The organism is Streptomyces sp. NPDC002701 (assembly GCF_042889045.1).
Taxonomy (GTDB): Bacteria; Actinomycetota; Actinomycetes; order Streptomycetales; family Streptomycetaceae; genus Streptomyces.
In genome coordinates this window covers 208,946-581,924 of the sequence record NZ_JBIAQL010000004.1, presented here as the reverse complement: position 1 = coordinate 581,924, position 372,979 = coordinate 208,946, and the positions used below count along the sequence as shown (strand labels likewise).

294 protein-coding genes and 10 pseudogenes are annotated in these 372,979 nt (G+C 70.5%); 179 read left to right on the top strand and 125 right to left on the bottom strand.

Translation table 11 applies throughout. The annotated features are described in order from the left end of the window. Positions 1-518 precede the first annotated feature (518 nt). Entirely contained in the window at positions 519-17,288 is a 16,770-nt protein-coding gene (locus ACFYXC_RS15040; RefSeq protein WP_389551278.1) for a type I polyketide synthase, read from the bottom strand. 520 nt (positions 17,289-17,808) lie between these two features. On the opposite strand from ACFYXC_RS15040, the gene ACFYXC_RS15035 reads away from it, so the two are divergent. Further along, positions 17,809-20,052 (top strand): MMPL family transporter, encoded by a 2,244-nt coding sequence (locus ACFYXC_RS15035; protein ID WP_389551275.1) that lies wholly within the window; start codon positions 17,809-17,811, stop codon positions 20,050-20,052. A 168-nt stretch (positions 20,053-20,220) separates the two neighbouring features. Here ACFYXC_RS15035 and ACFYXC_RS15030 read toward each other — a convergent pair whose 3' ends face one another. Next, a complete protein-coding gene (locus ACFYXC_RS15030; protein WP_389551272.1) occupies positions 20,221-23,085 on the bottom strand; it encodes an ATP-binding protein in 2,865 nt (954 codons plus the stop codon). Between the two features lie 814 nt (positions 23,086-23,899). Then, complete coding sequence (locus ACFYXC_RS15025) at positions 23,900-25,237, bottom strand: methylmalonyl-CoA mutase family protein (protein ID WP_389551269.1); 1,338 nt, start codon at positions 25,235-25,237, stop codon at positions 23,900-23,902. A 323-nt stretch (positions 25,238-25,560) separates the two neighbouring features. On the opposite strand from ACFYXC_RS15025, the gene ACFYXC_RS15020 reads away from it, so the two are divergent. Beyond that, a complete protein-coding gene (locus ACFYXC_RS15020; RefSeq protein WP_388907000.1) occupies positions 25,561-25,944 on the top strand; it encodes an AQJ64_40280 family protein in 384 nt (127 codons plus the stop codon). A 61-nt stretch (positions 25,945-26,005) separates the two neighbouring features. Here ACFYXC_RS15020 and ACFYXC_RS15015 read toward each other — a convergent pair whose 3' ends face one another. Both ACFYXC_RS15015 and ACFYXC_RS15010 read right to left on the bottom strand, forming a co-directional pair. Then, entirely contained in the window at positions 26,006-26,947 is a 942-nt protein-coding gene (locus tag ACFYXC_RS15015; protein WP_389551267.1) for a TauD/TfdA dioxygenase family protein, read from the bottom strand. Positions 26,948-27,393: 446 nt separating this feature from the next. Beyond that, positions 27,394-28,065, bottom strand: coding sequence for a type III effector protein (locus tag ACFYXC_RS15010; RefSeq protein ID WP_388907005.1), 672 nt, complete (start codon positions 28,063-28,065; stop codon positions 27,394-27,396). 127 nt (positions 28,066-28,192) lie between these two features. On the opposite strand from ACFYXC_RS15010, the gene ACFYXC_RS15005 reads away from it, so the two are divergent. The 3 genes from ACFYXC_RS15005 to ACFYXC_RS14995 all read left to right on the top strand — a co-directional run bounded on the left by ACFYXC_RS15005 (position 28,193) and on the right by ACFYXC_RS14995 (position 30,321). Next, positions 28,193-28,627, top strand: coding sequence for an Hsp20/alpha crystallin family protein (locus ACFYXC_RS15005; protein WP_389551264.1), 435 nt, complete (start codon positions 28,193-28,195; stop codon positions 28,625-28,627). Between the two features lie 244 nt (positions 28,628-28,871). Then, a complete protein-coding gene (locus ACFYXC_RS15000; RefSeq protein ID WP_388907010.1) occupies positions 28,872-29,306 on the top strand; it encodes a DUF2267 domain-containing protein in 435 nt (144 codons plus the stop codon). A gap of 142 nt (positions 29,307-29,448) precedes the next feature. Continuing rightward, on the top strand, positions 29,449-30,321 hold the full coding sequence (locus ACFYXC_RS14995) for a SigB/SigF/SigG family RNA polymerase sigma factor (protein WP_388907013.1): 873 nt from the start codon (positions 29,449-29,451) through the stop codon (positions 30,319-30,321). Between the two features lie 94 nt (positions 30,322-30,415). Here the strand turns inward: ACFYXC_RS14995 and ACFYXC_RS14990 are convergent, their stop codons facing one another. From ACFYXC_RS14990 to ACFYXC_RS14960, 7 genes are all read right to left on the bottom strand, one after another. Next, positions 30,416-31,108 carry a hypothetical protein gene (locus ACFYXC_RS14990; RefSeq protein ID WP_389551260.1) on the bottom strand — a complete coding sequence of 231 codons (693 nt, stop codon included), beginning with the start codon at positions 31,106-31,108 and terminating at the stop codon, positions 30,416-30,418. Positions 31,109-31,318: 210 nt separating this feature from the next. Next, a complete protein-coding gene (locus ACFYXC_RS14985) occupies positions 31,319-33,214 on the bottom strand; it encodes a DUF2264 domain-containing protein (RefSeq protein ID WP_389551257.1) in 1,896 nt (631 codons plus the stop codon). Then, positions 33,211-34,242, bottom strand: a complete 1,032-nt coding sequence (locus tag ACFYXC_RS14980) for a hydroxyacid dehydrogenase (protein WP_388907020.1) — start codon at positions 34,240-34,242, stop codon at positions 33,211-33,213. The genes ACFYXC_RS14985 and ACFYXC_RS14980 overlap by 4 nt, the downstream gene beginning before the upstream one ends. Then, entirely contained in the window at positions 34,239-35,102 is an 864-nt protein-coding gene (locus ACFYXC_RS14975; protein ID WP_388907023.1) for a carbohydrate ABC transporter permease, read from the bottom strand. The genes ACFYXC_RS14980 and ACFYXC_RS14975 overlap by 4 nt, the downstream gene beginning before the upstream one ends. Further along, positions 35,099-36,085 (bottom strand): carbohydrate ABC transporter permease, encoded by a 987-nt coding sequence (locus ACFYXC_RS14970; protein WP_389551254.1) that lies wholly within the window; start codon positions 36,083-36,085, stop codon positions 35,099-35,101. The genes ACFYXC_RS14975 and ACFYXC_RS14970 overlap by 4 nt, the downstream gene beginning before the upstream one ends. Positions 36,086-36,111: 26 nt before the next feature. After that, the gene (locus ACFYXC_RS14965) at positions 36,112-37,443 is read right to left on the bottom strand and encodes an ABC transporter substrate-binding protein (protein ID WP_389551251.1); all 1,332 of its coding nucleotides are present in this window, start codon (positions 37,441-37,443) and stop codon (positions 36,112-36,114) included. Between the two features lie 130 nt (positions 37,444-37,573). Then, entirely contained in the window at positions 37,574-38,755 is a 1,182-nt protein-coding gene (locus ACFYXC_RS14960) for a substrate-binding domain-containing protein (protein WP_389551248.1), read from the bottom strand. 315 nt (positions 38,756-39,070) lie between these two features. Here ACFYXC_RS14960 and ACFYXC_RS14955 point away from each other — a divergent pair, with 315 nt between their 5' ends. Next, entirely contained in the window at positions 39,071-40,153 is a 1,083-nt protein-coding gene (locus tag ACFYXC_RS14955) for a glycoside hydrolase family 43 protein (protein WP_389551245.1), read from the top strand. 117 nt (positions 40,154-40,270) lie between these two features. On the opposite strand, the gene ACFYXC_RS14950 is transcribed toward ACFYXC_RS14955, so the two are convergent. Continuing rightward, entirely contained in the window at positions 40,271-41,200 is a 930-nt protein-coding gene (locus ACFYXC_RS14950) for a LysR family transcriptional regulator (protein WP_389551243.1), read from the bottom strand. Positions 41,201-41,314: 114 nt separating this feature from the next. Between ACFYXC_RS14950 and ACFYXC_RS14945 the strand changes: the two genes are divergently transcribed. The 3 genes from ACFYXC_RS14945 (at position 41,315) to ACFYXC_RS14935 (ending at position 45,827) form a co-directional block, all read left to right on the top strand. Then, positions 41,315-42,148 carry an inositol monophosphatase family protein gene (locus ACFYXC_RS14945; protein ID WP_389551240.1) on the top strand — a complete coding sequence of 278 codons (834 nt, stop codon included), beginning with the start codon at positions 41,315-41,317 and terminating at the stop codon, positions 42,146-42,148. Positions 42,149-42,257: 109 nt separating this feature from the next. Continuing rightward, positions 42,258-42,881 (top strand): NAD(P)-dependent oxidoreductase, encoded by a 624-nt coding sequence (locus ACFYXC_RS14940; protein ID WP_389551238.1) that lies wholly within the window; start codon positions 42,258-42,260, stop codon positions 42,879-42,881. A 690-nt stretch (positions 42,882-43,571) separates the two neighbouring features. Continuing rightward, positions 43,572-45,827: an MMPL family transporter gene (locus ACFYXC_RS14935; RefSeq protein ID WP_389551235.1), complete on the top strand. Its 2,256-nt coding sequence runs from the start codon at positions 43,572-43,574 to the stop codon at positions 45,825-45,827. A gap of 66 nt (positions 45,828-45,893) precedes the next feature. On the opposite strand, the gene ACFYXC_RS14930 is transcribed toward ACFYXC_RS14935, so the two are convergent. Then, positions 45,894-46,259 carry an STAS domain-containing protein gene (locus ACFYXC_RS14930; protein WP_389551232.1) on the bottom strand — a complete coding sequence of 122 codons (366 nt, stop codon included), beginning with the start codon at positions 46,257-46,259 and terminating at the stop codon, positions 45,894-45,896. A gap of 149 nt (positions 46,260-46,408) precedes the next feature. On the opposite strand from ACFYXC_RS14930, the gene ACFYXC_RS14925 reads away from it, so the two are divergent. Both ACFYXC_RS14925 and ACFYXC_RS14920 read left to right on the top strand, forming a co-directional pair. Continuing rightward, positions 46,409-46,909 (top strand): ATP-binding protein, encoded by a 501-nt coding sequence (locus ACFYXC_RS14925; RefSeq protein ID WP_389551673.1) that lies wholly within the window; start codon positions 46,409-46,411, stop codon positions 46,907-46,909. Between the two features lie 520 nt (positions 46,910-47,429). Further along, on the top strand, positions 47,430-47,675 hold the full coding sequence (locus ACFYXC_RS14920) for a DUF5133 domain-containing protein (protein WP_388907045.1): 246 nt from the start codon (positions 47,430-47,432) through the stop codon (positions 47,673-47,675). Between the two features lie 8 nt (positions 47,676-47,683). Here ACFYXC_RS14920 and ACFYXC_RS14915 read toward each other — a convergent pair whose 3' ends face one another. Together ACFYXC_RS14915 and ACFYXC_RS14910 are read right to left on the bottom strand one after the other, a co-directional pair. Beyond that, the gene (locus tag ACFYXC_RS14915) at positions 47,684-48,796 is read right to left on the bottom strand and encodes a sensor histidine kinase (RefSeq protein ID WP_389551229.1); all 1,113 of its coding nucleotides are present in this window, start codon (positions 48,794-48,796) and stop codon (positions 47,684-47,686) included. Continuing rightward, positions 48,793-49,458 carry a response regulator gene (locus tag ACFYXC_RS14910; protein ID WP_389551226.1) on the bottom strand — a complete coding sequence of 222 codons (666 nt, stop codon included), beginning with the start codon at positions 49,456-49,458 and terminating at the stop codon, positions 48,793-48,795. The genes ACFYXC_RS14915 and ACFYXC_RS14910 overlap by 4 nt, the downstream gene beginning before the upstream one ends. A 175-nt stretch (positions 49,459-49,633) precedes the next feature. Here ACFYXC_RS14910 and ACFYXC_RS14905 point away from each other — a divergent pair, with 175 nt between their 5' ends. After that, on the top strand, positions 49,634-50,884 hold the full coding sequence (locus ACFYXC_RS14905) for a DUF418 domain-containing protein (protein ID WP_389551223.1): 1,251 nt from the start codon (positions 49,634-49,636) through the stop codon (positions 50,882-50,884). A gap of 112 nt (positions 50,885-50,996) precedes the next feature. Here ACFYXC_RS14905 and ACFYXC_RS14900 read toward each other — a convergent pair whose 3' ends face one another. Beyond that, the gene (locus ACFYXC_RS14900; RefSeq protein ID WP_389551220.1) at positions 50,997-51,440 is read right to left on the bottom strand and encodes a hypothetical protein; all 444 of its coding nucleotides are present in this window, start codon (positions 51,438-51,440) and stop codon (positions 50,997-50,999) included. A gap of 95 nt (positions 51,441-51,535) precedes the next feature. Further along, on the bottom strand, positions 51,536-52,489 hold the full coding sequence (locus ACFYXC_RS14895; protein WP_389551217.1) for a hypothetical protein: 954 nt from the start codon (positions 52,487-52,489) through the stop codon (positions 51,536-51,538). A 213-nt stretch (positions 52,490-52,702) separates the two neighbouring features. On the opposite strand from ACFYXC_RS14895, the gene ACFYXC_RS14890 reads away from it, so the two are divergent. Then, positions 52,703-53,701, top strand: coding sequence for an ArsR/SmtB family transcription factor (locus ACFYXC_RS14890; protein ID WP_389551214.1), 999 nt, complete (start codon positions 52,703-52,705; stop codon positions 53,699-53,701). 154 nt (positions 53,702-53,855) lie between these two features. Here the strand turns inward: ACFYXC_RS14890 and ACFYXC_RS14885 are convergent, their stop codons facing one another. The 3 genes from ACFYXC_RS14885 to ACFYXC_RS14875 all read right to left on the bottom strand — a co-directional run bounded on the left by ACFYXC_RS14885 (position 53,856) and on the right by ACFYXC_RS14875 (position 58,065). Continuing rightward, positions 53,856-54,596, bottom strand: coding sequence for a vWA domain-containing protein (locus ACFYXC_RS14885; protein WP_389551211.1), 741 nt, complete (start codon positions 54,594-54,596; stop codon positions 53,856-53,858). Continuing rightward, entirely contained in the window at positions 54,593-56,635 is a 2,043-nt protein-coding gene (locus tag ACFYXC_RS14880) for an SMI1/KNR4 family protein (protein WP_389551208.1), read from the bottom strand. Before ACFYXC_RS14880 ends, ACFYXC_RS14885 begins: the two co-directional genes overlap by 4 nt. A gap of 119 nt (positions 56,636-56,754) precedes the next feature. After that, positions 56,755-58,065 (bottom strand): ricin-type beta-trefoil lectin domain protein, encoded by a 1,311-nt coding sequence (locus ACFYXC_RS14875; protein ID WP_389551205.1) that lies wholly within the window; start codon positions 58,063-58,065, stop codon positions 56,755-56,757. Between the two features lie 626 nt (positions 58,066-58,691). Between ACFYXC_RS14875 and ACFYXC_RS14870 the strand changes: the two genes are divergently transcribed. After that, positions 58,692-58,928, top strand: a complete 237-nt coding sequence (locus tag ACFYXC_RS14870; RefSeq protein ID WP_389551202.1) for a hypothetical protein — start codon at positions 58,692-58,694, stop codon at positions 58,926-58,928. Between the two features lie 121 nt (positions 58,929-59,049). Here the strand turns inward: ACFYXC_RS14870 and ACFYXC_RS14865 are convergent, their stop codons facing one another. Together ACFYXC_RS14865 and ACFYXC_RS14860 are read right to left on the bottom strand one after the other, a co-directional pair. Then, positions 59,050-59,559, bottom strand: a complete 510-nt coding sequence (locus ACFYXC_RS14865) for a DUF6461 domain-containing protein (RefSeq protein ID WP_389551670.1) — start codon at positions 59,557-59,559, stop codon at positions 59,050-59,052. 47 nt (positions 59,560-59,606) lie between these two features. Then, on the bottom strand, positions 59,607-60,386 hold the full coding sequence (locus ACFYXC_RS14860; protein ID WP_389551199.1) for a DUF1963 domain-containing protein: 780 nt from the start codon (positions 60,384-60,386) through the stop codon (positions 59,607-59,609). A gap of 183 nt (positions 60,387-60,569) precedes the next feature. Between ACFYXC_RS14860 and ACFYXC_RS14855 the strand changes: the two genes are divergently transcribed. The 6 genes from ACFYXC_RS14855 (at position 60,570) to ACFYXC_RS14830 (ending at position 65,160) form a co-directional block, all read left to right on the top strand. Beyond that, positions 60,570-60,968, top strand: a complete 399-nt coding sequence (locus ACFYXC_RS14855; protein WP_388907072.1) for an STAS domain-containing protein — start codon at positions 60,570-60,572, stop codon at positions 60,966-60,968. A gap of 115 nt (positions 60,969-61,083) precedes the next feature. Beyond that, positions 61,084-61,863, top strand: coding sequence for a class I SAM-dependent methyltransferase (locus tag ACFYXC_RS14850; RefSeq protein ID WP_389551196.1), 780 nt, complete (start codon positions 61,084-61,086; stop codon positions 61,861-61,863). Between the two features lie 106 nt (positions 61,864-61,969). Next, positions 61,970-62,521 (top strand): hypothetical protein, encoded by a 552-nt coding sequence (locus ACFYXC_RS14845; RefSeq protein WP_389551193.1) that lies wholly within the window; start codon positions 61,970-61,972, stop codon positions 62,519-62,521. Between the two features lie 43 nt (positions 62,522-62,564). Next, complete coding sequence (locus ACFYXC_RS14840) at positions 62,565-63,521, top strand: GlxA family transcriptional regulator (RefSeq protein WP_389551190.1); 957 nt, start codon at positions 62,565-62,567, stop codon at positions 63,519-63,521. 127 nt (positions 63,522-63,648) lie between these two features. Next, a complete protein-coding gene (gap, locus tag ACFYXC_RS14835; protein ID WP_389551186.1) occupies positions 63,649-64,647 on the top strand; it encodes a type I glyceraldehyde-3-phosphate dehydrogenase in 999 nt (332 codons plus the stop codon). Positions 64,648-64,956: 309 nt separating this feature from the next. Next, positions 64,957-65,160, top strand: coding sequence for a cold-shock protein (locus tag ACFYXC_RS14830; RefSeq protein WP_107014587.1), 204 nt, complete (start codon positions 64,957-64,959; stop codon positions 65,158-65,160). Between the two features lie 129 nt (positions 65,161-65,289). Here the strand turns inward: ACFYXC_RS14830 and ACFYXC_RS14825 are convergent, their stop codons facing one another. Both ACFYXC_RS14825 and ACFYXC_RS14820 read right to left on the bottom strand, forming a co-directional pair. Further along, positions 65,290-67,914, bottom strand: coding sequence for an ABC transporter substrate-binding protein (locus tag ACFYXC_RS14825; RefSeq protein ID WP_389551183.1), 2,625 nt, complete (start codon positions 67,912-67,914; stop codon positions 65,290-65,292). A 177-nt stretch (positions 67,915-68,091) separates the two neighbouring features. Then, positions 68,092-71,907, bottom strand: coding sequence for an XRE family transcriptional regulator (locus ACFYXC_RS14820; protein WP_389551180.1), 3,816 nt, complete (start codon positions 71,905-71,907; stop codon positions 68,092-68,094). A 198-nt stretch (positions 71,908-72,105) separates the two neighbouring features. Between ACFYXC_RS14820 and ACFYXC_RS14815 the strand changes: the two genes are divergently transcribed. The 4 genes from ACFYXC_RS14815 to ACFYXC_RS14800 all read left to right on the top strand — a co-directional run bounded on the left by ACFYXC_RS14815 (position 72,106) and on the right by ACFYXC_RS14800 (position 74,900). Next, complete coding sequence (locus tag ACFYXC_RS14815) at positions 72,106-73,956, top strand: asparagine synthase-related protein (RefSeq protein ID WP_389551177.1); 1,851 nt, start codon at positions 72,106-72,108, stop codon at positions 73,954-73,956. After that, a complete protein-coding gene (locus ACFYXC_RS14810; RefSeq protein ID WP_388907087.1) occupies positions 73,953-74,210 on the top strand; it encodes a lasso peptide biosynthesis PqqD family chaperone in 258 nt (85 codons plus the stop codon). Before ACFYXC_RS14815 ends, ACFYXC_RS14810 begins: the two co-directional genes overlap by 4 nt. Then, positions 74,207-74,689 (top strand): lasso peptide biosynthesis B2 protein, encoded by a 483-nt coding sequence (locus ACFYXC_RS14805; protein ID WP_389551173.1) that lies wholly within the window; start codon positions 74,207-74,209, stop codon positions 74,687-74,689. Before ACFYXC_RS14810 ends, ACFYXC_RS14805 begins: the two co-directional genes overlap by 4 nt. Positions 74,690-74,753: 64 nt before the next feature. Continuing rightward, positions 74,754-74,900, top strand: a complete 147-nt coding sequence (locus tag ACFYXC_RS14800) for a lasso RiPP family leader peptide-containing protein (protein WP_389551171.1) — start codon at positions 74,754-74,756, stop codon at positions 74,898-74,900. Between the two features lie 214 nt (positions 74,901-75,114). Here the strand turns inward: ACFYXC_RS14800 and ACFYXC_RS14795 are convergent, their stop codons facing one another. Together ACFYXC_RS14795 and ACFYXC_RS14790 are read right to left on the bottom strand one after the other, a co-directional pair. Next, the gene (locus ACFYXC_RS14795) at positions 75,115-75,390 is read right to left on the bottom strand and encodes a GlsB/YeaQ/YmgE family stress response membrane protein (RefSeq protein ID WP_388907096.1); all 276 of its coding nucleotides are present in this window, start codon (positions 75,388-75,390) and stop codon (positions 75,115-75,117) included. Positions 75,391-75,680: 290 nt separating this feature from the next. Continuing rightward, entirely contained in the window at positions 75,681-76,634 is a 954-nt protein-coding gene (locus ACFYXC_RS14790) for a hypothetical protein (protein ID WP_389551168.1), read from the bottom strand. A 512-nt stretch (positions 76,635-77,146) separates the two neighbouring features. Between ACFYXC_RS14790 and ACFYXC_RS14785 the strand changes: the two genes are divergently transcribed. The 3 genes from ACFYXC_RS14785 (at position 77,147) to ACFYXC_RS14775 (ending at position 82,084) form a co-directional block, all read left to right on the top strand. Then, positions 77,147-77,350 (top strand): cold-shock protein, encoded by a 204-nt coding sequence (locus tag ACFYXC_RS14785; protein ID WP_107014587.1) that lies wholly within the window; start codon positions 77,147-77,149, stop codon positions 77,348-77,350. Between the two features lie 530 nt (positions 77,351-77,880). Then, positions 77,881-80,658: a glycosyl hydrolase gene (locus ACFYXC_RS14780; RefSeq protein WP_389551164.1), complete on the top strand. Its 2,778-nt coding sequence runs from the start codon at positions 77,881-77,883 to the stop codon at positions 80,656-80,658. Positions 80,659-80,881: 223 nt separating this feature from the next. Then, a complete protein-coding gene (locus ACFYXC_RS14775) occupies positions 80,882-82,084 on the top strand; it encodes a cytochrome P450 (RefSeq protein WP_389551161.1) in 1,203 nt (400 codons plus the stop codon). 67 nt (positions 82,085-82,151) lie between these two features. Here ACFYXC_RS14775 and ACFYXC_RS14770 read toward each other — a convergent pair whose 3' ends face one another. Next, a complete protein-coding gene (locus tag ACFYXC_RS14770; RefSeq protein ID WP_389551158.1) occupies positions 82,152-82,856 on the bottom strand; it encodes a hypothetical protein in 705 nt (234 codons plus the stop codon). A 292-nt stretch (positions 82,857-83,148) separates the two neighbouring features. On the opposite strand from ACFYXC_RS14770, the gene ACFYXC_RS14765 reads away from it, so the two are divergent. Then, complete coding sequence (locus tag ACFYXC_RS14765; RefSeq protein ID WP_389551155.1) at positions 83,149-84,354, top strand: glycosyltransferase; 1,206 nt, start codon at positions 83,149-83,151, stop codon at positions 84,352-84,354. 57 nt (positions 84,355-84,411) lie between these two features. Further along, entirely contained in the window at positions 84,412-84,789 is a 378-nt protein-coding gene (locus ACFYXC_RS14760; protein WP_388907110.1) for a signal peptidase I, read from the top strand. On the opposite strand, the gene ACFYXC_RS14755 is transcribed toward ACFYXC_RS14760, so the two are convergent. Next, the gene (locus ACFYXC_RS14755; protein ID WP_389551153.1) at positions 84,773-86,458 is read right to left on the bottom strand and encodes a tannase/feruloyl esterase family alpha/beta hydrolase; all 1,686 of its coding nucleotides are present in this window, start codon (positions 86,456-86,458) and stop codon (positions 84,773-84,775) included. The genes ACFYXC_RS14760 and ACFYXC_RS14755 overlap by 17 nt on opposite strands. Before the next feature lie 95 nt (positions 86,459-86,553). After that, positions 86,554-87,942 carry an MFS transporter gene (locus ACFYXC_RS14750; protein WP_389551150.1) on the bottom strand — a complete coding sequence of 463 codons (1,389 nt, stop codon included), beginning with the start codon at positions 87,940-87,942 and terminating at the stop codon, positions 86,554-86,556. Between the two features lie 142 nt (positions 87,943-88,084). On the opposite strand from ACFYXC_RS14750, the gene ACFYXC_RS14745 reads away from it, so the two are divergent. Beyond that, a complete protein-coding gene (locus ACFYXC_RS14745) occupies positions 88,085-89,884 on the top strand; it encodes a helix-turn-helix domain-containing protein (RefSeq protein ID WP_389551147.1) in 1,800 nt (599 codons plus the stop codon). A gap of 117 nt (positions 89,885-90,001) precedes the next feature. On the opposite strand, the gene ACFYXC_RS14740 is transcribed toward ACFYXC_RS14745, so the two are convergent. Continuing rightward, positions 90,002-91,615 (bottom strand): long-chain fatty acid--CoA ligase, encoded by a 1,614-nt coding sequence (locus ACFYXC_RS14740; protein ID WP_389551144.1) that lies wholly within the window; start codon positions 91,613-91,615, stop codon positions 90,002-90,004. 651 nt (positions 91,616-92,266) lie between these two features. Here ACFYXC_RS14740 and ACFYXC_RS14735 point away from each other — a divergent pair. The 4 genes and pseudogenes from ACFYXC_RS14735 to ACFYXC_RS14720 all read left to right on the top strand — a co-directional run bounded on the left by ACFYXC_RS14735 (position 92,267) and on the right by ACFYXC_RS14720 (position 97,778). Beyond that, a complete protein-coding gene (locus tag ACFYXC_RS14735) occupies positions 92,267-93,070 on the top strand; it encodes a polysaccharide deacetylase family protein (RefSeq protein WP_389551142.1) in 804 nt (267 codons plus the stop codon). A gap of 156 nt (positions 93,071-93,226) precedes the next feature. Further along, positions 93,227-95,469 (top strand): annotated as a pseudogene (locus ACFYXC_RS14730) (MMPL family transporter). 129 nt (positions 95,470-95,598) lie between these two features. Continuing rightward, entirely contained in the window at positions 95,599-97,089 is a 1,491-nt protein-coding gene (locus ACFYXC_RS14725; RefSeq protein ID WP_389551139.1) for a sensor histidine kinase, read from the top strand. Next, the gene (locus tag ACFYXC_RS14720) at positions 97,086-97,778 is read left to right on the top strand and encodes a response regulator (RefSeq protein ID WP_389551136.1); all 693 of its coding nucleotides are present in this window, start codon (positions 97,086-97,088) and stop codon (positions 97,776-97,778) included. The genes ACFYXC_RS14725 and ACFYXC_RS14720 overlap by 4 nt, the downstream gene beginning before the upstream one ends. A 48-nt stretch (positions 97,779-97,826) precedes the next feature. Here ACFYXC_RS14720 and ACFYXC_RS14715 read toward each other — a convergent pair whose 3' ends face one another. Together ACFYXC_RS14715 and ACFYXC_RS14710 are read right to left on the bottom strand one after the other, a co-directional pair. Further along, on the bottom strand, positions 97,827-98,096 hold the full coding sequence (locus ACFYXC_RS14715; RefSeq protein ID WP_388907140.1) for a hypothetical protein: 270 nt from the start codon (positions 98,094-98,096) through the stop codon (positions 97,827-97,829). Positions 98,097-98,280: 184 nt separating this feature from the next. Further along, complete coding sequence (locus tag ACFYXC_RS14710; RefSeq protein WP_389551133.1) at positions 98,281-98,916, bottom strand: TetR/AcrR family transcriptional regulator; 636 nt, start codon at positions 98,914-98,916, stop codon at positions 98,281-98,283. 231 nt (positions 98,917-99,147) lie between these two features. On the opposite strand from ACFYXC_RS14710, the pseudogene ACFYXC_RS14705 reads away from it, so the two are divergent. Then, a pseudogene (locus tag ACFYXC_RS14705) lies at positions 99,148-99,701 on the top strand (hypothetical protein). 187 nt (positions 99,702-99,888) lie between these two features. Here ACFYXC_RS14705 and ACFYXC_RS14700 read toward each other — a convergent pair. Then, complete coding sequence (locus ACFYXC_RS14700) at positions 99,889-100,878, bottom strand: TIGR01777 family oxidoreductase (RefSeq protein WP_389551131.1); 990 nt, start codon at positions 100,876-100,878, stop codon at positions 99,889-99,891. Between the two features lie 239 nt (positions 100,879-101,117). Here ACFYXC_RS14700 and ACFYXC_RS14695 point away from each other — a divergent pair, with 239 nt between their 5' ends. Next, positions 101,118-103,046 (top strand): glycoside hydrolase family 15 protein, encoded by a 1,929-nt coding sequence (locus ACFYXC_RS14695; RefSeq protein WP_389551128.1) that lies wholly within the window; start codon positions 101,118-101,120, stop codon positions 103,044-103,046. After that, positions 102,982-104,475 (top strand): MFS transporter, encoded by a 1,494-nt coding sequence (locus tag ACFYXC_RS14690; protein WP_389551125.1) that lies wholly within the window; start codon positions 102,982-102,984, stop codon positions 104,473-104,475. Before ACFYXC_RS14695 ends, ACFYXC_RS14690 begins: the two co-directional genes overlap by 65 nt. Positions 104,476-104,525: 50 nt before the next feature. Here ACFYXC_RS14690 and ACFYXC_RS14685 read toward each other — a convergent pair whose 3' ends face one another. Next, on the bottom strand, positions 104,526-105,956 hold the full coding sequence (locus tag ACFYXC_RS14685; protein WP_389551122.1) for a DUF2252 domain-containing protein: 1,431 nt from the start codon (positions 105,954-105,956) through the stop codon (positions 104,526-104,528). A 325-nt stretch (positions 105,957-106,281) separates the two neighbouring features. On the opposite strand from ACFYXC_RS14685, the gene ACFYXC_RS14680 reads away from it, so the two are divergent. Then, positions 106,282-106,728, top strand: coding sequence for an amphi-Trp domain-containing protein (locus ACFYXC_RS14680; protein WP_389551119.1), 447 nt, complete (start codon positions 106,282-106,284; stop codon positions 106,726-106,728). A 75-nt stretch (positions 106,729-106,803) separates the two neighbouring features. Here the strand turns inward: ACFYXC_RS14680 and ACFYXC_RS14675 are convergent, their stop codons facing one another. Beyond that, complete coding sequence (locus ACFYXC_RS14675; protein WP_389551116.1) at positions 106,804-110,091, bottom strand: GH92 family glycosyl hydrolase; 3,288 nt, start codon at positions 110,089-110,091, stop codon at positions 106,804-106,806. Positions 110,092-110,494: 403 nt separating this feature from the next. On the opposite strand from ACFYXC_RS14675, the gene ACFYXC_RS14670 reads away from it, so the two are divergent. Continuing rightward, positions 110,495-111,490 (top strand): alpha/beta fold hydrolase, encoded by a 996-nt coding sequence (locus ACFYXC_RS14670; protein ID WP_389551113.1) that lies wholly within the window; start codon positions 110,495-110,497, stop codon positions 111,488-111,490. Positions 111,491-111,854: 364 nt separating this feature from the next. Here the strand turns inward: ACFYXC_RS14670 and ACFYXC_RS14665 are convergent, their stop codons facing one another. Then, on the bottom strand, positions 111,855-113,129 hold the full coding sequence (locus ACFYXC_RS14665) for a prolyl oligopeptidase family serine peptidase (RefSeq protein ID WP_389551110.1): 1,275 nt from the start codon (positions 113,127-113,129) through the stop codon (positions 111,855-111,857). 627 nt (positions 113,130-113,756) lie between these two features. Here ACFYXC_RS14665 and ACFYXC_RS14660 point away from each other — a divergent pair. Beyond that, positions 113,757-114,614, top strand: coding sequence for an alpha/beta hydrolase (locus tag ACFYXC_RS14660; protein ID WP_389551667.1), 858 nt, complete (start codon positions 113,757-113,759; stop codon positions 114,612-114,614). A gap of 144 nt (positions 114,615-114,758) precedes the next feature. On the opposite strand, the gene arsB is transcribed toward ACFYXC_RS14660, so the two are convergent. Beyond that, on the bottom strand, positions 114,759-115,877 hold the full coding sequence (gene arsB, locus ACFYXC_RS14655; protein WP_389551108.1) for an ACR3 family arsenite efflux transporter: 1,119 nt from the start codon (positions 115,875-115,877) through the stop codon (positions 114,759-114,761). Next, a complete protein-coding gene (locus tag ACFYXC_RS14650; RefSeq protein ID WP_389551105.1) occupies positions 115,874-116,182 on the bottom strand; it encodes an ArsR/SmtB family transcription factor in 309 nt (102 codons plus the stop codon). The genes arsB and ACFYXC_RS14650 overlap by 4 nt, the downstream gene beginning before the upstream one ends. 93 nt (positions 116,183-116,275) lie before the next feature. Between ACFYXC_RS14650 and ACFYXC_RS14645 the strand changes: the two genes are divergently transcribed. Continuing rightward, on the top strand, positions 116,276-116,695 hold the full coding sequence (locus ACFYXC_RS14645; RefSeq protein ID WP_389551102.1) for an arsenate reductase ArsC: 420 nt from the start codon (positions 116,276-116,278) through the stop codon (positions 116,693-116,695). Positions 116,696-116,746: 51 nt separating this feature from the next. Here the strand turns inward: ACFYXC_RS14645 and ACFYXC_RS14640 are convergent, their stop codons facing one another. Further along, on the bottom strand, positions 116,747-117,427 hold the full coding sequence (locus ACFYXC_RS14640) for a nitroreductase (protein WP_389551099.1): 681 nt from the start codon (positions 117,425-117,427) through the stop codon (positions 116,747-116,749). Between the two features lie 57 nt (positions 117,428-117,484). On the opposite strand from ACFYXC_RS14640, the gene ACFYXC_RS14635 reads away from it, so the two are divergent. The 5 genes from ACFYXC_RS14635 to ACFYXC_RS14615 all read left to right on the top strand — a co-directional run bounded on the left by ACFYXC_RS14635 (position 117,485) and on the right by ACFYXC_RS14615 (position 122,209). Beyond that, complete coding sequence (locus ACFYXC_RS14635) at positions 117,485-118,516, top strand: acyl-ACP desaturase (RefSeq protein ID WP_389551096.1); 1,032 nt, start codon at positions 117,485-117,487, stop codon at positions 118,514-118,516. 139 nt (positions 118,517-118,655) lie between these two features. Then, the gene (locus ACFYXC_RS14630; RefSeq protein WP_389551093.1) at positions 118,656-119,648 is read left to right on the top strand and encodes a hypothetical protein; all 993 of its coding nucleotides are present in this window, start codon (positions 118,656-118,658) and stop codon (positions 119,646-119,648) included. Positions 119,649-119,689: 41 nt separating this feature from the next. After that, a complete protein-coding gene (locus ACFYXC_RS14625) occupies positions 119,690-119,971 on the top strand; it encodes an acyl carrier protein (protein ID WP_388907177.1) in 282 nt (93 codons plus the stop codon). Then, complete coding sequence (locus ACFYXC_RS14620; protein ID WP_389551090.1) at positions 119,968-121,188, top strand: beta-ketoacyl-[acyl-carrier-protein] synthase family protein; 1,221 nt, start codon at positions 119,968-119,970, stop codon at positions 121,186-121,188. Before ACFYXC_RS14625 ends, ACFYXC_RS14620 begins: the two co-directional genes overlap by 4 nt. Positions 121,189-121,288: 100 nt before the next feature. Then, a complete protein-coding gene (locus ACFYXC_RS14615) occupies positions 121,289-122,209 on the top strand; it encodes an SDR family NAD(P)-dependent oxidoreductase (protein ID WP_389551087.1) in 921 nt (306 codons plus the stop codon). Between the two features lie 109 nt (positions 122,210-122,318). Here ACFYXC_RS14615 and ACFYXC_RS14610 read toward each other — a convergent pair whose 3' ends face one another. After that, entirely contained in the window at positions 122,319-123,203 is an 885-nt protein-coding gene (locus tag ACFYXC_RS14610; RefSeq protein WP_389551084.1) for a LysR family transcriptional regulator, read from the bottom strand. A gap of 187 nt (positions 123,204-123,390) precedes the next feature. Here ACFYXC_RS14610 and ACFYXC_RS14605 point away from each other — a divergent pair, with 187 nt between their 5' ends. Both ACFYXC_RS14605 and ACFYXC_RS14600 read left to right on the top strand, forming a co-directional pair. Beyond that, the gene (locus tag ACFYXC_RS14605) at positions 123,391-124,494 is read left to right on the top strand and encodes a M20 family metallopeptidase (RefSeq protein ID WP_389551664.1); all 1,104 of its coding nucleotides are present in this window, start codon (positions 123,391-123,393) and stop codon (positions 124,492-124,494) included. 42 nt (positions 124,495-124,536) lie between these two features. Then, positions 124,537-125,376, top strand: coding sequence for a DUF6585 family protein (locus tag ACFYXC_RS14600; protein WP_389551081.1), 840 nt, complete (start codon positions 124,537-124,539; stop codon positions 125,374-125,376). 50 nt (positions 125,377-125,426) lie between these two features. Here ACFYXC_RS14600 and ACFYXC_RS14595 read toward each other — a convergent pair whose 3' ends face one another. Further along, positions 125,427-125,990: a dihydrofolate reductase family protein gene (locus ACFYXC_RS14595; protein WP_389551078.1), complete on the bottom strand. Its 564-nt coding sequence runs from the start codon at positions 125,988-125,990 to the stop codon at positions 125,427-125,429. Between the two features lie 186 nt (positions 125,991-126,176). Here ACFYXC_RS14595 and ACFYXC_RS14590 point away from each other — a divergent pair, with 186 nt between their 5' ends. The 3 genes from ACFYXC_RS14590 to ACFYXC_RS14580 all read left to right on the top strand — a co-directional run bounded on the left by ACFYXC_RS14590 (position 126,177) and on the right by ACFYXC_RS14580 (position 127,925). Continuing rightward, a complete protein-coding gene (locus tag ACFYXC_RS14590; protein ID WP_389551075.1) occupies positions 126,177-126,545 on the top strand; it encodes a VOC family protein in 369 nt (122 codons plus the stop codon). Between the two features lie 142 nt (positions 126,546-126,687). Further along, on the top strand, positions 126,688-127,428 hold the full coding sequence (locus tag ACFYXC_RS14585) for an SDR family NAD(P)-dependent oxidoreductase (RefSeq protein WP_389551072.1): 741 nt from the start codon (positions 126,688-126,690) through the stop codon (positions 127,426-127,428). A 104-nt stretch (positions 127,429-127,532) separates the two neighbouring features. Beyond that, on the top strand, positions 127,533-127,925 hold the full coding sequence (locus ACFYXC_RS14580) for an ester cyclase (RefSeq protein ID WP_389551069.1): 393 nt from the start codon (positions 127,533-127,535) through the stop codon (positions 127,923-127,925). A gap of 8 nt (positions 127,926-127,933) precedes the next feature. On the opposite strand, the gene ACFYXC_RS14575 is transcribed toward ACFYXC_RS14580, so the two are convergent. From ACFYXC_RS14575 to ACFYXC_RS14550, 6 genes are all read right to left on the bottom strand, one after another. Further along, positions 127,934-129,109, bottom strand: coding sequence for a serine hydrolase domain-containing protein (locus ACFYXC_RS14575; protein WP_389551067.1), 1,176 nt, complete (start codon positions 129,107-129,109; stop codon positions 127,934-127,936). 179 nt (positions 129,110-129,288) lie between these two features. After that, positions 129,289-129,606, bottom strand: coding sequence for a hypothetical protein (locus ACFYXC_RS14570; protein WP_389551064.1), 318 nt, complete (start codon positions 129,604-129,606; stop codon positions 129,289-129,291). Between the two features lie 172 nt (positions 129,607-129,778). Further along, on the bottom strand, positions 129,779-131,383 hold the full coding sequence (locus ACFYXC_RS14565) for a polyamine aminopropyltransferase (RefSeq protein ID WP_389551061.1): 1,605 nt from the start codon (positions 131,381-131,383) through the stop codon (positions 129,779-129,781). Positions 131,384-131,395: 12 nt separating this feature from the next. Continuing rightward, positions 131,396-131,833 carry a DUF350 domain-containing protein gene (locus ACFYXC_RS14560; RefSeq protein ID WP_388907216.1) on the bottom strand — a complete coding sequence of 146 codons (438 nt, stop codon included), beginning with the start codon at positions 131,831-131,833 and terminating at the stop codon, positions 131,396-131,398. 98 nt (positions 131,834-131,931) lie between these two features. After that, the gene (locus ACFYXC_RS14555; protein WP_388907218.1) at positions 131,932-132,345 is read right to left on the bottom strand and encodes a DUF4247 domain-containing protein; all 414 of its coding nucleotides are present in this window, start codon (positions 132,343-132,345) and stop codon (positions 131,932-131,934) included. Further along, the gene (locus ACFYXC_RS14550; RefSeq protein ID WP_389551058.1) at positions 132,342-132,848 is read right to left on the bottom strand and encodes a DUF2617 family protein; all 507 of its coding nucleotides are present in this window, start codon (positions 132,846-132,848) and stop codon (positions 132,342-132,344) included. Before ACFYXC_RS14550 ends, ACFYXC_RS14555 begins: the two co-directional genes overlap by 4 nt. 233 nt (positions 132,849-133,081) lie before the next feature. Between ACFYXC_RS14550 and ACFYXC_RS14545 the strand changes: the two genes are divergently transcribed. Further along, positions 133,082-133,429 carry an STAS domain-containing protein gene (locus ACFYXC_RS14545; protein WP_389551056.1) on the top strand — a complete coding sequence of 116 codons (348 nt, stop codon included), beginning with the start codon at positions 133,082-133,084 and terminating at the stop codon, positions 133,427-133,429. A 310-nt stretch (positions 133,430-133,739) separates the two neighbouring features. Here ACFYXC_RS14545 and ACFYXC_RS14540 read toward each other — a convergent pair whose 3' ends face one another. Then, entirely contained in the window at positions 133,740-134,801 is a 1,062-nt protein-coding gene (locus tag ACFYXC_RS14540) for a serine hydrolase domain-containing protein (protein WP_389551053.1), read from the bottom strand. A 255-nt stretch (positions 134,802-135,056) separates the two neighbouring features. On the opposite strand from ACFYXC_RS14540, the gene ACFYXC_RS14535 reads away from it, so the two are divergent. Further along, positions 135,057-135,509 (top strand): hypothetical protein, encoded by a 453-nt coding sequence (locus ACFYXC_RS14535; RefSeq protein ID WP_389551050.1) that lies wholly within the window; start codon positions 135,057-135,059, stop codon positions 135,507-135,509. Positions 135,510-135,645: 136 nt separating this feature from the next. Here ACFYXC_RS14535 and ACFYXC_RS14530 read toward each other — a convergent pair whose 3' ends face one another. Continuing rightward, the gene (locus tag ACFYXC_RS14530; RefSeq protein ID WP_389551047.1) at positions 135,646-137,211 is read right to left on the bottom strand and encodes a PQQ-dependent sugar dehydrogenase; all 1,566 of its coding nucleotides are present in this window, start codon (positions 137,209-137,211) and stop codon (positions 135,646-135,648) included. A 172-nt stretch (positions 137,212-137,383) separates the two neighbouring features. After that, positions 137,384-138,055 carry a lytic polysaccharide monooxygenase gene (locus tag ACFYXC_RS14525; protein ID WP_389551044.1) on the bottom strand — a complete coding sequence of 224 codons (672 nt, stop codon included), beginning with the start codon at positions 138,053-138,055 and terminating at the stop codon, positions 137,384-137,386. Between the two features lie 631 nt (positions 138,056-138,686). Here ACFYXC_RS14525 and ACFYXC_RS14520 point away from each other — a divergent pair. After that, positions 138,687-139,586: an aminoglycoside phosphotransferase family protein gene (locus ACFYXC_RS14520; protein WP_389551041.1), complete on the top strand. Its 900-nt coding sequence runs from the start codon at positions 138,687-138,689 to the stop codon at positions 139,584-139,586. Between the two features lie 133 nt (positions 139,587-139,719). Here ACFYXC_RS14520 and ACFYXC_RS14515 read toward each other — a convergent pair whose 3' ends face one another. From ACFYXC_RS14515 to ACFYXC_RS14500, 4 genes are all read right to left on the bottom strand, one after another. Then, entirely contained in the window at positions 139,720-140,400 is a 681-nt protein-coding gene (locus ACFYXC_RS14515; RefSeq protein ID WP_389551038.1) for a response regulator, read from the bottom strand. Further along, positions 140,397-141,662, bottom strand: coding sequence for a sensor histidine kinase (locus ACFYXC_RS14510; protein WP_389551035.1), 1,266 nt, complete (start codon positions 141,660-141,662; stop codon positions 140,397-140,399). The genes ACFYXC_RS14515 and ACFYXC_RS14510 overlap by 4 nt, the downstream gene beginning before the upstream one ends. A 113-nt stretch (positions 141,663-141,775) precedes the next feature. Continuing rightward, positions 141,776-143,995, bottom strand: a complete 2,220-nt coding sequence (locus ACFYXC_RS14505; protein ID WP_389551032.1) for an MMPL family transporter — start codon at positions 143,993-143,995, stop codon at positions 141,776-141,778. 235 nt (positions 143,996-144,230) lie between these two features. Beyond that, complete coding sequence (locus ACFYXC_RS14500; RefSeq protein ID WP_389551029.1) at positions 144,231-144,974, bottom strand: FadR/GntR family transcriptional regulator; 744 nt, start codon at positions 144,972-144,974, stop codon at positions 144,231-144,233. A gap of 120 nt (positions 144,975-145,094) precedes the next feature. Between ACFYXC_RS14500 and ACFYXC_RS14495 the strand changes: the two genes are divergently transcribed. Continuing rightward, on the top strand, positions 145,095-146,894 hold the full coding sequence (locus ACFYXC_RS14495; RefSeq protein WP_389551026.1) for an IlvD/Edd family dehydratase: 1,800 nt from the start codon (positions 145,095-145,097) through the stop codon (positions 146,892-146,894). A gap of 45 nt (positions 146,895-146,939) precedes the next feature. Next, positions 146,940-148,127 carry a fumarylacetoacetate hydrolase family protein gene (locus tag ACFYXC_RS14490; RefSeq protein ID WP_389551023.1) on the top strand — a complete coding sequence of 396 codons (1,188 nt, stop codon included), beginning with the start codon at positions 146,940-146,942 and terminating at the stop codon, positions 148,125-148,127. 72 nt (positions 148,128-148,199) lie between these two features. Here ACFYXC_RS14490 and ACFYXC_RS14485 read toward each other — a convergent pair whose 3' ends face one another. The 4 genes from ACFYXC_RS14485 to ACFYXC_RS14470 all read right to left on the bottom strand — a co-directional run bounded on the left by ACFYXC_RS14485 (position 148,200) and on the right by ACFYXC_RS14470 (position 153,753). After that, the gene (locus tag ACFYXC_RS14485) at positions 148,200-150,581 is read right to left on the bottom strand and encodes a glycoside hydrolase family 3 N-terminal domain-containing protein (RefSeq protein WP_389551020.1); all 2,382 of its coding nucleotides are present in this window, start codon (positions 150,579-150,581) and stop codon (positions 148,200-148,202) included. 67 nt (positions 150,582-150,648) lie between these two features. Continuing rightward, positions 150,649-151,545, bottom strand: coding sequence for a carbohydrate ABC transporter permease (locus tag ACFYXC_RS14480; protein WP_389551017.1), 897 nt, complete (start codon positions 151,543-151,545; stop codon positions 150,649-150,651). A 1-nt stretch (position 151,546) separates the two neighbouring features. After that, the gene (locus ACFYXC_RS14475; RefSeq protein ID WP_389551014.1) at positions 151,547-152,449 is read right to left on the bottom strand and encodes a carbohydrate ABC transporter permease; all 903 of its coding nucleotides are present in this window, start codon (positions 152,447-152,449) and stop codon (positions 151,547-151,549) included. Beyond that, positions 152,446-153,753 (bottom strand): extracellular solute-binding protein, encoded by a 1,308-nt coding sequence (locus ACFYXC_RS14470; RefSeq protein WP_388907571.1) that lies wholly within the window; start codon positions 153,751-153,753, stop codon positions 152,446-152,448. The genes ACFYXC_RS14475 and ACFYXC_RS14470 overlap by 4 nt, the downstream gene beginning before the upstream one ends. Positions 153,754-154,134: 381 nt before the next feature. On the opposite strand from ACFYXC_RS14470, the gene ACFYXC_RS14465 reads away from it, so the two are divergent. After that, positions 154,135-155,163: a LacI family DNA-binding transcriptional regulator gene (locus ACFYXC_RS14465; protein ID WP_389551012.1), complete on the top strand. Its 1,029-nt coding sequence runs from the start codon at positions 154,135-154,137 to the stop codon at positions 155,161-155,163. Positions 155,164-155,295: 132 nt separating this feature from the next. On the opposite strand, the gene ACFYXC_RS14460 is transcribed toward ACFYXC_RS14465, so the two are convergent. Continuing rightward, entirely contained in the window at positions 155,296-156,234 is a 939-nt protein-coding gene (locus ACFYXC_RS14460) for an alpha/beta hydrolase family protein (protein WP_389551010.1), read from the bottom strand. Positions 156,235-156,381: 147 nt separating this feature from the next. Here ACFYXC_RS14460 and ACFYXC_RS14455 point away from each other — a divergent pair, with 147 nt between their 5' ends. The 7 genes from ACFYXC_RS14455 (at position 156,382) to ACFYXC_RS14425 (ending at position 165,564) form a co-directional block, all read left to right on the top strand. Next, entirely contained in the window at positions 156,382-156,762 is a 381-nt protein-coding gene (locus ACFYXC_RS14455) for a MerR family transcriptional regulator (RefSeq protein ID WP_389551007.1), read from the top strand. A 497-nt stretch (positions 156,763-157,259) separates the two neighbouring features. Then, positions 157,260-157,436 (top strand): hypothetical protein, encoded by a 177-nt coding sequence (locus tag ACFYXC_RS14450; protein ID WP_389551005.1) that lies wholly within the window; start codon positions 157,260-157,262, stop codon positions 157,434-157,436. 812 nt (positions 157,437-158,248) lie between these two features. Then, entirely contained in the window at positions 158,249-158,629 is a 381-nt protein-coding gene (locus ACFYXC_RS14445; protein ID WP_389551002.1) for a DUF6083 domain-containing protein, read from the top strand. Between the two features lie 332 nt (positions 158,630-158,961). Then, positions 158,962-159,141, top strand: coding sequence for a hypothetical protein (locus ACFYXC_RS14440; RefSeq protein ID WP_389550999.1), 180 nt, complete (start codon positions 158,962-158,964; stop codon positions 159,139-159,141). A gap of 288 nt (positions 159,142-159,429) precedes the next feature. Beyond that, complete coding sequence (locus ACFYXC_RS14435) at positions 159,430-161,622, top strand: MMPL family transporter (RefSeq protein ID WP_389550996.1); 2,193 nt, start codon at positions 159,430-159,432, stop codon at positions 161,620-161,622. 1,229 nt (positions 161,623-162,851) lie between these two features. Next, positions 162,852-163,415 carry a cysteine hydrolase family protein gene (locus ACFYXC_RS14430; RefSeq protein WP_389550993.1) on the top strand — a complete coding sequence of 188 codons (564 nt, stop codon included), beginning with the start codon at positions 162,852-162,854 and terminating at the stop codon, positions 163,413-163,415. A gap of 331 nt (positions 163,416-163,746) precedes the next feature. Next, positions 163,747-165,564, top strand: coding sequence for a protein kinase (locus ACFYXC_RS14425; protein WP_389550990.1), 1,818 nt, complete (start codon positions 163,747-163,749; stop codon positions 165,562-165,564). 233 nt (positions 165,565-165,797) lie between these two features. Here ACFYXC_RS14425 and ACFYXC_RS14420 read toward each other — a convergent pair whose 3' ends face one another. Further along, positions 165,798-166,451: a CatB-related O-acetyltransferase gene (locus ACFYXC_RS14420; RefSeq protein WP_389550987.1), complete on the bottom strand. Its 654-nt coding sequence runs from the start codon at positions 166,449-166,451 to the stop codon at positions 165,798-165,800. A gap of 98 nt (positions 166,452-166,549) precedes the next feature. Here ACFYXC_RS14420 and ACFYXC_RS14415 point away from each other — a divergent pair, with 98 nt between their 5' ends. After that, complete coding sequence (locus ACFYXC_RS14415) at positions 166,550-167,158, top strand: TetR/AcrR family transcriptional regulator (protein WP_389550985.1); 609 nt, start codon at positions 166,550-166,552, stop codon at positions 167,156-167,158. Between the two features lie 94 nt (positions 167,159-167,252). On the opposite strand, the gene ACFYXC_RS14410 is transcribed toward ACFYXC_RS14415, so the two are convergent. Further along, positions 167,253-167,732: a carboxymuconolactone decarboxylase family protein gene (locus tag ACFYXC_RS14410; RefSeq protein ID WP_389550982.1), complete on the bottom strand. Its 480-nt coding sequence runs from the start codon at positions 167,730-167,732 to the stop codon at positions 167,253-167,255. Positions 167,733-167,926: 194 nt separating this feature from the next. On the opposite strand from ACFYXC_RS14410, the gene ACFYXC_RS14405 reads away from it, so the two are divergent. Together ACFYXC_RS14405 and ACFYXC_RS14400 are read left to right on the top strand one after the other, a co-directional pair. Then, complete coding sequence (locus tag ACFYXC_RS14405) at positions 167,927-168,844, top strand: RNA polymerase sigma-70 factor (protein WP_389550979.1); 918 nt, start codon at positions 167,927-167,929, stop codon at positions 168,842-168,844. Between the two features lie 231 nt (positions 168,845-169,075). Further along, the gene (locus ACFYXC_RS14400) at positions 169,076-170,332 is read left to right on the top strand and encodes a hypothetical protein (protein ID WP_389550976.1); all 1,257 of its coding nucleotides are present in this window, start codon (positions 169,076-169,078) and stop codon (positions 170,330-170,332) included. A 68-nt stretch (positions 170,333-170,400) separates the two neighbouring features. Here ACFYXC_RS14400 and ACFYXC_RS14395 read toward each other — a convergent pair whose 3' ends face one another. Together ACFYXC_RS14395 and ACFYXC_RS14390 are read right to left on the bottom strand one after the other, a co-directional pair. Continuing rightward, positions 170,401-171,000 (bottom strand): YdcF family protein, encoded by a 600-nt coding sequence (locus tag ACFYXC_RS14395; protein WP_389550974.1) that lies wholly within the window; start codon positions 170,998-171,000, stop codon positions 170,401-170,403. Between the two features lie 120 nt (positions 171,001-171,120). Next, positions 171,121-172,257: a PQQ-dependent sugar dehydrogenase gene (locus ACFYXC_RS14390; RefSeq protein WP_389550971.1), complete on the bottom strand. Its 1,137-nt coding sequence runs from the start codon at positions 172,255-172,257 to the stop codon at positions 171,121-171,123. Positions 172,258-172,600: 343 nt separating this feature from the next. Between ACFYXC_RS14390 and ACFYXC_RS14385 the strand changes: the two genes are divergently transcribed. The 3 genes from ACFYXC_RS14385 to ACFYXC_RS14375 all read left to right on the top strand — a co-directional run bounded on the left by ACFYXC_RS14385 (position 172,601) and on the right by ACFYXC_RS14375 (position 175,594). After that, entirely contained in the window at positions 172,601-173,842 is a 1,242-nt protein-coding gene (locus ACFYXC_RS14385; RefSeq protein ID WP_389550968.1) for a glycosyltransferase, read from the top strand. A gap of 200 nt (positions 173,843-174,042) precedes the next feature. Beyond that, positions 174,043-174,669, top strand: a complete 627-nt coding sequence (locus tag ACFYXC_RS14380) for an NADPH-dependent F420 reductase (RefSeq protein WP_389550965.1) — start codon at positions 174,043-174,045, stop codon at positions 174,667-174,669. Positions 174,670-175,006: 337 nt separating this feature from the next. Beyond that, the gene (locus tag ACFYXC_RS14375; protein WP_389550963.1) at positions 175,007-175,594 is read left to right on the top strand and encodes a zinc-binding dehydrogenase; all 588 of its coding nucleotides are present in this window, start codon (positions 175,007-175,009) and stop codon (positions 175,592-175,594) included. A gap of 45 nt (positions 175,595-175,639) precedes the next feature. Here the strand turns inward: ACFYXC_RS14375 and ACFYXC_RS14370 are convergent, their stop codons facing one another. The 8 genes from ACFYXC_RS14370 to ACFYXC_RS14335 all read right to left on the bottom strand — a co-directional run bounded on the left by ACFYXC_RS14370 (position 175,640) and on the right by ACFYXC_RS14335 (position 182,430). Then, a complete protein-coding gene (locus tag ACFYXC_RS14370; protein WP_389550960.1) occupies positions 175,640-177,166 on the bottom strand; it encodes an RICIN domain-containing protein in 1,527 nt (508 codons plus the stop codon). A gap of 48 nt (positions 177,167-177,214) precedes the next feature. Then, entirely contained in the window at positions 177,215-177,520 is a 306-nt protein-coding gene (locus tag ACFYXC_RS14365) for a hypothetical protein (RefSeq protein WP_389550958.1), read from the bottom strand. 333 nt (positions 177,521-177,853) lie between these two features. After that, complete coding sequence (locus ACFYXC_RS14360) at positions 177,854-178,294, bottom strand: hypothetical protein (protein ID WP_389550955.1); 441 nt, start codon at positions 178,292-178,294, stop codon at positions 177,854-177,856. 20 nt (positions 178,295-178,314) lie between these two features. Then, positions 178,315-179,583: a molybdopterin-dependent oxidoreductase gene (locus ACFYXC_RS14355; RefSeq protein WP_389550952.1), complete on the bottom strand. Its 1,269-nt coding sequence runs from the start codon at positions 179,581-179,583 to the stop codon at positions 178,315-178,317. 192 nt (positions 179,584-179,775) lie between these two features. After that, positions 179,776-180,396 carry a dihydrofolate reductase family protein gene (locus tag ACFYXC_RS14350; RefSeq protein ID WP_389550949.1) on the bottom strand — a complete coding sequence of 207 codons (621 nt, stop codon included), beginning with the start codon at positions 180,394-180,396 and terminating at the stop codon, positions 179,776-179,778. After that, entirely contained in the window at positions 180,396-180,902 is a 507-nt protein-coding gene (locus ACFYXC_RS14345; RefSeq protein WP_389550946.1) for an SRPBCC family protein, read from the bottom strand. Before ACFYXC_RS14345 ends, ACFYXC_RS14350 begins: the two co-directional genes overlap by 1 nt. 3 nt (positions 180,903-180,905) lie before the next feature. Further along, positions 180,906-181,247, bottom strand: a complete 342-nt coding sequence (locus tag ACFYXC_RS14340) for an ArsR/SmtB family transcription factor (RefSeq protein WP_389550943.1) — start codon at positions 181,245-181,247, stop codon at positions 180,906-180,908. Between the two features lie 220 nt (positions 181,248-181,467). Then, positions 181,468-182,430, bottom strand: coding sequence for a DUF389 domain-containing protein (locus ACFYXC_RS14335; protein WP_389550940.1), 963 nt, complete (start codon positions 182,428-182,430; stop codon positions 181,468-181,470). 369 nt (positions 182,431-182,799) lie between these two features. Between ACFYXC_RS14335 and ACFYXC_RS14330 the strand changes: the two genes are divergently transcribed. Both ACFYXC_RS14330 and ACFYXC_RS14325 read left to right on the top strand, forming a co-directional pair. Next, positions 182,800-183,537 (top strand): PDZ domain-containing protein, encoded by a 738-nt coding sequence (locus ACFYXC_RS14330; RefSeq protein WP_389550937.1) that lies wholly within the window; start codon positions 182,800-182,802, stop codon positions 183,535-183,537. Between the two features lie 255 nt (positions 183,538-183,792). Further along, a complete protein-coding gene (locus tag ACFYXC_RS14325) occupies positions 183,793-185,319 on the top strand; it encodes an RICIN domain-containing protein (RefSeq protein WP_389550934.1) in 1,527 nt (508 codons plus the stop codon). Between the two features lie 85 nt (positions 185,320-185,404). Here ACFYXC_RS14325 and ACFYXC_RS14320 read toward each other — a convergent pair whose 3' ends face one another. After that, complete coding sequence (locus tag ACFYXC_RS14320; RefSeq protein ID WP_389551661.1) at positions 185,405-185,911, bottom strand: hypothetical protein; 507 nt, start codon at positions 185,909-185,911, stop codon at positions 185,405-185,407. A 43-nt stretch (positions 185,912-185,954) separates the two neighbouring features. Continuing rightward, the gene (locus ACFYXC_RS14315; RefSeq protein WP_389550932.1) at positions 185,955-187,055 is read right to left on the bottom strand and encodes a hypothetical protein; all 1,101 of its coding nucleotides are present in this window, start codon (positions 187,053-187,055) and stop codon (positions 185,955-185,957) included. A gap of 392 nt (positions 187,056-187,447) precedes the next feature. Between ACFYXC_RS14315 and ACFYXC_RS14310 the strand changes: the two genes are divergently transcribed. Beyond that, positions 187,448-188,167, top strand: coding sequence for a hypothetical protein (locus tag ACFYXC_RS14310; RefSeq protein ID WP_389550929.1), 720 nt, complete (start codon positions 187,448-187,450; stop codon positions 188,165-188,167). A 67-nt stretch (positions 188,168-188,234) separates the two neighbouring features. After that, positions 188,235-189,932, top strand: a complete 1,698-nt coding sequence (locus ACFYXC_RS14305) for an FG-GAP-like repeat-containing protein (protein WP_389550926.1) — start codon at positions 188,235-188,237, stop codon at positions 189,930-189,932. A gap of 533 nt (positions 189,933-190,465) precedes the next feature. Here ACFYXC_RS14305 and ACFYXC_RS14300 read toward each other — a convergent pair. After that, entirely contained in the window at positions 190,466-190,879 is a 414-nt protein-coding gene (locus ACFYXC_RS14300) for a MarR family winged helix-turn-helix transcriptional regulator (protein WP_389550923.1), read from the bottom strand. 54 nt (positions 190,880-190,933) lie between these two features. Here ACFYXC_RS14300 and ACFYXC_RS14295 point away from each other — a divergent pair, with 54 nt between their 5' ends. The 6 genes from ACFYXC_RS14295 to ACFYXC_RS14270 all read left to right on the top strand — a co-directional run bounded on the left by ACFYXC_RS14295 (position 190,934) and on the right by ACFYXC_RS14270 (position 198,244). Next, a complete protein-coding gene (locus ACFYXC_RS14295) occupies positions 190,934-191,710 on the top strand; it encodes an alpha/beta fold hydrolase (protein ID WP_389550920.1) in 777 nt (258 codons plus the stop codon). 318 nt (positions 191,711-192,028) lie between these two features. Continuing rightward, complete coding sequence (locus ACFYXC_RS14290; RefSeq protein ID WP_389550917.1) at positions 192,029-192,871, top strand: helix-turn-helix transcriptional regulator; 843 nt, start codon at positions 192,029-192,031, stop codon at positions 192,869-192,871. A 191-nt stretch (positions 192,872-193,062) separates the two neighbouring features. Continuing rightward, complete coding sequence (locus tag ACFYXC_RS14285; protein ID WP_389550914.1) at positions 193,063-193,815, top strand: SDR family oxidoreductase; 753 nt, start codon at positions 193,063-193,065, stop codon at positions 193,813-193,815. A 1,465-nt stretch (positions 193,816-195,280) separates the two neighbouring features. Next, positions 195,281-195,811 (top strand): hypothetical protein, encoded by a 531-nt coding sequence (locus tag ACFYXC_RS14280; RefSeq protein ID WP_389550911.1) that lies wholly within the window; start codon positions 195,281-195,283, stop codon positions 195,809-195,811. Positions 195,812-196,126: 315 nt separating this feature from the next. Next, the gene (locus ACFYXC_RS14275; RefSeq protein WP_389550909.1) at positions 196,127-196,786 is read left to right on the top strand and encodes an HdeD family acid-resistance protein; all 660 of its coding nucleotides are present in this window, start codon (positions 196,127-196,129) and stop codon (positions 196,784-196,786) included. 96 nt (positions 196,787-196,882) lie between these two features. After that, positions 196,883-198,244 carry a hypothetical protein gene (locus ACFYXC_RS14270; protein WP_389550906.1) on the top strand — a complete coding sequence of 454 codons (1,362 nt, stop codon included), beginning with the start codon at positions 196,883-196,885 and terminating at the stop codon, positions 198,242-198,244. A gap of 138 nt (positions 198,245-198,382) precedes the next feature. On the opposite strand, the gene ACFYXC_RS14265 is transcribed toward ACFYXC_RS14270, so the two are convergent. From ACFYXC_RS14265 to ACFYXC_RS14250, 4 genes are all read right to left on the bottom strand, one after another. Next, entirely contained in the window at positions 198,383-199,207 is an 825-nt protein-coding gene (locus ACFYXC_RS14265; RefSeq protein ID WP_389550903.1) for an anti-sigma factor, read from the bottom strand. Next, the gene (locus ACFYXC_RS14260) at positions 199,191-199,754 is read right to left on the bottom strand and encodes an RNA polymerase sigma factor (protein ID WP_389550900.1); all 564 of its coding nucleotides are present in this window, start codon (positions 199,752-199,754) and stop codon (positions 199,191-199,193) included. The genes ACFYXC_RS14265 and ACFYXC_RS14260 overlap by 17 nt, the downstream gene beginning before the upstream one ends. 47 nt (positions 199,755-199,801) lie before the next feature. Then, a complete protein-coding gene (locus ACFYXC_RS14255) occupies positions 199,802-200,491 on the bottom strand; it encodes a class F sortase (protein ID WP_389550897.1) in 690 nt (229 codons plus the stop codon). A gap of 83 nt (positions 200,492-200,574) precedes the next feature. Continuing rightward, positions 200,575-201,408 carry a DUF4397 domain-containing protein gene (locus ACFYXC_RS14250; protein WP_389550894.1) on the bottom strand — a complete coding sequence of 278 codons (834 nt, stop codon included), beginning with the start codon at positions 201,406-201,408 and terminating at the stop codon, positions 200,575-200,577. Between the two features lie 322 nt (positions 201,409-201,730). Between ACFYXC_RS14250 and ACFYXC_RS14245 the strand changes: the two genes are divergently transcribed. Continuing rightward, a complete protein-coding gene (locus tag ACFYXC_RS14245) occupies positions 201,731-202,567 on the top strand; it encodes an alpha/beta fold hydrolase (RefSeq protein WP_389550892.1) in 837 nt (278 codons plus the stop codon). Between the two features lie 22 nt (positions 202,568-202,589). Beyond that, the gene (locus tag ACFYXC_RS14240) at positions 202,590-203,123 is read left to right on the top strand and encodes a WHG domain-containing protein (protein ID WP_389551658.1); all 534 of its coding nucleotides are present in this window, start codon (positions 202,590-202,592) and stop codon (positions 203,121-203,123) included. A 12-nt stretch (positions 203,124-203,135) separates the two neighbouring features. On the opposite strand, the gene ACFYXC_RS14235 is transcribed toward ACFYXC_RS14240, so the two are convergent. Together ACFYXC_RS14235 and ACFYXC_RS14230 are read right to left on the bottom strand one after the other, a co-directional pair. After that, positions 203,136-203,267 (bottom strand): hypothetical protein, encoded by a 132-nt coding sequence (locus ACFYXC_RS14235; protein ID WP_389550889.1) that lies wholly within the window; start codon positions 203,265-203,267, stop codon positions 203,136-203,138. A 29-nt stretch (positions 203,268-203,296) separates the two neighbouring features. Then, on the bottom strand, positions 203,297-203,662 hold the full coding sequence (locus tag ACFYXC_RS14230) for a hypothetical protein (protein WP_389550886.1): 366 nt from the start codon (positions 203,660-203,662) through the stop codon (positions 203,297-203,299). A gap of 743 nt (positions 203,663-204,405) precedes the next feature. Here ACFYXC_RS14230 and ACFYXC_RS14225 point away from each other — a divergent pair. The 13 genes from ACFYXC_RS14225 to ACFYXC_RS14165 all read left to right on the top strand — a co-directional run bounded on the left by ACFYXC_RS14225 (position 204,406) and on the right by ACFYXC_RS14165 (position 218,017). After that, on the top strand, positions 204,406-206,727 hold the full coding sequence (locus ACFYXC_RS14225) for an MMPL family transporter (protein ID WP_389550883.1): 2,322 nt from the start codon (positions 204,406-204,408) through the stop codon (positions 206,725-206,727). A gap of 119 nt (positions 206,728-206,846) precedes the next feature. Then, a complete protein-coding gene (locus tag ACFYXC_RS14220; protein ID WP_389550881.1) occupies positions 206,847-208,010 on the top strand; it encodes a sensor histidine kinase in 1,164 nt (387 codons plus the stop codon). A 17-nt stretch (positions 208,011-208,027) separates the two neighbouring features. Beyond that, positions 208,028-208,696, top strand: coding sequence for a response regulator (locus ACFYXC_RS14215; protein ID WP_389551656.1), 669 nt, complete (start codon positions 208,028-208,030; stop codon positions 208,694-208,696). A gap of 101 nt (positions 208,697-208,797) precedes the next feature. After that, positions 208,798-209,745 (top strand): SGNH/GDSL hydrolase family protein, encoded by a 948-nt coding sequence (locus tag ACFYXC_RS14210; RefSeq protein WP_389550878.1) that lies wholly within the window; start codon positions 208,798-208,800, stop codon positions 209,743-209,745. A 120-nt stretch (positions 209,746-209,865) separates the two neighbouring features. After that, positions 209,866-210,783: an ABC transporter ATP-binding protein gene (locus ACFYXC_RS14205; RefSeq protein WP_389550875.1), complete on the top strand. Its 918-nt coding sequence runs from the start codon at positions 209,866-209,868 to the stop codon at positions 210,781-210,783. After that, entirely contained in the window at positions 210,780-211,670 is an 891-nt protein-coding gene (locus ACFYXC_RS14200; protein ID WP_389550872.1) for an ABC transporter permease, read from the top strand. The genes ACFYXC_RS14205 and ACFYXC_RS14200 overlap by 4 nt, the downstream gene beginning before the upstream one ends. An 86-nt stretch (positions 211,671-211,756) precedes the next feature. Next, positions 211,757-213,079, top strand: coding sequence for a hypothetical protein (locus ACFYXC_RS14195; RefSeq protein WP_389550871.1), 1,323 nt, complete (start codon positions 211,757-211,759; stop codon positions 213,077-213,079). Further along, positions 213,076-213,501 carry a hypothetical protein gene (locus tag ACFYXC_RS14190; RefSeq protein WP_388907358.1) on the top strand — a complete coding sequence of 142 codons (426 nt, stop codon included), beginning with the start codon at positions 213,076-213,078 and terminating at the stop codon, positions 213,499-213,501. Before ACFYXC_RS14195 ends, ACFYXC_RS14190 begins: the two co-directional genes overlap by 4 nt. 2 nt (positions 213,502-213,503) lie before the next feature. Beyond that, entirely contained in the window at positions 213,504-214,517 is a 1,014-nt protein-coding gene (locus ACFYXC_RS14185; RefSeq protein ID WP_389550868.1) for a hypothetical protein, read from the top strand. Continuing rightward, on the top strand, positions 214,514-215,101 hold the full coding sequence (locus ACFYXC_RS14180; protein WP_389550865.1) for a hypothetical protein: 588 nt from the start codon (positions 214,514-214,516) through the stop codon (positions 215,099-215,101). The genes ACFYXC_RS14185 and ACFYXC_RS14180 overlap by 4 nt, the downstream gene beginning before the upstream one ends. Then, positions 215,098-216,204, top strand: coding sequence for a sensor histidine kinase (locus ACFYXC_RS14175; RefSeq protein ID WP_388907364.1), 1,107 nt, complete (start codon positions 215,098-215,100; stop codon positions 216,202-216,204). Before ACFYXC_RS14180 ends, ACFYXC_RS14175 begins: the two co-directional genes overlap by 4 nt. Beyond that, complete coding sequence (locus ACFYXC_RS14170; protein ID WP_388907366.1) at positions 216,201-216,881, top strand: response regulator; 681 nt, start codon at positions 216,201-216,203, stop codon at positions 216,879-216,881. The genes ACFYXC_RS14175 and ACFYXC_RS14170 overlap by 4 nt, the downstream gene beginning before the upstream one ends. Positions 216,882-217,048: 167 nt before the next feature. Then, positions 217,049-218,017 (top strand): helix-turn-helix domain-containing protein, encoded by a 969-nt coding sequence (locus tag ACFYXC_RS14165; protein ID WP_389550861.1) that lies wholly within the window; start codon positions 217,049-217,051, stop codon positions 218,015-218,017. Positions 218,018-218,075: 58 nt separating this feature from the next. On the opposite strand, the gene ACFYXC_RS14160 is transcribed toward ACFYXC_RS14165, so the two are convergent. Genes ACFYXC_RS14160 through ACFYXC_RS14145 form a run of 4 tightly spaced genes read right to left on the bottom strand, consistent with a single transcriptional unit; the run spans position 218,076 to position 221,494 of the window. Continuing rightward, on the bottom strand, positions 218,076-218,978 hold the full coding sequence (locus ACFYXC_RS14160) for a 3-hydroxyacyl-CoA dehydrogenase family protein (protein ID WP_389550858.1): 903 nt from the start codon (positions 218,976-218,978) through the stop codon (positions 218,076-218,078). After that, positions 218,975-220,015: an HAD-IIIC family phosphatase gene (locus ACFYXC_RS14155; protein ID WP_389550855.1), complete on the bottom strand. Its 1,041-nt coding sequence runs from the start codon at positions 220,013-220,015 to the stop codon at positions 218,975-218,977. The genes ACFYXC_RS14160 and ACFYXC_RS14155 overlap by 4 nt, the downstream gene beginning before the upstream one ends. After that, the gene (locus ACFYXC_RS14150) at positions 220,012-221,160 is read right to left on the bottom strand and encodes an acyl-CoA dehydrogenase family protein (RefSeq protein ID WP_389550853.1); all 1,149 of its coding nucleotides are present in this window, start codon (positions 221,158-221,160) and stop codon (positions 220,012-220,014) included. The genes ACFYXC_RS14155 and ACFYXC_RS14150 overlap by 4 nt, the downstream gene beginning before the upstream one ends. After that, positions 221,153-221,494 (bottom strand): acyl carrier protein, encoded by a 342-nt coding sequence (locus ACFYXC_RS14145; protein WP_389550850.1) that lies wholly within the window; start codon positions 221,492-221,494, stop codon positions 221,153-221,155. Before ACFYXC_RS14145 ends, ACFYXC_RS14150 begins: the two co-directional genes overlap by 8 nt. 401 nt (positions 221,495-221,895) lie before the next feature. Between ACFYXC_RS14145 and ACFYXC_RS14140 the strand changes: the two genes are divergently transcribed. The 3 genes from ACFYXC_RS14140 to ACFYXC_RS14130 are packed head-to-tail and all read left to right on the top strand — an operon-like array spanning position 221,896 to position 240,715. Continuing rightward, the gene (locus tag ACFYXC_RS14140) at positions 221,896-232,656 is read left to right on the top strand and encodes an amino acid adenylation domain-containing protein (RefSeq protein ID WP_389550847.1); all 10,761 of its coding nucleotides are present in this window, start codon (positions 221,896-221,898) and stop codon (positions 232,654-232,656) included. A 34-nt stretch (positions 232,657-232,690) separates the two neighbouring features. Then, positions 232,691-239,704: an amino acid adenylation domain-containing protein gene (locus tag ACFYXC_RS14135; RefSeq protein WP_389550845.1), complete on the top strand. Its 7,014-nt coding sequence runs from the start codon at positions 232,691-232,693 to the stop codon at positions 239,702-239,704. Between the two features lie 3 nt (positions 239,705-239,707). Continuing rightward, positions 239,708-240,715, top strand: a complete 1,008-nt coding sequence (locus tag ACFYXC_RS14130; protein ID WP_389550842.1) for a 3-oxoacyl-[acyl-carrier-protein] synthase III C-terminal domain-containing protein — start codon at positions 239,708-239,710, stop codon at positions 240,713-240,715. 31 nt (positions 240,716-240,746) lie between these two features. Here ACFYXC_RS14130 and ACFYXC_RS14125 read toward each other — a convergent pair whose 3' ends face one another. Further along, positions 240,747-241,793: an amino acid ABC transporter permease gene (locus ACFYXC_RS14125; protein WP_389550839.1), complete on the bottom strand. Its 1,047-nt coding sequence runs from the start codon at positions 241,791-241,793 to the stop codon at positions 240,747-240,749. Positions 241,794-242,535: 742 nt separating this feature from the next. Here ACFYXC_RS14125 and ACFYXC_RS14120 point away from each other — a divergent pair. From ACFYXC_RS14120 to ACFYXC_RS14060, 13 genes are all read left to right on the top strand, one after another. Continuing rightward, entirely contained in the window at positions 242,536-243,672 is a 1,137-nt protein-coding gene (locus ACFYXC_RS14120; protein WP_389550836.1) for an LLM class flavin-dependent oxidoreductase, read from the top strand. Further along, positions 243,669-244,205: a GNAT family N-acetyltransferase gene (locus ACFYXC_RS14115; protein WP_389550833.1), complete on the top strand. Its 537-nt coding sequence runs from the start codon at positions 243,669-243,671 to the stop codon at positions 244,203-244,205. Before ACFYXC_RS14120 ends, ACFYXC_RS14115 begins: the two co-directional genes overlap by 4 nt. A gap of 29 nt (positions 244,206-244,234) precedes the next feature. Further along, positions 244,235-245,158 carry an ABC transporter substrate-binding protein gene (locus ACFYXC_RS14110; protein ID WP_389551653.1) on the top strand — a complete coding sequence of 308 codons (924 nt, stop codon included), beginning with the start codon at positions 244,235-244,237 and terminating at the stop codon, positions 245,156-245,158. A 21-nt stretch (positions 245,159-245,179) separates the two neighbouring features. Next, on the top strand, positions 245,180-246,202 hold the full coding sequence (locus ACFYXC_RS14105) for an amino acid ABC transporter permease (RefSeq protein ID WP_389550830.1): 1,023 nt from the start codon (positions 245,180-245,182) through the stop codon (positions 246,200-246,202). A 50-nt stretch (positions 246,203-246,252) separates the two neighbouring features. Continuing rightward, on the top strand, positions 246,253-247,005 hold the full coding sequence (locus tag ACFYXC_RS14100; protein WP_389551650.1) for an amino acid ABC transporter ATP-binding protein: 753 nt from the start codon (positions 246,253-246,255) through the stop codon (positions 247,003-247,005). A 38-nt stretch (positions 247,006-247,043) separates the two neighbouring features. Further along, on the top strand, positions 247,044-248,030 hold the full coding sequence (locus ACFYXC_RS14095) for an ABC transporter substrate-binding protein (RefSeq protein ID WP_389550827.1): 987 nt from the start codon (positions 247,044-247,046) through the stop codon (positions 248,028-248,030). An 86-nt stretch (positions 248,031-248,116) separates the two neighbouring features. Continuing rightward, complete coding sequence (gene ssuE, locus ACFYXC_RS14090) at positions 248,117-248,683, top strand: NADPH-dependent FMN reductase (protein ID WP_389550824.1); 567 nt, start codon at positions 248,117-248,119, stop codon at positions 248,681-248,683. A gap of 38 nt (positions 248,684-248,721) precedes the next feature. Then, the gene (locus ACFYXC_RS14085) at positions 248,722-249,918 is read left to right on the top strand and encodes an LLM class flavin-dependent oxidoreductase (RefSeq protein WP_389550821.1); all 1,197 of its coding nucleotides are present in this window, start codon (positions 248,722-248,724) and stop codon (positions 249,916-249,918) included. 348 nt (positions 249,919-250,266) lie between these two features. Further along, positions 250,267-251,226, top strand: coding sequence for a glutathione S-transferase C-terminal domain-containing protein (locus tag ACFYXC_RS14080; RefSeq protein WP_389550818.1), 960 nt, complete (start codon positions 250,267-250,269; stop codon positions 251,224-251,226). A gap of 79 nt (positions 251,227-251,305) precedes the next feature. After that, the gene (locus tag ACFYXC_RS14075; RefSeq protein ID WP_389550815.1) at positions 251,306-251,440 is read left to right on the top strand and encodes a putative leader peptide; all 135 of its coding nucleotides are present in this window, start codon (positions 251,306-251,308) and stop codon (positions 251,438-251,440) included. 75 nt (positions 251,441-251,515) lie between these two features. Beyond that, the gene (locus tag ACFYXC_RS14070) at positions 251,516-252,718 is read left to right on the top strand and encodes an LLM class flavin-dependent oxidoreductase (protein ID WP_389550813.1); all 1,203 of its coding nucleotides are present in this window, start codon (positions 251,516-251,518) and stop codon (positions 252,716-252,718) included. Positions 252,719-252,739: 21 nt separating this feature from the next. Then, complete coding sequence (locus tag ACFYXC_RS14065) at positions 252,740-254,182, top strand: NtaA/DmoA family FMN-dependent monooxygenase (RefSeq protein ID WP_389550810.1); 1,443 nt, start codon at positions 252,740-252,742, stop codon at positions 254,180-254,182. Continuing rightward, a complete protein-coding gene (locus ACFYXC_RS14060; RefSeq protein ID WP_389550807.1) occupies positions 254,179-255,213 on the top strand; it encodes an MsnO8 family LLM class oxidoreductase in 1,035 nt (344 codons plus the stop codon). Before ACFYXC_RS14065 ends, ACFYXC_RS14060 begins: the two co-directional genes overlap by 4 nt. 31 nt (positions 255,214-255,244) lie before the next feature. Here the strand turns inward: ACFYXC_RS14060 and ACFYXC_RS14055 are convergent, their stop codons facing one another. After that, positions 255,245-255,997 carry an SDR family NAD(P)-dependent oxidoreductase gene (locus ACFYXC_RS14055; protein WP_389550804.1) on the bottom strand — a complete coding sequence of 251 codons (753 nt, stop codon included), beginning with the start codon at positions 255,995-255,997 and terminating at the stop codon, positions 255,245-255,247. Positions 255,998-256,139: 142 nt separating this feature from the next. Between ACFYXC_RS14055 and ACFYXC_RS14050 the strand changes: the two genes are divergently transcribed. The 3 genes from ACFYXC_RS14050 to ACFYXC_RS14040 all read left to right on the top strand — a co-directional run bounded on the left by ACFYXC_RS14050 (position 256,140) and on the right by ACFYXC_RS14040 (position 258,193). Further along, positions 256,140-257,069 carry an AraC family transcriptional regulator gene (locus tag ACFYXC_RS14050; RefSeq protein WP_389550801.1) on the top strand — a complete coding sequence of 310 codons (930 nt, stop codon included), beginning with the start codon at positions 256,140-256,142 and terminating at the stop codon, positions 257,067-257,069. 53 nt (positions 257,070-257,122) lie between these two features. Further along, complete coding sequence (locus tag ACFYXC_RS14045; protein WP_389551647.1) at positions 257,123-257,887, top strand: sulfite exporter TauE/SafE family protein; 765 nt, start codon at positions 257,123-257,125, stop codon at positions 257,885-257,887. Positions 257,888-257,992: 105 nt separating this feature from the next. Next, the gene (locus ACFYXC_RS14040) at positions 257,993-258,193 is read left to right on the top strand and encodes a helix-turn-helix domain-containing protein (RefSeq protein WP_389550798.1); all 201 of its coding nucleotides are present in this window, start codon (positions 257,993-257,995) and stop codon (positions 258,191-258,193) included. A 527-nt stretch (positions 258,194-258,720) separates the two neighbouring features. On the opposite strand, the gene ACFYXC_RS14035 is transcribed toward ACFYXC_RS14040, so the two are convergent. Next, complete coding sequence (locus tag ACFYXC_RS14035) at positions 258,721-259,629, bottom strand: NADP-dependent oxidoreductase (RefSeq protein ID WP_389550795.1); 909 nt, start codon at positions 259,627-259,629, stop codon at positions 258,721-258,723. A gap of 269 nt (positions 259,630-259,898) precedes the next feature. Between ACFYXC_RS14035 and ACFYXC_RS14030 the strand changes: the two genes are divergently transcribed. The 8 genes from ACFYXC_RS14030 (at position 259,899) to ACFYXC_RS13995 (ending at position 266,011) form a co-directional block, all read left to right on the top strand. Further along, the gene (locus ACFYXC_RS14030; protein WP_389550792.1) at positions 259,899-260,255 is read left to right on the top strand and encodes a MerR family transcriptional regulator; all 357 of its coding nucleotides are present in this window, start codon (positions 259,899-259,901) and stop codon (positions 260,253-260,255) included. A gap of 237 nt (positions 260,256-260,492) precedes the next feature. Beyond that, on the top strand, positions 260,493-261,146 hold the full coding sequence (locus ACFYXC_RS14025; RefSeq protein WP_389550789.1) for a maleylpyruvate isomerase N-terminal domain-containing protein: 654 nt from the start codon (positions 260,493-260,495) through the stop codon (positions 261,144-261,146). A 112-nt stretch (positions 261,147-261,258) separates the two neighbouring features. Beyond that, positions 261,259-261,738 carry a LuxR C-terminal-related transcriptional regulator gene (locus ACFYXC_RS14020; protein WP_389550786.1) on the top strand — a complete coding sequence of 160 codons (480 nt, stop codon included), beginning with the start codon at positions 261,259-261,261 and terminating at the stop codon, positions 261,736-261,738. Positions 261,739-261,857: 119 nt separating this feature from the next. Then, on the top strand, positions 261,858-262,226 hold the full coding sequence (locus tag ACFYXC_RS14015; RefSeq protein WP_389550784.1) for a YciI family protein: 369 nt from the start codon (positions 261,858-261,860) through the stop codon (positions 262,224-262,226). Positions 262,227-262,596: 370 nt separating this feature from the next. Continuing rightward, a complete protein-coding gene (locus ACFYXC_RS14010; RefSeq protein ID WP_389550781.1) occupies positions 262,597-263,553 on the top strand; it encodes an ATP-binding cassette domain-containing protein in 957 nt (318 codons plus the stop codon). Further along, positions 263,550-264,344: an ABC transporter permease gene (locus tag ACFYXC_RS14005; protein ID WP_389550778.1), complete on the top strand. Its 795-nt coding sequence runs from the start codon at positions 263,550-263,552 to the stop codon at positions 264,342-264,344. The genes ACFYXC_RS14010 and ACFYXC_RS14005 overlap by 4 nt, the downstream gene beginning before the upstream one ends. A 12-nt stretch (positions 264,345-264,356) precedes the next feature. After that, positions 264,357-265,151, top strand: coding sequence for a MerR family transcriptional regulator (locus tag ACFYXC_RS14000; RefSeq protein ID WP_389551644.1), 795 nt, complete (start codon positions 264,357-264,359; stop codon positions 265,149-265,151). Between the two features lie 254 nt (positions 265,152-265,405). Then, a complete protein-coding gene (locus ACFYXC_RS13995) occupies positions 265,406-266,011 on the top strand; it encodes a dihydrofolate reductase family protein (protein ID WP_389550775.1) in 606 nt (201 codons plus the stop codon). A 110-nt stretch (positions 266,012-266,121) separates the two neighbouring features. On the opposite strand, the gene ACFYXC_RS13990 is transcribed toward ACFYXC_RS13995, so the two are convergent. Continuing rightward, positions 266,122-266,652, bottom strand: a complete 531-nt coding sequence (locus tag ACFYXC_RS13990; RefSeq protein ID WP_389550773.1) for a TetR/AcrR family transcriptional regulator — start codon at positions 266,650-266,652, stop codon at positions 266,122-266,124. Positions 266,653-266,828: 176 nt separating this feature from the next. Between ACFYXC_RS13990 and ACFYXC_RS13985 the strand changes: the two genes are divergently transcribed. The 4 genes from ACFYXC_RS13985 (at position 266,829) to lysA (ending at position 270,006) form a co-directional block, all read left to right on the top strand. Next, positions 266,829-267,191: a DUF4267 domain-containing protein gene (locus ACFYXC_RS13985; protein WP_389550771.1), complete on the top strand. Its 363-nt coding sequence runs from the start codon at positions 266,829-266,831 to the stop codon at positions 267,189-267,191. Positions 267,192-267,291: 100 nt separating this feature from the next. Continuing rightward, positions 267,292-267,810: an ester cyclase gene (locus ACFYXC_RS13980; RefSeq protein ID WP_389550768.1), complete on the top strand. Its 519-nt coding sequence runs from the start codon at positions 267,292-267,294 to the stop codon at positions 267,808-267,810. A 498-nt stretch (positions 267,811-268,308) separates the two neighbouring features. Beyond that, on the top strand, positions 268,309-268,656 hold the full coding sequence (locus ACFYXC_RS13975) for an SAV_915 family protein (RefSeq protein WP_389550766.1): 348 nt from the start codon (positions 268,309-268,311) through the stop codon (positions 268,654-268,656). A gap of 15 nt (positions 268,657-268,671) precedes the next feature. Continuing rightward, entirely contained in the window at positions 268,672-270,006 is a 1,335-nt protein-coding gene (gene lysA, locus ACFYXC_RS13970) for a diaminopimelate decarboxylase (protein ID WP_389550763.1), read from the top strand. 216 nt (positions 270,007-270,222) lie between these two features. On the opposite strand, the gene ACFYXC_RS13965 is transcribed toward lysA, so the two are convergent. Beyond that, on the bottom strand, positions 270,223-271,704 hold the full coding sequence (locus tag ACFYXC_RS13965; RefSeq protein ID WP_389550760.1) for an FAD-dependent monooxygenase: 1,482 nt from the start codon (positions 271,702-271,704) through the stop codon (positions 270,223-270,225). 52 nt (positions 271,705-271,756) lie between these two features. Between ACFYXC_RS13965 and ACFYXC_RS13960 the strand changes: the two genes are divergently transcribed. Further along, complete coding sequence (locus tag ACFYXC_RS13960; RefSeq protein ID WP_389550757.1) at positions 271,757-272,380, top strand: TetR/AcrR family transcriptional regulator C-terminal domain-containing protein; 624 nt, start codon at positions 271,757-271,759, stop codon at positions 272,378-272,380. A 120-nt stretch (positions 272,381-272,500) separates the two neighbouring features. Here the strand turns inward: ACFYXC_RS13960 and ACFYXC_RS13955 are convergent, their stop codons facing one another. Further along, on the bottom strand, positions 272,501-273,475 hold the full coding sequence (locus ACFYXC_RS13955; protein ID WP_389550754.1) for a LysR family transcriptional regulator: 975 nt from the start codon (positions 273,473-273,475) through the stop codon (positions 272,501-272,503). 95 nt (positions 273,476-273,570) lie between these two features. Between ACFYXC_RS13955 and ACFYXC_RS13950 the strand changes: the two genes are divergently transcribed. Beyond that, the gene (locus ACFYXC_RS13950) at positions 273,571-274,728 is read left to right on the top strand and encodes a nuclear transport factor 2 family protein (protein ID WP_389550751.1); all 1,158 of its coding nucleotides are present in this window, start codon (positions 273,571-273,573) and stop codon (positions 274,726-274,728) included. Between the two features lie 111 nt (positions 274,729-274,839). Here ACFYXC_RS13950 and ACFYXC_RS13945 read toward each other — a convergent pair whose 3' ends face one another. Continuing rightward, the gene (locus tag ACFYXC_RS13945) at positions 274,840-275,232 is read right to left on the bottom strand and encodes a winged helix-turn-helix transcriptional regulator (RefSeq protein ID WP_389551641.1); all 393 of its coding nucleotides are present in this window, start codon (positions 275,230-275,232) and stop codon (positions 274,840-274,842) included. Positions 275,233-275,339: 107 nt separating this feature from the next. On the opposite strand from ACFYXC_RS13945, the gene ACFYXC_RS13940 reads away from it, so the two are divergent. Further along, positions 275,340-276,176 carry an enoyl-CoA hydratase/isomerase family protein gene (locus ACFYXC_RS13940; protein WP_389550749.1) on the top strand — a complete coding sequence of 279 codons (837 nt, stop codon included), beginning with the start codon at positions 275,340-275,342 and terminating at the stop codon, positions 276,174-276,176. Positions 276,177-276,359: 183 nt separating this feature from the next. Then, entirely contained in the window at positions 276,360-277,346 is a 987-nt protein-coding gene (locus ACFYXC_RS13935) for an NADPH:quinone reductase (protein ID WP_389550746.1), read from the top strand. 227 nt (positions 277,347-277,573) lie between these two features. Here ACFYXC_RS13935 and ACFYXC_RS13930 read toward each other — a convergent pair whose 3' ends face one another. Beyond that, positions 277,574-278,536, bottom strand: a complete 963-nt coding sequence (locus ACFYXC_RS13930; protein WP_389551638.1) for a zinc-binding dehydrogenase — start codon at positions 278,534-278,536, stop codon at positions 277,574-277,576. A 193-nt stretch (positions 278,537-278,729) separates the two neighbouring features. Between ACFYXC_RS13930 and ACFYXC_RS13925 the strand changes: the two genes are divergently transcribed. Together ACFYXC_RS13925 and ACFYXC_RS13920 are read left to right on the top strand one after the other, a co-directional pair. Further along, positions 278,730-279,368, top strand: a complete 639-nt coding sequence (locus ACFYXC_RS13925; RefSeq protein ID WP_389550743.1) for a TetR/AcrR family transcriptional regulator — start codon at positions 278,730-278,732, stop codon at positions 279,366-279,368. 257 nt (positions 279,369-279,625) lie between these two features. Next, positions 279,626-279,952 carry a DUF6193 family natural product biosynthesis protein gene (locus ACFYXC_RS13920; RefSeq protein WP_389550740.1) on the top strand — a complete coding sequence of 109 codons (327 nt, stop codon included), beginning with the start codon at positions 279,626-279,628 and terminating at the stop codon, positions 279,950-279,952. Positions 279,953-280,205: 253 nt separating this feature from the next. Here the strand turns inward: ACFYXC_RS13920 and ACFYXC_RS13915 are convergent, their stop codons facing one another. Both ACFYXC_RS13915 and ACFYXC_RS13910 read right to left on the bottom strand, forming a co-directional pair. After that, on the bottom strand, positions 280,206-280,433 hold the full coding sequence (locus ACFYXC_RS13915) for a class I SAM-dependent methyltransferase (RefSeq protein ID WP_389550737.1): 228 nt from the start codon (positions 280,431-280,433) through the stop codon (positions 280,206-280,208). Between the two features lie 25 nt (positions 280,434-280,458). Beyond that, positions 280,459-284,121 carry a helix-turn-helix domain-containing protein gene (locus ACFYXC_RS13910; protein WP_389550735.1) on the bottom strand — a complete coding sequence of 1,221 codons (3,663 nt, stop codon included), beginning with the start codon at positions 284,119-284,121 and terminating at the stop codon, positions 280,459-280,461. Positions 284,122-284,288: 167 nt separating this feature from the next. Here ACFYXC_RS13910 and ACFYXC_RS13905 point away from each other — a divergent pair, with 167 nt between their 5' ends. After that, entirely contained in the window at positions 284,289-285,560 is a 1,272-nt protein-coding gene (locus ACFYXC_RS13905) for an acyltransferase family protein (protein WP_389550732.1), read from the top strand. Positions 285,561-285,975: 415 nt separating this feature from the next. On the opposite strand, the gene ACFYXC_RS13900 is transcribed toward ACFYXC_RS13905, so the two are convergent. Beyond that, complete coding sequence (locus ACFYXC_RS13900) at positions 285,976-287,526, bottom strand: glycoside hydrolase family 32 protein (protein WP_389550729.1); 1,551 nt, start codon at positions 287,524-287,526, stop codon at positions 285,976-285,978. A 188-nt stretch (positions 287,527-287,714) separates the two neighbouring features. On the opposite strand from ACFYXC_RS13900, the gene ACFYXC_RS13895 reads away from it, so the two are divergent. Genes ACFYXC_RS13895 through ACFYXC_RS13880 form a run of 4 tightly spaced genes read left to right on the top strand, consistent with a single transcriptional unit; the run spans position 287,715 to position 292,295 of the window. Next, on the top strand, positions 287,715-289,121 hold the full coding sequence (locus ACFYXC_RS13895; RefSeq protein WP_389550726.1) for an ABC transporter substrate-binding protein: 1,407 nt from the start codon (positions 287,715-287,717) through the stop codon (positions 289,119-289,121). Further along, positions 289,118-290,071 carry a carbohydrate ABC transporter permease gene (locus ACFYXC_RS13890; protein ID WP_389550723.1) on the top strand — a complete coding sequence of 318 codons (954 nt, stop codon included), beginning with the start codon at positions 289,118-289,120 and terminating at the stop codon, positions 290,069-290,071. The genes ACFYXC_RS13895 and ACFYXC_RS13890 overlap by 4 nt, the downstream gene beginning before the upstream one ends. Continuing rightward, positions 290,068-290,940 carry a carbohydrate ABC transporter permease gene (locus tag ACFYXC_RS13885; RefSeq protein ID WP_389550720.1) on the top strand — a complete coding sequence of 291 codons (873 nt, stop codon included), beginning with the start codon at positions 290,068-290,070 and terminating at the stop codon, positions 290,938-290,940. The genes ACFYXC_RS13890 and ACFYXC_RS13885 overlap by 4 nt, the downstream gene beginning before the upstream one ends. Beyond that, positions 290,937-292,295: a glycoside hydrolase family 32 protein gene (locus tag ACFYXC_RS13880; RefSeq protein ID WP_389550717.1), complete on the top strand. Its 1,359-nt coding sequence runs from the start codon at positions 290,937-290,939 to the stop codon at positions 292,293-292,295. The genes ACFYXC_RS13885 and ACFYXC_RS13880 overlap by 4 nt, the downstream gene beginning before the upstream one ends. Positions 292,296-292,443: 148 nt before the next feature. Here the strand turns inward: ACFYXC_RS13880 and ACFYXC_RS13875 are convergent, their stop codons facing one another. Then, positions 292,444-293,508, bottom strand: coding sequence for a LacI family DNA-binding transcriptional regulator (locus ACFYXC_RS13875; RefSeq protein WP_389550715.1), 1,065 nt, complete (start codon positions 293,506-293,508; stop codon positions 292,444-292,446). A 434-nt stretch (positions 293,509-293,942) separates the two neighbouring features. Here ACFYXC_RS13875 and ACFYXC_RS13870 point away from each other — a divergent pair, with 434 nt between their 5' ends. Next, positions 293,943-296,111 (top strand): hypothetical protein, encoded by a 2,169-nt coding sequence (locus tag ACFYXC_RS13870; RefSeq protein ID WP_389550713.1) that lies wholly within the window; start codon positions 293,943-293,945, stop codon positions 296,109-296,111. Positions 296,112-296,116: 5 nt separating this feature from the next. Continuing rightward, positions 296,117-297,739 (top strand): amino acid ABC transporter substrate-binding protein, encoded by a 1,623-nt coding sequence (locus ACFYXC_RS13865; protein WP_389550710.1) that lies wholly within the window; start codon positions 296,117-296,119, stop codon positions 297,737-297,739. Between the two features lie 2 nt (positions 297,740-297,741). Here the strand turns inward: ACFYXC_RS13865 and ACFYXC_RS13860 are convergent, their stop codons facing one another. From ACFYXC_RS13860 to ACFYXC_RS13840, 5 genes are all read right to left on the bottom strand, one after another. After that, entirely contained in the window at positions 297,742-298,788 is a 1,047-nt protein-coding gene (locus tag ACFYXC_RS13860; protein WP_389550707.1) for a porin PorA family protein, read from the bottom strand. 24 nt (positions 298,789-298,812) lie between these two features. Then, complete coding sequence (locus ACFYXC_RS13855) at positions 298,813-299,289, bottom strand: (2Fe-2S)-binding protein (protein WP_389550704.1); 477 nt, start codon at positions 299,287-299,289, stop codon at positions 298,813-298,815. A gap of 27 nt (positions 299,290-299,316) precedes the next feature. Continuing rightward, complete coding sequence (locus tag ACFYXC_RS13850) at positions 299,317-301,527, bottom strand: molybdopterin cofactor-binding domain-containing protein (RefSeq protein WP_389551635.1); 2,211 nt, start codon at positions 301,525-301,527, stop codon at positions 299,317-299,319. Between the two features lie 342 nt (positions 301,528-301,869). Then, complete coding sequence (locus ACFYXC_RS13845; protein WP_389550701.1) at positions 301,870-303,093, bottom strand: oxygenase MpaB family protein; 1,224 nt, start codon at positions 303,091-303,093, stop codon at positions 301,870-301,872. 300 nt (positions 303,094-303,393) lie between these two features. Further along, positions 303,394-304,623: an oxygenase MpaB family protein gene (locus ACFYXC_RS13840; protein WP_389550698.1), complete on the bottom strand. Its 1,230-nt coding sequence runs from the start codon at positions 304,621-304,623 to the stop codon at positions 303,394-303,396. A gap of 138 nt (positions 304,624-304,761) precedes the next feature. Between ACFYXC_RS13840 and ACFYXC_RS13835 the strand changes: the two genes are divergently transcribed. Then, on the top strand, positions 304,762-305,445 hold the full coding sequence (locus ACFYXC_RS13835) for a TetR/AcrR family transcriptional regulator (protein WP_389550695.1): 684 nt from the start codon (positions 304,762-304,764) through the stop codon (positions 305,443-305,445). Here ACFYXC_RS13835 and ACFYXC_RS13830 read toward each other — a convergent pair. Further along, positions 305,436-307,601: a 3-hydroxyacyl-CoA dehydrogenase NAD-binding domain-containing protein gene (locus ACFYXC_RS13830; RefSeq protein ID WP_389550692.1), complete on the bottom strand. Its 2,166-nt coding sequence runs from the start codon at positions 307,599-307,601 to the stop codon at positions 305,436-305,438. The two genes, ACFYXC_RS13835 and ACFYXC_RS13830, sit on opposite strands and share 10 nt — an antisense overlap. Before the next feature lie 51 nt (positions 307,602-307,652). Next, positions 307,653-308,861: an acetyl-CoA C-acetyltransferase gene (locus ACFYXC_RS13825; protein WP_389550689.1), complete on the bottom strand. Its 1,209-nt coding sequence runs from the start codon at positions 308,859-308,861 to the stop codon at positions 307,653-307,655. A gap of 282 nt (positions 308,862-309,143) precedes the next feature. Here ACFYXC_RS13825 and ACFYXC_RS13820 point away from each other — a divergent pair, with 282 nt between their 5' ends. The 6 genes from ACFYXC_RS13820 (at position 309,144) to ACFYXC_RS13795 (ending at position 314,947) form a co-directional block, all read left to right on the top strand. Then, on the top strand, positions 309,144-310,958 hold the full coding sequence (locus ACFYXC_RS13820) for an AMP-dependent synthetase/ligase (protein ID WP_389550686.1): 1,815 nt from the start codon (positions 309,144-309,146) through the stop codon (positions 310,956-310,958). Positions 310,959-310,994: 36 nt separating this feature from the next. Further along, on the top strand, positions 310,995-311,615 hold the full coding sequence (locus tag ACFYXC_RS13815; RefSeq protein WP_388907493.1) for a TetR/AcrR family transcriptional regulator: 621 nt from the start codon (positions 310,995-310,997) through the stop codon (positions 311,613-311,615). A gap of 39 nt (positions 311,616-311,654) precedes the next feature. Next, entirely contained in the window at positions 311,655-312,797 is a 1,143-nt protein-coding gene (locus ACFYXC_RS13810) for an acyl-CoA dehydrogenase family protein (protein ID WP_389550683.1), read from the top strand. Between the two features lie 9 nt (positions 312,798-312,806). After that, positions 312,807-313,781 carry an NAD(P)H-dependent flavin oxidoreductase gene (locus ACFYXC_RS13805; protein WP_389550680.1) on the top strand — a complete coding sequence of 325 codons (975 nt, stop codon included), beginning with the start codon at positions 312,807-312,809 and terminating at the stop codon, positions 313,779-313,781. 107 nt (positions 313,782-313,888) lie between these two features. Beyond that, positions 313,889-314,101, top strand: a complete 213-nt coding sequence (locus ACFYXC_RS13800) for a hypothetical protein (protein ID WP_389550677.1) — start codon at positions 313,889-313,891, stop codon at positions 314,099-314,101. A gap of 84 nt (positions 314,102-314,185) precedes the next feature. Then, on the top strand, positions 314,186-314,947 hold the full coding sequence (locus ACFYXC_RS13795; protein WP_389550674.1) for a ZIP family metal transporter: 762 nt from the start codon (positions 314,186-314,188) through the stop codon (positions 314,945-314,947). Between the two features lie 81 nt (positions 314,948-315,028). Here ACFYXC_RS13795 and ACFYXC_RS13790 read toward each other — a convergent pair whose 3' ends face one another. Both ACFYXC_RS13790 and ACFYXC_RS13785 read right to left on the bottom strand, forming a co-directional pair. Beyond that, on the bottom strand, positions 315,029-315,841 hold the full coding sequence (locus ACFYXC_RS13790) for an SDR family oxidoreductase (RefSeq protein ID WP_389550672.1): 813 nt from the start codon (positions 315,839-315,841) through the stop codon (positions 315,029-315,031). A 266-nt stretch (positions 315,842-316,107) separates the two neighbouring features. Continuing rightward, the gene (locus tag ACFYXC_RS13785) at positions 316,108-316,989 is read right to left on the bottom strand and encodes an SDR family oxidoreductase (protein WP_389550669.1); all 882 of its coding nucleotides are present in this window, start codon (positions 316,987-316,989) and stop codon (positions 316,108-316,110) included. Between the two features lie 83 nt (positions 316,990-317,072). Between ACFYXC_RS13785 and ACFYXC_RS13780 the strand changes: the two genes are divergently transcribed. From ACFYXC_RS13780 to ACFYXC_RS13755, 6 genes are all read left to right on the top strand, one after another. Next, positions 317,073-317,654, top strand: coding sequence for a TetR/AcrR family transcriptional regulator (locus tag ACFYXC_RS13780; protein WP_389550666.1), 582 nt, complete (start codon positions 317,073-317,075; stop codon positions 317,652-317,654). A gap of 578 nt (positions 317,655-318,232) precedes the next feature. After that, a complete protein-coding gene (locus tag ACFYXC_RS13775; RefSeq protein ID WP_389550663.1) occupies positions 318,233-319,351 on the top strand; it encodes an SDR family oxidoreductase in 1,119 nt (372 codons plus the stop codon). A 99-nt stretch (positions 319,352-319,450) separates the two neighbouring features. Beyond that, positions 319,451-321,034: a PfaD family polyunsaturated fatty acid/polyketide biosynthesis protein gene (locus ACFYXC_RS13770; RefSeq protein WP_389550660.1), complete on the top strand. Its 1,584-nt coding sequence runs from the start codon at positions 319,451-319,453 to the stop codon at positions 321,032-321,034. Between the two features lie 72 nt (positions 321,035-321,106). Continuing rightward, positions 321,107-327,067, top strand: coding sequence for an SDR family oxidoreductase (locus ACFYXC_RS13765; RefSeq protein ID WP_389550657.1), 5,961 nt, complete (start codon positions 321,107-321,109; stop codon positions 327,065-327,067). A gap of 43 nt (positions 327,068-327,110) precedes the next feature. Then, positions 327,111-334,793, top strand: a complete 7,683-nt coding sequence (locus ACFYXC_RS13760; protein WP_389550653.1) for a beta-ketoacyl synthase N-terminal-like domain-containing protein — start codon at positions 327,111-327,113, stop codon at positions 334,791-334,793. Further along, positions 334,790-337,045 (top strand): MMPL family transporter, encoded by a 2,256-nt coding sequence (locus ACFYXC_RS13755; RefSeq protein ID WP_389550650.1) that lies wholly within the window; start codon positions 334,790-334,792, stop codon positions 337,043-337,045. The genes ACFYXC_RS13760 and ACFYXC_RS13755 overlap by 4 nt, the downstream gene beginning before the upstream one ends. An 87-nt stretch (positions 337,046-337,132) precedes the next feature. On the opposite strand, the gene ACFYXC_RS13750 is transcribed toward ACFYXC_RS13755, so the two are convergent. Further along, positions 337,133-338,707 (bottom strand): GMC oxidoreductase, encoded by a 1,575-nt coding sequence (locus tag ACFYXC_RS13750; RefSeq protein WP_389550647.1) that lies wholly within the window; start codon positions 338,705-338,707, stop codon positions 337,133-337,135. A 636-nt stretch (positions 338,708-339,343) separates the two neighbouring features. Further along, positions 339,344-339,515: pseudogene (locus ACFYXC_RS13745) on the bottom strand (IS5/IS1182 family transposase); the annotation flags it as partial. A gap of 233 nt (positions 339,516-339,748) precedes the next feature. On the opposite strand from ACFYXC_RS13745, the pseudogene ACFYXC_RS13740 reads away from it, so the two are divergent. Both ACFYXC_RS13740 and ACFYXC_RS13735 read left to right on the top strand, forming a co-directional pair. Beyond that, a pseudogene (locus ACFYXC_RS13740) lies at positions 339,749-340,093 on the top strand (PRC-barrel domain-containing protein); the annotation flags it as partial. A 325-nt stretch (positions 340,094-340,418) separates the two neighbouring features. Then, positions 340,419-340,834, top strand: a pseudogene (locus ACFYXC_RS13735) (alpha-hydroxy acid oxidase); the annotation flags it as partial. A 182-nt stretch (positions 340,835-341,016) separates the two neighbouring features. Here the strand turns inward: ACFYXC_RS13735 and ACFYXC_RS13730 are convergent. From ACFYXC_RS13730 to rpmB, 3 genes and pseudogenes are all read right to left on the bottom strand, one after another. Beyond that, positions 341,017-341,184: pseudogene (locus ACFYXC_RS13730) on the bottom strand (IS5/IS1182 family transposase); the annotation flags it as partial. Positions 341,185-341,504: 320 nt separating this feature from the next. Continuing rightward, positions 341,505-341,810 (bottom strand): 30S ribosomal protein S14, encoded by a 306-nt coding sequence (gene rpsN / locus ACFYXC_RS13725; RefSeq protein ID WP_389550644.1) that lies wholly within the window; start codon positions 341,808-341,810, stop codon positions 341,505-341,507. Next, the gene (gene rpmB / locus ACFYXC_RS13720) at positions 341,810-342,046 is read right to left on the bottom strand and encodes a 50S ribosomal protein L28 (protein WP_389550641.1); all 237 of its coding nucleotides are present in this window, start codon (positions 342,044-342,046) and stop codon (positions 341,810-341,812) included. The genes rpsN and rpmB overlap by 1 nt, the downstream gene beginning before the upstream one ends. Positions 342,047-342,115: 69 nt before the next feature. Here rpmB and rpmG point away from each other — a divergent pair, with 69 nt between their 5' ends. From rpmG to ACFYXC_RS13675, 9 genes and pseudogenes are all read left to right on the top strand, one after another. Continuing rightward, positions 342,116-342,280 carry a 50S ribosomal protein L33 gene (gene rpmG / locus ACFYXC_RS13715; protein WP_384830383.1) on the top strand — a complete coding sequence of 55 codons (165 nt, stop codon included), beginning with the start codon at positions 342,116-342,118 and terminating at the stop codon, positions 342,278-342,280. 53 nt (positions 342,281-342,333) lie between these two features. Next, positions 342,334-342,579, top strand: coding sequence for a type B 50S ribosomal protein L31 (locus ACFYXC_RS13710; RefSeq protein ID WP_388907519.1), 246 nt, complete (start codon positions 342,334-342,336; stop codon positions 342,577-342,579). Beyond that, positions 342,579-343,730 carry a CobW family GTP-binding protein gene (locus tag ACFYXC_RS13705; protein WP_389550637.1) on the top strand — a complete coding sequence of 384 codons (1,152 nt, stop codon included), beginning with the start codon at positions 342,579-342,581 and terminating at the stop codon, positions 343,728-343,730. Before ACFYXC_RS13710 ends, ACFYXC_RS13705 begins: the two co-directional genes overlap by 1 nt. A 37-nt stretch (positions 343,731-343,767) precedes the next feature. Then, on the top strand, positions 343,768-344,016 hold the full coding sequence (rpsR, locus tag ACFYXC_RS13700; RefSeq protein WP_389550634.1) for a 30S ribosomal protein S18: 249 nt from the start codon (positions 343,768-343,770) through the stop codon (positions 344,014-344,016). Positions 344,017-344,147: 131 nt separating this feature from the next. Next, a pseudogene (locus tag ACFYXC_RS13695) lies at positions 344,148-344,639 on the top strand (Y4yA family PLP-dependent enzyme); the annotation flags it as partial. Between the two features lie 237 nt (positions 344,640-344,876). Beyond that, positions 344,877-345,269 (top strand): ArsR/SmtB family transcription factor, encoded by a 393-nt coding sequence (locus ACFYXC_RS13690; protein ID WP_389550631.1) that lies wholly within the window; start codon positions 344,877-344,879, stop codon positions 345,267-345,269. Next, a complete protein-coding gene (locus ACFYXC_RS13685; protein WP_389550628.1) occupies positions 345,266-345,757 on the top strand; it encodes an SRPBCC family protein in 492 nt (163 codons plus the stop codon). The genes ACFYXC_RS13690 and ACFYXC_RS13685 overlap by 4 nt, the downstream gene beginning before the upstream one ends. Positions 345,758-345,935: 178 nt before the next feature. Further along, on the top strand, positions 345,936-346,091 hold the full coding sequence (locus ACFYXC_RS13680; protein WP_389550626.1) for a hypothetical protein: 156 nt from the start codon (positions 345,936-345,938) through the stop codon (positions 346,089-346,091). Between the two features lie 175 nt (positions 346,092-346,266). After that, entirely contained in the window at positions 346,267-347,043 is a 777-nt protein-coding gene (locus tag ACFYXC_RS13675; RefSeq protein ID WP_389550623.1) for a class I SAM-dependent methyltransferase, read from the top strand. A 157-nt stretch (positions 347,044-347,200) separates the two neighbouring features. Here ACFYXC_RS13675 and ACFYXC_RS13670 read toward each other — a convergent pair whose 3' ends face one another. Then, positions 347,201-347,659, bottom strand: coding sequence for a MerR family transcriptional regulator (locus tag ACFYXC_RS13670; protein ID WP_389550621.1), 459 nt, complete (start codon positions 347,657-347,659; stop codon positions 347,201-347,203). Positions 347,660-347,805: 146 nt separating this feature from the next. Between ACFYXC_RS13670 and ACFYXC_RS13665 the strand changes: the two genes are divergently transcribed. After that, positions 347,806-348,507 (top strand): SDR family oxidoreductase, encoded by a 702-nt coding sequence (locus ACFYXC_RS13665; RefSeq protein WP_389550618.1) that lies wholly within the window; start codon positions 347,806-347,808, stop codon positions 348,505-348,507. A gap of 324 nt (positions 348,508-348,831) precedes the next feature. After that, positions 348,832-349,203 carry a fic family toxin-antitoxin system, toxin component gene (locus ACFYXC_RS13660; RefSeq protein ID WP_389550616.1) on the top strand — a complete coding sequence of 124 codons (372 nt, stop codon included), beginning with the start codon at positions 348,832-348,834 and terminating at the stop codon, positions 349,201-349,203. A gap of 137 nt (positions 349,204-349,340) precedes the next feature. Here the strand turns inward: ACFYXC_RS13660 and ACFYXC_RS13655 are convergent, their stop codons facing one another. From ACFYXC_RS13655 to ACFYXC_RS13640, 4 genes are read right to left on the bottom strand one after another with little or no spacing between them, the layout of a single operon-like run. After that, positions 349,341-350,375: an SDR family oxidoreductase gene (locus tag ACFYXC_RS13655; protein ID WP_389550613.1), complete on the bottom strand. Its 1,035-nt coding sequence runs from the start codon at positions 350,373-350,375 to the stop codon at positions 349,341-349,343. 10 nt (positions 350,376-350,385) lie between these two features. Further along, positions 350,386-350,679: a hypothetical protein gene (locus ACFYXC_RS13650; protein WP_389550610.1), complete on the bottom strand. Its 294-nt coding sequence runs from the start codon at positions 350,677-350,679 to the stop codon at positions 350,386-350,388. 32 nt (positions 350,680-350,711) lie between these two features. Then, positions 350,712-350,957 (bottom strand): hypothetical protein, encoded by a 246-nt coding sequence (locus ACFYXC_RS13645; protein WP_389550607.1) that lies wholly within the window; start codon positions 350,955-350,957, stop codon positions 350,712-350,714. Beyond that, positions 350,954-352,003, bottom strand: a complete 1,050-nt coding sequence (locus tag ACFYXC_RS13640; RefSeq protein ID WP_389550606.1) for an aldo/keto reductase — start codon at positions 352,001-352,003, stop codon at positions 350,954-350,956. Before ACFYXC_RS13640 ends, ACFYXC_RS13645 begins: the two co-directional genes overlap by 4 nt. 75 nt (positions 352,004-352,078) lie before the next feature. On the opposite strand from ACFYXC_RS13640, the gene ACFYXC_RS13635 reads away from it, so the two are divergent. From ACFYXC_RS13635 to ACFYXC_RS13620, 4 genes and pseudogenes are all read left to right on the top strand, one after another. Next, positions 352,079-352,615 (top strand): TetR/AcrR family transcriptional regulator, encoded by a 537-nt coding sequence (locus tag ACFYXC_RS13635; RefSeq protein WP_389550603.1) that lies wholly within the window; start codon positions 352,079-352,081, stop codon positions 352,613-352,615. Positions 352,616-353,115: 500 nt separating this feature from the next. Further along, positions 353,116-353,199, top strand: a pseudogene (locus tag ACFYXC_RS13630) (wyosine base formation domain-containing protein); the annotation flags it as partial. A 460-nt stretch (positions 353,200-353,659) separates the two neighbouring features. Continuing rightward, positions 353,660-354,112, top strand: a complete 453-nt coding sequence (locus tag ACFYXC_RS13625; RefSeq protein WP_389550600.1) for a protein kilB — start codon at positions 353,660-353,662, stop codon at positions 354,110-354,112. 71 nt (positions 354,113-354,183) lie between these two features. After that, a complete protein-coding gene (locus ACFYXC_RS13620; protein ID WP_389551632.1) occupies positions 354,184-354,738 on the top strand; it encodes a DUF4262 domain-containing protein in 555 nt (184 codons plus the stop codon). 92 nt (positions 354,739-354,830) lie between these two features. On the opposite strand, the gene ACFYXC_RS13615 is transcribed toward ACFYXC_RS13620, so the two are convergent. Next, positions 354,831-355,724: a LysR family transcriptional regulator gene (locus tag ACFYXC_RS13615; RefSeq protein WP_389550597.1), complete on the bottom strand. Its 894-nt coding sequence runs from the start codon at positions 355,722-355,724 to the stop codon at positions 354,831-354,833. A 123-nt stretch (positions 355,725-355,847) separates the two neighbouring features. Here ACFYXC_RS13615 and ACFYXC_RS13610 point away from each other — a divergent pair, with 123 nt between their 5' ends. Both ACFYXC_RS13610 and ACFYXC_RS13605 read left to right on the top strand, forming a co-directional pair. Next, positions 355,848-356,846 (top strand): NADP-dependent oxidoreductase, encoded by a 999-nt coding sequence (locus tag ACFYXC_RS13610; RefSeq protein WP_389550595.1) that lies wholly within the window; start codon positions 355,848-355,850, stop codon positions 356,844-356,846. Continuing rightward, positions 356,843-356,974, top strand: coding sequence for a hypothetical protein (locus tag ACFYXC_RS13605; RefSeq protein WP_389550593.1), 132 nt, complete (start codon positions 356,843-356,845; stop codon positions 356,972-356,974). Before ACFYXC_RS13610 ends, ACFYXC_RS13605 begins: the two co-directional genes overlap by 4 nt. Before the next feature lie 135 nt (positions 356,975-357,109). Here the strand turns inward: ACFYXC_RS13605 and ACFYXC_RS13600 are convergent, their stop codons facing one another. From ACFYXC_RS13600 to ACFYXC_RS13590, 3 genes are all read right to left on the bottom strand, one after another. Next, positions 357,110-357,565 (bottom strand): hypothetical protein, encoded by a 456-nt coding sequence (locus ACFYXC_RS13600; RefSeq protein ID WP_389550590.1) that lies wholly within the window; start codon positions 357,563-357,565, stop codon positions 357,110-357,112. 263 nt (positions 357,566-357,828) lie between these two features. Then, positions 357,829-358,320, bottom strand: coding sequence for a phospholipase A2 (locus ACFYXC_RS13595; RefSeq protein WP_389550587.1), 492 nt, complete (start codon positions 358,318-358,320; stop codon positions 357,829-357,831). Between the two features lie 378 nt (positions 358,321-358,698). After that, the gene (locus tag ACFYXC_RS13590) at positions 358,699-359,298 is read right to left on the bottom strand and encodes a TetR family transcriptional regulator (protein ID WP_389550584.1); all 600 of its coding nucleotides are present in this window, start codon (positions 359,296-359,298) and stop codon (positions 358,699-358,701) included. A 169-nt stretch (positions 359,299-359,467) separates the two neighbouring features. Here ACFYXC_RS13590 and ACFYXC_RS13585 point away from each other — a divergent pair, with 169 nt between their 5' ends. Next, complete coding sequence (locus tag ACFYXC_RS13585; RefSeq protein ID WP_389550581.1) at positions 359,468-360,913, top strand: FAD-dependent monooxygenase; 1,446 nt, start codon at positions 359,468-359,470, stop codon at positions 360,911-360,913. Between the two features lie 81 nt (positions 360,914-360,994). On the opposite strand, the pseudogene ACFYXC_RS13580 reads toward ACFYXC_RS13585, so the two are convergent. Then, positions 360,995-361,906, bottom strand: a pseudogene (locus ACFYXC_RS13580) (NmrA family NAD(P)-binding protein); the annotation flags it as partial. Between the two features lie 107 nt (positions 361,907-362,013). Between ACFYXC_RS13580 and ACFYXC_RS13575 the strand changes: the two are divergent. Further along, complete coding sequence (locus ACFYXC_RS13575) at positions 362,014-362,589, top strand: TetR/AcrR family transcriptional regulator (protein WP_389550578.1); 576 nt, start codon at positions 362,014-362,016, stop codon at positions 362,587-362,589. 179 nt (positions 362,590-362,768) lie between these two features. Here ACFYXC_RS13575 and ACFYXC_RS13570 read toward each other — a convergent pair whose 3' ends face one another. Then, positions 362,769-363,278, bottom strand: coding sequence for a phosphatase PAP2 family protein (locus ACFYXC_RS13570; RefSeq protein WP_389550576.1), 510 nt, complete (start codon positions 363,276-363,278; stop codon positions 362,769-362,771). Between the two features lie 674 nt (positions 363,279-363,952). Then, positions 363,953-364,201: pseudogene (locus ACFYXC_RS13565) on the bottom strand (DUF6368 family protein); the annotation flags it as partial. Positions 364,202-364,518: 317 nt separating this feature from the next. Between ACFYXC_RS13565 and ACFYXC_RS13560 the strand changes: the two are divergent. The 4 genes from ACFYXC_RS13560 (at position 364,519) to ACFYXC_RS13545 (ending at position 366,745) form a co-directional block, all read left to right on the top strand. Continuing rightward, positions 364,519-365,523: an esterase/lipase family protein gene (locus tag ACFYXC_RS13560; protein WP_389550573.1), complete on the top strand. Its 1,005-nt coding sequence runs from the start codon at positions 364,519-364,521 to the stop codon at positions 365,521-365,523. Positions 365,524-365,614: 91 nt separating this feature from the next. Beyond that, positions 365,615-365,983, top strand: coding sequence for a MerR family transcriptional regulator (locus tag ACFYXC_RS13555; protein ID WP_389551626.1), 369 nt, complete (start codon positions 365,615-365,617; stop codon positions 365,981-365,983). 152 nt (positions 365,984-366,135) lie between these two features. Beyond that, positions 366,136-366,324, top strand: a complete 189-nt coding sequence (locus ACFYXC_RS13550; RefSeq protein ID WP_389550571.1) for a hypothetical protein — start codon at positions 366,136-366,138, stop codon at positions 366,322-366,324. A 139-nt stretch (positions 366,325-366,463) separates the two neighbouring features. Further along, positions 366,464-366,745, top strand: a complete 282-nt coding sequence (locus ACFYXC_RS13545; RefSeq protein WP_389550568.1) for a hypothetical protein — start codon at positions 366,464-366,466, stop codon at positions 366,743-366,745. Positions 366,746-367,102: 357 nt separating this feature from the next. Here the strand turns inward: ACFYXC_RS13545 and ACFYXC_RS13540 are convergent, their stop codons facing one another. Further along, on the bottom strand, positions 367,103-368,404 hold the full coding sequence (locus ACFYXC_RS13540) for an RICIN domain-containing protein (RefSeq protein ID WP_389551623.1): 1,302 nt from the start codon (positions 368,402-368,404) through the stop codon (positions 367,103-367,105). A gap of 100 nt (positions 368,405-368,504) precedes the next feature. Further along, entirely contained in the window at positions 368,505-369,935 is a 1,431-nt protein-coding gene (locus ACFYXC_RS13535) for an endo-1,4-beta-xylanase (protein ID WP_389550565.1), read from the bottom strand. A gap of 781 nt (positions 369,936-370,716) precedes the next feature. On the opposite strand from ACFYXC_RS13535, the gene ACFYXC_RS13530 reads away from it, so the two are divergent. Together ACFYXC_RS13530 and ACFYXC_RS13525 are read left to right on the top strand one after the other, a co-directional pair. Further along, positions 370,717-372,192 carry a non-reducing end alpha-L-arabinofuranosidase family hydrolase gene (locus ACFYXC_RS13530; protein WP_389550563.1) on the top strand — a complete coding sequence of 492 codons (1,476 nt, stop codon included), beginning with the start codon at positions 370,717-370,719 and terminating at the stop codon, positions 372,190-372,192. Positions 372,193-372,494: 302 nt separating this feature from the next. After that, complete coding sequence (locus ACFYXC_RS13525; RefSeq protein WP_388927006.1) at positions 372,495-372,692, top strand: hypothetical protein; 198 nt, start codon at positions 372,495-372,497, stop codon at positions 372,690-372,692. The last annotated feature ends 287 nt before the right edge of the window (positions 372,693-372,979 follow it).

Genomic DNA, 372,979 nt, shown 5'->3' with positions numbered 1-372,979 from the left:
CTCCCGGCCCTCGGCCCCCGGGCCCCGGCACCTGACCTCTGGCCCTGGCCCCCTGGCCCTCGGCCTCGGCTCCTGGCCTCCGGGCTCCGGGCTCCCGGCCCTCGGCCCCCGGGCCCCGGCACCTGACCTCTGGCCCTGGCCCCCTGGCCCTCGGCCTCGGCTCCTGGCCTCCGGGCTCCGGGCTCCGGGCTCCCGGCCCCCGGCCCCCGGCCCCCGGCCCCCGGGCCCCGGCCCCCGGGCCCCGGGCCCCGGGCCCCGGCACCTGACCCCTGGCCCCTAGCCCCGGCACCTGACCCCTGACCCCTGGCCCCTGGCCCCCGGGCTCCGGGCCCCGGCCCCTGGGCTCCCGGCCCCCGGGACTCCGGCACCCGGAGGACGGTCTCCGCCCCCTGGGGTTACGAACGTCCGGCCCCGGCTGCGGGCCGGGCTCCGCACACGAAAGCCCGGGACGCACAGAACCGCCCTGCGCGGGCCCCCTTCCGGGGGTCCGCGCAGGGCGGTTCAAGGAGCGGGGTCGCTCAGGAAGGCACCGCCACGGGGTCGCTCAGCGAACCGGTGGCGTTCTCCGTCCAGGACTGGTCCCCCTCCGAGCGGGACCTGATGGTGAGGCTGCGGCCCCCGGACGGGTCCTCGGGACCGACGACGACCTGGAGGAGCGCCGCGTCGTGCGCACCGAAGGTGACCGGGGCGTTCAGGACCAGTTCCGCCACCTCGTCCAGACCCACCGTGAGAGCCGCGTGCAGCGCCAGTTCGACGAACGCGGTGCCCGGCAGGATCACCGTCCCCATGACGATGTGGTCGGCCAGCCACGCGTGCGTGGTCAGCGTCACCCGGCCGGTGAACAGGTGGCTGCCGTCCGGGAGTTCCGTGGCCGTGGCCAGCAGCGGATGGGTGGCGGACTCCAGACCGAGGCCCGCGGGCGAGCCGATGGAGTCGACCGCTTCGAGCCAGTAGCGACGGCGCTGGAGGGCGTACGTGGGAAGCGGGACGCTGTGGGCCCCACGCCTGGTCAGGAACCCTTCCCAGTCGACGGCCGCGCCGCCCGCACGTGCCTGGACGAGACCGTCGAGCAGGGTGACCGGCTCGGTGCCGATGTCGGACCGCAGCAGCGGTACGGCGGTGGCCTCGGGCAGCGCCTCACGGGCGAGAGCGGTCAGGACGGCGTCCGGGCCGATCTCCAGGTAGACGGTGACACCGTCGTCGTGCAGCGCGGTCAGGGCGTCGTGGAAGCGGGTGGTGTTGCGGACGTGGCCGGTCCAGTAGTCGGCGCCGGTGACCTCGGCGCCGGCGGCCCGGCCGGTGACCGTGGACACCAGGGTGGCGCCCGGCGTGCGGTAGGTGAGGGACTCCGCGACGCCGCGGAACTCGTCGAGCATCGGGTCCATGAGCGGGGAGTGGAAGGCGTGCGAGACGGTGAGCCGCCTGGTGCGCCGGCCCTCCTCCTTGAAGTGCTCGGCGATGGCGGTCACGTCCGCCTCGTCACCGGAGACGACCAGGGCGCGCGGACCGTTGATGGCGGCGATGCCCGTGCGCTCGGTCAGCCACGGAGCGACCTCCTCCTCGGTGGCCTCGATGGCGATCATGGCTCCGTCGGACGGCAGGGCCTGCATCAGGGTGCCGCGGGCGGCGACCAGGCGGCAGGCGTCGTCCAGGGACAGGATCCCCGCCACGTGCGCCGCGGCGATCTCACCGACGGAGTGGCCCACGAGGTGGCTGGGCACCACGCCGAACTCGTCGGCGAGGAGCCGGCTGAGGGCGATCTGCAGGGCCAGCATGCCGGGCTGCGTGAAACGGGTCTGGTCGAGCAGCGTGGAATCGCTGTCGAAGACGACGTCCTTGACGCTCCGTTCGGCGTCGAGGTACCGGTCGAGCGTGGCGCAGACCTCGTCGAACGCGTCCCGGAAGACCGGATACGTCTCGTGGAGCACCCGTCCCATGCCCGCACGCTGGGCACCCTGACCGGTGAAGAGGAAGGCGACCTTCTTGCTCCGGGGCCTGGTGGGAAGGGCGACCGGGGAGGGCGCCTGGACGAGCGCGCCGAGGCGGGCGAGCAGATCCTCCCGGGAGCCGCCGACGGCGGCGGCCTGGTGCTCGAAGGTGGCGCGGTCGGTCACCAGCGAGTAGGCGATGTCGTCCGGGTGCAGCTCCGGGTGCTCGGTGGCGTGGTCCAGGAGCCGCTGGGCCTGGTCGCGCAGGGCCTGCTCGGACCTGGCGGACAGGATCCACGGGACGAAGGCCCCTCCGGAGGGCTCCGGCTGCCGCTCGGTCTCCGTGGTCTGCGGCGTGGGCGCCGCCTCCAGGATCAGGTGGGCGTTGGTGCCGCTGATGCCGAACGAGGAGACGGCGGCGCGGCGCGGGTGGTCGGTCTCGGGCCAGGGCCGTGCCTCGGTGAGCAGCTCGATGTTGCCGGCCTCCCAGTCGATGTTCGGGCTGGGCTCGTCGACGTGGAGCGTCTTGGGCAGCGTGCCGTGCCGCATGGCCTGGATCATCTTGATGACACCGCCAAGCCCCGCGGCGGCCTGTGCGTGACCGATGTTGGACTTGAAGGAACCGAGCCAGAGCGGCTCGTCCCGGTCCTGTCCGTACGTGGCCAGCAGGGCCTGGGCCTCGATCGGGTCACCCAGCGAGGTGCCCGTGCCGTGGCCCTCGACCGCGTCGACCTGGTCCGGGGCGAGCCCGGCCGCGGCCAGAGCGGCCTTGATGACGCGCTGCTGGGCCGGCCCGTTGGGCGCGGTCAGGCCGTTGGAGGCACCGTCCTGGTTGACGGCGGAGCCGCGGATGACGGCCAGGACGGGGTGTCCGTTGGCCTCGGCGTCGGAGAGACGCTCCAGCACGATCATGCCCGCGCCCTCGGCCCAGGCGGTGCCGTCGGCACCGGCTGCGTAGGACTTGCAGCGGCCGTCGGGGGCCAGGCCGCGCTGGCGGCTGAACTCCATGAACATGCCGGCGTTGGCCATGATCGTGGCGCCGCCCGCGAGGGCCATCGTGGACTCGCCGCTGCGCAGCGACTGGCAGGCCAGGTGCATGGCGACCAGCGAGGAGGAGCAGGCCGTGTCGACGGTGACCGCCGGACCCTCCAGACCGAGCGTGTAGGCGATGCGCCCGGAGGCCACACTCGACGTCGTACCCGTCAGCAGGTAGCCCTCGACGGGCTCGCCGCCGTGGTGCGTCAGCGACACGTACTCCGTGGAGGCGACTCCGGCGAAGACACCGGTGGAGCTGCCGCGCAGGGTGTCGGGCCGGATGCCCGCGTACTCGAACGCCTCCCAGGCGGTCTCCAGCAGCATCCGCTGCTGGGGGTCGAGCGCCAGGGCCTCGCGGGGGCTGATGCCGAAGAACTCGGCGTCGAAGCGGTCGGCGTCGTAGAGGAAGCCGCCCTCACGGGCGTACGTCTTCCCGCGGACGTCGGGGTCCGGGTCGTACAGGTCCTCGACGTCCCAGCCGCGGTTGTCCGGGAACCCGCCCACCGCGTCACGGCCTTCCGCCACCAGCTGCCACAGTTTCTCCGGCGTGTTGGCGTCGCCGGGGAAGCGGCATCCGATGCCCACGATCGCGATCGGCTCGGGCGCGCCGTCCTTCGCGGTCACGGTACGGGTGGCCCGTCGGGCCACCTGGGCACTGGCCTCGGACTGTCCGCTGCCCACCAGTTCGGTGCGCATGTAGCCGGCCAGGACCTCGGGTGTGGGGTAGTCGAACAGCAGGGTGGAGGCGAGCCGCATCCCGGACGCCTTGTTGAGCGTGTTGCGCAGTTCCACCGAGCTGAGCGAGTCGAATCCCAGCTCCCTGAAGGAGTGCGTGGGCTCGATCGCGGAGGCCGAGCCGTGGCCGAGGACGGCCGCCACGTGCGTGCGGAGGAAGTCCAGGATGATCTGGAGCTGCTCCGCCTCGGGCTGGCCCACGAGCGACTGCCGCAGTCCGCCGGCGGCCCCTGCCGATCCGGACGTCTGGGCCGCGCTGCGCAGCGGCGCCCGGACCAGGCCGCGGAAGAGCGGTGCCACCGGGGCGGACGCGGCGCGGGCGCGCAGGCCCGTCAGGTCGAGCTTGGCCGGGACCAGGGCCGCCGGAGCGGCCCCGAACGCCGCGTCGAAGTGTCCGAACGCCTGGTCGGCGGGCATCGGCAGCAGACCGTTGCGGTTCATACGTGCCTGGTCCTGCTCGTCGAGCGTGTCGGCCATACCGGTCTGCCACAGGCCCCAGGCGAGGGACTTGGCGGCCAGTCCCGCCGCACGGCGCTGCTGCGCGAGTGCGTCGAGGAAGGCGTTGGCGGCGGCGTAGTTGGCCTGGCCCGGGGAGCCGAGGACACCGACCACCGACGAGAACAGCACGAACGCGTCCAGGTCCATGTCCTGGGTGAGCTGGTGCAGGTTCCAGGCGGCGTCCACCTTCGGGCGGAGCACCCCGTCGAACCGCTCGGGGCTGAGTGCCGTCACGATGCCGTCGTCGAGCGTTCCCGCGCAGTGCACGACTGCGCCGAGCGGGTGCTCCGGCGGCAGGCCGGCGAGCAGGGCTTCGAGAGCCTCCCGGTCGGCCGCGTCGCAGGCCGCGATCGTGACCTCGGCGCCCAGTTCGGCGAGTTCCGCGACGATGTCGCTGCCCGCCCTGGCACCGCTGCGGCTGATGAGCAGCAGCCGCCGTGCGCCGTGGGTGTCGACCAGGTGACGGGCGAGGAGCGAGCCCAGCGCGCCGGTACCGCCGGTGATGAGCACCGTCTTCTGTGGATCGAACGGCGCCGGTGCGGCGGCCGCCCCGGTGTCGGGGGCGTCGCTGCGGACACGGCCGAGGCGCGGAGCGACCAGCCGTCCGTCGCGCAGGGCGAGCTGCGGTTCCGAGCTGGCGAGAGCCGCCGGCAGGGCCCGCAGGGACGCGTCCGTGCCGTCGAGGTCGACCAGGACGAACCGGTCCGGGTGTTCGGACTGGGCGGTGCGGATCAGTCCCCAGACCGCCGCGCCGGCCAGGTCGCCCTGCTCGTCACCGGCGCCGGTGGACATCGCGCCCCTGGTGAGGATCACCAGACGCGAGTCCGGCCGTTCGTCGGCCACCATCGCCTGGACGAGGCCGAGCACGTGATGCGTGAGGGAACGGGTGGCCTGCACCGGGTCGGCGCCGGGCTCGGACACGCACCAGGTGACCAGGACGTCCGGTCCGTCGGTCGCGTTCTCCCGCACCGCGGGCAGCGTCACCGGGTCCGGCTGGATGTCGACCTTGGCACCGAGCCGGGACAGGGACGCCGCCAGGTGGCGCTCCCGCGGATCGGCGACCACGGCCCACTTCGTGCCGGCCGTGGCCTGGGCGTCGCCCTCGGGTGCCGGGACGGCGAGCCAGTCGACCTCGTACAGCTCTCCGGCGTCGGCGGCCCGCGCGGCGGCGAGCTGGTCGGGACCGACCGTCCGCATGATCAGGGAGTCGATCGACATCACCGGTGCGCCCGTCTGGTCGGAGATGACCAGGGACACGGTGTCGTCGGTGGGCCACAGCAGGCGGATGCGCAGGGCCCTCGCGCCGGTGGCGTGCAGGGCCACACCGGACCACGAGAACGGCACCCGGATGGAGTCGCCCGACGGGTCGTCACCGGTGATCAGCGCAGCCGGCTGGAGGGCCGAGTCGAGCAGGCCCGGGTGGATACCGAAGGCGCCGGGATCCGCGTCCTCGGGGAGGGAGACCTCCGCGTAGGTCGTGGTCCCCTCTCGCCAGGCCGCCCGCATGCTGCGGAACAGCGGTCCGTAGCCGAAGCCTCCGTCGGTGACCCGGCGGTAGAACTCCTCCGTGTCCACGGGCTCCGTGCCGGCCGGGGGCCAGACCTCGTCCGCGAGCACCTCGATCGCGGCGGGCACCTCCCTGCGCTCGGGCGCGAGCGACCCGGTGGCGTGGCGGGTCCAGTCGGTCTCGGACGGTGCGTCCTCCAGCCGGGAGTAGACCGTGAAGGAGCGATGCCCGGAGTCGTCCGCCGGCTCGACGAAGACCCGCAGCTGGAGCGCCCCGGTCTCCGGCACGGAGAGGAACACGTGGTGGGTGAGCTCCTCGATGTGCTCGCAGCCCACATGGCCGGCCGCGTGCAGGAGCAGGTCGACGAAGGCCACACCGGGCACGATCATCGTGCCGAAGATGATGTGCTCGGCGACCCAGGCCGGATCGGTCCCGCTGATGCGGCCGGTGAAGAGGTGGCCGCCCCCGTCCGGGAGTTCGGCCAGGGTGGTGAGCACCGGGTGGCCGGTCGCCTTCAGCCCCAGCCCGTCGGCGCCCATGGCGGGCTTCGCCGCTTCGAGCCAGTAGCTCTGGCGCTGGAAGGGGTAGGTGGGCAGGGCCTGTGCGGTGGTCTGCGCCGGGGTGACGGGTGACCAGTCGACGGGGACCGTGGTCTGGGTGTGCAGCGTGGCCACGGCGGCGAGCAGGGTGTGCCGTTCGTCGCGGTCGCGGTGCAGTACGGGAGTGAGGGTGGTGTTGTCGGCGTCCTCGGGCAGGTTGTCCTGGGCCATCGTGGTGAGCGTGGCGTCGGGACCGAGTTCGAGGTAGTGCCGCACTCCGTTGGTGTGCAGGGTGTTGATGCCGTCGGCGAAGCGGACCGCGTCGCGGACGTGCTGCACCCAGTAGGCGGGGGTGGTGATGTGGTCGGGTTCGGCCGGCCGGCCGGTGAGGTTGGAGATCAGCGGCACGGCGGGCGTGTGGTACGTGAGCGCCGAGGCGACCCGCTCGAACGCCTCCAGCATGGGATCCATGCGGGGTGAGTGGAAGGCGTGCGAGACGGTCAGCCGCCTGGTGCGCCGGCCCTCCTCCTTGAAGTGCTCGGCGATGGCGGTCACGTCCGCCTCGTCGCCGGAGACCACCAGAGCCTTCGGGCCGTTGATGGCGGCGATGCCGGTGCGCTCGGTCAGCCGCGGCGTGACCTCGTGCTCGGTGGCCTCGATGGCGATCATGGCGCCGTCGGTGGGCAGGGCCTGCATCAGGGTGCCGCGGGCGGCGACCAGGCGGCAGGCGTCGTCGAGGGAGAACACGCCGGCGGCGTGCGCGGCCGCGATCTCGCCGATGGAGTGGCCGGTGAGGTAGTCCGGTGTGACACCGAACGAGGTGACGAGGCGGTGCAGCGCCGTCTCCAGGGCGAACAGTCCGGCCTGTGTGTAGCGGGTCTGGTTGAGGAGGGTCGGGTCGTCGTCGAAGACGACGTCCTTGACGCCGCGTTCGGCGTCGAGGTGACGGTCCAGGGTGGCGCAGACCTCGTCGAACGCCTCCCGGAAGACGGGATGCGTGTCGTAGAGGCGGCGTCCCATGCCCGCCCGCTGCGACCCCTGACCCGTGAACAGGAACGCCGTCTTACCGGGAAGAGGCGTACCACGCACCACGGAGGGCGACGGAGCGTCGAGGACGAGGGCGTCCAGGGCCCGGCCGAACGCCTCGTGTCCGTCCGCCACGACCACGGCCCGGTGCATGAAGAGGCTGCGGGTGGTGGACAGGGCGTGGGCGATCCGGTCCGGACGCAGCCCCGGGTCGAGCGTGAGGAGATCGTGCAGCTGCTGGGCCTGGGCGCGCAGGGCCTGCTCGGTCTTGGCGGACAGGACCCACGGAACGAGGGTCCCCTCGACGAACTCCGGCTCCTGCCCGGTCTCCGCGCCCTGCGCCTCGGGTGCGGCTTCGAGGATGAGGTGGGCGTTGGTGCCGCTGATGCCGAACGAGGAGACGGCCGCGCGGCGCGGGTGATCGGTCTCCGGCCACGGCCGTGCCTCGGTCAGGAGCTGGACCTTGCCGGTGCTCCAGTCGATGTGCGGGCTCGGCTCGTCGGCGTGCAGGGTCTTCGGCAGGGTGCCGTGCCGCAGTGCCTGGATCATCTTGATGACACCGCCGATGCCGGCGGCGGCCTGTGCGTGACCCACGTTGGACTTGAAGGAGCCCAGCCACAGGGGCTCTTCACGGTTCTGCCCGTACGTGGCCAGCAGCGCCTGCGCCTCGATCGGGTCACCCAGGGTGGTGCCGGTGCCGTGCGCCTCGACGGTGTCGACCTGGTCGGGCGTGAGCCCCGCGCTGGCGAGAGCGGCGTTGATGACGCGCTGCTGGGAGGGCCCGTTGGGCGCGGTCAGGCCGTTGGAGGCACCGTCCTGGTTGACGGCGGAGCCGCGGATGACGGCCAGCACGTGGTGACCCCTGGCCCGGGCGTCGGAGAGACGTTCGAGGACGACCATGCCGGCGCCCTCGGCCCAGATGGTGCCGTCGGCGCCCGCCCCGAAGGACTTGCAGCGGCCGTCGGGGGCCAGCCCGCGCTGGCGGCTGAACTCCATGAACATGCCGGGGTTGGCCATGACGGTGGCGCCGCCCGCGAGGGCCATCGTGGACTCGCCGCTGCGCAGCGACTGGCAGGCCAGGTGCAGCGCGACCAGCGACGACGAGCAGGCGGTGTCGACGGTGACGGCCGGACCCTCGAAGCCGAAGGTGTAGGAGAGGCGGCCCGAGGCCACACTCGCCGTCGTACCCGTCAGCAGGTAGCCGTCGACGGGCTCGTCGTCCTGGTAGGTCAGCGAGGCGTACTCCTGCGTGACGACTCCGGCGAACACGCCGATGGAGCTGCCGCGCAGGGTGTCGGGCCGGATGCCCGCGTACTCGAACGCCTCCCAGGCGGTCTCCAGCAGGAGTCGCTGCTGGGGGTCGAGCGCCAGGGCCTCGCGGGGGCTGATGCCGAAGAACTCGGCGTCGAAGCGGTCGGCGTCGTAGAGGAAGCCGCCCTCACGGGCGTACGTCTTCCCGCGGATCTCGGGGTCCGGGTCGAAGATGTCGTCCAGGTTCCAGCCACGGTTCGAGGGGAACGTGCCGATGGCGTCCACGCCCTCGGTGACCAGCCGCCACAGCTCCTCCGGCGAACCGGCGTCGCCGGGGAAGCGGCAGCCCATGCCGACGATGGCGATGGGGTCGTCGTCGGGAACGCCGTCCGCGGTCTCGGCGGCGTCCGCGGACTCCACGACCGCCACCGACTCGGCGGTGCCGGCCGTGGCCAAAGCCTCCTCGTCGACCAGTTCGTCCTTGAGGTAGGTGATCAGCGCGGCGGGCGTGGGGTAGTCGAACAGCATGGTGGACGGCAGGTGCATGCTCAGCGTCTCGCTCAGCGCGAGAAGCAGCTCCATGCCGGCCAGCGAGTCGAAGCCCAGCTCCTTGAACGGCTGCTCGGGGTCGATCACCGGCGGAGAGCTGTGGCCCAGGACGACGGCGGCGTGCCTGCTGAGCAGGTCCAGGAGGACGGCGCGCTGTTCGGCCTCGGGCAGACCGGCGAGTTGCCGGCCCAGCGACGCGTCGTCCCGGACGGTGTCGCTCGCGCGCTCGGCGGGCGCCGCCTGGGCGGGGACCAGCTCGGTCAGCATCGGCGACAGCCGGACCGAGCCCTTCTGAGCGCGGGCGCCGGCCACGTCGATCCCGGCGGGCACGAGCGCCGCCCGCTCCGTCCCGAGGGCCGCGTCGAAGAGTTCGAGCGCGCGCGGGGCGGGCATGGGTGCCAGTCCGCCGCGGCTCATCCGGGCCAGGTCCCGCTCGTCGAGCGTGTCGGCCATGCCGGTCTGCCACAGGCCCCAGGCGAGGGACCTGGCGGGCAGTCCGGCCGCCCGGCGGTGTTCGGCGAGCGCGTCGAGGAACGTGTTGGCGGCGGCGTAGTTGGCCTGGCCGGGAGAGCCGAGGACACCGACCACCGACGAGAAGAGCACGAACGCGGCCAGGTCCAGGTCCTGGGTGGCCCGGTGCAGGTTCCACGCACCGTCCACCTTCGGACGCAGCACCGTGTCCAGCCGGTCTCGGTCGAGCTCGGTGACCACTCCGTCGTCCAGGACACCCGCGCAGTGCACGACCGCGCCGAGCGGGTGCTCCGGCGGAAGGTCCGCGAGCAGGGCGTCGAGCGCCTGCCGGTCGGCCACGTCGCAGGCCGCGACGGTGACCTCGGCGCCGAGGCCGGTCAGCTCCTCGATGAGGGCGCCCGCCGCGTCGGGACCGCTCCTGCTGGTCAGCAGCAGCCTGCGGACACCGTGCCGGGTGATCAGGTGGCGGGCCAGCAGGGCGCCGAGGGCGCCGGTGCCGCCGGTCACGAGGACCGTCCGCTCCGCGTCGAACGCCGTGACGGGTTCGGCGGCGGTGGTCACGGGGGCGAGCCGCGGCACGAGCAGTTCGCCCGCACGGACGGCGAGCTGCGGTTCCGCCGCGGCCAGGGCCGCGACGGCGGCCTCGGCGGAGGCCGGCGAGCCGTCGAGGTCGACGAGCGCGAACCGGTCCGGGTGCTCGGACTGTGCCGTGCGGATCAGGCCCCACACCGCCGCGGCGGCCGGATCGGTGTCCGACCCGCCGCTGTCCGCGTCGGTGGAGACCGCGCCCTCGGTGACGATCACCAGGCGGGAGGAGGTGTCCTTGGCGGTCAGCGTCTCCTGTACGAGTTCCAGGACCTGGTGGGTCGCGGTGTGCGCCGCTCCGGCCGGGTCGGTGTCGTCGCCGGTGGTGACCCGGGCGACGACCGTCTGCGGCCGGTCCGCACCCGCGCGCAGCTCCGTGTGCAGGGCCGCCGCGTCCGGGTAGGCGCGGGCGTCGGCGCCGAGCGCGGCGAGAGCCGCGCCGAGCACCTGGTCGTCCGCGTCTCCGAGCAGTGCCCATGTCGCTCCCGCGACGGGGCCCGAGGGCGTGGGCACCGGGTGCCAGACGACCTCGTGGAGCGCGCCGTCGCGGTCGGGCCGGGCGGCGTCGAGCTGCTCGGGCCGGACCGGACGCAGGACGAGCGAGTCAGCGGTCAGGACCGGCGTCCCGGAGGAGTCCGTGACCTTCAGCGAGACCGTCTCCGGACCGGGACGGGTGATCCGGACGCGCAGGGAGTGCGCGCCGGTCGAGTGCAGGGCCACGCCGCTCCACGCGAAGGGCACGTGGATCGTGCCGTCCGCCCCGTCGCCGGCCGCGGCCAGCAGGAACGGGTGCAGCGCGGAGTCGAGCAGCCCGGGGTGGACGCCGTAGCCGGCGGGTGCGGTGCCCGCGGGCAGCGAGACCTCGGCGTACAGCGTGTCGCCGTCCTGCCAGGCGGCCTTCATGCCCTGGAAGACCGGACCGTAACCGAGCCCGGCCTCGGCGATCCGCCGGTAGAAGCCGTCGGTGTCGAGAGGCTCGGCGGAGGCCGGAGGCCAGGCCGCGTCGGCCGGGTCGCCGGTCACCGCGGCGTCCTGCGCGGCGGAGTCCAGCGTGCCGGTGACGTGGCAGGTCCAGTCGGAACCCCACGGCGCGTCCTCGGGCCGGGTGTGGACCGCGAAGGCCCGCCGCCCCGTGTCGTCTGCGGACCGGACGTGGACCCGGAGCTGCAGGGCGCCGCGCTCGGGAAGGGCCAGGAAGACGTGGTGGGTGAGCTCCGCGACACGCGTGGCACCCACCAGGGTGGCGGCGTGCAGCAGCATGTCCACGAACGCCACGCCCGGCATGACCGGGGTGCCGAAGACGGCGTGGTCGGCCGCCCAGGCGGGCGCGGAGGCGTTCACCCTGCCGGTCAGGAGCAGCCCGCCCGGGTCGGGAAGCTCGGCCGCGGTGGTCAGCAGCGGGTGTCCCGTGGCGGTCAGGCCCGCCGACGCCACGTCTCCCGTGGTGGTGGCGGTGAACCAGTGACGCTCCCGCTGGAAGGCGTAGGTGGGGAGGTCGGGCAGGGTGCGCGGTGCACCCAGGTGCGCGGTCAGATCGGCCGGTGCCCCCGCGGCGTGGACGTGCGCCACGGCCGTGAGGAAGGTGACCGGCTCGGAGTGCCCCGTCCTCAGGACGGCGGTGCCGGTGGCCTTGCCCGCGGTGGTCTCGTTCACGAGCGCGGTCAGGACCGGGTCGGGACCGAGTTCGAGGTAGTGGCGGACGCCCTCGCTCTGCAGGGTGGTGATGCCGTCGGCGAAGCGGACCGCGTCGCGGACGTGCTGCACCCAGTAGGCGGGGGTGGTGACGTGGCCGGGGTCGGCGATCAGCCCGGTCAGGTTCGAGACGAGCGGGATCACCGGGGCGTGGTAGGTGAGTTCCGCGGCCACGCGCTCGAACGCTTCCAGCATGGGGTCCATGCGGGGTGAGTGGAAGGCGTGCGAGACGGTGAGGCGGCGGGTCTTGACGCCGTGTCCGGCCAGGACCGCGGCGATGTCCGCGGTGGCCTCCTCGTCACCGGAGATGACCAGGGACGAGGGGCCGTTGACCGCGGCCACGGAGACCTGGTCCTCAAGGCCCTCGAGCAGCGGACGGACGTCGTCCTCCGAGGCGCGCAGGGAGATCATGGCGCCGTCGGTGGGCAGGGCCTGCATCAGGGTGCCGCGGGCGGCGACCAGGCGGCAGGCGTCGTCGAGGGAGAACACGCCGGCGGCGTGCGCGGCCGCGATCTCGCCGATGGAGTGGCCGGTGAGGTAGTCCGGTGTGACACCGAACGAGGTGACGAGGCGGTGCAGCGCCGTCTCCAGGGCGAACAGTCCGGCCTGTGTGTAGCGGGTCTGGTTGAGGAGGGTCGGGTCGTCGTCGAAGACGACGTCCTTGACGCCGCGTTCGGCGTCGAGGTGACGGTCCAGGGTGGCGCAGACCTCGTCGAACGCCTCCCGGAAGACGGGATGCGTGTCGTAGAGGCGGCGTCCCATGCCCGCCCGCTGCGACCCCTGACCCGTGAACAGGAACGCCGTCGCACCTTCGCGGGCCACTCCCGTGACCACCGTGCGCGACGTCTCCTGCCGGCTCAGCGCGCTCAGACCGGCGATCAGCTCGTCGCGCCCGCTGCCGAGGACCACGGCCCGCTGCCCGAACCGTGCGCGGCTGGCCACGAGGGCGTGGCCGACGTGGACCGGGTTCAGGTGCGCGTGCTCGGTGACGTGGTCCAGGAGCCGCTGTGCCTGCTCCCGGAGGGCCTGCCCGGTCTTGGCGGACAGGACCCACGGGACGACGGTTCCCTCGGGAAGCTCCGGCTCCTCCTCGGTCTGCGCCTCCTGCGGCGCGGGCGGCGCTTCGAGGATGAGGTGGGCGTTGGTGCCGCTGATGCCGAACGAGGAGACGGCGGCGCGGCGCGGGTGGTCGGTCTCCGGCCAGGCCCGCGCCTCGGTGAGCAGCTGGACGTTGCCGCTGCTCCAGTCGATGGACGGGCTGGGCTCGTCGACGTGCAGCGTCCTGGGCAGCGTGCCGTGCCGCATCGCCTGGATCATCTTGATGACGCCGCCGATGCCCGCGGCCGCCTGGCTGTGACCGATGTTCGACTTCAGGGAGCCCAGCCACAGGGGCTCTTCGCGGTTCTGCCCGTACGTGGCCAGCAGGGCCTGCGCCTCGATCGGGTCACCGAGCGAGGTGCCGGTGCCGTGCGCCTCGACGGCGTCGACCTGGTCGGGCGTGAGTCCGGCACCGGCCAGGGCCGCGCTGATGACGCGCTGCTGGGAGGGGCCGTTGGGCGCGGTGAGGCCGTTGGAGGCGCCGTCCTGGTTGATCGCGGAGCCGCGGACGACGGCCAGGACGGTGTGTCCCTTGGCCCGGGCGTCGGAGAGACGCTCCATCAGGACCATGCCCGCGCCCTCGGCCCAGATCGTGCCGTCGGCGCCGGCCGCGAAGGACTTGCACCGGCCGTCGGCCGCGAGCCCCCGCTGCTGCCCGAACTCCACGAACATGCCCGCGGTCGCCATGACCGTGACGCCGCCCGCCAGGGCCAGCGAGCAGTCGCCGGCCCGCAGGGACTGCGCCGCCTGGTGCATCGCGACGAGCGACGACGAGCAGGCCGTGTCGATGGTCACCGCGGGACCTTCGAGACCGAAGGTGTAGGCGAGGCGACCCGAGGTGACACTCGCCGTGTTGCCGGTGAGGAGATAGCCCCCCAGCCCGTCGTCGCCCTCGTGCAGGCGCGGGCCGTACTCCTGGGACATCGCGCCCACGAACACCCCGGTGCTGCTGCCGTGCAGCTCACCCGGATCGATCCCGGCGCGTTCGAACGCCTCCCAGGCCACCTGCAGCAGCACGCGCTGCTGGGGGTCCATCGCGGTGGCCTCGCGCGGGCTGATGCCGAAGAACTCGGTGTCGAACTCGGCGGCGTCGTGCAGGAACCCGCCCTGCCGCGTGTAGGTCTTGCCGCGGACACCGGGCTGGGGGTCGTACAGGGCGTCCAGGTCCCAGCCGCGGTCGGTGGGGAAGCCCGAGATCGCGTCCACGCCGTCGTCGACGATGCGCCACAGGTCCTCGGGGGAACCGGCGCCGCCGGGGAAGCGGCAGGCCATGCCGACGATCACGATCGGGTCGTCGGCGTCCGCCGCCGAGACCGTCAGCGGCGCCGCGTACGGGGCCGGGGACGTGCCGTCACCGAGGGCCAGCTCGCACAGCCGCCGGGCGAGCCGGGAGGGGCTCGGGTGGTCGAAGACGAGGCTCTCCGGCAGCGCGAGTCCGGTGGCCTGCGAGATGCTCTCCCGGAGCTGGACCGCCATCGTGGAGTCCAGGCCCGACTCACGGAAGGCCCGGTCGACGTCCACCGTGTCCGTGCTCAGATGACCGAGCACGATGGCCGTGCGCAGCCGCACCAGCTTCAGCGCCTCGCGGTGACGCTCGTCCGGCGACAGCCCGGCCAGCGTCTGCGACCACGAGGGGCCCGCGGCCGTGGTCTCGTCGAGCTCCGCCGGCAGCTGCCGGTCGCCGGTCCGCGCGGCGGGCCGGAACGCGTCCGCGACCTCGGGCCAGTAACTCCTGCGCTGGAAGGCGTAGGTGGGCAGCTCGACCCGGCGCGGTGTCCGCCCCGTGAAGACGCCCGACCAGTCCACCGGGATACCGTGCACGTGCAGTTCCGCCAGCGAGGTCAGCAGCTGCGGCCACGGTGCTTCCTTGCGCCGCAGCGATCCCACGACCACTGCCTCCGGCAGCGTCTCGCGCAGTCCGAGCGTGAGGACGGGGTGCGGGCTCGACTCGACGAACGTGCCGAAGCCGGCCTCCGCCATGACCCGCAGGGTCTTCTCGAAGAGCACGGGCTGACGGAGGTTGGTGTACCAGTACCCGGCGTCGAGGCCGGGCGTGTCGACGGCGCTCGCGGTGACCGTCGAGTAGAACTCGATGTCGCACGAACGCGGCGTCACCCCGGCGAGCTGCTCGAGCAGCTGCTCCCGCAGGGCCTCCATGTGCGGCGAGTGCGAGGCGAAGTCCACGGCGGGCACGGCCTTCGCGCGGATCCCGTCCGCCTCGCAGCGGGCCAGGAAGGCGGCCACGGCGTCGGGGGACCCGGCCACGACCGTCGCGCTGGGCCCGTTGACCGCCGCGATGCTCAGCTCCCCGTCGAAGGGGGCGATGTAGTCGGAGACACGCTCGGACGGCAGCGGCACCGACGCGAGGGCTCCGGTGCCCGCCAGCGTCATGATCGTCCGGCTGCGCAGCGCCACGATCCTGGCGGCGTCCGCGAGGTCCAGGGCGCCGGCGATGTGCGCCGCGGCGACCTCGCCCTGCGAATGCCCGACCACCGCGTCCGGCCGGACCCCGAGCGACTCCCACACCCGGGCGAGCGAGACCATCACCGCGAAGAGCACCGGCTGGACGACGTCCGCGCGGTCCAGGGCGGGCGCCCCGGGCTCCTCGTTGAGGGTGTCCACCAGCGACCAGTCGACGTACGGGGCGAGGGCGTCGTGGCAGGCTTCGATGGACGTACGGAAGACCGCCGACGTCAGCAGCAGTTCGCGGGCCATGCCCTCCCACTGGGAGCCCTGGCCCGGGAATACCAGTGCGACCTTCCCGTGCTCGCCGGTCACGCCGGTGATGAGTCCCGGGATCTCGGCGCCGGTCCGCAACGCCTCCAACTGGGCGTCGTGGTCGGGTCCGAGGACGACGGCACGGTGTCCGAAGTGCGTGCGCGAGCCGGCCAGCGACGAGCCGATGTCGAACGCGTCGGCGTCCGCCGCCCGGCGCTCCAGCAGCCGCCCGGCCTGGGCGCGCAGAGCCGCCTCCGTACGGCCGGACACCGGCCACGGGGTCAGCGGGACCTCGGGCTCACCGGTCCGCGGCGCGTCCTCCGCGGGCGCGGTCCGCTCGGGTGCCTCGGCGAGCACGACGTGGCAGTTCGTCCCGCCCACGCCGAAGGAGCTGACGCCGGCCAGCAGCGGCGCGTCCGGCCACGGGCCCGACTCGGTCTGCACGCGCAGGTTCAGTGCCTCGGGGTCGATGGCCGGGTTCGGCGTCTCGTAGTTGAGGCTCGCCGGGATCTCCCGGTGCCGGATGCTCAGCGCCGTCTTGATCAGCCCGACGATGCCCGCCGCGCCCTCCAGGTGCCCGACGTTGGTCTTGGCCGAGCCGACGAGGACGGGCGAGTCCGCGGGACGCGCGCTGCCGTACGCGGCGCCTACACCGGCCGCCTCCAGCGGGTCGCCCGTCGGGGTGCCCGTTCCGTGCAGCTCCACGTAGTGGACCTGGTCCGGGTCGACGCCGGCGTTCTCGCACGCCTGCCGCAGCACCGTCGCCTGCGCCTCGGCGCTGGGCACGGTGAGCCCTTCGGTGGCGCCGTCGTTGTTGACCGCGCTGCCGAGGATGACCCCGTACACCGTGTCGCCGTCGCGCACCGCCTGCGCCAGCGGCTTCAGCACGACGACTCCGCCGCCCTCACCGCGTACGTATCCGTTGGCGCGGCTGTCGAAGGTGAAGCAGCGTCCGTCGGGCGACAGACCGCCGAACCTTCCGGCGACCTCGGCGCTCTCGGGCGCGAAGTTGAGCGCCACGCCACCGGCCAGCGCCAGGGAGCACTCGCCCCGGCGCAGGCTCTCCACCGCCAGGTGCACGGCGACCAGGGACGACGACTGCGCCGAGTCGACCGACAGGCTCGGGCCGTTGAGGCCGAGCGCGTAGGACACCCGGTTGGCGATGACACCGCGGTTGAGACCCGGCAGCGAGTGCTGGGTGATGGCGCCGCCGCGCTGCGCGAGCGCCGCGTAGTCGCCGGCGATCGCGCCGACGATGACGCCGGTGGCGGTGGAGCGCAGGGTCTCGGGAACGATGCCCGCGTCCTCCAGCGCCTCCCAGGCCAGTTCGGCGAAGAGCCGCTGCTGCGGGTCGATCGCCACGGCCTCACGCGGTGAGATGCCGAAGAACTCGGCGTCGAACTCGTCCACACGATCGAGGAACCCGCCCCGGCGCAGTCCGGCACGGTGGCGCTCCGGCGCGTCCGGCAGCACCTCGTCCGGGTCCCAGCGGTCCGGGGGTACCTCGGTGATCGCGCTTCGGCCTGCTCGCAACAACTCCCAGAAGGCACCGGCGTCGGGTGCCTGGGGGAGGCGGCATGACAAGCCGGTGATTGCTATGGCGTCAGTAGCGTGCACAAGATCACTCGTCATAGTGGCGAGCGCCTCCCTCATCATGCGCTCCGAAAACGCCGGGCTGGCGTTCGTCCTGAGGGATTGATCATTGACTTTTCCGACCACCCCCAGCTACCCGTAGCGCCCCCTAGGCCGCCTCGCTCGGATCAACTGATGGCCGGGCCATAGGTGTTGTTCCCCGGCGCGCAGTGGGTACGGATCGCCAGTTGGGCCTTCTACAAGGGGCCCGCCCTGCCCCGCCCGCGCGCGATGCCCCTACGGCGACCGTGGTTCCCCTGCGGCGACCGTGGTTCCCTGTCCCGCACGGGAGTTGGACCCCGGTAGGGGGTGTACCCAGCAACACCCCAGACCTGGGTCATACACCCAGTGTGCGATCGCCCGACGGTGCGTAACTTCCTACTCGTGGCATGACAAGTGTCCATGATCCCGTGACATCGGCGGACGGCACGCGGCGCCGCCACCCGTCCGATCGACGGCCGATCTGCCCCCATGGCACGGCGCGGCAACGCGACCGAGCCCGTTTCTCATGACCTGATCCACCCCCAGACCGGGAGTACATCTCGTGGCCACGTTTCTCTACAAACTAGGACGATTGGCGTTCCGGCGCCGTATCTACGTTGCTCTCATGTGGGTGGTGCTGCTGGTTCTCTCCGGCGTCGGTGCCGCGTCCGCGTCCAGCGCGGGATCCAGCTTCGCCATTCCGGGCACGGAGGCGCAGAAGGCGTTCGACCTGATCGACGAGCGCTTCCCCGGCAGCAGCGTCGACGGGGCGACCGCCCGGATCGTCTTCGAGGCGCCGAAGGGCGAGAAGATCACCTCGCCCGAGAACCGGGCCACGGTCAAGAAGCTCATGGACGCGCTGCCCGCCGGTTCGGACCAGGTCGGACAGGTCCCGGACCCGTACACGAGCAACGCCGTCTCCGCGGACGGTTCGACGGCCTACATCCCGGTCTCCTACAAGGTCACCTCGCTGGAGCTGACCGACGACACGGTCACGTCGCTGAAGGACATCGCGGCCGACGCGCGGGACACCGGGCTGACGGTCGAGATCGGCGGTGACGCCATCCAGACGGTCCCGGGCGGCGGCGTCACCGAGTCCATCGGTATCGGCCTGGCCGCGATCGTGCTCGTCATCACCTTCGGCTCCATGATCGCGGCGGGTCTCTCGCTGCTCACCGCGCTGATCGGCGTCGGGATCAGTGTCTCGGTCATCGCCGCCCTGGCCGGCGTGATGGACTTCGACCCCACCACCAGCGTTCTCGCGATCATGATCGGCCTCGCCGTCGGCATCGACTACGCCCTGATCATCGTCTCCCGCCACCGGGCGGAGATGGCGAACGGGCACGACCCGGAGGAAGCCATCGGCCGTGCGGCCGGGACGGCCGGATCCGCCGTGTTCTTCGCGGGGCTCACCGTCGTCATCGCGCTCGTCGGACTCTCCGTCGTCAACATCCCGATGCTCACCAAGATGGGCCTCGCCGCAGCCGGCACGGTCACCATCGCCGTCCTCGTCGCGCTCACGCTCGTGCCGGCCGCCATGGGGTTCGCGGGCAGGCGCGTGCTGAGCGAGAAGGGCCGCGCGAAGCAGCTCGAGCGGCTCTCGACCACCGGCAAGCCCAACATGGGCGCCCGCTGGGCCCAGTTCGTCCTGCGCCGCCCCGTCGCCGTGGTCCTCGTGGGGATCGTCGGCCTCGGTGTCGTCGCCGTCCCGGCGGCCTCGCTGGAGATGGGCCTGCCCGACAACGGCTCGCAGCCCACCAGCACGACCCAGCGCAAGGCGTACGACATGATCTCCGACGCCTTCGGGCCCGGCTTCAACGGCCCGCTGGTGGTCGTCGTGGACACCAAGGGCAGCGACAACGCCCAGCAGACGGCCGGTCAGGTCGCCGACGCGGTGAAGAACGTGAAGGACGTCGTCGCCGTCACGCCCCCGCTCTTCAACGAGTCCGGCGACACCGCGATGATCACGGCAGTCCCGAAGGACCGCCCCTCGTCGATCGAGACGGAGGACCTGGTCCACGCCGTCCGTGACGCGGGCGGCAAGGTCGCCGCGGACAACGACGTGCGGGTACTGGTCACCGGTCAGACCGCGCTGAACACCGACTTCTCCGAGAAGATGAACGACGCGCTGGTGCCCTACCTCGCGGTCGTCGTGGGTCTGGCGTTCCTGCTGCTGATGCTCATCTTCCGGTCGGTCCTGGTCCCCCTCAAGGCCGCCTTCGGGTTCCTCCTCTCGATCGTCGCCGCGCTCGGCGCGGTGGTCGCGGTCTTCCAGTGGGGCTGGCTCGCGGACGTCCTGGGCGTCGAGCAGACCGGTCCGATCATGTCGATGGTGCCGATCTTCATGGTGGGTACGGTCTTCGGCCTGGCCATGGACTACGAGGTCTTCCTGGTCACCCGGATGCGTGAGGCGTACATCCACGGGGAGCAGCCGCAGCAGGCGATCGTCAGCGGCTTCCGGCACAGCGCGCGCGTCGTCACCGCGGCCGCGGTCATCATGACGGCGGTCTTCGCGGTCTTCGCGGTCTTCTCCGGCTCCACCCAGGCGATGATCAAGCTGATCGGCTTCTCGCTGGCCGTCTCGGTCCTCTTCGACGCCTTCGTCGTCCGGATGGCCATCGTGCCCGCGGTGCTCGCACTGCTCGGGGACAAGGCGTGGTGGCTGCCGCGCTGGCTCGACCGGATGCTGCCCCACGTGGACGTGGAGGGCGAGCGTCTTCGGGCGACCCTCGACAGGGATGCGCACCACTCGGATTCCGGCCCGGACGCCGGCCAGGACTGGAACAGGGGGATGGCGCAGGTCTGACCCGTCGTCGTGCCGATCGCCGGACGGACCTCACGGGTCCGTCCGGCGATCGAGGTAGGGAGACGCGGCGCGCCCAGGTGCGCGGCAGCGGGCAGGACGCAGCGCAGCGAAGTCCGCCCGGCCCGTCGGTGACGGGCCGGGCGGACTTCGTGACGACGGACCCGGGGGTCAGGCGGACTCGTAGCTGACGGCGGGAGCCGACTGCAGGAGCTGCTCACGGTTTCTGACGCCCAGCTTGCGGTAGACGCGGGTCAGATGCTGTTCGACGGTACTGACGGTGATGAACAGCTTCTCGGCGATCTCACGGTTGGCGTACCCCTGGGTGGCGAGCACGGCGACCCGCCGCTCGGACTCACTGAGCCCGTCGAAGCCGTCCTGGCCCGCCCGGTCGCCCTCACGGGAACCCCCGCTCCCTCGTGCGGCGACCTTCTGCGGTGCGGACGTCGGCAGCAGCGACTGGCACAGCGACTCGGCCTGGCACGCCTTGGCGAGCCGCCAGGCCCGCCGCGCGGTCGGCCGGGCCCGCTTGTCACCGAGCCGCTGGTAGGCGCGGCTCAGATCGGCCAGGACGGCGGCGGCCTCGTACCGTGCGCCGCAGCCTTCCAACAGCCGGAACGCCTCCCGCAGGACGGGCAGTTGCTTCGCTGTCGCCTGCGTCAGGGCCAGTGCGTGCAGGGCCATCCCGCGCGAGCGCGTGAGCCCGGTGTCCGGTCTCGCGAGCTGCTCCTCGACGAGCCGGGCCGCCCGCTCCTTCTCACCCAGCCGCAGCCACGCCTCGGCCTCGCCCAGCCGCCAGGGCGCCAGGGCGGGTGTGTCGATGTTCCAGCGCCGCATCAGCAGCCCGCACTCCTGGAAGTCGGTGAGCGCCAGGTACGTGTTGCCGGTCGCGAGGTGATGGCGGCCCCGCGCGTACAGGTAGTGCAGCCCCGCGCGGGTGAGGAACAGCGCGGGCGGCGGCTCGGGCACCAGGTAAGAGGCCGCGGCCGCGTGGTCGCCTCTGGCGGTGTGGGCCTCTATGAGTATGGCCAGCGCCAGCGCGCTGCTGACGTTCCACTTCGGCCCGGACAGGCGGGCGTAGGCGGTCTCCGCCCTGCGCACGGCGTCGGCCAGCCGTCCGCGCCGCAGCGCGATGAGCGCGCCGACACACTCGCCCTGGGCCCGCCAGCCGGGGGCGTCGGAGTTCCCGGCGTCGGCGGCGAGGAGCTCGTACCACTTGTCGGCGGCGTCGATCCGATCCGCGTAGCACAGCGCCAGCAGCGCCTTCGGCAGCCCGCTGAGCTTCGAGGTCGGCCGGTCGCTGGTGCCCTGGAACACCTGGTCGGCCAGGGCTATGGCGTATTCGTCGGCCCCTCGCTCCAGGACGAGGGCGAGGGCGTGTCTGGCCCGCAGTTCGGAGTGGGAGGTCGCCGGGGCGGTGGTGGCCAGCAGCGGACGGCTCAGCCGGTCCAGCACCCCCGGGACCTCCGAGACCATCAGCATCCGCGTGCTGTGCAGCGCGGTCGCCGTCTCCTCGTCGCTGTCGTTGAGGTGGTCGACGACGTCCACCGCCTCGTCGAAGCTGAGGTGGAACAGCATGCCCTCGGCGATCCACCACGCCTCGTCGCCCGTCAGTTTCCCTTCGAGTATGGAGTCCTTGAGGCCGAGGAAGTGCAGGGCGGAGTCGGCCGGGTTGAGCTGCCACTGCCCGTAGGCGTACTGCGACTTCACGGACAGCCGCTGTGTCTCGTCCGCGGAGCATTCGCGGGCCAGCTCCAGGTACCGGATGGCCTGCGGCAGCGCGCCGTCCTCCAGGGACTGGGCGGCGGCCGCACGCAGCACGGGCAGCACCCATTCCTCGTACAGCGGGCCGATGCCGATGAGGTGCACGGCGACCGACTGCGGCGGTGCCCCGTTGTCGTACAGCAGACGGGCGGCGCGGTACCGCAGGTGCGTCACCCGGTCGTGCGGCATCTCACCGATGACCGCCTGCCGTACGCCCGCCTGCCGCAGCCGGGACCCGTCCAGCGCGCCGATGCCGTCGAACAACCGGGTGTACCGCTTGAGCAGCTCCGTGTCGATGCCGCTCAGCCGGCTCAGCAGGACGGGGGTCGCCTCCTCGTCCAGCAGGGCGAGGCACTGGGCCAGCCGGATCGCGCGTGGTCCGAGCCGGTGCAGGTAGGCGAGGATCGCCTGGTGGAAGACGGGGCCGGTCGACAGTTCCTCCTCCCGGACCGGCCAGGCGTCCAAGCCTTCGTCCTCGGCGGGCGCCGGCTCCGCCGCGGCTTCGGCGGCGGCCTGCTGCCGGTACTCCTCGATGAGTCCCTCGGCGAGCAGGGGGTTTCCCCCGCTGAGCCGGTGGATCTCGAGGATCATCCGGTTCGAGGGGAGGGCCGGGAGCCGGCTCGCCACCAGTTCCCTGATCCCCAGCGGCGAGAACGGTTCCAGGTGGAAGTGCCGCGCGCTCGTCCGGTACAGCAGGTCGTGCAGGACGGGAGGCGGCGGTTCGTCGACGGAGATGCCGTGCGTGAACACCAGCGCCAGTGGCAGCTGGCTCAGGCGCTGAGCGAGGTAACGCAGGCAGGAGAGGGTCTCCGGGTCGGTGTGCTGGATGTCGTCCACCGCGATCAACACCGGCCGCCGGGCCGAGAGCTGGGCGACGATCCGGTGCGTCTGCCGGGCGACGGTCAGTGGATCGTCCGCGGTCTGGGGCGGAGTGGGCACGATGGTCAGGCCGGTCGGTCTGCCGCGACGGGCGGTGCTCGCGGCCCCGCCGTGCGGGGCCTCCCCGCCGGGTGAGTGGGCGTTGATGGAATGCATGAGCTGGGCGAGTGCGCTGTAGGGAACATGGCGCTCGTCGGGCGAGCTGACGACGCTGAGCACCATGGCGCCCGCCGAGGTGGCCCGTTCCGTCAGGGCGTGGAACAACGTTGTCTTGCCGACCGCGGTCGAGCCGCTGATGGTGGCGATGACACCGCTGCCACGCGAGGACTGGATCAGTAGATCGTCCAGCTGTTCAAGTATTTTGCTGCGCTCCCGTAACACTGCTTGGAACACCCCTGTCAATCTTCGAGCATGGAGCCAGCCCGTCTCCGACGTGGTAGGAGACGGAAGCGCTGCAAGTTTGTGACATTCATTCGGGCAATGTCCAGCGCCGACATATTTGGCGCGCCGCAAGGGGTCATGGATCGCCTCGTGCGCGGCTTTTACTGCTCTGAACAGTGCTTTTGCCGGTGGCGCGACGCGAATGGTCCTGACATCGGATGCTAGCGCGTGGCTGGATCTCTCCGAAAAACAGCCTATAGACGGCGTTCCGTTGTCTTCTTTTTGCCGCTTGAAGTCGAACGTGAAGGGGAAGGCTACTTTCCGGTTTTCGGACGGCGGTCCTCCGCGGGCCGGTCGTCGACGGGGTGGTGTTAGCGGTCGCTGTCTTCCCGGTTCTTGGGCAAAGCGCGGCCGTACGACGGCGGGAAAGGCGGCTCGGCCAGAGGTTTCGTGGCCGTGCGTGGCCGGCGGGCGCCGCGTTCCCCGCGCCGCCCGCATGATCGACTTTGCAGCCGCATTTCTTCGGTCCGGTCCGGCGGGCTCCTGGGTCCCCCACGTCCGTGCGTCGCAGGGAGGGCCGTCAGGAGAAAAGCAGAACACCATTCAACAAAAAACGGAGGGATGTGTGATGCTCGTCGCATCTGATGGCGAGCGCTTTCACCGGTTTCAGAATTGCCGGTTTTTCCACACCGGCCGGGGGGAGTCCGCGGTCCGATGTCGAACGTTCACGTCGATCTTACCGCGGAGTAACACAATTGCGGTCGAAGGGTCACGACGGAAGGACCCCACGGATCGCCGGACCCGCCGGAATCGAGTGCGCGCGCCGTCAGAAACCGGCGTGCGGGATGCGGGCGCCCCATACCTCACGCAGGGCGTCGCAGACCTCGCCGACCGTCGCGCCGGCGGCGAGGGCGTCCTTCATCGGGTACAGCACGTTGCCGGTGCCCGCGGCCGCCGTCCGCATCCCCGAGAGTGCCGCGCCCACCCGTTCGTGACAGCGCCAGGCACGCACCTTCGCTATGCGTTCGGCCTGCCGGGGCTCGGTGGCGGGATCCATCCGCGGCGGTTCGCCGGGTCCTTCCGCGTCGGGCCGGCCGCGGCCGACGCCGACCAGCACGCGTTCGCCGACGTCGGCCCCCTGGGGGACGCGGCACGCCGAGCGCTCGATCCGGTCCTTCTGGAAGCCGTGCCCGATGGCGCTGACGGCCCCGCCCAGCTCCTCGACCTCGGCCATCAGCTCCAGGGCCGACGCCTCGATGCCGGCGGTCAGCCACTCCACCTCGTCGGACCCGGCGAACGGATCGGCCACGGCCGTCGTGTCCTGTGCGCCGGCCCGCATCCGCCGGATGCGCGGCGCCGCGCCCCGCCCGCCCACCCGCACCGGGTCCGCTCCGGGCCGCCGGACGGCCGCCCGCGTCCTGGCCGTCCGCGTGTGGAGACGCAGCGCCTGCGACTCGGGGTCCGCCGCCCCGAACTCCGTACGCAGCACCCGCGCCCAGATCCGCCGCGCCGCTTGGAACGTGGCGACCTCCTCCGTGCCGCCGGCGCGCGCCCCGAAGGAGAACGACAGCCGCGGTGCGAAGTCGTCCACACCGATCCCCGCCGCCACCGCGGTCCGCACGTACGCGATGCCGTCGGCCAGCACGAAGGCGATCTCCTGTGCCGGGGAGGCACCCGCCTCGGCCAGCCGGCGGCCCGAGACGCAGAGGGGGTCCCAGTTCGGGAGCTCGGCCCGGCAGTACCTGAACAGGTCCGCGGTCAGCCGCGCCGAGGGCCCGGGCGGAAAGATGTGGGTGCCCCGGGCGAGGTACTCCTCGAGCACGTCGCTCTGCACCGAACCGGTCAACCGGTCGGCCGGCACGCCCTGTTCCTCACCCACCAGCTGGTACATCAGCAGCAGCGGAGCGGCCGGCGCGTTGACCGTCAGTGCCGTGGTCACCGTGCCCAGCGGGATCCCGCCGAACAGCACCCGCATGTCGTCCAGGGAGTCGACGGCCACGCCCGCCCTGCCGACCTCGCCCGAGGCGGTCGGCGCGTCGGAGTCGTCCCCCCTGCGGGTGGGCAGGTCGAAGGTGACCGACAGACCCGTCGTGCCGTGCGCGATCTGCCGGCGGTAGCGGGCGTTGGACTCCACGGCCAGGCCGGACGGTGATCCGCGCAGCACGCAGGGCTCCTTCCGGCACAGCCCGGACCGGCAGGTCCGTAGTCATGGAATGGGTGCGACACGCTTCGCGTCCGCCGCCGCGGCACAGCGGGGCGGTGGTGTGTCCGTACCGGTGGTCGCCCGGTCGAGGATCAGGATGAAGAGGTGATCGTACGGGTGTCAATGCCTCGTGGGCCCGCACGCGATCTCCCCGCAGGACATAGGGCACCGGGTCGTCCCACCAGGGGTCGGCAGGGGTTGTCCGCCGCCGTCGGCCGGCACCCACAGGCAACCCGCAGGAGCGCGGGACGGTCTTGTCGGGTGTCGGGCACACGAAGGCAGGGATGATGAATCTGAACACCGAGGTGACGTGGAGCGACGCGCGGGAGCGCCTGCCCCGCAGCGGTACGCCGGTGGCGGCGGCGATCACGGGCCGGTATCCGGCCGACGGTGCCACCGGGTCCGGTACCGCTTCGGGTGAGGAGTTCTGGCTGGTGAGACCGATGTACTTCACGACCCAGCACTGGAGCGAGGACGGGACGGAGTACGCGGACTGCTTCGTCGACTCCGACGGAGTCGTCCGGCTGCCCTACGGCCACCCCGGAGCCGAGACCGTGACGCACTGGGCCGCACTCCCCACCCTGCCGGGCGCCACGACGCACGGTGTTCTCGGAGAAGACGTGCGGGCCGCCCTGGAGAACGCGTGGGGCGCGGGTCCCGGCGCCTGACACCCGGCGCGCCCGGCCACCGTGCGGAGCGCCCGAGCGACCGGACGCCGCCGGGGGCCGGTCAGTACGGGCGGTCCCCGGCGATGGCGACGCGTTCCGCCACCCGGCGGTGCGCGCCGTAGTCGTTCACCGCGTAGTGCTGGGTGGCACGGTTGTCCCAGAACGCGATGTCTCCCGGCTGCCAGCGGAAGCGCACCTGGTACTCCGGGACATGCGCCTGCTGGACGAGATGGCGCAGCAGCTCGTCGCTCTCCTCGCGAGGCAGGCCCGTGATGCGGGTCGTGAAGGAGGTGTTGACGAACAACAGGGGCCGGCCCGTCTCCGGGTGCGTGCGTACGACCGGGTGCTCCACGGGCGGGAAGGTGTCCTGGAACGGGGCGAGCCGCTCGGGCGCGTAGAAGCGTGCGAAGCCGGGGATGAAGTCGTGCACGGCGGTGGCGCCGTCGATGCGGCCCTTCACCTCCTGCGAGAGGTTGTCGTACGCGACGGCCATGTCCGCCCACATGGTGTCTCCGCCGAAGGGCGGCACCTCGCGCAGCTGGAGCACGGCACCGAGCGCGGGCCGTTCACGGAAGGTGACGTCCGCGTGCCACACGTTCTCGAAGGTCGGGGTGGCTCCGGCGCCCTTGTCGAAGCGCACCACGTCGGCGGTGGAGCCGCGGGCGAGCAGCGGATTGGTCTCCAGTTCACCCCAGTTGCGGGCGAAGGCGCTCTGCTGCGCGGACGTGAGGTGCTGGGCGCGGAAGAAGAGCACCTTCCACTCCAGCAGAGCCCGGTTGAGCTCCTCGCGCAGGCCGGGGGCGAGGGGGCCCGAGAGGTCGACGCCCCTGATCTCGGCTCCGATGGTGCATCCCTGCGGGACGAGTTCGAAGAGGTCGTAGGGCTGTGGCCGCCATCCCTCGGGCAGCCGCCGCAACTCCCGGACGCCCTCGTGGATCCCGCCCTGTGGCACGCGTGCTTCGCGCAGCGTCGGCGTGCCGGTCCGGGGGACGGTCACCGTCATGAGTCTTCTCCTCGTTCACGTTCAGCAGGGCCTGATGGCGGTCGACAGCGGACGACACGAGACGTGTGTTCCTGGGTGGCGCCGCGAACGTGCGGGTCCGGTGGACCGGAACGGATCCGGGGGACGGGAGCGGACGGATCAGCCGCCTCCAGGCCGTTCGGCCGGCAAGAGCGGGGGAGGGTGTCCGGGTCTCCCCGGCCGCCGGGTGGACGACCGGCACGGCTGGACCGCGGCACGCCGGGCGTCACGGCTCGGCGGAGGCCGGGCTAGAGCCCGGAGCGTTCACACCCGGTCCGGTCCGGGACGCACAGAGACCACGTCGTCGCGTCGAACCGGTGTTCCGTCATGATGCGATTGTGGAAGGCCCGCCTCGGCCGTGTCAACGGCCCCTGTCGGACGTGACGGACATGACGGCACGTCCTGGACCTCCACCGCGGCTCCCGTTCTCACGTGGCCGGGCCGGTGGGACCGCGGTTGTCCCCGCGGGCCCGGCGGAGCCGTGAGGTGCTGTCCGCGATGGTGTCGATGCGGTCGGCGAGGTCGGGGTGGCCGGCCTCCAGGTGGGTGCGGGCCTCCGTCAGCGGGCCGATGAGACGTGCGGCGTCGCTGTCGGCGAGGGCGTCGGCTAGCCGGGCCACAGGTGCGTGCGCGCGGGCGGGTAGGTCGGTGAGGGCCGTGATCTGCCCGGCGAGCTGGCGCAGTTCGACGGCGTTGGTCCGGGCCCAGGCGGTGACGCTGCGGTCGGCGGCGCGGTCGTCCCGGGCCGCCCGGACGCGTTGCTCGCCGGTGGTGCCCGGTGTCCCGGGGCGTACGCGCAGATAACGGCGCTCGGCCGCCTGGCGGCTGGCCACGCCCAGCGGATGGGCGAGGTCCGCCCAACTCGAACCGGCGGCCCGGGCAGCCTCGATCAGTCCGGGTTCCCAGCCGGCGAGCCGGTCGCGCAGTTCCCGCAGGAGCAGAAGCGCGGCGAGGGCCTCGTCGGCCCTGGCCCGTCCGTCCTGCGGATGTGTCTCGGGCTGCGCGGTCTGGGCGCTGCGGACGGCTTCGTCGATGGCCACGAGTGCCGCGGTGGCGGCCGGGAGCGACGCGGGGTCACCAGGTGCGGAAGAAGGGTGCATGGAGATCCTCTGGAGCTTGTCATCCTTTGGATGACATTTCATTTGTCATCGCTTGGATGACATGCTACAACGGTGTCAGACGAAGCGCATTGGCAGTTCCTGCCAGACCTGTGGAGGTGTTTTCGCGATGTTGATGCGCACTGACCCGTTCCGCGAACTCGACCGGCTCGCCCAGCAGCTGACGGGAGCGTCGGGCACCTGGTCCAGGCCCTCGGCGATGCCGATGGACGCCTACCGGGAGGGCGAGGAGTACGTGATCGCCTTCGACCTGCCCGGTGTCGCGAAGGACGCGGTCGATATCGACGTCGAGCGGAACATGCTCACCGTCAAGGCCGAGCGCCGTCCCGTCGTGGCGACCGACGACGTGCAGATGGAGCTCTCCGAGCGGCCCCTGGGCGTCTTCACGCGCCAGCTGGTGCTGGCGGACACCCTGGACACCGAACGCATCACCGCCGACTACGAAGCAGGGGTGCTGACCCTGCGCATCCCGATCACCGAGCGTGCCAAGCCCCGCAAGGTGACCATCGGCGCGGGGACCGAGCGCAAGCAGATCCGCGACTGAGGAGCCCACCCCCGGCCGGCCCGGCGGACGAGAAGTGGTGGCCATGCGACCTCCGGGGCGTGGCCACCACTCGCGGCAGGGCGGGCGGGCGGCCACACCACTGCCCAGGAGGCCGGGCAGGCTTGCTTCTCTAGGGCCCGAGCGGGCCGCACGTACACACATCGACAGGGCCGACCCCCGCCCCTCCGGTCGGCCACCCCCCATGGCACAACGCCCGGACGGGCGAGAAAGGCACCATTCTCCGATGCTTCCTCTGCGTGCACAGGCATCCACCCGGGTGGGCATGACCTACGACCAGATGCTGGAACGGATCCGGTACGAGGGCGCCTATCCCACCCGGGAGCGGGCCGAGGAGGTCACCCGTGCCGTGCTGACGGCGCTGGGCCGTCAACTGACCGGCGACGAGCGGCGCGAACTCGCCGCCTGCCTGCCCGCCGAGGCCGCCCGCGCCCTCACCGGCCGGCACGCCGGCGCCGAGTCCCTGACGGGCTGGGGCTTCGTCAAGGACCTGGCCACCCGCACGGGCGGCACGCCCGCCACCGCACGCTGGGACACCGGAGCCGTCCTCACCGTGGTAGGACGCCTCGCCGGCCCCGCCCTCCTGGACCGCGTCCTCGCCCAACTCCCCTCCGGCTACGCACTTCTGTTCGGACGGGCGGAACTCATCCAGGCCGCCTGACCCCCGGCCGGCGGCCCGCGCCGAAGTCTTGTCGTGCAGCAATATTCGGGTGCGGGCCGCAGGCGTACGCGGGTGCTTCCCGGGTACGCGCGGGCGGAACACCACCGGCAGCCACGGCTCGACGCACAAGGAGCAAGACCACATGATCACGGTGACGGCGCAGGATCAGACGAGGGCCACCGTCCAGACCCCTCCGGTCGATCAGGACCTCGTCGAGCGCGCGTACACGGACCCCTCGTCCGTCGCGCCCAGGGACGCCCGTGAGGTGGGCAGATGGTTCTTCGACCGCCTCACCCAACTTGAGGAGGGCACGCGCGAGTACCAGTACGTGCGCAACTGCCTGATCGAGATGAACCTCTCCCTCGTGCAGTACGCGGCCTCCCGGTTCAAGCACCGCGGCCCGCAGGAGATGGAGGACATCGTCCAGGTCGGCACCATCGGCCTGATCAAGGCGATCGACCGGTTCGAACTGTCCCGCGAGGTCGAGTTCACCTCCTTCGCCGTCCCGTACATCACCGGTGAGATCAAGCGGTTCTTCCGCGACACCACCTGGGCCGTGCACGTGCCGCGCCGGCTGCAGCAGGCGCGTCTGGAGCTGTCGAAGGCCACCGAGGAGCTGCGCACCCGGCTGGGCCGTTCCCCCTCCACCGCGGAGCTCGCGGAACTGATGCAGCTGGAGCCCGCCGAGGTCGCCCAGGCCCAGATGGCGTCCAACGGCTACAACGCCGCCTCGCTGGACGCGGCCGTGAGCCAGGACGACGACTCCGAGACCGCGCTCGCCGACTTCATCGGCTTCGAGGAGAACTCCTACGACCTCATCGACAACTTCCACTCCCTGGCGCCGCTGATCGCCGAACTCGACGAGCGGGAACGCACCCTCCTGCACCTCCGCTTCGTCGAGGAGCAGACCCAGCAGCAGATCGCCGACGCGCTGGGCTACTCGCAGATGCACGTGTCGCGGCTGATCAGCCGCGTGGTGGCCAAGCTCCGCGCCGGCCTGCTGGCCACCAACTGACCACCGCCGCACGGGAAGTGGGCCACTGCCGTCAGGGAGTGGCCCATCGGCGTACGGGGACACCGGCGGGCGCCGCGGAAACCGGTTCCGGATGTCAGCCGGCGTCGGCTCCCGGGCCCCGGTCCGCCGCGGTGTCGTCCCACAGAGCCGGTTCGAGCAGCTCGGTCAGGCGCACACCCCCCGCCCAGCGTTCGAGCGCGGGCCCGTCGAGGAGCCGGGTGTCTCCCTGGCGCTGCGCCCATCGGACGTCGCGCGACCTGAACGTGCCGCGGTGCACGACCAGGTGCAGACTCTCCTCCGCGGTGCTCCGGGGTGTGCGGGGATGCGGGAGGCCCTCGTCGGGCAGGGGCTCCGCCACCGGCCGGAAGGCCACGTCGAGCCGGCGGCCGGCGGAGTCCCGCGCGTGGAGCCGCGGCCGGTCCGGGGCCGGCAGCAACCGCACCCGCCAGCCGTCCCTCCGTAACATCCGCGCGACGGCCAACGCGAGCCCCTGTACGTCGAGTTCCCGCAGTTCGTCCGCAGTGTAGCGGCCGCGCCGACGGCGCGCGTCCGGACGCCGGCGCCGGATCTCGACGGCGACGGCGAGAGCCAGCAGGCAGACACCGACGACCGGGGCGAGGATCCCGGCGGCGCGGTACCCCGCCGCGAGACCGGCGACCGTCACGCACACGATGACGGCCGCGCCGGCGAAGCCCGGCAGGACGTCACGGAACCTCGGCCCGTAGAGCCCCTGGGCCCGCAGCCGCCGCACGGTGTGCCGCCTGCCCGCACGGGAGGACCGGGACACGCCGGGAGGGCCGGAAGTCCACGACAGGCGTGCCACAGTGCCAGTCCCCCCAACGCCGCAGTTGCCGTCCCCGGAAGGGATACCCAGCACGGCGCCCTCTCCCTCGGACCGGGGACGGAATCGCGCCACATCCCCCGGCGCACGGAAGCATCGCAGGGAGCACGGCCCGGGGACGGCGGCCGGGTGCGGGCGGTGGCCGGTGCCGGCTCGTCAGCCCGGCCCGTGGGTCACCCGGAGCGGGGCGAACGACACCCGTGTGCGGCTGCCGTCGTCCGCCCAGGTCACCTCGACACCGGTGTCGTCGGCCAGCACGTGACCGACGGCCTCCGGCGGCCGGCCGGGGGCCGGTCCGCCGGTGAGGGCCGCCAGACACACGTGCAGGGAGGTGCCCTCCGTCGTACCGGTGAGGCGGGGCAGCTGTGCCCAGCGCACGTACGCGGTGCCCTGCGGGGCGCGGACGGTCTCCGGCTCGCGATCCCAGCCGTGCAGGCCGACCAGCGTCGAGACCAGCGGCTCCTGCGGGCCGGTTGCCCATCCGGTGTGGGTGACACGGGCGCCCGCGGGCGCCCCCACCACGCGGTGCACCCGCAGTTCGTACGGTCCCCGGGCCACCGTCACGCTCTCCACCCGCAGTCCCGGCACCATCGGGGGGCCGTCGGCGAAGACCGGCCGGTGCCACGACGCCGCCCAGCCCCAGCCGTCGCCCTGTCCCGCGCCGAGCGGGTGGATGCGGCGCCGCGCACTGCGCCGGCCCCGCACCTCGACCGACAGGTGGTTGTCCGCGACGTTCCCGGCCGCGGTCGGTCCTGTCCGCGTCGAGTAGGCGTGCCGGCCGTAGTGGGGATCGTCCCCGGCGGCCGACTCCGCCTCGTGCGGCCGCACATGGTCACTGCCGTGGTTGTGCAGCCGTACGATCCCGTCCTCGCGCGTCGCCTGGACGAGCAGTCCGGGCTCGGGCAGCGCCAGCACTCGGTCGGCCTCCTCCACCGGCGCGGGCTCCTCCGTCGCGGTCCACAGCGGGTCGCCGGCGGGCGCCAGCAGCGCGACGAACGCCTTCGACGCCCAGTAGGGCGAGGCCGGCCCGGAGTACGACTGCAGGGTGGTCTCGTGCGGGCCGTACCAGCCGAGGCTCAGCAGACCGTCGTCGGTGAGGGCTCCGCGGTCGAGGAAGTGCCGCAGACTTCCGCTCACCAGCCGGCGCGAGGCGCCCGGCGCCAGCGGCGTGTGCCCGGTCACCGCGCCGAGGCCCACCGCCGAGGAGGCGGCGAAGCGGTACGCGAGCGACCGGCCGAAGTGCAGCGGCGCCCCGTCCGCGCCGAACATCAGCCCGAAGCCGCCGAGGTGCTCACGCAGCCGGCCGCCGTACCGGGCGGAGAGCACCGAGTCCCCGGCGAGATGCGCGTCCAGCACCGGATACAGGTGCAGCGCCCAGCCGTTGTAGTGGTCGAAGGCACGTCCGTCCCCGTCGGCGTACCAGCCCCCGCCCCGGTACCAGCCCTCCAGCAGTTCCAGCGCCCGCTGCCGCGCCGCGGCCGTCTCGGCGTCGCCGCGCCCCACCGACTCCAGGAACCCGGCGACCGTGTACGGGAAGAGGTACCAGTTGTTCGGCGCGGGCACGTGCCGCAGCGAGCCGCGCAGCCACTCCTCCACCCGGTCCTGGACACCGTCGTCGAGATGCTTCCACAGCCAGGGCGCGGTCAGGCGCAGACCGAGCGCGACGGACGCCGACTCGACCATGGGCTGGCCCTGGACGTCGTGGTCCAGGATCAGCGGCCAGGACTCGGTGTCGTCACGGCCGGGGGAGCGGGTGCCCGAGGCGAGCCCTTGCGCGTAGCGCTCCAGCCAGCCGTGCGGATCGGCGCCACCGGCTCCCGCGACCCGGAAGCCCGCCGCGAGGAACGTCCGGGCGAAGCCCTCCAGACCGTCGGAGCGCACCCCCGACCGCGAGGGCCGTCCCGGCAGGTCGAGCAGGGCCCGGCCCGGAGTGCTCCAGCGCCACGCGGCGGCCAGCAGCCCGTCCGCGACCGCCTCCCAGTGGGCACGGGTGAAGCCGGTGCACGGGCTCGACGCACGGTCCTCAGGGGGGAGTTCGAAGGGGATGCTCATGCCAGGAACGCCAGCCTTTCGCGTCGTACGGGGTGGAGGAAGCCGTCGCCGGACGCCCAGCGGGTGGTCTCGGCGAGCGCGAGGTCGGCCAGGCGGCGCCACTCGTTGCCCTCGGAACCCGCCAGATGAGGGGTGATCAGCGCGTTCTCGCAGTCCCACAGCGGATGGTCCGCCGGCAGCACCTCGGGATCGGTGACGTCCAGCACGGCCCGGATGCGGCCCGCCAGGACGGCGTCGGTGAGCGCCTCCTGGTCGACGACGGCTCCACGGGAGGTGTTGATGAGCATGGCACCGGGCGGCATCGCGTCGATCAGGGAGCGGCCGACCAGGCCCCGGGTGGTGGGCAGCAGCGGGGTGTGCACGCTGACCGTGTCGCAGCGTGCGAACAGTTCCGTCAAACCGACACGCGCCACGCCGAGTTCGGCGGCGTCCGCGTCACTGACGTACGGGTCGTGGAGCAGCACCTCGATGTCGTGCGGACGCAGCAGCTCGACGACCCGGCGCCCGATCAGGGACGCCGACAGGATGCCGACGGTGCTGCGGTGGTTGCCGATGCCGCGCGGGACGCGCAGCCAGTTGCCGCGGGTCCGTGACGTCCGGTAGTCGCGGGCCCGTTCCAGGACCCGCTTGCCGGCGAGCAGGATCATGGCGAGCGTGTACTCGGCGACCGGCAGGGCGTTGGCCGCGGCGGCCGAGGACACCTCGATCCCGCGCTCCCAGCACGCGTCGGTGACGTGCCCGCGCACGCTGCCCGCGGTGTGCACGACGGCCCGCAGCCGCGGCGCCGCACGCAGCACCTCCTCGTCCAGCGCCGGGCAGCCCCAGCCGGTGACCAGCAGATCGACGTCGGTGAGCAGGGCCCGTGCCCGCGGCGTCGACAGATCGTCGAGTACCGGTGCGGGGGCGAGGTCGCAGACGCGGCGGAACGCGGCGAGCGACTGCGGGTCGAGGACCGCCGCGGCGGCGTCCTGGGACATGGCCACGGCCGCGCGGGGGCGGAAACCGGGGCCGGGGGCGTGCGAGGTCACTTGACGGCTCCGGCGGTCAGTCCGCTGCGCCAGAACCGCTGGAGCAGCACGAAGGCGAGGATGAGCGGCAGCACGGCGAGCAGCGAACCCATGATCACCACGGGGTAGTACTCGGGTGACACGGACGCCGAGCTGTTCCACTGGTACAGCCCGAGGCTCACCGGATACAGGTCCTGGTCGGACAGCATCACCATGGGCAGGAAGAAGTTGTTCCAGATGGCGGTCAGCTGGAAGAGGAAGACGGTGACCAGACCGGGGCCGAGCATCCGCAGACTGACCCGGACGTACGTGGTCAGTTCGCCGGCCCCGTCCACCCGGGCGGCCTCCAGCACCTCGTCGGGCACATATCCCCGGCTGAAGATCCGGCCGAGATAGACACCGAAGGGATTGAACAGCACCGGGATGAACACCGCCCAGAAGGTGTTGACCAGCCCGGCCTCGGAAGCCATCAGGTACAGCGGCAGCGCGAGGACCGTCTGCGGCACCATGACCGCCGCGAGCACCAGGCCGAACAGCTTCTCCTTGTGGCGGAAGCGGTACTTGTCGAAGGCGTAACCGCAGGCGATGCTCAGCAGCGCGCCGACCGCGGCGCCGAGCACCGCGTACAGCAGGCTGTTGAGGTACCAGCGGCCGTACAGCCCGCCGTCCATGGCGAACAGGTCCTGGAGGTTGCGTACGAGGGAGAAGTCGCCGAGGGACAGCAGGTCGCTGCTGAACAGCGCGTCCCGGTCCTTGGTCGCGGCCAGCACCAGCCACAGCACGGGCAGCAGGGTGTAGAGGACCGAGACCGCGACGACCACGTTGACCGTCGCCCGCCCGATCAGGCGGGGGCGGGGCAGCGAACTGTCGGTGGTGCTCATCGGACCTCCTCGGCGTCGGCGCGGCTGGTGAAGCGGGTGACGCCGTAGGACAGCGCGATCGTGCACACCAGCAGGACCACCGAGGCGGCCGCCGCCAGGCTGTAGTTGTTCCGGGTGAAGGCCGCGTCGTAGATGTACATGCTCGGCGAGAAGCGGGAGCTGATCATCGGGGAGGACTGGCTGAGCAGCATCGGTTCGGTGAAGAGCTGCAGTGCCCAGATGAGCGTGAAGATCGCCACCATGACGATCGAGGCGCGCACCAGCGGTGTCTTGACCTGCAGTGCCGTCCGCACCGGGCCGGCGCCGTCGACCACGGACGCCTCGATCACCTCGCGGGGTACGGCCTGCAGCGCGGCGTAGAAGACCACCATGTTGTAGCCGAGGTTGCTCCACAGGGCGATGTTCACGATGGACGGGACGACGGTGTGCACGCCGAGGAAGTCGATCGTGATGTCCGCGCGGGCGAACAGGTCGATCACCGGACTGATGCCGGGGGTGTAGAGGTACAGCCAGATCAGGGCGGCGATGATGCCCGGCACGGCGTGCGGGAGGAAGAGACCGAGCTGGGCGAAGGCCCGCAGCCGGACCACACCGGAGTCCAGCAGCAGGGCCAGGGCGAGCGCGCCGACGACCATCAGCGGGAGGTAGATCAGGCAGTAGAGCGCGACCGTGCCGAGCCCGCCGAGGAACGTGGGGTCGGTCAGGACGGCCGCGTAGCTGCGCAGTCCGACGAAGACGGTGCGTTCGGGACCGAAACCGAGCCCGGGCTGGTCGTCGCTGAAGAAGCTGAGGTGGACGGCGGTGCCGACGGGGATCAGGAAGACGGTCGTCAGCAGCACGAAGAACGGCGCCATGAGGACGACGCAGGCGCCGAGCCGGCGGCGTGTGCCGGCCCGGCGGGCGCGCCGGCCGGAGGCGGAGAGGGCCGGGGTGCCGGTTCGGGACGAGTCGGCCGGTACCCGGGGCTGGGCGGTGGTGGTCATGCGGTGTCACCTGCCTTCTCGTCGGTTCAGGTGGAGCGCTCGGTGGTGGACAGGCCCAGGGCCTTGAGGTCGGGCATGGTGCCCTCCTGCGCGGTGCGCAGGGATTCGGTCAGCGACCCCAGGCCGCCGCCGACGCGGGCGAAGGAGTCCTGCATGACCCGCTGCGTGGCGCTCATCCGCGGCCCCCACAGCCAGCCCTCGCCGATCTTCTCCGCCTCCTGTTCGAACAGGCCGTAGATGTCCTGCCCGCCGTAGTACGACCGGTCGAACGCCTTGCGGCCCACGGCGACCAGGCCGGGGGCGGCCGGGTACTGGCTGCTGGTGCCGCTGGAGAGGCGGGCCCGCAGGGCGTCGGGGTGGGAGACCTGCCACTCGATGAACTCCATCGCGGCCTCCGGGCGGCGGCTGTCCTTGGTGACGGCGAACGTGGAGCCGCCGTGGGTGCCCACGGACGGGCTGCCGGTGTCCCACTGGGGGAGCGGGGCGATCCGCCACTGGCCCCTCTGCGCGGGGCGCGCGTTCATCTGCGCGCCGGCGTCCCAGGCGCCTTGGAGCCGGGTGAGGACCAGCCCGTTGCCGATCTGCGCGTCGGACTGCCTGCTCTCGACCGCGTTCACGAACACGTCGTCCCGGTCGATGAGCCGCTGCCAGTACTCCGCCACACGCCGGGAGGGCGCGTCGGCGAGGGAGACGTTCCACGCTCCCCGGGAGGTGTCGAACCACTGGGCGCCGGCCTGCCAGGCGTACGCGGCGAACTGCGTCATCCCGTCCGTCGGGAACAGGACGAGCCGCCGGTCCGGGGCCCTGCGGCGAACGGCGGCGGCCTGTTCGGCGAACTCGTCCCAGGTGCGGGCGGGCCGGAGTCCGTACCGGTCGAACAGATCGGTGCGGTAGTGCATCACCATGGGCTCGACGTCCAGCGGAATGCTGAACACCCGCCCCTCGAAGGTGGTCAGGGTGAGCGCCTGCGGCAGCAGCTTGCGGCGCAGGCCGTCGCTGACGAGGCCGGTGAGGTCACGGGCCACCCCGTCGATGGCGAACCCGGGCACCTGCGGGTACTCGATGGTCGCGACGTCGGGTGCGTTGCCCGCCCGGGCGGCGTTGCTCAGCTTGGCGTAGCCGCCCTGTCCGCCGGAGGGGATCTGCTGGAAGTCGACCTGCACGGTCCTGTGCGTGCGGTTGAAGGCGTCGACCACCTCCTGACTGCCGCGCAGGGCGGACCAGAAGGTGATGCGGGTCGCGCGGCCCGTACCCGCCGACGAACCACCGTTCCCTCCGCTGCAGGCGCTCGCGGCGCCTGTCAGCGGTACGGCGGCCATCGCGGCGAGCACGGACCGGCGGTCGGGTCGTCCGGGCATTGGCGCCTCCCGCGGCTCCTGCGGGTCCGCGTCTTCGCGGACACGACTCTTCGGGACACGGGAATACTCAATGCTCTCCGGTAAACGGTCAATAGATCGATCAGAAGAAAAAGAAACGCTCAAACGCTCACTAGGAAGGAGTGGCGTCAGAAGAGGTGCCGCCGGGAAGGGCGCCACCGGCCGGGACGCCGAAGTCCTGCCCGTGCCGCCCGTCCTGGCCGGTGGCGCCGTCCGCACGCCGCGTGGAGCCCCGCACCATCAGCCGCGGGAGCAGCTCGACGCGGCGTACGGGCCGTTCCCCGCCCCCGCGCAGACGCTGTGTCAGCAGCTCGGCGGCGACCCGGCCGACCTCCGCCTTCGGCGGGGACACGGCTGTCAGGGGCGAGGTGGCGAGCGCGGCCACCACGTCGTCGTACGCCACCACGGAGCAGTCCTCGGGCACCTTCACCCCCTCGTCCGCCAGTCGCTGGACGACCATCAGCGCGTCCACGTCGCTGTGCAGCACCACCGCGGTCGCCCGCGTCCCGCGCAACAGCCGGGGCAGGTCCGCCGTCTCGTCCGCCGTGTACGGTCCTTCGCGTCCCGCCTCCCGGGAGATCAGCGTCCACGCCCACTCCTCCAGGCGCGGATGCGACCCGGCGATGCTCGTGAAGGCGGCCCGCAGCGTGCGTGCCGTGGGGCTGTCCTCCCGCGTCGCGAACACGATCCGCCGATGGCCGAGCCCCACCAGGTGCTCCACCGCGAGGTGCGCGCCGTACCAGTGGTCGGAGCAGGCCGAGTCCAGGCCGTGTGCCGCGCCGCCCCGCCGTGGCCGGCGCTCCATCAGCACCGTGGGCACCTTCAGCGCGGCGAGCCAGCCGTAGTCGCCCTCCTCCGCCGCCAGGGTGTGCCACCGGGGCGCGAGCAGCAGACCGCGGGCGCCGTCGGCCAGGGCCCGCTCCACCAGCGGGCGTTCGGCACCGGTCACCTGGGGCGCGATGTGCAGCGCCATGCGGATGCCGGCCTCCTCCAGCGCCGTGCGGGCGCCGTGCAACGTCTCGGTCAGATACGAGTGCCGCTCCGGGACCACGACGGCCACCCGGTCCCCGTCGGCGAGATCGCCCGCGGGCAGCTCCCGGGCGGCGGGGAGCGTCGAGCGGACGACACCGTGTCCGCGGCGCAGCCGGCCCTCGCGCGTCAGTTCCTCCACGTCCCGGCGCACCGTCACCACCGAGACCTGCAACTCGTCGGCGAGGTCCCTGACCCGTGCGGCCCCGCGGGCCTGGACCGCCGCCAGAATGCGCTGACGCCTGAGATCGACCGGCTCCCGCACCTTGCCCCACCCCGAATGTTCGTTTGAGCGATTCAGCTCATCATAACGATCGCCTCACACCGCCGTCACGCTCCACCGCACCGCATCGCGGCGGCAGGAAGGCATCGCTCCCAGGCGTTGACATGTTCAGCGCGCCTGGGGATGCTTGAGAGCGCTTTCAGGCCAGTCGCCGCAGGCAAGCACCGACGACGCCCGTCGGCCCGAACGCACGCGCCCCCACAGCTTTCTCGCTCTCTCCCCCCACACGCGACCGACCGGACGACGTCCGTACGCGGACACCGTGCCGTCGGTCCGGCGCAGAAGCAGAGGCACATCATGCACGGGATCACGAAGCTCTCCCGCCTGCTCTCCGGGCTCGCAACTCTGGCACTGGCCGGTGTCCTGCTGGCCGCGCTGTCCCTGTCGTCCGCCACGCCCGCCCGGGCGGGCCAGACCGGTCTCCGGGCCGCGGACCCGAGTGTCCTGCGGGTGGGGGGCACGTACGTCTCGGTCGAGTCGACCGGCGCCGGCATCGCCGTACGCCAGGCTTCCTCGCCGGACGCCCTGGCATCGGCTCCCGCCCGGCAGGTCTGGTCGGACAGCCGGAACCTCGGCGAGGTCTGGGCCCCGGAGATCATCACCGACGGCGGTCGTTTCCACATCTACTTCACGGCCGGCCGCGCGTCGGCCCACCGCATGTACGTGATCAGCTCCGCCACCGCGGACAGCGGGTACACCGCCGAGACGAAACTGGCCCTGCCGGACGACAAGTGGGCCATCGACGGGACCCTGTTCACCTTCAACGGGCAGCGGTGGTTCGTCTGGTCCGGCTGGGCCGGCGACACCAACGTGGAGCAGAACCTCTACATCGCGCGGATGAGCAGCCCGACCACGCCGACGGGCGCACGGTACGTCATCTCGCAGCCGCGGGAGAGCTGGGAACGGGTCGTCGGCAACCCCTACATCAACGAGTCCCCCGAGGCGATCAAGGACCCGAACGGCCAGCTGCACATCGTGTACTCCGCCAACGGCAGCTGGAGCGACCAGTACTGCCTGGCCGACCTGCGGCTGCGCGCCGGCGGCGACCCGACGTACGTGTGGGACTGGTACAAGTCCAACGGCTGCCTGTTCGGGTCCCATCGCGCGACCATGATGACCGGCTGGGACCCGACACTGTATGCCGACGGCCCCGGGCACCACAGCTTCGTCCTGCTCAACGGCGACATCAACACCAGCCCGCCCGCCGGGCCGCGGTTCCCGCTGATGTATCACGCGGTCGCCAAGGGAACGCCCTACTCGTGGGCGAACCGGTACTGGTACACCGGCACCTTCGCCTGGTGGGGCAACACCACCTACAGCCGCGCCAACGTGCCAGGGGCGCCCACCGACACGGGCTGGAGTCTGAAGTTCTTCGAGTAGACCGCGGTCCGGCGCGCGGTGGCGTGGCTGCCGGACGGCAGGCATCGGTGCGCCGGAACGCGAGGCCGTCCGCCCACCGCCGTTCCCGGTGATGTCCCCGCGCCGCACACCGCCCTTCTAGGGGTGGTGTGCGGCCGTTTCGTCGCTGTGCCCGCACGCGTGCCGCAGGGCGGTACGGGCGCGGTCGCGCAGCCAGATGTGGGCGGGGTCGTTGTCGTAACGGTGGTGCCACGCCAGGTGGACGGGGATGGGAGGCATCTCCAGCGGCAGCGGCCGGGTGCGCAGGCCGAGGTCGTCCAGGAGCGGACGGCTGATGAGCTCGGGGACCGCCGCGAGCAGGTCGTCGTGGCGGATGAACCGCAGCGCCGTGGCGATGGTGGGAGTGGCCGTCACCACCTGCCGGCTCAGGCCCCGCGCCTCCAGCGCGTCGTCGATGGGGTCACGGAGCCGCCCCCGGCGCGAGACGGTGAGGTGCTCGGCGGCCGCGTAGTCCTCAAGGGTGAGCGGGCCGTGGCACAGGGGGTGGCCGGGGCCCAGCGCCAGGACGAGACGGTCGTGAGCCACGATCTCGGCACGGATCTCGGGGGATGCGGGCGCGGCGGCTCCGGCATCCAGGTCGATGTCTCCTCGTCGCGGGTCGTGGGTGTCGGTACTGGCCTCGGCCAGGAAGCGAAGCCGCACTCCGGGCGCCTCGGCACGCAGGGAACGGACCAGGGCGGGGCCCGCCGTGGCGCCCAGCGCGTCGTGCCATTTCACGATGAAGGTCCGCTCCAGCGTCGCCAGGTCGACTTCCGCGTGCGGGGACAGGACCGACCGGGCCTGCTGGACCAGGTCGTGCACGGTAGCGCGCAGAGCCAGGGCACGGGGAGTGGGAGTCATGGCCCGGCCGGTGCGCACGAGGATCTGGTCCCCGGTGGCCCGCCGGATGCGGCCCAGGGTGCGACTCATCGCGGGGGCGGAGACATGGAGGCGCGCGGCCGCGTCCGTCACGCTGCCCTCTTCCAGCAGGGCGTCGAGCGCGATGAGCAGATTCAGGTCCAGTTGCATACGGGTAAATCCAGTCGTAACTAGATTGCATTTGAAGTTAATGATGCCTGCTTCTAACGTCGAAAGCGAGCGGCCGAGAGGCCGCGACATCCCTTTCCTGCGGCAGGAGCGATCATGAACGCCTTCTCCAACTCCCGTACTGTGTCCGGCGAGACGGCCGAGCTCGACGGAACCCTGGAGCGCGCCGTGGCGGCCGCGCAGGCGGCCGGGCGGCTGCTGCTGGACCGTTACGACGTCGATACGCGCCACGACGACCTCGAAGAGATCATCCGTGCCATCCACGCCAACGACGAGGCGGTCCTGCCGCTCGTCAGGCAGCCACTGCTCGACGCGCGTCCCGGGTCGCGGTGGGTGGAGGACGAGCTGGCCGGCGGCGTGCTGCCCGAGGGCGAGTGGTGGGTGGTGGACCCGGCCGAGGGCAACATCAACCACATCCACGGCATGGGTGAGTGGGCGGTGACCGCCGCGCTGGTGCGCGACAACGTCCCGGTCCTGGCGGTCGTCCACGTGCCGCTGACCGGCGACACCTACACCGCCCTGCGGGGCGGTGGCGCGTTCCTCAACGGAAGGCCGCTGCGCGCCTCCGCCAAGACCGACCTGAAGGCGGCCCTGGTCGGCACCGGTCAGGCCAAGCCCGGTGAGGAGGAGGAAGCCCTCCGCCGCATGGGCACGACGGTGACCGCGATGCTGCTCAGCGCGCTGGTGGTGCGGGTCTCGGTGCCGGCCACGATGCAGCTCATCCATGTCGCGGCCGGACGCATGGACACCTTCTGGCAGTTCTCCGACGTGCGCTCGGGCCTGCTGCCCGGCGCGCTGCTGGTGTCCGAGGCCGGCGGCGCGGTCACCGACACCCAGGGGAAGCCGTGGAGTCTGGCCAGCGGCGACTTCCTGGCCTCCGCCCCCGGCCTGCACGCCCAAGTCGTCGACGTCCTGTCCGGCCGGGCCTGACCCGCACCGCTCGGCGGCCCGGGTTCGCCGTGACCCGACCGTTCCGCCGAGCCGTCCCTGTTCGACGCCTCCCACCACATCCTCTCCGCCAACGCGACTGGACATCATCGTGAAGATCGCCGTACTCGGCTCCACCGGACAGACAGGCCGTCTGCTGACGGCGCACGCCCTCGAACGCGGACACGAGGTGACGGCCCTGGCCCGCAGGCCGGAACAGGTAAGTGCGCCTGCCTCCGGAAACCTGCGGGTGGTCCGGGCGGACGTGAGCGACCCCGGCAGCGTCGCCGCCGCCGTCGAGGGCGCCGACGTCGTCCTGAGCGGCCTCGGCGTCACCAGGAAGCAGGACTCCGCGATCCTTTCTGAGGGCGCCCGCCAGATCGCCTCGGCCGCGCCCCGCGTCATCTGGCTCACCTCGCTGGGCATGGGCGCCACCGAAGGAGCGCTCGGGACGTTCAACGGCGTACTCCTCAAGCGGGTCCTGCGTCACGAGTGGGACGCCAAGGGTGTCGCGGGCCGTGCCGTCCGCGACGCCGGCGGCACCACCGTCCACGCGGGGCCGCTCACCGACAAGCCCTACCAGGGCAACGGACGCCTCGTGCGTGCCGGGGAGTTCACGCCACGGAGGATCCCGCCCATGGCGCCGCGCGCGGGAATCGCGGCCCTGATGGTCGCGGAAGCGGAGTCGCCGGGCTTCACCGACACGGACACCGTCGCGGTCTTCGACAACCGCTGACCCACTGCCGGTCCGCCGTCACGGCCACCACGGCCATGACAGCTGTCACGGCCGTCAGGGTCGTCGCGAAGGCGGCGAGGCCGGCGGGCGTACGAACCGGACGCAGGGACGGGTCGCACGGACGGGACGCACGGACCAGGCACGCAGACCAGGCGCACCGATGGACCGCATGGACCGGTCGCACGGACCAGGCGCGCCGACGGAACGCACCCGGTCGCACCGACCGGTCGCACCGACCAGGCGCGCCGATGGGGCGCGCCTTCGAGACGCGTCGACCGGGCGCGGAGCGGAGCCCCGCGCCGCGACGAGACCGCCCGTCCGCCGGCCGTCTTTGAGTCAACGACGGTGGCGGCTCCGGCGACCTCCGTGTCGGTGCCGGGCGGGTCGGTTCTTGCCGGTGCCCTCTCGGGTCGACCGCGATTCCGGAAGGGTTCGAGGGCGCCCCGGCACGCTGGTGACGTGCCGGTCTCCCGGTGACCCGGGTGCGCGGACGCTGTGGCGAGCGGCCGACCGGGGGACGACGCGGACGCGGGCGGTGCGGCCCGGTCGGGTGGCGACTGGTTCCGCTGTGCCGCACGGGACGCCCGGGGGAGTGGCGGAGAAGTGCCACTCACCTAAAGAAACCGTCCTTGCGGTTTGTTAAGGTTCCCGGGTCTTGGTGCCACTCGAACCCGACGGGAGCCCCCCACCATGGCGACGTTCTTCTACAAACTGGGTTGTCTCGCCTTCCGCAGGCGAGGCACGACAGCGCTGCTGTGGCTGCTGATCCTCATCGGCGCCGGATTCGCCGCGTCATCGGCGCCCCCGCCCCCCGCCGACACCTTCTCCATGCCGGGCACCGAATCCCAGAAGGCGTTCGACCTGCTGGAGGAGAAGTTCCCCGCCGCAGGCGCCGACGGAGCCAGCGCCCGGGTCGTCGTCCGCGCCCCCGAGGGAGAGCGGATCACCGACCCGGAGCACAAGACGGCCGTCGCCGGTCTCGTCGCGGACCTGGGCGAGAACCCGAAGGTCTCCCGCGTCACCGACCCGTTCACGAGTGGGGCCGTCAGCAAGGACGGCACCACCGCCTACGCCGTGGCCACGTACGAGGTGATGGCCACCGAACTCAAGGACACCGAGCACGACGCCCTCGACAAGACCCTTCGGTCCGGCCGTGACGCGGGTCTGACCGTGGAGGCCGGCGGCGACGCGGTCAAGATCGACACCACCATGAGCGGCGCCGGTGAGAAGATCGGCCTGCTGATCTCCGCGATCGTCCTGCTGACGACCTTCGGCTCCCTGATCGCCGCGGGTATGCCGCTGCTCACCGCCCTCATCGGCATCGGCACCGGCATCAGCGTCATCACCGCGCTGAGCAGCACGCTCGGCCTGTCCTCGACCACCTCGACCCTGGCCATGATGCTCGGCCTCGCCGTCGGTATCGACTACGCGCTCTTCATCGTCTCCCGCTACCGCTCGGAGCTGCTGGAGGGCCACGACCGCCAGGAGGCCGCAGGCCGGGCGGTCGGCACGGCCGGCTCCGCCGTCGTCTTCGCCGGACTCACCGTCATCGTCGCGCTCGCCGGACTGAGCGTCGTGAACATCCCCGTGCTCACCAAGATGGGTCTGGCGGCCGCCGGTACGGTCGCCGTGGCCGTCCTCATCGCCGTCACCCTGGTCCCCGCCCTGCTCGGCTTCGCCCCCGTCCGCGTCCTGCCCCGCCGCGACCGCGCCGCCTTCCGGGGCAAGCCGCTCTCGGCACGTCAGCAGCGCAAGGCGGCGAAGCGGGTCGCCAAGCAGGCGAAACAGCGCCCCAACCTCGGTGCGCGCTGGGCCGGTTACGTCCTGCGCCACCCGGTGGCCGTCCTGCTGGTCGGCGTCGTCGGCCTCGGTGCCGTGGCCCTGCCCGCGGCCGACCTGGAACTCGGTCTGCCCGGCGAGGGCACGATGGCTCCCGACACCACCCAGCGCAAGGCGTACGACATGCTGTCGGCGTCCTTCGGTGACGGCTTCAACGGCCCGCTGACGGTCACCGTCGAGTCCGACCGGGCGGCGGCCGTCGCGAAGGAGGTCGGCGAGCGGTTCGCCGAGGAGAACGGGGTGGCCTCCGTGGCCGCGGTGACCGCCAACGAGGCGGGCGACACCGCGATCTTCAGCGTCGTACCGGCCAGCGGTCCGAACGACACCGCCACCGAGGAGCTGGTCCGCTCCCTGCGCGAACTCGCCGGCGCTCTGGAGGGCGACACCGGTTCCGAGATCCTGATCAGCGGCCAGCCGGCGCTGTTCATCGACTTCTCCCGCACCCTGGACGAAGCGCTCCTGCCCTACCTCGGCCTGGTCGTCGGGCTGGCCTTTCTGCTGCTGATGGTGGTCTTCCGCTCCGTCCTGGTCCCGTTCAAGGCGGCCCTCGGTTTCCTGCTCTCGGTGGGCGCGGCCCTCGGCGCGGTCGTCGCGGTCTTCCAGAAGGGCTGGTTCGCGGACGTCTTCGGCGTCGAGCAGCCCGGTCCCGTCATGAGCACCATGCCCATCCTCATGATCGGGGTGGTCTTCGGGCTCGCCATGGACTACGAGGTGTTCCTGGTCAGCCGGATGCGGGAGGCGTACGTCCACGGCGCCACGTCCGGCGAGGCGGTCGTCACCGGGTTCCGCTACGGCGGCCGGGTGGTCTCGGCGGCCGCACTCATCATGATCAGCGTCTTCTCGGGCTTCATCGTCGAGGACAACGACCTCATCGCGATGATGGGCTTCGCCCTGGCCTCCGCGGTGCTCTTCGACGCGTTCGTCGTCCGCATGGCCATCGTCCCGGCCCTGTTCGCCCTGCTGGGCACCAAGGCGTGGTGGCTGCCGAGGTGGCTCGACAGGCTGCTGCCGAACCTGGACGTCGAGGGCGCGAAACTCAGTCGGCACCCGGCCGGCGCGGCTGCCTCGCACCGCTATCCGCGGCGTGAGCAGGAACTGATCCGCTGAACGGCGGGGCGGCGGGCTCCCGGCCCGCCGCCCCGCCTTCGCGTGCCGTGCGGCCCGCCGCCCCGCTCAGGCGCTCAGGGCCTGCTCGACGGTGGGATGGCAGGGGATGACCTCGTCCAGGCCGACCAGCTGCAGGACCCGCAGTACGGCTTCCTGGGCGCCGGCGATACGCAGCCACCCCTGCTGGCCGATCGCGCTCTGGTGAGCGGTGACGAAGACGTTGATGCCGCTGGAGTCCATGAACGTCACGCCGCTGAGATCCGCCACGATCCGCGGCGGTGTCGCACTGTCGGAGGAGACCAGGGTCTCGATGAGCACGTGCTTGACGGTGTGGTCGATCTCGCCGCGCAGGGCGACCACCCGCACGTCGTCGACGGTGGTGTGGCCGATCGACAGCTGACCGGACTGGGCTGCTCCGTAGGTGTCTGTCACCGTTTCCTCGACTGCGCTCTCCGACAGGGACTCAGGCTCCGCCACCCTATGCGCTGCGAGCCTGCCCAGATGTTACCGCGAACAACCGTTCGGTAATTTTCCTGTATTCGGGGAGCATGCGCCGCATGGCGCGGGGTACGAGCACGCTCATGTACGGGGGAGTGAAGGTGGAGCTTGTGAAGGCAGTCCCTGAAAGCGGCGTGGCACGCGGCGGCGATCCGATACAGGACATCGTGGCCCTGGACGGCGACGGGTCCGTCATCGCCCAGGCGCGTCACCGTGCCGCGGACTTCCTCGGCCGTGTCCAGGCCGAGCACGGTCTGCCGGTGTCGGCGCGCGCGATGGACCTGACCCAGCTGGTGGTCAGCGAGCTGGTCACCAACGCCCGGAAGTACGCGCCGGGTCCGGTACTGATGGAGCTGCGCATCTCCGGCTCGGTCGTGGAAGTGGGCGTGTGGGACAGCGATCCCGTCCTGCCGGTGGCCCGGGCCGCCGACGTGGGCAGAGTGGGGCAGCACGGCCTGGAGATCGTCATGGCGGTCGCCCAGGGCTTCGAGGTCAAGCGGGAACCGGTCGGCAAGCGCATCACGGTCCGCATCGCCCTGCTGGACGATCCCGGCGGGAACGTCAGCGGACGCCACCCCGAGTAGCACCGGCAGAACCGGCAGAGCCCCCGGCCTTCTCGGCCGGGTGAGTGCGCCGGCGGGCGGACGCGGAACGCCGGGGGTGGTGCACGCGACCGCCTTGCGGGTCGCAGGGCTCGCCGGCGGCCAAGGGCGCGGCCTCGCCCGCTGTGCGGGGGCCGCCCCACGCGTCGCGTCCGGCGCCGGGCCGGACGACGCTGTCGCCCGCAGGTCGACTCCGCTTCCGCAGACGCGAGGTCTCGATGGAGGCGGCCCACCGCAGTGAGCCGACGCGGCCGTGCGACGTGCTCCCGCGCCCGCTGGTGCCTGTCGGGACACGAGCCCCTCACGTGCGTGGACGCCCCGTGTCAAAAATCCGCTGGCGGATGTTTGGCCTTTGCAGGCATAGACCGTTAGTCGTGGGGCACCTGGGGTGTACCCGACGCCTCTCGGTGTCGCGCAGTGTCAACGATGCCACTGAAGAATTCTGGATCCTCGCGGTGGCGCCTGCCCCCTTGCGAGCTGTGCTGTGTGGAGAGGAATCGCCATGATGGTGCCGGCGGAGAAGGAACTGCGGACAGTACTGGCCCAGTTCGCCGAGGCCCGGATCGAGCACGACGTACGTCCCACGGGCCGCACCAGCCGCGCCCTGGAGGACGCCACCTACACGCTGTGCGTCATGACCGCCTCGCGCACCGCCGAAGAGGCCCTGCACGCGGCGGACCTGCTCCTGGAGCAGTACCGCAGCAACCGCAACGGCCTCGCGCAGGAAGACGAGACCCTGGCCGCGTGACGGACCGGTCACGGTGTCTGCCGCAGTGGCAGGCGCAGGTGGAGTTCGTAGCCCCCGCCGGCGGCGGGGCCCGCGGTGACCGTACCGCCTAGGAGTGCGGCCCGCTGACGCAGACCGGCCAGCCCGTGGTGGGCGCCGGGCAGCAGTAGTGCGGGACGCGTGGGCGCGGTGTTGGTGACCGCGGCGAGTACGCAGTCGCCGTCGTGGTGGACACGGATGACGGCTGTGGCGCCGGGGGCGTGTTTGCGCACGTTGGTGAGGGCTTCCTGCACGGCGCGGTAGACGGCCCGCTGCAGGGGCGCGGGCAGGTCCTCGGGGAGATCGGTGTGCAGGATCGCCTCGATGCCACTGGTGTCGACGAGACGCCGCAGATCGGCCAGGGAGGGTTGCGGGGTCAGTTCGGTGGGGCGGCTGCCGGCGGCCCGCAGGACGCTGACCATGTGCCGCAGTTCCTCCAGGGTCTGCACACTCAGCTGTCTGATGGTGGCCGCGGCCTCGCGCGTCGGCGCGTCGGGTCCGGCCACCTGCAGCGCTCCGGCGCGTACCGCGATCAGGCTGACCTGGTGGGAGACCACGTCGTGCATCTCCCGGGCGAGCTGCGCGCGTTCCTTCGCCAGGACGCTCTGCGCGAGGAGTTCACGTTCGTACTCGCGGGCCCGGGATATCTCGGCCAGCCGCACCGACAGTTCGCGCCGGGCCTGGACGAGCTGTCCGAGGAAGACGGGCGCGGTGGCGGTGGCCAGGCTGTAGGTGACGTCGATCAGATCGGCGGAGTCGGAGAAGTCGGCGAAGCCCGGTGAGGGCCAGTTCCACCAGGTGATGTCGCAGGCGGCGAGGACGAGTGCGGCGAGCACCAGCAGCGTCCGGTGGCGGTTCAGCGAGGCGAGGGTGTACAGCGCGGCCAGCGGTGCGAACAGGGCGTCGCTGACCAGCGCGGCGGGCAGCGTGAGCAGGAAGGCCGCCAGGGGCAGCCGCCGGCGCAGGAGCAGCGTGGTCGTGGCCAGCAGGGCGGCGGCCCTGCGCAGCGGGTCGCCGGACTGCTCGTGCACCAGGACGTCCAGCAGGGAGACGGCGACGAGTACGGCGTCCAGCACGGGGGCGGGCACGCGCCGGGCCCTCACCGCTCCTCCAGGGAAGGCGGTGTCCTGAGCAGGCCCGCGCGCTCGGCCAGGAGGGCGGCCTGGACGCGGCTCACCACCCGCAGCTTGGACAGCACGGCGCTCACGTGGTCCTTGACCGTACCGGTGCTCAGGTGCAGCCGCGCCCCGATCGCGGCGTTGGACAGCCCTTCGGCGATCAGCACCAGCACGGCGCGTTCCCGCTCGCTGAGCACCTCGACCCGGCGCATCGCGGCCTGGCGCGGCCCGTTGTCCAGGTAGCCGTGCACGACGGTACGGGTGACGGAGGAGGACAGCACGACGCCGCCTTCGGCCAGGTTGCGCACCAGCACGGGCAGTTGGACCGGATCGGTGTCCTTGAGCAGGAAGCCGGCCGCCCCCGAGCGCAGCGCGGCGGCCACGTACTCGTCCATGTCGAACGTGGTGAGCATGGCCACCACCGGCGGCCGGGGAAGCCGCCGCAGCCGGTCCAGCACCGTCAGCCCGTCCACGTCCGGCATCCGGATGTCCAGCAGCACCACGTCCGGACCCAACTCCCGTGCCACCCGCACCGCCTGGCCGCCGACGACAGCAGCCACCACCTCGATGTCGTCCGCCGCGGACAAGATGTGCTCGAAGCCGGTCCGGACCAACGCCTCGTCGTCGACCACCAGTACGCGGATCACGTGCGCCCCTATCGACGTGGGACAGCTGGGCGATTCGTACCACGCAGAAGGCATCCCGGGGGTTCCTTCGGCGCCGATTCCCACGGACGACGGACACCCTCCAGCCGGTCGGCGGGAGAAGAACGGCCACCTGCCGGATGGGCCCCGGCCGGTGCGCTCCGCCAGCCTGGAACCCATGACACCCGACGCGCCCCCGGTCCCCGCATCCCCACCCCTCCCGCCACGACCGGGCCCGCAGCCGCCCCCGCCGGCCGCCGGCCCCCGCCCGCCCTCGCCCGGCCGGCTCATCGGCGTCGATCTCGCCCGCGGCCTGGCAGTCTGCGGGATGTACGCCTCGCATGTGGGCCCCGATCCGACGGTGGGCGGACCCATCGGCTTCCTCGCCGAACTGGCCCGCGGTCGGTCCTCCGCACTGTTCGCGCTGCTCGCCGGGTTCTCCCTCGTCCTCATCACCGGCCGCCCGCGACCGCGCACCGGCCGGGCGGGCCGGCAGGCGGCGGGCCGTGTCGTCATCCGTGCGCTGATCCTGATCGCCGCGGGCTACGCGCTCACCGCGCTGGACACCGACGTCGAGGTCATCCTCGCCTTCTACGGGCTGATCTTCCTGCTCGTCCTGCCCCTGTACCGGCTGCGCGCCCGCATCCTGGCGCTGCTCGCCGCCGCGACCGCACTGCTCATGCCCGTACTGCTGTACGTGATCCAGCGGGCGGTGTACGGCGGTGACTGGGCGGAGACGGTCGTCGCAGCGGATCCCCTCGCGCGCCTCACCGACACCGACGGCCTGCTCGAACTGCTGTTCACCGGCTCGTACCCGGTGCTCACCTGGACGCCTTTCGTGATCACCGGCATGGCGGTGGCCCGTCTCGACCTGACCCGGGGCAGGACACGCACCCTTCTGGCGCTGACCGGTGGCGGGCTGGCCGTGCTCGGCCACGGCGGCTCGTGGCTGGCCCTGCGCTTCGTCCCGCGCGCCCGCGCCACGGTCGCCGCGGCCACGGACGGCGACGGGGCGTCGTCCGCCTGGTGGTCGGACACCGTCGGCCACCTCACCGACGACACCCCGGGCGCCTGGCTGCTGGTGGGCGCACCCCACAGCCAGACGACCTTCTCCGTCCTGGGCAGCACCGGGGTCGCACTGCTGGTGGTGGCCGCCTGCGTCACCGCCGCCGCCCGGATGCCGCGGCTGGTCCGGGCGGCCCGGCCGGTCGCCGCCGTCGGCATGGTCGCGCTGTCCGCCTACGTGGCCCACATCCTCGCGATCCACCGGTTCGGCATGGCGGACGACACCGGCCCGGCCCTGATCGAGCTGGGCGTGTACATCGCGACCGCCATGCTCCTGGCGACGCTCTGGACGCGGTACTTCCGCCGCGGTCCCCTGGAGTACGTACTGCACCGGGCCACCCGCCTCACCCGCCACCTCAAGTGACACCGGGCGGCCGGAAGCATCGCGGAGGGCTCTCGCTTCTGCGCGGCGACATGGCGTGGCGGCCCGGGAGCGCGCTCCCGGACCGCCTGTGCCGGCCGGCCGGTCTGCCGGATCAGGTGAGGGTGGCCCCGCAGCCGCCGTTCACCCACTGGTGCGACCTGATGTTGTTGTCCACCGAGTAGCCGTTGGTGAACGAGTTGTCGGACAGGTCGTCGGCGTACAACTCGCCCGGATACAGGCAGGTGTGGCCACCGCCGTAGTTCTCGAGGTAGTAGAACTTCACGATCGCCAGGTTGCCGGTGTAGCCACGGTTCATGACGGACGAGGCCCTGTCGTTGGCGCCGCCCCAGTTCGAGCTGGTGCCCGGGGTGTTGATCAGCAGGGTGCTCTGGCAGTCGTAGCCGTCCCAGGCGTACACGTTGCCGTTCCGCGGGCCCCACTTGCTGTCGCACACGGGGCCGTCGGCGCCGCTGTCGGCTGCCTGGGCGGTGGTGGGTACGGCGAGGCCCAGGGCGGTGAGCCCGAGGAGCGCTGCCGTGACGGTGAGTCTGCGCATGGTGTTTCCCCTCGTGTGATCGGTCGACGGTGCCGTTGGTGATTGGTGATTGGTGATTGGTGATTGGTGGTCGGTGGTTGGCGGTGCGTGGACGGTCAGTCGCGTTCGGCGACGATGCGTACGGCGCGGCTGTATGCCTGTTGGCCGAGGCGGCGGTAGGTGTCGATGTCCTTGCCGTACCGGTCGCGCAGGCGGTCGAGGTGGTAGGTCTCCCGTGCGGTGGCGGTGGCCCGAAGGCCGGTCCGGCGGGCGCAGGTGGCGTCCGCGACGGCGGTGGCGCGTTCGGCGGCGAACGCCTCGTCGGCGCGGGCCGCGCCGAGGCGACTGGTGGCGACCCGTACGGCGTCGCGGGCCGCCTGGGGGTCCCGGTAGGGCTGTCCCGCCTGCCTCATGCAGCGGGACCAGGCTTTGAGGGCCGTGGTGAACGGGTGGTCCGTCATGAGCTGTTCGCCGTAGAGGGAGGTGAGGTTCATGGCGGTCTTGCTCGCACGGAACCAGGTGGCGGGGTCGCCGTAGAGGGCCTGTTCGGCCTCCTGCGTGCAGCCGCCGATGCGTTTGCGGATCTGGCCGCGGCCCGGCAGGGACGCGGTGAGCAGGCGGGCGTCGTCCCCGCCGTCCAGTGCGGCGTCGAAGGCGGCCCGGCGTGTGGGGGAGAGGCTCTGCCGGTAGGTGCCGTTGGGGTTGCTCTCGCGTACCCGAGCGCTCTCGGCGTCGATGCGGCTGCCGTACCCGTGGGCGCGGGCCCAGGACACGTCGTCCTGGACATAGCGCACCGGGCGGCTCTCCCGCAGGGTCAGCCGGCGGTCCTCCCAGTAGGTGAACCCCTGGCGGTTCATGCACTGCCTGGTCAGCCGTTGCAGGGCGTCGGCGACGCGCAGTTCCTGCTGCCAGGTCAGCGCCGCGGGCCGTACACCCGTGGCCACCCGGGCCCCGGGCCCGTCACCGCCGCCGTCGGCACCGCGAGCGCCACCGGCACTGCCGGCGCAACCGGTCAGGGTGCCCGCGGCGACCGTCACCACTGCACACAACGACATGAGGGCACGCTTCATGACCCTGCCTCCCCCTCGACCCGGTCCCGTCGGTGACGCGACTGGACGGGGGGAACCCCGGACCAGCGCGGAATCCTTCACCTTGCCGACATCAGCGTCGACCGGTTCGCCGTGCTTCTGCAAGAACGTTTCACTCTGGCCAAAACATGCCGCTCAGGGACCGTGCGGGGCGTCGAGACTGTGGAGGGAGGCGGTCGCGCACAGGGGGAAGTCATGGGACTGAGGGTGCACTTCACGGCGGAGGATCTGTCCCGGGTGCGGGTCGCCGCGGGACCGGACGCGATGTGGGAGATCGTGCTGAGCGCGAGTCAACTGGCGCGCACCGGCGGGAGAGCCGTCTTCGGCCCCTGGAGAGCCGAGACCCGTACCCGATTACGTCACCTGCCCGCACCGCAGTCGAGACTGATCCGCTATCTCGCGCCGCCGGTGGGGGACTTCCCCGACTTCCTCACACCGGCCGGGGCGCCGACCGACCTGGCCGGCGGCATCGACGCGGCGCTGTCCACGCCGAGGCGACGGTTACGGCAGGACCTGGCCGTCCTGCCGAGTCCGCCGGGCTGGGCCCGCCCGCTGGCCGACGCCGACCGCACCACCCTCGCCGAACTGGGCGAGGCGTTGCGCGGCTTCCACCGTGCGGCGCTCGCGCCCGTCTGGCCGAGCCTGCAGTCCTTGATCGACGCGGACCGTGCCCTGCGTGCCCGCGCCCTGCTCGGTCACGGCACCGACGGACTGCTGCACAGCCTGCGCCCCACCCTGCGCTGGTCACCGCCGGTACTGGAGGCCGACTATCCCGTCGACCGGGATCTCCATCTGGGTGGACGCGGCCTGCTCCTGGTGCCGTCCGTGTTCTGCCACCGTACGCCCGTCACCCTCATCGACCCCGAGCTTCCGCCGGTCCTCGTCTACCCCGTCGCCCAGGGGCCCGGCTGGTGGACCGGCCCCGCCGGCCGCATCCCCTCGGGCGCCCTGGCCCGGCTGCTCGGACCCAGCAGGGCCGCCGCCCTGCGGGTGATCGAGGACGGCTGCACCACCGGCGAACTCGCCCGGCGCATCGGCGTCACCCCGCCCACCGCCAGCCAGCACACCGCGGTACTCCGCGAAGCGGACCTGATCGTCTCCACCCGCTACCGCAACAAGGTGCTCCACACCCTCACCCCGCTGGGAACCGCGCTCCTCACCGCCGGCCCCGCCGCGGAGAACCCGGCGCACTGACCCACGACGCACACAGCCGTCCGCTGCCAGGAGCGCACCACCACGACGTACATCGACTTCGACGCGCCCCTGGACGTACAGGCCCCGGACCGCACCGACGTGGTGGGCACCGGCACCGGCAGCAACTGACATACGTTCCGGGCGGTTGTGGCGCTCACCTCACGACCTGTGCGGCCCGCGCGGCCGACAGCCAGTCGGGGAACTCCCGCAGGAGCCGGTCGTACAGCGGCCCGTCGTCCATCGTGCGCGGGTCGCGGCCGGCGTGGAAGAAGCCCGCGTTGTCCACGATGCGACGGGCGGGTACGGCCAGGGAGTCGAGGCGGTGCAGGAAGGCGAACTCGTTGTCGTCCGGGTCACCGAAGCCGATGAACTGCCAGAACAGCGGCAGCCGGGCGGCTTTGCACAGGTAGCGTTCGGCGGCGGCCCTGCTGGTGGGCCCGCCGTCCGTCTGGAAGATCACCAGGGCGGGATCGGTGCTGCCGGACTCCAGGTAGTGGTCGATGACCTCGTCCATGGCGCAGTGGTAGTTCGTGCGCCCCATGGGGCCGAGGCTCTCGTGCAGCTTGTCGATGCGGCCCGGGTAGTTGCCGAGGCGGAGGTCGGTGGCACCGTCGACGTCGGTGGAGAAGAACACGACGGGTACGGTGCCGTCGTCGTCGAGGTGCGCGGACAGGGAGAGGACCTGTTCGCCGAGGTGCTGCATCGTGCCGTCCCGGTAGTAGGGCCGCATCGAACCGGACCGGTCAAGGACCAGGTACACCGCGGCGCGCACTCCTTCCAGGCCGTGCGCGCGCAGGCTGGAGCCGGCCGTCTTGTAGAGACTGACGAGGGCCGGCGCCTCGGCCTGCACCTTGGACAGACTGATCGCCGGGGTGGTGTCGCGCACGTCGGTCATGGGCGCCGTTCCTGTAGGGGGTCCGCTCGATCGTCGTGACCCATGAGCACACGGATCACGGTGTAGGTCTCGCCGTCCCTGGGCGGCCGCGTCCAGGAGCGGGTGGTGCATGTGTGGAGCCGCCCGTTCACGAGTGCGTGACGTGGCAGACGGACACCGAACTCCTCGGCCACGGCTTCCAGCAGCGGCCGTTCCGCCGCCGCGCTGTTCTCCGGGGCACCGAAGAACCGGCTCGGGTCCAGCGCCCGTGGTATCTCCCCACTGGCCCGGACCTCTCCGGCTGCGTAGGTGAACGCGTACTGTTCGGCACCGTCGTGCGCCACCGAGAGGTGGAAGAACGGCTGACCGTGCTGGTCCCTGAGGCCGCTCCACACCACCACCGCACGGGTATCCGCGACGGCGGCCGCGGCGGGGGAGACGAACCGCCGCGGGTCGAACGGGGCAGGGTCCGCCTCGAAGGCGAAACTCCACCCGGCGCCGGCCCGGCCGATTGCCATGAGAGCCCTGTCGTCGAAGGACGAGACCTCTCCACGGGCGTGGCGCAACCTGCGACGCGCCTCCCAGACGGTCATGGGTTCGTTCATCAAAGGGCCGTCCTCAGCGCTGCCGACGCCCGCGTCCCTGTCCTCTCCGCCGTGACCGCCTTGACCCTCATGACCGCCCGCGTCTGTGTCCGCGTCCGTGTCCGTGTCCGCGAGCAGTCCGGGCAGGTCCCACGGCTCCACGTTCTCGACCAGGACGAAACGGTAGGACCTACGGTTGTTGCCCGGGTCGGGCTCCGCGAGCCAGGCCAGGCCGCCCGGGTCGAGGCCGGCCGTCGGCGCCGGTGCCTCACCCGTCTGCCCGCCTCGCGGAGTCGACAGCAGCTCGCGGCCCCGCTCCGGGGTCAGCAACGGCCCGAGCAGTGGGTCGGCCACCCACCCGAGCGGCGCCAGATGGTCCGGACCCAGCGGCTCCCACAGGGGCAGAGCGCCGCTCAGCGTCTGCCAGGCTCCGTCGGTCTCTCCCCACCTGGCCTGCTCCCGCGCCCGCTCGACGGCCACCCCGAACGGTCCGGCCGCCGTGTACCGGTACATGCCGGCGCGCATCTCGTCCAGCGTCGCGTACGCCAGTGACACCAGGTCGTCGCCGGCGCCCCGCACCCGGTACCTCAGCGTGGAGTCGTCCCGGTACGAGTGCGCCGCGTGCTCGGCGACCAACGGCGGCAACAGCTCGGGCGCGTACCGCGGATCCGTCACCAGGTTCTCGAAGGACACCGTGGAGGTCTCTCCGAGGAGCCGGCGTATCTGGTCGCCCAGTCCGGCCGCCCGGGGTCTGCCGTACTTCTTGGCCTCGTCCAGCGCCGTCAGGGCCTGCTCCCAGCGGCCGCGCAGCGCCTCCAGCCGGGCCTCCTCCACTAGGGCGTCCAGCTCTCGTGTCGTGTCATTGACGAACACCGGGGCGCCGTCGGTCCGACGCGCCAGCAGGCTGTGGAACTCCTGGAACATCTCCCGCATGAACGCACGGAAGTTGGCGTGACGTTCGGGCGGCGCGGCCCGCCAGCCCGCCCAGGTGTACACGGCCCACTCGCCGTCCTCGTCCACGTCCTCGGGATCCATGAGGACGTGCGTGACGTCGGACTCGACATCGAGCTGCAGTCCGCGCCGCCAGATGTCCGCCTCCCGCCGCTCCTCGGGCCCGGCGTCCTCGTCCTGATGCTCCTCGAACAGGTCCGCCAGCCCCGACTCGTTGTCGTGCCAGCGCGTGGCACCGGTCCCCGCCAGCAGCCACACGAACCCACCCGCATGACGCCATCCGTCGCTGACCGCGAGGAACTCCCGGTACGACGGCGGCATCCGGCGGCCGAGGCGCTCCTCCATTGCCGCGATCCGCTCCTCGGACGCCGGAGGGAAACCCAGCCATCGCGCCCGGCGGGCGGCCTCGTCGTCCTCGCCGCGCGTCTCGCCGTCCGACAGGGAGTCAGCCCATTCCCCGCTCCATGTGAGCAGGAAGGGCCGCCAGTCGAATGCCGTGGTGTCCGATGCCGTGATGCCCGTCATACGCCTGATGTTGTCACCGACCACTGACAGTGCTCGGTGACGAACTGTGGGCGGTGGGCGGTGGAGGCCGGCTGTGGCCTCCTCGACCGGCGTGCTGTCTTCCCTGTGATCGGGCCCGCTCAAGAACGGGTGAAGATCCACTCGTGGTTGTTCTGGTTCTCCGGAGCACAGGGCCAGACGATCAGGCCACGCGTCTCGTCGTTCGGGCCGTAGGAGTCCAGGCACTGGTTGTTGCTGGCGGCGTTGCGTATCCAGAACTTTCCGTCGGCCTGTTTGTCCAGCCACCACAGCTGGTTGTCCGCGGTGGTGCCGTTGCACGGGAACTCCGTGACCTTCGTGGCACCGCCGACGGCCTGATAGCCGGGCAGGTCCAGGCACATGCTGTCCATGACGTTGCGGATCTGGTAGAGCGGTACGCCGCCGGGTCCGGCCTTGTCATACCGCTTCTCGACGTTCCACAGCTGATTGTCGTCGGTGTTGCTGTTGCACGTCGCGTGCGTCACCGGCCCGTCCGCTCGGCCACTGGTGAAGCCGGGGACGTCCACGCAGGTGTGGTTGGTGTTGTTCTTGATCAGCACCCTGGTCAGGACGGACGGCAGAGTGCTCGGTGCCTTCTTCGCCGCGGCCTTCTTCTTCGTCCTGCTGGGAGAAGGGCTGGGCGCCGGAGTGGGTACGGCGGCCTTCTCCGCGACGGGCGGGGCGGGCTCCTCCTTGGCGCTCTTCTTCTTCTCCGGCTTCGTCTTCGTGGGGGAGGGGGCCTGGGTGGCGAAGACCCCGGCCGGGTCGTCGGCCTTGTTGAGCACCGTGTCCGAGGCCGCGGTGTCGACGTTCTTCTTGTCCTCGTCCTTGTCGGTCGCCGTGATCAGCAGCGGCACGGCGACCAGGAGGGCGCCCGCCAGCGCCGCACCGGCGAGCACCGGTTTACGGGGCCGGCCGACCCCGCTCACGCCGGCGCCCGTTCCGCCCTTGCCGGCCACGGCGGTCGCGACGGCCACGTGCTGCTCCCTGGTCGCCGCCGCGGAGAGCGCCCGCGCGCCGTTCGTGTCCGCGGCGCCCTCGCCCGGGGCTCCTTCGGCGGCGCCCTTCTCGTTCTCGCCGGCCTTCGCGTCGCCGCTGTCGGGCTCTTCGGCGGTCGCCCCGGCACTCTGGGCCTCCCCGGCCTTCCCGGTCTCCTCGCCGACGGGCGCCTTGTCGGGGTCGTCCGCACCGCTCGCCGCCCCAGGAGCCGCAGTACTGGCACCGCTACCGGCCTCCGGGCCGCCCGCGCCGGCGGTCTCCGCGTCGTTGCCCTCCGGCTCGGAGGCGGTCTGGGGCTTACCGGTGCCGTTGCCGGTACCGGTGGGTCGAGCCGCGACGGCCTCGGCATCGGGTGTGGCGGCTGCCGCTTCGCGGCCGGAGGACTCTCCCGACGCCTGCTGCTGGTCGGACATCTACTTCCACACCTTTCCTCGGGGTGCCGGTGGCCACTGCCGTCTGTTCCTGGGGATGTTGATACCAGACGGGTGTTCGTAGCACGGCTGGGGCCAGCGTAGTTGCTGTGACGTCGCGCGTTGTCCGGCGGCCGGAGCAATCCGCCGCCCCTAGCACGGACTTGTGCCGCGGGGCGATGAAGGGGGACGGCCGGGGACAGGGTTTGCGTTCGGACCGACGGCCGTCGGCCGGGGGCGTGCTCGCGGTCGCGCTTTTGGACAGCCCGGGAACCGGGCGATCCGGCGCCGTGGGACACCTGCGCGGTCGCCCGAGAGCCGGCGCGCCGTTCTGGCCGTAGTGCGTGTCTGTGACCGGCCTCCTGGGCCCCTTGCGGTGACACCTGCCACTTGGCGCGGCACTCCCGCCCCGTGCCGCTCAGCCGTCCCTCCGGTACCTGGCCGATGTGCGGGGGATACCCGTATGCGGCCGGGGCAGGGCGTTCTGACACCGGCGCCCCGGGTACGCGACCGCCGCCCGCACACCACAGGGCACCTCCGATCCAGGAAGCTGAGACACCATGACCACAGCCTCGTCCCCCGGGTACCCGGAAGCGGAATCAGGCTCGGCCAGGGACACCCATACGGCAGTGCGCACGCAGTCCGAGACCAAGCCCTCGTTCAAGACCTCGGAGATCTTCGTCTACGCCGCGTCGGTGGCGGCCGTCCTCATCGCCTCCCTGGCGGTCGGTGACGGTTCCGACGGTGTGGACCGTTTTCCTGCCGACCAGGCATGGCTGTACGTGACCCTGCTGACCATCGGCTACCTGATCAGCCGCGGACTGGCCAAGAGCGGCAGCCGAGCCTCGGACGACACCCGCAGGTGACCCGCCGCTCGGGCCGGCCCTCGACGAGGACCCCGGCCACGTGCTCGACGGGGCAACGCACGGCCGGGCCGGGGCCGGTGAAGTACGGCTGCAGGACGGATGGTTCGGCAAAGCGGAGGGATCAGGAATCGGGCGACGAGGCCCCGAGGACGACAACCGGCGCCATGGCCCCGGCGCGGGCGCACTCCACCGAGGCATCAACCTCCTCACGGGTGAACTTCCTGAAAAAGCGTTCCCCTTGGGCGTCGGTGATGTCGACGGCGACGCCGGTCCAGTCCTCGGCGGGCTCCTCGGGTACGTGGCCGAGGAGGTACTCGGCATTCCGGACCGTCTCCTCCGTCACCCGTACGCCGGTCAGCCGCTCGGTGAGGGCAAACACCCGGGCCTTGGTGTCGACTGGAGTCCCGGCGCCGCTCTCCTCGCCCTCGTCGGCGAGATCGAGACCGACCTCGCGCAGCAGTCTGTCTAGGGCGTCGGGGGTGCTGCCGTGCCTCGACGCGACTCTCTCGAAGGCGGTCCGGAGCACTCCGTCCTCGTACCAGTGGAACAGATGGATGGGCTTGCCGCCGTTGCTGGAGTGTGTCACCGCGCGCCCGCCCGCCGACAGCGGCTTCACGCTCGGCCCGCTCAGCTCACAGACACCCGTGGCGTCCGGCCGCCGGGGGCCCCGTCACGGTCTCAGCACTGCTGTTCGTACCGGAGACCGGCGTACTGCCGGCGGGCGATGTCCTCGTGGGTGCCCACGATCAGGTTCATGGTGAACACGCCGTAGTCGACGGCCTGCCCCGCCACCTGTGCGAAAAGTACGAGGTCGCCCTCGTCCGGTGCCATGTCCCACGGGTCGGAGAACCCGCCGATCTGCACGCAGACGCCGGGGCGGCTTCCGCCGGAGGCGCCGGCGAGGACGGCCTCCTCGAAACCGTCCAGCGCGTCGTCGTCTCCGCCGTCGTCCAGGAACGCGCTGGTCGCGGGGGCGTCCCGCCAGTCCTCGTGGAGGGTCAGCCCGGCCACGGGATACAGCGTGCGTGGTTCGTAGACCCTGGTCTGCAGGGTCTCGCCGTCGAACTCGTACGCGGCGGAGCGTTCCGTGGTGCGGGCACCGGCGGGGACATGGACGACCACGGACGATTCCGGCGGATATTCGATCTCGGTGAAGAACAACAGGTGGCCGTCGGCCGGTAGTTCGATGTCGAGGACGTCACGGGGCAGGGCCGCGCAGTCGACGCTCAGGACGAGCGGCTCCCTGCCCTCGGGCCAGTCCGTCCCGTCCGGCAGCGCGGGGAGCCCGCCGGTGCGTGCGGCCGGACGGGCGTCCTCCCGCAGGCCCGCGGGCACTTCCTCGTACGGCACCAGATAGAGGCATGGCCGGGACCGGGCCAGCAACTCCTGCGCGACGGGGCCGGGAACGCCGTACTCGGCGGCCGTCGCATGCACGAGCCGCTCATCGATCGATGTCATGGGCGCGATCGTGCCACGGACCACTGACAGGCCGAACGGACGAACGAGTTGTGCCTGGTCGACAGTTCGCTCCCAGGTGACGGCGATGAGCGGCCCGGGATCCGCAGCCGGCGAGCGACGGCGGGGCGGTCGGCCTGATATGGGACTTTGCCCGTGTCTGGCGGGTTGTCGCATACTGACGGTGTGGATCCCCAGCCTCTGGACCCCGTCTACGGCGACCGTGCGTCCCTGCCGCGGACCGCGTCCTTCGCCGTGCTCGGTGAGCAGTACGCCCGCCGTGGCGCCTGGGTGGTGACGGTCCGGGGTGACCTCGACATCGACTCGCTGGCCAGGCAGCGCACGCGGCTCGAATCGACGGCCGCCGCCGTTCCCGTCCTGGTCCTGGACCTGAGCGCGGTCACGTTCGCCGACTCCACCTTCCTCAACCTGCTGCTGATGTTGCGCCGCGCCACCGATCTGCGGCTGGCGGGCGTGCCCTGCCAGGTCGTGCGGCTGCTGGAGCTGATCGGCGCCGACGAGGTGCTGCGGCTCTATCCGACCGTCGCGGACGCGCTGCCCGCGTCCGCACCGGCAGGTCCCTGAGGGCCACCGCCGCGGTGGTCCAACGTCCCTGTGGGGCAGCGGAGTTGCTGAGTGGCCGGGGGCGAAGAAGCGACGCGGGATGGCCGCGCGCGGGCGGTGCCGGTAGCGTGAGTGCGTGGATCAGGATGAACGGCGACGTCACGCCTCCTCCTTCGGCGCAGCCGCCCTCGCGTACGCCGAACACCGTCCCGACTACGCGCAGGCCGCGGTGCGCTGGGCGCTCGAGCCCGCGCCCGGCCCGCGCGTGCTCGATCTGGGCGCCGGGACCGGCAAACTCACCGCCACATTGGCCGAGACGGGCGCCGAGGTGACCGCCGTCGAACCCGACGGGGCGATGCTGGCCGAACTGCGCCGTTCACTGCCCGCTGTCCGTGCCCTGACGGGCAGTGCCGAGGCGATACCGCTGCCGGACGCCTCCGTCGACGCCGTACTGGCCGGCAACGCCATGCACTGGTTCGACATGGCCGTCGCGGGACCCGAGATCGCCCGGGTCCTCGCACCCGGCGGCATCCTGGCCGGCCTCTGGAACGTCCTGGACGACCAAGTCGAGTGGGTTCACCGGCTCGCACGAGTCGCCGGGAGCGCGGCCGTCGGTCCGCGCGACACACCCGCCGGGTGGCGCGCCGAGACGGCCGGCGCGCACCTCCCGAAGACCGGCGGGGCCGCCCGGTTCGGTTCGCCGGAGCAGGCCGGGTTCGCGCACGGCCAGCGCCGCACCGCGGACTCCCTGACCGCGACCATCGCGACACGCGCAGGAATGCTGGTCATGCCGGAACAGGACCGAGAAACCGCCCTGACCCGGATCCGCGCGTTCCTCGCGGCCGAACCGGCAACCGCCCACGGCGAGTTCACCCTCCCCATGATGACCTGCGTACTGCGCGTCCGGCGGCTGTGAGACACCGCGTCGGCACGTGAGCGGCGGCCACCGGTGCCGCCCTACGGCCGGGCCCGCGCCCACCCCCGGCGGGGCCGGGCGCTGCCCAATCCCTTGTAATGCCGTGGTGGAGACGACATGGTGGGACGCCCTGCCGGCATCGGTGCGAGCGCAGGTGGACGGCTTCGTACTCGATGACCGTCAGCTGCAGGCGATCCTGGTGACGAGGGAAGCGGTGCGGAGCCTCGCGGAGGGGTCCCGGACGCCGCCGCCTGATCTGTACGCCTGCCGCCGACTGGTCCTGGCCCGGTACGAGGTGCTGGCCGACCGGATCGTCAGGCGGCGCGCCGCCGACGTGAGTGTGGAGACGCCGGCCGGTCGCGTCGGCGAACTGCCCGGGCGGCTCGCCGCGATCGAGGCCCTGTGGGACGGCGACTCGGACGGCTGGTTCGTGACGCTCGTCGCTGTCCTGGACGCCCCGCAGGGCGAGTACGAGCTGGCGGCGATCCGTCGCGGCTCGGATCTGCGCCTGTTCGACGGACAGGTACCGCCGTGGCCGGAGGCACAGGAGGCCACGGCGACCGGCACCGCTCTCGCCGGACGCTTCGGCGTGCCCTTCCACTTCGCGAGCCCGGACGAGCCCGACGACCAGGCACCCCGCTGGCGGACCACCCTTTGATACCCGCCGCAGGCCGCGGACGAAGTCTGCGTACCCTGTCCAGGTGTCAGCTGCTCGTCTGCGTGGTGTTGCCGTGTTGGTGTCCGAGGGTGCGAAACCACTGGACGTCGGTATTCCGGCGCAGGTGTTCACCCGGCGGGCGAGCATGCCGTACGAGGTGCGGCTGTGCGGTGCGGCTCCCGGCCTGGTGACCGGCGGCGACGGCCTCTCGTACCACGTCGCCGACGGTCTGGACGCGCTGGCGTGGGCCGACCTCGTCTTCATCCCCGGCTACCGCTTCCCGGACCGTGACGATCCGCCGCGGGCCGTCGTCGACGCGCTGCTCGCCGCGCACGAGCGGGGCGCCCGGCTGGCCGCCATCTCGACGGGCGCCTTCGCACTCGCCGCGACGGGCCTGCTGGACGGGAGACGTGCCACGACCCACTGGCACTACACGCAGGCGCTGCAAGCCAGGTATCCGTGCATCCGGGTCGACGAGAACGTGCTGTTCGTCGACGAGGGCGGGGTGCTGACCTCGGCCGGCGCCGCGTCGGGCATCGACCTGTGCCTGCACATCCTGCGCGGCGACCTGGGGGTGGCCGCGTCGAACCACGCGGCGAGGCGCTTGGTCGCGGCCCCGTACCGCAGCGGCGGCCAGGCGCAGTACGTGCCGCGCAGCGTGCCCGAACCGCTCGGCGAGCAGTACGCCGCCACGCGGCAGTGGGCGCTGCGGCACCTCGGCGAGCGCCTCACCCTCGACGTGCTGGCGCGGCAGGCCGCCGTCTCACCGCGCACCTTCTCCCGGCGCTTCGTACAGGAGACGGGATACACGCCGATGCAGTGGGTCATGCGCGCCCGTGTCGACCTGGCGCGCGAGCTGCTCGAACGCTCGCAGCGCAGTGTCGAGCAGATCGCCGCCGACACGGGTCTCGGCACGGGCGCGAACCTGCGGCTGCACTTCCAGCGCATCCTGGGCACCACACCCAGCCAGTACCGGCGTACCTTCGCGCCCGGCGAGTAGCCCCGCCACTCGTCCCATCGCCGGTGGTCACACCGCGTGGCGCGATCCTTTTGAACCCTGGCAATCGCGCCCCTGTCAGCGCCGGGCCCGGCGGGCGAGCCTGGTGGCGAACCGAAGGGACACTGCCATGACTCGTATCGCCATCAACGGATTCGGCCGCATCGGACGCAATGTGCTGCGGGCACTGGTCGAACGCGACAGCGCCCTGGAAGTGGTCGCCGTCAACGACCTGACGGAGCCGGACACGCTCGCGCGACTGCTCGCCTACGACACGACGGCCGGCCGGTTCAACCGCCCGGTGAGCGTGGACGGGGACACCCTCGTCGTCGACGGCCGCCGCCTCACGGTCCTCGCCGAGCGCGACCCCGCGCAGCTGCCGTGGGCCGCCCTCGGCGTCGACATCGTCCTGGAGGCGACCGGCCGCTTCACGTCGGCCAAGGCCGCCGGCGCCCACCTCGGAGCGGGCGCGCGCCAGGTACTCGTCAGCGCGCCGTCGGACGGGGCCGACGTCACGCTGGCGTTCGGGGTCAACACCGGCGCCTACGACCCGGCCGCGCACACGATCGTCTCGAACGCCTCCTGCACGACCAACGCGCTGGCCCCGCTGGCCGCCGTCCTCGACGAACTCGCGGGCATCGAGCACGGCTTCATGACGACGGTGCACGCCTACACCCAGGAACAGAACCTCCAGGACGGGCCGCACCGGGACGCCCGCCGGGCCCGGGCCGCCGCGGTCAACATCGTGCCGACGACGACGGGCGCCGCCAAGGCCATCGGCCTCGTACTGCCCGCCCTGGACGGCAGACTCGCGGGTGACTCGATCCGCGTACCCGTCCCCGTGGGCTCCATCGTCGAGCTCAACACGAGTGTGGCGCGGGACGTGACACGCGAGGACGTGCTGGCGGCCTATCGTGCCGCGGCCGACGGGCCGCTCGCGGGCATCCTCGAATACTCGGACGTCCCGCTGGTGTCCGCCGACATCGTGGGCAATCCGGCCTCGGCGATCTTCGACTCGGCGCTCACCCGGGTGGACGGCCGGCATGTGAAGGTCGTCGCCTGGTACGACAACGAGTGGGGCTTCTCCCACCGGGTCGTGGACACCCTGGAGTTGCTCGGCACACGCTGACCGCGGCCGAGCCGGCCCAGTGGGCCGGGCCCCGCAGGCCGACCGGACCGAAGGCGGCCCGGTCGGCGGAGTCGTCCACGGCATGCGTCGGGCGCCGGGCGTCGGCGGCCGGCGTGCGGCACGGGCTGGATCATGTCTGTTGCTCTCTGGTGGTTGCCGGTTTCTCGGTGTAGCGTCAGTGTCAGATGTCGTGGTTCGCAGTACCTGCCCGCGCTCCGGCGCGGGTATTTTGCTGTGCAGTGCAGGACCAGGGCGATCACCTCCGGGCTCGCGTGGTGCGGGTCCGTTAGCGACTGGAAAGGCACGAGCATGGCCAAGGGCACCGTCAAGTGGTTCAACGCCGAGAAGGGCTTCGGCTTCATCGAGCAGGAGGGTGGAGGTCCGGACGTCTTCGCCCACTACTCCAACATCAACGCCTCCGGCTTCCGTGAGCTGCAGGAGGGCCAGGTCGTGAACTTCGACGTCACGCAGGGCCAGAAGGGCCCGCAGGCGGAGAACATCACCCCCGCCTGACGGTTCCGAATGAAACGCTCGGCCGGTGTCTCCCGGCCGAGCGTTTCGCGTGTCCGGCCAGTGTGTCCGGTCGCCGTGTCCGGCGCGATGGGTGCGCGAGCGGGCGTAGTCGTACGAGACGTGGTGCTGTCAGCGGCCTCCCGGCCGGCATTCCCCGTGGCTGTCCACCGTCGGGCTGTGCGGGGCCAGGCACAGGAAGAGGGGGCGACGGGCGCGCCCGGCCTCGGTGAGCGGCAGGGCGAAGCCCCGGTCGGGCGCGATGCTGTCGCGGACGGTGACGTGATTGCGCAGCGCCTGCAGGACGTTCGACGGTGACGCGGATCCGCCGGACTCCGCGGACGCCTGTTCGATGGCGGCGGCCGCCGCTCGGAAGGAGTCCCCTCCGGTGGAGTAGTCACTCCCGCCCTCGGGCCTGTTCAGTACGGGCCGGTCGGAGAAGGAGATGTAGTACAGGTTCACCGCGTCGTACTTGTGCAGCCGGGCCCACTCGGGCACGTCGTGGTACTCGATCAGGGTGTTCACGTCGGAGGCGATGACCGGGATACCGGAGGACCGTGTCGTGCCGTCCCTCCCGCAGGTGTCCTGAACCCGTGCGAGCACCTTCGGGAGCTGGCTGCCCCGGGCGGCGTAGAAGGTCTTGCCGTGGTCGGCGGGCAGGGCGCAGATCCTCTCGGCGAGATCCGGCATTCCCAGCGCGGTGGCGCTGCTGTTCCCCGGCCGGGGCGCCGGAACCTTCGCGAACTGCGGGTCCTCGACCTCGATGCCGCGGTCCTCGAGCCGCCGGGCGAGCCCGTCCCGCAGTTCCTGGCTGTAGCGGTCCTTGCTGTCGTAGACGATCAGCGCCCGCTCGGTGTCCGCGTCCACCCCGCGTTTCACCATGGCCTCGGCCATGCGCTCGTTGGTCGGCTGGGTGTGGAAGAAGTTGCGTGCTTCCTCGGCCATGAAGTCGCCGGTGACGGAGGCTCCGATCACGGGCATGGTGTCGCCCAGGCGGTTGATGGCGTCGACCGACTCCTGACGGCTCTGGGTGATGCCGATCACCGCGGACACACTGCTGTCCTTCGCGGCCAGCTTCCTGATCCGGTCGGCGACCGCCTCTCCCTCGCCGAAGGCGAAGCCGGTGCTGGCCACCAGAATCTTGATCATGGGCATGTCCTGGTCCACCATGGCCCGCTCGTTCCAGGTCTTCTGTGCCGCCGCGGCACCCTGGAGCTGGAGGACACCCGCGGGCACGATCTGCTCACTGCGTGCGTTGGGGTCGGCGGTCAGGGGTGCCAGGAACACCACCGTCCGATGGGCGCCCTTCACCTCGGAGTTCTGGCGACGGACCTGGTCCTGGAGGTCGGGCACCAGGGACTGTGACTGGATGCTGGTGAAGTAGCAGCCCTTGGTCCCGGTGTCGACGCCCACGATCTCCTTGCCCGCGCGCCAGGTGCCGGGACAGGGGTCCCGGGGCGGAGCCGGCGCGGCAGGGGTCCGGTCTCGGAAGGGGACGTCGACGGCCAGCAGCTCGCCCCGGAACGCGAAGGCCGTGGAGCACAGGATCGCCAGCAGCAGGACGGGTACGGCCCACCCCGCGTGTACGCGGACCGCGCCCACCTCGGAGGCCGTCGCTCTGGCGTTCAGCGCCAGCCACCTGACCGTGTCCGGCTGTTCGGGGCCGTCCGGCATCCGTACGGTGATGCGGTGGAGCCCTGTCGCGTTCCCCGACCGTGGTCCGGTCCGCCCCAGTGCAGCGGCCGCCTCGTCCAGTCCGACCGGTGAACTGCCGCCGGTGCCGGTGCCGGTGCCGGTGGCGGTACTGGGACCCGTGCCGGTACCGGTACCGGTGTCGGCCCCCTCCGGCTCGCCCCGTTGTCCCGCGAGAATCACCAGCGGAGGGCGCGAACCCTCCCGGACGAGCTCGTGGTGTGCCTGCAGCAACTGCCGTACCGCGGCGCTCCCGGGACCGTCGAGATCGGGTACGAGCAGCACGAAAGGCCAGAGCCTGCGACGCCTCGTGGGCCGGAACCAGCTGGGTTCCACGGCCCGCGACAGGTCCCTGAAGAGGGCCTCCAGGAGCAGGTTCGGCCGCAGCAGCCGCTGCTGTTCCGCGTCCGCGGTGCGCAGGCGTGTCGCGGCCTGGATGAAGTCCCGGGAGGCCAGTCCGGCATTGGTCAGCGGTCGGGCGTACCACCGCATTCTGCGGTTGAGCCGGTGCCGGTGCCACAACCGCAGGGGGAACGACAGCACGACGGTCCAGGCTCCCGCCAGCGCTTTGGGGACCGCGGCGTTGTCCACCGCCTGCTGCACGGTGCCCAGACCGGGGGTGCGCCGTTCCCAGCGGGTCCACAACCCCTCCGCCATGGCGCGGTGCGGGTCCTGGGGGACATCCGCCTCGTCCTCCGCGGTCTCGTCGCCGGGCATGCGGACGTCGAGGACGTCCCGGCAGACCTGGAACGCGGGCAGGCGCAGCCTCCCCGCCCGCCGCGGCATGGTGTTCTGCCAGTCCGCGACAAGGACGTCCAGCAGGGCGACGTCCGGCCTGGCGTCGCCCCCCTCTCCCTGCACCGGCGAGGACGGGACGACGGCGCTGGGGACGACGTAGGTCCTGTCGCCGTCGCGGGTCTCGACGAGCCGGTCGCCGTATCCGGACACGAAGGACGCGGCGTGCGGCGGGCCGGTCCCGCCGTCCCGGAGGACGAGCTCCAGCACCTCGCGGCCGCCGCTCGGCCGCGTCATCCGTTCGTCGAGGGCTTTCACGAGATCGATCACATGTGCAAGAGCCGGAATCGGCACAGCCCTCCCCCTCTCCCACGCAGGACGTCGCTTGTCTTGTGGGGGGATCATGCCGTCGCGGCTGTCAGGCATATTCCGCAAAGCCGGAGTTGCCTTGTTCTGCTCGAAAACGCCCTCCGTTTGCCGATACGGATCACTTCGGTGACCGGTGCCTCAGCACGGCGGCCGGTACCTCTGCTGGGTGAAGTACTGGCCCCATTGGGCGCGGGTGATCGCAGGCGTGGCGGTGTCGCAGATCCGGGACGCCACGCGCTCCTCGCCGGGATCCCACAGCAGTGCCGTCCAGTCCTCGCTGCCGGTGGCCAGGGTCCGGCCGTCGGGACTGAAGGCGAGGGTGTCCACCGCTTTGGTGTGGCCCCTCAGCTGCGCCAGTTCCCGGGCGTCTCCGCTGCCGGTCAGGCCGTACAGCCGCACGGTGTGGTCGGAGCTCGCGGCGGCCAGCCTTCGCCCGCCCGGGGCGAAGGCGACGGACATGACGCCGTCGGTGAAGCCGGTGAGCCGGTCCCGCGGGACCGGCAGGCGCGGATCGGTGAGGTCCCACAGCTGTACGGTGCGGTCCTCGCTGCCGGTGGCCAGGGTCCGGCCGTCGGAACCGAAGGCGACCGACTTCACGGCGCCGGTGTGACGGGCGAGAACCGCGACGCGGGCGGGGCGCTGCCGCTCGGCCACGTTCCACAGGACGACCGTACGGTTCCTGCTGGCCACGGCCAGGGTGCGGCCGTCGGGGGCGAACGACACGGAGTCCACCGCGGTGGTCCCCCGTAGCGTACCCAGCGGGCGGGGCGGCCGCCGCGGGTCCACCGTGTCCCACAGCCGTACGCTGCCCTGCTCGCCGCCGGTGGCGAGGGTGCGGCCGTCAGGGCTGAACGCGACCGAGTTGACGTGTCCGACCTCGGCGGGGACGACACTCAGCCGACGGGCGTGGTGCGAGGCGTCCACACTCCACAGACGCAGGGTGCCGTCGGCACTGCCACTGGCGAGGGTGCGCCCGTCCGGCCGGAAGACCACGGAGTTGACCGGGCCTGTGTGCCCGGTGAGTTCGGTCAGCCGCCGGGGCCGGCGTACGTCCCCGAGGTTCCACAGGCGCACGCTGCGGTCATAGCTGCCGGTGGCCAGGACTCGTCCGTCGGGGCTGAAGGCGACCGAGTAGACCGAGCTGGTGTGGCCCGTCATGGCCGGCCCGGGAAGGTCCCACAGCCGCGCGCTCTGGTCCTCGCTGCCGGTGGCGAGGGTGCGGCCGTCGGGGCTGAAGGCCAGCGAGCCGACGCTGCCGGTATGGCCCGTGAGGACGACCGGTTCGCGCACGGGCCCGGACTCGGCCGGCTCCCAGCGGCGTACGGTGCCGTCGACGCCCGCGGAGGCGAGGGTGCGGCCGTCGGGGCTGAAGGCGACGGCGTTGACCGCGTCGGTGTGCCCGGCGAGCACCTTGCGCACGCGGGGTTCGCGCGAGCCTGCCACGTCCCACACCCGCACCGTGAAGTCGGCGCCGCCGGTCGCCAGCGTGCGGCCGTCCGGGGCGAACGCGAGTGCTCTCACCTCACCGCCCTGACCGGCCGCGGGTGGCAACTGGCGCAGCCGCCTGCCCGACGAGGTCACCTCCCAGCGCCGCACCGTACGGTCGGCATGGCCCGTGGCCAGCACGGCCCCGTCCCGTCGGACCGCCGCCGCGGTCACGTCGGCGGACACACGGAGCACGGCGAGGGGACGCGGAGGGCCGGGATCCGCAGGCCGCCACAGCCGGACCGCGTCGCCGGAGACCGTCGTCAGGGCCCGCCCGCCGGGAGCGAAACCCAGTCCGACGACCGGTCCCGCACCGGCGGGCAGGCGTGCGACGAGCCGGGGGCGCCGTGCGTCGCGAATGTCCCACACCCCGGCCGAGCCGAGCTCGTCCCCCGCGGCCAGGAAGCGGCCGTCGGGGCTGACGGCCACCGTGCGCACGGCACCCGCCAGGCGGGGCAGCGTACTCAGCCGGCGCGGCCGGTGGGCGTTCGAAGTTTCCCAGATCCGCACGGTCCGGTCGCTGTCGCCGGTGACCAGCACCCGGCCGTCGGCCCTGAACGCCAGCGCCGTGACCGCGCTCGTCTGACCGGGCAGCTGGGTGGCGTACGCAGTGGCGAAGGTGCTGAGCAGACTGCCACGGGCCTCGGGTGTGGGGGACAGGCGGTAGGCGGCCAGACTCACCTGGGCGGCCAGCGCGGGATCGGCCGCCCGCAGCGCCGCCGCCTTCTCCGCGGCCCGCTGCGAACCGGCGGCGTCCCGTTGGCGGTCCGCCGCCCGCTGCGCCCGCACGGCGAGGACCGCGGTCGTGCTGGCCAGCACGAGCAGGACGGTCAGCAGCGCCATCGCCCCGCGCCGCAGCCGGGCGCGACGCCCCACCGCCGCATGCTCCGCCGCCCGGGCCGCCAGACTCGCGTCGAGGAACTCCCGCTCCCGCACGGACAAGGACGCCTCTTCGAGGACGGCGGCCAGGTCGAGACGGGTACCCCGGTACAGCGCACCGGGGTCCCGGCCCAGCGTCTCCCAGGTCTGCGCCGCCTCGGTGAGCTGCCGCAGGGTCCGTACGGCCGCACGGTCCGCGGTCAGCCAACCGTGCAGCCGGGGCCAGCACCGGATGAGGGCCTCATGAGCCAGCTCCACCCGTTCCCGGTCCAGCGTCAGCAGCCGTGCTCCGGCCGCGCGGTCCAGTACGACCTCCAGGGCGCCGTCGGCTGCCCCGGGGAGCCCCTCCAGCTCTTCCAGGCGGGCCGGCCGCCGGGTGTCCTCCGTGCCCTCGCCCAGCGAGGTCAGCCGGACGAACACCCCCCGCGCCAGCTTCCGCTGGTCCGTGTCCAACTGCCGGTAGAACTCCTCGGCGGTACGCGACAGCCCGCCCTCCAGCCCGCCCGCCGCCTCGAACGCCCCCAGCGTCAGCGCGTTGCCCCGGCGCCGCCGCCAGGTCTGCAACAGCGCGTGGGACAGCAGCGGCAGGACGCCGGCCTGCCCGTGCGCCTGTGCCGTCAGCGAGGCCAGCAGTGCGCCCTCGACCGTCAGCCCGGCCTGCTGGGCGGGCTTGACCACCGCCCGGCGCAACTCGTCCAGGCTCATCGGCCCGACCGGGACCTGCGCGTCACGCATGGCCTCCACCAGCGGCGAGTGGTGGGTGCAGTGTGCGTAGAAGTCGGCGCGCACGCCCAGGGCCACCCGGCACCGGGCGCCGTCATGGGCGGTGGCGGCGACCAGCGCCTCGATGAAGCGGTCCCGCTCCACGTCGTCCGGGCAGAGCGTGAAGGTCTCCTCGAACTGGTCGACCACCAGGACCACTTCGTCGTCCCGGGCCTCGGAACGGGCGGTCACCTGACGCACCACCCGGCCCAGGTTCGCGGGATCCTCCCGCAGCTCCCCGTACAGTCCGCCCGGCGTCACTCCCGCCAGCGCACCCAGGCGCACGGCGCACTCCTCCAGCGGCCGGGGCCCCGGCGTCAGCACCACCGTCGTCGCGGCGGCCCGCAGACGCGGTACCAGCCCTGCCCGCAGCAACGACGACTTGCCCGATCCCGAGGCCCCGATCACCGCCACGAACCGCTGCCGCTTCAGCCGCTCGGCCAGCTCCTCCACCAGCCGCTCCCGGCCGAAGAACCACTCCGCGTCCTGTTCCTGGAACGAGCGCAGGCCCGCGTACGGCGGGGGAGCGCCCAGCTCCTCCGCCGGACCGGGCTGCGCCTCACCGAGGCTCGCGGCCGCCTCCCGCCACCGGCGCTCCCATTCCGCCGCGTCCCCGCCACAGGCGCGTACGTACGCCAGCGTCACCGCCAGTGTGGGCAGGCGCTGCCCGGACGCGGCGGAGGACAGCGTCGAGATCGAGTAGTGGGCCAGCTCGGCCAGCTCCCGGTAGGGCGGGTTGCCTGCCTTCCGCCGTAAGTGCCGCAGCCCTGCGGCCAGTTCGTGTAACGGACCGTCTCCCGAGTCCAGCGGTCGTTCTCTGCGCGGCATCGCCGCACCTCCCCCTTGACGTTCCCCCGTGTCGCAGTGGTCGCTGCGACGTCATATTTTTCAGGACTTGTTTGTTCGATACCAGTCACCGAACTCGAACAATGTCCGGACCGCTACACCTGGAGGCGCGCCCACGGTGCGCGGCCCGCCGGACACGGCGACGGGACCGCAGGCAGCCGTACGCTTCGAGGAGGAAGCATGGAGTCCAGTGTTCCGCGGTGGTACTTCGTGGTGCTCCCGGACCGCGACGAGGCCACGGCCCTCGCGGAACGCCTCCCCACGCGGGAAACGCGTACCGTACCGCACGCGTCGGGGAGGCCGTGGCTGGTCGTCGCGCTCCCTGACGAGCAGATCGTGACGGCCGAGGCGGGTGACGACCGGGCCGCTGTGCTCGGTCACTCCTCGGCCACCGCCGCCGGGCTGCGCGAGGCCGCCGGACGAGCGGGTGGCGTCGAGGCATTCGACGAGCTGTCCCACACCCTGGCCGGCGGATTCCATCTGGCCGCCTCGGTCGGCGGACGACTCCGCGTGCAGGGCAGTGCCTCGGGCGTCCAGCGGGTGTTCCATGCGGTGATCGACGGCGTCGCGGTGGCGTCGGACCGCGCCGACGTCCTCGCGGAGCTGGGCGCGTTCCCGTACGAGGAGACGGCGTTGGCGATCCGGCTGCTGCCCACCCTCCCGCACCCGCTCGGCGAACAGCCGCTGTGGCAGGGTGTCGAACCCCTGCCCCCGGAGTCGTATCTGCGCATCGAGGCGGACGGCCGCCGAACGGCGGTACGACGCTGGTGGCGGCGCCCCGAACCGCACCTGTCCCGCGCCAGGGGCGCCGAACTGCTGCGCACCGCGCTGGCCGACGCGGTCGCGGTCCGCACCCGGCAGGGCGGCGTGGTCCACTGCGACCTCTCCGGCGGCCTGGACTCCACACCGGTGACCTGGTTCGCGGCGCAGGGACCCGCCGAGATCGTGGCGACCACCGCGTACAGCGGTGATCCGGGTGGCCGGGAGGATCTGGACTGGGCGCGGCGCGCCCTGGCAGCCATGCCGGCCGTACGGCACCGGACCCAGTCGCTGGACGAACCGCCGGCGTTCTACGAGGGAATGCCCGAGCTGGCCAACCGGCTGGACGAGCCGACGCACACCTACCTCGTCGCTCCCCGCATCAACGCCAACATCCAGGCCGCACTGCGGCACTCGGCCCGGATGTACCTCAACGGCCTGGGCGGCGACCATCTGCAGAGCGGGCTCCCGAACTGGGAACACACCCTCCTCCGCCGCCGCCCGCTGCTCGCCTGGCACCGCGCCCGTACCCATCCCATGCTCAGCCGGACCTCACCGGCCGCGACCGTCCGCGGGCTGCTGGACCGGCGCGGCTACGGCGAGTGGCTGCGTACCGCGGCGGCCCCGGCCCACCGCGACCGGCCCGGCGGCGTCACCGGATTCGGCTGGGACCTGCCGCTCACCTGGCCACTGTGGATGACCCCGGACGCGGTGCGAGCGGTGCGGCGCCGCATCGACGCGCTCGCTGCCGGGACGGAACCTCTCGGGCCGGACCGCGCCGGACACGCCGAGCTGGCGCTGGTACGGGACGGCGCCCGCGTGGTCCGCGGTACCGGTCAGCTGGGCGCGGACGCGGAGCTGCCCTTCCAGGCACCGCTCCTGGACGACCGGGTCCTTGAGGCGTATCTGGCCGTCCGGCGCGAAGAACGCGTCACGCCACTGGAGTTCAAACCACTGATGAAGGAAGCGATGCGCGGCCTGCTGCCCGAGGAGCACCTCGCCAGGACGACGAAGACCGGCGGCGATCCGCAGGCCGTACGCGGCTTCGCCGCGCACCACACCGAAATCTTCGACCTCTGCACGGCCTCGCCCCTCGCGGAACTGGGCATCGTCGACGACGACGCGCTCAGGCGGCACAACAGGCCGCAGCCGGGGCGGATGCCCGACGGCGCGTTCCGGCCCACCGTCAACTGCGCGGTGTTCCTGCGCGCCCAGGCCCGGGGACGCCTCGTGGCCCCGGCCCGCGCGGCGGCGGCACGGAGCGACGCATGAGCCCCCGGGTGGCGGCACACGTGTCCATGGTCAGCACCGAGTACGGAACGGTGCTGCTCGACGAACGCAGCGGACACTATTGGCAGTTGACGCCGAGCGCCTCGGTCGTCATGGCCCGGCTGGAGGAGGGCGACGGCGTCGAGGCGGCGGTGGCGGCGCTGACCCACACCTTCGAGGTGGGTGAGGAGACGGCTCGCAGGGACACCCTCGCCCTCATCGAACGCCTGCGAGCACTCGGCGTGGTGACGCCATGAGCCTGCCGGTCCTGCCCAGCCGCCCGTTGCGGCCCCCGCTCGCGGTCCGGCTCGAGATACGTACCGCCGTGTGGGTGGCGAGGCGACTGGCGAGAAGGTCGCCACAGCGCATCAGAGCGGTCATGACCCTGCTGAGCAGAGGTGTCCGCGCCGCGGATCGCGCGCAGGCGCGACAGGCGAGGGACGAGGTACTCAGCGTCAGTCCGCGGTACTGCGGCCCGCCCGCCGCCTGCCTGCCGCGCTCGATCGCGGTGGCGTTGCTCTGCCGGACCCGCGGCACGTGGCCCACCTGGTGCGTGGGGGTGCTGGCGGCTCCGCCGTTCCTCGCGCACGCCTGGGTCGAGGTGGCGGGCGAGATGGTCGACGAGCCGGTCGACAGCGACTGCTACCGGAAGTTCTTCGCGGTCGAGCCGGTTCGGGGGCCCACGGACGCGCGTGCCGCGTCGACGAACTCAGCCGGACACCGGTCAGGTGAGTGACCGGGTCCCGGCCGAGCCACGGCTGCGGAGCCGTGGTCACACGGGAGAGAAGGGAGGAGAGACCATGGAGCAGATCGAGAGGGCACCCGTCGACAAGGCGCCCTACGAGGCCCCGGCCGTCATCGAGTTGGGCGAGTTCGCCACCGAGACCGGTTTCCTCGTCACGGGCTCCACAGAGCCCGGCCTCAACTGGCCGCTGTATCTGTGGTGATCGCGTCCGCCGGGTCGGGCCGAGCAGCTGAGACCCTTGCCACCGCGCCGCTGAGCCGCTGAACCGCGTCGGCTCCGCCCGGCGTCGGCTCCACCCGTGGCTCCTGTCCGGCACCGGCCGGGGCGCGGTGGGGGAGCGGCCCGCGCCGGGTACGCGAAGCGGCTCCGTCCTCGACCGAGGACGGAGCCGCTTCTGCAGGGTGTGGAAGGTCGGGTCAGGCGTGGCTGCGGCGACGGTTTCCGGTGAAGACCCGGTACAGGGCGAGGAGGATGATCGAGCCGACGATGGCGGCGATCCAGGTCGAGACGTCGAAGAAACCGTCGATGGAGTCGACGCCGAAGATGACCTTGCCGAGCCAGCCGCCGAGGAGACCGCCGGCGATACCGATGAGCATCGTGATGATGATGCCGCCCGGGTCCTTGCCGGGCATGAGCGCCTTGGCGATGAGGCCCGCGAGCAGACCGATGAGTATCCAGGCGATGATGCCCATGATGTGTGTCTCCTACCTGGTCGTATAAAGGTCTTGTCAAGGAACCGTGTGTTCCGTGAACGCGTCTTCAAACACCGCGGGTTCGCGAAAGCACGGCGAGTTCGCCGTGGACGGTTCCCGTCGGCTCTCTCCGGCCAGGTTCCGGGGGACGGGCGGCGCAGCCTGCCGTGCATGACGTGGCGGGCTCACCGATCGCGGCCGGCAGGGCCGATCGAGGTCGGCAGTGTCGGTGGCGACGGCGCGGCCCGCCGGGACGGGATCCCGTCCCGGCGGGGCCGGTTGTGCGTCAGTCAGGCGTAGTAGCGGATCGTGCCGCGCAGAGCGGGCCCGCCGCCCTCGCAGTGCTGTACGAACGTGGCGGCGAACGCCTTGACGGCTCCGTCGTCACCGCGTGCCAGTTTGGTCACCGTGAGCTCCCCGGAGACGGTGTTGCAGCCGCGTCCGTTGCCCGACACGTCCAGTCCCGCGACGGAGGCGCCCTGGCTGCGCTCGGCCCGGTACGTGCGCCCGGCGGCGAACTGCTCGCCGTCGGGCGGGGTCAGCAGCGCGGACCAGGACTCCCGCTTGCCGGAGACGCCGTACTCGACTCCGTCGCCGTAGGGGCGGATCGAGAAGGTGCTGGTGGCGCCCTGATGCGTCTGAGCGGCGCCCTGGCCTATGAAGTCGCCGGCGTCACTCGTGTAGGCGTAGGACAGCGGGTAGGCCCGGTACTTGACGACGCCCTTGAGTGTGGGCGCGGTGGCGCTCTCACAGCGCTGGGTGTAGGTGGCGTCCAGGACGGTGACCGCTCCGGACGCGTCGGTCTCGATCTGGTTGACCGTGAACTGCCCGTAGACCTCGTTGCAGCCGCGGCCTTCTCCGGAGACGTCGAGTCCGGGTGAGCGGCCGGTGCGGAAGGGGGCGCGCTCGGCGTCGCGGTAGACGCCGGGAGTGAGTTGTTCACCGATGGGGGCCGCCAGCTCGACGTCCCACCACTCGTCGGCCGTCGTGACGCGGAACCGCACGTCCGCCGCGTTGCCGTCGACGGTGACGGTGGCTATGGACGGTGTGTACGTGGCGGTGGCGCCCTGACCGATGTAGTCACCGGCCTGACTGGTGTAGCTGTACTTGGTCACGGCCACCGGCGTCCCGGAGGCCGCCGAGGCCGTACCGGTCAGGCCGAAGCTGAGCCCTGCCGCCACGGCGACACTCACCAGCACACCTAACAGCGACCGCACCAGATCTACGCGTCTGTGCACAGACACATGCCCCTCCTCGCTCCCGAACGCTCCCACCGAGCGCCCGCACCCCCGTTATAACAAGAGCCACTGACAACACCCCCACAACAGGCAACTCCATGGAAAACGACGGGAGTCGGGACTTCTGACGGACGGCTCGATTGGATTTTCGGCACACTCCTCGCCGAGTGTCCCGACGGCTACCACTGCTGAGCGGCTCCGCAAGGCGAAGGTCAGCAGTCAGCAGTCAGCAGTCAGCAGTCAGCGGCCAGGTCCGACGCAGGCCCGGGGCAGCACTGGCGCAGGACCCGGTACGGCGGCTCGCGTCGCTGGTGGGTGGCCCGTGAGGCGTGATCCGGATCATGGCCGTTGCTCTCTGGTGATCGCCGCGTTCACCGTGTAGCGTCAGTGTCAGATGTCGTGGTTCGCAGTACCTGCCCGCGCTCCGGCGCGGGCATTTTGGTGTGCAGTGCAGGACCAGGGCGATCACCTCCGGGCTCGCGTGGTGCGGGTCCGTTAGCGACTGGAAAGGCACGAGCATGGCCAAGGGCACCGTCAAGTGGTTCAACGCCGAGAAGGGCTTCGGCTTCATCGAGCAGGAGGGTGGAGGTCCGGACGTCTTCGCCCACTACTCCAACATCAACGCCTCCGGCTTCCGTGAGCTGCAGGAGGGCCAGGTCGTGAACTTCGACGTCACGCAGGGCCAGAAGGGCCCGCAGGCGGAGAACATCACCCCCGCCTGACGTCACAGATGAACGGTTGACGTACGTCAAAGCCGGACATCATCGGCCCCCGGAACGCACGACCGGTTCCGGGGGCCGAGCCGTTTCGCGCCACGGGAAGGGGTTGCGCGCCGACCCTCGACGCGCTGGCCCTCGATGCGCTGGCCCCGCATCCGGATCTCGCCCCTTGCCGCCTCAATCCGCCGCTCACCGCCCCGTCTGGCCTGAAGTCCTCCCCGACGGCCGGGTCCTCCCGTCCGCGGCGGGCTCCCATCGCCCCGACCCCGTCCCGCAACCCCTCCCGGCCGGCTCCGACGAGCATCAAGTCCGCCCCCGACCCCAGCCCGATCCGCCCACCCCCACAGCGACCCCCACCCCAAAGACACCCCACCGCGGCAATCCCACCGTCAAGACGCGAAGGCATGAAGCCCCGGCTTCGCCGTCAACTGCTTGCTGTGTTCAACGTATTGACACGTGCATTACAAAGGCTTTACGTTTCGGCCATCTGAGAGCGCTCTCAGCCACCCGTCGCGTCAGACGTGAGGTGCCGCATGCCATCCCCCCGCATCAGGCCAGCAGCCGGACTGCTCCTGGCCTCAGCCCTCGTCTTCGTAGGGCTGGGCCCGGCCGCCGTACCGGCGGCCGCCGCCACCGTCCCCGTAGGCTCCGGCAGTTACTCCGACACCCGGCCCGCCGGGACGTCGGGCCCCACCACCAACACCGGAGCGCCGGTCACGCCCAAGCTGACGGCCGCCGCAAAGAACCGGCCCGTGCCCACCAACGACTGGTGGTCCTCCCTCGCCTTCCAGCGCTACGGCGACAACCCGTACTCGACCCCCATGTACGGGCACCCCCTCACCTACCAGGCCGCGGCCGGCGGACTGGACGTCGGCTACCCGACGAGCCCCGCGATCGTCGGTGACGGGCGCCAGTACGAGTACGCCCACAAGCGTGACCTCACCATCGGCCTGACCGGGCTCAACGCACCGGACACCAAGGCCGACGACTGGTCCGACTGGACGGTCACCCCCCACTGGTCCGACGGCACCCGCACCCTGCGCACCACCATCGGCCACGGCTCCCCGTTCGTCTACGCCAAGGGCACGGGCGGCAACGCCCAGATCACCACCGCGGGCACCCCCGCCGTCTTCGCCGACCAGGGCAACGTCCTCGGCATCACCGTCGCCGGACACCACTACGCCCTCTTCGCGCCGACCGGCAGCGACTGGAACGTCGCCGGCTCCACCGTCACCGCGGGCCTCGGCTCCAAGGACTACTTCTCCGTCGCCGTGCTGCCGTCGACCGACGCGCTGGCGACCTTCAAGAAGTACGCCTACAGCTTCGTCACCGACTCCAAGACCACCTGGAGCTACACCGGCGGCACGGTCAGGGCGACCTACACGCTCACCACCGAGGCGAAGGAGGGCACCGAGCGCGGCACGCTCCAGGCCCTCTACCGCCACCAGTGGCTGAACACCACGGACGCCCTCACCTCGTACACCTACGTCTCGCCGCGCGGCACCATGAAGGTCCGCGAGTCGGCCTCCTTCACCACGAGCCAGAAGGCGGCGGCGGTACTGCCCGGGCTGCCCAAGTCCACCGGTGTGGACGCCGCCCGGCTGCGCGGCTACCTGAACGAGGTCGTGAACGCCGCCGACCCGTTCTCCGGAGCCTCCGACACGTACTGGACGGGCAAGGCCCTCGGGCGCCTCGCCCAACTCGTCCCGCTCGCCGAGCAGATCGGCGAGACCGGCACCCGCGACAGACTCCTCGGCCTGCTCAAGGGCAAGCTCCAGGAGTGGTTCACGGCGGGCGGCGCGAACGAGTTCAGCTACGACAAGGACTGGAAGACGCTCACCGGCTATCCCGCCTCCTACGGCAGCGACACCGAACTCAACGACCACCACTTCCACTACAGCTACTACGTCTACGCGGCGGCCATCGTCGCCCAGTACGACCAGGCGTGGGCCGCCGACTCCGCCTGGGGCGGCATGGTCAAGACCCTCGTCCGGGACGCCGCGAACCCCAGCCGCACCGACACCACCTTCCCCTTCCTGCGCGGCTTCGACGTCTACGCGGGCCACAGCTGGGCCTCCGGCCACCAGGGCTTCGCCGCCGGCAACAACCAGGAGTCCTCCTCCGAGTCCACCAACCTGAGCGCGGCACTCGTCCTGTGGGGCTCCGCGACCGGCGACACCTCGCTGCGTGACCTCGGCACCTACCTGCTGACCACCGAGTCGGAGTCGATCGCCCAGTACTGGTTCGACGCCGACGAGCAGGTCTTCCCGTCCTCGTTCACCAAGGACACGGCCGGCATGGTCTGGGGCAGCGGCGCCGCGTACGCCACCTGGTGGACGGCCAACCCCGAGGAGATCCACGGCATCAACGTCCTGCCCGTGACCGGCGGTTCGCTCCACCTCGGCGGTGAGAAGGCCGCGATCCGGCGCAACATCGCCGAGATGGAACGGGAGAACGGCGGCCCGGCCGTCGAATGGCGGGACATCCTGTGGGAGTTCCAGTCCCTCGCCGATCCGGCCGCGGCGAAGGCGAAGTGGGACGCGGGCAACGCCGGCTACACCCCGGAACAGGGCGAGTCGAAGGCGCACACCTACCACTGGATCAACACCCTCGACACCCTCGGCGCCCCGGACGCCACCGTGACCGGTGACATCCCCACCTCCGCCGTCTTCACCAAGGGGACGACCCGGACGTACGCCGCCCACAACCACGGATCCACGGCCCGTACCGTCACCTTCTCCGACGGCAAGACCCTTTCCGTGCCGGCTCGTTCCACAGCGACCGGCACCGGGACCGGCTCGGGCGACCCGGACCCCGATCCGGATCCGCCGACCGGCAACACCTTCCAGCTGCGCACCGGTGGCACGCTGACCACGGCGACCGGCGGCACGGCGGGCAGCGACACCATCGCCTCCGGTGGCGGCGCCAACCACGACGGTACGCCGAACCAGCCCCTCGTCTACGAGGTCCGGGGCGTCAACGGCACGCTCACCCCGGGCGCACAGAGCGCGTTCCGCCTCCAGGTGGACGCGGGCAGCGCGGTCGGACTCGGCCAACAGGCCCGGATCAGCTACGACTTCACCGGCGACGGAAGCTTCGAGCGGACCGAGACGTACAACTACTTCGCGACCGACCCGGTCACCGGATGGGAGGAGTACTCGCAGGGACGCGGGCTCAAGGCGTCCACCGGCACACCGGGCAACCTGGCCGGCGGCACCGTACGCCTGGAGGTGTGGAACGCCATCGGCAACGGCACCTCGAAACTGCAGACGGGCACCGACAAATCCGTGCTGGTCATCCCTTACGGCTGAACCACGGGGGCATCACGGCTGTGCTGCGGCCGACCCCCACAGCCGCAGCACAGCTGAACCGGCGGAAGGTCCGCGGCGGGCAGCGGCGTCGAGCCGCTGTCCGCCGCACCATTGTGCACAGGGGCACAGGGGCACACCGGCGGTACCGCTCGGGTCGCCCGCCGGCCGGCGGACCGGCGCGTGGCGCAGCACGGGTGGGCCCGTTCTGTCTAGGGTGGAAACCATGTCCACCACAACACCCGGGCAGCCGCCCCGCGTTGACCCCGCCGAGCTGATGGCGGACCCGTACACCGTGTACGGCCGCCTCCGGGAAGCCGGGCCCGTCCACCGCATCACGGGGACGGACGGACTCCCGGCCTGGCTGGTCACGCGCTACGACGACGTACGCCAGGCCATCGCCGACCCCCGGCTCTCCCTCGACAAGCGCAACGGGACGCCGGGCGGCTATCACGGCTTCTCGCTGCCGCCGGCGCTGGACGCCAACCTGCTCAACATGGATCCGCCCGACCACACCCGCATCCGGCGCCTGGTGTCGCAGGCGTTCACCCCGAGGCGTATCGCCCTCCTGCGCGAACCCATCAGGTCCACCGCCGACGCACTGCTCGACGCCATAGCGCCGCACGGCCACGCCGACCTGATCGCCTCGTACGCCGCGCCGCTGCCGATCACCGTGATCTGCGATCTGCTGGGGGTGCTCCCGCACGACCGGCAGGACTTCCGGTCCTGGACCGACACACTCGTGGCCCCGGACCCGACCCGGCCCGAGAGGGCGAAGGGCGCTGTCCGGTCCATTCTGGCCTTCTTCACCCAGCTTGTCGCCGACAAGCGGGCCGCCCCCGCCGACGACCTGCTCTCCGCCATGATCGCCGTACGCGACGACGACGACCGGCTCAGCGAGGACGAGCTGATGTCCCTGGCCTTCCTGATCCTGTTCGCCGGCTACGAGAACACCGTCCACCTGATCGGCAACGCCACCCTGGCCCTGCTCAGCCACCCGGACCAACTGGGCGCGCTCCGTGCCGATCCGGGTCTGCTGAGCGGTGCGGTCGAGGAAGTGGCACGCCACGACGGGCCCATGCCCCTGGCCGTCCGCCGGTTCCCCGTCGAGGACATCACCATCGGCGGAGTCCGCATTCCCGCCGGGGCGACCGTCCTGCTGTCCCTCGCCGCCGCCCACCGCGATCCGCACCGTTTCACCGACCCCGACCGGCTCGACATCGGCCGCGACGCCACCGGTCACCTCGCCCTCGGACACGGCATCCACTACTGCCTCGGGGCGCCCCTGGCCCGTATGGAGACCGAGATCGCCCTCGCCGCGCTCCTCGAACGCTTCCCCGACCTCGCGCTCGACCTCCCGCCGGACGGGCCACGCCGACGGCCGTCGATGCGGAGCCGTGGTCTGCTCGAACTCCCCGTCCGCTTCTGACCGTTCGCGCGCGTACGGGTGGGCAGCGGCGTGGCGGAGAGGCTCGGGCGCTGCCGCCGGGCCGGAGTCAGCCCGCCGCGGTGTTGTAGTTGGCGATGTCCTCCACGAGGAGAGCGACCGCGCCGACCAGCGGGCTGTCCGCCCCTTTTCGCACCACGTCGGGCAAGCGGTGCGCTTCCTCCTCGGCGGCTGCCACCATGCCCCAGAACGCGTTGAAGCCCGAGGGATCCGCCGGCTTGTCGACCGCCGCCCCGACGGTCAGGACGCCGTCCCGCTCGGCCAGCGCCAGCGCACCCATCCGCCGCAGCGTGTCGGGATCCCGCTCCTCGGTGGCCACCACGCTCCAGCCCGCCGCCCCGGCCCGCTGCAACGCGCTGAGGAGGACGTCCGAACTGCTCGCGCCGGTGACAACGATGTCCGGCAGGACCAGGGCCACCGGTCCCCGCGTCAGGGGCAGAGCGCACCGGATCGCGCCGTCGAGATCCGGTTCGAGCGACTGGTCCTGGTGGACGAAGACCAACTGGAAGATGTCGGCGTAGCGTGTGAGATAGCCGACCGTGTCCAGCTTGTGCGTCCCGAACACGACGACCAGCCGCACGGTGAGCCCGCTCTTGGCCAGCTCGACGGCGGATTCCAGACTGCGGTCCAGCACGGTGACCCCAGGAGCCAGACAGTGCAGCTCCTTCGAGTAGGGAGCCCTGAAACGCGTGCCGAACCCGGCGCAGGGCAGGATGATCGAGACATCGGGAGTGGGCACGGACGAACCAGGCATGGAGCCGCCCTCAGGTTGTGTTGCCGATCAGGAACCTTGCGCGTCGACGGATACGGACGGCCCGGGGCCGACGCCGCACCGCCGGCCTGTAGGAGACGTTGGCGATCACCGTAGCCACCGCGGGCGGTCCACGCGAGAGGGCGTGTCGATCGACGAGACCGTTCCGGCGCCACGCCACGTACACTGCTGCCGCGCACCCGCCACGGCGACGCGTCGTCGTCGACGAGAACCGCTCGAAGCCCGGGCGGGCACGGCCGGACGCGGGGTACGACAGACCGAAAGAGGGCGCGGCATGCGGGTGTTGCTGACCACGTACGGGACACGGGGCGATGTCGAACCGCTGCTGGCACTCGCGGTGCGGCTCCAGGAGCGCGGCGTGGAGGTGCGGATGTGCGCCCCGCCGGACGAGGAGTTCGCGGAACGGCTCGCTGGTCTCGGTGTGCAACCGGTGCCCGTCGGACCGCCGGTGAAGGAGCTGATGCGCGGGACGACCCTGCCGTCGGCGGCGGACCTGTCCCGCTACCGGACCGAGATGGTCGACGAGCAGTTCGCCGTCTTCCCCGCCGCGGCCGAGGGGTGTGACGCGCTGGTCGCGGCCGGCCTGGCGCAGGTGGCCGCGCGGTCCGTGGCCGAGGCCGCGGGCATCCGCTACGTGTACGTGAGCTACGCGGCGGTCAACCTGCCGTCGCCGTACCACGCGCCGCCGCCGCGGCCCGGCTGGCCGGCGCCGGAGGCGGCCGACAACCGGACGCGGTGGGAGCTGGACGCCCAGCACGTGACCGAGCAGTTCGGCGGGCCGCTGAACAGCCACCGGGCATCGCTCGGTCTGCCTCCCGTGGACAACGTCCGCGACCATGTGTACTCCGACCGGCCGTGGCTGGCGGCGGACCCGGTCCTGGGAGCGTGGCGCGAGACGCCGGGCCTCGACGTGACACAGACGGGTGCCTGGAGCCTGCCGGACGAACGCCCGCTGCCGGCCGACCTGTCGACGTTCCTGGACGCGGGTGAGCCGCCGGTCTACGTGGGCTTCGGCAGCATGCGCCCGTCGCCGGACATCGCCCGCAACGCCGTGGAGGCGATCCGCGCGCAGGGGCGCCGCGTCCTCGTCTCGCGCGGCTGGGCGGACCTGGACCTCGTCGACGGCCGGGACGACTGCTTCGCCATCGGCGAGGCCAACCACCAGCGGCTGTTCGGTGAGGTGGCCGCGGTGGTGCACCACGGTGGCGCGGGGACGACGGTGACCGCCGCCCGGGCGGGAGCGCCGCAGGTGGTGGTGCCCCTGCAACTGGCGGACAACCCGTACTGGGCCGGCCGAGTGGCGGACCTGGACATCGGTGTGGCACTCGATGGTCCGGCCGCGACCGCCGAGTCCCTGGGCGTCGCGTTCAAGACGGTCCTGGCGCCCGGGACCCGGGCACGCGCGAAGGCTCTGGGCGCCAGGATCCGCACCGACGGAGCGGCGGTGGCCGCGGGCCTGCTGGCCGACACCCTGCACTGAACGAGCCCTCGTGCGCGGCGCGGCCGGCGCGGGGGCCGACTGCTAGCGTGCGGGCGCATGGAAGACAGCGTGTACGTGGGCAACGCGGGCAAGGACGCGGCCCTGGACCGGGGCTGGCTGCTCGGACACTTCAAGGAGCACGGCGACCCTCGCCACAGCGACGCCGTGGAGGTCAAGTGGGGCGTCCACCCACGGGGCGACCAGCGGGCGCGGTGGGTGGAGGGCGAGGTGCGCACCGCTCTCCTGGTCCTCGTCACGGGTCGTTTCCGGATGGAGTTCCCCGGTCGCAGCGTGCTGTTGGCGGAGCAGGGCGACTATGTCGTCTGGGGGCAGGGAGTGGATCACTCCTGGGTCGCGGAGGACGAGTCGGTGGTACTGACGGTGCGGTGGCCCTCCGTGCCCGGATACGCCACACCCGTCAGCGCACGCAGGTGAAGCTCGCCGCGCTGTCCGGGTCACCGGTGCGGTATCTGGGCCAGGCCGGATATGTGCAGAGAGGGCGGGTGCGCTCGTGCAGCGCGTCGGTCATGACCGGGCGGGTCGGCGGCTGCCCCTTCTCGGCCCAGCGTTCGAGCGCGGTGAGTGAGTCGGAGGTGCCCGCGAACGCCGGCGCGCCGACGTTCGCGTGATTCGCCCCGGGCAGGACGTAGTACCGCATGAACGCGTGGGTCGACCTGGGGCCGAGAACGTCGCGCACACGCTCGTAGTAGTCGCTCGTCGACCGGTGGGAGACCAGCTCGTCCGCGGCGCCGTGCAGCAGGATCAGCTTGCCGCCGGCGCGGGCGAACGGACGGAGGTCCGCGTCGTTGCGGTCCTGGACCGTCGACAGGTGACTGATCCGGCCGAGCCACTTTCCCGGGCGCCGGGGATCCACGTCGAGGGAGTTGTGGTGCGGGTCGCGGGTCAGGAAGTACTTGACCCACTGATCCCAGTACTGCATCCCGTAGCCGCTCGTCACGGGCATGGGGTGGGCCGGGGCGGTCGTACCGAATCCGAGGAAGGGGGTGCGCATGTCCGCCCCCGAGAGGAACGGGAAGCCCGGGTATCCGGTCTCGCCACTGGCGATCCGGTACGGCCACCTGAACGGCGTGGACATCGCGGTCACGGAGCGGATCTGAGCGTCCGACAGACAGGACGGACCGTCGTCGGCACCAGTGGGGCAGCGCAGCACGTGAGGGTCGAAGCGACAGCCGCGCGGGTTCGAGATCACCTTGTCCCTGATGCCGTCCCGATGGTCGCACGCCTTGATGACGCTGTCGTAGAGGAGCGTCTGCTTGTCGGGTCCGGGGAAGGCGCCGGGGCGGGACAGGACCTGCGTCAGGTGTCCCAGGTACAGGACTTCGCTGAGGTTGTTCCACGCGGGATAGGCGGAGATCACACCGTCGAACGCCTCCGGCCACCGTTGAGCGACCACGAGAGCCTCCCGGCCGCCCGTCGAGCCTCCCGCGAAGTAGACCTTGGCCGGCTTGGTCCCGTAGGCGTGCCTGATCAGGAAGAGGCTCGCGTCGTGTGTCTTCTTGAGCGCGTCGCCGGCGGCGAAGTTGTGCAGGGCCTCGTCGTTCAGGCCGAACGACCCGTCCAGTGACGGAGGGGCCGTCGGACTCTGCTGGTGGCCGGAGTCGCTCGCGAACGTCGCGTAGCGCCGGGCCAGCGGCGCCGGCCGGTCCGTGGGGCCGAACGGCACGTTCGCCGTCAGGTCCGGGACGGTGCCGCTGTAGCCTCCGCCGCCGAACATCATCGCCTTACGGTTCCAGTCGTACGGCAGGTCGACGCGCATCCTGACCTCGGGCGCCGCCGGGTCGACGGGGGAGAGGGCGGCGTCGACCTGGCAGTACGTGACCGTCTCGCCGCTGACGACGCTCGTCCTGACGGCGGCGGACGTCACGCGACCGCCCCGGGTCGGCAGACTCATGACCGACGCCGGAATCTCCATCCGGGCCAGCCCGGCACACCGCGGCACCGTCGCCGAGTACCCCGCCCCGGACGAGGTCGTGGCGGTGGCGGGTCCGGGCGCCAGGACGTGGAGCGCGCCTGCCACGAGAGCCAGGGCCGCCGGCCCGGCGAGCCGACGAATCGTGGTGCCTCTTGCCTCGGTTCTCCTCACGCCGGCCCCTTCTCTGCACCGCACGAGCACGGCTTCGGATTCTCTGCATCTGGTGAGCACGGAGTGTCGAGTCCACACCGGCCCGGTCAGTCGTATCAGCCGTAGAGGTGCCGGCCCGGAACGGCGTGCGGATCGGCACGGACCTCGGCCGGATTCGTCTCCGGCAGGAACCACGCGCTGGCGAAGGTGATCAGCCCCATGGCCATGATGTAGGCGGCGACCGGGACCGTGCTGCCGGCCTCCGCGATGAGCGCCGTCATGAGGAACGGCGTGCCGCCGCTGACGATGATCGCCGAGAGCTGGTACGCCAGCGACGCGCCCGAGTAGCGGACCGCGGGTTCGAAGAGCTCGCCCAGGTAGCTCGCGATCGGACCGTAGGTGAGGCACTGGAACACGAAGCCCACCGTCACCGCGACGAAGATCAGCGGCAGGGACGCGGTGTCCACGAGCCGGAAGTACGGGAAGGCCCACACGGCGACCCCCATGCCACCGACCAGGATCAGCGGCCGGCGACCCATCCTGTCCGACAGATGGCCGGACCAGGGGAGCGTCACGAGCATCGCCACGGAACTCGCCAGCACGACCGCGAGCAGGGGGTCGCGGTCGAGCCCGAGAGAGTCGGTGCCGTAGCTCAGGAGTCCGGAGATGCTGACGTAGAACAGGCTGTTGGTGGCCGACAGGAGCCCGCAGCCGAGAAGGATCGTGCCCCACCTGTTCCTGATCACCTGGGCCAGCGGCGCCCGGACCACCGTGCTCTGTGGCCGCGACGACTGCCGCCGCAGCTCATGGAACTCCGGTGTGTCCTCCACCCTGGTCTGGACGTAGAGGACGACCACGAACATCACGACGCTGACCAGGAACGGGATGCGCCAGCCCCAGCTGAGGAAGGCGTCCTCCGGCATCAGGCCGCTGGCGGCCACGAAGATCAGGTTCGAGACGATCACGGCGACCGGGACGCTGGTCTGTCCGAACGTCCCGGCGAAGCCGCGCCGTTTGGGACCGGCGGACTCGGTGAGGAGCAGCATGATGCCGCCCCACTGACCGCCGGCCGCGAGCCCTTGTATGAAGCGCAGTACGACCAGCAGCGTCGGTGCCAGCGCGCCGACGGCCGCCGCGCTCGGCAGGCAGCCGATCAAGAAGGTCGCGGCCCCCATCAGTGCCAGACAGGTGACCACGACCGGTTTGCGCCCGTACCTGTCACCGAAGTGTCCGGCGAGCACCCCACCGATCGGACGCGCCACGAAGCCCGCCCAGAACGTGCTGAAGGCGAGGAGCGTCCCCGCCAGCACCGAGGAGTCCGGAAAGAACACACGGGGGAAGACCAGCGCGGCCGCGGTGCCGTAGAGGAAGAAGTCGTACCACTCCATCGAACTCGCCACGAGCCCCGCGGCCAGCAGCTTGCGGGAGGCTCGACGCGGAGCCGCGGGCGAACCGGTCTCGGCGCGCTCGGACTGTCCTTCGGGTTGGGCGAGCGGAGCTGCCATACGTGCCGCCTTCGTCGATGACGCAGGAAGGTGATGACGGTGACATTAAGGCGCCGTTAGTCTGTGGTTGAGGTGTGCAACACCCACACCTCGCGCCGAGGCGGTGGGTCTTTCTCCCACCCCGTGCGGAGGGGATGGCACTGTGGTCGGCGACCCGGAGAGCGGCACGGAGTCGTACTCCCTCGTACGCCGGCAGCGCGAACTGGCGTCGCTGTACGCCACGGCCAAGTCCCTCACCGCGCTGCGCGAACTCGACGAGGTGCTGCAGTCGATCGTCCACCACGCCCACGATCTGATCAGCACGGACTTCACCTACCTCTCGCTGGTCGGGGCGGACGGCAGACTGTCGGCCAAGGCGTCGGAGGGCACGATCTCCGCCTCGTTCCTCGCGGCGTGCATACCGGTCGGCGTGGGGCTCGGCGGCAAGGTGCTGGCCTCCCGCAGCCCGCACTGGGTCCGTAACTACGCCGCCACGACACACATCGACCACGATCCGAACTTCGACCGCCTCGTCGACACCGAGAAACTCGTCGCGCTTCTCGGCGTACCGCTGGTCATCCGGGGTGAGGCGGTGGGAGCCCTGTTCGCCGGGGACCGCTCCGAACGCTCCTTCCAGGCGGACGAGATCGCGCTGCTGAGCGCGTTCGCCGATCACGCCGCTGTCGCCCTCGACAACGCCCGCCTCTACGAGGCAAGCCGGACCGCCCTGCACGAACTGCAGGGCGCGTACCGCAAGATCGAGGAACACATGGCCGTCGTCCAGCGGGCGCAGGCGATCCACGAATCCCTGACCGGTGTCGTGCTGGCCGGCGGGACACCGGACGACGTCGCGCAACTGCTCGCCGACCAGCTGGGCGGAAGCGTCACGCTCCTCGACAGGACCGGTGCCCCTCTCGTCGTACGCCGGGACATGACGGCACGTCAATGCCGGACCCCGTCGGAGAACGACCTGGCCGATGCCGTCAAGGACGCACGACGCTCCGGCCGTTGTACGACCCTGGTCGACGCCGCCGGGACGGCCCTCAGCGTGGCCTCCGTCCAGGCAGGCGACAACTACCTCGGCGCGCTGGCGTGGAGCCGGGACGACGTCGCCGACCGCGGCGCCCCCGACGACACGGACCTGCGGACCCTCGAACGCGCCACCCACATCCTGGGGTTGCTCATCCTCAAGGAGCGGGCCGTCGCCGAGGCCAGTGAGCGGCTGAGCGGAGAGCTCCTGACCGAGCTCATGGTCGGCAGTCCCGGCATCAGTCCTGCCCAGCAGGCCCGCACCCGGGCCCGCAACATCGACGCCGACCGGCTGGATCTGGTGCTCGTCGCGGATTCGCCCACGTCGTCGTCGACCGACCTCGCGCGCCATCTGCACGACATCGCCCGGGATTGCTCCGGCCTGGCCGGCGAACATCTGGGCAGGGCGACGATGCTCCTCCACAGTGACGACGACGACCGGACCGTGGAGGAGGCCCACCACCGACTGCGCCGCACGCTGGGTGACCCCGTCGTCGTCGTGGGAGAACGAGTGGTCAACCACGACTGGTCACGTGCCTTCTGCCTGGCCAGTCGTTGCGGCACCGTGATGAGGGCGATCGGACACACCGACCTGGGCGCCATGACGGGCCGGTACGCCCTCTACGCCATGGTCTTCGACACCGAACGGGTCCGTGAGCTCGACCGGTTCATCACCGACTCCATAGGCCCGCTCCTCGCGTACGACCGGCGACGCGGCACCGATCTCGTCGGCACCCTCAGTGCCTACTACGCCCACCACTCCAACGTCGCGGCGACCGCACGGGCGTTGTACGTGCACGTCAACACGCTGCTCAAGCGGCTCGACCGGGCCAGCACCGTGCTCGGTCTGAACTGGCGCCACGAGCACGACCTGGAACTGCAGCTCGGACTTCGCCTGCACCAGCTGAGAGCCGTCGCGACCACCCCGTCGTGAACGACCACGTCTGCCGCAGGCGGTTCCGCCGGCGGAGGCCCGGGCCGGGGACGCGACGCCGGCCTGTGCGCCGGCTGCTCAGGAACTGCGTTCAACAGCGGCGTTCAGGTGCTGTCTTCAGGTGCTGCGTACCGAGTCCCGCAGGGCGCTCTTCGAGAGCTTGCCGGTGCCCGTCCTGGGCAACGTCGCCATGAAGACGACCTCGTCGGGCAGCCACCACCTGGCGACCATCGGCGTGATGTGCCGCACGAGTTCCTCGGCGGTGACGGCGCTGCCGTCGCGCAGGACGACGTAGGCGACGGGACGCTCCGCCCATCGCGGGTCCGGGCGGCCGATCACGGCGACCTCGACGACGTCGGGGTGCGAGGCGATGACGGCCTCGAGTTCGACCGAGGAGATCCATTCGCCTCCGGACTTGATCAGGTCCTTCATCCGGTCCACCAGCCGCAGGTAGCCGTCGCCGTCGAGGGTGGCCAGGTCGCCGGTGCGCAGCCAGCCGTCGTCGGTGAAGCTGTCGTCGGCGTCCACCCGGAAGTAGCCGCCCGCCACCCACGGCCCCGCCACCTGGAGTTCACCGACGGCACTGCCGTCGCGGGGCAACTCCCGGCCCGTCTCGACATCGACGGTCCGCAGGTTGACGAGCGGCAGGGGCTGGCCCTGGGCGGCCCGCACGGCCACTCGCTCCAGCGCGGTCGCTTCCCGGTGCTGGGTGCGCGTACCACCGATGACTCCGACGGGACTGACCTCCGTCATCCCCCACGAATGGGTGATGGGCACGCCGAGGGCGGCGCGATAGGTCTCGGACAGTGCGGGGGGAACGGCGGAACCGCCGCCCAGCAGGAACCGCACGGCGCTCAGGTCATGCCTCCGCAGCTCCGGAACAAGACTCGTCCACACCGTGGGAACGGCACCGGCGACGGTCACCCGCTCGGCCTCCATCAACCGCGACAGGTGAGCCGGCTCCGCGGAGGAGCCGGGCAGGACCAAAGACGCGCCCGCCATCAGCGCGCCGTAGGGAAGGCCCCAGGCGTTGGCATGGAAGAAGGGCACGATCGGCATCACGACGTCGCTCTCAGCGAGCCCGATGAGGCCGGCCGCGAGCGTCCCCAGACAGTGCAGGACCGTCGACCGATGGCTGTAGAGCACACCCTTGGGCGGTCCGGTCGTCCCGGAGGTGTAGCAGAGGCCGGAGGCCAGGTTCTCGTCCGCGAGCGCGAACGTGTCCTCGAACGAGCCCGTGAACGGAACGGCACCGGCGATCAGTTCGTCGTAGCCGAGGATGCGGGGGTCCGCCGGGAGCGCCGTGTCGCTGCCGTCGGGCAGCACCACCCAGTGCCGTACCCGCGACAGCCGGTCGACGCTCGGCCAGATCCGTGCGAGCAGCCCACGGTCGACGAACACCACGTCGTCCTCGGCGTGGTCGACGATGTATTCGAGGTGGTCGGCGGAGAGCCGGATGTTGATCGTGTGCAGCACCCGCTTGGTGGCGGGCACCGCGAGATAGATCTCCAGGTGGCGTCGGCTGTTGCTCGCGAACGTGGCGACCCGGGCGCCGGACGGGACCTTCAGGGAGTCCAGCACGGTGGCGAGGCGCCGGGCGTGAGCGATGACGTCGGCGTACGTGAGCCGCTCGACGCCGGCGGTCGCGACCTGCTTGTGCGCGAAGAGTGCCTCGGCGCGTTCCAGGATGTGCGCGATGGTGAGCGGCCTCGGCTGCATCAGCCCGTACATGGCGTCGGCTGCCCCTGCTGCCCCTGTCGGCTCGGTCGCCCTCAGCACCGGGAGCCGCCCGCGACGCAGCGGGTCCGGCCGCCGTCGGTGACTCCGGCGTCCACGACCGGCTCCCTCCCGGCTGCGGTGACGATCGCCGTGCGCAACTGATCAGCCATGAGTCTCCTCTTCCGGCCGGGTGACGGGTTCGCCCCGTACGGTCACCCTAGGTGCGGTTCGGGACCCAGGAGAGGTGGGAACCACCCACTGCCTCGCCCCCCTTGGCGGCGTTTCTCACACCGGTCCGCTCCCGGACCCGGGTGGAGACGTGAGCTGTTTCTCAGGAACGCCCCGTTCCTGCCACCTGTCCGTAGGCCGACGCCGGTTCCAGTGAGCCACGTCACCCGGAATCGGTGCTGCTGGTCCTGCGCGGGGAGGGCTGACACCTGTCTCGTCCGTGCTCCGAGGCCGGGACGACGCAACGATACGGAGATCGCTCGTGAACCGCACCGGATCGGAGGCCGCCCTGCACGAAGGCGGAGCAGTCGCCGACTGCCACGCCACCTGGCCACGGCAACGCCACCTGACCACCGCCACGCCACCCGGCTGGCTTTTCCCGGCTGTCTGCGCGGCTGCGGGGGAGAAGCGGGCACAGAAGGCTACGTTCCGGGCATGATTCGACGTTCTTCTGTCGCCAAGGCCGCCGTCGGCAGGCTGCGCGTCGCCGTTCTGGCGGCCGCCTTCGCACTGCTGGCGTTCACCGTGACGCCCGCCGCGGGAACCCCGGCGCCCGTGGAGAAGCTGTACGGCAGCGCTGTCCGGGAGATGCCGACCGCACAGCGGGTGATGGCGCTGACCTTCAACGCGGCCTGGGACGAGGCGGGTCTCGACAGGGTCCTGGAAGTCCTGCGGCAGCAGCGCGCACCCGCCACGTTCTTCCTCACCGGGCACTTCGCCGAGCGGCACCCCGCTGCCGTCCGGGCGATCACAGCGGCCGGTCACGGCATCGGCAACCACTCCCACAGCCACCCGCCCTTCGGCCGACTGACCAGCTCCGAGCGCGCGCGGGAGGTCACCCTCGCCGACGAGGCCATCCGCCGCGCCACCGGCACCCGGCCCCTGCCGTTCTTCCGGTTCCCGTACGGCGCCACCACTCCGCAGCAGATCGCCGAGGTGAACGCCCTCGGACACGCCGACATCGAGTGGACCACCGACACCAACGGCTACAAGGGCACCGCGTCCGGTATGACCGTCCAGAAGGCCGTCACACGTGCCCTGGACGCTCTGAAGCCGGGCGCGATCCTCCAGATGCACGTCGGCTCCCTCGACGGCCACGGTCCGGTCCTCGACGCCCAGGCACTGCCGCAGATCATCGACGCGATCCGCACCCGCGGCTACGACATCACGGACCTGCGCACCCTGCTCACCTCCCCCTCCGGCGTCAGCCGGGCCGGTGGGGCCCGCGTCGGCCCGTAGTGCGCAGGCACCAGGACACACCGGCGGCCGGTCCGCCCGCACCAGGGGAAGACAGCGGCGACGGACGATGCCCGGCAGGGCGCCGGAAGGAAGTGTGGGAGGCGCGCGAAACCCGCGCAATCCCCTTTCCGCAACGCTGTCTGGAGTGATCAACAAGTGGCGACTTCTCTTTACCGGATCGGGCGGTGGGCCTTCCGGCAGCGCCGGCTCGTGAGCGCGGTCTGGCTGGGCGTCCTGGTACTGGTCGGGGTCGCCGCCGCCCTGGCACCGGCCGGGCAGGAAGAGGACCTGTCCATGCCCGGCACCGAGTCGCAGAAGGCGTTCGACCTGCTGGACGAGCGGTTCCCGCAGAGCAACTCCCAGGGTGCGGAGGCCCGCCTGGTGTTCCGGGCCCCGGACGGACAGCGGGTGACGGCCGCCGAGAACAGGGCGGCCGTCGAGGACACGCTCGGCTCGCTGGACGGGGGCCGGCAGGTCGCGTCGGTCACCGACCCCTACGAGACCGTCGCCGTCAGCGAGGACGGCACCATCGCCTACTCCACGGTCACCTACTCCGCGGACGCCGTCGACCTGACCGGCGCGACGAAGAGCGCCCTCGAGGACGCCGCGAACCAGGCCCGGGACGCGGGCCTGACGGTGGAGATCGGCGGTTCGGCCCTGGACTCGGAAGAGGAACCGGGCGGTACGACGGAGATCATCGGCTGGTGGTGGCGGCCGTGGTGCTGGTCCTCACCCTCGGGTCGCTGGTCGCGGCCGGACTCTCGCTGCTGACCGCCTTCCTGGGCGTGGCCATCGCCTTCGGCCTGGTCTCCGCCCTGGCCGCTCCGCTGGGCCTGACGTCCACCGTCGCCATCCTGGCGCTGATGCTGGGCCTGGCGGTCGGCATCGACTACGCGCTCTTCATCATCTCCCGCTTCCGCGACGAACGCGCCCGGGGCAGCGAGCCGGAGGAGGCGGCCGGCCTGGCGGTCGGCACGGCCGGCTCAGCCGTCGTCTTCGCCGGCGCGACCGTCTTCATCGCGCTGGCGGGCCTGGGGGTCGTGGGGATCCCCGAACTCACCAAGATGGGCCTGGGCGGTGCCGGCGCCGTGGCCCTCGCCGTACTCGTCGCACTGACCCTGGTGCCCGCGCTGTTCGGCTTCTTCGGCCGGCGCATGCTGTCCCGCGCCGCCCGCAAAGCCGTGCGGCGGAGCGCCGGGAGCCCGCACCCGGTGCCCGACGCGGCCGGCCGGTCCGGCCTCGGCACCCGCTGGGCGCGGTTCGTGCTGCGCAGGCCGCTGGCCGTGCTGATGATCGCCGGACTCGGTCTCGGCGCCGTCGCCGTACCGGCGCTGAGCCTCGAACTCGGGCTGCCCGGAGACGAGTCCAAGCCGGTGGAGACCACCCAGCGCCGTGCCTACGACCTGCTGTCGGAAGGCTTCGGCCCCGGCTTCAACGGTCCCCTGACCGTGGTGGTGGACACCTCGGAGTCCTCTGACACGCAGGCCACCACGGACTCGGTCGTCAGGACCGTACGCGCGGTGGAGGGGGTCGCGTCGGTCGGTGAACCGGTGCTCGACAGGGCCGGGGACACGGCCGTCCTCACCGCCGTCCCGCGGACCGCGCCGAACAGCGGCGAGACCAAGGACCTGGTGCACGCGATCCGGAGCGCGGTGGCCGACGTCGAGGCCGACACGGGCGCCGGCATCCTGGTGACCGGCACGACCGCGCTGAACATCGACATCTCCGAAGCCATGTCCGACGCCCTCCTTCCCTATCTGACCGTCGTCATCGGCCTGGCGGTGCTCCTGCTGACGGTGGTCTTCCGGTCGATCCTGGTCCCGGTCAAGGCCGCGCTCGGCTTCCTCCTGTCGGTGGGTGCCGCCTTCGGTGTCCTCGTCGCCGTCTTCCAGTGGGGCTGGGCGGCGGACCTGATCGGCATCGAGCAGACCGGACCCGTCATGTCGCTGATGCCGATCCTCGTCATCGGCATAGTGTTCGGCCTCGCCATGGACTACGAGGTCTTCCTCCTCACCCGGATGCGGGAGGCGTACGTTCACGGCGCGTCCCCCGGCGAAGCCGTCGTCAACGGCTTCCGGCACAGCGGACGTGTGGTGGCCGCGGCGGCGATCATCATGATCAGCGTGTTCGCCGGATTCATCGGGATGAACAACCCGACCATCCAGACGATGGGTGTCGGCCTGGCCGCCGCCGTCGCCTTCGACGCCTTCGTCGTCCGGATGGCGATCGCGCCCGCGGTCCTGGCGCTGCTCGGCCACCGGGCCTGGTGGCTGCCTCGTATCCTGGACCGTGTGCTGCCGAACGTGGACATCGAGGGCGAGGCACTGAGCAGGCATGCCCCGGGCCTCGCGACCGTACCGGCAGCGGCGGCGCCGAGACTGCCGGTCGGCCGGGACTGACGTGGCCATGGGAGTGAGTGGCGGCGACCGGACGGCCACGGGTGCCGGGGGCATGACGAGCACGCGCGGCGCGGGCGCGACGAGTGCGGGTGGCGGAGGCGCGACGTGCAGGGGCGACGGTGGCCTGACGTGAGGCACACGGGTGGCGGTGCCCGGCGATCACGCGGCACGTGGTGGCGGGAGGCGGCGATCACGATGACGGCGTTCGCGCTCTGTCTGCTCAGCGGCATGCTGCACGATGGCAGCACCCTGTCAGCGCCGCCTGCCGCCGCCTACTTCCTCGCCGTGGTGTCCTGTGCCGTGCTGCCGGTGCGGCACCGGGCGCCCCTGACCGCCATGGCGGTCACGACCGCGAGTGGCGTGCTGGCGCCGTCCTTGGACCTCCTGCTGAGCCCGCTCATCGTGGCCCCCGCCGTGATCACCGCCTACTCCTACTCGCTCGCCGCGCGCACCGAACGGCGCGCGGCGTGCGCGGTGTCGGTCATCTCCGCGGCGCTGTTTGTCGCCTCCACCCCCTTGTTCGGGGCCCTCTCGGGGCAGGACGCGATCAGGGTGGGGGCGGTGGCGGCGTTCCCGCTGGTGGCCGGCGTACTCGGTCGTGCGGTACACAACCGACGGGCCTACCTGGCGGCCGTGGAGGAGCGGGCCCGGCGGGCCGAAGAGAGCAGGGACAGGGAGGCGCGCCGGAGAGTGGCCGAGGAACGGGTGCGCATCGCCCGGGAACTGCACGACCTGGTGGCCCATCAGATCACCCTGGCCAACGCGCAGGCCACGGTTGCCGCGCACCTCTTCGACACCCGCCCGGAGCAGACCCGCAAGAGCCTCCAGGAGCTCGTCGCGACCACCAGCGACGCGCTCGACGATCTGCGGGCCACGGTCGGTCTGCTGCGTCAGTCCGGGGACGGGGCCGAGCCCGCCGAACCGGCGCCCGGGCTGTCCCGGCTGCCCACGCTCCTGGAGTCCTTCCGGCGCGCGGGTCTGGAGGTGTCGGTGCACGAGGAGGGTACGGCCAGGCCGCTGCCGCCGGGAGTGGACCTCACCGCCTACCGCATCGTCCAGGAAGCCCTGACCAACGTGACCAAGCACGCCGGTACCGGTGACGCCCGGGTGCACCTCGCCTGGCACCGCGACCACGTGGCCCTCACCGTCACCGACGACGGGGGAGGCGCCCGCACAGCGCGTGACGCCCCTGCGGGCGGGGCCGAGTCCACGGGCCCGACCACGCCCGTGAGTTCGGGCACGCCCATGGGATCGGATACGTCCATGGGATCGGCTACGTCCATGCTGTCGGACCGGCCGCCCGGTTACGGTCTGATCGGGATGCGGGAACGTGCCACCGCGGTCGGGGGACACCTCACCGCAGGCAGGCGCCCGGAGGGTGGCTTCCTCGTCTCCACCCGGCTGCCCCTCCCGCCCGCCAAGAACACGGCAGGCAGCACCGACCGGGCACCGACCAGCGAGGGGCGCATGGCTGACCGAGCGACAGGCGACACGCGGACGTCCGGCACGCGGGCAGACGAAGCGTGGGCGGACGACACGCTGTCGGGGGACACGCAGTCGGACGGCACGCGCTCGGGCGACGCATGGACGGGTGACGTCGAGGCCGGTGACACGCCGTGACACTCCGCGTGCTCCTCGCCGACGATCAGGCCCTGCTGCGCGGTGCCTTCCGGATACTGCTCGACACCGCCGACGACATCACCGTGGTCGGCGAGGCCGCAGACGGCAGGGAGGCGGTGAGACTCACCCGCGAACTGCGCCCGGACGTGGTGGTCATGGACATCCGCATGCCCGAGATGGACGGTCTCACCGCCACGTCGGAGATCTGCGCGGACCCGGAACTGCGTGACAGCCGCATCCTGATCCTCACCACGTACGAGACCGACGAGTACGTCGCTCAGGCGCTGCGCGCGGGGGCCGGCGGCTTCATCGGCAAGGGCATCGGGGCCGAGGACCTGCTGGACGCCGTGCGGACGATCGCCGAGGGCGACACCCTGCTGTCTCCCGCCGCCACCCGTTCCCTGGTCGCCCGTTTCCTGGCCACGCCGGACGACGCCCCGCCGCACCACCCCGAACGACTCGCCGTGCTCACCCCGCGCGAACGCGAGATGGTGGCTCTGGTCGCGACCGGCCTGTCCAACCAGGAGATCGCGGAGCGGATGTTCCTCAGCCCCTTCACCGTCCGCGCTCATGTGCAGCGCGCCATGACGAAGCTGGAAGCCCGCGACCGGGCGCAACTGGTCGTCATCGCCTACCGGACGGGCCTGGCGCACGCCATCCCCGACGGCGGCAACGACCGCCCGTCGTAGTCGGCTACGCACACAGGTCGTGCTGGAAGTGAGGACGGCCGAGGCCCGTCACTTCGCATCCCGGTCCGGGAGGGGAGAGTAGCGGGTGGGCCCCGGTGTCCGTCCCTCGGGCGGGTATTCGCAGTCGAGGCTGGAGACCTCGTAGTCGTCGCCCTCATTCTCCTCCTTGTCGACGATCACGGCCGCGGTGCAGACGCGGCCGTGCTCGTCGGTGAACGTGACGATCTCGCTGGTATCCGTCGGGGTGCTGCATCCCGCGAGCAGGAGTGCCACCGCCCCCGCGGCAGCCGCCACGCCGATCCCCCGTGAACGCTTCATTCTCGTCCTCCATGTCCGTCTCGCCGTCCAACTCGCTTGCCGCCCGGGACCGTTGCTGTCGACGACGGTCACGCAGGGGCACACCCCCTCAGGATGTGCCCGCGAGGGCAACGAAGGGCAGCCCTCAGCCGACATCCGGATGAACCCGAACTCCGTACGAACCGCTCTCCGTTCGCGCCGACGCTCAGGCCGGCGTGCCAGTGGCGGGGGAGGGGCCCGCACTCGGTACGGGCGTCACGGCAGGGCCCGCTGCAAGAAGTGCCTCGACGCCTTGCAGGAAGGTCTCACAGACCAGGTGCGGGTCGAAAAGGCAGCCGGCGGCCATGGCCCCGTCCCGGAGCATGACGAGATGCCGGCCGGCCGCGTCGGCCGGCGCGTGGCCGGCATCGGCCAGCAACTCGGTCACGGTGTCCAGGAACCAAGCGCGGTGGGCCAGTACGGCTCGGTGGATCGGGTGGGCCGGGTCGGGATACTCGGCCACCGCGTTGAGGAAGGCGCAGCCGCGGAACCCGGGGGACCGGATGCCTTCGGCGATGGACCGGCTGACGGCCCGGATCCGGTCGCCTGCCGACTCCTCGCTCGCCTGCGCGGCGGCGACCTGGGCCCGGATCGCCCGGTCGGCCTGATCGAGATAGGCGAGGACGAGCTCCTCCTTGCCGGTGAAGTGCCGGTACAGCGTCGCCCGGGTCACCTGCGCCTCCGCGATGATCCGGTCGACGCCGACGGAGTGGATTCCCTCCGCGTAGAAGATCCTCGTCGCCGTGTTGAGCAGCCTGCTTCGCGCCTCGGACGTGCCGCCGCCTTCTGTACCCCGACTCATGAGGCCGAGACTACCAAACTCGTGAGGGAGAACGTTCGGTCTTGACAGGGGGGACGGCGGGCCCCTTCAATGCTCCTGAGACCGAACAAGACCGAACGTTCTCCCTCGGACCCTCGAACCCTCGCACGTCGGTGCTGCCCCGTGTCGGCATGTCGGCATCTGATCGACGAGCGGGGCCGCGGGCTCACGCGCCTCACCTGAGGCAGGAAACGTCAAGGAAAGGCATCCGCCATGGAAACCCTGGCCCGCACCACCCCCACCGAGGCCCCCTGACCTTGCGCAAGCTGTACATGCTGCGCTTCGCGTTCGCCGCCGTCTGGGCCGCCCTGCTGTTCACGACCGCGGACACGCTGGGCCCGCTGAGCGTGACGCTCCTGGTGGTCTACCCCCTGTTCGACATGGCGTGCGCGGTCGTCGATCTGCGGTCCGCCCAGGCGGGGAAGGGCCCTGTGCGGGGCCTGTACGCGAACATCGCGCTGAGCACTCTCACCGGCATCGGCCTGGCCGTCGCCGCCACCTCCGGTATCCCGGCGGTCCTGCGGGTCTGGGGCCTGTGGGCCGTCACCGCGGGCCTGGTCCAGCTCGTCGTCGGCGTCGTCCGGCGTCACCTGGGCGGCCAGTGGGCGATGATCGCCAGCGGCGCCATCTCCACCTTCGCCGGCGCGTCGTTCTTCGCGCAGGCGGGCGCGGACGACGCCTCCCTGAAGAATCTCGCCGGCTACGCCTTCCTCGGGGGCGTCTTCTTCCTCGTCTCCGCACTCCGCCTGAAGCGCACCGGCCGGTAGGCACGACCTGTCGGCCACCCCGCTTCCCCCGGCACTCGACGGGCCGGCCCGGAAGCGGAGGAGGACAACGCCCCGGGGCCCGGACAGCTCAGAAGAGCGCAGGGCGCTCAGGCCCCCGGTGCGAAGGCCGCACACGGGCCTGAGCGCCGAAGCCGTCCTCCAGCCGCTCTCCTCCGGTCCGCCGTCGTCAGCCCGGCACTCGCCGCGCGCCGCGATCCGGGCGACCCGACGCCGCACGGACCGACCTGGCCTGTCGTACGAGGGACGTGGCGGCCTTCTCCCACCCGGGATGGGCGAAGGAGAATCCGGCCGCGCGCAGCCGACCCGGCACCACCCGGCGGCTCTTGAGCAGCAGCTCCGTGTCCGAACGCAGCGCGAACGCTCCCAGCTCGGCCATCCAGCGCGTCGCCGGAAGTCCCACGGGGACGCGCCAGGCCGTGCGTAGTGCCCGCATGAAGTCGCGGTGCGGAAGAGGGGCGGGCGAGGCGAGGTTCACCGGACCGTCGAGGTCGTCCCGGGCGATCAGGAACTCCACCGCCCGTACGAAGTCCTCGTGATGAATCCAGGAGACGTACTGCGCGCCGCCCGCCACCGGACCGCCCAGCCCCAGTCGCGCGAGGCGTGACAGGACGTCGAACACACCGCCCCGGTCCGGGCTCATCACCATGGCCGACCGCAGCGCCACCCTGCGGGTCGCGGGAGTCGGCGCGTCGGCCTGCGCCCGTTCCCAGTTCCTGGCGATGTCGACGCTGTACGCCCAGTAGTCCGGCACCCCGGCCTCCGAGCCGCCGATCACCCCGGTCGCCTCGTCGTGTGCCGCGTCGAAGCCGTGGGCGTACACCGTCGCCGTACTCATCTGCAGCCAGACGCGCGGTGGCCGCGCGGCGGTGGCGATGGCTTCGCCGACCACCCGTGCGGAATCCACCCGGGAGTCCATCATCGCCCGCAGGTTCTCGGAGGTGTAGCGGCACGAAACGCTGCGCCCGGCCAGGTTGATCACGACATCGCAGCCGTCGACCGCCTCGGCCCAGGGGCCGAGCGTGGCGCCGTCCCATGCGACCTCGTGCGCCCGCACGGGGCGGCGGGTCAGCACCGTGACCTCGTGGCCCGCCGCTGTCAGCGCACGGTCGAGAATCGCGCCCACCTGTCCGGTGCCCCCGGGCAGCACTACCTTCATCGAACCCCCTCGGCTTCGTCCGGCACCAGCGTAACCCCTCTTTTTGAACGCGTTCAAGTAATGGGTTCGACGAGAGACGTGGCGGTCCAGATCCAGCGCGACCGGGACGGATCCCGTTTCACCCGTGGTGGGTGAGGTGTCGCCCGTCCCACCCGCGAACGCTTGATGGGGACGGGACACCGACGCGAGCCCGCCCGATGTGCCGTAGGTCCATGCGCCAGACCGAGCAGGGAGATGTTGTGAACCGATACCCCCCGATCGCGGAACACGGCATGGTCGGCGACCTCCAGACCGCCGCCCTGGTGTCGTCGGCCGGAACCATCGACTGGTGGTGCACCCCGCGCTTCGACTCGCCCAGCGTCTTCGCCTCGCTCCTGGACAGCGAACGCGGGGGCCACTGCCGACTCGCCGCGGACTCCCCGGACGGCGACGGCATGACCGTACGGCAGTTGTATCTGTCCGACACGGCCGTTCTGGTCACCCGGTTCATGGCCCCCGGCGGAGTGGGCGAGGTGGCCGACTTCATGGTGCCCGTCGACTCCCCGGACCCGACGGACACACACCGCCTGGTGCGGGTGGCACGGGTCGTCCGGGGCGCTCTGCCGTTCACGCTCACCTGCCGGCCGCGTTTCGACTACGGCCGCGCCTCGCACGAACTCTCGCAGACCGACGCCCACTCCGTGCTCTTCCGCGGTCCGGGGACGGACCTGCATCTGCAGTCCACCACCGGCGTCGCGCTCCTCCCGGCCGGCGACGACATCACCGCCCACTTCACCCTGTCGGCAGGCCAGGCGGCCGCAGTCGTGCTGACCAGCACGGCGAGCGGCGATCCCGCCCCACCCCGCCCCTCCCTGACACAGGTCGCCGACACACTGGAGACCTGCCGCACCTTCTGGCAGTCCTGGCTGCGTTCGTGCACCTACCGGGGCCGCTGGCAGGACGTCGTGAACCGCTCGGCGATCACGCTCAAGCTGCTCACGTACGCCCCCAGCGGCGCGCCCATCGCCGCGGCGACCATGGGGCTGCCCGAGCAGATCGGCGGCGAACGCAACTGGGACTACCGCTACACCTGGGTCCGTGACGCCTCGCTGTCCGTCAGGGCGCTGACCGATCTGGGCTTCCACGAGGAGGCCCACGCCTTCCGCCGCTGGCTGCGCGAACGCATCGAGAACAAGGCCACGGCGTCGGCGGACCCCCTGCAGATCATGTACAGGATCGACGGTGACCCCCACCTGACCGAAGAGACCCTCGACCATCTGGAGGGCTACCTGGGATCCCGTCCGGTGCGGGCGGGCAACGCCGCCGCCGACCAACTGCAGCTCGACATCTACGGCGAGGCGTCGGACGCGCTCGTGGTGGGCGGTGACATCGGTGCCATCCGCGGCTGGAAGGCGCTGAGCGACGTCCTGGACTGGCTCGCCGACCACTGGGACCAGCCCGACGAGGGCATCTGGGAGACCCGCGGCGGCCGCCAGAACTTCACCTACAGCCGGCTGATGACCTGGGTGGCGTTCGACCGGGGCGTACGCGCGGCCACGGAGTTCTCCCGCCCCGCCGACACCGCCCGCTGGACCGCCGCGCGGGACGCGGTCTTCCGGCAGATCGTGGAGCGCGGCTGGCACGACGAGCGGCGGGCGTTCGTGCAGCACTACGACACCGACGTCCTGGACGCCTCGCTGCTGCTCATGTCCCGGGTCGGCTTCGTGTCGCCGCACGACCCGGACTGGCTCAGCACTCTGGACGCCATGGGCGAGGAACTGGTCACCGACAGCCTCGTCCACCGCTACGACCCGAACGCCTCCCCCGACGGACTGCGCGGCTCCGAGGGCACCTTCAACCTGTGCAGCTTCTTCTACGTCGAGGCGCTGGCCCGCAGCGGCAGGCTCGACCAGGCCCGCCACGCCTTCGACAAGATGCTCACCTACGCCAACCACGTCGGCCTCTTCGCCGAGGAGATCGGCCCCTCCGGCGAACAACTGGGGAACTTCCCCCAGGCATTCACCCACCTCGCGCTGGTCACCGCGGCCATGGCACTCGACGAAGAACTGGAGAACCAGCGGAGCGTACCGCGGTACGGGGACCATCACGGGCAGCCGGCGATCCGTGGCCTCACCGCGCCGGACGAGGCCGGGCCCGAGGCCACGCACGGGGGCGACACCGGTGGTTGACGCGGCGGCTGCCGGGTCGTCACGGCCGACGCCGACGGGGCAGGGAAGCACGCTCGCCGCCCTCGGCCTGGCACAGTTCGTCTGCAGTTTCGCGGGCTCCAACATGAACGTGATGATCAACGACATCAGCGAGGACCTGGACACCACCGTCCAGGGTGTCCAGGTGACGATCACGGCCTTCCTGCTCGTGATGGCCGCGCTGATGATCCCCGCGGGCAAGCTCACCGACCGCTACGGCCGCAAGCGCTGCTTCCTGACCGGCCTCGTCGTCTACGCGACCGGCACGCTGCTGAGCGCGGCGGCGCCGGGGCTCGGTGTCCTGATCCTCGGCAACTCGATCCTCACCGGCATCGGTACCGCACTGCTCATCCCACCCGTCTACATCCTCACCACCCTCCTCCACCCGGACGTCACCTCCCGTGCCCGCGCGTTCGGCGTCGTCATGGCACTGGGCGGTGTCGGAGCCGCCGCGGGCCCACTCATCGGCGGGCTCGTCACCACCGCCGTCAGCTGGCGCGCGGCCTTCGTCTTCCAGGCCCTCGTCATCAGCGTGATCGTCGTCCTGAGCCGGCGTATGGAGGACCCGCTGCCCCCGGACGCGTCCCGCCCCTTCGACACCACCGGCGCCGTTCTCTCAGCCGTCGGCCTCGTCCTCGTGGTCATGGGCATCCTCGCCGCGGACGACGACATCTGGCTCATGATCGCCCTGCTGGCGGCCGGCGCCCTCGTGCTGCGGTGGTTCTTCCGCTCGGCACGGGCCAAGGAGGCGGCCGGCCGGGAGCCGCTGCTGTCCCCGCGCCTCTTCCACCACCGCACCTCGAACCTCGGACTCATCACCCAGAACGTCCAATGGCTGATGCTCCTCGGCACGTCGTTCACCGTGGCGGCCTATCTGCAGGTCGTCCGGGGCTACGACGCCATCCAGACCGGGGTCGTCTTCACGGCGGCCACACTGGGCCTGCTGGCCACGTCCCTGTCCGCCGAGCGTCTGGCCCGCCGGCACACCCAGCGCACGCTCATCATGGCGGGCTTCGCCGCCTCCGTCGCCGGTGTGCTCGTCCTGGTCACCCTGGTCGGAGGATTCTCCAGTGCGTGGGCCTTCGTCCCCGGCCTGCTGCTCGTCGGACTCGGCCTGGGCGTCATGCTGACCCCGTCCGTCAACGTCGTCCAGTCGAGTTTCCCCGAAGGACAACAGGGAGAGATCTCGGGCCTGTCCCGCAGCGTGTCCAACCTCGGCTCGTCCTTCGGCACGGCCATCGCCGGCACCATCCTCGTCGCCGGTCTCGACAAGGGCGCGTACGCCGCCGCGATGATCACGCTGGCGGCCATCGGCGTCGGAGGTCTCGCCGCGGCGGCACTCCTGCCTCGGCAGGACGGGCCCGGGGTGACGCCCCCCTCCCGGACCGCGGCCCCGACGACCCGCCCCTGAGTACCGGTTGCCGCCCCCGCATACCGTGGGCAGGGCTGTCGGGCAGGGGCTCAGGCCGACGGCGGTTCCTCCGCGGGGAGCCGGCCCGCGCGCACCGCGTCGATCAGGGCCTGGTGGTCGCGTTCGTTCTGGTCGGCGTACGCCTCCGCGAAGACGGCGAGTGCGTGGTCGAACGAGGCGCCGCCGCCCAGGTACGCGGCGATCGCGATACGGTCGCCGGACCGCGCGTGCGCCCGCGCCAGGGTGAACCCGCACAGTTCACCGAACGCCGCCATGTCCTTGGGCCGCATCGTCTCCGGCATGGCGATGCCCTTCCAGTCACGCAACTGGCGGACGTAGAAGTCGCGCTGTCGGCCGTCGATGCCGTCCACCCGTTCCCAGCCGAGGAAGATGTCGCTCGTCGCCTGCATCAGCCGCTGGCCCGAGACCACCCGCTCGCCGTGATTGCGGTACCGGCTGGCGCCGACGTGCGCGGCGAGTACGGACGTGTCGGCCTCCTTGGCCTGGAGGAAGAGCGGGTCCTTCTCGTCCCGGCCGAGCAGGAGGAAGATCCAGCACCGGGTGCCGACGCTGCCGACGCCGACCACCTTGCGGGCGACGTCCGTCAGCCGGTAGTCCCGCAGGACCGTGCGCCGGTCGGCGGTCAGCGTGCGGCCGTACCGCTTCATGAGCCCGCGGAACTGGCGCTCCAGGGCGTCGCGATCGACGTCCGGCATCAGATCGGCGGCCGGGACCAGGAGCGGCGGATCCGCCGCGATCCTCGGCCGGCCGTCCACCGTCTCGGTGAGCCTGTCGAAAGCCTGCAGACTGTCGCGGGCACGGGCCTTCGCCATGGCGCGGGCCAGCTTCCTGCGACCGCGCTTGTGCAGTCCGCCCGCGGCGAGGGACTCGAGGAGGTCCGCGCCGATCTTCGCGTACCAGACGTCGAGGTTGCCCGTCCGCGCGAAGCGGACCATGGCCTCGCGGTACGAACGGACCGTGGACGTGACGATGCGGGCGCGCTCGGTGTCGTCGAAGCCGTTCGCCCGGCCCGCGATGGCGAGACTCGCCGACAGCCGCTTGACGTCCCACTCCCAGGGGCCCGGCAGCGTCTCGTCGAAGTCGTTGATGTCGAACATCAACTGTCGTTCCGGTGAGGCGAGCAGCCGGAAGTTCAGCATGTGCGCGTCCCCGCACAGTTGCGCGGTGAGTCCCGAGCGCGGACTGCCGGCCAGGTCGGACGCCATGATCGCGGCGGCACCCCGGTAGAAACGGAACGGGGACTCCGTCATCCGGCCGTAGCGGATCGGGACGAGTTCGGGGACCCGTGCCGCGGACTGCGCCTCCAGGATCGACAGCGGGTCCGGCCGGTCGGGAGAGGGCCGGTACTCGGCGTGGCCCGACCGCGGTGAACGGCGACGCGCCTCCTTGCCGACGGCCGCACGTTCCTCGGGAGTGGCGTGCGGTGCCAGGCGCATCGCCGTGGTCGCGTTCCGGGCCATCGGAAACCCTCCTGCGTGGCCTGCGGCCGTCGGACGCCCGGGCACGGAGCACGTCGAACAGAGGGGCTCGGTGTCACGAGGCAGAAGGAACCGGGTTCCGCGTTCCGCGGTTCCGCGGTTCCGCGGTTCCGCGGTTCCGCGGTTCCGCGCGACGGGGGATCTCCTTCCACCCTAGAACCCATCCGGCTTTCGCGCAGCGAGGCGAAGAGCGGCCTGAGACCCCGGCCGCCCGGTCAGGCACCCCTCGCCCGGCCTGCGGATGTCCGATCCCTCGCACAGCAGCAGAATGGGCGATATCCACCCTTGGCCATCGATGGGAGAAGCCATGAAGGACCTCAAGTTCGAGCAGAAGCGCTCGCTCTCACGCCTTGAGGCGGCCGACCAGCTCACGGCCCTCGCCACCGCACTGCGGGAAGGGGGAGAAGCCGAACTGGAACTCGGGTCCGGAACGCTGAGCCTGCGCATCCCCGACGACCTTCGCGGCGAGATGGAGATCGAGATCGGTCACGGCGAGATCGAGCTGGAGATCGAGTTCAAGTGGCCGATGACACCTGCCCGGACAGCAAGGACCGGGACGGCGAAGGCCCGGACCGCAAAGGCCCGGACGGCGCAGACCGGGGCAGCACCCTCGGATACGGCCGCGGGAGCGGACAGCACCGCCAGACGCGGTAAAGCGCCCGCGAAGGCGGCCCGCAGCGGCACGAGCACAAGCAGCAGTGGCGGCAAGAGCGCGAAGCGCTCCACGTCGAGAACGTCCTCGGCGGCAGCGTGACCGTCGCGGTCACGCTGCCACCGTGCGCCCCCGCCCGGTCACGAGAGGGGGCCGACGGACGCACGCGGGTGAGTCCTACCGCAGAGTGATCGCGTAGATCTGCACCCGAGGATCATTCTGCAGTCCGACAGAACGCACCGTCTTCGACGCGTCCAGGTCCGCGGAGGCGCCGAACAGCCGCACCGGCGGGCCGTCCACGCCCTGTCCGCGCTTGATCCGGTGCGGCATCTCCAGTGCCACGGAGCTGCCCTGCGGTGCCGCTCCCGCCCAGTCGCCCACGGGCACCGGCACCTCGGCGGTGGTCCCGTCGGTGTAGCGGACGGTGAGCATGGTCGTCACCGGTCCGTGGTGAGCCGAGGCGACCACGCGCAACGCGCCGTACGACCCGGCCGGAAGCAGCATGGCCTGGCCGCGGGCCTCGACGAAGTTCGCCGCCGTCCCGGACGGATCGGGAGCGTCGTAGGTCACGCCGTCCCAGACGACCGGACCCGCCGCGGGCAGCAGATCCCCGTCGTAGCTCCAGCCTCCTCCGTCGAAGTCGCCCTCGCCGGAGGCCGCGACGGTCGCGGTTCCGTCGTGGTTCGCCTCCTTGCCGAGGTCGACGGCGCACTGCCCACCGGCGTCCGCCGCGCAACCGGCCGCCGCGCGCACCTCGATGGTCGCGACCCGTTCCACACTCTTCACCCCCTTCGCGGTCGCCGTGATCCGCACCGGGTACGAACCCGGAGAGGTCCCGGCGGGCACGGTCACGTCCACCGCGGCGGTCCGCTGGACCGGAAGCCGCCGCGAATCGAGCGAGAAGGGCTTGGCGGTCTGCACGGTCCAGCCGCTGGGGGCCTTCGCGGCGACGTCCACCCGCAACGTGCCGGGGGACTGGCCCAGTACGTCCAGCTTCAGACGCACGCTCTGTGCGCTGTCGGCCGTCGGCAGGACGTCGGAGGCGGTACGCAGCGACGCGTCGAGGTGCCGACGGGAATCGGCCGCCGCGCGGTTCACGGACGGCGGCTCGGCGCCCTTGCCCGTACCCCATGCCGACGGCTTGCCGGACATGTCGAACGCGAGGTTCCCGCCCTTGGCGACCGCGTCCCAGTCGAGCCAGGTCTCGCGCAGGTTCTTCCCGCCGAACTTCGCCTGCTTCACATAGCGCTGGGTGTCGCTCGCACCCGGAGCCCTGACGGTCAGGGTGCCGCCCTGCTCCTTCCCGTAGGCGCCGATGCTGATGACCGCCGATGGGAACTGCGGGCTGGAGACGGCGAGGAAGTCGCCACCGTTCGTCGTCGGGTACAGACCCAGCGAGGAGAAGACGTACCAGGCCGACATGGTGCCCAGGTCGTCGTTACCGGTCATGCCGTCGGGCCCGTCCGTGAACAGCGTCATCGCGGCGCGGACCACGGTCGCGGTCTTGGCGGGCGCGCCGGCCCACAAGTACATGTAGGGGGAGTGCAGATCGGGCTCGTTGTTCGGGTTGTAGGTGGGCTTGCCGTAGTAGTCGTACGGTGCCGAGATCCAGTCGTTGCGAGCGGTTCCGGCCGGGTCCGCGAGGAGTTTGTCGTACGCGAAGAAGGCGTCGAGCCGCTTCTCGGTCTGGCGCTTGCCGCCCATCAGGGAGACGAGTCCGGCCGGGTCCTGGGGTGCCAGCCACTGGTACTGGTAGGCACCGCCCTCGTGGAACTGGTGGCCCGCCTCGACCGGGTCGTAGGGCGTGAGCCAGGTGCCGTCCGTCGTGCGCGGCCGGAACTGCTGGATGGAGGAGTCCCACAGGTTCCGGTACCACTGACCGCGTGCCGCGAACACGCGGGCGTCTGCGGTGTGTCCGAGTCCCTTGGCCATCAGGGCCAGCGACGCGTCCGCCGCCGCGTACTCCAGGGTCGCCGAAGCGGGGTGGCGGCAGTCGTTGTCACCGCCCTTGTCCGCGCAGTCCTTGCCCGGTTCCAGCCCGCTGGGTATGTAGCCACGCTTCTGATAGGCGTCGACTCCCGCACGGCCGTTGTAGGGGGAGTCGTCCGGCGGCGTGCTGAGGGCATTCTTCCTCAGGAGCGCGTACGCCTCCTTCTCGTAGCCCTTGAGCAGGCCCTTGGACCACGCCTCGACGAGGAAGGGGGTCACCGGGTCACCGGTCATGATGTTGGTCTCGCTGTTGGCGAGCGACCAGCGCGGCAGCCAGCCGCCGTCCCGTCCGATCGCGACGACCGACAGCGCCACATCGCGGGCGACCTTCGGCTGCAGCATCTGGAGCAGCTGGTTCTGCGGCCGGTGGGTGTCCCACAGCGACAGGTTCTGGTACGGCGTGAACCCGGCCGCGGTGTGGGTCTTCCCGTCGAAGCCCGCATACCTGCCGTCGACGTCTCCGGCGAGGTTCGGGTGCAGTTGCGCGTGGTAGAGGGCGGAGTAGAACGCGCGCTGCCGCTCGGTGGACCCACCGCCGATCCTGACGGCGGCGAGCTGCTGCTCCCAAGTGGCCCGCAGCGCCGTGCGCGTGGCGTCGAAGTCGTACGAGTCGTCCGTCTCCGCCTTCAGGTTCTTGCGGGCGCCCTCGACGCCCGTGTAGGAGAGTCCCACCTTGACGACGACGTCACGGTCGGAGCCGGCGTCGAACGTCACGTAGGCGCCGTTCCCGCCCTCGCCGGCCGCGTCCCGCTCACCGGGGGTGGGGGTGGAGCCCCGCCAGGTGCCGTGCGAGGCGAACGGCCGGTCGAAGGTCGCCGTGAAGTAGACGGTGTGCTTGTCCTTGCCCGCGCAGAAGTTGCCCGCCTCGACACGGCCCTCGACCGTCCGGTCGCCGACGACATGTACTTCCGAGCTGTACACCTTCTGGTTGGCCTTGCCCGTGTTGAACAGGACGTTGGCGCGGTCGGTCGAAGGGAAGGTGTAGCGCTGCCATCCCGTGCGGGGTGTGGCGGTCAGCTCGGCGTCGATGTCGTACGTCTTCAGCCCGACGCGGTAGTAGCCGGGTTCGGCGTCCTCGTCGTCGTGCGAGTAGGCCGAACGGTAGGCGTCGGGGTCGACGTTGTCGACCGCTCCGGTCGTCGGCATGATCGGCAGCTCGCCCATGACGGAGCAGCCGACGCCGGAGAGGTGCGTCTGGCTGAATCCGTGGATCTTGTCCTGCTGGTAGTCGTAGCCTCCCTGACCGCCGGTGTCCGGGCTGACCTGGACCATCCCGAAGGGGGCACTCGCGCCGGGAAAGGTGTTGCCGAAGTTCTGTGTGCCGATGAACGGGTTGACCAGGGAGGTGAGGTGCGGCGTTGCGGCGGTCGGGGCCTGGGCGAGGGCCGGCGCCGGGCTCAGGGCACCGCCGGCGACGACCAGCGCGGCGAGGACGGTCGACGCGCGGTCACGCCATCGGTGAAGGGGTCTGTGCATGGAAGGGTTCTCCTGTTCCTCACCCGTCATGTGCTGCGCGACATGAGAGGCGATCTCCAAGTGCCGTACGGGGTGGCCACCTTGGATCGGCCGTGCAGGTCATCGCGGTGAGCCCCCTTCGCGGCGCGGTCGATGGCACAAGGCTGGACGGAAGCGGACTAGATCACGCGTCTGACATCGTTGTCAATACTTCTGACACCGACCGGGTCCAGTCTTCGAAGATGATCGAGGGCAGGTGTTCTGTATTGATCGGTACCGAAGTGCTACAGTCGCTGCCGTGTCGATCGGTACCGATCGGTACATATCACGCTGCGGGGCGCGGCGATGCGGTGCGCCCCGCAGAGACCCGAGACGCCCTCCCGCGTGCCGCGACAAACACCCCGAGAACTGAGGAGTCCAGCGTATGAGCCCCGAGAAGCCCGACAACTCCGAGCTCGCACGGCGACTTGGCAGACGCAAGGTGCTCGACGTCACCGCGGGCGCCGGCCTTGCGTCCCTGCTCGGCCTGCCGGCCGGCACCGCGGCCGCCGCCCCGAAAGCGCCGCGACCGCGGACGCCGACCGTCAAGGGTTTCACGAGCCGCTTCGCCAGAGTCAACGGCACGCGGCTGCACTACGTGATCGGGGGTCAGGGTCACCCCCTGGTCCTGCTGCCGGGATGGCCGCGAACCTGGTACCAGTTCCACAAGATCATGCCGACACTGGCACGGAACTACCGGGTGATCGCCCCGGACCTGCGCGGCATGGGCGACTCCGACAAGCCCGCGGACGGGTACGACAAGAAGACCATGGCGCGCGACATCTACGAACTGCTGCGCGCGCTCGGTCACAGCCGGGCGTATGTCGCGGGCGAGGACATCGGATCGATGGTGGCGCACAGCTTCGCCGCGAACCATCCCGAGGCGACCCGGAAGGTCGCGTTGTGGGAGGCCGGGCATCCCACCGAGGTGTTCAACGACCTGCGCATGCTGCCCCAACCTGGGCAACCGGCACCGTGGTGGTTCGCGTTCAACCAGCTCGACCGATTGCCCGAACAGCTCCTCGTGGGGCGGTTCCGGTTCATCGTGGACTGGCTGATCGACCTCCAGGGCGGGGATCAGAGAGCCTTCAGCGAGAAGAGCCGAGCCGTCTACGCCAGCGCGTACGACACTCCGGACGCGATCCGCGCGGGAAACGGCTGGTACCAGACCTTTCAGCGGGACATAGCCGACCTGAAGGACTACCCGGTACTGACCATGCCCGTGCTCGGCATCGGCGGCAAGTACTACGACCTCCTTCTCGCACAGATGGAGGGACTGGCGGCAGACGCACGCTACGTCGAGTTGCAGGGGGCGGGGCACTATCTCGCCGAGGAACGCCCCGACGACATCGTGCGGGAACTCACCGCCTTCTTCGTCTGACGCCGGACGGCATCAGACCCTGCCGGACGCGGGCGTCGGAGCCACGCCGAGTGGTGCCGGCGCCGCTCCACCGGCTTGCGTCTCCATGTCGGGCGTGACGTGAGGGGCGAACTGCCGTTGTAGGAGGCGATGCCCCTGACACCACAGCGAGACTTCAGCGCTCCCACGCTCGTGATCGGCGCCGGCCCGCACGGCTTCCCGTCCTTCAGAGGTAGGTCGGAAGCAGGTGCGGGACGGCCACCTGAGGGTGTGCCCACCGCCCCTGGCGACGGGCACGCACGGTCTGGCCGAGGTGACGTGCGGCCAGACCGTGCGTATCCGTTCGCGTTCGATCGCATCCGTTCGCGTCCGGCGAACGCGTATGTCAGCGCCGACGCTGGGCGGCCATCCACTGCCAGATGCGAGTCCCGTCGATCCTGGGGTCGTTGCGGGCGACGTAGATCCACGACCAGTGGCCGGCGAACTGGTGGCCGTTCCAGATGACGTGGTCGTAGAGCGTCATCAGTGAGCCGGGAATGAGGTCGTGCGCGTGGACGGTGTTGGCCTGCGGGTCCACGGTGGAGTCGTCGCGGGAGGTGACGAGCCAGCTGGGGGTGCTGATGCGTACCAGCTCGCTGTCGGGGATCAGCGGCGCGCCGCCGGCCGGGAAGGATGTGACGACACCGCAGATCGGCACGGAGGCAGCGAACAGGGTGGGGTAGACGGTGGTCATCTTCATGCTCATGTAGCCGCCGTTGCTGCAGCCGGCGACGTAGATCCGGTCGTGGTCGACGCGGTTCCTGCCCGCGACGTCACCGATGATCTCGCGGATGAGGGGAGCGAAGCGGGGGCCGTCCTGCATCCAGGCGGAGGTGCTTTGCGGGGCGAGGACGTAGGCGCCGTCGAAGACGCGTTGTGCCTGGGGAGTGGCGAAGCCCAGCGCGCCGCGGTTGGCCCGTAGCGTCGTCTCGTTGTCGTAGTAGCCGTCGGGCAGTGAGGCACCTTCGCCCCCGCCGTGCAACCAGACGACCAGCGGACGCCTGCCCCGCCGGGAGGAGTGCGAGCGGGTGGGCGAGTACAACCGGTACTTCATTCCCGAGCCGGAGACGTGGGAACTGAACGCGTCGACTTCGGGGTCCGACAGCCGGCCCTGTACGAAGTTCTCGATGACGAGCGAGCGGTGGTCGCGCAAGGCGATCGGGGCGTGCTGAGTGATGGTGTAGACGAGGTCGAGCATGACGTTGCGACCCCTGCCCGCGATGTAGCCGAGGGTGCCGCCGCCGGTCCGGCCCTCGGCGTGGCTCAGGTCGAGGACGATGTTGCCGCGAGGGTCGAGCCGGACCCCGGTCACCGTGCGGTCGAGGTCGTACTCGCCGAAGATGACGTCGCCGGCGGCGATGGGGATCGGGCTGGTGGCTCGGGCGTGCACGGTGAAGGTGCCGGTGGTCAGGCCGGCCGGGTCGATCGGGCCCAGCCGGGCGGTGTGGAGGGTGACCGAGGTGACCTGCTCGCCGCCGTCGAGCACGTGGGCGTTCAGGGTGAATCGCACGCTCGTGGTCGACCGGTCGCCGGCATACGCGGTGACGCCGGGCAGGGACAGGCCGGCGGCGGCGCCCGTACCGGCGGCCAGGATGGTGCGACGGCTGATCGGTGATGCCATGTGGACTCCTTCTGCGGTGGGGAGGCTTCAGCGCGGCCTGTGCACCGAACCCGACGGCAAGGCCGATGAGGAGTTGACGACGGCCCACCACGGACGGGACCGGGACGGGTATGTCGTGAGCAGGACAAAGACGAGCACCGCCGGCACGTTACCGGCGTCGCCGCGCGGCGGACAGATATCGCCTCGGCTTTTCTTCCGACGGTGACGGCAACCGTCGCACGACACCGGTGACTTCGCCGATGCCGCAGAGGCGGAGCGGCCTTATGGTGTTGCTGCTCCAAGCGGCACGGGCCCCACGGCCCGGTCGCGTGTCGTCCCACCGGGTCCATTCGCACGCAGGACCGTGCACCTCAACGCGACATCCGAGACAACCTCGTTGCTTCCGTGACGTGACGCCACGTCCTCCGACGCACGTCGGGCAGGGCCGGGCAAGCCGTGGCTCGACCAGCCACGGGCCTGCTCGACCAGCCATTACCAGGGCAGGCACCACCGGAGTCACCGCTCCCGTGTCACCCACGGAACCTGGTGAAAGGACCGTTCGTGCAAGCATCCCCCACACCCGCCCCCGCTTCGTCCGAGACCTCCGGATCCGCCACGCGAGCGCCGAGCGCACCCCGCCGCCGGTTCGTGGCACTGCTGGCATCGGCCGCCGCGCTCGCCGGTCTGACCACGTCCCTCACCGGTGTCGCGGACGCCGCGGACAACCCTTACGAACGCGGCCCGGCGCCGACCACCGCCAGCATCGAGGCCGCGCGAGGCCCGTACGCCGTCTCGCAGACGACCGTGTCCCGGGGCAGCGTGTCCGGCTTCGGCGGTGGCACCGTCTACTACCCGACCAGCACCAGCGACGGCACGTTCGGAGCCGTGGCCATCTCGCCCGGGTTCACCGCCTCCCAGTCGTCGGTCTCGTGGCTGGGCCCCCGGCTTGCGTCCCAGGGCTTCGTGGTGATCACCATCGACACCCTCAACACCCTCGACCAGCCGGCCAGCCGCGGCGACCAACTGCTCGCCGCCCTGGACCACCTGACACAGAGCAGCAGCGTCCGCAGCCGCATCGACAGCACCCGGCTCGGCGTCATGGGGCACTCCATGGGCGGCGGGGGCTCGCTCGAAGCGTCCAAGGACCGGCCGTCGTTGCAGGCCGCGATCCCGCTCACCCCCTGGAACACGGACAAGACCTGGCCGGAGATCAAGACGCCCACCCTGGTCGTGGGAGCGGACGGTGACACCGTCGCCCCGGTCTCCTCGCACGCCGAGCCCTTCTACACCAGCCTGCCGTCCGTCCTGAACCGCGCCTACCTGGAGCTGAACGGCGCCACGCACTCCGCCCCGACCTCGTCGAACACCACGGTCGCGAAGTACAGCGTCTCCTGGCTGAAGCGGTTCATCGACAACGACACCCGCTACGAACAGTTCCTGTGCCCGCTGCCCCCGGCGAGCAGCACCATCGAGGAGTACCGCGGCAACTGCCCCCACACCGGCTGAGTCCCGAGCCTGCCTCGGCGCCGACCTCCGCTTGACCCTGGTCATGGGCGCGGGTTCCGCTGCCGGTGCGTTGCGTTTCGTTGTGTTGCGGGTCGCCGACGGGCCCGGCCTGGCCCCCGCCGGCCACCACCGCCGTGTACCGCGTCACGGGGCCGTCGTCACAGCGTCGGCCGCGAACCTTCCGCGCCAGGCGAGTGCGACGTAGACCAGGCCGATCAGTACGGGGACCTCGATGAGCGGCCCGACGACACCGGACAGCGCCTGGCCGGAGGTGACGCCGAAGGTGGCGATGGCGACCGCGATGGCCAGCTCGAAGTTGTTGCCCGCGGCCGTGAACGCCAAGGTGGTGGTGCGGTCGTAGGCCAGGCCGAGGCCCTTGCCGAGGAGGAAGGTGCCGAAGAACATGACCGCGAAGTAGACCAGCAGCGGCAGTGCGATCCGGACCACGTCCAGTGGCTGGGAAGTGATGGTTTTGCCCTGCAGGGCGAAGAGGACGACGATCGTGAAAAGCAGCCCGTACAGGGCCCACGGACCGATCCGCGGCAGGAACTTCGCCTCGTAGTCGGTACGCCCCATCTTCCGCTCGCCGACGCGGCGGGTCAGGAAGCCGGCCAGCAACGGGACGCCGAGGAAGATGACGACGTTCAAGGCGATGTGCCAGACGGACACGTCCAGGCCCTGGCCGTCGCCGAAGTGTAGCCAGCGCGGCAGCAGGTCGAGGTAGAACCAGCCCAGCAGGCCGAACGCGAGCACCTGGAACACCGAGTTCAGCGCGACCAGGACGGCCGCGGCCTCGCGGTCACCGCAGGCGAGGTCGTTCCAGATGATGACCATGGCGATACAGCGGGCGAGTCCCACGATGATCAGGCCGGTGCGGTATTCGGGCAGGTCCGGCAGGAAGAGCCACGCCAGCGCGAACATCACGGCGGGCCCGACGATCCAGTTGATCACCAGCGAGGAGATCAGCAACGTGCGGTCGCCGGTCACGCGGTCGAGCCGGTCGTAGCGGACCTTGGCGAGGACCGGGTACATCATGACCAGCAGGCCGAGCGCGATCGGCAGGGAGATCCCGCTGATCTCGATCTTCGCGAGCGCGTCGTTCATCCCCGGGACGAGACGGCCCAGACCCAGGCCGACGGCCATGGCCAGCAGGATCCACACCGCGAGGTAACGGTCGAGTGTGGAGAGCTTTTTGACGATCGAGCCGTCCCCGGCCGGGCCGGCGCCCGGTGCGGACGCGGTGGGGGGCTCGGTGGAGGTCACGGGCAGGCCCTCTTGTTGTCGGCGGCGGTACGGGCCTGCTCGGCCAGGTCGGCGAACCGCCCGGCGAGCTGGGCGATGACGTCGGGGCGGAGCTTGTAGTACGTGAAGCGTCCGCACGGCTCGGTTTCGACGACCCCGGCCTCACGCAGGACCTTCAGGTGGTTGGAGAGGTTGGTCTGCCGGGCGCCGGTCTCCTCCACGAGGTGGGTGGTGCACAGCGTCTCGCGGGCGAGCAGGGTCACGATCCGCAGCCTGAGCGGGTCGGCCAGCACCCGGATCAGATCAGTGTCGACTGACGTCATCATGGACTGATACTGTCACATCATCCGCTGCTGATGTCAGTCAGGGCTGACCTGGAGCTCGTGGAAAGGGTCTGCCCATGGTGTGAGGAAGAACGCATGTCTGCCGCTCCGCTCGCCTCCGTGCTCTTCGTCTGCGTCCACAACGCCGGCCGCTCGCAGATGGCCGCCGGATTCCTCGACCACCTCGCAGGTGACCGCATCGAGGTCCGCTCCGCCGGCTCCGTCCCCGGCGACCGGGTCAACCCGGCCGCCGTCGAGGCGATGAAGGAGGTCGGCATCGACATCTCCGCCGCCGAACCCAAGATCCTCACCCCTGAGGCGGTCCGGGCGTCGGACTATGTCATCACCATGGGCTGTGGCGACGCCTGCCCGATCTTTCCCGGCAGGAAGTACCTCGACTGGGCCCTGGAGGATCCGGCCGGCAAGGGTGTCGAAGCCGTCCGCCCGATCCGGGACGAGATCAAGAGCCGCATCGAGACCCTGGTCGAAGAGATCGACGCCGAGCAGAAGGCGTGAGCCCGACGCGACCACGTCGCCCCCGTGCCGCCGGTGACCGAACGCCGGGGATCACCGGTCGGCGGGCCACTCTCCGATGAAACTCACCGTCTCCGCCAGGTCCGCCCGCCCGGTACGCAGCCGTGCCACGCCTTCCCGCTCGCGTCCCACCGAGACGCCGCAGAACAGCACCAGCCCGTCATCGGCCCCGACCGTCCGGCTGACGGTCCTGCGGAACATCGTCCACATCACCTGGGGGCAGCTGTGCAACCCTTCCGCCCTCAGCAGCAGCATGACCGTCTGCAGATACATCCCCGCGTCCCCCCACTGCCCGGGTCCCATCGTCCGGTCGAGGTAGCAGAAGAGGACGACCGGCGCCCCGAACGCGTCTGCGTTCAGCGCGGCGATCTTCCTGGGCCTGTCGAGGTCGTCGCGGTCGATTCCCAGCGCCTCGTACCGCTGGGCGGCCGCGGCGGAGAAACGGTCCAGATACGGTGAGGCCAGCCTCGCCGGGTACATCGGATACTCCCGCTCATCACCCGGGTCTCCCGCCAGTGCCCTGGCCGTCGCGTGCCTCTTCAGTTCGGCCAAGGGCTCGCCGGTCACGACATACACGTGCCAGGGCTGGAGATTCCCACTCGACGGGGTCCGGGCCGCGGCAGCCAGCACTCGTTCGAGCACCTCTCTGGGTATCGGCTCGTCACTGAACGCCCGCACGGCCCGGCGACTGTCCACGGCCTCGTACACATCCACGGCTTTCCGTCCTCTCACTCCACGGCGGACGCGCGCTCGTCGGCGTCACTGATACGGGTGGTCATCCTCCACCAGGCGTATCAGGGTCCTGAGCATGCTCGTTGGCGGCACATGCGTGTGAGAGACCTGACCGAAGGCGGCATTGCCGAGCCGGGAATCCTGCTGCGTGAGCTGGAACCCGTGGTCGAAAGGCTTCTGTCACGTCACCTGGAACATGCGACTGACTGGTTCCCCCACCAGTATGTGCCGTGGGAGCGCGGCCGGAACTTCGACGGCCCGCTGGGGGGTGAGCCGTGGGAGGAATCCCAGTCGCAACTCTCCGTTCCTGTGCGCAGTGCCCTGCTGGTCGGCCTGCTCACCGAGGACAACCTGCCGTCCTACCATCACGCCGTCGCCCAGGAGTTGGGCCAGGACGGAGCCTGGGGCGCCTGGCTGAACCGGTGGACCGCGGAGGAGGACCGGCACGCGACGGCGATGCGTGCCTACGTGCACGCCTCACGCTGTCTGGATCCCCTGATCCTGGAGCGTTCCCGGATGGCTCAGGTCGGTCGCGGTTTCACACCGCACCACCAGGACGACCTGCTGGCGAACGCGGCGTACCTGATGGTGCAGGAGCTGGGCACCCGGGTGACTCACCGCAACACCGGGCGGCACAGCGGTGATCCGGTCTGCGACCAGTTGCTGTCACGCATCGCGGTGGACGAGAACCTGCACATGCTCTTCTACCGTGATCTGTTCGCCGCCGCACTCGAGCGTCGGCCGGATCAGGCGATGTGCGCCCTGGCGAAAGCCATCACGTCCTTTCGTATGCCGGGTGCGGAGATGGCCGGCTTCCGGCGCCTGACCGTGCAGGTCGCGGTGGCCGGAATCTACGACCAGCAAGTGCACCACAGAGACGTCCTTCTGCCGCTCCTGCGTCATCTGCGGGTGTGGCGGTTGCCGGGACTCTCGGCGTCGGGGGAGATCGCCCGCGAGCACATCTCCCAGTACGTGCAGAAGTTGGGCGAGGCCGGTGCGCGTTTCGATGAACGCCGCAGCCGTCTGAGAGGGAAGCCGGGGGATCCCTCACCGGCTCTGCCTGTTCCATGACCGCCGTTCCACCGACACCCGCACGGGACATGCGTCGGACGGCTCCCGCACGAGTCGCCACCACGGCATACAAGGACACGTTCTCGATGTTGACTCCACGTACTGTCACAGCCAGGCGCCCGTGGGCGGGGGCCCGCCGATGAAGGTCACCGGAGCCATCCGTGTCGCAGGCGCCGTGCAGCTGCTTCCTGGTGTTCTCCATCTGCCGCCGGCCCGTTCGCCCGCCGGAGCACGGGGCGGCACCGGGACGCCCGTGGACGTCGTGCAGCGAAGGCTGAGCGGTCCGCAGATGGCACAGCAGGTGACGGTCTCCGCGCTGGACCAGGCGGGTCTGGCGGCCGAACAAGTGCAGCTGCTGCTGCTCGCGTCCGGCTTCGACAACGGTGACGAATGGCGGCTGGCACCCTTCCACCTGGCGCGCGCCTGCGGTGCGGTGCGCGCGACCGTCCTGGGGCTCCAGCAGATGTCGTCCGGCGGAGCCGCCGGTGTCGAGCACGCCGTCGCGCGGATGATCGCCGATCCCGCCGTGCAGCACGCGGTGGTGGTGGCCGGTGATTCCTTCGCCGGCCTTCCGGCGGAGCACTGGACCAGTGCCAGCGGTGAGGGAGTGGCACTGGAGGACGGAGCAGCAGCGGTCGTGCTGAGCCGTACCGTGCCCGGCCGGCTCCACGTCCGCGCGGTGACCTCTTGCGGAGCCTCCATGGTGTCCCTTCCGGCGACCTCGGACGCGGCTCCCGCGGATCGGCGGCCTGCGGACGGGGGCACGGTCAAAGAGCACCTGGCGCACGCCTTGGAGATGCGCCGGCTCATCAGCACCGCGATCCGGCGGGCGCTGGACGACATCGGCACGGAGCCGGGTGACCCCTCGATCGCGAGCGTGCGTCTGCCCCGCCTGGGGCAACCCTTCCTGCGCGCGGCGGTCCTTCCCGCACTCCCGCCGGATCTGAGGGCGAAGGTCAGCACCGCCGGACAGGACACGGGACACCTGGGCGCCGGCGATCTGCTGGCCGACCTCGCCACCCTGCACGCCGAAGAACCGTCCGGTGTGCGCGTCTCCCTGTTGTTGTCCCTGGGCACCGGCATGACCGCCAGCTGCGTGGTCGTCCAGAACACGGGCGCACTCCTCTCCTGAACACCTTGTCCACCGCACCGCCCCTAGGAAGGACTTCCGTCATGTCTCCCATGCTGAACCTGCTCATCAGCACCCTCACCGACCACTTCGGCAAGACCGCCGGAGACTTCGGACCCGGCACGCGGCTGGAGGAGCTGGACATCGACTCCATCGCGATGCTGGAACTGCTGACCATTCTGGAGGACGAGCACGACCTGCGTATGCCCGACGACATCACCGCGCTGAAGGGCAACCCCACCCTGAGCGAGGCCGCGGACTTTCTCGACAGCCTGCAGCCGAGCGTGGTCCCTCCCACCGCAGTGAGCAAGGCGGACGCGGTATGAGTGCCGATGCCGTAGCGGTGACCGGCCTGGGCATGGTCACCGCGGGAGGTCCCGATGTATCCAGCACCTGGGAACGCATCATCCAGGGCTCACCCACCGCCTCCGACGACCCACAGTTGCAGGGCCTTCCCGTCACCTTCTCGTGTCGGGCCGAAACCTTCCGCCCCGAGGAGATCCTCGGACGCAACTACACCTGGCGCATGGACCGCTTCATCCAGCTCGCCCTGGCCGCGGCACGGGAAGCGGCCGCCCACGCCGCACTGAAGAGCGACACGGTCGACCCGGTGCGCCTGGGCGTGATCATCGGCGCCAGCGGAGGTACGGCCGCCAACGGAGCCGCCTGGAAGAAGCTCTTCGACAACCGCCCGCAAGGCATCTCACCCACGACGATTCCCGGCGGTTCGGCCAACATGGCAGCCGGTGAGGTCAGCCTCGACCTCGGCGCCCAGGGCCCCGGCTTCTGTGTCAGCACCGCGTGCGCCTCCGGCTCCTCCGCCATCAGCCTGGCCCGCGACCTGCTGCGCTCCAACGTCTGCGACGTGGTCGTGGCCGGTGGCAGCGACTCCGCCTGCTCGCCCCTGGCGGCGGCCAGCTTCGACAAACTGCGGGCACTGTCCCGCCGTAACCACGCGCCGCGGGCGGCCAGTCGGCCCTTCGACGCCGACCGCGACGGCTTCGTCCTCGCCGAGGGCGCGGCAGTACTGGTACTGGAGCGAAGCGAACACGCCCGTGCACGCCGCGCTCCCGTGCACGCCTACCTGGCCGGCGGGGCCATGGGATGCGACGCCCACCACTCCACCGCTCCGACCCCCGACGGCAGCGGCGCGGCGCGCACCATCACGGCGGCCCTCGACGCGGCCGGTATGGAGCCCCGCGACATCGACCACGTCAACACCCATGGCAGCGCCACCGAACTCAACGACCTCTCGGAAGCACGCGCACTGCGGACCGTCTTCGGGACTCCGCCGCCGGTGACGGCGAGCAAGAGCGTGCTGGGCCACTCCATCGCCGGAGCCGGAGCCATCGAGGCCGCCCTCACCGTCCTGACACTGCAGCACCAGCAGATCCCGCCGACGGCCAACCTCGACCGTGTCGACGACCGCATCGACCTGGACGTCGTGACCAAGGCCGCCCGACCGCGGGCCATGCACGCGGCGCTGAGCACATCGTTCGGGTTCGGCGGACAGAACGCGGCACTGATCTTCACCCGTGCCTGAACCCGGCCGTCGCAACGGCCCGCGCCAACACGCGCCCGGGCCCGGCCCATGCCGGCGGGCCTCGACCCACGCCGAGCAACGTACAGACGAGGACGGAACCATGGGACGAAGTGTCGTAGTCACCGGAGCCGGCAGCGGGATCGGCCTGGCGACCGCCCTGCGGCTGGCCGGCGCCGGGTACGAGGTCATCGCCACCGCACGCAGCACCGAGAAGGCGGAGAAACTCGCCGCACGCGCCGAAGAGCGCGGCCTGCACCTCCAGACCCTGGCGCTGGAGCTGACGGACGCGGACGCCTGCCATGCCGTCTTCGCCGAGATCGCCGAACGGACCGGCGGCGGCCCGTGGGCGGTGGTCAACAACGCCGGTGTCGTGACTCCCCGAGCCGTCGAGGACGTCACAGAGGCCGACGCGCGGAGGGTCATGGACGTCAACGTGCATGCTCCGGCCCGCATCGCCCGGCTGGTCCTTCCGGGCATGCGCAGCCGGGGCGAGGGACGCATCGTCAACGTCACCTCCATGGGCGGAAGGGTGTCGCTGCCGCTCAACGGCTGGTACTGCGCCAGCAAGTCCGCTCTGCGCGCGCTCACCGACGCCCTGCGCATGGAGAACGCCGCCCTGGGCGTCCACGCCATCCTGGTGGAACCAGGCTTCCACACCACCGCCCTCCTGGAGCACGCCGCGGAGGCTCTGCACGAACCCAGCACTGTGTGTGAGCAGTTCACCGCCAGCTACCGCGCCACCGCCGTCGCGCTGCGCAGCACCAGCCGCTATGCGAGCCCCGATGTCGCCGCCGCGGCGATTCTGCGGGCACTGCGGGCCCCGCGTCCCAAGGCGTGCTACCGGGCGGGGACAGCAGCACGGCTCAGCGTGGCCTCCAACGCGCTCCTCCCCACCGTCATGACCGATCGGACCAAGAAGAGTCTCGCGGGTCTGGCCCCTTCGCACCTCGGACTGCGTCGCCGCCTGGCGGGCATGGCCGGACTGCCGGGACTGTCCGTTCCTCAGCGGACAGACGGCTGAGCAGGCCGGCTCCGGGCCCGAGGACGCCCCGGACGTACGAGGGCAGTGCCGGTGCCTACGCCCGCGGGCGTCATCCCTGCCGTTCGGCCATGCTGCGTCCAGAGGCAGTTCAGCGGACTTCTTGGTGCAGCAGATCCCGCAGTTTCAGTGCCGCCGGCAGCGGTGCGGCGGGCAGCGCCACGTGGACGGTCCGGCGCAGATGCGGGTCGGTGAGTCGGCGCAGGACGAGTTCGTCGGGGACTGCCCGGGCGGCGAGCGAGGGGACCAGTGCCACCCCCAGCCCGGCGGCCGCATAGCCGAACTTCGCGGTCCACTCCGCGATCCGGATGATTTTCCTGGGGGTGAATCCCGCCCGGGCACAGGCGTCGGCGAGCATCGTCGGACGGTCGCCGTACGCGCTGTGGAGCCATGCTTCGTCGTGCAGTTCCCTCAGGTCGACGGCGTCGGCTCCGGCCAGGCGATGTCCGCGGGGGAGGGCCACGAACAGTTCGTCCTCGCACAGCACGGCCGTTGTGACACCGTCGGCCGACGGCAGACCGGACGGATAGTCGCTGACGACGGCGATGTCCAGCGTCCCGGCCGCCAGGCGCTCCATCAGCGTGTCCGTCCAGCCCTCCACCGCGACGACCTCGACATCCGGCCTCGCGTCCTTGAGTGTCCGCAGCGCGGTGGGCACCAGTGAGATGTTGGCGGTGGCGAACGCGCCCAGGTGCAGCAGTCCGCCGTACCCGGCGTGCAACACACGCAGTTCCCGCTCCGCCCGCGACAGCCGGTCGAGCACCTCCACGGCGTGCCGGTGCAGTGCGCGGCCCGCGGGATTGAGTCGCACGCCTCGGGGGAGCCGCTCGAACAGCGGCCCGCCCGCCTGCTGTTCCAACGCGGCGATACGCCGGGACACCGCGGACTGTGTGTAGTTGAGCTGGGCCGCGGCTCTCGTGAACGAACCGGTCTCGGCCACTGCCACGAGCAGCCGCAGCGCGTCGGTCTCGAACACCTCGCTCCCTTCCGAAGCGCTCCCTTGAGTTCCGTCATCCTTCCACGACTCATTCATTCAGCGCATGGGTGCCATGCGATCCAGTCGCTGGTGGAATGTCTGACGCCGTCCTAACGTCGTTGGGGAGCCGGTGAGGAGCGGGGCCCGCCTGGCCGAACTCCGAGGGGGAAACGTGTTGTTGTCGACGATGCTGGCCGATCTGGAGGAACTCGTTCTCTGCGAGTCCTTCTCGGCCGACCATGCGGCGGTGGCACGCAGCGCCGAGGTGGTCCGAGCCGTCGGGACCAGGCTGCTGGGTACCGCGCCGGAGACGATCGTGATCGACGGTGTGACCCATGTGCGGTGGGCCTTCGGCACCCCGCGGGTCCTGCTGCTGGGACACCACGACACGGTGTGGCCCATCGGCTCGCTCCGGGATCATCCCTGGTCGTCGGCCGACGGGATCGCTCGCGGCCCCGGAGTCCTGGACATGAAGGCGGGCCTGGTGCAGATGTTCCACGCGCTGGCCGCCCTGCCCTCCCTGGACGGGGTGTGCGTGCTGGTCACCGGGGACGAGGAGGTCGGCTCCACGACCTCCCGGCACCTGATCGAGGAGGCCGCGCGCGGGTGCCGGGCGACTTTCGTGCTGGAGGCGTCCGCGGACCCGAAGGGTGCGCTCAAGACGGCCCGCAAGGGCACTTCGCGGTACGAGGTGGTGGTGCACGGCCGCGCCGCGCACGCGGGTCAGGAACCGCACAAAGGAGTCAACGCGGCGGTCGAGGCCGCGTACCAGGTACTGGCCGTCGCCCGCCTCGGAGCCTCGACAGGTGTCGTCGGACCGGCCCACCCCGTACTGGGCTCCGCCACCGTCACGCCCACCGTGCTGTCGGCCGGCAGCGCGCGCAACACGGTGCCCGCGCTGGCACGGTTCTCGGTGGACGTACGCGTACCCACCCCGCAGACGCAGGACCTGATCGACGAGCTCATGCGGGGACTCACCGCGCGGACGCCCGAAGCCCGGCTCACGGTGCTGGGCGGCAGGCAACGACCACCCATGGAGCCGGCCTCCTCCGCGGAACTGTTCGCGCTCGCATCCCGGTTCGCCGCGGATCTGGACCAGGAACCGCTGCGCGGAGTGGCTGTCGGGGGCGCCTCTGACGGCAACTACACGGCGGCGGTCGGCTGTCCGACGCTGGACGGCCTCGGTGCCGTGGGCGCCGGCGCCCACGCGGACACCGAGTACGTCGACATCGCACGGATGATCCCTCGCGCACGACTGCTCGCTCGACTCATCGACCACACCATTAGCTGAGCGCCTTTACCGGGTCGCTCCCACACGAAGCCGAGGTCCTGCATGAGTACGCCGGTTTCCCTCTCCCCTGCAGTCGCCGGACTGGCTTCCCGCAACCGCCTGGGCCGACGTGAACGCACCTTCCTGCCGAAGAGGGAGGTGGCCGTGCAGGAGGGGCATCGCGGACTGTTCGTTGCCGCGTCCCTGGCGGGCATCGCCTGTCTGGCGACGGGAGGCGTCCTGCTGTGGGTCTTCGTGTCCTGGGCGTTCGCGCTGTACCCCCTGCTGATCACGGTGCTGGCCGTCGGTGCCCTGCTCCGGAGCCCCAACGCCCGTAAGAAGCTGGGTAGTCGACGTCTGTACCTCTTCGAGGACGGCATGGTCGCGGACATGGGCGCCGGGCGGCTGTTCGCAGTCCGCTGGGACCAGGCGGTCCACTACCAGGAGACCCTCAACCAGGTGGCCGCGTACAACGACTTGAGGACGACGCTCCAGAGCGCCCATACCTCGACCCTGCTGGCGCCGGGCGGGGTGAAGGTTCAGATCACCCACGCGTTTGCCGACCACGGCACCTGGGCGCCCCTGATCGCCCAGGCCATCGCCCGCGCTCAGGCCCAGCGGGTCTGGGAGTCGGTTCGCGAGGGACGGCGGGTGGCTTACGGTCCCTTCGAGCTGGACGCCACCGGCATCGCGACCAAGCGGCGGGGGAGGCTTCCCTGGTCGGCCGTCGCGGCGATCGATGTCCGCGAGGGCTCCATATTCGTCCGACAGCACGGTCAGCACGGTCAGCGCGGACAGCGCGGTCAGCAGGGACAGCCCAGGGCCTGGGCACACGCCCAGGTGAAGTCCGTGCCCAACTTCCTCGTCTTCCTGACCATCGCCTCGAAGCTTTACGAGGGGTGACACGCGCGGTGCCGGTCGGTCGAGGCGACGGCGACCGACCCAGGGACCAGCTAGCTCCGCTTCGGGCGGTAGGTCCGTCCGAAGCTGCGCGGACTGTCCTCGTAGATCTCCTCCAGTTCCCAGTCGATGCGGCGTCCGCCGGGGACGTCGAAGATGCGGGTGCCGTCGCCGAGGAACACCGGGGCGACGAAGACCTGCAGCTCGTCGATGAGGTCGTGCTCGAGTGCCTGCCGGGCGATGTCGGCGCTGATGATCTGCACATCCCGGTCGCCGGCGATCTCCTGAGCGCGACGGATCGCCTCCACGACGTCGCAGTTCAGCGCGACAATGGTCGGGTCGTCGGCGATCTCCTCCGGTCGGTGGGTGAGGATGAACTCGACTCCGGACCACGCGCCGCCGTATGCCTCGGACGTCGTGTCGTCCCGCTCGCCCTGCTGCGCTTTCGCCGCGTCGTAGCCGGCCCGTCCTGAGATGATCACTGCGACCTCTCGCGCCATTCGCTGTACGGTGCCCTCGGCCAGCGGTTCGCCGGCGGACATCCAGCTCATGTCGTGCCCCGGTCCGGCGATGAAGCCGTCGATCGAGCACGTGAACCCCCAGGCGACCTTTCCCATGCGTCCTCCTCATAGGCCGGCGGCCTTGTCGGCATCCGGTCCGGTGTGTCGGAGTGACCATCCTCCCTGAACGCCGTCGTCAACAAGTGCCTGAGATGCGAGGGCGCCGCCGTGTCGGCTGTGCAGATGAGTTCGGCGTCCTCGAACGGTCTGTCCAGTGACACGACCGTTCTCGACAGGAGTGCCATGTCCACCATTCAGCCAGTGATCGTGACTGCCGACCACGATGTTCTGCTCGGCTTCTACACGAAGCTGTTCGGCGCCGAGGAGACCTTCCGGATACCGGAGAAGGGCCCGGTCTTCTACCTCGGCTTGCGCATAGGTGACACCGACCTCGGGCTGGTGGCCAAGGCGGACGCGGGGACGGTGACCGCGTCGCGGATCCTGCTCAGCATCGGTGTCGACGACGTCGACGAGACGCTCGGCCGGGTGGAGGCGCTGGGCGGCTCGGTCCGAGGCGGTGCCAACGACATGCCGTGGGGACAGCGCGTCGCCCACATCCAGGACCCCGACGGCAACCCGGTGAACCTCACGCAGCCGATCCCGGCCCGCTGACGCTGCACCGCCGAAGCCCTGCGGCCTGCCGGTCCGCCATGTCTCCACGCAATCGGTCGGCCCTCTTGTGTATCGATCGGTACGGAAGGTGTTACTGTTTCTTCGGTACCGATCGGTACTCAAAGTTCTGGAGGTCATGACCATGGGGCAGCTCGAAGGCAGGACAGCAGTCGTCACCGGGGGCAGCACCGGGATCGGCCTGGCGACCGCGAAGCGCTTCGCGGCCGAGGGTGCGCACGTGTTCATCACCGGCCGGCGTGAGACCGAGCTGGAGAAGGCGGTCGCCGCGATCGGCAACGCCACCGCGGTGTCCGGTGACGTCGGCGTCGCGGCCGACGTGGACCGCCTGTACGAGCGCGTACGGGAGCACGGGCAGGGCCTGGACGTGCTGTTCGTCAACGCGGGCATCAACCACATCGCGACGTTGGACGAGCTCACCGAGGACATGCATGACGCGGTCTTCGACACCAACGTCAAGGGCACCTTCCTCACCGTGCAGAAGGCCCTCCCGCTGCTCAACGACGGGGCTTCGGTGATACTCACCGCTTCCACGGCCGCCGAGGGAGGCGCGGCGGGCATGAGTGCCTACGGGGCATCGAAGGCTGCCGTGCGGGCGTACGCCCGCGCCTGGGCCGACGAGCTGGGCGGCCGGGGCGTCCGGGTCAACGCGATCTCGCCGGGTCCGGTGGACACCCCGATGTGGGTCGAGGCTTTCGGCGACCGCGCCCAAGAGATGATGGAGAACGTCGCGGCCGGTCTGCCCTCCAAGCGGGTCGCCGACCCGGACGAGATCGCCGCCGCCGTGACCTTCCTCGCCTCGTCGCACAGCAGCTTCGTCTACGGCGCGAATCTCTACGTCGACGGCGGAATGAACCAGATCTGAACACGTACGTCCGCTCAGCCGATGCCCGGCATGGCCGGGCATGACAACACACCGCACTTGATCACCATGCGAATGCATCCGATCCGGGACACCGGGAGGCAACCATGTCCGACGCCGAACTGCGTGACTTCTTCCAGCGCTACATCGACGCGCTCAACGCTCATGAGTTCCACCGCATGACCGAGTTCATCCACGACGAACTCGTCATGAACGGCCACCCGGTGACGCGGGACGACGTCATCGCGGAACAGCGGAGCCACACCGACGCGGTCCCGGACTTCACCTGGCGGGTCAAGGACCTCGCGATCGACGGTGACCGAGTGGCGACCCGTCTCCACAACCAGGGCACGCCCGCGAAGGAGTGGTTCGGCGTGCCGCCCACCGGCGTCACGGTCGAGTATGCGGAGTACGCCTTCCACAAGGTGCGTGACGGGCGCTTCTACGAGATGAACTACCTGATCGACGCCCAGGCGGTGCAGCGACAGCTGGCCGCCTGACCTGCTTCTTACGGCCCGTCCGGGCCAACTGCGTGGTAACGGTGTGCCGGGGAGGACGGCTGTCGCAGTCGGCATCCGCGACCGACACCCGGCGGCAGCGAAAGCCAGGAACCGGCGAGTTCGGTGAGCAGTTCGAAGGCCAGAGCGTCAAACGTCGGTGTGCCATCGCTGTATGTGTTCACCATCATCAGCACAGCCGTGCCGCTCGTCCGCTCGAACGCCGCACAGGTGGTGAAACCGTAGGTGCCACCGTTGTGCCACATCATCGTCCGGCCGTCGGACAACGTGCCGAAGTGCCAGCCGAGTCCCAGCCGCAGGCCCGTGGCGGGGTCGGTGAAGTGGCGTCGCTGCGTCAGCTCGATCGCATCCCGCAGCGGCGAGCGCTTTGGACGCAGCTGGGCATCCAGGTATCGCAGCATGTCGTCGGCGGTGCTGTACATCGAGGTGCCCGCACCGCTGAGGACGGGGTCGCGCCAGTCGGGAACCGCCTCCCCGGCCATATGACCGACGGCCTTTCGGGCGGCCATGTCCGGCCGCAGCGTCGTGGTCGTGTCCGACAGGCCCAGCGGTGCGGCCACCCGGCGCCGCAGCATCGCGTCCACGCCGTCGAAGGCCAGCGTCTGGCCGAGCAGCCCGAAGCCCAGGTTCGAGTATGCGTACCCGCTGCCCGGCTCTCTGTCCAGCGGGGTCTGGGGCAGTCCGACGGCCAGGTCCTCCAGCGTGTAGTGCGCGTACGGGTTGTACGGGTCAGCCCCGGCCAGGAGGTTGGCGGGGAGGCGGGGCAGGCCGGAGGAGTGGGTCGCCAGGTCGTGCAGGGTGATCCGCCGGGTCTCCCCGCGCGGGACGGTGAACCCGGGCGGCAGGGTGAGCGGCGTGTGCAGACGCACCGTGCCCGCACGTACCGCGCACGCCAGCGCGGTGGCGGTGAGCGTCTTGCCGATCGAGCCGAGCTGGAACACGGTCCTGCCGTCGGGGGCGGGGCCGTTCTGACGGGCACCGGCCACATACCGCCGGCCACCGCGGATGACACCGAACAGCGCGCTCGGAGCGCCGGCGGCCAGCGCGCGGTCGAGACAGGACTGCACCCGCGCCGCCAGACCGTCCCCGGCGGCCATGGCCCTGCCCGGTATCAGCGCCACGCCGGCCGCGGTCGCCACCACGCCCAGCACCCTTCGTCGATCCACGATCCACTCCTCCGTCACCCGGTACGGTGTGCGGACGCGCACGCCGAGGTCGAGTGAAGCGGCTTCGGCCGCCGACATCAACAGGCACATGGGGCGCGTCCACTGAAGTGGACCAGAGCCGGCACATGATGCTCGAACCGGTACCGGCCGGGGCGGTCAGACACGCCGTGGTGGGCCCGTCAGCCTGCGTACCCCCCAGACCGCCACGCCCGCCGCCAGGAGGGGAGGCACGCGGCGGTGATCAGGGGGACGAGTCGCGTCATGTCCTCCTGGAAACCCAGCAGATCGGCGAACGGGGTCGCCCGGCCCATCTCGGTCCAGGCCGAGGCGAGACCGCGGGCGTCGTTCTGGGCGAGGCTGCTGAGGACCATGACGCCGAGCGAACCGTCACCCCACTGCCCGGGGCTGCCGCCTTCGGGCGCGCGGTCCAGGCCGCGAACATCGCCTGGAACCATGAGGACGACCTCGCACGGGGTGTGGACCTGGACATCTTCCACACGACACTGTCCGCCCTCCAAGACGGAACTCCCCTGGACAGGGCGGCCATTACGACCCTCGGTGAGCGGTATGCCGTCGCTGAATGACGGTTTTCCTTCTCTGCGGTGAAGAAGGAGTGGGCGACGCACTCGGCCTCGCCCTTGCGAGCGAGATGATCTCAAGCGCGCGCGGTCAGTAGTTTTTCCATTCGTCCAGTACGTAGTCCAGTACGGCCGGGTCCATCAGCGTGCTCGGACGCACGTCCTGGCGGCGGCGGTCCACGGGGAAGACCGCGGCGGCCTTCAGGACCGCCTCGTCCAGGTAGCGCAGTTGCGGGGCCTCCGGTGCCAGCCGCAGCGGCGGGGGCGTGTCGCCGCCCCGGGTGGCCAGGACGAAGCCCCAGTTGCCGAAGCTCGGTACGTCGACCTGGAACTCGGTGGTCGCGTAGCCCGCCGTCTCGATCGTCTTCGCGATCGACCAGTACGTCTTCGGCGCGAAGAACGGCGACCCGCTCTGCACCATCACCCTGCTCCGCGGCGTCAGCACCTGGCCGAGCAGGTGGTAGAACTCCACCGAGTACAGCTTGGCCAGCGCCGCCGTGTCCGGGTCGGGGAAGTCGATGACGACCGCGTCGTACTGCTGCCGGGCGTCGCGCAGCCAGTTGAAGGCGTCGGCGTTGACGACCTCGACCCTCGGGTCGTCCAACGCCTCGTCGTTGAGGTCGCGCAGGGGCTCGAAGTCGAGCCCGAGCCGGGTCATCGCCGGGTCCAGTTCCACGAGAGTGACGTGCTGTACGTCGTCGTAGCGCAGCACCTCGCGCAGGGCGAGCCCGTCGCCGCCGCCCATGATCAGCACGTTGGCGCGGGAGCCCGCGAGCGTGGGGTGGACGAGGGACTCGTGATACCGGTACTCGTCGACGGAGCTGAACTGGAGATCACCGTTCAGGAACAGCCGGATGTCCGGTTTGCCGGTGAAAGCGGTGGAACGGGTGACGACGATCTCCTGGTACGGCGTCGTCTCCGCGTGGACGATCGGGTCCCGGTACATCTGCTGACGCGCGGTCATCTCCAGGTCGTCCGCGAGCGCGTACGTCGTACCGAGCACGGCCAGGACCGCCGTGACCCCCGCCAGCAGGGCGTTGCGCACCCAGCGCCGCAGCTGCCGCCGGAAGATGAACACCACCACGATGACCCCGGCCACCGCGTTCACCGCGCCGACCACCAGGGTGCCCTTCAGCTGGCCGAACGTCGGCAGGAGCCACAGCGGGAAGCCCAGGCCGCCGACCAGCGCCCCGATGTAGTCGACGGCGAACATGTCGGCGACCGCGCTGCCCGCCTCCTGCCGCCGGATCCGCTGAAGCATGGTCATCAGCAGCGGGATCTCGGCGCCGATCAGCACCCCGACGGCCACCGCGACCATGATCATCGCCGGGGTGTACAGCTGGAGCCAGGCGAACGCCGAGTACAGCACCAGCACCGACAGCCCGCCGACCAGCGCCAGCACACCCTCCACGAGCGCGAACGCCCCCACCGCCCGGCGGCGCAGCGGTTTGGCGGCGAGGGATCCCACTCCCATGGCGCACACCATCACCGAGATCACCACGGAGGTCTGGAGCACCGAGTTGCCGATGAGGTAGCTGCCCAGCGCGGTCAGGGCCAGCTCGTACACCAGACCGCAGGCCGCGCAGAGGAAGACGGCGAACAGCAGCAGGAAGCGAGCCCCCCGGGTGTGCCGGACGGCCGGGGGGCGGGAGGGCTCCACGGCGGTCTCGCGGCCCTGCACGGTGGTGGCGCTCATCGAGGGGCGCCGCTACGAGATCGCCGCGCCGACCATGAACCCGGTGCCCAGGTACATGCCGGCCTGGACCCAGGCGGCGGGGTGCGGACGGGCGTCCTGGTCGTCGAGGACGACCGCGCCCATCTGGCCCGGCGTGAACACACCGATCACGATGCCGACGACGGTCATCACCAGCACCCCGGCCAGGCCGTACAGCAGCGTGCTGATCAGGCCGTAACCGAGACCCTGCTCGGACTCGCTCGCCTCGATGGCCTTCATGATGACCAGGCCCACGGCGACGGACTGGCTGCCCAGCAGGACGGCCGCGCCGCGGTTCCGGTCGGTCCATACCACGTGGTACAGCTTGCCCGGCGTGACGAGGTCGAGGGCGATGAAGCCGACGGCCATCACGACGAGGCCCACGATTCCGTAGAGCAGGGCTTGGCCGGTCGACTCGAAAATCTCGGTCACTGCGGTGCCTTTCTTGGTGGCGGGGTCGGGGCGTGATCCGGTGCTGTGCGGGAGGAGCGTGGGAGGCGTCGGGAGGCGATCCGGCCGGTCACCCGGTGTTACTTGCCCTCGCCGGGGCCGCCGCCGCGGAAGCTCTCGCTGTCCGGGTCCGGCCAGTTGGTGAGGTGCCGCTGGTGGCGGTGGTAGCCGTTGCGGTAGTCCTCGATCTCGATCAGGCTGCCGCTCCGGTGCGGCGAGACGGTGACCATGTCGTCGCCGTAGCGCAGGAACTCCATGCGGTCCCCGGAGGCACGGTCCTGTTCCTTCCGCTCGCTGCGGATCGCCTTGGCGACCTGGCTCGGGCTGCTGTCCGCATCGCGCCAGCCCGCTCCGGACGGGGTGTACGTCTTGCTGATCCACCCGCGCGGGACCGCGTTGTTGTCCCCGTTGTCCCCGTCGCTGGAGCATGCGGTGAGCAGGGTCGCGGTCAGCACGGCCGCCACCGCTGCGCGGACGAGTCGGGCGCTGTTCATCGGGCCTCCAGCCGGCTGTACGTCGATACGATCTGGCCGTTCTGCGGATACGTGTGCCAGGTGCGCCACAAGAGCCCGGTTCCGTACGGCCCTTCGGCCGTCTCGACGACCACCGCGGTGACCGCCTCCGGGGAGCCGGGGAAGACTCCGCACAGGCTGTGCTCGGCGTCGGCGGCCCGGTCGAGGACCTGCGTCACCTGGGTGCTGAAGTCCTCGGAGGTCAGTCGGCGGGTGGTGGCGCCGAACTCGTAGACCCGGCCCGGCAGATGGCGGGTACAGGTCTCCGGCAGGCCCTTCACGGCGCCCTGCAGGCAGGCCACGGTCTCTCGCACGGGACCGGCGAACACCTGGTGCGAGGCCCCGAGCAGCCGTAGCCGCACATCGAGTCCGCCGAGCGACACCACACGCTCTGCCAGCGCCGGACGCTCCGTCAGGTCGAGCGAGAAGCAGAGTTGATCCGCATCCGTGTCCAGATAAGGGGCGTCCAGAGAAACGGCGTTCACACGGTCCCCCGGTCGTTTTCTGCCATGATCGGCGCCCGAGTATGACACAGGTGTTCGTGGGGCTTGAAGGGCGGGGGCGGGGCGGAGTGAAAAGCCTTTCCTGCGCGTGCTCCGCTCCGGGCACCCGACATGGACAGTTGTGCGGGACGTCCGGGAGGCCGGGGAAGCGGGGCAGTAGGCTTTCGCAGCAGGATGTCGGTGTTGTCTCTTATGGGGACGATGGGGAGAACGCTGTGGTTGATACCTCGGTCGAGACGGCCGTCGTGGGCCGCTGCCTGATCGGGAGGGTCAGCGGCGAGATGGATCACGCCAGTGCTCCGACGCTGCGGGCGCGGTTTCGGGAACTGATCGTGCAGGGCAACCGTTTCATCGTGCTGGATCTGTCCGAGGTCCCGTTCTGTGACTCAGCGGGACTGAACGTGCTGCTGGCGGCGTGGCGGCAGGCGGACGCCGTGGCGGCCGTGCTGGTGCTGGCATGTGTGCCCGCAGGGCTGCGGCGGGTCCTTCGGATCACTGGGGCCGATCAGGTCCTGCGGGTCTACGACACCGTCACCGACGCGCAAGCCGCAGTCAGCGGCTGAACGTCCCCCCGAGGGGGTCGAACCCCCCGAGGGGGCGAGGCGTCGGGCAGGGCGCCGCACGGGCCCTGCCCCGGCACCCAGCCGACCTCCGGCGCCTGTTCTCCCACGCCGCCCGGACGTCGAACGGCAGCGTGACGCCGGCCGCCGCGGGAATTGTCCGCGCGGACGACCCGCGGACCGCCAGCCTCGGCATGGCGCTGATCAGCGCCGACGAGCCGCGTCCGCTCCCTGGCGAGCGAAGCCGGTGACGAGCCGGACGTCTGCCGACCGCCGGGCGAGACCGGTGGTTGCGCGGGCCAAGGAGAGTCGATCAGTCGTCCCCCTCCGCGCGGACACGATCCGCGACACCCACGGTCAGCGCCTCCGCCTGCTCCTCAAGGTTCCATTTCCCGTCGCGGTACGCGTGGTTGCTGATCCAGAACACCAGGACGCCGTCGCGCAGGGACCGGCTCACCAGCCCCAGGGACCAGTCGTTGCCGCCGTCGTGCCAGGCGAGAGGGCCGTCAGGGGTGTCACGGATGCTCCAGCCGTAGCCGTACGAGCTCTCTGATCCCGGTTCTGACAGGCGCGGTTCGAAGAGCTTGTCCCTGGCGTGCGCCGGCAGGATCTCGTCACCCAGGAGCGCACGGTGCCAACGGAGCATGTCGTGGGCGGTGGAGAGCATGCCGCCGTTGCCGCGCAGGTTCCAGTACGGTCCGTCGGCGGCCCAGGGATGGTCGAAGGGCCTGCCCTGGCTGCGGCCCTTGCTGTCGTACTCCACCGCGACGAGGTGTCGCGGCCAGCGGGGCAGCACGTATCCGGTCTGCTCCATCCCGGCCGGGGCGAACAGGTGCCGGGCCAGGAACCGTTCGTACGTCTCCCCGGACGCCTCCTCGACGATCGCGGCGAGCAGGCTGTAGCCGGTGTTGGAGTAGTGGAACTCCTTGCCCGGGGCGGACCGCAGCTCCGACGCCAGGGCTTGGCGCACCAACTCCTCCCGTGACACGGGGTCGTAGTCGTCGCCGAGCCCTTCGACCAGACCCGACCCGTGTGTGAGCAGGTGCTCGATCGTGATGCCGCGCTTGTCCTCCGGCACGGGCCGCCCGTGTCCGAGGAACCGGCTGATCGGATCACTCAGCCGGAGCCGGCCCATCACCTCCAGCTTCACGATCGCGGCCGCGGTGAACTGCTTCGTCATCGACATGACGTCGTACACGGTCCGGCAGCTCGCGGGGGTGCCGGCGGCGCGGTCCGCTGCGCCGAACCCGCCGCAGTACGTGAGCTCTTCGCCGCGGGCGGCCATCACGGTGCCGCCGGCCCCCGCGGGCAGGGTACGGCGCAGAAAGTCGGCGACCGACTCGCCGTCGCGGGACTGGGACTTCGGAGAGCGCACCGACGGCTCCCCGGCACCGGACCCTTCGGCGCACCCGCCGAGGATCAGCAGCACACCGACGGCAGCGGCGACGGCCGTACGGCGGCGGCGGTGACGGCGATGCCGATCGTGATGGCGAAACCTGGTCGTACCCACATGACCTCCAACGTCGGGAATCCGCACCGAGGTTGACCACCGCTCCCGCCGTTCCTCAAGGCATGATGGTGTTCGAGCTTGTGCGAGCCCGTGTACGTCCAGGTCAACAGGGGGACCACGATGACCACCGCACCGCCCACACCGCCGGACACCGACGCGGTCGCCTTCGTGGCGGCGCTCCGACACCTCAAGACGTGGTCGGGCCTCAGCTACCGCCAACTGGAACGCCGCGCGGCAGAAGCGGGCCATGTCCTGCCCTACTCCACGGCGGCGACCATGCTCGGCAGGGACCGACTGCCCCGTGCGGAACTGGTCGCCGCGTTCGTGGCGGCCTGTGGGGTGCGGGCGGACGAGGCCGAGGAGTGGCTGGACGCACGCGTGACCATCGCCTGCGGACGGCCCGCCGAGACCGTGCGCACGACACCGAACAGAGGGCTCCGGCGCCCCCGCTGGGCCTTCGTCCTCGCTGCGGCGCTCGCCACCGCGCTACTCGGCGGGGCATCGGCGGCAGGCGCCTTCATCGACGACATCGAGGTCGAAAAAACACGAACCTCGCTCCACCTGCCCGGTTGAGGCCGGTAACGGTCCCGGATACGACGTCGAGCCGTGGATCGGCATCCCCGGCGATCGGGAGCGCTCCCAAGCCGGGAGCGCTCCCACCTTCGGAGGCTCCCGGCCTACGGGGCGCCCCCGTCGTGCGGACAGCCGCTCAGCGGGTGACGGCGCAGGCGTCCCCGTTGAGGGTGAACCGTGGCGGTGGCGAGGAGTCGCCGGTGTGCTCGGCGAGATAGCCGAGGGTGACGCTCGCGCCCGCCGCGATCGTGGCGTTGTGCCCGGCGTCGGCCGCCGCGATCGTGTTGCTGCCCTGGACCAGGTCGGTGTTCCAGTCGGAGACGACGGTCTGCCCGAGGGCCAGCGGGAACGCGAGCGTCCAGCCGTTGACAGGGGCGTCGCCCGTGTTGGTCAGGGTGAGGTCGACCGTCGTGCCGGTGCTCCAGGAGCGTACGGTCCGCTCCACCCGGCAGGTGGGCTCCTCGTGCGCGAACGACACCCGGTGCAGGCCGCCCGGTAGGTCGTTGACCACGTAGAACTCGCCTTCCGCCGAGGTTCCGATCGATGTCACCTGGGTGGGCATCTCACCGATCTCGGCCTGTTCGTAGCCGCCCGTGCCGTCGGGGCGCAGCGCCCATACGGTGGAGGAGCAGTAGTCGGTGGCGATGTACGTGCCGCCCACCAGGTCGGCGTACTCCCGGCCGCGGTAGACATGACCGCCGATGACCGAACAGCCGCCGGTGTAGGGGGAGTAGGTGAAGACCGGCTCGGTGTACTCCTCACCGGGCGGACAGGTGCCGCCGGCGAACCTCTCCAGTCCCTCGTAGCAGGACCAGCCGAGGTTCGCGCCCCCTCGGCCGGGTGCGAGGTGGTCGACCTCCTCCCACCGGCCCTGGCCGACGTCGCCGATCCACAGCGAGCCGTCGGCGTTGTCGAAGGAGAACCGCCACGGGTTGCGCAGGCCGTAGAGCCAGATCTCGGCACGGGCGCCGGGGGTGTTCAGGAAGGGGTTGTCGTCGGGGACGCAGTAGGGGAGAGGTCCGCAGGCGTGGCTGACGTCGATCCGCAGGATCTTGCCCAGCAGGGTGTCCAGCCGCTGCCCGGCGCGCAGGGGGTCCGCGGAGCCACCGCCGTCGCCGATGCTCCAGTACAGGTTGCCGTCGGGACCGAACGCGAGCTGGCCGCCGTTGTGGTTGCTGAACTCGTCGTGCTCCTGGGCGAGCAGGACTTCGAGGCGTTTGTCGGCGAGGCGGTAGCGGGCGAGCGTGACGGCCCCGGCGGGCAGCGCCGTGTACGCCAGATACATCTCCTGGCTGTCGGCGAAGTCGGGTGCGAGGGCGATGCCGAGCAGCCCGCGTTCGTTGCCCGATTCGTCGACGGACGCGGTGATGTCCAGCAGCGGCGTGCGCTCCAGGCCGGTGTCCGGGTGGTAGACGCGGACGGTGCCGGACTTCTCGGTGATGAACAGCCGGCCCGAGCCGTCCTCCGGCGCGACGAGCGCGGTGGGCCTGCGCAGTCCGGAGGCGACCTGGGTCGTGGTGGCGCTGAGCGAGGGCAGGGGTACGGCCGGTGCGGCCTCCCGCGCTTTCGCCCGGTGCGCGGGGGCGTGCGTCGAGGTGGGGGGACCCGCTCCGAGGTCGGGGACCGCGGTGGCGGGCAGAGCGGTCAGGGCGGTCAGCAGGAGGGCCAGCAGAACTGGCCCGGTCCAGCGGCGTCGGGGCATGTCGGCTCCAGGGACGAGGTCGCTTGCGCGGCGGTGGTGCTGGTGCGGCGTGGCGGGTGCGCGGCCGGGCCACGGCCGACGCGACCGACGCGACCGGCCCGTGGGCACCGGCGTACGCGGTCCCGCCGGACGGCGTGCCGTGTCCGGCGGGACGGTCCGACGACCCGTCAGGTCAGCGGAAGTTCACGTCACTGCACAGGAAGTAGGTCTGGTCCATGTGCGATGCCTGCCAGATCGTGTAGACGACATGGCGACCGCTGTAGCCGGACGTGCTCACGGGGATCGTGTAGTTCTGGCTGGGCGCGTACCGGCCGGTGCGTGCCACCAGCTGGAGGTCGTTCCAGGTCAGGGGCTGCGTGGTGGGGTCGAAGCCCTGTCGGGTGACGTAGACCAGGAAGTAGTCGGCGCCGTGGCTGGCCTGGTCGTACAGCTTGACGTCGAAGGTGGCACCGATGTCCGTGGTCTTCCACGGGCCCACGGCGTCCAGCGAGTTGTAGCGGCCGCCCTCGGTCCGGCCGCCGCTGCACAGCTGACCGTTCGGGACAGCGGCCTGGAAGTTGCCGCCGGAGCCGTTGCGGTACAGGCCGTTCCAGTTCCACATGCCGTTGGGGTCGGCCTGCCATGCCTGCCAGCACATGGGGTCCTGCTGGGCCATGGCGGGGTTCTGGAAGTCGCTGCCCCAGCGGAGCCAGCAGCCGTAGTTGCGTGAGGCCGGATCGATGACCGAGCCGTGGGCGACGGCCGTACCGCTCCAGGGAATCACGCTGAGCAGCGCGGCGACGAAGGCGGTGAGAACGAGCGCCAGTCGACTCCGCATGCGTGAGACATGTACATGACAACGCATACTGTTCTTCTCCTCGGTGGGGGGAATGTCCTGTTCCAGGCGCGGGGCGGGGGTCGATGGAATGGGAGCGCTCCCGCGACTCCAGGCTGCGCGTCCCGAAACCGAGCGGCAACGTTTGTTTGCGCCACATTGGTATCCGTGTGGCGCGGTCGACCGTCCCTGTGGTCACGGCGGGGTGACGCTCGTGACCTGTTTGCGTGGATTCTCCGGTCACTGTCGGCCCGCTCCCCGCACGAGAACCACCGCACGCGCTACGGGGCCCCTCACGGCCGGCAGCACGGCAAGGGCGGCGCCGGACCGCGGGCACCGTCCGGCCCGGCTGCACAATGGGCAGTTCGGAGCGGCGCCGGATCCCGAACGGTCCTTTCGGGACAGCCTTGATCATCGGCGGCAGCGGGTTTCTCGGCACTGAGTCGGTCCCGATCGGCGACAGCGGGGCGCGCGACGGCCGAAACCCTCGCGTCCGGATTCCGGTGGCGCTGCGGCTGCCACTCGGCACCGACGGGACATCCGAGCACCCACGGGACATCCGGGACCCGGTCGGGAAAACCGATCGACAGAGGAGTCCACGCGGCACTGTGATGGCTCGGACCGCCCGCCGCACGGAGCGGGCCCACCGCAGGAGGTGCTCTTGACAGCCGGGAGAGCCACGGACCCCCGCCCCGCGATCGATGCCGCACTGGCCAGACGCCTGGTCGACACGCAGTTCCCGCGGTGGGCCGAACTGCCTCTGGAACTGCTCGACCCGGTCGGCTCCGACCATGTGATCTACCGGCTGGGCGAGGATCTGGCCGTCCGGCTGCCCCGCCACGAGGGGGCCGTCGGACAGGCCAGAAAGGAGTCCGAGTGGCTCCCCAGGCTCGCCCCGCACCTGCCGTTGGCCATCCCGGTACCGGTGGAGGTGGGGGAGCCCGACTTCGCGTATCCGTGGCCGTGGGCGGTGACCCGTTGGCTGGACGGCGAGGTGGCGACCGCCGAGGCCCTGTCCGACTCGTCCCGGGCTGCCGCCCAACTGGCGGAGTTCCTCACCGCACTTCAGACATTCGTTCCCGATGACTCCCTGGTCGAGGACACCCGCGAAGACCTCACCGGTCGGCCGCTGGGCGACCGGGACCGCGCGACACGGGCCGCCATCGCGGAGGTCGACGGCGCGTTCGACGCCGCCGCCCTGACCGAGCTGTGGGAGGCGGCGCTGAGCGCCCCCGGATGGGACGGCCCGCCGGTCTGGTTCCACGGCGACTTCCATACCGGCAACCTGCTGACCGTCGCCGGCCGCGTCAGCGCGGTCATCGACTTCGGCGGGCTCGGCATCGGCGACCCGGCCTGTGACCTGATCATCGCCTACACCCTGATGTCCGCCGGCAGCCGGGCCGCCTTCCGCGCCACCCTCGGCGTCGACGACGCCACCTGGACCCGGGGCCGCGGCTGGGCGCTGGCCACCGGCCTGAACGCCTACACCTCCTACGCGGCCGTCGATCCCCGCGTCGCCGCGCAGACCACCCGCCAGATCACCGAGGCTCTGATCGGCTGACCGGCCGTCCCCGTACGTCACCGCGGCGCCGGACGCCGAGGCCGGCCGCTTGCTCGGTGACCGCTTCCGCCGATGGCCGCCTTCGCGGGCGCAGGTGCAGGTCAGGCGCAGGTGTAGAGGCGCATGTACGCGGTCAGGGCGTGAGCGGCGGCACCTGCACCAGGCCCGACTGGTAGGCGATGACGACCAGTTGGGCGCGGTCGCGGGCGCCCAGTTTCGCCATCGCGCGGTAGATGTGGGTGCGCACGGTCAGCGGGCTGAGCGTGAGTGTCTCGGCGATCTCGATGTTGGACTTTCCCTCGGCGGCCATGGCCATCGTTTCGCGTTCGCGAGCGGTGAGTTCCGACAGCTGACCCGCGGAAGCGAGCTGCGTGTCGGGGGCGGGTGTCATGAGGAAGTTCGCGATGAGGGTGCGGGTCGCGGTGGGGGACAGCAGGGCCTCGCCGGAGGCCACCGTACGCAGGCCGTCCAACAGGGTGTCGGTGGTGACGTCCTTGCCGAGGAAGCCGCTGGCACCGGCGTGCAGAGCCCTGGCGACGTAGTCCTCGGTCTCGAAGGTGGTCAGGATGAGGATGCGGGTGGCGGACAGGTCCGGGTCGGCGCAGATGGCGGACGTGGCGGCGAGGCCGTCCACCCCCGGCATCCGGATGTCCATGAGGACGATGTCGGGGTGGTGGGCGCGGGTCAGGGCGACCGCCTCCGCGCCGTCGGAGGCTTCACCGACCACGGTCATGTCCTCACAGGAGTCGACCAGCATCCGGAAGGTCGCCCGTAGCAAGGTCTGGTCGTCGGCGAGCAACACCCTGATGGTCATGCCTTTTCTCCTGTGGAGTCGGCTGCGGCTTCCGAGGACGTTTCCGGTGTGGTGGGCGACAGCGGCAGGCTGGTCGCGACCTCGAAGCCGCCTCCTGGGCGGGGTCCCGCGTGGAAGTCGCCGCCGACGGTGTGGGCGCGTTCGCGCATGCCCATGATGCCGAAACCCTGGCCCGGCGCGGCCGCGGCGACCTCGGCGGTGCCGGACGGCTCGTCGTTGGTGACCGTGATCAGCAAGCGGGGTTCCTGGTACGCGAGATGTACGTGTGCGGAGTCCGCGGCGGCGTGCTTGGTGGCGTTGGTGAGAGCTTCCTGCACGATCCGGAACGCGATCAGGTCGACGCCGGAGGTGAGCGGACGGGGCTCGCCCGTCGTGGTGACCGTGACGGTGAGGCCGGCGGACGCACACGTCGAGACCAGCTCGGGCAGCCGGGCGAGGCCAGGAGAGGGATCCAGCGGTGCGGAGGCCGGGGCGCTGTTGTAGCGCAGCAGTCCCAGCGTGGCCTTGAGCTCGCGCAGTGCGGAGGACGTGGTGTCGGTCAGGCTGGTGAGGATCTTCTTCGTCTGCTGCGGATTGGTGAGTGCGAAGTGGGCGGCCGTGCCTGCCTGGGCGTTGGCGAGGGCCAGGTGGTGCGCCACGACGTCGTGCAGCTCGCGGGCGATGCGCATGCGTTCCTCGGTGACCCGCAGCCGTGCCTCCTCGTCCCGGGTCCGCTCGGCATGTTCGGCGCGGGCCTGCACCGACGCCACGTAGGCGCGCCGCAGTCTCGTCATGCTGCCGGCGGCGAGCGGCAGCAGCAGCCAGAAGCAGTAACCGATGGACCGGGGTACGGGGGAGGAGGCGTACGTGGGGTCGAAGATCGCTGACGTGGCCATCAGAGCCGCCGCCGCGGTGACACTGTAGAGGCGTGCGGTCCTGAGGCCGGTGTGCGTGGTCAGCCAGTACATCGCCGCCATGACCGGGGCCAGCAGCAAGGGAGTCAGTACGTACTCCAGCGCGGTGACGACCACGATGCACACCACGTTCACGACGGTGACGGTCCGCGGATGGCTTCGATGTCTGAACAGAGCGAGACACGAGGTGCCCATGACGAGCAGGACGGTCGTGTCCCGCCGCGGTGGGGCAGCGCCGGGCCTGGTCAGACCACTGCCCACGATCGCGCAGGCCATCAGCACCAGGACGAGGACCGCGTCGACGACGCGAGGATGACGGTCGGCGTATCGCTCGAAACGGTCGGTGTAACGCTCTGGACTGGTACTCATACAGGTTCTCCGGTCGGTGCTGGAACACGTCGCTGTCCGCCCAGCGGACGGCTGCCGGGGCCCGCCCGTGTCATCCAACACGTGCGGGCCCCGGCAGAGAAGAAGCGGTGGTGTCAGGTGCGGGACACTTCCCGGCCGGTCGTCGTCCCGACCGGCTGCACGTCTGCCGTGGTGGGCAGACGGCTGAGGGCGTCACCCTCCACGTCGACGCGGGGCAGCAACCGGTCGAGCCGGCCCGGCAGCCACCATGCCTTGTCGCCGAGCAGGGCGAGAACGGCGGGCACGATCGCCATGCGTACGACGAAGGCGTCGAACAGGATCGCCGAGGCCAGCCCGAACCCGATCATCTTGATCATGGAGTCGCTCTCGGCGATGAATCCGGCGAAGACCGCGATCATGATGAGGGCGGCGGCCACGACGACCCGTGCGCTGTGCCGGAACCCACTGGTGACGGCCTCGTGGGGCGATTCACCGTGGACGTACGCCTCGCGCATCCGGGAGACGAGGAAGACCTCGTAGTCCATGGCCAGGCCGAAGACGATGCCCACCAGGAAGATCGGCATCAGGCTCATGATGGGGCCGGTGTGCTCAGCTCCCAGGAGTGCGGCGCCGTGGCCCTGCTGGAAGACCAGGACGACCACGCCCAGGGAGGCCAGCACCGACAACAGGTATCCGAGGGCCGCTTTCAGCGGGACGAGCAGGGACCGGAAGACCAGTAGCAGCAGCACGATCGCGAGGCCCACGACGACGATCAGGTAGGGGACCAGCGCGGACCGTACTTTCTCGGCGATGTCGATGTCGACGGCGGTGGTGCCGGTGACAGCGAACGTCACGCCGGTCCGGGACTCGATCGCTGATCGGTCGTTCCTGATGGACGTGACCAGGTTCTTGGTCTTCTCGTCGGTCGGTGCCGTGGCCGGCACGGCCTGGAAGACAGCCGTGTCCTCTGACGTGTTGAAGCGGGCCGAGGAGACGGAGACGACCCCCTCGGTGCCGCCGATCTGCTGTGTGACGGACGCGACGGCGGCCTTCGCGCCGGTGTTGCCCCGGGCGTCCACGACGATGGTCAGAGGCCCGTTGAAGCCCGGCCCGAACGCCTCGGCCAGCGCATCGTAGGCACGACGCTCGGTACTGGTGGTCGGCTTGGCCTCGTCCCCGGGGTTGCCGAGTCGCAGGTCCACGGCCGGCAGCGCGAGAGCCCCCAGCCCCGCCACACCCACCAGCAGCACGGGCAGCGGACGCCGCAGCACGAACCGCGCCCAGCGGGTGCCCCAGTTGTCCCGGGCGCTCTGCTCCTCCATCCGTCCGCTCTTGCGGGCCCGCCGTGTCAGGACGGCGTCCGGCCAGAAGCCGAGAAGAGCCGGGACCAGGGTGAGGGCGATCAGTACGGCGACGGTGACCGCTCCCGCCGCGGCCAAGCCCATCTTGGTGAGCATCGGGATGCCCACCACCGCCAGCCCGGCCAGCGCGATGACCACGGTGAGGCCGGCGAACACCACCGCGGAACCTGCCGTGCCGGCCGCGAGCCCGACAGCCTCTCGCGGCGCATGGCCGCGGGCGCGCTCCTCGCGATAGCGGGAGACGACGAACAGGGCGTAGTCGATGCCGACCGCGAGGCCCAGCATCATCGCCAGGATGCTCGTCGTCGCGGACAGGTCCAGCGCGTGGGCCAGTGCCAGGATGACGGCCATGCTGACCCCGACACCGATCAGGGCGGTCAGCAGCGGCAGCCCGGCCGCGGCCAGCGAACCGAAGGTGACCAGCAGGACGACGGCAGCCACGGCGACACCGATCAGCTCGGTCGCACCGCCCGGCCCGCCGCCCGCGTCCAGGGCACTTCCGCCCGCCTCGACGGTCAGCCCGGCATCCTGAGCGCTGCGGACGGCCTCCTCCAGTTGGCTCTTGCCGGCGTCGGTGAGCTCCTTCGCTCCGACCTCGTAGGTGACGGTCGTATACGCCGTCCGACCGTCCTCGCTGAGCCTCTTGGCCCGGAACGGGTCGGCTGCGCTCGCGACCTGGGCGCCGTCGGCCAGGGAGGCCACGGCTCTCTCGACGGCCCGCCTGTTCCCAGGCGCGGTGATCCGCTCCCCACGCGGCGCGACGAACACGATCCGGGCGGTCGCACCATCGGCGACGGTTCCGGGAAAACGTTCTTCCATCAGGTCGAACGCCTTCTGGGACTCGATGCCCGGCATGGAGAACCCCTTGTCGGACGCCTCCGGAGCCTTGAGCGCGCCGAGTCCGGCGAGAGCGAGCACGGCTGCCCAGATCAGAGCGACGTACCAACGTTGCCGAAAGGCCAGACGGCCTACTCGGTGAAGAAATATGGCCACGGCAGGAGGTCTCCCCATCTGGTGCTGGTCGTCCGCCCAGCCTCTCCGGATACGGGCCGCCTGTCGTCGTACGCCTGCTGACAGTTGCTGCTACTGAGAATGTAGTAGAGACCCACCGAGCGACTCCGAAACCTGTACGGCAAACCCGCTCAGGGGACGGCGACGCATGCCCTCGCCGGCGTCGACCGGTTCCGTATCCGTGTCCGTGGCTCTGCGTGGGCGCGGCCCGGACACGTCATACGGCGTCGCTCGGCAGTCCGGGGGACCGGGCGATCTCTTGTTCGGCGGCTTCGACGATGGCCAGTACGGCGGCCGCCGCGGCCGCGGGGTCGCGGGCCTCGATGGCCTGCACGACGGCGCGGTGACCCGGCAGCGAGGCTTCCACCGCCCCGGGGGTGCGGGTGCTGACGAGGAAGCTGTGTTCCAGCGCGATGTCGACGGCGCGGCCCAGTGAGCCGAGGAGGCGGTTGCCGCTGGCGTCGAGCAGAGCCCGGTGGAAGGCGATGTCGGCCTCGACGTAACCGCTGCGGCCTGGTTTCGCCGCCGCGGCTTCCATGGCCGCCAGACAGTCGTACAGGACTCGTACGTCGTCGGGGCCGGCCCGGTCGGCGGCGAGCCGGGCCGCCTCGGGCTCGACGATCCGGCGCAGTTCACCCGTGTCGCGCAGCAGAGCCGCGGCGTCCCCGGCCTGCTTCCAGCGCAGCACGTCACGGTCCAGGTGGTTCCAGTGCTCCGGGGGCAGCACGCGTGTGCCGGTGCGCGGGCGTACACGCAGCATTCCCTTGGCCACCAGTGCCTTGACCGCCTCCCGCACCACCCCCCGGCTGACGCCGGTCTCGGCCGCGAGGGCGTCCTCGACCGGCAGCGGATCACCCGGCTCCCACGCGCCACCCACGATGCGCCGCCCGAGCTCGTCGACCACGCGCTGGTGCATGGTCAGAAAGTGCGCCACGATCTCTGCCCGCCCCCTGGACGCCATTCATCGAATCATTTAATGATTGAGTCACAGGGTACGGCCTGCGGGCTACGGCCCGCGGGTCCTCACCCGACGACGCCCCATCGCGAAAGCGGACGACGCCAGAGCAACGGGAGTGCCCACATGACCGACGATCAGCAGACGAGCCGTCGCAGCCAGGCGTGGTTCGGCGCACAGGGCCGCAGCGGGATGGTGTACCGCTCCTGGATGCGCAACCAGGGACTCGGGCACGAGGTGTTCGACGGGCGTCCCGTCATCGGCATCGCCACCAGTGCCTCCGAACTCGCCCCGTGCAACGCCCATCTGACACGCGTCGCCGAAGCCGTCAAGCGCGGCGTGTGGCAGGCGGGCGGCCTGCCGCTCGCGTTCCCCACGATGGCGACCGGCGAGACCCTGATGCGCCCCACCGCCATGCTGTACCGCAACCTCATGGCCATGGAGGTCGAGGAGCTCATCCGGGCCAATCCGCTCGACGGCGTCGTGCTGCTGTCCGGCTGCGACAAGACGACCCCCGCCATGCTCATGGGCGCCGCCAGCGTCGACCTGCCCGCCGTCATGGTCACCGGCGGACCGATGCTCAACGGCAAGTACCGCGGCCAGGACGTGGGATCAGGCACCCACGTGTGGAAGTTCGAGGAGGACCTGAAGACCGGCCGGATGACCGAGGAGGAGTGCTTCTTCGCGGAAGGGTGCATGGCCCGCTCCGAGGGGCACTGCATGACGATGGGGACCGCCTCGACCATGGCCTGCATGGCCGAGGCGCTCGGTATGCAGCTGCCGGGCTCGGCGGCCTGGCCCGCGGTCGACTCCCGGCGGATGGAGACCGCGCAGGCGGCGGGGCAGCGCATCGTACGGATGGTGGAGGAGGAGCTGCGCCCCTCGCACATCCTGACCCGGGAGGCGTTCGAGAACGCCATCCGGGTCAACGCGGCCATCGGCGGTTCCACGAACGCCGTCATCCATCTCATCGCCATCGCCGGACGCGTCGGCGTCGAGTTGGGCCTGCAGGACTTCGACGACCTGGTCCGCGCGGTGCCGACCCTGGTCAACCTCATGCCCAGCGGCAGATACCTCATGGAGGACTTCTGCTACGCGGGCGGCCTGCCCGCCGTCATGGCCGAACTGCTCAGCGGCAAACTGCTGCACGGCGAACAGATCACGGTCAACGGACGCACCGTCGCCGAGAACAACGGGACCGCCGAGAACACGCGGAACATCGGGAACACGGGGATCACCGGGAACGCCGGGAGGACCGGGGACGCCGAACGCGTCGGCTCCGACGTCATCACCGGCCTCGCCGCCCCCTTCCAGCCGGCCGGCACCGGTATCGCCGTCCTCCGCGGCAACCTGTGCCCCGACGGCGCTGTGATCAAGCAGTCCGCCGCGTCACCGCACCTGCTCACCCACCGCGGCCCCGCGCGCGTCTTCGACTCGCCCGAGGCATATCACGAGGTGGCCGACGACCCGGAACTCGACATCGACGAGAACACCGTCATCGTCATCCGCAACGCCGGGCCCAAGGGCTACCCCGGCATGCCCGAGGTCTCCAACGTCCCGCTGCCCGCCAAGCTGCTGAAGGCCGGCGTCAAGGACATGGTGCGCGTCTGCGACGGCCGGATGAGCGGCACCGGATACGGCACGGTCGTCCTGCACGTGGCGCCCGAGGCAGCCGTCGGCGGACCTCTCGCCCTGGTGCGCGACGGGGACCCCGTCGTCCTCGACGTCCCGAACCGCACCCTGCGCCTGGACGTGGACGACGCCGAGCTCACGCGGCGCCGGCAGGCATGGCGGGCACCCGCTGAGCGGCACACCAGCGGCTACGCCTGGCTCTACGCCCAGCACGTGCAACAGGCCGACCAGGGCGCCGACTTCGGTTTCCTGCGCGGAAGCAGGGGACACGAGGTCCCCCGCGACTCGCACTGAGTGCGCCCCGGCGACGTACCCCTCTGATGCAGGAGAGCCACGATCGTGGAATCGGCAGCAGCGCGCCCCCGTCCGGCCCTCACCGCCGGCTCCGTCCTGCCGCAGGACGCCGACCGGGCCGCTCTCGTCGCGCGCGTCCACGACCCGGAAGCGGACGGACCGTGCGTGGCCGCGGTCCGCGGCGAGCAGGTCGTCGACCTGACAGCTGTCGCCCCCACCGTCTCCGACCTCATGGAACGCGATGACGCGGCGGCAGTCGTCCGCGAGGCCGACGGCGGACGAGTCTGGCGCCTGGACGCCCTGCTGGAGGCACCGGCCGGCCGCCGCGACGTTCCGCGTCTGCTCGCCCCCGTCGACCTGCAAGTGATCAAGGCCGCGGGCGTCACCTTCGCCCGGAGCCTGCTGGAACGGGTCATCGAAGAGCGCACGGGCGGCGATCCGGCGCAGGCCGCGCGGGTGCGGGAGCGTGTCGGGAAGGTGGTGGGCGGCACGCTCGACGGCATCCGTCCCGGCTCGCCGGAAGCGGACAGGGCCAAGGAACTGCTCGTCTCCGAAGGGCTGTGGTCGCAGTACCTGGAGGTCGGGATCGGACCGGACCCGGAAGTGTTCACCAAGGCCCCGGTGCTGTCCGCGGTCGGCACCGGCGCCGACATCGGAGTGCTCGGCGCCTCGGTGTGGAACAACCCCGAGCCCGAGGTCGTCCTCGTCGTGGACTCGCGCGGCCGGGTGCGCGGCACAACGCTCGGCAACGACGTCAACCTCCGCGACATCGAGGGACGCAGCGCGCTGCTGCTGTCCCGGGCGAAGGACAACAACGCCTCGTGCGCGATCGGCCCGTTCGTCCGCCTGCTCGACGAGGGCTTCGACCTCGACACGGTACGCGGGATCGACGTCGACCTGCGGATCGACGGCCCGGACGGTTACGTACTGCACGGCAGCAGTTCCATGCGCGAGATCAGCCGTGACGTACTGGACCTGGTGGCCGCCACGCGCGGTCCGCACCATCAATACCCGGACGGCTTCGTGCTGTTCACCGGAACGCTGTTCGCCCCCACCGAGGACCGACAGGCGCCCGGCGCGGGCTTCACCCACGAGTACGGCGACATCGTGCGGATCTCCAGCCCGCGACTCGGCGCCCTGGTCAACACCGTCGTCCCCAGCGAGCAGGCCGCGCCGTGGACGTTCGGCGTACGAGCGCTGATGCGCAACCTCGCCCGGCGCGGCGTGCTGTGAGACCACGAGGGCCCGGAGGACCCAGCAGCGCTGTGGCTGTCGCTGTCGCGGCGTGTGCTGCGAACATCCGGTTCATGCTGGGGCGATCGGCTCCTGTCCGACCGTGGCGTGCAGGCGTCGCGTGTGATCCACGTAGTGCTCGGCTCCGGTCAACCTGACCCTGGCCGTCAGACGCGGATCCGCGCTGGAGGCGGCCAACCGCACCTCCAGCTCGCCCGGTTCGACGACGCGTCGGCCGTCGCGTCCGGTGAAGGAGGCGAGGTCGGCCGGGACCGTGACACGGAGGCGCCGGGCCTCGCCCGGCTCCAGGTCGACCCGGGCGTAGCCGATGAGGCGCTGCACCGGCTGGACGACGGAGGCGACCGGATCGTGCAGATAGAGCTGGACGACCTCGGTTCCGGACCTCCCGCCCGTGTTGCGGACGGTGCAGGCGAGGGTGAACTCGCCGTCCGTCGGGGCCTCCTGGACGTCCACGGTCAGGTCCGCCCAGTCGAACCGCGTGTAGGACAGGCCGTGACCGAAGGCGAACGCCGGGGTCGGATCGATGGTGGACACCTGGCTGGCGTGAGCGAGCCGCGCTCCGAGGTACGTGGCCGGCTGCGAACCCGGCCCGCACGGCACGCTGACCGGGAGACGTCCGGAGGGATTCGTACGGCCGCTGAGTACCCCGGCGATGGCGTGCGTGCCCTCCTCACCAGGGAAGAAGGACTGCACGATCGCGGCGGACTCCGCCACGGCCCGGCCGAGGGCGTACGGTCGTCCGGCCAGCAGCACGGTGACCACGGGTGTCGTCAGGTCGAGCAGGGCGTCGAGCAGGTGCTGCTGCGCGCCGGGCAGCAGCAGCGAGGCGACGTCACATCCCTCGCCGCTGGTGCCCCGCCCGAACAGCCCGGCTCGGTCGCCGAGCACCACCAGGGCGACGTCGGCCTCGCGTGCCATCTGGACGGCCTCGCGGATGCCGGAGAGATCTCCGTCGTCGATTCCGGTGCCGCGGGCGACGGTGATCTCGGCGTCGGGGAACTCGGCGGCGAGAGCGTCGCGCAGCGTGGGCAGTTCGATGCCGAGCGGGGTACCGGGGTGGCGGACGCCGATGTGCTGGGGGAAGGAGTAGCAGCCCAGTACGGCGACGGGTTCGTCGGCGTTGGGGCCGAGCAGGGCGATACGGCGCGGCCTGCCGAGCGGCAGGGTGCCGTCGTTGCTCAGCAGCACGACCGCCTTCTCGGCGACCGTGCGGGCCAGCGCGCGGTTCTCCGGACCGTCCAGGTCGACCCGGCCGCGCAGGGTGGCCGGATCGTCCAGGTCCGCCCCGTCGAGCGCGGCCGGCACGGGGTTCCAGTCCGGGTCGAGCAGGCCGAGCATCGCCTTCTGGGTGAGTATCCGGCGCAGGGCGCGGTCGACCGTCGCTTCCGGTACGCGGCCGTCGGCGACGGCCGCGGCCAGGGGCGCGCCGTATGTCTTGACATTGGGCAGTTCGACGTCGACGCCCGCGCGCAGTGCCGTGCCGGCCGCGTCGGACCAGTCGGCCGCGATGCCGTGCAGGGTCTTGAGGAAGGCGATGGCGAAGTAGTCGGCGACGACAGTGCCGTCGAAGCCCCATGTGTCGCGCAGCAGCCCGGTGAGCAGCTCCTCGTCGGCCGCGGAGGGCATGCCGTCGGTGTCGGTGTAGGCGTTCATCACCGACCGGGCGCCGCCTTCACGGATCGCCATCTCGAAGGGAGGCAGCAGGACGTCGGCGCGTTCCCGCGGCCCCAGGGAGGAGGGCGCGAGGTTACGGCCGGCGCGCGAGGCCGAGTAGCCGGCGAAGTGCTTGAGGGTGGCGACGATCCCGGCGGACTCGAGACCCTGCACGTATGCCGTCCCGATGGTGCCGACGAGGTACGGGTCCTCACCGATGGTCTCCTCCACCCGGCCCCAGCGGGCGTCGCGCACCACGTCCAGGACGGGCGCGAGTCCCTGGTGGACGCCGACGGCCCGCATGTCGCGGCCGATGGCGGCGGCCATGCGCCGTACCGTGTCCGGATCGAAGGTGGCGCCCCAGGACAGCGGAACGGGGTAGGCCGTCGCTCCCCAGGCCGCGAAGCCGGCCAGACACTCGTCGTGTGCGAGAGCGGGGATGCCGAACCGGTTCGTGGCGGCGATACGGGTCTGGGTACGGGCCAGGGAGAGCGCACCCAGAGCGGGATCGACCGGGACCGTGCCGAAGGGCCGGGTCAGCTGGCCCAGTCCAGTGGGCAGGAGCGCGTCGAGATCGACGGCCTCCTCCAGGTCGTGCTGATACGGAGCCACTTCACCGCCCTGATCGGAGGCGCCCACCCACACTCCGTACAGCTGGGCGGTCTTCTCCTGCAGGGTCATCGCGTCGATCAGCGCGTCGACTCGCACGGTGACGGGAACGGTGGGGTTGTTCCAGAGGGAGATTCCGGAGGTGCTCTCTACGGCCACGTCGGTGTTCACTTTCCTCCCACACCCGTCAGCCCCTCGACCAGGGCACGGCGGGCGAACAGGTAGACGAGCATGTCGGTCAACGGCTGAATCCGGCGGTCAGACCGCTCAGCAGCTGGCGGCGGCCGAACGCGTACAGGACCAGGACGGGCAGTGTGGTGAGGACGACGGCGGCGAGCACGGCAGGGACATTGATCCCGTACTGGCCCTGGAAGGTCCACAGCGCGAGCGGCAGGGTCCGGCGGTCGGGGCTCTGGGTGAGGATCAGCGGCAGCAGGAATCCGTTCCAGATGGTCAGTGCGTTGAAGATGGTCACGGTGAGGATGGCCGGCCGGGTGAGCGGTGCCGCCAGCCGCCACAGTGTCGTCCATTCGGTGGCGCCGTCGACCCGCATGGAGTCGAACAGCTCTTTGGGCACGTCGCGGATGAAGTTGGCGAGCACCAACACGGACAGCGGGATGGCGAAGGCGATCGACGGGAGGATCAGCGCCAGCAGGCTGTCGTACAGCTGCAGTTTGATGATGATCAGGTAGACCGGGATCACCGTCGCCTGCAGGGGAATGGCCAGGCCCATCAGGAACAGCCCGTTGATCGCGCGAAGAACCGGCATGCGCCAGCCGCGGACGATCGCGTAGGCGGCCATGAAGGAGAACACGACCGCCGGCACCACGGCGCCGGCGGTGGCCACGACGCTGTTCACGAAGTAGCGGAGGAAGTCGGACTCGATGACCAGCCGGTAGTTCTCCAGAGTCGGGTCACCCGAAGGCACCAGCGGATTGCTCGCGTAGTAGCGGTTCTGGGCCTTGAAACTGGTGATGAGGGTCCAGTACAGGGGTACGGCGACGACGACGAGCCAGAGCCATCCGGCCAGGCCGCCGGCCCAGTTGCGCCGACGTGACGCCGGACGGGAGGGGCGTTGCCCTGTGCGGCGGACGGTCTTCTGCGGTGGTCGCGGCTCGGTCAGCGTGGTGGTCACGTCAGGCCCCCTCGAGTTGACTCGCGCCGGCGTCCCGGCCTCCCAGCCGGCGCAGGAGCAGCGCGAGGGCCAGGCCCACCAGGACCAGGATGACCGCGATGGCGCTGGCCGGTCCCATCAGGCTGGCCTTGAACCCCCGCTTGTACATGTCCAGTGCGAGGACGCGGGTGGCGTCACCCGGGCCGCCCTCGGTCAGCACGAAGATGAGGTCGAAGAAGGTCAGCGACCCGACCACCATCAGCGTGGACGAGGTGATGATGGTGTACTTCAGCTGCGGCAGCGTGATGCTGAAGAACTGCCGGATCCGTCCGGCTCCGTCCAACTGCGCGGCCTCGTACAGGGATTTCGGGATCTGCTGGACACCCCCTTGGTAGATCAGGGAGTGGAACGGGACGAACTGCCAGGAGACGACGAAGACGACGACCCCGAACGCGAGCCCGGGCCGCCCCAGCCAGTCCTGACTGAGCGTTTCGATCCTCAGCCCGGCACCGAGTCCGAAGTTGGGGTCGAGCAGGGCCTCGTACGCGATCGCGATCGCCGCGGAGCTGAGCATCAGCGGGACGAAGTACACCACGCCCAGCACCGCACGGTAGCGCTGACGGCCGGCCAGGAACGTGCCGAGCAGGATACTCAGCGGCGTCTGAACGACCCAGGACACGGCCATCACCAGAAACGTCACCCAGAGGGCGTGCGGCAGTCCGGGGTCGGTGAGCACTGCACGCCAACTGGTCAGCCCCGACGGATGGATGGCGCCGATCCCGTCCCACGTGGTGAAGCTCAGCACGAAGACACCGACGAGCGGAATCACGGCGAAGCCGACGAAGACCACCAGCGCCGGCACCGCGAGCCAGGGCAGAACGCTGCGCGGCCCCTGGCGCGGCGGATGTCCGGTGAGTGAGCTCATTTGCCGATGACCGCGTTGAGGTTGCTGGCGAACTGTTGCGGCGAGACGGTCAGTTGGAACAACTTGACGATGTTGTCCAGCAGGGTCTCGGCGGCCGTCGGACTGAGCGCCTGGTCCCAGGACTGGCCGAACGACTTCGCCTTGGTGGCGAGGTTGTAGGTGAACTGCAGGAACTCGGCGTTCTTGGAGGCGGCCAGCAGCTTCTCGGTGCCCAGCCGGACCGGAACCGACCCGTTGCCGATCCACTTCTTCACCTCGTCGTCCTGGAGGACACCTGTGGCGAAGAAGTCCTTGGCGGTCTTCTTCTGCTCGGCACTGGCCCTCGACGAGATGGACAGGTACTGGGCGGGGTTGCCGACGGTGTTGCTCGGATCCCCCTTGCCGCCTTCGACGGGCGGGAAGGTCATGTAGCCCAGCGCGCCGCTCGGGACGAAGTCCCCACCCCTGACCTGCTGGATGCCGTACGACCAGGCGCCGTGCAGCATCATCGCGGCCCTGCCGGTGTACAGCAGTGCCTGGTCGGCGTTGGAGTCCGCGGTGATCGAGGAGAAGCCCTTGATGAACCCGCGGGCTCTGACCAGCTCCTGCACCTTGGTCAGCGCCTTGATGGCGTCCGGGTTGGACCAGGCGTTCTTCTCGCCGTCGATGACGGCCTGGAACACCTCGGGGCCGCCGATGCGGTCGAACAGGAACTCCAGCCACATCATGTTCGTCCACTGGGACTGGCCACCGAGGGAGAACGGCGCTATGCCCTTCGCGTTGAACCTGCGCACCAGCGCCATGATGTCGTCCCAGGACTCCGGCGGTTCCACGCCGACCTGGTCGAAGACCTTCCTGTTGTAGTAGAGGATGATCGGCTGCACTGTCTCGCACGGCATCGCGTAGATCCTGCCGTCGACGGTCGCCGCAGCGAACGAGGACGGGAGCAGCCGCTTCTTGACCTCGGGGTGCTCCCCGAACCACGAGGTGAGGTCCTCGACCTGGTCCGCCTTCGCGTAGGTGCGCAGTGTCCCGCCGCCCCAGCCCCAGATGATCGTGGGCGCCTTCCCGGCCCCGATGGCGGTCTTGATCTTCGTCTTGTACGCGTCGTTCTGGAAGGTGGTGTCGTCGATCCGCTGCTTGGGGTGGGCCTCGTTGAACGCGTCCACCACGCCGGCGCGGACGCCTTCCTGCGGCTGGCCGTTCAGGTACCAGTACGTGGCCCCTTTGCCGCTGCCGGGACCGGACGAGCCGCAGGCCGCCAGCGCCGCGGAAGCCGGCACGCCTGCGGCCAGGCCGAGGAGAGTACGTCGGGAGAGCGCCATGTTCTTCTCCGCACCCGAGAGCCACCGGCTCCCGTGGGTCATGGTGAAAGGTTTTCGAAACAGCCTTCTCCGAGCTCTGTCCGTGCAAGTTAGGTTTCGGGCTGACGCCGTGTCAAGGTGCGTGCAAGGGCGTTGTTCGGGTGGCGAACGGCCGCGTGGTATCAGGGCAACGCTGACCTCCGAGAAGTCGTGACAGGGACCGAAACTATTTCGAAATCGGGTGTCGAGCGTCGAGGGCAGTGCGCGGCGTTGCTGGGGCAGTGCGCGGCATTTTCGGATGAGTCCGGTGCCGGGGTGCCGTACGGTTGACCGGTTCCACCCGCGTTGCCGGTCCGACCGGCGGCTCACCACACCGGTGGACGTACAGCTGGGGAGGAACCGATGCGACCGAACGCCAGGCGCACCACTTTGGCGGACATCGCCCAAGCGGCCGGGGTCTCCGTCGCGACCGTGTCCAAGGTGGTCAACGGTCGTGGTGACGTGGCGCCGCACACCCGCACCCGGGTGCAGGAACTGCTGCATCAGCACGACTACCTCGCGCCCGTGTTCCGCCACACCGAGGTCGTCGAGAGCCCGACCATCGAGGTGCAGTTCAAGGGCGGCCTCAAGTCGTACGTGGCCGAGACCCTGGAAGGCATCATCGACTCCGCAGCCGAGGCGGGGGCCTCGGTGGTGATCAGCAAGGCGTCCAGTGCCCCACACTGGGCCCGGGACCTGGTGTCAGCCGGGCGCCGCGCCGTCATCGCGGTCACCAGCGTGTACACCGCGGCGCACCTGAAAGAACTGGCTCGGTCGGGGCTGCCGTTGGTCGTGCTGGACCCGCTGCATCTGCCGGACAGCCGGGTCAACAGCGTCGGGGCGACCAACTTCGCCGGCGGCCTGGCCGCGACCCGGCACCTGCTCTCGCTGGGCCACCGCCGCATCGCCTATATCGGCGGACCGACCATGGCCGTGTGCAACCAGGCACGCATGCACGGCTACCGCGCCGCGATGGAGGCGGGGGGAGTGCGGGTACCCGACGGCTACGTCCGGCCCGGAGAATTCACCTTCGAGACCGGGCTGTTCGGTGCTTCGGCGCTACTGGGCCTGGACGAGGCACCGACGGCGATCTTCGCAGGCAACGACGAGATCGCCGTCGGCGTCATCGAGACCGCCCGCGCTCGTGGCATGCGCGTCCCCGAAGACCTGAGCGTGGTCGGTTTCGACGACACGAGCCTCGCCCAGATGGCCTCCCCGCCACTGACCACCGTGCGCCAGCCACTACGGGAGATGGGCGGTGCCGCCCTGCGCACCGCGCTCCGACTGGCCAACGGCGAAAAGGTCGAGTCCCACCACATCGAACTCGCCACCGAACTCGTGGTACGTGCCTCGACGGCGCCGCCTCGCGAAGGGACTCCGGCGCACGGGTGAGCGCAGGTGAGACCGCGGTCGCGCATACGGTACGCGCGCCGCACCGGGAGTTGCCGGTGAACGGTGAACGGACGTGTTCCGTTCATCGACCAGGAGGCGGGAGGACGCGAGGCTGGGGGGTGGCGGCCGGGGCTACTTGGATTCGAGGCGCCCCAGTGGGTGGTCGCCCGTGAGGACGGTCTGGGCGTTGTTCCAGTCGGTGTGGTCGATTCCGGTGATGTGTCGCAGGTAGGCGAGGGTGACCTGCTGGACGAGGGCGACACGGTCGGGGTTCTCGTCGGTGGTCTCCGCCGCTCGGTAGCCGGAGATGCCACCGAGGAAGTGCTCGCCGCCGCGGACGGTCAGGAGGCTGTTGGTGCTGCGGCTGAGCGTATAGGGGTCAGTCGTCCAGGCGGGGCCCCGGGTGGAGAGCGGAAGGTCGTCCTTGTCTCCGGCGACGACGAGACCGGGCGCCGTGATGTGGGAGAAGTCCTGATCGCGCAGCCAGGGCAGGTTGTCGTGGGCGAAGGGGGTCAGTTCGTCGCCGCCCTTGCCTGCGGTGGCCAGCTGGATGCTGGCCATGACCCGGGCGTCGGACAGGTCCTCGGCGGCCCCGGTCTGCGGGTCCGTGACACGCAGGCCCACCAGGATGCCGGCGGTCTGGCCGCCGAAGGAGTGCCCGGCCGCGACGACGCGGCTGCGATCCATACGGCCCGACAGGCCCGGTACGGCCGCCTCCAGCGTGGTGAGCTCGTCGAGGATGCGCCGCATGTCCTGTACGCGGTGGCGCCACATGTGGGGCCGGCGAGGATCGTCGGCGGGGAGGTCGAGCCGCCTGGAGTCCAGGTGGGTGGCCTGGATGACGATGAAGCCGCCGGATGCCCAGTGATCGACCAGTGGGGCGTAGCCGTCCAGGTTCGAGCCGAAGCCGTGGGCGAAGAGCACGACGGGCAGGCTGGTGCCGGTGGTGGGGGCGGTGACGCGGACGTGCAGGTCCTGACCGCGCTGCGGTGCGTTCAGCACGAGCGGCTTGACCGACACGGTCGCAGTGAGGGCAGGGCCGGAGAGACCGGTCGTGGGGTACGTGGTCATGCGTGTGGCTGCCTTTCGGGGGCTGGCGGAGCTGTCGCGGATCCACGGCAGGGTGGATGTACCGGCGTGTGAGCTACCGTAAAACTTGACGTTGACGTGAAGGGCAAGTGCGCGTGACGCACAGCACGCGAAGGAGCTGAGGCGGGAATGCGGATCGGTGAGCTCGCGCGCCGCACGGGGGTCACCACCCGGGCCCTGCGCTACTACGAGGAACAGGACCTGCTCACCGCCGAGCGCAGTGGCAGCGGCCAACGCCACTACGCGGAGGACGCCGTCGACCGGATCCGCCTCATCCGCCAGCTGTACGCCGCCGGACTGAGCAGCAAGGCCATCGCCGAGCTGACGCCCTGCGTGATCGACGGCAAGGCCACCCCCGAGCTCCTTCAGCGCCTGGCCGCCGAACGTGACCACCTGGACCGGCGTATCACGGACCTCGTCGACGCCCGGAACAGGCTGGACTCCGTCATCGGTGGCGCCTCATCCAACATGCACACCGGCGCCCCCTGCCCGCGGGGCGCCGAGGCATAGACCTGCTGACCTGGGTGGGTTCAGGGAAAACGAAGTCTGTTCAGCAGCGGTCAGGGGCAGCTCATGTCCGTGGCGCTGGTGTCCGGAAGCTGAACTCCCGAGGCGTGAGCTCTCCGGCGAGCATGCGGCGTGCGAGGTCTCGGACGGCGGCTGGCTGACCGGCCTCGCCGCCGACCGGATAGAAGGTGAGGCCGAGTCCGTCGAGCGCTGCGGGAAGCAGGTCGCGGACGTCGTAGGCCGCCTCGGCGCGCGTGCGTCGCGCAGGACTCGGGTCCCGCGCTCGGCGTCCGAACAAACGCCGGATGCGAGCCCTTCCAGCCGTCCTCTGGGTCCGGCCCCGGTCGTCGCGAAGGCGCTCGGCCACCACGACAAGCCCGCACCCGTCTGGTCACGGAAGCCGGCGGAACCTGGGACACGAAGTCGGTACGCTCCCGGCGACCACCAGCGATGCGGCGCGGTACTCAGGCTGGGTCCGCTGAGCCTCGTCTGTCCTCGACGTGGACGACGTGGAGCTCGGTGCCGTCGCGGTGACGCTTGGAACGTCCGAACAGGCCGACGCTGATCTGCGACTGATCCTGAGGCTCGGCGGGGCCGACATGGGTGAGGACGTCGTTGTGATGCCCGGTGACGATCCACCCTCGACGTCCTCGGGGTTGATTTCCGAGGGTCAGTGAGAAGCCTCTGCCAGACGTCCACAAGGATCTCGGTGTTCATGGCGATCATCATGCCGCTGAGCACTGACACAGGGTGACGATGCCTGCGTCGTGGCTCTGCCGGGAGGCAGGATGGCGAGCAAGCGTGATGAGGTTGCCGGGGGACGGCAGAGTTCTGCGACGTGGTGTGCCGGGAAGACCGGTTCAGCCGCAGGCAACTGCTGACTACCGTCGGAGGGCGGTCAGCGGTCAGCGGTCGGCGCGGGGCGCAGATCGTGGTGATCGGTCTGCGACGAACACGGGGTGCTGACGGGCTACTTGATATTGGCCGCGACAGCAGTCGTGTCCATCGGGGCGACGGCCGTGACCGTGTTGATGCGTCGGCAGCGACGCCAGGTGGATTCCAGTCCCGAAGCGCAGCGAATCGAAGCGGCCGCTACCAGCGGTATACGTGACGCACGTCGGCAGACTCACGCCTACCGGCATTTCAGCGACGGTGGCGGCCTCAGTGCTCTGCGGGACCGTGACTCTCGGTCCTGGCGGTGAGCACATTGTGCTGCTGTGAAGAGGAGGGCCGAGGTTCGACGTGAAGGGGCTGATCGTGGCTGCCGTGGTGGCTCAGGAAGGTGAGGTGCTCCTGATCCGCCGCGTTGCAGGCATACCTGGGCAGAGCTTTGGTTCGCCAGGCCGCCTACTCGGCCGTCGCTGTTGGGTCGGAAGAGTCGCCGCACTGCACGGAGCACCTCGTGCGCTGCGTCCTGTCTCATCCGGTTGCAGGTGTCCCGCCTGAAAGGTGTCGTGTGGCGTGCACGCGGAGGTCGCACGCTCACGATATGGGGGTTGATGGGGTTCCGCTGCTGGGTGGTGATCGGATGTTCGCCTGCCCCTCCTGCGGGCTGCCGCAGGATCGGGTTGCGACGCTGGAGAACGACTGGGTTCTGTTGGAGCCGGGTGTAGAGATACTGGCGCATCTGGTGCCGGCCGGGCATCGGTGGATTGCCCTGACGGATGGGCGGGTGGCGGTGTACGCGGTGTGGCCGCCGGAGGCGTTGCAGCGGTGCCGGATCGAGCACCGGCTGGCGTGTTCGGGGCAGCGGTTGCCGGATCTGTGGCCGTGGTTGACGGCTTTGCGGCAGGAGAACGCGTGGCGGGTCGAGCGGGAGGCGAATACGGAGCCGACCACTGTCGAGGAGGAGTGGCCGGACGTCGGGTAGGCCACTGCTCGCAGCCACTACCGGGCCCAGACAGCGACCACCACCCCGGCACCGGGACCCGGCGCTGCTCGCCCGTTCGGCGTGCTGAGCACGTTCACCGGAACTTCCGTTCCTGCGTGCTGACGCGGCGACGGACTCCAGCGCATTCGTCGAGGTCGCCAACCGCACGATTACCGGCCCGTCCGGAACCAGCCGCACGCCGGCAACTACGACGTGTCCGAGGCCATGGCCTGGACCGCCGAGGCCGCGCGCGAGGCGGGCGACCCGCTCGCTCCCGGCCGCCGCGGATAGCCCGTACGTGTGCTGTGCGCATCGAGGGCTCTTCCACCCGGGTGAGCGCCCTGTTCGTGTGGCCGCCCAGCGGGGCGAGCACGGGATACCTCCTGCCGTGGGGTACGTCTTGCACCGGAGTACGGGCGGCCCGAGATCGTTTCGCGAGCGAACTCGGTGACATGGCGATCGCCTACCTCCTGACCCCCGAGCGCCGCCCGGTCCGCGCCGTCCGCACCTGAGGCGCCTGGGCGGCGACGTGACCGCGACGCGACCGCGACGGGAAGCGAAACCGCTCGGGCCTCCCGAAGACGGCACATTGCGGACCACCTGTAGTGCGAAGTCAGGAAGTCATATGTGTGGATGCCTCGCATCGCCGGGGCGCCTCATGGACCGGGCTGCCAAGGTCAATACCATAAGAGCCAATACAATTGTGCGACCGGTTCGCCAGCGAGGATCGGTCAGGGTCGCCGATGCCGGGGTCCGCTTCCCCGGCGGCGGTGATCTTCCTGGTCAGGAGGCCCCCACGCATGTTCCGACGTATGGGCAACACCGTCGTCCGACATCCCGTCTGGACGATCGTGGCATGGCTGATCGCCGCCGTCGCGATCGTGGCCACCGCGCCGAGTCTGCCTTCGAGCAGCGACGAGAGCAGCTTCCTTCCCCAGAGTTACGAGTCCATCAAAGCGGCGGACCTCCAGCAGGAAGCGTTCCCCAGTGCCTTCACCCCGTCCGCCATCGCACTGTACAAGCGCACCGACGGCGGCAAGCTGACCGCCGCCGACCAACGGGACGTCGCCCGGATCACCTCCGAGTTGCAGAAGAAGAAGATCGACCAGGTGCAGAAGGTGGTCCCCGGCGAGCCGTCCAAGGACGGCAAGTACGCCCTGACCCTGGTCCAGATGGACAGCAAGAACGCCGGCCAGCCCAAACAGGCGGACGCGGCGCAGGTGTTGCGTGACGACGTCAAGGAACTCTCCAAGGGCACGAATCTCGACGTCAAGCTCGGCGGCTCCGCCGCGCAGGCCCTCGACCAGCAGGAATCCTCCAAACGAGGCGAAGCGCTGATCGGCATCGGCACCTTCGTCATCATCCTGGTGACCCTGCTGATCATCTTCCGGGCACCGATCCTCGCGATCCTGCCCTTGATCCTCATCGGCCTGGTCTCCGCCATCGCCAACGGGCTGATCGCTTTCGCCACCAAGCTGTTCGATCTTCAGGCCAACAGTTCCATCTCGTCCATCCTGATCGTCGTGCTCTTCGGCGTGGGCACGGACTACTTCCTCTTCCTGATCTTCCGCTACCGCGAACGCCTCCGCCTCGGCGACGAACCCAAGCAGGCCATGGTCAACGCGGTCGACCGGGTCGGCGAAGCCATCGCGTCGGCAGCCGGCGCCGTCATCATCGCCTTCTTCGCGCTGGTGCTGTCCACGCTGGGCTTCCTCAAGCAGATGGGACCTGCCCTCGCCATCGCGGTCGCCGTCACCCTGGTCGCGGGCCTGACCCTGATCCCGGCCGTGGTCTCGCTCATCGGACCGAAGGTCTTCTGGCCTTCCAAGTCCTGGCGGAAGGAACCGGAGAACGCCCGGTTCGCCGCGCTCGGCCGTGGGGTGCAGCGCCGTCCGGCGCTGACCGCCGCACTGTCCGGCCTGGTCCTCGTCGTGCTGTCGCTCGGCACACTCGGCTACCACGCCACCTTCGACCTGGCGTCGGGCTCCATGCCCAAGACGAAGGAGTCCATGGTCGTCCAGGACGAGATGCAGAAGGCGTACTCGGCCGGCGCCGCCGCTCCCACCGACGTCTACCTCTCCAGCACCGACGGCCGGCGGCTCGATGAGTCCGCCCTCGCTCCGTACGCCGAGAAACTCGGCGCCGTGGACGGCGTCGCGAACGCCCGCCTCACCCAGGTGAACAAGGAAGGCACCACCGCGGACTTCACCGTCACCCTCAAGTACGAGGCGTCCACGGACAAAGCCATCGACGCCGTGAGCAGGGTGCGCGACGTCGCACACGACAACGCCCCGGAACGCACCGAAGCCCTCGTCGGCGGTATGTCGTCGATCTACAAGGACATCGACACCGCCGTCAACCACGACTACCGGACGGTCTTCCCCGTCGCCGCCGCGCTGATCATGATCATTCTGGGGTTGCTGCTGCGCAGCGTCGTCGCGCCCTGGTACCTGATCGCTTCGGTCGGGCTCGGCTTCAGCGCCACCCTCGGCGCCACGGTATGGATCTTCCAGACCTGGCAGGGACATCCGGGGCTGATGTTCATGCTCCCGGTGATCATGTACCTCTTCGTGGTCGCCATCGGCACGGACTACAACATCCTCATGATCGCCAGGCTCCGAGAGGAGGCCCGCGCGGGCCGGGAGCCGCGTGAAGCGGCGGGAATGGCACTGCGGCACGCGGGTCCGACCGTGGCGGCGGCCGGCTTCATCCTGGCGGCCACCTTCGCCACGATGATGCTGGCTGGCAACTCGCTGCTCACGGAGATGGGCTTCGCGGTCTCCTTCGGCATCGCCATCGCCGCCTTCGTGATGGCCATGTTCTTCACGCCCAGTCTCACCGCGCTGATCGGACACGCGGCGTGGTGGCCGGGCCACGGTGACCGGGCAGAGGAACCGCGGGCGGACGCAGGCCCCGGCGGATCCGGCGCCGCACCGGCCCCCGGGGACGGTGTACCGACGGGGGCGCATGACCCGGCAGAGCGCCACGGCTGACGGGGACGCTACCGCGGGGGGGGGGGGGGGGGGGGTTTTCCCCCCCCCCCCCCCCCCGGGGGGGGGGCGGGGGGCCCCCCCCCCGGGGGCCCCGACGGGGGGGGGGGTCCGCCCCGGCCGGCCCCCCCGGGCGCGGGGGCCCCGCCCGGGGGGGGGGGGGGTTTTCCCCCCCCGCGGCCCCCCCCCGCTGGTTGTACGGTCCGGCGGCCCCTTCCAAGTTGTACGGCCAGGGGGACCCTTTCGGGTGTACGGCCGGGCAGGCACCTTGGCTTGTACGGCCGAGCAGGCACCCTGGCTTGTGCGGCCGGGCAGGTACCCCGGCTCGTACGGCCGAGCAGGCATACCGGGTTGTACGGCCCGGTAGACACCCGCGCCTCTGACTGCCCGGCGGTGAGTGTCAGCCCTCGTGTCGCGTGCGGCTGGTGCCGCAGCGCGCCGAACGCCCTCTCCCCCTTCTGCGGGCTCCCGCCGCAAGGGGGAGAGGGCGTTCGGCTGACCGGGTTGGTGCCGGCTCCCGCGCCGGGGTCGTACGCCCCGGGTGTCGCCGCGGCGGTACGACACCGAGTCACCGGCGCCCACCGGGCCCGCGCGGAGGGGTAGGTGAAGTCGCTCGCGCTCGGGGGCCGTCGCCCGGTGACGGCGCCGACCGAACCGCCCGACGGGTGCTGGAGCAGCCGCCGGGCGGTGCCCGACGTGCGCCCGGTCCCGGGTCACCGCCGGGTGACCTCGCTGACGTGCGCGCAGACCTTGCACGGCGTCTGTGCCACGACCACCGGGCCCGGCGGGAAGCGGGGCGGGTCCGGCTGGCGCTCGCCGTCACCGTGGACGACGCCGGGGCGTTCCTGGACGACCCAGACCCGGACCCGGACCCGGACCCGGACCCGGACCCGGAGCGCGAGCCGAAGGCCGCCTCAACTGGCTGCAGTTGGGGAACGGCCTCGCCGCCCGGGGCGAGGTACGGGTCCCCGCCTGCGACAACACCGCCCACCACCGGCTGGACTTCACCACCTCCGGCGTGCTCGGCCACCGGCGGCTTCCGGGAGCCGTACTGCGGCCGAACAGCTGGTCTTCGACGTCACCGAACCGGGAGCCGAACGGACCGACGGGACCGGCCCGGCGTCCTTCCGCCCTCCTGCCCCGTATGCACACGAGGATCCGCGAAACCTCCGCCGTAGGCCGGCCCATCCACCAGACTTGCTCCCGTCTCCGACGGTGAAGGGACGGCAAGCGTGTCGAACAGCGCACTTCTCGTGATGGACGTCCAACGGGACGTCGTGGCCATCGTCGACGACGGTTCCGGATATCTGCCGCGCCTGCGCCGGGCGATCGACGGGGCCCGGGCTGCCGATATCCCCGTCATCTACGTGATGATGGCCCTACGGCCCGGCGACCCGGAAGTCAGCCCTCGCAACAAGGTGATGACAGACATCGTGCGGGCCGGCCTGTTCACCGAGGGCGCCCCCGGCACGGAGATCCATGACGACGTCGCGCCCCAGCAGGGCGATGTGGTCGTCACCAAGAGGCGGGGCAGCGCGTTCTCGGGCAGCGACCTCGACCTGGTGCTCAGAGCTCGTGCTGTCGACAGCCTGGTTCTCACCGGCATCGCCACCAGCGCCGTGGTGCTGTCGACCCTGTGGCACGCCATCGACCTGGACTTCGGCCTCACCGTCCTGGCGGACGCCTGCCTCGACACCGACCCCGAGGTGCACACGATGCTCACCGAAAAGCTGTTCCCGCAGTGGGCGGACGTCCTCGACGTCGAGGACTGGCTCGTAGCCATCGCGCCGCGATAACGAAAGGAAACACCCGTCCGGACCCTCGCGGCAACGATCTGCCCGCTGCGCAGGCGGGCGGATTGTCGCCGGCCGCGTCGACCACGTCGATGTCGAGCAGCGCCACCTCGCGGAAGCCGAGGCAGTTCAAACCCTGCCCGCTTTGGAGCCGATGCGCCTGCGGACCGACCTCGCACGTCCCGCCGACACCCGGGTCACGCCGCCAATGATGAAGCCGTAGCGGGGTCGTGGCGGAGCCGTTGCGCGACGACTTGAGGGGAAGTCGGTACGCTCCCTTGGGTTCAGCGGCTTCGCCAGAAGCCGAACAGCCGTAAACGGGGGATGATTCGTCATGGGCAGCATGCCTTCCGCGGACCTTTTCAAGCCGCTCCAGGAGAACGATCCGGCTGTCGTGGGCGGTTATCGCCTGGTGGCCGTGCTCGGCACGGGCGGCATGGGCAAGGTGTACCTCTCCTACACGCCGGGCGGCCGGCCCATCGCGCTGAAGGTGATCCGGCCCGAGTTCAGCGAAGACCCCGAGTTCCGGCGGCGGTTCAAGCAGGAGGTCCGCGCGGCGGAGCGGGTACAGGGTCTGTACACGGCGCCGGTCATCGACTCCGACACCGACGGCGCCCAGCCCTGGCTCGCCACCGCCTACGTGCCGGGCCCCTCGCTCGCGCACGCCGTGGCCGAGCACGGTGGACTGCCGCTGCGCAGCGTGCTGTTGCTGACCGTCGGGGTGGCCGAGGCACTCCACGTGATCCATCGTGCGGGCATCGTCCACCGTGACCTGAAGCCCGCCAACGTGCTCCTGGCCTCCGACGGTCCTCGCGTGATCGACTTCGGTATCGCCCGTGCGGCCGACAGCACCGCTCTGACCGGTACCGGCGTCAGCGTGGGTACCCCGGCGTTCATGTCGCCCGAGCAGGCGTCGACCGGTACGGTCACGCCCGCCACCGATGTCTTCGCCCTCGGGCAGATCGCCGCCTTCGCGGCGATCGGTTCTCCCGCCTACGGCGACGGGCCCTCGCACGCGGTGCTGTACCGAATCGTCCATGAGGATCCCGACCTCAGTCGGCTGCCCGCGGAACTGCTGCCCCTGGTGTCCCGCTGCCTCAGCCGCGACCCGGCGGGCCGGCCGAGCCTGACCGAGATCATCGACCTGTGCCACGAACTGTCGCCCGTCGCGCTGCGCCAGGGCGAGGACTGGCTGCCGCAGGCGGTCGCCGGATCGATCACCGAACGGCTGCACCTGCCCGAACCGGCGAAGACCCCGCCGCCGCAGCCCGCCGTGACGCCGACGCCGACCGAGTTCTCCCCGCAGAATCCGGCACCGGGCGTGGCGAACCCGTACGCGCCGACCGGGTCTGCCGTGTCCTCCGCGCCCACACAGAATGCTCCGAGAGTCCCGGGGCCGGTACCGCCGCCCGGGTCCCCGGCATACCCCCCGCAGGGCCAGTACGTGTCGGCGCCCGGTTACCCCGGCCACCCCGTGCACTCCGCACCGGGCCCTCACACGCCGCCTCCCGTCACCCACGCTCCCTACGCACCCGCGTCACGCCAGAAGCCGAAACGGACCGGGCTGATCGTGGCCGCGTCCGTCGTGGGCGTGGTCGTCGTCCTGGGGGTCATCGGCTCGCTGTTGTCGAACGGGACCGAAAAGGACAAGACCAAAGACGACGCGGCCGCCTCCCAGGGCGCCAACAGCGGTGGCAGCAACGGTTCGGGCGGCGCCGGTACACAGAAGAAGACGGACCCGAAACCGGTCTCCTACCCGGGCATCGACCTGACGGAGGGCTATCAGATCATGCTCGCCGACAACCCGCCGCGCCCGGTCGAGGGCGAGGACCTGGCCTACGGCAACGGGGATCTCTATTTCAGCGTCGTGAGGTTCCTGGACGAGGCGGCGATCGGCACCGCCAACGGCAAGTTCGTCCTCCTGAACAACACGCAGAAGGGCTCCCTGGCGACCTGCCGCACGGAGACGCGCTACACGGAGAAGATCGCCCTGACGCAGCTCGGCGACGGGTCGCAGTTCTGTGTGCTCAGTGACGCGGGTCATGTCGCAGTGGCCACCTACCGTGGAAAGTCGGGAGACAGGGAAGCCGGCTCGTACGTCACCGTCGACCTGCAGATCTGGCGCAATGCCGAGGAGGCCAAAACGGACTAGGGAGTGGAGTGGCTCCTGGATGGGCTGACCCCGTGTTTTTCATGAGTTGCTTGTTCGGCGTCGGGGCCCCGAAGGCGAACAAGGTCGAGCCGCTGGTCCTTGGTGCGAGCACCGTACGAGCATCTCGACAAGCCGCCTGCGTGTCCTGCCTGGCCAAGGACTGAACCACGAGGTGATGGATCTCAGGGCTCAGGCAGTGTGGCGAAAGCGAGGGCAAGGGCTCGGGCGCCCGGTCAAGGTCGTTCGGTCTGTGTGGCGGCCTCCTCCAGGTCGGCCACGGTGCCCGCCATGATGGTCCGTACGTGCCGGGTGATGTGCTGTACGGGCCAGTCCCACCAGGCCACGGCGAGGAGCCGGGCGATGTCCGCGGCGTCGTAGCGGGTGCGGATGAGCCGGGCGGGATTGCCGCCGACGATGCCGTAGTCGGGGACGTCGCCGGTGACCACGGCGCCCGCGGCGATGATCGCGCCGTGACCGATGCGTACGCCGGGCATGACTGTGGCGCCGTGGCCGAACCACACGTCGTTGCCCACAACCGTGTCGCCCCGGCTCGGCAGGTCGGTGATCAGGTCGAAGTGCTCCGCCCAGGAACCCCCCATGGTGGGGAACGGGAAGGTGGACGGACCGTCCATGCGGTGGTTGGCGCCGTTCATGATGAACCGGGTGCCCGTCCCCAGAGCGCAGTAGCTGCCGATGACGAGCCGCTCGGGACCGTAGTGATAGAGCACGTTACGCGTCTCGAACGCGGTCGGGTCGTCCGGATCGTCGTAGTAGGAGAAGTCGCCGACCTCGATCAGCGGCGACTTCACCAACGGCTTGAGCAGGACCACGCGCGGCTGCTCGGGCATCGGGTGGAGCACGGTGGGGTCGGCGGGAACGAGCGGCATCGCGGGGGCGGTTCCTCTCAATTGACCTAGAGCGACAGTTGTCGCGTTAAGATGCTGACACAGTTCACACATCCCGCTCAACCGGATACTGATTGCCGATGACAGACCCGCCGGCCACATCGTCGGACCGCCGTCCGGGCGGTCGCACCGCCCGCGTCCGCGCCCAGGTCCTCGACGCGGTGCGCGCCGAACTCGCTGAAGGCGGTCATGAAGAACTCACGATGGAGAGCGTCGCGGCGCGGGCCGGAGTGCACCGCGCCACGGTCTACCGGCGGTGGCGCGATGTCGGCGGCCTGCTCGTCGACGTCATCGAGGCAGCCGGAGAGATGGCCTGGCAGCCGCCGGACACCGGCTCCCTGCGCGGCGACCTGACCGCCCTCAACCAGGAGATCCAGGAGTCCCTGGTCGCACGGCCGTCCTTCGCTCTTGCCCTGATGGCTGCCTCGTTCCACTCCGCACAGGCCGCGAGGGCCCAGACGAAGCTGTGGGCAGACCGGTACGCCCAGTGCGAGATCCTCGTCGAGCGCGCCGCCGAACGCGGTGAACTCCCCGTGCAGCGCACGGACGCGCGGAGCCTGCTGATCGCCGCCACAGCGCCGCTCTACCATCAACTGGTGCTCCTACGGGCGCATCCGGACCCGCGACTCCCGGAACGGGCCGCGGAGGCGGCAGTCCTGGCGGCCGCCGCCGGTGCCTTCTCGATCTGACGGGAAGAAGGGCGAGGGACCGCAAGCACCCTGCCGTCAGGCCGAGTTGCGAGCCACACGTACCGGCAGACGGCGCTCCGCTTCAGCCCGCCGGTCAGCTTGACATGTCGCCGAACATGCCGGGCTCGTACGAACCTCCCGGGTTGTGCACGATCACGTTCATCCGGGTGGCCGCGTTGATCAGGGCGACCAGGCAGACCAGTGCACCGATCTGGTCGTCGTCGTAGTGCTTGCAGATCTCGGTCCACGTCTCGTCGGACACGCCCTGCTCGCCGAGCCGGGTGCCCTCTTCGGCGAGCGCCAGCGCGGCCCGTTCGGCCGGGGTGAACACGGTGGAATGGCGCCAGGCGGCGACCAGGTTGAGCCGAAGGGCGGTTTCACCGGCGGTTGCGGCTTCTTTGGTGTGGAGGTCGACACAGAAGCCGCAGCCGTTGATCTGGCTGACTCGCAGCTCCACCAGTTCCCTGAGGATCTTCGGCAGCGTCGACTGTTCCAGCGGCAACGAGGCGTTGTAGAACCGCTTGGCGACCTTCGCGGCGGTCGGGCTGTCGAACAGGTTGAAACGGGGTTCCATGGATGTCGTCCTCACTGGTCGAGCTGCGCGCCGCGCGGATCGTTCGCGGCGTCCTGACGAACACGAGACGCCGGCCGGTCGATCCCTGTGACGGCGCGACGATGTGACGTAGGCCACCGACCGTGGGTGTCACAGAGCGGCTTGGGCCGACGTCTTGTGCGTGACACGGCCAAGGGCGAACACCGGGAGCGGCTATGGGGCAGCGGACAAGGAACACAGCCGGGGCGCCTCCGAGTGACGGTCACGTGGACCCTGCCACAGAGTCGTTCGTCGTCCATCGCAACCTGCTGTTCACCGTCGCCTACGAGATGCTCGGCTCCGCCACCGACGCCGAGGACGTCCTCCAGGAGACCTGGCTGCGCTGGGCGGGCGTCGACCTCCGCACAGTGCGCGATGAGCGTGCCTACCTGATTCGGGTGACCACGCGACAGGCGCTGAGCCGGCTGCGCACACTCCGTCGGCGCAGGGAGTCCTACGTCGGCTCCTGGTTGCCCGAACCGCTGCTGACCGTGCCCGACGTGGCCGAGGATGTCGAGCTGGCCGACAGCGTCTCGATGGCGATGCTGCTGGTGCTGGAGACGCTCGCCCCGGTCGAGCGGGCGGTGTTCGTACTGCGCGAGGTGTTCGATCTGGGATACGACGAGATCGCGCTGGCCGTGGACAAGAGCCCGGTCGCGGTGCGCCAGGTCGCGCATCGGGCCCGTGCGCACGTCACAGCGCGCCGGCCACGCAGGGTCGTCCCTCCGGCCGAGGCCCGCGGCGCGCTCAAGGCGTTCCAACGGGCGGTCGAGACAGGCGATCTGCAGCGTCTGCTCGACATGATCGCCCCGGATGTCGTCCTGCTGACCGACGGCGGCGGGATAGCGCAGGCCGCGCCGGCGCCAGTCGTGGGCGCCGACAGGGTGGCGCACGTGCTGGGCAGGATCAACACCGCAGTGGTGCTGCATCCGACACAGGTCAATGGCTACCCGGCGCTCATTCTCCGGGTGGGCGGCGAGGTCGACACCGTTCTGGCGGTGCACATCGACGACGGCCTGATCACCGGACTCTACGCCGTACGCAATCCCGAGAAGCTGTCACGCATCGACCGCGAGGCCATCGTGACCCGCTGACCCGCTGACCCGCTGACCCGCTGACCCGTCGAGCCTGACCCGACCCGTCCCGACATCGGGCCGTCACCGGTGATTTCACCGATTCACGTCGGCGCAGGCACCGCTTGGATCGGCAGGGTTCGACTCTCGCACGATCTCCAGGCGTCGGGAGCACAGGACGTGTCCGTGCGCCCGGCACGACGACGCGCCGCCACCGCCGCGGGCGGTCGGCGCGGTCAGAGGGGATCAGCCATGTCATCTCGCCTCAGTCTGCGTCTGCGCCTCCTCGGTGCGGCCACCGCCGGTGTCATCGCAACCGGGGTCACCGGCGCACTCTCCAGTCCTGCCTCCGCCGCTACCCAGGTCTACAGCGAGAACTTCTCCGCCGGGCCAGGGACCTTCGTGCCCACCGGTTCCGTCAGCACCGCCACGGGGGCGGCGCGGTTGAGCGGCTCACTGATCACCGACGCGTCCCTCACCTCCGCACCCATCGCCCTGACCGGCTACAGCGGCATCTCGGTGTCGTACACCCGGACGGCGTCGGGGCTCGATCTCGGTGAGGCGTTCACGGTCGCCTACTCCGTCGACGGCGGCGCGTTCACCACACTCGAGTCCGCACGCACCGCCTCGGGCGCGGCGTCGTTCCAGCTGCCCTCGTCGGTCGACGGCCGCACCGTGCGGTTCCGTTTCTCGCTGGACGCCGGCAGCGCGCTGGAGACGCTGACCGTCGACGACGTCCTCGTCCAAGCGGCGGGCGGGGGTGGCGGACCGACCGATCCGCCGGGCGGAACGCTGCCCCCGGTGACCGACGTGACCGCGCCGGGACCGTACGCGGTGACCATCGACCCGACCGCCGGTCCCGGCAACGACGGCTGGCTGGTGTACCCGGCGAACGCCGGCCAGAACGGCGTGAACCACCCGGTTCTCGTCTGGGGGCCCGGCGCGGGATCCGACCCTGCCGCTTACGAGGACATGCTGCGCCAGTGGGCCTCGCACGGGTTCGTCGTCTACAGCGAGGTCTCCTCCAGCAGCGGCGCCTACATGGTCGACGCGCTGGACTGGATCGAGGACCAGGACGTGAGTCCGACCAGTCCGCTGTACCAGGACATCGACACCTCCGAGGTGGCCTTCGGCGGCCACTCCCGCGGCTCGATCGGCACCTTCGACGTGGCGGACGAGCCGCGCCTGGAGACCACGATCCACGTGGCGGGCGGCTCCTTCGACGGCAACGGGCCGGACAACCTCCGCAACCCCGCCCTCTACATCGGCGGCGACGACGACTTCGCGACCTCCAACGTGGAGCGTGACTACGCCAACACCGACGTGCCGGTGTGGTTCAACGTCCTGAACGGCACCGACCACATCGCCGCCACCCGCAACGGCCGGCACATCATCACCGCTTGGCTGCGGTGGCACCTGGCCGACGAGGAGTTCCGCCGTACGCAGGACTTCCTGCGCTCCGGCTGCACCTTCTGCGGCCTCGGCGAGACGCGGTACAAGAACTGGTGAGCGACGTAAGGGCACCGGCGGCCGACGCCGGTGCCCTTCGCATCCTTGGGAGTGGTCGCAGCGGTCGTCTACAGCGAGACCTTCCGTTGATCGGTCGTGAGACCGCGGAGTTTCCAGAGTCCGTACAGAGCCAACAGGGGTTTGACGACCGTCCATTCGCCGAATCGGTAGTCGTCCGCGCGTACGAGTTTCCCGGCCAGATCAGGGCGCTGTCGCCGCAAGTACGCGCGGGCCTTGAGCGAGTGAGCCGGTTGGGAGACGATCTTGATGCGGTCGACGTCCTCGAGCAGGGGGATCACGTTCGTGATGTTCTCCCATGTCGTCGTGCTCTGGTCCTCGAGAACAACGATGCCGTCGAACCCCAGTGCCGACTTCGCGTAGTCGGCCATCAGCTGAGCTTCCGTACCGTGGCTACTGGTCTCGCCACCACTGAAGATCACGCGAGTGTCCCGGGTGTTGTCAGGGGCAACGGAGCGGACTCCGGCACGGACTCGCCAGCGGTTGATGGAATTCGGCGTGGGCCGGGGGTTCCGGTAGCCCAGGACGACCACGGCTTCTGATGTGCCCCCGCTGCCCTCTATGAGGGCGCGAGACCAGCGCCAGTTCAGCCACTCGCCCCAGGCCAGGGCCGCGGCCCCAGCGATCGCCAGTCCTGTGCTTCGTCGCATGCGGTGACCCTATGACACCGCGGCAGGGCGCCGGCCGCGCCGCCGACTACGCATGACGAACATCCGTGTCGGCGTCACGCGGGCGGTCCCCGCCTGTCCAGCGGTCCCTTCCTGTGGTGGCTACCGCGGGTCGATCCGGAAGATGCTGCCGCCGATGGCGAGTACGTACAGTTCGCCACTGCCGGCCTGCGCGAAGGAGATGACCTCGCCACCGTTGACCGCGAGGTCGTGCACGCCGGTCACCTTGCCGTCCTTCAACTGCAGGGAGCGAACGGTGCCGTCGCAGTAGTCGCTGAACACGTACTGTCCCTTGAGTGCCGGGATCGCCTTGCCCCGGTAGACGTAGCCGCCGGTCACCGAGCAGCCGAGGTTGGTGCGGTCGTACTCATGGATCGGCCGCACGTGGTTCGCCGGTTCCGTGCCGCCACGGAAGGGGTGGGTGCCCTCCATCTGCGACCAGCCGTAGTTCTCGCCGCCCTTGCTGCTTGCCGGGGCCCGGTCGATCTCCTCCCAGTCGCTCTGGCCGACGTCACCGATGAACAGGTCGCCCGTGCCCGTATCGAAGGAGAACCGCCAGGGGTTGCGCAGTCCGTACGCCCAGATCTCGTCCCGCGCGTTCGGATCGTCCACGAACGGGTTGTCCGGCGGGATCGCGTACGGCTTGCCGCCCCTCGGGTCGATCCGCAGGAGCTTGCCGAGCAGGGTGTCGAGGTTCTGCCCGTTGCCGTGCGGGTCGCCGCCCGAGCCGCCGTCGCCGAGCGCGATGTAGAGATAGCCGTCGGGGCCGATCTTGATGTCGCCGCCGTTGTGGTTGGCGTAGGGCTGCGTCTGGGTGAGGACGGTACGCCGGGTGTGCGGCTGGATCCTGCCGTGTCGTACGGCGAACTCGTCCACGGTGCTGGTGCCTTCGAGGTTCGTGAACGAGATGTAGAGGTGCGCGAACCTCTTGTCGAACGCGATGCCCAGCAGCCCTCGTTCGCCGTCGGTGGTGGTCTCGGCGGATATGTCGAGGACGGGGCTGCCGAGACCCCTGTCGTCCAGGACCCTTACCGTGCCGGCGCGTTCGGCGATCCAGAGCGTCCCTCCCGGACCCGAGGCGCCGGCCGTCGGATTCTGGGCCGTGGCCACGTTCTTGAGGACGACCTGTGCCGCCGGTCGTGGGGCGGCCGACTCGTCGGCCGAAGCCGCGGTCAGGGCGAGGGAAGCGACGAGACAGATGGTGCCGATGATCGCCGAGCTTCGGGTGCGAACTCTCACCGTGTTCCTCCTGGAGGCGGTGAATCGGCAGGGTGCGCGGCCACTTGCGGGGCCTGTCGTGGGGTGTCGCAGGCGCCGGCACACAACCTGGTGGGGGGTGGGGGAGACGGGTGTGCTGTCTGGCTGGCTACGGATGAAGATACCGGCAGGAACGCATTTGGTATAGACCAAGTGCGTCAGGGGTCGACGGAGACCAGGCCAACGGCAGATCGCGATCCTGGCAGCGCTCGACGACGGTGACGTGACGACGGACGTGACGACGGAGAGGGCCGCGGGCCGCGCAGGTCCCAGCTCCCGTGTCGCTCGGCGGGCCATGACCCGTCAGATCTGACATCCTGCATCGGTGCGTGTACTCATTGTGACGGCAGGCAGCTGGGGCGATGTCGCTCCGTACACCGGACTGGGCGTGCGACTGCGTTCCGAGGGCCACCGCGTGGCCGTGGCCACCCATGGTCGTTTCGAGCAGGCGGTGACCGCTCACGGTCTGGAGTTCCGGGCCCTGCCCGTCGATCCGCGTCAGGAACTGGCCTCGCACAACGGCCAGCAGCTGGCCAGAGCCGCCAGTCCTCCGGTGGAGATGGTGAAAGTGGCGCGGATGGTGCGGGCGTTCCTGCCCCGGCTGAGCCGCGGCATCACGGACGCCGTGCGGCAGGGTGCCGATGTCGTCCTGAGTTCCACGGTCACCGACCCCGTGTGCGCGGTGCTCGGCGAAGCGCTGCGACTGCCGAACATCGGGGTGTATCTCCAGCCCGTCCAGCCGACAGGCGCCTTCCCTCCGACGGTCAGCGGCGCGCGCTCGTTCGGGGCGCACGGAAACCGGCTGGCCGCCTATGCGCTATGGGCCGCCACCGGCCGGATCTTCGCCCCCGCCGTCACCGCCCTGCGGCGCGAAATGGGTCTGCCGCGCCAGAAGTTCGCCGGCATGCTGGGCCTGCCGCCCGGGCGTACGGTCCTGCACGGATTCAGCCCGCGGGTCGTGCCCCGCCCGACGGACTGGCCCGACGGGCACGAGGTGTGCGGGTACTGGTGGCCGCAGACCCCGCCTGACTGGGCACCCGATCAGCGCCTGCTCGATTTCCTCGACGCGGGCCCGCCACCGGTCTTCGCCGGTTTCGGCAGCTGCGTCACCACCGACGCCGAACGGCTGAGCACGCTGCTCGCCGACGCCCTGCGCCGTGCGAAGGTACGAGGCATCGTCCAGGCCGGCTGGAGCGGCCTGCACGCCGAGAACGACGACCTGATCACCGTGCAAGAAGTGCCGCACGCCTGGCTGTTCCCCAAGACGGCCGCCGTCATCCACCACGCAGGCGCGGGCACCGCCGCCGCCGGGCTCCGCGCCGGAGTCCCTTCCGTGCCCGTCCCGGTCCAGCTGGACCAGCACTTCTGGGCCGCCCGCCTCCACGCCCTGGGCGTCGCGCCACGCCCGCTGCGCTACCGACACCTCGACGCGGAACGGCTTTCCTCGGCTCTAGCCGAAACCGTCCGCGACCCCACCGTGCGCGTACGAGCCCGCGAGATCGCCGCCGCTCTCGCCGAGGAGGACGGCACGCGTCAAGTCTTGTCGGCCATCGAGCGCCTCGGGTAAGCCCGACTTCGTCCCTTGAACCGCCACATGGCAGCCACGCCGGGTGGCCTCGGCGCCGAGCAGGCATACGGCGAGGCCGAAGGATGCCCCTGTGGATGGCGTCGCCTCGTTCCCCTCGGCACAGAACTACGTCTTTGGTCCCGGGCCACCCGGGTCCGCGGTCCGATTCGCCGAGCCCGGACGCTGGTTAGCGTCACACCATGCGTATAGGACTACTTGGCACAGGCAATGTCGCCCGGGCACTGGCCCACGGCTGGAGCGCCGCAGGACACGACGTGCTCCTCGGTTCACGGCGGCCGAAGGACCGGGCAGACCTCGGTCTGCCCGTGGCGGGCCTGAGCGAGACAGCCGCCCACGCGGAGGTACTGGTCAACGCCACCCCGGGGACGGTCTCGGTGGAGCTGCTGCACTCCATCGGGGCGCGGGCGCTGGCCGGCACCTTACTGATCGATGTCGGGGTCGGCCTTTCCGACGACTTCACCGAGCTCTCGCACCCCAACAGCAGTCTGGGTGAACAGATTCAGGAGTCCTTCCCCCTGACCCCCGTCGTCAAGACGCTCTGCACCATGGACTCCACCGTGATGACCGCCCCGGGCGGTCTCGACGGCCCGAGTACCGTCTTCCTCTCCGGCGACGATGCCGAGGCCAAACGGATCACCGGTCGACTGCTCACCGACCTCGGCTGGCCTCCGTCGTCCCAGCTCGACATCGGCGGCATCACCACGGCACGCGGCCAGGAGCACTTCGCTCTGCTCTTCATGGGCATCGTGGGCGGCCTGGGGGCCCACACGTTCAACATCAACGTGGTCACTCGCCCTGCCGGCTAGGGTCTGCCCTGCAGCCCGGCAAGTGCACTTCTCAAGTTGGGCGACCCACTGGCTTTCGGTATCGGGCATCTCGACTGGGATGATCGTGGCCACTTCGAGTCACGATCGACAGGAGAGCGGCAGGGGGTCGGCAGACATCGGCAGGGCACCGGCAGCGCGTGAAGTGGTCGATATCTGATCGGCGTGATCCGCGCTTTCGGAGTGACGCCTCAGCGCTGGGCGAGCTGGGCGGCCGCGGCCAGGAGTTGGAGGCCGTCGTGGGCGGGTGTGCCCTGCCTCGCGAAGTACGTTTCGGAGACCCCGGACTGGCCAAGGGCGTCCTGGTCGCGTCCTGGTCGTGCAGGACAACACCTGCGAGTTCTGCCGGGCCGGGCTGACCACCGCCTGCGCCCACATGGAAATGCTCTCCGCCGCCCAGGCCGAGCTGATACGGATCCCGCAGGCGGCCGGTGCGCTGAAGGTGCTGCCCGCCACCTCGGACCCGGCCCGACTGCTCAGCCTGCTGACCCTGGCGGACGTGTACGGCACCGGCCATCATGCCGCCAAGCGTATCGGCGTACGCCCGGGCGATACCGTCGCGGTGGTCGGGGACGGTGCGGTCGGCCTGCTCGCCGTTCTGTCGGCGAGGCAACCCGGTGCCGAGCGGATCGTCCTGATGGGCCGGCACAAGGCGCGCACCGGCCTGGGCTGCGAGTTCGGCGCCACCGATGTGGTGGCCGAGCGCGGCGAGGAGGGCACCGCGAAAGTGCGTGAGCTGACCGGCGGCGGCGCGTCCAAGGTGCTGGAGCCGGTCGGCCACCGTCCGGCCTACGACCAGGCCGTGCGCATCGTCAGGGCGGGCGGCGTGATCAGCCGGGTCGGCGTCCCGCAGTACGAGGAGGCTCCGGCTTCCGGTAGCGCCCGGCTCGCGGGGGAGCAAGGGTAAGTCCGCCCCGCCTTCTCGCGTGTCCACGGTGGGCGGCACGGTGTGTCACACGGGTAGCAACTGCCACTGCCACTCCCGGCGGTCGCCCTCTGCCCCGTATTGCTTGATCACCGTGCGGGCGTTGGTGTCGGCCCGCAGGAGCAGACCGCTGTTCCGGTTCGCGATCTCATACACCCGCGGAATGTCGGTCACCGAGCCCACCGCAATGAGCCGCCACTGTTGGTGGTATGCGTCACCGCCCTCGTACGCGCGTTGCGCGATCACCGCTCCTTCCCTCTTCTGCGCCCCGACGATCTCCAGGACCTTGCCGCTGCGCACATTCTCGATCCGGTACAGGACATCGCCGTTGTCGTGGCCCGCCACGATCAGCCGCCACCGCTGATGGTCTCTGGGGACGGTGAGGGTCTGGTGGACCTCGGCTCCGTCCTTGGTGGACTCACGCGTGACCGCCATCCGTAGCCTGCTGCGGACGTTGGCCCAGGAGACCACTGTGCCCGAGTCGGGCAGCCCGGTCATTTTTGCCGACGCGACCTTTCGAACCCGGTGGTTGGCGGAGTCGGCGATGTAGAGGGCGTCGACGCAGTCCACGGCGAGCCCGTGCGGAAAGTTCAGCTGGGCCGAATCGGCCGGGCTGTCGTCACCGCCGAAGGTCGCGGCGCCCGTGCCGGCGACCGTGCTGATCTTCCCCTCGGTTGTGACCTTCCGGACCTGGTGGTTGTGGTGGTCGGCGATGTAGAGGTTCCCGGCGCTGTCCACCGCTACCCCCACCGGGAGGTGCAACTGGGCCGAGGTGGCCGGGCCGCCGTCAGGTGCGTGGCCTGCGATGCCCGTGCCGACGACCGTGCTGATCTTTCCATCAACCGTGACCTTACGGACCCGGTGGTTACCGGAATCGGCAACGTAGACATCGCCCGCGCCATCCACCGCCAGTCCGTACGGGCTGTTCAGCTGGGCCGAGACGGCGGGGCCATCGTCTCCCCCGGGTCCCGCGACCCCGGTCCCCGCAAGCGTGCTGATCCTCCCGTCCGTCGTGACCTTCCGGACCTGGTGATTGTTCAGGTCAGAGACGTAGAGGGTGCCGATGCTGTCCACCGCCACCCCCGCCGGGACGTTCAATTGGGCGTCCGTGGCGCGCTCGCCGTCGGGGGTGCGGCCCGCGGTGCCCGTACCGACGATCGTGCTGATCTTCCCGTCGGGCGTGACCTTGCGGACTCGGTGGTTGCCGGAATCGGCGATGTAGAGAGCGCCGGTGCTGTCCACCGCCACCGAGCGTGGGCCGTTCAACTGGGCCGGGGCAGCAGGGCCGCCGTCCCCCTCGGGCCCCGCGACGCCGGTCCCAGCGACCGCCCTGATCTGCCCGTCAGTCGTCACCTTCCGGACCCGGTGGTTGTCGTGGTCGACGATGTAGAGGGTGCCGGCGCTGTCCACCGCCACCGCGTACGGACGGTTCAACTGAGCTGAAAAAGCAGGCTTGTCATCCCCTTCGCGCCCGGCGACCCCGGTTCCTGCGACCGTGCTGATCGAAGAGGCGAACTGCTCGCCACCTGTGGCTGCCGCATGGGTGGTGCTCATGCTTATCCCTTCACTGTTCAACCGACCGCCGGCTACAAGCGACGGGGACTACAGGACAGCGAGATGGAAGGGTTCATCAGAGGAGGAGCCCTTGACGGAAGTGAGGACCTTCACGACGTTGGGCGTACTGGAGGAGGTGGCACCCACGTAGACCTCGGTGCCCCAGTGAGCGCCGCGGTCTGCAGTCACCTGGCACATCGCCGTGGTGACGTCGATGTCCGCGCTCACGGTCACGTCGTAGTCCCCGGTGGCCACCTTCCGGACGCCGGTGACATTTTTCGTGCGCGCGAGAGTCCCGTTCCGATCCACCTGGGCGGCCGCTCGGGCGCAGGGGGCGACAATGGGGCTGGGCATATCAGACTCCCGTCACTGGGCGGGCAGCCAGCGGCTGCTCAGGTGCAGGTGGCAGGAACGCCACGTCATGCGCAGGGAAGGTTCTGGGCGTACCAACCCTCCAGCTGCATCGTTTTGAAGCAACCCCCGACGACAAGGGGCGGTAAAAACAGAATCTATGGGTTGCAGGCACCCTCTTTCTACGATGTACGGCTACATCATCAGTTCGTGGGATAGATGAGCCAGAAGGCATGCAAGCGCGCCGGGCGGGAAGGCGCCCGTTCCCGGCGCGGGCCGCTGGGAGACCGCCCCTCTCCTCTACGGCAACCTCGGCATCGGCAGGCGCGCCACCGGTCAGTGGACGGCGGGCGGCCGGTCCTTCGCCGCCCTGCGTAGTCGCAGTACCAGCAGCAGCGCCGAAACACCGAACAGCAGGGCTGTGATCAGCAGCCATCGAGTCAGGAAGCCGTCCGCGGACAGCCCGGTGGTGGACTCGTAATGGTCCGCCCCCCGGCCGCTGATCAGCGGAAACCACACCAGGAGGAGCAGCCCGGACAAGGTGGCGGGCACCCGCACGTACACAGCCCGCTCCCGGTGGCCGACCGCGCCCGATGCCCGTACGGCCGCGCGGTCCAGCATCGCGTACAGCGGCAGCAGGACGAGATCGTGCACCACCGCCGTGCCCACGAACCACAGCGCGACCTGGAACCAGTCGTCCGCCAGCAGTCGCACTCCCGCATACCCGGCGAGGGCGAACGAGCAGGCGAGGAGCAGCAGTTGGAGAGGGCTTCCCATGTGGCGGCGCAGAAACCTCATCACAGGTCTCCGAACGTCATCCTGGCCACCCACTTGGTGTTGAGCACACCGGGCGCGGCGGGCACAATGATCCTGGCCGGACAGCCATGATCGGGGGTCAACGGCTCGCCGTTGACGTCCAGGGCGAGCAGGGAGCGCGGATCGCGCACCTGGTTGGCGCGCAGCGCGGCCCGGCGGAAGGCGCCGTGTCGCTGAAGGGACTCCACCAGGACGTCGGGCGCCGTATCGGCCTCGTAGCCGACGAGGACGGCGAGGTCCCGCAGTCGTACGCCCCGCCACCACTGGTCGGAGGTGGACCAGCCCTCGACGCAGGCGATGGGCAGCGCCGCGCTGTGCGGTGGCAGCTCCAGCAGCTCGGCGCGGCTCAGCCGGACGGTCCCGGACGGGCCGCTGACGACAAGTCGCCATGCTTCCTCGCTCGTCTCGGCCGCACTGATCCCCCTCGACGCGGCCGTCTTGTTGATCTGGAAGCCGCCGGGGCCGCTACCGGGATCGGCGCCGCCGTGCGGAGCGAGGACGGCCGTGTGCCGTAGCGGGCCGTCGAAGTTCTGTCCCACCGTCGTGCCGAAGAGCAGCAGCGAGCCGCCCCCGACCAGACCGAGCGCCCCGCGCCGCGAGGTGGTGGGCGCGGCCGGGTCCGGCGAGGCCAACGAGGGCGCCGCCTCCGTAGGCTCCTCCTCCGCGCCGGCCTCCACCGCCCTTCCCTCCCTCAGCCGCCGCACATTGCGTACCGCGGCCGGCGTCTTCAGCACGGCGTGCACGACGAACGCGGCGATGAACACCCAGGCCCCGTAGAAGTGCAGCGGATAGAAGGAGCCCGGGAAGAGGTAGTCCAGCTGGACGTTGAGCACGCCCGTCACGAACTCGAACAGCGCGCCCCCGACCAGCAGGAGCAGCGAGATCCGTTCCAGCGCGTGTGCGAGCGACCGGGCCGGCGGCAGTTGGAACAGCCGCGGTACGACCGACCACAGTTTCGCCAGCAGGACGGGGACCAGTGTGATCCCGAGGGTGACGTGAACGCCCTGGTTGAGGCGGTAGAGCCAGTGCGGGTCGGTCGGCCAGGCGAACAGGTAGAAGCCGAGAACCCCCTTGTCCGGGGTCTTGTCGTTCACCGGCGACAGGCCGGGGTTGTAGGCGGCGTACGACAGCAGCCCGGTCACGAACAGCACCGTGATCCCGGCGAGCAGGGCCAAGCCGAGGACGGAGGTGAACCAGGGGCCGCGCACCGGGCTGCGCCAGAAGGAGGGTGAGGAAGGAGACCGTGCCATGACCCGACCGTAGATCCGGTGGGCCCGGCGAGAGGGCGTGCGACGCATGACGAAAGGCTGACGTCTGTGCCTGTCGAGGGTCCGACGGCCGCCGTCCGGCCTGACGTCTCCCAGCAGACCGTCACCGACTGTCTCAGGACGCAGCGGACCGGCGCACGCGAACTCGATTACGAGCGCGGCGAGGTCGGCACGCTACCGTTTCCGGACGGTGTAGGTCAGGTGCGTCGCCCGAGAGGTGGGCTCCGCGCCCGCCGGCTCCAAGGCCAGGCGGGCCGCGTCCACGCCCTCGAACAGGCGGATCCCGGAGCCGAACAGCACGGGTGACAGCGCGATCGAGAACTCGTCGATCAGGCCGGCGTTCACGTACTCCAGGATCGTTGCGCCGCCGCCCGCGATACGGACGTCGCGGTCGCCGGCGGCCTGGCGTGCCTGGTCGAGCGCGGACTCGATGCCGTCGTTGACGAAGTGGAAGGTGGTCCCGCCCGGCCGCTCCCAGGGGTCACGCTTCTCGTGCGTCACGACGAAGACCGGGGTGTGGAACGGCGCCTCCTCCGGCCACATCTGCTCGCCGGCGTCGAACATGCGCTTGCCCATCACGCTCGCACCGGTGCGCTCGAACGTCTCCCGCACGATGTCGTTGTCGCGTCCTTCCTCGCCGCCCTCGCCGAGCTGCAGATTCTCCCGGAAGAACCGCTGCGGGAATATCCACTGCTGGAGCTCCATCCACAGCCGCCCCATCAATTCCTCGGGGGACTCGGGCGCGATGAAACCGTCCAGAGACATCGAGACGCTGAAGAACACCTTCCCCGCCATCAGCCCTCCGCTCCCTTACGAACGATTTCGGTGACGTACGCAGCCAGGTTGTTCAGGGTCTGCCGGCCGCCCTCGATCGCGTGGTACTTCTCGACCGCCTCGTCGCGCAGCTCTCTGGTGGGGAACACCGTGCGCATCACGATCCGGGTCGCCGCACCGTCGGGCTCGAACGTCAGGACAGACTCGAAGGCGTTGGGGTCGTCGCGGGACTCGCCGTGGAGGAACTCGATCCGTTCCGGCGGGGTGAGCTCGGTCCAGGAGATCCACTCCTGGTAGTCCGTCCCGTCCGGTCCGTGCATCACGAAGTCCCATGCCCCGCCGACGCGGAACTCGAAGGCCCGCGTGGTGGTGGTGAACCCGTCCGGTCCCCACCACCGTGACAGGTGCCGCACCTCGGTGAAGGACTCGAACACCAGCTCCCGCGGGGCGTCGACCACTCGGGAGATCACGATCTCGCGGTCGGCTGACGCCGACGGCGCCGGCGTTCCAGGTTCTGTCGCGCTCATCAACTACTCCTCTTGACTTGTCTCTTTCAGTTCCTGCACGTATCCGTCGAGTCGGCCGAAGCTCTCGTTCCAGAACCGCTCGAATCCGCCGGCCCACTCGTGGACCGGTCGCAGCCCACGGGCGTCGAGGCCGTACAGGCGCTGCTTGCCCGCCTCCCGAACCCGCACCAGCCCCACTTCCCGGAGTACCCGAAGGTGTTTGGACGCCCCCGGCTGGGTCATCCCCAGCTCCTGGGCCAACTCGGTCACCGGTCGCTCACCCGCCCGCAGGAGCACCAGAATCTCCCGGCGCTGCGGCTCGGCGATCGCGTTGAAGACGTCCGACGTCGTCGCTGCTCGTGCCATGGCAGCCATCGTATGCCCATATCGGCATGCGTCAAGCTGAGAGGGGTGAGTCAGGCGGCAGGGTCGACGTCAGCAGGGGAGTGGGCTTGAACATCTGCCTGAGAACGCCCGGCCCGGTTCACTGATCAGAGAGGGCTCGCTCAGTCCGGCTGCGCCGAGCGGACCGGCAGGCGTCTCCCTGTACCGCTGGTGAGGTGGGCGCGGTGGGCGCGGGGCAGTGTCAGGTCAGGCGGTCGGAGCGGGCTGGACGGGTTCGGGTGCGGCTATGGGTGCGGCGCCACAGCCATTTCTGGGTGAGGAGGGTGAGGGTGCCGGCCAGGACGATGCCCAGGAGGTTCAGCAGCAGCTGGTTGGTTGAGCCGAGGGTCTGGGCCGTGTCTCCGTAGCTGAGGGCCACCGCCGCGTTGGCGGCGGCCGGGACCGTGGTGACGGAGATGGCCACCCCCACCAGGAGGCCCGACTTGGCCGACGTCAGGGAGAGCGTGCCCGCGATGCCGGCCAGGACCGCCACGACGAAGGAGAACGCGTCGGGGGCGTACACGAAGGCCGTGTTGGGGCGGTCGGCCTCCAACTGGGCACGGCTGAACAGGTCCAGGCTGTCCATGAAGAGGCTGAACAGCACGGTCACGGCCATCGCCACCGCGAAGCCCACGAGCAGGGCCAGCAGCGAGCGCACGGCCAGGCGCGGCCGGCGCCTGACCAGGGCCGTGCTGATGCCCGCCAGCGGGCCGAACTCCGGGCCCACCGCCATCGCGCCCACGATGAGGATCGCGTTGTCGAGGACCACGCCGCAGGCCGCGATCATCGTGGCGAGCGTGATGAAGGCGAGGTAGGTGACCGAGAGCGTCGACTCCTCGTGCGTCGCGTCCGACAGCTGTTCCCACAGGACCGCGTCCGCGCCCTCCCCGGGAGCGTCGTCCTCCGCCTTCTCGGCGCGCTTCGACAACGACAGGTCGATGTCCTCGACGGCGATCGAGCCGTCCGTGTCGATGTCCAGGGCGCACAGACCGCTGATCAGCTCGTCGCCCGCCTCGCGCGCCACGTCGACCATCACGAGGTCGCCGGCCGGGTCGCGGGCGGCGCCCGGCACGACCGCCAGATGGGTCGCACCGACCGTCCCCTCGATAAGCCGCACTGCGGCGTCGGTCCGGTCGGACGGGATGATCAGGCGCAGGTGCAGCATGGAGGCAGGTTAGCCGCGCTGGGAAGGTGGGCTGGCCGCCGGGCGTCGTTTGTCGTCCGCGGGGTGCTGGTCCACCACGTGTCCAGGAGGCCCGCGACGGCCTGGGCCCAAAGGTGGGGCCACTGCGGTCACGTGCGTCGATCGGCACTGGCTGCGCGCCCGCGGGGCAGGCTGTCGGCGCCGCCCCGAGCTGCGCCAGGGTGGCGACCCCACCTCACTCACGCCTGTGCTCCCCACGGAAGCCGACGCTCAGCACGCCTGCGGAAGCGCTATATGACTAGTTCGTACGCAATTGATCCTGTCTCTATACACAATTATCGTGTGTCATCAGACGAACACTCTGTGTAGTCGCGAAGTTGGGGAGGGTCTATGCGAAGGTCCATGGCGGCATGCGCGGCGCTCGCGCTCGGAGCGAGCCTGCTGGTAGGGGGAATGGCGCCCGCGGCCACCGCTGCGGTCACGCCGGGCGTGATCGGGGCGATCCAGGCGCCGACTCCGCCGTCGACTGTGCCCGACCTCGATGCCCCCGGGCCGGCGAAGACCATCGAGTTCCGGCCGGACGGGCAGGTCCGCTCCAGTCCGGGGTATGCCACGATCCAGGCTCCGCAGCACACCCGCATCACCGAGGTGGACCCCTGGTGCAGCGGCATGAACTGTCCGGTCACCATCGCCTCTGACGGCTCATCCGCCAGCTTCTCTCTCCAGAGCAGCAACTGGGTATGGGTCCGGCCCATCAAGCTCAGCGTCGTCGCGAAGGGCGATGCACCCCTGGCGGGCGGTCTGTTCACCGGAAGCTTCACCCTCGATGGCGCGACCGTGGACTGGAGCGTCAGCATCACCCAGGGTACTCCCGGCGCCTTTGGCGGCTACGTCAACAACGTCCCTGGGGGAGGAGGCGCCCGGGTTCGGTTCGTCGACCCCGACTTGAACGCCGCCGCCGCGGGGTTCATGGTCAACGACATCGTCACTTCCGTCGACGGGCAGCCCGTCACGTCATCGGCATCCCTCAACGCCGCCCTCGCAAGCAAGCGAGCCGGGGCCACCGTGCCCGTGGGCATCAGGCGTAACGGCACCCCGGTGACCCTGCAGTACATGATCGACCAATGATCAGCGCAGTCCAGCCCGTCGACGTCCGCGCGATCCACCGCCTGACGCAACGCTGAGACTGCCCCCTCCTACGGTGTCCCGACCGCCCAAGAGGGAGGTCAGGGCCCGGCGTTGCGCTGTCTCGTGAGAGGGCTGAGCCTGGCGTCGCCGGATCGGCGCCGATGGCCGCTGCCAACTTCCGCAGCCCTCTTGTGGCTTTCTGAAGTCGACTTACAGCCGTCCGTAGCGGCCGGTTGAACGGCGAAAGGGATGACGATGAGCACTCCCCACACAGCAGCCGCAGATGATGAGCATTCCGTCCCTGCGATCAGGACAGTCGCCGGGACCGGGGAGGCGGGGTTCAAGGGAGAGAAGGAGCCCGCCGCTTCGGCTACGTTGAACCGCCCGTACGGGGTTGCGGTGGACAGTACCGGCACTCTCTACATCTCCGACAGTGACAACCACCGGGTCCGGAAGATCACCACGGATGGGAAGATCAGTACGTTTGCGGGGACGGGGGTTCCGGGATCCGACGGGGACGGCGGTCGTGCGGTTGCGGCGCAGTTGAACTCCCCGCACGGACTGGCGGTGAACAGCGCGGGCGATCTCTTCGTCGCCGATGCCGAGAACCACCGAATCCGGAAGATCACGGCCGATGGGAAGATCAGCACGGTCGCCGGCACGGGCACCGCGGAGTTCAGCGGCGACGACGGCCCCGCCACCGCCGCCGAGTTGAACTACCCGCACGGGGTGGTAGTGGACAGCGCCGGCACCCTCTATGTCTCCGACAGTGACAACCACCGGGTCCGGAAGATCACCAGGGACGGGAAGATCAGTACGTTTGCGGGGACGGGGGTTCCGGGGGCCGGCGGAGATGGCGGTCCTGCGGTTGCGGCCCAGTTGAACTCCCCGCACGGACTGGCGGTGAACAGCGCCGGTGACCTCTTCGTCGCCGATGCCGAGAACCACCGAATCCGGAAGGTCACCCCTGACGGGATTATCAGCACGTTCGCGGGGACCGGGACTGCCGGACCGGACGGAGACGGCGGTCCAGCGGTCTCAGCCCAGCTGCACCTCCCACTGGGTGTGGTGGTGGACAGCACCGGCACCCTCTACGTCTCCGACCACAACAACCACCGGGTCCGGAAGATCGCCCTTGACGGGAAGATCAGCACGTTCGCCGGAACAGGCACCGAGGGCTCCGGCGGCGACGACGGCCCGGCCACTGCGGCCGAGCTGAACTACCCCCTCGGACTCGCCGTGAACTGCGTCGACGCCCTTTACATCGCCGACTACGTCAACAACCGGGTGCGGAAGATCGCGTCGGCGGAGATGGCCGGGCTGCCCGCGTCGGGCACGGTGGTCTCCTGGGCCAACGTCCGCAGCAGGCTGCGGATGGCAGTCGAGCGTGAGTCCGTCAAGGACGGGGCCGAAATCCAGCAGTCCCTCGCCGCCCCCAGGGCGCACCAGCGGTGGCGGCTGGTCGTGGCGGGCCAGGACAACGGCGACATCCTGTACACGATCGAGAACGTACGCAGCGGCAAGGTCCTGGAGGTCGTCGGGGCCCAGGAGAGGTCCGGGTCGACGGTCGCACAGCGCGACTGTGAGGGTGCTGACGCGGGCCACCAGCAGTGGAGACTGATCCCGGTGGGCTCGGTCACCGACACCCCGCGGGTGTACGAGATCGCGAACCAGAACAGCGGTCTGCTCCTGCGTGTCGACACCAACGCCCGCACAGTGATCCAGCAGCACGGGTCGGACGGCGACCACCGAAGCCGGCAGTGGCAACTGCTGCCCGTGTGACACACGAGAGGGCAGGGGCACTCTCGCCCCTGCCCTCTCATGGCCCCCTAAAGGCTCTCCTCATAATTCCCTACAGGTCCTTGCGTCACTCCGATTTGGACGGCTTCTCGGCGGTCGCCTTGGGCGCCTGGGGCGTCTCTGGAGTCTTGGGCTCGGGTGCCTTGGGGGGTTTGGCGAAATCGTCTTTCTTGGGCATGGTCTCCAGATCCTCACTCTTCTCCAGGCCGCTCTCCTTCTTCACCGTCTCGCTCGACTTTTTCATTCCGTCGGACGCTGCTGTGGACACCGAGCTGGGATTCTTGGCGTACTGGGCCTGCGTATCCCCTGATGACTGGGTCGTCTGGATGAAGGAGGCGAGGAAACCGAGGACGGCCCGCGCTTCGGGTGACTGCTCCTGCACGACTTTCGCCCGGCTGGAAGCCCCGTGGATCGCATTGGTGGAGAGGTTCGCGCTCTTGTCGTCGTACGTGTCCTCCTTGGAGTCCTCGAAGGCGTCGACGTCCGCATTCAGCAGGGGCCTGGTGCGGTCGGTAGTGACGGAGAAGAGTCCTGCGCTGTTTTTCGAAGAATCGAAGATGTTGCCGAACACCATGGTCATCGTTCCTGATCGTCGTAGCTGCGGCGGTGTCGCCCGGTCAAGGTCCCTTGTGCAGCGCTCGCTGGCTGTACGTCAGGCTCTCGTTGTCGAACATCGTGTGGTGGACGTCCAGGGCGGAGACGACCTCGGCCCACCCCGTCATGCGGAAGCCGGCACCGCCCGGCAGATCGATGGTGCCGATGTCGCGGGCGACCACCTGGTCGAGGCCGGGGGGCGTCCCGGGCTGTGGGGGAGACAGGACCGGCACCGGCACGGCGTACTTCACCGCGAGAAAACCCGAGAAGGTCACCGGGATCTCGTACGTGTAGTGCTTGTGCGTACGCCGCTGGGTGGCGATGGTCTCCACGCGCGAGCTCGGCGGGACGTCGCCGGAGATCTGCGATTTCGAGGTCCAGCTGGTGGTCAGGGAGCCGCCGACGGAGGCCGCGATGCCCAGCGCCAACTGCGCGTTGAGCGAGGCGCTGCCCGTGGCGCTGCCCTGGGTGGTGAACGCGATGGAGCTCGTCACCGAGTTCGACGCGGAGTTCCCCGTGGAGTTCGTCGCGGCCGTCTCGGTGGAGTTGGCGTTGTCGACGCCGACGCTGTCCTTGCTGTTCTTGTTGGTCACCGTGTTGGCGTTCTTGTTCGCCATGTCGTTGCGGAGCTGCGTCGCGAGCTGCGCCTGCAGGTCCAGCTTGAGCTGGTTCTGCAACTGCAGCTGGAGTTGCGCGCCGACGGTGCCGCCGAACGTGAGCTTGGCGTCCCCGTGCAGCGACCACGTCACCCCGTTCGACACGGTGAAGTCGACCGAGTCGGTGAACGTCATCGAAGACTTCTGGCTGCGGTTGACGTAGGAGCGCGAGGAGAACGTGTCGGGCGGGGGCTGGGCGATGTCGCACCGCTCCTCGATCAGCGGCTCCCCAAGAGTCATGTAGCCGAGCCAGCCCCGGTCGAACGCGTATCCGGGAAAGTCGCCGAATTTCAGCTTGTTGATCGAGAACCCGACGGGGCTGTGTGGCACACCGTAGTTGTCGGTGTAGACCAGGTTGGGGTGATTCAGGATCGTCTGCCAGGTTCTCTCGATGTCGAGTTCCCGCAGGTTCGTCTTCGTCAGCGGCTGGCGCTTGACCCGTTCCAGGTTGTACGCGGTGGAAGGCATTTTCCATCCTTGGCCGATCCGGCGGAATCGCACTTGGTGAAATGGAAACAGTGATCTGCGCGCATTCTGGAAATCGAAGCTAGCAGGGCTCCCATTGTCCGGGAAGGCGTCTTCGCGCATCACCCTCATTCGAGTGAACAAGGTTCGTCGATCACGCACAACTGGAAGTAATGGAGGGTAAGTTGAGGCCCGCCGACTGCTCGACCGGTGGCTTCCCGAAATCCCTGCCTCCGGGTTCTGCCGCAGGCAACAGCACGTGATTCGGTCTTCTCTTCATTTTCGTTCTTCGTCGCGGTCGGCCAAGGTGGGGCTTGCGGTAATGCCGCGTGACAGAAACACCGCCCCAGTCGGCCGCATTGTTCTCCACATCAAGAACAGGTGAGGTTTCCGCGATGTACACCCAAGAACGTACGGCGATGTCGAATCTGGTGGTCGGCGGCCCCGTGGCCGTCAACAGCTATGACAACGCGATCGTGGCCGCGCTGGTCGAGAACCGGCCGGTCATGCTCGTCCATGCCTTCAACGGCGGCTTCCTGCGGCCCGCCGAGCTGAAGGAGGACAGCCACGACAAGGGGGTCAAGCTGGCCACCACGCTCGACCCGGCCACGAAGGAGGCGCAGGGCCACCTCTGGCACCTCACCCCCGCCGGCTTCTTCGGGCAGCGCCCGCTGTATTTCCTCGAGAGCGCCGCGGGCCAGGTGGCGCCCACACCCGCCGGTGCGAGCGATGTCGACGCCGGGCGCGGCGACGACGGCGTGCCGAAGCCGCAGCGCCGGCGCGTCACCGTCCACCAGGAGGCTCCCGAGAGCACGGCCGACAGCGTGCAGGTCGGTCTGCCCGACAAGGTCGGCGACAAGTGGCGTGGGAAGAACGGCGCGCCCGAAGACACGCAGTTGTGGGTGGTCACGGTGACGCCGTGGGGCGGGATCACCTTCGTGCCGATCACCCACCCCGACGCCATCCTCGGGTTCAAGGACCACGCGGTGGCGGCCGAAAGCGAGGTGCGTCTGACCTACAACTGGGGCGGGGACTTCACCGGCACGGTCATCAACGCGTTCTACCCGCGGCTGCCCAACGAGTGGAGCGTCCCCTACCACCACGTCTTCACGTGATCCGCGGTCACCGCCGTACCCGACCCGCCCCGAGCCCACGCCCGCACCGCTTGGAAGAGGCACCACGATGTCCGTGCCCACGGAAGAACTGAAACTTCGGATCGTCAACGCAGCCACGGGCAAGACTCTCGGTGCCAAGGCCATGCCGGGCGCGGACGAGGCGCTCGTCGTCCGGGATTTCCCCGGGAGCGGCCCCAGCCCGGAGCAGTGGCAGCTCACTCCTGTGCAGGTCACGCAAGGCGGGCAGGACGATCCGGCGTACGTGGTCCGCAATGTGGTCAGCGGCCAGGTGCTCGACAACCCGGACGCCGCGGACCGTGGCGTCCGCCAGTTCGACGCCGTCGCCGGCAAGAAGAGCCAGCAGTGGCATCTCGTCCCCGTCGAGGGCGAAGCGGGCCTCTACTTCATCGAGGACGCCACCGACGGCGCCGTGCTCGACCTCGGCGACCGCGACGACCCCAACGGCCCTGGCGACCTCGACGACCTCGGAAAGGACGACACCCGGATCGTCCTGCGCGCGCACGACGACAGTGCGGAGAGCCAGCGGTGGCGGTTCGTCCCGGCCGAACCCGAACGCCTCAGCGACCCCGTACTGCGCTGGGCATCACTGAGCCACTGGAACGGCCGCCGCTCCTGGCGGCTGACCCGCTCGACCGCGCTGCGGCCGGCACCTGAGGCGACACCCTCGTTCAGCGACATGCTGCTGATCCTCAGGCAGTTCGGGAGCGACCAGGACGCCGGCGGCTGGAAGAGCGCCGCGGCTGTCCGCTCCCTCAGTGGACGAGCAGACCGGTGGGCCGGGCTCGGTGACCGGTTCCTCGCCGACACCACAGGGGCAGGGCGAGCGGACGTCGTCGGGCTGGAGCCCGCGAAGGGGGCCGTGACGTCCTCCAGCCAAGGCGACGGCACGTTCGCGGACGACGAGCGCGTCCTGCACCCCCCCGCGCCCTCGCCGAGCCCCAAGGATCTGTGGACCCTGGCGGACACCACGGGCGACGGCACGCCTGACGCCGTCATGCTCTGCGCCGACGGTGTCCGGGTGTCCCCGCAGGACGAGGGCGGGACGTTCGCACCCGTGGGCGGCGAGCCGGTTCTCAAGGCGTTCGGTCACGGCCCGCAGGCGGGCGGGTGGCTTGCCGACAAGCATCCTCGCTTCCTCGCGGACACCACCGGTAGTGGAAGGCTCGACGTCGTCGGCTTCCACGACGACGGCGTGTGGGTATCGCTCCAGGACGAGGACGGCACCTTCGCCGACCCCCTGTGGCTCCTCGACGACTTCGGGACCGACCAGGGATGGAGCACGGCCGAGGAACACCCCCGATTCCTGGCGACCACCACCATCGGGGGAGCAGTGGACATCGTCGGGTTCGGACCGCAGGGCGTCGTCGTCGCCCGCGGGCGTGGCGACGGCACGTTCGAGCCCTCCAGGATCGTCCTGAACGACTTCGGGCTCGCCCAGGGGTGGACGAGGAAGAAGCATCTCCGGCTCCTCGCCGACGTCACCGGCGACGGCAACCCCGACATCGTCGGCTTCGGTGACGAAGGGGTCTGGGTGTCGCACAACCGCGGCGACGGCCGGTTCGAGCAGGCTCAACTGGTGTGCCGCGGCTTCGGGTACAACGACGACGCCGGCGCCTGGCGGGTCGACCACCACCCCCGCTTCGTCGCCGACATCACCGGCGACGGACGCGTCGACATCGTCGGCTTCGGCGGCCCGGGCGTGTACGTGGCCCGCAACCTCTACCGCCGCTTCCGGACTCGATAGCCCTCTATGGGTCCCCGTAGCCGCATCACGGCGACCGGCCGCCGGTACGGGAATCTGTGACCCCGCCCCCACCCCCACCCCGGCCCCGACCCCGACCTAGACCTCCACCCTGACCCCGACCCCGTCGTGCGGGCTCAGCGGAGCACTGCTTCGACACCTGTCATGGCGAGGGCATCCGGCGGCGGCCGGTCGCCGTGGATGGTGATCCGTGCGACGGCGGCGTTGAGCTCCTGGAGTTCGTCGCGGCTGAACCTGACGTCTTCAGCGCCGATGTTCTCCAGGAGGTGGGACAGCCTGTCGTGCCGGTGGTCGGGCTCATGCCCAGAGGCGACAGAGCCAGGGCGAGGGCGTCGATGACGGACGCACTGGAGGGGCGCATCGGGATCATCCCCAGGCATCGTCGCCGATTCGCGGCATCACCCGCTACTGGGCCGGCGCGCCGATCCGCCGCCGTGCGCCGCCTGTCGCATGCCGCGCGTCCTCCCTACTTCCCGAGGTATCACCCTGGGGCGATTGAGGCGTGTGATGTCTGATCACGTGCCCCCGGTGAGTTCCCGCAGTGATCGAAGCAGTTCCGTACGTTGCGTCTCGTCGAGAGGTGCGAAGAGGTCCTTCAGCACGCCGACCGACAATCGTCGCCCCTCCGTGAGTGCTGCGTGCCCCGCCTTGGTGAGGACGTGTTCGAAGCGTCGTCCGCGGCCTGCGGACCGGGCGACGAGTCCACGGTCCACAAGTCGGTTGGCGAGGGTGCCGAACGCCTGATCGCTCTGGAAGGTCGCAACGGCGAGCTCATGCCCCGAAGCCCCTGGCATTCGCTCGATGGCGCGCAGAGCATCCCACTGGACGAGGCTGATCCCGATCTCGCGCAGCGCGGCGTCCATCGTGCGGTGGTTCCGGTGCTGCGCGCGCTTGATCGCCTGCCCGAGGGCTTCTAGGTCGGTCGTCATGGTGCTACTGTATCAACATCAGTATATAAACATGTTGATTCAGCGAGGAGCATCATGCGCATCTCCCTTCCCGAGGACCTTCCCGTCGTTCAGGCCGGCACCCCCGACGCACGCGCGGCACTCGTCCTGCACGGGGGCGGCGGGCCTCGGACCGTCCTGCCCCTCGTGGGGCACCTCGCGGCCACCATGCACGCGTCCGCGCCGACGCATCCCGGATGGGACGGCACTGCGCGACCCGACTCCATCACCTCGGTCGCACGGCTCGCGACCGGCTACCTCACGCGCCTGCTCGAACGTGGGGAGCGTGACGTCGTACTGGTCGGATCCTCGATCGGCGGGTGGATCGCACTCGAGATGGCGATTCAGGCCGCCGATGACGAGCGGTACGCAGGACTGATCGGGGCCGTGGTGAACATCGACGGCGTCGGTGCGGTGGTGGAGGGCGCACCTGTGGCGGACTTCTTCGCGCTCGACGCGCGCGGGCTCGCCGAGGCCGCCTGGCACAACCCGGACCGCGGGTACGTCGACCCGGCCGGCGTCACCGAGGAGCAACGCGCGATACAGCAGACGAACGGACGCACGATGGCCGCCATCACCGGTACGGGCATGAGCGACCCCACGTTGCTCGGTCGGCTCGGCGCGGTGAACGTCCCGACGCTGGTGGTGTGGGGCGAGAGCGACCGGATCGTCACGCCGGCGTACGGTCGGGCCGTTGCACAAGCTGTGCCGGGCGCGCAGTTCGTCGAGATACCGGAAGCCGGTCACCTCCCGCACCTCGAAGCCCCGGACGCGACCTGGGCGGCGATCGACCCGTTCCTGGCAAAGCACTAGCTAGCCCGGTACTGGGTACTGCAGCGGGACTGGTACTGGGTACTGCAGCGGGACCGGGTACCGCAGCGGGACCGGTCACGCCGCGCACCCCGCCACGTGTCTTCCGGGGCACTCGGCGGAGGCTGCCGAGGGCCGCCGCAGCGCTGCACCCGCACAAGGTGCGCCGCACCGGCGGCATGCATCCCCACATGGTGCGCCGCACCGGCGGCGTGGAGGTTGCGGTGGGTAGGTCTCGCAGTCCCCGGTTGAACGTGGCCTGGCAGCCGACGTCGTACTGGCAGACACTCGTCATCACCGTCAGGACGGAAGGAAGCGGTGATGGAGGACCGGAACACGCTCGGTGAGTTTCTGCGGTCGCGCCGCGAGCGGCTGCGTCCCCAGGACGTGGGCCTGGCTCCCGGCGGGCGGCGCCGTACCCCCGGCCTGCGACGCGAAGAGGTCGCGCTGCTGGCCACCCTTTCCTCCGACTACTACTCCCGCCTGGAACAGGGACGGGCGAAGACCCCTTCGGAGGCGGCTTTGGCGAGTCTGGCCCGGGCCATGCGGCTGAGCAGCGAGGAACAGCAGCACCTGTTCCGCCTGGCCGGTCAGCGGCCGCCCGAGCCGCACTCCCCGTTGGCCCATGTCGATCCGGCGATGCAGTACCTGCTCGATGTGCTGGACAGCACCCCGGCGCAGGTCTGCGACGACCTGCTCACGGTCGTGGCGCAGAACCGGGCCGCGGAAGTGCTGCTCGGGAAATGGGCCGGACTGCCAGGTTTTGAGTCGAACGTGACCTGGCGCTGGTTCGCCGACCCGGCCTCGCGTGCGCTGAACGACCCCGACGAGCACGAACGCATCGGCCGCGCCTACGCCGCCGATCTGCGTGCCGGCTCGGCCAGACGGCCGCGCCGCGATGCCGTCGCCCACGGACTGGTGGCTGATCTGCTGACCCGCAGCAGCGAGTTCGCACGCCTGTGGGAGGAACACGACGTCGCGGCGCTGTCCTCGGCGCCCAAACGCATCCTGCATCCCCTGGTCGGTGACCTGGAGCTGCAGTGCGATGTGGTGCTCAGTCCGGCGACCGGGCACCGCCTGGTCCTGTTCCGTCCACGGGTGGGTTCGGACGCCGCCGCGAAGTTCGACTTCCTGACCGTGCTGGGGCAGCAGTCCTTCGACTGAACCCACCCCGCCCGAGCCCACTTCCCTACTCCTGCCGGTCCGACCGGACCCGCGGTCCACAGGCACGCCCTCGTGTCCTTGACCCACCGACCCGAACAACCCCGTACAGCCGCAACAACACCATACGGCCGCAACAACCCCATACACGTGAACAGCCCTGAACAGCCTGAACAGCGTGGAGAAAGAACACCGTGGACATCACCAGCAGCACCGTCTTCATCCCCGGCGCCACCTCCGGCATCGGCCTGGGACTGGCCCTGCGACTGCAGGCCGCCGGCAGCACCGTCATCGTGGGCGGACGCCGCACCGAACTGCTGCAGCAGATCGCCACCGAACACCCCGGCATCGGCACCGTCGAGATCGACACCACCGACCCGGCCTCCATCGCCGCCGCCCGGGCCGACCTCGCACAGCGTTACCCGGCACTGGACGCCCTCGTCACCATGGCGGGGATCATGGAACCGGAAGACCTGCGCGACCCGGCCTCCCTCGACGTCGCCGAGCGCACCATCGCAGTCAACCTGCTCGGCCCGATCCGCCTGGCCCACGCCTTCCTGCCGGCTCTGCTCGCCCGGCCGTCGGCGACGGTCATGACGGTCAGCTCCGGCCTGGCCTACGTGCCGCTGGCCGCCACGCCGACCTACAACGCGACCAAGGCCGCGATCCACTCCTTCACCGAGTCGCTGCGGGTGCAGCTGACCAAGAGCAACGTGCAGGTGATCGAACTTGTGCCACCGGCCACCCGGACCACGCTGATGGGCCAGCAGAACAGCGATGTCGCCATGCCGCTGGAGGAGTTCCTCACCGAGGTCATGGACCTGCTGAAGACCCGCCCCGACGCCGAGCAGATCCTCGTCGAACGGGTGAAGTGGCAGCGCAATGCCGAGGCAGAGGGCCGCTACCAGGACGTCCTGAACGTCCTGAGCGCCCGCTACCGCGACTGACTCACCGGACGGGACGACGCCCCCGCATCGCCGCCCCGGCACGGACCTTTTCGGTGCGGGTTCCTCGTGCAGGCAGGATGAGGGTCATGGCTCCTCCCAGATGAGGGCACCTCGACGGGGAGTGGGAGCCACCGCTCTTCCAGGTAGTGGCAGTACCTCGCAGGCCCGTCCGGACCGACCTACCGTGGAGGGACCGACGACCCGCGCAGCCTGTCCCAGAGGAGTCCGTCGTGCCCCCGTACCCGATGTCGGACCCGGCTGGGCGGTCGACGTGGCCGACGTGGCCCGAGGCGGGCCCCCGCGCCCGGACTGTTCCGCCGGGCTGCACCCGGGCGACGCCCGCGACACGCACCCGCCGTAACGGCCCGCGCCGGGGGCTGTCCGGCGAGGGCGGGACCGACGCGTACACGAGGCACCGAGCATGACCGACAGTACCCAGTACTACTCCGAGGACGTCTACGCCTTGGCTCCCGACACCATCGACCTCGTGATCGTTCCGGACGCGGACCACGTCGAAGGCTTTCGTCAGAGGGCGATACGCCCTCTGGCGTGCGGAGGGATGGTCCGTCAGGAGCTGGTGCGCACGCGTCGGACGTACGTGGGGTCTCCAGTTCATCGTTCCGGTTCGGTGTCGGGCGAGTACGACCCCTGGCCGTCAGGCGGACCAGCGGCAAGGATCACGGAGCATGATGACCGGATGCCGCCGACCGGGGCAGGCCGCTGTCGCGTTGTGTGTCGCGGCCGGAGTGTGGCTGTGTGTGGTCGCCCTGCGTGGTGGCTGGGACGCGGCCGACCCCGTTGCGAGTGTCCTGGCCGGTGGTGTCGGCCTCGTCGCGCTGATGGTGTCGCTGGGTTTCGGCCCCGGAGTGCGGCCGACCCGCCGCCACCCGCGCCGTCCATTCCCGCCTGGGTCGTCGACAGGGACCAGACGGAGGAAGTCGTCGCCGCGGTCTGCGAGCAGGCGGGCGCACGGTGGTGGTTGCGTCGGCGGCGCGGCAACCGGGACCGGAACACGGACTCTGATGCGTACGGACAGTCCACTGCGGTGCTGCAGTTGGAGCCCCGACGGCCGGGCGCTGTTCGCCGGGGGGAGAGGCGGACTCTTCGGCTACGACTTCCATCCCGGCGCGAACGGTCTGTGAAACGTCTACCGACTCACCGTCGAAGTCGGCGCCCCACCCTCCCCACCAGCACACACCATCGCGGCGCGGCCCTTTCCCCCGTGGTGGGTGAGGCACTGCCCCCACGCCTGGGATGCAATGGGAGAGCATGTCGCCCTCCAGGCCGGGGTCATCCTCGTCCCCACCTGACGGTGGCGATCCGGGTCATCGGCGGCATCGCTCGGGCCGGCTCCCCGGTCACTTCGCACCTGCTGACCGCCCGGGAAGGCCGTCGCGGGCGGCCCGACGTCGAGGCTCCGGCCGGGGTGACGGGATCGACGGGTCGAGTTCGGGAGGAGTCACCGGTGTCCAGAGTCGCCAGAGTCAAAGCCACGACCGGTCCGGCCGCGGCCAGCGCGGAGCGCCGGGCGCAGGCGAACTACACGGGCGGTGTCTACGGATCCATGCTCGCGGCCTCCGTGGTGATCGGCGCGGGCTCCCTGGGCTCGTTCCCCCGCACCGAGCTGGTGCTGCTGCTGTTGCTGACCGGAGTGGTCTTCTGGGTCGCGCATGTGCACGCCCAGCTGTTCGGGGCGCGCCTGGCGCAACAGGCTCTGGACCGCCGGGTCGTGCTGCACGTGTGCCGTGACGAGTGGCCGATCGTCAAAGCCACCGTTCCGCCGGCTGCGGCGGTGGCCGTCAGCCCGCTGCTGGGACTGGACGTGCGAGGTGCTCTCTGGCTGGCTCTCTGCGTCGCCGTGGCGGGTCAGGTGGGCTGGTCCGTGGCCGCGGCCCGCCGCGCCGGTGCTTCGCCACGGCTCATGGCCGCCACCGCATCGGTCAACCTGGTGCTCGGGCTACTGATCATCTCCATGAAGATCGTTCTGAAGCATTGATCCTTCGATGACGTGACGTCCTGTTCGGCCCTGTCGGGGAGGGCTGTGCCGACAGCGCCGCGCGCCGTCGGCGAGAGCGCGTTCCGGCGCCGGGCGGTGATGAGTCTCCGTCGCAGGTGCGGCGAGCGCGCGATGACCCGCATCGGAGACTTCCGGTTCGGCGCCGCCGCGGGGGAGCCGATGGATCACCCGTGATGGGTGAGCCGGTCACCGAGCGGCAGGCGTGACCCTGGAGCGGTCAGGTGCTCGCGCACCGCCGCCTCACCCCACCCCGTCGGCTTCCGGAGGCGACGGCTGATCACGCGAGGAGGAGCCATGACCATGTCGCGTGGTCCGGCATCGCGCACCGGGCAGGACCCCGCCCCCGGCGGGGTGGCCGCGGGCCCGATGAGCGACTCCGCAGACGTGCTCGCACGGCTCGGCCGCTCATGGACCTGGCTCCTGGGGTCGGCCGTCATGACGCTGGTGCCGGGCGTCCTGGTACTGGTGTGGCCAGAGACGACCCTGCACGTCCTGGCGGTCCTCATCGGCCTCTACCTGCTGCTGGGCGGCGGGTTCCGGTTCGTGGCCGTCTTCGCGCGGGAGGGGCACGAGAGGCTGCCGGGGCTGCTCCTGGCCGTGCTGTACGTCCTCGCCGGCGTGCTGTGCCTGAGGAACCCGCTGCAGACGATCGCCGCGCTCTCGCTGATCACCGGGGTCGTCTGGCTCGTGTCCGGCATCCTCACCCTCTACACGGCCATCTCCGTCCAGGACCTGCCGCACCGCGGCGTCGTCATGGTTGCCGCCGTACTCGGCATCGTCGCCGGGATCGTGGTGCTCGCCCTTCCTGTCGAGTCGGCCCGTGCCCTGACCAGGCTGCTCGGCCTGTGGCTCGTCCTGCTCGGAATGGCCGAGTTGGTGGTCGCCCTCGCCTGGCGGGCCGCGCGCCGAAAGACGCGCCCTCCGGAGCCGGACGCCCCCACCGCGACGGCCTGACTCCGCACGAGCGCTTCGTTTGGGCTGCCTCCCCGACCGCCACCCCGCTGAGTGACCGTCGCCACCGGCCCGGCGCACACGCGGAAAGGAGTCCCCATGAACCCCGCCGCGCCCCCGGATCCGCCGGACTCCGGCGCAGACGCCATCCGGCAGCACCACGTCATGACCGCCGAGGAACGAGCGGAATACGAGCGACTGCGCCGTCACGCGGCGGTGCGCCACCGGCGGGTACGCCAGACCGGCTCCTCGGTCCTCCTGCTGCTGGCCCTGCTGCTCGCGCCCCTGGCCGTCGTCGCGGCCTGGGTCCAGGACACGGTCTCCGACACCGACCGGTACGTGGAGACCGTCGCGCCGCTGGCGTCCGGTCCGGCCGTGCAGGAGGTCGTGATCAACCGGCTCACGGACCGGGTGGTGGACAACGTCGACGTCCCGGCGGTCACGGACTCGCTCGTCACGGTGCTCCAGGACGCCGAGGCTCCACCGCGCGTCGTGGAGGGGGCCGAGTCCCTTGAGGGTCCGCTGCGCAACGCGGTCAGGACCGTCGTGGACCGCACCGTCACCGGGGTGATCACCAGTGACGCCTTCCAGCAGGCGTGGGAGGACGCCAACCGGCGCTCGCACGCCGCGGTGGTGAACATGCTCACCGGCGACCGCGAGGGTGCCGTACGCGCCGAGGGCGACACCGTTCACGTGGATGTGGGAGCGGTCGTCGACCAGGTACGGAAGCGGCTCGTCGACGCTGGTTTCGACAAGGCTGCCGCCATCCCGGACACCGACCGGACGATCACCCTGTTCCAGACGGAGGAACTGGACAACGCGCAGGACGCGATGCGGCTGCTGGACATCCTCGGCACCTGGCTGCCTGTCCTGACCGTCGTGCTCGCCGTGCTGGCCGTGTGGACCAATCCGGCACACCGCGTGATGCTGATGATCACTGCGACGGGTGTCGCCCTGACGATGGTGGTGCTGCTCGTCGCGCTGGCCGCCGTCAGACGGATCTATCTGGACTCGGTCCCTCCTGACGCGCTGCCCACCGACGCCGCCACCGCCATCTACGACACGTTCGTCCGTTTCCTGCGCGACAGCACGCGCACTCTGCTGGTCGTGGCGGTGCTGACGGCACTGGTCGCCTACCTTTACGGTCCCGGACGGCTCGCCCGCACTGTCCGCACGGCGGGGGACCGGGGCACGACGGCCGTCGGCCGGGGGCTGCGCCGCGCCGGCGTGAGCACCGGAGCCGCCGGACGCCGACTGACGGACCACAGGGCGTGGACCACCGGTGGCGTGATCGCGGCGGGAGCGCTGGCGCTGGTGCTCTGGAACCATCCCACGGCAGGAGCGGTGGTCCTCGTTCTCGGCATCGCCGTGGCCGTGCTGGTCCTCCTGGCGATCCTCGCGGCGGCAGCCGAACCGGCCGACCGGGCTGCGGACAGGGCGACGGAGGGGTCGGCTTCATGAGCCCCAGCACACCGAAAGAGGGCCGCCGGAGCGCGTCGCCCCGAGTGTTCAAGTTGTCGGCGGCCGAACGACCCTGGCCGCTCGCGGGGCCGGGTCTTACGGGGCGGGGTCCTGCGGCGCGGGCCGAAGGCGGTGTCGTCAGCTCGCGTAGGGGCCGCGTACGACGCTGTCCCCCGAGTGGTCGGGTTTCCCGTTGTAGGGCTGCACGGAGACATCGACCACCGAGTACTCGCTCAGGTCGATCGTGTCCGGCACGGGCAGGTCGGCGTGGCCGTCGGGGCCGAGGACCCCCACGGAGACCAGCTTGGTGTGCGTGCGGTCCATCAGCCAGACCTCGAAGTACCCGGAGTTGCGGGGCAGACCCCTGACCGTGATGTCGAGCGTCCGGTGGCCGTCGTTGCCGCTCAGCCGGGCGTAACCGGCCGAGCTGGCCCGCAGGGAGTCGAGCCGCCGGCCCTCGGCCGACGCGACCTCGCCGGCGCGGTCCTGCGTGACCCACCAGGTGATGCCGCTGCCGGCGGCGGCGCCGAGCAGCGCGGCGCAGGCGGCGAGCGCCACTGCCAGGCGGCTCGGCCGGCGCGGTTTCGGCACGGCGTCCGTCGGCGTCACCGGTGGGCCGCTGCCGACGGCCGGTCCGGACTCCGCGGAGGCGTCCTGGCCGGTGCGGTCCGGGCGTCCGCGCACCGCGCCCGGATCGCCGCCGGGGGCGTCGTCGCCCGTACCGGCGCTGCCCTGCTGCCCGGAGATGCCCAGCTCGTCGGTGATGGAGTCCCACAGGCCGGGGGGCGGGGTGAGCAGCTCGTGGTCCTGGAGCCCGGGTGTTCTGACCGTCGAGACGACATGGCGCAGGGCGTCGAGCTGCCGCGCGCACTCGGCGCACTCACGCACGTGGTCCGCGGAGGAGGGGGACGGGTCGTCCCCTATCGCCATCAGTGCCAGCGTCTCGTCATCCGTGTGCTTCACCGTCCACCTCCAACCGGTTCTTCATACGCAACAGCCCGCGTCGCGTCTGGCTCTTGACGGTGCCGAGCGGCAGACCGGTGCGCTCGGCGATCTGCGCCTGGGTGAGGTCCTCGTAGAACGCCAGCCTGAGTACCGTCTGCTGCTGGTCGGGAAGCTTGTCGATCTCGTCGGTGAGAAGAACGTAGTCCAGGACGGAGTCCGATGCGGAGACCTGCTGAGGATCGGTTCCCGACGCGGCCGCGACCGTGACCGCATCCACGTCTCTGCGGTGCCGCGAGCGCCGGGCGAGGGCGTCGATCACCTTCTTGTGGGTGATGCCCATGATCCAGGTCTTGAGCGATCCGCGTCGTGGGTCGTACCCCTTGCGGCCGCGCCACGCTCCGACGAAGACCTGCTGGGTGACGTCCTTGGCCTCCTCCGCGTCCCCCAGTCTGCGGAACACCACGGTGAAGACGAGTGCGCCCCATCGGCGGTACGCCTCGCTGAGGCACGACTCGTCGCCCTCGGCGAAGCCACGGCCCAGGTACTCGTCGGGCACCGATGTCACGGCCGCCACACTAGCGGCCAGCACCTCGGAGCCACCCCATATCGGCCTCACTCGGGTGCCTCCGCGGCCGTGACGACCAGATTCCTCTGGTAGCCGCCCCGGTCCGGAAGGTAGGGCCCGGCGCACGTGATCAGCGTGAGGACCCCGGGCCCGTCCCTGCGGAACGCCTCCGACGCCGCCAGGTCCTGCTTGGCGACACTGCGGCGGGCGGCGACGCGGTACTCGACACTGCTGCCGTCCGCGCGCCGCACGAGCACCCGGTCGCCCTGCCGTACGTCGGCAAGCGCGACGAGGACACCCAGACCCCGGCCATCGGAGTCGACGTGGCCGACCACGACCGAGGACCCGCTCGGCTCGCCCGGGGCCGGCGAGAAGCGGTACCAGCCCACCCGGCGCGGGTCGTCGGGGACCTCCACCTGTCCGTCATCGGCGACCCCCACCGGGTCGACCGGCGCCCGCACGCCCAGCCGGGGCAGCGACAGCGACCGCGGTCCGGGGACCCGCCCCGGTACCGCCGTCGCGCTGGGAGCGGCGCCGTCACCGGCGGGCCCCTCCGGCACGGCCTCCCGCGCCGGGGCGGACGCGCCGGAGTCGCTACCACCCGGCATGGCGCCGAAGTCCCCGGCGTCCGAGCCGCCGGGCCAGGCACCCGCGACCAGCACGACGGAGACGACGAGTCCCACGAGGGCAGCGCCCAGTCCGGCGAGCAGCATCCTGTGTGGCGAAGGCTTGCCCATGCAGAACTACCTCTTCATCGATATGGGAGGAAAGCGGTGTGCCGTCGCCGGGGGCGTCGACGGCACACCGGCCGCTGCGGGTCTCAGCGGGCAGTGGTGCGCAGCCTGAACAGCACACCCGCGACTCCCAGCACGGACACCGCGCCGAGAGACAGCGCGCCGAGCGGCAGGCTCTCGTCGTGTGCCGCGGCCTGGCCGCTCCCACCCGCGGGGACTCCGCCGGGCGACGAGTGCAGGCCGGTCAGGGTCTGCGTCTTGAGCGCGAGGTTCTTGTCCTTCGCGCTGCCCCAGGCGTAGACCGCGGTGTTCGCTCCCTCGGTCAGGTTCAGGTCGGCCGGTCCGATCGCCACGGTGTCGGTGCCGGCCAGCACGACGTCGGCGGAGACCTCGCCGGCGGCCACCTCGCCCTTCGCCTCCTTGGGGTTGGCCAGATCCTTGAAGACGGCCGTCTCGTCGGCCCGGACGTCGACCGCGGGCGCGGCGGCGACATGGCGTACCGTCAGCCTCGCCTTCCCGGCGGGGACCTTGGACGTGTCGTTGACGAACGCGTCCAGCGCCGGCCGGCCGTCGGCCGTCAGGTGCGCCACCAGGGTGGCGTTCGCCCCGGCGGGCACGTCGACCTTCTTCTCGACGGCGGGCTTGCCGTCCGGGCCCTCCCCGTCCTTGAAGACCTTGATGTCGTAGGAACCGGCGTCCAGCTTCATCGGATCGGTGAGCGTGCCCGGCTCGAAGTCGGGGAGCAGCTCCTTGTCGCCCGCGTACACGTCCACCGTCAGGCCGGGCACCGCGTGGGGCACCGACACGGTGGCCTCGTCACCCGCGGCCTGCGGCTGGGCCAGCGCGGGAGCGCCGGCGGTGACGGACAGCACGACGGTGACGCCGGCGGCCAAGGCTGCACCCGAAGCACGAGTGATCATGATGATCTTCCCTTCGTTCGAGGTCTGTGGAGCCTGTGGGAACGCATTCCGCCGACTGCGCGTGGTTGGTTTCGCCCGAACATGAATTTCTTCGGCGGGTCCGTTCGAGGCGGCACCCGGCCCGTCCTGCTGCCCCCAGGCACCGCGATCAGCTGTCCCCAGCACGCCGCCGGGAGCCTCCCCCAACACCGTGCTGGGGGACGCCCCCGGCGCTGCCGTGCGGTGGTGGGGGGTCTGCGTGTTGACACCGTTGGCTAATGAGACTAGCTTTTGGCTAACGAGGTTAGCCGAGCGGCTAACACGATCAACCTTGGGAGACGTCATGACCGAGTACCTCGCCGTCGAGGGTGGAACGATCGCTTACGAGGTGGCCGGGTCCGGCCGGCTGGTTGTGCTCGCGCACGGCATGGGTGACCACCGTGACGCCTACCGCGCCGTGATCCCGCAGCTGGTGGCGGCGGGCTACCGGGTCGCCGCGGTCGACCTGCGCGGCTGCGGCGAGTCCAGCACCGACTGGCAGGACTGGGGCCGCACCGCCATCGCAGGTGACCTGCTCGCCCTGATCCGGCACCTGGGCGGCCCGGCGGTGCTCGTCGGCCACTCGATCTCCGGCGGTGCCGCCACCATCGCCGCGGCGAAGGCGCCGGAGCTGGTCACTGCGGTCGTCGAGCTGGGACCCTTCACCCGCAAGCAGTCGATGGGCCTGGGCGACCTGCGCAGCAAGCGCCTGCGGCAGGGCATGCTGCGCCTGATGCGCGCGACCATGCTGGGCAGTGTGCCGGCGTGGCGCTCCTACCTGGAGGTGGCCTACCCCGGGGTGAAGCCGGCCGGCTTCACCGAACGGCTCGGCCGCGTCGAGGCGATGCTGCGCGAGCCGGGCCGGATGAAGGCACTCCAGGGCATGGGCCGCACCACCCCAGTCGATGCCGGCGCCGAGCTCGGCAACGTGCGCTGTCCGGTCCTCGTCGTGATGGGCACCGACGACCCCGACTGGGCCGACCCGCACGCCGAGGGTTCGGCGATCGTCGACGACCTGCCCGCCGGGCTCGGCCGCCTCGAGATGATCGAGGGCGCCGGGCACTATCCGCACGACCAGTGCCCTGACCAGGTGGTTTCGCTGATGCTCTCCTTCCTCCGAACGGACGCCGCCCGTGCCTAGGGCCGGCCTGGATTCCGCCGCCGTGGTCGCGGCCGGAGCCGACCTCGCCGACGAGGTGGGCCTGGGCCGTCTGACGATGGGGCTGCTGGCCGAGCGCCTGGGCGTGCGCACCCCGTCCCTGTACAAGCACGTGGGCGGCCAGGAAGACCTCGTGCGGCGCATCGCGGCGCTGGCGTCGGTCCAGGCCGCCGATGCCGTCGGTACCGCTGTTCAGGGCTTGGCGGGCCGCGACGCCCTGGCCGCCGCGCTGCACGCCTTCCGTACCTTCGTGATCGACCACCCCGGCCGCTACGCCTCCACGACCGGCATGGAACCCACCGGCCCGGACGACCCGATGGCCCTCGCCACTCAGCGGCTGTTCGACGTGTTCCGGGCCGTTCTGCGCGGCTACGGACTCGAGGAGTCCGACACCACCCACGCCCTGCGCATGTTCCGCAGCATCTGCCACGGCTTCGCCACACTGGAAGCGGGTGGTGGCTTCAAATGGAGCACCGACATCGACAAGAGCTTCGAATGGCTGATCGCCTTCATCGACCGCGGCATGCGCGCCTTGTGAAAGGCGACCTGCTCAATTGGTCGTCGCCGCTCGGACGATGCGGATGGCCTCGTCGGTGTCGATGCCGACGCCGGCGATGACGGTGGCGTACTCGGCGGCGGCGCGGCGTGCCCGTTCGCGTCGCTGCTCGCCCGCTGCGGACACGAACGAGCCGGCCGCTCCGCGGGTCTCGATCAGCCCCGCCTCCTCCAGTTCCCGGTAGGCCCGGCCGACGCCGCCGTACCGCTCCGCGCGGTCCGCACGGTGATCAGGACGAGGGTGAGGGCGCTCAGTGCGGCGAAGACGAGCCAGGCGGTGTTCCGCCGACCGAGCGCGCTGTCGAGCACCGATGCGGCCGGCAGGCACCAGACCACGGTCGGCGTGGCGACCTCGCGGGCGTCCTCGACCCGCATGAGGAAGTCGGCCTTCAGCGAGCCCGCGTCGTCGGCCACGACCGGGCGCGTCAGGACATGGCGCAACTGGATCACCATGCCGGCCGCGACCCCGCACAGCGCGATGAGCAGGACGACCCCCGCGTACCGCGTGGCGGGGTCATGCACGGTGAGGGAAGCGATCGTCGGCGCCGTCGCGCCCGCGAACGTGACGGCCGTGAACGTGACGGCCGTGAACGTGGTCGGCCGAGCACGGTACGCAAGCCGAGCCGGGCCGGATGGGCCGCCCGGCGCTGCAACGTCGTAGCGGCCCGCCGGTCGACCCGCCGCACCCACCAGTCCAGCAGTGACTGAGCCCGTACCAACGCCGCCACCACCGTCGTCATTCGCAGCAGCGGCCAGCGCTGGTACGACCCGGACCCGGCAACCGCGGCGTCGGCAGGCCGGGTGCCTGCGTAGGCGAGGCCGACCGCGAGGATGACCGCGGCCGGCAGGACCTGAGCGGCCAGACGGGCATGCCAGCGGACCGTGAGACGCCTGGCCGGCAGAGGTGTCGGGCGTACGTCGGACAGGCCGTACCCGGCCAGCCACAAACGGGCCCCCTCGTGGCCCCGTACGCACGCCACCGCGCCACCGCGCCACCGCGCGACTACGCCACCACGCGACCGCGCGGCATCGGTGTCGAAAGTGGTCACCCCCCATGTGCCGCCCCTCTGACCAGCCGCGCCCCGCCGGTCGGACAGCCGGCCCGACTACCGGCATCAGATGAGAGGCGCGTCGAGAGCTACTTGTTTTTCAGTACGTGGGTCGCTTGATGCGGCTGACGACAGGGACCGGGCCGACCGGCGAGGGTGAATGCCGTTCCAGACATCCCGATGTTCCAGATATCCAGCTGAGGAGATGGCGTCACCATGGCGACTTTCTTGCACCGTGTGGGCCAATGGGCCTTCCGGAGGCGTCGCACAGTTCTGTTGCTCTGGGTGGCGGTGCTGGCTGCCGTGTTCCTGGGGGCCACCAGCGCTTCCGAGGCGCCGGAAGGCTCGTCGTCCATGCCCGGGATCGAGTCCCAGGAAGCTTTCGACCTGATCAACGAGCGGTTCCCGGGCGCCGAGGCGGACGGAGCCGAAGCCCGCGTCGTGTTCGTCGCGGGCCAGGAGCAGCAAGTCACCACCGCTGCCAACCGTTCGGCCATAGACACGTTTGTCACCACGGTGGCCGACGGGCCGCAGGTTGCCGAGGCGACCAGCCCGTTCGACGCCGAAGCGGTCAGTAAGGACGACTCGACCGCGTACGCGAGCGTTACCTACAAAGTCGCCGCCGACGACCTCACGGATGCCAGCAAAGAGGCTCTGACGAAGGCCGTCGAGCAGGCCCGGGACGCCGGCCTGACCGTGGAGGTCGGCGGTTCCGCGCTGGAGACCGAGGCGGCACAGGGGCTGGGCGAGGTGCTCGGTGTCCTCGTCGCTGCTGTGGTGCTGCTGATCACCTTCGGGTCTCTTGCCGCCGCAGGTCTGCCGTTGCTCACCGCCATTCTCGGCGTGGGCATCAGCCTGGCCGGGATCACGGCCCTGAGCAGTGCCTTTGGATTCTCGTCGACCGTCGGCGAACTGGCGATGATGCTCGGTCTCGCCGTCGGTATCGACTACTCCCTGTTCGTGGTCTCCCGCTACCGCGAGGAGCGGGCCAAGGGGCACGAAGCCCAGCAGGCGACGGCCCTGGCGGTGGGCACCGCGGGCGGCGCAGTCGTCTTCGCCGGACTCACCGTCATCATCGCCCTGCTCGGCCTTTCGGTGATCGGCGTGCCGATGCTGAGCAAGATGGGCCTGGGCTCCGCCGGTGCGGTCCTGGTCGGAGTGCTCATCGCCCTGACTGCTGTGCCCGCGCTTCTCGGCTTCTGGCCCGACGCCGTGCTCTCCCGACGGGACCGCAAGGGCGGGAGCCGTTCACGCAAGGGCGAACGCCGTTCGCCCATCAAGCTCCGGCGCCGCAGCGGCAGCACCAAGGCCGCCGGCGCAAGCACCGAGACCGCCGGCGGAAGCCCCGAGACCGTCGGCGCAAGCACCGTCAAGGCGCCGTGGGGTGTCCGCTGGGCGCGCTTCGTCGTGCGACGCCCTCTGCCGGTGCTGCTGCTGACCGTGGTCGGTCTGGGCGCACTCGCCGTGCCGTCGCTGGACCTGCGGATGGGCATGCCCGGCGAAGAGGCGAAGTCGACCTCGACCACGGAACGCCGCGCCTACGATGCGCTGGCCGAGGGGTTCGGCCCGGGATTCAACGGCCCGCTGACCGTGGTCGTCGATGCCAAGGGGGCCGACGACCCGAAGGCCGCGGTGGCCGCTGTCTCGGAACGGCTCGACAGCACCGCTGGAGTGGTCTCCGTCTCGCCGGCCCGGTTCAACGAAGCGGGGGACACCGCTGTCATCGCGGCTGTGCCGTCCACCGCGCCCACCAGTGAACAGACACAGGACCTGGTTCGCACCATCCGCGGCGAGCGGGCCGCGGTCGAATCCGGCACCGGCGCACACTTCAAGGTCACCGGTACCACCGCGCTGAACATCGACGTCGCCCAGAAAATGCAGGACGCCCTCGTTCCCTACCTCGCCGTCATCGTCAGCCTCGCGTTCCTCCTTCTGATGCTGGTCTTCCGCTCGATTCTGGTGCCGCTCAAGGCCGCGCTCGGCTTCTTGCTGTCGGTCCTCGCAGCCCTCGGGGCAATCGTCACCGTGTTCCAGCAGGGACACGGAGCGGGCTTCTTCGGCGTGGAGGAGACCGGGCCGATCATGAGCACCATGCCGATCTTCCTGGTGGGCATCATCTTCGGTCTGGCCATGGACTACCAGGTGTTCCTGGTGTCCCGGATCCGCGAGGCACACATCCACGGGGAGCAGGCCGGCCAGGCCATCGTCACCGGATTCCGACACAGCGCCCAGGTCGTGGGCGCGGCAGCACTGATCATGATGGCGGTGTTCGGCGGCTTCATGACGGGCGGCGAATCCATGGTCAAGATGGTCGGGTTCGGTCTGGCCAGCGCCGTCTTCTTCGACGCCTTCGTCGTCCGCATGGCGTTCGTACCCGCCGTCCTCGCCCTGCTCGGCCGGCGCGCCTGGTGGTTGCCGCGCTGGCTGGACCGGCTGCTTCCCCGGGTCGACGTCGAGGGCGAGGCACTCACCAAGCACACCCCCGCCCCCCAGGCGCTGTCCGACGGCACTGACCGACGTCCGTCGGTGACGGTCTGACGTACGCAGACTGCCGGGGCCGCTCGTACCTGCCACGAGCGGCCCCGGCAACGCCCCGAAGTCTCGCCCGCTGCTCGCACGCCGCCACCGCGCACAGCCAAGGTTCGCTCGGAGAAGCCATGTTCGTTCACCTGCGACGCCATGCCCAGCAGTACCCGCGCCTCGTCGAGGGGGTCTTCCTGGCCGTCGTGTGCGCCGCCACCAGTAACCAGTACCGGCGAACGGGCACCGACACCATGTGGTGGCCGGGGGTCGTCATCGCGGGAATCGTCTGCGCGTGCCTGTTGGCACGGCGCCGTCACCCCGGTCCGGTCGTCGTCCTCACGACGCTGGGAACGGTCCTCGTCGGCAGCCGGGGCTGCGCGTTCGGCCCTCTGCTGTTGCTGCCGGTGATCGTCGCACTGTACGAACTCACTCTGCGATCCGGACAGCGGACGGCTCTCACCTACTGCCTCTGCATCGCCCTTGTGCTGCTGCCCACGGCTTTGCGCTGGGATCCGGACGGCGACCCATGGGCGGACGAGGTGGTGAGCCTCGCGTTCTGGATCCTGCTGCCCGTCCTGCACGGCTCGGCGGTGCGGGCACGCCGCGCGTACCTGAGTGCCGTACAGGCGCGTGCCGAACAAGCCGAACGCATCCTGGAAGAAGAAGCCAGGCATCGGGTCTACGAGGAGCGCATACGCATCGCCCGAGAGCTGCACGATGTCGTCGCCCACCACATGGCTCTGGCCAACGCCCAGGCCGGTACCGCCGCTCACCTGTGCCGCAGCCGTCCCGAACAGGCGCACGCCATTCTCACCGAACTGACCGTCACGACGGCTGAGGCCCTTCGCGAACTCCAGGCCACCGTGGGACTGCTCCGCGAGTCCGAGACCACCGAGGAATCGCTGCAGCCGGCCCCCGGTCTGAGCCGCCTTGACGACCTCGTCGCTGCCTTCGCCGCTGCCGGGCTGCACATCACCGTTGCCGCCGACGGCCCTCAGCACCCCTTGCCGGCGGGCACGGACCTGACTGCCTTCCGCATCGTGCAGGAGGCGCTCACCAACGTCGCCAAACACGCGGCGGTGAGCACGGCACACATCCAACTCCTCTACACGCAGGACCGGCTGTCGATCACCATCAGCAACGAGGGCAACCCCCCTCCGCGCCCGCGCGCCCGCAGCGGAGGGTTCGGCCTGGTCGGTATGAGGGAGCGCGCTCAGTCAGCCGGTGGGCATGTCCACGCCGGTCGCCGGCCCGAAGGCGGGTTCGCCGTCACGGCGGAACTCCCCATCCACGCGTGAACAACTGGAAGCCCACCATGCCCATCCGCGTACTGATCGTTGACGACCAAGCCCTGCTACGAGCGACCTTCCGCGTCCTGATCGACTCCTGCGACGATCTCGAAGTGATCGCCGAGGCAGCCGACGGGAAACAAGCCGTCGAGCTGGCCCGTGCACACCGCCCCGACGTCGTCCTCATGGACATCCGCATGCCGGGCACCGACGGACTGGCCGCGACCGAGGCCATCTGCAATGACCGGGACCTGAAGGACATCCGGGTGCTCGTCCTCACGACGTTTCAGTCCGACGAGCACGTGGCCCAAGCCCTGCACCTGGGCGCGAGCGGATTTCTCGGTAAGAACACCACCGCCGACGCACTCCTCGACGGAATCCGCACCATCGCCGCCGGCGACGCGCTCCTGTCGCCTACGGCCACCCGCTCCCTGATCACCCATTTCCTTTCCGCTTCCGTCGCGGGCTCCGAGAGCGTCCCACCCGAGCAGCTTGCCGCCCTCACCCCCCGCGAACGCGAGGTGGTGAGCCTCGCCGCAGACGGCAAGTCGAACACCGAGATCGCCGACAAACTGTTCCTCAGCGTTCTCACCGTTCGCACCCACCTTCAGCACGCCAGAACCAAGTTGGGCGCACGTGACCGTGCCCAACTCGTCGCCCTCGCCTACCAATCGGGCTTGGTGCGTACTCGCTGACCCTCTCCCGCAGGTTCAGGTGCGCCGTTTGGGTCCGGCCCGCGCACCGACCGCTTTTCCTCAACCCCTTTTCCGCTATTTCGGATGGCAGGAGATCCCTGATGACGATGCAGCTACGCAGCACATTTGTCGGACTGATCCTGGTAGCGGCAATCCTGGCCGCAGCTGTCGCCGTGACACACCAGCAGAATTCCGGTTCGACCGGCACTGCGGCACCAGTTCGGATGGGACCGTACGTAGCTCTCGGCGACTCCTACACCTCCGGGTCCCGTATACCTGCTCAGGCAGGCAGACCTGCGGGGTGCGACCGTTCCGACCGCAACTACCCTGCCCATGTTGCCGCTCGACTCGATCTCCGGCCGGACGGCGTCCGTGACGTGAGTTGCAGTGGGGCCACCATCGCTGACCTCACCACGTCCCAGTCCACCGGGAACGGAACAAACCCCGCTCAGATATCCGCCGTCTCCAGGTCGACACGCCTCGTCACCATCGGCATCGGCGGCAATGACATCGGCTTCAGCGACATGATCACGCGATGCGTCACCTTAGGGGCCGCCGTCAAGTTCCTCGACCACAGAAAAGACAAGTCGTCGCACGACGCCCCCTGCCGAAGTTCCTACGTGGACAACGGAATCGACACCGCGGAGAAGCGAATCACGGGCCTCGCAACCAAGTTCGCCAGTACGCTGCGCGATGTACAGCAGCGCGCGCCCGAGGCCCAGATCTACGTCGTCGGATATCCGGCCGTCCTGCCCGCCGACGGCACCAGGTGCGGACGCCGACTCCCCATCGCGCCGGGCGACGTCGCATACTTGCGTGACAAAGAGGAGCAGCTCAACAAGACGCTCCAGGACCAGGCGATGTCAGCAGGGGCGACGTACGTCGATACGTATGAGGCTTCTCAAGGACACGATGCCTGCGCGGCCGCAAGCACACGCTGGATCGAACCTCTCATTCCCAGTAGTCCGGCCGCGGCAGTCCACCCCAACGCCCGAGGGCACCGTGGAATGGCGGAAGAAATTCTTCGTGCCATCCGGTCAGTCGGGTGATCGCGGCGCACGTCGACGCACAGTCCAGTCATTCAGGCGGCCCCAGACGCCACAGCCTGCCTTGCTCTCGGACGCACCGCGGTGGTGCGTGTCACGGAGCAACGCATTCGGGAGGACCCGATGATCGAAGTTGACCGGCTCACCAAGCGCTACGGCGAGGTGCTGGCTGTCGATGACCTGAGTTTCACCGTCCGTCCCGGGGAGGTCACCGGCTTCCTCGGGCCGAACGGCGCCGGCAAGTCGACGACCATGCGCATGATTCTGGGCCTGGACGCACCGACCTCCGGGACCGCCACCGTCGGCGGGCGGGCGATTGCCGCTCAGTCCGCCCCGCTGAAGGCCGTCGGCGCGCTGCTCGACGCCGGCGCGGTGCTGCCGAGCCGTAGCGCCTACCACCACCTGCTGGCGCTCGCGGCGAGCAACGGGCTCCCGCGCGCCCGCGTCGACGCGGTACTGGAGGAAGTGGGGCTCTCGGGGGTGGCCCGGCGGGCGGCCGGCACGTACTCGCTCGGGATGAAGCAGCGGCTCGGCATCGCGGCCACCCTTCTCGGGGACCCGCCGGCGCTCGTCCTCGACGAACCGCTCAACGGCCTCGACCCCGAAGGCATCGTCTGGATCCGCAAGCTGTTGCGGCGCATGGCCGCCGAGGGGCGGGCGGTGATGATGTCCAGCCATCTGATGAGCGAGATCGAACTCACCGTCGACCATCTCGTCGTCATCGGCCGGGGTCGGCTGATCGCCGACACCAGCATGGCCGAGTTCATCGACTCGCACTCCGACCGGGAGGTGGTCGTACGCAGCCCGCACGCGGAGGCGTTCGGTCACCGGCTCACCGCGGCGGGCGCAGCTGTGCGGGCCGACGGCGAACACCGCCTGGTCGTGACCGGCATCGAGGCCGCCGGGATCGGTGCGCTGGCGGCCTCCGCAGGCGTTGAGCTGCACGAACTGACCCTCCGGCAAACCTCCTTGGAGGACGTCTTCATGGAACTCACCCGCGACAGCGTCGAGTACTCCTCCGAGAAGGAAGCAGCCCGATGAGCAGCGCCACCCGCCCCCGCATCCGCACGCCCCGCCTCCGCTCGCCGCGTATCTCCTCGGAGAGGGCGAGGAACCGGCCCCTCCCGCCGCCCCGGTTGTCAGCGGGCCGCGCGACTTTCCGGCACTCCCTGCACGCCGAGTGGATCAAGATCCGTACGATGCGCTCGACGCTGTACGTCATCCTCGGCACCGTCCTCCTCGGAGCGGGGCTCGCGGCCCTCAACGGTTCGGGCAGCGGCGACGAGTACGCCACCATGACGGCCGCGGACAAGCTCACCTTCGACCCCCTGGCCCTCAGCCTGAAGGGCTACATGCTGGCCCAGGTCACCATCGCGCTCCTGGGCGGCCTGGTCGTCACCGCGGAATACGGCAGCCGCACGGTCATCAGCACGCTGACCGCCGTTCCGCACCGGAGCCGGGTCCTTGCGGCCAAGGCCGTCGTCCTTGCCGCCATCGCCTTCCTGACCGGGCTGCTGACCACGTTCACCGGATTTCTCGCCGGCCAGGCGGCGCTCAAGGGCTCGGGCGCCCCGCACCTGCAGCTCTCGGACCCCGGAGTGGGACGCGCCGTCCTCGGAGGCGCCCTCTTCCTCGCGCTCGCCGGCCTCCTCGGCCTCGCCGCGGGCACCCTGATCCGCAGCACCACCGCCACGGTGACCACGCTCTTCGCGGCGCTGCTGATCATGCCGGCGTTCGGTCCGGCCCTTCCGGGGCCACTCGCGGACTGGGCGGCCAAGTACTGGCCGCCCACGGCCGGCGGGCAGATCATGACCGGCTACCGCGATCCGGCTCTGCTGGATCCCCTGGACGGCCTCGGCGTGCTGGCCGGGTGCGTCGCGGTCCTTCTGACGGCCGCGTTCCTCACCTTCCGCACCCGGGACGCCTAGTGGTTCCCGGCTTAGTTCCCGGGAACGAGAGCGGTTCGTTCCTGCGCCCTACATATACGGAAGCTCGTCTTCCTAAGGTTCTCGGCGTGCCGATTCAAGTGTTCGTGCGGGTGTTCGTGACAGTGCTGACGGCTGCCGCGGCGGTGGCGGGTGGGGTGCCGGCCACCGCGCACGCGCCCGCTCCGGGTGCGGACACCGTGCTGGCGCAGACGATCGCCGGGATGGAGGTGACGCTGGCGGTCAGGCGCACCGGTCAGGTGCCCGGACCCCTGCGGGTGGACCTCATCCCGCACACCCCGGTGCGGGCCGTCCCCATCGAGGTGACGGTCCGGTCGGACACCTCTGCGGCGGTGACGGCGGACAGCGTCCGCTTCGACCGGGACGCGGCACGGACGTACCCCCTGCTCCTGTCCGTCCGCGAGAAGGGCCTGCACTGGCTGGAGTTACGCGCCGACGGCGAGTTCTCCCAACTGCCGTTCCAGGTGAAGCCGCCCCGGGCAGCACCCTCGGAGCTCTGGGTGAGCTGGGCCTTCGGGGCGGCGGCGGTGCTGATGTTCGCGGCATTCGGCGCGGCCGCCCTGAACTCCCGCACCGTCGCCATGGTCCTCGGCAGTGCCACCGGGGTGGCGCTGGTCGTCGGAGGCACCCTCGCGGTGGTGTCGCCGAGGGTGCTGCCGACCGCGACCCCGGTGACGGCCGCCACCGATCCGGTCGGCCGTCCGTACGCCCAGTCGAAGGTCTCCCCGAGTCCCCGGCGTCCGGTGGCGGGTGCGGCCTTCACCCTGCGGATCGAGCTGGTCGACGGGTCGACCGGGCGGCCGCTCGACGATCTGGTCCCGCACCACCAGGCGCTGGCGCACCTCGTGGTGACCTCGGCCGACGGTGACGTGTTCCAGCACCTGCATCCGCGGCGTACGGCGTCCGGCCGGCTGGAGGCACGTCTTGCCGCGCCCGAACCCGGTCAGTACCTGGTGTCCGTCGAGTTCGAGCGGGAGGGCGCCGGCGGTCAACTGGTCTCCGGCCGGTTCGAGGTCACCGGGCGACCCACCACCGTACGGACGGCCGCCCCGACCAGGCTGCCGACGGAGCCGCGCCAGGTGGTCGCGACCCGGCCGGTGAGTATCGCCGTCAAGACCGGGTCCGGCCGGGTGCAGCCGTGGCTGGGCATGGCCGGCCACCTCATCGTCCGCGACCGGCAGGGCGGCTTCCTGGGGCACGCGCACGAACTGGGGTCGATGGCCACCACCGCGCAGCCGCCGGACGACACGGTCCACGCGTACGCCCCGACGCTGCGCTTCGCCTTCACGTTCCCGGAGCCGGGCCGCTACTTCGTGTGGGTGCAGTACTCCCGCGAGCTGCGGATCACCACGATCCCCTATGTGGTCGACGTCCGGGCGGACACCGCATGAGGTCGCGCGTCGTCGCCGGATGGCTGGTCGCGCTGGCCGCGACGTCGGCACTGGCCGGGGTGACCCTGGCGCGGTCCGGCGACCCGGAGCCGGTCAGCCTGACGGGCTCCGGGCAGCAGTTCCTGGCCACCGCCGAGCTGAGCCGGGCGGCCACCGGGGTCATCGAGGTCGAGATCGGCCTGCGTCGCAGTGACGGCTCGGCGGCCGGTGACGTGCGGTCCGTCGCGGTCAGCGGCGTCATGCCGGCCATGGGCCACGTGACACCCGGACTTCCGGCCCGGCCGGCGGGCGCGCATCGCTATCGCGTACGCGGCGAGCTCTTCTCCATGCCCGGTACGTGGCAACTGGACATCCGCGTGGACACGACATCCGGGCCCGATGTCATCGACATCGAGGTCCCGGTCGACATAGAAGGGAATTGACCATGACCGAGACAAAAGGCGCTTGGTCGCTTCTGGTGGGCATGACACTGCTGTGGCTCGGCGTCGCCTGGGACGGCCAGTGGCACGTCGACGTCGGCCCGGACACGTTCTTCACGGCGCCCCACCTGATGTTCTACGCCGGCAGCGGTCTGATCGGACTCACCTCGCTGGCCGTGGTGCTCACCACCACCCGCCGCGGCGAGACACCGGCCGACGGGATCGTTCACATCACGAGGTTCCGGGCGCCGGTCGCGTTCCTGGTCAGCGGCCTCGGTGCGGCCGGGCACCTGGTGTACGGCGCGACCGACCTCTGGTGGCACACCGTCTACGGCTTCGACATCCTCGAACTGACCCCCTCGCACATCGGATTACAGCTCGCGATGCAGACCGAGTCGGCCGGTGTGGCGCTGGCCTTCCTGACGCTGCGGGCGCGACCGGCCGGACGGTGGGGACTGGCCGCTGCGGGCGCCCTGTTCATGGCGAGCGCCGAGATCAGCTTCGACGGTGAGATCCTCGGCGTCCCGGTGAGCCTGCTCGGGGTGGGCGGGGCCACGGCGTGGGTGATCGGCCTCGTGGTCGGTGCCGGTCTCGGCTGGCGGTGGCTGGCCGCCACCGGCGCGGCGTTCTTGGCACTGCTCGGCGCGACCATGTTCTTCCCGCCGTTCGCGACGCGCGTCTACGCCGACGCGATCGACCTGCGTCTGCGCGACAACGCCGTCAACGAGTCCATCGTGGGCACCGCGATGCCGTACCTCCTTCCGCTGATCTTCGCGTTCGCCGCCGGTGCGGTGTGGCTGGCCCGCCGGCGCAACCTCTTGCCCCGCTGGGCCATGCTCCTGGTCGGCGCGGTCGCCGCACCCGCGGTCGCGGTGCAGTCGGCGCTCTTCGGCCGATCCGCCGAAGGTACGCCCCTCTTCCCCCTCTTCCTGACGGTGCTCGCCGGCGCCGGTCTGTGCTGGTTCGGCTGGCAGAACGCGGCCCTGCTGCGCGCACCGCGACCGGAGGCGGCCCGATGAGCCGTCGGTCCGCACGCGCCGCCGCCGTTGCCGCCGTCGCCGCGTTCACGCTGCTGGCCGCCGCCACGCCGGTCTCGGCGGTGCCGCCCCCGGAGTTGGTCCACAGTGAGCCGGTGACCATGGGCAGCACGACCCTGACCGCCTCGTTCACCGACTGGCCGCTGCGCGCCGACCGGTCGCTGGACTTCACCTTCGAACCGGCCGGCGGCATCGAGAACCACGTCGGCAAGCTGAAGGTGGTCTCGCCGGACGGCGAGTCGACCTTGCTGGGCATCGCGGCCCGGCTGGCCGGCGGGAACGAGATGAAGCTGCCCCGGCACCCCCGCGACTACGACGTGTGGGGCCTGGACGCGGTCGCCCTGCCCGAGGAGGGAACGTGGCGGTTCGAGTTCACCGTGCAGGGTCCGGAAGGCGCGTCGACCGGGACCCTGGCGTTGCCGGTGGGACCTCGCCCCGGCCCGTCGTCGACACTGAGCTGGACGATCGGCCTGCTGCCCTGGGCGCTCGCGGTGCCGCTGGTGGCCTACCTGTGGCGGAGGAGCAGGCTCGTGCGGCGGCGGATCGCCTCCGACTGGAGTGGATGAGCAGCGTCCTGATCGTCGGCCTGCCGCTGCTCGCCGCTCTGGTCGCCGTGCTGGACATGCGGACGGGTGGGCCGGTGTGGCTGCTGGTCAGCGTGGTCCTCGCGCAGTCGCTGGCGCTGCTGTGGTGCCGCCGGTTCCCGCTGACCGTGCTGATCGTCGTCACCATGTTCGAGGCGGTGCTGGTGGCCGCGAACATGGAGCTGCTGGTGGGCTTCCTCGCCGCCGCGTGCGGTCTGGGCGCGTGGGCCGGCCGCCGACGGCAGTGGGTCGGCCTGGCCCTCACGGTCGGCGTGATCGTGGCGCTGGTGACGTTCTCGGTCGTCACCGGCGACGCGAATCCCGGGCCCGCCGCTGTCGGAAGCGTCGCGCTCATCGTGCTGTTCGCCGGGTTCTGGGGGGTGGGCCGGTTGAGCGCTCACCACCTGCGTTATTCCCGGCGGCTGGAGGAGGAGCGGGCGTACGCCGAACAGCGCGCGGCCGAACGGGAACGTGTCCTGCTGGCCCGGGAGTTGCACGACATCCTCAACCACACGCTCACCGCGATGGTGCTGGACGCCGACGCCACCTCCGAGACCGGTGACGAGGCCGAGGTGCGGGAGGCGCTGCGCCGGCTGGCCACGACCGGCCGCCAGTCCCTGGCCGAGCTGCGCCGCCTTCTCGGGGTGCTGCGGATGGCCCCCGACTCGGTCCTGCACGATCCGCTCGCCGTCCTGCCCGGGCTGAACGAGGTCGACGCGCTGCTGAACTCCTTCGGCGAGGGCGGGCCACGGGTGCGGCTGGAACGGCACGGAACCTTCCGCCATGTCGACGCCAGCGTCGGGCAGGCGGCCTACCGGGTGGTCCAGGAGTCACTCACCAACGTGGGCAGACACGCCGGGCCGGTCGACACCACGGTCTCGCTGGCGCACGCGGTCGAGGCGCTGACCGTACGGGTGACCAACGCCCCACCGCTCTTCGCCGGCGGGACGGCCGGTGGCGGTGGCCTCGGGCTGATCGGCATGCGCGAACGTGTCGAACTGGTCGGCGGGACGCTGTCGGCCGGGCACCGCGCCGACGGCGGTTTCGAGGTCAGCGCGACCTTCCCGATGAGGAGTGAGAAATGACCACCGCCCGGCCGATCCGCGTACTGGTGGCCGACGACGAGCAGTTGCTGCGCGAGGCACTGACCCGGCTCGTCGGGGCCGCCCCGGATCTGGAGATCGCCGGTACGGCGGCGGACGGCGCCGACGCCGTGTCAGCGGCCGGGCGGCTCACCCCTGACGTGGTGCTGATGGACATCCGGATGCCGAGGATGGACGGCATCGAGGCGACCCGCCGCATCGTCGGCGCCTGCCGCCCGCCCCGCGTGCTCATCCTGACCACGTACGACCTGGACAGCTACGTCTACGCCGCGATCTCCGCCGGAGCCAGCGGCTTCCTCCTCAAGGACGCCCCCGGTGAACGACTGCGCGACGGCATCCGCGTGGTCGCCGCCGGTCATGCCGTCCTGGCGCCGGAGGCGACCGCGCGGATGCTGGAGACCTTCCACCCGGCCGTGCCGACGGCCGAGGACCGCCGCCTGCAGGCAGCCCTGTGCCACCTTTCCCCCCGCGAACGCGAGGTCTGCGACCTGGTCGGAGAAGGGCTCTCCAACGACGACATCGCCGGGCGGCTGAAGATCAGCCGCTACACGGTCAAGGCGCATGTCTCCAGCATTCTGGCCAAGTTGGACGTGCCCGACCGTGTCCACGTGGTCCTCGCGCTGGGCCGCGGCGCCCACCTCGGACGCCTGTCGAGATAGCGCCGTCCACCGCCCGACCCGCGCGGGAGTCGAAGCCGTTGCGCGGCGAGAGAGAAACGCGCCAGACTGACGGCGGGAACTGTCCGTGGTGAGGGGTGACGTGTGGGAGACCGGGCGGAGGTACGGTCAGGCCGGCTCTGTGGCCGGCGCAGACGAAGGTCCGCCGTATGAGCCCGGTTCTGGACACCGCGTTCATACCGCCACGGGACCGGGAGGAAGTGGTCCGGCACGCGGTGTGGGAATCCATGGTGGCGGTCGACATCGAGCACGGCCCGCCGGCCGAGGACATCTCCGTTCGCATCGGGCTCGGTACCGTGGGACCCATCAGGATCTGTTCGGCGTGGGCGACCTCGGTCACCCTCCGCAGGACGGAGCGGCTCGCCCGGGAGGACGAGGAACCGGCCGTCACTCTCGGAGTGCAGATGGCGGGCAGCAGCCTGGTGGTGCAGAACGGCCGCGAATGCTCTCTGCGGCCAGGGCAGTTCGCCGTCTACGAGTCGATCGCTCCCTACACCCACCTCTTCGACGAGGGGGTCGACTACCGCTTCATCCGTTTCCCTCGTGCGGCACTCGCGCTCCCTGACCGGATGTTACGAGACATCACCGCGGTTCCCCTGGGATCCGACAACCCCATCGCGCGCCTTGCCTTCACCTACTTCTCCCAGCTGGCCGTCAGCGACGAACTGCACCAGGGCGTCCATGGCGACGCCGCCGTGCAACCCAGCACGGAACTCCTGCGTGCCGTCGTGGCGTCCCAGCACGGCAACTCCGGCCTGGCCGCCGCACCGTTGGACGCGACACTCGGCCTGCGGATCACCCAGTACCTCCGGGAGCATCTGGCTGACCGCGATCTGTCGGCGGCACGGATCGCCGCCGCACACGGCATCTCCGTGCGTCATCTCTACGCTGTGCTGTCCCGCTCGGGAATCAGCCTCGGAGACTGGATCCGCGCCCGCCGCCTGGCCGAGTGCAGACGAGAGCTGGCCGACCCGAACGGCCGACAGCGGACCATCGCGGCGATAGGACGCAGTTGGGGCTTCGTGGACGCGACTCACTTCAGCAAGGTGTTCAAGCGGGCCTACGGAATGTCGCCCCGGGCCTGGCGCGACCAGCATCGGCCCGCCTCCTGCGCGTGAGGTCTCCGCGGGGCCACGCTTGACGTGACCGGTGGGCGCACCCCGTCAGCGGCCGGTGTCAGGAGGGCGACCGCCGGGTCGTGGACGGCCGGTACTCGTGAAAGCCCGCCCCGCCCTTGCGGCCTGTCCTGCCCTCGGTGACCAGTCGTGCCAGCAGAGGGCATGGCTGGAACCTGCTGTCGCCGGTGTGCTGCCGCAGGACGTCCAGCGTGTCGAGCACCGTGTCGAGGCCGATGAGGTCGGCTGTGGCCAGCGGCCCCATCGGGTGTCCGAAACAGCTCTGGAAGACGTCGTCGACCTGCGCGGCATCCGCGGTGCCCGCCTCGACCACGGTGGCCGCCTCGTTGATGGTCAGCATCAGGATCCTGTTGGAGACAAAACCGGGGGCGTCGGACACCACGATGCCCCGCTTGCCGAGGCCGGCGAGGAGCGCCAGGGCGCGGTCCAGCGTTGCGGCGGAGGTCGCCGGGGCGGTGACGACCTCGACCGTCTCCTTGAGCGGAGCGGGATTCATGAAGTGCATGCCGAGCACCCGGTCCGCCCGGCCGGTGACCGCGGCGAGCCGGGCGACCGGGATGGCGGAGGTGCAGGACGCGAGTACGGTCCGCGGTGAGCAGAGCGCGTCCAGCTCGCGGAACACCCCCTCCTTGACGGCGACGTGCTCGCGGGTGCATTCGACGACGAACGACACGTCGGCGAGGTCGGGGAGCCGGTCGCTCCAGCGCACCAGAGAAGAGGGTGACTCCGTCGGAGGGGCGCCGCCGGCTCCGGGGTTCAGGAGCCGGTGCAGACGCAGACCGTCGCGCAGCCGCCGGGGTGCCCCGGCCAGGGCAGCCGGATCGACGTCGACGGTCACCACGGTGTACCCGGCCGCGACCAGGCACTGGGTGACCCCGACTCCCATCACGCCCGCGCCGACCACGCCGACGACGCCCTCCGTATGTCCCGCGGTGTTCGTCACTGTCCCGCCCTCTCTTCCGTGACGACGCGGACGTGGCGGGGACGGGTCCCGCGGCGTCGGTCGGGATCCAGGGCCAGGACCATCCGGTCGTCGTGCCGCTCGACGATCTCGAACCCGGCGAACCGCAGGGTCACCAGCATGATCTGGTTCATCGGCGTGGACACGAAGCGTGCCGTGGGACGCAGTCCCGCCCGCACCGCCCGCTGTACGACGTGGTCCAGCAGTACGGCGCCGGCACCGCGGGACAGCACCCGGCACGACGTCAGCAGGAGCAGCAGCACGCTGTCGGCTCCGGTCAGTTCCGAGACGGCGAGTCCGATCGTGCCGTAGGAGCCGAACCGGTCCCGCAATCCGGCGACCAGCACTTCGTGGTCGGGCGACGCGGTCAGACGCCGCAGTTCGGCCATGTCCAGGGTGAGTCCGGTGGTGTTGAGCTGGTGGGTGCGTACGGTCAGTTCGTGGGCGCGTGCCAGATCCTCCTCCGTCGCGCGCCGGACCGTCATGGTCAGGTCGAGGGAGGCCAGGAACTCGCCCGTGGATCCGTCGAAGTCCTGCTCGGCGCGGGCGCGGTGACGCTCCACGCGGTAGAGCCGGCGGCGCTGCCGCGCCTCGTCCGTGACGAACTCGGGACGGAACTCGGGGCGGTCGGGGAGCGTGCCGAGCTGGTCCGCGCGGTAGCAGCGGACACCGTGGAGCACCGCGGCCACCTCGGCCCGTTCGACGGGGTCGTTGTCGACGAACGCGACGGCGTCCAGCGCGAGGCCGAGCGCGCGGGCGATCCGGTGCACCGCGTCGGACTTGCTGCCCCAGCCGATCTCCACCGCGCTGAACAGTTCGGCGAGGCCGTGGTGGGCCAGGTGCGCTGCGGAGGTCCGTGGATGGCCGCGGCTCGCCACCGCGTGCAGGATGCCCCGTCGGTCGAGTGTCCGCAGCGTCTCGACGGCGACGGTGAACGGCCGGGGCCGATCGCCCTCCAGCACCACCCCGTCCCACAAGGTGTCGTCGAGATCCCAGACCAGGCACTTGACCGTGTTCATCGGGCCGGGCCGTCCGTCGTACCCTGGCCACCGGCCGGCCGTCTCGTACGTCCGCGCAGCGCGTGGTCCCCTATGCGCACCTCGGCCACCTGTTCCGCCCCCTCGATGAGCTGGGTGATCCTCGCGTCCCGGAAGAAGCGCTCCACCGGACTGTCGGCCGTGCAGCCCACGGCGCCCATCAGCTGCAGGGCGTCCTGGCTCACCGTGGCGGCGGCCCGAGCCGCCGCGTACTTCGCGATCACGGTGTCCAGCAGCGCGTCGGGGCCGCCGTCCTGCCGCGACGCGGCGGCGCGTACGCACAGTTCGCGAGCCGCGGCGGTGGTGACCACGGCCCGTCCGAGCCGGGCCCGGACCACCTGGTGGTCGGAGAGGAGGACCGTCCCCTGGCGACGGCCGGCGGCGTGCGCCGAGACGTGGTCCACACAGGCCGCGGCCATGCCGACGCAGCCCCACGCGATCGTGTGGCGCCCGTGGTCGAGCGCGACCGCGACGACATGGGAGAGCCCGAAGCCAGGGGGCGCCACGAGGTTCTCCTGCGGGACTCGTACCGCGTCGAAGCGGACGTGCGCCACGTGTGCGGCGCGCAGTCCGAGCAGACCGCGCACCGATTCCGTGGTCACGCCCGGCCGGTCCGTCTCGACCAGCACGGTGGCCAGGTGCCCGTCGAGCCGGGCGAGCACGAGGAGGACATCGGCGCGTTCGCCGAAGGTCACCCATCGCTTGTGGCCGTCCAGCACGAGACCGGCGCCGTCGCGCCGGAGGGTCGAGGCGACGGCGGACAGTTCGGTGCCGGCCCCGTCCTCCGTGGCGGCGAAGCCGGCCAGCAGGTCGCCGCCGGCCAGCGCGGGAAGCCAGCGGGACCGCTGCTCCTCGGTACCCCAGCGCAGCACGCTCGCAGCGACCATGCCCTGGACGGTCACCAGGCTGCGCAACGCCGAGCACACACCGCCCAGTTCGGCACAGAGCCGTCCCAGCGCCAGCGGCGACGAGGCGCTTCCGCCGTACCGGACGGGCAGGTCACAGGCGAGCAGACCGGCGCGGGCGAGGTCCTGGACGATCCCGGCGGGGAGTTGCCCGGCCTGGTCCCAGGAAGCGGCGTGCGGCCGGAGGGAGTCGGTGAACAACTCCGCGTGTGTCTCATCCATCGGTGGACCCGCCCGCCTGGCTCCGGCCGGCGGAGCGGGCGGCGCGTTTGGCGTGGACGAATCCGGCGGTACGGGCGAGCGTGCGGAAATTGTCCAGATCGAGGTCCTCCACCTCGACGGCGATCGAGAATTCCCGTTCCACGAAGGTGACCAGTTCCAGGGCGAACAGGGAATTCGCGTTTCCCTGCTCGAAGTAGTCGTCGTGAATGCCCAGGGCGGTACCGGGCAAGGCCGATGCAAGGAATGATCGCAGATCTTCGAGTACGCTGTCCGGCGGAGAGGAAACCGGATCCGTGACCGGATCTCTGATCGGATCCGGATGTCGATCGTCCACTCGGTCTCCTCAAGAAAGATCGGCCACGTCGCGCATCCTCTTTGTTCATACCATCGCGGCATGGCCGCGGCCAAGACCGTCCACCGAACCTGTCGGCGCCGTAAGGGCAGGTGAGAGGTTGTCAGAAAGTCTTTGCGGCGAAGGTCAAGAGGTGCTTTCCGGCGGATGGCCGACAGCGGGGGATCGGTTTCCGGCCGCCTTCGGGCGGTACGGACGGACGCGTTGTCGTCCTTCGTCGCCGCTGTTAGCATCGCCGGGCCAGGAACCGGCCGGTGAATTGCATCGAGTGCACGGCGCGCAGAGGCAGGGTGTATTTCCGCCTCGCCCTTTCGATGACTGTAGGAGAACGGTTTCGGACCGCGGCTCGGCGGTCCTTTAGCAGCCGGACCGGAAGGCGTTGAATGCGCGGACGAGGCGCGGGGGAAATCCTGCTGGGTGACCTGTTCGACGCACAGGCCGCGCGGACTCCGGACATGATCGCGGTGCGGCACGGAGCGTCGCCCCTCACCTTCGCCGAACTCGCGGACCGGGTGGGCCGGCTCACCGCACGCCTCGTGCGGCGCGGCACCCGCCCGGAGACACCGGTCGGTCTGTGTGTCGAACGCGGCGTGGACATGGTCGTCGGCCTGTTCGCGATCGTACGGGCCGGCGGCGTACTGGTCCCGCTGGACCCCCGCCATCCGGACGAGCGGCTGCGCCTCCTGCTCGACCACTGCTCCGCCTCCTCGGTGCTCACTCACCGCGAACTGGCCCACCGGACGGCCACGAGCGGGGCCGAGTCGGTGTTCGTGGACGCCGGGGCGCCCACCGACACCGAGCCCACACCTCAGGGTGCCGGGACACCGGCGCCGCGTGCCGGCGCTCCCGCCACCGCCGGCCGGGTCGCGCACCGGCCGCTCCCGCTGAGCGCCGCCTGTCTGACGTACACGTCCCGCTCCGTGGCAACCCCCGAAGCCCTCACGGTCACGCACGGGGGACTGGCCCACCTGTTCCACCACCACCGTGCCGAGGTCATCGACCCGGCGACGCGGGACGCCGGGGAGCGGCGGCTGCGCGTGGCGCACACCGCGCCCCTGTCGTCCGACGCCTTCTGGGCGCCGCTGCTGTGGCTGCTCGCCGGGCACGAGGTGCACATCGTCGATGACGACACCCACGAGGATGTCGCGGCCATGCTCGCGTACATCGAACGCCACCGGATCGACGTCCTGGACGAGGATCCCTCCCATCTGCGACGCCTGCTGGGGGAGGGCCTGCTGGACGAGGGCCGCCGGCACAGGCCCTCGGTGATCACTGGCGGGGGCGAGGCGCTCGACAGCGAGCTGTACGAGACCCTCGCCGCCACGCCCGGCGTCCGGTGCCACAGCCGCCACGGTCCGGCCGGGACCACCGTCGACGCATCGGTCCAGCCGGTACGTCCCGGTGAACGGCCGCTTGTGGGCCGGGCCGCCGGTGGCCGCGTCCGGGTGCTGGACGGCGCCCTGCGGCCCGTCCCGGCCGGGACACCCGGCGAACTCTGCCTCGCGGGACCGGGACTGGCCCGCGGCTACCACGGCCGACCCGGCCTGACCGCGGCCCGCTTCGTCGCCGACCCCTGCGGTCCCGCCGGGGCCCGGCTGTACCGGACCGGTGACCTGGTCCGGGAACGCGCGGACGGCCGGACGGAGTTCCTGGGGCGGCTCGCCGACCAGGCGCAGATCCGGGGAGCGTGCGGCGAGCCGCGTACGACCGACGCGGCGCCGACGAGCCGCCCCGACCCGACGGACGCCGCGGTCGGTGTGACCGGCCCCGGAGAGGGGGAGCGGCCCATCGAGGCGCTTGCCCGCGACCGCCCGCTGCCGCTCTCCGCGGCACAGCAACGCCTGTGGTTCCTCGACCAGTTCCAGCCGGGCGGCACCGAGTACGGCACGGCCAAGGGCTTCCGGCTGCGCGGCGAACTGGACCTCGGGGCGCTGCGCACGGCGCTCGACGCGCTGGTGGTGCGCCACGAGCCGTTGCGCACCACGTTCGACACGGTGGACGGTCGGGGCGTCCAGATCGTCGGCCCGCCCTACACCGTCCCCGTCGAGCCGGTGGACCTGACCGGGCTGCCGGACGCGGAGCGGTCCGCGGGGACCGACCGGGTGCTGCGCGCGGAACTGGAGCACTCATTCGACCTCCGGCGCGGCCCGCTGCTGCGGGTGCTGCTGGTGCGCCTGGCCGCCGAGGACCACCTGCTCGTCATCCACCAGCACCACATCGTGACCGACGGGTGGTCGATCGGTGTGCTCGCCGGGGACCTGGGGGCGCTGTACTCCGCCGCGGTGCGCGGCGAGCGGCCGCACCTGCCGCCGCTGCCGGTGCAGTACGCGGACTTCGCGGCGTGGCAGCACGAACGGCTGGCCGGCCCCGCCCTGGACGGTGCTCTCGCCTACTGGCGGCGGCAGCTCGCCGGGATGAGCCCGGCCGAGCTGCCGACGGACCGGCCGCGCACCGCCGTACGCACCCGTCCGGGCGCGCTGCACCGCTTCACCGTCCCGGCCCCGCTGACCGCGCGGCTGACCGAGGTGGGGCGCTCGTGCGGCGCGACGCCGTTCATGGTCCTGGCCGCAGCCGTCCAGGTGCTGCTCGCCCGCTACGGCGGACAGCGCGATGTGGCGCTGGGCACGGTCACCTCCGGCCGCGACCGGGCCGAACTGGAAGGACTGGCCGGGTTCTTCGTCAACACGGTCGTGCTGCGCTCCGACGTCGAGGGCACGCTCTCCTTCACGGAGTTCCTGGGCCGGGTGCGGACGACGGTCCTGGAGGCGTTCGCCCACGACGCGCTCCCGTACGACCGGCTGGTGGACGCGGTCCGCCCCGAGCGGGACGCCAGCCGTTCCCCGCTGTTCCAGCTCGCGCTGGTGCTGCAGAACGCGCCTCGGCGGCCGTTGCGGATGGCGGGCCTGCGCACCGAGGAGACGGCGCTGCCCAGCACGTCCGCGCTGTTCGACGTCACCCTGGAACTGGAGCCGCGGGACGGGGCCCTGGCCGCGACGATCGAGTACAACACCGATCTCTTCGCACCGCGGACCCCCGCCCGACTGGCCGGCCACCTGCTCGTCCTGCTGGAGGGGATCGCGGCCGACCCGGGACGCAGACTGTCCCGGCTGCCGCTGCTGACCGCGGCCGAGCTGTCCCGGCTGTCCCGCTGGAGCGAGGCTCCCGCCACCGCCACCGCTGCGGCCGTAGGCACCGTCTGTGACCTCGTCGCCGAACAGGCCCGGCGGCGGCCCGGTGCGACGGCGCTGACGGCCGGGGCGCGGACGCTGACCTACGGCCGGCTCCTGAGCCGCGCCGACGAGGTCGCCGCCCGGCTGACCGCGCGCGGCATCGGACCGGGCGCCGTGGTCGGAGTGTGCTTGGAGCGCGGCGTCAGCCTGGTGGTGGCGCTGCTGGGCATCCTGCGGGCGGGTGCGGCGTACCTGCCGCTGGACCCGCAGTACCCGGCCGAGCGGCTGACGTTCCTGCTCACCGACTCGGCGGTCGCCCTGGTGCTCACCGAGGACCGGCTCCGTCACGCACTGCCCGCGGGCGCCGCGGAACTGGTGGATGTCGACGCCGTATCCGGCCCGCCCGCCCCGGACGACGAGGGCACGGACGACACGGACCCTACGGACCCGCAGGGTACGCAGAGCTTGCAGGGCCCGGGACCGCGCGACCTCGTGTACGTCATGTACACCTCCGGCTCCTCCGGCGAACCCAAGGGCGTACTGGTCGAGCACCGGTCGGTGGTACGGCTGTGCCGGGCGCAGGAGGTGCGGCCCGGCCCGCGGGACGTGCTGGCGCTGACGTCCTCGGTCTCCTTCGACGCCGCCACGTACGAGATATGGGGCGCGCTCGCGAACGGCGCCCGGCTGGCGATCGCCCCGCCGGGTGTGCTGTCCGTGCACGAGCTGGGGCAGTTCCTCGCCACCGAGGGCGTGACGTCGCTCTGGCTGACCGCGGGCCTGTTCGAGGAGGTGGTGGACACCGACCCGGAGGTGCTCGGCGGACTGCGGCGGCTGATCGCCGGGGGCGACGTGCTCTCACCCGCCCACTGCGACCGGGTGCTGCGGGCGCTGCCGGGTCTGGAACTGGTCAACGGCTACGGACCGACCGAGGGCACCACCTTCACCACCTGCCACCGCTTCGACCCCCATGGGCCCGTCACCTCCGCACCCATCGGGCGGCCGATCCGGGGAACGCGCTGTCACGTCGTGGACGAAGCGTTCCGCCCGGTCCCGGTGGGCGTGCCAGGTGAACTGCTCATCGGCGGCGAGGGCCTGAGCCGCGGCTACCTCGGCCGGCCGGGGCTGACCGCCGCACGGTTCGTCGCCGACCCGTTCTCCGGCCGTGGAGGCGAGCGGCTGTACCGCACCGGGGACCTGGTGAGGTGGCGGACCACCGGTGAGCTGGAGTTCCTCGGCCGGCTGGACGACCAGGTGAAGATCAGGGGGTTCCGCGTCGAGGTCGGCGAGGTGGAGGCGGCCCTGACCCGCCACCCGGACGTGGGCGAGGCCACCGTGGTGGCACGCACCGACGTCGGCCACAGACGTCTGGTGGCGTACGTGACCGCGCGGCGCACCCCGGCGCCGACGCCGGCCGCACTGCGCACCCACCTGGAGGGCGTACTCCCCGGATACCTGGTGCCCACCGGCTACGTGGTGCTGGACCGCATGCCGCTGACCGCACACGGAAAGGTCGACCGCCGGGCCCTGCCGCCGCCCCGGACTCCCGAGCGGGGCCACATCGCGCCGCGCACCCCGGCCGAGCGGACACTGAGCCGGGTGTGGGCCGAGGTGCTCGGAGTCGCGCGGATCGGCGTCGAGGACAACTTCTTCGACCTGGGCGGCGACTCCATCCTCTCCATCCAGGTGGTGGCCAGGGCGCGGGCGGCGGGGCTGCGGCTCACCTCGAAGGACATCTTCCTGCGGCAGACGGTGGCCCGCCTCGCCGCCGCCGTCACCCCTCAGGCGCGCCCGGCGCCCGAGACGCCCGCGCAGGCGGGGCCCGTACCGCTGACCCCGGTCCAGCGATGGTTCCTCGACGGCGCCGCGGTCTCCGGACACTTCAACCAGTGGCTGGTGGCCGAACTGGCCCCCGACGTGCGGGTGGAAGCGCTGCGTGCCGCCGTCTCGGCGGTGGCGCAGCGGCACGACGCCTGGCGGCTGCGGTTCGAGAAGGTGGCCGGAAGCTGGCGCCAGCACACGGCGACGGACGACGACGGCCTCGTGTTCCGCCACACCGACCTGTCCGGCCTGGACCCCTCCGCCCAGGAGGCCGCCGTCGCCGCGGCCATGGCACAGGCCCAGAGCGAAGTGAGCCCGGACACCGGCCCGCTGGCCCACGCCGTGCTCCTCACCCTGGGGCCGGAGCGCGGGTCGCGGCTCTTCCTCACGGCGCACCACCTCGTGGTGGACGGCGTGTCCTGGCGCGTCCTGCTGGCCGAACTGGACACCGCCCACCGGCAGGCCGCGGTCGGCGCCCCCGTCGACCTCGGCCCGCGCACCACGTCGTTCCAGGAGTGGGCCCGGCGGCTGAACGACCACACGGCGGCCGGCGGCTTCGACGGCGAGACCGGTCACTGGACCGAGGTGACCCGGGCGATTCGCCCGGAGCTGCCCACCGACCGCACGGGCCGCAACACCGCGGCCGCGGAGCGGTCGGTGACCGTGACGCTGGATCGCGCGCACACCGAGGCGCTGCTGCGTACCGTTCCCGGCACCTACCGCACCCAGGTCAACGATGTCCTGCTGAGCGCGCTGGCCGTGGTCACGGCCCGGTGGACCGGGGGCCCGGAGGTGTCCCTCACCTTGGAGGGCCACGGCAGGGAGGAGGTGCTTCCCGGCGCGGACACCGACCTGTCCGCCACGGTCGGCTGGTTCACCTCCCTGTTCCCCGTGGTCCTGCGCCTGCCCGGCACACCCGACTGGGGCCAAGTGATCAAATCGGTGAAGGAACAGCTGCGCGCCGTGCCGAACCGGGGCGTCGGGTACGGCGCGTTGCGCCGGCTCGGCCCCGCGGACACCCGCCGCGCGCTGGCCGCGGCCGAGCCGCCGGTGAGCTTCAACTACCTGGGCCGGTTCGGCACCGACACCGTGCCGGGCGGCCTCTTCCACCGCTCGCCCGGCCGCATCGGCCTCTTCCGGGACGGCCCGCGGGGCGACCGTGAGCGGCTGCTCGACGTCACCGCCGCGGTCATCGACGGCGTACTGGAGTTCACCTGGTCCTACTGCGCCGACCTGCACCGGGAACGTACGGTCCGCGAGCTGGCGGACGGTGTGCTGAGCGCCCTGGAAGAGATCGTCACGCACTGCGCGCAACCGGGATTCGGTGGTGCGACCCCGTCCGACTTCCCGCTCGCGGAACTCGACCAGGCGGAGGTGGACCGGCTGGTGGGCGACGGCACCTCGGTCCTGGACCTGTATCCGCTGACCTCCATGCAGAGCGGAATGCTGTTCCACAGCCTGTCCGAGCCCGGTGTCTACCTCGAACAGGTGCATATCGTCCTCGACGCGGTGCCCGACCCGGCCGCCCTGGCCCGGGCCTGGCAGCGGACCGTCGACCGGACCCCCGAACTGCGGACCTGCGTCGTCTGGACGGACGGGGGGCGACCGCTCCAGGCGGTCCACCGGCAGGCCGTCCTGCCGGTCACCCACCACGACTGGAGGACGCTGTCGCCGGCCGAGGAGGCCGGCCGGCTGCGCGGACTGCTGGCGGCCGACCGCGCGAGGGCCCTCGACCTCACCGCGCCGCCGCCGGCGCGCCTCACCCTGATCCGGCTCCGGCAGGATCGGGTGCGGCTCGTGTGGACCTTCCACCACCTGCTGCTGGACGGCTGGAGCGTCTCCCAGGTCCTGTCCGACGTCCTCACGCGCCACGCGGCGCCCGGCACCGAGCTCCCGTCGCGGCCGCCGTTCCGCGACCACGTGCGATGGCTGGCCGAGCAGGACGCGGAGCGCGCGGCCGGCCACTGGCGTGCGGTCCTGAGCGGTCTGCGCGCACCCACCGCACTGCCCTTCGACCGGCCGCCGGCCCGCTCCCACCGGGCCCGGGCGACCGCGGCCGTGGACGTCCGCCTGCCGGCCGCCGACTCCACCGCGCTGCACGCCTTCGCCCGGCGGCAGCGCCTGACGCCGGCCACGGTCGTCCAGGGGATGTGGGCGGTGCTGCTCTCCCAGTACGGCGGCGGACACGACGTGTGCTTCGGAGCGACGGTGTCCGGGCGCCCGCCGGACGTCCCCGGGATCGAGTCGATGGTGGGGATGTTCATCAACACCGTGCCCGTCCGGGTGGCGACGGACCCGGCGGCCGAACTGGTGCCGTGGCTGCGGGCACTGCAGAACGGCCGCATCGAGGCGCAGCCCCACGACCATGTGCCGTTGACCGGGCTGCGGTCCTTCGGCGAGGTGCCCGCGGACACGAACCTCTTCGACAGCATCGTGGTGTTCGAGAACTACCCGATCGCCCCTGTCCTCGCCGCGCACGGCGTCACCCCGGCCGGGCTCGACGCGGTCGAAGTGACCAACTACCCCCTCAACGCCGTGGTCTTCGCCGACGAGGAGCTGTCGGTGCGGCTGACGTACGACCCGGCGCTCTTCGACGAGGACACGCCCCGGGCGATGGCCCGTCACCTCCTCGCGCTCCTGGCCGACGTGCCCGCCGATCCGCTGCGCACCCTCGGGTCGCTGCCGCGTCCGGACGGCACCGGGGACCGCCCGGCGCCCGGTCTCGCCGTTCCGGGACACCGCCCCGGGCCGGTGCCCTACGCCGCGCCGCGTACCCGCGCCGAGCGGGACCTGGCCCGGATCTGGGCGCGGGTGCTGCGCCTGGAACGGGTCGGCGTCCACGACGACTTCTTCGTGCTGGGCGGCGACTCGATCCTCTGTCTGCAGATCACCTCGCGCATCCGGGCCGCTCTCGGCGTCGACGTCTCCCCCCGGGCCCTGTTCGACCACCCGACGGTCGCCCGCCTCGCGCGGGCGCTGCCCGGCTCTGCCCAGGATCGCGGCGCCGAGGACGACATGCCCCTCCTCGCGTCGCGCGCGCCCGGGGCCGGGGAACGGACACGCGAGGCACCCCTGTCCTTCGGCCAGCGGCGGCTGTGGTTCCTGCACGGTCTGGCACCGCACGCCGCCGACTACAACTCCGCGCTGTCGCTGCGGCTTCGCGGCCCGCTCGACCCGGGAGCGCTGGCCGAGGCGCTGACGGCGATCACCGAGCGGCACGAGATCCTGCGGACCACCGTCACCGACGCGGGCACCCAGGTCGTACGCCCGAACCGGCCGTCGACGCTCCGCCCGACGGACCTGTCCGCGCTCTCGGAGGCGGAACGCGACGCGGCCCTCGACCGCGTCCTGCGTGCCGAGACCGTCAGGCCGTTCGACCTGCGCCGCGGTCCGCTGCTGCGGGCCGCACTGCTGCGCCTGGCGCACGACGACCACGTCCTGCACCTGGGGATGCACCACATCGTCTGCGACGGCTGGTCGATGGGCGTGCTCGTCGAGGAACTGGACGCCTGCTACCGCGCGGCCGTGCGGGGAAGGGGCCTCGAACTGCCGCCGCTGCCCGCCCAGTACGCCGACTTCGCCGACTGGCAGCGGCGCCGCCGTGCCGCCCCTGCCGCCGCGGACCACCTCGCGCACTGGCGCCGTACGCTGGCCGGCGTACCGGCGCTGGACCTGCCCACCGACCGGCCGCGCCCCGCGGTCAGGACCGCGACCGGCCGACATCGGCACTTCGAGGTCCCCGCCGCACTCACCGAGCGGCTGCGCGCACTCGGCGCCGGGCACGACACGACGCTGTTCACCGTGCTGGTCACCGCCGTCCAGGTGGTGCTCGCCCGGCACTGCGCCCAGGACGACATCGCGGTCGGTACGGCCGTCGCCGGGCGCGACCGGCCGGAGTTCGAGCGCCTCGTCGGGTTCTTCGTGAACACGGTCGTGCTCCGCAGCCGCGTGGACGAACGACTCTCCTTCGCCGAACTGCTCGGCCGGGTGCGCGCGGTGGTGCTGGCGGCGTTCGAGCACGCCGAGACCCCGTTCGAGCAGGTCGTGGAGGCGCTCGACGTGGAACGGGACGCCGGCCGCACCCCTTTGGTCCAGGTGATGGTCGTGCTGCAGAACACCCCGCGGGTGGTGCCCGCGCTGTCCGGGCTGCGGGTGTCGGAGGTGGAGACGGACAGCCCGGCCGCCCCGTTCGACCTCACCTTCGACTTCCGTGAGCTGTCCGGCGCGCTCGCGGGCGACCTCTGCTACAACGCGGATCTGTTCGACGCCGCCACCGCCGACCGGCTCACCCGCCACCTGCTCGCGCTGCTCGACGCGGCGGCGACCGCGCCCGGCCGCGCGCTGCTCCGCTTCCCGCTGCTCGACGCCCACGAGCGGCGCGAGACCGACGAGGTGAGCGCCGGCCCCGCCGCCCGCCCGCCCGGTGCCACGGTCACGGAGCTCTTCGACGCCGTGGTCCGGCGCCACCCGGGAGCGCCCGCCGTCCGGGCGGCCGGCCAGTCGGTGTCGTACCACGAGCTGAACCGCGAGGCCGACCGGCTCGCGGCCCGGCTGGCAGCCCTGGGTGTGCGCCGGGGCGAGCGGGTCTGCGTCGTCCTGCCGCCCGGCGTGCGCGCCGTCACCGCGTTCGTCGCGCTGGCGAAGGCGGGAGCCGCGTACATCGCCGTGGAGCCGGACGTGGCACCGCGGCGACTGCGGGCCGTCGTGGACGACTGCGGCGCCGCGGCGGTGCTCACCGGCGACACCGTCCTGCCCGCCGCGTCGGCGCCACCCCGGGCGCGGCCGGGACCCGACGACCCGCTGGTGTGCGTCTACACCTCGGGCTCCACCGGACACCCCAAGGGCGTGGTCCTCACCCACGCGGCGGTGCTGAACCTGCTGTCCTGGTCCGACACCGCCTTCGGCCTCGGCGTGGGCGACCGGTGCGGCCAGGTCGCCGACCTGTCCTTCGACGCGTCCGTGTGGGAGGTGTGGTCGGCGCTGTGCCGGGGGGCCTGCCTGTGCGTCGCCGAACCGCACCTGCGGCGCGACCCGCGCGCGCTCGGCCGGTGGGTCGCGGCCGAGGAACTGGTCTCCTGCTTCCTCCCGACCGCTCTCGGGGAGCGGCTGTTCGCCGAGCGGGCGCTGGACGGCGCCGAGCGGCTGCGCCACGTCCTGCTCGGCGGCGAGCGCCTCACCCGGCTGCCCGCCCGTCCGGTGCCGTACCGGGTGCTCAACGGGTACGGGCCCAGCGAGGCGACCGTCTTCGCCACCTGCTTCGACGCCACCGACTGGCCGGCCGGTGAGCGCGGCGGGTGGGCGCCGCCGCCGATCGGCCGACCGCTGCCGGGCGTGCGGGCGTACGTCCTGGATGGCCGGCTGCGCCCGGTGCCGCCCGGCGTCACCGGTGAGCTGTACCTCGGCGGGCACGGTGTCGCACAGGGCTACCTCGACGCGCCCCGGACGACCGCGGAGCGTTTCCTCGCCGACCCGTTCGCGCCGTCGCCCGGTGCGCGGATGTACCGCACCGGCGATCTGGCCCGCCGCACCGCCGACGGCCTCCTGGAGTTCCGCGGCCGCACCGACCGCCAGATAAAGGTGGCGGGCACCCGGGTGGAACTCGACGGCGTGGAACATCTGCTGGCCCGGCACGAGAGCGTCGCCGAGGCGGCCGTGACCGCGGGCGACGACACGGACGGCCGCCCGCGACTGCGCGCCCACGTGACGGCGGCATGGCCCGGGACGGACCCCGGCGAGCTGCGTGACTGGCTGCGCCGCCACCTCCCGGCGGCCGCGGTACCCACCCTGATCACCGTTCTGGACGCCCTGCCCCGCACCCCCGCGGGCAAGACCGACCGCCGGGCCCTGGCCGCACGCCCCGAACCGGCGGCGGACCCGGTCGTACGCCGGGCGCCGCGCACCCGGACGGAACGCGCGGTCGAACGGCACTGGGCGGGCCTGCTCGGGCGGCACGCCTTCGACGTGCGGGAGAAGTTCTTCGACGCCGGGGGATCCTCCCTGGCCCTGATGGACCTGAGGTCCCGGCTGGAGCGCCTGTGCGGGCAGGAACTGCCGGTGGCCCTGCTCTTCGAGCACCCCACCATCGAGGCGATGGCGCGCCTGGTGGACGAGCGGCGCGGGAAGAAACCCCGCCCCGAGACCCGCCACGACCTGTGAGACGACTGTCCGCGCGAGCGACCGGGAGATGGGTGTGCAGCACCACGAGGTGGCGATCATCGGAGCCGCGGGCCTGTTCCCCGGCGCCGCCGACCTGACGGAGTTCCACCACCGCCTGCGCACGGGCTACGACGGCATCGGAGAGCCGGACCCGGACCGGGTGCGCCACACCGGCGGCGTTCCCGGCGCGTCCTACCTGGCCATGGGCTACCTGGACCGGGTCGACCTCTTCGACCACGCGTTCTTCGGTGTCTCCCGGCGCGAGGCCGAGCTGATGGACCCGCACCAGAGACTCGCCCTGCACCTGGCGCACCGGGCGGTGGAGCACGCCGGCTACGCCCCGGGACGGCTGCGCGGGTCCCGGACCGCCGTGGTCCTGGCCGAGGCCGAACCCACGTACGAGAGCCTGGTGCCCAAGGACGATCCCCAGCACATCCTCGGCACGCTGTCCGCCGCGATCTCCGCCCGGGTGTCCTACCTGCTCGACCTCGCCGGGCCCTCACTGGTCGTGGACACCGCGTGCAGCAGCGCGCTCGCCGCCGTCGCGCAGGCGGTGCGGATGCTGCGCTGCGGGGACGCCGACCTCGCGCTCGCCGGCGGCGTCAGCGTCCAGACGGCGCTGACGCCGAGACAGGGCCGCGAGACGCTGCGCGGTGTGGAGTCCCCGACCGGGACCTGCCGGCCCTTCGACGCGCGCGCCGACGGCACCGTCGGTGGCGAGGGCGGCGGCATCGTACTGCTCAAGCCGCTGTCCACGGCGCTCGCCGACCGCGACACGGTACTGGGCGTGCTGAAGGGCGTCGCGGTCAACCACAACGGCTACCGGGCGGCCAGCATGGGTGCGCCGAGCCAGGCCGCGCAGGCCGAGGTGATCGCCGAGGCATGGCGTGACGCGCGCGTCGAGGCGCGCTCCATCGGCTACGTGGAGTGCCACGGGTCGGCCACACCGCTCGGCGACGTCGTGGAGGTCGAGGCGCTGCGGCAGGCATTCGCCGACGAGGACGTGCACACCCCGGGATGCGTGATCGGCTCGGTGAAGGGCGACATCGGGCACCTGGGCAACGCGGCGGGCATGGCCGGCCTGCTGAAGGCACTGGGCAGCGTCCGGCACGGGGTGATCTACCCCTCGGCACACTTCGCCGAGGCCAATCCGCTGATCGACTTCCGGGGGCCGGTGCGTGTCGATCCCGCCGGCGGGGCGTGGCCCGCCGGCGCCACTCCGCGGCGGGCCGGGGTGAGTTCGTTCGGGCTGACCGGGACCAACGTCCACGCCGTACTGGAGCAGCCGCCCGAGCAGCCCGTCGACGACCGCCCGCCCGCGGTCGCCGAGCTGGTCACCGTCTCGGCGAAGTCGGCGTCCGCCCTCGACCGCCGGCGCCGGAGCCTGGCGGACTTCGCGGAGACGACCGGACACTCCCTGCGCGCCGTGGCACACACCCTGAACCGGGGCCGGGACGACCACCCCTTCCGGCTGGCGTGCGCCGCGGCGGACGTGACGGAACTCGCCCGCGCCCTGCGGTCCGCAGCCGTGCCGGACGACACGCAGGCGGTCCCGGAACGCAGGGTCGTCCTGGTGTTCTCCGCCGACGCCGTGATCGACGAGAGCGCCTGGGCGCGGCTCGCCGCCGAAGAACCCGCGCTGCACGTGGCGCAGGACGGGCCGGACGCCGCCGGTACCGGACCGCGGGGCCTGCTGCTCCTGCGCCGGCTCGCCCTGCACCGGCTGCTCACCTCCTGGGGGGTGAGCGACCCCCACTTCGTCGGGTCCGGCGACGGCACCCTGGCCGTGCGCGCCGCCCAGGGCGAGCTGTCCGCCCGCGAAGCCGCCCTCGCGGCAGCCGCCGCCCCACCGCCCGACCCACTCGACCCGGCCCGGCTGAGCCAGGTGGCACAGGGTTTCCGGCGCGACGGGGCCGTCCTCGTCGAGATGGCCGCCGACGGCGTCCTCACCCGCGAGATCCGCCGCGTCGCGCCCGACCTGCCGGTGATCACCCTCCTCGACGGCGAAGGCCGCCGCGGGCTGCTCACCCGCCTCGGGAGCGTCTACACCGCGGGTGCCACCCTCGACTGGGAACGCCACTACGCCACTACGGGCGCGGGCCCCGCCTCCCGGCCCGTCCCGCGTGTGGAGGCGCCCACCTACCCCTTCGAACCGGTGCGCTGCTGGGTGCGGCAACCGCAGGAGTCGCCGGCCCGTGCGAGCACCCCCGCGGAGCTGACGCGGCCCGTCGGCCCGCCGACCGCCGACGTCCCCGCGCAACCGGGCGTCCCCGCGCAGCCGGTCGTCGTCGCGGCGTGGGAGGAGGTGCTGGGGGCCACCGGTGTACGCCCCGACTCCGACTACTTCGCCCTGGGCGGCACGTCCATCGCCGGGATCAGCGTGCTGCGGCGGCTGGAACGGGACCTCGGCGTGGAACTGACCTTCGCCGACCTCTACGCCCACCGCACCGTCGCCGGCCTCGCCCAGCGCGTCGAAGAGCTGCGCTCCCGCGGCGGCGCCCCACGCACCGACCGGTCCGTCACGCCCCTTGCGCGCGGCGGGCGGCTCCCGCTCTCCTTCGGTCAGGAACAGCTCTGGTACCTGGACCGGCTCCATCCCGCCAGCCCGCTCTACAACATCCCGGCCGACCTGCGGCTGCGCGGCCCGCTCGACGTCGCCGCGCTGCGCGGCGCGCTGCGCGACCTCAGCGCCCGGCACGAGGTCCTGCGCACCTGCGTGCGCGACGACGACGGCGAACCCTACGTCCACGTGCTGCCCGAAGGCCCGGACCTGCCGCTGACCGACCTCGGCGCGCTCCCCCCGGCCCGCCGCGAGGAAGAAGCCCGCCGCCTCGCCGTGACCGAAGCCCTGCGGCCCTTCGACCTGGCCGCGGGACCACTGCTGCGGACCACGCTGCTGCGCCTGGCCGACGACGACCACGTACTGCTGTACACGTACCACCACATCGTCTTCGACGGCTGGTCGCCGGCGGTGTTCTTCCGCGACCTCTTCGAGCTCTACCGCGCCCGGCGCACCGGACACCCCGCGGACCTGCCCGAACTGCCCTTCCAGTACGCCGACTTCGCCGGGTGGCAGCGCTCCTGGCTGACCGGACACCGGCTGGAGGCATCCCTCGCCTTCTGGCGCGAGCAGCTCGCGGGACTGCGCACCGACCCGCTGCCGCTGGACCGGCCGCGCCCCGCCGCGCAGGACTTCGAGGGCGACCTGGTGGAGTTCACCATCGGCGCCGAAGCGGCCACCGCCGTACGGGCGTACAGCCGCGCCCAGGGCGTCACCACGTTCGTCACCATGCTGGCTCTCGTGGACGTCCTGCTCCACCGCTGGACGGGCAGCGACGACATCGTCGTCGGCGTCGGCACCTCGGGACGGGTCGACCCCGCGACGCACGACCTGATCGGCTACTTCAACAACCTGCCGCCCTTCCGTACGCAGCTCGGCGGCGATCTCACGTTCACCGACGTGGTGCGCCGGTGCGCGGAGACCGTCGCCGGGGTCCTCGACCACGAGGACACGCCGTTCGAGAAGATCGTGTCCGCGGTGTGCCGGACCCGCGAACCCGGCCGCCACCCGCTCTACGACGTCGCCTACACGTACCAGAACGCCCCCGCCCCGGCCCACGTACCGGCCGACCTGGAGGTCACCCTCCTGCTCGACCGGGACATCGCGGGCATCGCCCCCGGCACCGCCAAGTTCGACCTCACCTTCGGCGTCACCGACCAGGACGACGGCCCGATGCACGCCTACGTGGAGTACGCGGTAGCGCTGTTCGACCGCGAGACCGTACGTGGGCTCACCGACTGGCTGCCCGCGCTGCTCGCCGCCGCGATGCGGGCCCCCGGGCGGCGGGTGGCCGACCTGCCGCCGATGCCCGCGCGCGCCGTCCCGCGGCCCTCCGTCCTCACCGGCGCCCCGCCCACCGCCCAGGACGGCCCGCTCGTGCACGAGGAGGTGGCCGCCCGCGCCGCGGAGCGCCCCGACCATCCGGCGGTCGTCGCCCACGGGCGCGTGCACACCTACCGGGAGGTCGACGCGATGGCCGGCCGGCTGGCCCGCCGGCTCGTCGCGGCCGGGGTGGGAACGCACAGCACGGTGCCGGTCGTCGCCGGTCGGGGCGTCGACCTGGTGGTGGGCTGGCTCGCCGTGGCCAGGGCGGGCGGCGCGTTCGTCCTGGTCGACCCGCACTGGCCGCGCCCGCGGATCGAGGACGTGCTCGCCGACCTGGAGGCCACCGGCAGCGGCGGCGCCCCGGTGATCCTCGGTGACCTGGCGGGGCGGCCGTGCACGCCGATCGACCTGACGGACCCCGGCCCGGGCGACGAGGAGGACCGGCCCCGGCGGTCCGGCCCGCGCGACCTCGCCTACATCGCCTACACCTCGGGTTCCACCGGCCGGCCGCACGGCTGCGAGATCGAGCACCGCAACCTGACGACCCTGGTGCGCTGGTACCAGGACGAACTGCACCTGACCGCGGACGACCGGGTGCTGCAGATCGCGGCGCCGGGTTTCGACATCACGGTGCTGGAGGTGTGGTCGGCCCTGTCCCGCGGCGCCACGCTGCACTTCGCCCCGGATCCGCTGGAGGAGCCCGGCACGTACCTGCGCCGGCTCGCCGACCACCGCATCACGGCGGCCTTCCTGCCGACCCAGCTCGCCGAGATCGTGCTGAGCGAGGGGCGGTGGCCGCCGGACCTGCACCTGCGGGTGATGGCGACCGGCGGCGACCGGCTGCGCGTACACCCGCCGCCCGGCCTCCCGTTCCGGCTGGTGAACATGTACGGGCCCACCGAGTGCACGGTCGTCTCCACCGCCGGTGAGATCGGCCCGGCCGCCGGCGCGGACCGTGTGCCCTCCATCGGTGGGCCGGTCACCGCGACGTCCGTCAGCCTGCTGGACCCGTCGGGGCGGCCGGTCCCGGCCGGTGAGACCGGGGAGATCACCGTCGGGGGAGCCGCGGTCGGCCGTGGCTACCGCGGACTGCCGGGGCTCACCGCGGCCCGGTTCGTCGCCGACCCGCACGCCACCCGACCGGGCGCGCGCCGGTACCGGACCGGTGATCTGGGACGGCTGCGCCCGGACGGCACGGTGGAGTTCACCGGCCGGCTCGACGACCAGGCGGAGATCGGCGGCCGGCGGGTCGAGCCCGCCGAGGCCGAACGGGTCCTGCTCGCCCACCCGGCGGTCCGCGAGGCCGCGGTCGTGGACGTGATGGCGCCGAGCGGATCCACCCGGCTGGTCGCCCACGTGGCGGCCGAGGCGCCCGTACCCGCCGAGGAAGAACTGCTCGGCCGGATGGCACGAGCGCTGCCCTCGTTCATGGTGCCCAGTGCGGTCGTACCGCACGACCGCCTGCCACGGACCGCAACCGGCAAACTCGACCGCAGGAGACTGAGGGAGATGGCCATGTCGACCACCGCACCGGGCACCCCCACCGCGCCGACGCCCGCCGCAACCGTCGTCGTCACGTCACCGGCGACCGGCGAATCCGCGGCCCGCGCCGCGGACGTCCTCGTGCGGATCGTCGCCGAACTGCTGGTGGTGGACGAGGTCCGCCCTGACGACAACTTCTTCCAGCTGGGCGGCGACTCCGTCCTCGGCGTGCGGGTCGCCGCCCGCGCCGCCAAGGCGGGGGTGCACTTCACCCCCCAGCAGCTGCTGCAGCACCACACCCTGCGGGAACTCGCGGCTGCCGCGACCGTGGACCCGCCCGAGCCGCCGCCCCAGGACACCGAGGCGATGGTCCAGGCCCCCGTCGCGCGGCCGGCCGACCCTCCGCGCCTGACCCCCATCATGCGTGGCTTCCTCGAACGGATGCCCCCCGGTGCACCGGACTTCCTGGAGGTCCACTCACTGGAGACCACGACCCGCATCAGCGGCGACATCATGCGCGCGGCCGTCGAGCACCTCCTCGCCCGGCACGAGACGCTGCGCTACCGCTTCCGCCGCAACGGCCTGGGCTGGCGCGTCGAGTGCGCCGAACCGGGCGCCTTCGACGTCTTCGACGTCCAGGTGCTGCCCGCCCTCGACGAGAGCGAGGAGCGCGAGTACCTGGCGGCCGACCTGGACCAGTTGAGGTCGCTGATCGACCTCGAACGTGGTCCGGCGCTGCGCGTGCGCTACTACGACCGCGGCCACGGCCGAGGCGGCCGGCTCGTCCTCGTCATCCACCACTTCGTCTTCGACAACGTCGCCACCGTCGTCCTCATCGACGACCTGGACGCCGCGCTCGCCGAACTGCTCGCCGGACGGCCGCTGCCCCCGCCACAGCCGTCACGGACCTGGCGGGAGTGGTCACAGCACCTCCAGGACATGGCGGACTGCGACGAACTGGCCGGGGAACTGGCCTACTGGACCAGCACACTGCGCTCCGGCGCCGCCCTCCTCACCGACCCGCCGCCACCGCGCCACGGCCCCGGAGGCGTCGCCCGCCGGCGCCTTCCCCCGGACCAGGTGGCTCCCGTACTCAAGGGCGGCCCGGAGGCGGATGAGGCGGCGATGTGTGCCTTCGCCTGCGCGCTGGCCCGCTGGTCCGGCACCACCGGCGCGTACGTCATGACGGAAGGGGCGGCGACCCCGAACGTCTACCGGCCCGCCGGCCGGTCACCGGCGATCGGCTGGTTCACCAGCGTGCACCCGCTGATGCTGCCGGTCGACCCCACGGCGAGCGTCCGGGACAACCTGCCCGCGATCACCGACCGCGTCCGATCCGTCCCCAACGACGGTGTCGGCTACGGGATCCTGCGCCATCTGACCCCCGCCGCGCCGGCGATCGCAGCGCTGCGCGCGCTGCCCGAACCCGAGGTACTGGTCATCCATGGCACCCACGACGGATCGGCGTTCGACACAGGTGTGACGTTCCTGCGCAACCGCCGCGACGGGTTCGCCCGCGCCCCCGAGCGGATGCCCGAGGCGTTCCCCCTGGTCCTGACCACCACGCTCACCCAGGGAGAGCTGCAACTGATCCTCCTGTACGACGGCCGCCACACCGAACAGGAAGCCGAGGCACTCGCCGACGAGGGCGCCCGCGCCTTCGCGGAACTGGCCGAGTGAGCGATGCCCGCCTTCGCACTGCGTGCCGCGTCCTGGTACCTGCCCAGCCGGTCCGTCACCGTCAAGGAACTGCCCGAACTGGCCGCGCTCACCCCAGCACAGCGGGACACCTGCCTGGCCCTCGGCATCGACCACATCCGCGTCGACGACGAACTGGACTCGGTCGAACTGGCCGTCCGCTCCTCCCGGCAGGCGCTCGCCGAAGCGGGTCTGAGTCCCGACGAACTGGACGCCCTGATCGTGATCGACTCGCGGGCCCCCGAGGCGTTCGCCGTCTCCGAGGCGACCAGGACGCAGGCCCTGCTCGGTGCCGGACGAGCGCTGGCCTTCTCCGTCGGCGGACTGGGCTGCACCTCGATCGTCCCCGGTCTGCTGGCCGCCCGCGGCCTGCTGTACGCCGATCCGGACGTCCGGCACGTCCTGGTGACGCACGGCAGCAAACCCGCCGCCCCGCACCGCTACCGCCACCCGGTCACCGTGTACGGCGACTGCGGGCAGGCGCTCGTGGTCGCCCGGGAGGGGCCCGTCAGGATCCTCGACATCGTGGCGGAGACCAGCGGCGCCTACTGGGACCTGTTCCGCGTCGACTTCCGCCACCGGCCCTACGAGCGGTGGCGCGAGGAATGCACGGACGTCCCCCGTTACTCCTTCGAGCTGGCGATGGAGACCCGTGTCCGGATGCGAGGGCTGTACCGGCGGATCCTCGACCGCAACGGCCGACAGCCGTCGGACATCCGCTACCACATCACCCAGAACATGTCGGCCGGATCCTTCCGCTTCCACGCGGACGCGCTCGGGATCACCATCGACGAGGCATGCCCCGACAACCTCCGCCGCTACGGTCATCTCGGCCCCAACGACGTGCTGCTCAACCTGTATTCGGCGCTTGCCAGGGACGGGACGACCGGGGCCGCCGAAGCGCTGGTGTTCAACGCCAGTCCGTCGGCGTCCTGGAGCGCCATGCTCGTGGACAGCGGCGTTCGCCCGGGACGTCAGTCACACTTCCTGTGACCGCGCGCACCGCGCGGGGTGCTGCGTGGCGTCACCGGTCACCGTCGACCGCCGGGCGGGCGTCGGGCGCCGTCGCCCTGTACAGCCGGGCGCGCAGCGCGATCAGGTGCACTCTGAGCCTGCCCAGGGGCGTGGGCGGCAGCGCGCGGGCGGAACCACGCGCGTAGTGGCGCTCGACGTAGAACTGCCCGGCGCCGAGCACGGTCGTGACGGCGATGTACCAGAGGGTGGCCACCATCAGCAGCGGGATGACCTGGTACGTCTGGTTGTAGACCAACTGCACCGAGTACAGCAGGTCGTGCACGGCCAGCACACTGACGATGCTGGTGCCCTTCAGGGTGCCGATCAGCATGTTCCCGGCAGTCGGCACGATGGAGCGCATCGCCTGCGGGACGACGATCCGGCGCAGGGTGCGCCGTCTGCCGATGCCCAGAGCCTGCGCGGCCTCCGTCTGGCCGGCGTCGACGGAGAGGATGCCGCCGCGCACCACCTCGGCGGCGTAGGCCGCTTCGTGCAGGGTCAGGCCGATGACGGCGGTGAGGGTGGGTCCGAGCAGGTTGACCGTCTTGACGGTGACGAACTCGGGCCCGAAAGGGATGCCGAGGCCGAGGGTCGGGTAGAGGGCGCCGATGTTGAACCAGAGCAGCAGCTGCACCAGCAGGGGAGTGGACCGGAAGATCCACACGTAGCCCCAACTCAGCGTGCGCAGTACCGGGTTGGCGGAGAGCCGCATCACGGCCAGGGGGATGCCGAGCAGGAAGCCGAGCGCCATCACCACACCGGTCAGCCAGAGGGTGAGCAGCAGCCCGTCGAGCACGGCGGCGGTGGTGAAGTACCGGCCGACCACGTCCCACTGGAAGGCGCGGTTGCGGAGGACGGAGTTGACACCCATCGCGAGGACCAGCAGCGCGGCGGCGGCGATCAGCCGGCGGCCGACGTGTCGGCGCGGCACGATCCGTGGCAGATCGTCGTCGGGGCCCGGGTGGCCGGGGGAGTGACCGGAGGCGCCGAGGTGTGCTGCGACCGGGACGGCGGCTGGGACACGGGAGGGATCGGCGATGTCGGACGGCGAGACCATCAGGGGGCTCTCCAAGGGAGGGAGGCGCGGGCGTCGGTGACCACCCGACGGCGCCCGTTCGTGGATTCCGGGCAGGCGCGGTACGGGCGCGGTGCGAACACGGGGCGGTGTGGCTGGGGTTCGGTCCGGCGTCATCGCGCGCCGCGTCCCTCAACGCGGCCGGTACGGCAGCCGCGCGCGGGCGGAGCCGTTCCGTTCTCGATCGTATGGGCGCACCACACGCATGTGTCAACCACACGCATGTGTCAGGAACGCGCATGTGTCGAGAACGCGCAGGAACCGCCGGGCGCCGGTCCGGCATCCGGGCCGTAGTTGACGAGAAGCGAGATGTACTGCTCAATTGACCGCATGAATGCCGAGCAGCGCCTGGTCACCCGTGACCACATCGACTTCGGTCGGGTGTGGTCCGCGGCGTGTTGCGCCTGACGCGGCAGCGGGCCGTCTGACCGGCCCTTCCCTCCCTCGGTGACCCCGTCGCGGGCCGAGTTCCTCCCTTCGCAGCACCGTCCTGCGGATGCGCTGAACGCACGCCGCATCCGCGTACGAACGGTGCGCGAGACCTGACACGCGCTGCCGCCGCCCGACCTTGCCCGAGGCCCCGCCCCGGCGTCATCACACCTGCTCACCGCCTGGTTCCCAGCACCCTGGAGCGCCGTCACACCCGGCCGCTCCGCGGGCTGCTCCGCCGTGCCGCGTGCCACCCACGGCACGGCCCAGAGGACTTGAGGAAAGGTCATCTTCCATGCCAGTGGAGTTCCTTGGCATCGCCGCCACCAACGACGGCTCCGAAACCACCCCGCGCTCCGGCGCCGCCTTCGACAGGGAGTACACGCTCCGGCTCGCCCGGGCCCACGAGGACCACGGCTGGGACCGGGTGCTGTTCGCGTACGGTTCCGGGTCCCCGGACCCCTCGCCGGCCGCCGCCTACATCGCGAGCAGGCTGGACCGCCTCCAGATCCTGCTCGCCCACCGGCCCAACGTCTCCTACCCGACCTACGCCGCCAAGACCTTCGCCACCCTCGACCGGATCAGCGAGGGCCGCCTGACCGTGCACTTCATCACCGGCGGCAACGACCACGAGCAGGGCCGCGAGGGCGACACCCTCACCAAGGACGAACGCTACGCCCGCACCCGCGAGTACATCCGGATCGTCAAGAAGATCTGGACCAGTCACGAGCCCTTCGACCACGAGGGCGAGCACTACCGCTTCCACGACTTCGTCAGCGACGTCTTCCCCGTGCAACAGCCCCGTCCGAACGTGTCGTTCGGCGGCTCGTCGCCGGCCGCGTACGTCGCGGGGGCCGCTGAGGCCGACATCTACTGCCTGTGGGGTGAGCCCCTCGCGAAGACCGCGGAGCAGATCGAGGCCGTGCGGGCCGCCGCGCGGGCCACGGGCCGCACCGACGTGCCCCGCATCCAGGTGGCGTTCCGCCCGATCATCGCCCCGACGGAGGAGCTGGCCTGGGAGAAGGCCCACCGCACGGTCGGCGCGATCAAGGCCCGCAAGGAGAAGGGTGAGGCGATCACCAAGCGCCACAACGGCGACACCAGGCCGCAGAACACCGGCTCGCAGCGGCTCGTCGCCATCGCCGAGGCGGGAGAGCGCTACGACCGCGCCCTGTGGACCCCGACCGCTGCCGCGACCGGTGGCGCGGGCAACTCCAACGCCCTGGTCGGCACCCCGGAGACGGTCGCCCAGGCGCTCCTCGACTACTACGACCTCGGCGTCGACATCCTCTCGGCCCGCGGCTACGACCTGCTGGCCGACGCGATCGACTTCGGCCGGTACGTGATCCCGATCGTCCGCGAGGAGGTCGCCAAGCGCGACGCCCGGCGGGCGGCCCGCGGTCCGCAGACGCTCGCGGCGGTGCGTGGATGACCTCCGTCGCCCGACCGCCGTCGCTCTCGGCCGAGCCGGCGGTCATCCACGTCACCGTGTCCGACCCGCGGGTGAGGCCGCTGCTGCGCGAGCTCGGCGACGAGTACTCCACGCGCTACGGCAGGGAGGCACACGCGGAACTGGCCCGCTACCCCGACGAGGAGTTCACCGCCTCGCACGGCGGTGTGCTGCTCCTGCTCCTCCTGCACGGCGAGCCGGTCGCCGGCGGCGCCTTCCGCCGGTACGACGAGATCACGGCCGAGCTGAAGAGGATCTGGACGCACTCAGCCCACCGTCGGCGTGGTCTGGCCCGCCGTGTCGTCGCCGAGCTGGAGCGCGAGGCGAAGGCCCGCGGCTACCGGCGGATCCACCTGACCACCGGGCCGCGCCAGCCCGAGGCCCGCGCTCTGTACCTGGCCACCGGCTACACCCCGCTGTTCGACACCGAGGCCGACCCGGAATCCATCGGCCCGCTGCCTTTCGAGAAGCACCTGCCGGACGCACCACCCCAAGGAGAGGCAGCCGGTCTGTGAACGTCCACGGCACCAGAACCCGTCTGCGCATGGTTGCCGCCCTCGCGCTGCTGCCCGTCCTGGCGCTGACCGCCTGCGGGGGCGGCGACACCTCCGGCACCACACCGGCGGGCGCCCAGGCGTCCCCCGCGCCGACCGACGACCCGGTCACCGCCGTACGCAAGGTGGACTCCGTCGCCGCCCTGCTGCCCGCCGACGTCCGCGCGTCCGGCACGTTGCGGGTCGGCAGCTCGATCGGGTTCCCGCCCGGGGCCTACTACCCGAACGGCCAGGACAAGCCGCCCGCCGGCCAGGACATCGACATTGCGGACGCGGTCGCCAAGGTCCTCGGCGTGCGGCTGGAGCGGCAGGACGCCTCCTTCGAGACGATCCTGCCCGCCCTCGGCAGCGGCAAGTACGACTTCGGCACCGGCAACTTCGGCGTCACCGCCGAACGCCTGAGGACCATCGACTTCGTCACCTACATCAACGACGGCCAGGGCTTCGCGGTGAAGAAGGGCGGCACCGCGCTCAGGACGAAGGTCACCGACCTCGTCCAGCTGTGCGGGCTGACCATCGGCACCGGCGCCGGCACCACCTTCGAGGCGACCCTCACGGCGCAGAAGGACGTGTGCGCCGAGGCGGGCAAGAAGCCGTACGACGTGAAGGTCCACTCGGAGAACGGGGCGACCCTCACCGCGCTCCAGCAGGGCCGGATCGACGTGATCATGTCGACCATCAACGGCCTGCGGTACCAGGCCGCACAGCCCGCCGCACAGACCGCCTTCCTCGGTGAGTACCACCGCCTCGACGTCGGCTTCGTCTTCAAGAAGGGCTCCCCGCTCACCAGGGCGTTCCGGGCAGCCGTCAACGAGCTGATCGAGGACGGCACATACGCCCGGATCCTCAAGAAGTGGGGCACCTCCCCCTCCGCGATCGAGACGTCACGGATCAATCCGCCCGAGCACACATGACAGTCGAGCAGGAACACCACCATGACACCGAACACCGAAACCGCGCCGCCGGGCGCGGCCGTCCCGGGCGGCGGCCCCGAAGCACCGCCCACGCCGGACGACCCCGCTTCGCTCAAGGTCGTCCCCGCCCGCCACTACGCCCGCTGGGTGGCGGTCGGCGCCGTGACCGTGCTGGTCGCACAGTTCGTGCACGGGCTGGCCACCAACCCGGTCTGGGAGTGGAGCGTCTTCCGCGACTACGTCCTGTCCGAGACGATCGTGCAGGCGGTGTGGGTGACCCTGCAGCTCACCGCCTACGCCACGGTGCTGGGCTTCCTCCTGGGAACCGTCCTGGCCTTCATGCGCCTGTCGCGCAGTCCGGTGCTGCAGACCGTCGCCTGGACCTACACCTGGATCTTCCGGTCCATCCCGATGATCGTCCAGCTGGTGTTCTGGTTCAACCTGAGCGCGCTCTACGAGAGGCTGGGCGTCGGCATCCCCTTCGGGCCGGTGTTCTGGTCCGTCGACAGCAACAGCATCATCGGCACCATGGGCGCCGCCGTCATCGGGCTGACGCTGCACCAGGCCGCCTACGCCGCCGAGATCGTGCGGGGCGGTGTCATCGCCGTCGACCACGGACAGCTGGAGGCCGCCGCGGCGCTCGGCATTCCCCGGCTGCGGCAGATACGCCGGATCGTGCTCCCGCAGGCCATGCGCGCCATCCTGCCCACGGCCGGCAACGAGATCATCGGCCTGCTCAAGGGCACCTCGGTGGTCTACGTGATGGCCATCGGGGAGCTGTTCTACCAGGTGCAGGTGATCTACGGCCGCAACGGGCGGGTGATCCCGCTGCTGCTCGTCGCCACCGCCTGGTACGTGGTGCTGACCTCGGTGCTGTCCGTCGCGCAGTACTACGTGGAGCGGCGCTACGCCCGGGGCGCGAACCGCACCCCGCCGCCCACCCCGCTCCAGCGCGCCCGGCTCTTCGGCCGCCGCCTGCGCGCGGCGGCCGCCCAGCGCGACCAGCCCGTCGTACCCCTGAAGCCCTTGGGAGACAGCCGATGAGCGACGTGACGGTGGCCGTCGAGGACGCCAGGCCGGCGGCCGACGACGTGATGGTGGACGTCCACGGCGTCCACAAGAGCTTCGGCCCGCTGGAGGTGCTGCGCGGCGTCGACCTCCAGGTCCGCACCGGCGAGGTCACCGTGATCCTCGGCCCGTCCGGCTCCGGAAAATCCACACTGCTGCGCACCATCAACCACCTGGAGAAGGTCAACCGCGGCTGGATCGCCATCGACGGCGAACTCATCGGCTACCGCCGCTCCGGCGGGACACTGTACGAGCTCAAGGAGAAGGACGTTCTGAGGCAGCGCACCCACATCGGGTTCGTCTTCCAGAACTTCAACCTGTTCCCGCACCTGACCGTCGTGGAGAACCTCGTCGAGGCTCCCGTCTCCGCACTGCGCCGCCCGCGCGGGGAGGCGGAGGAGACCGCCCGCCGGCTGCTGGAGAGAGTCGGACTCGCCGACAAGACCGACGCCTATCCACGACAGCTGTCCGGAGGACAGCAGCAGCGCGTGGCCATCGCCCGCGCACTCGCCCTCGAACCCAAGGTACTGCTGTTCGACGAGCCCACCTCGGCACTCGACCCGGAACTCGTCGGCGAAGTCCTCGACGTCATCAAGGACCTGGCCCGCACCGGAACCACCATGATCGTCGTGACCCACGAGATCGGCTTCGCCCGCGAGGTCGCCAACACCGTGGTGTTCATGGACGCCGGTGTCGTCGTGGAACAGGGCCAGCCCGCGGCCGTCCTGGACCATCCGCGCCACGAGCGCACCCGCGCCTTCCTCTCCAAGGTCCTCTGACCACCCCTCACCCCTCCCCACCAGCAAGGAGCACGACCATGTCCACCTCGATCACCCGCCGCACCACCGCCGCCGCCGCGCTGGGACTGACCGCCGCCCTCGTCCTCGCCGCGTGCGGCAACCCCTCCGACGGCGGCACGACCGAGGTCGCGGCCGCGTCGGGCAGCAAGACGAAGATCAACCTGAGCCCCGACCAGGACCGCGTCACCACCGACAAGGTCGACTCCATAGCGGTCCGGGTCCCGGAGAAGATCCGCAAGAGAGGCACCCTGGAGATCGTCGACTCGTCCGGCTCCGCCGCGCCCCTGACCTTCCACGCCACCGACAACAAGACCGTCATCGGCGTCGAGCCCGACATCGCCTCCCTGGTCGCCGACGTGCTCGGCCTCGAACTGCACATCAACACGGTCTCCTGGGAGAACATCTTCGTCGGCCTCGACAGCGCCAAGTACGACGTCGGCTTCAGCAACATCACCGTCACCGAGGAACGCAAGGAGAAGTACGACTTCGCCACCTACCGCGAGGACAACCTGGGCTTCGAGGCGAAGAAGGGCAGCGGCCTGAAGATCACCGGGGCGGAGGACGTGGCGGGCAGGACCGTCGCCGTGAGCAGCGGCACCAACCAGGAGAAGCTGCTGGTCGAGTGGAGCAAGGAGAACGAGAAGGCCGGCCGCGAGCCGGTGGACATCAAGTACTACCAGAACGAGAGTGACACCTACCTCGCCCTCCAGTCCGGCCGTATCGACCTCTACCTCGGCCCCAACCCGACCGCCGCCTACCACGCGGCCACCACCGGGAAGACAGAAGTCGTCGGCCACCACTCCGGTGCCGGCTCCACCCTCCAGGGCCTCATCGCGGCCACCACCAAGAAGGACAGCGGCCTGGTCGAGCCGCTCGCCGCCGCGCTGAACGAGATCATCGACAACGGCACGTACGACAAGGTGCTGGAGCGCTGGGGCCTGTCCGACGAGGCCGTGACCAAGTCCGAGATCAACCCGCCCGGACTCCCCAGGACCAACAAGTAGCCGCCGAGGACGCGGGGCCGCAGTACGCCGCGGTACGCGGCCCCGCACCGGTCCCACACCTCCCTCACGCTCCCGAAGGATCCGCCATGGCCACCGTCCTGTCCGTCTCCGGAAGCCCCTCCGCCACCTCACGTACCGCCCGCCTGCTGCGCCACCTGGACACCCGGCTGGCGGCACAGGGACACGAGGTGATCGCCCTGGACGTCCGCACCATCCCCGCCGAGGCCCTGCTCGGCGCCGACTTCCGGCACCCGGCGATCGTCGAGGCGGCCGAACTGTTCGCCCGCGCCGACGGGGTCGTGGTCGGCACACCCGTCTACAAGGCCGCCTACTCCGGGCTGCTGAAGTCCCTCCTTGACCTGCTGCCGCAGTACGGCCTGGCCGGCAAGACGGTCCTCCCGCTGGCGACCGGCGGGAGCACGGCGCACGTCCTGGCGATCGACTACGCGCTGCGCCCGGTGCTCAGTTCGATGGGCGCCGCGCACATCGTCCAGGGCTGGTTCACGCTCGACAAGGACCTGGCGGTGGGCGTCGACGGCACCCTGACCGTCGCGCCGGGCCCGGCCGAGGCCCTCGCACAGGTCGTCGACCAGTTCTCCGAAGCCCTCGGCAGCCGTACGGTCCGGCCGGCGGCCGCCGGACGAGCGGCCTGACCGTGACCGCCGACGATAAGCGAAAGGCGTCAGCCTCCATGAGCCTCACCTTCCACTGGTTCCTGCCCACCAACGGCGACAGTCGTCATGTAGTCGGCGGGGGCCACGGCACCCCGGTCACCGCGGCCGGCGGTGACCGGCCGCCGAGCATCGGCTACCTCACCCAGATCGCCCGCGCCGCCGAGCAGTTGGGCTTCACCGGTGTGCTGACCCCCACCGGAGCCTGGTGCGAGGACGCCTGGCTGACCACCGCCATGGTCAGCCAGCACACCGAGCGGCTGAAGTTCCTGGTCGCCTTCAGGCCCGGTTTCGTCTCGCCCACACTCGCCGCGCAGATGGCGTCCACCTTCCAGCGGCAGACCGGCGGCCGGCTGCTGCTCAACGTGGTCACGGGCGGGGAGAGCCACGAACAGCGCGCCTACGGTGACTTCCTCGACAAGGACGCCCGCTACGCCCGCACGGACGAGTTCCTCCAGGTGGTCCGCGCACTGTGGGACGGCGGGACCGTGGATCTGGCGGGCGAGCACCTCCGGGTCGAGGACGCGCGGCTCGCCCGGGTGCCCGACCCGCGGCCGGACATCTACTTCGGCGGTTCCTCGCCCGCCGCCGGCGACGTGGCCGCCCGCCACGCGGACGTCTATCTCACCTGGGGCGAGCCGCCCGCCGCTGTCGCCGAGAAGATCGCCTGGATCCGGACCCTCGCCGAGAAGCAGGGGCGGAACATCCGCTTCGGTATCCGCCTCCACGTCATCACACGCGACACCTCCGAGCAGGCATGGGCCGAGGCACAGCGGCTCCTCGACGGCTTCACCCCCGAGACCGTCGCCGCCGTACAGGCCGGGCTGTCCCGCAGCGAGTCCGAGGGGCAGAAGCGCATGCTCGCCCTGCACGGCGGCGGCCGGGACGGACTGGAGATCCATCCCAACCTGTGGGCCGGCATCGGGCTGGTGCGGGGCGGGGCGGGTACGGCACTGGTCGGCAGCCACGCCGAGGTGGCCGAACGGGTCGCCGAGTACCACCGGCTCGGCATCGACGAGTTCGTGTTCTCCGGCTACCCGCACCTGGAGGAGGCTTACTGGTTCGGCGAGAACGTCCTGCCGCGCCTCGCCGCCCAGGGACTGTGGGCCCACCCCTCGGCCTCCACCACCCTTCCGGCGGGCGCTCGGCACACCCCCGCGGACTCCGCGCGCACGGACGCCCCCGACAGGCCCCGGATCCCCTTCGCGGGCTCCTGAACTCATACCGGTGCCAAGGCGCTCTTGACGTGGCACGACGAGCGCCTGACACTCCGAAGCAGAGATTCCTAGTGAACTGGCGGGAAATCATGGAGTGTCCGGAGCCGCTCGCCGACGGCGCCGTGTGCGCCGGACGGAAGCCTCTCCTGCTGACCTCCCGCCGTCACATCGATCTCCTGCGTGTCTGCAGCGCGGCGAACCCGCTGCGATGACACCGGCGGTGCCCCTCGGCACCGCATCCCCGCCGGGTACGGGTACGCGCCGACGCCGCCGCGCGCCCTCACCCCACGTGCGCCGCCCTGCGCGCCTCTGAGAACCAGAAGCCGGAACCCGGATCCAGGGAGACACATGCCCGCCGCACCCCTGCCCACCGTGCCGTCCCTCCCCTCCGCGCCGTCGTTCCGGGGCAGGATCGGCTGTGACGCGAGGAGTGGCCACTACGCCGTGCCGCGCCGTTACCGCCTCCACCTCTCGCTGTCCTGCCCCCACTGTCTGCGGATCGCCATCACCCACAGCCTGCTCGGCCTGGAAGAGACCCTCCCGCTGGCGCTGCTGCCGTCCGTGCCCGACAGCCCCGACGGCGGTCACTCCGCTCTGCGCCCGTTGTACGAGGCCAGTTCGCACCGGCATCCCGGTCCGGCCGCCGCACCGGTGCTGAGCGACGACTGGACGGGGCGGATCGTCAGCACGCACACGCCGGGCATCCTGCGGGACCTGGCCAGGCACTTCGGTGGTGACGGCGCCGACCGGCCCAACCTCCACCCACAGGGCGCGGAAGAGGAGATCGAAGCCGTCGGACGCCTCTGCGAGTACCGCGTCAACGAAGCCGCACAGGACGCCGGGCAGCCCGGCGCCGACGCCACGACACGGCAGACCGCCCTCGGTTCCCTGCTCCGCGTGCTGAACTCATTGGAGTGGCGGCTCGCCCAGCAGGAATTCGTCCTGGGCGACGAACTGACCGCCGCGGACGTGCAGTTGTGGGTGACCCTGGTGCAACTCGACACCGTGCACCGGCTGCATCTGGACGCCGCCGCGGTCCACCACATCGCCGGCCATCCGCACCTGTGGGCCTATGCACGGCGACTGGCCGCCCACCCCGCCTTCGGCACCCACCTCGACCTGGACGGCATCGCCCGTCGGCACCATGCCCACTGCCAGGGACTGGAGGCCGCAGGTGCTGCGGTGCAGATCCTGGACTGGTCCGTGCACATCATGGACGGGGCAGCCGACCTGCCCGCCCAGCGGTGTCCGGACGGTTTCATGGAACCGCAACACGCCCTCCACCTTCGTCCGTCCGGATCCGCCTAACCTGCGACTACACGGGCCCTGCAGGCGGGAGCACGGCAGGGCCCGTCTCGAAGCAGGACAAGCGGCCGGAAGAGCGGAGGTGACGGTGTCGTCCCCCGTTCCCCGCGTGCTCGTCCCGGCTGCCGGGGCCGGCGCCACGCGTGGCTGCGTCCGCCCGTACTCCCGGCCCCACATCGACCTGCGACGGGTGGCCGGCGCTCTCTGTTGTCCCTGACCTGATCCTTCGCCGCTGGGCCCTCCGGACGAGGGCCGGTGATCACATACGGTCGACCAGGAAGGCACCCTTTTCGTGTCTGTACCTCCCCCTCTTCACCTTGCTGTGGCGCTGGACGGCACCGGCTGGCACCCGGCCGCATGGCGCGAGCCGGGCGCCCGGCCCGACGCCCTGTTCACCGCCGGCCACTGGGCCGACCTCGTGGCCGAGGCCGAACGCGGCCTGCTCGACTTCGTGACGTTCGAGGACTCCCTCGGGCCGCAGTCCTCGCACCCCACGGAGCCGGACGAGCGCACCGACCAGGTGCGGGGCCGGCTGGACGCGGTGCTCGTCGCCGCCCGGGTCGCACCGCTGACGCGGCACATCGGGTTGGTGCCGACCGTGGTCGCCACCCACACCGAGCCGTTCCACATCTCCAAGGCGATCGCCACCCTGGACTACGTCAGCGCCGGTCGCGCGGGCCTGCGCGTCCAGGTGTCGGCACGGCAGAACGAGGCCGCGCACTTCGGCCGCCGGACCTTCCCCCGTCTCCGCTTCGACGACCGGGACACCCCGGACGGCCGCGAGCTGATCGCTGAGCTCTTCGACGAGGCCGCAGACTACGTCGAGGTGGTGCGCCGCCTGTGGGACAGCTGGGAGGACGACGCGGAGATCCGCGATGTCGCCACCGGGCGGTTCATCGACCGCGACAAGCTGCACCACATCGACTTCGTGGGCAGGCACTTCAGCGTCAAGGGACCCTCGATCACCCCTCGGCCGCCGCAGGGACAGCCCGTCGTCAGCGCGCTCGCGCACCAGAGCGTCCCGTACCGACTGGTGGGCCGCTCGGCCGACATCGGTTACGTCACCCCGCACGACACCGGCCAGGCCCGCGCCGCCGTCGCGGAGATCCGTGCCGCCCAGGCCGAGGCGGGGCGGGCGGAGGAGCCACTGCACGTCTTCGGTGACCTGGTCGTGTTCCTGGACGACGACTCCCCGGCGGCGGAGGACCGCAAGGCCCGTCTCGACGACCTCGCCGGCGACCCGTACACGAGCGACGCCGAAGTGTTCACGGGTACCCCAGGGCAGCTGGCGGACCTCCTGCTGGAGTGGCGCCGGGCCGGCCTCAGCGGCTTCCGGCTGCGTCCCGGAGCGATCGGTCACGACCTGGAGCAGGTCACGCGGGGCCTGGTGCCCGAACTCCAGCGCCGAGGCGCCTTCCGGCACACCTACGAGGCGGACACCCTGCGCGGGCTGCTCGGCCTCGCCCGCCCCGCCAACCGCTACGCCGCTGCCTGAAGCCGGAGGAGTCGTACGACCATGAGCAAGCCGACCGACGGCACGCCGAGCACCGGCACGCAGGCCACGAGCAAGACGGCCACGGGCAGGCCCCCGAAGCAGATCCATCTCGCGGCCCATTTCCCCGGCGTCAACAACACCACCGTGTGGAGCGACCCGCAGGCGGGCAGCCACATCGAGTTCAGCTCGTTCGCGCACTTCGCACGGACCGCCGAACGGGCCAAGTTCGACTTCCTGTTCCTCGCCGAGGGGCTGCGGCTGCGCGAACAGGGCGGCCAGATCTACGACTTGGACGTGGTGGGGCGGCCCGACACCTTCACCGTCCTGTCCGCGCTGGCCGCCGTCACCGAACACATCGGCCTGACCGGCACCATCAACTCCACCTTCAACGAGCCCTACGAGGTGGCCCGCCAGTTCGCCGGCCTGGACCACCTCTCCGGCGGGCGCGCCGCCTGGAACGTCGTCACCTCCTGGGACGCCTTCACCGGCGAGAACTTCCGGCGCGGCGGCTTCCTCCCGCAGGAGCAGCGCTACTCCAGGGCGAAGGAGTTCCTGTCCACCGCCACCGAGCTGTTCGACTCCTGGCACGGCGACGAGATCGTCGCCGATCAGGAGTCCGGCATCTTCCTGAAGGACGCTCAGGCCGGAGCCTTCGTCCACCGAGGACAGCACTTCGACATCGCCGGTCGGTTCAACGTCCCGCGCAGCCCGCAGGGCCGCCCGGTGATCTTCCAGGCCGGTGACTCCGACGAGGGGCGTGAGTTCGCCGCCTCCAGCGCCGACGCCATCTTCAGCCGGCACAGCACCCTGGAGGCGGGCCGCGACTTCTACGCCGACGTCAAGGGGCGTCTGACCCGCCACGGCCGGACCCACGACCAGCTGCTCATCCTCCCCGCGGCGACCTTCGTACTCGGAGACACCGACGGCGAGGCGCAGGAGCTAGCGCACGAGATACGACGCCAACAGGTCAGCGGCCAGACCGCGATCAAGTTCCTCGAACACGTCTGGAACCGGGACCTCTCCGCCTACGACCCGGACGGGCCGCTCCCCGACATCGACCCGGACCCCGGCGAGAACACCATCGCCCGCGGCCGGGCCAGCGTCCGGATGTTCCGCGACCCGCTCGCCGTCGCCAGGGAGTGGCGCGAGCGCGCCGCCGCGGAGAACCTGTCGATCCGGGAGCTGGTCATCGAGACCACCGGACGCCAGTCGTTCGTCGGTTCCCCGGCCACCGTCGCCGAGACCATCGACGCCTTCGTCCAGACGGACGCGGCGGACGGCTTCATCCTGGTCCCGCACATCACCCCCGGCGGCCTGGACGGGTTCGCCGACACCGTCGTCCCGCTGCTCCAGGAACGCGGTGTGTTCCGCCACGACTACACGGGCAGCACGCTCCGCGACCACCTCGGCCTGGCACACCCCGACGCCGGCGCGCAGCCGGAGACCCGGCGGGCGGCGTCGTGAAGTTCCTGGCCATCACTCTCATCGTGCACGCCCCGGATCCGGTGACCGGCGTCCAGAAGTCCACCAACGAGCGCTTCCGCGAGGTGATCGACAACGCGCTGCTGGCCGAGGAACTCGGATTCGACGGCTTCGGCGTGGGCGAACGCCATGAGCGCCCGTTCATCTCCTCCTCGCCACCGGTCGTGCTGAGCCACATCGCTGCGCTCACCTCCCGGATCCGGCTGTTCACCGCCGTCACCACCCTCAGCCTGCTCGACCCGGTACGCGCGTACGAGGACTACGCGACCCTGGATCACCTGTCGGCGGGCCGTCTCGACCTGATCATCGGCAAGGGCAACGGCACCGCCCAGCGAGAGCTGTTCCACGTCACGCCCGAGGACCAGTGGGACCGCAACGCCGAGAGCTACGAGCTGTTCTACGGCGAGCAGATCGACGACATCCTCGCCCTCCTGCGCGGCGATCACCGCGCCTCGGACGGGACCGAAGCACACGCGGTCCCCGGCGAGGGCGCCGAGGTGCAGATATGGATCCTCGGCAGCAGCGGCGGACAGAGCGCCGACGTCGCGGGCCGCAACGGCCTGCGTTTCGCGGCCAATTACCACGTCAGCCCGGCCACCGTGCTGGAGGCGGCCGAGGGCTACCGCGCCGCGTTCCAGCCGTCCGACAACCTCGACAAGCCCTACGTCAGCGTCTCCGCCGACGTCGTCGTCGCCGAGGACGACGCGACCGCCCGCGAACTGGCCACCGGCTACGGCCCGTGGGTCCGCAGCATCCGCACCGCCGAGGGCGCCATCCCCTTCCCGACTCCGGAGCAGGCCCGCGCCCACCCCTGGACCGAAGCCGACCGGGCCCTGGTCGCCGACCGCGTCGACACCCAGTTCGTCGGCTCCCCGGGGCGTGTCGCCGATCAGCTCGAACAACTGCAGGAAGCCACCGACGCGGACGAGCTGATCATCACCACCATCACCCACGACCACGCCGACCGGGTGCGCTCCTACCAGCTCCTCGCGGAAGAGTGGCGACGGCGATGAGCCGGCCGTGGCCCGGTCCGGGTGAGGGCGGTCAGGTCTGGTTCTCGCCGCCGTCGACGTAGATGTTCGCACCGACGACGTAGCTGCTCTGTTCCGAGGCCAGGAAGGCCACGACCGCGGCGGCCTCCTCGGGCAGGCCCATGCGGCCCTTGGGCACGGTCGCGGCGACCTGCTCCCTGATGGCCCGGGCGGTCTCCTCGTCGCCGAAGGCGGCGGTGCCCCCGGGCGTCTCGATCCAGGCCGGCGAGACGACGTTGACCCGGATGCCACGGCCCTTGAGCTCGGTGGACCACGTCCGCGCGAAGGAGCGGACGGCCGCCTTCGACGCCGCGTACGCGCCGAACGCCTCCATCCCGCGGTCAGCGGCCGTCGAACCGACCAGGACGATCGAGGCTCCGTCGTCGAGCAGCGGCAGCGCCTTCTGCACGGTGAACAGCGTGCCCCGGGTGTTGACCGCGAAGGTCTGGTCGAAGTGCTCCTCGGTGGTCTGTTCCAGCGTCATGAACGAACCGGTCGCCGCGTTCGCCACGAGCACGTCCAGCTTCCGGCCTCGCGCCCGGACCGCCTCGTAGAGCCGGTCCAGGTCCGCCGGCTTCGCGATGTCGCCGACGACCGCGGTGGCCCGGTCCGTTCCGATGGTCTTGACGGCGGCCTCCAGTTCGGCCTCGCGCCGCCCGGTGACGAACACGTACGCACCCTCGTCCGCCAGCCGTACGGCGCTGGCCAGACCGATACCGCTGCTGCCCCCGGTGACGACCGCCGTCTTTCCTTCCAGCTGTCCCATGTCGGTGTCTCCATCACTTTCTCGTGGCCGATCCCTCGACCTCGATACTGCGGGAGATCGCGGATACTATCCATGATGCAGCGTCCGTCATTCTTTACGTATCGTCCAGGAGGTGTCGTCGGTGCTGGGATTTCGGGACCCTGTGGCTGACGCGATCGGCCTGCTCCGGCCCCGCACGGTGATCGGGCCGAGTCTCCTGGCCGCGGGGGAGTGGGCCCTGCGCTTCGACACGTTCCTGCACGTGCGGGTCGGGGGCCTCGTGCGCGGCACGTGCTGGTTGATCCTCGAAGGGCACGAGCCGGTGCTCCTGCGGGAGGGTGACACCTTCATGCTGGGCAACCCGCCGCCCTACGTGCTGGCCGGCACGCCCGACGCGAGCCCGCGCCACGCGGAGGAGGTGCTGGCGGGTGCCGAGGACGGGTTCGTGCGGATCGGCCCGGAGTCCGAGGAGAGCCTCTATCTCTGCGTCGGGCACATCGCGTTCGACGACAGGAACGCGGGCCTCCTGACGGATCTTCTGCCGCCGCTCGTGATCGTCCGCGTGGCCGATCCTCATGGCAGGCGGCTCGCGCAGCTGATCGATCTCCTGGCCACCGAGGTCGGGGCCGCCGCCGCGGGCGGCCCGCTGGTGCAGAACCACCTCGCGCAGATCCTGCTCGTGCACATGCTGCGTGCGCACGCCGGTCGGACGGACCGGCCCACCGGCTGGCTGGGCGCCCTGAACGAGGACGGCATCGGTGCCGCCCTGCGTGCCGTGCACGCGGACGTGGCCCGCTCCTGGAGCCTCAAGGAGCTCGCCGAGATCAGCCACATGTCGCGTTCCGCGTTCGCCCAGGCGTTCAAGAGCCACGTCGGGGTCCCGCCGCTGGAGTACCTGATCCAATGGCGCATGAGTCTCGCGCGCGACGCCCTCGCCCGCGACTCTCTGTCGATCTCGGAGCTCGCACGGGCCACGGGCTACCTGTCCGAGAGCGCGTTCAGCACCGCGTTCCGCCGCGTGGTCGGCTCATCGCCCGCACAGTTCCGGAACCAGGCACGGCAGCCGGCGTACTCGGCCGCGAACGAGGACTGAAGGAGGCGTCCTGCGCCCAGGGACCGGTAGGTGAGGTGGCGGGGTCGGTGGAACTGTACGGGCTGGCCGTCGGTCTGACGATCGCTGTGGTGACCGCGCCCGTCGGGGTGTCGGGTGCGGTGTTCCTGCTGCCGGTGCAGTTGAGCGTGTTCGGCGTGCCCAGTCCGGCGGTCACTCCCACCAACCTGTTGTACAACGTGGTGGCCGGGCCCGGTGCCCTGTTGCGCTACCGGCGAGCGGGCCTGCTGAACAGTCCGCTGTCCCGCCGCCTGGTGATCGGCACCCTGCCCGGAGTGGTCATCGGAGCCGTGGTCCGGGTCTTCGCCGTCCCCGGTCCCGCTGTCTTCCGCCTGCTCGTCGCCGGACTGCTGATGCCACTCGGCCTCTGGCTGATCGCCCGCTCCCTCCGGCCCGCCCTGCCCGCCCCGGCGGCGGAGCCCTCCCCTCGCACCGTCACCGGCCTGGGCCTGGCCGTCGGCATCATCGGCGGGATCTACGGAATCGGCGGCGGCTCCGTCCTCGGTCCCGTCCTGGTCGGCCGGGGCATGCCCGTGAGCCAGGTCGCCCCGGCAGCCCTCGCCTCCACCTTCGTCACGTCCGTCGCCGGCGCCGCGACCTTCGCGCTGCTGTCCCTGACCGGCTCCGGGGACGTCGGCCCCGACTGGCCCCTCGGGCTGGCCTGCGGCGTGGGCGGGCTGGTCGGTGGCTACCTCGGGGCGCACCTGCAGTCCCGCCTGCCCGAGACCGCCCTGCGCCTGCTGCTCGGCACCCTGGCCGCGGCCTTCGGGGCCATTTACGCCGTTCAGTCACTGCGCTGACGCCACGGATCCGGCCCCGGGCCGCCGGGGACATCCAACGGGTGGGCGCCGGGCTGCCATCGAGGGTGCGGACGGTGTCCTTGGGTCGCGTACTGTCGGCCCCGCGTGCGAGGGCTCAGTCGGTCCCGGTCCCGGTCCCGGTCCCGGTGCCTCAACGTCCACCCCAACACCGTGCTCTACCGACTCCGCAAGATCACCGGACTCACCGGCCTCGACGCCACCCGCCCCACCGACCTGCCCACCCTCCACGCGGCGATCACCTGCCGTACCCTCCAAAAACCCGCCGAGACACCGATCACGCCATGACCCCGCTCCGCGACGGCTCACTGGGCGGCGTGGTGAGCCGCCGCGGTGTCCAGGATGCGAAGTGCGCCGGTGTCGCGTGGCAGGTCGGCCGAGCAGAGTGCGCTGGTGTGGGAACGTTCTGCGTCGCCGACGCCCGCCGGTTGGGGGGCTGTCCTTCGTCGTCTGAAACGCCCGTTGCTGCGAGCAGCCCCTCGTCCGGGTGCCGGCATGTCGCTTCCTCCCGTGCCCGTTGTCCGTGTCCGCTTCAGTGGTGGGGCTCGTGTGGCTCCATCTGGTCCGAGGCAGACACCAGAGTCCAAACCGCGGGCATTGTCCGGAAGGGCTGGCGGCGGGCTCCGGACAATCGAACGGCAGAAGGTGACGGGGGATGCAGATCTGTGCGCCGACAGGCCGTGGGCGGGGCTATGAAGATCGGTCCGCTCCGGACCGCCCGCTCGCCGGCACCGTTCGAGGGCACGCTCGCCACGTAGGACCGCACGTCGCAAGTGACCCTTCTCGTGGGCCAGTTCAGATATGGATCAGCCTCCTCAGATGCGGATCACGATCTTTCCTCGGGTGCGTCCGCGCTCGGCGTGCGCGTGGGCGTCGGCGATCCGCTCCAGGGGGTAGACCTGTTCGATACTGGGTGTGTAGCGGCCTTGCCCGCCCAGTTCCGCCGCCACCGACAGGAGAGCGGAGTCGTTCACCGCGGCGGCCACATGCGTGCCCAGGCGCTGCCCGCCCGCGTGGTCGGCGACCGTCGCGACGCGCTTCGGGTCGCCCGCGATCGTGACGAGGTCGTCCAGGGAGCCGGAACCCGCGGTGTCGAGCACGACATCGACACGCTGCGGAGCGAGGGTGGTGAGGCGCTGTGCGAGGCCGAGACCGTAGGTGGTGGGAACGGCGCCGAGTGAGGTGAGGAACTCGTGGTTGCGTTCGCTGGCTGTCCCGATCACCGTGCCGACACCTCGTGCCACGGCGATCTCGACCGCCGCGCTGCCCACGCCTCCGGCGGCGCCCTCGACGAGGAGGGTGCGCCCCGCGAGGGGGCCGAGCGCGTCGAGCCCACGCATCGCGGTCACGGACGCGAGACCGGCGCCCGCGGCCTGCTCGTCGCTCCACGTGGCGGGCGTGTGCGCCCAGGCCGAGAGGATGAACAACTCAGCGGTCGCGCCGGTGACACCGCCCAGCCCGAAGACCCGGTCGCCGATGCTCACCCCCTGCACCCCGTCGCCGATCTCGTCGACCACACCGGCGCCGTCGCGCCCGGGAATGTCGGGCAGATCCACGGGGAAGATCTGCTGCAGGGCGCCGGAGCGCAGCTTCCAGTCGATGGGGTTGACGCTGGCCGCCGCGACGCGGACCCGAATCTCACCGGGCCCGGGGTGGGGGTCGGGGACCTGCTCGATCACCAGGTTCTCCGCTCCGCCGTATTCGTGGAACCGCGCTGCGCGCATAGTGGTCTGCCTTACTTTGACGGGTTGAAATGACGTGTCCGTCGGACGCTCGTCACCTTAGAACCTGACGTTGACGTGAGATGCAAGCCGCGACTGTCGCCCGGCCGGGGGAGGGGAGGCGCGGCCACCCATGAGTCCGTCACCGGGTCCTGGTCGATCTCGGCACCGGCAACGGTTCGCTCACCCCAGAGGCCGCCACCGGAGCCGACATTGCTAGCCTGAACCTGACGTCGAAGTGAGGTACGAGCGGGAAGGGAGCGATCTGCGTCATGCGCATCGGACAGCTCGCCAGGCGGTCGGGGGTCAGCGTGCGGGCCCTGCGCTACTACGAGGAACAACGGCTCCTGGAATCGGCGCGGACGTCCGGTGGGCAGCGTGACTATCCCGACGAAGCCCTGGAGCGGGTCCAGCTCATCCAGGACCTCTTCGCGGCCGGCCTCTCCAGCCGTACCGTCGTCGAACTCCTGCCGTGCGTGAGCACCGGCGTCGCGACCCCCGCCATGCTCGACCAGCTCATCGTCGAACGCGACCGCATCGCCGCACGCATCCAGGACCTCACCCGGGCCAAGACCAAACTCGGCCACGTGATCGAGAACGTGACCGCGGCGAACGTGACGCAGGACTGATCAACCCGTCGCGAGGGGTGGAGTCCCGACCTGTCCGGCATCGACCGGGAACCGGCCGACCACGGAAAGCCCCAGGCGTATCCGACGACGGTCGAAACAGCGTTCGTCGCTCCAGCTACCCCTGAGACACGCCGGGCAACGGTGAGCAGGGCAGTCGCTGACCCTCGGGCCTTGCGGAGCGGAACCGGGGGCAACCTCTGGTTGCCCGCCGCTCCTGTGCCGCACTACCGTGCCGGAGTGGACCTCTTCATGCGCTCTTGGACGGCCTTGCGCGCGGCCGTCGACGGCCTCTCCGACGAGGACTGGGAACGGCCGTCAGGCTGCGCCGGCTGGCTCGTGCGGGACCTGGTGTGCCATCTGATCATCGACGCCCAGGACGTCCTGATCACGCTGGTGACGCCCGCCGACACCGAACCGACCATCGACTCGGTCACCTACTGGCACCTGGTCGCGCCCCCGACCGGCCAGGACCCGCTCGACGCGCTGATCCCCCGGCTGGCCGCCGCGTACGGCGAGCCGGAGTTGCTGAGGTTCCACTTCGACGACGTCGGCTCCGCCGCCGGGCGCGCCGCCGAACTCGCCGACCAGGACGCGCGAGTGAGCACCCGCGACGAGGTGCTGACGGTCTCCGAGTACCTCTCCGCGTACGTCATGGAGTCGACGCTGCATCACCTCGACCTCATCGCGCACCTGCCCAAGGCCACCGAACCGCCCGCCGAGCCCCGCGCGGCCGCCCGCGCGGCGCTGGAGAGGATCGCCGGGGCGCCGTTCCCGGCGTCGTTCTCCGACACGGACGCGCTGCTGGTCGGGACGGGACGCCGGGCCCCGACGCCGGCGGAGACGACGGCGCTGGGGCCGCTGGCTGCCAGGATCCCGTTCGTACTCGGCTGAGAGCGAGTACGGCAACGGCATGGATTCCGGGCGATCGTCACGTCATGCCCGAGTTCGCCGACAAGCAGCCCTGGGGGTTTTCCGGCACTGGGCTGAGCACGTCGACCGCCCGGTGGCCACCGGGCTCGCCCTGCGGTGCTGGGCCTTGCTGGCCCACGACGACGCCGACGCGCTGTACGCCGAGGCACTGCGGCTCCACGAACGGCACGGCGGGCCCTATGAGCACGCCCGCACCCAGCTGGTCTACGGCGAATGGCTGCGGCGCCATCGTGGCCGTGCGGAGGCGCGCGGCCATCTCGCGGCGGCGGTGTCCGCGTTCGAGCGCCTCGGTGCACAGCTCTGGGCCGAGCGTGCGCGCGGCGAACTGGCCGCCTTCGGCGAGCGGGGCGACGAGCCACAACACAGCGGCCCGCTCACCCTGTTGACCCCGCAGGAGCTGCAGGTCGTACGGCTGGCCGCCGACGGTCACACCAACAAGGAGATCGCCGCACAGCTCTTCCTCAGCCCACGAACCGTCGGCCACCACCTGTACAAGGCGTACCCGAAACTCGGCGTCACCGGGCGTGCCGAACTGGCCCACCTCGTTCCGTGACCGACGCCGGTCGTCGGTCCCCGGACACCAGTCACGATGACTGATACGTCAGAGGCGAGCCCCGCCTAGCGTTTCGGTCATCAGACAACGGTCACCGGCCGTAGGACGAGGAGACGACGATGACGAAGTACTTCCTGAGCCTCCCGCACGACTCCGCCGAGGAGCCGACGATGGAGAGCATGGACCCCGCGGAACTGCAGGAGGTCATGGCCGCGGTCGGCGCGTTCGACACCGCCGTTCAGGAGGCGGGCGCGTTCGTGACCGCAGGAGGCATGCAGCCACCGTCGACCGCGACCACGGTGGACTACTCCGGAGACAGCCCTGTACTCACACCGGGCCCGTTCGCCAAGGCCGATGAGTACCTCGGCGGCTTCTGGATCATCCAGGCCGAGAGCGACGACGTCGCGATCGAATGGGCCAAGCAGGCATCGCGGGCGCTGCGCAGCAGGATCGAGGTACGGGCCCTCCAGGAGGAACCCGGTGCCTGACGCCCACGCACCGGCGGAAAGGTGTGGCGCCCCGCAAGGCTCCGGCTGACAATCCGCAAAAGAGGGCGGGGCTCGTGAAGAAGCAGATGGGCACGAGGAGTTGGGGCGCTCGTGGGGCGGATTGACCAGCAGAGCCCATCTGCTCTCCGACGACGGGGCCCGTCCGCTGCACCGGCACCGGCTGACCTCGCCGGGAAGGAATTGATCACGGGGTGGCCGTGCTTCTCGGCGACGTGTCACCGGGTACTCGGCGTGCTGGTGCGACAGCCGACTGGCCGGTGTGAGGCAGAGGCCGACGTCTCGGGGGTGCGATGCCACGTAGCCGCAACAGTTGACCCTGACGCAGGGGCAACCTCTCAGGATGGTCGGCATGACGACGAGAACCCATGCCATCGAGGTCGCCGGGCTACGCAAGTCGTACGGTGACCACGAGGTGGTGGCCGAAGTCGACCTGACCGTCCCCGCAGGCACCGTCTACGCCCTGCTCGGACCCAACGGGGCCGGCAAGACCACCACAGTCCGGATCCTGTCCACTCTGCTGCCTGCGGACGCCGGTGAGGCTCGGGTCGCCGGATACGACGTACGCCGCGAGGCGGACCAGGTGCGTGCGTCGATCGGAGTGACCGGGCAGTTCTCCGCCGTGGACGAGTTACTGACCGGGCGGGAAAACCTGCGGCTGATGGCCGACCTGGGTCACCTCCACCGGAGCCGTGCGAAGAGCGTGGTGGAGCAACTGCTGGAGCGGTTTCACCTGACTGAGGCCGCCGACCGACGCGCGGTGACGTACTCCGGCGGTACGAAGCGGCGGCTGGACCTGGCCATGACCCTGGTCGCAGGACCGCGGCTGATCTTCCTCGACGAGCCGACCACCGGCCTCGACCCGCGCAGCCGCCGTGACCTGTGGGACATCGTGCGGGAGCTGGTGGCCGACGGGGCCACCGTCTTCCTCACCACCCAGTATCTGGAGGAGGCCGACCAGCTCGCCGACCGGATCGGTGTGCTCGACGGGGGCCGCCTGATCGCCGAGGGCACCGCGGCCGAGCTGAAGCGCCTGGTCCCCGGCGGTCACGTCGAGTTGCAGGCGGCCGACCGTGAACGGCTGGCCGAGTTGGCACGCCGGTTCCCCGGGGCGAGCCCGAACGCCGCGGCGCTGACCCTGTCCCTGCCGCATGACGGGAGTCTCACCACGCTGCGACGGCTGTTGGCCGAGGTCGACGACGATGCGGTCACCGGGCTCGCCGTGCACACTGCGGACCTGGACGACGTGTTCCTGGCTCTCACCGACCACTCCACCGCCGACGAGTCTCCCGAGGAGGTGTCGGCATGAACACCGCGACGTATGCCGTCCGCGATTCGGCGACCATGCTGCGCCGCAACCTGAAGCACATGGCCCGGTACCCGTCGCAGACGCTGATGCTGATCGGCCTGCCACTGCTGTTCCTGCTGTTGTTCGTCCACGTCTTCGGCGGCACGATGGGCGTCGGCCTGACTGGAGCCCCGGCGGGGGACCGCGGCGACTACCTGACGTTCATCACTCCCGGGATCCTGGTGATGGCGGTGGCGAGCGTGTCCATCAGCACGGCTGTCTCGGTCGCCACCGACATGTCAGGCGGGATCACCGACCGGTTCCGGACCATGGCCATCGCGAAGGTCTCGGTGCTGACCGGCCACGTCCTGGGCGCGATGATCCAGACTGCGCTGGCACTCGCGACGGTCTTCGGCGTCGCGTTCTGGCTCGGTCTGGAGACCGCTGCCTCGGCGATGCAGTGGCTGGGTCTGATCGGTCTGCTCGCGCTGTTGTCGTTCGCGATGACCTGGTTCACCGTGGCGCTGGGGCTGGCCAGTCCCAACCCGGAGGCCGCGAGCAACTGGCCGATGATTTTCATCATGCTGCCGTTCGTGGGCAGCGGGTTCGTGCCGGTCGAGTCGATGCCGACCGGGCTGCGGTGGTTCGCGCAGTACCAGCCGTTCACGCCGATCATCGATGCCTTCCGCGGTCTGCTGGCCGGCTCGCCCGACGGTTCGGACGGGCTCTGGGCCATCGGCTGGTGCGTGGTGATCGGACTGGTCGGCTACCTCTGGTCACGGCGTCTCTACCGGACCCGGGCTGCGAACTAGGAGACTGGTGTGATGCTGACCATCGGCGAGCTGGCGTCGTATGCCGGAGTGACGGTGCGCGCGGTGCGGCACTATCACGCCAAGGGGCTCCTGCCGGAGCCGGAGCGGGACCACTCCGGCTATCGAAGGTACGGCGCCGGCGCCGTGTTCGAGTTGGTCAGGATCCGGACCCTCGCCGGGGCCGGGGTCCCCCTGGCGCGCGTGAGGGAGCTGCTACAGGCCGACGGGGAGGAGTTCGCCGCGGCGGTCGCAGACATCGACAAGCGGCTGCGGGCGGAGATCCGGGAGCGGCAGGGGCACCGCGAGCGGATCGCCCGCCTCGCCGCCGGGGACAGCCTGGCACTGCCCCAGGAGGTGGTCGATCACCTTGACCGGCTGCGGGCGCTCGGGGTTGACGAACGGATCGTCCAGGTCGAGCGCGACGGCTGGATCCCGCTGGCCGCGCGCACACCCGAGCGGGTCCCGGAGTGGATGGAACGCAAGCGGGAGCAGATCGCCGACCCGCGGGTCATCGACTTCTATCTCACGCTGAGCAGAGCTCTCGACCGCACCGACGACGACCCACGCCTGGTCGAACTGGCCGACAGCTTGGCCGTCTACATCACGCAGATGGCCAACGAGCAGGGCGAGTCCTACGTCGATGACACCGGCATCGAGCCGCCGTTCGCCGAGCTGCTGGACACGCACGTGTTCGACACCCTGCCGCCGGCCCGTCGGCTGATCGAACTGCTGACAAAGCGGGGCTGGACCGGCTGGACCAAGCTCGAGCGCGTGAACCCACCACGGGGTGCGGCCGGAACACGGTAGAAGAATCCTGCGATGCGAAGTTCCCAGCGGGTAGGACCCTGCTGGCGTCCACTGCCCCAGACAGCCTCTGCGGGGTCGCAACGCCACCTGTACGGTTCGCCGTCGAACGGAGGGGCCGTACTCACGGAAGTGCGTTCGCGGGTGGGGTTGAGCTGAGGCGTGTCATGAGTTTTCTCGGTACTCCCCAGCGCGGCCGATGAGTTTGTGGCTCCGGGCCGGTCCAAGCTCGTGACACCTCAGGAAAGGACACTGCCATGTCGGAGCTTCTCGTCGACTTCATCACCTCTCTCGACGGTTACGCATCGGGAGAGGGATGGCCCGGGTTCTGGGGCCTCGAGGGCCCGGAGTACCTCGCATGGCTCGGCAAGCAGCCAGAGGCCACCTACCTGATGGGAGCGAACACCTACCGCCTGATGTCGGGCTTCGCCGCAGGCGAGGTCCCGGCTGGCCAGGACGAGTTCAGGCCCGAAGAGGAGGCGTCCGTCGACGAACTCACGCAAGCGTCCAAGGTGGTGTTCTCCTCCTCGCTCGAGGAGCCACTGACGTGGACCAACTCCACACTCGTCCGCGACGACGCCGTCGAGACGGTCCGCGCCATGAAGTCGAGTGGCTCGGGGCTCCTCAGCACGATCGGCAGCCTCAGCCTGTGCCGGTCCCTGCTACGAGCCGGACTCGTCGACCGCTTCCGGGTCGTGATGTTCCCGGTGATCACCGGGGCCACGGGCGAAGAACGCATCTACGACGGCTATCCGGACGTTGCCCTCGAAATGATCGAGCACCGCACCTTCGACGGCCGCATCCAGCTGGTCGAGTACAAGCCCCGCGTGCTCGAGCACCCGCCGCTCGGCATCCCTGGGTGACGTCGCCCCGCCGCCAGCCGGTCTGGACGACCGCCAGGCCGGCGCCGGCGGCTTCGGTCGGCTGGGTCCTCACACCCGCACCCCCCCCCGAAATGTCACGCACCAGCTCGTCACCGGGTGAGCATCTGGTGGGCGAGTTCCAGCCGGGTCTGCGCGCGTGCCGCCGGCTGGCGGCCGCTGTTCTGGAGGGCGGCCAGGCCGTGCACGGTTGCCCAGGCGACCTCCGCCCTGGTGTCGTCGGAGTCCGGGAAGGCCGCGCTGATGGCCGCGAAGGCGCGCCGAAGGGGTTCGGGGCCATCACCGGCACCGAACGCCAGTCCTGAAGGCATCGAGAACATCGCTTCGTAGACGCGCGGTTGTGTGACGGCGAACTCGAGATAGGTGCGCATGCGCGCCATCGGCTCGGGTTCGACCGCTTCCAGCGCCACGGCGATGGCGGTGAAGCCGTCGAGCGCCACCGCGTCGATGAGTGCTTGCCGGCCGGTGAAGACCGAGTAGAGCACCGGTTGCGTGACGCCGAGTTCGGAGGCGACCCGGCGCATCGTCACGGTGGCCCAGCCGTCGGACTCGGCGAGGTCGCGTGTGGCGCGGACGATCTGCTCCCGCCTCAGATCGAGGTCCGGAGCCGGCCTGGGAGACATGGTCCAACGATAGCACGGTTACGTAACATCGATAGAACTCGGCTGCGACTCGAATGACCTGGCGTGACGTCTCGCCGGTGGTGTGACCCCTCTTCGAGGTACGGCGATGCCACATGACGCATCGTATGCTAACGTCGTTATAAAACCTCGTTATCTAACCTCGGAAAGGTTCCCCCATGACGATTGCCGCTCTTGTGATCGCGCTCCTCGGCTGTGTCCTCATCATGTTCATCGGCGGCCGTTTCCTGCTGGCTCCCCGTGTCGCCATGGCCGGATTCGGGGTTCCCGAAGACAGCCTGCGCGCCTTGACGAGCATCAAGGGGGTCCGCGACATCACCTCCGGCATCGTGCCGCTCGTGGTCCTCGCCGCCGCCGGTTCCCACGCCTTCGGCTGGGCCCTGGTCGCGGCGGCGATCACCCCCGTCGGAGACGCCGTCATCGTCCGAAGGAACGGCGGCACACTCGCCCACGCGCTGGGCGTCCACGGGGTCACTGCCCTGGTCCTTGTCGCCGCAGGGATGGTCCTCGCGCTGGTCTAGCGAAAACGCGGGCCACGACGGACCCCTTTTCGCCTCCTGTCACCACCTTCACTGCTTCTGCCTCTTCGCCCCGTTGCACCCAGAACAAGGACTCTTCCTGATGAGCACTCAGAACCGGCCAGGCGCGTCTGCCGTGTCCGGCTCCGGCTCCGGCATCCGTCCGGACGCGGGCATCACCGACGTCGTCCGCGCTTTCTACGAGCCGTTCCGCACCGGTGACACCGCGATCTACGGTGAGATCCTCGCCGACAACTGGGTCGACATCCCTCTCGCGCCCGGTCAGGAGCAGGGACGGGCGGGGATGGCGGCTCAGATCGCGCTGTTCCGCCGGGCCATGCCCGACTACTCCGTCGAGCACGAGGACCTTGTGGTGGGAGATGACCGGGTCGCCGTGAGGAACACGGTCAGTGGCACGCACCAGGGTGCCTTCATGGGGCACGAGCCCACCGGCCGGCGGATCGAGATGCGAACGATGGACATCCACCAGGTTCGGGACAACAGAATTGTCACCACCTGGCACCTCGAGGACTTCGCCGGTCTGATGGCACAACTCACCGCACCGGCCGGAGCCACCGTCCGAGCCGCCTGGAGCCAGGGCGTTTTTTTGGATCAGGTCTGATCAGGTCGGCCAGTCAGCCCGCGGTGTCCGGCGCGGTGCATCGACAAGCGGAGCACAGCGGAGCATGACTCGCGTACTGGATGCACTCAGGCCGTGCGACAACATGAACTGGAGCGACTGCTGAAGGCACCGACCGACGGGCACCGAGACTGAGGATCTGACGAGTCGCAGCGGTCGTGTGGCCACAGATCGCTGTCGCGGCCGGTGCCTGACCGTCTGAATGCCTCCCGCGACAGGACCGGTGGGCCTCTTTGCCTGCTGCCATCGCGCGCCCGACGCCTCCGACCACGACCACCGTCTTCAGACCGGCCCGGTGAGCGCGTCAGCGGCTCGTCAACATTGTCCGCGTCGCCGTCAGCGTCTCGTCAGGGGTGCCCTGGTCAAGGCACGCGAGGTTTAGCGTCGACAGCGTGCCCCGGTGCGCCTCCAGGCGCCCCGGGACTCCGGACACCTGTCCACACACGCTCCTGCGCACGTCGCGGCCTTGAGGAGAACCCCATGAAAGAGCTGCTGTTCGGCGAGGACCCCGAGCCCTCCGAACGCTTCCCGGCCGGACCCCTGTACGTCCCGGTCCGGCCGGGCCCTTGCGGATGCACGACCCGGCTCTTCCGTACCCCCCTCGGCCGGCGCACAGCCGTCGGCTTCACCTCCGAGCTCAGGCTTGCTGCCACCCTCGGCGGCGATCAGCCGTGGATCCGTCTCGGCGAGTTCGCGCTGCGCACGCTGATCGCGCCGCTGGGCGTCACTCTCGTCACGGTGGACCCGCAGTTCACCGCTCCGGCAGCCGCCCCGGCTGCGGCGGGGCCTGCCGAATTCGTGCCCGCACCCGCGCTGCGTGTCGGCTGAGAGGGGACGCACGCCATGACCGTCGTCAACGCATCCGAGCCCAGTGTGGCCAGGACCGAGCTATCGGTATGGCCCGCTTCCACCACAGAACTCGTCCACGGCGACATTGCCGTGGGCGGCGTACCCCTGACGGAGGTCGCCGGCCGCTTCGGCACCCCCGTCTACGTCCTCGACGAGGCCGAGGTCCGCGAACGCTGTCGCACCTATCGGCATTCTTTCCCCGACGCCGAGGTCCTCTACGCCGCCAAGGCGTTCCTGTGCCGGGCCATGGCGCACTGGGTGGATGAGGAGGGCCTCGGTCTGGACGTCTGCTCCGCCGGCGAACTCGAACTTGCCGTCACCACCGGCTTCCCGCCGGATCGGATGGTGCTGCACGGCAACGCCAAAGCGCCGCGTGATCTCGACACCGCCCTGCGCCTGGGCGTGGGCCGCATCGTCATCGACAGTCCCTCGGAGATCGCGCGGCTGGCGGCCGCCGTGGGCCCGAACGGGCACCAGAAGGTCATGGTCCGCGTGGTGCCCGGCATCAGCGCGGGCGGCCACGACAAGATCCGTACCGGTACGGACGACCAGAAGTTCGGCCTGTCGATCGCCGACGGCTCCGCCCAGCACGCCATCACACGCATCCTGGACCAGCCGCAGTTGCAACTGACCGGCCTGCACTGCCATCTCGGCTCCCAGATCACCAGTGTCGAGCCGTATCTCGTCGCTGTGCGGCGCATGGTCGGCCTGATGATGCGCCTGTACGAGCAGCACGGCCTGGTCCTGCCTGAACTCGACCTCGGCGGTGGACACGGCATCGCCTACCGCCCAGGCGAACAGAGCCTTGACCTGACGACCCTGGCCCGCAGAATCCGGGCGGAACTCGCCGATACCTGTGCCACGGCCGGACTGCCCGAGCCCCGCCTGATCATCGAACCGGGCCGGGCGATCGCCGGCCCGGCAGGCGTCGCCCTCTACCACGTGCTGGCCGTCAAGCACACGGGTGAGCACGTGTTCGTGGCCGTGGACGGCGGCATGAGCGACAACCCGCGCCCCGCCTTGTACGGCGTGCGTTACGCACCTCGCCTCGTCGGTCGGCACAGCACCGCGGCCCCGACTCGGGTGACCGTGGTGGGTCGCCACTGCGAGGCAGGCGATGTTCTGGCCTCCGACGTCGATCTGCCCGGCGACGTGCACCCCGGGGACCTGCTCGCCGTACCCGTGGCCGGCGCGTACCACCTGTCCATGGCCTCCGGCTACAACCTGGTCGGCCGCCCACCTGTGGCCGCCGTACGCGACGGCCACGCTCGCCTCATGGTCCGGCGGGAGTCCTTGGACGACATCCGCAGCCGCGACGTGGGCCTGTAGCCCTTGGTCTCGCACTCGTACCAGCCGGAAGGTCCCCTCGTGAACGCGCGAGTGCCCCGACGTCCGATCAGCCGTAGGTGGCCCCAGCGGACTGGGGGCCCTAGGTCCGATACGGAGCCGGTGGCTCATGACCGGATAAGTGGTGATCCCTGCCGGTGGCTGCAACCACGATCATCATTGGCCTCGTACGTCAGACGCCCGAGCGGCGGGGTGCGGTCAGCGGGCCGCAGTGCGGTGGGTGGCGGCGAGTGCGCGGTCCGCGGCGGCGGACAGTGCGGTGTTGTCCTCATCGGTGCCGGCCCAGGCGACGTGCCCGTCGGGGCGGATGAGGGCGGCGCGCACGGTGGCCCATACGGCCGGGGGCTGGTCGAGGGTTGCCGTGTGCACCGCGAGCCCCGGCCGCGTCCGGTTCGCCAGGACGCCCGCCGTCAGATCGAGCAGGAGGTGGCTGTCCGGGCGCAACCGGGAGAACAGGTGGTTCTGGGAGCCGGTGAAGGCCAGGTCGGGGGCGCGGGTGCCGGTGAGCGGGTGGGCTGTCGGATCCAGCGTGGGGTAGCTGACGGCGAGCGCGGTGAGACGTTCGGACAGGGCCTTGTTGAGTGCCGGCTGAGTGGCGATCAGACCGCTGAACAGGGAGCGCAGGTCGAGGCTTTCGGCCGTGAAGGACGTCATCAGGGCGGTCTGGGCGCGGCTGTGTTCCATCAGCTGGGCGCCTATCGGGTGGCGCTCGGTGTGGTAGCTGTCGAGCAGGTGGTCAGGAGCCCAGCCGCGGAGGGTGGCGGCCAGTTTCCAGCCGAGGTTGTGCGCGTCCTGGATGCCGACGTTCATCCCGACGCCACCCGCCGGGAAGTGCTGGTGGGCGGCGTCACCGGCAAGCAGGACCTGACCTCGCCGGTACTGGGCGGCCAACCGGGTGGCGTTACCGAAGCGGGAGAGCCAGACCGGGTCGCGCATCCCGAAGTCCTCGCCCGTGATGGCGACGGTCTTGACCCGCAGCTCCTCCAGGGTGAGATCGCCGGGCCATTCCGTCGTGAGGCTGTCGGGGCTGACACCGACCACGCGGTGCCGCCCATCGGGCAGCGGCGCGACCATCACCCCACCCCGGCGCCCGAAGGTGCTGAACCCGGGCCGCGGCGGGCCGTCAAGGGTGACGTCGCCCATCCAGCCCAGGACGGTGGAGGGCGTACCGACGAAGTCGATGCCGGCGGCGGTGCGCACGGTGCTGCGGGAGCCGTCGCAGCCGATGATGAACGCCGCCTTGAGTTCGTACGGCCCGTGCGGCCCGTCCACCTGCACGGTCACCGCCTCCGTGTGCTCGGTGAACCCGGTGACCCTGTGACCGCGCACGACCGTGGCGCCGAGCGCGAGCGCGTGCTCCTGGAGCAGCTCCTCGGTGCGGGCCTGGGGCAGAGCGAGGGTGTACGGGAACGGGGTCTCCAGCAGCCGGAAGTCGAGCCGGTCGTCGAGCATGGCGAAGTGGCCGCCCGGGACCGGCAGGCCCTCGGCGAGGAAGGGCTCGTGCACGCCGCGCGAGGCCAGGATCTCGATGGTGCGCGGATGGATGGTGAGGGCCTTGGAGCGCTGGTCGATGTCCGCTCGCTCCTCGACGACGGTGACGGAAACCCCGCCCAGCCGTAGTTCGGCGGCGAGCCAGAGCCCGACCGGACCCCCTCCGGCGATGACAACCTGCTGTTCCATGAACACGTCCTAGGTCAGTGACCAATTATCCGGTCCGCAGTAAACTAGGTCGATGACCAAGAGGCAAGTGAGTGAGGACCGCGGCCCGAGGCTGGACCCCGGAACGGTGATCCGTGCCGCGCTGGAACTGCTGGACGAAAAGGGCCTGGACGCCCTGTCCACCCGGGCGGTCGCCGGCCGGCTCGACGTACGGATGAACACCGTGCTGTGGCATGTGAAGACCAAGGCCCGGATGCTGGAGCTGATGGCGGACGCCGTCGTCGGCGAAGCTTCGCTGGACGACCTTCCCGCCCCCTGGGACGAGCGCGTTCGCGAACTGGCCCGCCGGTACCGCCGCGCGCTGCTCGCCCACCGCGACGGCGCCACGCTCGTCGTCGGCACCCACGCCGCCGAGCCGCACACCCTGCGTTTCGCCGACACCCTGGTGGCCGCGCTGCTGGACAGCGGTCTGGACGAGCGTGAGTCCGCCTGGACCGCGTGGACGATCATCTACCTGGCCCTCGGCCTCACCCAGGAAGAACAGGCAGCGGCCCACCAGTCCCCGAACGGCCGTCTGGCGAACGCGGTCTCCAAGACGGCCCATCCCGCCCTCCATCGCACCCTCGGCCATCTCGACGCGGAATCATTTGGCGAGCGCTTCGAGTTCGGCCTGTCCGCGATCCTCGCGCGAAGATGACCGACGACGGGGAGGGGACCGGGAGAGGACCCCGCCCGCCGGGCGGCAGGAGCCTCGTCCGCGACCTGAGCGCGGTGATGAGCGGCCGGCGCCGAGCTGCCCTGGCACAACGGTCCACGCTCAGGGCGTGTCCGTAGCGCTGTCGTGCAATGTCAGCGCGGCGGCATCCGCGTCCTTCTCCGTCGGCTGATGAGGAGTGTGGGTAGGACGGACCGAGGCGAAGGCTGTGGCGAGTTGGTCGAGCAGGGGCGCTGCGGAGGGGTGGGGATCACGGCGTGGTGTGATGACGTAGATGCCACGGGTCGGAGGATCGACGAGGGGCAAGGTGGTGACTCCGGTCCGCAGAGCGCCCGTCAGTACGCCGGGTATCAGCGCGATGGCGTGACCGGTCGCGACCAGGGCCAGCTTGCCGACCAGATCGGCTGCGGTGAGGTCGATGCGGACGCTCACCCCGGCGCGGGCGGAGTATTGGCGCAGAAGCGCCGCCGAACCGTCGTTGTCCTCGACCCAGGTCTGGTCGGCCAGCGTCTGCATGTGCACCGGGCCGCGCCCGGCCAGCGGATGGTCGACGGGCAGTGCGACGACCATGTCGTCAAGACCGAGGAACCGGCGTTCAACCCGTGGGTCATGGGGCAGCCCCGGCGGTGCATCGGTGACAACAGCGATGTCGAGATCGCCGGCGATCACGCGGTTGTGCAGTTGCGCGCTCAGGCCCGGTAGCAGGTTCCACCGGATGGATCCGGCTCGCTCGAGCAGCCCTCGGATGGCCTCGGGAACGATCCCTGCGGCCAGAGACGGTGTCGCGCCGACAGCCAGCGGTCGATTGAACGTCCCGTCACGGACGTCCTGTACGGCACGAACAGCGCGGTCCGCCTCGTTGAGCGTGGCCACGGCGTGGTGCCGGAACACCTCACCGGCCGGCGTCGGACGCACACCGCGCGCATGGCGTTGCACCAGAGGTACGCCGAGTTGCCGCTCCAGCCCGGCGATCTGCCGTGAGACGGCCGACTGCGTGTGATGGAGCTCGGCGGCCGCCGCCGACAGTGACCCGAGTCGGCACACGGTCACGAAGGTCCGCCACACCGTCAGATCCATGGCATCAGTATGCACGGTCGGCATGCGTCTCTCGCATGGCCGGCCTGCATGATGTGCGCTTGTCGCAGTCCTCCCGGTACGCCACTGTGGCGGGCATGACCACACCGCACACGATCGCTGTCCTCGGCCTGGGGCGCATGGGTGGCGCGATCGCGACTCGACTCACTGCCCAGGACTGGGACGTCGTCGGCTGGGCACGCTCAGGGCGCGCATCAGGCGCCGTCAAGACGACCAGCGGCCCGAACGAGGCAGTGGCACAGGCCGACCTCGTGCTCCTGGCGTTGTTCGACGGCCCGGCCTGCCGGCAAGTTCTCGACGACGTCCGTGACTCGCTGCGACCGGACACGATCGTGCTCAACACCAGCACCATCGCCCCTGCCGAAGCGGCGCATTTGGCCCGGCAGTTCGGCCCGTCCTACGTCCACGCGCCCGTACTCGGCTCCGTGCAGGCTGTCGCCCCGGGCGACCTGCAGATTCTCGCCGCCGCCGACCAGGACGCGCTCGTTCGGGCCCGACCGGTCCTGGAAGCGCTCGGCACCGTGCGGCGCGTCGACGACGCCGCCACCGCCGCCGCGCTCAAGTTGATCGCCAACAACAGCCTCGCCGGCGCCGTTCTCGGACTGCGCGACTCACTGCGGCAGGCCGACGCCCTCGGCCTGCAGCGCCCGCAGGCGCTGGACGTCCTCGAACTCGGCCAGCTCGGTGGGCTCGTGGCCCGCAAACGCGCCTTCCTTGACGGTGGGTCGTCCGTCGGCACCGCCGACTTCACGATCGGTGCACTGGTCAAGGACATGACTCTGCTGGCCGACGCGTCGAATACGCCTCTGCGCAGCGCCGTCGGTCTGGCTGACACCCCTGCCGCCCCCGACGCCGACATCGCCGTTGCAGCCACGGCCCCCGCTGTGCCGGACGCCGTTCTCGAACCGCTCCGCGCCTACATACGCGGACATGCCACCGGCGAGCCCACCCACTTCCGCGACGCGTTCCTGCCCACCGCCCACATCGAGGGAATCCGGGGCGGTGCTTTCGTTTCGTGGCCTCTGGACGAATACTGCGCTCTCTTTCACGGCCACTCGGCCCCGGACGAACAGGGCCGCTCTCGCCGGATCGACACCGTCGACGTCCACGGCACCATCGCGACCGCGACCATGACGCTCCAGCACGGCGCGGACACCTTCACCGACCTCTTCCTTCTGGTCCGCGTCGGCGACAGGTGGCGCATCGCCAACAAGGCTTATCACCGGCACTCATGAGACAGCGAGAAGCGATCCCTCGCCCGTTCCAGCGTCGCGTCAACTCAGGTGTTCCGTCCGGCGCCGGTGGCACGTCAACGCAGGTCGGATGCCCAAGGGCTGACCGGGCGGCTACTGACCCGCTGACCGCTCGTCGTACTCGTGCTGCGCTGACAGGACCTCGTCGCTGTGCTCGATCGTCCATTCGTGCAGACGTGTGAAAGGGCCGCGGAACGACTCACCGAGGGGCGTGAGGGAGTACTCCACGCCGAGCGGGGAGGTCGCAAGCACCCGGCGCTTGATCATTCCGTTGCGTTCGAGTCTACGCAGCGTCTGGGTCAGTACCCGCTGTGTGACGCCCTCCAGTTGGCGCTTGATCTCGTTGAACCGTGTCGGTCGCTCCAGAACCGCCATGACCATCATCGACCACTTGTCGGAGATCTGATCGAGGATGGGCCGGCTCGGGCACTCGGCGCTGAATCGCGGGGTGCCACGGGGAGGCAGGGGTGAAGGGCTGGTATCCATCATGATCCTTAGTTTGCGAAAAGTGCGTTATTGACCGTTCGTGGAGCAGATCCCAGGGTTGGTATGCGATGCAAACCTACTAGCTCATCGCAAACCTTGGAGCACTCATGAACCTGACCCCGTACACGACCCTCCGTGTCGCCATCGATGCCGGAGTCGCGCGGATCACCCTGGACAACCCCCCTGTCAACGTTCTCAGCGGAACCCTGATCCGCGAACTGCACGACGTTCTCGGGACGCTCCGGGACGACCGCTCGGTCCGCGTCATCGTGTTCTCCAGCGCCAACCCCGAGTTCTTCATCGCCCATGTCGACATCCACATCCTCGACGAGATGGACGAGCTGCAGGCAGTCGCGGACCGCAACCCGTATGCCAACCTCTTTCAGAAAGTCGGCGAACTGCTGCGCCACCAGCCGCAGGTGACGATCATCAAACTGGTGGGCAAGGCGCGAGCAGGAGGCGCCGAGTTCATCACAGCGGCCGACATGATCTTCGCCGCGCGCGAAACCGCGGGCATTGGCCAGAGCGAGGTACTGATGGGCATCGTGCCGGGGGGCGGAGGCACGCAGTACCTGCGCGAGCGGGTCGGGCGCAACCGGGCGCTGGAGTTGCTGCTCACCGGCGATCTGGTGGATGCGGACACTGCGGCCGCATACGGATGGATCAACCGTGCGGTACCAGCGGCCGAGCTGGACACGTTTGTCGACGGCGTGGCGGAGAAGATCGCCGCGTTGTCCCCGGAACTCATCGCCGCCACCAAGCAGTTGGTCCCTCCGGCGGACCTCGCCGAAGGTCTGCAAGCCGAGAACGACGCATGGGCCGAGCTGGTGAGCGGCGATCTGCCGGCGCGACTCATGACAGGTGCGCTGGAGCACGGTGTGCAGACGCCGGCAGGCGAGCACGAGCTGGAATCGGTCATGCGAAGCGTCGCTGCCGGCCTGTAGAGCGACAGCCACGGCCAGGGAAGGCCCCTGACCTCGGCTGACTGTTCGCGAGGCGGCGATCTCGCAGCCAAGGAACCAGACCACCACGCGGTACGTGGCCCCGCCGTGGTGATGTGTGCGGTCCCCGACAGGTGCCCCGGATCGCGCCACGATCAATCCACGATCAAGAGGAGAGATGCAGCAATGAGGGCAGCCTTCTACGACACGCCCGGTCCCGCGAAGAGCGTGATGCAGGTGCTCGATGTCGAGCGCCCCGAGCCCGGCCCCGGTCAGGTCCGCATCCGCGTCGCACTCTCTGCGATCAACCCGGGCGACATGTTCATGCGCCTGAACTCCACCCCGCAGGACTTCCAGCGCGTCGGCGAGCGCACCGGCCGCATCCCGCATCAGGACGGCACAGGCACGATCGACGCGGTCGGCTCGGGTGTCCACCCGAGCCGGGTCGGCGAGCGCGTGTGGATCTGGATGGCCGGCGCGGGCCATCCGTGGGGGACCGCGGCGGAGTGGACCGTAGTGCCGTCCGAGCAGGCCGTTGCGCTGCCGGACGGAATCTCCGACGAACTCGGCGCCTGCCTCGGTATACCTGCGATGACCGCGCACTGGTGTCTGCACGCCGACGGATCGCCGCGCAACCGCACGGTACTCGTCGCGGCCGGTGCGGGTGCCGTCGGGCACTACGCGATCGAGCTCGGCCGGATCGCGGGCGCACGGATCGTGACGACGGTCAGCGGACCGGAAAAGGCCGCCTTGGCCAGGGCCGCGGGCGCAGACCTCGTCGTGAACTACCGGGACGCCGACGCCACACAGCAGATCCTCGACGGAGCCGGACCCGTCGACCGGATCATCGAGGTCTCCCTGACCGACAACCTCGAACTGGACCTGGCAGTCGCCGGCCCGGGAGCCATCATCGTGACCTACGCAGCACAGCTCGATGACCCGACCCTGCCCGTCTTCCGGCTCATGTGGTCCAACCTGGTGCTGCGATTCGCGCTGTTCCTCACCGAACCGCGGGACGCGTTGCTGCGCGCCGCCGCCGAGATCACGGCAGCCCTGCGCCAGGGCGCTCTCACGCCCCTGCCGGTGCACTCCTTCAGCCTCGACGATGTGGCGGCAGCGCACGAGACCGTCGAGAACGGCATCATCGGGAAGGCGGTACTCGACCTGCGCTGAACAGCCGGATGAAACCACTGCGCCGGTGCGGCCTCCCCAGGAGAAGCCCCGCCGCCGGCCTTCCTCTGAACTCACCGGCGAGTTACGTCTGTTGGTCTGTGCGAGGGCTCGTCGCGTCGGTCCTGACGGGCTGACGCAGCAGCACAGTATCTCCATGCGGCGGGACTTACGCGGGCTCACCCGACCCCGCCCCGGAAAGGACACCTCCCAGTCGGCGAGCGCGGAGGCTACGGTGTCAGCACGATCCTGCCGAAGACCTCACCCGCGTCCATCTTCTGGTGCGCCAGCACGGCTTCCTCCAGCGGCAGCAGCTCGTGCACCACCGTTTCGATCTCGCCGCGACTGGCTGCGGCGAACTGCTCGATGCGCACGGCACGCCGGTCGGCTCGGGGGACGCTGGCTGCACTGAAAGCGGCGAAGGACATCGACTTCTGGAACGCCGTCATGATCTTCGTGCCGAAGTCTGCTGGCGGCTGACCTGCGACAGCGCCCACGGCCACCAACCGGCCGTTCGGGTTGAGCCTGTCGAGGAACGACGGCATGTCCTCACCGGCCACAACGTCGATGATGACGTCATAGCCCGCGGGAGCGTCTTCGCCCCCGTCGCCGGAGCGCTTCAGCACATGGGTCGCGCCGAGACGGCGCAGCCGTTCGCCGCGCTCGACCGACGATGTGGTGACCGCCACCACGGCGGCACCACCGCGAGCGGCAAGCTGCACTGTCATGATCCCGATGCTGCCGGCCGCGCCACGCACCAAAACCGTCTCCCCGGGAGCGAAGTGGGCGTGGCGAAGCCCGAAGTGGGACACCACGCCGGAACTGCCGAGCGTGACCGCGTCGACGGCGGACAGGCTGCTGGGAAGGTGAAGGATCTCCTCGACCGGCGCGACGGCCTGTTCGACGTAGCCTCCGCCGGTGCCGGTGAAGCCCCACACCCGCCGGCCGATCCACGACGCGTCGACGCTGGCGCCGATCGCGGTCACGGTGCCCGCCACCTCGCCACCCGGGATGTGGCCCTCCTTGAAGCCGTAGGCGGCCAGAGCCCCGCTGCGGATCAAGGTGTCGACACCACCGACGCCCACCGCCTCAGTGGCAATCAACACCTGCCCGGCAGCGGGTGCGGGTACCGGCAGGTCGACCACAGCCAGTCCTTCAGGACCTCCGTACGTCTGGATCGCAATTGCCTTCACTGTCGTCTCCACGTCCCCGGACCGCTCAAGCGCGATCCTGCTCCACACCCGCCACCGGTCGCCGCCTGACGAGAAGGGCTGCACGCCGCCGCCAAGGATGGATCCTCAGCGCTGCGCGCCCTGATGATCTCGGCGAACTTCGACCCGTTGGACGGTAGCGGACACCCCCGTCCGTTTACGTAAAGTGAGAGTGGTGACCGATCATTTGCCTCATACCCTGCGTTCCGACGCGCGGGAGAATCGCGAACGCATCCTCGACGCCGCCCGAGCGCTGTTCTCCGCCGAGGGCCTGGACGTGCCGATGCGGGAGATCGCGCGGCGTGCCGGTGTGGGACCTGCCACCTTGTACCGTCACTTCCCGACCAAGCAGATGCTGGTAGCCGACGCCTTCGCGGACCAACTGCAGGCATGCCGCGCCATTGTCGACGAGGGATGCGCGGATCCCGATCCGTGGCGCGGCCTGCGCCTGGTGATCGAGAAGATCTGTGAGCTGCACGCCCGCGACCGGGGCTTCACCGAAGCCTTCCTGTCGGCCTTCCCCGGGGTGACGGATGTCGCAGCGGGCCGCGAGCACACGGTGCAAGCAGTCGCCGCACTGGCTCAACGAGCCAAGGAAGCAGGGCACCTGCGGCCCGACTTCGTCCTGGACGACCTGATTCTCGTACTCATGGCCAACAAGGGCATCCAAGCCACATCGACCGCCACCCAGGTCATGGCCTCCCGACGCTTCGCAGGATTGGTGATCCAGGCGTTCGAGGCATGCCCTCACCACGCACCACTACCACCAGCGGCACGACTGGCATCCGCAGCACTGGGCGACTTGCCGCGATGAAATGCGCCGGTCACGCTGCCTGCGTCTGGTCACGGCGGAGAATGCCGCTGCACTACCAAGGGATTGTTCGCCGACCCGTCCCGGCCCTGATCGGCCTCCGGGTTCGTAAGGCGCCGCTCCGTAAACATCGACGAGCAAGCACCGGTCCTACCTCGCGACACCGAGGGCACGGCGTTCAAGATGGCTCGATGAGAACGAATCCATCGAGCGAGGACAGGGTCGAAGAGGGTTGAACAGCGGTCCGCGCCGACGGACGCGTGCGTCCGGAACTGCTGGAACTCGCCTACGCTGAACCGAGCCTGCGGCAGTTGTTCCCTTGGACGGGCATGGGGGAGCTGCACTTCAGCCGGTGCACCGAGCAACGGTGGACGTGGGACATCCCCTATATTCAGCCAGCAGCCGACGGCCGTTACTGGGTTTCGGGCCCGCTACGTTCACAGACCGTGGGGGCTGCGGAGACAGCCGCGCGAGCCGTTGCCCTCGTCGTGGAACGACTGCCGACCGCATGCCGTCCCGCCCTTCTCGGCACACCAGAGGAACTCGTCACCTACGAGAAGGCAACCCAGGGCCCTTCTGTCGATTGAGCGACAAGTCGGGATCGCGACCTTCCGCGAGATCGCCGCACGAGCCACTTGATCCCGTCTCCGCCAGGCGACGGGCGGAGACGCTCAAGGCTGACGACGCGCGAGGATGTTCCCTCCAACTTGCTCTCGGCGGAGGTGAGAGTCTTGTGCGTCTCGACGGTGAAGCCAGCTTCGTAAAGCCACTCAATCGTCTGGTCATGCTGCCGCCGATGGACATAGATCTTCATCGGGTGCCCGCCATAGCCCTCCGTCTTCAACTGCGACCCGTCGCGCCGACATGGAAGCTGAGCAGCAAAGGCCCGCCGGGTCGAAACGCTCGACGGAAATGCGCAAGAACCGAGCTGATCTCGTCGTCAGGAATGTGGATCAATGAGTACCAGGCGACCAGACCAGTCACGGAGGCGTCAGCCAAGGCAAGGTCCGTCATGGAACCGAGATCGAACCGCACCCCATGGTGATGGCGACGGGCCACATCGATCATTCCGGGCGACAGATCGATGCCGCTGTCACTCGGCTTGCTGGCAGTCGCCTTGCGCGGTCTGGCCGTTCAGGTAGCGGGACTGTTCCAGTGGGGTGAGGGTGGTGTCGACGGCGGTGCAGATGGTGCGGATTGCACGGATCGGGTCGGGCAGGTCGACGGTCCACAGCCCGACGGACCCGTCCGTCCCGATGGCCAGGGTCCGTCCGTCCGGGCTGAACGCCACGGCTTCCGGCGAGCGGGTCGGCAAGGTGATTCTGACTTGGCCGGTGGCGAGGTCCCAGAGCTGGACCCCTCCGACGCTGCTTATGGCCAGGGTGCGCCCGTCGAAGCTGAAGCCCAGAGCCGCCGTGCTGCTGACACTCAAGCTGTCCAGGAGCCGGCCGGTGCGTGCATCCCAGGTCTTCACAGATCTGTTGCTGCTGGTGGCCAGGGTGTGTCCGTCCGGGCTGAACGCGAGGGACAGCGGGCTCCTGGCACCCGGCTCGATCGTGCGCTGCGTACGGCCGGTTGCGGCGTCGAGCAGAGTGACCTGTTCGCCGTCGGCCTTGGTGTTCACGACGGCGAGTGTGCGGCCGTTCGGGGTGAACGCCACCGCCCTGACGGGGGCGCTGTGGCCGGTGTGCGGGGTGTGCAGTGCCCCGGTTGCGAGGTGCCAGATTCGCACTGAACTATCCCTGCTGACGACGGCTAGCCGTGTCCCGTCGGGACTGAAGACTGCCGTGTCGACGGCGCCCAGGGCACGGCTTTGGTGAAGGCGGCCCGTGGCAATGTCTCGTACCTCGACCACCCTGTGTTTGCCGGTCCTGGCAGCCAGGACGCGTCCGTTCGGGCTGAATGCCACGGTCCCGAGACGGTTGACCGTGACCGGTAGCTGCTCTTCCCGGAGTGCCGGGTCGGTGTCGAGTGCCAATGAGGCTGCGTGGTGCCCGGTTCCGGTGTCCCAAAGCTGTACCGACCCACGGCCGGGCGGCCCTCGCCGCACCGTGGCCACCGCGCGTCCGTCCCGACTGAACGCCATGCCCGCGACGTAGGTGCTGGAATGGCCGCGCAGAGTGGTGCGCGGGCGATCGCCGGGCAGGCGATGGACACGGACATGGGGATCCAGGTTGCTGCTGGTGACCAGCGTTCGGCCATCCGCGCTGAGGGCCACCTTCATGGCTCCTCGTCCGCGGTGACCGGCAGTCAGGGTGGTCTGCGCTGCGCCGGAGACGGTGTCCCACAGTCGCAGCGTGTCCGCAGGACCCGGGACGGCCAGCGTCCGTCCGTGCGGGGCGAAGGCCACCTCGTTCAACCCGACGGGAAGGTCCTTCAAGGTGTGCCGGATGATCCCGGTGGCCACCTCCCGCAGTTGCACCGAACCGTCGACGCGGACCAGCGCGTAGGTCCGGCGGTCTGGGCTGAATCTCACCGTGACAGCCTTGATCTGGCTGTCGTGGGTGTGCCGGACACGGCCGGTGGCCACCTCCCATACCTGCACCAGTCCGTCGCCGCCCGCCGCGGCTACGGTGCGTCCGTCGGGGCCGAAGGTGACCGCCTGCGGGTCGGGGTGGCTGGTGAAGCGGTGCCGCGTCCGACCGGTGGCCACGTCCCATACGCGTACCGCCAGCGCGGAGGCAGCGGCCACGGTGCGTCCGTCAGGGCTGAAGGCCATCCCGCGTACCGAGCTGTCAGGGACGGCGAAGGTTTTGAGTTTCTTGCCCGTGACCGGCTCCCACAAGGCCAGCCCGTCGCTGTCACCGGTCGTGGTGACGGCGAGGGTGCGTCCGTCGGGGCTGAACGTTACGACCTCACGGACGCCATGTGCGGAGAACGTGTGCCGGAGTCGGCCTTCGGGTAGCTCCCACATCCGTATCTTGCCGTCCCTGCTGTGGGTGGCGAGGGCGTGCCCGTCCGGACTGAGGGCGAGGGAATCCACCGGCTCGGTGCCGCCGATTAGACGCTTGCGCAGCGGCAGCGCCGCGGCGGCATACAGGGCGGCGGTTGCTTCGCGGGTCGGGCTGGTCCGGTAGGCGTGGACAGCGAGCAGTGCGGCGAGGTCTGGTTCGGAGTCCAGTAGTGCACCGGACTGGGCGGCCAGTTGCCGGGACTGGGCCAGGTGCTGCGCGGTGACCGCGTTCTGCCACTGCCCCACGGCAAGTCCGGCGGCGACGAGAGCGAGGCACAGGGCGGTGGTGACCGCAGTGAGCACCAGCCGGTATCGGCGGCGGCCTTTCTGCTCGTGTTTACGGCTGGCGTCGAGGAAGGCGTGCTCCAAGTCGGTCAGTTCCTTGCGCGATGCGTCACCGAACTGCTCCAGAGCGGCGGCGAGCCTGCTTTCCCGATACAAAGCGCCCTCTTCGTGCCCCAGTTCATGCCAGACGTGAGCCCCTTCGGTCAGGTTCCGGTGTACACGCAGTCGTTCGCGGTCTTCGTCGATCCAGCCGCGCAGCCTGGGCCAGGCCGTGATGAGGGCCTCGTGTGCCATCTCGACCGTGTCGCCGTCCACGGTGAGCAGACGTGCGCCGGCAAGTGCCTCCAACACCTGGCCGGCGCCATCCCGGCCGCCGCTCCCGGACAGTTCCGCGCGCCTGACAGGACGGCGGGTGTCGGGGGCGCCGTCACCGGGGGCAACCATGCGCAGCAACACCCGGCGGGCGGCAGCCGCCTGGTCCCCGGTGAACCGGCTGTAGACCTCCTCGGCGGTCTTGGCGATCGCGCCGTCCAGGCATCCCGCCGCCTCGTATCCCGCCATGGTCAGTGTCTTGCCGCGGCGGCGACGCCAGGTTTCCAGTAGCGCGTGGGACAGCAGCGGCAGCCCGCCGGGTTCGTGGGCGACCTCCTTGACCAGCCGGGCGGTCAGGGCGCGTTCCACGATCAGGCCGGCGGCCTTGGCCGGCTTGACGACGGCGTCCCGCAGTTCTGCCTGGTCCATCGTTCCGGCCAGGAGATTGGCGTCGCGCAGTGCGTCGGCCAGGTCGCGGTGCTCGGCGCAGCGACCGTAGAAGTCGCCGCGCACCGCCAGCAGCACTCGTAGACGGCTTTCGGGCCGCCGGGCTGTCAGCAGCAGATCGATGAACCGAGTGCGCTCGTCCGCGTTGTGGCAGAGGGTGAAGACCTCCTCGAACTGGTCGACGATCACGATCGTGTCCGCCCCCGTGCTGCCGTCGCGGGGTGTCGCGGGTGTGAGAAGGGGCGCGTGGTTGCGGGCGGGATGTTCACCCGGGGTCAGGATCCGGATCCTGGCCGGGCGCGGGTCCGGCTCCTGAGCGCCCCGGAGGGCGGGTATCAGGCCGGCCCGCAGCAGGGAGGACTTGCCGCTGCCGGAGGGGCCGAAAAGAGCGGCGAACCGCTGACGGCGCAGAAGGTCGACCAGGTCGGCGGTGAGCTGTTCCCGGCCGAAGAACAGGCCGGAGTCCCCAGTGTCGAACCGTGCAAGACCTCGGTAGGGCGCGAGTGTTCCGTCCTCGTCCCGGGAGTCGGTACCAGCAGACTCCTCCACCGCCGCTTTCCACCGGGCCTCCCATGCGGGCAGGTCTGCACCGCACGCTCCCGCATAGGCCAGGACGACCGGCAGCGTCGGCAATCGTTCGCCGGCCGCCGCCTGGGAGAGCGTGGTCACTGAGTAGCCCGCCCGCTGGGCCAGCGACCGGTAGGTGATCCCGCCCGCTTCTGCTCTCAGTTTGCGTAACTCGAACGCGAATTGCTGCACCGGCCCCTCCGCCGCATCCACCGGCACCTCACGACGCCCCGCCATACCTGCACCCCGTTCATTGTTCGGTCGCCAGAACGGTACTGCCGAACAATGCTCCAGCCCGTGAAGTCGTGATCAGCGCACCCGACCTGGGCCTGCCTGATCGAAGAGGACTCTGCTCACCCATGAAATTCCCACTCCTCGGCACCGCTTCACCAAAGCAGTCATCGTCTGTTATCTCGCGATTGCCTACCGTCTTCTCGGCGGCCCGGTCGTCACGGTTGGGCTGGCTCGACGCACTACGTGGTATCGCCGCCCTCGTCGTGGTGTTCGACCACTCGTCGTACACCTTCATGGCGGACTTCCGGCGGGAGTTGATGCCGTACTTCAACACCAGTCGCTACGGCATCATGGTGTTCTTCCTGGTGAGCGGCTACATCATCCCCAGCTCGCTGGAGCGCCAGGGCTGTGTCCGGACGTTCTGGATCGGACGGATCTTCCGTGTGTACCCGCTGTGGGCGGCTGTCGTGACCGTGCTCTTGGCCTGCAACGCCTTGGGCATCGCGGAGATACGTGACCTTGGTCCGCAGAGCGCCGTCACTGCGGCTGTCGCCCACGTCACCATGCTCCAGGAGCTGTTGGGGACGCCCGGTCTCCTGCTTGTCCTGTGGACGCTCTCCTACGAGATGTCTTTCTACCTGTTGGTCGTCGCTCTCTTCTCGGTCCGCTGCCACCGGCGGTCCGCGGCGGTCGCGGTCATCCTTGCCGTGCTCGCCGCCGGGAGCGTGGCGGCAGGGGTGGTGCTGCCGCCCTCCTCTTTGTCCGGCCTCATCGGCACCGGCCCGGTGATCGCAATCGCCTCGATCGCCATGGGGGTCGCCTTGTGCTGTGCGAGTGCCAGCTCAGCCGTGCTCCGGGGGTTCGGGGGCGTGCTGGGCGGGATGCTGGCGCTCGTACTTGTCCTGTTCAACGGTACTGTCCCTTTGTGGGAGGGCCTGGTGATTCTCGCCGTGATGTTCCTCGGCACCGCTGTCTACCGTGCCGAGAACGGTCAATGCACCTGGCGTTACACGACAGGCACCGCCGTCGCCGTGGCCGTCTGCGCTGTAGGCAGCGCGTACCGGTGGGGCGACGGTGACCACTTCACGAGACGCGGCTGGATCACCGCATTCCTGCTGGCTGTGCTTACCTTCGGTGTTGGACATGCGTTGCGTAGCCGGTACGCGCCGCGCTTCCTGACCGGACTGGGAACGATCAGCTATTCGATGTATCTGGTGCATCCACTGCTGCTGACGGTCATCGACAGCACGGCCGGCCGACGTCGGCAGGACAGTCTCGTGCTCGAAATGGCGTTCTTCGCCGTACTGCTGCCCCTGTGCTTGCTGACCTACCGTTATATCGAAGCTCCGAGCCAGACCTGGGGTCGCAGCTTGAGACACCGTCGGCTGGCAGGCTGAAGCTCGCCTCACGCAGCAGGTCCCGACCGTGTCCGCACTCACCCCGGTGCCCCTGACCGGTGAGCCCGGCCGCAACACCGTGACTCTCTGCGAGCGCCATTCCGGCAGGCAGCGGCAACAAATACGGGTGGTCACGGTGGGGCGTGGGCTGCCGGGAGCGGATGAAGGTGATCATGATCCTTATGAGTGAGAGCCTGGTTTGTTTGCGAGCCGTCACTGATGAGGTCCTGGCGGCTGCCGCCACCACCGGCCATCACGTCGAGAACAGCCTTGTCTGCCTACCGGAAACGGAGCGCACCCAACGGCCTTCTCAGGGCCAGTGTCCGGCCAGCAAGAGCCGCCCCGCTCCCCGCGGACCCAGCAGCCCTGCTACTCCCGCAGGAGCAGCAGAGTCGCCGCTGCCAGATCGGCGGCCTCACACAGTGAACTCCCGTATCACCGTGTTCCGGAACACCGCCCGGCCGTCGATGGTGAACAGCGCGAGCCGGTTGTCGATGAGGTACGGGAATGCCTCCGACGTGTGCACGTACCGGCCGTCGTCCACGAACATCTCCACCGACGTGCGGTCCACCAGAATGCGCAGCCGCACCCGCCGCGCCGACGGATCGAGCGGGCTCTTGCTCTCCTGCCAGCGTCCCGAGGCATCCGGGTTGACGGTGGTCCGCCGGTTGAGGAAGGCGTAGTCGCGGTACACCCCCGCGTCGACGTGACGGGTACCGTCGTTCGAGCGGCGCAACTGGAGACCTGCGCCGGTGAGCTGGTCCCAGGTGATCTCGCAGCTCACCTCGTAGGCGGTACCGCGGTAGTCCAGTACCCGCGTGCCCTCGACCTCCAGGTCGCCCAGTCGCACCGTGCGCGAGACGTACCGGTCCAGGGCGGCGATCGGGCGGGAGGCGAGGTGGTAGGTGCCGGTGGCGGCGCGCTTGAGGGTCACCTCTCGGACGATGGAATCGGTCCCGTTGAACCCGTCGGTGTCGATGGTGGGCGTGGTGTTGGCGTAGTCCCAGTTGTTCAGCCAGCCGATGGCGTGGCGGGTGCGCTCGTCGAGGGAGCCGTCGGCGTTCCTCTTCTCGAAGGTGACGGCGCCGTACCAGTCCCAGCCGTAATCGAGCCACTGCGGGTCCGAGGTGTCGGGAGCGAAGGAGCTGCCGTCGAAGGCGCCGGTCCAGTAGGCGTAGGTGTTGGGCAACCCGGCGCCTTTGGCGTTGGCGCTCACCCCGAGGACCCATTTCACCGTGCCGTCCTCGGCGGTGATCCGGAACAGGTCGGGGCACTCCAGCACGCCGATGCCGTCCTTGATGAAGCCGTCGGCGTATGTCCACCTCTTCAGGTCGGCCGAGTGGTAGAAGCCCACCTTGTTGTTCTCGGCGAGCGCCATCACCCAGCGGCCGCGCTCCTCGTCGCGGATCACCTTCGGGTCGCGGAAGTCGCGGGCGCCGGGGTTGGGCAGGACCGGGGCGGTGCCGTGAGGGCGGAAGGTGCGGCCGCCGTCGGTGGAGTGGTACAGGTACTGGGCCTGCGCACCGCCCGCCGGTTCCATGGTCGCGAGCACGATCACGGCGCCGGCGCCGAAGCCCGCCGTGTTGCGCGTGTCCACGACTGCCGAGCCCGACCAGACGTCCCCGTTGGGCGTGGTGTCCTTCGGGACGGCGATTCCGCGGTCGGTGAAGCGGACCAGGTCGGTGCTGGTGACCAGGCGCCAGGCGGTGCCCGCCGTGGTGCCGCCGGCGAAGTAGTCCGGGTTGTAGAGGTAGTAGTAGTGGTACTCGCCGTCGATCCAGATCGGGCGCTGCGGGTCGTTCTTCCACTGGTCGGGGACGGTGAAGTGGTAGGCCGCCCGGTAGCGGGCGCAGGCCGGGGCGGCGGCGCGGGGTCTCGCCGCGGCGGGGCCCGCCGTCGGCAGGAGTGCGGCGCCGGCGCTCGCGGCGGATCCGGCGAAGAGTGCTCGTCTGGACGGTCCACGCATCACACATCGTTCCTCTCGTTCGATCGGGCCCCGGGAATCGGTGGCTCGGAACGGCGGCTCATGTGGAACCAGGACTGTAGACCTAACTCGTTAAAGGTCAAGGGGTTCCCGGACCTTGACAGGCATGCGACGCGCTTCCCATCATCGGTGGCATCAGCTCTCGACTAACACGAGTTAGGCCCGTTTCGATGACCGACTCGCACACCCGCCGCAGCCTGCTGCGGTACGGCGCCTACGGTGCGGCGGCCGCCGCGCTGGCCGGCACGGCCGCCTCCTGGGACCGGCTCACCGCGGCCGACATCCCCGGGCGCGACGACGGTTCCCTCGTCGTGGCCACCCTGGGCCCCGCCTACGGCCCGGCCGCCGTGCGCGCCCTCACGGAGGGCTTCGCCGAGCAGTACCCCGACATCAAGCTCCGTATCAACGCGGTGCAGGCCGTCGACTGGTCGGACTTCTTCGCCAAGATCCTCACCCAGATCGCGGCGGGCATGGCCCCTGACCTGGTCTACGTCGCGACGGAGGGCGTGCAGCTGTTCGCACGGCAGCTCGGGGCGCCCCTGGACCACTGGGTTCGGCGGGACGCCGACGAGCTGCGGGAGTACTTCGCCGACGTCCACCCCTCACTGGTGGAGTCGATGATGTACGAAGGCAGCCTGTACCAGCTGCCCGTGGAGTTCAACGCGGCCGACATGTATCTCAACCGGCAGGTGCTGCGACGGGCCGGCGCCGACCGTCCACCGGCCGACTGGACCCGGGACGACTTCACCGCGCTGCTGCGCCGGATGAAGAAGTCGAGCGGCTCCCACTTCACGCCGTACTTCTGGACCAACCGGCTGTGGGGCGGGGTGGTGCCCTGGCTCTTCGCCAACGGCACCAATCTGCTGGCCGAGTCCAAGGCGCCCGGCGGAGACTGGCTGTGGGACGCCTTCTACCCTGCGGAACAGCGCCGGGGGCGTGGCGGCGGCTTCCGCTGGACCACGCCGCAGGCGACCGGCGCCCGCTTCGAGGAGACGTACGAGTATCTGGCCTCCCTCATCGAAGAGGGCCTGTGCACCCGTCCCGAGGGCGGCAACGGGCAGAACCTGGTCGGCGTGTTCTCCACGGGTCGGGTCGGAGTGACGCCCGCGGGCGGCTTCTGGGCCGGCGGCCTGCACCAGGCGGGGATGCCCGCCGACGGCTACGACGCGCAGTACTTCCCGCGCTGGCGTACCCAACGCCACCAGTTCGGAGCGGCGGGCTACGCGCTGCTGCGCACCTCCGAACGGCAGGAGGAGGCGTGGCAGTTCATCAAGTACGCCGCCCGCAAGGACACCCTGACCCGGCTGTTCACCACCAACCAGACCACGCCGGCGCGCCGGTCGATGCTGACAGCCGACCGCTACCGGGAGACCGGCCCCGACCACTGGCGGGTCTTCTACGACACGCTCGACCGGTTCCCCGACACGGGACCCATCCCGGCACCGGCCCAGGTCGCCGAGGTCGAGCAGGTGCTGCTGAAGCACACCGGCACCGCCCTGTCGTCCCCGCGCGCGGTTCGTCCGGCGCTGCGCCGGCTTCAGGACGATCTGGAGAAGGCCATGGAGCGTGACGTATGACGAACATCCAGACCCCGCCGGTCCCGTCGCAGCCGGCGCCCCGGCCGCCCGCGGCCGTGCTCCGTCCTGCCGCGCGGGAGCGCGGCACGAGGCTGCTGGCCGCGCTGTTTTTGGCGCCGACGATCGTGGGCATCGTCGTCTTCACGGTCGTTCCGATCGTCGGCTCGGTGGTGCTGAGCCTCTTCCACTGGAACGTGATCGACGATCCGACCTTCGCCGGGGCGGCCAACTACGGCGAGGTCTTCGGCGACTCGACCGTACTGGTCTCCTTCCGTAACACGCTGCTCTTCATGGTGCTGGCGGTCGCGCTGCAACTGCTGATCGCGCTGGTCCTGGCGATCGCGGTGAACGGGCGGATGCCGGTGTGGCTGCGATCGGTGTTCCGGTCGGCCTTCTTCTTCCCGCTGGTGCTGTCCGCGGCGTCCATCTCCGTGGTGATGAAATACCTGTTCAATCAGGACTTCGGGCTGGTGAACTGGTTGCTCGGCCTGGTCGGGATCACTCCGGTGCCCTGGCTGACCTCGGAGAACGGGGCGATGGCCACGGTGATACTGGTCTATGTCTGGCAGCAGTTCGGCTTCTCGTTCCTGCTGTTCGTGGGCGGACTCAACACCATCCCGAAAGAGGTCCACGAGGCCGCTGCCCTGGACGGTGCCACCGGGCCCCGCAAGCACCTGCACGTCACCCTGCCGCTGCTGTCGCCGACGCTGCTGGTGGCGTCCGTGGTCGGCATCATCAACGCGCTCCAGGTCTTCGAGCAGCCGTACGTGCTGACCAACGGCGGTCCCGGCGACTCCACCCGCACCGTCGTGATGGTCATCTACGAGAGCGCCTTCGAGCAGTTGCGCTTCGGTACCGCGTCCGCGGTGGGCGTGCTGCTGTTCGTGCTGATCATGGCGGTGACCGCCCTCCAGTTCCGGCTCAGCCGGCGTTTCGTCCACTACCAGTGAGCCGGGTGAGTCCCTTGAGCAACACGACCCTGACCACCGGCCGGGTGCGTCACTCCCTCGCGCCGTGGGCGCGGATCGCCGCGCTGGCCGTCTGCGCCCTGCTGACCCTCGGTCCGGTCATCTGGACTGTCTGCACCTCGCTGCGCACTCCCGCCGAGTCGTTCGACCTGCCGCCGGAGATCATTCCCTCGGAGCCGACCGTCGAGGCATACCGCGGGGTTTTCACGCAGATCGACGTCTGGCTGCTCGCCCTGAACTCGACGCTGGTGACGGCGCTGATCGCGGTCGGTCAGATGATCACCGCTGGGCTCGCCGGCTACGCGTTCGCCCGCATGGAGTTCCGGTTCAAGAAGCCGCTGTTCGCCCTGGTCCTGGCCACCATGATGGTGCCGTTGCAGGTCACCATCGTGCCGGTGTTCCTGGTGCTGAAGTCGATGGGGCTGACCGACACCCTGCTCGGCCTGATCGTCCCGGTGTTCCCGACCGCGTTCGGCACCTTCCTGATGCGCCAGTACTTCCTGGGCATGCCGAAGGACCTGGGTGAGGCGGCCATGCTCGACGGGGCGGGCCCGTGGCGCGTGTTCCGTTCGGTGTACGCCCCGCTCGCCGCGCCCGGTCTCGCGATCGTCGGCGTACTGGCCTTCAACTACCACTGGAACGAGTTCTTCCGCCCGCTGATCCTGGAGACCTCCGGCCAGAACTACACCCTGCCACTGGGGCTGGTCTCCCTCCAGGGCAACCTCGGCACCGGGTCCGTCTCGGTGGTGCTCGCCGGTGTGGTGCTCTCCATGCTCCCCGCCGTCGCCGTGTTCGTCGTGGGACAACGCCCTCTTCGTGAGGGCATCACCTCCGCAGGAGTCAACCGTTGAGCCGCGACAGCAACGCGCCACGCTTCCGGGTCCGCCCGCCCGCCAACTGGATCAACGACCCGAACGGTCCGTTCCGCTGGCGTGACCGCTACCACCTCTTCTACCAGCACAACCCGGACGCACCGGTGCACACCAACGTCCACTGGGGTCATGCCTCCAGCCCCGACCTGGCCCGCTGGCAGCACCATCCGATCGCGCTCACCCCGACGCCCGGCGGGCCCGACGAGGCAGGCTGCTGGTCCGGCTGCGTGGTCGACGACGACGGAGTACCGACAGCGGTCTACACGGGCATCGACCACCATCACACCGGCGTCGGCACCGTGTGCCTGGCCCGCGCGGCCGACCCGGACGACCCGGCGCTGACCGAGTGGAAGCCGCTGTCCCTGCCCGTGGTGCCGGGCCCGCCGGACGCCCTGGACGTGGTGATGTTCCGCGACCCGTTCGTCTTCCGGCACGCCGGCCGCCGCTGGGCCCTGGTCGGCGCGGGCCACGCCGACGGCACGCCCTCGGTCCTGCTGTACGACTGCGACGACCTGACGGACTGGCGATTCGCGGGTGTGCTCCTGGACGGTGACGACCCGGTGGCGGTGGACGCGTTCGGCGACAAGGCCGTCGGCTGGGAGTGCCCACAGCTTCTGGTGACTCCCGGAGGGCACTGGGTGCTGCTGGTGTCACTGTGGAACGGGGACCCGAGTGCGACGGGTTACCTGACGGGACGTCTGGAACCGTCAGCAGAAGCCGGGTTGCGGTTCACTCCGCGCACCGGCGGCCCTCTCGACCACGGCCGTGACTTCTACGCGCCCGCCGTCCTGCAGGAGCCCGAGAGGGCGCTGATGTGGGGCTGGTCCTGGGAGTCCCGCGGACCCGGCGAGGCCGAGCGGGCCGGCTGGGCCGGCGTGCTCACCGCGCCGCGTGTCGTCGACGTCCACGCCGACGGCACCCTGCGGGTCCTGCCGGCGCCGGAGCTGGAGACGCTGCGGGCGCCGGAGCCGTTCGTCACCCGAGCGGGCACGGGCACGCGGCTCCCCGAGGCGTACGACCTGACAGTCACCGCCCGCACGGTCACAACGGTCGGCCTGGGGGAGGGGCTGATGCTCCGGATCGACCCCACCTCGGGCACCCTGGCCGTACACCGCGCCGGGCGGCCCGCGCCGGTGGAGGTCCGAGTGGCGCGCGGTGCGGAACTGAACGTCCGTGTCCTCGTAGACGGTTCGCTCTACGAGGTGTTCGTCGACGACCGGGCCACGGTGACCGAGCGGGTCTACCGACGCCCCGGCGACGCGCCCCAACTGACCGTCACGGGCGCCGATTCGGCCGTCACGGCGTGGGAGCTGGTCGGACCGACCTTGAACTGAGCATCGGGCCCGTCATCCCGTCCGCCCTCACGTCACCTGTCCTGACGTCGCTGGGCAGCGCCTGCGGCCGATGAGCGCGCCCTGTCGGTCCTCCCGGCGGTGCACGGAACGACACCGCCGCACCGGCCCTGCGGTGGCCCCTGCTTCGTCACACAGCTGGGGCCGGACCCACCGACGAACGAGTCACCAATGGGCAGGCCAGGCGGCGGGCCGTAGCCGGCGGGGTACGGCCGGTGCCGATGGCGTCGAGCAGGACGCGGACGGCGGACTCACCCATCTCCCGGTGCGGCAGCGCGACCGTCGTGAGGGACGGTGTGAGGAAGGCGGCCATGTGCTCCTGGTTGTCATAGCCGACCACCGACAGTTCGGCGGGGACGGCGACGCCGAGCCGGGTCACGGCGTGCAGAACGCCCGCTGCGACCCGGTCGTTGTAGCAGAAGACGGCAGTGGGACGGCGAGCCGGGTCCGCGCCGTCGAACAGCCGCATGGCGCCGTCGTAGCCACCGGCGATCTCTCCACCGGTGCGTACCACCCACTCCTTGGGGACGGTGATCCCCTTGGCGCGCAACGCGTCACGGAAGCCGCGCAGCCGCTCCACGGACGCGATGTCGTCGAGTCCGCCTATGTGGGCGATCCTGCGGTGCCCGTGGTCGAGCAGCAGCCGGGCCGCCGTACGGCCGCCGGCCCGCTCGGCGGGGACGACGGCGGGCAGGGAGTCGTCCTCGGGCAGGCAGTTGGCAAGGACGGAGTGGGTACGGTGCAGCCCCTCGGGGACGCGGACGCGGCGTAACGACATGGCGGCGTAGATGATGCCGTCCACCCGCCGGTCGAGGAGTTCGGCGACGGCCGCGTCCTCCTTGGCGGGGTCCCCGCCGGAGTCGATGGTGAGCACGAGGTGTTCGCTCGCCCAGGCCGTCTCCATCGCCCCGCGCAGCAGCTGCCCCGCGAAGGGGGAGGACGCGATCTCGTCGGTGACCAGCCCGATCACGGCCGTACGGCGGCGGCGCAGGCCGCGGGCGACGGGATCGGGCCGGTAGCCGAGCTGGGCGGCGGCCAGCCGGATACGTTCCTGGGTGGCGGGGGAGAGGTTGCCCTCGGCGCGGCCGTTGAAGACGAAGGAGACGGCGGTGTGTGACACGCCCGCGAGCCGGGCGACGTCCCGTGAGGTGGGACGCCCCGTTCCCGTCGTGTGTCTGCCTTCTGCGCTCGTCATGGCATCGCTTCCCCGCCCGTACGGATGATCGCTGCTCAGCCTAACTGGACAGGGGCAATGGCGGCCGTCGGCGCCTGGCCCCGATCTGCTCCAGCGCGTGCGCGGCCAGGCATGCCGGTCGACACCCGCAGGGCGCTCCGAGACCTCCGCCGAGGGTGCAGTCCCGCCGCCGGGCGAGATTCCTTCCACCGCGGCCACCGCTCGGTCCTGGTCCGCGGGGATTCCACGACCTACGCGGACGTCCTCCCCGGCGTCTCGGACGTGCTGCCGTACAGGTGGCCGACGCCGGACCGGCCTCCGTAGGCACCGCGGCCAACTCCCCTCCATGCAACCCCCGTTGTCCGAACAGTCCCTTCCGTGTTCCACTGAATCTTTCTGGCACATCGGTCACGGGTCACCCGCTCCCGGGCGGGCAGGCACTGCATGGGGGAACCGTGTGTGAAGAACTGGGCTTCGAGAGACTGGTCGGCGAGGAGGGCTTCTTCGCCCGGCTGTTCGGGCGGGCGCCGTCGGGGGCCGGCCGGGATCTGCTGTACGGCCCCGACCCGCCCGTCGTGCTGCTCACCGGCGGCCCGGGCATGGGCAAGGGCCGGCTGCTGCGGGCCGTGCGGGACCGTTTCGCCGCCAAGGTGCCGGTGATCCACCTGGACTGTGCCTCCCCGGTGTACGCGGACCGCGCGGACCCGGAGCCCGGCGCCCGCTCGGCCGCCACCGAGGCCCTGGTCGAGGTCGCCCATCGGCTGCGTACCTGGCAGGGCACGGGCGGCTCGTTCGCCTTCCCGCGGCTCTTCGCCGGCCTCGCCATGACCGCCACCGCCGCCGGGGACGGTACGCCCGAGGACGTGGCCACGGAGGCCGAGCGGTACGAGGAGCTCGCCCAGCGGCCACGGCTGCGCGGCCTGGGCGCCGGCGACTTCTGGCGGGGGGTGCTGCACGGCACCACCCGCAACCTGCTGACCACCCTCTCCGGCCAGGTGTTCGACCCGTACTCGGCGGCCGTCAGCAACGCCCTGCTGGACGCCCTCTTCGAGCGCGCGGCCCCCCGGGGCAAGGCGGAACTGCAACGGCTCTACGGCGCCTATCCCGGCGCGGCCGGCCAGCCCAGGATCGGACTGCGTATCCTCGCCGCCGACTTCCGGGCCGGCGGCGAGGCACGCGAGGTCGCGGAAGGGTTCCTCTTCCGGGCCCTGCGCGAGGACCTCGAGGCGGCTTACGCCTCACCCGTCGGCTGGCTGCGCCGGGTCGGCCGCCCGGGCCTGCTGCTGGACCACGCGGAGTCGCCGCTGGGCGAGCAGCTGCTGCGCGCCGTACTCACCGACCGCCGGGGCGGGCAGCGCGACCGCGTCGTCATCGTCGGCACGGCACGCCGCGCGGACGGCGGCGCCTTCCTGCACGGCGGCCTGCCGCCCGAGGAGGCGACACCCCCGGCGGAGTACCGCCCCGCCGACGGCTCCCCGCCGGCCTGGTCCCGCCGTACGGACGAAGGCGCCGACCGGGCACCGCTCGCCGACGGCGTGCTCCTGCTGCGGATGCCCCTGCTCACCGGCGACCAGCTCCGCCGGGAGACCGTGCGAAGACAGCAGCACGCCGAGCCCGAGGGCGGCACCGACCGCCGCCGGATCGACGCCGCCGTGGCCCGGCTGAGCGGGGGCCGGCCCCACACGGTGATCCGCCTCGCCGCAGCGGCAGCCGCCTTCCGCATGCCGGCCGACGCCAACGACCGGGACATCCTGGAGGCCCCCTTACGGCTTCCTGGCGACAACGCCCCCGAACGTCCCGTCACAGACGTGCTGTTACGGGAACTGATCCTCGACCAGCTCCCCGTACGCCTGCCGACCGAGCACCACGCGCACTGGCTCGACCTCCTCACCCATCTGTCGGTGGCCCACGACACGGAGTGCGCGGACGTACTGCTCCGCCACCACCAGTCGGGCCACCTCCACCACCTGACCGCCCATCATGTGACCCGGCTCCTCACCGACACCGGCTGGCCCGTCTGCGAACGCCACTTCATCGGCGACTTCGGCCTCCGCCAGCTCCTCGTGCACCGGCTCTACGGCCTCCGCCCCGAGGGCGCCGCCTGGTACGCCGACCACCACCTGCTCCGCGACCACTACGCGCGGCGCGAGGCAGGGGGAGAGGCTCCTTCGGGCGGCGCCTTCCGCTCCCCGACCGCGCACCGGATGAACCACCACCTGGTGTCCGGCGGCGCCGACGACGTCGTCACCCACCTCGCTGCCACCCTCCCCGGCCGCCCCCTGGAGTGGTGCGCCGAACTGCTGGAGATCGCGCAGGCGCCCTATCCGGGCGGGGCGGACGCCCGGCGGGAGCGCGCCCAGGGCCTGGTGGCGGCGGAGGGCACGCCGTTGCGCCGCACCGTCGACCAGCTACTGCACGCGGTGTGGCTGTGCGAGGAGCGGACCAGACCGACCGGCAAGGAGACGGCCCGCACGCTGGCCAAGCTGCTCGACCTGCTCTCGATCATGGACTTCGACGGCGCGGGCCGGCTCAGCAGGACGGCGGCGGACTGGAGCACCCTGGCGGAGAACGAGCAACCCCTGCTGCGCTGCACCTGCACCGAACAGCTCCGGCGAAGGAGATAACGGGCATGCCGAGATGGAAGAAAATCCTGTACTCGCTGCTGGTCGTGGTGGTGCTCGTCGCGGGCGTCGCCCTCACCACCTCCCTCATCCGCAAGCCCGACACCTGCGCCGACGGCGTCGAACGGATCGACGGCGAGTGCGTCGGCGTCAACGGCGAGGGCTACGACTTCGGCACCCCGGAGATCGCCGACGTGGCCCGGGCCGTCGCCCGGGAGAACCAGAGGATCGAGAAGCAGCCGCACGTCACGGTGGCGATGATGCTGCCGCTCCAGTCGGACCGGGAGGCCCTGCGCCGCCAGATGCGCAGTGACCTGCAGGGCGCGTACCTCGGGCAGCGCCAGGCCAACGCGGGCGAGGGCGAACCCCCGAAGATCCGGCTCGTCCTGGCCAACCCCGGGCGGAACTACGGCCACCAGTCGAAGGTCGTGGACACCTTGCTGCGGATGGCCGCATCCCCCGAGGACCGGCTGCGCGCGGTCACCGGCTTCAACCTGAGCCTCGCCGACACGGAAGCGGCCGTTCGGCGCCTCACGGAGAACAGGATCCCGGTGCTGGCCGCCCGCATCAGCGGGGACAGGATCGCGAACGAGGACCGGGCGGACGGCCTGGCCAAGCTGCGCTTCCCGGGCCTCGCCCGCATTCTCCCCACCAACAACGACGCCGCCCAGGCCCTGGCGGACTACAACGGCGACCGGGGCCGGCGGAATCTCAAGACGGTCCTCGTCTACGACAAACGCCCCGACGGCTACAGCGAGTCGCTGGCGAGGGCGTTCAGCCGGATCGAGGAGAAGGGCCCGGCCGGACCCGCCGCGATGTCCTTCGAGTCCCCGTCCATCGACGAGGCGGGCTCCACCGGCAACCAGTTCACGCAGACCGCCAACAACATCTGCGACTCCGAGGCCGACACGGTGTACTTCGCCGGCCGCACACTCCACCTGCGCATCTTCGCCCTCAAGCTCGCCCAGGTCGGCTGCAAGGGCCGCCACTACACCATCATCAGCGGCTCCGACGCGGCCTCCCTGCGCGAGGACATGAGGGAGAACGACTGGGAGCGGCTGCGCGGCGACGGCGGCCGGGCGAAGGTGACGGTCCAGTACGCGGCCCCCGCCCACCCTGACGCCTGGACCACACAACTGACGGCCTGGACGAAGACGTGGTCGGCCACTCACCGTGGCGCACCGAAGCCCCAGGACCTCCCGCAGTACCTCACCGAACCGAAGGCGGCCCTGGACACCCTGCGCGGCCAGATCACGCAGACCCGGCGCGAGGGAATCGAACTCGGCTCCGCCCCGAACCTCGACGATTCCCGCACGATGCTCGTCTACGACGGCCTCATCACCATCGGCAAGGCCCTCCACCAGGCCCAGGAGGGTGCCCCCGAGACGACGGTCCCCACCCGCGAGGACGTGGGCCGCCAGTGGTCCCTCCTCCACTCCCGCCACCGTGTCCAGGGCACCAGCGGCCTCATCTGCCTCACGACAGGCGGCAACGCCTACGACAAGCCGGCCGCGATCGTCGAACTCGACCCGGGCCGCAAGGGCGAGGGCAGGCTGAAGTTCGTGGGCCTGGGCTGGCCGACGGGCAAGGAGCAGCCGAAGAACTGCGTGATCCCCAGCGAGACGCTCTGACCTCACCCGCTGAGAGCTTCTCGACTGGTGGAAGCCGTGGGCGGGAATGCCGTCGGTCTGCTGCGCCTGGGTATGAAGGCGATCGCAAGGAGCACAGTCGCAGTGACCATGAGGGCCAGGGGCGCGATGACTTTCAGGAGGGTCAGCATCAGGCCGGCAGAGGCCGCTTTGTCGCCGAGATCGTGTGCACTCGCGGAAGTGATCGTGACGGTGAGGGCGGACACCGGCAGCAGAGGCGCCGGCTTGTCGCGGACCGTGGTGGTGGCGACGACTTTCCTGCTCACTGTCTGGTCGATGGCAATACCGGTCTGCTGGTCGATGTAGGCGACGAGCGTCGATCGGCCCTGGTAGGCGAGCGGCACGAGGTCCGGCAGCGCGGACAATGCCGCAGGCGTCAAAGAGGCGCGGGTCTCGGGGGCGAGTGCGGGTAGCATGCCGACGACGACGTCCTTCGGCAGGACGGACGGCAGCGGTTCGAGCACGGCGGGGTCCTTGACCGGCGCCGCTGCTGTGATCTTGTAGACGTTCACCGCGCGGCCTTCGCGCTTGGCCGTTCCGGTGTAGCGCACCGGCACTATCGAGCGGGTCGTGGAGTCGTAGTAGGTGTAGGAGTCGTCCTGCGCGGCATCCGGCGGAAACGCCGAGCTCAGGGCGCCCAGGGAGGGTTCCACACGTGCCGAGGCGGGTGGTGCTGTCCCCTGCCTGCTTCGTCTGTCGAGGGCGTACGTTGTGGAACTGGGCAGGCTCTGCTTGCCCAGGCGGATCGTCATGGTGTCTTTGAGGACGGCGGTGTCGCCGTGGACCGAGGTGACCTGCACGCGGCGGTCGGCCGTGACGGGGACATCGGACCTGAGGGCATGGGCGGTGTCCCCGGACTGCAGTGCTTTGCTGTCGAGCACCGCGGCCGTGCCTGCGTAATGCACTGTCTGGTCGGTGTCTTCGGGAAGTTTCGTGGCGTTGGGGGCAATGACGAAGCGCGTGACCGCCGCGAGCGCGACCAGGATGACGGCTGCGGTGCTGAGCACGATCGATGAACGGCGAGCGGACACGATGTCCTCCCTGTCTGTGGTGTGTCACATGCTCTCGGCGCCGGCTCTGATCGCCTCGCGGATACGAGGGTAGGTGCCGCAGCGGCAGATGTTGCGGATGGTGTCCAGGTCGGCCTCGGTGATCGCACGGCCTTCTTCCTTCACGCGGCGGACCAGGGCGACGGCGGCCATGATCTGGCCGGGCTGGCAGTAGCCGCACTGGGCCACGTCCTGCGCCAGCCATGCCTCTTGCATCGGGTGCAGGTCGGCGCCCGCGGTGGCGGGCAGACCCTCGATGGTGGTGATCTCGTCGGAGGGCCGCAGCGCGCTCACGGGGATGGCGCACGGGTTGGCCGCCCGGCCGTTGAGGTGGCTGGTGCAGGCTTTGCAGACGTTGATGCCGCAGCCGTACTTCGGGCCGGTGACGCCCAGGATGTCGCGCAGCACCCACAGCAGCCGTTCGTCGTCGGCGGCTTCAACGGTGACCTGCTCGCCGTTGAGGCGGAACGTGTGTTCAGGCACGAGAGCTCCCAGCTCATGGGGCGGACGTCAGCGGACGTGGTCCAGGCCGTCGGTGGGCGACGCGGGGATGGGCGGGACGGTGGGTTTCGGGGTGAAGGAGAGGGTGGCGTGGTTGATGGGGAAGACCGTGGGCATGGCCTTGGTGGCGCGGCCGTACGCACAGGCGACCGCGGCCATGGAGGCCGCCACGCCGAGTTCTCCGGCGCCGCCGGGTTCGCCGCTGGTGTCCGGCATGACGATGATCTGCAGTTCGGGCGGTGTGTTCCACTGCCGGGTGTAGAAGTAGTTGTCCCAGCTGGCCTCCAGGAAGTGCCCGTCGCGCAGGTGCAGGCTGGAGGTCAGGGCCAGCGCGATGCCGTCCATGAGGCAGCCCATCATCTGCGCTTCGAGACCGCGCGGGTTGACGGTCAGGCCCACGTCCACGGCGATGACCGCTTTGGTGACACGGGGGCCGCCGACACCGTCGCGGATGGGGCGGTCGACCGTCTGCGGGCGGCAGTCGAGCTCCACCAGCACCGCGCTGACAGCGTGGTACTCGGAGTGGAAGGCGATGCCCTGTGCGACACCGGCAGGCAGGCTGCGGCCCCAGTCGCCGACATCGGCGACCTTGTCCAGCACCGCACGGGAGCGGTCCTCGCGCAGGAAGTCGTGCCGCAACCGGTAGGGGTCCTTGCCCATTCTGGCGGCAAGCTGGTCGATGAGCAGTTCCCGGGCGCAGGTGACGTCGGGGGAGTAGACGTTGCGCATGCTGCCGGTGTTGAAACCCTTGTCGGTCTCGCTCAGGAGCCGGCTGTTGGCACCGAAGTCGTAGGGCATCGACTGGGAGAGCTGGAAGAACGTCTGTGAGAATCCGATGTCGCCCACCGGAAGTCGCGCGGCCAGGGCTGTGAAGATCTCTCCCAGGCCGTGGCTGAGGTCGGTGGAGACGCTGGTGTGCCGTTGTGTGTAGCTGACGACGGTGTTGCCGAGGTAGGCGATGCGCGCGCGGGAGGTTGCCATGGGGTGGGTGCGGCCCTGACGGGCGTCGTCCGCACGGTGCCACATGAGTTTGACCGGTTTTCCGATCTTCTTCGATACCTCGGCTGCCTCCAGGGCGGCGTCGAAGAAGAGTTTGCGGCCGAAGGAGCCGCCCCCCTCGGTGACGTGGACGGTCACGGAACGCAACGGCAGACCGAGTTTGGCGGCGATGGCCTCTTTCGCGACGATCGGCGCTTTCAGGCTGGACCAGATCTCGGCGCGGTCGGGGCGCACGTCGGCTATGGCGCAGTTCGGTTCCAGCGCGCTGTTGCTGCGGAAGTGGAAAGTGAACCTGCCTTCCACGCTGGGTGTCAGCGGGGGCATTCCGAGGGGCAGTTCGGCCGAGTGCAGTTCCTCCCGTACGGACTCGTCGGACTTGCCTTCCGCGCTCCCCGGCCTCCAGGACACTCTCAGGGCCCGTACGGCCTCGATGCACTGCCCGAACGTGGCTGCCCGCACCGCCACCCCGGTCGATATCACGGCGACGTCGCTGACCCCTGGCATGGCGCGGATCGCCGGCAGATTGGACACCGATCCGACCTTGCCGTTGATCGTCGGCGGGCGGCACACCATGGTCGGCATGGCGTCGGGGACGTCCAGGTCCAGGGTGAACTTCTTGCCTCCGGTGACCGCGGCGAGGGCGTCGACGCGGCTGTGCGGATGCCCGATGACACGGAACTGGTCGCGGGCCTTGAGACGCACGGCCACCTGAGTGGTCCGCTCGCCGGCGGCGATGCGGGACAGGGATGCGATATCGGCTGTGCGGTTGCCGGGGCCGGTGACGACTCCCGCCGCGAGCGAGAGATCGGTGACCGGGGTGCCCCATCGGCCGGCCGCCGCCTGCAGGAGCCGATCGCGCGCGATGGCGGCCGCGACCCGGATCGGGGTGTAGGTGGAGAACGTCGTGTTCGATCCGCCGGTGAGCTGGTTGAACAGCAGCTCGGGTCGTGCGTCGGCGAGGGTGACGTGGACCCGTTCCAGGGGCACGCCGAGTTCCTCGGCGATCACCATGGCGCTCGACGTGGTGATGCCCTGTCCCACTTCGGCGCGCGGCAGCGCGAAGGACACGGTGCCGTCCTCGTTCACCTCGACCGTGATCAGTCCGGACGTCGGCAGGGCCGCGGCCGTCATCACGTCGTTGAGATCGATGAGTTCCGTGATCTCCGGTGAGGGGATGTCTGCCCGCGCAGGGGAGGCGGGCACGAGTTCGGCCGCGGCCATCAGCGTGGGTGCTGCCAGCACGTACCCGAGGAACCGGCGTCTGGCCAGAGGCGATGAGTCGCCTTCCGGCCGCTCCGGGTGATCGGCTCCTGTCACCGGCGGCCTCCCCTGTGGCTGTCGTCCAGCAGGCGGGAGGCCGCCCGGGGACGGGTGTCGGGCCCAGGATGGGCCCGTGTCGTCGCGTCAGTGCGCGGTGTCGGCATCGTTGCATCTCACGTTCACGGTCGGCGGGAGGTCACCTGGCGGGTGCGGGCGGCCGGGGCGGGTTGTGGAGAGCTCGTGCACCGGCGCGGGGACCTGCCGTCTCGGGGATGTCCCCGCGCCGAGGGCGTGCAAGGTGGCTCAGGAGGGACGGTTGGTGTCGGGGATCTCCAGGTGGATGCCGCGTCCTTCGGAGAGGAAGAGCAGGACGAACTTGCGGATGGCCTCCTCCACGGTCCACGCCGCCGCGGGGACCAGCGGCAGGGGAATGAGGCCCTCACGGAAGGCCACCAGCAGTGGCCAGGCGGCGCTGATCAGTGGCTGCCAGAAGGGCTCCCTGTCCAGTCCGATCAGGTCGCCGGTCCGGTCGCCGAGCGTGTATCTCCCGAAGGCGTTGATCAGGGGCCGGGTGAGGCCGGCGTCGAGCTCGGCGACGATGTCGAGGAGGACGTCGGTCAGTTCCTTGCCCTCGGGTGTCGCGGCGAGGACGGGGTCGAGGACCTGCCGGGACTGCGCCTCGGCCTGGGCCCAGGTGGCGGGGATGTACTCGTCCTGGACGCCCAGCATGTGGGCGGTGACCTGCCACACGTGCAGGAATCCCTCCGCCTCGGTGGAGCTCACCGGTACCCTCCAGTCCGTCAGCTTGCGCATGACGAACGTGGACAGGCTGTGCCAGGTGACCATGATGTCGGCCTGGCTGATGGGGATCGTCTGGCCGCCGTTGGTCTGGGACCAGCCCGGCGACTGGGGCAGCAGGTGCCGTACGGCGGCGTGCACCAGCCGGGTCTTCACGGCGGTCACGATCATTCCGCCCTGAGGCTGGTAGGCGTCCAGGTCCCCGACGTCGTAGCCGAGTTGGGCGGTCTTGGCGATGCGGTCCTTCATGTCCGCGCCGCCCTTGGAGTAGTAGACGGCACGCGCCTCGCGGGGGATGGCGGTGCTCATCAGGCCGCTGCCGAGCCCGTAGAGGGCGCCGGTGTAGATGCCCTTCTTCTTGGTGAACTGGGCCGCGGCCGTCAGTTTGTTCCGGTCCGCCCAGGAGGGCAGTTGGCGGGCGCGGTCCATGAAGTCGCGTAGATCGGCGGGCAGACCGGCCGGCAGCGGCTGGTCGTTGCGGGTCCATGTGCGCAGGGCTGCGTTGGCCCGGGGCACGTCGCCGCGTTCGATGACGGCGGCGAGTACCGGATCGGCCTGCTCGTCCCAGACCCACTCCGGGTCCAGGCCCGCGCCCGTGCCGGCCACCGAACCGCTCGGCGCCCACGTCCACAGGGAGCGTGCGCTCGCCGGCGACGCGGCGCCCAGTGCCCCGAGCGCGCCCATCGCTCCGCCCATGACCAACATCTTGCGCCTGCTGAGTTCGTCCATCGCTCGGAACTCCTCCTCGAGTCCTGCCGTGGCTCACCGTGGTGTGAGAGGGCTGTGCTGCGTCTTCCTGCGGGGGCGATCCCCCGGACGGTGCGTACGGGCGGCGAGGCGCCATCACCTGTGTGTGCTTGGCGCAGTCGTCCCCGGGGCGTGCGGATCGCGACGTCTCCTGGGGAGTTGGAGCCTGTGCGGTCTTGTCGTCGACAGTGCTTCCTGCGCGTGGACCGGGCGCTTGTTGGGGCAGGTGGCGTTGTGGCCGCCGGTGCGGGAGCGTTGCGCTCACGCGGGTGCCGGCGCCGGTCAGTGGGGGCGGTTGGTCTCGGGGATCTCGATGTGCGTTCCCTGTCCCTTGGTGAGGTAAAAAAGGATGTACTGGCGGATCGCCTCGTCGATCGTCCAGGCCAGCGGCGGCACCATCGGCAGCGGGATCAGCTTCTCGCGGAAGGCGACCAGCTTCGGCCAGGCGGTCGCGATCGTCTTCTCCCAGAACGGCTCGCGTGGGATGTTGTCCCAGTCGGCGACCTGGTCCCCGACGAGGTAGCGGGCGAGCGCGTTGACGAGGGGGCGGTCGATGCCGCCGGGGCTGGTCTGCTCGGCGAGCTGGCGCAGCAGGATGTCGGTCAGTTCGATGCCCTCGCGCGTGGAGGCGAGGATGGGGTCGAGTACCTGATCGGACTGCTTGTCGGCCTCGGTCCAGGTGGCGGGTATGTACTCGTCCCGGATGCCGAGCATGTGGGCGGTGACCTGCCACACGTGCAGATAGGCCACCGATTCGGCCGGCGTGATGGGGACCTTCCACTCGAGCATCTTGCGCATGGCGTAGGTGGGCAGGCTGTGCCAGGTGACCAGCATGTCCGCCTGGCTGATGGGGATCGTCTGGCCGCCGCTGGTCTGGGACCAGGCCGGTGACTGCGGCAGCAGGTGGCGCACGGCGGCATGCACCAGGCGGGTCTTGACGGCTTGCACGATCACGTCACCATCGGGCCGGAAGGCGTTGAGGTCCCCGACCGCGAAGCCCAGCATGCTCGTCTTGGCGACACGGTCCTCCATGTCGGCGCCGCCCTTGGAGTAGTAGACCGAGCGCGCCTCACGGGGGATGGCGGTGCTGAGCATGCCGCCTCCCACTCCGTTGAGCAGGTTGAGGTAGAGGCCCCTGGACTCGTTGAACTTGGCCGCGGTCTCCAGTTTGTTCCGGTCCGCCCAGGAGGGCAGTCGGCGGGCGCTGTCCATGAAGGCGCGCAGGTCCGCGGGCAGAGCGGTCGGCAGCGGCTGGTCGTTGCGGGTCCACGTGCGCAGCGCCTCGTTGACCCTGGGCACGTCGCCGCGGTCGATCACGGCGGCGACCAGCTGGTCGGCCTGCTCGTCCCAGACCCACTCCGGGTCCAGGCCCGCGCCCGTGCCGGCCACCGAACCGCCCGGCGCCCACGTCCAGAGCGACCGCGCGCTCGCCGGTGACGCGGCGCTCAGCGCCCCGAACGCTCCCAGGGCCCCGCTCGTGAACAACATCCTGCGCCTGCTGAGTCCGTCCATCGCTTCGAACTCCTCCTTGAGTTCTGTGGCACCACGGTCTGGGTTGGTACGATGAAACGCATTGTGCTTCCGTGTTTCATCAGAGGAGCACATGTGCGCCGTGAGCGCCAGAGGCTTCACCGAATCAGGGAGGCACATGTGGAACCCGTCCTGTCGGCTCTCGGACCACCGTCCGACGTTCCGTCCGTGCTGGAGATCGCCTTCACCGAGGCCGTCGAGGGCTCCGGGCAGGACGATCAGGTGTCGGCGCGTCTCCTTGACGCCGCCTATGAGCAGTTCTGCCGCATGGGCATCAAACGCTCGACCATGACGGACGTGGCACGCCTCGCCGGTGTCTCCCGAATCACCGTCTACCGTCGTTTCGCCACCAAGGACCAACTCGTCGAGCACGTGGTACGGCGGGAGTTCCGGCGGTACTTCGACCGGTTCATCGTGGACATCCGCGATGCCCCGACTGTCGCCGACCGGGTCGTCCTGGGGTTCGTGAGCTCGCTTCGCGCCATCCGCCACAACCGTCTCATCGGCGGTCTGCTGGCCGTCGAGCCGGACGCTGTCGTGCCGTCCATGACCAGCGACGGGGGCCGCACGCTGAGGGTGGTGCAGCAGTTCGTCGCCTCCCGGCTGCGTCAGGAACAGCGTGCGGGCCACATCGGCGCCCATGTGGAGGTGGGCCTGGTGGCCGAGATGATGGTGCGGATGTCCGCGTCGTTCCTGGTCATCCCCAGCCATGTCGTCGACCTCGACGACGAGGAGCGGGTGCGTGCGGTGGCCCGGCAGTTCCTCGTGCCCATGCTCGATCCGCCGCGCGCCCCTCATCCGTAGCGCCCGCCCTTGTCCGCCATGGCCACCAGCGACGCGGGCGGCTCGAAGCGCTGTCCGTAGCGCCCGGCCAGCTCACTGGCACGGGTGACGAAGCCGGCAGGCCCTCCGTGATAGCCGTTGACGTACTGCAGGACGCCGCCGGTCCACGGGGGAAAGCCGATGCCCAGAAGGGAGCCGACGTTGGCGTCGGGCACCGACCGCAGGACGCCCTCGTCGAGGCAGCGCACCGCGTCCAGGGCCTCGGCGAAGAGCATCCGCTCCTTCATGTCGTCGAAAGGAATCGCACGTCCTGGCACGGTGAAGTGCTCGGACAGTCCGGCCCACAGGCCGGCGCGCCGGCCGTCGGTGTACTCGTAGAACCCGGCTCCCGAGGAGCGTCCGCCGCGCCCGAACTCGTCGATCATGCGGTCCACGACCGGCTCCGACCCGTGCGGATACCACTGCCCTCCCTCGGCCAGCACCGCGGTCCTGGTCTCCTGGCGGATCTTGCGCGGCAGGGTCAGGGTCAGTTCGTCCAGCAGCTGCAACGGCGGCGCGGGGTAGCCCGCCTGGGAGCCGGCCTGTTCGATCGAGGCGACGGGGATGCCTTCTCCGACCATGGCCACCGCCTCGTCGATGAACTTCGAAATCACCCGGCTGGTGAAGAAGCCCCGGCCGTCGTTGACCACGATGGGCGTCTTGCCGATCTGCCGCACGATGTCGATGGCCTTCGCGACGGTGTGCTCGCCGGTCCTGTCCCCGGCGATGATCTCCACCAGGGGCATCTTGTCGACGGGGGAGAAGAAGTGCAGACCGATGAAGTCGGCCGGCCGTTTGACGCTCTCGGCCAGTCCGGTGACGGGCAGGGTGGAAGTGTTGGTCCCCAGTACGGCGTCCGGCGCCACCACGTCCTCGACCTCACGAAAGACCTGCTGTTTGATCTCCGGGTCCTCGAAGACGGCCTCGATCACCAGGTCGCATCCGTTGAGGTCCGCAGAGTCGGCGCTCGGCATGATCCGCGCCAGGACCTCGTCGGCCTCGGCCCGTGAGAGGCGCCCGCGCGCCACGGCTTTGGCGAGGAGCTGCTCGGAGTACCCCTTGCCCTTCTTCGCCGCGTCGTAGGAGACGTCCCGGAGGATGACGGGGATGCCGCTGCGGGCGCAGGAGTACGCGATCCCGGCGCCCATCATGCCGGCACCCAGGACACCCACCCGGTGGGCGGTGTGGGGCGGGTGGCCCTGAGGGCGGCTGCCGCCGGATCGGATGTGCTGCATGTCGTAGAAGAACGCCTGCATCATGTTGGTCGAGATCTGGCCCGTCATGAGCTCGACGAGGTAGCCGGTCTCGATCTTCTGCCCGGCCTCGAAGTCGACCTGCGCGCTCTCCACCGCCGCCGCCAGGATGTTGCGGGGCGCGGGCAGGTCGGCGCCCTTGAGCTGCTTGCGCAGGCGCGCCGGCAGCATGGGCAGGGTCGCGGCGACCTTCGGATGGGAGGGGGCGCCGCCGGGGATGCGAAAGCCTTGGGTGTCCCACGGCTGAACGGCCTCGGGGTGCGCCAGGACCCACTGCCGGGCCCGGGCGAGGGTTTCCTGCGGGGTGGGGGCCAGTTCATGGACGAGGCCCTTGGCGAGCGCTTCGTGGGGCTCGTACTGCTGCCCCGTGAGCAGAACACCGGTCAACGCCTCCTGCAGCCCCAGCAGACGCACCACGCGGCTGACGCCACCGGCGCCGGGCAGCAGCCCCAGCGTCACCTCGGGAAGCCCGAAACGGCTGGTGGGCGCGTCCAGGGCGATGCGCCGGTGGCAGGCGAGCGCGATCTCCAGCCCGCCGCCCAGAGCTGTGCCGTTCAGGGCCGCGGCCACCGGCCTGCCGAGCGTCTCCAGCCGGCGCAGCTGTGACTTCAAGAGCGTGCACAGCTCGCTGAGCTGCGCGGCGTCCTCGGGGCGTGCCCGGCTCATGAAGTCGATGTCGCCGCCGGCGAAGAAGCTTTTCTTGGCGGAGGCAAGGACGACTCCGCTGATGCCTTCGCGTTCCGCGTCGAGACGGTCGAGGGTGCTCTCCATGGCGTCGATGTAGGTCTTGTTCATCGTGTTGACGAGCTGATGCGGGTCGTCCATGGTCAGCACGACGACGCCGTCGGATCCCTGTTCCCAGCGGATCATGTCGTTCTGTGGCATGGGGGGCGGTGTTCCTCTCCGGGGAAGGTGCGGCAACAGGACGCGAGGTCGTCACAGTCGCTCGATGACGGTGGCGATGCCGATGCCGCCACCGGCGCAGAGGCTGACCACGGCCCTGCGTGCGCGGCGGCGCTCGAGTTCGTCCAGGGCGGTGCCCACGAGGATCGCCCCGGTGGCGCCCAGCGGGTGCCCCATGGCGATCGCGCCGCCGTTGACGTTGACCTTCTCCATGGGCAGATCGAGGTCCTTGGCGTAGCGCAGCACGACCGAGGCGAACGCTTCGTTGATCTCGAACAGGTCGATGTCCTGCGCTGTCAGCCCGGCGAGTTCCAGCGCTTTCCGGGTCGCCGGGGCCGGTCCGGTGAGCATGATCGTCGGGTCTGCTCCGCTGACCGCGGTGGCCACGACGCGTGCGCGGGGCGTCAGGCCCATCTCCGCGCCGCAGCGCCGCGTGCCGACGAGGACGACGGCCGCACCATCCACGATGCCGGAGGAGTTTCCCGGTGTGTGGACGTGTTCGATGCGCTCCAGCCAGTGGTACTTCTGCAGCGCCACCGCGTCGAAGCCCGCCGTCGTGCCGAGGTCCGCGAACGAGGCGTCGAGCTTGCCGAGGGTGGCCGTGGTCGTGTGCGGGCGCAGGTGTTCGTCCTGGTCCAGGACGGTGACACCGTTGCGGTCCCTGACCGGCACCACGGACTTCGTGAAGTAGCCGGTCGACCATGCGTGCGCGGCCCGCTGCTGGGAGCTGAGCGCGTAGGCGTCCACGTCCTCGCGCGAGAAGCCCTCGACGGTGGCGATGAGGTCGGCGCCGATGCCCTGCGGCACGAAGTAGGTGTCGAAGGCGGTCTCGGGGTCCGCGGCCATGGGACCACCGTCGCTGCCCATCGGCACGCGTGACATGGACTCCACCCCGCCGGCGATCACCATCTGTTCCCAGCCGGAGCGAACCTTCTGCGCGGCCGTGTTCACCGCCTCAAGACCCGAGGCGCAGAACCGGTTGAGCTGCACGCCGGCCACGTGGTGCGGCAGTCCCGATGCCAGCGCCGCCGTCTTGGCGATGTTCATGCCCTGGTCGCCCACGGGTGAGACCACGCCGAGCACGACGTCGTCCAGGCGGTTCGGATCCAGTCCCGGGTGGCGGCGGCGAAGCTCCCCGATCAGGCCCGTCACCAGGGACACCGGCTTGACGTGGTGGAGAGAGCCGTGTCTGCCCCGCCCTCGCGGGGTGCGGATCGCGTCGTAGATGAAGGCGTCGGCCACTGTCCTTGCACATCCTCTCCGTCGGCAGGCCGCTGCCTGCCGCTGCGGGCACCTGAGGTGCACGTGATGAGTGCGGTGGCAACAAGTAAGTGCCTTTATTGGCTATGCGTCAATAGGCGGTGCTGAGATCAAAAACTGGTACGCCAGCGGGAGTTGGTGATGCGCGCACGCGTCGAGTCCTCGGCAGCGGGCTTTTGCTGCTGCATGTGTTGACTCAAAGCCAAGAGCGGTTCACTGTGGGGACCCCCCAGGAAGTCGCTCATGTGATGGAGGGAGTCCGCCGTGTCAGCAGAGCAGCTGTACGCGTCCGTCGAGGGGCTGACGATCCCCGCGCTGCTGCGTCGCAACGCCCAGCAGTTCGCCGAGCTCCCGGCGTTGACCACCGGCATCGGGCCGGACGCCGGGACCCTGTCGTGGTCGCAGTTGCGCGCGGAGGTGGCCGCCCTCGCCCGCGGTCTGACCGTCCTGGGGCTGAAGCAGGGGGATCGCATGCTCATCGCGATGCCCAGGCGGGCCGAGCACTGGATCGCCGACCTGGCCGCGATCCACCTCGGCGCGCTGGCGTGCAGCACGTACGACACGCTGAGCAGCGAGCAGATCGCAATGCTGGCCCGGCACAGTGCGGCCGCTGTCGTCGTCCTGCAGGGGAAGCAGGAGATGGACCGGTGGCAACCGGTGCTGAAGGAATTACCGCACTTGCGCGCTGTCGTCGTCCTCGACTGGGAGGCCGCCCCACCCGATGATCCGCGGTTCGTCAGCTATGCCGCCGTGCGCGGTGCGGTGCCGCCCGACGACACCGCCTTCGAGGCGCTCACCGATGCCGTCACCCCCGATCAGCCGCTGGCCCTGGTGTACACCTCGGGCACCACCGGCGAACCCAAGGGCGTAGTGCTCACGCACCGCAACGTGATCTACGAGTCCTTGATGCAGGACCAGCTCGTCCCCGTCCCCCAGCACCCCAGATCGCTCGCGTACCTGCCGCTGGCGCACATCGCCGAACGGGTGCTCGGCATCTACATGCCGATCTGCAACGCCGGCCACGTCACGATCTGCCCGGAGCCCGACCAGCTCCTGCCCGCGCTGCTGGCCGTGCGTCCGCAGGGTTTCTTCGGAGTTCCCCGAGTGTGGGAGAAGCTCGCGGCCGGCCTGCAGACGAAGCTGGCCGCGCTCGACGGACAGCAGACGGATGCCGTGGCCCAGGCCCAGAAGATCGCGCTGGAGGTGTATCGCCTGCGCTGCGACGGCAAGGACATTCCGGCGCAGCTCACCGAACCGCTGGAGCACCTCGACGAGCAGGTGATGCGACCCCTGCGGGCGGCCGTCGGGCTCGACGACTGCCGACGGGCCGTCAGCGGTGCGGCACCGATCCCTGTCAGCGTGCTGGAGTTCCTGGCGAGTGTGGGACTACCGGTGTACGAAGTTTGGGGGCTGAGCGAGACCACCGGCGCGGCGACGGTCAGCACACCGGAGGTCTTCGCGCCCGGCTCGGTGGGCCGGCCCGGGCCGGGCATCGAGGTGAGGGAGGGCGACGACGGTGAACTCTTCGTCCGCGGCCCCGTCGTGTTCGCCGGGTACCTGCAGGACGACGGCCGCATCGAGAGCGCGACCGATGAGCAGGGCTGGCTGCCCACCGGGGATGTGGGCACGGTCGACTCACGGGGACTGGTCACCATCACCGACCGCAAGAAAGAGATCATCATCACCGACGCCGGCAAGAACATCGCCCCGACCAGGATCGAATCCTTGCTGCGCGCCCATCCGCTGATCGCTCACGCGGCCGTCATCGGCGACCGGCGGCGCTATGTCACCGCGCTGTTGGTACTGGACGCGGAGACGGCGCCGCTGTGGGCCAAGGCCAAGGGGATCACCGAGTGCGATCTGGGCGCGCTGGCCGGCAACCCCGTGGTGTCGGCTGTGCTGGACGGGGCGGTCGCCGAGGCGAACGCGGTGCTCTCGCGGGCGGAACAGGTCAAGAAACACCGTGTCCTGGCGGGTCCCTGGACCGCCGAGAGCGGTGAGCTGACACCCAAGATGAGCCTGCGCCGCCGTGCCATCGACGAACTGCACGCCGCTGTGATCGAGTCGATGTACACGTAGGTCACCCACCTGCGACGACGAAGGGAACATGAGCTCATGGGCGTTCAACGCGACGTTCAGCGACGGCGGATGGAGCCGGACGCCCGACGCGCCGAGATCCTCGGCGTCGCACGCAGGCTGTTCGGTGCCAACAGCTACACCACCGTGTCCCTCTCGGACATCGCCGCCGAGGCCGGTGTGGCGCGTGCGCTGGTCAGCCACTACTTCGGCAGCAAACGGCAGCTCTACCTGGAGGTCGTGCGCCAGATGATGGTCGTTCCGGCCTCCGTCTCCGAGCGGCTGCCTCCGACCACGGCCGAAGAACGTGTGTCGATCTGCGTCGACCGGTGGCTGGAGGTCGTGGAACGCAACCAGGAGATGTGGCTGTCCGCGATCGGCCTGGAAGCCCTGGGCAACGATCCGGAGATCGACCAGATCATGCTCGAAGCCGATGAGATCGCCACCGACCGTGTTCTGGAGGCGGCGATGATGACGGACATCACCCAGGGACGGCAGAAGCTGCGCGCGATGATCCGTGCCCACAGCGGCATGCTCAAGGCCGCCTCCCGCGAATGGCTGGTACGCGGCACCCTCAGCCGCAGCGACCTGCACGTGATGCTGACCCGCACCGTGCTCCACCTGGTCGACACGGTCTTTCCCGCCCTGCAGGAGGAGTGAGAACCCCTCTCAGGGCCCCCGCCGACGAGAGAGAGCGTCATGCCCTCAGTCCTGTCAGACGAACGCCGCGATCTGGTCAAGACGATCGCCGACTTCTGCCGCCGCGAATGCGGAACGAAGGAACAGCGCGACAAACTGACCGTTAACGGCCAGGAGCAGCACAACCAGAAGCTGTACGAGAAGATGGCTGCGCTGGGCTGGCTGGGCATCGCGATCCCGCCGGAGTACGCGGGCGCGGGCCAGGGGATGACGGACCTGTGCCTGTTCCTGCAGGGGACCTCCTACGGGCTGGCGCCCATCAGTGGATTCGGGACCACCGTCATCGCGGCCGCGGCGTACGAGAAGTTCGGCACCGAGGAACAGAAGCGCACCGTGCTCGAAGGTGTGGTCAACGGCCGTGTCGAGGCCATCTCGATGTCGGAGCCCGGTGCCGGCTCCGACGTGGGCGCCCTGACCTGCCGAGCCGAACCCGTAGCCGGCGGTTACGTCGTCAACGGGCAGAAGACCTGGTGCTCCAACGCGCACTTCGCCGACCACATCCTGCTCATCGCCCGTACGGAACAGGGCCAGTCCAAGCACCACGGCCTGACCCAGTTCATGGTGGCGACCGATGCCGACGGCCTCCAGATCAGAGGCATCGACACCATGGGCGGCAAGGATGTCAACGACCTGTACTTCACCGACTGCTTCGTCCCCGACGCTGCGGTCGTCGGTACGCCCGGACAGGGATGGTCCCAGCTCATGACGGGGCTGAACCTCGAGCGGATGATCCTGGCCGCCATGATGTTGGGCCTCGCGCGGCGCGCTTTCGACGACACCCTCACCTACGTACGCCAGCGCGAACAGTTCGGCAGACCCATCGGGTCCTTTCAGGCGCTCAAGCACCGGATCGCGGACATGGCCACCGAACTCGAATGCGCGCAACTCCTCCTCGATGACGTGGCCGCCGCCATCGATGCCGAACCCGACCGTGTGTTCGCACGCGAGGCGTCCATGGCCAAACTCAAATGCACCGAACTCGCCAAGCACGTGACGTTGGAAGGCATGCAGATGATGGGCGGTTACGGATACGCCACGGAGTACGGCATGGAGGCCCTGCTGCGCTCGGCCCTCATCTCCACGGTGTACGGCGGAACGAGCGAGATCCAGCGAGAGATCATCGGCAAGACCTACGGGCTGTAGGAGACAACGGTGCTGACCACACGATTCTGCGACACGTTCGGCGTGGAACACCCCATCGTCCAGGGCGGTATGCAGTGGGTGGGACGGGCGGAGCTGGTCGCCGCGGTCGCCGACGCGGGCGCACTGGGTTTCCTGACCGCCCTCACCCAGCCGACACCGGAAGCCCTGGTCAAGGAGATCACGCGCTGCCGGGAGATGACGGACAAGCCGTTCGGCGTCAACCTCACCATTTTGCCGTCGATCGATCCGCCCCCGTACGACGAGTACCGGCAGGCGATCATCGAGTCCGGTGTGAAGGTCGTCGAGACGGCCGGCTTCAACCCCCAGGAGCACCTGCCGCAGTTCCGGGCGCACGGCGTGAAGGTCCTGCACAAGTGCACCAGCGTGCGGCACGCGGTGAAAGCCGAGGAGATCGGCGTGGACGGGGTGAGCATCGACGGGTTCGAGTGCGCGGGCCACCCCGGTGAGGACGACATTCCGGGCCTGGTCCTCATTCCCGCGGTGACCCGCCGCCTTTCCGTTCCGGTGATCGCCTCCGGCGGTTTCGCGGACGGGCGGGGACTGGTGGCGGCGCTCGCGCTGGGAGCCGAGGGCATCACCATGGGCACGCGGTTCCTGTGCACGGTGGAGTCCCCGGTGCACCAGCGCGTCAAGGAACAGATCGTCGCCAACGACGAACTCGCCACCGAACTGATCTTCCGGCCGCTGCGCAACACCGCCCGGGTGGCGAGCAACGCCGTCAGCCGCAAGGTTGTCGAGGTGCTCGACGAGGGCGGAGAGTTCGCCGACGTACGCGATCTGGTCGCCGGTGCACGAGGACGCAAGGTGTTCGAGGAGGGCGACCTGGACGCCGGTATCTGGAGCGCCGGCATGGCCCAGGGCCTCATCGACGACATCCCCACCGTCCGCGAAGTCATCCAGCGCATCGTGACCCAGGCCCACGACCTGATCACGGGGAGGCTGACCGCCAGCCGCCGGGTCTGACCAGGCAAGACACGGCAGGATGCTGTCGGGCGCCGGCACGGCGTGAATGGATCTTGGATCTTCGGGCAAGTGAACTGCGTTGCACGACAGTCGAGTTGGAGGCAGACATGAGTGAGCGCACCTGGCGGATCATCCCGACGAGCCGACCCCTGAGTGTTCTCTACCTACTGGCCGGCGTCCTCCTGGCGTTCAACGCCGCGAATCAGCTGAAGGACGGCATGGCCGTGCTGCCCCTGATCTCCGGCCTCGCCGCCCTGGCGCTCGTGGCCGTGGCCGTCATGGGCCTGACCCGCCCCGGCTCACACACCCGAACGCACTGATCCCGCGCCGAACCGTTGCCCCACCACAGGGAACTTTGGCGCCACCGGCTGATGACATGACCAAGGTCGGGTACCTGTGGGCCCATGACAGAAGTGATTCAGGCGGGTCTGTGGGGGCTGGTGGCAGGTTCTGCACTGCTCCTCGGGGCAGTGGTGGGGTTCGGGCTGCGGGTGCCGCAGAAGGTGATCGCGACAGTGATGGCCTTCGGGGCCGGCGTGCTGCTGTCAGCGGTCAGCTTCGAGCTGGTCGGGGAAGCCTACGAGCAGGCAGGACTGGCGCCGGCGGCCATCGGCACGCTGGCCGGTGCCGTGGCCTACACGGCGGGCAACATGTGGCTGGCCCGCCGCGGCGCCCGCCACCGCAAGCGCTCCGGCCACCACCGGGACCAGGCGCAGCCCTCCGAGGACCAGCAGAGTGGTTCGGGACTCGCCCTGGCCTTCGGTGCCCTGCTCGACGGCGTCCCGGAGTCGGCGGTCATCGGCGTGAGCCTGCGCGACGGCGGAGCGGTGAGTCTGGTGACCGTGGCGGCGGTGTTCATCAGCAACGTTCCCGAAGGGCTGTCCAGCTCGGCGGGGATGAAGAAGGCCGGCCGCAACAAGGCGTACGTCTTCGGGGTGTGGGGTGCCATCGCCGCAGCGAGCACCCTTTCGGCGGTCCTCGGCTACACCCTGGTCGGCGGCTTCTCCTCCGCCGTGATCGCCGCCGTGACCGCGGTGGCAGCCGGGGCGATCCTCGCGATGGTCGCCGACACGATGATCCCGGAAGCGTTCGAGGAAGCCCACCTGGCCATCGGGCTGGTCACGGTCAGCGGCTTCCTGGTCTCCTTCGCCCTGTCCCACACCTGACGGCTCACAAGTGACCGCATCACATGCGACCTCATCACAGGCGACCGCGTCACCGCGGTCCCCGCGGTGACGCGGTGCTCCTCACGGCCTGCGCCAGTCGTCGCTGTCCAGGTGGGATCCGGCCTGTGGGCCCATGCGCAGCATGCCACCGTCCACCGCCCACGAGGCTCCTGTCGTGTAGGACGTGTCCGTCCCGGCGAGGAAGGCGATCACGGCGGCGACCTCTCTGGCGTCACCCGGTCGGCCCAACGGGATACCAGGGCGGCGTACCTTGGTCACGTCCGTGTCCTCCTGACCGGTCATCGGCGTGGCGATCTCACCGGGCGCCACCGCGTTGACCGTGATCCCGTGCTCGGCCAGCTCCAGCGCCATCACCTGCGTCAGCAGCCCCAGGCCGGCCTTGGCCGCGCAGTACGGCGCGGCTCCCACCCGCGGCTGGTGTTCGTGCACGGACGTGACGTTCACGATCCGGCCGCCCTCGCCCCGCGCGATCATGTGGCGCGCGGCCCGCTGCGAGCACAGGAACGGCCCGACCAGGTCCACGTCCAGAACCTGCTGCACCGTCTCGTGCTCGATGTCGAGGAACGGGGTGGACGTACCGGTCCCCGCGTTGTTGACGAGGACGTCGACCGCCCCCAGCTCCTTCACCAGGCCGTCGATGACGTCCGCGGCGCTGGAAGGGTCCGTCAGGTCCTGGTGCGCGTGGACGGCCCGGCGGCCGTGGGACCGTACCTCGGCAGCGGTCTGTTCGGCGCCCTGAGCGTCGCTGTGCCAGGTGATCCCGATGTCCATCCCGGCCGCGGCCAGCCGTACGGCGGTGGCCCGGCCGATTCCCGAGTCCCCTCCCGTGATCAGCGCCACGGGTACACGCGTGGGGCCTGGAGTGTCGTTCATGAGTCCTCCGTACGTTCTCGAAGGCCCCGGAGGGGCCGGACGCGCTGTTGGGGCAGGTACGTCGGTTCCGGTCTCGGGTCTCCGGTCACGGTCCGGCTGCCGGCGCACTCGGTGGGCAAGTTCCCCGAGCAGGACAAACGGAACGCGCCAGACCGCCGACGGTCACGAAAGGAACGCCTGAACCGCTCTGCGCCCCCGCCGGACCGACCGGTTCGGCCAGCCGGTCAGACCGGTCCAGTCCCGTCCACGCCGGATCGGCGACGGCTTCAGGGTTCGATGTTCTCCAGGTCGGCGAGGAGGCTCGGGCGGGTGGGGCGCCAGCCGAGAGCGGTGCGGGTGTGGGCGCTGGATGAGGGCTGGTCCATGGCGAAGATCGGGCCGATGGGGCCGAAGCTCTCCTGCGGCACCGATGCGACCGGCAGGCCCAGGCGCCGTCCGATGACCGTGGCGATGTCTAGTACGGCATCGCCCTCGTCGGCGACGGCGTGCCACGCGCTTCCGGCCGGGGCCTTCTCCAGTGCGAGCCGGAACAGGACGGCCGCGTCGAGCGCGTGCACGGCCGGCCAGCGCTGCGTGCCGTCTCCTGGATAGCCGGCGACGCCGTCGCGGCGGGCGATGTCGGTGAGCATGCCGGCGAACCCGCCCCGGCCCTGGTGGTGGACGGTGCGCGGCAGCCGCACTGCGGAACTGCGCACGCCGTGCGCGGCGAGCTCGAGGGCCCGGTTCACCGACTCGGCGCGTCCGCCGACGGGGCCGCCGGTCGGCAGCGGGTCCTCCTCGCTCGATACGCGTCCCGGCAGCGGAGGCGTTCCCGACACGGTGACCAGTGGCCGGTCGCTGCCGGTGAGGGTGTCGCCGAGCACGGCGAGGGCCTCCTGTTCCTCGCCGACGGCCCGCGCGAGGGCCTCGGGCGAGCTGAAGTCGTTGCCGAAGGCGAGGTGGATGACGCCGTCCGCCTTCTCGGCGCCGGTACGAAGCGTCTGGAGGTCGGTGAGTCCGCCGCGCAGTACCTCGGCGCCGGCGGCCCCGGCGCGGGTCGCGGAGGCGTCGGAACGGGCGAGTGCGGTGACCGTGTGACCGGCGCCGAGCAGTTCGGCGACCACGGCCGAACCGATCAGCCCGGTTCCGCCCGTGATGAAGACACGCATGACTGGCTCCTCGAAGTGATGCGACAGGTGTCGCATCACCATACGCCTGATGCGACATCTGTCGCATCGCTTAGGATGGCCGCATGCCCAGATGGAAGCCGGACGCGCGCCAGCGCCTGATCGTGGCAGCGCTCCAGCTGTTCGCCGAGAAGGGCTACGACGACACGACAGTCGCCCAGATCTCCGAGCGTGCCGGGCTCACGCGGAGCACCTTCCACCGCCACTTCGCCGACAAGCGGGAGATGCTCGCGGCGGGCCAGGAGACCCTCAGCCGCCTACTGGCCGACGGGATCGCCGACGCCCCCGCAGACGCGACGCCGATGACGGCCGTCGCGGTCGGCCTGGAGCGCGCCTCGAACCAGATGACCTCCTTCAACCGCGAGCTCGGCCCGCTGATGCACGCAGCGGTCGAGGCGAACGACGAGCTGAAGCGGCGCGACGCGTCGAAGAGCACCGGCATGGCCGCGGCCATGGCCGGCGCGCTGAGGGGCCGGGGCGTACCGGAGACCGTGGCGCAGGTGGCCGCGGAACTCGGCGTCCTCGCGTTCAGGACGGGCTTCGGCCGATGGACCGACCCCTCCTTGGACGAGGACCCTGGCGAGCTGGCACCCCTCACCCGCGCGGCCCTCGACGAACTCCACGCCGCGGTCACGCAACTGCGCTAGCGGCGCAAAACCCCGGCAGAGCAAGGGTGAGTCCGCGGCCTGATCGCGTCCATCTGAACAACCTGCTCACGGCAGCGGCCCTCTGTGACGTCTCGCTGAGACAAGGAACAACCAGCCATGCCTTTCGGGAACTTCAAGGTTCCCGAGAAGACCCTCACGCCGAAGCGGAAGGCGCTCCCGCATGCCTTTTTTGCTGCCACCGCCGCTAGTAGTGGTGGACGGTCTGCCACGGCGGCAGATCCTGCGGCAGCAGTCTCTAGGCGCAGTCGGCTCGGTGCGCTCCCGCCCTCGGAAGTGCGCCACCACCCCCGCTACCAGGCAACTTGCCCGCTGAACGGCCTTTTTGACGCCCTGCAACGGCAGCAGGAGCAGGCGACCTCCGGCGGAATGAAGGCTGCGCACAGGGCCAATCGAGTGAAGTTGAGTCAAAGTGTGGCTGTTTTTCGTGTCCCGGCTCAGCTCCGCATGGTTGTCCATGCTGGAAGACCGGCCGGGATGATCCGGGCGCCTCCACAGGCCCCGCGGTCTCCCGGAAGGGCGACCGGTCTCTGCCCTCTCAACTCAGGAGTCACTGAACAGTGCGAGTCGCTCTGACCGGGGCCACCGGGTTCCTGGGACTGCGCCTCGTCCGCCAGTTGCTGCGAGAGCACGACTCGCTCACGGTCCTGGTGCGCGCCGGATCCGGCTGCGGACTGGGGCGGATCACGCGTTTCATGCAGCTGAGCGGAACGCCCGCCTCGCTGATCGCGGACCTTCCCCGCCGGCTTCGCGTCGTGGAGATCGACCTGTGCCGGCCGGAACTGGGACTGTCCAGTGGCGCGTTCCGGCGGCTCGCGGACGAGCTGGACGTGATCTGGCACTGCGCGGGGAACATCAACCTGGACGACGATCTCGGGTGCCTTCGCCGGACCAACACCGAAGGCACCCGGCGCGTACTGGAACTGGCCGCTGCCGGTGCCCGCAGACCGCTTTTCCTCCACATCGGCACCGCCTTCGTGGGTGGTGCGCGCCGGGAGGGTGTCATCTACGAGGACGAGTTGGACGACCGGCACGGCTTCGAGAACTGCTACGAGCAGTCCAAGTACGAGGCCGAGGTCCTGGTACGTGACTGGTCGAAGCACCATGGGCGGCCGGCCGTGGTCATGCGGCCGAGCGTTCTGGTCACGGACCTTCCGCCGTCTCCTGACCTTCCGTCGCACCCACTGCAGTTCCTCTCGCGGATCGTTGAGTCATCGGCGCGTGGTAGCGGTCTCGCGGGAGAGGACGTTCCCGGGAGCCGACGTCCGGTGGTACGGCTGGTGGGCGACCCCCGGGGTCATCTGAACCTGATGCCGGTGGAGCACGCGGCCGCCGTCATGGTCCGGTTGGCGAGCCTGCCCCCCTCGGGGAGTACCGACGTGTATCACGTCGTGCACGACCACGATGTCGCCACCACGGTCCTGACTGCTCTGGTGGAGCGGATCGTGCCCGTAAAAGTGCGGCTCGTCAGGGAGAAGCCTGACGACCCGGCTCCCCTGGAGGCGGCTGTGCATCTCTACCCGGGGTTCACGCCCTACCTCAGCCACCGCCGCCGCTTCGACGACACCCGCGTTCGGAACCTGCTGGGTCCGTGTTCGTCGGGAGTCCGCGTCGACCTCGACTACCTGACCGCCGGCATCAGCACGAGCCGGACGACCTCCGCCGCCGGAGCACCCTGAGCCGCACCACCGCGCCGGGCTGGCGCCGCCTTGGTCATGACACACGGCTCGCATCGGTAACACACGGTTCGCGCTCCTTCCTGATGGGGAGATCCACCCTTGTCCGTACTGGCTGGTCCTGACAGTGCCCCGGCCGCCTCACCGGCCTTCGCACCGGAACAGATCGCGGTCCGCGTCCGGCAGATCCGGGAGCACGTGCACATCGTCGCCGGACCCACAGGCCGTGAGCTGGGCCTGGTGACCGGCCCCAGACCCGCAGGCGACATCGTCGGCACGCTGCCCCCGCTGTATCCGGAGTGGCTGGGAGGACGGACCTTCTGCGAAGCCCACGGTGTCCGCTTCCCCTACGTGGCCGGGGAGATGGCGAACGGCATCGCCACGACCCGGATGGTCGCCGCGATGGCGCGTGCCGAGATGATGGGCTTTTTCGGCGCCGGCGGCCTCGGCCTCAACGAGGTCGAACACGCGGTGCGCGAGCTGGCCGCGGAACTCGGCGGCATGCCGAACTGGGGGGTGAACCTGATTCACTCGCCGAACGAGCCCGGTCTGGAACACCGGGTCGCCGGACTGCTGCTGCGCCACTCCGTCCCCTGCATCTCGGCGTCGGCCTTCATGGATCTCACCCCGGCCGTGGTGCTCTGCTCGGCCGCGGGGCTGCGCAGGGGACCGGACGGGCGGATCATGCGGCGTACGAGACTCTTCGCCAAGGTGTCCCGGCCCGAGGTCGCCACTCGTTTCCTCTCGCCCGCCCCGCCCGCACTGCTGCGTCCCCTCGTCGAAAGCGGGGAGCTCACCACGGAGGAAGCCGCACTGGCCGCGCTGGTGCCCGTGGCCGAGGACCTCACGGTGGAGTCCGACAGCGGTGGCCACACGGACAACCGGCCGCTCGCCGTCCTGTTGCCACGGATCCTGCGTCTACGGGAGGAGACCGCCCGGCGTTTCGGATACACACGAGCGGTCAGGGTCGGCGCCGCGGGCGGGCTGGGCACCCCGGACGCGGTGGCAGCCGCCTTCGCTCTCGGCGCGGAATACGTGGTGACGGGGTCGGTGAACCAGGTCGCTGTAGAAGCGGGCATCTCGGACGACGCGAAGGCGATGCTGGCAGACACCGACATCGCCGACGTGATCATGGCCCCATCCGCCGACATGTTCGAGGCGGGCGTGAAGCTTCAGGTCCTGCGCCGAGGGACCCTGTTCGCCCAGAGAGCCAATCACCTCTACGAGGCATACCAGGCCCATCCCTCTCTGGAGGCGTTGCCGGCCCAGCTGCGCGCCAAGCTCGAACGGGACGTGTTCAGCGCCCCGATCGACGAGGTATGGGCCAGGACGCGGCGCTTCTGGGAAGAGCGCGATCCCTCCGAGGCCGACCGTGCGGAGAAGGACCCCCGGCACCGTATGGCTCTGGTCTTCCGCTGGTACCTGGGAAACTCCAGCCGCTGGGCGATCACCGGGGACTCCACCCGGCGCGCCGACTACCAGATCTGGTGCGGCCCGGCGATGGGCGCCTTCAACAGATGGACCGCGGACAGCTTCCTGGCGGAACCGGCCGCCCGCACCGTGGTCCAGATCGCGCTCAACCTGCTCGAAGGAGCGGCGGTTGCCACCCGCGTGCACCAGCTCCGCACCAGCGGAGTGCCGGTGCCGTCCTCGGCGTTCGCCTTTTCCCCCCGGCGCCTCGCCTGACCGGGTTCTGTCCGCCTCCTCGCCTCAGCGCGGGACGACCCCACCCCACCAAACAGCAAGGAAGTGGAGAGCATGACCGCCCCTCGCCCTCGACAGGTTCCGATCGCCGTGGTCGGGATCGGCGCTCTCATGCCCGGTGAACAAGGCGCGCACGGTTTCTGGCGCACGGTCGTGCACGGCCGTGACCTGATGACCGACGTGCCCGCCACCCGCTGGCTGGCCGAGGACTACTACGACCCCGACCCGGCGGCGCCGGACAAGACCTACGCCAGGCGAGGCGCCTTCCTGCCCGACGTCGACTTCGACCCGATGGCCTTCGGGATCCTCCCGAACTCGCTCGCCGCCACCGACACCGTGCAGCTGCTTGCACTGACCGTCGCCGAGCAGGTCCTCGCCGACGCAGGCGGAGTCGACGGGACAGACCGCGAACGCGTTTCGGTGATCCTGGGCGCGGGTGCCACAGAACTGCTGACACACATGACCGCGCGGATCCAGCGCCCGGTCTGGCTCAAGGCCCTCCGGGAGAACGGCATCCCCGAGGACGAGGCCCAGGCAGTCTGCGACAGCATCACCGGTCACTACGCCCCGTGGCAGGAATCAACGTTTCCCGGCATGCTCGGCAATGTCATCGCGGGCCGGATCGCGAACCGCTTCGATCTGCACGGCACCAACCACATCACGGACGCGGCGTGCGCGAGCTCCTTCGCGGCCTTGTCCACCGCGGTGAGCGAACTCTCCCTCGGCCGGGCCGACCTGGTGATCGGCGGCGGTGTCGACGCCTCGAACGACGCAGGCACGTTCATGTGCTTCTCGAAGACGCCCGCCCTGTCACCCAGCGGCGACTGCCGTCCCTTCTCCGACGCGGCCGACGGCACGATGCTCGGCGAGGGCATCGCCATGTACGCGCTGAAGCGGCTCGCCGACGCCGAGCGTGACGGTGACCGGATCTACGCCGTGATCCGCGGGATCGGCACCTCGTCGGACGGCAGGAGCGGTGCGATCTACGCGCCGGTGCCCGAGGGACAGGCCAGGGCCCTGCGACGCGCCTACGAGGACGCCGACTACGGGCCGGAGAGCGTGGAACTCGTCGAGGCACACGGCACCGGCACCGCGGCGGGTGATGCGGCGGAGTTCGCCGCGCTGAGAAAGGTGTTCGAGGAATCCGGCCGACAGGACAATCAGTGGTGCGCCATCGGATCGGTGAAGTCGCAGGTGGGCCACACCAAAGCTGCCGCCGGTGCCGTTGGTCTGCTCAAGACTGTCCTCGCCCTGCACCACAAGGTCCTGCCACCGATGACCAAGGTGGACCGGCCCGACCCCGCCCTGCGGATCGACGACAGCCCGTTCTACCTGAGCACCCTGCCGCGCCCCTGGGTACGCTCCGCGGGCCGGCCACGCAGGGCGGCGGTGTCCAGCTTCGGCTTCGGCGGCAGCAACTTCCACGTCACTCTGGAGGAGTACACGCCTTCCGGCGGATCCGAGGCACCTACGGCCTGGCGCACCCGGACCGCTCCCACCGAACTCGTGCTCTTCAGCGCCTCGTCGGCGGCCGCACTCCTGGAGCGGCAATTCGACGCCGGTCGGCCGCTGTCGGAGATCGCGCGGAAGAGCCAGCAGGATTTCAGGGCCGGCGACCGTGTACGCCTCGCGATCGTCGCGGCGCACCCGGGCGACCTCGCCGACAAACTCACGCAGGCATTCGAGCTGATCGGCCGGCAGCCAGAAGCGAGCTTCTCGGCACCGACCGGCGTCCACTACGCCACCGGTGAGGCCGCCACCGGTCGGATCGGGTTCCTCTTCCCCGGCCAGGGCGCCCAGTACATCGGCATGGGTGCGGACATGGCAATGTTCTCGCCTGCCGCCCAGGCGGTGTGGGACCGGCTGGGAACCATGGAGTTCGGCGGTCGCGAGCTGCACCGCGTGGTGTTCCCACCGCCGGCGTTCGGTGACGCGGAACGGGCCGCTCAGCAGGCCCTGCTGACCGGGACCGAGTGGGCCCAGCCCGCGCTGGCGGTACACAGTCTCGCTCTGCTCGAGGTGCTGCGCGGTCTCGGCCTACGGCCGGACTGCGTAGCGGGGCACAGTTTCGGTGAACTGGTGGCGCTGCACGCCGCGGGAGCCCTGGAGGCCGGCGCGTTGGTGGCCCTCGCCCGCCGGCGCGGAGAGCTGATGCGCGAGGCGGCAGCTGCGCCGGGCACCATGCTGGCCGTGGCCGCCGGGCGGACAAGGACAGAGGAGGTCATCGCCGGCTGCGGCGTCGCCGACGTCTGGGTGGCCAACCACAACGCTCCTGCCCAGACCGTGATCTCCGGCGCCTCAGGGTCGGTCGAAGCCGTCGAACGGGAACTCGCCGCCCTGGGGATCACCACGCGGCGGCTGGAAGCCGCGACCGCATTCCACAGTCCGATCGTCGCCGCGGCGAGCGAACCGTTGCTCGCTCACCTGCGCGGGATCACCGTCGGCGAGCCCCGGATCGAGGTGTACGGAAACGCCGACGCCGCGGTATACCCCTCCGACCCCGGGGAAATCCGGCGCAGGATCGCCGAGCACCTCGCGTCACCCGTGCTGTTCACGGACGAGATCGAGGCGATGTACGCCGCGGGGGTACGGACCTTCGTCGAGGTCGGCGCCGACGACACGCTCACCGGACTCGTCACGCGGATCCTCGGCGACCGGGAACACCTGGCCGTCGGCCTGGACCGCAAGGGCCGCGACGGGATCACCTCCCTGCAGGACGCTCTCGGCCGGCTTGCCGTGCGGGGCGTACCCCTTGACCACGACAACATGTGGGCGTCCTACGCGCCGTCCGCAGCAGCCGCCCAGGAGCGCAAGCCCAGGATGACCGTGCAGATCAACGGCAGGAACCAGGGCCGGGTCTACCCGCCCGACGGAGGAGCCGCGGCCCTGCCCGCGCCGAACCCGCCCCGCGACCTCGACGCAGCTCCGTCCGCGTCGCGCATCTCCGCTCCGACGCCCGGTACACAAGTCCTCGGCCAGGCGTACGCCGATCCCGCTGTCGTCGAGCCCGCTCCGCCCGCTCGTACCGTGCCGGCTCCTGCTGCCGTTGTGCCCCCCGCTCCGGTGTCCGCAGCGCCTGCCGCGGCGGACACGAACGCCGAGTGGTTCACCGTGATCGACAACGTGCAGCGCTACACGGCACAGGCGCACGAAGCCTGCCAGCGCATGCTGGTCGACAGTCACATCGCGTTCCTGCAGATGACGGAGACGACCTTCACCACGATGCTCGGAGCGCAGGCCGGCGCCCCCGCGGGCGACGCCCTGAACGTGGTTTCGCCGTCCACCCTGCCGGTCGCTCCCAAGGCCGTCGCGCCGGCCGTGGCAGCCGTACCACCCCTGCCCGCCGCGCCCGTCATGCCCGTCACGGCGCCTGTGGTGCTTCCCGAGCAGGCGGCCGCACCGACGTCGTCTGTTCCCGGTACGCCCCGGAGCATGTCCGGCGAGGAGTTCGAGGAGGTGCTGTTGTCCGTGGTGGCGGAGCGAACGGGATATCCGGTCGCGATGCTGAATGTGGACATGGAGCTCGAGGCCGATCTGGGGGTGGACTCCATCAAGCGGGTGGAGATCCTCTCCGCCATGCGGGAGCGGGTCGGTGGCCAGGAGGACGGGCCGGTCGGGGAGCTCCTGAAGCTCAGCACGCTGCGGCAGATCGTCGATGCGTTCATCGCTACGACAGCAGCTCCCGCGATCACGGCCGCTCCCACGGCTGTGGTCGCTCCTGCCGCCGCAGGCGCCGAGATTCCCATGGTTTCCGAGGAGCCCGCGCCTACGGTGGAACTCTCCCGGTTCGCCGTCCGCGCGGTCGCCACCGCCGCCCCCGGACTGACCCTGAAAGGTCTCGGTGACGAGCCGGTCGCCGTGACCGAGGACGGCCTCGGAGTCGCGGAGAAGGTGGCGGCGCGGCTGTCCGATCACGGTGTTCGGGCCACCGTCGTCCCTCGCGTCTCTCCGGACGCACGGGCCGTCGTGCACCTCGGCGGTCTCGCACCGGCCGGGTCGCCCGAGGCCGCGCTGGAGTTGCAGCGGGACGTCTTCGGGGCGATGAGGTCGGTCGCAGCACGCTACACCGCCGAGGGCGGGCTGTTCGTCACGGTTCAGGACACCGGAGGAGACTTCGGGCTGCGGGGCGGCCGGCCGGAACGGGCATGGCTCGGCGGTATCGGCGCGTTGGCCAGGACAGCGGCACAGGAGTGGACCTCGGCCACGGTCAAGGCCATCGACTGCGAGCGCGGGAAGCGTGACGCGGACGCCGTCGCCGAAGCGATCGTCAGGGAACTGCTCGACGGAGGGCCCGCCTCCGAGGTCGGTCTGTGCGAGGACGGCACTCGTACCGTCCCCGCTGTGATCCCGGTACCGGCTGAGCACTCTGCGGCCATGACGACCGGTCCGGGTTCCGTGATCGTGGCCACGGGCGGAGCCCGCGGGGTGACCGCTGCCGCGCTGCTCGACCTCGCCAGGGCCCACCGGCCCCGCATCGTGCTTCTGGGCCGCACCGAGCTCTCCGGGGAACCGGACGGGCTGGCGGCCGCAACCGACGTGCCCGCGCTCATCCGGGCTCTCGCGGAACGCTCCGACGGGGCCACCCCTGCTGACGTCGCGGCGGAGGCCCGAAGGATCCTGGCGGTCCGCGAGGTCCGCTCCACACTTGCGGCCCTCGAGAGCGCAGGCTCCGAAGTCCGGTACGTCCCCGTGGACGTCCGTGACGGCGCGGCGGTGCGCGGCGCGCTCGACGAGGTGCGTCACGAGTGGGGCCCGGTCACCGGGATCGTGCACGGTGCCGGAGTACTGGCGGACAAGCTCATCGCCGACAAGACCGACGAACAGTTCGACCAGGTCCTGGCCACCAAGGTGGGAGGCATCCGCGCACTGCTGATGGCGACCGAGGGTGATCCGCTCGACACGATCGTCCTGTTCTCCTCGGTGTCGGCGGTGTTCGGCAACTCCGGGCAGAGCGACTACGCCGTCGCCAACGAGGTGCTCAACCATGTGGCCTGCGCCGAACGGACCCAGCGGCCGGAGTGCCTGGTGCGGTCCATCGCCTGGGGCCCGTGGCACGGCGGGATGGTCACCCCCGAGCTGGCCGCGCACTTCGGCCGGTCCGGTGTTCCGCTCATCCCCGTCGCACAGGGCGCCGCGGCCTTCACCGCCGAACTGGGCGCCGTGGATGCCGATACCAGGGTGGTCATCGCGGCGGGGGACAGCCTGGATTCCACGGCGTCCGTCACTGACCCGGTCGCGGCGCGGCTGCGGATCGACGCTCACAGTCATCCCTACCTCGCCGACCATGCCGTCGCCGGTGTCCCGGTCCTGCCCATGGCGATCGTCTTGGACCGCTTCGCCGCAGCGGCCATGGCGTGGCGGCCGGGCGCAGGCCATCTGGTGATGAGCGATCTGCGTGTCTTCAGCAAGGTCGTCCTGCCGGACCTGGGCGGAGCGGGCCACCGGCTCACCTTGAACGGGCGCCGCGCGGCGACCGGTTCGGCGGCGGCTGTGGAGGCCGAACTCACCGGTGAGGACGGCACACCCCACTACCGCGTCCAGATGGAGTTCCGGACGAGCCTGCCGCAAGCGGCGGGTTGGGGTGCCCCGCAGGACCTCACCGCACCGGTGGACAGCACTGTCTACGACGGCCGGGTGCTGTTCCACGGCCCGCGCTTCCAGGCACTCAGCACTGTCCACAGGGTCGGCGACGACGGGGCCGAAGCCACGGTGACCGGTCTGACCGAACTCGGCTGGGGCGGTGACCACTGGCAGCTCGACGCGGCCGCCACGGACGGTGCCCTGCAACTCTCCCTGCTGTGGGCGGACAGGGCACTCGGTGACGCGACTCTGCCGATGGCGGTCGCGGAGTGCCGGGTGCACCGGCGCGGCCCCGTACCGGGCACAGCGCGAGCGGTGGTGCGGGCCAAGAAGGTCCACGAGACGGGAGCACGCTGCGATGTGGCGCTCATCGACCCGGACGGGGCGCCCAGGGTGGAACTGCTCGGCGTGGAACTCGTACGGCGCCCCTCCTGACCGACTGCCCTGGATCCGTCCGCATTGATGAAATGAGACCGGTATGGGCTTCGACCCGATCGCCATCGTCGGCCGGGGGTGCGTCTTCCCCGACGCGCTGGACCCCGACACCTTCTGGGACAACATCGCCGCCCGCCGGTGCAGCCTCTCACCGGTCCCGGAAGGCAGATGGCGGCTGCCCCGCCGGTGGGCCATGGGCACCGCCGACGACCATCTGGACCGTACGTGGACCGATGTCGGCGGCTACGTACGGGACTTCGGGGCGGTGTTCGACCCGACCGGGTTCCGCGTCCCCGCGGAGGAGATCCTCGGCCTGGACGAGCTGTTCCACTGGGTGCTGTACGGCACCCGGCAGGCACTGCGGGAGGCGGGGCACGGGGCGCCGTCGCCCCGCACGGGTCTGGTCCTGGCGAACCTGTCGTACCCGACGAGCGCGGGCACGGCCTTCGCCGAACACGTGTGGCTCTCCGCGGGAGCACCCTTCCTCCTGCGCGGTGCGGCACGGAACAGGCCCGACGCCCGCAACCGCTTCTCCTCGGGGCTTCCCGCGCACTTCGCGGCCAGGGCGCTCGGGCTCGGCGCGGGAGCCTTCGCCCTCGACGCCGCCTGCGCCTCGTCCCTCTACGCGGTCAAACTGGCCTGTGACCGCCTGCACGACGGGACGGCGGACGTCATGGTGGCCGGTGCGGTCAACCGCGCCGACAGCCTCTTCCTGCACGTAGGGTTCTGCGGCCTGAACGCGGTGAACCGGACCAGCCGTAGCCGTCCCTTCCACCGGGACGCCGACGGGCTGCTGCCCGGCGAGGGCGCCGGGTTCGTCGCCCTGATGCGCCTGCGCGACGCCCTCGCGCAGGGGAAACCGGTGCTGGGAACCATCCGGGGCATCGGGCTGTCCAACGACGGACGCGGCAGGGGACTGCTCAGCCCTTCTCGGGAGGGGCAGGAGCGGGCGATGCTCCAGGCGTACCGCATGGCCGGTGTCGCACCACGGAGCGTCTCACTCGTGGAGTGCCACGCGACGGGAACTCCCGTGGGCGACGTGGAGGAGGTCCGCAGCATGGGGCGGGTCTTCGCGGACAGCACCGACGTGCCCATCGGTTCGGTGAAGTCCAACGTCGGGCACCTGCTGGCCTCCGCCGGCATGGGCGGACTGCTCAAGGTGCTCGGGGCGATGCGGGCAGGTGTCCGGCCCGCCACGCTCGCGGCCGAGGAGCCGCTGCCCGAACTGCACGGCACACCGATGCGGGTGCTCGCCGCGCACGAGCGGTGGCCAGGTCTTCGCCGGGCGGCGGTCAGTGCCTTCGGATTCGGTGGCGCCAACGCCCATCTGATCGTCGACGCCTGGGACGGCGCGGGCTGCGCCGTGACGGCGCAGCCCGCTGCGAAGCGCCCGCCCGATGAGCCGCTGGCGGTGGTCGGGGTGGCTGTCCGGGCAGGCCGGGGCGCGGGCACCGAGGACTTCCGCCGTTCGCTGCTCGAGGGCGGGCGGAGCGGTCCGGTCACGGAGATCGAGGTGGCTCTCCCGGGTCTCCGCTTCCCGCCCGTCGCGGTCGGGAAGGCGCTGCCCCAGCAGATCCTCATGCTCGAAACCGCCCGGGAGGCCGTGCGGGACATCACCCTGCCGCGGGAGCGGACCATGGTCCTCGTCGGAACCGGCGTGGACATCGACAACGCCCGTGCCACCGCACGCTGGAGGGCGCCTACCTGGCTGGAGGAGTCCGGCGGGCACAGCGACGCCGGCACGGCCACACGCGTCCGCGACGCCTTCTCCGCTCCCATGGACCCGGAGCGGGTCGTGGGTACGCTGCCCAATCTCGTGGCCAACCGGATCAACACCCAGCTCGACCTGCGAGGTCCCGGCTGCACCGTCTCGGCCGAGGAGGCATCCGGGCTGGTCGCTCTGGACCTCGCGGCGCGCGCGATCCGTGCCGGGGAGGCCGACGCCGCGCTCGTCGGCGCCGTCGATCTCTCGTGCGAGCCGGTCCATCGGGCCGCCCTGCGGGACCTCGGCCGGGAGACCACGGCCGGGGACGGCGCCGTCGCGGTCGTCGTCAAACGTCTCTCGAACGCCCGCCGGGACGGCGACCGTATCCTCGCCCTCCTCGACGGGACGACCACCGACGAACCCGACCTGGTGATCGGTGACTGTCCTGACGCCGACTTCGACCCGGCCACGCCGGCCGGCCGGGCCCATGCCGCCCATGGGCTGTTGGCGGTCGCGTCCGCCGTGACGGCGCTGCGGCACCGCGCGCTGCCGCGGGCGGACGGCCCGGCGGTCCCCGTACCGGGGCTGCGTACCGCGCAGGTGGTCGTGTCACCGCTGGAGGCACCTCCGGCGCGGGTGCGGCTGAGGGCCGCGGACCCCGAGGGCTGGGCGCCCGGTCCGGCGCCGCGGCTGCATGTGTTCTCGGGCCGCGACCGTCGAGAGGTCCTGGCCGCGCTGGAGTCGGGTGACGAGTCGGGTGAGGGCCCCGCGAGGCTGGCGTACGTGGCCGACGGCGACCCCCGCAGCCAACGGGAGGCCGTACGCCGCTGGCTCGCCGAAGGGGGGATCACTCCGCCCGGCGCCGCGTACCGTGCCGCCCCGGTGGGCGGCGAGGTCGCCTTCGTCTTCACCAACGGGTCGGCCGCGTACACCGGCATGGGTCGCGAGGTCCAGCTGGCGCTGCCCTCGCTCGGCGACACGGTCGCAGCCAGGTACGGGACGGCAACTCCGCGGGCGGAGCGGCCCGGTGGCGTTCCGTCGGTGCTCGACCGGATCTGGGACGCGGCCCGACTGGCCGCCGTCCACGTCGAACTGACACGGAACGTTCTGGGGTTGCGGCCCGACGCCGCCGTCGGCTACTCCTCCGGCGAGTCGACGGCCCTGGCCGCCCTGGGAGCCTGGCGCGACGTCGAGGCGCTGCACCGGGACAGCCAGGAGAGCGGCCTGTTCACCAGTGAGCTCACCGGGGAACTGAGGAGCGTGCGCCGCGCCTGGGAGCGGCTCGGCGTGGACGGCGACCGGTGGGCGAGCTATCTCGTCACCGCGCCCATGGATCGGGTCCGTAGGGAACTGGCGGCTGAGCGGGCCGTCCATCTGATGGCTGTCAACGCCCCTGGCGTGTGTGTGGTCGGCGGCGAATCACAGGCGTGTGCCGACGTCATGGCACGTCTTGGAGCCGCGCACGCGATTCCGGTCGACTACGACCTGGCCGCCCACGCTCCTGAGCTGTCGGAGGTCCGCGAACGATGGTGGGAACTCCATCATCGCCCCACCACCGCCGTGCCGGGGGTGCGGTTCTACAGCGGAGCGACCACACAGGCGTACACCCCCACGGCCGAACGCGCCGCCGACGCCGTCACAGCCCAGGGCATCGGGACCATCGACTTCGCGGGCACGGTGGAACAGGCGTGGGCCGACGGTGTCCGGGTGTTCGTCGAACACGGACCGCGAGGCATGTGCACGGGCTGGACCAAGCGGATTCTGGGCGACCGCGAACACGTGGCTGTCGCGCTCGACGCCGAGGGCCGAGGACTGCGGCAGCTGTACCTGGCCGTCGCGGAACTCGTCGCCGCCGGTGTACCCGTCCGTGCCGAGGCCCTCTTCGAGCGGCTGCGGGCCGCGGCGTCGCCGGTGCCCGAAGACGTCCCTGCCCTCACCGTCCCGGCTCACTGGGAGATCAGCTTGCCTCCACTCAGCTCGCCGCCCCCCGGCCCGCCGCCGCTCGGACAGCCGACGGTGACCCTGCCCAGGGCGCCCCGGCTGGTACCGGTCCCGGTCGGCCCCACCGCGGACCCTGTCGCGGACGTGCCCGCTGCCCGCACCGAGGACGTGCCGCGCGTAACGGACCCGCGCATGCTGGTCGCCCGCCAGGCCCACCGGGTGACCGCACTGCACCAGGACGTCCTCGCCCTCCACCTCGAGGTCCACCGGCGGTTCCTGCAGACCAGGGCCGGGCTCGCCGCCGCACTCGTCCACGCCGCGTCGTCGTCCCCGCCCACGCCGTTCGGGCATCCGGCAGGTCCACCCGCCCTCGCCGGTCCAGCGGTCACCGGCGGCCATCCGCCGGTGACCGCGCTCGACCGGGCGCAGCTGGAACACCTCGCCACGCAGCCGGTCTCCACACTGTTCGGACCGAGATTCGCCGAGCAGGACGCATACAAGCTGCAGACCAGGATGCCCGGCCCGCCGATGCTGCTCGCCGACCGGGTCATCGGCATCGACGCCGTCCCCGCGGCTCTCGCCGACCTCGGCGCGGAGCACGCGACCGGCACGATCACCACCGAGACCGACATCCGGCTCGACAGCTGGTACCTCGACCCCGCCGGGCGTATGCCGGCAGGACTGATGATCGAGGCGGGGCAGGCGGATCTCCTACTGGTCAGCTGGCTCGGAATCGATCTGCTCAACCGGGGAGAACGCGTCTACCGGCTGCTCGGATGCGAGCTGACCTACCACGGAAGCCCGCCGTCGGCGGGCGAGACACTCCGCTACGAGATCCACATCGACAGGCACGCCCGGCACGGAGATGTCCGGCTGTTCTTCTTCCGCTACGACTGCTTCGCCGGTGACGAACTCCGGCTGAGCGTCCGGGACGGCCAGGCCGGCTTCTTCACCGAGGCCGAACTCGACGACACCGCCGGTGTGCGCTGGGACCCCGCCACCTCCTCGCCGGCTCCGGACGTACCCCACGACGCCCCCGCGGTGCACTGCACACGCTCCTCATTCACCGCCGAACAGGTGCGCGCCTTCGCGGAAGGCCGTCCGGCCGACTGCTTCGGACCGGGCTGGGACATCACCCGGTCACATGTCCGCACCGCCCGGCCGGACGGCGGCCGGCTGCTGCTCCTGCGGGAGATCACCGCTTTCGACCCGGTCGGAGGTCCGTGGGGGCGCGGCTACCTCCGTGCGGAGACCCCCGTCCGACCGGACGACTGGTTCTTCGAAGGGCACTTCGAGAACGACCCGTGCATGCCGGGCACCCTGATGCTCCAGGCCGGTCTGCAGGCGATGGCCCTCCACCTCGCTGCACTCGGTTTCACCGTCGCCCGGGACGGGTGGCGCTTCGAGCCGGTCTCCGACCGCCCCTGCACCGTTCACTGCCGGGGACAGGCCACCCCCGACAGCCGGCGGATCGTGTACGAGGTGTTCGTGCACGGGGTCTCGGCAGGACCCGAGCCGACGCTGTACGCCGACATCCTGGGCACCGTTGACGGAGTCAAGGCATTCCACGCCAGGAACGCCTCACTCCGGCTGGTGCCGGACTGGCCCCTGTCGCACTGGCGGCACCTCGGCGGACACCGCGAGCAGACCAACGGAACCCCGGTGTCGCCGGCCCTGCTCGGTGGACTGGTCGGTCATCGCGAGACGGGCGCCGTGACCGGTCCCGACGGTCTCGTGTTCGACTATCCCTCCTTGCTGGCCTGCGCGTGGGGGAGGCCGAGCGACGCGTTCGGAGCCCCCGCGCGGATCTTCGACGGAACCCGGAGGATCGCGAGGCTCCCCGGGCCGCCGTACCACTTCATGACCCGTGTCGTCTCGGCGGAGGGCCCGCAGGGCGGTATGAGCCCGGGCAGCCGGGTGGCCGTCGACTACGACGTTCCCGACGAGGTCTGGTACTTCGAGCAGAGCGGCGGACGAACCATGCCCTTCGCCGTGCTCATGGAGGTGGCCCTCCAACCGTGCGGGTGGCTGGCCGCCTACGTCGGCTGCCCCCTCGCCAGTGACGACGATCTGCTCTTCCGCAATCTGGACGGGAAGGGGACGGTCACCGGTGAGGTGACACCGGCCACCCGGACCGTGCGGACGGAGGCGGAGCTGACCTCTCTGTCCCGGACCGGAGAAATGATCATCGTGGAGTTCGCGGTCCGGTGCTCCGCCGACGGCAACGAGGTCTTCGAACTGTCCACGGTGTTCGGGTTCTTCCCGCCTTCCTCCTTCGACCACCAGGTCGGACTGCCCGTTCCGGACGGCGGCCGGGCGGCCCTGGAAGAGCACTGCGAGCGCACGGTCGATCTCACGACGGGCCCGGCCCGGTACTTCGCCGGTGCGGCGGCACTGCCCGGTCCGATGCTGCTGATGATCGACCGGATCACGGGATACTGGCCCGAGGGCGGAAGTGCGGGACTGGGGCGGATCCGTTCGGAGAAGGACGTCGACGCGGCCGAGTGGTTCTTCAAGGCGCACTTCTTCCAGGACCCGGTCCAGCCCGGGTCGCTCGGCATCGAGGCGATGTGCCAGTTGCTCCAGTTCTTTCTCATCGAGCGCGGCCTCACCGCGCGTGTCCCGAACCCCCGGTTCGAACCCGTCATGCTCGACCACGAAGTGACGTGGAAGTACCGCGGCCAGATCACCCCGAACAGCCGTCTCATCAGGATCGACCTGGAGATCACCGAGGTCGCGGAGGACAGGCGGGGACCGTACGCGGTCGCCGAGGCCCGGCTCTGGGGGGACGGCATCTGTCTCTACCACGCCCGCGGGCTCGGCGTCCGTGTCGTGTCCGCCGGCGATGCCGAGACCGCGTACGCACACCGTCCATACGACGGCGGACGGTCCGAGGCCCGCCCGTCCGGGATCGCGGAGAGCACGATCGACCCCGCGATCGAGACCTGGACGGGCGACCACTGCCCGACCTTCACCGTTCCGGCGCTGCCGATGATGTCGGTCGTCGACCGGCTCGCACAGGCCGCGGCCGATCACACCGGCCGCCCCGTGGCAGCCGTACGCGACGTCCGGCTCCGGCGCTGGATCCCGCTCGCGGGACCCGTCCGGCTGCGGACGGAGGTGACGGGGTCGACAACGGAGCCGGCGGTGAAGCTGCTGGCATGGCGTGAGGCAGCCACGCCGGCGCTGTCCCGGTTCGAGGAAGTAGCCACCGGCACCGTGCTCGTGGGGGACCGCCCGGACCACCGCCCGGAGCGGTTCGAGCCGCTGCCGGACGCCGTCGCGCAGCCGGATCCCTATGCCTCGGCCGAGTTGTTCCACGGACCGGCGTTCCGGTATCTGACGTCGCTGGCCATCGGAGCGGCAGGATCCTCCGGCGTCGCCGACACCGCCCGCGGCACAGTGCCCAGGGGATGCCTGAACCAGGGACTCATGGACTCTCTCCTCCAGGTGATTCCGTCCGGCAGCCTGTGGCGCTGGTCCCCGAACATCGGCGCGGACGTGGTCGGCTACCCGCTGCGGGTGGTCGGGCTGGAGCTGTTCGAGGAACCGCCGCGGACCGGTCAGGTCGAGATCGAGGCTCGGTTCGCCGGCTTCGTCTCCGAGGGGACGGCCCCCGGCCCCATGTCGGCGATCGACATCCAGATGTGCGTGGACGGACGGGTCGTCGTCGCGCTGCGGCTGGTCAACATCCTGCTGCCGGTCGGCCCCCTGGCAGGCACCTCGCTCGTCGAGCGCCGGGACTTCCTGACCCGCCGCAGCGCCCTGGCAGGGAGCGGTCTGTGCCGGCACACCGACGGCGTCACGAAAGTCCGCGTCGACGAGGTGGACGCGGTGGACTGGCTCAGGGGATCGATGGCCATGGCCGTGGGCCTGCCGGCCGGCTCCAGGGGAAGTGACCATCTGGAGGTCGTCGCGGTGAAGGACCATGTCGGCCGCCTGGCCGGCGTCCACCCGTGCACCGTCGAGGTGAGCGACGACCTGCGGTCCGCCCGCACCGCGTCCGGGCAGCTCCACCTCGTCCTCGTCGTCCGCAGCGGGGACGAGGTCACCGTCCGCTCCGGTAACGGTGAACGATGACCGGAACACTGAAGCGCACCACCGCTCCGGCCGTCCCACCGCTGACACTCCCCGAACGCCTGGTGCAGCTGCTGTCGAGATGGCGGTACGCGTTCCTTGCGCTGACAGTGCTGGTGACGATCGTTCTCGGAGCCGTCGGCGTCGGCGTGTTCGGCAAGCTCTCCGGCGGCGGATGGACCCCCGCGGACTCCGAGTCGGCACGTGCGGACGCGCTGCTGCGCGAGCACTTCCAGTCCGGAACCCCCGACCTGGTCCTGCTCGTCGGCGCGGCGGGCTCCGTCGACGAGCCGCGGGCGGCGGCCGCCGGTCGGCTGCTGACGGAACGGCTCCGTGGCGACGCACGCGTACTGCACCTCGACTCGTACTGGCCACAGGGCGACCCCGCACTGGTCGCCCGCGACCGGCGCACCGCGCTCATCAGCCTGCGGCTGCGCGGCGGTGAACAGGAGACTGCGGCGACCGCCGAGGAAATCCGCCGACTCGCCGCGACGGGCACGCAACCGCTGAAGACGTCGGCGGCCGGGCGTGCGGTGGCGAAGCGTGACCTGGAGAAGCAGAGCCGGCACGACCTCGTGCGGGCGGAGCTCATCGCCGCACCCCTTGTCCTGCTCATCCTCGTATGGATCTTCGGCAACGTCCTGAGCGCCCTGCTCGCGCTGTCCGTCGGCGGCATCGCGATCGTGGGTACCCTCGCCATGCTGCACGCTCTGAGTGAGTTCACCCGGGTGTCGATCTTCGCGGTCAACCTGACCACGGCGCTCGGCTTCTGCCTGGCCGTCGACTACGGCCTGTTCATCATCGCCCGCCACCGGGAGGAGCTGGCCGCGGGCCGCGACATCCGACAGGCGGTCCTGGCCAGCGTGCGCACGGCGGGCCGCACCGTGTTCTTCTCCGCCCTGACGGTCACTTTGTCGATGGCGGCACTGCTCGTCTTCCCCCTCTACTTCCTGCGCTCGCTGGCCTACGCGGGAATGAGTGTGGCGGTCCTGGCGGGACTGACAGCCGTGCTCGTGCTCCCGGTGTGCCTGCTCGTGGCCGGTGACCGGGTCGTCGGGCGGGGTGGTCTGCCACCGGCCGCCGTGGCGGGCGCCTACGCCGCTGGCGGGAAGGGCGGGCTCTTCTACCGCACCGCCCGGACGGTCATGCGTCGGCCGGTGCTCACCGTCGTCGTGGTGGTCGCCGTACTCCTGTGCCTGGCAGGTCCGTTCGCCCGCGTCGAGTTCGGGCTCTCGGACGACAGGGCGCTGGGCGCCGCCTCGCCCGTGCATCAAGCCACCAACGTGATGCGCAACGATTTCGACACCCAGGCGACCGCCATGGCGAGCATCGTGCTGCCCGGTCTCACGGGCACGCGGTCGGAGAGTCTGGCCGACTACGCCCGTCAGGTCTCGCTGACCTCCCATGTGCTCAGGGTGGACACCGCGACGGGTTCGTACGCGGGAGGCCGTCTGTCCGCCCCGCCCGGCTCGTCGTCCGCCCGTTTCTCCGGTGCCCATGGGCAGTGGCTCTCGGTCGTCACCGACGCGGAACCCTTCTCCGTCGAGGGCGGCGAACTGGTCCACGCCCTCCGGGCGGTGCGGGCACCCGTTCCCGCTCTGGTGGGCGGTGACGCCGCGGCTCTGGTCGACACCAGGGCCGTGGTGGGGGACCGGCTCGGACCGGCCGCTGCGATCATCGTGTTCGTCATCTTCACGCTGCTGTTCCTGTTCACCGGCAGCGTCGTCGTCCCGGTCAAGGCCGTGCTGCTCAACCTGCTCAGCCTCACCGCCACGTTCGGGGCGATCGTCCACGTGTTCCAGGACGGGCATCTGCGGTGGCTGGTCGGCCATTTCCTGGTCACAGGCACCACGGACACACTGCTGCCCGTGCTGATGTTCTGCGTCGCCTTCGGCGTCTCGATGGACTACGAGATGTTTCTGCTGTCCCGGATCATGGAGGAGCACCGCCGTACGGGGCACACCCCCTCTGCCGTGGCCTTCGGGCTCGAGCAGACCGGCCGGCTGTTCACCGCCGCCGCGCTCGTGCTAGCCATCGCGATGGCGGCGATGGCCACGTCTCCGCTCACCCCGTTGAAGCTTCTGGGCGTCGGGCTCACCCTCGCAGTCATTCTCGACGCGACCCTGGTGAGAATGCTCCTGGTTCCCGCCATCATGAAGATGGCCGGCAGACTGAACTGGTGGTGTCCGCGCCCTCTACGGTATGTGCACAACCGGTTCGGTATCTCGAATCCGGAAGCACGGGCGGACCCCTGACGTCACCGTCGGCAGCGTTCGAGCTGCTTGCGGGCCGGATGGCAACGCCGTCCGAGCCGCGGGGCCTCCGGCTTCCGGTACACGGGTTCAGCCGCCCGCTGTGACAATGCCGGCCAGAGCGTGTTCGGCGAGCGCGCCGATGGTGAGCGACGGGTTCGCGCCGCCGACGTTACCCGGCAGCAGCGATCCGTCCACCACGTACAGCCCGCGGTGACCGTGCATGCGTCCGAAGAGATCAGTGCACCGGCCGATGGCGCAGCCTCCCACCGGATGGGCGGTAAAGGGGTGCGGGTTGTTGATCGTGAGGGGCAGCGTGCCGAGGTTGGCGACGGCGACGCGACGGCTGTAGGCACGCACCGCCTCTCTTGCGGCCGCGGACTTCTCCTGGGTCCAGCCCGCCAGGTGAACGCGGTCCGTGGCTCGCTCGTAGCGGAAAGTGCCGCGGTGCTCGTGATCCACGGTCATGGCCAGGGTCGCCACGGCTGGTGCTGCCTCGTACGTGGGCAGCACCCAGCTCTCGACCAGCAACGGCAGGTCGAACTCGCGGTGCAGGAATGCTGCCGAGGCACTCGGCGCCCCCTGGCTGCCGCCGTGAAAGGCAAGGGGCTGGCTGCGCAGGTTGAGCTGGTCGCCGTTGTCGCCGAATCCGGTGCCGACGGCAGCGGGCAGTCCGTCGAGGTCCCCACGTTCCCGGGCGGCGACCAGAAGGCGGTTCGTGTTGAGCGTGCCGGCCGCCATGAACAGCATGTCGCAGCTCAGCTCGAGTGTCTCGAGGACGGTTCCGTCGGTGTCGAGACGGCAGACCCCGACGAGGTAGCCGCCACGTCTCTTCCGCTGGAGTCTGATGACCTCGTGCAGGGGACGGAGACGCACATGGCCGGTGGCGAGCGCTGCGGGCAGATAGCTGCGAGTGAGGGACTTCTTTGCCTCGTTGCCGCAGCCGAAGTCGGAGTTGCCCACGGTTGCCGACAGCTCCGCGGTGCCGGCGGTTTCACGGCGGACGACGGACCAGTCGAAGGTCGAGTCCGAGACAAAGGTGCTGAATCCGGCCCGGCGCATCTGCCGGTCCCACAGTCTGGAGTGAGTGAAAGGTGCGGAGCGGTAGATGTCCTCGGGCATCCGAGTGGCACCGAGCATGGCACGGACCTTGGGGAACCACGAGCGGTGGAAAGCCTGGTAGCTGAGTGTGGCGGGGTAGAGCGCTTCGAAGTAGCGCCGGGGCGGGGCCAGAGTGACGCCCGTGTAGACGATCGACCCGCCGCCGACTGCGGCCGCGCAGGCGATGTCCAAGCCGGCCTCCTGCGACACTTCCATGACCCCGGCACCCGTCCGAACCGGTACCGGGAGCATGGCCGGCCAACGGGTGGTGTTCCGCCGCCAGAACATGGTGTCGGTGACACCGTGCGCGGAGCCGAAAAGATGACGCTTGGGGGCGACGGGCCACTCCCGGCCGCGTTCGAGAACCAGCGTGTCGACCCCCGCCTGTCCCAGACGCAGCGCGGCCACGGAACCGCCGAAGCCGGATCCGATCACGATGGCCCGGAAGTGACCACGGCGGACGTCACGGGCGGCGCGGCCGCTTCCCGCGCCGGGGGCCCCGGCCACTGCGGCGAGCGAGCCGTTCACCGCCAGGCCGATGAGTCCACGACGAGACACGAGCATGAGCACTCCGAAGCGTTGACGGCAGAACCGTGGGTGCGGTCGCCTGAGGGCGGAGGACACCGTCATCCACGTGCCAGAGTTCGTCGAGACACCCGAGATACCAGGTCAGGTGAGCTATCACGTGAACGGAGTGGCCGGTGTCGCGCAGGGCGGCAGCGAGGTCCCAGAACCGCTGGTAGGTCTCCCAGCCGACGCTCCGGCACGGCTCATCGCGCAGGAGCACCGGCACGCCCGGCCGCACATCCATGTCGACCCCGCGCAGCACTGCTCGCCGCCGGTGGGCGCGGTGGACGCCGCTGACCTCCATCGTGCTTCCTCCCCGGGCGTTCGCCTGGCGCCGGGTTCAACGACACGGCCGACGACAGGGCACGGAACGTCAGCAAGCCGCCGCACCAGGTCAAGGCGGCACCTTGCGGCACCTTTGGTAGCCCTTATCCGCCATCCGCCATCCGCCTGAACGAGGTCTACGTCGGCACCGTAGGGAGCGGGGCAAGCCGAAGTGGCTGACGGCGATGCGGGCGACCAGTGCTCCATCGAAGGCTGTCATCACGACAGCAGTTGTCACCGACCGTGGCAGGGGCCTGCTGCGCCCGTTGACTTGGTACCGGCTCGCTGTGTCCCACAGACGGTCATTCCCGCGTCAGTGAGGACGTGGTGCTTGCTGTGCGGTCGACCGGGCTGGGTCCGCTTTTGGGCCTCTTCGGGCCGCCCTGGCATGGGAAGAATCGATCACCGCCCGTGACCGGTCAGACTTCTTCGTGGCCTGCAGCCCCGTCAGCAGCACCAGATGCAGTGCGTCCCACACGCCGTTGAGACGATTCACGGCGGCCGTGACCGATGCTTTGCCATGACCGGACCAACGAGCGATCAAACGGACAGTCACATGATCAATAGCTTCCGCTAGGAGCTCAAGGACTGTCGCGCCAGCGTCCGTCCGTTTCGGCTCGTGTTACGGGGACACACGCCAGGAAGCCGCGGATGAGGGCACATGGTGCAAAACTGCACCTCTCTTCCGTGAGGGACACCTGCGAGGGAGGAACCTTGAGCGACAACATGTGGCAGTACCAACCGGCCGCCGGCCATGCCCCGGGCATCAACTTGACGGGCTTCAAGGTCGAAGCCAGTGACGGCAGCATAGGCAAGGTCGACAAGCACTCCGGTGAAGTCGGCGACCAGTACATCGTCGTCGACACCGGTGTGTGGATCTTCGGCAAGGAAGTCCTCCTGCCCGCCGGCACCATCACAGCCGTGAACGTCGACGAGCAGACCATCCAGGTCTCCCGTACCAAGGACGAGATCAAGGCCGCCCCGGAGTTTGACAAGGACGCGCACCTGAACGACGACTTGTACCACGATCAGATCGGCAACCACTACGGCCGCCCCCGTGACGCGCACGGAACCCCCCATACCGGCACCGCGCACGGCACCCCCACCCCCGGGTCTGTCCCGAACACACCTGGCACCGATACCACCCCGGGCCGCACCACCCTGTAACACGCACCCAAAGACCAAGCGCAGGAGCGCGGTGACACTTCCGCCGTGCCTCTGCTGCGCTCTGCAGCGAATGTCTGCGCCAGGCGCTCTTGCAGTATGTACACGTCCGGTCGAACCGGCCGTTGCAACTCTCCGCCAGGACGTTCTGACGTTCGTCGCCATCACCGGCTGCACCCCCCGAACGCAGCGGGTCGGCATCCGCACGCCCTCGAGGAATCCGGGAGCCCCGGCCGGCTCCCTCACCGACATCCCCATGTCCCCGGCTCTGTCCTGGCGGGACTTCGAAGAGGCGGTACGCATGACCGCGCTTCCCGTGCTGGTCAAAAGGGTTCTCCATCCGGCGGACGCGCGGCTGGCCGTCGAGCACGGTGTGGCCGGGGTGATCGTCTCCAACCACGGGGGCCGCCAGTGCGACGCCGTCCCGGCCGCACTGGACTGCCTGCCCGCGATTGCCGACGCCGTCGCGGGCCGGGTGCCGGTTCTGTTGGACGGCGGGGTGCGCCGGGGCACCGACGTCGCCGTCGCCCTGGCTCTGGGCGCGACGGCCGTGGGTGTGGGCGCCCGGTGATGTGGGGTCTGGCCGCCGGGGGAGAGGCCGGGGTCCGGGCCGTCCTGGCGGCACTGCGCGACGAGTGATCAGTGCTCTGAAGTGCACCGCCCTGCGCCACCCCAGGCGCAGGGCGCGGCTGACGTCGTACCTGAGCGAGAGGGTCGCGGCCGGTGACGTGCCGTACCCGCTTCCGGCGACGCTGTCGCCGGCGGAGCAGGTGCACTACTTCCTCCGGACTCCCGCCGACAGCCGTCCGCCGTCAATCTCAGAACCTTCTGAGGTGGATGTCGTCGCGTCGTTCCCATCGGATGCGCAGGCGGCGGAAGCCGTGCAGCCAGGAGATCGTGCGCTCGACGACCCAGCGGAAGGTGCCCGGACCGGTGCCGTGCGGTTGTCCCCGCTCCGCGATCGCGGGCCGGATGCCGCGCTGCCGCCACCCTGATCCGCTGAGGTGCCTGCCAGACCTTGGCCTCCTGGATGCCTGACCGCCGATGCTCGGCGAAGCCCGTGGGACTCCAGCACCGGTGGCCCGCCGTGTTCATCCGCGATCGCACCGCCCACGCCAGGTCTCCGAGGAGGTGTTCTGAGACGTAGCCTCTCCGGAACGGGCAGGAAGTTCGTGGGTGACCCGCGGTCGGTCCGGAAGCGGCGTTGGGGCGGTGCGACGGACCGAGCCGCGAGTCGCGTGCCCGCCGAAATGCACCGAGACTTTTGTGCCGTCGGAGTCTTGGTGTCAGCGGTGTCCCGTCACCGTCACCACGATGACTTGGTCACGCCGGGCAGGAAGCCGGCGTGCGCCTGCTGGCGCGTGCGGACGCGGGAGAGGCCGAACTTGCGCAGGTAGCCGCGGGGGCGGCCGTCGACGCTGTCGCGGTTGCGGACGCGAGTGGCGCTGGCGTTGCGTGGCTGCCTGCGCAACTCCGCGAGCGCGACGCGCCGTTCGTCCTGGGTGGACGAGGGACGGCGCATGATCTCCTTGAGCTCGGCCCGTCGGACGGCGTACCGCTCGACGATCGCCTTGCGCTTCTCGTTCTGTGCGATCTTGCTCTTCTTCGCCATCAGACCTTCCCTCCGCGCGCCCGGATCCGCGCCACGGCCGCCTCGATGCCGATCACGTCCACCGTCTTGATCGCCCTGGCGCTCAAGGTCAGGCGGACGGTGCGGCCCTCACTGGGGAGCCGGTAACGCTTTCGCTGGATGTTCGGGTCGAAGCGGCGCGAGGTGCGCCGGTGCGAGTGGGAGATCGCGTTGCCGAAGCCCGGCTCGGCGCCGGTCAGTTGGCAGTGTGCGGACATGGGTGTTACCTGCCTCTCTCTGCGTCCATCCCTTATCGGTAATGGAAATCGTTCCCATATACTAGCCTCATGGCACGCAACGAACTCCGCCCGGTCGTCAAGCTGCGCTCCACCGCCGGCACCGGCTTCACGTACGTCACCCGCAAGAACCGCCGCAACGACCCCGACCGGATGGTCCTGCGCAAGTACGACCCCGTCGTCCGGCGGCACGTCGACTTCCGCGAAGAGCGCTGACCCCTCTCCCGACCTGACCTCACCTGACTCGACTCCCGAAAGGCAGCCCTGCCGTGAAGCCCGGCATCCACCCCGCATACGGCCCCGTCGTCTTCCGCGACACCGCCTCGAACCACGCCTTCCTCACCCGCTCCACGATGACCAGCGACAAGACGATCGAATGGGAGGACGGCAACACCTACCCGCTCGTCGACGTCGAGATCTCCTCGGTGAGCCACCCCTTCTACACCGGCACCGCCCGTGTGCTGGACACCGCCGGACGCGTCGAACGCTTCGAGCGCCGCTACGGAGTCCGGTGATGGCGCGGGACTCCCGGCTGCCCGTCGTCCTCGTCGCCGGGCTGCACGCCGAGGCCCGCACGGAAGTCGTCGACCGGCTGCTGCGCGCCGTCCCCGGCAGCGTCGCCCTCCACCACGACCTGACCGGTGCGAGCGGCGGCACCGTGCGTCGCCTGGTCCGCGACGTCTCCGGGCTCCTGTCCGACGCGGAGACCCCGTTGGTCGAGGACTGTGCCTGCTGCGCGCTGCGTGAGGACCTCGTCCCGGAGCTGCGGCGGCTGGCCGCCGCCGGCCTGACCCGGCTCGCCGTCGTCGAGCTCTGGGACTCGGTCGAACCCAAGGCGATGGCGGAGGTCGTCGCCGCGCACGAGGGCGACGACCTGCTCCTCACCGGCGTGATGACAGCTGTCGACCCCGCCCTGGTGCTGCCCTACCTGGCCAACGGGGACGACCTGGCCGAAGTCGGTCTCGCGGCCGCCCCCACCGATCAGCGCACCGTAGGCGACACCTGGGCCCGCCAGCTGGAGTACGCGCCCGTCCTCGCGCTGGTCGACAACGCGGAGGCGGACAGTGAGGACGCCGCACTCCTCACACAACTGCACCCCACCGCCCGCCAGGTGGCGGCGGACTCCGCTGAACTCGCCGAACTCGCCTTCGCCGGCTTCGACGTCGAGACAGCGGCCGCCGCCCAGCACCCCGCGTACGCACTCCTGCCCCAGGAGGCCGACGAGGCCGGAGTGGCAACCCTCGTCTGGCGCCGTCACCGCCCCTTCCATCCCGAGCGCCTGTACGAAGCGCTGGAGGACCTGTGCTGCGCCGCCGCGCGAAGCCGCGGCCGGTTCTGGCTCGCCGATCGCCCCGACACCCTGCTCGCCTGGGACGCCGCGGGCGGCGCGTTGTGCGTGGAGAACGCCGGTCCGTGGCTGGCCTCTCTGCCCGACGCGGCCTGGGAGATGGTCCCGCCCATGCGGCAGGCCGCCGCTTCACTGGACTGGCACCCCGAACACGGCGACTGCTGCCAGCACCTCGTCTTCACCTCCCCGGGGCTGGACCGTGAAGGGCTCGAACGACTCCTCGAGTCCTGCCTGCTGACCGACGCCGAGTACGCCGCCGGACGCGAGGCGTGGAAGTCCCTCCCTGCCGCTTTCGACCCCCTCCTCGACCCTGCCTGACCCACCGAACACTCCCGTACTCCAAGGAGCGACACCCATGGCCCGCCGCCAGGAAACCCGCAAGCCCGTCAAGCCCCGCCCCAACCCGCTCGACGCGGCGAAGATCACCTACATCGACTACAAGGACACCGACCTGCTGCGGAAGTTCATCTCCGACCGCGGCAAGATCCGCAGCCGCCGCGTCACCCGTGTCACCGCGCAGCAGCAGCGCAAGCTCGCCGCCGCCATCAAGAACGCCCGGGAAATGGCTCTGCTGCCCTACGCGAACGATCCCGGCGGCCGTTGACTTCCCGGGCGTACGGCCGGTGGGGTGCTCGTCGAAGGTGCCGCCACGGCGCGAGGTGTTGGTTTCGGCGTTGTGCTGGATACGACGTCGGCGGCCGGTGGAGGCTCCGCCGCGTTGCGGTGGGCAGGCGCCGCGCACGGGGCCTCGCGCCACGCGTGGTGGGCGTCGGCGGTGGCTTCGGGGTCGGCTGCGTCGAGCACGCGGACGACCGGGAGCGCTGGACGACCGCGGTGAGCGAGGCGGTCCTCGGCACCCGCCCGCCCCTGACCTGGCGTGGCCATGGCTACGGCCTGCGCAACGAGGCCGGCACGGTACGGGGTAGCGCCGCCCTCTACCCCGCCCATCGCCCCACCGCCGGACCCGCCTACCTCGACGAACTCCTCTCCAGCCCCGCTCCCGCCCTCGGCACCCGCCACCTTGCTTCTGGAACACCTCCACGACGTGTACGTCGACCCCGGACGCCCCCTCGTCGACCAGTGCGGTCTCTCGCTGGCGAGGGTGCTGGAGGTACGCCCCTGGGTGACGGCCCGGATCGGTACCTGGCGCAGGTCGGCATGAACGCGGGGGACGTGCGCCTGGAGTATCACGGGGTCCTGGTCGACCCCGTGCTGCCGCGCCGTGACCCTACATCGACGCCGCGCTGGTGCGCGGCGGCCAGGCCGCGCTCTGAGTTCGACGACCCAGGCATCGTCGTGGACCTCACCGCCGGTCTCGACGGCTGGAGTCCAGGCCGATGTCGGGATCATGAGGACGTTGGCCGAAGGGGACGCGGTCGATCGTCCGGAAGGAGCGGCCGCATCCCGGAGCCCACTTACGAAGCTGGCCACCTTAACGCGTAACCTGTAGGTTACGCTTAGAGTGTGGACGACCTGAGCAAGGTGGCCGACGCCATCGCCGATCCGGTGCGCCGGGAGATCCTGATGATGTTGCGCCGTACCCCGCTGACGGCAGGCGACATCGCCGCCCGGTTCACCATCAGCCGACCCGCGGTCAGTCGTCACCTGCGCGTGCTGCGGGAGAGCGGCCTGGTCCGGGACGAGCAGATCGGACGCCATCGGCGTTACTCCCTTTTCCGTCCCCGGCTGGGTGACCTCGGCGCCTGGCTCACTCAGTTCGACCCCCAGCACGTCGACTGGCCGCAGCGGCTGGCCGCGTTGGAGACCGAGGTCTACCGCACCCGACGGGACCGTAACCGGGCCGAGTCCGCCAACGATCAGTCCACCGCTCGCCACTCCAAGGAGGACACGGCATGACCCTTGAGCCCACCGGACAACTCATTCCCACCCCGACGGGACACGACCTGATCCTCACCCGCAGCTACCGCGCCTCCGCCGACGACGTCTGGGCGAGCGTCACCGAGCCGGAGCGCACCGCTCGCTGGTTCGGTCCTTGGCGTGGCCAGGCGGCGGCCGGCCTCACCGTCGAGGTGCAGATGGTATTTGAGGAGTCGGCGCCCTGGTGCCCAGTGCGCATCGAGGCATGCGAACCGCCGCGCCGACTCGCCATCTCCATGGAGGACGAGGCCGGATCCTGGTCGATGGAGCTGCTGCTGTCCGAGAACGACGGCACCACCGAACTCCGGCTGGTCCATCACCTCGCCTCCACGGAGCACCTCGGCCAGACCGGACCAGGCTGGGAGTACTACCTGGACATGCTCACCGCCGCTCGCACGGGCGGGCCACGGCCAGACTTCGAGGACTACTACCCGGCGCAGAAGGCATACTTCGAGTCCCTGGCCTGACCGTGACAACCCGCTTCCCGCCGCCCCCGCCGACACGGTGACCACCGACGCGCATCGGGCGCTCACCGGCGAGACGGGGGAGCAGGTCGCCGTCGGCCCGATGCTGATGCCATGGACCGACACCCCGGTTCGCAAGCTGTGGGCTTCACCACGATGACGCTGAAGCCGGGGGAGCGGCGTGCCGTGGCTGCCCCCCTGTCGCGGCGAGCGCGAGGTGTTGTCGTACTGGGACGAGGGCCGCGGTGACTGGGGGATCCCTGATGGCAAAGTGCTGGTCTATGTGGGTGCCTCGGTCGTGGAGGCCGAGTTCGCGGGCCACATCACGTCACCGTGAGGTGAGGTCCGTGCTGCGGTTGGGCGAAGACCTGACCCTCCGCCCAACCGCAGTGGCGAACTCCTCTCCCGACCTTCGCGTCGCCCCCGTCACCGGCCCGCACGTGGGCGTTCGTACCCGATCACGGGCGATGAACCGGCACCTCTGGGGACGCAGGCACGGTAATCTCCGGCCCATGCCCGAGACATCGGTGGCGCACTTCTACGACGAACTGGCTGATGACTACCACCTGATCTACTCAGACTGGGACGCGAGCATCCGTCGGCAGGGGGACGCCCTGGACGCCCTGATCGGCGAAGAGCGCGCGGCCGTCCTCGACTGTTCCTGCGGCATCGGCACGCAGGCCATCGGCCTGGCTCTGCGCGGGCACCGGGTCAACGGGACCGACCTCAGCCCCCGCGCCGCCGCCCGCGCTGCCCGTGAGGCCGCCAGCCGGAACCTGAGCCTGCGCACGGCCGCTGCCGATATGCGACGCCTCCCGTTCTCTGATGGCCGGTTCGACACCGTCGTCTGCGCCGACAACTCGCTGCCGCACCTGCTGACTGAGCTGGATGTGCACGCCGCCCTGGCCGAGATGCATCGCGTGCTGCGTCCCGACGGCCTACTGCTGGTCAGTACACGCCACTACGACGACCTGCTGCGCGACCGCCCGACTTCGACGCCTCCACAAGTCCACAGGAACGTCGACTGCGCCGACGGCGACGAACGAACCGTCACCTTCCAGCTCTGGCACTGGCACGACGACGGCGAGCACTACGACCTGGAGCACTTCCAACTCCTCCCGGCAGGCCGAGAATGGCGCGTCCAGGTCCGCCGTACTACCTACTGGGCACTCGGCGGGGACCGACTGAGGCGCCTCGCAGCCGAGGCCGGATTTGTCGACCCCAAGTGGCGGATGCCGCAGGAGACCGGCTTCTTCCAGCCGCTGCTCGTGGCCCGGGCCGGTGAGTAGGTGACGCCACCTCTCGGCGCGGGAGGGCAGGTGTCAGCCGCCTTGGCGGGTTCCTCGGCGTGTGCTCGGGTGGCGGCGAGGCGTATGAGTCGGTGCAGGCCGTCGGCGACGGTGGGTGGCTGGCTGGCTGGCTCCGCGAGCGTTCAGGAGCTTGTGCTCACGCGACGCGGGCCTTGCGCGCAGGGCGAAGTGACGTCCTCCTCGATGTCTGTGCCCCATCAGCCACTGCCTCGTCGAGGGACGCCGGGCACGACGCATCGGCGGGGTGATCGACGAGGCCGATCAGTGCGGCGAGGCGGCGGCCGGCCGCCTGCAGATCGGCGACCTCTGACTCCAGCCGTGCGTGCTCGGCCAGCAGTCGCGCCGACAACTCGGCATCGAGGTGGCGGGCATCGATGGCCGGCAGGAGCGTGGCGAGCAGTGGGCTGTTGAGCCCGGCGGTGAACAGTTGCTGGATGAGCTGCACCCGCGCCACGGCCGAGGCCGGGTACAGGCGCTGGCCGCTGGTGGTGCGCTGCGGCTCCAGCAGTCCCTGCTCTTCGTAGTAGCGCAGCGCGCGGGTGCTCACCCCGGCCTGCTGGGCCACTTGCCCGATGCGTAGGTGCTCGACCGGCACGGCCCACCCCTTCGGCTCACGACGGAACGGTCATCGACTTGACCTGCACGTCTTGACCTTCACGTCGACGTCAAGTCCTAGCGTACCCAGCGCCGGCGAGAGGACGTTCCCTCGCCACTCCCACGTACGACGTCGAGAGGACGATCATGCAGATCAACGGATCCATCGCGCTGGTGACCGGTGCCAACCGGGGCATCGGCAGGCGCTTCGTCGAGCAGTTGCTGGCTGAAGGAGCGCAGAAGGTCTACGCCGGTACCCGCCGGCCCGACCTGCTGGACGTCAGTGACTCCCGTGTCGTCCCGCTGCACCTGGACCTGCTGGACGAGACGTCGATCTCCCAGGCGGCGGTCACCGCCTCGGACGTCACCGTGCTGGTCAACAACGCCGGCATCACCACCGGGGCGAACTTGCTGACGTCCCCGGTCCAGGACATCCGCACGGACCTGGAGACGCACCTGTTCGGCACGCTGAGCGTCATCCGCGCCTTCGCTCCGGTCATGGTCGCCAACGCTGAGGGGGCCATCGTCAACGTCCTGTCGGTCCTGTCCTGGGTGGCCACTGCTGCCGGGTCGGGGTCGTACTCGGTGGCCAAGGCCGCGGAGTGGAACATGACCAACGGTGTTCGGGTGGAGCTGGCGGGCAAGGGCATCCTCGTCCAGGGAGTTCACCTGGGGGCTGCTGACACCGACATGATGGCCGGCAACGACGGACCCAAGATCGACCCCGTCGAGGTCGCGAGAGCCAGCCTGGCCGGGATCGAGGCCGGAGCGATCGAGGTCCTGGTCGACGACCCTGCGCGTTTCGTCAAGGCCGCCCTTGGGGGCGACCCTACGCAGCTGTACGGCTGACTTCCCGAATAACCGGCGACCGATCCCACCTCCTGGGAATCTGTCGAACTCGCCGCGGCGAATCGTCTCCCTCGGCAGCCCGCACAGCCTTTGGTTCTGGGCGTGAGGGCGGGCGCCGGGGGGCTACGGGCCTGCCGATGCCGATGCCGATGCCGATGCCGACGCCGGTGTCTAGGTGAACGCCGCTCACCGTTCCGGCTTAGCTTGGCGCGCTGCAGGCATGGCGGCAGCCCGGCGGCTCATCGAAGAGCACGGCGCCTTCCTCGACGACCGCGAGGAGCAGCTTGCTGCCCCGTACGCCCAGCCGCAACCGGGTGCTGCCGAGTGATTTTGCACGTCGACGAATCCTGGATCCTTGAGGTAGCCGAGCGGGCCGGCCGCCGTGACCCGGCCGCCGACGACTATGGCGTCCCCATCGCGGCCGTCGCCCGACACCGCGGCGAACTCCTCGACACCCCCGTCTACGACGGCCCCTACGCCCGCGCCGCTGCCCTGGTCCACAACCTCGGCCGCTGCCGCTGGCTGGAACGCTCCAACCTCACCGTCGCCTGCGCTGTTGCCGTCATGTACCTCGAAGCCAGCAACATCCCCGTCAACCCCACCCGGGAACAGCTCACCGCCCTCGCCCACGAACTCAACAACCCACGCTGCACAGCGGAACGGATCACTGCATTCCTCCGCACCTGGAAACCCTGAGCTTGGCGTTCAACATCTGCGGTCGAACGCGACCTCGAACTGCGCCCGCGGCGCGGACGTGGTCCGTCACATCCTGGGACGAGGAACCGGTGGTCTCAAAAGAGGGCTGTTGCTGCTCGGGTGAGGGCGTCGGCCGGTTACGAGCGGGTCTTTGTCCCGATGCCGTGGGCGAGGAGGCTCTCGGCGGTGTCTGCGATGGTGTCGTCGATGGGGCGCGCTCGCCATCCCAGGAGCTTCTCCGCCTTGATGCTTGTGGCATCGAGATCCCGGCCGAGCTGGTGTTTGAGCAGGCGTAGTTCGGGGTTCACGAGGCCCAGTGCGCGGGCGAGCCACACGGGTAGTTCACGCGTCGGGGCCTGTGCGGCGCGCTCGCCGAGGCGGTCGTGGAGGATGCGTGCGATGTCGATGACGCGCAGGCTGTGCCCGGCGATCGCCAGGAAGCGTTCGCCGGCGGCTGCCGGGTCGGTCATCGCGCGCAGGTGCAGATCCGCGACGTCGCGTACGTCGACGAAACCCATCCCGAACGGAGGGCACGCAGGAACCTGTCCTTCGAGCATTCGGCGGACCAGGCGCAGGGATGGCGGGTCGTCCAGGCCGAGCAGGGGTCCGAGTACCCCCACGGGATGAACCGCCGCCAGTTCCAGACCTCTGCCTTCGTCCTGGACGAACTGCCAGGCGGCGCGTTCGGCGAGTGTCTTGGAGCGCTGGTAGGGCGGGATGTCGCTGTCGACGTTGGTCCAGTCCTCCTCGGTGAACGGGGTCGAGCGCGGCGGGTGCCCGATTCCGATGGCGCCGAAGGCGCTGGTCAGGACGACCCGGCGCACGCCGGCGCCGCGGGCTGCGCGCAGGACCCGCAGGACGCCCTCGCGTGCCGGGACCACCAGGTCGTCGTCGTTCGTCGGCGCATGGCGCAGGGTCGGCGAGGCGACGTGCAGGACGAAGTCGCAGTCGGCGACGGCAGCGTCCCAGCCGTCGGGGTGTTCGAGGTCGGCGCGTACGACCGTGAGTCGGTCGTCGTCGAACGGTGTGGCCGCGTGCAGCCAGGACCGCAGGGCCGGCGCGCGTTGCAGGTCGCGGACCGTGGTGCGGACGGCGTGCCCGGCATCCAGCAGGGCCTGGATGCACCAGCTCCCGATGAAGCCGGTTCCTCCGGTGACCAGCACTCGTGTCATCTGTCTCTCCTCAGCTTTCGGCTTGTGCGGTGCGGGGTGTCAGCGGGTGCGTCGCACGGTGGTGCTGGGCGGCGGTCACGGTGCTTCCGAGGAGGGCGTGGCCGATCATGATCGGGTAGATCACGGTGCGCTCGAACAGGTCGATATTCCACGTCCAGCCGGTGAACACGTCGGTCATGAAGAGAGGGAACGCGATCAGCCCGGCGGTGCCGAGAGTGATGCTCGCGGTTGACCGGCCCCTGGTGAGACCGATGCGGGTTCCGCTGGCACCGACGACGATCGCCATGATGTTGTCAGCGAGCATGACGTCCTGCGCGCCGGAGGTGTGGAACGCGATCAGGCTGTTGTCGGCGTTGGCGTTTGTCCATCACGGCGCCGAGGGGAGTTGGCGACTTGTCCGAACGCGGTCTGCGGGGGACCGGTCAGGCCGAGGTGGCTGACCCAGTTGTACTGGGGCGAGTACGGCGGGTCCTGCCATGCGGCGGCGGTGATGAACTCGGCGACCCAGGACACGAGCGGGCCAAGGGGTATGAGCAGGGCTCCGGCGCGGGCGGCGGCGCCGGAGCGGACGATGGGGTTCACGCGAGCGCCATGCCGGGCACGCGCCGGCGGATGGCCTCCATCTCGGCCTCGTCCGAGACGCCCTGCCAGTCGTAGCGGGGGGTGTACGGGGCTTCCAGGGCGCGCACGTCGTCGTCGGTGAGCTCGATGTCCAGAGAGGCCACGGCCTCGTCGATCTGCCGGACCGAACCGGCGCCGACCAGCGGCGCGGTGACGACCGGCTGGCGTCGCAGCCAGGCGAGCGCGACCTGTGCGCGGCTGACGCCGTGGGCATCCGCGACCTGCCCGACCGCGTCGATGATCGCGTGGTTGGACGCCTCCTCGGCCGGCGAGTAGAGCAGGTCCGCGTAGGCGCCGTCCGTCTCGGAGCGCACCGTCGAGCGGGCGTCGTCCCAGGCGCGGGTGAGGCGGCCGCGGGCCAGCGGCGACCAGATGATCGTGCCGACGCCCTCGTCCAGGCACAGCGGGATCATCTCGCGCTCCTCCTCACGGGCGAGGAGGTTGTAGTGGTCCTGCATCGACACGAAACGCGCCCAGCCGTTCTCCTTCTGCAGGCGCAGGGCCTTCGCGAACTCCCATGCGTGCATGGAGGAGGCGCCGAGGTAGCGGGCCTTGCCGGCCCGCACGAGGTCGCTGAGCGCTTCCAGCGTCTCCTCCCAGGAGGTGGAGTGGTCGTTGCGGTGGATCTGGTAGAGGTCGATGTAGTCGATGCCGAGGCGGCGCAGCGAGTGGTCGACCTCGGTCATGATCGCCTTGCGGGACAGGCCACGTCCGTTGGGTCCCAGTCGCATCGGATGGCGCAGTTTCGTGGCGATCACCACGGCATCGCGGTCGGCGAAGTCCTTGAGCGCCCGGCCGAGGATCTCGTCGCTGGAACCGTTGGAGTACATGTTGGCGGTGTCGAAGAAGTTGATCCCCGCCTCCAGCGCGTGCTTGATGAGCGGGCGCGCGTCCTGTTCGCCCTTCGACCAGACGGGGTGCCCGCGGTCGGGCTCGCCGTAGGTCATCGCGCCGATCGCGATCGGGGACACGTCGAGGCCGGTCGTACCCAGCTTGATGTAATGCATGATGCTCCTTAAACTATCTGGAGAGGTCTCCACATACGGTAGTGGAGAGCTCTCCACATAGCAAAGCGAGGTCCCGTGGTCCGCTCGGACGCCCGTGAGAACAGGGCACGCATCCTCACCGCCGCGCGCGAAGCGCTCACAGCGGACGGCAGCACGTCGATGAACCAGATCGCCCAGCGCGCCGGAGTCGGCCCAGGCACCCTGTACCGCAACTTCCCCACGCGCGAGTCGCTGGTCCTGGCCGTCTACCAGGACGAGGTGGCACGCATCACCGGCACCGTGTCCGATTTGCTGGCCCAGATGCCTCCACTGGAAGCGCTCCGCAACTGGACGACCGACCTCGTCGAGGCCATGCGCAGAAAACACGGCCTCGGCGACGCCCTCGGCCCAGGCGCACACCAGGCGATCAGCGAGCAGAGCTACGGGCCGGTCATCGCCGCCATCACGGAACTCCTCGACGCCGGGAAGAAGGACGGAAGCATCCGCGCGGACGCAGACCCAGGCGACTTCCTCCAACTCACCGGCGCACTGTGGCGCGCCGCGTCCAGCCCACAGGACCGGGCGCCCCACATGCTCGCGCTCATCCTCGACGGACTCCGCACCCATCGGTAGAAGCCGCGCACGCGACAGGGCCCGTCAGATGAACGACTTTCTCGGTGTAACCAGATCTGTCGACGTCGCGTTGCTTCGCCCTGTCGGACGCCGACGGTCGGTAGGAGTTGAGCTGTGCCTCACCGAGGACGAACAAGCCGCTCTCACCGACGGCCAGGTCGCGCTCGATGAACTCCTCGGCAGACTCGCCGATACCCCGACTCCGGCCGGGCCGACACCCCGGCAGATCACGCGGCGGGTGGCACGTCGAAACCGGCGTAGACGTCCTGCAGCGGCCGTGTCAGACGGCTGATGTCAGCTCACGGGGGGATCGGGGTCGTGATAGCGCTGCCGTCGCAGGTTGCCCAGGCACAGCCTGCGAACGGCGCGCTCCTCCGCCTCGGCCAGCGCCGGCGAACGGTCGTGAAACTCGGCATCCGGCTTGCGGACGCTCGCTCAACCGTCAAGGTCGCACTGGGGACCTGCGGCCGCGACTACTCGACCCCACGCCAGAATGAAGACGCGCCGACCTCGCGGTCCGCGCGGAAGACCCCGACGCCGACCGCTGGCTGGACATCGCGCAGGCGTTCGCGGGCCCGCCCGGCCAACCTGCGTCAGATGTCCCCAACTGCTCGTGGACTCGGTCCAGATGCCACGCCTCCAAGGGATCCACGCCAAACCTCGTCGCCCGCCTACAGGAACCCAGGAGCCGGGGCTGGCTCGGCGAAGTGGCCGTCACCGAGGCCACGATGGCCGCCGCCACAGAGAAGCTCGAAGCCATGCGCGAGCGTCCACCGTCCACCTCGACGTGCCCGACTTTCGCCGGGACACCGGGCGGCGTGCTGAGCAGCGGAATGCCCAGCACATGAGGGACGTCCAGGAGACGCGGCGCGGTCGACACTGACAGCAGTCAGCGCTGTCATGCTCCGTTCTTCTCCCGGAAGACCGACGGTTGCGGGAAGATTGGCAGGTGACCTCCGAAACCACCTCAGCCACGCTCTGCGCCCAGGCCCTGCAGGACATGAGGGACCACCCCGACCGCCGCGCCGTGACGAGGAAGTAGCCATGTGGGCGACCATCATCGCAGTGGCCGGAACACTGCTCGGCGGAATCGTCACCAGTGCCCTCCAGACCCGTGCCACCCGCGCCATCCGCGACGCAGAGAGCGGCGAGCGGCGTCGAGACGCCCAGCTCGCAGCAGTCACTGCACTGGTTGCTGCGATCGGCGACCACCGCCGCGCCATGTGGCGTCGCGAAGACTTGCGTCTGGCCGGAGCAGATGCCGACACCCTCGCTGCTGCCCGTAGCCAGTCACATGTCACCAGGTCAGCCGTCACCGCCCCGCTGGTGTCCGTTTCGGTGCTCGCCCCTGATCTCGCGGAGGTCGCTACCGCCGCCGCACGAGCTGCGTTCGGTATCCGCCAGGCCGTGGATACCGACGAACTGGCCACTCTGCGGCAGACCGCAATCGACGCCAGCGATCAGTTGGTCAAAGCCGCCAGCAGGCGCCTGGCCTGACGTCTCCAGGAGTGGTCGGCGTGCCCGAAAACTCACAGAAATTCACGAGGAGCCGATTCGTCACCTCGCTCATGACTGATGATCCGTTCCAGTGCCGCTGCATCCTCTGTCATGACTACGGTGACCGAAATGAAGTGGACCGCGTGGATCTGGCGATCATCAAGAACGTGCAGCAGCACGGATGGCACGTCGTTGTGGTTCCCGAGGACGAGATCGGTCCTGGATTCGCCTACACGATTGGCCTCTCTCACACTCACGGCGCACCTGAACTTGCCGTGTTCGAGCTCGAAATCCATGCCATGCACCGCATGCTCAACAGGCTCGGAGTGAAGTCCGCTGCGGGTGCTGTGCTTGCTGACGGCCAAAGGCATCTTGGCGTTGTCCACGGCCACCAAGTCGCGCTCAGGCAGGTCGATCTCCGTTGGTACCGGCCGTTCTTCGGGCAGGCAATCGGGTTCTACCGGCGGCCTCCCTTTCCTGTATTGCAAGTTGCGTGGTCCGACGCGGACAACCGATTTCACTGGGAAGAACAGGTGGATGAGAGACATCGGGAGTCGCAGCCTCAGCTGTGGCTGCGACCGAGTGAGCACCCTGCCGGGGTCTGGACGACCGAAATCCGACCTTGAACGTGCTGACGGGCGAGAGGGCAACCTTGTCGCGAGGCACTACTGGAGCAGGATGCCGCAGGCCGCGCGGGTTTCCACAGGTGAAGGGGTGGTCAGGGCTGCGAGTGCTGCTGCGCGGTTGGGGCAGTCAGGACGGCCTTGGCCGCCAGCCTGAGGTTCCTGATCATCGGATTCGGGTCGTCCTTGCGGCTGACCAGGACGACCTGGCTGGGGGGAGCGTCCTCGATCGGGACGGTGACGAGGTCGGGACGCAGTGAGCTACGCCGATCGCCGACCGGTAGTACGGCGATCGCCCTGCCGCTCGCGACGAGTTCGAGCTTGTCCTCGTAGCTCTCGATCGGCGGCACGTCGGCCCCGAGGATCCGGTAGGAAGTCCAGTCCGCGGTCTCGAACGCGCACGGCGCCGCCTCCTCGCCGGCCAGTTCTTCCGCAGTCACCGACGCGCGGTCGGCCAGGGGATGGCCGCGCGGGACCGCGAGCATCCGGGGCTCCTCGTACAGCGGGGTGGCGGACACGTCGTCGGCGGCGAACGGCAGCGGGGCCCGCGCGATCAGGGCGTCGACGCGCTTGTCGGTCAGCGCCCCGACGTCGCGGCAGCTCAGGTACCGGGTGGCGATCTCGGCGTCCGGACAACGACGGCGCAGTTCCCGTACGGCGGGCGTGATCACCAGGTCTTCGACGTAGCCGATGGCGATTCGTTCGGTCTCGGCTTGTTCACGCACGGCCAGCTCGGCCTGGCGCGCGGCCTGCAGCAGGGCTTGGGCCCGGGGGAGGAAGCTCTGGCCGGCCGGAGTGAGCCGGGTGCCCTGGGGTGTGCGGTCCAGCAGCCGTACGCCGAGATGTTTCTCGAGCCGTTGGATCTGGCGGCTCAGCGCCGGCTGGGCGACGTGCAGGTCGGCGGCGGCCCGGCCGAAGTGCTGGTGCGCCGCCACCACGGTGAAGTAGCGCACCAGCCGCAGTTCGAGGTCCTGCCCGAGATCGTTCACCCTTCCAGCGTACGTGTCATGCCGTTTCGGAATGAGCAGGTTGCCGGACCGGTCTTGGACGGCCTTGCCGTCCTGGGCGTTGACTGCAAGGAGCAATGTTTCCCCAGGAAAGCGACAGGCGCGATGAAGGCGATCCAGTTCCACGAAGCGGGCGGGCCGGAAGTTTTGCAGTATGACGAGGTGCCGGTTCCCGAGATCGGCCCGGGTGAGGTGCTCGTCCGGGTGCATGCGGCGGGTATCAACCCGCCGGACTGGTACCTGCGTGAGGGGATGAAGGTCATGCCGGCCGCGATGAGGCCGGCGCTGGAGTTCCCCCTGATCCCGGGAACGGACATGTCGGGCGTGGTCCAGGCGGTCGCCCCGGACGTGCTGGGGTTCGCCGTCGGTGACGAGGTCTTCGGCATGCTGCGATTCCCCGGATTCGACGGCCGGACGTACGCCGAGTACGTGGCCGCGCCGGCTTCGGACCTGGCGCACAAGCCGGCCGGCATCGACCACGTGCAGGCAGCCGGGGCGCCGATGGCCGTGCTCACGGCCTGGCAGTACCTGGTTGATCTCGGCCACGACGTGCCGTCTCCCTTCACCGGCCTGGTGCACCAGCCGGTGCCGATCACGCCGGGGACGACCGTACTGGTCAACGGGGCTGCCGGCGGAGTGGGCCACTTCGCGGTGCAGCTGGCGAAATGGAAGGGGGCACACGTCATCGCGGTGGCCTCGGGCCGGCACGAGCAGTTCCTGCGCAAGCTCGGCGCCGATGAGTTCATCGACTACACCAGGACGCAGGTCGCGGATGTCATCAGCGGTGTGGACCTGGTGATCGACGCCGTCGGTGGCCCGGACAGCTCACGCTTCCTGACCGTGCTCAAGCGCGGCGGCACCATGCTTCCGGTGTTCTTCGCCGAGTACGACCCGCAAGAGACGGCGAGGTTGGGCATTACCGTCTCGAACATTCAGGTGCGTTCCAACGGTCCCCAGCTCGCGGAGATCGGGCGCCTGTTCGACGAGGGCAAACTCCAGGTCGGGGTGGACAGCACGTACCCGCTGCCCGAAGCGGGCGACGCACACAGGCGAGCCGCGCAGGGCCACATCCAAGGCAAGATCGTGCTGACGGTGGTCTCGTGATCGCCGAACTCCAGCAGGCGGTGGCCAGGTACGCGCACGCCCTGGACGAGTTGCATGTGCCCGAGCTGGAAGCGGTCCTGACCGAAGACACCACCTGGCTTCCGTCCCGGCCTCCGCCGTCAGCCTGACGGCGGAGGCCGGGACGGAACGGCGGCTCCGGTGGCGCGCCACCTTCTGACCGCTCCCCGATATGGCCGGATCCCGGGCCGGTTCAGGGCCCGGGGCCTCGTGAGCAGCAGAACGCGCTCACGGAGGGGCCAGCGCTAGGGGAGCCAGATGCCGATGCGGTAGTTGTGCCTGTCGCCCGCCCATGCCCGGAGAACCATCTTGCCGCCCATGTTCGGGGCGTCGTAACAGCTGAAGTGATGGTACTCACCGGGGTAGATCGTCGGATGGCACCCGGGGACGTTCAGGGTCGGGTCGACGCTCACCGCAACAAGCTGGTGCACCCCTCCGGTGACCTCGATGTTGTACACGACGCTTTCCCCCTGCGGCTGGAGAAAGGGAATGACGCACTGGTACGCGTCATGGCACTCGAAATACTTGAAACCGGCACGGGAGGCAGGGGCGGGTTCCGCCATCGCTGTGCTGTCGGACCGAGCGGCGGCGGTCGTTGCCGCTGGGGTTACCGCGGCGGCCGACAGCATGGACAGCAGGAAGGCCGTGACGGTAGCCGCCGCGACGGTGGCGACTCGACGCAGGCGGGTCGAATGGTTCATGGGGTCACTCATTTCTCCAGTGGTCGGAACGGACCCATGGCCGCGGGCCCACACGGTGCATCGGGTGTGCACCCAGCGCCGGATCTCAGCGAGGCGTGAACCGCGGCGGCCGGTCACGCGATGGAAGACGGAGGGCAGAAGGTGATCCCGGCCAAGGTGAAGCGCGCGGAGTACCCGCCCTTACGGATGCGGTCAGCACCCGGAAGGCCGCGGGCCGTCAGCGACCAGCGCTGCCGGGGTCGGCTGTGGTTGGGCCGCCGTTCTCAGAAGAAGTAGTCCTTGCCGAGTTCACGCACGCCGTCGTAGACGATCTTCGCGCTGGTGAGGCATCCGGGCTGGAGGATGCCTGTGTAGTGGTCGTGACAGATGTTGCGCATCTCGTGCCACAGACGCTCATCGATCCAGGCCCTGCGGCCCGAGGTGGGGTCCAGCTTCAGGCGCCCCTTGGCGCCGTAGTTGCCGTAGCCGAAGTCGTGTTGCACGCATGCGTCGTGGAACATCTGCCTCGCCGGCGGTCCCACCCACGTGCAGCCGTTGGTCTCCCAGTCGAAGGGTGCGATCCGGGGATGGCGCATGAAGTCCCGGTACCCAAGGTTCATGATCCGGTCGGCCGACTCCAGATCGGATGCCGCAGCGAGAGCCGCTGCGGGGGCGGCCGCGGCAGGCGTGGCGTTGGCCGGCGTCGCTGCGCCGGGGCCAAACCCGGCCAGGGCGATCGTTGCGAGAGCGGGCAGGATGGTGCGCACTCGAGTCATTGAGAGTCCTGTTCTGCGAAGGATGCGAGGTGGCCGCAAGCGGCCCTGTGCACCGACGCCCACTCACCCTCCCAGGTGATCTGCGGAGCCGGTAGGACGACTTTGCACCCAAGAGTCAGGCTTCGGTGCCTGATCCCGTGTGCTTCATCCATGTCGGGACAGACGAAGCTCTGACCTGCTGGGACGTGCCGGTCCCGGGACGTGAAGCAGTGGACGGGACACCGTCGCCGACCTTGCAGGAAGACAGCCTGGGCGTATCGGAGGCTCGGTGGGTTCTCGCGCTCGGCTGGCCTTCTGGGCCCGGTTTTCTCGTTGCTCGGCGGGTTCCAGCGCCCTACCGGTCCCGTGGCCGCGGCGGATACGAGTGCTTGGCAAGCCTCAGGGGCTCGGCGCGGTCAGGTACCGCTGGATCGTCGGTGCCAGCCATGCCACGACCTCCGTCCGCGTCAGCCCCACGGCCGGCGGCATCCTCAGCACGTACCGGGTGAGGGCCAGCCCCAGCAGCTGTGACGTCATGAGTGCCGCCCGTGCCGGGACCTGCTCGGGGTCGGGGCACACCTGCCGGGCGACCGGCAGCAGTTGGTCCCGCAGGATGCCCTGCATGCGCTCCGCCCCGGACTGGTTGGTCACGCCGACCCGCAGCAGGGCGGTGAGGACCTCGTTGTTCTCCCACATGTCGAGGAAGTGCTCGACGAGGATCCGCCCCACGTCCTGCCGGCGGTCCGCCCCGCTCACGTCCGGCAGCCGCAGGTCGATGGCGACGGCCGCCGCGAAGAGGCCCTCCTTGTTGCGGTAGTACCGCATGACCATCGACGGATCGATGTTCGCGTCCTTGGCGATGGCGCGGATGGTGGCTCGCTCGTAGCCGTCGGTCGCGAAGCGCTCGCGGGCCGCCGCGAGGATCGCGCCGCGCGTGGCGTCGGAGCGGCGGGGGGCGCCGGAGCCCGGAACTGTAGGCGTGCTGTCGCTGCCGATCATGCCCACAAGCGTAGGCCAACGAATGTAGGTCAACAAGAGTTGGCCAACGAATGTTTGCCAACGGCTGTTGACTACATCTTGGTGCCTCGCTATCTTCGTCAACGAACGTTGGCCAACAGTCGTTGGCAACAGGTGAGGGCAAGCAGGCGTCGGCAAACAGGAGGCCACCATGAACGGCACCGCCACCCACCGCACCGTGATCGTCGTCGGTTCCGGTCCTACCGGCCTCCTCCTCGCCGGTGACCTCGCCACAGCCGGCGTCACCGTGACCCTCCTTGAGAAGCGGCCGCGCAAGATCAGCAACCTCTCCCGCGCCTTCGGGGTGCACGCCCGCACTCTGGAGCAATTCGATGCCCGCGGCCTCGCCGACGAACTCCTCACCACCGGGGACACCATCACCGGCCTGCGGCTCTTCCGCCGCCTCTCCCTCGATCTGAGCACGCTGCCCTCGCGCTTCCCGTTCCTGCTCATCACCCCGCAGTACGAGGTAGAGCGGCTCCTGGAGCAGCGGGCCCGCAAGGCTGGGGTCGAGTTCGCGTACGAGAGCGAGGTCGTTGGGCTGCGGCAGGACGACGAGGGGGTCGATGTCGACGTACGCGGCGCGGGCGGGGCGGCCGTCACCCTCCGGGCGGCCTATGTCGTCGGCGCCGACGGTCACCGCAGCGCCGTGCGCCAGGCGATCGGCCTGGGCTTCCCCGGTGTCTCCGTCATCAAGTCGCTGATGCTGGCCGATGTCCGGCTGGCCGAGAAGCCCGAGGGCGTCCTCACGGTCAACGGCCGCGGCGACGCCTTCGCGATGATCGCCTCCTTCGGTGATGGCTGGTACCGGGTCATGGGCTGGAACCGCCGCAACGAGGTCTCCGACGACGCCCCGCTCGACCTCGACGAGGTCAAGGAGATCACCCGCCGTGCCCTGGGCACCGACTACGGCATGCACGACGCCCGCTGGCTCTCCCGTTTCCACAGTGACGAGCGCCAGGCACCGCACTACCGGGTCGGGCGGGTCTTCCTCGCCGGGGACGCCGCGCACATCCATTCCCCGGCCGGCGGGCAGGGCATGAACACCGGCCTCCAGGACGCCGCCAACCTGAGCTGGAAGCTCGCCGCGGCCATCCAGGGTCGGGCGCCCAAAGGGCTCCTCGACAGCTACGAGGCCGAGCGCCACCCGGTCGGCAGGGCGGTGCTGCGCAGCAGTGGCGGACTGGTCCGGCTGGCCCGCGCGCACAATCCGCTGCTGCGAGCCGCCCGCGCCCTCGTCTCCGCGTTCGTCGCCATGACCCCGCCCGCCCAGCGCAAGGCCCTGGGGCAGATCACCGGGATCGGCTACGCCTACCCCGCCCCCCGCGGCGCCCACCGCCTCACCGGCACCCGCGTCCCCGACGTGGCCCTGAAGGACGGTCGGCTCTACGAGGCGCTGCGCGGCGGTCGATTCGTGGTGATCACGCCCGGGACGTACGAAGGTCCCGGTGTCCGTGAGGGGTGGCTGACCGTGGAGCACTGGGCGGGCGACCGCCGGACGACCGTCCTGGTACGGCCCGACGGATACGTGGCCTGGGCGGCGGAGGATGCGGATGCGGCGGGCATCCAGGAAGCGGTGGCCCGGTATCTGGGCTAGGAATGTCGTCCCATGAGGTTGGCTACGGCTGGACCTGGACCTGGACCTGGACCTGGACCAGGGGAGGGTGAGGTCGGTCCGGCGTGTCCACTCCTCGAACGTGGTCAGCGGGATGCCGAGGTCCCTGGCGTATTGCGGCCGGGCGGGCTGGCCGGTCACGTTCAGCCGGTCGTGCGAGGCCCCCATCGGCGGCATGCCCGCGGCGAGGGCCTCCTCCTCCGTCATGTCCGGCGCGCGCAGTCGCGTCCCCAGTGCCCGGGAGAGGACGTCGGCGATCTGCGTCATCGTCAGGTAGTCGCTCGCCAGTTCCAGTTCGACCCGGTGGAAGCGCTCCGGATCGGCGATCGCCGCGGCCGCCGCCGCGCCGATGTCGTCCACCGCCGCGAGGGACAGGTGCGTGGTGGGCTTGAGGACGCTCACGAGGCCGCCCTCGACACCGCGCGGGAACAGGAAGCCCATGGACGGACGGAAGTTGTCCATGAAGAAACCCGGCTTGAGCAGTGTCCAGCGGGCGAAGCCGGCCTCGCGCAGCCGGTCCTGGATCTCGGTCTTGGCACCCAGGGTGGCCTGCGACGACTTCCATCGGCCTTCGGCCCAGCCGGGGTCCTCGACGTGCTGGCCTGCGCCGCTCACCGACGTGTGCACGAACTGCGTCACTCCCGCGGCTCTGGCGCCCTCGATGAGGTTGACGCCCTGCCGGACCTCCCCCTCGAAGTCGAAGCCGGCTTCGGTGAGTTCGGGCATCTGCACGGAGAACACCGCCCGGGCGCCTTCCGAAGCCCGCGTCACCGAGTCGCGGTCGTGCAGGTCCCCGGTGACCAGTTCCGCGCCGAGCGCCCGGACGGCCTCGGCGCGGGGGGACGCAGGGTCACGTACGAGGGCCCGTACGGGTGTCCCCGCCGCGAGCAGGGCGCGGGCGGTGGCTCCGCCCTGCCGGCCGGTCGCACCGGTGACCAGGACCGGTGCCTGTGCCGAGCTCGGTTCTGCGGGCATGGGAGTGCTCCTTCAGGGCGCTGACGACCAAAACGGCGGGGCCCGCCGTTTCCTCTCGGCTAAGATACGGCGGGGCCCGCCATTTAACAACGGACGAGGTGAACGCCATGGTGGAACGTCAGCGTGCGGACGCGAGGCGCAACTACGCGCGCATCCTCACCGTGGCCGAGGAAGAGGTCGCCGCCCGTGGGGCAGACGCCTCCCTGGAGCAGATCGCCCGCACCGCCGGGGTCGGGTCCGCCACCGTGCGCCGCCACTTCCCGACGCGTCGCGCGCTGCTCGAAGCGGTGTCGCGGACGAGGATCGCGGCGCTGAGCGCCCGCGCGGCCGAGCTGGCCGGCCGGGGCGACAGCAGGGACGCCCTGCTGGAGTGGCTCGGGGAGGTCGTCGCCTATTGCGTCTCCGCCCGCGGGCTGGCCGTCGCGCTGTCCTACGACGACTCGGCGGCCGACCCGGTGCATGAGAACTCGTGCGCGCGGTCTCTGGAGGACGCGGGGGGTCCGCTGCTCCACCACGCCGTGCGGGACGGCGCGGTGGCGGCGGATGTCACGGTCGGCGACCTGATCACGCTGGCGGTGGGCATCGTCCTGGCCACGGAACACCGCGGTGACCCGGCTGCCGAGGCGGACCGGTTGTTCAGGCTGGCTGTGAAGGGGCTCAGCCCGACGGCTCCGAAGCCTTGAGTGTGGTGTAGCCGCCGGGACGTCTCTCGGGCTGGGCCGCGTAAGGGGTGATTGGCCCGTCCACGTCGGCTGCCCGGTGGTCGGGCCTTCGGGCCCCCGGAAAGCGGTTCCTGTCGTTCTGCCTGTATCTGCAGTCTGCAGTCGGCGGGTGGTGGGTGGCAGGCGGGGGTGTGGAGCTGTTAAAGCCAGTGGCGCAGCATCAGGTGTGGGGTGCGGCGGACAAGCCAGGCGCTGCTGAGGCCGATGGCGGCGCCGACGGCGACGTCACTGGGGTAGTGGGCGCCGGACTGTACGCGCTCGACGGCAACCATGGCGGCCGGCACCGTGCACAGTGCACCGGCCAGTGGCCACGTCGGGATGATCGCGGCGGTGAAGGCGACAGCGGCGGCGGTGTGCCCGGAGGGAAAGGACGAGGAATCGGGTCGGTCCTCGACCTCGTCGTGCGGGATCCACTCTTTGGGGGGCCGGGGCCGCTCCACGAGCTGCTTGCACACTCCGTTGGAGATCAGCTGGGCCGCTGCCAAGGATGCCAGGCCCGCCACGGCTGCCATCCGTCCACGCCGGCCGCCCGTGCAGGCCATCACCGCAGCCGCCGCGCACCACAGCTTGGAGCTCTCCGCCGCTTCCTCCACCATCGACAGCGCCCGGTGAAGACCGGGCGGGGCCCCGGCAGCGATCCGCTTGGTCATATTCCGGTCCGCTTGAGGCACCTCTGACAGCAAGTCCATGACCTGCAAGTATCCCAAGAAGCGCCGATGCATGCCCCCATCGCGATCGCCGCACCGTGATAACGAGGCCCGTGCCGTCGGCCGCGATGAACGCCGCCACCCGTAAGGAGCCCGAGACCGGGAGCGGGTCTCGAACCTCTACGCCGCACACGTGCCCTTCGGGAAGCCGGTGTGCTGGCTCAGCCCTACGACCGGGCGGTAGCCATGCCGTATGCCCCGAAGCCGGCGCCGCTGATCCATTCCAGGCTTTCCAGCCGGTCGTGGAGTCTGCTGAGGTCAGTTCTTCGGGGCGGGGTCGTCTTGGTCCAACGGGGGACGGTGCCCATGACGACGATCAGCCGCCCCAGGGCCTTTGAGGAGATCCACTTCGCAGGTTGCGTCGGTGACCGGGTCGGTGGCGAGGAAGCGGGCTCTGAGCGGTGCCAATCGATGACGCTGATCCGTCAGACCTTGTCGGTGAGCGAGCTCGCGATCTGCCGACCTGACGCCCCTGCCCGGTCCTCGACCGGCCACGTACACGGGGGCGAGGACCGGACACGGCCGCCTGGCCGACCGCACCATCCGCCGCGCTCGCCGACCAGGCTGTTGCCGCATGATCAGGCAGCCTGGCGAACGTTCCTTGTCACAGCACCACCTCAGGCGCGGATCTGTCTGGACCACTTGACCAGCCGGAAGGCGGGGTGGCCAACCCAGGCCCGCAGGAACTCCGCCGTTCCCAGCGCCGTCCAGTCGTCGTCCGCGATCCCCGACACCCCTGGAAGGCCGGCGACGACCGGCGCCTGTCCGCCCAGCAGCTCGGCTTTGGCCACGCCCCCGATGACGTCCATGACAGCGGCGGTCAGCAGGGCCGTGGTCACGTGGTCGATCTCGCGATTGCAGCCGGCACTGACATTGGACGCACTCGGTACTCGTCAGATCACCCCGCCTTATGCCAGACACAACGAGCCAGGTAGCCCACCGCCCACAGATCCAAGCCCGGCTGGTCGGCTGCGTGCTCGCGCATGTTGCCGTCCCAGCAGTCATTGCTGCGCTTCAATCGCCGACATGTGGCGGCGAGTCCCAGCGTCATGATGCCGGGACTCGCCGGGCATCTGTGACGCCACGGTGTCCCTGTGGTCTGCGCCGCACCCTGTGTGCGGTGTCCAACTCGGCGGGCCTCGGGGTTGAATCTGCCACCGGTGTCAGGTCGTAACGTCGAGCCATGAAACGCCTCCTGGTTGTCCTCGCCACCGTCCTGCTCGCGTTCGCTACGTCACCTGCGGTCGCCGCCCCCGCCAACTCCACGGGCCCGTATACCCCGAGTAACCGGCCCGGCCCTCCGCTGTCGGTTCCCGCAGCCGACTTGCGGGCTGCTGTGACCTGCACGCCGTCAGCGTACGGATCCGACCGGGAGGTGGCCCTGCTCGTACCAGGGACCGGTGTCGGGCCCTCCGAGGCGTACTCGTGGAACTGGCTCGCCGCGCTTGATCAGGCCGACCACCCGTACTGCACTGTGGCTCTGCCAGACGGCTCCGTCGGTGACGTGCAGGAGTCCGCTGAGTACGTCGTGCACGCGATCCGGTACGCGTACCGGATCAGCCATCACAGGATCGCTGTGATCGGGGCCAGTCAGGGTGGGGTCACCCCGCGGTTCGCCCTGCGCTTCTGGCCGGACACCCGGACCATGGTCGCCGACTACGTCGGTCTGGCGGCCGTCAACCACGGCAGCAGCCAGAATGACATCCTGTACCCCGAAGGCAACGGCCCCGCCTTCGGACTCCAGCTCAGGACGACATCGCGGTTCATCGAGGCAACGAACTCGGAGCGGGAAACCTTTCCGGGCATCTCCTACACCTCCCTGTCGACGACACACGACCAGTTCGTCACGCCCGACGGCACCACGGACCTGCGCGGCCCGGCCAGCCGGGTCGCCAACATCTCCCTGCAGGACGTCTGTCCCGACAACCGCAGTGACCACATCGGCATAGGTACAAGTGACCCGGTCGCCTATGCGCTCACGATCAATGCCCTCACCCACGACGGTCCGGCGGATCCGGCCGCCATACCTTCCTCCGTCTGCGACCGGACTTTCATGCCCGGCATCGACCCGCGCACCTTCGCGTCCGACCTGGCCGCCTTCACCGAGACCGCGACCGCCACCATCGCCGGCGCACCGATCCATCGCGTCGAACCGGCCCTCAAGCCGTACGTGTTGGCCCGCCGGTGACCGTCACGGGTGGGCCCGGTACTACGCGTCCGGACCCACCCGTACGTGACTAGGCTGGAAGCCGGAGCAGCAGAGCATGGGGACGGCAACGATGCGTATCGGCGAGCTGTCGGAACGGACGGGAGCGAGCGTGCGCTCGCTGCGCTACTACGAGCAGCAAGGTCTGCTGAGCAGCACCCGCAGTGCGGGCGGGCACCGCCGCTACACCGAGGAGGACATCGATCGCGTCCGGTACCTCCAGCGGCTCTACTTGGCGGGGCTCTCCAGCAGGACGATCGCCGTTCTGCTGCCGTGGTGCCTGAGCGGCCCGAGTATCGAGAACACCGATGCCGCTCACGTCCGCCTGGTCGAAGAGCGGCAAAAGCTCAAGGCCCACATCACCGAGCTGTCGCAGACACTCAGCTCTCTCGACGAGCTGATCGCGAGCAACCGCGCCTTCCGCGCGTCCGACGCCCCGTGAGCGAGACTGTCGAACGAGCGGCTTCTCCACACTTGGTGTGGGACTGGTCCCTGATTTGCCCTCGCCGCTGTTGGAGGGTTTCAGCCGCTGTTCACCGGATGCGCCGCCTGGGTCCGGCCGGGCCGCCCGACCCGCGCGCCGCAGTCAGTCTGGTGTCACAGCGACGCACCCTCACCGCCGACGAGGAGAGCCCGCTGGAGTTGGCTGCCGCGGCCGGCGCGCTCGAACCCGCCGCGCCGACCGCTGTCGAGGACGTCAGCGCCGACAACTGGGCGATTGATGCCGCACCGTTTCATGCGAGCCCCGGGCCGCCGGGACCGCCCACCTGCTCGTCCCGGTGACATAAGCGCAGTGGCTCGCTTGACGTCCGCTGCTGTCGTCCCTGAAGCGGTGACCGGTGGCCGACATGAGACAACCTTTCTCGCCGCACGACGTCCTACACAGTGTCACACGCGATAACTTCCCTGCCTGCGTGCAGCTATGACCATCGACACGGACGGTACTGCGATGCTGAACCCCTCTTTCTCGCTGGATGTTCCGGAAGGCTTCGACGATTCGGAGGCGGAGACCGGGGTGCACCCGATAGCCAGAAAGCTCTTCCTCGGTGTGAGCGCGGCCCATGTCTTTTCGAAGGCGCACGCCTGGGTGAGTGAGCAGGACATCAGAGTCTCGGATGTCTCGTGGGACTTCCTTGACGGCGAGGACGAGCCTCACTGCCTGAGCCTGTATTTCACGTTCGAACTGCCTTCTGTGGAAGGTTGAGATCGAGGCGGCACTGAACTCTTCGTGACCGCGAACGTCTGGAGACTGGGCTGCTGAAGTTCCAGAGGAAGCAGCACCTGGTAGGAGACGGGCACGTGAAGCGGTACACAACGAAGGTCAAATGCGTTCGTCGATCCCTTGACCGCAAGTGCCACCGCTGTAGCCCGGGAACTCGGCATCAGCTCCGAATCTGTGCGCAGTTGATACCACAGGGCGAATGCGAACTCAGGAGAGAGCGAGCCCGGTGAGCCGATCGGCGCCGCCTCTCCTGGACATGCCTTTTTGGCTTTCTGTCTGGGATGGACATCGACGGAGTGGAGCCAGGATGATCCTGGCTCCACTCGTGGTGCGGGAGTGTCACTGGAACTGTGCGAAGAACCTCCAGATCTCTGCTTTCGTCCAGGTGGCGGCCCCGCTTTCGCCGGAGGAGCCGTCGACAGGACCGGGTATGTGGCCTCCGTCGAACGCGGCCCATTGGACCGGGTATCCGGCCCGGCAGCCCGAGTAGGTGGTGGTGATGTGCGTTCGGCTTCCCTGGGCGGGCTCGCGCGGGCTCTGCGGGGTGCAGCCGTTGTTGCTGACGAATCTGTCGCGCAGGGACCGTCCTTGCGCGATGTCGAGGACGGAGTCGCTGAGGCCGTGGATTCCGAAGTAGGCGATGGGCTGGGTGCCGCCGCTGCACCCGCTGATCTGGGCGCCGGACATGACCGCGACGGCCCTGAAGACGTTCGCCCGGCTGCATGCGAGTGCGTAGCTCATGCCGCCGCCCCAGCTGAATCCCGTCGCGAAACGCTGTGCCGGGTTGACACAGAGGCCACCCTCGATGCGGCGGATCATGTCGTCGACGAAGGTGATGTCCTCACCGCCCGAGTTGGCCCATCCGTTGCCGAGGCCCTGAGGGGCGACGAGGATCGCGCCGTTGTTCGACTGTTCCTGTTGGCCGTAGTAGGACCAGGCGTTCCCGCTCGTGCCGCCGGAGGCGACGTCGCCGGCGGTTCCGCCCCGCCAGTGGAAGGCGAAGATCAGCCGGTAGGGACGGCTGTTGTCGTAGTTGGCGGGAACCCTGAGGATGAAGCTGCGGCTCTTGCCGCCGCTCTGAATCGTGTGCGTACCGCTGGTCAGCGTCGGGGCGCTGCCGCATCCGCCGTCACCACCGGATGAGAGTTTGACCATCTGCCATTGCTGGTTGGCGCCGCCCCAGTCGGTGTACTGGACGACGTTGCCGCCGTCGGCGGTGGAGGCCGCCTGCACCTCCACCGCCTTGCTGCTGCCGCGGTTGATCAGCCGGACGTGGCCCGCGTCGGAGTCGGCCAGACGGAACTGCTGGTTGTCCCCGTTGTGGTCGGCCCACTGCTGGATCGCGGCACCGTCCGCGGTCGAGGCGCCGGCCACATCGAGAACCTTGTCCGAATGCCGGGCCTTGAGGCGGTAGAAGCCGCCGCCGGAGTCCACGAACTGCCACTGCTGGTTGGCTCCGTCGCTGCGCGTCCACTGGCTGACCCGCACACCGTCGGCGGTGGACGCGCCAGAAACGTCCAGCGCCTTGCCGCTGTTGCGATTGACCAGGACGTACCAGGCATTCGTGTCCACGGTCGCCGCCGCGGCGGGCGCCGGATGCACCGCGGCGAGCATGCCGATCGCGAGGGTCGCCGCCACCACGGCGGCGACCCGGGACCACCAGCGATGTCTTCGGGGAAGGGCGGGGGAGACCGCACCGTAGGGCTTCATCGATTCACCCTGTCGCCTGTCGCAGGTCTCCTCACGTGCGGGTCCAGCGTTGGTTGTTGCCGTTCGAGCAGGAGTAGAGCTGGATCAGGGTGCCGTTGGCCGTGCCGCTTGCGGCGGTGTCAAGGCAGAGGCCGGACTGGACGCCGACGACGGATCCGTCGGAGTTGAGGCGCCATTTCTGGTTGTCGCCGCCCCAGCAGCTGTAGATCTGGACTTTGGTGCCGTTTCCGGTGCCGGCGGCGTCCAGGCACTTGTTGCCGTAGACCCTGAGCTCGCCGGTGTCGGTGTACGTCCACTGCTGGTTGGTGCCGCTGTGGCAGTCCCACAGCTGGAGCTGGGTGCCGTCGGTGGTACTGGTGCCGGGCACGTCCAGGCAGCGGCCCGAACCGGCTCCCTTGATCTGTCCGGAACCCTCGGGGGGCGTGGTGGAGCCGCCGTTGAGTGCGTTGAGGACGGCGGTGTAGGCGGGCTTCTTGCTGCCGTCGTTGTTGAACAGGAGCGGCGTGTGCTCCGGCCGCCAGGAGTCGCTGTCGCGCACACCCCAGACAGTGATGCCGAGGCAGCGCGGGACGGCCAGGCAGTCGTTGGTCACGTTGGCGTAGGTCGTGGCCGAGGCGCCCTGGATGTCGAGTTCGGTGATGGCCACGTCGACGCCGAGGGCGGCGAAGTTCTGCAGGGTGGTGCGGAAGTTGCTGTTGTAAGGGCTGCCGCTGTTGAAGTGCGACTGGAAGCCGACGCAGTCGATCGGTACGCCACGCTGCTTGAAGTCCCGGACCATGGCGTACATGGCCTGGGTCTTGGCCCAGGTCCAGTCCTCGACGTTGTAGTCGTTGTAGCAGAGCTTGGCCGCCGGGTCGGCGGCGCGCGCGGTGCGGAAGGCGACCTCGATCCAGTCGTTGCCGGTGCGCTGCAGGTTGGAGTCGCGCCGGGCGCCCGAACTGCCGTCAGCGAAAGCCTCGTTCACGACGTCCCACTGGGCGATCTTGCCCTTGTAGTGGGCCATCACGCCGTTGATGTGGCCGATCATCGCCTGGCGCAGCGTGCTGCCGCTGAGGCTCTGCATCCAGCCGGGCTGCTGGGAGTGCCAGGCCAGGGTGTGGCCGCGTACCTGCTTGCCGTTCTGCACCGCCCAGTTGTAGACGCGGTCGGCGGCGGTGAAGTTGAACTGGCCCCGCTGCGGTTCGGTCGCGTCGATCTTCATCTCGTTCTCGGCCGTCACCGAGTTGAACTCACGATTCGCGATCGTCGTGTACGTCGAGTCGCCCAGCCGGCCGGAGGCGATGGCGGTGCCGAAGTAGCGGCCGCTCTGCGCCGCCGCTGCGCCGAGTGTGTTCTCGGCGGCGTGTGCGGTCGGCGGCGCGACCAGTGTGGCGACTGCAGCGAGGACGCCGACGATCAGCGCCAACAGCAGGCCGCGGATCTTCCGTCGGGTGACGGGTTTGGGAAGGGCATACGAGCCCATGACTGTGCCTCCAGGGTAGAGATCACGGAAGGAGTGAAGTGCGGGGGAGTAGGTCGTCCGCTCCCACTCGGCAGATGGACGGGGTGAGCCGGCACCTGGGCAGCATCGAATCGCCGGACACCGTGGTCATGGGACCGGGACGATCGCGGCCGGCACGAGACGTAAGCCGGTCGGCCGGCGGGTGACGTACGGCGGGGGACGGCGGTGTTGCGACACAGGCATGCGGTACTCCATCGCGGCTCAGCCGGGAGGCCACCACGCGGCGTCGCGTACTTCTCCAACTGTGCGAACAGCCGGGACGCGCTGGTGCGAACCTCACCGGAACGGAACGGGGTGGCACAGGGTGCTTCGATGCGCCGATCTGCCGTGCAGCACAACCACTCGGGGCAAACCAGTTCGGAATCTCGGACGTCGGTCGGTCACTCAGAGAGGGATGATTGAGGGATTGACGGTGCATCGTCAATACTCGCCACAGAAAAAGTTTCTGTTCATCGCCCGAATCTTTCGGAATCTCAAGCGAGCGGCAGATGCCGCTTGCTCAACTCTCCTTGTCCACGCGGGCCTTGGAATGTCCAGCCGTATCGCGAACTTTCCCACGTGTCGAGAGGAACTGTTTGTGGACAGATCGACGGCAGACCTTGACCGGAGGGTCCCGCGTTCCTAGCTTGTGGCGTAAAGGTTCGGAGGGGACCTTCGAAAGTTTCGGTACTGTCTCTGCCCCCGGTACGGCCTCTCCGCGGTTCATCGGCGTCACCAACCCCGCCTTGAAGGAGGCCCTCTGATGTGGTTCCCCCAACCGTCCCCGGCCCGCCTGAGACGCTTACTCGCCGTCCTTGCGCCTCTCCTGCTCATGGCTGCCTTTCTCGGTGCCCAGCCCGCCAGCGCGGCGACTGTAGATCCCAACGCCTCGTATGTGCTGGTCAACCGCAACAGCGGCAAGGCCCTGGATCTCTACAACATGGCGACCGACGACGGTGCCCGCATCGCCCAGTGGACCAGGAACGATCAGATCCAGCAGCAGTGGCAGTTCGTCGATTCCGGGGGCGGCTACTACCGCATCAAGTCCCGCCACTCGGGCAAGGTGCTGGACGTCCACAATTGGTCCACCGCGAACGGCGGCTCGATCGTGCAGTGGACCGACCTGAACGACACCAACCAGCAGTGGCGACTGGCCGACAGCTCGGACGGCTACGTGCGGTTCGTCTCGCGCCACAGCAACAAGGCCCTTGAAGTACAAGGCGGTTCCACCGCCGACAACGGGAACATCGTCCAGTACGACGACTGGGGCGGCGCCAACCAGCAGTGGCAGCTCGTCAAGGTCGGCGGCGGCACCCCCTCGTGCAATCTCCCGTCGACCTACCGCTGGACGTCTACCGGCGCGTTGGCGCAGCCCAAGGCCGGGTGGGCCTCGCTCAAGGACTTCACCGTCGTCCCCTACAACGGCAAGCATCTCGTCTATGCGACGACGCACGGCGCCGCGGGAACGGGAGCGGGCTGGGGTTCGATGAACTTCGGCCTGTTCAGCAGCTGGCCGGAGATGGCCTCGACCAGCCAGAACACGATGTCGAACTCCGTCGTGGCGCCCACGCTCTTCTACTTCGCGCCGAAGAACATCTGGGTGCTCGCCTACCAGTGGGGAGGCGGGAGCGCCTTCTCCTACCGGACGTCGAGTGACCCGTCCAACCCCAACGGCTGGTCCGCACAGCAGGTGCTCTTCTCCGGAAGCATCACCGGCTCCGGCACCGGCCCCATCGACCAGACGCTTATCGCTGACGGCCAGAACATGTACCTGTTCTTCGCCGGTGACAACGGCAAGATCTACCGGGCCAGTATGCCGATCGGTAACTTCCCGAGCAGTTTCGGCTCGACCTACACCACGATCATGAGCGACACGACGAACAACCTGTTCGAAGCCCCGCAGGTCTACAAGCTCCAGGGCCAGGACCGCTACCTCATGATCGTCGAGGCGATCGGCTCCCAGGGCCGCTACTTCCGCTCGTTCACGGCCACAAGCCTGAACGGCTCATGGACACCCCAGGCCGCGACCGAGAGCAACCCCTTCGCAGGCAAGGCCAACAGCGGCGCCACCTGGACCAACGACATCAGCCACGGCGAACTGATCCGCACCACCGCCGATCAGACCTTCACCGTCGATCCCTGCAACTTGCAGTTCCTCTACCAGGGACGCAGCCCCAACTCCGGCGGCGAGTACGGTCACTGGCCCTACCGGCCAGGTCTGCTGACACTGCAGCGCTGATGGAGTGACACCGGCCCGGCTCCCGTGCGGAGCCGGCGTGGCGGACTCGGCGACAGGCCGAGTCCGCCCGGGTCACATGGCCACGTCAGCCGCTGCGCGAACGCTAGGCGCCCGGCGGTGTCCCACACGATGGGTTCGCCGTCCAGGGCGGCGGGGGTGGACAGTTGCGCGGCGCCGGCCATGACCCACGGGTGCGCTCTTCTGCTGTGCCTGCTCGGGCGGGATGCCCTGCGTGGTGTCGGACCAGGATGGGCCGGGCATGCCGTAGACGAAAGGTCGGGGGAGCAGGAGGGGGTTGACCGATGATGAAGCTCGGCGCAGGGGCGCTCTTCCTGTTCTGTTACATCGACGTTGTTGCAGTTCTGGCCATCGGAGACTGGATATCCGATGTGGGTCCCCTCTTGCTCTATGGCGGCCCGGTCGCCTTCGTCACGGGGGTTGTCACGTCTGCGGTACATGACGTTTCTCAGCGTAGTGCGGAGCGCAACGCGCGTCTGTAGACGACCTGGTCTTATGTCTCAGGTGCCGAGCCGACTGAGCGTGTCGGTGGTCTCTTTCGGTCATGGCCGGTGACGGGCGCATCGCAGGCGCCGTTGGCGTGCGGTCGTGACGAGTTGGGCAGCGGCACAGAACAGACGCAGCCTCTTACGGCAGCAGCGACCGGCAAGCCGAGGCGCGTGGCTTCCGGGGCGAGACGGCGTGACGGTGGTGGGGGGGGGGCGGCCCGGGCCCCCCCCCCCCCCCCACAAAAAAAACCCCCCCCCCCCCCCCGGCGGGGCCACCCCCC

What these genes read in the sequence shown, in the direction of transcription:
- ACFYXC_RS15040 (WP_389551278.1), bottom strand. Translation starts at nt 17,288, where the DNA reads ATGATGAGGGAGGCGCTCGCCACTATGACGAGTGATCTTGTGCACGCT.
- ACFYXC_RS15020 (WP_388907000.1), top strand. Translation starts at nt 25,561, where the DNA reads ATGATGAATCTGAACACCGAGGTGACGTGGAGCGACGCGCGGGAGCGC.
- ACFYXC_RS15015 (WP_389551267.1), bottom strand. Translation starts at nt 26,947, where the DNA reads ATGACGGTGACCGTCCCCCGGACCGGCACGCCGACGCTGCGCGAAGCA.
- ACFYXC_RS15010 (WP_388907005.1), bottom strand. Translation starts at nt 28,065, where the DNA reads ATGCACCCTTCTTCCGCACCTGGTGACCCCGCGTCGCTCCCGGCCGCC.
- ACFYXC_RS15005 (WP_389551264.1), top strand. Translation starts at nt 28,193, where the DNA reads ATGTTGATGCGCACTGACCCGTTCCGCGAACTCGACCGGCTCGCCCAG.
- ACFYXC_RS15000 (WP_388907010.1), top strand. Translation starts at nt 28,872, where the DNA reads ATGCTTCCTCTGCGTGCACAGGCATCCACCCGGGTGGGCATGACCTAC.
- ACFYXC_RS14995 (WP_388907013.1), top strand. Translation starts at nt 29,449, where the DNA reads ATGATCACGGTGACGGCGCAGGATCAGACGAGGGCCACCGTCCAGACC.
- ACFYXC_RS14985 (WP_389551257.1), bottom strand. Translation starts at nt 33,214, where the DNA reads ATGAGCATCCCCTTCGAACTCCCCCCTGAGGACCGTGCGTCGAGCCCG.
- ACFYXC_RS14975 (WP_388907023.1), bottom strand. Translation starts at nt 35,102, where the DNA reads ATGAGCACCACCGACAGTTCGCTGCCCCGCCCCCGCCTGATCGGGCGG.
- ACFYXC_RS14970 (WP_389551254.1), bottom strand. Translation starts at nt 36,085, where the DNA reads ATGACCACCACCGCCCAGCCCCGGGTACCGGCCGACTCGTCCCGAACC.
- ACFYXC_RS14965 (WP_389551251.1), bottom strand. Translation starts at nt 37,443, where the DNA reads ATGCCCGGACGACCCGACCGCCGGTCCGTGCTCGCCGCGATGGCCGCC.
- ACFYXC_RS14955 (WP_389551245.1), top strand. Translation starts at nt 39,071, where the DNA reads ATGCACGGGATCACGAAGCTCTCCCGCCTGCTCTCCGGGCTCGCAACT.
- ACFYXC_RS14950 (WP_389551243.1), bottom strand. Translation starts at nt 41,200, where the DNA reads ATGCAACTGGACCTGAATCTGCTCATCGCGCTCGACGCCCTGCTGGAA.
- ACFYXC_RS14945 (WP_389551240.1), top strand. Translation starts at nt 41,315, where the DNA reads ATGAACGCCTTCTCCAACTCCCGTACTGTGTCCGGCGAGACGGCCGAG.
- ACFYXC_RS14935 (WP_389551235.1), top strand. Translation starts at nt 43,572, where the DNA reads ATGGCGACGTTCTTCTACAAACTGGGTTGTCTCGCCTTCCGCAGGCGA.
- ACFYXC_RS14925 (WP_389551673.1), top strand. Translation starts at nt 46,409, where the DNA reads ATGTACGGGGGAGTGAAGGTGGAGCTTGTGAAGGCAGTCCCTGAAAGC.
- ACFYXC_RS14920 (WP_388907045.1), top strand. Translation starts at nt 47,430, where the DNA reads ATGATGGTGCCGGCGGAGAAGGAACTGCGGACAGTACTGGCCCAGTTC.
- ACFYXC_RS14905 (WP_389551223.1), top strand. Translation starts at nt 49,634, where the DNA reads ATGACACCCGACGCGCCCCCGGTCCCCGCATCCCCACCCCTCCCGCCA.
- ACFYXC_RS14900 (WP_389551220.1), bottom strand. Translation starts at nt 51,440, where the DNA reads ATGCGCAGACTCACCGTCACGGCAGCGCTCCTCGGGCTCACCGCCCTG.
- ACFYXC_RS14895 (WP_389551217.1), bottom strand. Translation starts at nt 52,489, where the DNA reads ATGAAGCGTGCCCTCATGTCGTTGTGTGCAGTGGTGACGGTCGCCGCG.
- ACFYXC_RS14890 (WP_389551214.1), top strand. Translation starts at nt 52,703, where the DNA reads ATGGGACTGAGGGTGCACTTCACGGCGGAGGATCTGTCCCGGGTGCGG.
- ACFYXC_RS14885 (WP_389551211.1), bottom strand. Translation starts at nt 54,596, where the DNA reads ATGACCGACGTGCGCGACACCACCCCGGCGATCAGTCTGTCCAAGGTG.
- ACFYXC_RS14880 (WP_389551208.1), bottom strand. Translation starts at nt 56,635, where the DNA reads ATGACGGGCATCACGGCATCGGACACCACGGCATTCGACTGGCGGCCC.
- ACFYXC_RS14875 (WP_389551205.1), bottom strand. Translation starts at nt 58,065, where the DNA reads ATGTCCGACCAGCAGCAGGCGTCGGGAGAGTCCTCCGGCCGCGAAGCG.
- ACFYXC_RS14860 (WP_389551199.1), bottom strand. Translation starts at nt 60,386, where the DNA reads ATGACATCGATCGATGAGCGGCTCGTGCATGCGACGGCCGCCGAGTAC.
- gap (WP_389551186.1), top strand. Translation starts at nt 63,649, where the DNA reads ATGACTCGTATCGCCATCAACGGATTCGGCCGCATCGGACGCAATGTG.
- ACFYXC_RS14830 (WP_107014587.1), top strand. Translation starts at nt 64,957, where the DNA reads ATGGCCAAGGGCACCGTCAAGTGGTTCAACGCCGAGAAGGGCTTCGGC.
- ACFYXC_RS14820 (WP_389551180.1), bottom strand. Translation starts at nt 71,907, where the DNA reads ATGCCGCGCAGAGAACGACCGCTGGACTCGGGAGACGGTCCGTTACAC.
- ACFYXC_RS14815 (WP_389551177.1), top strand. Translation starts at nt 72,106, where the DNA reads ATGGAGTCCAGTGTTCCGCGGTGGTACTTCGTGGTGCTCCCGGACCGC.
- ACFYXC_RS14810 (WP_388907087.1), top strand. Translation starts at nt 73,953, where the DNA reads ATGAGCCCCCGGGTGGCGGCACACGTGTCCATGGTCAGCACCGAGTAC.
- ACFYXC_RS14805 (WP_389551173.1), top strand. Translation starts at nt 74,207, where the DNA reads ATGAGCCTGCCGGTCCTGCCCAGCCGCCCGTTGCGGCCCCCGCTCGCG.
- ACFYXC_RS14800 (WP_389551171.1), top strand. Translation starts at nt 74,754, where the DNA reads ATGGAGCAGATCGAGAGGGCACCCGTCGACAAGGCGCCCTACGAGGCC.
- ACFYXC_RS14795 (WP_388907096.1), bottom strand. Translation starts at nt 75,390, where the DNA reads ATGGGCATCATCGCCTGGATACTCATCGGTCTGCTCGCGGGCCTCATC.
- ACFYXC_RS14785 (WP_107014587.1), top strand. Translation starts at nt 77,147, where the DNA reads ATGGCCAAGGGCACCGTCAAGTGGTTCAACGCCGAGAAGGGCTTCGGC.
- ACFYXC_RS14780 (WP_389551164.1), top strand. Translation starts at nt 77,881, where the DNA reads ATGCCATCCCCCCGCATCAGGCCAGCAGCCGGACTGCTCCTGGCCTCA.
- ACFYXC_RS14775 (WP_389551161.1), top strand. Translation starts at nt 80,882, where the DNA reads ATGTCCACCACAACACCCGGGCAGCCGCCCCGCGTTGACCCCGCCGAG.
- ACFYXC_RS14770 (WP_389551158.1), bottom strand. Translation starts at nt 82,856, where the DNA reads ATGCCTGGTTCGTCCGTGCCCACTCCCGATGTCTCGATCATCCTGCCC.
- ACFYXC_RS14765 (WP_389551155.1), top strand. Translation starts at nt 83,149, where the DNA reads ATGCGGGTGTTGCTGACCACGTACGGGACACGGGGCGATGTCGAACCG.
- ACFYXC_RS14760 (WP_388907110.1), top strand. Translation starts at nt 84,412, where the DNA reads ATGGAAGACAGCGTGTACGTGGGCAACGCGGGCAAGGACGCGGCCCTG.
- ACFYXC_RS14750 (WP_389551150.1), bottom strand. Translation starts at nt 87,942, where the DNA reads ATGGCAGCTCCGCTCGCCCAACCCGAAGGACAGTCCGAGCGCGCCGAG.
- ACFYXC_RS14740 (WP_389551144.1), bottom strand. Translation starts at nt 91,615, where the DNA reads ATGTACGGGCTGATGCAGCCGAGGCCGCTCACCATCGCGCACATCCTG.
- ACFYXC_RS14735 (WP_389551142.1), top strand. Translation starts at nt 92,267, where the DNA reads ATGATTCGACGTTCTTCTGTCGCCAAGGCCGCCGTCGGCAGGCTGCGC.
- ACFYXC_RS14715 (WP_388907140.1), bottom strand. Translation starts at nt 98,096, where the DNA reads ATGAAGCGTTCACGGGGGATCGGCGTGGCGGCTGCCGCGGGGGCGGTG.
- ACFYXC_RS14710 (WP_389551133.1), bottom strand. Translation starts at nt 98,916, where the DNA reads ATGAGTCGGGGTACAGAAGGCGGCGGCACGTCCGAGGCGCGAAGCAGG.
- ACFYXC_RS14700 (WP_389551131.1), bottom strand. Translation starts at nt 100,878, where the DNA reads ATGAAGGTAGTGCTGCCCGGGGGCACCGGACAGGTGGGCGCGATTCTC.
- ACFYXC_RS14685 (WP_389551122.1), bottom strand. Translation starts at nt 105,956, where the DNA reads ATGGCCCGGAACGCGACCACGGCGATGCGCCTGGCACCGCACGCCACT.
- ACFYXC_RS14680 (WP_389551119.1), top strand. Translation starts at nt 106,282, where the DNA reads ATGAAGGACCTCAAGTTCGAGCAGAAGCGCTCGCTCTCACGCCTTGAG.
- ACFYXC_RS14675 (WP_389551116.1), bottom strand. Translation starts at nt 110,091, where the DNA reads ATGCACAGACCCCTTCACCGATGGCGTGACCGCGCGTCGACCGTCCTC.
- ACFYXC_RS14670 (WP_389551113.1), top strand. Translation starts at nt 110,495, where the DNA reads ATGAGCCCCGAGAAGCCCGACAACTCCGAGCTCGCACGGCGACTTGGC.
- ACFYXC_RS14665 (WP_389551110.1), bottom strand. Translation starts at nt 113,129, where the DNA reads ATGGCATCACCGATCAGCCGTCGCACCATCCTGGCCGCCGGTACGGGC.
- ACFYXC_RS14650 (WP_389551105.1), bottom strand. Translation starts at nt 116,182, where the DNA reads ATGATGACGTCAGTCGACACTGATCTGATCCGGGTGCTGGCCGACCCG.
- ACFYXC_RS14645 (WP_389551102.1), top strand. Translation starts at nt 116,276, where the DNA reads ATGTCTGCCGCTCCGCTCGCCTCCGTGCTCTTCGTCTGCGTCCACAAC.
- ACFYXC_RS14630 (WP_389551093.1), top strand. Translation starts at nt 118,656, where the DNA reads ATGAAGGTCACCGGAGCCATCCGTGTCGCAGGCGCCGTGCAGCTGCTT.
- ACFYXC_RS14625 (WP_388907177.1), top strand. Translation starts at nt 119,690, where the DNA reads ATGTCTCCCATGCTGAACCTGCTCATCAGCACCCTCACCGACCACTTC.
- ACFYXC_RS14620 (WP_389551090.1), top strand. Translation starts at nt 119,968, where the DNA reads ATGAGTGCCGATGCCGTAGCGGTGACCGGCCTGGGCATGGTCACCGCG.
- ACFYXC_RS14615 (WP_389551087.1), top strand. Translation starts at nt 121,289, where the DNA reads ATGGGACGAAGTGTCGTAGTCACCGGAGCCGGCAGCGGGATCGGCCTG.
- ACFYXC_RS14605 (WP_389551664.1), top strand. Translation starts at nt 123,391, where the DNA reads ATGCTGGCCGATCTGGAGGAACTCGTTCTCTGCGAGTCCTTCTCGGCC.
- ACFYXC_RS14600 (WP_389551081.1), top strand. Translation starts at nt 124,537, where the DNA reads ATGAGTACGCCGGTTTCCCTCTCCCCTGCAGTCGCCGGACTGGCTTCC.
- ACFYXC_RS14595 (WP_389551078.1), bottom strand. Translation starts at nt 125,990, where the DNA reads ATGGGAAAGGTCGCCTGGGGGTTCACGTGCTCGATCGACGGCTTCATC.
- ACFYXC_RS14590 (WP_389551075.1), top strand. Translation starts at nt 126,177, where the DNA reads ATGTCCACCATTCAGCCAGTGATCGTGACTGCCGACCACGATGTTCTG.
- ACFYXC_RS14585 (WP_389551072.1), top strand. Translation starts at nt 126,688, where the DNA reads ATGGGGCAGCTCGAAGGCAGGACAGCAGTCGTCACCGGGGGCAGCACC.
- ACFYXC_RS14580 (WP_389551069.1), top strand. Translation starts at nt 127,533, where the DNA reads ATGTCCGACGCCGAACTGCGTGACTTCTTCCAGCGCTACATCGACGCG.
- ACFYXC_RS14565 (WP_389551061.1), bottom strand. Translation starts at nt 131,383, where the DNA reads ATGAGCGCCACCACCGTGCAGGGCCGCGAGACCGCCGTGGAGCCCTCC.
- ACFYXC_RS14555 (WP_388907218.1), bottom strand. Translation starts at nt 132,345, where the DNA reads ATGAACAGCGCCCGACTCGTCCGCGCAGCGGTGGCGGCCGTGCTGACC.
- ACFYXC_RS14535 (WP_389551050.1), top strand. Translation starts at nt 135,057, where the DNA reads ATGACCACCGCACCGCCCACACCGCCGGACACCGACGCGGTCGCCTTC.
- ACFYXC_RS14530 (WP_389551047.1), bottom strand. Translation starts at nt 137,211, where the DNA reads ATGCCCCGACGCCGCTGGACCGGGCCAGTTCTGCTGGCCCTCCTGCTG.
- ACFYXC_RS14525 (WP_389551044.1), bottom strand. Translation starts at nt 138,055, where the DNA reads ATGCGTTGTCATGTACATGTCTCACGCATGCGGAGTCGACTGGCGCTC.
- ACFYXC_RS14515 (WP_389551038.1), bottom strand. Translation starts at nt 140,400, where the DNA reads ATGACCATCAGGGTGTTGCTCGCCGACGACCAGACCTTGCTACGGGCG.
- ACFYXC_RS14510 (WP_389551035.1), bottom strand. Translation starts at nt 141,662, where the DNA reads ATGAGTACCAGTCCAGAGCGTTACACCGACCGTTTCGAGCGATACGCC.
- ACFYXC_RS14500 (WP_389551029.1), bottom strand. Translation starts at nt 144,974, where the DNA reads ATGGCGTCCAGGGGGCGGGCAGAGATCGTGGCGCACTTTCTGACCATG.
- ACFYXC_RS14495 (WP_389551026.1), top strand. Translation starts at nt 145,095, where the DNA reads ATGACCGACGATCAGCAGACGAGCCGTCGCAGCCAGGCGTGGTTCGGC.
- ACFYXC_RS14475 (WP_389551014.1), bottom strand. Translation starts at nt 152,449, where the DNA reads ATGAGCTCACTCACCGGACATCCGCCGCGCCAGGGGCCGCGCAGCGTT.
- ACFYXC_RS14470 (WP_388907571.1), bottom strand. Translation starts at nt 153,753, where the DNA reads ATGGCGCTCTCCCGACGTACTCTCCTCGGCCTGGCCGCAGGCGTGCCG.
- ACFYXC_RS14465 (WP_389551012.1), top strand. Translation starts at nt 154,135, where the DNA reads ATGCGACCGAACGCCAGGCGCACCACTTTGGCGGACATCGCCCAAGCG.
- ACFYXC_RS14460 (WP_389551010.1), bottom strand. Translation starts at nt 156,234, where the DNA reads ATGACCACGTACCCCACGACCGGTCTCTCCGGCCCTGCCCTCACTGCG.
- ACFYXC_RS14455 (WP_389551007.1), top strand. Translation starts at nt 156,382, where the DNA reads ATGCGGATCGGTGAGCTCGCGCGCCGCACGGGGGTCACCACCCGGGCC.
- ACFYXC_RS14445 (WP_389551002.1), top strand. Translation starts at nt 158,249, where the DNA reads ATGGGGGTTGATGGGGTTCCGCTGCTGGGTGGTGATCGGATGTTCGCC.
- ACFYXC_RS14435 (WP_389550996.1), top strand. Translation starts at nt 159,430, where the DNA reads ATGTTCCGACGTATGGGCAACACCGTCGTCCGACATCCCGTCTGGACG.
- ACFYXC_RS14425 (WP_389550990.1), top strand. Translation starts at nt 163,747, where the DNA reads ATGGGCAGCATGCCTTCCGCGGACCTTTTCAAGCCGCTCCAGGAGAAC.
- ACFYXC_RS14420 (WP_389550987.1), bottom strand. Translation starts at nt 166,451, where the DNA reads ATGCCGCTCGTTCCCGCCGACCCCACCGTGCTCCACCCGATGCCCGAG.
- ACFYXC_RS14415 (WP_389550985.1), top strand. Translation starts at nt 166,550, where the DNA reads ATGACAGACCCGCCGGCCACATCGTCGGACCGCCGTCCGGGCGGTCGC.
- ACFYXC_RS14410 (WP_389550982.1), bottom strand. Translation starts at nt 167,732, where the DNA reads ATGGAACCCCGTTTCAACCTGTTCGACAGCCCGACCGCCGCGAAGGTC.
- ACFYXC_RS14405 (WP_389550979.1), top strand. Translation starts at nt 167,927, where the DNA reads ATGGGGCAGCGGACAAGGAACACAGCCGGGGCGCCTCCGAGTGACGGT.
- ACFYXC_RS14400 (WP_389550976.1), top strand. Translation starts at nt 169,076, where the DNA reads ATGTCATCTCGCCTCAGTCTGCGTCTGCGCCTCCTCGGTGCGGCCACC.
- ACFYXC_RS14395 (WP_389550974.1), bottom strand. Translation starts at nt 171,000, where the DNA reads ATGCGACGAAGCACAGGACTGGCGATCGCTGGGGCCGCGGCCCTGGCC.
- ACFYXC_RS14380 (WP_389550965.1), top strand. Translation starts at nt 174,043, where the DNA reads ATGCGTATAGGACTACTTGGCACAGGCAATGTCGCCCGGGCACTGGCC.
- ACFYXC_RS14370 (WP_389550960.1), bottom strand. Translation starts at nt 177,166, where the DNA reads ATGAGCACCACCCATGCGGCAGCCACAGGTGGCGAGCAGTTCGCCTCT.
- ACFYXC_RS14365 (WP_389550958.1), bottom strand. Translation starts at nt 177,520, where the DNA reads ATGCCCAGCCCCATTGTCGCCCCCTGCGCCCGAGCGGCCGCCCAGGTG.
- ACFYXC_RS14360 (WP_389550955.1), bottom strand. Translation starts at nt 178,294, where the DNA reads ATGGGAAGCCCTCTCCAACTGCTGCTCCTCGCCTGCTCGTTCGCCCTC.
- ACFYXC_RS14355 (WP_389550952.1), bottom strand. Translation starts at nt 179,583, where the DNA reads ATGGCACGGTCTCCTTCCTCACCCTCCTTCTGGCGCAGCCCGGTGCGC.
- ACFYXC_RS14350 (WP_389550949.1), bottom strand. Translation starts at nt 180,396, where the DNA reads ATGGCGGGGAAGGTGTTCTTCAGCGTCTCGATGTCTCTGGACGGTTTC.
- ACFYXC_RS14345 (WP_389550946.1), bottom strand. Translation starts at nt 180,902, where the DNA reads ATGAGCGCGACAGAACCTGGAACGCCGGCGCCGTCGGCGTCAGCCGAC.
- ACFYXC_RS14340 (WP_389550943.1), bottom strand. Translation starts at nt 181,247, where the DNA reads ATGGCACGAGCAGCGACGACGTCGGACGTCTTCAACGCGATCGCCGAG.
- ACFYXC_RS14335 (WP_389550940.1), bottom strand. Translation starts at nt 182,430, where the DNA reads ATGCTGCACCTGCGCCTGATCATCCCGTCCGACCGGACCGACGCCGCA.
- ACFYXC_RS14330 (WP_389550937.1), top strand. Translation starts at nt 182,800, where the DNA reads ATGCGAAGGTCCATGGCGGCATGCGCGGCGCTCGCGCTCGGAGCGAGC.
- ACFYXC_RS14325 (WP_389550934.1), top strand. Translation starts at nt 183,793, where the DNA reads ATGAGCACTCCCCACACAGCAGCCGCAGATGATGAGCATTCCGTCCCT.
- ACFYXC_RS14320 (WP_389551661.1), bottom strand. Translation starts at nt 185,911, where the DNA reads ATGGTGTTCGGCAACATCTTCGATTCTTCGAAAAACAGCGCAGGACTC.
- ACFYXC_RS14315 (WP_389550932.1), bottom strand. Translation starts at nt 187,055, where the DNA reads ATGCCTTCCACCGCGTACAACCTGGAACGGGTCAAGCGCCAGCCGCTG.
- ACFYXC_RS14310 (WP_389550929.1), top strand. Translation starts at nt 187,448, where the DNA reads ATGTACACCCAAGAACGTACGGCGATGTCGAATCTGGTGGTCGGCGGC.
- ACFYXC_RS14305 (WP_389550926.1), top strand. Translation starts at nt 188,235, where the DNA reads ATGTCCGTGCCCACGGAAGAACTGAAACTTCGGATCGTCAACGCAGCC.
- ACFYXC_RS14300 (WP_389550923.1), bottom strand. Translation starts at nt 190,879, where the DNA reads ATGACGACCGACCTAGAAGCCCTCGGGCAGGCGATCAAGCGCGCGCAG.
- ACFYXC_RS14295 (WP_389550920.1), top strand. Translation starts at nt 190,934, where the DNA reads ATGCGCATCTCCCTTCCCGAGGACCTTCCCGTCGTTCAGGCCGGCACC.
- ACFYXC_RS14290 (WP_389550917.1), top strand. Translation starts at nt 192,029, where the DNA reads ATGGAGGACCGGAACACGCTCGGTGAGTTTCTGCGGTCGCGCCGCGAG.
- ACFYXC_RS14275 (WP_389550909.1), top strand. Translation starts at nt 196,127, where the DNA reads ATGACCATGTCGCGTGGTCCGGCATCGCGCACCGGGCAGGACCCCGCC.
- ACFYXC_RS14270 (WP_389550906.1), top strand. Translation starts at nt 196,883, where the DNA reads ATGAACCCCGCCGCGCCCCCGGATCCGCCGGACTCCGGCGCAGACGCC.
- ACFYXC_RS14255 (WP_389550897.1), bottom strand. Translation starts at nt 200,491, where the DNA reads ATGGGCAAGCCTTCGCCACACAGGATGCTGCTCGCCGGACTGGGCGCT.
- ACFYXC_RS14250 (WP_389550894.1), bottom strand. Translation starts at nt 201,408, where the DNA reads ATGATCACTCGTGCTTCGGGTGCAGCCTTGGCCGCCGGCGTCACCGTC.
- ACFYXC_RS14245 (WP_389550892.1), top strand. Translation starts at nt 201,731, where the DNA reads ATGACCGAGTACCTCGCCGTCGAGGGTGGAACGATCGCTTACGAGGTG.
- ACFYXC_RS14225 (WP_389550883.1), top strand. Translation starts at nt 204,406, where the DNA reads ATGGCGACTTTCTTGCACCGTGTGGGCCAATGGGCCTTCCGGAGGCGT.
- ACFYXC_RS14220 (WP_389550881.1), top strand. Translation starts at nt 206,847, where the DNA reads ATGTTCGTTCACCTGCGACGCCATGCCCAGCAGTACCCGCGCCTCGTC.
- ACFYXC_RS14215 (WP_389551656.1), top strand. Translation starts at nt 208,028, where the DNA reads ATGCCCATCCGCGTACTGATCGTTGACGACCAAGCCCTGCTACGAGCG.
- ACFYXC_RS14210 (WP_389550878.1), top strand. Translation starts at nt 208,798, where the DNA reads ATGACGATGCAGCTACGCAGCACATTTGTCGGACTGATCCTGGTAGCG.
- ACFYXC_RS14205 (WP_389550875.1), top strand. Translation starts at nt 209,866, where the DNA reads ATGATCGAAGTTGACCGGCTCACCAAGCGCTACGGCGAGGTGCTGGCT.
- ACFYXC_RS14200 (WP_389550872.1), top strand. Translation starts at nt 210,780, where the DNA reads ATGAGCAGCGCCACCCGCCCCCGCATCCGCACGCCCCGCCTCCGCTCG.
- ACFYXC_RS14190 (WP_388907358.1), top strand. Translation starts at nt 213,076, where the DNA reads ATGAGGTCGCGCGTCGTCGCCGGATGGCTGGTCGCGCTGGCCGCGACG.
- ACFYXC_RS14185 (WP_389550868.1), top strand. Translation starts at nt 213,504, where the DNA reads ATGACCGAGACAAAAGGCGCTTGGTCGCTTCTGGTGGGCATGACACTG.
- ACFYXC_RS14180 (WP_389550865.1), top strand. Translation starts at nt 214,514, where the DNA reads ATGAGCCGTCGGTCCGCACGCGCCGCCGCCGTTGCCGCCGTCGCCGCG.
- ACFYXC_RS14175 (WP_388907364.1), top strand. Translation starts at nt 215,098, where the DNA reads ATGAGCAGCGTCCTGATCGTCGGCCTGCCGCTGCTCGCCGCTCTGGTC.
- ACFYXC_RS14170 (WP_388907366.1), top strand. Translation starts at nt 216,201, where the DNA reads ATGACCACCGCCCGGCCGATCCGCGTACTGGTGGCCGACGACGAGCAG.
- ACFYXC_RS14165 (WP_389550861.1), top strand. Translation starts at nt 217,049, where the DNA reads ATGAGCCCGGTTCTGGACACCGCGTTCATACCGCCACGGGACCGGGAG.
- ACFYXC_RS14155 (WP_389550855.1), bottom strand. Translation starts at nt 220,015, where the DNA reads ATGAACACGGTCAAGTGCCTGGTCTGGGATCTCGACGACACCTTGTGG.
- ACFYXC_RS14150 (WP_389550853.1), bottom strand. Translation starts at nt 221,160, where the DNA reads ATGGATGAGACACACGCGGAGTTGTTCACCGACTCCCTCCGGCCGCAC.
- ACFYXC_RS14140 (WP_389550847.1), top strand. Translation starts at nt 221,896, where the DNA reads ATGCGCGGACGAGGCGCGGGGGAAATCCTGCTGGGTGACCTGTTCGAC.
- ACFYXC_RS14130 (WP_389550842.1), top strand. Translation starts at nt 239,708, where the DNA reads ATGCCCGCCTTCGCACTGCGTGCCGCGTCCTGGTACCTGCCCAGCCGG.
- ACFYXC_RS14125 (WP_389550839.1), bottom strand. Translation starts at nt 241,793, where the DNA reads ATGGTCTCGCCGTCCGACATCGCCGATCCCTCCCGTGTCCCAGCCGCC.
- ACFYXC_RS14120 (WP_389550836.1), top strand. Translation starts at nt 242,536, where the DNA reads ATGCCAGTGGAGTTCCTTGGCATCGCCGCCACCAACGACGGCTCCGAA.
- ACFYXC_RS14115 (WP_389550833.1), top strand. Translation starts at nt 243,669, where the DNA reads ATGACCTCCGTCGCCCGACCGCCGTCGCTCTCGGCCGAGCCGGCGGTC.
- ACFYXC_RS14110 (WP_389551653.1), top strand. Translation starts at nt 244,235, where the DNA reads ATGGTTGCCGCCCTCGCGCTGCTGCCCGTCCTGGCGCTGACCGCCTGC.
- ACFYXC_RS14105 (WP_389550830.1), top strand. Translation starts at nt 245,180, where the DNA reads ATGACACCGAACACCGAAACCGCGCCGCCGGGCGCGGCCGTCCCGGGC.
- ACFYXC_RS14100 (WP_389551650.1), top strand. Translation starts at nt 246,253, where the DNA reads ATGGTGGACGTCCACGGCGTCCACAAGAGCTTCGGCCCGCTGGAGGTG.
- ACFYXC_RS14095 (WP_389550827.1), top strand. Translation starts at nt 247,044, where the DNA reads ATGTCCACCTCGATCACCCGCCGCACCACCGCCGCCGCCGCGCTGGGA.
- ssuE (WP_389550824.1), top strand. Translation starts at nt 248,117, where the DNA reads ATGGCCACCGTCCTGTCCGTCTCCGGAAGCCCCTCCGCCACCTCACGT.
- ACFYXC_RS14085 (WP_389550821.1), top strand. Translation starts at nt 248,722, where the DNA reads ATGAGCCTCACCTTCCACTGGTTCCTGCCCACCAACGGCGACAGTCGT.
- ACFYXC_RS14080 (WP_389550818.1), top strand. Translation starts at nt 250,267, where the DNA reads ATGCCCGCCGCACCCCTGCCCACCGTGCCGTCCCTCCCCTCCGCGCCG.
- ACFYXC_RS14065 (WP_389550810.1), top strand. Translation starts at nt 252,740, where the DNA reads ATGAGCAAGCCGACCGACGGCACGCCGAGCACCGGCACGCAGGCCACG.
- ACFYXC_RS14055 (WP_389550804.1), bottom strand. Translation starts at nt 255,997, where the DNA reads ATGGGACAGCTGGAAGGAAAGACGGCGGTCGTCACCGGGGGCAGCAGC.
- ACFYXC_RS14035 (WP_389550795.1), bottom strand. Translation starts at nt 259,629, where the DNA reads ATGCGCGCAGCGCGGTTCCACGAATACGGCGGAGCGGAGAACCTGGTG.
- ACFYXC_RS14030 (WP_389550792.1), top strand. Translation starts at nt 259,899, where the DNA reads ATGCGCATCGGACAGCTCGCCAGGCGGTCGGGGGTCAGCGTGCGGGCC.
- ACFYXC_RS14015 (WP_389550784.1), top strand. Translation starts at nt 261,858, where the DNA reads ATGACGAAGTACTTCCTGAGCCTCCCGCACGACTCCGCCGAGGAGCCG.
- ACFYXC_RS14010 (WP_389550781.1), top strand. Translation starts at nt 262,597, where the DNA reads ATGACGACGAGAACCCATGCCATCGAGGTCGCCGGGCTACGCAAGTCG.
- ACFYXC_RS14005 (WP_389550778.1), top strand. Translation starts at nt 263,550, where the DNA reads ATGAACACCGCGACGTATGCCGTCCGCGATTCGGCGACCATGCTGCGC.
- ACFYXC_RS14000 (WP_389551644.1), top strand. Translation starts at nt 264,357, where the DNA reads ATGCTGACCATCGGCGAGCTGGCGTCGTATGCCGGAGTGACGGTGCGC.
- ACFYXC_RS13995 (WP_389550775.1), top strand. Translation starts at nt 265,406, where the DNA reads ATGTCGGAGCTTCTCGTCGACTTCATCACCTCTCTCGACGGTTACGCA.
- ACFYXC_RS13990 (WP_389550773.1), bottom strand. Translation starts at nt 266,652, where the DNA reads ATGTCTCCCAGGCCGGCTCCGGACCTCGATCTGAGGCGGGAGCAGATC.
- ACFYXC_RS13985 (WP_389550771.1), top strand. Translation starts at nt 266,829, where the DNA reads ATGACGATTGCCGCTCTTGTGATCGCGCTCCTCGGCTGTGTCCTCATC.
- ACFYXC_RS13980 (WP_389550768.1), top strand. Translation starts at nt 267,292, where the DNA reads ATGAGCACTCAGAACCGGCCAGGCGCGTCTGCCGTGTCCGGCTCCGGC.
- ACFYXC_RS13975 (WP_389550766.1), top strand. Translation starts at nt 268,309, where the DNA reads ATGAAAGAGCTGCTGTTCGGCGAGGACCCCGAGCCCTCCGAACGCTTC.
- lysA (WP_389550763.1), top strand. Translation starts at nt 268,672, where the DNA reads ATGACCGTCGTCAACGCATCCGAGCCCAGTGTGGCCAGGACCGAGCTA.
- ACFYXC_RS13965 (WP_389550760.1), bottom strand. Translation starts at nt 271,704, where the DNA reads ATGGAACAGCAGGTTGTCATCGCCGGAGGGGGTCCGGTCGGGCTCTGG.
- ACFYXC_RS13960 (WP_389550757.1), top strand. Translation starts at nt 271,757, where the DNA reads ATGACCAAGAGGCAAGTGAGTGAGGACCGCGGCCCGAGGCTGGACCCC.
- ACFYXC_RS13955 (WP_389550754.1), bottom strand. Translation starts at nt 273,475, where the DNA reads ATGGATCTGACGGTGTGGCGGACCTTCGTGACCGTGTGCCGACTCGGG.
- ACFYXC_RS13950 (WP_389550751.1), top strand. Translation starts at nt 273,571, where the DNA reads ATGACCACACCGCACACGATCGCTGTCCTCGGCCTGGGGCGCATGGGT.
- ACFYXC_RS13945 (WP_389551641.1), bottom strand. Translation starts at nt 275,232, where the DNA reads ATGGATACCAGCCCTTCACCCCTGCCTCCCCGTGGCACCCCGCGATTC.
- ACFYXC_RS13940 (WP_389550749.1), top strand. Translation starts at nt 275,340, where the DNA reads ATGAACCTGACCCCGTACACGACCCTCCGTGTCGCCATCGATGCCGGA.
- ACFYXC_RS13935 (WP_389550746.1), top strand. Translation starts at nt 276,360, where the DNA reads ATGAGGGCAGCCTTCTACGACACGCCCGGTCCCGCGAAGAGCGTGATG.
- ACFYXC_RS13915 (WP_389550737.1), bottom strand. Translation starts at nt 280,433, where the DNA reads ATGATCGATGTGGCCCGTCGCCATCACCATGGGGTGCGGTTCGATCTC.
- ACFYXC_RS13905 (WP_389550732.1), top strand. Translation starts at nt 284,289, where the DNA reads ATGAAATTCCCACTCCTCGGCACCGCTTCACCAAAGCAGTCATCGTCT.
- ACFYXC_RS13900 (WP_389550729.1), bottom strand. Translation starts at nt 287,526, where the DNA reads ATGCGTGGACCGTCCAGACGAGCACTCTTCGCCGGATCCGCCGCGAGC.
- ACFYXC_RS13895 (WP_389550726.1), top strand. Translation starts at nt 287,715, where the DNA reads ATGACCGACTCGCACACCCGCCGCAGCCTGCTGCGGTACGGCGCCTAC.
- ACFYXC_RS13890 (WP_389550723.1), top strand. Translation starts at nt 289,118, where the DNA reads ATGACGAACATCCAGACCCCGCCGGTCCCGTCGCAGCCGGCGCCCCGG.
- ACFYXC_RS13875 (WP_389550715.1), bottom strand. Translation starts at nt 293,508, where the DNA reads ATGACGAGCGCAGAAGGCAGACACACGACGGGAACGGGGCGTCCCACC.
- ACFYXC_RS13865 (WP_389550710.1), top strand. Translation starts at nt 296,117, where the DNA reads ATGCCGAGATGGAAGAAAATCCTGTACTCGCTGCTGGTCGTGGTGGTG.
- ACFYXC_RS13850 (WP_389551635.1), bottom strand. Translation starts at nt 301,527, where the DNA reads ATGGCCGCGGCCGAACTCGTGCCCGCCTCCCCTGCGCGGGCAGACATC.
- ACFYXC_RS13845 (WP_389550701.1), bottom strand. Translation starts at nt 303,093, where the DNA reads ATGGACGAACTCAGCAGGCGCAAGATGTTGGTCATGGGCGGAGCGATG.
- ACFYXC_RS13840 (WP_389550698.1), bottom strand. Translation starts at nt 304,623, where the DNA reads ATGGACGGACTCAGCAGGCGCAGGATGTTGTTCACGAGCGGGGCCCTG.
- ACFYXC_RS13830 (WP_389550692.1), bottom strand. Translation starts at nt 307,601, where the DNA reads ATGCCACAGAACGACATGATCCGCTGGGAACAGGGATCCGACGGCGTC.
- ACFYXC_RS13815 (WP_388907493.1), top strand. Translation starts at nt 310,995, where the DNA reads ATGGGCGTTCAACGCGACGTTCAGCGACGGCGGATGGAGCCGGACGCC.
- ACFYXC_RS13810 (WP_389550683.1), top strand. Translation starts at nt 311,655, where the DNA reads ATGCCCTCAGTCCTGTCAGACGAACGCCGCGATCTGGTCAAGACGATC.
- ACFYXC_RS13800 (WP_389550677.1), top strand. Translation starts at nt 313,889, where the DNA reads ATGAGTGAGCGCACCTGGCGGATCATCCCGACGAGCCGACCCCTGAGT.
- ACFYXC_RS13795 (WP_389550674.1), top strand. Translation starts at nt 314,186, where the DNA reads ATGACAGAAGTGATTCAGGCGGGTCTGTGGGGGCTGGTGGCAGGTTCT.
- ACFYXC_RS13790 (WP_389550672.1), bottom strand. Translation starts at nt 315,841, where the DNA reads ATGAACGACACTCCAGGCCCCACGCGTGTACCCGTGGCGCTGATCACG.
- ACFYXC_RS13785 (WP_389550669.1), bottom strand. Translation starts at nt 316,989, where the DNA reads ATGCGTGTCTTCATCACGGGCGGAACCGGGCTGATCGGTTCGGCCGTG.
- ACFYXC_RS13780 (WP_389550666.1), top strand. Translation starts at nt 317,073, where the DNA reads ATGCCCAGATGGAAGCCGGACGCGCGCCAGCGCCTGATCGTGGCAGCG.
- ACFYXC_RS13765 (WP_389550657.1), top strand. Translation starts at nt 321,107, where the DNA reads ATGACCGCCCCTCGCCCTCGACAGGTTCCGATCGCCGTGGTCGGGATC.
- ACFYXC_RS13760 (WP_389550653.1), top strand. Translation starts at nt 327,111, where the DNA reads ATGGGCTTCGACCCGATCGCCATCGTCGGCCGGGGGTGCGTCTTCCCC.
- ACFYXC_RS13755 (WP_389550650.1), top strand. Translation starts at nt 334,790, where the DNA reads ATGACCGGAACACTGAAGCGCACCACCGCTCCGGCCGTCCCACCGCTG.
- ACFYXC_RS13750 (WP_389550647.1), bottom strand. Translation starts at nt 338,707, where the DNA reads ATGCTCGTGTCTCGTCGTGGACTCATCGGCCTGGCGGTGAACGGCTCG.
- rpsN (WP_389550644.1), bottom strand. Translation starts at nt 341,810, where the DNA reads ATGGCGAAGAAGAGCAAGATCGCACAGAACGAGAAGCGCAAGGCGATC.
- rpmB (WP_389550641.1), bottom strand. Translation starts at nt 342,046, where the DNA reads ATGTCCGCACACTGCCAACTGACCGGCGCCGAGCCGGGCTTCGGCAAC.
- rpmG (WP_384830383.1), top strand. Translation starts at nt 342,116, where the DNA reads ATGGCACGCAACGAACTCCGCCCGGTCGTCAAGCTGCGCTCCACCGCC.
- ACFYXC_RS13705 (WP_389550637.1), top strand. Translation starts at nt 342,579, where the DNA reads ATGGCGCGGGACTCCCGGCTGCCCGTCGTCCTCGTCGCCGGGCTGCAC.
- rpsR (WP_389550634.1), top strand. Translation starts at nt 343,768, where the DNA reads ATGGCCCGCCGCCAGGAAACCCGCAAGCCCGTCAAGCCCCGCCCCAAC.
- ACFYXC_RS13685 (WP_389550628.1), top strand. Translation starts at nt 345,266, where the DNA reads ATGACCCTTGAGCCCACCGGACAACTCATTCCCACCCCGACGGGACAC.
- ACFYXC_RS13675 (WP_389550623.1), top strand. Translation starts at nt 346,267, where the DNA reads ATGCCCGAGACATCGGTGGCGCACTTCTACGACGAACTGGCTGATGAC.
- ACFYXC_RS13665 (WP_389550618.1), top strand. Translation starts at nt 347,806, where the DNA reads ATGCAGATCAACGGATCCATCGCGCTGGTGACCGGTGCCAACCGGGGC.
- ACFYXC_RS13655 (WP_389550613.1), bottom strand. Translation starts at nt 350,375, where the DNA reads ATGACACGAGTGCTGGTCACCGGAGGAACCGGCTTCATCGGGAGCTGG.
- ACFYXC_RS13650 (WP_389550610.1), bottom strand. Translation starts at nt 350,679, where the DNA reads ATGCTCGCTGACAACATCATGGCGATCGTCGTCGGTGCCAGCGGAACC.
- ACFYXC_RS13640 (WP_389550606.1), bottom strand. Translation starts at nt 352,003, where the DNA reads ATGCATTACATCAAGCTGGGTACGACCGGCCTCGACGTGTCCCCGATC.
- ACFYXC_RS13625 (WP_389550600.1), top strand. Translation starts at nt 353,660, where the DNA reads ATGTGGGCGACCATCATCGCAGTGGCCGGAACACTGCTCGGCGGAATC.
- ACFYXC_RS13620 (WP_389551632.1), top strand. Translation starts at nt 354,184, where the DNA reads ATGACTGATGATCCGTTCCAGTGCCGCTGCATCCTCTGTCATGACTAC.
- ACFYXC_RS13610 (WP_389550595.1), top strand. Translation starts at nt 355,848, where the DNA reads ATGAAGGCGATCCAGTTCCACGAAGCGGGCGGGCCGGAAGTTTTGCAG.
- ACFYXC_RS13600 (WP_389550590.1), bottom strand. Translation starts at nt 357,565, where the DNA reads ATGAACCATTCGACCCGCCTGCGTCGAGTCGCCACCGTCGCGGCGGCT.
- ACFYXC_RS13595 (WP_389550587.1), bottom strand. Translation starts at nt 358,320, where the DNA reads ATGACTCGAGTGCGCACCATCCTGCCCGCTCTCGCAACGATCGCCCTG.
- ACFYXC_RS13590 (WP_389550584.1), bottom strand. Translation starts at nt 359,298, where the DNA reads ATGATCGGCAGCGACAGCACGCCTACAGTTCCGGGCTCCGGCGCCCCC.
- ACFYXC_RS13585 (WP_389550581.1), top strand. Translation starts at nt 359,468, where the DNA reads ATGAACGGCACCGCCACCCACCGCACCGTGATCGTCGTCGGTTCCGGT.
- ACFYXC_RS13575 (WP_389550578.1), top strand. Translation starts at nt 362,014, where the DNA reads ATGGTGGAACGTCAGCGTGCGGACGCGAGGCGCAACTACGCGCGCATC.
- ACFYXC_RS13570 (WP_389550576.1), bottom strand. Translation starts at nt 363,278, where the DNA reads ATGACCAAGCGGATCGCTGCCGGGGCCCCGCCCGGTCTTCACCGGGCG.
- ACFYXC_RS13560 (WP_389550573.1), top strand. Translation starts at nt 364,519, where the DNA reads ATGAAACGCCTCCTGGTTGTCCTCGCCACCGTCCTGCTCGCGTTCGCT.
- ACFYXC_RS13555 (WP_389551626.1), top strand. Translation starts at nt 365,615, where the DNA reads ATGCGTATCGGCGAGCTGTCGGAACGGACGGGAGCGAGCGTGCGCTCG.
- ACFYXC_RS13545 (WP_389550568.1), top strand. Translation starts at nt 366,464, where the DNA reads ATGACCATCGACACGGACGGTACTGCGATGCTGAACCCCTCTTTCTCG.
- ACFYXC_RS13535 (WP_389550565.1), bottom strand. Translation starts at nt 369,935, where the DNA reads ATGGGCTCGTATGCCCTTCCCAAACCCGTCACCCGACGGAAGATCCGC.
- ACFYXC_RS13530 (WP_389550563.1), top strand. Translation starts at nt 370,717, where the DNA reads ATGTGGTTCCCCCAACCGTCCCCGGCCCGCCTGAGACGCTTACTCGCC.
- ACFYXC_RS13525 (WP_388927006.1), top strand. Translation starts at nt 372,495, where the DNA reads ATGATGAAGCTCGGCGCAGGGGCGCTCTTCCTGTTCTGTTACATCGAC.